The organism is Streptomyces sp. NPDC002886 (genome assembly GCF_042888445.1).
In the GTDB taxonomy this organism is placed as follows: domain Bacteria; phylum Actinomycetota; class Actinomycetes; order Streptomycetales; family Streptomycetaceae; genus Streptomyces.
This window is the reverse complement of sequence record NZ_JBIAPV010000001.1, coordinates 229,496-678,509: the sequence shown is the minus strand read 5'-3', so window position 1 is coordinate 678,509 and position 449,014 is coordinate 229,496. Positions and strand designations below refer to the sequence as shown.

The window sequence follows — 449,014 nt, the reverse complement described above, 5'->3', positions numbered from 1 at the left end:
GGCCGCCGGGCGGTGGCGCCCCGGTCGGGGTAGTTGAAGGTGCTGCGGCCTTCGCTGGTCAGGCGGGTCATGCCGGGATCTCCGTTCGGGCGGGCCGGGCGGCCGGGGCGGCCGCTCGGGGAAGTTCAGGTCGTTCCGGCTGCCCGGCCGGAGCGGTGGGGGCTGCCCAGCCGGCGGTCAGGCGGCGCCAGGCGAGCAGCGAGCACAGGCCGAAGCCGAGGGCGTTGCCGAGGCCGTGGGTGGCGGCCATCCAGGTCAGGGTGGGGTGCACGATCCCGGTGGCCTCACCGAGCGCCCACCACAGGGCGAGCAGCATGGTGGCCACCAGAACGGCCGCCGAGCCCGCGAGCAGCGTGCCGGTGATCCGGTCGCGGGCCCCGGCCCCGGTGCGGACCTCCCGCCAGGTCAGCAGGGCAACCGCCCACATGCCGCCGGTCAGCGTCACCGCGCCCACCAGCTCGGCCCAGTCGTCGATGAAGTAGCCGAGGAGCACGAGCCCGGTTCCGGCCGGGACGCTGTACGCCGCCCAGCGGGCGAGGGCTCCGGCGGCGCAGGCCCGGCACACGAGCCCGGCGACCAGGGCCGCGGTGAAACCGGCGAAGTGGAAGTGCGGCACGGTCAGGGCCAGGATGTCGAGGTCGAAGCCGAAGAGCCGGTACCCGGCGCGTTCGGCGACCAGGGCGGTCCCGGCGACCGAGGGCGCCACGAGTGCGGTGAGCACGGCCACCTCGGCGGGTCCGGGTTTGGCTCCGGGGCCGGGTGCCGATCCGGTGCCCCGGCCGGGCGCGGTCCGTACCGCGGGGACCAGCGCCATTAGCGCCGGGACCAGGGCCCGTACCGCCGGGACCAGGGCCCGTACCGCCAGGGCCAGCGTCGCCGCCGCGTAGACCGCGGCGAGGGCCGTGGCCGGGGCTCCCCGGGGCAGCCACAGGCACACCGCTCCGGGAGTCGCGAACAGCGGCCAGAGCCGGGCCGTCCGTGCGAACCGGACCGGATCGATCAGGCGCAGGCCGGCCGGGACGACGTAGAGCATGCCCAGCGTGACGATCAGATTCACCAGCACGGTCACCGCGGATCCCCCCTCGGAACAAACGCCTTGAACGCGTTCAACTCACGATCGTGAGCCTAGACCCCCTCTTGAACATGTTCAAGAGGGGGTCGGATGCGTGATCTCCGGTTGCGGGCTCCCCGTACATACGGCAGACAAGAGGGAGCAACCGGGGCGAAAAGGGAGATGCAACGTGCACGCACCGACACCTCGTCAGGCGCCGCGTCGTCACGCACCGGCCCGTGCGGCCCTCTTCACCGTCCTCGGACTCCTCGCCGCGGCCTGCGGCGCCTCCGCCGACGAGGGACGGACCAAGGGCCCCGCCGCCGAGAGCCAGGACGTCCACCTCCAGCCCGTGGCCTCGGCCGGTCCGGACCCCTTCACCTCCTCCTCCGCCACCGGCGAATCGGCCCCCGTCCAGCCCCCGCTGCCCAACGCGACCGGCCAGGGCATCCGTACCGTCAACGCGGCCACCCCCGGCCTGTACGGCGGAACCCAGCGTCTCGGCAGTTGCGACGTGGAGGCGCAGGTCCAGTCCCTGACCGCCGACGACGCCAAGGCCCGGGCCTTCGCCGAGGCCTCCCAGGTGGAGCAGGAGCAGATCCCCGACTTCCTGCGCGGCCTCACCCCGGTCGTGCTGCGCGCCGACACCCGGGTGACCAACCACGGCTTCGTCGGCGGCAAGCCGGACGCCTTCCAGTCCGTGCTCCAGGCCGGCACCGCCGTCCTCGTGGACAACCACGGAATGCCCCGCGTCCGCTGCGCCTGCGGCAACCCGCTGCTCTCGCCGCGCGCCGCCAAGGGCGCACCGGTGCTCAAGGGAGAGCCCTGGAGCGGCTACCAGCCCGCCCAGGTCGTGGTCATCGAGCCCACGATGCAGGTGATCAACAACCTGGTCATCGTCAACGTCGCCGACAACACCTGGATCGAGCGCACGGCCGGCGACGACGGAGCCCAGGACCGCGCCCCGCAGACGCCGCCCCCGTACGACCCGGCCGACGGGATTCCCGCCGGGCCCGCCACCCCGCCCGGCACCTCGCCGGCCGAACCGTGCCGGACCCCGGACAGCAACAGCCTCGCCCGCACCGAGCCGCCGCCCACCGGCCCGCCGAGCCCCGGCGGCAGCGCCGCCCCGAAGCTGCCCGACTGCCCGCCGAGCTCTCCGCAGACGGCTCCCAGCACCCCCGGCGACCCGACCGGCCCGAACACCCCGACGGCCCCCGACCAGCCCTCGTCCGGCGTGCCCACCGGCCCGCCCACCGCTCCGCCGCCCACCACCGACCAGCCGGGCGACATCCCCTCCGACCTGCCCGGGCAGACCCCGGGCGACCCCGGGACCCTGGTGGGCCCCGACGGGGCGTCGCCGCAGCCGAGCGACCCGTACGCGGACCCGTACGCGGACCCCTACGCGGACCCGTACTCCGACCCGTACTCCGTCCCCGAGCAGCAGCCCTCGGCTCCGTACGACGGCCAGTACCTGGAGAGCGCCTGACCGGCCCGTGTGTCATGGTGGACCGGTGCCGATCGCCGTATCGCTGCCGGAGGACTGGCCCGCACACCCGGACCGCTCGCTCTCGCTGAACCGCATGGGCAGTTTCGACTGGGACCTGGTCACCGGTCTCATGCACATGGACTCGGCCGCCCTGGAGGTCTTCGACACCACCGCCGCGGAGTACGACGGCAGGCCCGGGTCCCTCGCGCCGCGCGTCCCGCCCGCCGAGGGCGCCCGGCTCGACGCACTGGTCTCCTCGGCCCTCAAGAGCGGGGTGGACAGCTACGGCGCCTACTTCCGCATCCGCTGCCACGACGGCACGCTGCGCTGGACGCACACCCAGGGCCGGGTCATGCGCGGCCCGGAAGGCCGCCCTTACCGCATCATCGGCATCGTCCGCGACGCCACCGAGGAACTCAGTCATTCGGCGGAACGCCTCGGGCTGGACGAGGAGCGGCGCCGCCAGACCTCCGTGGTCGAGTCCACCACCGCCGCGCTCGCGCACGCCCGTACCGTCCAGGACGTCATCGACGCCCTCGGCGATGCCCACGGCCTGGAACGGCTCGGGTCCATGGGCATGGTGATGGGACTGGTCGAGGCCGGCCGGATCCACCTTGTCGCCGAGGGCCCCGCCGGCAGCTTCGTCCCCGGCACCCGCTACACGCGCATCGACGAGCCGTACCCGATGAGCGAGGTGGTCCGCTCGCTCCAGCCGCGCTTCCTGGACTCCGCGGCCGAGTTCGCCGCCGGGTACCCCGGGCTGTGGGCGAAGATCTCCTCGATGCACATCTCGGCGGCCGCCTACCTGCCGCTGATCGCCCAGGCCCGCCCGATCGGCGCGATCGGCCTGCTCTACCAGGACAAGGACGGCTTCACCCAGGAGGAGCGCAACCTCCTCGTCGCGCTCGGCAGCAGCATCGCGCAGAGCCTCCAGCGGGCGATGCTGCTGGAGCAGGAGCACGATCTGGCGGAAGGGCTCCAGCAGGCGATGCTGCCGCGCCGGATCCCCTCGGTGCCCGGCGCCGAGATCGCCGTGCGCTACCGCTCGGCCAAGATGGGCCAGGACATCGGCGGTGACTGGTACGACGTCATCCCGCTGCCCGGCGGCCGGGTCGGCGCGGTCATCGGGGACGTCCAGGGCCACGACACCCACGCGGCGGCGGTCATGGGCCAGCTGCGGATCGTGCTCCGCGCCTACGCCGCCGAAGGGCACTCGCCGGCCACCGTCATGGCCCGGGCCTCCGTCTTCCTGCACGAGCTGGACACCGACCGCTTCGCCACCTGCACGTACGCCGAGGCAGACCTGTCGACCGGGGTGCTGCAACTGGTCCGGGCCGGCCACATCGACCCCCTGCTGCGCACCCGCGACGGGGACTGCGAGCGCCTCGCCCTGGAGGGCGGGATGCCGCTGGGGCTGTCGGCGGAGTTCGGGCTGCTGGAGTATCCGGTGACCACGGTCGAACTCGGGCCGGGAGAAACGCTTCTGATGTGCACGGACGGCCTGGTGGAACAGCCCGGAGCCGACCTCGACGACGGCGTCCGGCTCCTCACCTCCCTCGTACGGACCGGACCGGCCGACCTGGCCCTGCTCGCGGACCGGCTGTGCGAGGTCGTCGACGACCGGGGCGGCGCCGACGACATGGCGCTGCTGCTGCTCCGCCGCGAGGCCGAGGAGGTCCAACAGGCGGGCGGGCGGCTCCAGCAGCACGTGGCGCCCGGCGATCCCGAGGCCCTCGTATCGGCCCGCCACATGATCGGCGCGGCGGTGCGGGCGTGGGGCGCGCGGGACCGGGCGGACGAGATCGAGCTCATCGCCGACGAGCTCATCGTCAACGCCCTCATGCACACCGACGGTCCCGCCATCGTGACGCTGCGGGTCCTGACCGGCCCCGAACGCCGGCTCCGCGTGGAGGTCGAGGACCGCTCCAGCGCCCTGCCGCGCCGACGGGAGGCGGGCGACTCCGGGGTCTCGGGACGCGGCCTGATGCTGGTGGACCGGCTGGCCGACGTCTGGGGCGTGGAATCGCGGGGGAACGGCAAGTGCGTGTGGTGCGAGTTCACGATGCCCTGACCCCGTACGCGGCCCCCGACGCCCCGGCCTTCACCTGCGGCCCGGGGCCGTCATGGCCGGATCAAGAGCTTAGAGTCGCCCCGTGAACATACCCGTGGCGGTCCGCTGGGCCCTGCTCGCCTGCGCCGGCTTGAACCTCTTCTTCGCACTGAGGGCGCTGCACCGCATGCGCCGCGCCGGGCGGGGCCGACGGACCGGTCCCGGTCTCGACGCCCTCGACCACGCGCTGGGCACGGTGCTGATCGCGACTCTCGCCACGGGCGGCGACCACCCGGGCGTCGCCTTCGGCGCGCTGATCCTGCTCGGCCCGGTGATCCTCTGGAAGGGCGTCCGCGACGCCCGGGCCCACCGCGAGGCAAAGGCCCGTACCGCCACTGCCACCGACACGAACTAGGCCGCCCGGCTCGCGCCCGGCCCCGGGCCACGGCAGGCTGGGGGCATGCCCGAACTGCCCGAAGTCGAGGCCCTGAGGGGGTTCCTCGACGAGCACCTGGCCGGGCGGGTGGTCGAGCGCGTCCTCCCGCTCGCCGTGAGCGTGCTCAAGACCTACGACCCGCCGCTGACCGCACTCGAGGGGCAGCGGGCCGGGACCACCGCCCGGTACGGCAAGTTCCTCGCCCTGCGCATCGGCGAACTGCACCTCGTCACCCACCTCGCCCGGGCCGGCTGGCTGCGCTGGACCGACACGGTCCCCGACCGGCCGCCGCGCCCCGGTAAGGGGCCGCTCGCGCTGCGCCTCGTCCTGGAGGGCGGCGGCGGGTTCGACCTCACCGAGGCCGGGACCCAGAAGCGGCTCGCCGTGTACGTGGTCCACGATCCGCAGGAGGTACCCGGCATCGCCCGGCTGGGCCCGGACCCGCTCGCCGAGGCCTTCGACCGCGCGGCCTTCGGCGCGCTGCTCGCCGGGGAACGGCGGCAGATCAAGGGCGTGTTGCGCGACCAGAGCGTCATCGCGGGGATCGGCAACGCCTACAGCGACGAGATCCTCCACCAGGCCCGGGTCTCGCCCTTCAAGCTGGCCGCCTCCTTCGACGAGGCGCAGGTGGACCAGTTGTACGAGGCCGTCGAGGAGACCCTGCGCGCCGCCGTCGAGCGGGCCCACGGGGTGGCCGCCGGACGGCTCAAGGCCGAGAAGAAGAGCGGGATGCGGGTCCACGGCCGCGCGGGCGAGCCCTGTCCGGTGTGCGGGGACACCGTCCGCTCGGTCTCCTTCGCCGACTCCTCGCTCCAGTACTGCCCCACGTGCCAGACGGGCGGCAAGCCCCTCGCGGACCGCAGACTGTCGAAGCTGCTGAAGTAGCGGCCGGGGTCCCGGGGAACCCTCCCGGGAGGGCCCCGGCCGGACCGCCGCGGGCTAGACTCCGGCCCATGGCCGAGGAGCAGCAGCCGCAGCCGCCCCGGCGGGAGGTCGTCACCGGGGTTGCGCGCGGCAGCCGCAGGAGGGTGCCCGCGCACACGCCGGCCCGGTCCGAGATCTCCGAGCAGACCACTCTGGGCGCCACCTACGTACGGGCCCTCATGCGCAGCCAGCTGCGCGCCGGACTCGCCGCCCTGGCCGCGCTCGTCCTCCTGGTGGGCCTGCTGCCGCTGCTGTTCCTGCTGCCCCGGGTCGCGTCCGGGCCGCTGGTCTGGATCGTGCTCGGGGTGCTGGTGTATCCGGTGCTGTGGTGCGTCGCCCGCGCGTACGTGATCCGGGCCGAGCGCAACGAGGCGGACTTCACCGGACTCGTCACCGACCCGACGGAGCCGCCGCCGGGGCCACGGCGGCCGGAGTAGCGGCTGCCGCTCGCCCGGTGGCGGTGGGACGCGTCACCTGCGGGGGTGGAAGTAGCCGATGGCCAAGCCGTCGCTCGTGCAGTTCATGCCGCGGTAGCGGTCGGTGAAGGTGCCGGTGATGCCGGTGGACGCGTCGTACGCCTGGCCGCGGGGCAGGTCCTTGCCCACCCTGAACCGCAGCTGGACGTGGACGGACTCGCGGGGCTTCAGCGTCTTGGCAGCGGGCACGGAGCCGCCGGAATTCCCACCGGCCCGGCGCAGCGTCTTCCAGGCCCGCTGGGAGGTGTCCCAGTACTGCAGGTCGCCGTACGGGCTCAGGTCGTGCTCACCTTCGTTGTAGATGTAGCTCTCCAACACGGCGCCGAGTCGGAACGACTTCAGCTCCTTCGACGAAGCGTTGGTGAGCGTGGCCGTGTAGGTCGTCCAGCGGGTACCCAGGGGGATCGACTTGGGTATGCCGAACACGCGCCCCACGAAGATGTTGGGGTGGTACTGCCCGTAGGCGGTGTCGAGGTCGCGACACGTGGGGAGCGTCGCGGCTGGCGCCGCCTGGGCGGCCGGTGCGGGGTCCGGGGACTGCGTCGACGTCTTGCCAGCCGGGAGCATGGTGAAGTCGTGCCAGGTCTCCTTGGCCGAACCACAGGAACCGTCACCGTTGCGGTAGTCCGCGGCGGCGAGTGCGTATCCGGCGCCGGGTTCGGCGTTCTTGACCACGCGGGTGCGCAGTTTGAGCGTGACGGTGGTGCGCGGACCGATCGCCAGGGAACCGAACAACTCGTCGGGCGTCGTTTCCCGGAACGTGGTCCACCGCCCCGCCTTGGCGTCGTAGTACTCGGTCTCCAGCTCCAGCAACGGCCCTTCGACGTTTTCCGCGGAGGCCACGGCCAGGAAGGGCTGCACCTTCTCCAGGGCCTTGTCGGTGGTGTTGGTGAGCGTCATGGAGAAGGAGGTCCACGCGCCCCCCGCGGTGAGCCGTCGCGGCAGCCGCTGGACGGCCACCCGTAGCCGCTCGGACTCGAACGCACAGGACCGGCCGGCGGCATCCGGGTGCACACCGGGGGAGACCGGTGTCCCTTGGGAGGCCCCGGCCACCGCCCCCGTCGCGAAGGCCGCAGGGGCGGTGGGGGCGATCACTGCGACTGCTGCCACAGCCGTCGCGGCGGCCGTCAGGGCGTGGCGCATCTTCATAGGTAGACCTCTCGAGTCGCAAGTGCCTTCGCATACCCGTGCACTGAGCATGACCATGTTCAGTGCCGAAATGGTTGCACTCGATCTCGACGGACCGATTTCGACGGACCCGAGGGCCCGCTCAGAACAGGTGCATGGCCAAATGGCCGAGCGGGAGACCGAGTTGCCAGGCCGGGGTCCAGACGCGGGCGTTCTCGTCCAGGCCGGGCGGGGTGTCGGCGTGGCCGTGGCGTCCCGGGTCGAGGTTCGTGGCGAACAGCTCCGTGTGGTCCAGCCAGCGCCAGGCGGCCCGGGCCAGTTCCAGGTCGGGGTCCTCGCCCTGCCCGCGCTCGCGGGCCTCCTCGCCCAGCGCGAGGAACCGGGTGTGGACCCAGTCGCGCCAGGGGTGACCGTACGCCGTCAGCGACATCCACTCGTCGAGCTGCGAGACGACCCGGATGCCGGAGAGTTCGCCGGCGGCGTCCGAGAGGTAGATGGTCAGCGCGAGCGTGTCGCGTCCGGCGCGGAACTCCAGGGTGCTGACCGGGATCAGCCGGCCCGTGCGCAGCAGTTCGTCGGCGATGTACTCCGCGTAGAGCCATGCCATGGGCACCGCGAGCCCACCGTCACTGGTGCCGTTCGTACCCTCGGGCTGCACCGTTCCACCTTCTCCCGCATGCGTCGCGTCTTCCCGCCGTCAGCGCCGAGCCTTCCTTGCGCGGCTCGCGATGCGGGGGATGTTTACTCAACTTGAACGGTCCGGTGCCGGTTTCGATGCGGTTCGTGTCCGGTTCGCGGGCGTTCAGGCCATTCTTTGACGCGTTCGCCGTGCCTCGGTTCGAGGGGCCTCTCGCGGGTGCGGGACCGGTCAGACCGTGGCGATCACGGCGTAGCGTTCGTCGGTCACCGCCCGTCCCCACAGGGCCGCGTTGTCGCCGAGGGGCTCGACGCGGAGGGCGGCGACCAACGGTCGTACGGCGGAGGCGAGTCGGTCGGCGCCGACGCCGCCCGCCCAGGGCAGGGTCTCGGCTCCGGGAACGTACGGCGCGGCGCTCGCGTCGGCCTCGCGCCAGCGGCCCTCGACCAGCACCAGGGTGCCGCCCGGGCGCAGTCGGCCGATCCAGTCGCCGAGCGCGGCCTCCGGGGCGGGCAGGGTCCACACCAGGTGCCGGGAGAGCAGGACGTCGAACCGCTGGTCGCCGGTGGGCGGTGCGGCGGCGTCGCCGACCAGGAACCGGCCCGCCAGTCCGGCGGCGGCCAGTTTCGCCCGGGCCCGCCCGACCATCCGCGGCGAGAGGTCCACCCCGGTGACCCGGTGCCCGGCCTCGGCCGCCAGCAGGGACAGCGACCCGGTGCCGCAGCCCACGTCGAGGACGTCGAGGGGGCCGGCCGGCAGCCAGGAGCGGAAGAGGTCCGCCCACGCGTCGCGGGTTTCCGGGGCCCGCAGGCCGTGGTCCGGCTCCTCGTCGAACCGGACGGCGGCCTGGTCCCAGTAGGCGCTGATCTCTGCGGTGTTCGTGGAGTTCGGCATCCCGCGAGTCTCGCAGCCGGCACTGACAAGGCCCGGCGGACGCCGGCCGGCCCGTGCTCAGGCACCGAGTCCGTACCCGTAGCCCTGGAGGTCCTTCCGCAGGGCGCGCAGGGCGTAGTACGTACGGGACTTGACCGTTCCCGCCGGAATGCCGAGCTCGGCCGCGGCCTCGGCCACCGAGCGGTCCTGGAAGTAGACCTGCACCAGGACGTCGCGGTGCTCCGGCCCCAGGGAGCCCACGGCCCGCCGTACGTCTATGGCCGTCACCGAGCCCGCCACCGCGTCCCCCGGCGCGGGTGCCTGGTCCAGCCCCTCCGGGTCCACCTCCAGGGGCCTGGACAGGCGTGCCCGCCGGGCGTCGATGGCGAGCCGCCGGGCCACCGTGAACAGCCAGGGCCGCAGGGACTCGTAGGCGCCGCCCAGGACCTCGGGATGCTGCCAGAGGCGCAGCAGGGTCTCCTGGACGAGGTCCTCCGCGCGCTGGGCGTCCCCGGCCGTGAGGCCCAGCAGGAAACCGAACAGGGCCCGTCCGTGTTCGCGCTGGAGTTCGGCCAGTGCCTCGGGGTCGGTGCGTCGCAGGGTGGGGGCGAGGGGCACGGGAGGCTCCTTCCGGGGGTCGGTGCGGGGTCGGTCGAGGTCGACGGATCCACCCTGACCTGCACCGGGCCGCCCGGGAACCGTCCCGTCCGGACGGTGCGCCCAAGCACCCGGGTCGTCCGGTGGGCGGCCGCGCGGGGCGGTGAACGGTCGAACGGCGCGCCGAACGGCCATTGGGGTGAGCGCGCGGCCGGGGGCGGAGCCGCTTCTTGACTTCGGGCATCTCTTTCTATGGATTGACTGAAGATCAGGTAGTCGTATTTATCGAGTCAGCCAAGGAGAGCCGGGACCGATGACCGCACGTACCCGCCACGCCCTCGCCCTCCTGACCGCCGTGGTGCTGTCGGCCGTCGCCGGCTGCTCGGCCGGCGGGGACCCCGCGCCCGCCCGCCTCGCCGGCTCCCCGTCCTCCGCCCGGGCGGCCTCGGGCGCTCCCGGATCCACCACGGCCCCCGCCGCGGGCTCGCAGCGGGGCTTCACCCTGGTCGCGAGCGGCGACGTGCTGCCCCACGAGTCGGTCATCCGGCGGGCCGCCTCCGACGCGGACGGCGACGGCCACGACTTCCGGCCGATGTTCTCCGCGGTCAAGCCGATCGTCTCGGCGGCCGACCTGGCCCTCTGTCACATGGAGACCATCTACGGTCCGGAGGAGGGCCCGTTCACCGGCTACCCCGCCTTCCAGTCCCCGCCCGAGGTCGCCGACGGCCTCAAGGACACCGGGTACGACGGCTGTTCCACGGCCTCGAACCACACCCTCGACGGAGGCGCCGCCGGTCTGAAGCGCACCCTCGACCGCTTCGACAAGGTCGGCCTGAAGCACGCGGGCTCGGCCCGTACGCAGGCCGAGGCGGGCACCGTGACGATGTACACCGCGGGCTCCGCGAAGGTCGCGCACCTCGCGTACACCTACGACACCAACGGCTACCCGATGCCCGAGGGCCAGCCCTGGGCGGTCAACCTGATGGAGCAGGAGAAGATCATCGCGGACGCGCGGTCGGCCCGGAAGGCGGGCGCCGACGTGGTCCTGGTCAGCCTGCACTGGGGCACGGAATGGCAGACCGAACCGGACGAGAAGCAGCTCGCGCTCGGCAAGGCGCTGACCGCCTCGCAGACCGGCGGGCGCCCCGACGTGGACATGATCCTCGGCACGCACGCCCACATCCCGCAGGCGTACGAGAAGGTCAACGGGACCTGGATCGTCTACGGCATGGGCGACCAGGTCGCGGGCGAGATGTTCAACTACGGCGGCGCACGGGACATGCGCGGCAACTACGGCTCCATCGGCCGCTTCACCTTCGCCCCGCCGGCCGCCCCCGGGCAGCGCTGGCAGGTCACTAAGGCCGAGTTCGTCCCGCAGATGATGGACCTGGGAGCGGGCCGGGTGGTCAACCTCCCCGCCGCCCTCGACCGGTCGCCCGGCCGCGAGGACTACGAAGAGGCCCGCGACGAGATCACCGAGGCCGTCCTCGGCCGCGGCGCGGCGAAGGACGGCCTCGTGATGGCGAAGTAGGCCCCGACGGGGGGTCAGGCGGCGGCGTTCGGGCCCTGGACGGCCTTGACGCGCTGCATCGCGGTCAGCTTGCGCACGAAGAGGACGGCCAGCACGGCGGCCACCGTGGTGGAGAGCTCCGCGACCGCCGCGAAGGAGGAGGCGTCGCGCAGGGCCTCGTGGGTCTCGGCCGCCAGGTACTGCCGGGAGGACACGCGGTCGAGGACCGTGCTGACGACGAACGCCAGCCACCAGGCGACCACCGGGGCGCCCGAGACCTGCCGGTAGGTGCCGTCGGGCGCGTACTGCGTGCTGGCGTTCCAGGTCTCCCGCGCCGTCCGGTACGGGAAGAAGAGGTTCGCCAGCGGGACGAACCAGCCGCCGATGGCCCACCCGGCGGACTGGGTGAAGCCGTCGGGGCGGAACACCTGGCCGTTGCTGCGGACCCGGTGGAACCAGACGATGAAGACCACGGCGGTGGCCAGGTAGAGCACCACGTCGAGGAGACCGAGGGGGATCGTGAGGGCGTCGAGCCCACCGAGGCGCTCGCTCGTCCCCATCGAGGGCCCGCTCGTGAGGTCGTCCTGGAGGCCCGCCCGGAACAGCTCGGCCCCGGACAGGACGAGGCCGAGGACCCCCACCAACGACAGCAAGAGGGTCAAGGCCGTTGCCTGCCCCTCGGGGGAACGCAGGACGCTGACGGCCCGCGGCTGAGAGGGGCCCGGCGCCACGGACGGCGAAGGACCTGGTGGGCTCATGGACATGGCGAAATACCCCCCACGGGAACATATGCAACGAGTGACACGGAAACGGGCCGCTCAGCGGCTGGCCCGACCTGTGTGAGCTGCACGAATGTATGTCACGCGGAGTCCCTCGTCTACGGTGATCCGATTGCGCGGGCGAATCGCCGCCGCGGCGGGATCCCTACGGAACCACCGTGACCGGCCAGCGCCCCGCCTTCACCAGACGGATCGCCACCGAGCCCACGATCCGGTGCCCGGCCTGCTCCGAGGCCCCGACCACCACCGCGTCCGCCATCAGCTCCTCCGCCGCGCTCACCAGCCCGGCGTACGCGTCCCCGCGGAAGGTGTGGAACTGCCACCGGACGTCGTAGACGCCCTTCAACCGCTCCGCGGACTCCCGGATCTCTGCCACCAGCCCCTGCGCGATCTCCTCCGTGGCCTCCGGCACCGGCGCTCCCAGCGAGGCCCCGGCCGGCATCACCGGCTGGACGTACACCAGCGCCAGCAGCGCGTTCTGCCGCCGGGCCAGCCCCGCCGCGTAGGAAGCCGCGCGGAGCGAGGACGGCGACCCGTCCACCCCGGCGAGGATCACCTTCGGACCGTCCGTACCGCGCTCGAATCCCGTACTCACATGCTCTGTCACCCTCCCGAGGCTAAACCCGCTCACCGCGCGAAGGGGCGCGGCCCTCCCTACAGTGCGAACCATGAGTGCCACCGTGGAGGAGACGCGCGGGACGCGCGCCAGCCGCAGCCGCTTCCTGAACCGGGTGCCCGACGCCTTCGGAGCGTTCTTCGGAACCCTCGGGCTGGTCTGCGCCCTGCTGGCGCTCTCCCCGACGCTGCGCCGCCTGCTGCGGCCAGTCGTGCGCTTCCTCGACCTCATCGTCGTACCGGTCAGCGCCAACCTCGCCTACGCCGTCTTCCTCTTCCTGCTCGCCGCCGCACTCGGCATGCGCAAGAAGGTCGCCTGGTGGATCGTCGTCACCTATTTGGCCCTGCTGCTCCTGGTCGACGTACTGACCATCGCCGCCGAGGACTACTGGGTGGGCTTCTCCTCCATGGCCCTGGCGGTCGCCGCCCTCGCGATCCTGATCGCCGCGCGCAAGGAGTTCAACGCCGCCTCCCGGCCGGGGGCCCTGTGGCGGGCCATGCTCGTGCTCGGCCTCGGCCTGCTCGCGGCCGTGTTCCTCGGCTGGGGCCTGGTCGCGCTCTTCCCGGGAACCCTGCCCAAGGGGCAGTGGCTGGACTGGTCCGCCAAGCAGGTCTTCGGCGGGCTCTTCTCCGCCCGGCAGTTCGACGGCCACCCCGCCCGCCCCCTGTACTTCCTGCTCGGCCTCTTCGGCGCCCTCGCCCTGCTGAACGCCGCCGCCACCCTCTTCCGCTCCCAGCGGCTGACCGCCGCCCTGCACGGGGACGAGGAGCCCCGCATCCGGGCCCTGCTGGGCGCCTACGGGCGCAACGACTCCCTCGGCTACTTCGCCACCCGGCGGGACAAGGCCGTCGTGTTCGCCCCGAACGGCAAGGCCGCCGTCACCTACCGCGTCGAGGCCGGCGTCTGCCTCGGCAGCGGAGACCCCGTCGGCGACCCCGCCGCGTGGACCCCCGCCATCGACGCCTGGCTCGCCGTCGCCCGCCGCTACGGCTGGCAGCCCGCCGTCATGGGCGCCTCCGAGGACGGCGCGACCGCGTACGCCCGCTCCGGACTCGGCGCCCTGCAGCTCGGCGACGAGGCCATCCTGCAGGTGGCCCACTTCGACCTCGACGGCCGCGACATGCGCGTCACCCGCCAGGCCGTCAACCGGGTCAAGCGCACCGGAGCCAGCACGGTCATCCGCCGCCACTCCGCCCTCTCCGAGGACGAGATGCAGACGATCGTGGACCGGGCCGACACATGGCGCGACACCGAGACCGAACGCGGCTTCTCCATGGCCCTCGACCGGCTCGGGGACTCCGCCGACGGCGACTGCCTGCTCGTGGAGGCCTTCGACGACAAGGGCGAGCTGATCGCCCTGCTCTCCTTCGTGCCCTGGGGCAAGGACGGCATCTCCCTCGACCTGATGCGCCGCGACCGGTCCGCCCCCAACGGGGTCATGGAGTTCATGGTCGCCGAGCTCTGCGCGGCCGCCCCGGGCCTGGGCGTGCGCCGCATCTCCCTCAACTTCGCCGTCTTCCGCTCCGCCTTCGAGGAGGGCGGCCGGATCGGCGCCGGTCCCGTCCTCAAGGTGTGGCGCAAGCTGCTCCTCTTCTTCTCCCGCTGGTGGCAGCTGGAGGCGCTGTACCGCTCCAACGTCAAGTACGGCCCCGAGTGGTACCCGCGGTTCCTCTGCTTCCAGGACGCCGGCTCGCTCGCCCGGGTCAGCCTCGCCTCCGGCATCGCCGAGGGGTTCGTCTCCGTGCCGAGCATGCGCACCCTGTGGGGCAACGGCCACCCGCGCGGGCTCACCGCCCCCGCCACCACCGCCGGCCTGCCTCCCATCGAGTCCCTCGGGCTGGAATCCGTAGGGGAGGAGGACGGCGAGGCCGCACGGGCCGAGCGGCAGCCCGAACAGGTCCGGGTCCGGCACGACAAGCTGGAGCGGATCAGGGCCGCCGGCACCGACCCGTACCCCGTCGGCATCCCGCAGCGCACCCACACCGTCGCCGAGCTGAAGGCCGCGCACCCCGGATACCCGCCCGGCACCCGCACCGGCTCGCCGGTCACCCTCGCCGGACGCGTGATGGTCGTGCGCGACCTCGGCGGCGTGGTGTTCGCGGTGCTGCGGGACTGGTCCGGGGACGTCCAGCTGATGTTCACCCGCGACGAGGCGGGCGCCGCCGTGCTCGACACCTTCACCTCCCAGGTGGACTTCGGCGACCACGTCGTCGCGAGCGGCGAGGTCGGCGCCAGCAAGAGCGGCGAACTGTCGGTGGTCGTCGACTCCTGGCAGCTCACCGGCAAGTGCCTGCGCCCGCTGCCCGACAAGCGCAAGGGCCTCGCGGACCCGGAGGCCAAGGTCCGCATGCGCTACCTCGACCTGGTCGCCAGCCCCGAGGCGCGCGACGTCGTACGGGCCCGCTCCAGCGCCGTCCAGGCCCTGCGGCAGGGACTGCTGGACCGGGGCTACCTGGAGGTCGAGACCCCGATGCTCCAGCAGATCCACGGCGGGGCCAACGCCCGGCCGTTCCGAACCCACATCAACGCCTACGACCTCGACCTGTACCTGCGCATCGCGCCCGAGCTGTACCTGAAGCGGCTCTGCGTGGGCGGCATGGAGAAGGTCTTCGAGATGGGCCGCACCTTCCGCAACGAGGGCGTCTCCTACAAGCACAACCCCGAGTTCACGATGCTGGAGGCCTACCAGGCCTTCGCCGACTACGACGTGATGCTCGACCTGACCCGCGAGCTGATCCAGGGCGCCGCCACGGCCGCCTTCGGCTCGCCGATCGCGCACAAGGCCGGACCGGACGGAAAGCTCGTCGTCCACGACATCTCCGGGCCCTGGCCGGTCAAGACGATGTACGGGGCGATCAGCGAGGCCCTGGGCGAGGAGGTCGACGCCGACACCGAGGAGCACGTCCTGCGGCGGCTGTGCGACCGCGCGGCCGTGCCGCACACGCCCGACAACACCCGGGGCGACGTGGTCCTGGAGATGTACGAGCGGCTCGTGGAGGAGCGCACCAAGCTGCCCACCTTCTACAAGGACTTTCCGACCGACGTCTCCCCGCTCACCCGGCAGCACCGCAAGGACCCCCGGCTCGCCGAGCGCTGGGACCTGGTGGCCTTCGGCACCGAACTGGGCACCGCCTACTCGGAGCTGACCGACCCGGTCGAGCAGCGCCGCCGGCTGACCGCGCAGTCGCTGCTGGCGGCGGGCGGGGACCCGGAGGCGATGGAGCTCGACAACGACTTCCTCGACGCGCTGGAGTACGCGATGCCGCCGACCGGCGGACTGGGCATCGGAGTCGACCGGCTCGTCATGTTCCTCACGGGTCTGACGATCCGGGAGACGCTGCCGTTCCCGCTGGTGCGGCGGGGCTGACCGGCGGGGCTGACCGGAGGGCTTGGCCGGCGGGACTACTCCGGGCGGGTGAGCGCGCGGGGGCGCGTCCGCGCCTCTCGACATCTGCGGCGATGTCGTTGATACGTAGTAGTAATGAAAAATGACGAGCCGACAGTAGGGCGACGCGTGCTCCTGCGCTCCGCCGTCTTCCTCGGAGTCGCCGCCGCCGCAGGACTGCTGACGGGCGGCGAAACCGATCTGCCGACACCGGGCGCCGGAGGTACAGGGGCTCCCGCGGCGGGACCGCCGCCCGGCGGAGCCGCAGGGCCCGGCCCCCTCACCGGAGCCCCCGCCGGGCTGCCGCAGTTCCCGCGCGGATCCCCGTACCGGCTCGAACCGATGACCTCCGAAGGGGCCCCGGAGCGCGTCCCCGTGGCGAAGCCCGCCGTACGGACCCGGCCCATCCTGGAACTGCCCGCCGGCGTGAGCACGGCCAGCGCCATGACCCTCACCTTCGACGACGGCCCCGACCCCCGCTACACCCCCGGCATCCTGGACACGCTCGCACGCCACGGCGTCCGGGCCATGTTCTTCGTCTGCGGGGAGATGGCGGTGGACAACAAGGACCTGCTGCGCAGGATGGTGGCCGAGGGACACGTCATCGGCAACCACACCTGGACCCATCCGCAGCTCACCAAGATCAGCCGGCCGGCGATGGCCTCCGAGATCGGCCGCACGAGCGAGGTCGTACAACAGGCCGTCGGCACCGCTCCGCAGTGGTTCCGGGCGCCCTACGGGGCCTGGAACCGGGCCGCCTTCGAGATCGGCGCGGAGCTCGGCATGGAGCCGCTCGCCTGGACCGTGGACACCCTGGACTGGAAGGAGCCGGGCACCACCGCGATCGTGTCGCGGGTCCTCAAGCAGGCCGCGCCCGGCGTGATCGTGCTGAACCACGACGCGGGCGGCAACCGCTCGCAGAGCGTGCAGGCGCTGGCGAGCTACCTGCCGCAACTGCTCGGACGGGGATTTCGGATGACGCTGCCCGAGCTGCCGCCGCGCTGACGGCGGAACCCGGCAAGGGGCCGTACCCCGTGCGCGGCCGCGGCGGCGTCCGCCGCCGCGCACGAGTCGGTCAGCGGGCCTCCACCATCCGCGCGAACACGACCACGTTGCCGTCGTAGCCGCGCCCCTTCGAGTAGCCGCCGCCGCACGTGATCACCCTGAGTTCCGGGTGCCCGGTGTCCCCGTACACCCGGGATCCCGGGAAGGTGCTCTTGGAGAAGACCTCCACGCCGTACACCTCGAACACCGCCGTGCGACCGTCGTAGCGCGCCACCTCGATGCGGCTGCCCTTCTGGACCGAGCCCAGCCCGTAGAAGACCGCGGGGCCCTGCGCGTTGTCCACGTGGCCCACGATCACCGCCGAACCCTGCTGGCCCGGCGAGATGCCGTTGAGGTACCAGCCGGCCAGGTTCTTGTCCTGCGGGGGCGGCGCGTCGATCCATCCCTGCGCGTCCAGCCCGACCGTCATCACCGGCGCGTCCACGCTGATCGACGGGATCCGGATGCGCTGGACCGACGAGTGGTCCAGCGCCTCCATGTCCGGCGCCGGAACGGGCAGCTCGGCGGGTGCCTGATCGGCCGGCTGCCCGACCGTCGCCCCGGACGGTGCGCTGACCGCCGCGGCCGCGGCCGGCTGCGGGGGGCCGTCGCCGGCCTCGGCTCCGTTGCGCATCATGGCGAGGCCGCTGAGCATGACCAGCGCGATCGCACCCCAGGGGGAGCGCCTCCTCGGTGGCCTCTCACCCTCGTCCTCGAGCATGGTTCTCCCTTCCCGGACGCGGGGGTCCCGACCCGCGTTCCTGTCCCACCCCTGCACGCCCTACTTCACGCACGCTAAGCCGGTGCGTGCGGGACGGCGATCGGGGAAGGGCGAACGGGTGGTGGGGCCGGAAGGGGTGCGCCCATCCAGGTAATCGTCACATAAATGCCTGACGGGTCGTGACCTGCGGATCCGTCAGCAAACGCCGCCGCGCATCGGCGTGTCGCTCAACCTTGCGGCCCAAAGCTGGACATGCGCTGGTTGCGGACCGAACAGAGGGTTCGTCTTGGGAGGCGTTCTCGTCGATCTGCCCGGGCCACCGCTCCGGGGCGCTTCCCGCTGGAGGTTCCACCATGCGTGTTCTCCGCGCTCTTACCGTGACCGCGGCGGCCACTTGCGCCGCCATCGCCCTCAGTGCCCCATTCGCCTCCGCGAACCCCGCGGGCGGTCCGCCCTCGGGAGGAAACGGCGGACCCAGCAATGTCACGGTCAACCCGTACTCCGTGCACCAGGGCTCCACGATGCAGGTCAGCGCGGCCGGCTGCGGCCACGGCGGCATCGTCTTCTCGCACGGAAACTTTCCCCAGACGAACCTGTCCGCCGGCTCCATCGGCTTCGCGACGGTCCGGATCTTCAACCACGCCTCGCCCGGGCACCACACCCTGTCGGTCAAGTGCCACGACAACAGCCTGGTCGCCACGCACCGCTTCACGATCCTGGACGGCCGCGGCGCCCAGGGCGGCATCGGCGGATCCCTCGGCCCGTCCACCACCGAGACCGCCATCGGCGCGAGCCTCGTCGGTGCGGCGGCCCTGGGTGCCGGTGCCCACGTGATGCGCCGCCGGCGCCCGATCCGCGGCCGGGCCTGACCGGCCGACCTCCCCGGTCGGCCCGGACAACCGCCGGTCGCCCCGTGTCCTGGCCAGGACACGGGGCGACCGGCGTTTTCGGGGAGATGAGGTTGTGGTGGGACCCCGGGTGGGGGCGGCCGATGGGTGGCGCGCGATCAGTGGATGCGGCGGATGTCCCGGCGGCGCAGGGCGTAGCCGAGACCGACCAGACCGCCGAGGACGAGCCCCGCGCCGGCGCCGAGCTCCAGGGGATCGAGCCCGGCGATACTGCCGCCGAGGCCGCCGCGGACACCGAGGGTGGCCCGGCGCGAAGCGCCCGTACCGGTGCCGGTGCCTGTACTCGTACCTGCGGCCGTGCTCGCGCTCGGCGTTTTCCGGGCGCCGACGGTGGAGCTGGTCGTGGGCCTGCCCGTGCCGCCGGTGATGGTGAGGTCGGCCGAGCCGGTCTCGCCGGCGCAGGTGAAGGAGACGGAGTACTGGGCTCCGCGCCGCGCGTCCCGGTCCACGGTGACCCGGGCGGTCTTGCCCCGGTCGATGCTCACGGTGTCGAAGATGCCGGAGGAGACGGTGGCGAAGGCGGCGTTGCAGCCGGTGACGGACAGCACCACCTGGCCGCCGGGGGCGACCGTCGAGGGGGTGATGGCGAAACCGAAGGAGGTGATCGGCGCGGCCTCGGCCGCACGCGCGGCGGGGGCGGCCACTGCGCCGCAGATGAGGAGGGCGCCCGCCGCGGCGGCGCCCAACAGGGCTGTGGGGGAGGTGGGTATCGCGCCCATGGATGATTCTCCGGATCCCCGAGGAGCAGCCGCGGAACGGTTTCCGCACGTGGGGGGTCGTGCGCCTCGATGTCCGCCACGCTAGGTCCGGGCGCGCCGCCCCGCGATCAGGAACGGGCGAATGGGGCATGGCCGTAGGCCGAACCGGGGACGGGAGGACCGTCCCCGGTTTATTGGGCGACCGGGTCGCCGACCCCGGCGGCGGGTGGCGCGGTGTCAGCCGCCCAGGCCCAGATACGGGAACTGGGAGAGGAACGGCTCGGCCGTGGCGGCGATACCCCGTCCGAAGGGTGCGTCGAAGTCCCAGATGAGGAACAGCAGGAACGCGATCAGCGCGCTGAACAGCCCGGCCAGCAGCAGTTCCCGGAACGAGCGCCTGATCTGCAGGGTGAAGATCAGCCCCACCGTCACCAGGGCCCCGGCGATCAGGCCGAACCAGACCACCCCGGGCATGGTGGCCCCGGCGCTCTGGCCGCGCGCGTTGCGCGCGTCGTCGACCACGGCGACCTGGTCCACGAGCGGCTGGTACGCCTGGCCCTCGTGGTCGGTCTGCGGTTCGTAGTCCGTCACATCACGGCGGATACGTTCCAGCAGCTCCCCGCTGCGGTCCGTCAGTTCGCCGTTCTCGGCCATCTCCTTCCATTCGGTGTCGACGACGTAGGTCACGTAGGCGTCGACGTCGGACCTGATCTTCTTGCGCACGTCCGCCGGGTAGACCTCGGAGCGGACGCTGATCTCGTGCAGGGCCTGCGATTCCTGGCGCACGTATTCCTGGGCGGCACCGCGGCCCTCCCAGACGCCGGCGATCGCCAGGCCGAGCACGATCGCGTAGATCACGCCGATCATCATCGTCATGTACTCGATGACGTCCGGGGTCTCGCTGGGATCGTCGTCCTCACCGATCCGGCGCTGGTTGAAGAAGGCGATGGACAGCACCACGGCACACGCGGCGGCCATCGCGAGGGACAGGACGAGCCATTCCGACAAGATGACTCCCAATCGATTACGGGGGTGGAATGCGGCGGCTCTAGCGCGGGCGCAGCGCGACGATCGCGAGCACCGCGGGGGCCGCGGTCATCAAGGTGAAGGTCACCGGTGAGATGTGGCGCTCGACCGGCTTGCGGGCCGCCGCGTGGTAAGCGGGGCGCTCGATCGGCTTCTTGGGCACGGCCACGGGGATCACCCGGGGTGGCGCCGGCGGTGCCGGTGGCTCCGCGACGGGTTTCGGAATCGGCTTGGGGATCGGCTTCGGGGCCGGCTTCGGGGCCGGGGGAGCTGGGGCCGGGCGCACGGGGGGCGGGGCCGGTGCGGGGGGTGGGGGCACCGGTTTCGGGGCGGGCGGTTTCGGAGCGGGCGGTTTCGGGGGTGGGGGTGGTGTCGGGGTGGGCGTGGGCTTCGGGTGGGGCGGCGGAGGGGGCTTCGGGGTGGGCTTGGGCGGGCACGGCGGGGGCGGGGGCGGCGGCGGGCAGGGCGGGTGGCCGTGGTGGCCCCCGCCACCGTGGCCGTGTCCGCCACCGTGCCCGCCCCCGTGTCCGCCGTGGCCCTGACCGTGGCCTTGACCGGATCCGCCCCGGTTGCCGCGATCACCCCGACCGCCCTGGTTGCCGTGGTCGCCGCGGCGGCCTTGGTCGGCCTGTTCGCCGTGACGTCCGCCACCTCGGATGCCCCCGGTCGCGCCGCCCAGGGCGGTCAAGGCCTGCCTGACGGCGGCCGTCCCGTCGCCGGGGTCGATCGTCGCGTATGCGCTGCTATCGGCCATGGCCGGTGTCGCGGACAGGGCCGCCCACAGGAGGACCGGTACGGCCAACAGGCGCCTGGAAGAGGCTCTTTTCACCCGGGGATCATGGGGTCGCGCGCGCCCGCGCGCGGGAAGGTTGCCCTTGGTTCGCCTGAACGGGTGAGGCTTTGGCTACGGAGGTTTGAGCCAGATTCGCGTCGTCTCCGATCGTTCACCGACCTTTTCTCAAAAGGTATTTGTCGGTTTCGATCATTCTGCGGATGTCGATCGTCCGGCCTTTGGCATGTGACGAAGAACGGATCAGCAATTTCCGCTTTCGCTCGCTCCGTTGGGCAATGATCAGTACATTCGGCTCGGACAGGAGTCCGACCCGTCCGGACCGCCGCACGACCAAGGCTTGGAGACCCCGATGGAGCGCCCCGCCTGGGCCCCGCAAGGCATCGACATATCGGTGCCGAGCGTGTCCCGCATCTACGATTACTACCTGGGCGGCTCCCACAATTTCGAGGTCGACAGGCAGGCGGCCCGTCGGGCCATGGAATTCATGCCGGGCCTGCCCAAGATCATGCAGGCGAACCGGGCATTCATGCGCCGAGCCGTCCGCTACGCCGTCGCCGAGGGCGTGACGCAGTTCCTCGACATCGGCTCCGGCATCCCCACCTTCGGCAACGTCCACGAGATCGCCCAGGCCGCCAGCCCCGAGGCGCGCGTGGTCTACGTCGACCACGACCCGGTGGCCGTCGCCCACAGCCAGGCCGTTCTGGCCGGCACCGAGCGGACCGGGGTCGTCGCCGCGGACCTGCGCAAGCCGCAGGACATCCTGGCCGCCCCCGAGGTCGCGCAGGGGCTCGACCTGAGCCGCCCGGTCGCCCTGTTGCTGGTCGCCGTCCTGCACTTCCTGGAGGACACGGACGAGCCCTACGCCGCCGTCGCCCAGCTGCGCGACGCGCTGGCCCCCGGCAGCCTGCTGATCCTCACGCACGCCTCGTACGAGGGGATCCCGCTCTCGGAGGAGGTCGCGAGCGGCACCGTCGGCGTCTACCGCGAGATCCGCAACCCCCTGGTCATGCGGGACGCGGAGCAGATCCGGGGCTTCTTCGACGGCTTCGGCCTGATCGAGCCCGGGTTGGTGTCCATGCCCAACTGGCGGCCCGACACGACCGGCGGGCAGGAGGGCGAGTCCGCGGACGAAGACCCCTATGCCTTCTCGGGATTCGCGGGCGTGGGACGCAAGGCGTGAGACTGCCGACGCAGACGGCGGACGACCCGGCCGCGCCGCAGGGCGGTCTGGAGGACCGGATCGGACGGTTCGCGACCATCTGGGGAAGGGCGATCTTCCCGGTCACCGCGACCTCGCTCACCCGTGCCGAGTTCGAACGCCACCTCGTACCGCTCACCCGCACCCTCGTCGAGGCCCTGCGGGCCCGGCCCTTCGACTCCTCCGTCGGCCAGCGGGTGGGGGAGGAGCTCGTCGCGGTCCACTGCACCGACCCGGAGGCCCTGGCCGGCACGCTCGGTGTCGTCGAGTCCTACCTGGTGCTGTACTGCGGTCCGGGCGGCCCCGACGCCGAGAGCGTCGAGGGGACCGAGGAGTACCGGTCCCGCTGCGCCCGGCTCCAGCACGGCATCGCGGCCGGGTTCGCCCGCGCCCTGCGCGAACGCACCCTCAAGGAGCAGGAGGCCATCGCCCGCTCCGCCCTGACCGCCCGCGCCGACGCCCAGCAGGCGCTGCACGCCAGCGAGGCCCGCTTCCGGGCGGTCTTCGAGGGAGCGGCCATAGGGATCGGCATCGCCGATCTGGACGGCAACGTCCTGGAGATCAACGACGCGCTGCTGCAGATGTTCGGCGGCATGGACGGGCACGTCCGCGGCCGCAACGTCAGCGAGTGGAGCCATCCCGACGACACCCCGCACGTGTGGCGGATGTACGGGGAGCTCGTGCGCGGCGAACGCGACAGCTACCGCGTCGAGAAGCCGTACTACCGGCACGACGGGACCGTGCTGTGGACCAACCTGACGGTGTCGCTGCTGCGCGACGCCGAGGGCGTGCCGCAGTACCAGCTGGCCCTGATGGAGGACACCACCGAGCGCCGGCTGCTCAACCTGCGCCTGCGCTACGAGGCCACCCACGACGCCCTGACCGGCCTGCCCAACCGGACGCTCTTCTTCGAACGTCTGGAGAAGGCCCTGAGCGGAGCCGGCGGATCCCGCTTCGGCCTGTGCTACCTCGATCTCGACGGCTTCAAGGCCGTCAACGACAGCCTCGGCCACTCGGCCGGCGACCGGCTGCTGGTGGAGGTCGCCGACCGGCTGCAGAGCTGCGCGACCGGACCGGGCGAGGTGGTCGCCCGGCTCGGCGGTGACGAGTTCGTGGCGCTGACCACCGGACCCGACACCGAGGAGAAGGCCACCGAACTCGCCGTCCGGATCCTCTCCGCCCTGTCCGTCCCGATCCGGCTGGAGGGCCGCGAGCTGACGGTCCGGGGCAGCATCGGCATCGTCGAGGGCCCGGCCCGCGAGCGCACCCCGGCGGAGGTGCTGCGCAGCGCCGACATCACGATGTACCGGGCCAAGGCGGCCGGCGGCAACCGGTTCGAGTTCGCCGACGCCGCCGCCGACGCGCGCGCCATCACCCGGCACGGGCTGACCAACGCCCTCCCGGCCGCGCTGGAACGCGGCGAGTTCTTCATCGAGTACCAGCCGCTGGTCCACATGCACGACGGCAGCGTGCACGGGGCGGAGGCGCTGGTGCGCTGGTCGCACCCGCAGCACGGGGTGCTCGGCCCGGACCGGTTCATTCCCCTCGCGGAACGCACCGGACTGATCGTGCCGCTCGGCCGCTGGGTCCTGGAGGAGTCCGTCCGCCAGGCCCGCGCCTGGCAGCACCAGCAGGGCGGCGCCACCCTGCGGATCAACGTCAACCTGTCCCCGACCCAGCTGCACCACCCCGGCCTGGTCGCCGACACGATCCGCGTCCTGGAGTCCTCCGGCCTGACTCCGGGCACCCTGTGCCTGGAGGTCACCGAGTCGGCCCTGATCGGCGCCGACGACGAACTCCTCGAACCGCTGCGCCGGCTCGCCGCCCTGGGCGTGGACATCGCCCTCGACGACTTCGGCACCGGCTACTCGAACCTGGCCAACCTGCGCCGCCTCCCCGTGAGCGTTCTGAAGCTGGACCGCTCCTTCACCAAGGGCATGCAGCAGAACCCGGCCAACCCGGTCGACGTCAAGATCGTGGAGGGCATAGTGGCGCTGGCCCACAGCCTCGAACTCGCCGTCACCGTCGAGGGCGTGGAGACCGGCGCCCAGGCCGCCCAGCTACGGGCCCTCGGGTGCGACACGGCCCAGGGCTGGTACTACGCCCGCCCGGGCGCCGCCGACCGCATCCACACCCTGTCGCTGTCGGACGCGGTGTCCACCCTCTGAGCAGGGTCCGCGAGCGGGGCCGGGGTCACTCCAGGCCCGCCTCCGTGCCCCGGCCCGGCTCGCGGACGGCCGCCATCACCCGCTCGTAGCGCCGAGCCGTGTCGGCCAGGACCTCGGCGGCCACCGGCAGCCGCTCCGCCTGGTACCCGTCGAGCGCTTCCTCCCCGGCTGCCCCGGAGAGGACGGCGGCCAGCGTCCGCCCGAGGGCGGCGGCGTCCTGGATGCCGGTGTTCATGCCGAGCCCGCCGGCTATGGGGTGGACGTGCGCCGCGTCCCCGGCGAGGAAGGCCCGGCCCTCGCGTATCCGGGTGGCCATCCGGACGCTGACCCGCCAGGAGGAGAGCCAGGTGGGCTCGGTGAGCCGTATCCCCGGCACCCGGGCGTGCCGGTCGAAGAGCCGCTGGAAGCTCTCCAGCGAGGGCGGCAGCGCCTCGCCCCGCTCGTCCGTCTCGGGACCGGCCTGCAACTGGAAGGTGTCCGTCCCCGGCATCGGGCAGAGCAGGATCCCGCCTCCGTCCGAGGTGAACCACTGGTGCCAGAACTCGCGGCTGAGCCCCGCCGCCCTGACATCCCCGAGAACCATCGCCGGTTCCCTCTCCCCGCTCCCCTCGAAGGGGATCGCGAGGAGCCCGCGGGTGGTGCTGTGCCCGCCGTCGCACCCCGCCAGATAGCCGGCCCGGATCACGGTGCCGTCCTCCAGCTGCGCGTGGACGCCGTCCGCGTCCTGGGCGATTCCGGCGAGCCGGGACCCGTACTCGACCCGCACGCCCAGCTCCGCCAGCCGGTCGCGCAGGGTCTCCTCCACCTGCCACTGCCCGATGAGCAGACCCCGCTCCACGGTGGTGTCCTTGACGGGCTCCCCGTCGAAGTACTTGCGCAGCACCACGCCTTCGCGTCCCTTGCCCCGCATGGATCCGGCCACGCCGAGCTCCTCGAAGAAGGCGAGGCTGTCGGGCTGGAGTCCCTTGCCCCGGGACTCGCGGTGCGGTCCCGGGCGGCCCTCGATGATCCGCACCGCGATGCCGCGGCGGGCCAGGTCGCAGGCGAGCGTGAGGCCGGTCGGGCCGGAGCCCACGATCAGTACATCCACTGCGTTCGTCATGAGACGTCCCCTCGTCGTCGGTATCTCAAGGAAAGCGGCTCTCGAAAGAAAATGCAACCCGGTTACGAAACTAACCGGGTCACTCGTTCGTGTTAGGGTGGGCGCATGGAGAACACGACGGGTCTGCGCGAGAGCAAGAAGCTCCGTACGCGTCGGCAGCTGGCGGCCACGGCGCTGGAACTCTTCCTGGAACGGGGCTTCGACGCCGTCTCGGTGGCGGACATCGCGGCCGCCGCCGAGGTCTCCAAGCCCACGCTGTTCCGCTACTTCCCGAGCAAGGAGGACCTGGTCCTCGACCGCTTCGCCGACCATCAGGACGAGGCGGCGCGCGTCGTGCGCGAGCGGGCCGCGGGGCAGACCCCGGTGGCGGCCGTGCGCGCCCACTTCCTGTCGGCGCTGGCCGAGCGGGACCCGATCACGGGGCTCTGCGACCACCCGAACGTGCTCGCCTTCGAGGGGCTGCTCTACGGCACCGCCAGCCTGCAGTCCCGGCTGGCCCACTACACCGACCGCGAGGTGGAGTTGCTCGCCGCCGTACTGGAAGCCGAAGCGGTCGACCCGCTCACGGCCCGTCTGGCGGCCGGATACCTGGTGGCGGCCCGGCAGGAACTCGGCCGCGAGAACTGGCGCCGCATCGACGCCGGCCGGAGCGCCGACGAGGCCCACCCCGCCGCCGTGGCCGACGCGGAGCGCGCCTTCGCCCTCCTGTCCGGCGGCCTCGACCGGGCGCTGCCCGTCAGGCGGTCCTGAGGTCATGGCCCGGACCAACAGGAAGGTGAAGAAGCGGCGGCCGCCCTTCGGCCTGCCCGTCGGACTGCTCCTCATGGCCGGGCGGGCCGGGGGCACGGGGAGGGACGGCTGGCGGACCGGGATGTTCACCGAGAACCCCGGCGGGACGCTGTGCGGCGGGCTTCCCGACGTTCCCTCCGGCGCAACCCCGGAGGAGGCGCGGCGGGCCGCCGCAGAGATGGTGCGGCAGCTGGCCCGGGACGTCCACGGGCAAGAGGTCGTGGTGGTCTGGGACCCGCAGTCCGAGCCGGGATCGTGGACGGCCAAGGTCGTGGTCGCGACGGCCGACCCGGGCCCCGACCCTGACGCCGACGCCGACGCCGACCCTGACGCCGACGCCGACGCCGACGCCGACGCCGACGCCGACGCCGACGCCGACCCCGCCTCCAACCCCGGCCCTCCGTCCGAACCCGTCCCCGCGGGCTGAGCGGCGCCTGACCGGCCTCAGCCCAGCAGGACGCGTTTCAGCTCCCGGGCCGCGCGCGGGGGTGCCACGTCCGTGCGGTGGGCCAGGGCGATCGTGCGGCGCAGGGGGGAGCCCGCCAGGGGGGTGGAGCGGAGCCCGGAGCCCGCCTGGCCGACCACCATCTCCGGGACCACCGCGACGCCGAGCCCCGCGCGGACGAAGCCCAGTACGGCGTCCATCTCGCCCCCCTCCACCGTGAACGCGGGCTCGAAGCCTTCCGCGCGGCAGGCCGCCACGGTCAGGTCCCGCAGGTCGTAGCCGTGCCGGAACATCACCATCGGCTCGTCGCGCAGTGCGGACACCGTGAGCGGACCGCCGCCCGCCGGAGGGGGGAGGGCCGCCGAGGAGACCACCACCAGGTCCTCCGTCAGCAGCTCCATCGTGGTCAGCGCCGGCGCCGACGGGGGCAGTGGCAGGGCGATCAGCGCGAGGTCCAGGGAGCCGCGCGCGAGTTCCCGTACGAGGTCCAGCGAACCGCTCTCCTCGATCAGCAGCTCGATCCCCGGATGTGCGGTGTGGAAGGCGCGGAGCACGCCCGGCAGCAGGCCCGTGCACAGGCTCGGGGTGGCCCCCAGGCGGATCCGGCCGCGCCGGAGCTGCGCCAGCTCCTGCACCTCCAGCCGAGCCGTGTCCGCGTCCGCGAGGATCCGTCGGGCCAGCGGCAGCAGGGTCTCGCCGGCGTCCGTGAGCGTGATGTTGCCGCGCGCCCGGCTGAAGAGTTCGGCGCCCAGCTCCCGTTCGAGCGCTTTGATCTGCTGCGACAGGGAGGGCTGGGCCACGTGCTCGCGTTCGGCCGCGCGCGTGAAGTGCCGGGTCTCGGCGACGGCGACGAAGTAGACCAGCTGCTGGAACTGCATGACCCCAGGCTAGCCCCTGCATAGGCTGATCCTATTGACTTGAGCTCTGCCATGTCTTGGACCTTTCGGGACCTTGGTCCTTACGGTCAATGTCATGGCTCTGGCAACGCGGACGGATCGACGGCCGTCCACCACGCGCACGCTCTGGGACTCCTCCGTCGGCAAGAAGTCCGTGATGGCCGTCTCCGGCCTGATCATGCTCGGCTACCTCGTCGTGCACATGCTCGGCAACCTCAAGATCTTCTTCGGGGCGGACGAGTTCAACGGCTACGCCCATTGGCTGCGCACCCTCGGCTCGCCCTTCCTGCACCACGAGTGGGCCCTGTGGATCGTCCGCGTGGCCCTGGTCGCCGCCGTCGTCGCGCACGGGGTCTGCGCGTACCAGCTCAGCCGCCGCGACATCAAGGCGCGCCCGGTGAAGTACGTCCACAAGCGCCGCCGCGCGAGCTACGCCACCCGCACCATGCGCTGGGGCGGCATCATCCTCGCCCTCTTCATCGTCTGGCACCTGCTCGACCTCACCACCCTCACCGTGAACGAGCGGGCCTGGGCCGGCCACCCGTACGAGAACGTCCTGGCCACCTTCTCCACCTGGTACGGCAACACCATCTACCTCGTGGCGATGGCCGCCCTCGGACTGCACGTCCGCCACGGCTTCTGGAGCGCCGCCCAGACCCTGGGCGCGGGCAACGCCCGGCGGGACAGGACGCTGAAGTTCCTGGCCAACGCCCTGGCCCTGGTCCTCTTCGCGGGCTTCGTGTCCGTGCCCGTCGCCGTCATGACCGGAGTGGTGAGCTGACATGAGCAACGATTACGCCGACTACGCCACCGGGGCCCCGATCGCCGACGCGAAGGCCCCCGAAGGTCCGATCGCCGAGCGCTGGGACCGCCGCCGCTTCGAGGCGAAGCTGGTCAACCCGGCCAACCGGCGCGGGCACACCGTCATCGTCGTCGGCACCGGTCTGGCAGGCGGCGCCGCCGGCGCCACCCTCGCCGAACAGGGCTACCACGTGGTCCAGTTCTGCTTCTCCGACTCCCCGCGCCGCGCCCACTCCATCGCGGCCCAAGGCGGCATCAACGCGGCCAAGAACTACCGCAACGACGGCGACTCCGTACACCGCCTCTTCTACGACACCGTCAAGGGCGGCGACTTCCGCGCCCGCGAGTCCAACGTCCACCGCCTCGCCCAGATCTCCGTCGAGATCATCGACCAGTGCGTGGCCCAGGGCGTCCCCTTCGCCCGCGAGTACGGCGGCCTCCTCGACACCCGTTCCTTCGGCGGCGTCCAGGTCTCCCGCACCTTCTACGCCCGCGGCCAGACCGGGCAGCAGCTCCTGCTCGGCGCCTACCAGGCGCTCTCGCGGCAGATCGCCGCCGGCAACGTCGAGATGCACGCCCGCACCGAGATGCTCGACCTGATCACCGTCGACGGCGTGGCCCGCGGCATCGTCGCCCGGGACCTGGTCACCGGCAAGATCGACACGTACTACGCGGACGCCGTCGTCCTCGCGAGCGGTGGCTACGGCAACGTCTTCTACCTCTCCACCAACGCCATGAACTCCAACGCGACCGCCGTCTGGCGGGCCCACCGGCGCGGCGCGTACTTCGCGAACCCCTGCTTCACCCAGATCCACCCCACCTGCATCCCGCGCACCGGCGACCACCAGTCCAAGCTCACGCTGATGAGCGAGTCCCTGCGCAACGACGGCCGCATCTGGGTCCCCAAGGCCAAGGGCGACAGCCGCCCCGCCGCCGACATCCCCGAGGCCGAACGCGACTACTACCTGGAGCGGATCTACCCCTCCTTCGGCAACCTCGTGCCCCGCGACATCGCCTCCCGCGCGGCCAAGAACGTCTGCGACGAGGGGCGCGGGGTGGGCCCCGGCGGCCAGGGCGTCTACCTCGACTTCGCCGACGCCATCCGCCGCATGGGCAAGGAGAAGGTCGCCGAGAAGTACGGCAACCTCTTCGACATGTACGAGCGGATCACCGCGGAGGACCCGTACGAGGTCCCCATGCGGATCTATCCCGCAGTGCACTACACGATGGGCGGACTGTGGGTCGACTACGACCTCCAGACCACCGTCCCCGGCCTGTTCGCGATCGGCGAGGCCAACTTCTCCGACCACGGCGCCAACCGCCTCGGCGCCTCCGCCCTCATGCAGGGCCTGGGCGACGGCTACTTCGTGCTGCCCTCCACCATCAACGACTACCTGGCCCGCAACCCGCACCCGGACACCGTCGACGACACGCACCCCGAGGCCGCGGCCGCCGTCCGCGAGACCCGCGACTGCCTCGCCAAGCTGCTCGCCGTCGACGGGGACCGCACGCCCGAGTCCTTCCACCGGGAGATCGGCGAACTGATGTGGGAGTACTGCGGGATGGCCCGGACCGAGGAGGGCCTGCGCAAGGCGCTCGCCCGGATCCCGGAGATCCGCGAGGAGTTCTGGAAGCGGATCAAGGTGCCCGGCAGCGGCGAGGAGTTCAACCAGTCGCTGGAGAAGGCCAACCGCGTCGTCGACTACCTGGAGCTCGCCGAGCTGATGTGCCTCGACGCCCTCCACCGCGCCGAATCCTGCGGCGGCCACTTCCGCGAGGAGTCCCAGACCCCGGACGGCGAAGCCGCCCGCCGCGACGAGGAGTTCGGGTACGCCGCCGCCTGGCAGTACACCGGAACCGGCGCCGCGCCCGTCCTGCACAAGGAAGACCTCGTCTTCGAGTACGTCCACCCCACCCAGCGGAGCTACGCATGAAGCTCACCCTGCGCGTCTGGCGCCAGAAGAACGCCGACGCCCCCGGCGCGATGGCCTCGTACGAGGTCGACGGCATCTCGGAGGGCATGTCCTTCCTCGAAATGCTCGACACCCTCAACGAGGACCTCATCCTGAGCGGTGAGGACCCGGTCGCCTTCGACCACGACTGCCGCGAAGGCATCTGCGGCGCGTGCAGCCTCGTCATCAACGGCGACGCCCACGGGCCGGAGCGCACCACGACCTGCCAGCTCCACATGCGCTCCTTCGACGACGGCGACACCATCGACGTCGAACCCTGGCGGGCCTCGGCCTTTCCCGTGGTGAAGGACCTCGTCGTCGACCGGGGGGCCCTGGACCGGGTCATCCAGGCCGGCGGCTACATCACCGCCCCGACCGGCTCCGCGCCGGAGGCGCACGCCACGGCCGTCCCGAAGCCGGACGCCGACTACGCCTTCGAGCACGCCGAGTGCATCGGCTGCGGGGCGTGCGTGGCGGCGTGCCCCAACGGCTCGGCGATGCTCTTCACCTCCGCCAAGGTCAACCATCTGAACGTGCTCCCGCAGGGTTCGCCGGAGCGCGAGACCCGGGTGCTGGACATGGTGGCCACCATGGACGCCGAGGGCTTCGGAGGGTGCACCCTGACCGGTGAGTGCGCCACCGCCTGCCCCAAGGGGATCCCGTTGCCGTCGATCGCCGCCATGAACAAGGAGTGGTTGCGGGCCGTCCGCCGAGGTCCCCGCTGACCTGGACCGCGTAGGACGGCGTAGGACCGGATAGGACCGCGAGTCCGCCGATCGGATGATCGGAGCGGCTCCCGTCGCGCCGTGACCGGACGCCCTCGCGGGCATGGGTGACAGTGGGCGCATGCCTCAAGCCCCTGCCGGATCCGGCCCGCGCCGCCGTACCCTGCTGGCCGCCGCGCTCGCCCCGCTGGCGGCGGCCGGCTGCGCCGGGGAGGAACGGCCCCCCACGCCGCGTCCCGGCCCCGAGGCCGCCAAGGACGCACTGGTCATGATCATCCGGCACGCGGAGAAGCCGTACGCCGGAGACACCGGCGAGGACGACGAGGGCAACGAGACCCCCGGCTCCCTCGCCGTCCGGGGCCTGCGCCGCGCCCAGGAACTGCCCGCCCTCTTCCCGCCGGCCAAGGGTGCCGCCCTGCCCCGGCCCGGGGCCGTCTTCGCGGCCGGGGGCACGAGGGGGGCGCCCGCGCGGTGCCGCCAGACCGTCGAGCCGCTCGCCACCGCGCTGGGTACGCCGGTCCGCGCGGAATTCCCGGTCGGAGCCGAGCCAGCCCTGGCCAAGGCGGTGCTGGCGGCGCGGATGCCCGTCCTGGTCTGCTGGGAACACCAGGGGATCCCCCGCCTGATCCGGGGGCTGGGAGCGCAGGACGTACTGGGACTCCCGGCGACCTGGCCCGACCGCTACGACCTGGTGTGGATGCTCGGCCGGAGCCAGGGAATCTGGAGCTTCCGCGAGCTTTCGCAGCACCTGCTCCACGGGGACGCGTAGCGGCCTTCGACGCCGGGACCGAACCGCCGTACGGGCGTACGCTGAGAGGTGGACTCGGGGCAGTCGTGCGCCGGGAGGTCGACGATCATGACGGGAATCGTCCGCAGGGGCTTCGATTCCGCTGACGAGACACGCCGGTTCGAGGACGGCAAGGGCAGGCTCGACCTGCTCAACACCGACCAGGGGCCCGTGGGCCGGGCCGTGTTCGAGCCCGGGTGGCAGTGGTCGCAGCACATCAAGCCCATCGCGGGAACCGACAGTTGCGAGGCCGCCCACGTGGCCTACATCGTCAGCGGCCGGATGAAGGTCGTCATGGACGACGGGGAGAGCATCGAGGCGGAGCCCGGGGACTTCATCCAGATCGACCCCGGCCACGACGCCTGGGTGCTGGGCGAAGAGCCGTGCGTCGTGCTGGACTGGCAGGGCTACGGGAACTTCGCCAAGCCCGCGGAGGCGTGACCACCGGCCCCGGAGGCGAGGGGATGACGGGATGACGGCCATCGGCGCGCGCGATGGCCACGGGTGATGGCTACCGGCCCGCCGCGAGGGCCCGCGCCAGGTAGGGCGCCGTACGGCTGCCCGTGGCGCCGGCCACCTCGGCGGGCGTGCCCGCGGCCACCACCCGGCCGCCGTCCGCACCGCCGCCCGGGCCCAGGTCGATGACCCAGTCGGCGCCCGCCACGACCGCCATGTCGTGCTCCACGACCACCACCGAATGTCCCGCGTCCACCAGGCCGTGCAACTGCCTCAGCAGCACCGTGACATCGGCCGGATGGAGACCGGTCGTCGGCTCGTCCAGCAGGTACAGGGTGTGGTCGCGGCGCACGCGCTGGAGTTCCGTCGCCAGCTTGATGCGCTGCGCCTCGCCGCCCGAGAGTTCCGTGGCGGGCTGCCCGAGCCGCAGGTACCCCAGGCCGATGTCCGACAGCGCGTCGAGGCTGCGGACCGCCGCCGGGACCCCGGCGAAGAAGGAGGCCGCCGATTCCACGGTCAGGGCGAGCACCTCGGCGATGTTCAGGCCCGAGTAACGGACCTCCAGCGTCTCGGAGTTGTAACGGGCCCCCGCGCACTGCGGGCACGGGGCGTACGTACTGGGCAGGAAAAGGAGCTCCACCGAGACGAAGCCCTCGCCCTGGCAGGACTCGCACCGCCCGCCCGGGACGTTGAAGGAGAAGCGGCCCGCCTTCCAGCCCCGCGCCCTCGATTCCGGCGCCGCCGTGAAGAGCCGGCGGACCACGTCGAACAGCCCCGTGTACGTGGCCAGGTTGGAGCGCGGCGTCCGGCCGATCGGCTTCTGGTCCACCTCCACCAGCCGGCGTACCGGGAACTCCGGCTCCGCCAGCCGCTCGTGGACTTCCCCCGCGAGCACCTGGCCCACGAGCGTGGACTTCCCGGACCCCGACACCCCGGTCACCGCCGTGAACACCCCGAGCGGGAACTCCGCCGCCACGTCCCGCAGGTTGTGCCGCTCGACTCCGCTGAGCCGGACCGACCCGGTCGCCTTCCGCGGCTGACCCGAGGGCCGTTCGTCCGGCCGCCGGACCCCGAACAGGTACCGGGCCGTCGCCGATTCCGCCACCGTGGCCAGAGCGTCCGGCGGCCCGCTGTGCAGTACCCGTCCGCCGTGCTCCCCGGCCAGCGGGCCGACGTCCACCAGCCAGTCCGCGTGCCGCACGACGGCCAGATCGTGCTCCACCACGAACAGCGTGTTACCGGCCTCCTTGAGCCGGTCCAGGACGCCGAGCAGCGCCTCCGTGTCGGCCGGGTGCAGCCCCGCCGACGGCTCGTCCAGTACGTACACCACGCCGAACAGCCCCGAACGCAACTGCGTCGCCAGCCGCAGTCGTTGCAGCTCTCCCGCCGACAGGGTCGGGGCGCCGCGGTCCAGGCTCAGGTAGCCCAGCCCCAGCTCGGTGACCGGGCCGATCCGGGAGCGCAGGTCCTCCGTGAGCACCCGGGAGGCCTCGCCGCCACCGCGCGCGGCGGCCAGTACCCCGTCCAGCTCCGTCAGCGCCAGCGCCGCCAGCTCCGCGATGGTGCGGCCCGCGAAGGTCACGGCCAGGGCCTCCGGGCGCAGTCGCCTGCCCTCGCACACCGGGCAGGGCGCATGGTGGAGGAACCGCTCGGCCCGGGCCCGCAGGGTGGCGCTCTTGCTGTCGGAGAAGGTCCGCATCACGTACCGGTGGGCGCTCATGTACGTGCCCTGGTACGGACGTTGGATCCGGTCGGCCTCCCGCACCGGGTGCACCGTCACCACCGGCTGCTCCTCGGTGAACAGGATCCACTCGCGGTCCGCCGCCGGGAGCTCCCGCCAGGGCGCGTCCACGTCGTGGCCGAGGGCCTCCAGGATGTCGCGCAGGTTCTTGCCCTGCCAGGCGCCCGGCCAGGCGGCGATGGCCCCCTGACGGATCGACAGGCCAGCGTCGGGCACCAGGAGTTCCTCGCTGGTGCCGTGCACCCGGCCCAGGCCGTGACAGGAAGGGCAGGCCCCGGCGGCGGTGTTGGGGGAGAACGCGTCGGAGTCCAGTCGCTCGGCGCCCGGCGGGTAGGAGCCCGCCCGCGAGTACAGCATCCGCAGGGAGTTGGACAGCATGGTCACCGTGCCGACCGAGGACCGGGACCCGGGGGAGGAGCGCCGCTGCTCCAGCGAGACGGCCGGCGGGAGCCCGGTGACGGAGTCGACCTTCGGCGCGCCGATCTGATGGATCAGCCGCCGGGCGTACGGGGCCACGGACTCGAAGTACCGGCGCTGGGCCTCGGCGAAGAGCGTGCCGAAGGCCAGCGAGCTCTTCCCGGAGCCGGAGACCCCGGTGAACACCGTCAGCGCGTCCCGTGGAACGTCCACGTCGACCCCGCGCAGATTGTGCTCCCGGGCACCGCGGACGCGGACGTAGGGATCGTGGGCGTGCGGGGCGGGGGCGACGGGCTGGTGCATTCGTCCTAGTTTAGTGTCCGGCGCCCGCGGAGCGGCCGACGAGGTCCGGGTCGGCGCCCGCGCGCCCGTCCGCGTGGCCGTCCCGCTGCTCGGCGAGGCCCGTGAGCCGGGCGAGCCGTCCGAAGGAGTCCAGCAGCGCGGTCCGGTCGTACGTGGACGTGGTGACCAGCAGCTCGTCCGCCCCGGTCAGCTCCGCGACCTCGGACAGCTCCGCCGCGACCTGCTCCTCCGTGCCGTGGATGTGCCCGGCGAGGGCGCCCTCGTACAGCTCCCGCTCCTTGGCGCTCATGGAGAGCGACTCGATCTCCTCGGCCGGGCGCAGCGGCGGGAAGCTGCCCCGGGTGCGGGAGTACGCGACCGCCCAGGCCTCGGGCACCAGGATCCGCCGGGCGGCCTCCGCGGTGGCGGCCACCGCGACCGTCCCGGAGGCCACGACGTACGGCCGCGCACCCCAGGGGGAGGGCCGGAACTCCTCGCGGTACGCCGCGATGATCTCCGTGATCCGGGTCCGGCTCCGCAGGTCCCCGACGACCAGGGGCAGTCCGGCGCGGGCCGCGATCCCCGCCCCCTCACCGGTGGCCAGTACGAACGCCGGGATCCGCGTCCCCTCCGCCGGGCGGGCGTGCACCTCGGGATGCGCCCGCTGGGAGCCGTCGAACCAGCCCAGCAGCTCCGCGAGCTGCTCCTCGAACCGATCGGCGTCGGCGGTGTCCCGCCCGAGCGCGCGGCGGATCCCGCCGGTGAAGCCGACCGAGCGGCCGAGCCCCATGTCGATCCGGCCGGGGAACAGCGACTCAAGGACCCCGAACTGCTCCGCGACGACCAGCGGCTGGTGGTTGGGCAGCATCACGCCGCCGGTGCCGACCCGGATCCGGTCGGTCGCCCCCGCCACGGCCGCGGCGAGCACCGTGGGCGCGGATCCGGCGACCCCGGGCACGCTGTGGTGCTCCGAGACCCAGAATCTGCGGTAGCCGAGCCGCTCGGCGGTGCGCGCGAGCTCCACGGTGTCGCGCAGGGCCTGGGCCGCGGGGTGTCCCGTGCGGGTGCGGGACCGGTCGAGTATCGAGAGGGAGCGGATCACACAGGGATCAACGCACGGAGGGCCTCAGGATTCCCCGGGCGTCGGCGTCGGCGTCGGCGTCGGGGTGGGGGCGGAGGCGGCCGTGGTCCGGCCGCGTAGCCAGCGTGCGGCGGCTTCGAGTGTGCGGTCCTGGCCGCTGCCGAGGTCGCGGGTGTCGTCCGGGACCACTTCGTCGGGCGGGAGGGGGCCGTTGTGGATCAGGCCCGTGCGATCGGCCTCCCGGGCCTGCGTGAGGAGGATGAGCGCGCCGTCGGGGAGGGTGTGGGAGTCGTTGCCCGTGGGGACGCCGCGGGTGGCCTGGCCGAAGCTGCGGGTGCCGGGGCGGCCGCGGAAGGCGATGGTCACGGCCTCGGCCGCGCTCGCGGTCCGGCTGCTCGTGAGCACCGCCACGGGGGGAGCCGCATGGGTCAGCGGGGTGGCGGGGCCCCAGGTGGCGAGGTACTGGCGCGGCGTACCGTGCTCGATCGTCCACGGAGTTTGCTTGCCGTCGGCCTCCACGAACGCTCCGACGTCCCCGTCGCCCAAGACGGCCCCCACGGCGGCCAGCGGCCCCCACATGTCCCCGCCCGTGTTGCTGCGCAGGTCCACGATCCACCCTCCGGCTCCCTGTCCGTCGGCCTCCGCGACGGCCTTGCGGGCCTGCCGCACGTAGGCCGCCGCGGCACGGTCGGAGGACACCGCCGGCAGGGACAGGTATCCGATGGAACCGGCGAGCACCTTCACCTCCGGCACCGCGGAGGTATCGGGTGCGGGGCTCAGCGCCTGCTCGGCTTCCTGAGGGGTCATGAACTGGCTGTGCCGGTCGCCGAGGGCCCGCAAGGCCTGCCTGACGGCCCCGTAGGTATCCGCGGGGACCTGCGCGCTTCCCGCCCGGGCGAAGGCCTCGCGGCGTACGGTCGGCCAGTCGGTGTCCGCCGTGAGGAGCGACTTGGCCTCCATGACGTCCAGCGCGGTGGTGAGGTATCCACGCGCTCCCGCCGACATGGCCGCGCCCTCCGCCCGGTCTCGACCGGCGCAGCCCGTCGCGGCGAGGAGGACCGCCGTGGCCCCGCCGATCAGCCGGCGGCGGGTCACGGGCTTCGGGGTTCGTGTCATGCGGATCAGCCGTCCTCCCACCGTGCGGGCCGGCGAGGTTTGCCCAGGTCAGGTCGAAGATACCGAAGACCCCGGCGAGCTCACCGGCCGGTCCCGGCCCCGCGGTCGACCGACGGCGCCACGGTTGCCACGAGCCGCTGGATCAGCTCGGGATCCAGAGCGGGATTCGCCGCGGCCGCGTGGGCCAGTTCCGCGTCGTCGAGGAGTTCCGTCAGCCGGGCCCGCGGAAGATTCGGGTGGCGTGCCAGCGCGGAGCGCACGGCGGGGTCCGGGTCCTGGGTGAGGCGCTCTACGGTCACCGGCGCGGTGTGGGGGTCGCGGGCGGCCAGGGCGCGGACCTCGGGGTCCTCGTGGTCGGCGAACGCCGCCAGGCCGGCCGTGGGGAAGTTCGGCCGGGTGGTGAGGTGCCCGCGCTGGGGGCCGGCGTATTCGAGGAAGCTGCGCAGCAGGAGCGGGGCCGGGGCGTCGGGATGGTACTGGGCCAGCAGGACGCGTACGCCGAGATCCTCGTCGGCGGCCAAGCGCTCCAGCAGGTCGGGCGGCAACGTGCGGTCCTCGGCCGCCCTCCGGCGGATCAGCGGGTGACCGGAGTCCGCGTCCCGGCGCACGTGCACGGGGTCGCGGGGCACGAGGGGGCCGGGCCAGGCTTGGAAGGAGTCGTCCAGGGGGACCTCGTAGTCGATCGCGGCCCGTTCACGCTCGCTCAGTTCGGGGTGCACGGACACGGCGAGGCGCACCGCCGGATCGGGGTCCACGGCGAGCGCGCGGCGCTCGGCGGGTCCGAGGTCCGCGCGGTAGGCGATCCGCTCGCGTACGGCGGGGTCCGGATCGGCGGCCAGGAGGACCACCACGTCGGCGGGCAGGCTGGGGTTGCCGGCGATGACCTTACGTTCCGCCTCGGCGACCGGGGCGGTCAGGACGTTGTCCACGACAGTCCTGCTCAGGGCCTGGTACATCAGCATGTCCCAGCGTGCGTGGCACGACCGGTCGGGCAGTTCGCGCTCCACCCACGCCGGATCCTTGGATTGCGCGGACCTCTCCGCGCTGCTCCGCGCGCTCTCCCGGACGTCCTCGTCGGGATCCGCCAGCAGCCCGGCCCGGATCTCGGCGGGCAGCTGGTCCCACCTGCCGATCCCCCAGCGGCGGACCTTCGCGACCGGATGGGTGGGCATGGACAGCTGCAGCGCGGTGGAGATCTGCCGGTAAAAGGTGCCCGACAGGCTGTCGTCGTCATACGTGTCGATCATGCGGACCACCACCTCGTCGGGCAGCGGCCCGCACACACCATCGAAAGGCGGCTTGGGACCATCGGCGAGGAGGGCGCGGACCAACCACTCGGGATCGTCGACCAGTCGTGCCCGTTGGGCCGGGTCGACGTGGGGGTTGCGGGCGAAGAAGCTACGGGTACGGGTGTCAGGGTGCTGGAGCACGGCCTCGACGACGGTGTCGGGCAGGACCCGGTCCCGGCACAGCACCATCCGTACGGCCGGCGGACCGTCGGCGAGCAGGCGCAGCAGGACATCCTCCGGAGAGGACGGATTGAGAGCCACCCCGGCGAGCCGACGCGCGGGCAGGTCGGCGGCCTCCCAGATCTGCTCCGGCGTACGCATGTGTCGTGACCCCCGTGTGTCAGCAGGCCCCCCGGGACCACCAGGCCACGACCCTACCGGCCGCTCGGCCAGAGCCCGGCCGGACCTGGGCATCGGCACCGGGAACCCCGGGGTGTCCGGAAGCGGCCGGTGCTTAGGCTGGCGGGGTGACCGAGACTCAGAACCGAAGGCCCCTGGCCGTCTTCGACATCGACAACACCCTGGCCGACACCGCTCACCGCCAGCACTTCCTGGAGCGCCGGCCGCGCGACTGGAGCGGGTTCTTCGGTGCCGCCCCGGCCGATCCGCCCCTCGCCCGGGGGATCGCGCTCGCGGTGGAGAGCGCGGCCGACTGCGAGGTCACGTACCTCACCGGCCGCCCGGAGCGGTGCCGCGCGGACACGGAGGACTGGCTCGTCCGGAACGGGCTGCCCGAGGGGCGGGTGTGGATGCGCGGGAACCAGGACCGGCGGCCCGCCCGGACGACCAAACTGGAGGTCCTGCGGCGGATCTCGCGGGGCCGCGAGGTGCGGATGCTGGTGGACGACGACGAGCTGGTGTGCCAGGCCGTGCGCGCGGCGGGCTTCCGGGTGGTCCTGGCGAACTGGGCGGCGGACGCGCCGGAACTCAAGGACGCGCAGGAGGGCGAGGGGCGCACCTGACGGGCCCGGCGCCCCATCGGGCGTGCTTTCCCGTGCCGGGCGCTCCCCGGGCGCCCGAGGCGGCCGGGGAGCGCCCGCGGGCGCCCGTAGGGTCCGGGGAGGCTGGAACTCAGGGCGGCCGGGGCTCGGGGGAGGCTGGGGCTCAGGGCGGCCGGGGCTCGGGGGAGCCGGGTCTCAGGGGAGCCGGGCCTCAGGGCGGCCGGCTCTCAGGGCCGCGGCGTCTCAGGCCCCGGCCTCGCCGTCGAGACGGAAACCGACCTTGATCCCCACTTGGTAGTGCGCGATCTCGCCGTTCTCGATGTGCCCCCTGATCTGAACGACTTCGAGCCAGTCGAGATGGTGGAGCGTCTCGCTCGCGCGGGCGATGCCGTTGCGGATGGCCTGATCGATGCCCTCGTGGGACGTGCCCACGATCTCGGTCACCCGGTACGTGTGATTGGACATGGGGGTCTCCCGACACTGGGTGGCTGTTGCCTTGTTCTACGGTGCCCCAGTAAGTCCGGGTCCGCGAACTTTGCGTAAACAATCCATAGCGATACCCCCTTGACCCACCCATTGGTCTATGCCAATTTCAAGCCATCTGAGATCAATCCCCCAGAAGGTGACCCCTCGTGAAGATGCGCTTGCTTGCCGTGTCCACCGCTCTCGCGGCCGCGACCGCCCTCACCGGCTGCGGTCTCACCGGGTCGGGCGGAGGTGAGCAGAAGGTGACGCTCTGGTTGATGAAGGGCAGCGCCTCCGAAGACTTCATCAGCCAGTTCACCACCACCTTCGAGAAGGAACACCCCGGTGTGGACCTCGAGGTGAAGATCCAGGAGTGGAAGGGCATCGGCGACAAGGTCAACGCCGTGCTGGCCGGCACGAGCGAGGAGAGCGCCGACGTCATCGAGGTCGGCAACACCCAGGTCGCCCAGTACGTGGAGAGCGGCGGAGTCTCCGAACTCACCCTGGAAGCCCTGCGCGAATGGGACGGCAAGGACTGGCTGAAGGGTCTCTCCGAACCCGGAAAGGTCAACGGCGCCCAGTTCGGCGTCCCGTGGTACGCCGCCAACCGCGTGGTGATCTACAACAAGGACCTCTTCGCGAGCGCCGGGGTCAAGTTGCCGATCAAATCCCGCCAGGAATGGATCCAGGCCACGACCAAACTCGACAAGGGCAGCCAGCAGGGCATCTACCTCGCCGGACAGAACTGGTACGTCCTCGCCGGGTTCGTCTGGGACGAGGGCGGCGAGCTCGCCGTCGAGAGCGGCGGCCGGTGGATCGGCACCCTCGAAGACGAGAAGGCCCTGGCCGGAATGGAGTTCTACAAGCAGCTCCAGGCCCTCGGTGACGGCCCCAAGGACGCCGACGAGGAGACGCCCCCGCAGTCCGACGTCTTCGCCCGCGGCGGGATCGCCCAGATCATCGCCCCGCCCGGCCAGGCCGCCGCCATCGAGGCCGCGAACCCGGCCCTCAAGGGCAAGCTCGGCTTCTTCCCGATACCCGGCAAGACCGCGGACAAGGTCGGCTCGGTCTTCACCGGCGGCTCGGACCTGATCATCCCTGAGAAGACGAAGCAGCGTAAGCACGCCGTCGACGTGATCACGGCCCTGGTCAGCGAGAAGTGGCAGACCGAGCTGGCGAGCACGATGAGCTACGTACCCAACAAGAGCACCCTCGCGCACGTGGTCGCGGGCAACGACGGCGCCACCGCGATGGCCCCCGGCGCCGCCCAGGGCCGCGCCACCCCGCAGTCCCCCCACTGGGCCGAGGTGGAGGCCAAGAACCCGATCAAGCCGTTCATGACGGCCGTCCTCACCGGTGGGGACCCCGAGAGGGCGGCGAAGGCCGCCTCCGACACCATCAGCAAGGTTCTCAGCTCCGACCGCTGACCGGCCGCCCGCCAAGTTCAGCGTCCGCACATCCAAGGGCCGCGAAGCGGCCATGTCGAATCCAGCCGGTCACGGAAGAAGTAAGGAAGCCAGGCCACACACCTGCCGGCCTGGCTTCCCGTGCCGGACCAGGAGCCGTCATGACCATCGCCCCGCTGTCCCCGTCGGTCGTCGCCCCCACCTCCACCGTGCCTCCCGTTTCCACCGTGCCCCCCGCCGCTCTCTTCACGCCCGCCGCGCCCGCCCCGCGGGCGACGGACACCCCCGCACCCCGCTACGCCGTCCGCCTCGCCCGCGACGAGGCCGAGGTGCGCGCCGCCCAGCGGCTGCGCCACCTGGTCTTCGCCGGAGAGCTCGGCGCCCGCCTCGACGGCCCCGAGCCGGGCCTGGACTCCGACGCCTTCGACGCCTACTGCGACCACCTCCTCGTCGTGGACGAGGAGACCGAGCAGGTCGTCGGCACCTACCGGCTGCTGCCCCCCGAACGGGCCGCCGTCGCCGGACGCCTCTACTCCGAGGGCGAGTTCGACCTCTCCTCCCTCGATCCCATCCGCCCCGACCTGGTCGAGGTGGGCCGCTCCTGCGTCCACCCCGACCACCGCAACGGCGCCGTCATCGCCCTCATCTGGGCCGGCCTCGCCCGGTACATGGACCGCTCCGGGCACAACTGGCTCGCCGGCTGCTGCTCCATACCCCTCTCCGACGGCGGGGTGCTGGCCGCCGCCACCCGGGAGAACGTCCTCACCCGCAGCCTCGCGCCCGTCGAGTACCGGGTCACCCCGCACCTCCCGTGGAACCCCGAAGGCATCGACTTCCCCGGCCGGATGGAGCTGCCCCCGCTGCTGCGCGGCTACCTGCGCCTGGGCGCCTGGGTCTGCGGCGAGCCCGCCCTGGACGCCGAGTTCGGCTGCGCCGACCTGTACGTCCTGCTCTCCCTGCGGCGCACCAACCCCCGCTACCTCAAGCACTTCCTCTCGCTCGCCCCGGCCGCATGAGCGCCTGGCTCCCGACCTCGCCCTGCACCCCCGAGGACTGCGCCGGCCACGAGGGGCGCACGGCGAGCGTGCCGCGCGCGGTCCTGCGGCTCGCCGCCGCCATCGCCCTGGTCCTGCTCGGCATCCTGGGCGCCCCGCCGCTGCGGCTGCTCCCGGAGCGCCCCCGGCACGTCCTCGTACGGGCCTGGGCCGCCGCCCTGCTGGGCGCCCTCGGGCTGCGGATCACCGTGCACGGGGTCCCCGGCCCCGGGGGTGGCCGGCTGATCGTCGCCAACCACATCTCCTGGCTGGACATCCCGCTCGTCGCCGCGGTCCTGCCCTCCCGGATGCTGGCCAAGAGCGACATCCGCGGCTGGCCGGTCCTCGGGCCGCTGTCCCGGCAGGCCGGCACCGTCTACATCGAACGCGACCGGATCCGCAGCCTGCCCGCCACCGTCGGCGTCCTCACCCGGGCCCTGGCCGCCGGCGACCGCGTCACCGTCTACCCCGAGGGCTCCACCTGGTGCGGGCGCGCCCAAGGGCCCTTCCGCCGGGCCGCGTTCCAGGCCGCGCTGGACGCGCGGGTGCCCGTACAGCCCGTAAGGATCAGCTATCTGCTCGATGACGGCGGGCCCGCCGGGGCGCCCGCCTTCGTCGGGGACGATCCGCTGACCGCCTCGCTGTGGCGGATCGCGCGGGCCCGCGGGGTGCGCGCCGAGGTACGGCTGCTGCCGCGGATCCCGCCGGGCCGGTACGCGCACCGGCGGGACCTCGCGGCGGCGGCTCAGGCGGCCGTGCTCGCCGAACCGGTACCCGCGTCGCCCGCGTCGCCCGTTTCACGGCCGGCGGGGCCGTTGCTGCCCGGGGTGCCCTCCCAGCCGTCGGTGCCGATCCCGTCGGCCACCGACAGCGACAGGGCGAAGCGGCCTCCCGCGTCCGTCCACCAGTGGGTCAACTCCAGTCCGGCGGAGGCGAGTTCCCTGCGGACTCCCTCCTGACGGAACTTCGCCGAGATCTCCGTCAGGATTTCCTCACCCTCCTCGAAGGGCACCTCCAGATCCAGCGCCCGTACCTTCACCACCAACGGCCGCCGCGCCCGCAGCCGCATCTCGATCCACTCGTGCTCCCGGTTCCACACCGCCACGTGAGCGAAGTCGGCGGTGTGGAAGTCCGCGCCCAACTCCCGGTTCACCACCGACAGTACGTTCGCGTTGAACTCGGCCGTCACGCCCTGCGCGTCGTCGTACGCCGACACCAGGACGGCCGGGTCCTTCACCAGGTCCGTCCCCATGAGCAGCGCGTCCCCGGGCGACAGCATCGCCCGTACGTCCGCCAGGAACACGGCCCGCTCCGGCGGCAGCAGGTTCCCGATCGTGCCGCCCAGGAACACCACCAGCCGGGGCCCCGGGGAGTCCGGCAGCCGCAGCGCGCGGGTGAAGTCGGCCAGCAACGCGTGTACGCGCAGCCCCGGATGCTCGTCCAGCAGGGTCTTCGCCGCCCCGGCCAGCGCGCTCTCGCTCACGTCGACCGGTACGTACGTGTCCAGCGCGGGCAGCGCCTCGATCAGGTGCCGGGTCTTCTCCGAGGAGCCGGAACCCAGCTCCACCAAGGTGCGGGCCCCGCTCACCGAGGCGATCTCCCGGGCCCGTTCGAGCAGGATCTCCCGCTCGGCGCGCGTCGGGTAGTACTCGGGCAACCGGGTGATCTCCTCGAAGAGTTCACTGCCCCGGGCGTCGTAGAACCACTTGGGCGGCAGCGACTTGGGGGACCGGGTCAGGCCGTCGCGCACATCCGCGCGCAGTGCCGTCTCGGCGGCGTGCTCGTCGAGGGTGCGGGTCAGCTCGAAGTCGTTCACTGGCCGTCGTCTCCTTGGTGCGGTGCGTGCGGTGCGTGCGGGGTGTGCGGTGCGTGGGTTCCGTCCGATGTGTGCGATGTGTGTAGTGCGTCCGATGCGTGCGGTCCGTGCGATGCGCCGGGGGAGGCCTCCTTCAGGGAGGTGAGGCCGATCCGGGTGCGGGTGGCGGTCAGCAGGGTCCGGTCGGGTACCTCGCACCAGCGCGGGTCGTCGTCGTAGGGTTCCGAGGCGACCACCGTCCGCTGCGCCGACGGGTCGGCCAGGTACCACAAGGAATCCCCCCAGGCCGTCGCGGCTATGGTCCGGCCGTCGGTCAGCAGCAGGTTCATCCGGGATCCGGGTGAGGCCGCGGCCAGCTCCCGTACCGTGCCGGCCAGCGCCGCGCCGAGGTCCGGGTCCGCCCGCAGCCGGTGCAGGACCAGCGCCCAGATCAGGGCCGAGTCCGTGCGCGCGGCCAGCGACAGCAACTCCTGGGGCGGCAGCCCGGCCGCGACCGGTGCCACGGCGTCCGGCCAGTCCCGCAGCGAGCCGTTGTGGCTGAACAGCCACTGCCCCTCCGCGAACGGAGCCGCCGCCGCCTCCCCGTCGGCCCCGGGACGGGTGGAGTCCCGTACGGCGGCCAGCACGGCCCCGCTGCGGACCACCCGGGCGAGGTCGCTGAAGGTCAGGTCGCCCCAGATCGGCCCGGCCCGGCGGTAGCGGGCCGGCACCGGGTCCCCCTCCGCGTACCAGCCGACGCCGAAGCCGTCGGCGTTGACCGTGCCGGAACGCTGGTGGCGCGGCTCCCACGACTGCCGCACCAGTGAATGCTCGGGCTCGCTCAGCACCCGGCCGAGGCTCACGGGCGCCCCGAGATAAGCGAGGTGACGGCACATCAGGCCTGCTCGGCGGAGCCTGCGGGGGCCGCGCCGCGCGCGGTCCGGAACCCGGAGAAGATCTGCCGGCGCACCGGCAGGTCCCAGTTGCGGAAGGTGCCCCGGCAGGCCACCGCGTCCACGGCGAAGGAGCCGCCGCGCAGCACCTTGTGCTCCGGGCCGAAGAACACCTCCGAGTACTCGCGGTACGGGAACGGCCGGAAGCCGGGGTAGGGGAGGAAGTCCGAAGACGTCCACTCCCACACGTCGCCGATGAGCTGGCGCACCCCGAGCGGGGAGGCCCCCGCGGGATAGGCGCCCGCCGGGGCGGGCCGCAGGTGGCGCTGGCCGAGATTGGCGTGCGCGGGCGTGGGGTCCGCGTCGCCCCACGGGTAGCGGGTGGAGCGCCCGGCCCGCGGATCGTGACGGGCGGCCTTCTCCCACTCCGCCTCGGTGGGCAGCCGCCGCCCCGCCCAGCGGGCGTACGCGTCGGCCTCGTACCAGCTCACGTGCAGCACCGGCTCGTCCCCGGGCACCGGCTCGGTGACCCCGAAGCGGCGGCGCAGCCAGGTACCGCCCTCGCGGTGCCAGAACAGCGGTGCCTCGATCCCGTGCCGCCGGATCTCCGCCCAGCCGGCCGGCTCCCACCACCGCTCCTCGCGGTAACCGCCGTCCGCCATGAACTCCTGGTACGCGGCATTGGTCACCGGAACGGTGTCGATCCAGAACGCCTCGACCTCGCGCTGGTGCGCGGGCCGCTCGTTGTCCAGGGACCAGGGCTCCGCCGAGGTGCCCATCGTGAACGGGCCCGCCGGTACGAACACTTCGGCCGCCGCCGGCGGAGGTCCCTGTGGGGGCTCCGGGTCGGGCGCCGTCAGCACCGGCGCGCCCTGCCGCAGCTGATGGGTGATCAGCATCGTCTCGTCGTGCTGCTGTTCGTGCTGGGCGATCATCCCGAAGACGTAGCCGCCGTCCAGCAGGGCCGTGCCCTCCAGGGGAGTGCGCTCCAGCAGGTCGAAGACCCGGCCGCGGACCTCGGCGGCGTAGCGGCGGGCCTCGCCGGGGCTCAGCAGCGGCAACTTCGGGCGCTCCGCGCGGGGATGCTCGAACGCGTCGTAGAGCGGGTCTATCTCGGGGTGCATGGACTCGCGGCCCGCCACGTTGCGCAGCAGCCAGAGCTCCTCCATGTTCCCGATGTGCGCGAGGTCCCAGACCAGCGGCGACATCAAGGGGGAGTGCTGCGCTGTCAGTTCCGACTCGGTGACGGCGTCGGTGAGTCCGGCCGTGCGGACGCGCGCCGCGGTCAGGGCGGCGGCGGCCCGCTCGCGCAGGAGCTCCGGTTCGGCGGTCATGAGCGTGCCTCCTCGCCCGTCGGCTGCGGTCGGGTTCGCGGGTGCGGACGCGCGGGCTGCTGCGCCTGCTGCTGATGTGGGCGCGAGCGGGTCTGCCGGCTCTGCGGTTCGGTCCGGTCGTCGGCCGGGCAGCGGCCGCGGGACACGTAGCGCTCGGTGAACTCGCCGACCGTGTCGAGGACGTGGCCGCCGGCTCCGATCCGTGGCAGCGCCGCGAGCGCGGCCCGGAAGCAGGCGCGGGCGGCGGACCGCAGCTCCGGATCGGACAGCGCGTCCCGGGCGGCGGAGCGCCACAGCGGATTGCGCGGCGCGGGCCCGGCGCCGTAGGAATCGGCCAGCCCCTTCGCCACGCGGTACGCGGTCTCCGCGGCCTCCGGGTCGTCGAACAGCGCGTGTACGACCGCCACCGGGACCAGCCAGCCGTCCTCGCCGGGCTGCGCGTCGATCATCCGCAGCTCCAGATGGCCGCGGGGCCGTACCGGCGGGAAGAGGGTGGTCAGGTGGTAGTCCAGATCGGCGGCGGTCGGCGGCCGGTGGCCACCGTCGGAGCGCAGCCAGTCGCGGAAGGTCAGCCCGCGCGGTACCGCCCAGGGCGCGCCCTCCTCGTGCGTCCGCACGCACATCACCTCGGTGTCCAGTGCCTGCCGGGTCCACGCGCCGCGCGGCTCCGCCTCCAGCGGCGGGGCGAGGGAGCGACGGGTGTCGATGTCGCTCCAGTTGCCCTGACGGGCACACCGCCAGCCGGCGTACGGGCCTTCGTGCTCGGGGGAGTTGGCGAAGGCGGCGACCAGCACGGCACCGAGCAGGTGGGAGAGGCGCCAGCGCCTGCCGTGGCCCAGCGGGCCGGGCTCCTCGTGACCTGCGTCCACGTTGACCTGCACGGAGGCCGAGGCGCGCATCATGGCGCGCCCGGCCGGGCCGGTGCGGTCGAAGTAGGTCTCCATGGCCTCGTACCGCGGGCTGGTCAGCATCCGCCGCAGCGGGCGGCGCGGGTCCTGGCCCAGTCCGCGCAGCACCAGTCCCCGGTCGCGCAGGGCGCCCCGTACGGCGGTCAGATCGGCCTGGAGGCCGTCGACGCAGCCGGTCAGGGAGGTGGCGGGGGGCGAGCTGAGTTCCAGCTGGCCCCCGGGCTCGACGGTGACGTCGGAACCGAGCGAGAGGGCTCGGGCCGCTTCGTGCGCGGCGGCGAGGCGTTCGTGGGACACGGGCCGGCCGGGTTCTTCGGCGTCGAACACCAGCCATTCGAGCTCCGCGCCCAGCAGGCGGGGCGGGCCGGTCTTGAAACAGATGCCGTGGATCAGTTCCTCGGCGGTGGCTTCGGTCAGTCGGGTGAGCGAGTCCTGGGGCATGACGGGGCCCTCGTCTCCTGTCGTCGGCTCTGACATCACCCGTGCCTACCCGTCTCTTGGGGCACAAATCCATTGCGGACGCCCTGTCGGAGCGCCGAAGATCACCGCATGAGCGGCAGATTGCGCGAGATCGCGCGGGAGAACGCGGACATCGTGGCGGCCGGCGGCTACCGGACGCGGTCGGGACGGCAGGTCTCTCTCGCCGCCGCCGTGGCGGAGGCCAAGGCAGGAACCAGGATATATGGCCCAAACCCGGTCATTCCAGGTGAGCCGGACGCGCGGGACACCCGTCGGACCGTCGTCGAGGTCACTGGGGAGAGCAGCACGGTCGCCGCCCGAAGGCTCGCCGGGGAACTCTCGGGACCCGGTTCCGTGGCCGTCCTGAACTTCGCTTCGGCCCGGAATCCCGGGGGCGGCTACGTCCGCGGGGCCAAGGCCCAGGAGGAGGCCCTCTGCCGCGCCTCGGCGCTGTACGAGACCCTGCTGGAGGCCCCGGAGTACTACGAGATCCACCGCGCCGAGGTCAGCACCTTCTACACCGACCGGGTGATTCACTCGCCCGGGGTCCCCGTCTTCCGCGACGACCGGGGCACCCTCCTGGACACCCCCTTCCGGGTCGGGTTCCTCACCTCACCGGCCCCGAACGCGGGCACCATCCGCCGCCAGGAACCGGCCCGCGAGCCCGAGATCCCCGCCGCCCTCGCCCGCCGCGCGCGGCTGGTGCTGGGGGTGGCCGCACTGCACGGGTACCGGGGGCTGGTGCTGGGCGCCTGGGGGTGCGGGGTCTTCCAGAACGACCCCGCGCAGGTGGCGGAGGCCTTCCGCGCACTGCTGGCCGGACGGTTCGCGGGAGTCTTCGAGCGGGTGGTGTTCGGCATTCTCGACCGCGATCCGGAGACCCGGGAGACGTTCGAGCGGGTACTGGCGGAGCCGTCCACCCGGTAGTCGGCAGTCGGTAGCCGGCGGCAGGAGGCCGGCAGCAGGAGGCCGGTCAGGGACCGGCCGGGAAGTCTTCCTCGAAGTAGCTGTCGTGCCGCACGCGGAACTCCTTGAGTGCGGCACGGCCGCGCCGCGCCACCTCCGCGACCCCTTCGAAGAACTCCTCGCGCGGGGCGCCCGGGGAGAAGAGCATGAGCATCGACATGGGCTCGTCCGTCACGTTCTTGAAGCCGTGCAGGCCGCCGACCGGCACGTACAGGAAGTCACCGGCGCGGCCCGTCACCCACTTCTCGCCGTTGAAGAGCTCCAGCTCCCCGGAGAGGACGTAGAAGGACTCCGACATCGCCTTGTGGAAGTGGGTCTTGGCGCCGGCGGCCCCCGCCGCCAGGTCCACCTGGTACAGGCCGTACTCGCCGCCGGTCGACCCGTGGGTGGCGAGGTAGCGGTAGGCGTCACCGCCGGGCGAGACCAGGTCCGGCGGGGTGTCGGCGGAACGGAAGGACGCGTTCACCTCACCCCTGTCTCCCCGGTAGCGGGGCTCGGGGTACTGCAGGTGGTGCGGGTGAGACATCGCGCGCTCCTGTCGTTCGGGTCCGGCCTCCGGGCCGTCCGGGTTCCGCCCGGACGGTTGTCCGACGCCGCGGGGCGGTTGTTCAGGCGTCCAGGAGGTCGGAAGGGCCGGTCTCGAAGAGGGTGGCGTTCGCCTTGGAGCCCGACTGCCGGAGGGCCTTGAGTTCCTGGTAGTCGGGGGCGTCGTACCAGCCGCGGGCGGCGGCCAGGTCGGGGAACTCGATGAGGACGGGGTAGGTCAGCATCGGTTCCCCCTCCACCGGGTCGAGCCGCCCCCCGACGGCGAGGTAGCGGCCGCCGTGGCGCTCCACCACCGCGCGCACGCGCTGGGCGTACTCGGCGAGCTTGGCCGGGTCGGTGACCTCTATGTTGTCGAACAGCGCGTACGCGGTCATGGGAATCTCCTCGCGACTGTGGCAACATCGTCCCGATCGGGACAGTCCCGAATTTACTATCGATCAGGACAGTCCCGCAAGGGATATATGTGGACACCAACGGCAACGGCACGTCAACGGCACGTCAACGGCAAGGTGGTGAAGGCGATGGACGAAACGGCGAAGGGTTCGACCGCTGACGCGAGGGAGGACCTCTTCGGCGACCCCCGCTGGGAGACCTACGGGATGCTGCGCGAGGCGTACCTGGCCGTGACCGGACGCATCGACGCGGAGGTCAGCCCGGGCGGCGACCTCGAAGCCTCGATCTCGGACCTGCTGTTCCGCCTCGCACGCACCCCCGGGCACGCTCTGCGCACCGTCGACATCACGCGGGCGCTCGCGACCAGCACGACGCGCACCACGCGGCTGCTGGACGCGGCGGAGAAGCGCGGACTGGTGACGCGCGGGGCCCACCCGACGGACCGGCGCGTCACGCTCGTCGCGCCGACGGAAGAAGGCCTCAAGGAGGCGCGCGAGCGCGGGAGATTGGGGTTGGCGTCGACCCAACGTCACCTGCACGACGTGCTGACGGCCGAAGAGATCTCCGCGATGATCCCGATCCTGAGGAAGATCCGCGACGCCAACCAATGACGGGCGAAAGCCGAAGCGAAAGCACAGAACGGGCTCCCGAGCATGTCCTTCTTCATCCCCGACTTCGATGACTCCGTCGTCGTACGCGCAGCCGACGCCGAGCTCATCGGAGACGGCACCCCGGTCCAGAACCACCTGTTGGTGGACAGCGCCCAGGTGGGTGGTGCGCTCTCCACGATGCGCGTGACCCTGGCCAAGGGCGCGAACGGTGCCCGCCCGCACCATCACGGCAGGTCCGCGGAAATGTTCTACGTCCTCGACGGCACCGCACAACTGCTCGCCGGCGAGCAGGTCGTGACGGCCGAGCGCGGCGACGTCGTCGTGGTACCGCCCGGTCAGCAGCACGCCTTCGCCGCGGCTCCGGGCGAGATCGCCGACATGCTGGTCATCATCACGCCGGGCGTCGAGCGCTTCGAGTACTTCCGGCACCTGGAGCGGATCCGGTACGGAAAGGTCCCGCCCGAGAGCCTTCTGGAGGTACAGGAGCTGTACGACTCCTACTTCGGCACCAGCGCGGTGTGGGAGTCCTCGCGCAACGGATGACGGCGAGGGGCCCGGGCGGCCACGCCAGGGCCCCGGCGGCCGGCGCCGGCCGCCGGTCCCGACAGCCTGCTAGCGCCAGCCGTACAGCTCGCGCAGCCGGTCCACGACGAGCCGGAACCGCCCCAGGTCCAGCGCGCACGCCTCGCGCCGCATGCCGTCCTCGTGCACGCGCAGCACCCGGTCCACGTCCACCCAGGACTCCCGGCCCGCGCTGTCCCACGGTCCGGTCCCGATGGGGACCCACTCCCGGTCGTGATCGTGCCGCTTGCTGGACAGCTGCACGGCCAGGAGCGTCCCGCTCTCCTCGCGGGCCACGACCAGCACCGGCCGGTCCTTTCCGCGCCCGTCGTTCTCCTCGAACGGAACCCAGGTCCACACGATCTCACCGGGATCGGGATCCCCGTCGCGATCGGGGGCGTACGAGGTCTGCACCGGCCCGATGGCATGCGGATCGGCCTCGGCGGTCGCGGTGACCCCGTCACGACCGGGCTGCTCGACGTGACCATTGCTGTGGTGTGAAAGTGCCGTCATTCGGGCGAGGTTACCGGGTGGCGGGGTGCGCGGAGGGTGCGTGCGCCGGTGGGTCGGTGGGCGCTTCGGGTCGCCGGGTGTATTCCACCCGGCCCGGCGGTTACGGGCCGTCCGCGGTGGGGACGGGTGCCATCTGCCAGCCCTGCTCCACGGACCGGCGGCACCTGTCGGCGGTATCGCCGGAGCCCGTGAACAGTGCGGTCAGCATGGGCACGCCCTGGGCGAGGACTTGACGCGGCAGTGGGCCCGTCGCGACCAGGGACGCGAGTCCGTGGCCGATCACCCAGCTGTGCGTCGCCAGGGTCAGGGGGTCGGTGTCTTCGTGAAAGCGGCCGGCGGACTTGGCCCGTTCGACGGCGCTGACCAGGCGGTGCAGGGTCTCGTCCGCGGCCTTGGCGTCTTCGAGTGCGAAGCCGGCGTCGAACATGATCCGGTAGAGATCGGGGGCGGCGAGGGCGTGGCGCACGTAGGCGGCTCCGAGGGCGGCCAGGTCTCGTACCGGATCCGCGGACGGCTCCACCGTGTCGAGCACGGCGGCCAGGCCTTTGAAGCCTTCCTGGCGCATGGCCGTCCACAGGCCGTCCATGCCTCCGAAGTAGGTGTAGACGGCCATCGTCGATACGCCGGTTCCGGCCACGACGGAACGGAGCGTGACCGGCTCCCGGGTGCGCAGCATCATGGCGGCTCGTTCGATCAGGAGGGAACGGATCGCCGGGTCTTTGGTTCGCGCCATGCCCCGACAATACATAGCAGCGCTATGGTTTGCGGAGGGCGCCGGACCGCGCGCCCCGACGACAAGGAGCTGTTATGACCGTGAAGCTCGTCAATCCCAACGGGTTGCCGAAACCGGACGTCTACCGTCAGCTCTCGATCGCCACCGGGTCGAAGCTGGTGTTCCTCGCAGGTCAGGTGGCGCGCGATGCCGAAGGGCGTCCTGTCGGCGAGGGGGACCTCGCCGCTCAGGTCGAGCAGTGCTATCTCAACATCGGCACCGCCCTGGGCGAGATCGGCGGATCCTTCGACGATGTGGCCAAGTTGACCGTCTACGTCGTCGACTGGAGCCCCGAGAAGATGCCGCTGCTGGGGGAGGGCGTGGCCCGGGCGGCGGCCAAGCTCGGTGTCGACCCCGTCAAGCCGATCACGCTGCTGGGCGTCGCGGCGCTGGGGGAACCCGATCTCCTCGTCGAGGTCGAAGCCACGGCCGTGCTCGACTGACGAGGTGACGGCCTTCCGGCTCGTGGTGGGGCGAACCGGAATGCCCACCACCCCGCCCTCTCGGCACGGCTGAACGGGGAGCTCTGCCGGGAGGACGGGGTGATGGAATCCCAGGTGGTGGGGGCCGGTCCCTAGATCCAGCCCTCCAGCGAAGTCATGAAGCCGTCGAAGTCGTCGCGGTGGATGGTGTGGCCGGCGCCGGTCACCGAGCGGACCTCGAAGCCGCGCTCCTTGAGGAGCGTCGCGCGCTCCGGTGAGATCAGGAAGCTCGGGTCCGCCAGCTGCACGAGCGACGGGACCACCGGCGCGGCCGGCAGCAGGTCCGTGCCCGTCAGCGGAGCCAGGCTGAGGGCGGTCGCCTCGTCCCAGAGGGCGAGGGTGGCCAGTTCGACGTCCACGTCGGCCTCCTCCCAGCGCGGGTTCATCGCCTGGATCCGCTCCTTGGGCGCGGACTTGAACTGGGCGAACATCTCCGGCCCGAAGCCCTCGCCGAGCTCCGCCAAGTGCCAGGCGGGGTCCGAGAACACGGCACGCTTCGGCTTCAGGCGGTCGACGGCCTTCGCGAGGGTCAGGCCGCCGAGGGAGTGGCCGATGGCGAGTTCGGCGCCGACCGGCAGGGTTTCGGCCACGTCGTCGGCGAAGGCCTCCGGGCTGTACTCGCCCCGGCCGCTGGCGCCGTGGCCGCGCAGGTCCACGGCGATGACGCGGTAGCCGCGTTCGGCGAGGGCGGGGCCGACCCGGCGCCAGGTCCGGTGGTCGGCCATGATCCCGTGGATCAGGAGGGCGACGCGGTCGCCTTCGCCCCAGGTGTGGGTGTGGAGCTGCACGGTGGTGCCTTTCGTCGTCAGGGGTGATGCGTCGTGGGGCATCGATGAATCGGTGAGTGGAACGGGGCGGGGGCGGGACCTCGGTCCGGCGGCTCGCCGGCCCGGCATGCCACCGAGCCGCCAGGCAGGGGGCCCGTCCCTCAGCGGACGCTGCGGATCGGCTTGACCGCCAGGGCGCCGGCCACCGCCAGGGCGGCGGCCGCGATGAACAGGGCCGTGTAGCCGCCGCTCACGGACACGATGACCGAGGCGATGAAGGGGGCGATGATCTGCGGGCCCGCGTTGGCGATGTTGAGTACGCCCATGTCGCGGGCGGCGTCCTCGGCCTTGGGGAGCACCATCGTCACCAGGGCGGTGTCCACGGCCATGTAGGAGCCGAAGGCGAGGCCGTTGATCACGGCGAAGGCCAGCATGGCCGTCCAACTGGTCGACAGGGCCGGGATCACCAGGGCGATGGCGGACAGCAGGGCGGAGGCGCCGACGAAGAGCTTGCGGCGGTCGTACTTGTCCGAGAGCCATCCGCCGAGGACGGTGGAGACGACCATCGCCACGCTGGTCAGCGGCATCATGATGGCGACCGCGGCCTCCGGCTTCATGCCCTCGGGCAGCACGGTGTGGTCCTGGAGGATGTACAGCTGGTAGCCGCTCACCGCGAAGTAGCCGAGGACCAGCAGGGCCCGCCCGATGAACGCCCAGCGGAAGTCGTGGTCCTTCAGGGCGCTCGCGAAGGCGGCGAGCTGCTCCTTGACCGGCATGGAGGGCTTGGCCGGGCGCCGCTCCTCGCGGGTGCAGACGGTGAACAGGACGGCGGCGCCGGCGACGAGCGCGCCGAAGATCAGGTACCCGGTGCGGTAGTCGTCCGAGAACGCCGCGCCGATCAGGGCGCCGACGGTCGAACCCAGCGGCAGGCCGAGGCCGACGGCGGCGGAGGCCTTGCCGCGGGCGCTCATCGGCACCCGGTCGGGAACCACGGAGGTGATGGCGGCCTGGTAGATGTTCATCACGGCCTGGCCGAGGCACCAGGCGATGGTGATGAGCAGGATCGTGTCCGCGAGGCCGAGCAGGAACATCGCCGGTATCGCGGCGAGCCCGCCGCCCAGGATCCAGGGGTTGCGCCGTCCGCTGCGGTCGGACAGGGCGCCCGCGACCGGGTTGAAGACCGTCGCGAAGATCGCCGAGACCCCCGCGATCAGGCCGAAGTTGGAGACCTTGTTCGCCGCGTCGATGTCTTCGACCTGGAGGGCGAGGAGTACGCCGGCGACGCCGATGTAGAGGGCGTACATGGCTCCGTTGCCGACGAGCAGCAAGGGGAGCAGGCCGCGCCGGGTGGCGGGGGCTTCGGTGGTGGCGGCGGCGGTGCCGGTGCCGGGGGAGGAAAGGGCCACGGTGCCCTCCTGGGCAGTTTGGGAAGGAACGAGGGGTATGGAGGGGCTACTTGGGGGTACGGAGGGGCGCTGAGGGGTGTGGGGACGAGCCGGGGAACAACGGGGACCAGCGTGGGAAGGAGTGCGCGCCGCCCTGTCGCGACGGCGGGGGTGCGACGGAACACGGCAGGGCGGCGGCACGGCTGGGCACGCCACCGGCACGTGGGGAAACACCCGGAGACACCCTTTGGTGAAGCTCGGGTGACGCCCTGGTTACACGTGTCAGTGAATCGTGTAACCACTGTGTAGCATTGGTTTCCGGCCATCCGCTAGCCCCTGGGCACAAACGGTCTGGAAAGATGCCACGGCAATGTCTCAGTCACCGAAGCCCCCCACACCGCCGTCGCAGCCCCAGCCGGCCGTGCCGACCAGCGCCGACGTCGCCCGTCTCGCCGGCGTGTCGCGCGCGACGGTCTCGTACGTCCTGAACAACGCGGAGGCCGTACGCATCAGCGAGCCGACCCGCCGCAAAGTGCGCGAGGCCGCCGAAGAGCTCGGCTACGTCCCCCACGCGGCCGCCCGCAGTCTGCGCGCCGGACACACCCGCATCGTGCTGCTGCCCACGTCCCACGTGCCGATCGGCCCGCTGTACAGCACCTTCCTCAACGAGTTGCAGTGGGCCCTGCGCGCCCTGGACTACACGGTGGTCCAGTACGGCAGCCTCGGCCTCACCGGTGACGAGGCCGCGCGGGCCTGGGCCGAACTCCGGCCGGTCGCGGTGCTCTCCCTCGGCGAGATCACCCTGTCCGCGCACAACGTGGCCACGCTCAAGCGGGCCGGGGCGCGCGCGGTGCTGACGATGGGGCCCGAAGCCGTGTCCGGGGCGCACGCGCTGGTCATGGACCAGGCGGAGGTCGGCGCCCGGGCGGCGGAGCACCTGGTGGAGCGGGGCCGGCCACGGATCGGCGTGGTCGTTCCGAAGGAGGAAGGGCTCGAGCTGTTCTCCACGCCCCGGCTCCAGGGCGCGCGGTCCGTGGCGGGGGCGGAGATCGTCGCCCTGCGGATGGCCTACTCGGAGGAGTCGGCCGCGGAGCTCGCCGGGCAGTGGGAGTCGCTCGGTCTGCAGGCGGCGTTCGCGTACAACGACGAGTACGCGATGCTGCTGATGCGCGCGTTCCAGGACGCGGGGCTGCGGGTGCCGCAGGACGTGGCCGTCATGGGCGCCGACGATCTGATGATCGGGCGGTTGCTGCGGCCGAGGCTCAGCACGGTGCAGATGGAGATGCCGACGGGGGAGCGGCTGGCGGCGCTGGTGGACGAGGCGGTGCGGGACCCCGCGGCGGTCGTGCTCAGGCACGACCTGATGGCGGCGGTGGCGGTGCCGCGGGACTCGACCTGAGCCGGTCGATCCGCGGCAGGTGCAGGTCGGGGCCCCGTCGGGGACCCGTCGGGGCCTGGAGAGCGTTGACAGCGGGGCCGGGGGGACGGAGACTTCGGGCGCGCCCCACCGGGCGCGGGCGGAGCGTGCGCCGGGCCGGACAGTGGCGTCGGTGTGCCGCGCCGCCTCCCGTTCGCTCCGGAGGGACTCCATGAGCATCCGTACCGTCCGCGACGTCTACGTCGTCGACGCCGTCCGCACCCCGATCGGGAAGTTCGGCGGCGCCCTGGCCGGGATCCGCCCCGACGACCTGGCCGCCCACGTGGTGCGCGCGCTCGTGGACCGTACGCCCGCACTGGACCCGGCCCGCATCGACGACGTCGTCTTCGGGGACGCCAACGGCGCGGGCGAGGACAACCGCGACGTGGCCCGCATGGCGGTGCTGCTCGCCGGACTCCCCGTGACCGTGCCCGGGGTGACCGTCAACCGGCTCTGCGGCTCCGGGCTCGAAGCCGTCGTCCAGGCGGCCCGCGCCATCGCGCTCGGGGACGCCTCCGTCGCCATCGCCGGGGGTGTCGAGTCCATGAGCCGGGCCCCCTGGGTGGTGCAGAAGCCGGAGCGCGCCTTCCCCGCGGGGCACCAGCAGATGTGGTCCACCACGCTCGGCTGGCGGATGACCAACCCCCGGATGCCCGCGGAGTGGGCCGGTTCCCTCGGTGAGGGCGCCGAGCTCGTCGCCGACAAGCACGGCATCACCCGTGAGGCGCAGGACGCCTTCGCGCTGGAGAGCCACCGCAAGGCGGCCGCCGCCTGGGCGGCCGGGCAGTACGGCGCCGAGGTGGTTCCGTACGCGGGTGTGGACCTGCTGCGCGACGAGTGCATCCGCGAGGGTTCCGGCCCGGAGGCGCTCGCCCGGCTGAAGCCCGCCTTCCGCAGCGACGGCACCGGCACGGTCACGGCGGGCAACGCCTCGCCGCTCAACGACGGGGCCGCCGCACTGCTGTTGACGGACGAGGAGGGGCTCGCCGCCACCGGGCGGGAGCCGTTGGCCCGGATCAGCGCGTCGGCCGTCACCGGGATCGAACCCCAGCTCTTCGGCCTCGGTCCGGTGGACGCCGTCGAGCGCGCGCTCGCCAAGGCGGGCCGCGGGCTGGCGGATCTCACCGCCTTCGAGCTCAACGAGGCCTTCGCCGCGCAGGCGTTGGGATGCCTGGCGGCCTGGCCCGAGCTGGATCCGGCCGTGGTCAACCCGCGCGGCGGGGCCATCGCGATCGGACACCCGCTCGGCGCTTCCGGCGCCCGGCTGGCCGGTTCGGTGGCGCACCAGCTCGCGGCGGCCGGATCCGGTACCGGGATCGCGGCCCTCTGCATCGGTGTGGGGCAGGGCATCGCGCTCGTCCTGGAGCGCTGACGCGACTTCGGCCGGTCGATCGTTTCCGGTCATAGTCGGGTGTCAACTGCCCGGTAAACGAAGCGAATTGGTGCCTCCGGTGCGGTGGAGTGGCACGATGGCGCGTGCTGCCGCCCCCCGCGCCACGCTCCCCCGCATCCGGAGGCCCCCGCGCCATGCCGCTCCTCGATCCGACCCTCTGGCAGGACGGACCCACCCTCACCGGGGGTACCGCCCCGGTCCTCGAACCCGCCACCGGCCAGACCCTCGCGACCGTCGACCTGGCCGCTCCGGCCGATGTGGCGGAGGTCGCCGTACGGGCCCACGCGGCCCAGCGGGACTGGGCGCGGGCCACCCACCTGGAGCGGGCCGCCGTGCTGCGCCGGGCCGGGGACCTGTTCACCGCCCACGCCGACGAGCTGCGGGAGTGGCTGGTGCGGGAGTCCGGGTCCATCCCCGGCAAGGCCGCCTTCGAACTGCACGTCGCCGCGCAGGAGTGCTACGAGGCCGCGGCCCTGGCCTCGCGTCCGGCCGGTCAGGTGCTGCCCAGCGAGGCGCCGCGGCTGTCCTTCACCCGCCGCGAACCGGTCGGTGTCGTAGGGGTGGTGGCTCCCTTCAACGCACCGCTGATCCTCTCGATCCGCTCGGTCGCCCCCGCGCTCGCCCTCGGCAACGCGGTGCTCCTCAAGCCGGACCGCCGTACCGCGGTCAGTGGCGGGCTCGCCCTCGCCGCCGTCTTCGCGGCGGCCGGCCTGCCGGGCGGACTGCTGCACGTGCTCCCCGGCGGCGCGGAAACGGGCGCGGCCGTGGTCACCGATCCGCTGGTCAGGGTGGTGTCGTTCACCGGCTCCACCGCGAGCGGCCGGATCGTCGGAGAGCTGGCGGGACGGCACCTCAAGCGCGCGCACCTGGAGTTGGGCGGGAACTCGGCGCTCGTCGTGCTCCGTGACGCCGACGTCGCGGCGGCCGTCGCGCAGGCCTCCTGGGGCTCCTTCTTCCACCAGGGCCAGATCTGCATGACGGCCGGCCGGCACCTCGTGCACGCCTCGCTCTACGACGAGTACGTCGAGCGGCTCGCCGCGCGCGCGGAGGAGCTCGCGGTCGGGGACCCGTACCGGGAGCAGGTGCACCTGGGTCCGCTCATCGACCGCTCCCAGCTGGACCGGGTCCACGGTCTGGTGGAAGCCAGCGCCGCACAGGGCGCCAAACTCGTCACCGGCGGCGCCTACCAAAACCTCTTCTACCGGCCGACGGTGCTGGCGGGCGCCGGAGACGACAGCCCCGCCTACGCGGAGGAGGTCTTCGGGCCGGTGGCGCCCGTACGGTCCTTCGCGACGGAGGACGAGGCCGTGGAGCTGGCCTCCGCCGGCCCCTACGGGCTCTCCCTCGGGATCGTGACCGGCGACGCGGCGCGCGGGCTGGACCTGGCGGGGCGGATCCCGGTCGGGATCGCGCACGTCAACGACCAGACGGTCAACGACGAGGCCGTGGCCCCCTTCGGCGGTGTCGGCGCGTCCGGCACCGGCGCGCGCTTCGGCGGCGAGGCGAACCTCGACGCCTTCACCGAGCTGCGCTGGACCACGCTCCGCGCCACCCCGGGCGGGCATCCGTTCTAGGTCGTCCCCGTCGGCCCGGGCCGTCACCCCGGAGGCCTCGCCCGCGTCCTGGGCCATGACCAGGGGGGCGTGCCGGCTCATGAGGCACGCCTCCCGTCCGTCGGGGGCCCCTCGGAGCCGTCCCTTTCCTGTGACCAGCCCGCCCGGGTCGCTTCGGCGACGAGGGCGCGCAGGTCCGTACCGTCGTGTCCGCGGTCAGGAATGCTTCGAGCCGGCCGTTCGTTCAGGGAAAACAAGCAGCACAGCACTCTGGAGGTCTGGAATACCGTGGCTACTGTCGAACTCACCAAGGAGAACTTCGACCGGACGGTGAGCGAGAACGCGTTCGTCCTGATCGACTTCTGGGCGGGCTGGTGCCGCCCCTGCCTGCAGTTCGCCCCGGTCTACGAGAAGGCCGCCGAGGCCAATCCCGACCTGCTCTTCGCCAAGGTGGACACCGAGGCGCAGCAGGAGCTCGCCGCCGCCTTCCAGATCAGCTCCATCCCGACCCTGATGATCGTCCGGGACCAGGTCGCGATCTTCTCGCAGCCCGGCGCGCTGCCCGAGGCGGCGCTGACGGACCTCATCACCCAGGCCCGGGCCCTGGACATGGACGAGGTGCGGACGAAGATCGCCGCCGAGCAGGCGGGCGCGGCCGGCGCCACGGCCGAGGAGCCCGGCACGCCGGACGCCTGATCCCCGGGAGCCGGACGCCGGATCCGCGCGTGTCGGATGGCTGATCCGCGCGCGCCGGACGCCCGATCCGCGCGTGCCGGGCCTCCGATCCCGGCACGCCGGACGGCCCAGTACGTGACGGGCTCCCGCCGTGCGGTGAGACTGGTCCGATGAGCGAAGCGGTGGAGTACGACGTAGTGGTCCTCGGCGGGGGGCCGGCCGGCGAGAACGTGGTCGACCGGACCCGTGCCGCGGGGCTGAGCACGGCGCTGGTCGAGAGCGAGCTGGTGGGCGGAGAGTGCTCGTACTGGGCCTGCATCCCCAGCAAGGCGCTGCTCCGCCCGGCGCTGGCCCGGGCGGATGCGCGGCGGGTGCCGGGTCTGGCGGGCGCCGTGGCCGGTCCGCTGGACGCGGAAGCGGTCTTCGCGCACCGCGACTACTGGACCGGGAGCTGGAAGGACGACGGCCAGATCGACTGGCTGGAGTCGGTCGGCGCCCACGTGTACCGGGGCCACGGCCGGCTGTACGGAGTCCGCAAGGTCGCCGTCACCAGCCCGGAGGGGGAGCACCACGTGCTCTCCGCGCGGCACGCGGTCGTCGTCGCGACCGGTACCCGGGCCGTGATCCCGGAGCTGCCGGGCCTCGAGGACGCCCGGCCGTGGACCAGCCGCGAGGCCACGTCGGCGCAGGCGGCGCCGGGCCGGCTGCTGATCGTCGGCGGGTCGGTGGTGGCCGCGGAGATGGCCACGGCCTGGCAGGCGCTCGGCTCCGAGGTGACCCTGCTCGTACGCGGCTCCGGGCTGCTGCCGCGCATGGAGCCCTTCGCCGGGGAACTGGTCGCCGAGGCGCTGCGCGAGGCGGGCGCGGTGGTCCGTACGGGCGTGGCCGTCGAGTCCGTCGTACGGGACGGCTCGACCGGGCCCGTCACCGTGGTGCTCGAAGGCGGCGAGACGCTGGAGGGCGACGAGCTGCTGATGGCGACGGGGCGCGCCCCGCGCACCGAGGACATCGGTCTCGACACCGTCGGGCTCACCCCGGGCGAGTGGATCGCGGTCGACGACAGCTGCCGGGTCCCGGGGATCGACTGGCTGTACGCGGTCGGCGACGTCAACCACCGGGCGCTGCTCACCCATCAGGGCAAGTACCAGGCCCGGATCGCGGGCTCCGTCATCGCCGCCCGCGCGGCGGGCAACGCGGCACTGGACACCGGCCGTTGGGGAGCGCACGTGGCGACGGCCGATACGCAGGCCCTCCCGCAGGCCGTGTTCACCGATCCGGAAGCCGCATCGGTGGGCCTGACCCTCGCGGAGGCGGAGCGCGCCGGCCACCGGGTCCGGGCCGTGGACCACGACCTCGGCAAGGTCTCCGGCGCGGGCCTGTACGCCGACGGCTACCGGGGCCGGGCCCGCATGGTGGTGGACCTGGACCGCGAGATCCTGCTCGGCGTCACCTTCGTCGGCCCGGGCGCGGCCGAACTCCTGCACGCGGCGACGATCGCGGTCGCGGGCGAGGTCCCCATCGAGCGCCTGTGGCACGCGGTCCCGGCCTTCCCGACGATCAGCGAGATCTGGCTGCGGCTGCTGGAGGGGTACAGGGGGTAGGTACCGCCGCTGAGGCCGGAGGTCGGCCGCGCCCTGCCCCTGGTCGCACTCGGTCATTTGCGCACATGTTCCGGTCAACAGGCGTGGTGACGTGTGGGGGCGTGATCGGATATCGGTTTCGGTGGAGTTCGGCGAGTGCGAGGCACGACATGACGACAACGACCGAGGAACCCTTCCGAGCCCTTCTCGAAGCGGCACCGGACGCGATGGTGATCGTGGACGACGCGGGTGTGATCCGGCTGGTGAACGCCCAGACGGAGGCACTGTTCGGTTACCCCCGTCAGGAGCTGCTCGGCCGGCCCATCGACGTCCTGGTACCCGAGCGTTTCCGGGGGCTCCACCCGCACCACCGGCTCGGGTACGCGGCCAGCCGTCAGGTCCGGCCCATGGGGGCGGGCCTGGAGCTGTTCGGGTTGTGCCGGGACGGGCGCGAGTTTCCCGTCGAGATCAGCCTCAGCCCCTTGCAGACCGCCGACGGCCTGCTCATCTCCGCGGCCGTACGCGATGTGAGCGAACGAAAGGCCGCCGAGGCACTGTTCCGGGCACTCCTGGAAGCCGCCCCCGACGCGATGGTCATCGTCGACGACCGCGGCACCATCCAACTCGTCAACGCCCAGACGGAAGCGCTCTTCGGTCACACTCGGGCGGATCTGCTGGGCCGACCCGTCGAGATCCTCGTCCCGGAGAGGTTCCGCGGTCATCATTCCCACTTCCGGCAGGGCTACTTCGTCGACCGCCGGGTCAGACCCATGGGCGCCGGGCTGGAACTGCACGGCCTGTGCCGGGACGGGCGCGAGTTCCCCGTCGAGATCAGCCTCAGCCCCCTGGAAACCCCGGACGGAACTCTCGTGTCGGCGGCCATCCGGGACGTGAGCGACCGCAAGGCCGCCGAGGACAAGCTCGCCGAACTCTACGAGCAGCAGCGCCACGTCGCCCTCACCTTGCAGCGCAGCCTCATGGGATCACCGGCGGCGGTCCCGGGGGTGCCGACGGCGAGCCGGTACTTTCCGGCGCGCCAAGGCGCGGGAGTGGGCGGCGACTGGTTCGACCTGATCCCCCTGGGCGGCGGCCGGGTCGGAGTCATGATCGGCGACGTCATGGGCCGCGGGCTGGAGGCCGCCGCCGTCATGGGTCAGCTCCGCTCGGCCTCACACGCGCTGGCCAAGACCGGCATGCCGCCCTGGCAGCTGATGCGCGCCCTCGACGCCGTGGTCAGCGAACTCCCGGATCAGTTCGTCACCTGCTGCTACCTGGTCGTCGACGCGGACGCGGCAGAACTGACGGTCTGCTCGGCCGGGCACCTCCCCTTGCTCCTCGCTGCTCCCGACGGCCGGGTGAGTCGACTCGATGTCGATGTCAGCGTGCCGCTCGGTGTCGGCGAGGTACCACACCACGAGAGCCGCCACACGGTGGAACCCGGCTCGGTCCTCGCCCTCTACACCGACGGACTGGTCGAAACCCCGGGCAGCGACATCGAGGAACAAGTCGACCGCCTGTCCTTGGCACTGGCCAAGACCTGCGCCAAGGTCGAAGGTCTGGAAGTGATGGCCGACTGGCTCCTCGGCGAGATGCTTCCCGACGCCGACGCCGACCACTACGCGGACGACGTCACCTTGCTCCTCGTCCACCTCCCCGATTCGCCTGTGACCTCGCAGAGCGTGGTGCTGCCCGCCCAGCCCAGCAGCGTCGGCGCGGGCCGCCGCTTCCTGCGTTCCACCCTCGGGGTATGGGGGAGGGGCGACGACCAGCTGTGTGAGACCGCGTGCTTGCTCGCGTCGGAACTCCTCTCCAACGCGGTGAACCACAGCTGCGGCCCGGTCCGGCTTCGCGTCCGCCAGGCGACGCGCGAACTCAGCGTCGAAGTGTGCGACGGAAGCCCCGTACTCCCGCAGGCCCGGTTCGCCTCGCACGACGCCGAATCCGGACGGGGACTGCTGTTGGTCGACTCCCTCGCCGAGGCCTGGGGCACCTTGCCCACGGCCGAGGGCAAAGCCGTCTGGTTCTCCCTTCCCCTGCCCGCATCGGAGAGAGGCACGGAGGAGCCTTCCACGCTTCACCACGCGGATGGAATCGCACGCACGACCCAGAGGTGACGGTCGCTCGTTCGGCCGATCATGGCCCTTGCGCGCTGCCAGACTCCGGGGAGGGAACGCGCTGGTGGGGACTTGGGCAAGGCGGAGTGGGCGTGAAAGAGCGGGGAACGGCTGGTCGTGCCGCGTCGGATAGGGCGGGGCCGCGGCACGTGGCTTGTGTGATGGACGGCAACGGGCGCTGGGCGCAGCGGCGTTCGCTTCCTCGTACAGCGGGTCACCGGGCGGCGGAGGCCGCGGTCATCGACGTCATCGAGGCGGCCCGGGCCGCGGGCGTGGAGTGGCTCAGCCTGTACGCGTTCTCCACCGAGAACTGGAACCGTCCCGGCACCGAGGTCGAATTCCTGATGCGTCTGGTGCGGCGAGTCGTGCGCAAGCACGCGCCGCTGCTGCTCGCTCGCGGTATCCGCTGCCGCTTCCTCGGGGTCGGCGACCCGCGGATCCCCCGTGAACTGGCCCAGGACTTCGAGGACGTGGCGGTACTGACCGCCGAGAACCGGGGGATGACGCTGACCGTCGCCTTCGACCACGGGGGGCGCCGGGACATCGTCGAGGCCGCGAGGTCGCTGATCCTCAGCGGGACGCCCGCCGAGGAGGTGACCGAGCGGCTCTTCGCGGACCACTTGCCCTTCCCCGACACCCCTGACGTGGATCTGGTCATCCGCACCTCCGGTGAGCAGCGCATCTCCAACTTCATGCTCTGGCAGGTCGCCTACGCCGAGTGGGTCTTCCCCGAGGCGCTCTGGCCGGACTTCCGGGCCCCCGACTTCCTGGCCTGCCTGCACACCTACCGGCGCCGCGACCGCCGCTTCGGCGGCGTGCCCGCCCGAACGAACGGAGCCCCATCATGACCACCGACACCACGGGAACGGCCGACGAGGCAACCCTGTTCGGGCCGGATTCGCATCTCAGCGGCTTCTTCGACGACCCGCGCTGGGCCTTAGCCATCATCCGCGCCACCGTCCTGGAGGCCGCTCACCCGCAGGTCGGTGCCGCCCTCGCCGACAACTCCACCTTCGTCACCCACCCATGGCGCCGACTGCGCAACACCTTCCTCAGCATGCGGCGCATGTTCGCCCCCGACCCGGCGGAACGCGAACGGGAAGCCGCCCGGCTCAACCGGCTGCACGCCCGCATGAGCGAATCCGACTCGCGTGGCCGTGCCTACGACGCGATGGACCGCGCGACCCGTGCCTGGGTGGTCGCCACCCTCTTCGAGAGCGCCGTCACCATGTGCCGGCTGAGCGGCCAGCCGCTCGACCAGGACACGATGGAGCGGATGTACGCCGAGTACCGTGCGTACCTCGCCGCCCTCGACGGCGACGCCGCGGAACTCCCCGAGGACCTGAACGACTTCTGGCGGTACTTCGACCGCGTCGTCGAGAACGAGCTGGAGAACACCGAGGCGGTCCGCGTCATCCTCTACCGGCTCTTCGACCACCTTCCCGCTCCCGCGCTGCTCGACGGCGCGCCGACGCTGTGGGCGGCCGGCCGGGCCGTGGTCGGTCCGCTGCTGGGCGCGATCACCGTCGCCTCGCTCCCCGAGTCCTACCGGCGCCGGGCCGGCCTGCCCGAGATGCCGGGGGCCGCGACCCTCATGCAGGGCGCCTACCTCACCGCCGGGCTCACCCGCTTCCTGCCCGCGAGCTGGATCAACGCCGAGAGCATCATCGAAGCCCTCTCGCTCTCGCCCGACAGCGACGACCCGCGCGCCCGCACCGTAGCCGCCCTGCGGGCCCGCATGAAGCGGGCATCGGCCCTGCTCCGCCTCCTCACCCCGCTCACCGGCGAAGCCGACTTCGAACCGGCACCGTCGAGGGGAACGGAGGAGAGCCGACGCCCGGCGGAGGAGTTCTTCCGCCGGGTGCTGGACCAGACGGGCGACGGCCACCTCGACTGGCCCGACCTCGCCGCCATGGCACGCGAACTCTCCACCCGGCTCGATCTGGACGAACCCGAGGAGACCCGGCTCTACGATGCCTTCGCCGCCTGGTGGCGCGAACTCCAGGCCGCCCTCGACACGGACGGCGACGGCCGCGTCAGCGCCGAGGAGTACGCCACGGGCGTCCCCTCACTCGCGGGACCCGCGCTCATCCGCGTCGCCGAGGTCCTCTTCGACGCCACCGACAAGGACGCCAGCGGGAGCATCGACGCCGATGAGTACCGAACCCTCTTCCGCACCGCCTTCCACCGCGACCTCACCACCGCTGACGGCGTGTACGGCAAAAGCGCTTTCGTCGGCGACTTCCTCTCCTTCATGGCCGGCCGCCGCACGGGTACGCCGTACGACCCGATCCTCGCCGACGCCTGACGAACACGCGCCGGGCACACGACCGGTCCGGGGCGGGGGAGGCCCGCATGCCCGCCGCCTCGCGGCTACGCGAGCACCTCGCGGATGGTCAGCGCCCGGGGCGGCCGGCCGTCGGCGAGGGTCAGGAGCAGGCGCCGGGTGGCGAGCGAGAGGCGGGCGAGGGCGAGCTCGGCGGGGCTCTCGGCGGAGTGGATCAGGAGCCTGATCAGCGGAGCGCCCGGGGTACCGGTGGTGGCCGGAACCCCGGCCAGGAGGTCGTGGGAGGGACGGGTCTGCAGCAGCGAGGCGGCGGCGGTGAGGGTCGTGGACTCGATGGCGCGGCGGGCCTCCCGTGGGCCGGCGGCCCCCGCGTCCACGGCGGTGAGGTGCAAGGCCATGCCGAGCAGCGCGAGCACTCCCGCTTCACCGGTCGCCGGGTTGATCTTCCAGACCCCGAACCTCCTCAGGCGCTCGTCCCGCCGTCCGGGAATCCGGTCGTGTGCGCCGATCAGGGCGGCGGCGATGGCGGTGGCCACCTGCCACGAGGTCGACAACTCCGATGACGGGTCCATACGGTGATGGTGCCTCCCTCCGGCGCGGGTGTGGAGGGAGGCGGTCACCGCATTCCTACCGGCGACCCGTGGATCAGCGCAGTCCGGCGAAGAGGTCGGTCTCGGGTACGGCGGCGCCGGTGGCGTCCTTGACGCGCACGAAGGTCTCCACGCCCATCAGCTCACCGAACTTCTCCTTGCCCATCTTGAGGAAGAAGATGTTCTCGCCCTGGCTGGCGTGCGCCGCCAGCGAGTCGAACTTCTGGCCGCTGAACGGGGTGGTGTCCACCCAGGTGGTGATCTCGTCGTCCGGGAGGCCGATCTCGGCCAGCGCGGCGGTCTCGGCGGGATCCGGCTCCGGCATGTCCTCCGCGAACTCGCGCATGATCTCCCCGAAGCGCCGGATCGCCGACTTGGGCATCGTCGTCCAGTACACCTTCGGTGTCAGGTCGGTCATCTCCAGTGCCGCCATCGTGATGCGGTGGGCCTGAATGTGGTCGGGGTGGCCGTAGAAGCCGTTCTCGTCGTAGGTGACGACCACGTCGGGCCGGTAGTGCCGCATGAGCTCCGCGAGCCGGGTGGCGCCCTCCTCGACGGGGGTCTGCCAGAAGGCTCCGGGGGCCTCGTTGCTCGGCCAGCCCATCATCCCGGAGTCGGCGTAGTCCAGGGTTTCCAGATCACTGATCTTCAGCACGCCACAGCTCTCCTGGAGCTCCTTGCGGCGCATCGAGGCCACGGCCGCGGGGTCGTGCCCGGGGGTGCCCGGCTTGGAACCCCCCGGTCCGTCACCACAACGGCCGTCGGTACAGGTCACGAGAACCGTGCGGATGCCTTCCGCCGCGTACTGCGCGAGGACCCCTCCGGTACTGGTGGCCTCGTCGTCGGGGTGGGCGTGTACAGCCATGAGCGTCAAGGGCCGGTCAGTCATGGAAAGCAGTCCTCCTGCGGGAATACGGTGTGGCCTGAGCGTGCGCGACGGTGTCGGCCCCTCTGTCGGTGCAACCGTCCCGGCGGGGTCGATTGTTCCCGGATCACCGTCACCACGGCCGTCGGAGGCGCTGCCTCGAGGGCCGGCGCTACTCGAACGCGGCGGCCGCCTCTCGCAGGGCACGGGCCACGAGCGCCGGGTCGTAGGGCGCCTGGACGCCGGGAGCGTAGGTCACCGAGCGCAGGCGGCCCGTGTAGCGGAAGCTGCGGTGGCGCTCGTAGACCGGCCAGGAGACGGGGGACTTGCGGTCCACTCCGACGCTGATGCCCTGCAGCGGAGCCATGCCGATGAGCTGGTGCACGCTGTTCGACCGGCCCGTCTCCACGCCGTCGATCAGGATGCGGAACGTCCAGCGCAGACCCTCCACCGCCTCCGCCGAGAGCGTGAGCGTCCGCCGGCCCGCGGGCAGCGGGCCGGCGTCGGTCTCGTGCAGCTGTCCGTACTCGTTGTACGCGAACCGCAGCCGGCCGCCCTCCACGTACAGGCTGTAGCCGCCGCCCTGGTCCCCGTGGGACACGAGCACGCCCTGGTCGGATGCGGAGTGATCGTCGAGGGCGACGGTGACGTCGAAGGAGCGGAAGGCGATGAGCCGGGACGAGCGGTAGCGCTCCAGCTCGGGCGTGCCGGCCAGCAGGGTGACGGGGCGGTGGAACCGCTCCTCGGCGGGGTTGCGCCGGGCGAGCGCGCCGCTACCGTCGGCGAGCGGGAACACGCCGTTGCGCCAGGCGGCGGCCTCCCACGCCGCCGCGAGCTCCTTCACCACGTCCGGGTGGTCCCGGGAGACGTCCGCGGTCTCGGTCGGGTCGGTGCGCAGGTCGTACAGCGCCCATTCGCCGTCGTCGTACGGTGCGCCGGGACGGTGGAGGGTGACCAGCTTCCAGCCGTCCCGGTAGTAGCTGCGGTTGCCGGACATCTCGCAGTACTGCTCGGTGTGGGCGCTGGGCGTCCGCCCGTCGCCGAGGACGGCGGCGAAGCTGACACCGTCGAGTTCCTGGACCGGCCGCGAACGCCACGACTCCGGCCGTCGTACGCCCGCCAGGTCGAGCAGGGTGGGGGTGATGTCGGTGACGTACTGGTACTGCTGCCGGACCCCGTCGTCGTCTTCGGCGCGGCGCAGGCCCTCGGGCCAGGAGAGGACGAACGGCACGCGCACTCCGCCCGCGTGGGTCTGCCCCTTGTAGAGCCGGAAGGGAGTGTTGGAGGCCATGCCCCAGCCGCGCGGGTAGTGCACCAGGCTCTGCGGACCGCCGATGAGGTCGGTGTCCCGGTCCACGTCCGCGTTCCAGTCGTCCGGCACGGGGCCGTGGACGAAGCGGCTGAAGTAGCTGCGCGTGCCCTCGGCGCCGCCTTCGCCGGTGCCGCCGTTGTCGGAGGTGAAGACGATGATGGTGTGGTCGAGTTCGCCGAGTGCGCGCAGGGTGTCGGTGAGCCGTCCGAGGTTCTGGTCGATGTTGTCGACCATCGCCGCGTACACCTCCATGTAGCGGGCGTAGCGGCGCTGTTGCGCGTCGGTCAGCGCGTCCCATGGGCCTACGTCGAAGCCCGCCTCGGAGTTGCGGTCCGGCAGGGTGGTGCCCTCGGGGAAGAGGCCCTCGGCGATCTGCCGGGCGAACCGGGTCTCGCGCAGCTCGTCCCAGCCGTCGTCGTAGAGCCCGCGCTTGCGTGCGATGTCGCCGGGCTTGGCCTGGAGGGGGCCGTGGACGGCGTTGTGCGCCACGTAGAGGAAGAACGGCTTGTCGGGGTCGTGCGCGCGGAGCGATTTCACCATCGAGATGGCCTGATCGGTGATGTCGTCGGTGTAGTAGTAGTCGTCGGGCAGTTCGTCGATGTCCAGCGGGCTGTTGTCGCGGACCAGCTGGTGTGGGTGGAAGAGGCTGGTCAGGCCCTCCAGCACGCCGTAGTACCGGTCGAAGCCCTTCTGCAGCGGCCAGTTGCGCCGGTCGTCCGCGGCGTTGGACGCCGAGTCGCGGGTCAGGTGCCACTTCCCGACGGCGTACGTGGCGTAGCCCGCGTCGTGCAGGACTTCGGCCAGGGTCGGGACGTCCTCACCGACCTCCATGCCGTAGCCGGGGAACCCCGGGTCGAAGTTGGCGACCGTCGAGTATCCGACGCGGTGCGGGTTGAGGCCCGTGAGCAGCGCCGCGCGTGCGGGTGAACACAGGGGCATGGTGTGGTAGTTCGCCAATCGGACGCCGCCCTCGGCCAGTTCGTCGAGCACGGGGGTGGGGACCTCCGAGCCGAAGGGGCCGATGTCGCTGTAGCCCATGTCGTCGACGAGGACCACGACGACGTTCGGGGCACGGCCGCCGGGCCGGCGGGGCGGCTTCCAGGAAGGCACGGACTCGGCGAAAGTGCGGCCGACCCGTCCGGCGAAACCGGCGTAAGGATCGCGGCGGTTGGGGGTGACGGGGGTGTCGGGGGCGCCGGGGGCGCTCGGGCTGCTCACGTGCGGAGCTCCTTCGGAGGAGGGGCGATGCCGGTGCGCGGGCGATGCCGGCGGGCGGGCGATGCCGATGCGTCGGCGCCGGCTGTCGGGGTGCGCGCGGGCGCCACGGGGCCCGGCAAGGGCGTCGTCACACCCGGAGGCCCCGCCGGACGGAAGGACGGACGCGCGGGCAGCCGGGTGGGCCGGGGCGGAGCGGGTGGGCCGGGGTCAGGCTGACGGGGAGATCAGCGGGGACAGCCCGGCGACGGCACGGCACAGATCCCGCCGGCCTGTCGACAAAGGTCGACGTGCCTGCGGGAAACGAGCCGTGCGGTCGGGGTCATGCGCGCAGATTGCCAGACACCCGATGCATGGTCAACCACCCCTGTGCGTAGTGGATCGGTGCTGTTCAGCGGGGTCGGGCATCCGCCGCACCCCGCCATGCGGCCGCCATGTTGTGGCAACACCGGGAGGCGAGAATCGGGCCCGGGGCCAGGGGCCCGCACCCCCGTCACCCCGCCCCTTCCACCCTGGAGCATTCCGTGACGCTGCTGACGACCTGGCCGGAGAGCGGCCCCGAGACCGTCGTACGCCGTACCGCCGAGCCCGCCGAGATCGCCGCCGCACTGGCGCCGCTCGGAGTCCGCTACGAACAGTGGCCGGTACGCGAGGACCTCGCGGCCGACGCCGACGGCGACGCCGTCTTCGCGGCCTACCGGGCGGAGATAGCCCGGCTGACCGAGGAGGAGGGGTTCGCCACCGTCGACGTGGTCGCCCTGCACCCCGATGACGACGACCCCGGCTTCGCCGAGAAGGCGAGGGCCGCACGCGGGAAGTTCCTCGAGGAGCACACGCACGATGACGACGACGAGGTGCGCTTCTTCGTCGCGGGTTCCGGCATCTTCTACCTGCACGTGGCGGGCGAGGTCCACGCGGTGCTGTGTGAGCGGGGGGACCTCCTCGGTGTGCCGAAGGGGACCACGCACTGGTTCGACATGGGCACCCGGCCGGCCTTCACCGCGATCCGCTTCTTCCACGAGGAGGACGGCTGGATCGGCACCTTCACCGGCAGCGGAATCGCGCACCGCTTCCCCGATTTCGACACGATCACGGGGCAGGACGCCGCGTGAGCCGGGCCGACGACGTCATCGGGGCCGATGACGTCATCGACGCCGACGAGGTCACCGACGCAGTCGACGCCGTCGTCCTCGACATCGAGGGGACGACGAGCGCCACCGGCTTCGTCGTCGACGTGCTCTACCCCTACGCCCGCGAGCGGTTCGCGGCCCTGGTCGCCGAGCGGTCCGGGGAACCGGACGTGGCCCGCGCCCTCGCCCAGGTACGGACGGAGCTGGGCGAGCCGGACGCGGGCCCGGAGCGGATCGTGCAGGTGCTGAACACCTGGCTGGACCAGGACCGGAAGGCGACGTCGCTGAAAACCCTTCAGGGCGTGCTGTGGGCCGAGGGGTTCGCGCGCGGTGAGCTCGTCTCGCACTTCTACGCGGACGTGGTGCCCGCGCTGCGGCGCTGGCACGCGGCGGGCGCGGCTTTGTACGTGTACTCGTCCGGATCCGTCGCCGCACAGCGGGCGTGGTTCGGGCACAGCGCGGAGGGAGATCTGCGTGCCCTCGTCAGCGGCTGGTACGACACGGAGAACGCGGGTCCCAAGCAGGAGGCCGCGTCCTACCGCACGATCGCCGCGGACACCGGACGCTCCCCGGACCGGCTGCTGTTCCTCTCCGACCGGGTGGGTGAACTGGACGCCGCCCGGGCGGCGGGATGGCGTGCGGTGGGTGTGCGGCGGCCGGGGGAGCCGTACTACGAGCAGGGCGTACGAGGCCATGCGCAGGCCCGGACCTTCGAGGACATCGGTGGAGTGGGGAGCGGAGCATGAGCGTGACGACGGTGACCGACCTGGAGCGGGCGGGAGCGGTACTGGCGGCGGAGGCGGCCCGATTCGCCTCCTTCGGCTGGATGCGCGGCACCTCCGGCAACCTCTCGGTGCTCCTCTCCCGCGAGCCGTTCCGGCTGGCGGTCACGGCGAGCGGCCACGACAAGGGTGAACTCGCCGCCGGAGACGTGGTGGTGGTGGACGACCGGGGTGCGGCGGTGAGTGACGGCAGGCCTTCCGCCGAAGCGGAGCTGCACGCGCGCGTGGCGCTCCTGACGGGTGCGAACGCCGTCGTCCACGTGCACACGGTCGCCTCCGTGCTCATGGGGCGCAGGCAGCCCGGGGGCATCGTCCTGAAGGACCTGGAGATGCTCAAGGGGCTCGGCCGTCCGGCGGAGGGGGAGGAGGTCACCCTGCCCGTGATCGCCAACAGCCAGGACATGCGCGAGCTCGGAGACCGCCTGGAGGCCGCCCGCGACCCGCGGATGCCGGCGGTGGTCGTGGCAGGGCACGGGCTGTACGCGTGGGGCGACTCGCCCCGTCAGGCGCGCCACCACACCGAGATCGTGGAATGGCTCCTGGAACTGGAGTTGGCGACGGGCTGACACCTCGCGCCGTCCGCCGCGCCCAAGGGCGCTCCCCGTGCGGGAGCGCCCTTGGCGTCGTGCCGTCTCAGGCCAGGTGATCCCGGGGGAGTTCGCCCGAGGCCACCTCCAGTACGCCGCGTTCGGTGACCAGCGCCGTCACCAGGCTGCCCGGAGTGACGTCGAAGGCCGGATTGTGGCCGCGGGAGCCGACCGGCGCGGTGCGGATGCCTCCCCACTCCAACACCTCCTCCTCGCCGCGCAGTTCGATGGCGATGTCCTCGCCGCTCGCGGTCGCCAGGTCGACCGTCGTGGTGGGCGCGGCCACGATGAAGGGGATGCCCGCGTGAGCGCACGCCAGGGCGATGCCGACCGTGCCCACCTTGTTCGCCGTGTCGCCGTTCGCGGCGATCCGGTCGGCGCCCACCACCGCGGCGTCCACCTCTCCCCGCAGGATGGTCCCGGCCGCCGCGCCGTCGGCCTGGACGTAGTGGGCGATGCCCTCCTCGGCCAGCTCCCAGGCGGTCAGCCGCGATCCCTGCAGGAGCGGCCGCGTTTCATCGGCGTACACCGTCTCCAGCTGTCCCCGGGCGTGCAGTTCACGGATCACGCCGAGCGCGGTGCCCCAGCCGGCCGTGGCGAGCGCACCGGTGTTGCAATGCGTCAGAACGCGCAGCGGGCGGTCCGTGTCGAGCCGCTTCAGCAGCCAGTCCGCCCCGTACGAGCCCAAGGCGTGATTGGCCTCCACGTCCTCGCGCTGCACGGCGACGGCCTCGGCCAAGACCGCCGTCACGCCCTCGTCCAGCCTCGCCAGCACCCGGTCCACCGACACGGCCAGGTTGACGGCGGTCGGCCGGGCCGCCCGGATCCGGGCGACCTCGGCGCGTATCCGCGTACGGTCCCAGCGCTCGCGCTCGCCCTGCAGCAGCGCGATGGCCACGCCGTAGGCCCCGGCCGCGCCGATCGCCGGGGCTCCGCGCACCACGAGCCGCCGGATCGCGTCCACCAGCGCGTCCACGTCGGCGACGCGGAGCACCTCCTTGCGATGCGGCAGAGCGGTCTGGTCGATCAGCGCGAGAGCGTCTCCGGCCCACTCGACGGCACGCAGTTCCCTGGTCATGGCAGTGCACTCCAAAGGCTTCGGGGAGGAAGGGGGGAGGGGTGCGCGTCACCGTACAGGAGCCGTGGGAACCAGAGTTCGAGACAGCGGACCGGTCGCACGCGAACCGGTGTTAGTCTCCTGGCTTCAACGATCTGTTGCACACAGTGGTAGTCCGAGGGGAGAGCGCACATGCTGTTGACGCTGCGCCGCTACCTCGACTACGGCCGGTGCGCCAGCGACGCGTGTCGCGGCTGAGCGCTCCTTCGCCTGACGCCTGACCCCCGACGAGCCCTTTCCCGACTCGTCTGATTTCACATCGAGTTCATCGATGTCGTGCGCCGTTCACATCCGAGCGACCGCGGCCCGCCTCGCGCACCCCGTGCCGAGGCACTCGCATCCCCGTACCTCGTACCCCCGTGTCCGCGTATCCCCGTGCGCCGTGCCCTCGCGCCTTTGCACGCCCGTACCCCCGTACCCCCGTACCGTCCTGGAAGGTCACCTCCATGTCCCGGAGATCCCGTACCCGCGCCCTTCGACTCGCTGCCATCGTGGCGGGAGGGGCCCTGCTCGCCACCGGCTGCAACGCCGCCGCGGCGAAGAAGGAGGAACCCGGGAAGAGCGCCGGCGGCCCGGCGTTCACGCTCGTCACCCCGGACGCGGTGGGCCAGAACGAGTTCCTCAAGCTCTCCGTGGACGGCCTGAAGGCCGCGGCCAAGGCGCGTTCGGGCAGCTCCAAGGTGTACGAATCCACCGACGTGGCCTCCCGTCAGCAGAACGTCCAGGCCGCGGTGGACGCGAAGCCGCAGGTGATCGTCCTGGTCGGCTTCGAATTCGCCGACCTGGTCGCGCAGCAGGCCGAAGCCCATCCGCGGCAGCGGTTCCTGGTGGTCGACGCCTGCACCCAGCAGACGTACCCGAACGTCGACTGCGCCGTCTTCCGGGAGCACGAAGGGGTGTACCTCGCGGGAGCCGAGGCCGGACTGCTCAGCAAGAGCGGCAAGGTCGGGGCGGTGGACGTGCTCGACACGCCCCAGTTCCGGCGGTACAGCGACCCGTTCGCCGCGGGGGCGAAGAAGACCGCGCCCGCCGCCGAGGCGACCACCCGCTTCGTGGGCGGCCAGTCCCCCTTCAACGACTCGGCCCGCGCCAAGGAACAGGCGAGTTCGCTGATCGCGGCCGGGACCGACCAGCTGATGGCGGCCGCCGCCGCGGGCAACTACGGCGTCTTCGAAGCGGCGAAGGCCAAGGGCGCCTTCGCGTACGGGGTGGACGTCAACCAGTGCCTCGCGGCGCCCGGCACCGTCGTCGACAACGTGATCAAGAAGACCGATGTCGCCGTGGAGAAGGGCATCGAGCAGGTGCTGGGCGGCAAGGACGGCCGGATCGTCTCGTACGGACTCAAGGAGGGCGGCATCAGCCTGACCGGCCTGGAGCCGGGCGTCGCCGAGTCCCAGTGCGTCATCGCCCGGAACGTCCCGGTCCTGGACCAGGTGAAGCGGCTGCGTGACCAGATCGTCTCCGGAGAGCTGAAGGTCGATGACCCCGCCGCCAAGTAGCCCTGCCGACACGGTCGTCGAACTCACGGGAATCACCAAGCGGTTCACCGGAACGCTCGCGAACGACGCCGTCGACCTCCGGGTGCGGCGCGGCGAGATCCACGCGCTGATGGGGGAGAACGGCGCCGGAAAGTCCACCCTGATGTCGATCCTCTACGGGATGGAGCGACGGGACGCGGGCACGATCCGCGTCAACGGGCGCGAGGTGGAGTTCTCCGACCCGGCCGACGCGATCGCCGCCGGGCTCGGCATGGTCCACCAGAGCTTCCGGCTCTTCGACTCGCTGACGGTCGCCGAGAACGTGGTCTTCCGGGCCGAGCCCCGCCGCTTCGGCCTCCTCGACCACGCCGCCGCGCGCCGGAGCGTCCGCGAACTCGCCGAGGAGCACGGGCTGCCGGTCGACCCCGACGCCCGGGTCGGCGACCTGCCCGTCGGGGTCCGGCAGCGGGTGGAGATCCTCAAGCTGCTGTACCGCGGGGCCCGCGTCCTGATCCTCGACGAACCGACGGCCGTCCTCACGCCGGACGAGGCCGACCGGCTGTTCGCCGTCCTCAAGTCCCTTGCAGCGCAAGGCCATTCGGTGATCATCGTCACGCACAAGCTGCACGAGGTGATGGAAGGCAGCGACAGCGTCACCGTACTGCGCGACGGGCGCGTCACCGCCCGGCTGCGTACCGCCGACACCACGGCGGCCGAGCTCGCCGAGGCGATGACCGGCCGCCGGGTGGAGCTGGACCGCATCCGTCCGCCGGGGACTCCCGGTGACCTCGTCCTGTCCGTGTCGGGGGTCCGCGGAGTGGACCTGACGGTACGGGCGGGCGAGATCGTCGGCATCGCCGGCGTCGCGGGCAATGGCCAGAGCGAGCTGATCGAGGCGCTCGCCGGGCTGCGCCCCGTCTCCGCGGGCCGTGTCGAGCTCGCCGGGCAGGACATCACCCACGCCTCTCCGGCGGCACGCCGGGCCGCGGGCCTGGCCTACGTACCGGAGGACCGTGCGGCCGTGGGCACCGCGCCCGCCGCCTCCCTCGCGGAGAACCTGGCGATGGGCCACCACCGGCGGTCGCTCGCCACCAGGAGGGGGCTGCTGCATCCGGCGGCCCTGCGCACGCACGCCCGTTCCCTGATCGAGCGCTACGGAATCAAGGCCCCCTCGCCCGCGGCCCCGGCGGGCGCACTGTCCGGCGGCAACCTCCAGAAGCTCGTGGTGGCCAGGGAACTCGCCCATGGAGCACCGCTGTTGCTCGTGGAACAGCCCACGCGAGGAGTGGACATCGGCGCGATCCAGCAGATCCACGACCAGCTGATCGCCTACCGGGACGCGGGCCACGCGGTCCTGCTGGTCTCGGCGGAACTCAGCGAGGTCCGCGGTCTGTCGGACCGGATCCTGGTGATGTACGAGGGCCGGATCTCGGCCTCCTACACCCGGGAAGACGCCGACGAACGCACCCTGGGCCTGGCCATGGCCGGAGCGGTGGGGGTGGCCTGACATGAGCATCCTCCCCACCCGCCCGGCCCGCTCCGCCCGCTCCGCCCGCTCCGCCCTCACGTCCGTGCTGCGCTCACCCGTCCTCATCTCCGTGGTCGTCACCCTCCTCGTCGGGGTGGTCCTCCTGGCGGCCACCGGGGCGGACCCGCTCACCGCGTACGGGGCCGTGCTGAGCGGTTCCCTCGGATCCGACGGGCTCGGCGCCACGCTGACCACCGGCACCAGCGTCCTGGGCATGGCCGTCGCGCTGTCCGTGCCGCTGCGCGCCGGACTGATCAACCTGGGCGGCGACGGGCAGCTGGTGCTCGGCGGCCTGGCCGCCACGGTCACCGGCCTCTACGCACCGTTGCCCGCCCCGCTCACCGTCCTCGTGTCCCTGCTCGCCGGGATGGCGGCCGGAGCCGCGTACGCCGTGCTCGCCGCCGTGTGCGAGACCCGCCTCGGGGTTCCGCTGCTGGTGAGCAGCCTGCTGCTGTCCTACCCGGCGGTCTCCTTCGCCTCCTACCTGGCGCGGTATCCGCTGAAGGAGCCGGGCTCCAGCCTGCCCCAGACACGGCGGCTGCCCGAGGGGGTGGCGCTGCCCGCGCTCGGGTCGAGCACGGTGACCGCCGGCCTACTCCTCGTGGTCGCCGCGGCAGCCGTCCACTTCTTCGTGGATACGCGCACCAGCGCCGGGTACGAGGTCCGGATGACCGGGCTGGGTCCGAGGTTCGCGGCCTACGCGGGCGTGGACCGGGCACGGCTGACGCTGCGCCTGATGGGCGGCTCCGGCGCCCTCGCGGGACTGGTGGGAGCGATCGGGTCGCTGAGCTTCCCGCACCGCTTCCTCGACGGAGCGCTCACCGCGCCCGGCTACACGTGGACCGGGCTCACGGCGGCGCTGCTCGCCGGCGCCGCCCCGCTCGGCACCGTGCTCGCGGGGCTCTTCTTCACGGTCCTGCAGGTCGGCGGCTTGAGCATGGAGCGGGCCACCGAGGTGCCACGCGAGCTGACCCTGGTGCTTCAGGCCCTGGTCATCGTCCTTCTCGCCTCCCGACCCCGGATGACCCGGCGGACCGGCCGACCCAAGGAAGACGCGGAAGACTGATGTCCCTCGAATCCGACCTCCTCCTCTCGGTCCTGCGCGCGCTCACCCCGATCCTGCTCGCCGCCCTCGGCGGGGCGATCTGCGAGCGTGCCGGCGTCTTCGCCATCGGCCTCGAGGGCATGATGCTGATCGGCTGCTTCAGTGCGGTCACCACGAGCTGGTTCACCGGCAGTCCGTGGCTCGGAGTGCTCGCGGCAGCGCTCTCGGCCGCCGCGTACTCGCTCATCCTGGCCGTGGGCGCGGTGACCCTGCGCGGCGACGCGGTGGTGCTGGGCGTGGCCATGAACCTCCTCGCCCTCGGACTCACCGGCTTCCTGCTGCGTACGGTCTTCGGAGTGCGGGGCACCTTCGACGACCCCGCGCTGGCCGGGCTCCCGCTGATCGGCGGGCTGTCCCCGCTCGCCTACGTCTCCTGGGCCGCCGTCGCGCTCACCGCCTTCACGCTCGCCCGCCACGTACTGGGGCTGCGGCTCCGCGGAGTCGGCGAAGCGCCCGAAGCCGCGGCGGCACTGGGAGTGAATCCCGTGAAGTACCGCTACGGCGCGGTCCTGGCCGCAGGTACGCTCTGCGGTCTGGCGGGGGCCCAACTAGCACTCGGAAATGTCACTTTGTTCTCCGAGAACATGACCGCCGGCCGCGGCTGGATCGCCGTGGTCGCCGTGATGCTCGGCCGTGGCGCACCCATCGGCGTACTGCTCGCGGCCCTGCTGTTCGCCGCCGCCGAAGCGGTCGGCTTCCGCCTGCAGGGCCTCGGCCTTCCGCAGCAGGCCACGGACGCCGCGCCGTACGCCGTCACGCTCGCGGCCCTCTTCCTGACCACGGCGGGTCGCCGCCGTGCCGCCCGTAGCACTGGAGTTGTCGTATGACGCAGGACCTGTCGCCCCTCACCCGCATCCCGCGCACCGGCCTGCCGGCCTCCGCGCTCGTCGTCGGCGACCCGGCGCGGGCCGGAGCGGTCGCGGGTCTGCTCGAGGATGCCGTGGAGGTGTCCCATCACCGCGAGTACCGCGTCTTCAGCGGGAGTTGGCGTGGACTCCCGGTGGTGGTCGCCTCGCACGGGGTCGGCGCCCCCGGGGCGATCCTGCTCTTCCAGGAGCTGGCCGAAGCGGGCGTGCGCACCATCATCAGGTTCGGCACGGCGGGGGCGATCCGGCCCGGGATCGCCGACGGCGACCTCGTGATCGCCGAGGCCGCCGTGCGCGACGACGGGGTGACCGGGCAGATCCTGCCGCCGGAGTACCCCGCGGTGTCCGCCCCCGAGGCGGTACTGGCCCTGCAGCGGGCGGCACGCGAGGCGGGCGCACCCCACCACCGGGGCATCGTCTGGACCCGCGCGGCCTTCCAGCCGGGCCTCATCCCGTTCGCGGAGTACGGGAAGGCCGGTGTCGCCGCGATCGAGATGGAGCTCTCCGCGCTGCTGGTGACGGCTTCGCTGCGCGGACTGACCGCGGGCGGCGTGCTGGTGGTGGACGGCGCGAACGCCGACGAGCTCGTGGACGAGGAGGCGACCGGCGGCTACGACCCGCACCGACAGGTGGTCGCGGACGGGGTCGCGCGGGGCAGTGCGGTGGCCCTGGAAGCGCTGCGGCTGCTGGCCGAGGACTCGCCGTGAAGCGGTACGTCCTCACCGGCACCCCCGGCGCCGGAAAGACGACGATCCTCCGCCGGCTCTCCGGCATCCAGCCGTCCGGGCGGTAACCGGGCAAGGCCTGCGGGCCTCGCGGCCTAGCCGGCCTTGAGGGTGCCGCCGTCGATGACGTGGTCGGCGCCGTGGATGTTGGCGGCCCGTTCGGAGAGCAGGAAGGCGACCAGGTCGGCCACCTCCTCGGGCTTGGTGATGCGTCCCGACGCGAGGCCGAACTGCCCCGGGATGTTCGCGAGCAGGTCGCTGTGGCTGACGCCGTACGCCTCGGCCACCTTGCCGCCGAAGCCGTTCGGGTCGGTCCACAGCGAGCTCGAGACGAAGCCGGGCGAGACCGTGTTGACGCGCACGCCGCGCGGCGCCAGTTCCTCGCTGAGCCGCTTGCCGAGCTGGTTCAGCGCCGCCTTGGCCTCGGCGTAGCCGACCGGCGAACCGGCGGGGACGCGGGCGTTGATGGAGGAGATGTTGACGATCGCCCCGCGTCGCTCCAGGATGCTCGGCAGCGCCGCCCGGGTCGTCCAGACCGCGCTGAACAGGTTGAGGTCGAAGACGGCCTGCCATTGGTCGTCGTCCACGTCGAGGAAGCCGCCCAGGGACAGGCCGTCCGGATCGCCCGCGCCGACGTTGTTGACCAGGAAGTCGATCCCGCCGACCGCGTCGATCGCCTCCTTGGCCACCCGTGTCGCTCCGTCGCGCGTGCTCAGGTCGACGGACACGGTGGCCGCGGCGGCCTTCTCCAATGCGCGCGTGATGGTGCGTGCCGCACCCACCACGCGCACGCCTTCCGCGGCCAGTGCCTGGGTGATGGCGAGGCCGATGCCGCGGCCGGCGCCGGTGACGAGGGCGGTCTTTCCGTTGATTCCGAGGTCCATGACGCCACTTTCTCGAGGTGTGAGCGAGTTTTCTTGAACTACAGGTCAAAAATTAGGGCGCAAAAAATGCCCCCGAGGGGGCATGGCGGGTCAGAGACCCGCCACGGCGGTGTCGATGATCCCGTGCAGGGTCGGCCCGTCGAAGGTCTTCGCCATGACGCGCAGCCCCACGATGGTGTTCAGGAGGAACTGTGCCTGCGCCCGGGCGTCCACCTCGGCGGCGACGTCCCCGTCGCGGCGGCCCTGCTCGATGCGGTCGGTGAGGAGCTGGATGGTGCGCTGTCCCATGCGGTGGACCGCCTGGGTCGCCGCCTCGTCCCGTCCGCCGAGTTCCAGTGTGGTGTTGGCGCCGAGGCAGCCGCGCCTGACGGGCCCGTCCAGGTCCGTGTCCACGAGGAGGGCCAGGTAGTCGCGGATGCATTCCTTCGTCGTGCTCGGCCGGGCGAGGAACTCCTCGGTCATCTCGGAGCCGGCGCGGGCGTAGAGCTCCAAGGCCTTCCCGAACAGCTCGCGTTTGGATCCGAAGGCGTGGTAGAGGCTTCCCTTGGCCACTCCGGTGGCCTCCGCGAGGTCGGCGGGGGAGGTGCCGGCGTAGCCGTTGGTCCAGAACGCCTCCATCGCCTGTGCGATGACCGCGTCCGGTTCGAAGTTCTTCGGCCTGCCCATGACGCCACGCTATCGATTGTTGACCTAGGGGTCAAGAAAACCCTCCGCGTAAACTCACCAGCTTCTGAACCGAAGGAGCCACCGCCCGTGATCGTGATAGCCCACCTCAGCGACATCCACCTCGACGGCGGGGACCGGGCCGCCGAGCGGACCCGTGCCGTCATGGAGTACCTGGAGGGGCTTCCGTACGAGCTCGACGCGGTGCTGGTGAGCGGCGACATCGCCGATCACGGGCGCCCGGAGGAGTACGAGGAGGCGCGCAAGGCCCTCGGCTCCCGCCATCCCCTGCTCGTCTGCCCCGGCAACCACGATGACCGCACGGCCTTCCGGCGCGGCCTGCTGGGGGAGGAGCGCGCTTCCGCCGCCCCGGTCGACCAGGTGCTGCGCGGTGAGGGCTTCGTCCTCGCGGTGTGCGATTCGTCCGTACCCGGTGCACACCGGGGATACCTGGAGGACTCGACGATCGCCTGGCTGGACGGGGTGCTCGCCGACACTCCGCACGAGGTGCCCGTCCTGGTCGCCTTCCACCACCCGCCCGTCCCGCTGCACATCCCGTACGTGGACGGCATCCGGCAGTTCGGCGAGGAGCGGCTGGCGGAGCTGGCCGGGCGCCACCCGCACCTGACGGCGTTCCTGTGCGGGCACGCCCACACCGGCGCGGCGACCAGCTTCGCCGGGCGGCCGCTGCTCGCGGCTCCGGGCGTGGTGTCCACGACGCGGCTCCCGTGGGAAGCGGCGTCCGGGGAGAAGGAGTACGTCCACACGGACGAGCCGCCGGCCGTGGCCTTCCACGTGATCGGTGAGGACGGCCGGCTGACGACCCACTACAGGGTGGTCGTCGCCCGCCGGTAGCCGGAGCCGTCGCGGGTGCGGGTGAGGTGCCCGGCGATGACCAGGTACCGCCGCAGCGCGGCGCAGTCCTCGTGGACGGTGCGCAGCAACCCGTTCACCTGTGACTCCGTGTACGCGCGGTCCGCGGTGAAGAGGGTCTCGGTGAGGTGGGCGAGCAGCTGCTCGCGACGGGCGGCCTTGCGCGGGATGGCCGCGAGGCGGCCGTCGGCGGTGAACAGGTCGGTGACGCCGCGCCCGGCGCGCGTGCTGGTGTCCGCGGTGCTTTGTGACATGTCGTGGAGCTTCGCCCGGCCGGCCGCCCCGGGGCAACGCATTTTCCGCACGGGGTCTCCGCAGGGGGTCTCCGTACGGATCTCCGCGCGGGCAAAAAGTGACGGTCGTTCATCTTACCGTGCGGTAGCACCTGCCAGTACCCTCCCCGTGACCGGTTCCTGCCCCCCACGGAGGAGCACGTATGCGACGCCCCACCACGCACGCGAGAGCCCGTACGCGAACTGCCGTCGCCACCACACTGATCGCCCTCGGAGCGGCCCTGCTGACCCCGGCCGCGGCCGCATCGGGGGCCGGCGCCCCGGTGCCGCGAGCCGTCGCGGACTACGCCGACTACTGCGGACAGCAGTGCTCGGACATCCTGCCGCCCGGCCAGAGCGGCAACGCCACCCTCGCGCAGATCCTCGCCCACAAGGCCTTCGGTACGCTGCCCGCCCACACCTCCGACCAACTGGCGCGCTACGACTCCCTGGTGGCCGGCTATCCCGGCCTCACCGACGCCAAGGTCAACGACTTCTTCAACGACGCCTCCTTCGGCGTCCCGGCCGACCAGGTCGAGTCCACCACGAGCCCGCGCTCCGACGTCACCATCACCCGGGACAAGAAGAGCGGCGTGCCGCACATCAAGGGCACGACCCGCTACGGGACTTCCTTCGGGGCCGGCTACGCGGCGGCCCAGGACCGGCTCTGGCAGATGGACCTCTTCCGGCACGTCGGCCGGGGCGACCTCACCCCCTTCGCGGGCGGCGCCCTCGCCAACCAGGGCCTGGAGCAGCAGTTCTGGCCGCAGGCCCCGTACACCGAGGCGGACCTCCAGGCGCAGGTGGACCGGATCCGCACCGCCGAGGGGGAGCGCGGACGGCTCGCGATGGAGGACGCCCAGGCCTACATCGACGGCATCAACGCCTACCGCGTGAAATCCAAGAACGGCCGCTACTTCCCCGGCGAGTACGTGCTCACCGGGCACATCAACTCGATCACCAACGCCGGTGAGATCCAGCCCTTCAAAATCACCGACCTGATCGCCCTCGCCTCGGTCGTGGGCGGCCTCTTCGGCGGCGGAGGAGGCGGCGAAGTACAGTCCGCGCTCTCCCTGTTGTCGGCGCAGCAGACGTACGGCCTGGAGGAGGGCACCCGCGTCTGGGAGTCCTTCCGTCAGCGCGAGGACCCGGAAGCCGTGCTGACCGTCCACGACGGGACGAGCTTCCCCTACGCGCAGAAGCCCGCCGCCCCCCAGGGCGCGGCCCTGCCCGACGCCGGCTCGGTCACCGCCGAGCAGCTCGTGTACGACCGTACGGGCTCGGCGGCGACCTCCGCCGCGGCGAACCCGCCCAAGCCGGTGAAGCAGAGCATGTCCAACGCCCTGCTCGTCTCCGGCGCGAAGACCGCGAGCGGCCACCCGGTCGCCGTCTTCGGCCCGCAGACCGGCTACCTCGCGCCCCAACTCCTCATGCTCCAGGAGCTCCAGGGCCCGGGGATCAGCGCGCGCGGCGCATCCTTCGCCGGCGTCAGCATGTACGTACAGCTCGGCCGCGGCCAGGACTACGCCTGGAGCGCCACCTCCGCCGGCCAGGACATCACCGACACCTTCGCCGTCGACCTGTGCGAGCCGGGCGGAGGCACCCCCACCAAGGCGAGCACCTCGTATGTCTACCGGGGCGCCTGCACGCCCATGGAGAAGCTGGAACACACCAACACCTGGAAGTCCTCGGTCGCCGACCCCACCCCGGGCGGCTCCTACCGGATGCGGGTGTGGCGCACGAACTACGGCATCGTCACGCACCGCGCGACCATCGCGGGCAAGCCCGTGGCCTACACCGCGCTGCGCTCCACGTACCGCCACGAGGCCGACTCGATCATCGGCTTCCAGATGTTCAACGACCCCTCCTACGTGAAGGACGCCCGCACCTTCCAGGAGGCGGCCCGGCACATCGGCTACGCCTTCAACTGGTTCTACGCCGACTCGCGCGAAGCCGCGTACTACAACAGCGGCTCGAACCCGGTGCGCGCGGCCGGCGTCGACGCGGCGCTGCCCGTCCGGGGCGAGCAGGGCTACGAATGGCGGGGCTTCGACCCGGCCGCCAACACGGCCGACTACACGCCGCCCGCCGAGCACCCGCAGTCCATCGGCCAGGACTACTACATCAGTTGGAACAACAAGCAGGCCAAGGGATACGCCGCGGCCGGATTCGGCATGGGCTCCGTGCACCGCGGCGACCTCCTCGACCAGCGCGTCAAACCGCTCGTCGCGGCGGGCGGCGTGACCCGGGCCAAGCTCACCCAGGCCATGGCCGACGCGGCCGTCACCGACCTGCGCGCCGAGAACCTGCTGCCCGAGCTGCTGGCCGTGCTGCGCAGTGCGCCCGTCACCGATCCGGCCGTCGGGTCCGCGATCGACAAGCTCGCCGCGTGGCAGGCCGCGGGCACCGAACGCAAGGAGACCGCACCCGGTTCGAAGACGTACGCGCACGCGGACGCGGACGCCATCCGGATCATGGACGCCTGGTGGCCGCTGCTCGTCGAGGCAGAGTTCAAGCCCGGCCTAGGGGCGCCGCTCTACGATGCCCTGCGAGCCTCGCTCACCATCGACGAGGCACCCAACGCGGGCCACGGGCCCACCGGTTCGCACGCCGGCTCGGCCTTCCAGTACGGCTGGTGGAGCTACGTGGACAAGGACCTGCGTACGTTGCTCGGCCGCCCGGTGTCCGGACCGCTGGCCCGGCCCTACTGCGGGGGCGGCTCGCTCGCCGGGTGCCGGGACACGATGGCGGCAACGCTCAAGCAGGCCGCGGCCGCCACCCCCGCCGCCGTGTACCCGGCGGACGGAACCTGCGCCGCGGGCAACCAGTGGTGCGCGGACTCGATCGTGCAGCGCCCGGTGGGCGGTCTGGCCCACCCGCAGATCAACTGGCAGAACCGGCCCACCTATCAGCAGGTGGTGGAGTTCCCCGCCCACCGCTGAGGCCTGGGCGCACGAAGGCCCGCCGGCCCCGGATCGCTCCGGGACCGGCGGGCCGTACGCGCGGGTCAGGCGCCGCGGGGCTGCTCGCGCCGCTTGACCGCCCGCAGGACCACGAACTTCGGCTCGCTCGCGGCGACTTCGCTGTTGCCGAAGAGGCGTCGCAGGTGGGTGTGGTACCCCATGTGCCGGTTGGCCACCACCCACAGCTCACCGCCCGGACGCAGCACCTTGCGCGACTGCGCGAACATCCGCAGCGCCGTCGCGTCGGTCGTCGCCTGGTGGGAGTGGAAGGGCGGATTGCAGAGCACCAGGTCCACGGAGCCGGGGTCCAGCATCGCCACCCCGTCGCCGACGAGGAAGTCCGCCCGCTCCCGCTCGTGCGTGACGTTGGCGCGGAACGTCGCCTTGGCCGAGGCGACCGCCTGGTACGACTCGTCGGTGAAGACGACCTCCGCACGCGGGTCGGCCACCGCGACCGCCGTGCCGACGACCCCGTTGCCGCAGCCCAGGTCGACGACCCGGGCCCCGTCCGTATTGGTCGGGATGCTCTGGAGGAAGAAGCGGGTGCCGACGTCGAGGCGGTCCGCGCAGAAGATGCCCGCGTGGTTGACGACGGTCAGCCCGGCGCCCGAGCCGCCGTCCTCGTCCACGACGTACGTCAGCGGCCAGGGTCCGGGGGTCGCCGGACGGGTCGCCCCCGGGTTGCCGGGGGTGCAGAAGATCAGACGGGCCTTCTTCTCGGCCAGGGAGGTCTTCGTCGGTCCCAGGATCTTCTCGAAGAGCCGCAGCGTGGAGGTGTGGATCTCCTTCACCATGCCGGCGCCGACGACGACCGTGCCCGCGTGCACGTGAGGGGCCACCCGGTACAGCTGGTCCTCCAGCAGCGCCAGGCTCTTGGGCACCCGCACCAAGAGCACGTCGATCCGCTCCGGCGGCGCGTCCTGGGTGGTCAGCAGGGTCACGGTGCCCTTGGCGGTGCCGATCCCGTTGCGGTCCAGGTTCGCCATGGTGGCGGAGCGGGTCAGGCTGGAGTCGGTGATCTGGGTGGGGTGGTGCGCGGCCAGCGCCGTCGTCAGCGCCCCCCAGCGGTCCCCGATCACGGTGATCTGCCCGCCGCCGGCCAGATCCACCGGGCCGCGGTCACCCGTACCGGACTCGAGGTGGCGGAGCAGGTACTCGTCGGCGGCGTCCCATGCGAAGAGCCGGTCGCGCGGGTCCTCGGGGAAGCGGGCGAGCTCGTAGGAGCCGAAGGGCGTGGTCAGACGGTTCATATTGCCCCCAGGCTAACCGAGGGACCGCCCCGGTCCCGCACGGGCGGGGCCGGGAGAGTGCCCGGGGCGGCACACGGCCCCGCCCCGGGCGGGGAGAGCGGGCCCCTACTCCGGAAAGTCCCCGGCCATCGCGGCGGCGATCCGCAGGTACGGAGCCGCCTCGGCGGCCCGGCCCTGGCGCTCCAGGGTCCGCCCGAGCATCAGCTGCGCGTAGTCCTCCACGGGCCAGCGCTCCAGAACGGCACGGAGCTCGCGCTCGGCCTTGGAGAGCTGGGCGGAGTGGTAGTAGGCACGGGCCAGCAGCAGCCGCGGAGCCAGCAGCTCGGGGGCCTCGGCCGCCACGCCGTGCAGGACACGGGCGGCGTTCGCGTACTCCTTCGCCTCGAAGAAGAGCCGGCCGCGGTCCCAGCGCTCGGCGGCGGTCCCGTGCTCCAGGTAGCCCTGCTGCCCGTCGATCGCGCCCATGACGTCCATCGGATCCCTTCGTCGCTCTGTCGGGCAGCTCAACACGCGGATCCGTACGCACATTCCCCTGACCCCGGCGGCCGCGCCGGGACTAAGTTGTGCGGTATGAGCAATCTCGATCGCCAGCCCGCTCTCTCCACCTGCGGCGGACGCGGGTTCGTCGTCGCCGAGCCCGTACGCGAGCTCCTGAGCCCGCGCACCGTCAAACTCGGCGGGTCCACCGAGGTCCGCCGCCTGCTGCCGAACCTGGGCCGCCGCATGGTCGGCGCCTGGTGCTTCGTCGACCACTACGGTCCCGACGACATCGCCGAGGAGCCGGGCATGCAGGTCGCGCCCCACCCGCACTCGGGGCTCCAGACCGTGAGCTGGCTCCACGAGGGCGAGGTGCTGCACCGCGACAGCGTCGGCAGCCTGGCGACGATCCGCCCGCGCGAACTCGGCCTGATGACCTCCGGCCGGGGCATCAGCCACTCCGAGGAGAGCCCGCGCCCGCACGCCCGCCTCCTGCACGGCGCGCAGCTGTGGGTGGCCCTCCCGGACGCGCACCGCGACGTGGACCCGCACTTCCAGCACCACGCGGACCTCCCGCAGGTCACCGCCCCGGGCCTGACGGCGACGGTCATCCTGGGCACCCTGGACGCGGCTACCTCGCCCGGAACCGCGTACAGCCCGATCGTCGGCGCGGACCTGGCCCTGGCGGCGGGCACGGAAACCCGCCTCCCGCTGGACCCGGACTTCGAGTACGCCGTCCTGTCGATGTCGGGCGAAGCCCACGTCGACGGCGTCCCCCTCCTCCCGGGCGCGATGCTCTACCTCGGCTGCGGCCGCACGGACCTCCCGCTGCGCGCGGTCTCGGACGCCGGCCTGATGCTGCTGGGCGGCGAGCCGTTCGAGGAGGAGATCGTGATGTTCTGGAACTGGATCGGGCGCTCCAACGAGGAGATCGTCCAGTTCCGCAAGGACTGGATGGAAGGCTCCCGGTACGGGGAGGTGAAGGGCTACGACGGCCCTCCGATTCCGGCCCCGGATCTGCCCTCCACTCGCCTGAAGCCCAGGGGAAGGCTGCGCTGAACCGCGCTGATGCCGCCAGGGGCGAGAAGGTCGGAGCGGCTGTCGTTTCGCTCCGCTTCCAGCCGCCTGGCGGGAGTCGGCGCGCTCTCCCGGTCGGCCTTCAGGCACGCCTCGGCTGAGAGCCCGCGAGCTGCTCGGCCAGTTCGCTCTCCTCGGCGGCCTCGAGCGAGGCCTTCAAAACCGTGCCGCCGTGCTGCCGCATGGCCTCGGTGAACCTCTCCTCCGAGACGATCAGGCCCATGATCGCCACGGCCGCCGACCCGGGCTTGAGGAGGTCTTGAACGCGTCGGCGGAATTCCTCATCGACACCTGATTTTCCGAGCTTCCCCAGCAGTCCGCCGACCGCCGCCCCGGCGACGAACCCGACGCCGGGCAGAAGGAACAGCACGCCGAAGACGATGCCCCACACCGCCCCGGCCGCGGCCGACGGACCGATGAGGCGGCTCGGCGTGTCCACGTGGGTCTCGCCCTGCGCATCCACCGACACCACCGCCAGCCCGCTCACGCTGACGACGTGGTCCCGGTGCAGCTCCTGCACGGTGGCGTAGGCGCGCCGAGCCGTCTCGGGATCCTCGTATCCGATCACCATCAGCTCCGACATGAACGCCTCCCGGTGTGGCGACAGGACCTCACCGCACGCTATGCCTCCGTGGGGGCTTCAGCATCCCGCCACCGCCGCGGGCGCCGGGCGACGAGCTCCGCCCCGGCTCTCCGGCACTCCGGCACTCCGGCACTCCGAAACGCGGAAACGCGGAAACGCGGGGAGGCGTCGTGGTCCGGAATGCCGATGGATGGCCGCCGTGACACGCTGAAACAGGGGATCATGCCGATCCCGGCACACGAGGTCGGCCGGCTCTGCGACCCATGGAGACCGAAATGGCCAGTGACGCCAGCAGACCCCGAGCAGGTAACTCACACCCGAGTCCCTGGCACGCGCCCGTATCCGGCACCACCGTCATGGCAGCAGCCTTCATGATCTTCGGTGGAGCGATGGCGATCTTCGAAGGGATCGCTGCCATCACCAAGGACACCGTGTTCCTCGCGACGCGCCACTACATCTTCGAGTTCAGCCTGGCGGGCTGGGGCTGGATCCACCTCATCCTGGGCATCATCCTCGTCTTCGCCGGCTGCGCCGTCATCAGCGGAGCCCTGTGGGCGCGCTATTTCGGTGTCTCCATCGCCGGGCTGGGCGCGATCGCCAACTTCCTGTGGCTGCCGTACTACCCCTTGTGGGCCCTGGTGCTCATCGCCATCAACCTTCTCGTCATCTGGGCGCTGTGCACGGGCATGCACCGAGAAGCAGACGCGGGCCTGACTGCCTGACCCGGCCGTACACGACGTCCAAGCCCCCGCACCCCACCGCCGGGCGGCCCGGCGGATCCGACGAGCCGCCCGGCGACGGTGCCCGGCCCGTCAGAAGGAGACGGCGTCGCGGATGAGCGGGCAGGTCATGCAGTGTCCGCCACCGCGCCCGCGCCCGAGTTCGGCGCCGACGATGGTGATGACCTCGACACCGGCCTTGCGCAGCAGCGTGTTCGTCTGCGTGTTGCGGTCGTACGTGAAGACCACGCCGGGCTCCAGGGCGACCGCGTTGTTGCCGCTGTCCCACTGCTGGCGCTCGGAGGCGTACACGTCCCCGCCGGTCTCGATGACCGTCAGCCGGGGCAGCCCGAGGCCCTTGGCCACGACGTCGACGAACGGGCTCGATCCCTCGTCCGTGATCTCGATGCCCATGGGCTTGTCGCTCGGGCGCAGGGAGAAGGTGTGCACCGCGTCCATGATCTTGGGATAGAGGGTGACGATGTCGCGGTCGGCGAACGTGAAGACGGTGTCGAGGTGCATGGCGGCCCGCAGCTTGGGCATGCCCGCGACGATGACGTGCTGGGCGGCGCCGTTCTTGAACAGGGAGGCGGCGACCTGCGTGATGGCCTGGCGTGAGGTGCGTTCGCTCATGCCCATCAGTACCACGCCGTTGCCGACCGGCATGATGTCGCCGCCCTCGAACGTGGCCTGTCCCCAGTTCTGTTCGGGATCTCCCCACCATACGGTGGAGGCCTTGAAGTCGGGGTGGAAGGTGTAGATCGCCTTCATCAGGAGGGTTTCGTCGTGCCGGGCGGGCCAATACAGCGGGTTCAGCGTGACGCCGCCGTAGAGCCAGCAGGTGGTGTCGCGGGTGTAGAGGGTGTTGGGGAGGGGCGGCATCAGGTACTCCCGCGCACCGGTCGCCTCGCGAGCGAGCGCCACGTAACCGGACCGGAAGTCGTCCGGCAGGTCGGCGGTCGACAACCCGCCGATCAGGAAGTCGGCCAGCTCACGCGGTGCGAGGGTCTCCAAGAAGGCCCTGGTGCCGTCGAGGAGGCCGAGGCCGACCTCGTTGGCGGTGATCTTCCGGTCGAGGAGCCAGGTCCTGGCCTCGGCGATGGCCATGGTCTCGGCGAGCAGGTCGTGCAGCTCGACGACCTCGACTCCGCGCTGGGTGAGCTTGTTGACGAAGTCCGCGTGATCGCGCTGGGCGTTCTCCACCCACATGACGTCGTCGAAGAGCAGGTCGTCCGCATTGGTGGGGGTCAAGCGGCGGTGCGCGAGCCCGGGTGCGCAGACCAGGACCTTGCGGAGCCTGCCGACCTCGGAGTGGACGCCGAAGGCGGGCCGGGGGGTGCTGTCGGTGCTCAACGCGTTGCGCCTTTCGTTGGATGGATCTCGGGGATCAGGTATCCCGATCGGGGATCGGGGGTCAGGTACGGATCACAGCTCGATCCAGCCCACGGCCAGAGCGAGCACTCCCACGAGAGCGCCGGCGATGGAGACGGCGCAGATGACGGCCTCGCCGGGGGAGAACAGGCGCCGGTTCTGCTCCCGCCGCGCCTTGACGAACAGGAACGTGGCCGGGGCGTAGAGGATGAAGGAGACCAGGACCAACTTGAGCCCGGCGGCGAAGAGAAGGAACGCCGTGTACAGCGTGGCGACCACCGCGATCACCAGCTCCCCGCGCGTGCTCCGCCCGACGGTCTCCTCGCGGCCCGGCCCGGAGGCGACCTTCACGGCGAAGGCCGCGGCGAGCAGGAAGGGGATCAGGCTCAGCGCGCTGGTGAGGTCGAGCGCGAAGTTGAACGCGTCCTCGGAGAACATCGTGACGACCAGGACGACCTGGCTCAGGGACGTGGTCATCAACAGCGCGGGAACCGGCACGTCCTCAGAGGTGGCCCGCCCCAGGAAGCGGGGCATGTCCTTGTCCTTCGCGGCGACGAAGAGCACTTCCGCGGCCATGAGCGTCCAGGCCAGATAGGCGCCGAGGACGGAGACGATCAGGCCGACGCTGACGAAGACCTTGCCCCAGGTGCCGACCGCGTGCTCCAGGACACCGGCCATGGAGGGCTGGCGCAGCTCGGCGATCTCGGCCATCGGCATGATCCCGTAGGACACGATGGTGACCGAGGCGAAGACGGCGAAGACGCTGAGGAATCCCAGGACGGTGGCGCGGCCGACGTCCTCGCGCCGCTTGGCGTGCCGGGAGTAGACGCTCGCCCCCTCGACACCGAGGAAGACGAAGACGGTGGCCAGCATCGTCCCGCGGACCTGGTTGAACAGTGAACCGGCGTAGTCGGCGCCGCCCCAGTTGGCCGCGAAGACGTCCGTGTCGAGGCAGAACAGCGCGAGGACGACGAAGACGAGGATGGGCACGATCTTCGCCACGGTCACGATCTTGTTGATCGCGGCCGCCTCTTTGACTCCGCGGCGGATCAGCAGGAAGAACGCCCACAAGCCGACCGAGGAGAGGATGACGGCGAGGATGGTGTCCCCGTCGCCGAGCGCGGGCCAGATCGCGCCGATCGTCGACATGATGAGCACCCAGTAGGTGACGTTGCCGACGCATGCGCTCGCCCAGTAGCCGAAAGCGGAGAAGAATCCGAGGTACTCCCCGAATCCGGCCTTGGCGTAGGCGTACACGCCCGCGTCGAGGTCGGGCCTGCGTACCGCGAGGGTCTGGAACACGAACGCGAGCATCAGCATGCCCGTACCGGCGATCGCCCAGGCGATCAGGGCGCCCGCGACCCCCGTCTCCTGGGCGAAGCGGCGCGGTAGGGAGAACACCCCGGCGCCGACCATCGAGCCGACCACCATCGCGGTCAGTGTCAGCAGCGTCAGCTTGACGGCCGGCCGGCCTGCGGTGGTCGCCGCCGCGTCGTTGGTCTCGGCGTTGCTCATGGCTTCCTTCGTCTCTACGACTCTCGGTGGTGGGGGCTGCCGGCTACGGGCCGATGGAGGCCCCGGACCCGGACCCGCCCTCGGAGCCGGTCACTGACCCGGCCTCGGGCGGTGCGACTTTCTCGATCTTGAACCCGGTGATGCCGTAGAGGACGCTCAGGGCCGGGCTGGCGTAGTTGAAGATCGCGAACGGGGCGTAGGTCAGGGTGGGGACGCCGAGCACCGCTCCCATGAACGCGCCGCAGGAGTTCCACGGGACGAGCGCGGAGGTGACCGTGCCGCTGTCGGCGCAGAGACGGGACAGGTTCGTCGGCGCGAGCCCGCGCCTCTCGAACTCCAGACGGAACACCCGCGAGGGCAGAACGAGGGCGATGTACTGGTCACCGGCGACGACGTTCAGGCCGAAGGCGCAGGCGAACACGGTGAGGAACAGGCGGCCGGTGCTCTTCGCCGAGCGGATCAGTGGGTCCACGAGCCGGGCGATGAGGCCGAACTCCTCCAGCACGGCACCGAAGGTGACCGCACCGATGATCAGCCAGAGGGTGAGGAGCATGCTGTCCATGCCGCCGCGTGAGAGCAGTTGGTCGATCAGCGGGATGCCGGACTGAATGGAGAATCCGTTCGCCATGGCGAGCCAGATGCCCTTCAGCGACTCGAGCACGACGTCTCCGGACCCGGCGACGAAGTCCCGCATCACGGAGGGCTGCAGGAACGCGCCGAGCACGCCCGCGAAGATGGCCGAGCCGATGAGGGCGAGCGAAGCGGGCACCTTCTTGACCGACAGGAAGGCCAGGAGGACGAGAGGCAGAAGGTTCAAGGGAGTGATGTGGTAGATGTCGCCGAGGCGGGCGAGCTCGATGTCCTCTCCCACCGGGTTGACCACGTCGGCACTCTTGACCAGGCCGATCACCAGGAAGACTGCGAAGGCGATGACGAACGCGGGCAACGACGTCCACGCCTGGCGTTTGATGTGCTCGTGGACGTCGACCTTCACCATCTGGGCGGTCAGAACCGTCGTCTCCGACAGTGGGGAGAGTTTGTCTCCGAGGTACGCGCCCGAGATCACCGCGCCGGCTGTGATCGCTGTGGACACGCCGAGCATGTCCGCGACTCCGACCAACCCCACGCCGATCGTGCCCGCGGTCGTCCAGGAACTCCCGATGCTCAGGGCGATGGCGCCGCAGATGACGGCCGTGGCCGCGTAGTACCAACTCGGTGAGAGCGCTTGGATGCCGTAGTACACCAAGGTCGGGATCGTCCCGGAAAGGTTCCACACCCCGATCAGGGCGCCCACCGCCAGGAGGATGAACACCGCGCTGGTGATCGAGGAAAGGGCGCGCTGACCCGCCTGCTGCACCGCGCTCCACGGATGGCCGTTCTTCATCGCCACCAGCGCCGCGGCCATCGCACACAGCACCAGGGCCACCTGGATCGGCCCGTCCAGTGCGTCGAGCCCGAACAGGGCCAGCGACCCGGCGACCAGTACGGCCAGCACCACGAGGGGCACGATCGAGTCGAGCAGGGACGGCTCGCGCACCGGAGGACCCGGCGCTTCGCCTTCTTCCTCGTCCCGCATCCCAGCCCCGTTCACGCATGGGCCGCGACGCCGTAGCCCTCCGAGATGTGGAATATAGCCTCATATCGGTGGATATCGCGTAGCTGAGTGAGTGTCGCGACCTGACGGCGTCCGCTCCGAGGGGCGCACTTGGCAACGTCCTCCAACGGCACACCCAGGCCGGTGGTCTTGTCCGGCGCCGTGTCCGGTCGGCCCTGTGCGGGTCGATGGGCAGCCCCGGGGCCTGGCCGTTGACCTTGCCCCGAAGGTAGGCCGGATTGCGACATTTGGAGTACTGGCGACATGTCATGACTGATGATCAGATATAACTACGCATACAACGTTCCTCGCAGCTCGATCAGGGACACTCCCTGATCGGGTCGTTCGAGGAGGATCCATGCAGCACTTCGCCGTTCGCGGGAATCCGCGTGTGGGGAGCGTCCGGGGGTACGTGTCGAAGCACGGTGTTCGGAAAGCATCGTGCACGGTATTCGCTGCGGCTGCGGCTGCGGCTGCGGCTGCCGCTGCCGCAGCCGTTCTGACGCCGTCCGTCGCCTTGGCGGCTCCTGCCGCGCCCGGCACGTACGCATACGTCGCCAACACGGGCCAGGACAAGGTCCGGGTGTTCGACACCGCCACCAACGCCCTCGTGACGAGCATCGACACCGGAGCGTTCAGCGGGCCCCTGCAGGTCGCCGTTGCCCGAAACGGCAAGAAGGTCTACGTGACGGAGCGGGACTCGGGCGCCGTGTCGGCGATCGACGCCCTCACCAACACCGTGGTGGCCGAAATCCCCACGGGGAACGGCACTCCGGAGAGCGTGGCCATCTCGCCGGACGACAGTCGCGCCTATGTCACCGTGGAGGGGAACGGACTGGCCAACCGTGTGGTGGCGATCAACTCCGCCACCCATGCCGTCGTGGGCACCCTCGAGACGGGGGCGGACACGCTCCCGAACGGGCTGGCGGTATCCCCGGACGGTAAGCGCCTCTACGTCGCCTACCGGGGCGCAGGTGTGGTGGCAGTGATCGACTCCGCCACCATGACGCTCATCACGACGGTGGACGTCGGACCGAGCGCACCGCGAAAGGTGGCCATCTCGCCGAGCGGCGCGCGTGTCTACGTCACCGAGAACACCTCGGGCGAGGTTTCGGTCATCGACACCGCCACCAACACGGTCGTGGTGCCGATTCCGGTCAACCAGGGACTGGACGGCGTGGAGGTCTCGCCGGACGGAAAGCGCGTCTACGTCGCCGACCGGAACAACGCCCGGGTGTCGGTCATCGATGCCGCCACGAACAGCGTCGTCACTTCCATCCCCACCTCCGGGGATCCCGCGGAAATGGCGGTTTCCCCCACCGGAGCCCGGCTGTACGTCAGCCACCCCAATGGCGCGCACGCGGTATCCGTCATCGACCTCGCCACCAACTCCGTCTCCGCGACCATCGACAGTCCCGAAGGCGCGCTCATCGGAATCGACCTGGGCTCGGTGCCGGGGACCTCAAAGGTGTCCTGCCCGGCCGGCAGCGTACTGACGGGCGGCGGCTTCGGATCCAGCGGTCCCGCACCGGATCAGCTCGTCAGCAGGCCGGTACCCGGCACCAACGACTGGGAGGTGAACGGGCAGAACAGGACGCGGGACGACGTCACCCTCACCCCGTATGCCGTCTGTGCCACGCCATGACGACCTCGCGACGCCCCGAAGGCGGCCGCCGACCGCCCACGGGCCCGGGGTCCACTTCCAGCGGACAATGATCAGGAGTAAGCGCATGCCGTCTGAAAGCACAGCAGCGACGCGGCGGAGCGGTCCGCCACGCCGGACCGGATGGGTCGCCGGAGCCGTTGTCTCGCTCGCCCTCACGGGGGCCGGTTTCGCGGCGCCCGCAGCCGCCGCCACCCCGCAGGACCCGTCGGACGCGCAGTACCTGACGGTGAATCCCCCTCCGCAGTACGACGAATGCGCCGAGGGGCGGCCATGGGACGAGTCGTGCGAGCCCCACCCCGGAGAGCCTCCGTTTCCTCCCGGACCTCCCGGACCGGCTGGACCCTCCGGGTCTCCCGGACCGGCTGGAGCCCCCGGTCCTCCGGGAGCCCAGGGCGCTCCGGGGGTCCCCGGCCCGGCCGGCACCCCGGGATCAGCCGGGCCCGCCGGACCCCAGGGAGTAGCCGGACCTGCGGGCCCTCCTGGTTCCCCCGGACGCGTTTTCACCCTCGTCGTCACGGGCCAGCCCGTCGTGATCCCCGCGGCCCCGTAGCGGCACCGGGCCCCGCGCGGGTTGCCGCGCCGCACGGCCGGCACGACCACGTGCTGCCGGCCGCGCGGCGCACCTGGCGGCACGAAACCACGGGCGGGAGCGGCTTTGGCGACAGGCACACGGAGCGGTTGCCGCGGCCGGTCGGGCCGTTGGGGGGCGACGACCGTACCGAACCGTGACGTGAGCCGTCGGCGCCGTGCGTGTCAGCCGTGGCGCAGAGAGGCCAGCAGTCCTTCCGGGAGGTACTCCGCGTGGGCGTCGGCCACCGCCGCCGGGTCGGCGGGCCGGTCGAGAGGGCGTTGTTCGGGCCGGCGCGGCAGCGACACGGGCTCGGCGCTTCCGAGTCGCAGGGCGACGTCCTCGCGCAGCTTCGGCAGCAGCGCGTAGAGCGTGTCACCGGGACACGCGGTGCTGTTGAAGTCCCGGTGCCCGTAGATCTCGGAGGCCGGTACGTCGTACTGGCGGCACACGCGGGCGCACAGGTCGGCCAGGACGGAGAACTGCGCCGGCGGAGGCTGCACCGTCATGTAGGTGCCCTCGTTCTCGATGCCGATGGCCACGCTGTTCTGGCCGACGCAGTGGGCGCCCCGTACCGTCTGGGCCCCGGCGTCCAGCGCGGCGAGGCTGTGGTGCCGCCCCTCGAGGACGAAGGCACCCCTGCTGATGGTGAAGTGCTGGCCGGTGTCGATCCAGCCCTGCATGTCCATGTGGTACGTCTGGATGGCACGGGCGAGCTGGAGGGCCCGCTCCCGCGAGTAGTCCGTGACGTTGGCCGTGGCCGTGTGGTGGATGATGATCTTCTCGGGCCGCGAGGCGAGCAGTACGACGGGTTCGGACGCCTCGCGGGCGCCCCAGCCGGCGCAGTCGGTGATCTCGGGTGCCGGGTGGCCGTCACGGCGCTGGAATCCCCGGGGACCGGTGGAGGCCCTGGCCGGGGAGGCGGCGGCGGTGGGCAAGATGGAGGCGGCTCCGACCGCGAGCGCGGCGGATACGAGCGCCCTGCGGGTGAGCCGGGAGTGCGGTGTGAAGGTCATGGAGCAGCCGTTCCGGTGGGGGGAGACGTCCCATGGAACGAGGCGGGGCCCCCCGGGGGCACGCAGGCGCTCCGGGGACGCGGTCCGTTGGCCCTTTGGGAGGACGGCGAGTCGGCCGCACGGTGTAGGGCGGCTCCTCTGCCCGGCCTCCCGGCCGGCCGGGCCACGGCCGACGCAGGTCGTGGCCCGGCCCAGGGCCCGGAGTCGTCACCTGCCGTCGGACAGGCGGTGGAAGTCGACGGAGACGAAGTTCGGAGTGCGGTCCCGCCTGCTGGGTCTGATCGGCGAGAAGCTCGACCCGCACGGCCCGTTCTGGGACTGGGTGCGCGGCCTCGACCTCGACATCATCGGCTACCCCATCACCTCATCGTGGGCCTCAGCCAGAAGATCTGGGGTTCGGGCGGCGAGCCGGGCGAGGGCTTCGGCGGTGGGGGTGTGGGGCGCGGGTTGATAGACGACGAGTTGTTGGCCCGGGGCGGCGCGGACGTCGAAGGACTGGTAGGTCACGGTCAGGGGGCCGGCCGACGGGTGGTGCAGGCGCTTGGTGTCCTGGGTTTTGCCCAGGACCTCGTGGGCGGTCCAGAGGCGGGCGAATTCCGGACTGTGGGCGGTGAGGGTGTGGACGAGGGAGCGCAGGCGCGGGTCGTTCGGTGTCGTGCCGGCGGTCTGCCGCAGGTGGGCCGCGGTGGTCCGGGCGGTGGAGGTCCAGTCGGTGTAGAAGCGCCGGCCCGCGGGGTCGAGGAAGACCATGCGCGCCAGGTTGTCCGCCGGCGCGAACGGTGAATGCAGGGCATCGGCGCGGGGGTTGGCGGCCAGGATGTCCAGGGTGGCGTTGATGACGAACGCCGGGTCGTCCGAGAAGCCGTCCAGGAGCCGCTGCAGGGCTGGGCTGATCCGGTCGGTGGCCGGCCGGTCGGCCGGGGGTGTGCCGGCCAGGCGGTGCAGGTGGGCGTGGGTGTCGGGAGTCAGACGAAGGGCCCGGCCGAGCGCGTCGAGGACTTGGGGCGAGGGACGGCGTTCGCGGCCCTGCTCCAGCCGGGCGTAGTAGTCCGCGTTCACTCCGGCCAGGTCGGCGACCTCTTCGCGGCGCAGGCCGACGACCCTGCGTACGCCGTGGCTCACCAGGCCGACGTCCCGCGGGCCCAGGGCCGCCCTGCGCGCGCGGAGGAACTCTCCGAGGAGATTGCCGGGGGCGGGCACAGGCGTGGGCACAGGCACGGGCACTGGCGCGGGAACGGTCGCGGGCATGCCCACACGCTAGGGGGTGGGGGCGTGCGATGCCTGGGTGCGGTGCGTCCTGGTTGGCCGGCCGCCGCTTGCACAGACTCGGTCCGGCGGAGTGATCCGCTTCGAACGAGGAGCGAGGAGCAGGACGGGTATGAGTACCGAAGCCAAGGTAGTGGTCATCACCGGGGCCAGCAGCGGGATCGGGGAGGCGACGGCCCGGCGGCTCGCTGCCGACGGCCACCGGCTATTCCTGGGCGCACGGCGCAGCGACCGGCTCGACGCCCTGAGCCGGGAGATCACCGAGGCAGGTGGCACCGCGGCCTTCCGGCGGCTGGATGTCACCGACGCCACCGATGTACGGGCCTTCGTGGCTGCCGCCCGGGAGCAGTACGGGCGAGTCGACGTGATGGTCAACAACGCCGGGGTGATGCCGCTCTCACCGCTGGACGCGCTGAAGGTCGACGAGTGGGACCGGATGATCGACGTGAACGTGCGGGGTGTGCTGCACGGGATCGCCGCTGCCCTGCCCGTGATGCGGGCCCAGGGCGGCGGGCACTTCGTGAACGTCGCCTCCGTCGGCGCGTACGAGGTGTCGCCCACCGCGGCCGTGTACTGCGCGACCAAGTTCGCCGTCCGCGCCATTTCCGAAGGGTTGCGCCAGGAGTCGGACGGCACCGTCCGGGTCACTCTGGTCTCTCCGGGCGTGACCGAGTCCGAGCTGGCCGAGGGGATCTCCGATCCTGTCGCGAGGGAGGCCATGAAGGCCTATCGCGCCGTGGCGCTGCCGGCGTCCGCCATCGCCGAGGCCATCGCTTACGCCATCGCCCAGCCGGCGGAGGTCGACGTCAACGAGATCGTCGTACGTCCCGCCGCCAGTGCCCGGTGACCGCCGGGAAGTACGGGTACGGGTACAGGTACGGGTGGGAGGACCTGCTGCACCGCTTGGACCGGATGCCGGGCGAGGACGCCGTGTGGGCCGCGCCCGTTCGTCGCGTCCCACGACCCCCGGCGGGGACCGCCGGGGGCCTCTCGGGGTCGCTCAGCGCACGGCGGTGGTCCTGCTCGGCGCGTGGACCAGTCTGGTGTACCCCTCCGTGAGAGCGGTCGTCGTCCGGCCCACCGTGAACCCGTTCGAGTCGATGGCACGGACGGGCTGAACCTCGTAGGCGGTGCCCGTGAGGAAACACTCGTCGAATCCGCCGAGTTCCTCGGGACGGATGTGGCGCTCCACCACGCGGATTCCGAGTTCGCGCGCCAGACCGAGCACGGTCTCCCGGGTGATGCCCGCGAGGAAGCAGTCCGCGAGGGGGGTGTGCAGTTCATCCCCGGCCACGAAGAAGATGTTGGCTCCCGTGGCCTCGGCGACGTGGCCGCGGTAGTCGAGGAGCAGCGCGTCGTCGAAGCCGGCGGCGTCGGCGGCGTCCCGGGCCAGGGTGCAGATGTTGTACAAGGAGGCCGCTTTGGCCCGGACGGGCGCGGTGTCCGGATGGGGGCGCCGCCAGCGGGAGGTGCCCAGGCGTATGCCCGCGTTCTTGGCGTCGGCCGAGAAGACGTGCGGCCACTCCCACGTGGCGATCGCCACGTGGACGGAGACGCCGGCGCCGGCCACGCTGATCCGCTCGCTGCCGCGCCATGCCACCGGCCGGACGTATCCGTCGCGGATGCCTTGTCTGCCGACGAGTTCGAGCGTCGCCTCGTCCAGCTCGGCGACGGAGAAGGGGAGGCGGAAACCCAGTTCGAGCGCCGACTCGTGCAGCCGCTGCGAGTGCTCGGTCAGTTTGAAGACGCGACCGTCGTAGACCCGTTCGCCCTCGAAGACCCCACCGCCGTAGTGGAGCCCGTGGCTGAGCACGTGCAGGCGGGCGTCCCGCCAGGGTACGAAGCGACCGTCGAGCCAGATGTGCCCGTCGCGGTCGTCGAGAGCCGCAACGGTCACTGCCGCTCCTCCACGGGTGCGTAGTCGATGCGGACGGTCCGTTCGATGGTGTGGTGGAACTCCTCGGCGTCTTCGGCGCTGGGGTGGTGCGACAGGACGAACGCCGGATAGCCGGTGAATTCCGGATAGGGCCGTACGACGTCGCCCGGGTGCAGCATCTGGAGAACGTGGTCCACCCGGGGGTCCTCGGCCAGTTCGTCGAGGCCGTGGATGGCCGTGATCCGTCCGGAGCCGCCGCAGGGCACGATGTAGTTGGCCGCGGCCCCGGTCGCCCGGGCGGGCTGCGCCGGCGGCCCGGGCAGGGGGGAGGGGGCGAGCCCCGCGGCGATGCGCAGTGCGTCCGCCGCCAGGTCGGCCCCGGTGACGTGCGCGGCGATGTAGTGGGAAACGCCGGAGCCGCCGACCCGGGCGCCGAGTTCCAGCAGGTAAGGACGTCCGCCCTCGCGCAGCCGCAGTTCGGTGTGGGTCGGGCCGTCGGTGACTCCGAGGGCGGCGTGGGCGGCGACGACCTCGCGCACCAGGTCTTCCTGCACGTGGGGTGCGAGCTGGGCCGGGGCCCGGTAGACGCCCTCTTCGAAGTGCGGGCCGACCGGCTGGCCCTTGTAGCCGATGGACAGCACCTGCACCTCGCCGCGGTGGGCGAGGGACTCCACGGCGAATTCGGGGCCGTCCAGGTACTCCTCCACGACCAGACCCGCGACGTGGCTCAGGTTGTCCCGGCAGATCTGCCAGACCTCTTCGACGACGGCACGGAGCTGCCGCGGGTCATCGGCCTTGGTCACGCCGAGGCTGGAGAAGCCGTTGGCCGGCTTGACCACCACCGGAAACGTGAGGCGGGCGGCGTCGGCCCAGTCGTCCGGGTCGTCGAGGACGACGAAGTCCGGTACGTTCAGGCCCGCTTCGGCCAGCCGCCGACGCATGATCCGTTTGTCCTGTACGGCCCTTGCCGTCTCGCTGCCGAGACCTGGCAGGCCGAGCGCTTCGGCCGCGTCGGCGACGAAGGGCACCGCGGGGTCGTACAGCGTCGTGATGCCGTCGAACGGAGCGTTCTCGTGGCGTTCCCGCAGGATGCCCAGCGCCTTGGCCGGATCACCTTCCACGTCCAGAGGGAGCACCTCCACCACGCCGGGAGGCAGCCGGTCCGGGGACACGGACTCGTCGGGTCGCGGGACCAGCACGAGGTCGATGCCGGCCCGCTGCGCGCCTTCGAAGATCCAGGGCAGTGAAAGCCGCTGGTAGACCAGGACGACGACGGGGCGTGGGGGGTGAGGAGGGGTCACGGTGTACTTCTTTCGGGCTCGGTTGGGATCGGCGGCTGGGTGGGCTCGGTGGGATCGGCGGGCTCGGGGGCCGGTACGCGGACCGGTACGACCGTCATCCACACCCCCGCCGAGCACAGTGCGAGGAAGAGGAGGGAGGCGGGTCCCGGGGCGTCCGCCGCACCCCGCGCCCACTCGCCCAGACGCACCAGGAACGGCACCACCAGCGCGACGGAGGAAGTGAACAAGGGGCCCTTGCGCAGGATGAGTTCATGGGAGATGACGAAGACGGGCGCGGTGAGCAGCGCACCGAGCACCGCCACTCCGGCCCACTGGGCCGCGCTGATGGCGCCGAGCGGTACCCATACGGCCGCGGTCAGTCCGAGCATGACCGTGGCCGCGCCGGTGACCGCCGGAAGGGCGGCGAGCGGTGGGACGTCGGCCATGTGCTTGCGGTAGACGTAGCCGTACAGGGCGTACGCGAACGTCCCGGCCAGGGCGAGGCAGACCCCGGACGCGAGCGGGTCGGTTCCGCCGCCGGTGCTCGCCGGGCCGTCGTCCAGCGCATAGCCCAGGGCCGCCGCCACGGCGAGCACGGTGCCCAGGACCCGGCGGATGCCCGCCTGTTCGCGGAAGGCGACGATGCCGATCACGAAGGTGATGCAAGGCAGGAGGGACACCACGAGACCGACCCGGGAGGCGCCGATCCGGTCGACGCCGAGCAGCGTTCCCGTGTAGTACGCGAAGAAGCCCAGGAACGCCAGCAGCACGACGGCCCGGTGCCGGCCGCCGGTGAGCCGTATCGCCGCCCACGTCCGCGGCCGCAGCGCGGCGATCGCGCCGATGACGAGGAAGCTCGCCGCCGTGCGGCCGGCCGCTACGGCCAGGGGCGGGGTGTCGCTGACCAGCTTGCCGGAGACCACCCAGCCCGTGGCCAGGAGCAGGACCATGAGGCAGGACAGGACCGGGGTGCCGAGGCGGGCGCTCCAACGACTCTCACCGTCATGACGCACGCTCACCACTCCGCGTCCGCGAACCGCAGGGCGGGCAGGCCGGCCAGCGTCCGCTTGGCCCTCAGGAGGACGCTCTGATCCTCGGTGAAGCCGAATCGCTGCTTCGCCTCCCCGGGGGGCAGGTACGTGCGGACGAATTCCTTGGCCGCGGCCCGGTACTCGTCGTCGGTGCGGACACGGTCCTCAAGCTCCTCCACGGCGGCGACGTACGCGCGCAAGGCGTCGAGGGTCTTGTCCCAGTCCAGCCGGAGCAGGCCGTCGGCCTCCGGCGAGCCGGTCAGCGCATCATGGCGGCGCAGCCAGGAGTAGAGGAAGACACCGGTGCCCGAATCGAAATTGCGGGTCGCGTCGTCGGCCTGCGGGTAGCGGAAGACGCGCTCCAGCAAGATCATGGCGATCTGTTCCCGCGCGAAGGGGACTCCGCCGTCGGCGCAGGCGAGGACGGTCTTGGCGTCGACCTTGGTCTCCTCCAGGAGGCCGACGAACCAGTTCATCTTCAACGTGATGTGCTGGTCGAACGGCCAGCGCCCCTGGTAGTGCATGGAGTCGTGCAGGTATCCCCAGATCGCACGGGCCTCGTAGCAGACCTCCGGCGCCAGGCCGGACGAGGCCCTCGGCACGGAACCCGCGGTGAGGACCGCCTCGGCTCCCGGCAGCGCGTAGGTCTCGTGGATCTTGCGCATCTTGTTGTAGAAGAACATCGCGTACGGCTGGTCCCGCACCTTGTCGTGCGCGGCGACGTTCTCGGGAAAGAACACGAGGCAGTTGCCGTGTGCGAACCCGTGGCTCCCCGCGACGAGCACCAGGGACTGGCAGTTGTTCTTCGGGTGGGGGAAGGACGTGGCCAGTCGAGGCAGGGCGTCGGGCTCCTTGCGCAGGGCGAGGAAGCAGTCGAGCCGCTTGCCGACGGGCGGCACGCTGTTGGTGGTCTGCGCGGGGGCCAGGAAGAACACGTGTCTGCCGTCGGGCGGCGGGGTGAGCGCGTCCCGGGAGCGGGCGAAGTCCGGTGCGCTGTCCAGGCCTTCGCGGAGCCAGCCGTCCACGTCCGCCGCGAGCGCGGCCGCCTGGCCGGGCTGCCCGTCGCGGACGTACCAGGCGGTGGCCTCGTCCCGGATCTCGGCGAGCAGTTCCCCATCGGCGGTCCGCGGAGCCGTCACCGTACCGTTGTCGGCCTGCCGGAGGCGGAAGCGATTGACCTTGGGTATGAGGGACCCGGCGAGTTCCCTCGCCTCGGCGCGCAAGGCCGCGCTGAGCGGGGCGGTGGCGGTAACCGTGGCGGTGTTGGCGGTGGTGGAGGTGTGGGCGGTGGTGGTCACAGCGCTGCTCCCGCGGCGACGGGCCGGGCCGCGTCCTCGGCGAGCACCTGGTGGATGGTGAAGACCATCGGCACCGGCCCGAAGTCGCGAAGGATGCGCATCCCGTGCCGCTCGGCGGCGACGAGGGTGGTGATGCAGCCTTCGCTCAGGTCGGCCGCACAGTCGATCGCGGCCTGGGAATTGCTCAGTACCAAGCGGGGCTCGGCCTCCCGCGGCACCAGTCCGATCGGGGCCGGATGCGTGGAGACGGTGCCGGGAGCGTCGGCCCCCATGCTGGCCAGGACCATGTTGTGCGTCGGCATGATGAAGCTGTCGACCATGTGCAGCCGGTGCAGGTTCCCGAAGGTCAGGGTGTGGAGCGCCGGATAGACGGCGCAGGCCACGAGCGCGTGCTCCCCGTCGTGCGGGACCGACTCGAGGGCGTCCTCGAGCGACGGATGGAGTTCGACCGTGCCGGCGGTTCCCCGGCGCCGCAGCCACTCGTGCGCGGCGGCCTCGAGGTTCGTTCCGTGCGGGCCTAAGGTGTGGACATGGCGGATGTCATCGGGGCCTAAGCCCGCGCGATGGCGGGGCTCAACAGTCGTAGTCACGTTTCCTCCTGGATGCGTCCCGGGTCATCACCCGGAACAGCCGCTCGTCGGGGCCAAGGATCTCGCCCCTCCAGGCGATCAAACATCCCGGCGCCCTCGCACACAAAGAAAATTCATGTGTGCTTCTTACAAGCCAAGTTCCAAGAGGGCGCAATGCCGGACGATTGCGACCACCAAGGCCCCGCCGTCGTACCGCACTTGCTCTCTCTGCTCCCTGCGGTGGTGCCCGGTCTGTGATGCTCCGTCTCACAGCCGTCGGGGGCCGACACCGTCCTCGGCGAGCGTGTCTCCGGGGTTCAGCAGAGCGCATGCCTTCATCGAGAGACATCCGCAGCCGATACATCCGGTGAGCTCGGCCTCGAGCCGCTCGATGGTCTGCCGGCGCTCCTCCAGCCGGTGCTTCCAGCTGCGGGAGGCGCGCTGCCACTCCTGGTGACTCGGTGGACGGTCGAGCGGCACATCGGCGAACGCCTCTCGAAGGTCCTGCAACGGGATGCCGATCCGTTTGGCCACCGAGATCAACGCAACACGGCGCAGCATGTGCCGAGGGTAGCGACGCTGGTTGCGGTCGTCGCGTTCGGACGCGATCAGGCCGAGCTCCTCGTAGAACCGCAGGGCGGAGACGGCCGCCCCGGTTCGTGTGCTCACCTCGCCGATACCCAGCCAGTCGTCCGGGGTGGCCCGGGCGTCGACGGAGCGGTTGCTCGTCATCAAAAACCTCCTGTTGACCTCAAGTCTACTTGAGCCCATACCGTCGGCTGCGTCGGAACGGCAAGCAGGAACCACTTGGAGAGGACGGCAGTTCGATGACGTTTGTGATCGCTTTGCCCTGTGTGGACGTCAAGGACAGGGCATGCATCGATGAGTGCCCTCTCGACTGCATCTACGAGGGCGAGCGCATGCTCTACATCCAGCCGGACGAGTGCATCGACTGCGGTGCCTGCGAGCCGGTGTGCCCGGTCGAGGCGATCTTCTTCGAGGACGACACCCCGCAGGAATGGCAGCACTTCAACACCGTGAACGCCGAGTTCTTCGCCGACCTCGGCGCCCCCGGCGGAAGCGCGAGGCTCGGTTCGATCGGACGGGACCATCCGAGCGTGGCGGCCCTCCCGTCTCAGGCTGCCGTCCATTCGGTCCCCGCGGTCCTGGATCTCGGTCGCGAACCGGCGGACGGGTGATCCGCGCAGGCCCTGGAGCAGCTCGGTGTCCGTCCGGCCGTCCCCGCCCGGCTTGTCCGGGTACGGGGCTGTGCATCCCGTACGGTGTGCGCCATGACGGAGCCTCGGATGCATGGTCAACCCGTTGATGAGGGTACGAGCATGGCGCGGCTGGTGGCGTTGTCTGACGGCATCTACGCCATCGCGATGACGTTGCTGGTCATCGACGTGGCAGTTCCAGCGGGCCTGGGTGACTCCGCGTTTCACCAGGCCTTGAGGAACGCGCTGCCCAACCTGGGTGCGTTCGCCCTCAGCTTCGCCCTCACCGCCGGGTTCTGGCGTGACCATCGCAGGATCCTCGCCGGCCTGAGCAACGGCACCGCGGCCGTGACGCGCGTGATCCTTCTCGGCCTCGGCCTGGTCGCCCTGCTCCCCTTCCCGACGGCACTGCTCGCCGAGTACGCCTCGCAGCCCGAGGCGGTAGCCGTCTACGCCACGGCGGTGGCCGCCATCCACACCGTGCATCTCGTCCTCTTGCTGCTCACCCGGCACCAGGTGCACCCGACGGCCTCATCTCCCGGAGCCGGGGAGCGCCGCCGCTTCGGTGTCCGGCTCGCCGTCAGCGTGGTGATCTTCGTCCTCTCCATCCCGCTGGCATTCGTCAGTACGGCCGCGGCGATGTGGTTCTGGTTGGCGCTCGTCCCCGCCCGTCACCTGGTCCGCCGGCGCCCGTCAGCGTCTTGACGAGCCACAGCCAATCCCCTGCTTCGAGTACGAAGAGTCCGTGGGGGCGAACTCCACAAGCAGGACTTCACCATCCAGCAGTCCTCGAGTGAGTTCGCCTTCGAAGCCGCGGGCAACCCTGTGGAGTTGGGGAACAGAGCGGCAGAGTGGTTCGAAGCGGTCCTCGCGCGACCTCTGGTTCGTTGGGAGTGGCACCACGAGGGAAGGATGTACGCGATCCGCTACGAGTACGCAGACACGGGGCGAGGCCTCGGTGAGGGCTTCGAAGACTCGTTGGCACCCGACGCATTGCGGGAAAGGCTGGCCGCAGAGGGCGTGATTCGAGGCCGAGGCCGGATCAACAGGGCCGGCCTGGGCCAACCAGACGTGATCGCGCATGTCCGAGGCCTCCGCCCCTCTCAGTAATTACGGGACAGCTCTTGGATGGTCGCATTCCGGTAGCCGCGTTCAAGAGCGAAGAGCGATGTCCAAGTGTCGATGGTTCTCAGGGGGATGCGTTGGCGACTCCGAAGGGCACGTGAACGCTCGGTGTGGCCGGTGCCGTTCCGTTCAGGTGGGCGACCTGGTCGTCGAAGAAGATGTGCGGATCGAGCGCGCGCATGACGGCGGCTTTCTCGATGCCGCCCAGGAAGAAGGCGTCGTTGACTCGAAGTCCCCACTGATTGAGGCTCCGCACGGCACGCTCATGGGAAGGGGCGTCCCGGGCGGTGACCAGGGAGACTCGGAGGCGAGGCCGGTAGGTGGGATCAGCGAGGCGCTTTTCCTCTTCGAGGCGCTGGATGCGATTGATTCCGGCGAGAAAGTTTCTCAAGGGGCCGGGGTCGTGCGGAGTGGTCGCGTTGAGGGCCTCATGCGCGCGGAACCCGTCGATGCCTTCGATTCGGAAGATCCGCTCGGAGGCATCACCCGCCAGTACGCCGTCGAAGTCGAAGGCGATGCGTAGTTCCTGGTCGGCGTCGTCATCGACGCGTTCTGTATGGAGAACGTGTCCGGCCGGCTGTCCGTCGGCCATGGCTTCACGCACGTCGGAGCCGTTGGCCGACAGGAACAAGGACATGTTCAGCGCCGGCATGAAACGGTGTGCTGATCGGCCTTGTCGGAACACGGCCCGACTGATGTGAAGGCCGTGTGCCGCGATGGAACGCATCACACGGAGCCCGGTGTCCGGGTCGTTGCGCGAGAGGATGATGACCTCGGCCAACGGATCGCGGGGATCCACGAGGCTGTTCAGCGACAGCAGGCGCCGGATGAAGGGGAAGGCCACGCCCTTTTCCAGGATGTCGTTGGCATGGACCCCTTGATAGGCCCGGTAGGCGTCCTCACCCTGCTCCCGGAACACTGCGTCGGAGTCGGTGAGGTCGAACAGGGCGCTGGAGGCGATCCCCACGACTAGGCGGTCGGACAGGTCGTACTTCATTGCGCCCCCTGCTGGTGCACACGCGTCATCGAATGGGTTATCGCCGTTTCGAATATGCCGAAAACATGTGCGGACGCATGGGGAGTAGTCCTGCCCAGGCTGCGATCACAGTGTGGACAAGACGGCCCTCCGCTCCCGGCGGGGGAAGGGCCCGGCAGCGAGCGGAGGCCGGCTGCCGCCGATCGCCATCCCGTCACCGCGGGGCAGTGGCCGCTGCCGTGAACTTCCGGCGCCAGGCCAGTGATACGTAGACCAGCGCGATCAGGACCGGTACCTCGATCAGCGGTCCGACGACCCCGGACAGGGCCTGGCCGCTGGTGACGCCGAAGGTGGCGATGGCGACGGCGATGGCCAGCTCGAAGTTGTTGCCGGCCGCGGTGAAGGCCAACGTCGCGGTGCGGTCGTAGGCGAGACCGATCGCCTTGCCGAGGGCGAAGGTGCCGAACCACATCACCGCGAAGTAGACGAGCAGCGGGAGCGCGATGCGGGCCACGTCCATGGGCTGCGAGGTGATGTTCTTGCCCTGGAGGGCGAAGAGGACGACGATCGTGAAGAGCAGGCCGTAGAGGGCCCAGGGGCCGATCTTCGGCAGGAACGTCGACTCGTACGCGTCACGCCCGAGCTTCTTCTCGCCGAGGCGGCGGGTGAGGAAGCCGGCGAGGAGCGGGACTCCGAGGAAGATGACGACGTTGAGCGCGATCTTCCACAGGGAGATGTCGAGGTGTTCGCCTTCGCCGAGGCCCAGCCATCCGGGCAGCAGGTCGAGGTAGAACCAGCCCAGGACGCCGAAGGCGAGGACCTGGAAGACCGAGTTCAGGGCGACGAGGACGGCGGCGGCTTCGCGGTCTCCGCAGGCGAGGTCGTTCCAGATGATGACCATGGCGATGCAGCGGGCCAGCCCGACGATGATCAGGCCGGTGCGGTATGCGGGCAGGTCGGCCAGGAAGATCCAGGCGAGCGCGAACATGACGGCCGGGCCGACCACCCAGTTGATGACCAGCGAGGAGATCATCAGCTTGCGGTCGCCGGTGACGGAGTCGAGCTTGTCGTACCGGACCTTCGCGAGCACCGGGTACATCATGATCAGCAGGCCGACCGCGATGGGGAGCGAGATGCCGCCGATCTCGACCTTGGCGAGCGCGTCGTTCAGGCCGGGGACGAGCCGGCCGAGCCCGAGGCCGAAGGCCATGGCCAGCAGGATCCAGACCGCCAGGAAGCGGTCCAGGGTGGAGAGCTTGGCGACGATCGAGCTTCCCCCGGACTCCGTCCGGGAGGTGTCCCCGGTCGGGACGGGCGCGGTCGTGGTCATCAGCAGGCTCGCTTTCGGTTTGTCTCGTAGGTGGCGCGAGCGGTGGCGGCCAGCTCGCCGAAGGTTTCCGCGAGGGCTTCGATGACCTCGGGCTTCAGCTTGTAGTAGATGAACCGGCCACAGGGCTCGGTCTCGACGACGCCGGCCTCGCGCAGCACCTTCAGGTGGTTCGAGAGGTTGGTCTGGCGGGCCCCGGTCTCCTCCACGAGGTGGGTGGTGCAGAGGGTCTCGCGGGCGAGCAGGGTCACGATCTGGAGCCTGGTCGGGTCGGCGATCACTCGGAACAGATCAGTGGTGGCTGACGTCATCATGCGCTGATATTCTCACATCATTCGGGACTGACACCACTCCGGACTGACCCTTTCGGGGGTGTGCCCGCACGCCGTCCCGTCGCCCCTGCCGATGAAGGAAAAGCACATGCTCTCCACCCCGCTCGCGTCCGTGCTGTTCGTCTGCGTCCACAACGCGGGCCGGTCGCAGATGGCCGCCGGATTCCTGCGGCACCTCGCGGGCGACCGTGTCGAGGTCCGCTCCGCCGGCTCTGTTCCCGGAGACCGGGTCAATCCCTCCGCGGTGGCCGCGATGGCCGAGCTGGGGATCGACATCTCGGACCAGCGGCCGAAGGTCCTCACCCCGGAGGCCGCCAAGGCGTCCGACTACATCATCACGATGGGCTGCGGGGACGCCTGCCCGTTCTTCCCCGGCAAGACGTACCTGGACTGGCGGCTGGAGGACCCGGCTGGGCAGGGTGTCGAGGCCGTACGCCCCATCCGGGACGAGATCAAGGGCCTGATCGAGGGCCTCATCGCCGAAATCGACGTCAAGAACACGCGGAAGCAGGAGAGCTGACCGCATCCTGACGACGAACCCGGCAGGCGTGCGGGACGACGTGCGCGGGGGCACCATCATCGGTCCAAGTCCGTACAGGACCGTGCGAGACCAGCACCGCGACGACGGCAGCCGGGATCAGGGTCCACGGGCTCTCGACCCCGATCGTCCCTCCGAACCAGGTGCCCAGCCATCCGACGGCGCCCACGATCGCCAGGGCGAGAGCGAGGTGCAGGGTCTCCCGGAGTGCCGTGTGGTCCTTCACCGGCGTGAGGTCCTTCAACGCTTCTTCCGGGAGCATGGATCCGAGCCTGCCGCAGGCGTAGTCGTCGACGACGGTCGTCAGCAGGCCGGACAGTTCCCTCGCGGCCTCGACCGGGTGCGTGTCGAGGCGTACTTCGGGCTGCCGGAGTGCTGCGACCACGAGGCGGGCGTGCAGCTTGAGCTGCTTCCTGCGCGGGGAGGAACGCGGCACCGTACCGAAACGGCCGGGCCCCCGAAGGATGGCCCGCTCCACGCCCCGCAGGCACTTGGACACCGCCTCGGTCCGATCAGGCCGGGCACTCGCGGGGGAGGCGACCACGCTCGCGCAGGCTTTTATGGCACGGGTCAGCCTGGCAGCGCGAAGGTCCCGGCGGACGGGAATGGGCGAGCTGTGATGCCGCGGCGGCGGACTGCGGCCCGCAGGCCCGGCGCGCATCGCGCGTCGTCCTCGTAGGCGAGGTGGGAGTCGTAACTGTCGTGCCGACCGCGACCGATGAGTGGACTCAGTGGTCGGAGGCCTTGATCTTTTCTGCTCGGTGAAGAGGCGCGCGGTCCAGGATGCTTTGCTCCCTCGCGGTGAGGGCGGGGCCGTCGAGCAGGGGCTTGCGCAGGCCGCGTGCCGCGGCGATCAGGACGTCGGGGGCGCCGAGAGCGGAGGCGGGTTTCTGCATGGTCATGACGTCCGTAAGCGCCTTCACGACGAGGAAATTGCCGATGGCGGTGTGGCTGAGGCGGTGGACGTAGCGTGCTGCGAGCCTGTCGGCCAGGTTGGGCGTCTTGCCGACAGCACCTGGGTAGAAGCGGTCCTGGCCGACGGCGAGCAGCCAGGCCGCGGCAGCGGGTCGCGCCATCGCCTTCTGGGCCCGCGCGGCGAACTTGGGCGTGGTCACGGGCATCTTCGCCGCAGTCTCGCGCAGGGCGAGCGCGCCGAGGGCGGCGGAGGACATTCCGTGGCCGTAGACGGGGTTGAGGCTGGTGGCGGCGTCGCCGAGTACGACGAAGCCGGCGGGCATCGCGGCCTTGTCGAAGCGCCGCTGCCGGTTGGCGGTCCGGCCGTAGACGACGACGTCGCTGATCGGCTCCGCGCGGGCGAGGAATTCGGCGGCCAGCGGGTGGCGGACTCCTCCGGCGAACTCCTCGAAGAGGTTCTCATCGGTGCTCGGCTCGCCGCCGCGGGTGCCGGAGATACTGACGTGCCACTGGCCGTCTTCGATGGGGATGATCGAGACGACCTGGCCGGGCATTCCTTCCCGCGGGTCGGCCTGGATGTGAATGACGGGCCAGTCGGATTCGGCGCCTTGCGGGGCGCGGTAGCGGCGGCTGGCGTACCGTACCCCGGCGTCCACGACGGTCTCGCTCACCGTGGGGGCGCCGAGCTGCTTGAGCCAATCCAGGACCTTGGACCCACGCCCCGTGGCGTCGATCACGAGGTCGGCGTCGATCACGCTCTCCTCGCCGCTCTCGGTCAGCACGTGCACACCGCACACCTTCGATGCGCTGCCCACCAGCGATGTGACGGTGATGCCCGTACGCACGCTGACGTTGGGTATCGCCAGGGCCCCGGCGCGTATGCCCCAGTCGATGAGGTCGCGGCTGGCGCCGATGAGGTAGTGGGTCTCGGTCCACCGCCGGAACCAGCCGGCGGCCGAGTAGGAGACCATGCCGTTGGGGATGGGTACGCGGTGAGCTCCGGCCTTCAGCCACCGGTCGGTTGTGCCGGGAAGCAGGGATTCGATCGCGTCCGCACCACCCGACCACAGCATGTGGGCGTGGGCGGCCTGGGGAAGTCTGGGCCGGGGTGCCGCGCTATCGGGCAGCTTCTTGTCGCGCTCGAGGACCAGTATTTCCACGAAGTGGGGTGCGAGTGCGGCGGCCGCGAGTGTACCGGCCAGGCTGCCACCGAGGATGACGGCGCGGGTGGTGCCGGTAGTGCCGTTGGGCTGCTGGGTCATCGTGTGTTGCTCTCTAGGACTGCCGCTTCGCGGGTGGCTCGGACGATGAGGAGTATCGACAGAGGCTGGAAAGGATTACAAGGTCGACGGCATGGAAGGCAGGGGTGAGCGCGGTACGGAGGGACGGGGGCCGTTCACAGGGAGCGTCCTTGCAGAGGGACGGCCGCGGTGTGACTGCGAAGAGCTCCGTATTGGCGGGAGATGCGGGCGATGCCCTTGGTGCCGGTGCCGAACACGGGGCTGAGCGCGTCAGTGAGTTGTTCCGGGCACTCCTCTCCGCTCTCCGTGGCGGATTCCTTGGCCTCGATGGCAAAGGCGATCATCAGGGCCGCGGCCGCGGCCCATGCTTCATCGGGCTCGACTCCGTCGTCGGGTGCCGGGTCGTGATATGCCGTCATGACCCGAAGGTCGCAGTACGGGGCCAAGGCCAGCAGATCGTCGTAGATGTCCGTTTCGCGATTGAAGAGCCGGGATTCGAGAGGTGTCCACCAACTGGTCGACATCGGCTGGCCCATGAGGATGCGGAGCCTGCGCCACAGCGGCCCCATCCACCGGTAGGTCTGCCATGTCTCCCATGCCCCGGCCATGCGGCGGCCCTGCGGCAGCAGGAAGCCGGAGGTGGTCAGGACGGCTCCGGCACTGGCCAGCGGCGGAGCGACGTCCGTGCTGAGGAAGTCCCAGTCTCCGCCCGCCCAGCGCGCGACGACGGCCGCGGCCTTGGCCAGGCCGAAACCGGTGCTGAAGACGAAGCCAGCCACGAGGGTCAGCAGGCCCGCCCGGAGCCACCCGTCGACGACGCGAGACCACCGCCAGCACATCACGGGTACGACCGTGCCGACAATGATGTGCCAGGCGAGGTAGATGACGATCATTTCGCGGATCCAGGGCGTGGACGCGTAGTGGGTGTCCAGGTCCCGGAGCCGCTCCTCCGGGGCATCACCCAGGACGAAGCACAGGGCGAGTGAGGCGACCACCGCGCCGCATACGGTGAACCACCGTCGCACGCGGCGTTGCACCTCGGTGCCGAACCCCTCACGCCAGTACGCGAGGAGGACGATGGAACAGGTGTTGAACACGCTGAGGATGGCATAGACCAGCGGCGCGGAGACGTTCGGCAGCCCCACGGCTCTGTTGATCACCGTGATGGTGGGGGGCGCGGCGAAGGCGAACCCTGCGCTGGACATGAGGAGCAACCCCGCGACGGACCGGACCATGGGGTTGCCCCACTGCCGGATCAGTCCGGGGAGCTTGGAGAGGAACGCGATGCCAAGGGCAGCCGCCGGGATGTAGTAGTCCGAGCCGTTCATCTACCGTTGCCGAGAGAGGCTTGGATACGGGCAGCCGGACCTTGGAGGACCCGCTGCGTGGAGTGGGCTTCCACCAAATGGCGAAACCGCCGGCCGAGCATGCGGCCGTACTGCTCGGCCTCGGCCTCGTCACCTCCTGCGGCGTGGGTCCGCGCGGCGACGAGACGTACTGCTTCGTCGAGGTCCGCCGGCGTCAGGACGTCATCACCGATCAGACGCGTGGCGACCTGCGCACCCAGGACGTAGGTCCCGCAGTGACCTTTCATCATGTGCCAGATCTCGTGCCCCAAGATGACCAGAGCATGGAAGGGACTGGTGCTCTTCGCGACGACGATGATGTCTTCGGTTTCCCGGTCGAGCCAGAGTCCTGAAACGATGCCGAGGCCCTGCGGGAAGTCACGGCGCACGATGCGCACGGGCCGTCTGGGATCGCCACGGTGGACGGTGAGATGCGCGGCTATTCGGTCGATCAGTTCGGTGATGTCGCGGGGGGCTGGCTCGCCCAGGCCGGCGTACAACTCATCGCACAGCCGGACCATCTCCTGCTCCAGCCGCCGATTCCTCACGATCCTCATCCCCTGACTCCTCACCCGCGCACCCCATGCCCTCCGGCGGTGATCCGAATCCCTCAGTGGGTCCAGCGTGGACCTGCGCTCACTTCGGACTCGGCCGTCGTCCAAGATTAAGCTCAGGGTGAGCCGAGTCGCTGCCGGGGTTTCGGAGAAACCCCGGCGGGTTATGGCCCCCAACTCCAGGTGTCCTGTCCACCCCACCTGTCCACGCCACCTGTCCACCTCACCTGCGCCAAGGATCCTGTGCCAAGGATCCTGTGCCGCTCGCCGGCTTGTCAGCCGCTGAGCGGCATGGTCGCCTCCGGTGCGGGGTTCTGGGCGAGCCACCGCCCGTAGGCCCGGGTCATTCCTCGATTCCGCAGCGTGTCGCGGATGAGGGCGAGGTACGCAGAGGTCCGGGCGCGAGGCGGGAGGCCGCGGGAGATGCGGCTCATGTGCGCCCGTACGACGGCGAGTACACCCGCGCTGGCGATGTCCTTGTCCCGCCAGTTGAGGCGTAGCGCCGGAACCTCGATGTCCTCGCCCTCCTGCCAGCGCGTGGGCAGGTCGGGGTGGAGAGCGAGTGCGGTGGCCAGCCCGACCATGGCGAATCCGCTCGTCAGGACCCGCTCGGCGGAGGCGCGACGGCCGATTCCTCCCGTCAGCATCAGCGGCATGGGCGCGGACGCGACGAGCCGCTCGGCGATCGCCAGGAAGTAGGCCTCCCGGTCGAGCTTCCTGTCATCGGCCGTGCGGCCCATGGTCGCCGCGCTCTCCATGCTGCCGCCGGAGAGCTCCACCAGGTCTACGCCGAGGTCTCCGAGGGACGCGAGTACCTGTTCCACTTCGTCGACGTCGAAGCCGCCGCGCTGGAAATCGGCGGTGTTGATCTTGATGCCTACGGCGAAGCCCGGGGACACCGCCGCGCGAACGGCTCGCACCACCTCCACGAGCATCCGTGCCCTGTTCTCCAGGCTGCCGCCCCACTGGTCGGTACGGCGATTGACCAGCGGAGAGAGGAACTGGCTGAGAAGGTAGCCGTGAGCCGCGTGGATCTGGACGCCGTGGAACCCGCTGTCCTGTGCGAGACGTGCCGTGGTGGCGAACCGGCCGATCGTGGCCTGGATGTCCGCCTCAGTCATCGCTATCGGGCGGGCGAAGGTACTCGTGTGCTTTCCCATGCTGACGCCGATGTCGGACGGCGCCCATGCGACACCGGGCAGGTCCGACCGAATCTGCCGGCCCGGATGGTTGATCTGCATCCATACCTGGCCGCCCTCCGAGCCGGCCGCCGCGGCCCAGCGGCGGAAGGGGTCCAGGTCGGTTTCGGCGTCGAGCACGATCGTTCCCGGGGAAGTGAGGGCGCGCCGATCGATCATCACGTTCCCGGTGATGATCAGCCCGCTTCCACCGCGAGCCCAGCTGCGGTAGAGCTCCTCGATCTCCGGCCCGGGCAACTGACCGGGCTGGCGGGCCAGGCTCTCCTCCATGGCGGCCTTGGCCATCCGGTTGGCAATGCGGGTGCCGCTCTGCAGTACGAGAGGTGTGGACAGGTGCATAGAAGATTCCCCTCTGGACGTCGTGGTGTGACGTTCGGCTGTGGCCCGCGCGTACGGTGCCATTCTCGGTCCGTGCCCAGCCTGGGCCGGCGTGGCTTGCGCTTCAGCGGGCTCGCGACTTCAGAACCCGGCCCGCTGCTGCCCGTACGCGCGAGAGGCGTGCGGAGAGACCAGGGCCGGCGGGCTGGTGACGGCCCCCACCCATCAGGCCCGTCTGGGGATCGGCCCACAGGTGAGCGATCTCTTCGGAGATTGCCTGCTGAGCCCTGCGGGATGCCGTCGGGTGGCCGATGCCGCGCTGGAGTGCCTCACGCAGGGCTCTGGCGGCGGCCTCGGTCGCCAGCGGCCCTCGTGCGTCCAGGGGGCTGAAGGTCGCCAGGGCGTCCCCGATGACGACGATGCCGCGGGGACCGCGGATTTGCTCGTACCGGTACCAGCGCAGGGCCGAAGTGGGTGTGACGACCACGTCGCCCGCGGGTTTCGCCCCGGCGATGAACCGGCCGACCGCGGGGTCCGACAGAGCCAGCGCGGTGTCTGCGAAGGTGTCCGCGTCGGAGATCTGTGCACGATCCGGGGCGGTCTGGGTGACAGCCCACAGCCCATCCTCGACCGGGACGAGTACCGCACTGCGGGCGCCGTCCACAACAGCGGTGACGGGAGTGTCCGCCTGTCCCTCTGGTACCTCGTAGAGACGGCTGGCGGAGAACCCGGCCGTGCCCCGTGAGATGACCGGTACGGCGGCGACACCGAGATCCCTCAGCCAGCCTGCCGTACTCGCATCGGCGCCACTCGCGTCGACGACGAGCTGCGCGGTGACATCCTGTTCCGTCCCGTCACCGAACCGCACGCGCGCGCCGAGCACAGCGGACTCGTCGCCGATGAGCCCGACGGCCTGTGCACCATCCAGGATGACGGTGTCCCGCTCGCGTGCGGGATTGGCGACCACGACCTCGCGCAGCACGCTGGTCAAGAGGTCGCGGCTGCACGTCACCAGCTCACGGGTCCCCCAGGCTCGTGGGCGTGTCCGGGACAGGTGATCCCCCGCCGGGAAGGGGAAGGTCAGAGCCCCGCGGCGCTGCAGCATCGCACCCGAGCCGTAGGCCAGATCGTTGATGTCCCACATCCCGCCGACGTGGAGGACCTCGCCGTGCCGAGCGGGTTCGAGACCCGCCTCCCGCGCGTGGGCGGCGGGTTGGCCGCCCGCGAGTACGAGTACGTCGTATCCGGCCAGGGCGACCACGGATGCGGCCAGCAGGCCGGCGTATCCCCCGCCGATGATGAGGGCTTCGACGTGCTTCGGGTGTGTGGTGGCCATGGTCATCCCTCTGTGATGGGTCTCGGTGTGCGGCGTACAGGCAGGGGCAGGTGGTCTTTCGGACTGCTTGCCGCCGTCATGCACTGGGTTCGGCCGACGCGTTGGACTGCCGCGTCACTTCGACCCGCGTGGACCGCAGCATGGCGGTGGACATGTCGGCGAGATCTTCGGAATCCTCGATGGAGCTGACCGTCCACCGGTGTTCCGAAGGGAGGGCCGGTACGGCGTGCCCCTTCTGGATGACCGCGTGGGCGATGACACACGCATCGGCCTCACCGCGGGCACGGCGGATCTCGGAGTGCTCAGCCAGGGCGAGTGCGTAGACCTCCGCGCCGATCGACCGGTCGAACCAGGGCATCAGCCGAAGTACCGCGTCGAAAATGTCCCTCTCACGCTGCATGAGCCGACGCTCCACCGGCTGCCACCACGGCATGGGCGGCGGACTCGTAGGAGGGATCTCCGGGTGGATCTCCCACCAGAGAGGCTGTAGTCGGCGAAAGCGGCGAAGTGCCCGCCACCTGGAGCCCACGCCTTGCCCGATGGGCGGGAGCATGAAGCCGGCGGTGAAGAGGAAGGCACTGAAACCGGCCAGATTGAAGGCGACGGTGGTGCTCAGCGAGTCCCAATTGTGGCCGAGCCAGCGGGCAATGATCGCGGTGAACTTTAAGAGGTCATAGCCGAACATGCACACTGCCCCCGTGGTGATCAGCAACAGCCCGGCCTTCAAGGTGCCCGGAACCTGCCTCGACCAGCGCAGGCAGAGGAGAATCATGGTGACGGCCGCCACGCTGTGCGCGGCCAGATAGAGAAGGATCATTTCGCGGATCCAGGGCGTGCCGGAGTAGTACGTGTCCAGGTCCCGGAGGCGCTCGACCGGTGCGTCACCCAGTGCGAACAGGGCGTAAAGGGCGACCATCACCGTGGCGTAGGCAGAAAGGCACAGTCGGGTCTGCCGGAGGGTGACGCGCGAATCCTCGTTGCCCCGCCAATGGATCAGCAACACGATGCTGATGCCGTCGAACGCCGTCAGGATCGAATACACGATGGGCGCTGCGATGTTCGGTATGCCGAGCCATTCGTTGATGACCGCGAGATTCGGGGGAGCGGCCGTGACGAACAGAAACGCAGCCACGAAAAGAGTTGCGGTGACGGCCCACAGGAGGGGGTCCCGGGGGTTCTTCCGCAGCGCCCAGAGTTTGACGGCGGTGGCGAGGAGGAAGCCGACGGCTACGGACAGGTACGCCGTTCCCGCGCTCACCTACGACCCCCGCGAGCCTCGTGGGGGAGAGTAGGCGTGATCATTTGCCCTCGGAGCGGGCATCGTCGCCGGTGGGAAAGCCGGAGTGGCGGATCTTGGCGAACTGGATGCTCAGTCGGGCAAGGCCATTCGTTCCTGACACACGCGTGTCGATGGTGGCGCCTATGTCGGCGGCGGTGGCTACCGACCCGGGTGACAGCCTCCCGGCGATCTCCACGGTGGCCAAGGCGGCATGGATCGTCGTCGCTTCGGCGAAGATGAGAGCTGCCTCCGGTTCGCAGCCTTGTGATGAGGCGTATCGCTCGGCTGCCTCACGGCGGTTGCTGTCCAGGTAGGGCGCCAGATTGAGCAGTCGATCGGAAATATCGGTGGACCTGGCCATCGCCCGGATCTCCGGCGACGAGGTAAGGCGAATCCAGGTGGGCTTCCCGGGTCCCGCGAAGGGCTCGAGCGCACGCCAGAGGGGCTCCATCGCCCGGTAGGCCCGCCAGGCCTCCCACATCGACCCCAGCCGTGGCCCGACGACCGGGACCAGGAAGCCGATCGTCGTCAGGCCGGCGCCCAGTCCTGCCAGGGGAGGGGCGATGTCGGTGCTGAGGGAGTCCCATCTCTCCGAACCGGCCCATCGGGCACCGACAGCCATGAATTTGAGCAGGGCGAACGACAAGCCGATACCGAACGCGGCTACGAGTATGAGGAGGCCCCAGTGGGTCCACGCCGCTTGGAGATCTCGAAGCTCACGGGCCCACCGCCAGCATTTCGTCGCCACTACGAGGCTCATGGCGAAGTGCGCGGTCAGATAGAGCACGATCATCTCCCGCACGTACGGGGTGTTCGCGTAGAAGGTGTCGAAGTCGCGCTGCTGCTCGATGGGTACGCTGCTGAGGGAAAAGAGAACACAGAACGTCGCTATCACCACGGCGGTGGCCGCGATCCACGTCCTGGTGTGCCTCCGGAGGATCTCCTCGGGCCCCCCACGCCAGTGTATGAGGAGCACGATCGAGCCGCACGACAGGCACGACAGGATGCAATAGACGATGAGCGCCGAGACGTTCGGGACGCCGGTGAACCGGTTGACCCGCTCGATCGTCGGCGGAGCACCGAACACGAAACCTGCCGCCGAGGCCGCGAGGATCACAAAAATCGAATTCGACATCGGCGAATGCCAACTGCGCCAGAACGAAGGAGCCTTCACCACCAAGGCAATCGCGAGGACGCCGGCGGGAATGTAGTAGTCAGATCCGGTCATGCTCAGTAGCCTCTACCCATGCTGGACTGAATCCGGCCCGGCAAACCGGATGTCGGGAGGGCGTCTGACCCTTGCAGGTCTCGCAGCCGCGCTCCCATCTGCAGCCCGAACTCCTCCGCATCGCTTTCCTCTTGATTGTCGACGTGGCTCCTCGCGGCCAGGGCGACGAGGTCGTCGCCTACGAGTTCGCCACCGAGGGACCTGGCTGCGGCCGCGGCGACGTCGTCGTGGACCCCGTGGGACAGGCAATCGCCCATCAACGCATGCCACATCTCGTGTGCGAAGATCACGAACTGGTGAAGCGTGGTCGTCTGACTTTCGACGATGATGACGATCCGGTCGTCGAACCGCGCCGTGAGTCCACTGGCGGTCCCCTCGGGAAACTCGCGGAAGTAGAGGATGACCGGGTGGAACGGGAGCCCCGCGCGGTCCTCGTTGAAGCGCCGCTCGACGTCAGCCCTCATCACCGCGAACAGGCTGTCCGGATCCGAGGGAATCGGCTTGTCGAGACCCGCGAGCACGGCGTCGCAGAACTTCGCGATTCTCCGCGTGGTGGAACGCCGGGCCAGGTGAGCTCTTGGTGCGGCGAGAAAGCCCTGACGGGAGGGCAGTCCGTCGAGGCCCGCGGGCCCCCCCTTGTGAAAGCCTGCCATCTTCCCCTCGTTCATCCGAATGCCCCCACTTTGAGTTCCCCTCCGATGGGCGGTGAAGACGCGCCCCGCCCTGCTGCTACTGGTGACTGAAGGCCAGGTCAGTCGCTGCGTCCGGACCCGGGCCTAGGGCCCGGAGTCTTCCCGAGTGATTGCGTCCATGAAGGAGAGCAAAGCCGATTCCAGGCTCGGGGACAGCTCCCTGTTGCCGAGACGGAGCTGGACCTGCATGGCGTGACGATTCCTCACAGCCTCGGAGGGGTTCCTGAGGAACGACGTGAGGTACGGGATGACCTTGCTTTCCAGAACCCGTTTCACCGCCTCCGGCGGCGTCTGGGTGAAGTACTCCATGGGGACGTCGAAGAACCTGGCGAGGCCGGCGCCATGCCAAATGTTGGGCGTGCTGTGGTTCAGCAACTTGCCGTGCCACTGCGGGGTCATCCCACTGCCGGCAGCGATCTCGGCGGTTGTGTACTGGCGTCGGTGACCCGTGTGCTTGTCCACGGTCAGCCGGGTTTCCCTGAGGAACACGATGCGGCGGGCGAGCTCGGCCGCGGCACTTCTCGGCGCTTCGACGAGTTCGCCGTCGAGCAGCCGCCGGATGTCGGCCTCTGGAAGGGAGCTGTGGAAGGAGAGGTCTCGTAGGTTGAAAACCGATGCTCGGTCGAGTCCCGCCTCCGACTGGAGCTCCTCGACCTCTCTCACAGTTCTGGCGAGGTGCTCGTACCCGTCGCTCACGGGCCCTCCCGGTAGGCTGGAAGGGGAACTTGTGGTGGAAATGAGCCCGCAGCCCCCGCCGTCACTAGATCACGGAACGGTCAGATCCGCAATGAAATGATCGTTTCACGAGGCAGGTTAGCAGGCGTCGCCTTGGGGTCGCGTGGCTACCCTGATGTCGCTCTGCGGTCTTCCCCCGAACATGTCGGCCACCCAGCGCATGAGCTCGGCGTTCTGGGGATCGCCCTCGGCTCCCCGAGCCGCCATGGCGGCAAGGCCTATGCGTGCGGATCTCAGGCCGGCGACGACTGCCGCGACTTCCGCGTCGCCGGTTTCGAAGAACAGGGAGGGAACGTCAAGCGCGGCCGCCAGTGCCTCCAGAACCTCGGGAGTGGGGTGCGCCGCCCGGCCGAGACGGAGGCTTGTCACGAGGGGCCCGTTGAGGGTCTTTCGCCCCGTCCGCACGTTTCCGAGGTCGGCGAGTTCGGCATCTGTGGGGCGCTCCTGTCCGGCGGCGCCTTCCAGCAGGGCGGCAATCTTCTTGGCGATGGTGTGCGGCCCGCTGGGTTGCTCGGCCTTGGATGGCCGGGGCGCCGCCGGCGCATCCTCATCGAAGGAGCGCTTCTCTGCGGCCAAGAGCTCCTGAACGCTGACGCCGTAGGCTTTCGCGAGAGGAGCGGTGTACTGGGGGGCCAGTTTTCGCCGTCCTCCCTCGGCCGCCCGCACCGGTGAGCAGGAACTGGTCTGTGTGACGGCCGCAGTGTCCTTCTGTGTCATGCCGGCGTCGCATCGGAGATCCGCAAGGGTCGGAAGGCCGGACCGAGGGAACAGGTCATGTACGCGCTCACCGACCAGCGCCGCAAGCCGGGGCAGCTTCTCCGGCGGCGGGGACGCGTCCCCGGTCTCGTAGCGGGAGACGACGGACGGGTCCTTGATTCCGAGTGCGGCAGCCACCTGCGCCTGGGTCATGCTCCTCGCGACACGCGCGCTACGGAACCCGGAGGCATCAAAGCGGCGTTCGGGCATCGAGACTCCATCGTGCGGGGAACGGCCAGTTTAGCCACGTGATCAGATCTGCAGCTCCATAGGATGTGCATCCTGAAATCTGGTGACGCTGCTGCCTGTTGCCGTCGGATTCACCGCGCCTCGGGGGCCTGTGCCACGGCCGTGCACAGGTGCTCGCCGAGCGCGGCAGGGAGCTCGAACCGATCCTCGTGGTCGGGGCCGCCGGCCGCTGTTGTCGACGGCATGCACCGGCTGCGCGCCGCGATGGTACGAGGACTGGACGAGCGGCACCCACTACGGCGAGCTCAAGGGGGTACGACGGCGCTCCGGTTCCGATGCCGGGTCATTCCGCGTAGTCGTTGCCCTGGAGGTGGAGCGAGCGCAGGGCCGCCTCCAGGGTGAAGCGGTGGTCCGGGTCCGTGATGCGGTCGCCCAGGTGGGCGTCCAGGTTGCGCAGGCGGTAGCGGACGGTCTGGGCGTGGACACCGAGCACCTCGCCGACCTGATCGGCGGGGGCACGCGTGGAGATGTGGACGCGCAGCGTCTCGACCAGGCGCCCGCGCCGGGAGCCGGTGAGCCCGCTGAGCGGGGCCAGTTCGCGGGCGGCGATGTGGGTGACGAGCGCCGGGTCGGACAGGAGCCACAACGTTGTCAGATGGTCCTCGCAGTGCACGACCGGCTGGTGGGGCACGATCCCGTCGTCGATGAGCTGGAGCACCTTCCTGGCCCACCGGATGGAGTCGGCGGCCCGCGGCGGTGGCACGGTCAGGCCGATGACGGCCGAGGCTCCCTCGAGGGCGGATTCGAGCATCGCCAGACGCTCGGGGGTGAGGGGGCCGGGGATCAGCAGGTGCGGCTGCGGGATGCCGAGATCTGCGAGGACGTCCCGGTCCAGGCAGGTCCGCAGGGTGTCGGGCACCGGAGCCCGTAAGGCCACCAGGGTGCACTCGGTGGGGAGTTCCCACGCCGCCTGTTCGCACAGCTCGGCGATGGTCGCCTGCGGCAGGGGTGAGCCGACGAGGATGAGATGGAGCAGTTGCCTGCGTAATGCCGACACCTCGGAGGCCGCACGTGCCCGTACCTCCGCGTACCCCTCACGCGCGAGGGCCTCCAGTTCTTCGACGTACGCGAAGAGCGCGTCCGCGAAGGCGAGGATGAGGGAGGGGGATAATTTGTACCGGCGGCCGAGGGTCTTGGCCCGGCGCAGCGCGATGCGCGCGCCGAGTCGGTAGGCCCCATGGAGAGTTTCGAGGTCGCGGCCCTCGTAGGCCTCCACCCGGCCGAACTTGCGCAGGAGTTCGTCGCGCAGGACCGAGCTTGCGTCGGGATCGGCGACGCGGTCCACGAACGTGCCCAGGGCCTGTTCCACACCCTGGCGGATGGCGTCCGCGTTGGGGCCGTTGAGGAGCCGGGTGTACACGGGAAAGGCGCGCTGGACTTCTACTCTGATCTCCTTGATGAGGCCCGGGACCTCGGGCCTCATCAAGGCTGCGAACTCCTTGGGGAGCGGATCGAGCGGTTCACCGATGTCCGGCGTCTGTGCGATTGAGGGCATGACCGGTCCCTTGCTCTCCTGCGCGCCCGATGGGGAGCGGCGTGGCAGCGCCCTGGCTGAACGGAGGGCGCGGGCGCGGCCCGTCAGGTCCATACCTGTTTGTGGTGCTGACGCTAAATCAAGTTGCTTGTGCTGTACACCACGTGAGCACGAGTTGCGCCGGAGGAAGAGCCGAGGTTGGTGTAATCGGCCGGGAATCGGCCCTGGATGGCGGTTACTTGACCGCGGAGTGCCAGTTGCGGGAGAGCTGCTTGCCCGCGTCGGGGGCCACCGTGCCCGGGGCGTAGAGCCCGCCCAGGTAGGTCTGGGTGTTGTTCAGGGTCAGGCTGTTCTTGCCGGCCGCCGACGGAAGGCCGGTCTTGAGGTTGACCGCCGCGTCGATCAGGCCGAAGATCCCCAGGCCGCAGCCGCTGGCGCCGGGGACCGCGAAGGTCGTGTCGTACTGGGTGGAGCCGAGGAGGTTGAGTCGGCTCATGTCGCCCTCCTCGTTCGCGCTGCCGTCACCGTTGAACCGATCCACCCCGAACTCGGGGTAGTTGAGGTTCTTCGGCTGCAAGATGATCGGGTTGGCCTTGGTGCCGATGTAGCAGTTGCTGCCCAGGAACGGGTTCTCCAGGTGGATGCGGACGGGGATGTTCACGATCGTCTGGTCGGTGACGACGCCCGCTATCTGGTCGAAGTTCGAGGGGGTACCCACCGATTCCAGGGTCGCGGTGATCTTGTTGAGCTTGGCGTCCGAGAGCTGCTGGCAGATGGCCGTGATGCCCGGGATGTTGCTCGGACACATCAGCCCGAGGAGGCCGCCGGGCACGGTCGCGGAGTCGGCGATGATCGCCCCGGAGGAGGGTGCGACAACGATGCTGGTGCCGTCGGCGTTCTGGACGACTCCCATCTGGAGGTTGCTGTTGCCGGTGAGGACCGTCGTTTTGCCGAGCTTGATGGACCCGCTGGTGGAGTAGGAGACGACGCACTGAGGTGCCTTGTCCAGGCCGTCCGCCCCGAGCATTGCCGGCGCGTCGACGGGGCAGCGGGTGAACGGACCCCAGCTTCCGTTGAGCGCCGGCGTGGCGGCGGTCGCCGAACCGAGGGAGGCGAACGCGCCGAACGCGGTCAGCGCCGAGAGGGTGGCGAGCCGGGTGCGTGCGGAGGCGAGTGGCATGGAGGTGCCTTTCGATGACGGGGGACGTTCAGGTCTGCGGTGCGGCGGTGCGGCGGTGCGGAGGTACGGCGGTACGGCGGTACGGGTGGACGTGCGTGGTGCGAGGGTGGGGATCAGCGCTCGGGCGTCGGGACCACGTACGGCTGGCGGTCCTCGGTGCACTCGCCCTCGGTCGGTTGCGCCACACTGCAGGTCTGGCCCTGCATCTGCTTGATGTAGTTGCCGGAGCCGGAGATGGACGCGGTCAGCAGCCGGTCCAAGTCCTCACCGCCCGCCCCGCAGCCGGTGAACGCGGGGATGGTCACCTCGCCCGTCAGGGGTCCGCCCGAGGACAACTGGTAACCCGTGGCCGGCTGGCCGGAGATGATCACTCCCTTGCCGAGCATCACCAGGTGCGGGCCGGGGTGCGCGCGCGGGTCGGGCTCGGGGGAGCTGAGCGGGCCCGCAGTGCGGCAGGAGGGGCCGACGTCCAGGCGCGTGCCGTTGACCTCGGCGTTCAGTACGCGCAGGACCAGCGGAACGCGCACATAGGTGGTCGCGTAGTTGTCGCCCGTGCTGAAGTCGAGCAGGACGTCCGCCGCGACGCTCATCGGCCCCGCCTGCTCCAGGACCATGGTCGCCGTCGTCGGGGTGAAGCCGAAGGTCAGGAAGGTCGACGTGAACGGCGGGGTCTGCTTGCGGCCTTGGTGGTCGAGATTGCCTTCGGAGTTCTGGATGATGTGGAAGGTTCCGTCCGGGAACGGGACGAAGTCCGCGGGCCCCTGCTCGATCTGTACGCAGGACAGCGGGATCAGTGAAGCGCCGCCCAGTTTGGTGACGTTGGAGTAGCCCGTGATGTATCCGGTGAGCGACTGGCTGGTCGGGTTCTCCTTGACGCAGCGCGGAGCGGGCGGCCTGCCGGCCGCCGGGCCGGAGCGGGCGTCGCCGACCTTCGGCGCCTTGCTCTTGCCTTTGCTCTTGCCCTTGTCCCCGGGCGCCGGTGCCGCAGGGGCCCCGGGCGCGGTCGGCCCCTTCGGAGTGCCGGGGCCCGTCGGTGACGCGGGGTCCCTCGGTCGCTCGGTCGCCGGGGCCGTGGGGCCCGAAGGGGAGGGCGAACCGCTGGGGGCCGGGGTGTGGGAGGCCGGACCGACCGGGACGGTGACCAGCAGGCCGTGGCCGTCGGCGTCCTTCGCGAGGGTGCAGGCCAGGGTGAGGGACGGGGGAACGGCGGGAGCGCCCTCGGCCGTACCGAGGGCGAGGTCGACGCCGAGGTCCGTGGCCGTGAGGGTGAGGTCGCCGTCGGCGACGGCCGTCACGGTCGGGGCCTCGCCGCTGGTGGTGACGGTCAACGGCCCCTCGGCGGGAACGGCGACGGGCTGGGCGGCGCCGGTGCCGCGCCAGAGGGCCTGAGCCTTCGCCCCCTGTTGGGCGACTTCGAGGGACAGCCTGGTCTCGGGCACCACGGTGGCGGCCTTGAGGGCCGCGAGATCGGCGACGGCCGGGGCCGGGAGCTCGACCGTCGTGGTGACCGCGGTGGGGCGGATGGCCTCACCGCTGGTGGCCCGGCCGGGGAAGGTGGCTTTGATCCGTACCGCGACGCGTTGCGGTCCCGAGGGCAGCGCGCAGTCGTAGGGCAGCTTCGCGGTGACCTCCTGCGACCCCACCGCGGCGACAGCCGAGGAGAACAGGGGGGCGAGCGCCACAAAGGCGGCGATCGCCGCACCGCGTGCGCGCACGCGGTGTGTCCGCAGGGCGGGACGGTGGCCTCTCATCACTTGCTCCGCTCGGGGATCGTCCGGGGCACGACGGCCGGCGGGCCGGTCGGCGTGCCTGGTCGGCGTGTCTGGCAGGCGTCGTGGGTCGGCGAACGCCCGGCCGGGTCCCACCGGTCGGGCGTACGAACCCGGGGAGTGCCGGCGGCACTCCCGCACGCCTTACGGGTTGGAGCCGACGATGGTCGGGATGATCGCGGTGCCGGTCTTCTTGACCAGGTAGGCGCCCTTGAAGATCGGCTTGGCACCGACCGGAACGGCGCTGCCGCAGTTGGTCGAGGAGACGACGTTGAGCTCACCGGTGGTGCTGGAGACCGCGAGCTTGCCCGTCGAGTTGGTGTACGTGCCGGACGCCTTGCCCGTCACGCGGAAGACGCAGGCGCCGACGGTGACCTTGGCGTCGACGTTGCCGACGTAGCCCTTGGTGACGCCGGTCGCGGCGGTGTAGTCCTGTGCCACCACGGTCCACGGGGTGGTGGCGACGGTGGTCACGTTGCCCAGGACGCTGGTGCAGGGCGAGCCGGTGGCACCGAAGGTGATGGCGCTGATCGAGGCGACGGTGGCGGGGTTGCCGGTCGCGCTGGCCATCGAGCCGGACCCGCCCGAGGTCGTACACGTCATGGCGATGCCGTTGACGCTGAGGACGATGTTCCCGCTGTTCGTCGCCGTGAAGGCGGCGGGGGAGGGGTTGACGGTCCACGTGGTGGACGGCACGGCCGAGGCGGTGCCCGCGGTCAGGGCGAGTGCGGCGGCAGCGGCACCAGTGACGAAGGCGAGGTTTCTGAGGGTGTTCTTCATGGCTGTGGGACTCCTTGGGGATTGACCGGCGGAGGTGGGCCGCAGCTGTGCGATGGGGGAGACGCAGACGGCCCGCGGCTCGGTGTTCCTCGGCCGCGACGCTGACGTTACTTGCGGGAAACTTGGCTGAACAATGGCGTAGTTCAAGATTCTTTGAAGAGCCCGCATTAACTGTTCACGGGGTGAGCGGTCCTCGGCATCGCATTAGCGACCGGGTGCGTAAAATCGATAATTCCGGTCGATCGGGCGCCGATCCGGCCTGTTTCCCCTCGTGCAGGGCGTATGCAGCCCGACCGGGGAGTTGGGGGTGCTCTGCGTCGTGACAATCGGCGGCGCGCATGTGTAATCCACGTGACAAGGAATGCGGGTTCCGGACCGTCCCGCGAAAAACTCGCGACCCACTTATTGCCGTCCGATGTTACTCGGCCGTAGCGTTCCGGGTGCGATGCTCGCCCCCTGGTAGGCGGCCCCTGAACGGGGGAGTCCTGACGGCGGAGACAAGTGGCGCACCCGAATTTGTCCACGCGGTGACAAGTTCCCCGACCCCGGTTCGAATTGGTGTCACACCTATTGTCCGGTGATCGTGAACGACCTAACGTGCGGCCCGCGACGCACATGTGGCGCGCGACTGCTGGAGGTGGAGTGGGAATCGAAGTGGCTGTTGAAGGTCTGACCATGTCCTTCGGCAAGCAGAACATCTGGCAGGACGTGACCCTGACGTTGCCCGCAGGGGAAGTGAGCGTCATGCTCGGCCCTTCCGGAACCGGGAAGACGGTCTTCCTCAAGTCGCTCATCGGCCTGCTGAAGCCGGAAAGAGGACGAGTCCTCGTGGCCGGCGTCGACATGGTGAACAGCCCCGAGCGCGATATTTACGAGGCCCGCAAACTCTTCGGTCTCATGTTCCAGGACGGCGCCCTCTTCGGGTCCATGTCCCTCTTCGACAACATCGCCTTCCCGCTGCGCGAGCACACGCGGAAGAAGGAGTCGGAGATCCGCCGGATCGTCATGGAGCGCATCGACGTCGTCGGACTCCTCGGCTCGGAAGGCAAGCTCCCCGGTGAGATCAGCGGCGGCATGCGCAAGCGGGCGGGACTGGCCCGCGCGCTCGTGCTCGATCCGCAGATCGTGCTGTGCGACGAGCCGGACTCCGGTCTCGACCCCGTCCGCACCGCCAACCTCTCGCAGTTGCTGATCGACCTCAACGCGCAGATCGACGCGACGATGCTCATCGTCACCCACAACCTCGACATCGCCGCGACCGTCCCCGACAACATGGGGATGCTCTTCCGGCGCAACCTCGTCACCTTCGGCCCGCGGGAACTGCTGCTCACCAGTGACGAACCGGTCGTGGCGCAGTTCCTCGCGGGGCGGCGCGAAGGGCCCATCGGGATGTCCGAGGAGAAGGACGCGGCCACCCTCGCCGCCGAGGCCGCCGTGCCCGGCGTCGTACCCGCCGCGCCCCGGGTCATCGTCCCGCAACTGGAGCCCTCGCCCGGACTCCCGCCGCGCCAGGCCGCCATCAGGCGGCGCGAGCGCGTCCTCGCCATGCTCGACACGCTGCCGCCCGCCGCCCGTACCGCCATCGAGGACACCTACGCGCGCGGGGCGCAAGCGCCGACCCTGCGGATTCCGGCCACCGGGAGCGGCTCGTGATCACGGGCGCGCTGCGGCAGACCGGCCGGCTCTTCGCCCTCGCGGCCGAGGTGGGGCGGTCCATCTTCAGACGGCCCTTCCAGTTCCGGGAGTTCGTCGAACAGTTCTGGTTCATCGCCAGCGTCACGATCCTGCCCGCCGCGCTCGTCTCCATCCCGTTCGGCGCGGTGATCGCCCTCCAGGTCGGCTCGCTCACCCAGCAGTTGGGCGCCCAGTCCTTCACCGGAGGCGCCAGCGTCCTCGCCGTCATCCAGCAGGCGAGCCCGCTCATCGTCGCGCTGCTCATCGCCGGCGCGGGCGGCTCCGCCATCTGCGCCGACCTCGGCTCCCGCAAGATCCGAGAGGAGCTCGACGCGATGGAGGTCATGGGGGTCTCGCCGGTCCAACGCCTGGTCGTGCCGAGGGTGCTGGCGACGATGGGCGTGGCCGTGCTCCTCAACGGCCTGGTGTCCGTGGTCGGCACGCTCGGCGGGTACTTCTTCAACGTCATCCTCCAGGGCGGCACCCCGGGCGCCTACCTGTCCAGCTTCTCCGCACTCGCCCAGCTGCCCGACCTGTACATCAGTGAATTCAAGGCCCTGATCTTCGGGTTCATCGCGGGCATCGTCGCCGCCTACCGCGGCCTCAACCCGCGCGGCGGCCCCAAGGGGGTCGGCGACGCCGTCAACCAGTCCGTCGTCATCACCTTCATGCTGCTGTTCTTCGTGAACATGGTGCTGACGGGCATCTACCTGCAAATCGTCCCGCCGAAGGGAGGCTGAGGTCGATGGCCTCCCCGTTCCTCTGGCTCGACCGGTCCGGCGACCAGTTCCTGTTCTACGTCAAGGCACTGGCCTGGATTCCGCGCACCCTGCGCCGCTACCTCAAGGAGGTCCAGCGGCTGCTCGCCGAGGTGGCCTTCGGCTCCGGCGGACTCGGTGTCATCGGCGGCACCATCGGCGTGATGATCGCGATGACCCTGTTCACCGGCACCGTCGTCGGGCTCCAGGGGTACGCGGCCCTCGACCAGATCGGCACCGCCGCGTTCACCGGCTTCGTCTCCGCGTACTTCAACACCCGCGAGATCGCGCCCCTGGTCGCCGGGCTCGCCCTCTCCGCGACCGTCGGCGCGGGCTTCACCGCCCAACTCGGCGCGATGCGGATCAACGAGGAGGTCGACGCCCTCGAAGGCATGGGCATCCGCTCCATCCCGTACCTGGTCACCACCCGCATCATCGCGGGCGTCGCCGCGATCATCCCGCTCTACGCGATCGGCCTCCTCTCGTCGTACCTCGCCTCCCGCTACGTGACCGTCCTGTTCAACGGCCAGTCCCAGGGAACGTACGACCACTACTTCAACCTGTTCCTCTCCCCGACGGACGTCGTGCTGTCGGTCCTCAAGGTGTTGATCTTCAGCGTCATGGTGATCCTCGCCCACTGCTACTACGGGTTCCGCGCCTCCGGCGGCCCCGCCGGGGTCGGCGTCGCGGTGGGCCGGTCCGTGCGCAACGCGATCGTGCTCATCAGCGTCACCGACTTCTTCCTGTCGCTGGCCCTGTGGGGCGCGACCACGACCGTGAAGGTGGCGGGGTGAGATGAGCAGCCCACGCGTGATGAGCAGCCCACGAGTCACGACCCTGCGCCGCCGCACCGCCGGCCTCGTCTTCTTGCTCGTCCCCGCCCTCCTGGTCTGGCTGGCGATCGCCGTCTACGACAAGCAGTTCACCGACAGCACCCCGATCACCATCGAGACGGGCAGCGTCGGCAACGAGATGCACCCGGGGGCCGAGGTGAAGATGCGCGGCGTCGTCATCGGCGAGGTCCGCTCCATCGCCGCCACCGGCACGGGAGCCCGGCTCACCCTCGCGATGGATCCCGACACCCTCCACGAGGTTCCCGCCGACGTGCGCGCCCAGATGCTGCCGACAACCCTGTTCGGGGAACGGTTCGTGGCGCTCGTACCGCCGGCGTCGCCCTCGTCCGAACCGATCGGCGCCGGCGCCGTCATCCCCGAGGACCGCTCCAGCAGCGCGGTGGAACTCCAGCAGGTCCTGGACAACGTGCTGCCCATGCTCACCGCCGTCCAGCCGCAGAAGCTCTCCGCCACCCTGTCCGCCGTCTCCCGGGCACTCGAAGGGCGCGGCGCCAAGCTCGGCGACACCCTCGCCCAACTCGACGCGCACCTGCAGAAGTTCAACCCCGAACTGCCCGCGCTCAACCGGGACCTCAAGGAACTCGTCAAGGTCAGCAACGTGTACGCGGACGCGGCCCCGGACATCGTCACGGCCCTCACCGACTTCACCACCACCAGCGGCACGCTCGCCGAGAAGGAGAGCGAGCTGGCCGCCACCTTCGGGGCCACCACCCGGACCGCCCAGGACATCACCACCTTCCTGCGCCAGAACAAGGACAACATCATCCGGCTCGCCGCCACCGGCAGGCCGACCCTGGAACTGCTCGCCGAATACTCCTCGTCGTTCCCCTGCACCCTGCGCACCCTCGCCGAATTCGTACCGGCCATGGACAAGGCCCTCGGCAAGGGCACCGACCGGCCCGGGCTGCACGTCAACGTGGTCACCGTGCCCTCGCGGGGGGCCTACGCACCCGGTCGCGACACCCCCTCGTACACCTCGGGCGGCGGTCCGCACTGCTACCCCGTGCCCTACCTCGGTGTCCCGGTGGCACCCGCCGCGCGGGCCACGGCGGCGGCCGACCAGGACCTCGGTCCCGCCAACTCCGCGCAGGAGAACGACATCCTGAACGAACTCCTCGCGCCCGCCGCCGACAAGCGGCCAGGCGACCTGCCCGACTGGAGCAGCCTGCTGGCCGGACCCGCGTACCGCGGAGCGGAGGTGGTCCTCAAGTGAGGGACGACCTCGCACACACCCGACGGCGCCCCCTGACCGGCCCGGTGATCAAGTCCCTGATCTTCGTCCTGGTCACGGCCCTCGCCACGACCGTGCTCGCGCTCAGCATCGCCAACACCGGAGTGGACTCGGGTACGCGCTCGTACAAGGCGCTGTTCACCGACGTCACCGGGCTCATCGACGGGGACAGCGTACGGATCTCGGGCGTGAAGGTCGGCGAGGTGACGGACGTCCGCGTCGTCGACCGGCGCACCGCCCAGGTCACCTTCCGCATCCGCGAGGACCGCACGCTGCCCGTCTCGGCGACCGCCGCGGTGAAATACCTCAACATGGTCGGGCAGCGCTACGTCGCCCTCGACCGGGGCAGCGGCGACGTGGGCTCCGCCCTGCCGCCCGGCTCCACCATCCCGCTGGACCGCACGACGCCCGCTCTCGACATGACGCTCCTCTTCAACGGGTTCAAGCCGCTCTTCGAGGGCCTGTCGCCGACTGACATCAACGACCTCGCCGAGTCGCTCGTACAGGTCCTCCAGGGCGAGGGCGGCACCGTCGACAGCCTCCTTCGGCACATCGGGTCACTCACCCGCACCGTCGCCGCCAAGGACCAGGTGATCGGCCAGGTGGTCACGAACCTCAACACCGTCCTGGACACGCTCAACACCCGCGAGGCCGCCTTCGGCGATCTCGTCGTCACCCTCCAGAAGCTCGTCACGGGCTTCAACGACGACCGCAAGCCGCTCGGTGAGGCCGTCCAGGCGATGGGTGACCTCACCACCGTGACCGCGGGACTCCTCCAGGACGGGCGGGCCCCCCTCAAGCGGAGCATCGGCGAACTGGGCCGCCTCTCGAACACCCTCGGCGACCACACGCCGCAGATCGAGGACTTCCTCGAAAGGACACCGGCCAAGATGGCCGCCCTGGCACGGCTGTCCTCGTACGGGTCCTGGTTCAACCTCTACCTCTGCGAGGCCCGCGTGAGCGGTGTGAGCACCTCCGACGGCTCCAAGCCGCCGACCGGCATCATCGTGACCGAATCGAGGTGCCGCGGATGAGCCGCCCGCCCCGGTTCACCCCCGTCAAGGACCGCAACCCCGTCACGGTGGCCGTCGTCGGACTCGTCGTGCTCGTCATGACGGCCGTCCTCGCCTACAACCTGGACCGCCTGCCGTTCTCCGGCGCGGGCACGACCTACAGCGCCGACTTCACCGAGGCCGCCGGACTCGCCACCGGCGACGAGGTGCGCATCGCCGGCGTCAAGGTCGGTTCGGTCACCGGCGTCGCCCTCGACGGACCCAAGGTGAAGGTGACCTTCGGGGTCGGCGACGCCTGGGTCGGTGACCGCTCCACCGCCGCCATCGCCATCAAGACCCTGCTCGGCGAGAAGTACCTGGCCCTCGACCCACTGGGCGCCGAACGTCAGGACCCCGGCAGCCGCATCCCGTCGACGCGCACCACGTCCCCGTACGACGTGACCCAGGCGTTCCAGGACCTGAGCGGCACCGTCGACGCCATCGACACCAAGAAGCTCGCCGAAAGCTTCGAGACGATCTCCGCCACCTTCAAGAACTCGCCGCCGAGCGTGCGCAGCGCCGCCACCGGCCTGTCCGAACTCTCCAAGTCCGTCTCCAGCCGTGACGCCCAACTGTCCCAACTCCTTAAGGGGAGCCGGACGTTCACCAAAACCCTGGAGGGCAAGAAGTCAAGCTTCGAGACCCTCATCGAGGACGGCGGTTCACTGCTCGGAGAGTTGAAGGACCGGCGCGACGCCATCCGCGCCCTGCTCAAGGGCAGCCGTGAGCTGGGCACGCAGCTCAGCGGCATCGTCGCCGACAACGACCGCCAACTCGGCCCCACCCTGAAGGCCCTCAGCCGCGTCACCGAGGTCCTGGAGAAGAACAGCGGCCAGCTCGACAAGACCCTCGCCCTCGTCGGCCCGTACTACCGGCTCGTCGGCAACACCCTGGGCAACGGCCACTGGTTCGACAGCTACCTGTGCGGAGTCGTGCCGCGCAACTACCTGCCCGAGGCGTCACAGCCCAAGACCGGATGCCAACCGCCGCAGCAGACGTCGCCGGCGGCGGCGAAGGGAAGCGGTGCCCGATGACCGAACTCAGAAGACCCCTCGTCATCGGGCTCGCCATGGTGGTGCTCGCGGCCTGCGGCCTCGTCGCCGTCCGCGCCCTCGGCTCCGACGGCTCCCGTGTCACGGCCTATTTCGACCGCGCCGTCGGCATCTACGCCGGCTCGGACCTGCGCATCCTCGGGGTGCGCGTCGGCGAGGTCGAGTCCGTGGAGCCCGAGGGCACCCGGGTACGCGTCCGACTCCACATCGACGACGGCGTACGCGTCGCGGCCGACGCGCGGGCCGTCATCGTCGCCCCCAGCATCGTCGCGGACCGGTACGTCCAACTCACCCCGGCCTACGCCTCGGGCCCCGCCCTCGCCAACGGAGCCCACCTCGCCGCGTCCCGCAACCGGACCCCCGTCGAGATCGACCAGCTGTACGCCTCGATCACCGACCTCGGCCAGGCCCTCGGCCCCGACGGCGCCAATGCGGGCGGAGCCCTGGCCGGCCTGATCGACACCGGCGCGAAGAACCTGCGCGGCAACGGCGACGCGATCGGCACGTCCATCCAGGAGTTCGGCAAGGCGGCCAAGACCCTCGACGGCAGCAGCGACGACCTGTTCGCCACGCTCGGCCAGCTCCAGACGTTCACGACCATGCTCAAGGACAAGGACGGCGACGTCCGCACCGCCCAGGAACGCCTCGACGACGTGGTGACGTTCTTCGCCGACAACAAGGACGACCTCGCGGGCGCCCTCACCGAACTCGGCACGGCCCTCGCCCAGGTCAAGACCTTCATCGAGAACAACCGGGGCGAGCTGAAGCAGAACGTCGACCGGCTGGTCCCCCTGACCCAGACCCTCGTCGACCAGCGGGCCTCCCTCGCCGAGGCACTCGACGTGGCCCCGCTCGCGGCGTCCAACGTGGTGGGCGCGTACAACAAGGACACCCGCACCCTCGACGGCCGGGCCAACCTCAACGAGATCAGCATGGGCGGACCGCTGCTCCCCCTGCCCGTGGCGGGCGGCTCCTCGGCCGCCGGGAAGGGGGGTCGATGAAGCGCCGCGGACCCCTCACCGGAAAGGCCGCCGGGGCGGGCATCGCCGGGATCGTCGCCCTGGGCGCGGTCGTGGTCCTCACCGTGACCATGCTCCCCGCCGACCTGCCCCGCTTCGACGGCATCGAGGACCTGCCGCTGCCCGGCGGCGCGGACCTCGGCTCCCACCCGTACACGGTCACCGCCGAACTCGCCGACGTCCTCAGCCTCGTCCCGCAGTCCGCCGTCAAGGTCAACGACGTCGCCGTCGGCCGCGTCACCGAGATCCGCCTCGGGACCGGCGACTGGACGGCGCGCGTCACCATGAAGATCAACGGGGACATCCGGCTGCCCGCCGACGCGGGCGCCCGCCTCCAGCAGTCCAGCCTGCTCGGCGAGAAGTTCATCGAACTCACCGCCCCCGCCAAAGACGCGGGCGGTGCGCGCCTCACCAACGGCAGTACGATCCCGCTCGCCCGCACCAGCCGCGACACCGAGGTCGAGGAGGTCTTCGGCGCCCTGTCCCTGCTGCTCAACGGCGGTGGGGTCAACCAGCTGAAGACCATCACCAAGGAGCTGAACGCCGCGCTGGGCGGACGCGAGCCCGAGGTCCGCTCCATGCTGGAGCGGGTCAACACCCTGGTGAGCGAACTCGACGCGCACCGGGACGACATCACCCAGGCCCTCGACGGGGTCAACCGGCTCTCCACCACCCTGGCCGGGCGCAAGGAGGACGTGGGGAAGGTCATCACCGGCCTCTCGCCGGGCCTCAAGACCCTGGAGAACCAGAGGGGTTCGCTCCTGACCATGCTGCGCGCCCTCGACACGCTGTCCGGCGTCGCCGTCTCCACCATCAACGCGGGCAAGGACGACATGGTCGCTGACCTCAAGGCACTGGCGCCGACCCTGCAAGCACTCGCCGACGCCGGCGCCGACCTGCCCGACTCCCTCCAGGCGCTGCTGACGTACCCCTTCACCGACGAGGTGATGCGGGGCATCAAGGGCGACTACCTCAACACCTACCTGCACATCGCCGCCGAACCGGGCACGCAGGTGATCCCGCCGCTCGTCCCGCGGGCCACGCCCGGCCCGACGCCGACCCCCACCCCTCCCACCGATCCGGGCACCACCGGCCGCGGGGGCGCGTCCGGCCGCGGTTCCACGAAGCCGCCCTCACCGCTGCCGCTGCCGCCCGTCCAGACCTTCGAACCGCCGGGAGCCTCGTCCTCCCCGAGCGCGCGGAGCACCACCGACGGAGCGAAGGACGGAGGGAAGACCCGGTGATCACCCTCGCCGTACGACTGAAGAACCTCGCGTTCCTCGTCATCTCCGTCCTCGTCCTCGGTCTCCTCGGCATCCGCTACGCCGACCTCGGCCGCTACATCGGCGTCGCCGACTACTACACCGTCGACGTCCACCTCTCCCGGACCGGGGGCCTGTTTCCCCACTCGGACGTCACCTACCGGGGCGTATCCGTAGGACGCGTCGGCGCCATCGACCTCACCGCCGACGGGGTCGTGGCCCGGCTGCACATCAAGAAGGCGGCCGCCCGCGTCCCCGCCGACGCCCAGGCCGTCGTCGCCGGACTGTCCGCCGTCGGCGAGCAGTACATCGACCTGCGGCCCCGCAGCGACCAGGGCCCGTATCTCAGGGAGGGCGCCCGTATCGACCAGGCCGACACAGAGGTCCCCGCACCCGTCACCGACCTCCTGGCCAGCATGAACGACCTCACCCGGTCCGTTCCGCTCGACTCGCTGCGCACGGTCGTCGACGAGCTGGGCAAGACCTTCGAAGGCCACGGCGACGACCTCCAGGCCCTGATCGACAGCGGCAGCGCGTTCGTGCAGGCCGCCGACCGCTCCCTGCCCGCGACCACCCGCCTCATCAACGACGGCGAGGTCGTCCTGCGCACCCAGGCGGAGGAAGCCCGGGCCATCAGGGACTTCGCCACCGGCGCACGCGAACTCGCCGTCACCCTCAAGGGATCCGACAGCGATGTCCGCCGCCTGCTCGCCGTCACGCCGGACGCGGCCACCCAGATCAGCGGCCTCCTGCGCGACCTCGACCCCAGCCTCGGCGTGGTCCTGGCCAACCTCCTCACCACCTCGGAGATCGCCGTCACCCGGCAGCGCGGCCTGGAGGAACTGCTCGTGAAGTTCCCCGCGGCCGTCTCCGCGGGCGCCACCACCGTCGACGGAGGACGGATGAACCTCGGCATGGCCGTCACCTTCTTCAAGCCCCTGCCCTGCACCTCCGGCTACGGCGGCACCCGCTACCGCAACGGCCTGGACCTCGGTACCGCACCCGCCCTCAACACCGGAGCCTCCTGCACCAGCCCGGCCTCGTCCGGGAGGAACGTGCGCGGCTCCGCGAACGCCCCCCAGGGCGGCCCCGTCCCCACCCCGGCCAAACCGGGCTCCCTGCCCTCGGGCAGCGCCGGCTCCGCCACCGCACCGGCCGCGCAGCCCCTGCCCGGCGCACTCGCCCTGCCGGGCCAGGCCGGTGGCCCCACGGACCTGGCCGGGCTGCTCGGCCTCGGCGCCGGGAGCGGCCGATGAAGCGAGCGCGCGTCTTCGCGGGCGCGGCCCTGGCAGGGGCGCTCGCCTTCTGCGGGACCGGTGCCTGGACCTACGCACAGGCCCGCACCGACGAGGCTCTCGCCTTCGGCCGGGCGCGGGACGAGGTCCTCGCCCAGGGCCGCGATCACCTCACGGTGCTCAACACCCTGGACGCGTCCACGCGGGAGCACGCGGAGGCCGGCATCGAGGCGTGGCGCGACGCCTCCACCGGGCCGCTGCTCACCGAACTGGGCGCCACCCGGCCGGTGGTGGGTGCCTCGGCCCGTGCCACCGTCACGGAAGCGGCCGTGACCGCGCTGGACCCCCGGGCGGGTACGGCGAAGCTGATCGCGACGATCCGCGTCGACGTCACGCCCCAGGGCACCTCGAAGGCGACGAGCGACCGCAAGCGTCTCGAAGCTGTCCTGGAGCGTACGGGCGGCGACACCTGGAAGGTCAAGGCACTGAGCGCCGTACCGGTGGCGGGCGCGGGCGCCACCGCTTCCGCCACGGCCGGCGCGGAAGGCGAGGCACGGTGACGCTGCTGCGGCGCAAGACGAGGAACGTGCCTGCGGAGATGGTGGGGCCGACGGAGACGGAGGGGCCGGCGGAGACGGAGGGACCCGCAGAGACGGAGGGGCCGGCAGAGACGGAGGGACCGGCCGTGCGGGACACCACGGCTGGTGCCGACGGCGCACCGGAGGCGCGGGACTCCCGCCTCCGCCCGGCCGGCCGGTGGCGCACCCCGGCCGTCGCGGCGGCCGTCGTCCTCCTGCTCCTGGGCGGCGGAGCCTTCTTCCACGGCGCCCACCGACTGCGCGCGACCTCGTCCGCCCAGAACCGCGCCCTCACCGACACCGCGACCACCGAGCGAGTGAGCGGCGAGGTCGGCGACGGCCTCGCCAGGATCTTCTCGTACACCCCCACCGGCGCCGACGCCACCGCGCGATCGGCGCGGACGGTGCTCGGGGGGAAGGCGGCCCGGCAGTACGGCGACCTGTTCGCCCAGCTCCGCGCCAACCTGGAGACGCAGAAGATCACCCTGAACACGAGGGCCGTCCGCACCGGGGTGATCGAACTCGACGGGGACACCGCGCGCCTCCTGGTCCTCCTCGACCAGACCTCACAGCGGGACGGGGGCGCCACGACCTCGGCCGCGGCCCAGCTGACCGTCACCGCCCAGTTCCAAGAGAACCGTTGGCAGATCGTCGACATCAAGACCCGCTGAGAGATGAGCGGGAGACGGGAACACCCCATGAAACTCGCGGTCCGCGCCCTCGTGGGCACCCGGCCGATCCTGGCCGTCGCCCTCGCCCTCACCCTGGTCGCGGGCGGAATCGCCGCGTGGGCGGCCCAGGACTGGTACGGGGCGAGCCACGACGAGTCCGCCGCGTACGCCGTCCAGCGCGACCGGGCGCTCGCGGCGGCGGAACAGGCCGTGCAGAACCTCAACACCCTCGACCACACCAAGGTGGACCAGGGCCTGGATCTGTGGGAGTCGTCCACGACCGGCGACCTGCACGACCAACTCGTCAAAGGGCGTGTCGAGTTCGCGCAACAGGTCAAGGCGGCGAAGACGGTGACCACCGCCCGGGTGCTGTCCGGCGCCGTCACCGAGTTGGACGACCGCGCGGGGCGGGCCAAGGTGCTGGTCGCCCTGCGGATCACCGTGAAGGCGGCTGACGACAAGAGCAGCGAGAAGGACAGCCGCATGCTCGGCGAACTGAGCCGCACCGGAACCCACTGGAAGCTCAGCGCGCTGGGTCAGGCCCCCGTGGGTGGTACGGCGACCGGCTGACCGGCCGCCGTACCGCGAGAGCACGCCGCAGCCGAGAGCCGCCCGCACCCGAGAAGGACAGGCACGATGTCGACGACCCGCCACCTCATCAACCGCCAGCGCCGCCGCCGGACCGTCGGCAACCAGACCGTCCCCGCCGTGCGCCCGGCCGACGCCACCGGCTCACAGGAGCCCCTGGACGGCGCCTCCCGCCCACCCGTGGGCCATCGGCCCGCATCCTCGCCGACGCGGACGCGGACACCGACGAGCGGGGCCGCCGACGCGAAGCGGCAGGAGACGCCCGAGCCGGACGAAGCGGCCGGTACGGCCGCCCGCACGCGCGGGGGCGGAGGGAAACGCCTCGTCCCCCTCCTCGTCCTCTGCGCCCTCACCGTCCTCCTCGGCTCCGGCGCCGGATACGCCCAGAGCCGGGCAGCGGCGCTGAGGGACGATCCCGTACGGGCGAACACCGCGCTCACCGACGTCGCCCGTACCAGCGAGATCAAGGGCCAGGCCGCCAGTGCCGTCGCCTCCCTCTTCTCCTACGACCACGCGCGGCCCGCCGCCTTCGAGAGCGCGGCGAAGACCTTGCTCACCGGCAAGGCCGTCACCCAGCACCGGGCGCTGTTCAACGATGTTCTCGCCCAGGCGGAGAAGCAGAAGACAGTGATCACGACGACGCTCACGGACAGTGCCGTCGAGCGCATCGACGGCGACCGGGCGCGCGTCCTGGTCTACGCGGATCAGAGCAGCGTCAGTACGGCGGGAGCCGAGGGACGGAGCTCTCAGGACCAGGGCGTCTATGCGGGAGCGATGTTCGCCCTGGACCTGGTGGACCGAGACGGGCACTGGCTCGTGGAGGGGATCGACACCTTCGGTCGCTGACCGGAGGTGCGCCGGGCGAGGCCACGACGGCGTGGTCCTGTGCGGTTCGCTGTACGCCGGCCGCTGGAACAACGGGGCGGAGACACAGGGGGCCGCCGGTTACGCCGGGGCCGGGATGCTTGGCGCTGTCGTCGTAGGGCAGACGCTGTCTGGAACGGCGGGCTTCCGCCGGTCGCGGCTCATTCGCACGTGGCAGTGCGGAGCAGGGAGTGCTCCATGATCCTCATCCTCGGTCTCATCCTTTTGATCGCTGCCCTGATCTTCGCCGTGGCAGGGGTCATGGCGAATCTCGGCAGTGCCCACGAGCTCACCAATGACTTCTCCGTCTTCGGCTACCACGTCACCAGCTCGACCGGTGCGCTGTTCCTCTACGGCATCGCTGTCGGAGCGGTCGCCGTCCTGGGCCTTGCCCTCGTCCTGGCGGCGGCCCGCCGGGCCTCCCGCCGCAACCGCCTCGCCCGCCACGAAGCCTCCCTCGCCTCGAAGCGGGAGAGCGCGGTCGTGGACCGAGAACGCGAGGACCTGATCGAGCAGCGTGACGCCGCCCGCGCGCAGAACGCCCAAGCACTCGGCGAGGACCGCCCCACCCCGACGGCCGTCCCGGCCGCGGGTCGCCGGCGCACCAAATGGTTCGGCGGGCACGGCGAGCCCCGCTAGCCCTGGCCGCCCGACACCCTCCCGTCCGTAGCTGTCGAACCCGGCGGCACCCGAATATCTGAGGAACGGGCACCTGTAAATCTGTGTTGGTCGGAGTAGACATTGCGCTGTGGCGTGGTTATGGTTTCTCTCGTAGCCCAGAGAGACCGAAAGGCCCGGCAGGGACGAACCGCCGGGCAGCGGTAAGCGAAGTTCAGGCAGTCGCAGTGCAGCAGTGCGGTGCGGTCATGGAGTGTCGAAGCCAGGGTTGTTGGAAGACGGCGACGGGGCTGATGGCCGGACCGGGCGGCCCGCAGTGATCAGGGGCCGCCGCGAGCAGTCGGGGCCCTGGTGCACAGGCACCAGGGCCCCTCCGTACGCAGAGAAGTTGTCCGGCCGTCCCGAAGCCGGCGATCACCCCCGCCTACGCGATGGGCCGTATCCCTCGGCCCCCCGACAACCCGGCAAGAGGAGGCCCCCATGGAACCGTGCGTGACGGTCTCACCGGACATCGACGGTGTCCGCGTGATCACCTGCACGGGCGAGTTCGACCAGGACACCCTCGAACCTCTTCGGCAGGCGGTCGCGGGCGCCCTCGCCGACCCGGTGCGCACGATCGTGCTGGACGTCAGCAGGATCACGTTCGTTGACTCCTCCATGCTCAACGAGTTGATCCGCCTGTGGCGCACCGGCCGTCCCATGGTCCTGGCGGGCCCCCTGAACCCCCAGATGGCCCGGCTCCTCGAGCTCACCTCGGCCGATCAGCTCTTCACCATCGTCGACAGCGTCGAGGCGGCGCTCACCCTCTAGCTCGGTCGCAGGGACACGTGCTCAGGTGGCGGGGTCGTCCTGCTCGAGGGAGCCTGTGGCCGCGGTGATGCCCAGCTGGAGTGCCGCGAGTCCTGTGGCGAGTGCGTGCCGGTTATCGGCGCTCATGGTGTCGAGGGCCTGGGCGAGCGTCTGCCGGCGCTTCTCTCGTATCTGGGCGAGGTGTAGTTCGCCGGCCGGGGTGAGCCGGGGGGTGAGCTCGCGGCCGTCGCCGGGGCAGGGATGCCGGCGTAGGAATCCGGCGGCCTCCAGCCGGTCGCAGAGCCGGGTTACGGAGGGGGCGGCGGCGCCGAGAAGCTGGGCCAGGGCGCTCATGCGGATCCCGGGCCGGCGGTCGAGCAGGAACATCAGGCGCAGCTGCGTGGTGGAGACCGGTGCTGCCGCAGTGGCCTGGCGGGCGTTCTCGTAGACGACGTCGAGGAGTTCGGCGATGTCGCCGACCGAGCGTGCGGCGTCCGGGTCGATGCCGCTGGGCCCGAAGGCCGGTACAGGCATGTGCGTTCCCTCCGTGCGAGCGGCCCGCCCACCGGTGCCGGTCAAGTGCTGGGGTCCTGCCCGCTGGAGCGGGACTTTATGGCTTCCTGCGAACCGGCGGACACTCTCTCGGCCGTCGAGGCCGTCGAGCCCGCCGACCGATTGATGGCGTGTGGGTTGGTGAGGTAGTCGAGCGTGCCGGTGACCTGCAGGATCCGCTCCAGCGCCGTCGGCCGTCCGTCGAGGTGCAAGCGTACGCCCGCGGCGTCCGTGCGCCGGCGGATCATCAGCAGGACCGCCAGCCCGCTGGAGTCGACGCCGGCCATGTCCGTGCAGTCCAGGTGCAGATCACGCAGGGTGCCCGGGCCGGCCAGGACCGCGGAAACGGAGTCCAGGAGGCGGTCGGCATCCAGGTAGTCGAAGTCGCCGTGCAGCTCGATGCGCACGGCGTCGGCCGTATCGGTGCGGGTGAGGCGCAGTGGCCCGGGTACGGGGATCATCCGGCGGCTCCGCCAACGGTGAGAGGGCTATCGGTCAGGCGCGTGAGGGCGAGGCGGAGCATGTCGGTGGCGCGGGGGAAGTCCTTCAGCTCAGCCGCGAGTACGTCCAGCGCCGGCGGCAGACTCTGCGCCGGGACGCTGCGGGCTTCGAGGATGCCCGCCGTCCACAGCAGGAAGCGGGAGAACAGCTCGGCGTCGCCGGTGTAGAGGGCGGCACCGAGGAACTCCACGATGTGGGCCAAGTCCTCGGCCGTGCGTTCCCGCTGCGCCTCGCTGTAGCCGCGCATCGCCGGAAATCTGCTCTCCAGGGCGGTGAAGACCGTCCGTACGAGCTGCGGTCGGCTGCGGGTGACGAGGGTGTACTCCTGGTCGACCAGGTGCGGCAGGTCATCGATGGGCTGGTGGTCGGGCCGGGGACGCGGCAGGGGCCGGCTCTCGAGAAGATCGGCGGCCGCACGGGCGTCCGGCGTCCACGCGTCCGCACCCAGCAGCCGGGCGTACTCGCCGTCCGGCCCGAACGCGGCTCCTCCCACGAGAACCGGAGCCCCGGCAGCCTGACATGCGGTGATCGTCGCGTGCGCGGTCGGCAGCCGGGTGGGGATCGAACTGGACAGGGCGACGACGTCCGGCCCGGTGCGGTGGATGTGCGCGACGAGATGCGGGGTGGGCACGTGGGCGCCGAGGTAGTCCACCTGCCAGCCCCGCAGCTTGAGGACCTCGGCTACGAGCCGTGCCGGCAGCCCGTGCCACTCCCCGTCCACGCACGCCACCACGACCCGCCCACGCGAGATCTCCGTACGGGCGGCAGGATGTTCGGCGACGACGGCTACGGCACGCTCGTTGATCGCGGTGGCGGCGTGCTCCTGCGCGACGCTGATCCGGTTGGCGGCCCATTGCTCACCGATACGGCCCTGCACCCGGGCGATCACGTTCAGGAAGAGGTCCTGCGGTGCGGCTCCTTCGTCCAGGGCATGGAGGACAGCGGTGACCGCGGCCCGCTCGTCGCCGGCCAAGGCCGCGTTCCAAAGCCGTGCGGTCACGGGTTCCGTGCTTGTCATAGGGGTTGTCACGCCGTGAACCTGCCCCTCGTGTGCCCGTTTACGGCACTGAGGTGGTTGGTTCGGGGCGCGGAGATCGCCACGACGGCCATGTCGTCGTGACGGCCGCCGCCGACCCATTCGGAGGCGAGCATCTGTACCCGCTCCACCACCGCTTCCGCCGGCATCCCCGCGCACTCCCCGAGCACCCGCTGCAGCCGCGCGTCACCGAACATGGCCCCACCCAGCGGTCCGCCTCGTGCCTCGGTGATCCCGTCGGTATAGAGCACGCAGGTCTCGCCCGGGGCGAGCGTCACCTCCGCCGTCTCGGCGGTCACGGTCGGTAGCGCTCCGACCAGCGTGCCGTAGGTCGCGGCCTCCTCCACGGTTCCGTCGACGCGCAGGATCAGGGGAGCGGGATGGCCGGCGCTGGTCAGCCGCAGCTTGACGGAGCCGCCCTCGCGGACCGCCGAGGCCAGGACCAGGGTCGCGAAGCGCGCGTTGTGCGTGCTCAGGAGCGCGGTGTTCAGCAGGTTCAGCATCCGCGGGTGATCATGGGCCATGGGCAGCAGCGCGTGCAGGGTGTTGCGGATCTTTCCCGTCATCACGGCGGCTTCCAGGCCCTTGCCGCAGACGTCGCCAAGGACGACCAGCGACGCGTCGCCCGCCACGGCGGCGGGATGAACGTCGTAGAAGTCCCCGCCGATCCGCTCATGGTCCAGGGAGGGCCGGTAGCCGCCCGCGTACTCGACCCCCGCCACCTGATGCAGCGATGGCGGAAGCAGTTCGCGCATCAGCGTCTCGCTGATCGACGCCTGCTCCGCGTACAGGCGCGCGGCCGACATGGCGGCGCCCGCTCGGGCGGCGAAGAGACCGGCGAATACCTCCTCGCCCTCGGTGAATCCGCTACGGCCGGCGCGGCGCAGCAGGACCAGCGCTCCGGCGGGGACGCCGTGGCCGGGCAGTGGTGTGATCACTATCGACCCGACCGTGCCGAACTCCTCCGGGACCAGCCACTCCGGGGCGGTGGACGGGTCGATCCAGCGCGAGGGGACGGGCGGGAATCCCTGGAGCGCTTCCGCCAGCCCCGGTACGGCCTCGGGCTGTGCGGCAACCCGCGACGCCGTCGGCATCCCGCCGCGGACACAGGACACGATGGGCAGTTCACGGGCGCGTGACGGCGCGATGACCACAGCCGCGTCGGCCAGGTGTTCCGCGGCCATCTGCGCCGTGACGTCCATGCACCGTTCCAGATTCAGCGAAGACAGCAGCACATTCGACGCTTCCCCCAGGAAGGCGGTGCGCTGCCGCTCCATGCGCAAGGCCTCGCGGGCCAGACGGTGGTCGGTGTCGTCGACGAGCCACCACACCACCGTCCCGTCACCGGGGCATGTGGGATGCGCCTCATACGAACGGTCGCCGACCGGCCCCTGCACCAGAGCGCCGGCTTCAGCCACCGAAGCCCGGGCAGGTGCAGGGGCGAGACGGCGGGTGTGGGCTTCGGACAGCCACGCGGGCACGGTCCCCGCGATCGGCGTCCCTGCGCGGGCCTGAGGGAATAGCAGACCGGCAACCTCGTTGACCAGGACCAGGTTTGCCTGGTCGTCTGCCACAAGCACGGGGTAGGGGGCCTCACTCCACGGTGCGCGCACCGAAGGGGCCGCTTCCTGGGTGGGAATCACCAAATCGTTGAGGCCCGCTGCGCGAACCCCTCACCTCATAGTCTCGGAGAAAGTTACTTGCCTTCCGGCAACCATCCTCTATCCGTCGCCCTCCTCGCAACTGCGCCTCCCGCACCGCACGGTCCCTCACCGCTTCGAGGTCACCAACCTCAGGCCTGCATCCCGATGGGCGGACAGCGTCCAGGACGCGAGGAAATGCCGACTACCTTCACCCGCAGCCGAACCAGATCGGCGCGGCGCATGACCTCCGGCATCGCGGCGCATGACCTCCGACATCAAGGGCAGGTGATAGCGGCATGAACCCGTCTGCGGCAGCCGACAACACCCCCCGTCCGGAGCACACCATGAACGGTGCACAGCCGGCTGTTGCCACGGCGGCTTCCGCCCGCCACCGGGTCACCGAGCTCCTCACGGGCGCGGGCATCAGCCCCGACAGCGTCCCTGCCACCGACGCTCTCCTGATCACCTCGGAGCTCGTCACCAATGCCATCCGCCACGGCGGCGGCGTCACCCACTTCCACGCCGCCATCACCGACGACGCCCTCCACCTGGCCGTCAGCGACGCGAACCCCGACCACCCCTGGTCCCATCCCACGGCCTACGGCCGTCCTGGTGGCTACGGATGGCCCCTCATCCAGCTCCTTGCCGAACGCGTCGACATCACCCCCCTCCCGGGCGGTGGGAAAACCATCACCGCCACCCAGCGTTTGAAGAGCACGGACGCGACGTACGGGGCGTTCGGGACAGCCGAAAAGCAGCAGACAGGCACGCATGAGTGATGCAGAAACAGCAAAAGTAGTCGCAACAAGAATTGCTGCGTACCTCGCCGCGGTTCACCCCGACCCTCCGAACCCCGACGACCTCGCCTGGCTCATCGTCCACGCACTCAACCAGGCCGGACTCCTCGCCGGCGGCCGCCCCAGGCCCGACGCCGACGAAAGAGCACCAGGAGCGCAGCGAGTCCTGGCGCTCCCGGACCGCAACGACGGGGCGCGCGTCATCGTCTGCGCCGGTGAGTTCGACCAGCGGACCCTGCGGGCCGTTCAAGAGGCCGGCACCGCCGCCATCACCGATCCGGACATCCGGCGCATCATCCTGGACATCAGCGGCGTCACCTTCGCCGACTCCTCCATGCTCAACGAGATGTTCCGCCTCCGGCGGAGCCGCCCTCTGGTCCTCATCGGCCCGCTGCCCCATTCCCTCGCACGCGTCCTGGAGCTCACCCAAGCCCGCGCCCTGTTCCACGTCACCGACAGCATCGAAGCGGCCCTCGCCTGGGGTGGGTGAGCCAGTTCACCCGCTTGCGGGGCCCTGGAGAGGGCAGGCGCGTGAGGTGACCACAATGGACGCGAGAGTGTATTGCGGCGACGACGGCCGGTGGGCCGCCCCGTTGCCCGGACGCCTGTACGTGAACCTGCTCGGCGGCCCCCTCGACGGCCAGCTCTACGACGTCACCGACCTGTCCCCGCGGCAACGCGCGGTAGGAGCGCTCCTGATCACCGATCGAGGTCTCTTCGGACCCGGCGGCCGATCTCTGTACAGGCCCTCCGAAGCCGATCCCGGAGGCCCCTTCCTCTGGGAGGGGGACACCCCCTGAACATCGGCACTCCGCGCGGCGCGCACGGGTCCTCCTGGCGCCTCCGTGGAAGCCTGTTCCCCCCGAGCCCGACATGTCCGACACCGCGCTCACCGGCTTGTTCGGCCAAGGGGACGGCCCGGCGTCGGCGGGTCGGTGCGCCGTAAGGATTGCTCCTGCGTGTCACCGGCCGGTGACGGGCGCCGGCGCGGGATGTTCTCCCGGAGGCTCATGCCCGATGAGCCGGGAGCGCGGGGAGTCGTACCAGGTGACCGCAAGCGGTGAAACCGACCAGCCCGACGGTGCGCGGCAGTCCGCGTCGGCGAAGCCCGGCCCTGCTGTGCGCATCCCGCTCTCCAGACGGGTGCGGGAGACGGCGGACCGGGCGCGCGCCGCGGGCCCGCCGCCGGGCCCGGCCCGTCCGGGGTTCTGGCGCAGTCCTCTGCGAGGGCCGTGGCTGACCGGTGTGTTCGGACTCCTCCTGCTGGCCGGCGTCGTGATCCTGTTCGTGACGGGCCTGCTGTCGTACGCGGCGTACAACCCCGACCTCGCCGCCCGCAACGACCAGACGCCGGACAAGGGCCTGCTGTGCTTCTACCTGTTCACCTGGCCGACCTCGCCGTACTGGCTGTACCGGTTGACCCAGGGGGTGCACACCGTCCTCGGCGTGGTCCTGGTCCCGGTGCTCCTCGCGAAGCTGTGGTCGGTCATCCCGAAGCTGTTCGAGTGGCCACCGGTCCGGTCGGCCGCCCACGGCCTGGAACGGCTGTCGCTGCTCCTACTGGTGGGCGGAGCCGGGTTCACGTTCGCCACCGGGATCCTCAACATCCAGCTGGACTACCTCTTCCCCGGCTCCTTCTACGTGCTGCACTTCTACGGCTCCTGGGTGTTCATGGCGGCGTTCGTCGTCCATGTCTCCTTCCGGCTGCCGCGCGCCGTCCGGGCGGTGCGGGCCGGCGGGGCCCGGCAGCCCGCACCCGAATCGCCGGAGGCCGCCGGTCTGGTCTCCCCGAACCCGGCACCCCCGACGATCTCCCGACGCGGAGCGCTCGCGATGGTGGGAGCCGGCTCGCTGGCCCTCCTGGCGGTCACGGCCGGCCAGAGCATCGGAGGCTGGTGGCGCAAGACCGCGCTGCTGGCCCCGCACGGCCGCGACCCCGGCACCGGACCGAACGGCTTCCAGATCAACAAGACGGCGGCCTCCAGCGGGATCCGCCCCAGCGACATCGGCCCCGCCTGGCGACTGACCGTCCGCGGTGGCGGCCGCCAGGAGGTACTGACCCGAGACATGCTGCTGGCGCTGCCCCAACGGGAGGCGGATCTGCCGATCGCGTGCGTCGAAGGCTGGTCGACCCCCGACCAGCGGTGGTCCGGTGTCCGCCTCACCGATCTGGCCGCTCTCGTGGGGCTCGGCACCGACACCCCGCAGGTCCTGGTGGAATCGGCCCAGCGGGGCGGGTCCTTCTCCTCGGTGGTCCTGGCCGCCAACCAGGCGCGCGATGACCGCTCGCTCCTCGCGATGCGCGTGAACGGCGCCGACTTGTCGCCGGACCACGGCTACCCGGCCCGCGTGATCATCCCGGCGGCCCCCGGCGTGCACAACACGAAGTGGGTCACCCGCCTCACCTTCGGAGAACCGGAATGAGCACCCCACCCAAGAGCACGGCCACGGCTTCCGCGTTCCGCAGGCGCTACGGAGCCTCCCCGCTGCACCTCCTGCTCACCCTGGCCTGCTTCGCCCTGACCCTCTACGCCGGCGTCCGTCTCCTCAAGGGCGACACCATGGGCGTCGTCATCTGGTTCGTCGGAGCGGCCGTCCTCCACGACATGGTCCTGCTGCCCGCCTACTCGCTCACCGACCGCGCCGCCCAGCGACTCTTCCGGGGCCGCGGCGCGACCGACGCGGCCACGCCGAAAGCAGGCGTGAACCACCTGCGGGTCCCGGCCTTCGTCTCGGGTGTGCTGTTCCTGGTGTGGTGGCCGCTGATCCTGCGGAAGGGCGGCCACTACACCGCCTACACCGCGCTGCCCGCCGACGGGTTCCTCGCCCGCTGGCTCCTCATCACCGCCGCCCTGTTCCTCGGATCGGCGGTCGTCCTCCTCGTACGGACCTGGCTGCGCCCGCGACCACGAGCGGGCGGTTCTCCCCGTCCCGAGTGAACGCGGCGCCCCGCACCCATCCGTACGGCGCGGATCGCGGGCGTCACCACAACAGGGCGGCGGGGAGGTCCCGGGCCGGGCGGGGGCTGCCGGTCCACGAACCCCCTGACGCGAGCACGGTGTCTCCGAGGACCGCGCGGGTGGCTTCGGTGGCGATGCGGTGCCACCGGCGGGCGTCCCGGATCATCGAATGGCCGCCGCGGGGCATTGCGATGCCCAGGACCCTGGCTCCGGCCGACTGGGCGTGCGTGAGGTAGGACCACGTGTCGGCCGCCCCGGTGACACGATCGGCCCCGTCGTGCAGGGCGATGACGGTGCGACCGTGCAGATGGGCGGTGGGCTCGCCGGCCGGGCACCAGGGGGCCAGGGCGACGACCCCCTTGACCTGTGGGTCCGCCGCAGCCCGCAGTGCCGCCCGGCCCCCCATGGAGTGCCCGACGAGGACGACCGGAACGGGACCGGTGAGTGCGCGCAGTTCGTCCAGTGCCTGCCGTACGTCGGCGACCGGGTGCGCGTTCGGTCCGTTCCATCCGCGGTACCGGTAGCGGACGTGGGCGACGAGGACATCGTCGTGGAACCCGTCGCGGAGCAGCGCCGCGCCGAAGGGCCGCATCCGCAGTCCGGGCAGGTTGACACGTGATGGTGGCCCGAGGCCGTCCGCGCGGCCCCCGTGCAGGAGGAGTACCGCCGCAGTGGCTTCCTGCGGCAGGCGGTGACCGAAGACCGGGACCAGGGCCGCCGTGCTGTCTTGCGAGGTGTGGCCCAGGAGGTTCACGCCCGACCTGCCGTTCCGCGTCGAAGGGGCGGCCGGGGAAGGACGCCGCTGGTCCGGGAAGCGTATGCGGCGCCTCCGGGGCGGTCGACGCCCGTCATGACCGGTGGTCCCGCGCGTACCGGGTTCCGGGGGTGGCCGGCCCGGCCGAGCCGGCCCTGTCCGCTGGTGCTCTCGCACCTCCTTCGTCGCGGGCGCGTGTGCGGATTGGCTCTCCGCGGACAACGCGGCCGCGGTGGCGGTCGAAACCGCCGCCCGCAGCGCCCGTTCCATCCCAGCGAGAGCGACTCCTCGGAGAAGGGACCAATCCGCCGGACGGAGCACAGCGAATGGAGGGTGTGAGCACCTTCCGCAAGTCCCTCTTCCGTGGCGCACTGGGCGCCGTGTCCGGCCTCCTGGCCGGGTACACGGCCCTGGCGGTGGCAGAGGTCGTGGCATCCGTGGTGCGGCCGCAGGCCGGACCGGTGACGGTGGTCGGCGGCGCCGCCATCGACAGGACGCCCGCCGCCGTGAAGGACTTCGCGATCCGCACCTTCGGCGAGAACGACAAGCTGGTCCTCCAGCTGGGCATCCTCGCCGCCCTCGGACTCCTCGGCGTCGTCCTCGGGATCCTCTCCCTGCGCCACCGGCGCACCGGAGCGGCCGGGGTCCTCCTCTTCGGTCTCATCGGCGCGGTCGCCGCGTTGAGCCGCCCCGACACGGGAGGAATCGGAGACGTCCTGCCTTCGATGGCGGGCGCCGTCTCGGGAGCCGCCGTCCTTTACCTCCTCGCCGGAAAGCTCGCCTCCACACCTGGCGATGAGGCCGGCACCGATGGCTGGTCGCGGCGCGGCTTCCTCATCGCCGCGTCCGTCACAGCCGTCGCCGCGACCGGCGCGGGCGCCCTGGGCCGTACCCTGACCGGCCGGCGCGCCCAGGGCGCCGTCGCCTCCCGGTCCGCCGTCAAGCTGCCCGCCCCCTCCTCCCCGGCGCCGCCCCTCCCGAGGGGAGTCCAGCTGAAGGCGCAGGGCATCAGCCCCTTCACCACCCCCAACGGGGACTTCTACCGCGTGGACACCGCTCTGGTCGTCCCCAGGATCGACAGCGACACCTGGCGGCTCCGCGTCCACGGAAAGGGCGTCACCCGTTCCCGCACCTATACTTTCCAGGACCTCTTGGACCGTCCCCTCATCGAGCGGGACATCACCTTGACCTGCGTGTCCAACGAGGTCGGCGGCCCCTACATCGGACACGCTCGCTGGCTCGGCGTACGCCTGGACGACCTGCTGCGTGAGTGCGGAGTCACACCGCCCTCCAAGGGCGGCAAGGCCGACCAGCTGATCGCCCGCTCGGTGGACGGAATGACGCTGGGCTCGCCCGTCGAGGAGGTCATGGACGGACGCGACGCGATCCTTGCCGTGGCCATGAACGGCGAGCCGCTGCCGTTCGAGCACGGCTTCCCCGTCCGCATGCTCGTCCCCGGTCTCTACGGCTACGTGTCCGCCTGCAAGTGGATCGAGGACATCGAGCTCACGACCTTCGACTCCTACGACGCGTACTGGGTCAAGCGCAAGTGGGCCCGCAAGGCGCCGATCAAGACGCAGGCGCGCATCGACACCCCCAAACCCTTCGCCCGGCCCACCGGCGCGACCGTCACCATCGCGGGCGTCGCCTGGGCCCAGCACCGCGGCATCCAGCGCGTCGAAGTCCGCATCGACGACGGCCCGTGGCGGGACGCGGATCTCGCCCCCCAGGCCACCGTCGATACCTGGCGCCAGTGGTCCTACCCGTGGACGACCACCCCCGGCGGCCACACCCTCACCGTCCGCGCCACCGACGGAACCGGCCGGGTCCAGACCGAGGAACGCACCCGGACCATCCCTGACGGCGCCAGCGGTTGGCACAGCGTGTTCGTCACCGCGGGTTGACCCGCGCCCTGACCTGCCGAGAAGCAACCGGCAGCCAAGACCTTTCCTTCCTGATCAACTCTTCGCACACCAAATGGAGTTCACACATGTCCCGCACGCTTCGTTTCCGTCGTACCGCTCTCGCCGTCGCCGCCGCGGCCGTTCTTCCCTTCGCCCTGTCCGCCTGCTCCGACTCCGGAAGCGACTCCGCGTCCGGATCCTCCGCGGACAAGAGCAGCGACGTTCCCGCCGCCTCGCAGCCCGCGACGCCGGACGCGTCGATGGCCGGGGACAAGCCGTTCGGTCCGGCCTGCGCCGGGGTTCCCGCCGATGGCGCAGGCTCCTTCGACGGGATGGCCAAGGACCCGGTCGCCACCGCGGCTTCCAACAACCCGGCGCTGTCCACCCTGGTGGCGGCCGTGAAGCAGGCCGGGCTCGTCGACACCCTGAACAACGCCCAGGGCATCACGGTGTTCGCGCCGACCAACGACGCCTTCGCCAAGATCCCGAAGGCCGACCTCGACAAGGTCCTCGCCGACAAGGCCACCCTCACCAAGATCCTCACGTACCACGTGGTCGGCCAGCCGCTCACCCCGAAGCAGCTGGAGAGCGGCTCCTTCGACACGCTGGAGAAGACCAAGCTCACCACCAGCGGCTCGGGCGAGACCTACAAGGTCAACGACACCTCCAACGTGGTCTGCGGCAACGTCAAGACCGCCAACGCCAACGTCTACATCGTCGACACCGTCCTGATGCCCAAGTAACCCCCGCGCGCTGCCCGGGTGGTCACGGGTCGGACCTCTTGCCGAGGGGTCCGACCCGCAGCGGGTCGGCGGGCCAATCCTGCGGCGGTCCCGCTACGAATCACCTACGTAGAAGTTCTGCGAGGTGAGCCCCATGACCGACGAAGAGTTCGAGAACCTCCTGGCGCAAGCCCGGGCGGAGGCACGGCAGATCGTCTTTCCGGCCCCGCCGTCACAGGACGAGGCGGAGTACGCCTTTCACCCGCAGCACGCGGAATTCGGAGGGTCCGCCCACTGACGCGGACACCGCTCCGAAACCAGCCCCCGCCGGCCGCCCCGAGCGGGCCCCGTGCCTACGCGGGCAGCGCGGGGAACACGACCACCGAGCCGTCCTTGGCACGGGCGATCTCAATGGCCACGTCCGTCGTGCGGCTGTTGACCGTGACGCCGTCACCCAACTGGTGAATCCGGTGGGCCGCGCTCAGCAGGCGCTCGACTTCACCGGTCGTGAAGACCGGTCGCAAACCGTTCGGGCGTGCCAGTTCCAGTGCCGACAGCCGTACCAGGACACCGGCGATGCCCGACTCCAGTTCGTCGAGGCGCTGCTGATCGCGCTTGAGCGCGCGGGTGAAGTTCTCGAACGGATTGCCGGCATCCCTCTGGGCGTGGTCGACGGCCTGGAGGACGACCACCCGACGCTTCAGCGCGACAGCCAGGGAGGCGAGTTCGAGGTGGGCGCGGAACGCGCCGCCGTGGTCGTCGACGCCGGGGAACGATTTGGTCAACGTGCCGAGTTCGACGGCCTTGCCCTCGGGCAGTCCGTCCAGCGCGCTCTGCCATCGGGCAAGGCGGCGGTCGGCCTTGCCCAGCGCCGTGTTGATGGCGTGCACCGCCGAGTCGATTCCCAGCGAGACGCCGAGCGTGCCCTGGTCGAGCAGAATGGCAGTGGCCTTGTCGATGGCATCGCGGCAGCCGTCGAGTTCGCTGTGCTCGTCGTCGAGCTTCTCCTCCTGGAGTTGCTCCAGCAGTTTCGTGATGTGCTCGATGGCCTGCTGGCGCTTCTGGTCGGCGTGCGCGCTCACTCCCACCGCCACGGCCATGAGCACGAGCGGAGCGGCCACGGCGAGCGCAGTGCCTCCGGCGGCGGCGACACCGGCGGTCGCACCGGCGCCGCCGACCGTGCCCGCCGCTGCCGCTCCTCCGACCGGCATGAACGTCACTTTGGAGGCGATCTTGCCCGTCGAGTTCACGAGGTCACCGAAGATGGCACCGCCCGCACCACCCTTCGCCACCATCGGGCGAAGGATGCCCTGCCCCAACTGGGAGGCGACCTTCGCCGGGACCACCATGCGATACAGACACTCGCCGGAACCGGTCGCTCTGGCCACCGTCAGGGAACTGCGCGCCGATTGCGTGATGAACTGTGACAGGTGCTGCGCCAGAGGACTCGCGGCGTCGAGCGGGATGCCACGGCCGCGCTCGATCGTGGCGGGCAGCGGATGCACCTCGAGCGTGACGATCGGCTGGTCGGCCAGGACGGCCAGCACCCCGCGCAGTTCAGCCAGGCGCTCCGCCGTCATCGAGTCGCCCGCGGTCAAGCCCGGCACTTGGACATCAGTGGTCGCCAGCGTCCACACGGGCACGGTCGTCTTGCGGTCGTCGGTCATCGTCTCCCCCTCGTTCGCGGACAGCAGCCTACGTCCGACGCCGAACGCGAACGGCACATGGTCGTCCTTCGCGGATCACAGCGCCCTGGCGTCGCCCGTCGTAGGGCTCACGAATACGGCCAGGTAGCGGAACTCCCCGCCCGATCCGGTCTGTTCGGAGTACCCGTCCCAGGCCAGACGGTAAGTGCCGTCCAGAGCGCACGTGTTCTTCTGATACGTGCCGTTGGCCCACCGGAGCGTCCCGGCCAGCTCGCCCCCGGCGTGGATCCTGAACTCCTGGTCACGCGTGGGCTGGCGACCGGGCCCCGGGGCTGTCCACAGCGCCGGTTCGTTGGTCAGCATGAGGGCAAGGCCGTTCTGCTCGGTTTCCGTGCAGAAGCGTTCCAGTCGGGCTATGTCCCGGACGAAGTGGAGGCGGGCGAGGTCCGTCGCGGCATGGGATTTCAGGGAGTAGGCCTCGGCCGGGGCGCCGACCGCACCTTGCCAGCGGCGGGCCACCGCGTGGGTGCGGTCGCTGACGTCCGGTTCGGCGCGTCCCGGCTCCGCCGGACGCGATCACCTCCCGGGGTGTCCCGCCGGGCACGGGCGGCCGTGCGAACCGGCCGATCAGGAAGGGGAATTGGTGTGGCCGGTGGGGTCGGCCGGTAGCGTAGGGGGATGGATTCGGTACAGGTCAGGCCGGCGCGCGAGGAAGACCTCCCGTCGGCGGAGCGGGCCTCGGCGGTGCTGTTCTTCGAGGCCGACCAGAGCAGCAGAAGGGTCGGCGAACCGGAGATCCAGCCCCGTTCGGAATCCGGATCGAAGCAGTGGATCGAACGGATGCGGTTCTACCTGGAGATTGACCCCGCGGGGTGCTGGGTCGCGGTCGACGCGGCCGAGGACAACGGCGTCATCGGGTTCGCCATCGCGCAGAACCGCGGGCGCGTGTGGTACCTCGCCACCTACGGGGTGCTGACCCGGTACCAGGGCCGGGGCATCGGCAGGCGGCTGATGGACGCCGCCCTGGCGCACGCCGACGGCCGCCCGGGGCTGTTCTCCTCATCGGTGCACCCCGGGGCGACGCGCCGCTACCGGCGGGCGGGCTTCCTGCTCCACCCGCAGATGCGCATGGTCGGTACGGTCGACCGGTCCACGCTGCCCGTCGTCAACGGGCTCCGGGAGGGCCGGCCGGAGGACCTCGAATGGATGGATCGGCTGGACGAGCGGATCCGCGGGGCCGGCCACGGTCCCGACCACGCCTACATGCTCGAGCGCCTCAGACTCGTCGTGTCCGAAGACCTGCGCCGGCCGGGATACGCGTACGTCGACGACGAGGAGAACCGGGCCGTGCTCCTCGCCGCGGCGGAGCCGCGGACCGCCCAGGACCTGTTGTGGGAGGCCCTCGCCGCCTCCCGTGGCGACACGCTCGTCAACTGCATCACCACCGGCAACCACTGGGCGGTCGACGTCGGTCTGGCCGCGCGGCTCGACATCGGCCAAGAGGGCTATCTCGCCCTCCGGGGCATGCCCGAACCGGCTCCCTACCTCGCCAGCGGCCACTTCCTCTGACGCCCGGCGCCGGATCCTGGAGACGCGGCGGTTCCACCTGACCTCAGGCGAGGTCGCCTGCCGGGCGGGGTCCGAGACCACGACGGTCGCGGTTCCGTTCCGGTTCTCCCGGATCAGGACGGAGGCGTGACCGGCGTCGGTGGGGTCGGTGCCGCGGTCGGTGAACAGGGTCAGGTACCGGCGGGTGATCGGGTCGGCGGATCCGGAGTCGTGCAGCCGGTACGGGTCGACCGTCGGCCAGTACGCGTCGGAGTACTGCTCCCGGCCGAAGTCGCTGCCAAGATCCCGAGCTCGGTGGCGAGGTCGGACACCCGCATGCTCCCGCGTCCCGCACGAGCCGCAGCACCCTCTTGTGCCGCTCCTCCACCCGCTCCCGCATGTGATCTCCCTTGACCCCTCGGGCTGCTTCCGCCTAGCGTGATCAGGGGGCCGTAGAAAGCGCTTTCTATGCGGGGTCTTCCTTCTGCCGGAGCCCCTGTCCGCCGACGAGTCGAGCACCACCGGAAGTCACCGGAAGTCACCGAAAGAGAGCGCACACGTGAAGCCACCGCAGCCGCCGATCGCGAATCCGGTCACGTATCCGGTCACGACGCTGACCACGGACGAGGCGGGCTTCCTGCGCAACGGCCGCCCGCACCGGATCGTTTCCGCGGCCATCCACTACTTCCGGGTGCACCCCGGCCTCTGGGCCGACCGCCTGTCGCGCCTGCGCGCGATGGGCGTGAACACCGTCGAGACCTACGTGGCCTGGAACGTCCACGAGCCCAGCCCCGGCGCGTTCACCTTCGACGGGCCGAACGACGTCGCGGCCTTCATCCGGACCGCCGGTGACCTCGGCCTGGACGTCATCGTCCGGCCGGGCCCCTACATCTGCGCCGAATGGGACTTCGGCGGGCTGCCCGGATGGCTGCTGGCCGACCGCACCATGCGGCTGCGCCGCCGCGACCCCGCGTACCTGGCCGCCGTGGACGCGTGGTTCGACACCCTGGCCCCCGTCCTGGTCCCCCTCCTCGGCAGCCGGGGCGGGCCGGTGGTGGCGGTGGGCGTCGAGAACGAGTACGGCAGCTTCGGCAACGACACCGGCTATCTGGAGCACCTCCGCGACGGCTTGGTCCGACGCGGCATCGACTGCCTCCTGTTCACCACCGACGGCGCCGACCACGGGTTCCAGCTCGGCGGCCGCATCCCCGGTGTCCTGACCACCGGTACCTTCGGCTCCCGCCCCGAGAGCTCGCTCGCCACCCTGCGCACGTACCAGCCACAAGGACCGCTGGTCTGCGTCGAGTACTGGCACGGCTGGTTCGACCACTGGGGCGAGCCGCACCACACGCGCGACCCGGAGGACGCCGCCGCCACCCTGGACAGCCTGCTCGCCGCGGGCGCCTCGGTGAACATCTACATGGGACACGGCGGCACCAACTTCGGCTGGTGGAACGGCGCCAACCACGACGGCACCACCTACCAGCCCGACGTGACCAGCTACGACTACGACGCCCCCGTCGGCGAGGCAGGCGAACTCACCCGGAAGTTCCACCTCTTCCGCGAGGTCATCGGCCGCCACACCGCCCCCGTCACCCATGAACTCCCCGCTCCGCCCCCACGCGTGGTGCCCCAAGTGCTCTCCGTGGACGGGCGCGTCTCGCTCGCCGACTCCCTGGACGCGCTGTCCAAGCCCGTGCACCACGTCGAACCGCTGACCATGGAGGAAGCCGGCCAGTCACTGGGCCTGATCCACTACCGGACCCGCCTGCGGGGACCCCTGCCCGAATCGGCCCTGCGCATCGACGGGCTCGCCGACCGGGCCCAGGTCTTCCTGGACGGGCGGGAGATCGGGCTGCTGGAACGGGACGAGCCGTCGGCGGCGCTGACCGTCGCCGTGCCCGACGGGGGAGCGGAGCTCGACATCCTGGTGGAGAACCAGGGGCGGATCAACTACGGCCCCCTGCTGGCCGATCGCAAGGGAATCCGCGACGGAGTGAGGCTGGACAACCAGTACCAGTTCGGCTGGGAGATCAGGCCACTGCCCCTCGACGACCTGACGGGACTCGCGTTCGGCCACGGAGAGTTCGGCCACGGAGAGTTCGGCCACGGCGAGCTCGCCGACGGCCCGTCCTTCCACCGTGTCACCGTCGAACTGGACTCCGCGGCGGACGCGTTCATCGCCCTCCCCGGATGGACCAAGGGCATGGTCTGGCTCAACGGCTTCGCCCTGGGCCGGTTCTGGGAGCGCGGCCCGCAGAAGACCCTGTACGCACCGGGCCCCCTGTGGCGCGCCGGCGAGAACACCCTGGTGATCCTCGAACTCCACCGCCCCGGGACCACCGTGGAACTCCGCGACGCACCGGACCTCGGCACGGAGGCGCCCGCGCCCATTCCGGTCTGGTAGCCGGGCCGGCGGCGTGCGAGCCCGGCAGGGCCGGATGGGCCAAGGCTCACCGGCCTGCGGCCGTGTCGCCGCCGGAGGCGGTGGGGGCCCTGCCATGGTGGGCCACCGCGTCCGTCTTCCCCGGGAGGTACCTCCGTGTCCCGACGCCCGCACGGCCACTCCGGTCGGATCCGTCCGTCGCTGCGCCTGGCCGCCGCCACCGCCGCGTGCGGCGCCCTGCTCGCCGTCACCGTGCAGCCCGCCCAGGCCGGCGCGGACCGCAATCCGCCTCCCGGGGCCGCGCTCCACCAGGAGCTGCGGGAGCTGGTCGAGCGGCCCGACGGGCCCCCGGGGGTCATCGCCGTCCTGCGCGACGGCGACCGTACGGAGGTCTACCGGGCGGGCGTGGCCGACGTGCGGAGCGGCCGGCCGCCGCGAGCCACGGACCACATGCGGATCGCCAGCGTCGCCAAGGCATTCAGCGGAGCGGTGGCCCTCGCCCTGGTCGACCGAGGCCGGCTGCGGCTCGACGACACGATCGGCGAGGTGCTGCCCGGACAGCCGGAAGCCTGGCACGAAGTGACGCTCCGTCAACTGCTGAACCACACCAGTGGATTGCCGGACTACTCGTCCTCCCAGGGGTTCATCGACATCATCTCCGAGGACCCCCGTCACCGCTTCGACTCCCGCCGCCTGCTGGACTTCGTCGCCGACGAGGACCTCGGCTTCCCGCCGGGCAGCCGCTACGCCTACTCCAACTCCGACAACATCGCCGTCGCCCTCATGGCCGAGGCCGCCACCGGACGCCGGTACGAGACGCTGCTGCGCGAGCTGGTCTACGAGCCGCTGGGCCTGCGGGCCACGAGCCTGCCCCAGGGCTACCGGCTGCCCACCCCCTTCCTGCACGGATACCAGATCGATCCGGACGAGGGGCCCATCGACGTCAGCGAGGCCGTGAGCGCCTCGGGAGCCTGGGCGTCCGGAGGGATCGTGTCGACCCCGAAGGACCTGACCGCGTTCATCAGGGGCTACGCGGGCGGCGCCCTCGTCTCGGAGCGCACCCGGCGCCAGCAGTTCCGGTTCATCCCGGGAGCCCTGTCCCAGCCCCCCGGCCCCGGCCGCACCGAGGCGGGCCTGGCGATCTTCCGCTACACCACCCGCTGCGGAACGGTCTACGGCCACACCGGCAACACGGCCGGTTACACGCAGCTCGTCGCGGCCACGGCGGACGGCCGGCGCTCGCTGACCTTCTCGATCACCACGCAGACCTCCCTCACCATCGATCCGGACCTGCTCGAACAGGTCCGGGAGGTCCAGGAGGACTTCGTCTGCGCCCTGCTGCGCAAGTGAGGCCGCGCAGGTGAGGCTGTGCGCCCGCGCTTCCCGCGGGTGCGCGCTTCACCCCCATGGGGGAAGCTGGGAAGACCCCGCTGGTGCCGGTGCCGGGCAGAGCGGCAAGGGCAAGGAAGGTCTTCCGTGAACGTTTCCGCAGGTGACCGCCCCGCACACACATCCCGGCGCACGGTGCGGACGGCCACCCTGCTGTGCGCGGTGGCGGCGGTGACGGCCGCCGTGCTCCCGGCCTCCGCGGCCGTCTCCCCACGCACCGGCGCCGGGATCGCCCACCCGGCCCGGGACCCGGCCCAGGATCCCGTCGTGGTCGTCGACTGCTCCTCGCAGGCCCAGATGCGCCCGACCGAGTACATCCTCGCCTGTGGCGACGGGAACAACCGGCTCGTCGGGCTCCGCTGGAACACCTGGGGTCCGGCCAGTGCCACGGCCACCGGCACCGACATGGTCAACGACTGCCGCCCGTACTGCGCGGCCGGCCGCTTCCGCGCCTACCCGGTCACGGTGACCCTGGGCGCGCCGCAGCCCTGGCCCGAGCACCCCGACCTCCGGCGCTTCACCACGATCCGGCTCCTCTACACCGACACCGCACCGGAGCCCGTCTCCAAGGACGTGACCTACAAGCTGGTGTACTGACGCGAGCCCCGGGCTCCCCACGGATACGGTCGGCGGCATGGACCTTGATCGACAAGGGTGGAGCCCGACCCTGCTGAGCGGGGCGGTGTTCGCCGTCTGCATGGCCGGCACCACGCTGCCGACCCCCCTCTACGGGCTCTACCAGGAGAAGTTCGGCTTCTCCGCGCTGATGGTGACCGTGGTGTACGCCGTGTACGCCTTCGGCGTGATCGGCGTCCTGCTGCTGGCGGGCAACGCCTCCGACGTCGTGGGCCGCCGGCCGGTGCTGCTGGCGGGACTGGGCTTCGCCGCGGCGAGCGCCGTCTGCTTCCTGTGCGCTGACGGGATGCCCTGGCTGTACGCGGGACGGCTGCTGTCCGGTCTGTCCGCCGGCCTGTTCACCGGGGCCGCCACGGCGTACGTGATGGAGCTGGCACCACCCGGCGGCGCCTCACGGGCCACCTTCGTCGCGACGGCCGCCAACATGGGCGGACTGGGCTGCGGCCCCCTGCTCGCCGGGGTCCTCGCGCAGTACGCCTCCTGGCCGCTGTACCTGCCGTTCGTGGTGCACCTCGGGCTCGTGGCGGCCGCGGCCGTCGTCCTGCTGATCCTCCCGGAGACCGTGCGCGAGCGCCGGCCGCTCAGCACCGTGCGACCGCAGCGGCCCGCGCTGCCCCCGCAGGTGCGGGCGGTGTTCGGGCCGGCCGCGACCGCCGCGTTCGTGGGCTTCGCCCTGTTCGGGGTGTTCACCTCCGTCAGCCCGGCGTTCCTCGCCGAGTCCCTGGACGTGCACAACCGGGCCGTCAGCGGGCTGGTGGTCGCCCTGGCCTTCTTCGCGTCCACCGCCGGGCAGCTGGCCGTCGGCCGCGTCGGGGTCGAGCGGTCCCTGCCGCTGGGGTGCGCCGTGCTCCTCGCCGGACTGGCGCTGCTCGCGGGCGCGCTGTGGTGGGACCTGCTGGCGCTGGTGGTGCTGAGCGCACTCGTCGGCGGGCTCGGGCAGGGGCTGGCCTTCCGCGGGGCCCTGTCCGCGGTGGCCGGGGCTTCTCCCGCCGACCAGCGGGCGGCCGTGATCTCCACGCTGTTCCTGGTGGCGTACACGGGCATCTCGCTGCCCGTGATCGGGGTGGGCCTACTGGAGGGCCCCCTCGGGCTGGAGGGCGCGGGACTGGTGTTCATCGCCTGTATGACGGTGCTCGTGCTGGCCGCGGCGGGCTACCTGCTCAGGCGCCCGGCGCGGGCCGCCGCGAACTGAGCCCACGGAGCCACCCGGGCCCGGCCCGGCCGCCGGCGGCGTGTGCGCCCGCGAGGACTCACGCGCTGCCGGCGACCGTGGGGTACGGCACCTCGGCAAGGGTGTTCGGGACCGCCCAGTGCCGGTCCTGCTCGAAGGTGCGGAGCAGGTCCGCCGCGACGCTCACCGCGATCGTGGCGGGCTCCTTGCCCGTGATCTCGGTCAGTCCGATCGGGCTCGTGATCCGGTCGATGGTGCCGGCGTCATGGCCGCCCTCCGTGGCCAGGCGCTGCCGGAACCGCGACCACTTCGCGGACGAGCCGATCAGTCCGATCGAGCCGAGACCGTCGGTGCGCAGGGCGGCGTCGCACAGCGCGGCGTCCTCGGCGTGATCGTGCGTCATGATCAGCACGTGGGTGCCGGGCGGCAGCTCCCCGAGCACCGTCTCCGGCAGCAGCGGGGTGTGGTGGACGTGGACCTGCGCCATCGCGTCGGCCAGCACACCGAGCCGCTCCTCGGTCAGCATGTCGGGGCGGCTGTCGACGAGGTGCAGGTCGAGGTCCTGACGGGCCAGGATCCGGGCCAGTTCCAGCCCGACGTGCCCGATGCCGAAGACGGCCACCGCCTGGACCACCGGCAGCGGTTCGAGCAGCACCGTGACGGCTCCGCCGCAGCACTGCACGCCGTGCCGGCTGGTGACCTTGTCGTTCAGGGCGAACTCCATCAGCTCCGTCTCCGGATCGGCCGCGCCGCACAGCTCGCGCGCCCGGTCGATGGCGACGGCCTCGATGTTGCCCCCGCCGATCGACCCCCAGGTCTCGGTCCGCCCCACGACGAGCTTGGCACCGGCCCGGCGGGGCGCGTGGCCGCGCACGGTCGCGACGGTCACGAGCACGCCGGGTTCCCGGCGTGCCCGCAACCGCGCGACCGCGGCGACCCAGCTCATGTCAGACATTGCTCAAGGCGCTTGCTTCGGCACCGGCACGGGCACCGGCATCGGCATCGGCGAGGACTCCGTTGCCCGCGGAGGCCGGCCCGCCCCGGCGGGCCCCTTCGATCGCCCAGTACACCGCTTCCGGCGTGGCCGGCGAGGCGAGCTCCACGCTGATTCCGGCGGGCCCGAACTCCGCGGCCGCCTGCCGCAGGGCCTCCCGGACCGAGAAGGCCAGCATCAGCGGGGGCTCACCGACCGCCTTGGAGCCGTAGACCGCGCCCTCCTCCGTGGCGTTCTCCATCAGCCTGACGTTGAACTCCTCGGGCATCTCGGAGAAGCTCGGCAGCTTGTAGGTGCTCGCGGCCTGGGTCAGCAGGCGGCCGCGGTTCGGGCCGTCGCCGGAGTCCCAGCGCATGTCCTCCAGCGTCAGCCAGCCCGCGCCCTGGACGAAACCGCCCTCGACCTGACCGATGTCGATCATCGGCGAGAGGCTGTCGCCGACATCGTGGACGATGTCCACGCGCCGGATCCGGTACGCACCGGTGAAGCCGTCCACTTCCACCTCGGTCGCGGCGGCCCCGTAGGAGAAGTACTTGAACGGCGAGCCGTGGAACGCCTTCGCGTCCCAGTGCAGGCCCTCGGTCCGGTAGAAGCCGGCCGCCGAGAGCTGGACCCGCTGGAAGTACGCGGTGCGGACCAGGTCGTCCCAGGCCAGCTCCTTGTCGACGCCCAGGGCGCGTGCGACGCCCTCGACGATGCGCACGTCCGAGGCGTTCGTACCCAGCTGCGTGCCGGCCACCTGGAGCAGCCGCTCGCGGATCTGCTCGCAGGCGTTCTTCACCGCGGCGCCGTTGAGGTCCGCCCCCGCACTGGCGGCGGTCGCCGAGGTGTTGGGCACCTTGTCGGTGCGCGTCGGGGCCAGCCGTACCTTGTGCAGCGGGATGCCGAGCGTGGTCGCGGCCACCTGCAGCATCTTGGTGTGCAGGCCCTGACCCATCTCGGTGCCGCCGTGGTTGATCAGGACGGAGCCGTCCTTGTAGACCAGCACCAGCGCACCGGCCTGGTTGAAGGCGGTGAGGTTGAAGGAGATGCCGAACTTGATCCCGGTCATCGCCAGCGCCCGCTTGGTGTGCGGGTGCGCGGCGTTGAAGGCCGCGATCTCGCGCCCCCGGTAGGCCAGGGCGGCGTCCTCCCGGACCTGCTGCCAGATGGCGGAGATCCGCTCGGGGTGGGGGACCGGCTGCCCGTACGGCGTCGACTGGCCCTGCCGGTAGAAGTTGCGCTCGCGCAGCTCCATCGGATCCAGGCCGAGCAGCGGCGCGCACCGGCCCATGATGTCCTCGATCACCAGCATGCCCTGGGGTCCGCCGAAGCCGCGGAAGGCCGTGTTGGAGACCTTGTTGGTCTTGGCGATGCGGCCGGCGACGCGGGCGTTGGGGATCCAGTAGGTGTTGTCGATGTGGCAGAGCGCGCGGGCCACCACGGGCTCGGACAGGTCCAGGCTCCAGCCGCCGTCGGCGGTCAGGGTGGCGTCCAGGGCCTGGATGCGGCCCTCGGCGTCGAAGCCGATCTTCCACGTGGCGTGGAACCCGTGGCGCTTGCCGGACATGGTCAGGTCCTGGGTCCGGTTGAGCCGTACCCGGACCGGCCGGCCGGTGAGCTTGGCGCCGAGCGCGGCGACCGCCGCGAACCCGTGCGGCTGCATCTCCTTGCCGCCGAATCCGCCGCCCATCCGCAGGCACTGCACGGTCACCTCGTGGCTGTGCAGGCCGAGTACGTGGGCGACGATCTCCTGGGTCTCCGAGGGGTGTTGGGTGCTGCTCTGGACGAACATCTGCCCGTTCTCGTCCAGGAGGGCGAGCGCCGCGTGCGTTTCGAGATAGAAGTGTTCCTGGTCGGAGAACTGGAACTCCCCGGTGAACACGTGCGCGGAGTCCTCGAAGCCGGCGTCGACGTCACCGGTCTCCATCCGGGGCCGGGCGCCGTGGAAGCTCTCGCTCTCGATCGCCTCCCGCAAGGTGATCACGGAGGGCTGTTCGTCGAGTTCCACCTCGACCGCCGCCGCACCGAGCCGGGCCGCCTCCACGCTCTCGCCCAGGACCCAGGCGACCGCGTGGCCGTGGAACATGACCGTGTCGGGGAACAGCGGTTCGTCGTGCTTCATCCCGGCGTCGTTGACGCCGGGCACGTCGGCCCCGGTCAGTACGCGGACCACGCCCGGCACGGCGAGCGCGGGCTCGGTGCGCAGCGCCGTGATCCTGCCGTGGGCCTTCATCACCTGGACCGGGTAGGCGTGCAGGACGTCCTTGGTGCGGTGGATCAGGTCGTCGGTGTAGAGCGCCGCTCCGGTGACGTGCAGGTTCGCACTCTCGTGCGGCATCGACAGACCGACGACGGGCTTTTCGGGACGCTCGGACAACTGGGTCATGACGACACCGCCTCGGTGGTTCGCGCGTACAGCTTGTTCAGGCTCTGGCCGAGCATCGCGGAGCGGTAGAGGGCGCTGGCGCGGTGGTCGTCCATCGGGGTGCCCTCGGCCCGCAGGACCCGGGCCGCGGCCTCGACGGTCTCGGCCGTCCAGGCCTTGCCCTCGAGGGCGGCCTCGGTGGTGAGGGCGCGGATCGGGGTGGCGGCCACGCCGCCCAGGCCGATGCGCGCCTTGCGGACGATCCCGTCCTCGATGTCGAGGGCGAAGGCGACCGCCACGCTGGAGATGTCGTCGAAGCGCCGCTTGGCGATCTTGTGGAAGGCCGTGACGGGCGACAGCGGCAGCGGGACGCGCACCGCGCGGATCAGCTCGCCGGGACGGCGCACGCTCTGCCGGTAGCCGGTGAAGTAGTCGGCGAGGGGGACCTCGCGCTCGCCGTCGGCGCCGGCCAGCAGCAGCGAGGCCTCCAGCGCGAGCAGCACGGGCGGGCTGTCGCCGATGGGGGAGCCGGTACCGAGGTTGCCGCCGAGGGTCGCACTGTTGCGGATGAGCCGGGACGCGAACTGCGGGAACAGTTCCGCCAGGAGCGGGACGCTGCCGTCGAGGCGGCGTTCGATCTCGGTGAGCGTCTGAGCCGCTCCGATCTCGATGTGATCGGACTCGACGCGCAGCTCCCGCAGTTCGGGCAGCCGGTCGACGGCGACCACGCAATCCGCCCGGCGGGAGCGGATGTTGACCTCGACGCCCCAGTCGGTGCTGCCGGCGACCACCACGGCCCCGGGCCGCTCGCGCAGCAGCCGCACCGTCTCCGCCAGGGTGCCGGGGCGCAGGAACGCCCTGTCGTCCTGGGTGTATTCGGTGGCGGCGGCCTCCGGCGGGGACTGTTCGCGCCGCTGCGCCAGGACATCGTCCTCGGCGGGCGCGCCCACGGCGAACGCCGCGTCACGGATGGGTCGGTAGCCGGTGCAGCGGCAGAGGTTCCCGCTCAGCGCGTGCAGGTCGAAACCGTTCGGACCGTGCTCGGAGTCATGATCCGTGTCCGCTGCCGCGGCCGGGTCCCCCGTCGCGTCGGCGTCCGCGTGTGCGCAGCGGTCCGGCCGGTAGTACTCGGAGGCCATGCTGCAGATGAACCCCGGTGTGCAGTAGCCGCATTGGGAGCCGCCGCGGACGGCCATCTCCTCCTGTACGGGGTGCAGCGCGGTGGCCGTACCGGACGCGTCGACGGTGGCGAGGCCCTCGGAGGTGACGACCTCCTGACCGTCGAGCGCCAAGGCCGGAACCAGGCAGGCGTTGACCGCCACCCAGTCGGTGGGCTTGTTCACCCCGGGCCGGGCCACGAGCACCGAACAGGCGCCGCACTCACCCTCGGCGCAGCCCTCCTTGGTGCCGGTCAGGCCGCGGTCGCGCAGGAAGTCCAGCACCGTGGTGTGGGCCGCTGCCGGAGCGATCGGTGTTTCTTTCCCGTTGACCGTGATGCGCGCCGCTACCACGGTACGTCCCCGTTTCGGGGCGCGGTCGATCGGACTGTCCTAGTCGCCATGTGCAGGAGCTTTCTCGTTGTGGTCGCGGCTCGATGACCGGCAGCGCGACAAATCGGCACGCAACGAAGTGCCGTAAGAGTGGCAGGAGTGGTGAAGGAGATGGTGGTACGAACAACCCCCGGGGCCACGAGAGGGCACGCCGGGGAAGGGCCGATTCAGCAGCCGTGTGCTACGCGACCCGGAGCCCAAGCGGTCTGGTGGGTGAGGCGAAGCGGTACGGAGATGGTGGACATCCGGCTTCGCCCCCTTCCAGTGGCTCACGAGTTGGTGCGGTAGAAGTTACGTGCCGACGGTTGATCGGTCAAGCATCAAAGGGGACGATTCACTGAAGACCGCTGCTCGGGCGGGCCCCCTTTTCGTACGCGGAACCAGTGGCATAGTCGCGGTAGGACGGCGGCGGAAGGCCGCGGACGAGCAGGCGGGGGCGGAGCAGTGGCTACGGACACGGGAGCGTTCGAGGAGATCACCACCGAGGGGGAGCTGAGCGAGATCCTCGGCGAGCCGACCGCGGTGGCCCTGGGCAAGGAACGGCGGACCCTCCACGAGCATCACGCGCGGTGGCTCGAGGCCTCCCCGCTCTGTCTGATTTCCACTTCCGGCGCCGACGGCACCTGCGACGTCTCGCCCAAGGGCGACCCGGCCGGCTTCGCCAAGGTCTTGGACGACACCACCCTCGTGATCCCGGACCGCCCCGGAAACCGCCGGGCGGACAGCTTCCGCAACATCCTCGCCAACCCCCACGTCGGCCTGCTCTTCCTGATCCCGGGCCGCGGGGACTCCCTGCGCATCAACGGCCGGGCCCGCCTGCTGCGCGACGCGCCCTTCTTCGACGAGCTGACGGTCCAGGGGCACCGGCCCACCCTCGCCCTCCTCGTGGAGGTGGAACAGGCCTACTTCCACTGCTCCAGGGCCTTCGTGCGCTCCGCCCTGTGGAAGCCGGAGACCTGGAACCCGGAAGCCGCCCCTTCCCGGGCGAGGATCTCCAAGAGCCTGGAGCGCACGCACGAGCCCCTGGAGGAGCTGGAGCGCTACTACGGGCCCTCGTACGACGAGAAGAACATGTACATCTGACCGGACGGTCCGGCTGTGCCGCCCCGGCTGGAAATCGTTGGTCCGGCGATCAAACCCCCTGAGGGGCAGGATCACCGGAAGGAAGCAATGGCAACGTTTTTTCAAGGTCGATCAGTGATCTCCGCCGTTACGGTTCCCCGGGATCTGGACGGACGCCCAGGCGTTCGTCCTGCTTTCCCGCTGAGGAAGCCGATGAAGGAGAGCTCGACCGATGACCGTTGACACCAGCCCGGAAGCGCAGCTGGATCCGCCCAAGCAGTCCAGCCTGGGCACGTCGGCCGCCCGCAACCTCGCCACGACGACCAAGTCCGCCCCGCAGATGCAGGAGATCACCTCCCGCTGGCTGCTGAGGATGCTGCCCTGGGTGGAGACCAAGGGCGGCGCCTACCGGGTGAACCGCCGGCTGAGCTACACCGTCGGCGACGGGAGCATCGAGTTCGTCCAGGACGGTGCCCGGGTCCAGGTGATCCCGCGCGAACTCGGCGAACTCGCCCTGCTGCGCGGCTTCGACGACGAGGAAGTGCTGACGGCGCTCGCCGGCCGCTGCGTCCAGCGCGATTTCCGTGCCGGCGAGGTGCTGGTCGAGCGGGGCGCCGCCGCCGAGCAGATCCACCTGATCGCCCACGGCCGGATCAGCCAGACCTCCGCCGGCAAGTACGGTGACGAGGTCTCCGTCGCGGTGCTCGCCGACGGCGACCGGTTCGGCGAGAACGCCCTGCTCGACTCCGACGCCCGATGGGACTACACGGCCACCGCCGAGACCCCCGGCACCCTGCTCACCCTCTCCCGCGCCGACTTCGCCGGCATCGTGTCCCAAGCGCCGCACCTCCAGGAGCACATCCAGCGGTTCAGCTCGCTGCCCCTGCAGCGGCAGAACAAGCACGGCGAAGCCGAGATCGCGATGTCGGCCGGCCACACCGGCGAGGCCGAACTGCCCGGCACCTTCGTCGACTACGAGTCGAAGCCGCGCGAGTACGAACTCTCCATCGCCCAGACCGTCCTGCGGGTCCACACCAGGGTCGCCGACCTCTACAACGGGCCGATGAACCAGACCGAGGAGCAACTCCGGCTCACCATCGAGGCGTTGCGCGAGCGCCAGGAACACGAGCTGGTGAACAACCGGGAGTTCGGGCTGCTCCACAACGCCGCCTTCAAGCAGCGGATCCAGACCCACTCCGGCCCGCCCACCCCGGACGACATGGACGAGCTGCTCTGCCGCCGCCGCGGCACCAAGCTCTTCCTCGCCCACCCCCGCACGATCGCGGCGATCGGCCGGGAGATGAACGCCCGCGGCCTCTACCCGGACCACGTGGACGTGGGCGGACAGCAGGTCCCGGCCTGGCGCGGGGTCCCGATCCTGCCCTGCAACAAGATCCCCATCACCAAGGAGAACACCAGCTCCATCCTCGCCATGCGCACCGGCGAGGACAACCAGGGCGTCATCGGACTGCGCCAGACCGGCCTGCCCGAGGAGTACGAGCCCGGCCTGTCGGTCCGTTTCATGGGCATCGACGAGAAGTCGATCATCTCCTACCTCGTCACCACCTACTACTCCGCCGCGATCCTGGTGCCCGACGCCCTCGGCGTCCTGGAGAACGTCCAGATCGCCCGCCGCAGCGACTGACCGGCCGGCGGACCCGTACGACGACGGCCCGGAGTCTCCCGGGCCGGCCGAGCGCGCCCGGGATCCGGGACGGACCACCCACCTCAAGGAGTTACGGATGCCCGAGCCCGGGCCTTCCCCTCTGCAGTCGAGCCTGCCCGGCGCCGCCGCCCAGTTCGGTGCCCACGTCCTCGGCAGCGTCAAGGTCCCCGCGTCCGGGGGCCTGCCCGCCCCGCCCGCCCCGTCGCCGCCCATCGCGCCGCCCGCCCCGAGCGCCGCCCTGCGGCGGCTCCTGGGCGGACCCAGCGGCCTGGGCACGGAGGGCCTGCACCCGGCCCGCCGGGAGGCGCCGCCCGCACCCGTGCCGCCCGCACCCGTGCCGCCCGCACCCGAGCCGGCTCAGGAGCCCTTGGCCCCCGCGGCCGGAAATCCGATCCCGGGCCTCTATTACCACCCCGTGCCGGAGCCGGACCCGGTACGGGTGGAGGAGGTCAGCCGCCGGATCAAGGCCTGGGCGGTGGACGAGGTCGACCTGTTCCCCGATGCCTGGGAGAACCAATTCGACGGCTTCCACGTCGGGCGCTACATGGTCGCCTGCCACCCCGACGCCCCCACCATCGAGCACCTGATGGTCGCCACCCGGCTGATGGTCGCCGAGAACGCCGTCGACGACTGCTACTGCGAGGACCACGGCGGCTCGCCGATCGGCCTCGGCGGACGACTCCTACTGGCGCACACCGCGATCGACCCCCTCCACACGACGAAGGAGTACGAGCCCGCGTGGGCGGAGTCCCTGGGGTCGGACGCGCCCCGGCGGGCCTACCGCTCCGCCATGGAGTACTTCCTCCGGCAGGCGAGCCCCTCGCAGGCGGACCGCTACCGGCACGACATGGCCCGGCTGCACCTGGGGTACCTCGCCGAGGCGGCCTGGAGCCAGACGGAGTACGTCCCCGAGGTGTGGGAGTACCTGGCCATGCGGCAGTTCAACAACTTCCGCCCCTGCCCGACCATCACGGACACCGTCGGCGGCTACGAGCTCCCGGCCGACCTGCACGCCCAGGCGGCCATGCAGCGGGTCATCGCACTCGCCGGGAACGCCACCACCATCGTCAACGACCTGTACTCCTACACGAAGGAACTCGCCGCCCCCGGGCGGCACATGAACCTTCCCGTGGTGATCGCCGACCGGGAGGGGACCTCCGACAAGGAGGGCTATCTGAAGGCGGTCGAGGTCCACAACGACCTCATGCACGCCTTCGAAGCGGAGGCCGCCGCCCTGGCCGCGGCCTGCCCCGTCCCGAGCGTGCTGCGCTTCCTGCGGGGAGTCGCCGTCTGGGTCGACGGCAACCACTACTGGCATCAGACCAATACCTATCGCTACAGCCTGCCCGACTTCTGGTAAGGATGGACCTCTTAGTGACCAGCATCGACCTGACCACCAGCTCCAACGGCACCGCCCCGTCCCCCGTGGTCATTCCGGGTCCGGCGACCCCCTACCAGGGCGACATCGCCCGCTACTGGAACAACGAGGCCAGGCCCGTGAACCTGCGCCTCGGCGATGTGGACGGCCTGTACCACCACCACTACGGCATCGGCGACGTGGACCACGCCGCCCTCGGCGACGCCGACGACGGCGCGTACGAGAAGAAGCTGGTCGCCGAGCTCCACCGGCTGGAGTCGGCGCAGGCCGAACTCCTCCTGGACCACCTCGGTCCCATCGGCCGCGAGGACACGCTCGTGGACGCCGGCTGCGGCCGCGGCGGCTCGATGGTGATGGCCCACCAGCGCTTCGGAGCCAAGGTCGAGGGCGTCACCCTCTCCGCGAAGCAGGCGGACTTCGCCAACCAGCGCGCCCGTGAACTCGGCATCGAGGACCACGTGCGGGCCCGTGTCTGCAACATGCTCGGCACGCCCTTCGAGACCGGCCAGGCCGCGGGGTCCTGGAACAACGAGTCGAGCATGTACGTCGACCTGGACGACCTCTTCGCCGAGCACTCCCGCGTCCTGAAGGTCGGCGGCCGGTACGTGACCATCACAGGCTGCTGGAACCCGCGGTACGGCCAGCCCTCGAAGTGGGTCTCCCAGATCAACGCCCACTTCGAGTGCAACATCCACTCCCGCCGGGAGTACCTGCGCTCCATGGCGGACAACCGCCTCGTGCCGCAGGCCGTCATCGACCTGACCCCCGCGACCCTGCCCTACTGGGAGCTGCGGGCCACGTCCTCGCTGGTCACCGGCATCGAGGAGGCGTTCATCGAGTCCTACAAGGACGGCTCCTTCCAGTACCTCCTGATCGCGGCCGACCGCGTCTGACGGAACCGCCGGCGCCCGACGACACCGCCCGGGTCCGGGCCCGCCCCCCCGGCGGGCCCGCCCCCCGGCGGGCCCGGACCCGGGCGGGTCCAGCCCCGGGCGCGGCCTCAGAGAAGCCGGGCGGCGTGCGCGAGAAGTTCCGCGTACACCTCCGGGCGGTCCCGGTCGATCACGGGGAAGCCCTCGCCGAAGTCGCCGTTCACCCAGTGCGCCTCGATGCCGGGGTTGGCCATGTCGGTGCCGTCGTGGAGGAACACGTGCGGACTGCAGTTGACCCGGCCCTCGCGCGCCGACTCGTACTGGGCCGTCACGGCGGCCCGCGCCGAGCCCGTGTCCAGGGCGTGCGCGAGCCCGTCCACCTCGACGGCGCCGGTTTCGGCGGCCACGTCCAGGATGACGTGGCGCATCGAGATGCAGCGGCCCTCCGCCCAGAAGGCCCGGCGCAGCGCGCGGTCGAGCCGCTCACTTGCCTCCATGGACTGGGACTTGGCCGCGTGCACCGCTTCGAGCGCGGGCAGGGTGGTGACCGGGTAGGTCCAGTCGGGCCCCTGCCACAGCCGCCAGCCGGCCTCCGGTTCGAGCGCGCCGAGCACCGAGATCTCGGAGTCGACGCCGGGGCGGGCGTTGACCTCCCGGTTGAACAGCTCCAGGGGGAAGGCCCGGAAGTCGAACCAGATCCGTCCCTCGAGACCCAGCTCGCGCCGGGTCTCGTGCAGCCGGTGCACGGCCACGTGGGCGAAGGAGCAGTTCAGATCGGTGTAGACGCTGATCGTGTCGGGCGTCGCGGGCAGCCGCGGGTCGGTGACCCTGCTGCCCGTCGTGTCTGTCGTGGTCGCCGCGGTCGCTGCCGTAGCCGTGGTCGTCGTGGTCACGGGGTCGAGCCTTTCTGGTCGGGCCGGGTGCTGTGCGCGAACCGGGCCACGGTGACGTCCCCGGAGACGACCGAGCCCTCCCAGGCGTAGACCTGCCCGAAGGATCCGGATCCGGTGTCGGCCGGGTGCCGCCTGGAGAAGGTGAGCGCGATCCGGTCGCCCGGCCGCACCGGCACGGCGTCCCGCACCGGCAGATAGGCGTGCTTCCAGCTGTCCGAGGTCGTACGGGCCCGCGGATCGTCCGGCGCGACCTCGTCGCCGGAGATGTCCAGGGCCACGGTGTCCGAGAGGGTGGCCACGAAGTAGCCCTTGAAGCCGGTGAAGAGCCCCGCCCGCTGGACGGTGTACACGAGCGGAACCTCGTACGAGGTCTCGTGCGCGCCGTGCGTCCCCTCGAAGGCGTACCGGCGCACGAGCCGCGGCGCCGAGAGCTGGCCGCCGACGGGGATGATCGCGTCGTAGTAGAGGTCGAAGGCGTCCCGTGCCCCGCGCCCCTTCAGCAGCTCGGCGAACGCGGCCGGGTCCCCGGCGTCCTGCGGCGATCCGTCGCGCACCGCCGCGTGCGCCGCCTCCGCGGTGACCGGTACGAGATAGCTCTCCACGGCCACCGGAAGCATCGCGCCGCCCGGCCGCAGGAAGCGCCGGCGGGCGTCGTCGAGGATCGCGACGCAGTTCTCGTTGTCGGCGAGGTTGCCCATGATCTCGGAGATGATCAGGTCCACCCGCTCGGGCAGCTCGATGTCGAAGGAGAACCCGCGCAGCGGATGGAAACGGTCCCCGAACCCGGCTTCGGCGAGCCGCCGCGTCGCGGTCCGGAGGATCTTCTCGTTGAGGTCGATGCCGTACACCCGGGCCGCTCCCGCCTCCAGCGCCCACTGGGCCAGGATGCCGGTCCCGGTGCCCAGGTCCAGGACGGTGGCGCCCGGTCGCACGGCCTCGGTGATCGCCGCCTTGTACGCGGCCATGCGCAGCCGGTCGCCCAGCATCAGGTCGTGGAAGCCGTCGTCCCATTCGAGGAGCCGCTCGGAGGCGGGCAGCCAGACCTCCTGCTGCTCGTACAGCTGCCCGAGCACGCCCGTGTGGTGCACCGTCAGCGGCTCCGCCGACGGGCCGGCCACCGGGCAGCCGGTGGCGAGGTCGAAGCCGGTGCCGTGCAGCGGGCACGTGATGCGCAGGGTGCGGGCGTTGACCTGACCGTGCACGAGCCGGCCGAGCCGGTGCGTACAGGCGGCGTCGATCACGAACTCCCGGCCCGCGACGCGGACCCGCACGCGGTCGCCCGGCAGTTCTTCCAGCACGGCGTCGCTCATGCCACCTCCCGCGCGCGCTCGACGGCGGCGTCGAAGGCGCTCCCGATCAGCCCGGACAGCAGCCGCGCCCCGATCCAGAGCTTCGTCGCGTCGAGACCGCGCGCCGCTTCGTACTCCTTGATCGCGGTCTGCATCTCGCGCATGTGGAAGGTGTCGATGTGCAGGTGCTCGGTGTAGTACCTGCCCCGCGCGATCCCGAGCCGGGCGCAGGCGCGCGCCTGCACCTGGAAGGCGTCGGGAATGCTCGCCTCCAGGTAGGCGAGCGCGCCGAGGAAGTACTCGACGTCCGTGGCGCGTTGGGTGAGCCAGTAGAAGACGTTGAGGAACGCGTACGTCTCGTCGCCGGTGCTGTCGATGAAGCTCTCCAGCTCTTGGGGGAGCCCCAGTTCGGCGAGCAGGTCGAGGTAGAGCTTGGAGTGGGTCTGCTGGAGGTTTCCGCAGCCGAACTCGTCGATGAGCACCCGCATCACGGCCATCTGCGCCCGGATCGGCAGCCGGGGTACCGCCGGGAAGAAGTTCTGCGCCTCGGTCAGTCCGTCGAGCGCGAACTCCTTCACCACATGGGTGAACTGGGCCCGGGTGGCCTTCTCGGCGAGATAGCTTCCGGCCGGGCTGCCCTCGCGTTCCAGGACCAGCAGTCCGTCCAGGCGCTCCTTCCACTCGGCGCGGCCGGCGAGCGGGGGCGTGCGGTCGGCGAGGTCCTCTACGAGGGGCTCGATCCAGGCCGCCTCCAGCTCCTCGATCCGGGCCAGCACCGTGGACGTCTGGAGGGCGCGGTTGTGGAGGAACAGCCGCTTGTGCGGGCTGTCGTGGCTGCCAGGGCTGTTGGCGGGGTGCGGTGTCACGTTCAGCACGGGACCTCCCGGTCGGTCTCGATCACGGCGCGCCGCAGCAGTTCGGTCTTCAGCGAGCGGTACCAGTCGTCCCGGTCCAGTCCGTACCGTGCGTACGCGGCGTGCAGCTGCGTCGCCCGCTCCGGGCCGCGGTCGGTCAACAGGGCCTTGCAGAGCTCCGGTTCGACATTGGCCAGCGCGACGACCCAGCCGTCGACGGGTCCGGACTCCAGCAGCAGGTGTTCGAGACCCTGGGCCACGGGTACGCCCGGGCCGGCGGCGATCAGCGCGCGAGTGAACTCGGGTTCCCCGGCGGAGTCCTTGACCCCGGCCACCCCCGGCAGCGCGCAGACGCGCAGCAGGGTGGAGAGCTCGAGGGTGTTCCCGGAGACGGCCGACTCGTGGTAGACGATCACGGGCAGTCCGGCCGCGGCCACGGCCTCGAAGTGGCGGAACATCTCCTCCTGGGCCACGTCCGCCCCGTACGGGGTGGTGACCACGACCGCGGCGGCGCCGCGGCCGCCCGCGCCGCGGGCGAGGTCCAGGGCCCCGGCCGTGGTGGGCCGCAGGATGCCGGCGAGAACGGGCAGTCCGTCGGCGTACCGGACGGCGGCGGTCAGTGTGTCCCGCCACTGACGGTCCGACAGGGAGCCCCCCTCGCCGGTGCTCAAGGCCGGCAACAGGGCGTCCGCGTAAGGCCGTACGGTCGCGATCAGGCGGGCCGTGCTCTTCTCGTCGATCTCGCCCGCCGCGTCGACCGGGGTGACGAGCGCGGTGGTCATTCCGGTGATCATCGGTCCTCCGTCACAGGGCTTCGGCGGGCACGCGCAGGGCGAGGGACTGCTGGTAGAGGCTTTCCAGCGGCTCGGGGAAACGGGCTTCCGGCCCGTCGGCGCCGGCCACGGCGCGCAGTGCGAACCCGGTCGTGTCCGCGAGGCGCGGGCTGGCCGTGTGCAGCAGCCCGCCCCGGCCCTCGACCATGCCGAGGAGCAGGCGCTCGTGCACCGGCAGGGACCGGGGCAGCTCCGCGCCGGTGGCGCGCAGGACGTCGGCCTCCTCGTAGCCGAGCCGCCGGATGTCCATCACGGTGTGCAGGTTGTCCATGAACGGGTAGTAGGCGTCCTGGAGTTCGCGGGAGAAGCCCCAGATGATGTCGTCGCAGCGGCCCACCTGCTCCAGGCTCATGACGATCCGGCCGTCGAGGCGCTCCACGAAGAAGGCCTTGCAGGCGCGGCGTACGTCCTCGTCCTCGCCGTTCATGCCGAGGAAGAGCGCGGCGTCGGCGTACTCCTCACGGACGTGCGTGTCAGACGGCATGGCGGTCGAGCACCTCGCGCATCCGGGCCATGGCGTCGGAGAACACCTGCGGGTCGCGGGCGAGGGCGAACCGGACGAAGGCCTCACCGCGGTCGGGCTGGCTCCAGTAGAAGAACCGGCCGGGCAGGACGTACACCTCGGCCTCGGCCAGGAGCCGCTGCAGTTCGGTCGCGGTCAGCTCCGGGTGGTTGATGCGCGCCCAGGCGACGCTCACTCCGGCGACGGGCTCCTGGTACTCCAGGATCGTGCCGTCGATGGCCTTGCGTATGGCCTCGCGGTTCTGGGTGAGCACCTCGCGGACGGAGCCGAGCCGGTCGCGGGTGGAGTCCTGGACGTACTGGGTCAGCATGGTGAGCACGAAGGGGGAGACGTTGAGCAGCACGCTGGTGTGCAGGTTGTAGACGTCCTCGCGGATGTCGTCGCTGGCCGTGATCATGGCCGCCTTGGCGTCCTGGACGGGCCAGGTCTTGCCCGTGTCCTCGATGGCCAGGTAGGAGATGCCGGAGCTTTCGAGGAGCTCGTAGATGTCGAAGCGGGCGAGCTTCTCGTCGTAGAGCGTGAACGAGGCGAAGCAGAAGTCGATGACCAGCAGCTTGTTGTGGTCCTTGCAGAAGCGGACCACCTCCTCGAAGCCCTTGCGGCCGTGCTGGAGCAGCGTGAAGCCGGTGGGGTTGTTCGGGTCGACGAGGAACAGGGCGTCGGTGCGGACCAGGCGCTTGAGCTCGGCGTAGATGCGGTCCGGGTCGTGGAGCGCCGACTCCTCGATCGGGTACATCGGTACGCCCATGTTGTTCAGCACGTCGTAGAGGTTGTCGAAACAGGGCTCGACCAGCGTGACCGACTTGCGCTGCTGCTTGAGGTACATGCCGGCGACCATCGTCGAGATCGAAGCGGCGTAGGACAGCAGGGTCTTCTTCTTGGCCAGGGCGGTGTCCTGGCCGTGCAGGGTGAAGAAGGCCTCGATGAAGCGCTCCTCGGCCGTCGCCTGCAGGCCGCGCTCCGCCTCGTACCAGAGCTCGGGCAGCCGGGCGACGATGTCGCGCTGGCTGTTCGACTGCTGCTGGTGGGTGTGGGCGTCGGCGAGGTTGAACCTGGTGCGCAGCGCCTGGATCTCGTGCTGGGTCAGGTCGAGGAGCTGGTTGTCCGGGCCGGTCGGGCTGGGATGCGTGGTCATGCTTCCTCCGGTCGAGGGCGGGCGTGCCAGGGGGAGTGGTGCGCGCTCGGCTGTGCTCGCTGTGGGCGGGATCAGCTGCCGCTCGGGCTGACGGAACTCTCCCGTGGGCGGCCGGCTCCTGAAGGGAACGCAGTGCGGCGGCCCTTGAGCTGTGTCATGGTGGTCCCCCGTAAGCGGACTGCGGTCCGTTTCGGCAACGACCCTGACACATCGTGTTCACGCGGGCAAGGAAACGAACGGCGAAGAACGGCAGTTGGGGGTTAGGTGTGGCCGCTGCCCACCAGGCGCGTGCGATGTCCGAGATGGGTACACTCGCGACGACCGACGGACCTACGACGTCACGGACGAAGACACAGCATGACCAGAGGGTCACCTGAAGTGACCGAACTCATCCGGAAGCCGGTCCGCGAGCGGGCGGACGCGGCGCGAAATCGTGACCGCATCCTGGCGGTCGCCGCCGAACTCTTCGGCGAGCACGGTGTCGAGAACGTGTCCCTCGACGCCATCGCGGCGCGCGCGGGCGTGGGCAAGGGAACGCTGTTCCGCCGGTTCGGGAGCAAGTCCGGGCTCGCCGTGGCCCTGCTCGACGCCCAGGAGAGCGAACTCCAGGGCAGGATGCTGTTCGGGCCGCCGCCCCTGGGGCCCGGAGCCGACGCGAGCACGCGGATCACCGCCTTCTTCGACACCTATCTGGACCTGCTCGACACGAACCTGGAACTGGTGCGGCTCTCGGAGACCACCGCGCCCGGCGTCCGGTACCAGATCGGCTCCTACTGCCTGTGGCAGCGCCACCTGTCCGTCCTGCTGGCCGAGGCGCGGCCGGAGCTGGACGCCCAGGGGACCTCGCACCTGCTGCTGGCCATGGTTGACGCGGACCTCCAACAGGCTCTGCGCAGAAGCGATTTCACCCCCGGGCGGATCCGGGGCGCGCTCGGCGAGATGGTGCGCAGGGTCCTGGAGGCCTGACCGGGACGGCGGAGCGGACAGGGGTGGTCCCGGCACGGCGGAGGCCGTGCCGGGACCGGCGGGTCGACGTGCGGGACGTCAGACCTCCCTGACCGCCTCGATTTCCAGCGAGAGCTCGATCTCCTTGGAGACCAGGAACCCGCCGGTTTCCAGGGCCATGTTCCAGGTCAGGCCCCAGTCCTCGCGGTTGATCTTGCCGCGCGCCGAGAAGACCGTGCGGTCGTTGCCCCACGGGTCCTTGGCGTGACCCAAGTAGTCGACGTCGAGCTCCACGCGACGGGTGAACCCCTTGATCGTGAGATCGCCGGCGAGCGTGCCGCTCGTACCGTTCCAGCTCACCGACGTCGAGGTGAAGGTCGCCTGGGGGTGCTCGGCCACGTCGAAGAACTCGGCGGACCGCAGGTGGTCGTCCCGGGCCGTGTCCCCGCTGTTGACGCTGGCCATGTCGATCACCGCGGTGACCTTGCTGTCCTCGGGCCGCTCGCCGATGTAGACGGTGGCGTCGACGCCGGTGAACCGGCCGCGCACCTTCGTGAGCATGAAGTGCCGGCCGAGGAAGCCGACCTCGGCGTGCCCCGGGTCGACCTTCCAGTCGCCCACGGCCGGGAGCTCGACCCCGTCCACGGTGCGGGTCGGGGATGTCGCGCTACTGGTCATCGTCCGTTCCTCCTGCTCGGGTGGGGGCGTGGTGCTCAGACGCCGGACTCGGTCGGGAGCCCGCCCCCGATCCAGTCCTCCTTGCCGTCCTTGTAGGTGAAGACCTTCGAGTAGCCGAGCTCCGCGAGGCGCTCGGCCGCGATCCCCGAGTTGGAGCAGGTCGTACCGGTGCAGTAGACGATGACCTCGGCGTCCTTGTCGGGCAGCAGGCCGGGGGCCAGCTGGTCGACGTCGTCGACGGGGAGGAGCAGCGCCCCCGGCAGGTGCGCCTCCTTGTAGTACTGCTCGGGCAGCGCCTCGACGACCGCGGCCTTGCCGCTGTCGAGCTTCTGCTTGACCTCGTCGCGGGAGAGGTTCTGAACCGCCATGTGCCAGCCTCCGAAAATCAAGGATCAATAAGTGCGTACGCACGCACCTTAACAAGTATGTGCGGGCGCACGCAATGGGGGTAGGATCGCGGTGTGACCAAACGGGATGATCGACTCGAGGCGTGGCGGGCGATGCTCCTCGCGCACAACACCGCCGTACGCGCCATCGAGGGCGACGTGCAGCGCGACGGCCGGATCCCCTTGACGTGGTACGACGTACTGCTCGAGCTCAAGGCGGCGGGGGAGCACGGGCTACGCATGCAGGAGGTGGCCAACCGGGTGGTGCTCAGCCGGACCCGGGTCAGCCGCCTGATCGACGAGATGGTGCGCGCGGGCCTCGTGGACAAGCTTCCGGACCCGCACGACAAGCGGTCCTCCTGGGCCGTGATCACCCCGGCGGGGGCCGAGGCCCACCGGGCGACGGCCCCGGTCTACATGCGCAGCATCCAGAAGCACTTCTCCGCGCACCTCACCGACGAGGACGCCGCGGTGATCGCGCGGGCGCTGTTCAAGGTCGCCCAGCCGGACTCCGACATCCAGCTGGGCTGACGCCCGGCCGCGTGCCGTGCCGTGCTGTGCCGGGCAGGCGTCCACCTCGTGCGCCGTGCGCGGATACCCGTACGGGCGAAATCGGCCGGGCCCGCCGCATCGCGCGGCGGGCCCGGCCCGTGTCATGCGCAGGAGGCGCAGAGCCCCCGGTAGGTGACCTCGACCCCGGACACCGTGAACCCGAACCGCTCCTCGGCCGGGAGGCCGGCCAGCGGGTCTCCGGTGGGGTGGACGTCCCGGATCAGGCCGCAGCCGGAACACACCAGGTGCTGGTGCGGGTGGTGCGCGTTGGGGTCGTACCGTTTGGCCCGGCCGTCGGTGGCGACCTCCATGACCTCGCCGAGGGAGACCAGCTCGCCCAGGGCGTTGTAGACGGTGGCCCGGGAGATCTCGGGCAGCCGTTCCACGGCGCGGGCGTGCACCTCGTCGGCCGTGAGGTGCACGTGGTCTCCGTCAAGCACCTCCGCGACCACGCGGCGCTGGGAGGTCATCCGCCAGCCGCGCTCGCGCAGCCGCTCCAGCAGGTCACTCATAGAGGCTCACCACTTTCACTTTCGGAGGGAACGGGTTCGGCAGGGCGGTTCGGCGGCTCGCCGGGGCGGTTCGGCGGGACGGCCCGGCGGGGACGCCCCGGCAACTTACCGCCTGCGGTCCGGGATCCGACTTCATGCGGGCTTGGTGTCGTTCTTGACTTGGATTGCGTCCATCGTAGGATCGGACGCGTTGACAGCCAAGGGACAGGAACGGCCGGAGCAGCGTGAGACTGGACGTGAGACCGTCCGCGACGGTGACCGCCCCGGCGTCAGGACGACCGTGAAACCGGGGCCCGTCACCGGGTTCCCGTGCCCCAGAAATGTTCCATTACATGCAGTTCCTGATCACCGTGACCCCCGGTCCGGTCCGGAAGGATTCCCATGTCTGAGAACCATGACGCAATCGTCACCGATGCGAAGGCGGAGGGCGGCGGTGGCTGCCCGGTCGCGCACGAGCGGGCCCCGCACCCGACCCAGGGCGGCGGAAACCGCCAGTGGTGGCCGGATCGGCTGAACCTGAAGATCCTCGCCAAGAACCCCGCCGTGGCCAACCCCCTCGGCGAGGGGTTCGACTACGCCGCGGCCTTCGGCACGCTCGACCTCCCGGCGGTCAAGCGGGACATCGCCGAGGTGCTGACCACCTCGAAGGACTGGTGGCCCGCCGACTTCGGCCACTACGGCCCGTTCATGATCCGCATGGCGTGGCACAGCGCCGGCACCTACCGGATCAGCGACGGCCGCGGCGGCGCCGGAGCCGGCCAGCAGCGGTTCGCCCCCCTCAACAGCTGGCCGGACAACGGCAACCTCGACAAGGCGCGCCGGCTGCTGTGGCCGGTCAAGAAGAAGTACGGCCAGAGCCTCTCCTGGGCCGACCTCATGATCCTCACCGGCAACGTCGCCCTGGAGACGATGGGCTTCGAGACCTTCGGCTTCGCCGGCGGCCGCGCCGACGTCTGGGAGCCGGACGAGGACGTCTACTGGGGCCCCGAGACCACCTGGCTCGACGACGAGCGCTACACCGGCGACCGCGAGCTGGAGAACCCCCTCGGCGCCGTCCAGATGGGCCTCATCTACGTCAACCCGGAGGGCCCCAACGGCACCCCGGACCCGCTCGCCGCGGCCCGCGACATCCGCGAGACCTTCCGCCGGATGGCGATGAACGACGAGGAGACCGTCGCCCTGATCGCGGGCGGCCACACCTTCGGCAAGACCCACGGCGCGGGCCCGGCGGAGAGCGTCGGCGACGACCCCGAGGCCGCCCCGATCGAGGCGCAGGGCCTGGGCTGGGCCAACTCCTTCGGCACCGGCAAGGGCGGCGACGCCATCACCAGCGGTCTTGAGGGGATCTGGACGAACACCCCGATCACCTGGGACAACACCTTCTTCGACATCCTCTTCGGTTACGAGTGGGAGCTCTTCAAGAGCCCCGCCGGCGCCCACCAGTGGCGACCGAAGGGCGGCGCCGGGGCGGGCACCGTACCCGACGCGCACGACCCCTCGAAGACCCACGCCCCGACGATGCTCACGACCGACCTGTCGCTGCGCATCGACCCGGCCTACGAGCAAATCTCGCGGCGCTTCCACGAGAACCCGGCCGAGTTCGCCGACGCCTTCGCCCGCGCCTGGTACAAGCTCACCCACCGCGACATGGGCCCGATCGTCCGCTACCTCGGACCCGAGGTCCCCTCCGAGGTCCTGCTGTGGCAGGACCCGCTTCCCGCGGTGACCCACTCCCTCGTGGACGACGCGGACGTCGCCGCCCTCAAGGCCAAGGTCCTCGCCTCGGACCTGACGGTGTCCCAGCTCGTCTCCACCGCCTGGGCGGCGGCCTCCTCCTTCCGCGGCAGCGACAAGCGCGGCGGCGCCAACGGCGCGCGCATCCGCCTCCAGCCGCAGAGCGGCTGGGAGGTGAACAACCCCGACGAGCTGGGAGGCGTACTGCGCACCCTGGAGGGCATCCGGGGATCCTTCAACTCGGCGCAGACCGGGGGCAAGGAGGTCTCGCTGGCCGACCTGATCGTCCTCGCGGGCGGCGCGGGCGTCGAGCAGGCCGCCAGGGACGCCGGTGTCGAGATCCGGGTGCCGTTCGCGCCGGGACGCGTGGACGCCTCGCAGGAGCAGACCGACGTGGAGTCGTTCGCCGCGCTGGAGCCGCTGGCCGACGGGTTCCGCAACTACCTCGGGAAGGGCAGCCGGCTGCCGGCCGAGTACCTGCTGCTCGACAAGGCGAACCTGCTGAACCTCAGTGCCCCCGAGATGACCGTCCTGGTGGGCGGCCTGCGGGTGCTCGGGGCGAACCACCAGCAGTCGCCGCTCGGCGTCCTCACCGCGACCCCCGGGTCCCTCACCAACGACTTCTTCGTCAACCTGCTCGACCTGGGGACGACCTGGAAGCCGACCTCCGAGGACGCGAACGCCTTCGAGGCCCGTGACGACGCCTCGGGCAAGGTCAAGTGGACCGGCAGCCGGGTCGACCTGGTCTTCGGCTCGAACTCCGAGCTGCGCGCGCTCGCGGAGGTCTACGCGAGCGACGACGCGAAGGGGAAGTTCGTCAAGGACTTCGTCGCCGCCTGGGACAAGGTGATGAACCTGGACCGGTTCGACCTCGTCTGATCCCGGCATCCGGCCCGGGCCGGCCGCGCACCCCGCGGCCGGCCCGGGCCGTTTCCTTTGCCTAGCCGGCGGGCGTGCCCGCCGAGGCGTCCTGCAGCGTGCCGCGCAGCAGGGCGAGGGTGGCGGCGAACCCCTCCAGTGAGCCGGCCGTCAGCGGCCCGGTGAGCCAGGAACGCAGGCCGTCCTCGAACGTGGGTGTGGCGGCGGCCAGCCGTTCGCGGCCTTCGGGGGTCAGCTCCAGCAGGGACGAACGGCGGTTGGTGGGATGGGGCCGCCGGACCACCCAGCCGAGGGCCTCCAGCCGGTCCACCCCCTTGCTGGTCGCCCCGACGGTGATGGCCGCCTCCTCGGCCAGGTCGTTGACCCGGCAGCCCTCCCGGCCGTCGATGATGCGCAGGAACTCGAACTGGCCCATCGTCACGCCGTGCTCCACGCGCAGTCGTTCGCCCAGCGCGTTGTAGAGCCTGGTCTCGTAGCGGACGAGGTCCATGAACACCTGCGTCGGGTCGGTCATGCCTTGCTCCAGATTCTCGGGAATGATATTCCTAGGAATATAGTTCCTGGTGAAGAACATCGCTGCCTCTGGAGGATCCCATGAGCAAGGCACAGCGCACGGCCATCGACGCCCTGATGCGGCAGGCCCCCTTCGACGGCACCCTCCCGCCGGACCGGCTGCGCAAGGAATTCGAGGCCCAGATGACCGCGGGCCCGGCTCCGGCCGGGGTGGTCGTCACCCCCTCCATCCTCGGCGGGCTTCCCGCCCTGACCGTCGAGCCCGAGGACGGCGCCGCCACCGGGACGATCCTCTACTTCCACGGTGGGGCCTGGGTCTTCGGATCGCCCGACACCGCCCTGCGGCTCACCGCCGCACTGGTGCGCCGGACCGGCGTCCGCGCCGTCTCGGTGGACTACCGGCTCGCCCCGGAGCACCCCTTCCCCGCGGCCGTCGAGGACGGCCTCGCCGCCTACCGCGACCTGCTGAAGCAGGGCGTCGCGGCCGAGGGGATCGTCCTGGCCGGGGACTCCGCCGGCGGCGGTCTCGCCGTCACCACCCTGCTGGCCGCCCGCGATGCCGGACTGCCGATGCCGGCCGCCGCGGTCGCCTTCTCGCCGGGCCTGGACGCCACCCTCTCGGGGGAGTCCATGACCACCAAGCGCGACGCCGACCCGCTCTTCACCCGCGAGGACCTGGCCGTAGTCTTCGGCTACTACCTGGCCGGGCAGGACCCCGAGCAGCCGCTGCTGAGCCCGGCCCTGCACGCCGACCTGACCGGGCTGCCCCCGCTGCTCCTCCAGGCCGGTTCCAACGAGGTCCTGCTGGACGACTCCACCCGGTTCGCCGTCCGGGCCGCCGCGGCCGGGGTCGGCGTCCAGCTCGACGTCACCGCCGACGTCCCCCACGTCTTCCAGGCCTTCGAGGGCATGCTGGACGAGGCCGACGCGGCCCTGGACCGCGCCGCGCGCTTCGTCACCGACGCACTGGCCCGCACCTGAGCCGTTCACCCGGGCGAGCGCGTCGCGCAGGGGGCCGCGGAGCGGGCCGCGTTCACCCGGACGGCCGAGCAACGGGAGCCGCGCGCGCCGCGCCGGGGCAGTCTGTGCGTAGGACCGCCATCACCGCACAGACGAGGACCGCGCCATGTCCCACAGCAGGCGTATCAGCATCATCGCGGGAACGGCAGCGCTGCTGCTGACGGCCACCGCCTGCTCGGGCCTGGGCCGGAGCACCGTCGGAATGCTCGAGTTCCGCGGCCACGACTCGCCGGTCGAGGTGAGCTACAGCAACACCTCGGTCAAGGGCTGCCACCGGATCGCCCTGCCGAAGGGGGCGACGCACGTGGTGAACAACACCCTCGTGGACGTGGTCCTGTACCAGACGGAAGACTGCCGCAAGCTCGACCGGCGCGACGGCACCTACGTGGCCACGACCCTCTCGAACGTCACCGCCCCCGAGGCCCTGCCCTGGCGCAGCTTCACCGTCATCCACTGACGGACCGGCGCCGGGCCGCACCGGTCGACACGGCATGCTGGGGAGGTGTCCTCTCCTTCCGCGCATCCCCAACCGACCGAATCCGCCGACCTGATGGTCGTGTGCGGGGACGACGGCCTCGCCCACCGGCTGGCCGCCGAACTCCGCGAGGTGTACGAGGAGCGGGTGACGCTCGTCGTGCCGGCTGCCCGCGAGGTGCGCCCCGGAGCGGGGCCCGGGCAGGAGCGGACCCGCGCCCGGGCCGGGGCCGGGCGCGCGCTGCTGGGGCGGTTCCCGGCCGCGCGGATCCGTACGGCCGCCGGGGACCGGGCCGGCGCGGGGGAAGCGGCCGTACCCGAACTGCGCGTCCTGGAGGCTCCGGCCCCCGACGAAGAGGCCCTGGCCGCCGCCGGGGTCGCCCGGGCGGCCGCGCTGGCGCTCGTCTACGAGGACGACGAGACCAACGTACGGGCCGCCCTCGTGGCCCGGCGGCTGAACCCCAGGCTGCGGCTCGTCATCCGCCTCTACAACCGCAAACTCGGCCAGCACCTCGAGGAGTTGCTCGACCAGGCCGCGCTCGTCGCGGAACCGGGCATCGACCTGCGCGCGCTGGACTCCGCCACGACCGTGCTCTCCGACGCCGATACGGCCGCCCCCGCACTCGCCGCCTCCGCCGTCGCGGGCACCAGCAAGGTGATCCAGGCCGACGGTCTGCTCCTGCGCGCGGTCGAACGCACGCCTCCCGGCCGGGGCGAGGTCGCGGACCCGGGACTGTGCACCCTGGCCCTGCTGTCCGCCACCTCCGTCGACCCGGCCGGAGCGGACGGATCGGAGATCGGCGGCGACCGGGGACCCCAACTGCTCCCGGACGACCGGTCCGTGGCCGCCGCCACCGGGCGGGGGATCGTCGCGCTCGAAGCGGTCTCCCACGCGACGCCCGCGCCGGACGGCCGACGGCTCAACCAGGTCTCCCTGCCGGTCGGTTCGCTCTTCTCCCGCAGGCTCCGCTGGTCGCTCGCCGGGATCACGGCCGCCGTCGGCGCACTCGCCGTGGCCTCCTCCCTGGTCACAGGGGACACCCCGCTGCACGCCGTCTACCTGACCCTGCTCGACGTCTTCGCGATCAACGACCCCGCGCTCGACCAGCCGCCCGAACGCCAACTCCTGCAGATCCTGGCCGGGTTCGTGGGGCTGCTCCTGCTGCCCATCCTGGTCGCGGCGGCCCTCGAAGCCCTGGGCGCCTTCCGCACCGCGACGGCTCTGCGCAGGCCGCCGCGCGGACTCTCCGGCCACGTCGTGCTGCTCGGCCTCGGCAAGGTCGGTACCCGGGTGCTCGCGCGGCTACGGGAGCTGGGGATCCCCGTGGTGTGCGTGGAGTCCGACCCCCTGGCCCGCGGAATCGCCCTCGCGCGCCGGCTGCACGTGCCCGTCGTGGTCGGCGACGTCACCGACGAAGGGGTCCTGGAGGCCGCCCGGATCCACCGCGCCCACGCCCTGCTGGCGGTGACCAGCTCGGACACCACCAACCTGGAGGCCGCGCTCTACGCCCGCTCGGTGAAGCCCGACGTACGGGTGGTGATGCGGCTGTACGACAACGAGTTCGCCACCGCGGTCTACCGCACCCTGCGCGAGGCCCACCCGGCGGCCCTCGCCCGGAGCCGCAGCGTCTCCCATCTGGCCGCGCCCGCGTTCGCCGGGGCGATGATGGGCCGCCGGGTGCTCGGCGCCATCCCGGTGGAGCGCCGGGTGCTCGTGTTCGCGGCGCTGGAGGTGGCCGGCCATCCGCTGCTGGAGGGCCGCACCATCGAGGAATCGTTCCGGCCCGGGGCCTGGCGGGTGATCGCGCTGGACTCCGCCGCCCCGGCGAACCGCCGCCCCGACCTCGGGACGCAGCCGGGCTACGACGATGCCCGCGAGCCCGCCCTGGTGTGGGCCCTGCGCCCGGGCTACGTCCTGCGGCCGCAGGACCGGGTGGTCATCGCCGCCACGCGGCGGGGTCTGGCGGAACTGCTCGGACGCGCGCAGGCCCGTACGGCCGGCGCCGCGGACACCGGAGGGCGTCAGGCGGGCTCGTCCGGCTGAGCCTGGTAGCCCTGGTACTCCTGGTGCCCCTGGTACTGCCGGTCCGCGTGATCAGGCTGCTCGGCCTGATCCGTCGGCGCCGGCGGCCCGGACGGGACGGGGTCGGTGCGCAGGAGGACGTGGTGCGAGCCGTGCCCGGTGGCGTCGACGTGCACCACGTGATGGCCCACCCGCACGGTCTGGGTGCCCGCGGCGAACCAGCAGCCCGTGGGGCCCTGGGAGTACGGCAGGGGGGACCACACCTCCAGGAAGGTGCTGCCGTCGGGGTTGGTGCCCATTTCGACCAGACGGTTGCCATCGGGACGCAGGACTCCGACGTCGTGACCGGGGGCGCCCACGTGGTGGTGGAAGGTGACCCGGCGGCCGTCGTACGAGGTGGTTCCGGCGAACCCTCGGCTGTCCGCGTAGAGGGTGTCGGTCTGGAGCCATACGACGTGCTCGGTTTCCCGGAGCGGGCCGCCGTCCCGGCTGATCCCGGTCCGCAGCCAGGCGCCGTGGAGGGGCGCATCCATGGCGGGGGCCTCAGGCCCGGTCGCCGTGAACGCCGGCGGACTTCACCCGCGCGGTGATGGAGGTCTCCATGGCCACACAGTAACGGCGGAGCGGCCGGCGCGACGGGTGTCGGACGGGTTTGCGCCGCCCCGGTTCGGGAGGGCGCCGGGCGGCTGTCGTAGCATCGCGGACATGCAGCCCATACGCCCCCATCGCCGTGCCTCGGCCGTCGTCGCGGGCGTCGTGGCGGTGCTGCTGCTCGTGTGCGGCGGGCTGTTCACGCACCCCGCGTTCGCGGGGCACGCGGCGGGCGAGCGGTCGGCCGGGACGGCCCGGATGGCCGGTATCTCCGGGATGCCCGCGATGGCCGGGATGCCTCCGACGGCGGAGCCGCCCGCGATGGCCGGGATGCCCACGACGGCAGAGCCGCCCGCCATGGACGCCATGGCCGGGCCGCCCGCGAGCGCCGGGATGCCCGCCGTCGACAGGGGCCCGGAAAGCGCCGCCGCGGGCACGGCCGAGGGCGCGGGGACTGACGGGGGCTGTTCCGCGTCGGGCCAGGACTGCCCGCTGGCCTCGGCGCACGCGCCCACCGTGCCGGCCGGTCCCGCAGGAGATCTCGCCGGTTCGGCCGTATGGGGGACGCCGTCCGTGGCTCCCGGTCACCGGGGCCCCGCACCGTCCCCGGAATGCTCCCGCCCCAGAGCACCCGATCTCGACTCCCTCTGCGTCAGCCGGACCTGACCGGTCCCGCACCCGCACCCGCCCGCACACCGGGCGGCCGGGGTGCTTCGCCGTGTCCTGATCCACTGCCGCTCTCGACGTACAGGGAGTCCGTTCCCCATGGCTTCGTCCACCGCGTTGTTCGTCACCGGTGTCTCCACCGGTCTGTTCGCCGGCGGCGCCTCCTGCGCCGCCGTTCAGGGAGGTCTGCTCGCCGGGGCCGTCGGCCGCCGGTCCACCGAGTGGTCCGAGGAGAGGTGGCGGCGCAGCGGCCTCTTCGCCCCCGTCGGGGCCTTCCTCGGCGCCAAGCTCCTGTCCCACACCCTCCTCGGCGCCGCCCTCGGCCTGATCGGAGCCGCGGTCCAGCCGGGTCCCCGCACCCGGGCCGTGCTGATGCTGTGTGCGGGCGTACTGATGCTGCTGTTCGCCCTCGACATGTTCGGAGTGCGCGCGGTACGCCGCTTCGTGCCGCGCACGCCCGCCTCCTGGGGCCGGCGGGTCCGCCGCTCGGCCCGGAGCACGGCCGTCACCACCCCGGCCGTACTCGGCTTCCTGACCGTGCTCATCCCCTGCGGGGTGACCCTGAGCGTCGAGCTCCTCGCCGTCACCTCCGGCGGCCCGCTCGCGGGAGCGGCCGTCATGGCCGGCTTCGTCCTGGGGACCGGCCCGCTCTTCGCGGCCCTCGGCTTCTTCCTGCGCTCCGCGGCCCGGCTGTGGCAGGGGCGGCTGACCCTTGCGACCGCCGTCGTCGTGCTGCTCGTCGCGGTGTGGACCCTGGGCAGCGGGCTTCGGCTCGGCGGCTGGTGGCCCGCCGGGGCCCCGGCGGCGGTCGCCGCCGAGGTGGCGCCCGAGACGGTGGTGCTCCACCCGGACGGCACCCAGACCGTGACCATCCGGGCCCGTACGAACGCCTACGCCCCGGCCGACGTCACGGCGAAGGCCGGAGTCCCCACCACCCTGGTCGTCGCCACGCGGGGGACGGGCGGCTGCGTCCGCGCCTTCGTCCTTCCCGGCCTCGGCATCCAGAAGATCCTTCCCGCGACCGGGGCCACCGGCATCGACCTGGGCGTCCGGCAGCCGGGGACGCTGGAGTACAGCTGCGGCATGGGCATGTACGGCGGCCGGATCACCTTCGAGAGCCGGGAGGCCACCTCGTGAAGGAACGCTTGGAGTTCACCGTGACCGGCATGCACTGCAACAGCTGCGGCCTGCTGATCGACGACGAGGTGGAGGAGCTGGCGGGAGTGGCCGCCAGCGCGACGAGCCTGCGGACGGGCCGCACCGTCGTCGACACGGACCGGCCCGTCGATCCGGACGCCGTCATCGCGGCGATCGCCTCCGCGGGCTACCGGGCGGAACGCGCGCGGTAGCCCGAACGGGCCTCAGCCGGTCTCTGCCCCGGCCCCGGCCGCGAGGGCGTCGAGCAGTTCGCGTTCGCGTCCGGGGCCGAGGCCCGCGCGCCGGGTCCGGTCGAGGCCCCGTGCGCGCTCCCAGCGCAGGGTGTCGGCCAGCAGCTCGGCGCGCGGGCGGTGGCGCAGGCCCGCCGCGCGCGCCGCCGCCCCGCTCCGTGCCGCCCAGCCTTCCCAGCCCTTCTCGACCACCCACATCGGCAGCGAACCGGGGCCCATGTACTCGGCCACGCCGTGGGCGAGCAGCCACTCCGAGCCGGCGGAGACCACCGGACCGGTGTGGCCTCCGGCCGCGCGGGACAGTTCGATCCACCGAGCGAAGGGAACCACCGGGCCGACCGCGTCGTAGGTGCCGGTGGTTCCCTTCGCCGCGCAGTCGAGGAGCCAGCCGGCGAGGTCCCGTGCGTCGACGGTCTGGGTGGCGAGGTCCGGTTCGTCGGGGACCAGCATCGGCCCCACCGGATCGGCGGCGGCGCGGGCCGCCCAGTAGCCGGAGCGGTCGCTGTGATCGCCCGGGCCACCGATCAGGCCGGCGCGGGCGATCAGGAGCCGGTCGCCGACGGCGGCCGCGGACGCTTGCTCGCAGGCGACCTTGGCCTCGCCGTACACCGTGCGGTCGGTCTCGCTCGTTTCGACCGGGGCCAGCAGGGCCGCGGACTCGTCGGCGTCCAGGGCCGCGTGGGAGGCGTAGGCGCTGATCGAGGAGACGTAGGTCCAGTGCGCTGCCCGGTCCGCGAGCGCGGCGAGCGCCCCGCGTACGAAACCGGGCTGCCAGGACACCTCGATGACCGCGTCCCACGCGCGGTCCAGCAGGGGTTCGTACGCCGAAGGGGCGTGCCGGTCGGCCACCACGAGCCTGGCCCCGTCAGTGACGGGCCCGCTCTCGCCGCGTGCCAGGCAGGTCACCTGGTGACCGCGCTCGATCGCCTGCAGGGACAACTCCCTGCCCAGCCATGCCGTTCCGCCCAGAATGAGGATCTCCATGGCGCCAGCCAAGCACTACCCGCGCCGGATGCCGAGGCCGGTTCGCCGACAGCGGAGGGCGCCGCCCGTCCCCGGGGGCCCGTTCGCGCCCTCCCGGGGCGTGGTGACCTACGATCTTGCTGCGCCGGGCGTCCCGCCGCACGGGCGGCCGGTTCCGAGAGCAAGGACTGACATGGACAACGGATTCAAGGGCGTCCCGCCCACCACCCTCGCCGACTTCCTGGGCCGCGAGCAGGTCATGGACATCGGCATCCGCCCGCTGTGGGACGCGCCGCGCGTCGCGGGACCGGCGTACACGGTGCGGTGCGAGCCCGGGGACAACCTGATGCTCCACGCGGCCATCTACCGCGCCGAGCCGGGCTCGGTCATCGTCGTGGAATCGGGCGACCTGGACTACGCCCTCGCCGGCGGCAACGTGTGCGCCGTGGCCCAGCGCCGGGGCATCGCCGCGTTCGTGCTCGACGGGCTCCTGCGCGACCTCGCGGAGGTGCGCGCAGCGGGCTTCCCGGTCTTCGCCCGCGGTGTCATCCCCATCCCGGGAGGCAAGAAGAAGCTCGGCTCCCTCGGCGAGGCCGTGCGGGTCGGCGGAGTGAGCGTCCACCCCGGTGACATCGTGGTCGCCGACGAAGAGGGCGTCGTGGTCACCCCGGCCGCCCGGCAGGACGAGATCCTGCGGGCCTCCCTGGACAAGCTGGCCAAGGAGGCGGGGGAGTCCCTGGACACGTGGGAGGAGCAGCACCGCGCGCGCATCGAGAAGGCGCTCGGCGGCCTCGGCTTCACCGGCTGACCGCCCGTGCGCCGGGCCCCTGCGGGCCCGCCTGGACGCCGTACGCCGCCCCGTCGACGCGGGGGAGCCGGTCCGGTGGGCGGCGTGACCCGGTGGGCGACCCGACTCGGCCCCGGCCGCGTCGCGCGACCGGGGCCGAGGCCCTGGGTACGGCCGTGCTCAGCCGCGGTCGCCGCCGCCCTGCCGGTCGCCGCCGCCCTGCGGGGCGGTCAGCAGGACCTCGCGCAGTCGGGCGACCAGGGCGGAGGCGCTCTCCGGCTCCTCACCGCCCCCCTCGGCGCGGGAGTCGCCGGTCGACAGCTCCTCCAGGTTGTCGGAGAGCACGTCGGCGTAGGCCTGCTCCTTCTCCACCATTCCGCCGGGCTGGCGCAGCCCGATGGTGACCTCGATGGCCTTGCCGATCAGCGCGGTCATCACGAACGAGAACAGGCCGAGCACCACCGTGGCGGTGAGCTGCTTGCTCAGCAGGTCCCAGGAGCCGCCGTAGAACAGGCCCTTGTGGCCGGTCAGGGTCCCGGTCGCGCAGAGGCCGGCCATGACCATGCCGACGATGCCGCCCCACCCGTGGATGCCCACCACGTCCAGGGTGTCGTCCACGCCCAGCCGGTACTTCCAGCTGATCGCGAACGCGCAGGTCAGCCCGGCGAGGAAGCCGATGACGGTGGCCCAGACCGGGCTCACCCCGCCGGCCAGCGGGGTCATGGCGACCAGTCCCGTGACGGCGCCCATGCACATGTCGAGCAGGCCGACCTGCCGGGTGCGCCACCAACTGGTCACCGCCCAGCCGGCCATCGCGGCGCCCGCCGCGAGCTGACTGTTGAGGAAGGCCATCGCCGCGCCGCCCGGGGTCTCCAGGGAGGAACCGGTGTTGAAGCCGAACCAGCCGAACCACATGAGCGAGAGCCCGATGACCACGAGCGGCAGGTTGTGCGGCCGGATGCCCTGGCGGTCGAAGTCCGCCCGCTTGCCCGCGACGATGGCGAGGGCGAGCCCGGCGGCCCCCGATCCGATCTCCACGACCGTGCCGCCGGAGAAGTCGACGGCGCCGAGCTGCTTGGCGACCCAGCCGGCCGGGTCGAACACCCAGTGGGCCATGGGGATGTAGACCAGCAGGGTCCACGCGATGACGAAGACGATCCAGCCGCCCATCTTCGCGCGGCCCGCGATGGAACCGGCGATCAGGGCCACGGTGACCACCGCGAAGGACAGGTGGAACACCACGAAGGTGACCGTGGGCACCGAGCCGGTCAGCGAATCGACGTCGATCCCGCGGAGGAAGGCGTTGTCGAGCGTCCCGATGACCCCGAGCCCGCCGGCATCGGGGCCGAAGGCCAGGGAGTAGCCGATCGCGAACCAGAGGACGGTGACGATCACCATGCAGAAGAAGATCATTTTCAGCATGGCGACGATCTGGCCGGTGCGGACCATGCCGCCGTAGAAGAAGGCCACTCCGGGAGCCATCAGCAGCACCAGGGCCGTGGCCATCATCAGCCAGGCCGCGTTGCCGGAGTCGGCGACGGCGGGTGCGGCGGAGACCGTGGAGACGGTCGCGGCCATCGTGTGCGCGGTCACTTGTCACGCTCTCGTCGGTCCAGCACGGATACGATTTCGGCGAGCAGCGCGGCGTCCTGCTGCTCCGACCCGTCCTTGGCGGCTCCCACCGCGGCGGGTTCGCGCGGTGAGGCCGCGGCTCCGCCGATCCGGTCGCGGATCTCGTCCAGGGTCGCGTTGTCGTAGGCGACCTCCTCGTCCCGGCCGGGTACGTTCTCGTACTCCTCCGAGGCGCGGAAGCCGACGGCCTTGTCGATCACCTTGGCGATGAGCCAGGTCATCACGAAGGCGAAGGACCCCACCGCCAGGACGCCGACGGCCTGACGCCAGAGCTGGTCCAGGCCGCCCCCGTAGAAGAGGCCCTTCTTGCCGCTCATCGCGGACGTCGCGAAGAAGCCGATGGAGAGGACGCCGACGATGCCGCCCCAGCCGTGCACGCCGACCACGTCGAGGGTGTCGTCGACACCGATCTTGTACTTCATGTTGATGGCGAAGCAGCAGACCACACCGGCGGTGAAGCCGATGATCAGAGCGCCGAGCGGGGAGACCTCGCCGCAGGCCGGGGTGATGGCCACCATGCCGGCGACCGCCGCCGAGGCCACGCCCAGCATCTCCACGTGGCCCAGGCGCCACTTCTCGATGATCGGCCAGCCGATCATCGCGCCCGCGGCGGCCAGTTGGGTGTTGAGGAAGGTGGTCGGTGCGCTGCCCTCGACCTGGAGAGCGGAACCCGCGTTGAAGCCGAACCAGCCGAACCACAGCAGCGCCAGACCGATGATAACCAGGGGCAGGTTGTGCGGGCGGATCGTCTCGCGCTCGAAGTCCTTGCGCTTGCGCAGCACGATGGCCACCGCGAGCCCCGAGGCGCCCGAGCTGAGCTCGACCGGCAGACCGCCGGCGTAGTCGAGCGCGCCCAGGGACTTGTTGATCCAGCCGTCGGAGGCGAACACCCAGTGCGCGGTGGGCACGTAGACCAGCATGGTCCAGGCGACGACGAAGACCAGCCACCCCTTCATGGTGGCGCGGCCCGCGATCGAGCCGCTGATCAGCGCCACCGTGATGATCGCGAAGGACATCTGGAAACAGGCGAAGATCACGGTCGGGATGGATCCGTGCAAGGAGTCCATTCCGATGCCGCGGAAGAAGGCGTGGTCGAGGTTGCCGATCATGCCGCCGCCGGAGTCCTTGCCGAAGGCGAGGGAGTAACCGACCGCGACCCACAGGATGGTCACCAGCGACAGGCAGGCGAAGCTCATCTTGAGCATCACCAGCACGTGTTTGGTTTGGACCATGCCCCCGTAGAAGAAGGCGAGGCCGGGGGTCATCAGCAGCACCATGGCGGTGCTCGCCATCATCCAGGCGGTATTACCCGTATCGTAGCCACTGGGCATCTGGTGGAGCTCTCTCTGGTCGTGAACGGGCGTGAGGGAGTGCGGAGTTCAGGTCTTGCGCAGGTCCGGGGCGGGTACGCCGATCAGCCTGCGCCGCACCGCGTCCCAGACGGCACCGAGCGCCCGGGTCACGGCCTCGGTGTGCTCCCCGAGCAGCCGCACCCAGGCCCCGCAGTCCTGCGGCAGCACGCTGACCCCGTACGCGAGCCCGCGGCCGGCCAGGGTCGCGTGCAGCAGGTCGGCGAGTTCGCGGGCGGGGGCGAGCGGGCTGACCGCGAAGAAGCAGGCCATCACCGAATGGCCGGCGAGTACGGCGGGCCCGTCGACGGAGCCGGAGCCGGAGCCGGAGCGGCCGGCGGCCCCCGCGGCCCCGCCCGGCTCCAGTCGCACGGTGTCCAATGCGACCAACTCGCCTCCCGGCCGCCGCAGTTCGAAGTCGGAGGCGAAGACCTGGTAGGCGTTGCGCTCCCCGCGCGCGAGCCGGCCGGACAGGACGGTCTCGCTCACCAGGACGGTGGCCGTGGGGTCGGCGGTGATCACCGTGCGCTGGTAGAAGCGGGAATCGACGTAGGGGATGACCGGGTCCGGCAGGTACTCCACGTACGCGTCCGGGCCGGCGGTCAGGAGGGTCTGGGCGACGGCGTAGTCGTGCTCCATCCGGTAGACCTTGGTGGCCGCCTGGGTGGTGACGTGCGCCGAGGTGCCGGGGCCGAAGGACAGGTCGGTGCGCAGCCGGTCGGCCTGGATGACCCCGCCGCCCGTGGACATCAGGAAGGTGATGGGCAGATCAGGGCGGTACGGGTCGAAGTAGAGCGGGCGCATGATCTGGAGCGGGGACTTCTGGTAGTGCCGCACCAGCTCGGTGCGGTCACCGACCCGCTCGAAGGCCAGCTCCAGCAGGCCGACCTTGCCGGGGCGCCCGACACCGAGGGTGTCGGGCACCGAGGAGTGCCGCAGCACCTCCAGGGGGACGCGTGGCGGTTCGTAGTGCGCGGGCTCCAGGCGCGCCGGCGGCAGGAGGCCGCGGGGTGGAGCGTGGGGCGGAGTGTGGGGCGGGTCCGCCACCGGGTCCGCCACCACGCTCACGCCGGTACCCGGCGGAAGGACTCGATGAAGGTGGCCACGTCCTCCAGGCCCTGCCCGGTCAGGCAGTTGGTCAGGACCACGGGGCGGCCCTCGCGCACGCGGTGCGCGTCGGACTCCATGACGCCGATGTCGCAGCGGACGTACTGGGCGATGTCGATCTTGTTGATCACCAGCAGGTCGGACTCGGTGATGCCCGGACCGCGCTTGCGGGGCATCTTCTCGCCCTCGGCAGTGTCCAGGACGAAGAGGAAGAGGTCGACCAGGACCGGGCTGAACGTGAGGGTGAGGTTGTCGCCGCCCGACTCGTAGAGCAGGGTGTCGACATCGGGGAACCGCTCCAGCATCTCCGCGCCCGCCGCCAGGTTCATCGTCGGGTCGTCGCGCACCGCTGTGTGCGGGCACGCACCGGTCTCCACGCCCACGACGCGCTCGGGGTCGAGCACCCCGGCCAGGGTGCGGCGGACCTGGCGGGCGTCCTCCTGGGTGTAGATGTCGTTCGTGATCACGGCGGGCCGGTGGCCGCGCGCGATGAGCACGGGCACCAGCGCCTCGATCAGCGCCGTCTTGCCGGAGCCGACGGGGCCGCCGACACCGACGCGCAGAACGTTGTCCTCGGTCATCAAAGTCACACACCTCAAGTAAAGACAGCTTGATGAAAGGAAGGGGGCAGCGAACTAGGTGGCGAACAGCCTTGCCTCTGCCCGTTCATGACGGCCCGACATGATGTCGGCCATCGGAACGCACCCGCCGAGATCGGCGAGTTCACGGTGCAGCGCCGCCCCCGTCACCTCCTCGATGACGGGTGCGATCCCGCGCAGCACCACCTGCGCCTTGCGGTGGTCCGTGAGCCGCAGCCGCAGCGCGGCCCCGGTGAAGCTGGCCGCGTAGGCGAACAGATCGCTCACGACGGCCTGTTCGGCCGGGACGCCGGCGGCCGCGTACGCGACCCCGGCGGCCACGGCCTGCGAGCCGGGGGCCCGCTTGGCGGCCACGAGCTCCGCGTACCGCTCCAGGGGCTCCCCGCCGACGCACTCGCGGGCCATGTCCAGCAGCTGGCGGCCGGTACGGGTGGCGGCGCGGCGCAGCCCCTCGTTCAGCTTGGCCGCGTTCAGCCGTTGGTCGGTCTCGGCCAGGGCCTCCCAGTCACCGGCCAGCGCGGCCCGGTGGGCCAGCGCCAGCGCGGTGGCGTCGGAGGGCCCCACCGCATGCCGCAGCAGGTCGGCCAGCAGCCCCGGTACGCCCTCCGGGGTCACGGCCTTGGCCTGGGCGTAGCCCTCCAGGCCGTGGGAGAGGGTGTAGAAGCCGCTGGGGAAGGCCGAGTCGGTGAGCTGGAGGCTGACCAGCAGGGCCCGCACCGGCGTCCCGGCCGCGGGGCCGGCCACGGCGGAGTCGGCGGCAGCGCTCATGCCAGGTAGAACAGGTGGTTCAGGGGCAGTTCGCGGGCCGGCTCGATGGTGGCCGGCACCCCGTCGAGGGTGACCTTGTAGGTCTCCGGGTCCACGGTGATGACCGGGAGGGCGTCGTTGCGGACCATGTGCTGCTTGCCGACGGTGCGGCAGTGCCGCACCGGCAGGACCCTGCTGTCCAGGCCCAGCTTCTCCGGCACGCCGAGTTCGATCGCGGCCTGCGACATGAAGGACACCCGGGTGGCCTGCTTGGCCTTGCCGTACGCGCCGAACATCGGCCGGTAGTAGACCGGTTGCGGGGTCGGCAGCGAGGCGTTCGGGTCGCCCATCAGGGCCCAGTTGATCAGTCCGCCCTTGATGACCATCTTCGGCTTGGCGGCGAAGGAGCCGATCGGCCACAGCACGATGTCGGCGAGCTTGCCGGTCTCCAGGGAGCCGATGTGCTCGGCGGTGCCCGTGGCGATCGCCGGGTTGATCGTGATCTTGGCGAGGTAGCGCAGGGCGCGGAAGTTGTCGTTGCGCTCGGTGTCGCCGTCGAGCTTGCCGCGCTGGTCCTTGCAGTGGTGCGCGGTCTGGAAGGCGCGGGTCCAGGACTCGCCGATGCGGCCCATGGCCTGGGAGTCGGAGGAGAAGATCGAGATGACCCCCTCGTCGTGCAGCACGGTCTCGGCGGCGATCGTCTCGGCGCGCACGCGCGAGTCCGCGAAGGAGACGTCCTCCGGGATGTCGTGCGACAGGTGGTGACAGACCATCACCATGTCGAGGAGCTCGTCGACCGAGTTCACCGTGTACGGCAGGGTCGGGTTCGTGGAGGACGGCAGGACGTTGGGCTCGCCGGCCACCCGCATGATGTCGGGGGCGTGGCCGCCGCCCGCGCCCTCGGTGTGGAAGGTATGGATGGTGCGCCCGTCGATGGCCGAGCGGGTGTCCTCGAAGAAGCCGGACTCGTTCAGGGTGTCCGTGTGCACCGCGACCTGGACGTCGTAGGCGTCGGCCACGTCGAGGGCCCGGCTCAGCGCGGCCGGGGTGGTGCCCCAGTCCTCGTGGACCTTCAGGCCGCAGACGCCGGCCTCGACCTGCTCGATCAGCGCTTCCGGCAGCGAGCCGTTGCCCTTGCCCAGCAGGCCGACGTTGACCGGCAGGTCCTCGGACGCCTGGTACATGCGGCCGATGTTCCACGGACCCGGGGTGCAGGTGGTGCCGTTGGTGCCGTCGGAGGGGCCGGTGCCGCCGCCGATGAGGGTGGTGATGCCGTTGGACAGGCCGTGCTCGGCCTGCTGCGGGGCGATGAAGTGGATGTGGCTGTCGATGCCGCCCGCCGTGGCGATCATGTGCTCGCCGGAGATGACCTCGGTGCCCGGGCCGATGACCAGCTTGGGGTGGACGCCGGACTGGGTGTGCGGGTTGCCGGACTTGCCGAGACCCGCGATGAACCCGTCCTTGATGCCCAGGTCGCCCTTGACGACGCCGAGGATCGCGTCCATGACGACGACGTTGGTGATGACCAGGTCCAGGGCCCCCTGCAGGTTGGTGGCCTGCGGGTCCTGCGCCATGCCGTCGCGGATGCCCTTGCCGCCGCCGTAGACGGCCTCGTCGCCGTAGTGGCCCTCGTTGTGGTCCTTCTCGACCTCGATGACCAGGTTGGTGTCCGCCAGGTGGAAGCGGTCGCCGACGGTCGGCCCGAACAGGTCGGTGTACTGCTTGCGGCTCAGGACAGCCATCGCTACTTGTCGCCCTTCTTGGAGGTCTTGGCCTTCTTGGCGGCCGCGGTCTTGGCGGGTGCCTTGGCGGCGGGCTTCGCCGCGGGCTTGGCCGCGGTCTTCGAGGCCGGCTTCGCCGCGGCCTTCGTGACCTTCGCGACCTGCAGGGCCGGCGAGGCGGCCTGGGCGTCCGCGGCCTGCTGGGCCGACTCCGCCCGGGCCCCCAGGAATCCGAGCTCGACGGCCCGGTTCATCGCGCGGACGCGGGTGTCGGTGGAGCCGAGACCGCCGTTGGTCAGGGAGCTGAAACCGATCAGCCGGCCGTGGCCGCTGTACGCGGTGAGTTCGACCTCGCGGGTGTCGCCCGGCTCGAAGCGGACGCCGGTGCCCGCGGGGAGGTCGAGGTGCATGCCGTAGGCGGCGTTGCGGTCGAAGTCGAGGGCTCGGTTGACCTCGAAGAAGTGGTAGTGCGAGCCGACCTGGACCGCGCGGTCGCCGGTGTTCGACACGGTGACCTTGGCCTTGCGGCGGCCGGCGTTGATCTCTACGGAGCCTTCGCCGTAGAGGTATGAGACGCCACCTGACATGGTGGTACTTCCCTTCCTTCGGTTCAGTGGGGGGAATGGCCGTGCGGGTGACCGTGACCGTGACCTCGGCCGTCCGCGCGGCGGTGGCTCTCGCCGTGAGCGTGGGTGTGCGCGTCCGTGTGGTGCGCGTCCGGGTCCGCGCCCGGGTCCGGGCCCGGATGGGTGTGGTCGTGGTCGCCGCCCGGGCCGTGGGTGTGCGCGTACCCGTGCCCGTGTTCGGCGTCCAGCCCCTCGGCCACACCGTCGTGCCCGTGGGCCAGCCGGTGCAGCGCCTCCTGCGCGCGGGCCCGTACGACTTGGGCGATCGCCGCGTCGGACAGCAGCGGACCGGTGTCCAGGACCCCGGCCGGGAGCTCCGCCGGCGGGACGAACGCGGCCCGGACCAGGGCGACATGGCCGGCGCCGAGCCGGCGGCAGCGCTCCGCCCCCTCCGCCAGGTCGGGATCGCCCCCGTCGAAGGCGACCTCGACCCAGCGGTGGTGCCCGTACTGGCGCACCAGCCGGGCCACCCGGAACAGATCGGCGTCCTCGAAGGGGCCCGCGACCGGTGCCGTGACCAGCACGGCGGAGGTGTCGGGAGCCTCGCGCACCGCCTTGAGGGCGGCGGTACGGAGCCACGCGGTCAGGTGGTCCACGGTGGCGAAGGGGGGCGCCAGCACGAGCCGCCCGGGTCCCTCCTCCCGGCTCAGCCAGCGCAGGGCGCGGGCGCAGTCGGCGATCAGCCCGGGGTCGCGCCCCAGGGTCATCGGGACCACGCACACCGGCTCGGGCGAGGCGGCGAGCGCCGCGCGCACCGCTTCGGACAGCGGGCGGCCGGGGTGTACGCCGCCTGCCGCGGCGCCGCCCTCGTGACCGCCGGCCAGGATGACCGAGGCCGCCGATTCCGTTGCCCGGCCGGGCCGTTCGGGTGCGATGGCCGCCACCGCTCAGGCGCCGACGGGGTCGTGGCAGGAGACGAGCTTGGTGCCGTCCACGAAGGCGGCCTCGACCTGGAGCAGCGGGAGCATCTCCCGTACGCCCTTCATGACATCGGCGGCGGAGACGATCTGCTTGCCGAGTTCCATGCACTCGGCGACGGTCCTGCCGTCGCGCGCTCCTTCGAGGATGCCCTCGCTGATCAGGGCACAGGCCTCGCTGTAGTTGAGCTTGACACCCCGGTCTCGCCGCTTGCGGGCCAGGTCGGCCACGACGTAGATCCAGAGCTTGTCCATCTCACGGGGAGCGAGATTCATCGGTCACTCACTTTCGGCTCTCAAGGTGGTTCAGGTACCGCTGGTGCTGCGTAGGGGTGCCGGTGTTGCCGCGACGGCGTCAGGTCCGGTGCAGTCGGGGGATCTGGGGCACGGCGGCGACGAAGACGAGCGTGGTCAGGACGAACGGCCAGGTGAAGGTGTGGCCGCCGAACGGGTCGAAGAAGGCGGTCATCGCGGCCGTGAGGCCGGTCGCGGCGGCGGCGCCGAGTACGGCGAACGCGAAGCTCCAGTTGGAGCGCACGAGGAAGACGCCGCACAGGGCCATCGCGACGAGCACGCTGCTGTAGCCCATGAGCCCCTGCGAGACGGCGTCCGACGGTGAACCCATCGCCCAGGCAACGAAGATGGCCGTGACGCTGCCGACGCAGGCCATGACCCCGGCGACCCGGCTGGCCACGAAGATGCCGGCGAGGAAGATCAGGCCGACGTACCACTGCGGCATGAAGAAGATCTGGCCGACGTTGGCGAAGAAGGCCCGCCAGAGCTGGCCCCAGTCGAGTGAGGTGGTTCCGGCGGCGGCCGCGGGCAGCGCCGCCAGATCGGGGCCGGTGTGCCACACCCGGGAGAAGCTCGGTGCGGCGATGGTCATGACGCTCGCGATGATGCAGAACGGCGCCGTGAACGTGGGGATGTTCCAGGTGCCGAGGATGGTGGCCAGCGCCGAGGTGACGACCACCACGGTGATGCTGCCGCCGATCGCGAGCAGCAGGGTGGACAGGTGGTCCCACCCGAGGAAGACGGCGAACCCGAGCGAGACGAGGGTGCCGTTGAAGCCGCGCAGTCCCGCCGAGACGATCTCGCGGTCGATGCCGAACGCGTAAGCGGTGGCGGTCCCGACGACAGCGCCGAGGAGGCCGTAGAGGGCGTACTGCCAGCCGGCGGCGGCGAGGGCGGCGAGGAAGAAGATGCCCGTGACCGCGTTCGGCATGAAATCGACCTGGGCGACGCCGCGCAGGACTTCTTGGATGAAGCTCGCGGGTTGAGCGGGAGCCTGGCGTGCGGGCTCCGTTGCCAAGGCCTGCATTTCCTTCTCCAATGTGCAAAAAAAGGAGGGCCCTGAAGGGCCCGTTAATCGGCGGTGCGTTGACGACGACAGTACCGGTGAATCAGGCCAATTCCGCCTGAGTATGGGCGTGTCGGGCCAAGCGGGAGAATGCGGCAAGGTTGTCGTAAGTGTGTTCGTCATTCCCGATCCATATAGGGAAAGGAAATAGGATCGAAATATCGAATATTGAATATCGAATGGCGGGAAAAGGGCGTCGGCCGAGCCCGGAAGGGTCATCGAACCCGCTGCGATGGCGCGCCGCGGCGGCCTGACCCACCGTGGTGGTGTCCCTTGGAAGGGTGCGATTCCTTGCGGGTGCCCGATGGTGGGCCGAGCTGTCGCCGGCCGCCGGCGCCGCCGTCATGGCGGCCGGGATCATCTCGGCCGGGCTGCACCTGATCGGCCGGGACGCGCTGTCGATCGGCGCGCTGGCCGTCTGCGCCGCGTTGTGGCTCGTCCTCGCAGCCGACTTCGCCGCCCGGCTCATGGGCGACCGCCGGCGGTTCCGCGCCGAGGCCGACACCCCGGCGGCGCTGACCGCCGTGGCCGCCACGGCCGTGCTCGGCAACCGGCTCTCCCTCCTCGGGTGGCAGTCCCTGGCCCTCGGGCTGCTGGCGCTGGCCGCCGCGCTCTGGCCGGGGCTGCTGGTCGCCGTACTGCGGCACTGGGGCTACCGGATGCCCGGTGCGGCTTTCCTCGTCTGCGTGGCCACCCAGGGGCTCGCCGTCCTGGCGGGCACCCTGGCCGCCCCCACCGGCCACGACTGGCTCGGCCGGGCGGCGCTGGCAGCCTTCTGTCTGGGACTCCTGCTCTACGTCGAGGCGCTCGCGCGCTTCGACTTCCGCCAAGTGGTCTCGGGCGCGGGCGACCACTGGGTGGCCGGCGGAGCGCTCTCCATCACCGCCCTGGCCGGATCCGGGCTCACGGCGTCACCGCTGTGGACGGGATGGGTGCACGCGGGGCTGCGCACCGTCACCCTGGTGACCCTCGGCCTCTCCCTGGCCTGGTACGTCGTGCTGGTCGCCGCCGAAGCGGCCCGGCCGCGCCCCCGCTACGACGTCCGGCGCTGGTCGAGCGTCTTCCCGCTCGGCATGACGGCGACCGCCTGCCTCGCCGCGGCCGTCCCGACCGGGGTGGAGTGGCTGAGGCCCCTCGGTACGGTGCTGCTCTGGGTGGCGGTCGGGGCGTGGGTGCTGACCTTCGTGGCGTTCCTCATGGAACACGGGAGGGCCCGACGGCGGACGTGAGCGGGTGGGCGCGTTCGTCCCGGCGGCAGCTACGGCTACGGCTCTGGATCGACGACGCCGACGTGGGCGCGTCCTACCCGGACGCCCCGCCTGTGGACGGGACGGTGGCCAGGCGGAAGAGGTCGCGGGTCGGGTGCACGTCGACCGGGATGCCCGTCCCGACTTCGATGATCTCCTCCCCGGCGACGAGGTGGCTCGTGGTGAACGGCGGCCGGCCCGGCACGGTGACCAGCATCCGGACCCTGGTGCAGCGGTCGTCCTCGCCGCACCACACGCGCTGTGCCGACGTGACCGTGCCCGTGACGCGCACGCCGGCGGTGTCCAGGTCGCGCCACACGCGCTGGTCCCGCACGGTGCCGACGATGGCCAGGACCACGACGACCACGGTGAGTGCGGTCCAGACGAGGCCGGTCACGACGACACCCAGTCTGTCGTCGTCGGGGACGTACCCGCCGATACCGGCGAGCAGGATCACGGGACCAGCGCACACGACCAAGAGGCCGAGCAGGGTCCAGATCGGCTGCTCGAAATAGGCCGGCGGACGATTCACCGGGCCTTCGGCCTCGGCCATTCCACCGCTCGTCACGGTGTGGGCCGCCCACCGCCGAGAAGGGAGTCCGAAGAATTTCGCAAGCGTCCTGACACGGGCGGAGTTTACCGGACCTGATCCGGTCGCCGTGGGTGAACGGGGGCGCGGCACAGGCCGATCGGGGCGGTGGCCGACCGAACGACCTGCGTCCGGCAATGCTTCGGCCGGAGCGCACGCGCTCCCCACGGTGGGCAGCCCTCGGTGATCACCCTGGAGGCGTGGGCATGATCTGCCGGGTTGCGGAGCGCAGGGCCAAGGCCAGCACCACTTCGAAGACGCCGAGCAGGACGAGCCACAGTCCCAGCAGCCGTGTCAGAGCGACGGCGGAGTCCACCGGGAAGCAGAGCACGACGATCCCGGCGACGGCGCCGAGGGCGCCCAGGCCGAAGAGGAGCCCGCGGTGCACGAGGGCGCGGTCGGCGATCGCGACGTACGCCGTGAGTACGCCGGTCAGGAGCCAGAACACTCCGACGATCAGGGACAGTGCGCCGATCGTTTGCATCGGATGGCGCAGAACGAGGACGCCCGCCAGGAACGCCAGCATGGCGATCAGGATTCCCGCCAGTCTGCTGCCGCCCACGTCGCCGCTGTGCGAGAACGCCGTGACGAAACGGAAGCCGCCGGCCACCAGGAGCTGGAGGCCGATGATGACGGCCAGGATGTGCAGCGTCTCGTCGGGCCAGACGAGTACGAGGATGCCGGGGATCAAGGTCGCGAGGGCGAAACCGAGTGCCCAGTGCCACGAGCCTCCGAGCTGCTTGAGTACGTCCTCGGGATCGTTCTGCCTGCGCTGCGGTGCCGCGCCGGATGCGGTCATCATGCCTCCCGGGCCGGCCGAAGGCCCCGTAGAGGCCCTTCGAAGCCATCGGACATGCCTTCCTTGCCTGTCAGGCCCATTTTAGGCCGGTCGGAGCCGGCCCGCCGATCCACCGGGTTCCCCCCTGAACGGGGACCGGGGCGCCGCCTTGAAGGACGTGTCATCCGTCGGGTTCCGCGGTCTTCGCGGGGGTCGAGGGGATCCGCTGGGTGAAGAACATCGCGAGGAGCGCGGTGAAAGCAAGGACGGCGAGTGCGGCGCGCAGACCGTCGAGCCTCGCCGCGGCGTTCGCGTCGATCGCGGCCGATGCCACGTCAGGGCTCGTGCCCGCCTTGTCGAGTGCCGACGTGAGCTGGGCGTCCGACATGAAGGGCACGCCGCTCTCCAGTTGGACGGTCGCCCGGCTCTTGACCTCGGCCGGGACGGCCTGGTTCTGCTCGATGTTGGTCAGGAAGGAGGTGGTGAGCGCGGCGATCAGGATCGACCCGGCGAGTGCCGTGCCGATCGAGGCGCCGAGGTTCGTGACGGCGTTCTGGATGCCGCCGACCTCCGCGCTCTGCTGGTCCGGGACCGCGGACACCGTGACCGCCCCGAGCTGCGAGGCCAGCGCCCCCATGCCGAGCCCGATCAGCAGGAGCGGGATCGTGACGATCTCCGCGCCCGCGTCGGTGTCGAGTGCGGCCAGCAGCGCGACCGCGCCCGCGAGCAGCGCGAGGACGCCCAGTCGCACCACCCGCCGCGGTGAAGCGTCCGGGAGGAAGCGCGGGATCAGGATCGCGGCAGCCAGCAGGGTCAAGGAGAGCGGCAGGATGCGTGCTCCGGTCATGAGCGCGGACAGGCCGAGCGCGACCGACAGGTACAGCGGTACGACGAAGAACACGCCCATCTGTACGAGGTACTGGAAGAAGAACATCGTCAGGCCGCCGGTGAGCTGCCGGTTGCGCAGCAGAGCCGGGTTCACCAGTGGCTCCCGGTGCCGCTCAACGAGGCGGGCTTCCCAGCGCAGGAAGAGCCATACCAGGAACAGGCCCGCCAGCATGAGCCACACGACCAGGGAGATCCCGAGCCAGGCGGGCGCACCGGGCTTCGGCAGGAACCAGCCCCACTCGCTCGAGCGGAGCACCCCGTAGACGAAGACCCCCAGCCCGAGGGCGGACAGCACGGCGCCGACCAGGTCGATGTGCCGGCGCTCGCCGACCGGTGCGTCGGCGGTGCGGCGGGCGAGCGCCAGGATGACGACCACGATCGCGACCTCACCGGCGAAGACCCAGCGCCAGGAGAAGTACGTCGTGGCGAACCCCCCGATGATCGGTCCGACCGCGATCGCCACGGCTCCGGAGGCGGCCACCAGTCCGTACGCGCCGGGCCTGCCTTCCGCGGTGAAGTTGCCGGCGACCAGCGCGACGATCGCGGGCAGGATGAGCGCGGCTCCGATGCCCTCGAGGAACGACCAGCCGAACAGGAGCACGGGCAGGTTCGGTGCCAGAGCGGTGATCAGGGATCCGCAGCCGTAGATCACGCATCCGATCAGGAACGCCTTCTTGTGGCCGATGAGCGCGCCGACCTTGCCGCCGGGGATCATGAACATCGCCATCACGAGGGTGTATGCCGTGATGGCGCCCTGGATCCCGGTCACGGTGGTCCCGACGTCGTCGGCCACCGTCGCGATCGAGACGTTCATGACGGAGCTGTCGAGCGCCATCAGGAACTGGCCGGCGGTGAGGGTCAGCAGTACGACCCCAGCCCCTGCCGCCTTCGCGGGTGTGCCTGCCTCGGATGCCATGGCAGCACGCTCCCAGCGGCCCGATCCCGCCGGGCCCAGACCCGCCGAAGGGGTCGTCTGCTTGGCGGCAGCCGAGCACGGGCGCGGGTGTGGGCGCGCCGCTCAACGGAACGGCGTACACGCTCTGACTGGGCAGCCCGGGTGGTGGACGTGCGCCGGGGCCCCGGTGAGGTCAGGCTGGGGAGGTGGGGTGGCCAAGGAGATGGGTATGACCAGTCCAGCCGAGAGGGCCCGACGTGGCAGGTCAGCCAGACGGCAGGTGACCCGGACCTCGCACGGGCGGTGGACGGTGGCAGCGGACCGGCCCGACCCGCTCGACGTGCTGGAGCGGCAGGCTGCCGACCGCGTCGTCGAGCTGCTGCCGATCCGGTACGGGCGGATGGCGGCCTCCCCGTTCGCGTTCCTGCGCGGCGCGGCCGCCGTGATGGCCGCCGACCTGGCGGCGCAACCCGGAACGGGCCTGAACGTCCAGCTCTGCGGCGACGCGCACCTGCTGAACTTCGGACTGTTCGCCTCACCCGAGCGGGCGCTGCTGTTCGACCTCAACGACTTCGACGAAACCCTGCCCGGCCCCTTCGAATGGGACGTCAAGCGGCTCGCCGCCAGCACGGCCGTGGCCGCCCGCGACAACGCCCATGGCGACGACCACGCGTGGCGGATCGCCCTCGCCGCCGGCCAGGCATACCGGCTGTCCATGCGCAGGCTGGCCGAACAGGGCGAACTCGACGTCTGGTACCAGCGGTTCGACACGGCCGAGATACTCCCGCTGATCCGGGAGAGCAAGCTGCGCAGCAGGGTCGAGACGAGCCTGGTCCGGGCCAGGCGGCGTACCAGCCTTCAAGCACTCGCCAAGCTCACCGAGGTCCGGGACGGCCGCCGGCGCATCATCCACGATCCGCCCCTGCTCGACGCCCTCACCTCACGCGAGAGCCGGGCCGTCGGTGAGATCTTCCGCCAATACCGCGGCACACTTCCCGAAGAACGACGCCTCCTGCTCGACCGCTACCGGTTCGTCGAAGCGGCACGCAAGGCAGTCGGCGTCGGGAGCGTCGGCACCCGCTGCTTCATCCTCCTGCTGACAGGCCGCGACGAGCGGGACCCGCTCTTCCTCCAGATCAAGGAAGCGGGACGTTCGGTGCTGGAAGACCATCTCCCCGCCGACAGCCACGGCCATCACGGTCACCGGGTGGTCGCGGGACAGAAACTCCTGCAGTCGGCCGGTGACATCTTCCTGGGCTGGACGGCCGGGCCGAGAGGGCGAGAGTTCTACGTCCGCCAACTGCGCGACATGAAGGGGTCGGCCGTCGTGGAGACCATGACCCCGGACATGCTCCGTCAGTACGCGGAACTGTGCGGCACGGCATTGGCCCGAGCGCACGCACGCTCCGGCGACCGGATCGCCATCGCCGGGTATCTCGGCAAAGCCGATACCTTCGACCGAGCCATGGCCGACTTCGCACTTCACTACGCGGACCAGACGGCCCTGGACCACGCCTTGCTCACCGCGGCCGTCTCCGAGGGAACCATCACCGCCACCCACGGCATCTGACCGAAGCCTCCGATGGCCGGTTGTCCGCGACTGCGGGTGAGACGGCTCGCTCCGGCGGGTCCGGCCCCTACGGCCGCCGCCCGGTGCCGTCCCATCGGGGCGAGAGGGCTACGCAGGCCAGCAGGACCACGGCCAAGGCCAGCGCCCACACCGCTCCGTGACGGAGCGTCAGCAATCCGCCGACGAGGGCTCCGAGGAGCAGGGCCACGACCGTCACCAGGCGGCGGAGCGGTCCCGGCCCCCACCGGTCGGCCGCCAGCCCGGTCAGGGCCCTGGTGACGACGGTGGTGGTGAGATCGGGGACGGCGAGCCGGTGCACGACCGCGTTCTGCAGGCCCATGCCGAGGGCGAGCAGGGCGATGACGGCCGGCGGCCCCGCGCCGAGCACGGTCAGGGCGAGCGCTCCGCCCACCAGGACGGTCTGCACCGCCACCAGCGGCGCGAACATCACGGCCGCCCCGGTGGTCCGCCGCAGCCGCCCGGCGGCCGCCGCTCCGGCCAGGAACGCGCCGACGGCGAGGAGCGAGTCCGGGGCGGACAGGGAGCGGTCCCCGGCGATCGCGAAGCCGAGGAAGACCACGTTGCCCGTCATATTGGCCACGAAGACGTGGCCGAGGCCCAGGTAGCTCACTGCGTCGACCACACCGCTGACGAAGGTGAGGGCGATCAGCAGAGGGGGCAGCACCCCGTGGGGAGACTCGGCTCCCTCCGCCTCCGGCGGGAACAGCCGCGCCGCCAGGGGGTGCAGGATCCCGCGTCGCCGGGGCGGGGTGGAGGCCATGGAGTACCTCCGGTCATCGCGCGGGCCGGTCCGACGACCGGCGGACGCGGAGGGGACTCGCCCCCGGTGATGCTAGCGATGCCGCGCGCACGGGCGCAGGAGCGACCCGCAGGGTTCCGGCGGACCCACGGCGCTTCCTTCCGGGGGCCGGTGGAGCGTCGCGGGTAGGCTCGCCGCATGGCTTACACATTCCAGGTCACGGTGGACTCCGCCACGCCGCACGCCCTCGCCGACTGGTGGGCCGATGCCCTCGGGTGGGAAGTCGAGCCCGGCAACGAGGAGTTCATCCGCGAGATGATCGCCGCCGGGCGGGCCACCGAGGAGGACACCACCACGCACCGGGGCGTCCTCGTCTGGAAGGCCGGCCAGGGGATCCGCCACCCCGAGGGCCTCGAACGGGCGCCCCGCATCCTCTTCCAGTTCATCGAGGAGCCCAAGACCGTCAAGAACCGCGTGCACCTCGACGTGCGCACCGGTGAGGACGACCCGCGGGCCCTGGTCGAGCGCCTCCTCGCCAAGGGGGCCGAGCGCCTGCACGAAGGCAACCAGGGCCCCTCCACCTGGACCACCCTCGCCGACCCCGAGGGAAACGAGCTGTGCGTCTCCCACTGAGCCTTACCCGGGCGGCCTAGGCTGGGCCCGTGAACGTCATCCTCTTCGGCGCGACCGGCATGATCGGCCGGGGCGTGCTCCGCGAGTGCCTGCGCGACGAGTCCGTCGACAGCGTGCTCGCCGTCGGCCGCAGTCCCCTCGCCGTCTCCCACCCCAAACTGAGCCAGCTCGTCCGGGCCGATCCGACCGACCTGTCGCTGCCCGGTGGGCCGGACCTCGCCTCGTACGACGCGTGCTTCTTCTGCCTCGGCATCTCCTCCTTCCGCATGAAGGAGGAGGAGTACTGGCGGATCACCCACGACCTGACGCTCGCCGCGGCCCGCCCCCTCGCCGCCGCCAACCCGCGGCTGACCTTCGCCTACGTGTCCGGCGAGGGCACCGACAGCACCGAGAGCGGCCGCTCCATGTGGGCCCGGGTCAAGGGGAAGACCGAGAACGACCTGCTGAAGCTCCCCTTCGAGGCGTACATGTTCCGGCCCGGGATCGTGCAGCCGGACCGCGGCATTCCCTCCAAGACCCCGCTCTACCGCGCCGGGTACGCCGTCACCGCGCCGCTCTTCCCGTTCCTGCGGCGCTTCGCACCCGATCTGGTGACCACCACCGGCGCCCTGGGCCGCGCCATGATCGCCGTCGCCGCGGCCGGGCCCGGTGACGCGGACACCCAGCGGATCCTGCGCCCCCGAGACATCAACCGGCTGGGCGGCGAAGGCCCGCACAGGGCGAAGGACCTGCGATGACGAGCTGATATTCGGTTTCGGCCAGGGCCTCCCGCACCCGAGAATGAGGCATCTCGAACCGGGAGGAACCCCATGAGCCAGGACCGCCTGACTCTGCACGACCTGATGCCCGCGCAGGCGCTGACCGAGGCCATCGACGCCGGACACGTGGCCCGCAAGGCCCACCCCGAGCTGCCGCTGTCCCTCTACAGCTACACCAGGACCGCCCAGTACGACCAGGTCTGGAACCAGGTCACCACGCGCTGTCGCGGACTCGTCGCCGACGACGTCACCGGCGAGGTCGTCGCGCTGCCGCTGCCCAAGTTCTTCAACGTCGGCGAGCACGAGTCGGGACGGCCGTACGCGCCGGCCCTGCCGCAGGACGAGCCGTTCGAGGTGTACGACAAGGTCGACGGCAGCCTCGGGGTGCTGTTCCACTACGCAGGGAAGTGGCGGGCCGCCTCCAGGGGTTCCTTCACCAGCACGCAGGCCGTCTGGGCGCAGCGCCGCCTCGACGGACGCGACACCTCCGCACTGGTCCCCGGCACCACCTACCTCGCCGAGATCGTGTACCCGCAGAACCGCATCGTCGTGGACTACGGGGAGCGCCGCGACCTGGTCCTGCTCGCCGCGTACGGAGCGGGCGGCGCCGAGGTGCCGCTCGCCGAAGCCGCCGACCACTGGGAGGGCATCGGCTCCGTGGTCAAGGTGTGGCCCGCCATGCCGCTGGCCGAACTGCTCGAACTCACCGGTTCCAGCACCCTGCCGGACGGCGCTCCCTCGACGGGTACCGACGCGGAGGGCTACGTCCTGCGCTTCGCCTCGGGCGTCCGGGCCAAGGCCAAGATCGCCGAGTACGTACGCCTCCACAAGGTGCTCACCGGAGCGACCGAGCGGGACATCTGGCGCGGACACGGCATCCAGCGGTTCGCCGGCCTGCCGCTCAAGCAGCTCGCCCAGGGCCTGCACTGCACCGTCGCCGACATCGAGGCGTCGGGCGGCAAGCCGCTCGACGCGCTGCTGGAGCAGGTGCCGGACGAATTCGACCACTGGGTGCGGTCGGTGATCGAACGACTGGAGGCCGAGGCCGCGCTCCGCGAGCGCGCCATCGACGAGGCGTACGCCTCGCTGGCCCATCTCGCGGGCGACCGGGGCGCGTTCGCGCGCGCCGCCAAGACGACGATCCGCGACAGCGGGATCCGCGGCGCGCTGTTCCAGCGCCTCGACGGCAGGACCACCGAGCTCATCACCTGGCGGCAGGTGCGGCCCGAGGCCTCCGACCCCTTCACGAACGACGAGGAGAACTGAACCCGTGGCCGACGTATCGGAAACCGAGACCCCCGCGCCCCCGGCGGCGTCCCCGGCGGCCCCCGCGCTCCCGGTGGTCCACATCATGACCGGGTTGCCGGCCTCCGGGAAGACCACCGCCGCGCGCGCCCTCCAGGCGGAGTCCCGCGGCCGGATGCGCCGCGTCAACCTCGACGACCTGCGGGCCATGCTCGACGTGCCGGACCCGGAGCGCGGGCGCTCGTACAAGCACGAGCAGACCGTGCTGGACATCCAGGACGCGGCCGTCAGCGCGGCCGTCGAGGGCGGTTTCGACGTGGTCGTCGACAACACCCACCTGACCTCGTACATCCCCAAGCGGCTGAAGGCCGCCGTCGCGGGACGGGCCACCTTCGTGGTGCACGACCACACCGACGTGCCCGTGGAGGAGTGCCTGCGGCGCGACGCCGCGCGCGAACGCCAGGTCGGCGAGGAGATCATCCGGATACTCGCGGAGAAGCACGCGAAGGCGAAGAAGGGCGGCTGGCGGCTCACCGCGGACTGGCTCAACGACCAGCCGGACGTGTCCCCGTACGTCCCCGATCCGGCGCTGCCCTCGGCGGTCATGTGCGATATCGACGGGACGCTCGCGATGACCGGCGACCGCAATCCGTACGACTTCTCGCGCTGCGGTCTCGACACCCTGAACACCCCCGTGCGCGACGCGCTGGACTCCTTCCGGCGGGCCGACGGCGACACCATCGTGCTGCTGTCCGGGCGGGGCGAGGAGCACCGGGAGCCGACCGAGGCCTGGCTGCGTGAGCACGAGGTCCCGTACGACGAGCTGTGGATGCGGGCGGCGGGCGACACGCGCCGCGACGACATCGTCAAGGCGGAACTGTTCAACGCGCACGTGCGCGCGCGGTACGCGGTCCGGGTCTCCCTGGACGACCGAGACCGGGTGGTGGCCATCTGGCGCCGGATGGGTCTGGCGACCTGGCAGGTCAACTACGGCGACTTCTAGAAGGCCGGGCGCGGCGGCTTCCGGCCGGCTCGCCATACTGGAGCCGTGGACGAGCCGAACGTACTGATCGTGGACGGTGCCAACGTCGTCGGGTCCGTGCCGGACGGCTGGTGGCGCGACCGGCGCGGCGCCGCCGAGCGGCTGCGCGACCGGCTGGCCCTGCGCGACGGGGGCGAGGAGATCGTCCTCGTCCTCGAAGGCGCGGCCCGCGGCGTCGCCTCGGTGCCCGGCGTACGGGTGGACGAGGCCCCGGGCAGCGGCGACGACCGCATCGTGGAGCTGGCGGCCGCCCACGCGGAGCGCGGCGGGTGCGTCGTGGTCACGGCGGACCGGGAACTGCGGGAACGGGTACGGGCGTACGGTGCGCGGTGCGTGGGACCGCGGACCGTACGCCCGGAAGCGTAGGGGGTGTCTTGCCGATCAGCCGGGACGGCGGCGGGACGACTACGAGCGGCAGTACTCGACCTCGCCGAGGTTCTTGACGTAGCGGGCGGCGACCCAGTTGTCGTCGCGGTCCTTGGCGGCCGCGGACTTCGCCGACTTGGGCATCATCGCGCCCTTGCGGTCCTCGTCCCGGGGCTGACGCTCGTCCCGCTCCTTGAGCAGGTACCAGATGTTGTTCCCGTCGACCCGCTCGCCGCGGGTCTTGCACTCGATGGCGACCTTCTCGTGCGGGTGCAGCCGGCCCACCTTGTGGGAGTGGGTGGTCGGACGGCTGCGGACGGTCAGCGGGCCGCGCGAGATGACGACGCCGCGGGCGTGCTTGCGGTCGCCGTACTCGTCGTCCCGGCCGAAGCCGTCCTCGTCGTCGGCGGGGGAGGCGGTCAGGACCGGGCCGCGCGGCGCCGAGTGATCGGCCGCGACGGCCGTGCCCGCACCGACCAGGCCGAGCACCAGGCTTCCGGCGGTGAGGGCGAGGATGGTCCTGGTGGGCTTCAGCATGAGCCGGCTCCTCCGAGAAAAGCGTCTGCCCGGCCGCGTCGCGCGGCACGGGGCGGCAACCAGACGGTTGCCACGGACGACTATGGCGACGGCGGGCCGTGACATCCCGTTGACGCACCGTGACATCGCCCGATATGCGCAATATGAGGAGTGTGGTCGCGAGACCACGGAGATCGCTCCGCAGCCCCGGCCCCGGCCCCCGCCTCCGGATGCGGCCACCGGGCGGCGCCGCCAGAGTGGATGCATGGGTATCGATGATTACGGCGGCGGCCCCGGCGCGCAGCAGACCGGTGTCATGGTGGTGACGACCAACGACGTCCCCGGCTACCGGGTCGAGCGGGTCATCGGAGAGGTCTTCGGCCTCACCGTGCGCTCCCGCCACCTGGGCAGTCAGATCGGCGCGGGCCTGAAGTCGATGATCGGCGGCGAGCTGAAGGGCCTCACCAAGACCCTGGTGGAGACCCGCAACCAGGCCATGGAACGCCTCATCGAGCAGGCGAAGGCACGCGGTGCGAACGCCGTGCTGATGATGCGCTTCGACGTGACGGACGCGGCCGACGTGGGCACCGAGGTGTGTGCGTACGGGACGGCCGTCGTCCTGGTGCCGGCGAGCAGCTGACGGCGTCGCGGCCGCGGCCCCGTGCCCGGCTCCCCGAGGGGTGGAGGGGGGTGCGGCGGGCCGCGAGCGTGCCTTTTCGGAGCGGGCCGATGCGTGCGCCCGCCGACCCACCAGTCACAGAAGTCCAGGACGGGGCGCGGCTTTGTCCATGGGCCTCCCGGTGCGCGGTCCGCAGGCTGTCAGGTCAGTGAGCGGACCGCCGGCCTCCACGGTGGGCGGTCTTCCGCCCAGGAAGCGCCGACTCCCGGAGGTCCGATGCGCACCCCCCTCTGGCCGGCCGCAGCCGCGGTGGCCGGTCTCGTGGCCACCTTGGTCGTGGCCGTGCCCGCCGCCCCAGCCGTGGCGGCCGGCCCCGTGACGATCTCCTCGCCCGAGCTGTCCGTCAGTGTGGACAGCGCCTTCCCCCGTGTCATCAGCTACACCCGCACCGCCACCGGGGACGTGCTGAACGGCAACGAGGACACCATCGGCGCGATCGTCGTCAACGGAACCACCTACACCCCCACCGTCACCTCCACCCCCTCCGCCTCCGGCGTGGACTACGCGCTGGCCTTCTCCGGAGTGACCATCAGGTCCCGGCTCTCGGTGTCCGGTTCGGTGGTGGAGTTCAAGGTCACGGCGATCGAGGACACGGCCGCCCTGCGCGTCCGCAGCTTCGCCATCCCCGACCACAACCTCGTCAGCGTCCGCAGCAACCAGGCGGGCGCCGCGCTCTCCACCGCGAAGATGCACACCGCCACCACCGGCACCGGGGACACCTTCACCTCGATCACCGCGAGCACCCCGGTGGACGCCTCCGCGACGACCGTGATGTACGGGCTGGCCAACACCGGCAAGCTGGCCGCGGCCATCGACTCCAACTCGTACTACGACGCCCCCTCCGGCGGCACGTCCAACGAGAACGGCCGGATCAGCAAGCAGGTCACCGACAAGGGCACCTACCGCCGGGCCGGCCTGTGGAGCGGATCCTGGCTCTACCGGTCCACGGGCGCCGCCGACACCGACACCGAGCCGCTGCCCTACGTCCGCGTCGCGATCACCGCCGACCGCAACGCCGACTCCACCGTGGACTGGCAGGACGCGGCGGTCGCCTACCGCGACATCTGGACCGCTCCCACCGGTTGGCAGCAGACCGCCGACCGGGTCGTGCAGCGCATCCCCTTCAACTTCGCCTCCGCGGCCACCCACCCCTTCGCCGAGACCCTCGACGAGACCAAGCGGGTCAACCTCGCCACCGACGGCCTCGGCCAGTTCGTCCTGCTCAAGGGGTACGCCTCCGAGGGCCACGACTCGGCCCACATGGACTACAAGAACATCGGCTCCAAGCTCGGCGGTGCCACCGACCTGAACACCCTCACCACCGTCGGCCACACCTACAACGCCGACTTCGGCGTCCACGTCAACGCCACCGAGGAGTACCCGGTCTCGGCCACCTTCGACCCGGCGCACCAGACCGGCGGTCTCGGCTGGGACTGGCTCGACCAGTCGTACTACGTGGACACCCGCAAGGACGGCCAGTCAGGCGAGCGCCTCAAGCGGTTCCAGGACCTGAAGGCGGCCGCGCCCGGCCTGGACTTCCTCTACGTGGACGTCTGGTACGGCGACGGCTACCTCTCGCGCAAGCTCGAACGCGAGATCGGCGGCCTCGGCTTCCAGCTCGCCACCGAGTTCCCCGCCTCCATGACCGGACAGTCCCTCTGGCACCACTGGGCCACCGACGTCAACTACGGCGGCAGCGACCTCAAGGGCATCAACTCGAACATCGCCCGCTTCATCGCCAACCACACCAAGGACGACTGGATCGCCGCCAACCCGCTGCTCGGCGGCGCGGAGATCACCGCCTACGAGGGCTGGCAGGGCAAGCGGGACTACACCGCCTTCGTCAACACCACCTTCGGGACCAACCTGCCGACCAAGTACCTCCAGGAATCCCCGATCGTGAAGTGGACCGCGAATTCGGTCACCCTCGCCAACGGCACCACCGTCACCACCAGCGGGAACACCCGCAAGATCACCACGGCCGGCCGCACCGTCCTCGACGGCTCCGCCTACCTGCTCCCGCGCGACGGCAAGCTCTACCACTGGAACGACAAGGCCGCCTCCACCACCTGGACCCTGCCGGCCGGCTGGTCCTCGCCCAAGCTGTACAAGCTGACCGACACCGGCCGCCAGCTGGTCGGCGACCTGGCCGTCAGCGGCGGGCAGGTCAGCATCAACGCCGCCGCGAAGACCGCCTACGTCGTCACCAACGGCGCCGCCCCCGCCCAGGCCGACCCGAACTGGGGCGAGGGCGCCCCCGTGAAGGACCCCTCCTTCTTCTCCGGCAACCTGAACGCCTGGAGCGTCACCGGGACCGGCGCCGCCGTCACCCGCAACGCCCAGGGCCAGAACGAACTCACGATGGCCGCGAGCACCGCGCCCGCCGTCTCCCAGCAGCTCACCGGGCTCACCCCCGGCACCTACGCCGCCTCCGTCTGGGTCACCACCCCGGCCGGACGCGCCGCCACCCTCACCGTGACCCCGGCCGGAGGCACGGCCGCCTCCGTCTACGCCGACTCCTCGACGCTGACCAACAACCTCGGCGGCAGTGAGAAGAACGGCACCAAGATGCAGCGGATGAAGGTGCTCTTCGACGTCCCCGCGGGACAGTCGACGGCCACCCTCAAGCTGTCCGCGGCCTCCGGGTCGGGCACCGTCTACCTGGACGACGTACGGGTCGTCCGCTCCGCCCGCACCCCGCTGAACGGCCACTGGTTCACGGAGGACTTCGAGAACGTCGACGCGGGCTGGGGGCCCTTCGCCTTCGGCGGCGCCGGCGGCTCCGCCACCGACCCGCGCACCCACATCGCCCAGCGCAACGCCCCGTACACCCAGGCGGGCTGGAGCGGGAAGCTGGTCGACGACGTGATCGGCGGGCAGAACTCGCTGAAGTCGCACGAGGAGCGCCAGGGCCTCGTCTACCGCACCCTCCCGCAGACCCTGCGGCTGACGCCCGGCCGCTCGTACAAGGTCACCTTCAGCTACGAGAGCGGCTTCAGCGGCGACTACCAGTTCATCACCGGCTCCGGCAGCACCGAGACGGCCACCGCCCTGAACCAGGCCCGTACGGCCACCACCTTCACCAAGACCTTCACCGCGGGCGCCGACGCCTGGATCGGCGTACGGAAGGTCACCGGCGAAGGCTCCCACAACGAGGCCGACTTCATCCTCGACGACCTCGCCGTCGACGACCTCGGCTCCGGGACCGGCGGCGAACTCCTCGTTCCGCAGACGCAGATGAGCGTCAAGGCCGTCGACAGCCAGGAGACCGCCGGCGAGAACGGCGCCGCGGCCAACGTGCTCGACGGGGACGCGGCCACCATCTGGCACACCCAGTGGTACCAGGCCACCGCACCGATGCCGCACGAGATCACCCTCGACCTGGGGGCCTCGTACAACGTCTCCGCCCTGCACTACCTGCCCCGGCAGACGCAGAGCAACGGACGCATCGCCGCCTACCAGGTGCTCACGTCCACGGACGGGGTCACCTGGGGGACCGCGGCGGCCTCGGGCACCTTCGCCAACACCACCGCGCAGCAGGACGTGACCTTCACGGCGCGCACCGCCCGCTACGTCAAGCTCAAGGCCACCAGCGAGGTTTCGGGCAATCCGTGGACGGCGGTCGCGGAACTCACCATCGGCTACCTGCCGTGACGGGTTCGAGCGGGGCCGGGGCCGGCGGCCGGGGTTCCGGGGGCCGCGGTTCGGAGGGCTGAGGCTCCCTGGGGGAGAGGAGCCATCGTGCCGACTGCTGCTGCACCGACTGCTGTTGGCGGAACCGGACGGGCGCCATGCCCACCCGGCGGCTGAACAGCCTGCTGAAGTAGGCGGCGTCCTCGTAACCGACCCGCCGGGCGACCCCGGCGACCGGCAGGTCGGTGCGGGCCAGCAGCTCCTTCGCCCGGCTCAGGCGGATGCCGAGGAGGTACTCCTTGACCCCCTCCCCGGTACTGCCCCGCACCGCCCCGCGCAGCTCGGGGAGGCTCATCCCGAGCCGGGCGGCGTGGTCGGCCACCGAGATCGGCAGCAGGGCGTCCCGGGCCAGGGTGTCCATCACGGTGTCCCCCTGCCGCGACACCCCGGCCCGGGCGTAGCGCAGCGCCACGAGCAGCCCGTGCACGGCCGCGGCGGCCTCCACCTCCAGCAGGGGGCCGCCGAGCCGGGCCGCCCGTACGATCCCGTCGACCACGTGCCGCACCCCGGCGGTGCCGCTGAGCGGGACCAGCGGCCGGTCGGGGGTGAGGTAGCCGAGGTCGGTGTACGCCTCCACGCTGTGCCCGGTGAAATCCACGAAGCACTCGTCCCAGCCGGTCCGCGGATCGGGGCCGTAGTGGTGCTCCACCCCGGGCACGAGCCACAGCAGCGCCGGGGCCGTCACAGGCTGCGGGGCCCGCCCGCCGTGGCTGAACCAGCCCCGGCCGGCGCAGACCACCACCGCGACGTGGTGGTCGAGCACGCGCGGGCCGACCACCGGCAGCTCGCCCTGCTGCACCCCCACGCCGAGGCACACCAGCCCGAGCCGGCGGTGGTTGGCGGTCGGGGAGAAGTACCGCATCCAGCTGCTGTACGGAGGCGTTGCCATCTGCGGATTGTGATCCACAAGGCGGGGGGTCCTCAAGGGGCCGTGGACTCATGGGCGTTACGAGGCTTTCGCGTGACGGAGGTGAGGGGAGGGGCGGACGTGACCGGTGTGGCGGGCATGACGGACAGGGCGGGCGCGGGCCGCGTGACCGGCGCGGCCGGTGCGCCCGCCGGCCCGCCCGGGGTCCGCTCCGGCCGGAGTCCGGCCGCCAGCCCGGCGACGACGACGGCCAGGCCCAGCCACACCGCCGGCTCCGGCACCCCGCCGCCGGTGACCGCTCCCGCGCCCGCCGCCGCGAGCGGGGCCACCCCGGTCAGCAGCCCGGCCCGGCCGGAACCCACCGCGGCCACCGTGCGGTACCAGAGGAGGAAGGCCACCGCGGTCACCATCACGGCGAGGTAGCCGGCGGCGGCCCACTGGCGCGGGCTCACGGAGACGAGTTCGCCGGGCCCCTCCACGCACACCGTGAGCACCGCCAGCATCACCGCTCCCATCCACACCGCGTGCAGCGACACCCCCCACGCCCCGTGGCGGCGCAGCACCGGTACCGCGAGCAGGGTGAACCCCGCCTCGCAGCCCAGCGCGAGCGCGGCCCATCCGACCCCGGCCGCGTCCGTCCGGCCCGTTCCCTCCACCAGCACCGCCCCGGCGACGACCACCGGAGCGGCCAGCAGCACCCGGCGGCTGGGCCCGCGGCCCTCCAGCAGCGGACCGATCACCCCGAGCAGGACCGGCGCGCAGGCCACGGCGACCGCGATGACGGCCGGCTCCGCGTGCGCGACGCCCCGTACGACGGCCACGTTGAACAGCACCAGCCCGGTAGCGGCGACCCCGGCCAGCCACAGCCACTCCCGGCCGCGCGGGGCCCTGATCGGCACCCGGGCGACGCGGGCCAGGCCGAACAGGAGCAGCGCGGCCACCGCGTACCGGACGGCCTGCACGCCGAAGAGCGGGGCGTCCACGAGGGAGCGGGAGAAGGTGACGCTGCTGCCGACGAGGACCATGCCGGCGATGCCGGGAGCGAGGTCGCGCAGGTGCCGGGGCGAAGGGTGCGTGGCCTGTGAGGGGTGCGAGGGGTGTGAAGGGCGGGGAGGAGGTGAGGTGCTCATACCCTCGAGCCTGGCGCCACAATGGATCCATGGACAGGTCCAAAGAAAGCGCCATCCAGGGGTCCGAAACAGCCGGGTCGGACTTCCTCCAGCTCGACATCGGCCGGGCACCCGCCGGTGGCCGTACCGACTGGCTCGCCGACCGGCTGCGTGCCGCCATCGCCGACGGCACGCTCGCCGTCGGCAGCCGGCTCCCGGCCAGCCGCGTGCTCGCGGCCGAGCTCCGGGTCTCCCGGGGGCTGGTCACCGAGGCGTACCAGCGGCTGGCGGAGACCGGCCAGGTGGCCGGCCGGGGCCGCGCGGGGACCGTGGTGGTGGCCGCCCCGGTGACCGAGCGGCCGGCCCCCTCGCGGCCCGCCCGGCCCGGAGTCCCGGATCGGGCGGGCCCGTTCGCCCCGGGGCCGCGGGGCGGCCCCGTCGACGCGCTGCGCGCCGCCCCGTGCCGGATCGACCTCTCGCCGGGGGCGCCCGACCTGACCGCCTTCCCGCGTACGGCCTGGCTCCAGGCGGAGCGCCGGGTCCTGGCCGAACTCACCCCCGCCGACTTCGGCTACGGCAACCCGCAGGGCGCCCCCGCGCTGCGCGAGGCGATCGTCGGCTGGCTCGCCCTGAACCGCGGGATCCGGGCCGCCCCCGACGAGGTGGTCGTGGTGGCGGGCGTGGCCCAGGCGCTCGGGCTGCTGGCCCAGGTGCTGCGCGCGGAGGGCGTACGGCGCGTCGCCGTGGAGGATCCCGGTTCGCTGGGGGCGCGGCAGCAGCTGGAGCACGGGGGCATGCGGGTCCTGCCCGTACCGGTGGACGAGGGCGGCATCGACACCGCGGCCCTGGCGGCCGGCCCCGCCCAGGCGGTGGTGCTGACACCGGCGCACCAGTTCCCGACCGGGGTCGTCCTCGACGGGGAACGGCGTCGCGAGCTGCTCGGCTGGGCGGCTGCCGGGGGAGTGGTCATCGAGGACGACTACGACGCCGAACACCGCTACGACCGCGCCCCCGTACCCGCCCTGCGAGCCCTGCTCCCGGAGGCCGTCTGCTACACCGGAAGCGTCTCCAAACTCCTCGCCCCCGCCCTGCGTCTGGGCTGGCTGCTCGTCCCGCCGCGCCGGCTGGACGCCGTCATCGAGGCCAAGCGCTACGCCGACCTCGGCAATCCCGTCCTCGCCCAGCTGGTGCTGGCCCGGCTGATGGCCTCGGGCGAACTGGAGCGCCACCTGCGCTTCGTACGCCGCCGCCACCGGGCCCGCCGGGACGCGATGCTCCGCGCGATCGCGGCCGAACTGCCCGGCGCGCGGGTGCACGGGGCGGCGGCGGGGCTGCACCTGATGGTCACCTTCGAGGGAGCGGGCGGCCCCGGGGCCCCGGCGGGCTTCGACGACACCGCTCTCGCAGAGGCGGCCCTGGACCTCGGGGTCAAGGCGCATCCCCTGTCCTGGCACCGGATGACTCCGGGGGCTCCGGGACTGGTCCTCGGCTACGCGGCGGGCACGGCGGGGGAGATCGAGGAGGGCGTGGCCGTCATCGGCGCGGTCCTGCGGGGGGTGCGGGGCCGCCGGGGGGCGGGGCCCGCGGGCGCACGCCGGGCCTGAGCGGGCGGCGCCGGGGGGCGTGCGGATGCCGTGCGGGGCCGTGCGGGGCCGTGCCGGGCATGCGGGGGCGTACGGCGGCCGTTCCGGAGGGCCGCGAAAAGTTTTTCGGAATCGGCGGCAACCTCCCGGGCACTCGCGCGTCGTGCGGGGGTGAAGGGCGTGATCCCGCGCCCCGCAGCCGACCGTGGAGAACCACCGTGAAGAACCTGAAGCGCGCCCCGCTGTCCGTCCGCAGGGCGGCGGCCGTCGCCGTCGCCGCCGCCGGTGCGGCCCTCGCGCTGGCCGGGCCGGCCTCTGCCGCGGCCGGGGCGTCGTCCGCCTCGCCCACCGTGGCCGCCCCCGCACCGGCGACGAGCGCGACGCCGAGCGTGGCCCCTTCGGCCCCCGCGCCTTCGGCGAGCCGGCCCCCGAGCGCGACGCCGAGCGCGGCCCCCAGCGTCCGCCCGAGCACGTCCTCCAGCGCCCGCCCGAGTGCGTCCCCGACCGTCGCCCCGGGCGGGACGCCGACCGCCGTCCCGAGCGCGGCTCCGAGCCCCGCCCCCGCTTCGCCCGGCGATTCCGAGCTCGCGCATACTGGCTCCTCCGCCACCACGGCCGCGCTCGGCGCCGGGGCCGCCGTGCTGATCACCGCCGGGGCCGCGACCCTGTACACCGTGCGGCGCCGCGCCAACGGCTGAGGACCTCCGTGCTCCATCTCGCACCATCCGCCGGCCCCGCCGCGCTCGGTTTCGACCGGCCGCGGCGGGGCTTGTGGGCGTTCCTGCTGCGCCGCGAGCGCTCCTCCGCGCAGGCCCCGCCCGCGCCGTCGGAGCCGTACCGGCACGGGTACACGTACGGCCATCACTCCGAGGGGGGCGGCCCGCCGCCCACCGTGACCGAGCTCTACCACGCCCACCGGCTGCGGATGGTCCGGCTGGCGGTGCTGCTGGTGGACGATCTGGGCACCGCCGAGGACGTGGTGCAGGACGCCTTCACGGCCCTGTACCGGCGCCACGGCGAGCGGATCACGGAGGTGGACAACGCGCTGGGCTACTTGCGCACCTCCGTCGTCAACACGGCCCGCTCCGTCCTGCGCCGCCGCCGGACCGCCCGCGCGTGGACCCCGCAGGCGCCGGCCGACGTTCCCTCCGCCGAAGCCTCCGTGGTCCTCGACGAGGCACACCGTGAGGTCCTCGCCGCGCTGGGACGGCTGACGCCGAGGCGGCGCCAGGTCCTGGTGCTGCGCTACTGGGCCGACCTCAGCGAGGCGGAGATAGCCGAGACCCTGGGGATCAGCCGGGGGGCGGTCAAATCGAACGCGAGCCGCGGGCTGGACGCGCTGGAACGGATTCTGGAGGGTCGGCTATGACGCGTGGACAGGGGCCGGGCGGGCGGCCGGTCGAGGACCGGCTGCGGCAGGCCCTGGACGCCCGCGCGACCGGGATCACCGTGCGCGACCTGCGCCCGGCGCAGCCGCCGGAGCCGGGGGTGCGGCGACTGCCGTGGGCCTGGCCGCGCGGTTTCACGCTGCCCCTGGCGGGGCTGGCGGCGGCCGCCGCGACGGTGGTGGGGTACGCCGTACTGGCGCCGGACGCTCCGCTCCGCCCGGGGCCGGTACCTGTGCCGCCGGCCGCGCCGCCTTCGCCCACGCCGACCGGCCCGTCTCCGGGACCGGTCCCGGCCGCTCCGTCCCCGTCCGTCTCCCCGTCGCGCCTTTCGCCTTCGCCTTCGGCCGTGCCCACGCACTCGTACCGGACCACCGCGAGCCCGTCGCGAGCGCCCGAGACGGGTGCGGGTACGCCACGGCCCAGTTCCTCCGCCTCCGCTCCGTCGTCCCCGTCCCCGACCCCGACCCCGACGCGGGGCTCGCCCTCGGCCTCGTCCCGGCCGCCCACGGCTTCGCCGGGCTCCCGCTGAGGAGGCACGGGACGGGGACCGGCGCCACGCGGGCCGCAACCATGCGCCGATGGAGATCAGTTGGCGGCATCCTAGGATCCTGCCGATGAGTTCGAGCGTGGGGGCGCGGGATGTGGTCAGTGGTGTCGTCGGGCGGGGTGCCCGCGGGGGAGCGGTTCGACTGGTATGCCGACATCATCTCCCGCGAGGTGATGCCGGCCGCGCTCAGCAGCGAGCGGCCGGCCGAGTTCCAGGGCGAGGCCGCCGTGGTGGACCTGGGGCCCCTGCGCGCGTCCAAGTTCACCCTGTCGCCCCTGCGTTCGCGGCGCACCCCCGCGCTGATCCGGCGCGGTGATCCGGAGCAGTACCAACTGGCCTTGCTGCGCAGGGGCGTCACGTCGATGTCCCAGCACCGCAACGGGTGCACGGTCGGTCCCGGGGACCTCATGCTGTGGGACACCTCGCGCCCCTCCGACAACACGATGCACGCGGACGGCGGCCAGGTGCGGGCGACGATCCTGATGCTCCCCCGGGACGTACTGCCCCTGCGTCCCGAGCGGCTGGAACGGTTGCTGGCCCGCCGCATACCGGGTGACCGCGGCATCGCGGCGATCCTGGCCTCCTTCATGACCGCCCTGGAGGACCACGCCGCCGAATGCGAGCCGCGGGAGCTGGCCAGGCTCGGCACGGTCGCCGTCGACCTCGCCACCGCCTGCCTGGCCCAGCACCTGGACGCCGAGGAGCGGATCCCCGCCGAAGCCCGGGCCGAGGTGCTCCTGCGCCGGATCCACGCCTTCATCGAGCACAACCTCGGCGACCCGGAGCTGGCACCGCCGGCCATCGCGGCCCGGCACACCATCTCCGTGCGCTCCCTCCACCAGCTCTTCCAGGGGCAGGGGGAGAGCGTCCGGGCCCGGATCCGGCGGCGCCGTCTGGAACAGTGCCGGACCGACCTGGGCCGGCCCGAACTCGCCGCCCACCGGGTGCAGTCCATCGCCGCCCGCTGGGGCTTCAGCGGACCCGAGGTCTTCAGCCGCTCGTTCCGCGAGGCGTACGGGCTCACGCCCACGGAGTACCGCGCGCTGACCGCCGGGAACCCGCACCGCGACACGGCATAGGCTCGTCCCATGAACGACAGCACACACGGCATACGGATCCGGCCGGGCGGCCCGGCGGACGTGCGGACCATTCTGGACATGCTCGATTCCGCGGTGGCCTGGATGAACGCCCGCGGGAACACCGAGCAGTGGGGCACGACCCCGTACTCGCTCATTCCCGGCGGCGTGGAGCGGGTCCAGGGGTACACGACGGAGAACTCCCCGTACATCGCGGAGCGGGACGGGGTGCCCGTCGGAGCCCTGGTGCTGGACACCGGGCCCAGCCCGAAGATGCCGATGATCGCGCCGGCCGGGGAACCCGAGAGGTACGTCCGGCTGTTGGTCTCCGACCGGCGGTACGCCGGGCTGGGCATCGGCGCCGCGCTGCTGGCCCGAGCCGTGGAGGAGACCAGGCGGGCCGGTGTGGAGCTGCTGCGGGTCGACTGCTGGGCGGGCGGTACGGGCGAACTGGTCGCGTACTACGAGCGCAACGGCTTCACCCGCACCGACCCGTTCCTCTCCGGCGCCTGGCCGGGCCAGGTACTGGAGCAGCGCGTCTAGTGCTGTGACCGGAAGGGTCGGCCGGGTTGTTCGTTGCGCCGGCCGGCCATGCCGCCCCGGACCCGCGGGGAGGCGGACCCGGTCATGGCACGGCCGGCGCGATCACAGGTCCGAACCCGCAACCCAGACCACGGGATGGGCGGGATCGGTGTGGTCCACCGCCAGGTCCCGCGGACTGGTCCGCCTGGGATAACCGGGACCGTCCTGGCTGTAGACCATGCTCGGGTTGCCCGGCGGGGTCAGACCGCACGGCCCCTGCGCAGGCTGGGCAGCCACTCCGGAACGGTAGGCGAACCAGCTACTCTCATGGACCCGCGTGGTCGCGTCTGACGGTTCGAAATGGCTGGCCGTGAGGAACGTGGCGAGATCCGCCGGCGTAGTGGTGAAGCGCAGCGCCAATCTGCTCTCTCCCTGCAGACCACCCGCCGTTGCGGTGAAGACGAGGCTCGTGGCGTCGGCGGGCAGGGCCAGACCGAAGTGCTCGGTCGCATCGGCGAGGGAGACGTTGTTGCCCTCGGTCTGCGGGCAGACCCGGGGATCGGCCGCCGCGACATGGTTGTCCGGCCCATCGAACGACGAGTCGAGCATCGACTTCGCACTCCAGCCGAGCCATCCCAGCAGAATGACTGCACTCACTGCCATCGCCAGGCATCCCGGACTCTTCATGGCCTCAGCTCCCCCGTGAGCAAGCGGAGTTTGATCGTAGTGGGCATCCCGACACCGGCCGATGCCCGGTATCTCGTGCCCTCGTGCTCCCGGTTCGTCGGTTCCCGAGGGAGCTGGCCCTGGCCCGGCCCCTGGCCGAGAAACCTCGGACGCCGGGGTTCAGGACGCCGGAGTGTTGCGCACCGCGGCCACCAGCAGGGCGAGCTCCGGCTTGCGCGCCGCCTCGTCCAGCGCCTCGCGCAGGGCGGTGTCGTTGGTGGGGCGGGCCTGCTCCAGGAGCGCGAGACCGGCCGGGCTCACCTCGGTGTAGATACCGCGGCGGTCGGTGTCGCACAGGTAGCGGCTCAGCAGCCCGCGGTCCTCCAGCCGGCTGACCAGCCGGGTCGTCGCGCTCTGGCTGAGCACCACCGAGTCCGCCACCTGGTGCATGCGCAGGTGGCCGCCGGGGCCGCTGTGCTGGCGGCTGAGGACGTCGAGCAGGGAGTACTCGCGCACGCTCAGGTCGTGTCCCGCCTGCAGTGCGCGCTCGATGTGCGCCTCGATCCGCCCGTGCAGGAGGGAGAGGGCGCACCAGCCCTGGGAGAGGGCGGTGAGTGCGCTGTCCGTGGCCGTCATGGCTTCCTCCTCGAAGGCGTGTGGCTCCAGGATAGGGCACGTCTGCAATTGCCCGCGCTTGCAAATATCCCGCGTCTGCAATTAATGTGGACGCAGGCAACCCGCTGTGGCAATCGCCTGGCCCGCTGCCTCCCTCTTCCCCTGACGTTCTTGTACGCAGCTCCTGAAGGGCACCCCTCATGCCTCTCGCACTCCTCGCACTCGCCATCGGCGCCTTCGGGATCGGCACCACCGAATTCGTGATCATGGGCCTGCTCCCCGAGGTCGCCGGCACGTACGGCGTCTCGATCCCCACCGCCGGCTTCCTGGTCACCGGCTACGCCCTCGGCGTGGTCCTCGGCGCCCCGCTGATGACCGTGCTCGGCACCCGCATCCCGCGCAAGCGCATGCTCATGCTGCTCATGGGCCTGTTCATCGTGGGCAACGTGGTCTCCGCGCTGGCCCCCGCCTTCGGCGTCATGCTCGCCGGACGGGTCGTGGCCTCCCTCGCCCACGGCGCCTTCTTCGGCATCGGCGCGGTCGTCGCGGCCGAGCTCGTCGCTCCCGAGAAGAAGGCCGGAGCCATCGCCATGATGTTCACCGGCCTGACCGTGGCCAACGTGGTCGGCGTCCCGCTCGGCACCCTCGTCGGCCAGCACCTCGGCTGGCGGGTCACCTTCCTGATCGTCGCCTCGCTCGGCCTCCTCGGCCTGCTCGGCATCGCGCGGCTCGTCCCCGACCTGCCCCGCCCCGAGGGCGTACGGATCCGCCACGAGCTGGCCGCGTTCCGCAACGTCCAGGTGCTCCTGGCGATGGGGATGACCGTCCTCGGCTTCGGCGGGGTCTTCGCCGCCATCACCTACATCACCCCGATGATGACCAACGTGGCCGGCTTCGCCGACACCTCCGTCACCTGGCTGCTCGTCCTCCTCGGCCTCGGCATGGTCGCGGGCAACCTCGTCGGCGGCCGCTTCGCCGACCGCGCGCTGATGCCGATGCTGTACACCTCGCTGGGCGCCCTCGCCGTGGTTCTGGCCGCCTTCACCGTCACCGCCCACACCCGGGCCGGAGCCGCCGTCACGATCTTCCTCATCGGGGCCCTCGGTTTCGCCACCGTGCCGCCGCTGCAGAAGAGGGTCCTCGACCAGGCCGCCGGCGCCCCCACCCTGGCCTCCGCCGTGAACATCGGCGCCTTCAACCTGGGCAACGCCCTCGCCGCCTGGCTCGGCGGACTCGTCATCTCCGCCGGCCTCGGCTGGACCGCTCCGAACTGGGTCGGCGCGGCGCTGGCCGCCTCGGCCCTCGCCCTCGCCCTGGTGTCCGGCGCGCTGGAACGGCGTACGGGGACCCGCGCGGGCGGCGAAGGAAGCAGCCGGGTCATCGCGGCCGGCGCTCCGGCGGGCGCGGCCGTCCCGGCCCACCACTGATCCACCACCCCCGTACCGCACCTCCCATACGCACCCTCCCCACGTCACAGGAGCCCCGCATGTCCACCGCCACCCCCACCCGTACCGCCGTCGCCCCCCTGACCACCGCGGACGCCGAGGCGCTCGTCGCCGCCGCCACGGCCGCCGCCGGAGCGGCCGGGGTCGCCGTCAGCGTCACCGTGCTCGACGCGGGCGGCCACCCGCTCGCCTTCCGCCGCGACGACCGGGCCGTCCTGATCTCGGGCGAGACCAGCACGCGCAAGGCCTTCACCGCGCTGCAGCTCGACGCACCGACCGCCGATCTCGTCGATGCCGTCCAGCCCGGCGGCCCCTTCCACACCCTCCCCACCGCCCTGGACCGGCCGCTGCTGTTCATCGCGGGCGGGCTCCCGGTCCACCGCGACGGCCGGCTCGTCGGAGCCATCGGCGTCGGCGGCGGAGCCCCGGCGCAGGACCACGGGTTCGCCGAGTCCGCGCTCGGCGTCCTGGCCTGATCCCCGCCCGATTCCCCGCGCGATCCGCGGCTCGATCCGTGGCCCGATCCTCCGCCCGGGTCGCGCACCTCGGTCCCTCGTGCCAGGTTGGTACGGGGGCCAGGTGCGTGCGACAGGTGCGTGATGCGACAGACCAAGCAGCACTCAGGGCGCGGCCACGTCATCGCGACGGCCACGGTCGCCGCGCTGGTCACGCTTGCCGCCGTCCCCGGGTGTGCGTCCGGGGCGCCCTCCCCGGGGAACGCCCGGACCCCGGTCGCGGCATCGACCCCGCCGGACGCGACGGCCGCGATCCCGGCCGCCACCCCGGCCACCCCCACCACCCCGCAGGACCAGGCTCCCTCGCCGACACCCACCCTTCCGCTGTCCAAGGCCCCGCGCACCATCCCCGCCGTACGGGAACACGTGCCGGCCCGCGGCCCCGGCTGGCGGCCCGCCCCCGACGCGCGGGTCGTCGTACCGCCGGGCGACAGTGCGGCCCTGGCGGACGAGGGCAAGCTGCTCGCCGGGGAACTGCGCATCGGCTTCGCCGAGTCGGCCACCCCGCGCAAGGGCGACGTGGAACTGACCCTCGGGCCCAAGGGATCCGGCGCCCCCGAGTCGTACACCCTCACCGTGAGCGACGGGACGGTCCGCATCACCGGACCCGACCAGGCCGGGGTGTTCTACGGCACCCGCACCCTCAAGCAGGAGGTGAGCGGCGGTGGTTCGGCTCCCGAAGGCACCGTGCGCGACGCCCCGGCCAAACCGCAGCGCGGGCTCAACCTCGACATAGCCCGCAAGCACTTCACCCCGGCGTGGATCGAGGACCGGCTGCGCGAGATGGCCGACCTGAAGCTGAACCAGCTCGGCCTGCACTTCTCCGACGACCAGGCCTTCCGGATCGAGTCCACCACCCACCCCGAGATCGTCTCCACCCCCCACCTCACCAAGGCGCAGGTGCGCGAGATCACGGCGCTCGCCGCCCGCCTGCACATAGCGGTCGTCCCCGAGATCGACTCCCCGGGCCACCTCGGAGCGGTCCTGCGTGCCTACCCCGCGCTGCAACTGCGCGACGTCCAGGGCCGGGCGGTCAAGGGCGCGGTCGACATAGCCGACCCGGCGGCGGCGAAACTCGTCGACGAACTCCTGCGCGAGTACCTGCCGTTGTTCCCCGGCGCGATCTGGAACGTGGGCGCCGACGAGTACCAGGCCCTGGTCTACCGCGATCCGCAGAGCTCCTTCCCGCAGCTCGCGGCCGCCGCCCGGCAGCGGTACGGACCCACCGCGCGGGTCCAGGACCTGGCGACGGGCTGGCTGAACGACCGCGCGGACGTGGTCCGTTCGGCGGGCCGTGCGCCGGCGGCCTGGAACGACGGCTTCTTCACCGGCGGGGTGGCCCAGCCGGCCAAGGACATCCAGGTCGAGTACTGGACGGGCAAGGAGAACGGGGCCCGGCCGCCGCTGGAGTACCTGCGCGAGGGCCGCAAGGTCGTCAACCTCAACGACGAATACCTCTACTACGTGCTGGGGCAGCCGAACCAGTTCGTCTACCCCGACGGCCGGCGCATCTACGAGCAGTGGACCCCCCTCGTCCTGCGCGGCACCACGGCCGTGCCCGCCCGGTACGCCGGGCAGATCCTGGGCGCGCGCTTCGCCGTCTGGTGCGATCTCGCCGGAGCCCAGACCCAGGCCCAGGTCGCGGCCGGCATCCGGCTCCCGCTCGCCGCCCTGTCGCAGAAGGTCTGGGACTCCCGCACCCCGGCCCTGGACTGGCCGGCCTTCAAGGCCCTGGCCGACCGGCTGTAGCGCGTCACCGCGCCCCGGTGGCCCTGCCGCCCCGTCATCCCCGCGCCCCGGGGCGGCAGGGCCCTGCGTCCCGCCTGTCGAAACCCGCTGGCCGGGTCCCGTCCGCTTTGCTTGGATGCGGGCATGGACGACACCGCGCTGCCCTCGCCCGAGGGCTACGAGATTTCCACCGACCCCGGCCGCCTCGACCGGGAGCTGATCCACCAGTGGCTGTCCGGGGACGCCTACTGGGCGCTCGGGCGGAGCCGCGAGAAGCAGGACGCCGCCATCGAGGGGTCGCTCAACTACGGGGTCTACGACGCCGTGTCCGGCCGCCAGGTGGCCTACGCGCGCGTCATCACCGACCGCGCCACCTTCGCCTGGCTCTGCGACGTCTACGTGGACCGCGGCGTACGGGGCAAGGGGCTCGGCACCGCCCTGGCGGCGGCGGTACGGGACCACCTCGCCCCGTACGGGCTGCGCAGGATCCTGCTGGCGACCGCGGACGCCCACGAGGTGTACGCGAAGGCCGGCTTCGAGACGCTCCAGGCACCGGACAAGTGGATGGCCCTCGGCGCGCAGTAGGCCGCCGAGGGGTCCTGGCGTACGCCTACCAGATGGAGTTGACCCACTCCGGGTGGTCGATGAACGGGTTCCGGTTGTGCTGGTAGGTGTCGTAGATGACCTGGTTGCGGCGCTGCTCGAAGGCGTCCGGCGGGTCCTGCAGGTTCCACTGCTTCAGGACGCTGATCTTGCCGAAGAGGGGTGCGCTGCCGTTGTTGACCTTGTCGTTCATCTCGAGGTCGGCGAAACCGTCGCCGCCGTCGTAGCGCACGGCCATGTACAGCAGCATGCGCGCGACATCACCCTTGACCGCGTTGCGCGGCTCGAAGGAGTCGGAGTCGGTCAGGCTGCCGGGGGCCTCGGAGACGGGGCCGCCGCCCAGGTCGAAGTCCTTGTTCCCGCGCGTGCTGTTGACCGTGACGTCCTCGGGCCTGAGGTGGTGCAGGTCGGTGCCCGGGCCGGTGGCGGTGCCGAAGTCGCCGTGGCTCTTGGCCCAGACGTGCTCGCGGTTCCAGTCGTTGACGCCGCCGCCGTTGGTGGACTTCGACTGCGAACGGCCCGAGTAGACCAGGATGACGTTGTTGGGGTTCGCCGGGTCCTGGTCGGTGACCTTCAGGGCGTTCCACACGCCGTCGTACGTCACCTCGGACTGGGTCTTGATGATGTTGTGCAACGCCGTCTTGAGCGCGGCGCCGGTCTTGCCCTCGGCCGTGGCGTAGTAGGTGTCGACGGCTGAGGCCGAAGCCGCCGCGGGGGCGTCCGCGGGGGCGGCCACGTTCCGCTGGCCGGCCGAGGCGGAGGCCGGGATCAGTATGAGGGACGCGGCCGCGAGGCCGGCTGCCCAGGGAGTAAGGCGCGAGATTCTCATCACGTGGGGGTACCTCTCCACACGCACCGCTCCCGCCCGGGGAATTGGCGGGGCATCAGGTGACAGAGCGAGGTTCACATTGTCATGTGCCCTACAGGTGAAAAGCACGTGTCGGGAGCCGGGATTTTCTACGCGCGTCATGTGGGTGATTGGCGCAAGAATCCCTATGCAGGATCGGGCGGCGCGGGCACGGTAGCGGAGGCCACACCGTGAACAGCCCTACCAGGAGCAGCCCATGGCACCGAAGATCCTCATCGTGACCGGCGACGCGGCGGAATCTCTGGAAGTCCTCTACCCCTACCAGCGTTTGATCGAGGAGGGGTACGAGGTCCACATCGCGGCTCCCGCGGTGAAGAAGCTGCGGTTCGTCGTGCACGACTTCGAGGACGGCTTCGACACCTACACCGAGAAGCCCGGCTACACCTGGCCCGCCGACATCGCCTTCGCCGACGTGGACCCGGCGCAGTACGCGGCGCTCGTCGTACCCGGCGGACGCGCCCCCGAGTACCTGCGCAACGACCCCGAGGTGCGGCGGATCCTGTCGGCCTTCGCCGGCGAGGACAAGCCGATCGCGCAGATCTGCCACGGCCCCCTGATCACCGCCGCGGCCGGTGCGCTCGACGGCCGCCGGGTCACCGCCTATCCGGCGCTGGAGCTGGACATGAAGGCGTCCGGAGCCACGTTCGAGGACTCCGAGGCCGTCGTCGACGGCACGCTGGTGTCGGCCCGCGCGTGGCCCGATCACTCCGCCTGGATGCGGGAGTTCCTGACCGTACTGCGCGGCAAGGCCCCGGTCTCGGGCGCCTGATCCCCGGTCGGCGCGGCCGCGGCGCCGGGAGGCGCCGCGCCCGTCGGCTCAGGCGCGCTCGCGCGAGCGGAGCTCCCGGGCGTGCTCGCGCGGGGAGGCGGGCCAGGGAGCGCTCGCGCGCGAGGCGGGCCGGGGCGCCGTGGCCCGGATCATGGCCCGAATGGTGGCCCGGGAAGAGGCTCGATGGCGGGTTCCGGCCATGCGCCGGACCGCGACCGGCCGGCCGCTCGCCCCGACGGGCGTCAGCTGCCCGTGGTGATGGCGGGCGCCGCCTCGTACTTGTAGTCCGGGCCGAAGTTCTTCTTCACGGCGGCGTCCCAGGTGCCGTCCTCGACCATCTTGCGGATCGCGTTGTTGATCTTGACCTGGAGCTCGCCGCTGCCCTTCTTCATGCCGATGCCGTAGTTCTCGCTGCTCAGGCTCATCCCGATCAGCCGGAACTTGCCCTCGTTGCCCTTGCGGGCGGTGAAGCCGGCCAGGATGGAGTTGTCCGTGGTCATGGCGTCGACCAGGTTCTCCTTGAGGGCGACGACGCACTCGGAGTAGCCGCCGAGCTCCAGGAGGCTCGCCTTGGGGGCCAGGTTCTTCCTGACGTTCTCCGCGGAGGTCGAGCCGGTCACCGAACACAGCCGCTTGTTCGGGTTGTTGAGGTCCTCGGCCTTGGTGATCGTCCGGTCGTCGGCGCGGACCATCAGGTCCTGGTGCGCGAGGAAGTACGGGCCCGCGAAGTCGACCTTCTGCTTGCGCTTCTCGTTGATCGAGTAGCTGGCCGCCACGATCTGGACCTCGTTGTACTCGAGCAGGAGCTCGCGGTCGTTGCTGAGGACCTCTTTGAAGGCGATCCTGTCCTTCGGGTAGCCCAGCTCCTTGGCGATGTACGTCGCCACGTCCACGTCGAAACCGGTGAAGGTGCCGTCGGGCTCCCGCATGCCGACGCCCGGCTGGTCGAACTTGATGCCGACGGCGAGGGTTCCCTTGTCGTCGTCACCGCCACACGCCGATGCGGTCAGGGAGAGACCGATCACTGCGGCGATCACGCCGGCCTGGGGAACCTTCATGCTGCACTCTTTCCTGGGGTACACGGATACGCGAGCGTCGCGGGCGGGCGGAGCCGCGCGGGAGCGCGCGGAGGGCACCCGGGACCGGGCCGGGGCGCGGGGAACCGCGGGGGCTGGTGGACGCGTATATGAGGAAGCTAGGAACTCGTCGGGCGCGGTGTCACGACATCTGAGCAAATCTTGAGGGTCACGATCCGGAACGGCGGCAGATCTTGCTGTGAATCCGGCTTTGAACGGGAGAGGGGCCGGTCGGTGGCCGAAAGCGGAGTACGGGTCGAGGGGAACGCGCTGCTGCTGGGCGAGGGGGCGCAGGTCCGTTTCATGCGGACGCTGCGGCTGCCGGAGACCGGTACGCACAATCTGCCGCCGGGGCTGGGGGAGTTCCCGCTGCGTCGGGTGGAGGACTATCCGGACACGGTTCCGGCGGACTGGCTCGCCAAGGGAGGCGTGATGCTCCCCGTGTACCTGCGCGAGGCGATGTGGCTCAGCTTCGGCGGCACCCGGGAGCCCACGGCGCTCCAGGTCGGGGTCGGCAAGGTGTGCGCCGTCTCCGGCGAGCGGTGGACGGGCAGGCTCGGGCGCCGGCCGCAGAACTACCTCGTGCTGCCGCGCCAGCCGTGGCTGGACGGGATCAATTCGGGCACGGGGACGGTCCGCCAGTTCGTCGCCGTCCCGCTGGGGCTCGGCGCCACCGTGGAGGGCCAGGTCACCGGCGAGGAGACCGCGGGCGGCGTCCAGCTCCAGGCCTTCCCGCTCGGCGCGAAGGCGCTGGCGCGGTGGCGGGACGAGGAGCGCGAGCGGGCGCGCACGGCCAGGGCCCCGCGGGTCGGCGGTCTTCCGTACGGGACCCTGCCGCCGGGTGGCCATCCGGGCGGGTACGGGGGCGGCGGCTACGGAGCGGCCCCCGGGATGCCGGTGCCGCCGCCGATGGCGGCCCCGGCGCCGGGCGGGCCTCCCGGAGCTCCCGCGGCCCCGGCGGCCTCGGCCGCGGGACCGCTGCGGCGCTCGGGCGGCGGGCCGGTGCCGCAGGCGGCCCCGGCGATGGGGCTCGGCGTCGGCGGTTCCATGCGGCAGGAGGTGTACCGCGACGACCGCAAGGCGAAGGACTGGGCGTCCGAGCCGGCCGCGCGGGTCTTCGTCCACCTGGTGACCCCGCCCGCGTGGCGCAGGATCACCGGGGAGGAGCCGCCCCCGTCACCCGTGGACCGGGCCGCCTACACCAAGGCCGGGCTGCCGTGGTTCGACTACTACGACGAGGGCGGCGCCGATCTCGCCCCCTCCGACCCCCTCGGCCAGGTGCGGCCGGTGGGCGAATGGCTGGGCGCCGACGAGGCTCCGTGGGCGGAACCCGCCCCCGGCCAGATCGCGCCGCTGGGGAACGGGCCCCGGCCGGGCAAGCCCGTACAGGACGGGGACTGGTAGCCGACGCCGAACCTGCCGCCCGCGCCGGGCCCGCCGGACCCGCTGCCCCCGCCGCGGGCTCCGGACTGGCCGGGAACGTACGGTCGTTCGAGCCCCGGGGCGGGACCCGTGACAGCATGGCGGGGCAACGCACGGTGTTCGGAGGGGGAGTTCGGTGAGCGGAGTACGCAAGGGCCTGGCCAAGGTGGAGATCGCGCTGCGGTGGGATCCCAGCCCGGCGGGAGCGCCCGTCCACGACCTCGACCTGCTCGCCGCGGTCTACCCGGCCGCGGACCCGTACGGGGAGCCCGTCCACCTGGTGCACTTCGGCAGCCGGTCGCCCGACGGCACCATCACGCTGAACCGGGACAGCAGGACCGGGCTGGGCCTGGGCTTCGACGAGGTCATGACCCTCGAACTGACGCGGATCGCCGACGCGTCGAACCGGGTCGTGGTGGGCGTGGTGATCCAGCGGCCCGGTGGCGGACCGGCGCTGACCTTTGCCGAGGTCGCGGGCAAGGGGCTGCGCATCCGGGAGGGCTACACGGATCTCGCCGTGGACGACCTCGCCGGCTTCGGCGCGGCGAGCGCGGTCACGGTCGCCGAGTTCACCCGCGACGCCGACGGGGTCTGGTCGATCGACCCGACGGTACGGGGCTTCGACGCCGACCCGGAGGAGTTCGCCCGGGCGATGGGCGCGGCTCGGAGCTGAGCCTGCCGCAGGGGTAGGCGGCAGTCGCACGGACGGCCGCACGGACCGGTCGGCGGTCACTCCGCGAGGGAGTGCCCGCCGTCCGGTCCGGGGGCCGCGCTGCCACCGTCCCCACGAGGCAGCGCGAGCGGGTCACCGTCCGGTCATCGGGGACGGCGGCCCGCTGGTTCGGGTGGCCCGGTTCAGGGGCCCGGTTCAGGGGCCCGGTCCGCTGCCGGCGGGGCCACGCCCAGCGCCGGCAGCAGGCAGGCGTCGACGAACCGCACGAGGTACTCGGCGTCGGCGAAGCGTCCCTCCAGTACGGGCCGGATGCGCAGCACGCCCATCAGCTGCGCGGGCAGGAACTCCACGGCGGGGTGCCCGGGAGCGAGCTCGCCCCTGGCCACGGCCCGCGCCACGATCGAGTCGAAGGCCGCCAGCTCCGGCTCCACCAGAGCCTCGCGCAGGGCCGCCTTCAGCTCCTCGTCACTCAGTACCGCGTGTCCGAGGGCCTGCGTCAGCCGGGTGTCGCGCCCCGAGGTGCAGGCGGCGAGCCGGGCCGCCTCGCGCAGGTCGCCCGCCAGGGTTCCGGTGTCCACCGCGGCGAGGGTCCCGCGCCGGTCCGCCCGCAGGGCGGCGGCGACGAGCTGGGGTTTGGTCTTCCACTGCCGGTAGAGCGTGGACTTCCCGCAGGTGGCCCGGGCAGCGATCTTTTCCATGGTCAGCGCCTCGTAGCCGTCCTCGCGCAACTGCTCCAGCACGGCGTCGTAGAGCTGCTGCTCCCGCTCCGGTGTGATCTTGGAGCGGCGCGCGGGGGCCGGAACGGCTTCCGGCGTCGGCGACGTCATGGGCGGCTCTCCTCGATGGTGCGTGCCACGTCCTGCCGTGCGGCGATATTTCGGTCGCGGCGCGGCGGTCTGTAGTGAAAGTCTACGGGAACGCGAGCGTATCGGTACACACTCGTATCGATACGAGAATGTATCGATACACTGGTGTGTCGATTGACAGTCGTGAAGCCGTGTACAGGAAGCGAGACCGGGGGATGACCTCCCACACCACACCCGCCGGGGCCCGTACGGGGCCGGGCGCCCGCCGCCGCCTGATACGCGAGCTGCTGCTCGTCCTGAGCCTCTTCGCCGTCTACAAGTTCGGCCGCACGCTCGCGACCGGACGCACGGACGAGGCCTTCCGCAACGCCGCCCGGGTCTGGGACGCCGAGCGCACCCTGCACCTGCCCGGCGAGGGCCTGGTCCAGCGCCTGCTCCTGCACGGCGACGCCCTCGTGCACACCGCGAACACCTACTACGCGGCCGTGCACTTCCCCGCCACCGTGCTCTTCCTGGTCTGGCTCTACCTCCGCCGCCCCGCGCACTACCTCTGGACCCGCCGGGTCCTGGCCGTCCTGACCGGCGCGGCCCTCGTCATCCACCTGGCCTTCCCCCTGGCACCCCCGCGGATGCTGGGAGCGGCGCACCTCATCGACACCGGCCAGGTCTACGGACCGACCGTCTACGGGGCCGCGCCCGCCGCCGACACCATGGCCAACCAGTTCGCCGCGATGCCCTCGCTGCACTTCGGATGGGCGCTGATGCTGGCCCTCGGGATGATCGCCGCGACCTCCTCGCGGTGGCGCGCCCTGTGGCTGCTGCACCCGCTGGTGACCCTGCTGGTGGTCGTCGGCACGGCCAACCACTACTGGCTCGACGCGGTCGTCGCCACGCTGCTCCTCGGGGCGGCCCTGTGGCTCGTCCCGCGCCCGGTCGGCCGCCCGCTCGCCGGCCGGTCCCTCGTCGCCCGGCGGAGCGTGCCGGGCGGGCGTCCGGCACCGGCACCGGTGCCCGCCGCTGGGGGTGCGGGCACGGTGAGGCCCGCCGAACCGGTGGAGCCCGTAGGGGCGGTCCGGTGAACGCCACGCTCCTCGCCGTCCTGCTCTGCCTCGCGGCGGCCGTCACCTACGCGGCCGCGGCCGTCGCCCAGGAACGCCTCGCCCGCCGCGCGGTCGCCCGCAGCGCCACGGCGCTGCTCGGCAACGGCGCCTGGTGGTGGTCGGCGGGCCTGAACGCCGCCGCCGCGCTCCTGCACGCCGCCGCGCTGAGGTACGGGCCGCTCACCCTGGTCCAGCCGCTCGGCGCGCTCACCCTCGTCGCCGCCGTACCGCTCGGTGCGCGCGGCGCCGGGCGGCGTGTCGTGGCCACGGAGTGGCGCGGCACCCTGGCCACCGTCATAGGCCTCGGCCTGCTCCTGGTGCCCGCCTCCGGCCCGTCCCCCGACGAGACCCTGACCCTGGCCGAGGCGCTCGCCGTCTCCGGAGCCACGGCCGGGGTGATCATGCTGCTGACCGCGCGGAGCGACACCCGCTCGGGGCTGCGCCACGCGACGGCGTCGGGGCTGGCCTCCGCGGCGGCCTCCGCCCTGACCCAGACCGTGGCCGTGGCGGGCGGCCGGGGCGGTTCCCTGCTCAGCGTCCGGGTCGTCTCGGTGGCACTGCTCGTGGTGGTCTTCGCGGTCGGGGGCATGCTCCTGTCCCAGCGGGCCTACCGGGGCGGCCTGGGAGCCCCGCTCGCGGTGGTCAACCTGACCAACCCGCTGGCCGCGGCCGCGATCGGCATGATCCTGCTGGGCGAGCGGATCCAAGGGGGCGCGTTCGGGGTCCTGCTGGCCGTGGCGGGAGCGCTCGCGGCGGCCCGGGGAGTGCTGCTGCTCACGCGGGCACCGCGGCAGACGGCGGCCGTTCCGGCTCAGGCCGCGCCCCAGGTCGCTCCTCCGGCCGTACCTCCGGTCGTACCTCAGGCTGCTCCTCCGGCCGTACCTCAGGCCGCGCCCCAAGCCGTACCTCAGGCCGCGGCGATGGCGCGTGTGGCAGCATGAGCCGCATGCCTGCCGACGACGGTTCGTTCCTCTCGCTGCGCTCCAAGGGCTCGATCCTCTCCATCGGTTCGGTGGGCTCGATCCTTTCCATCGGGTCGGTCGGCAGCGTGCTGTCGGTCGGCTCGATCGGCTCGGCCCTGTCGGCGGCCTCGGTGGGATCCGTGCTGAGCGCGGGCTCGTTCGCCTCCGCCCAGTCGACGTGGTCGGTGCTGTCCTGGCGCTCCCGCGGCGGATTCCTGGCGCCGGGAGTCGCGGGAGCCGCGGTGCTGGGCCTGGTCGCGATCGCCGTCCTCACGCCCGCCCCCGGGTCCCGCAGGTCCGTCTGAGAACCGTTTCGCCTGTTCACGCGTCTCCTCCTGTGAGACCTGAACGGACATCGCGCGCACGACGAGGCGCGCACAGCGAAGCGGAGCGAACGGGCATGGGCATCATCGGCTGGATCATCCTCGGACTGCTGGCGGGCGGGATCGCCAAGGTCCTGCTGCCCGGCCGTGACCCGGGCGGCCTGATCGGGACCACCCTCATCGGCATCGCCGGCGCGTTCACCGGCGGCTGGCTCTCGGCGAAGTTCCTGAACCGGTCGATCCAGAACGACTTCTTCGACCTCGCGACCTGGGGCTCCGCCATCGCGGGCTCTCTGGTCCTCCTGGTCGCCTACCGACTGCTCTTCGGCAACTCCCGCAACTGACCGGCGCAGCGGCGGGCCGGGTCAGACCTCCATGTAGGCCACGGTGCCGGTACGCCGTGCCACATCGATCTCCCGCAGGCGGGCGAAGTTCGAGGGGGTCATCAGCGCCTCCCACTCCCGCACCGAGTGGACCCGCACCTCGCTGTGCTCCTCGGGGTCCAGGACGATGGCGGCGATCTGCTCGTCGGTGAGGGTGCCGCCGTCGAAGAGGAAACCGATGTGGTTCGCGGGCCAGGCCTCCCCCCGGTCGGCGATGAACTGCGTGCCCAGCAGCTTCCGCTCGCCCTCGAAGGAGATGCCCGTCTCCTCCAGGCACTCCCGGAGCGCGCACTCCCACGGGGTCTCGCCGTGGTCCATGTTCCCGCCCGGCCACTGCCAGAGCTCCGTGGAGTACGTGGCGCGGAGCTGCACCGGGCGGCCGGCGGTGTCGGTGAAGTAGAGGCAGGCGTACGAGGACGCCGCGGGGATGGTCTTGAGGTACTCGGCGGGCGGGAGCCATGCGGACACCGTTCCACCTCCGTCCGGGCCTCGGCCCCTCGGGGACATCGGGCAGGCTCACTACCCACACCGCGTACGGTCCACTCCGGATGCCGCCCCGTCCGGACCCGTGCCCCGGCACGGACCCGTGCCCCGACCGTGCCCGTGATGTCCACGTCCCGGTACGGGTACGCCGGCGTCGGTGGTGGCGCCTACGATGACCGGCCATGGACAGCAGTGAGGCCGGCAGACGGTTGATCGACGGGCGCTTCGAACTCGCGCGGCCCCTGGGTAGTGGCGGGATGGGGACGGTGTGGCGCGCCCGCGACATCGCACTGGACCGGGAGGTCGCGCTCAAGGAGGTGCGGCCGCCGGACCCGGCGACCGCCGCCGCGCAGCCCGGGCTCGTCGTCCAACTGCGCGAACGGGCCGTCCGGGAGGCCAGGGCCCTCGCCCGGCTCGCCCACCCGAACGTGGTCACCATCCACCACATCGTGGAGCCCGAGCCCGGCTCGGACGGCCATCCGTGGATCGTGATGGAGCTCGTCAGGGGCGGCTCCCTGGCCGACCGGCTGGAGGGCGGGCCGCTGCCGGTGGCGGACGTGCTGCGCCTCGGGCTCGACCTGCTCTCCGCGCTGCGGGCCGCGCACGCGGAGGGGGTGCTGCACCGCGACGTGAAACCGGCCAACGTGCTCCTGCGCCCCAACGGCTCCGCCGTGCTCACCGACTTCGGGATCGCCGCCCTGCACGGCGCGACCGGGCTGACCTCGACCGGTGCGCTGATCGGCTCGCCGGAGTACATAGCCCCCGAGCGGGCGCGCGGCGCGGAGGGGCTGGCCGCCTCCGACCTGTGGTCGCTCGGGATGCTGCTCTACGTGGCCGCCGAGGGGGTGCACCCGCTGCGCCGGGCCACCAGCCTGGCCACCGTGGTCGCGGTGCTCGACGAGCCGATCCCCGCGCCGGTCCGGTCCGGCCCGCTGGGACCCGTACTGGAACGGCTGCTGGTACGGGACCTGTCCGTGCGGCCCGACGCCGAGGAACTGGAAGCGCTGCTCCGTGGTGCGAGCAGTGCTCTCGGCGGCGCCGCCCCGGCGGCACCGCCGGTGGCCCTGGGCAGCTTCGGCAGCTTCGGGCCGGCGACCCCGGCCCACGGGCACGCCATGGGGCCCGCATCGGTACCGCTCCCGGCACCGCCGACGCCGTTCGTCCCCGGCGCGGGCAACCCGTACGCCTCCACCGTCCCCGTGACCTTCCAGGGGCCGCCCGCCCCGCGTCGCCGCCGTCGTCCGCCCCTGCTCGCCGGGTTCCTCGCGGTGGTCCTTGCCGCAGGCGTCGTCGGGCTCGTCAAATGGCTGCCCGACGGGAACGACGGCGGCTCCACGGGCAAGGGCGCAGACGTACAGCCCTCGCGCACCCCGTCCGCGTCCGCATCCGCCTCCCCGGCCCAGGGCACCGCCGTGGCCCTGACGCCGACCCCCACCCCCAAGGCGAGCACGCCGAAGCCGGCCGCCCCGCCCGCGGGCGGCATGATCACCCCGGCCGGCATCCGTACCGCCATCGCGGCCTTCAAGCGGCAGGCGGGGACCACCACCTTCGTGGACATGAAGGTCTACGACGAGTACGTGCTCGCCGACATCCCCACCGCACCCGGAGCCAGGACCGTCGACTCCTGGCAGTACCGCGGCGGCGTCGCCAAGCGCACCGGCCCGGCGGGCACCGTCAAGGACGAGCTGATGGACATGTCCGCGATCGACTGGGACCGCCTGCCCGCCCTGATGGACCAGGCGAAGAAGGAGCTCGGCGTCGAGATCCCGAGTTCGCGCTACCTCAACGTGTCCCCCTGGCTCGGCGCTCCCGCGATCCGCCCGTACATCGACGACCCGTACGGGCAGGGCGGTTACGTTCTCGCGGGCACCGACTTCAAGATCAAAAAAGTCTACGGGGGCTGACGCGGGGCCCCTCCGTGCATGCTTGGATAGCGGGACTGTCCAAGGGGGAGGGTTCAACGGATGCGGCTGGCGGAGCTGAGCGAGCGCAGTGGCGTTTCCACGGCGACGATCAAGTACTACCTGCGCGAAGGCCTGTTGGCGCCGGGCCGCCGGGTCAGCGCGACGACCGCCGACTACGACGAGGGGCACCTGCGGCGGCTGCGGCTGGTCCGTGCGCTGATCCAGGTCGGCGGGATCGCGGTGGCCACGGCCCGGGACGTGCTCGCGCACGTGGACGACGAGTCCCTGGGGCGGACGATGCGGATAGGCGCCGCACTGTGGGCCCTGCCGCAAGGGCCCGAGCCGGACGGCGAGGACCCGGCGGTGCTCGCCGCGCGGCGCGAAGTGGACCGGCTGCTGGAGATGCTGGGCTGGTCGTCGGCCCGCGAGGTGGGGGAGCTGTCCCCCGTCCACCGCTCGCTCGTGTCGGCGGTGGCCGCCCTCCTGCGGCTCGACTATCCGTGGAACGCCGAACTGATGGCCCCGTATGCCGAGTTGATGTACGGGGCGGCCGTGCGCGACTTCGACTTCATGGAGACCTACCCCTCCGAGGAGGAGAAGGTCGAGACGGCGGTGGCCGCGGTCGTCCTCGTCCAGCCGGTACTGAAGGCCATGCACCGGCTGGCGCAGGAGGAGGAGTCGGCGAGGCGGTACGGGCTGGACTGAACCGGGGCCGTGGGGCGGGCGGCCGTCATCGCGGGCGTCACCCGGGCCTTGCGCAAGAGCCGGCGGGCGGCAGTCGAGTTCAGGACCCCACCCGTCACCGCGCGACGCGGTCCTCCGCGGGCCGGGTCACCGAGAACGATCGGATCTCCCGATGCCGCGGATCGCCGTCGACTATTCGGCGAGCTTGTCCGACAGCTTCGACCGGCGCGGATTCGCGTCGGCCCCGCACGCGTTGACCGTGGAGGTCCAGGCCGAATTGAGCGCGGCGGTGCTCGATCTGCTGTTCAAGCACCTGTCCACCGGGGCGGACGGGGCCGGTCCCGTCGTGCACGCCTCGGTGGACGTCGACGAGTGGGGAGCGGCCCACCACGAGCTCGTTCAGTAGGCGCCGTTGACGTTGTCGATCGAACCGTAGCGGGCCGCCGCGTAATTGCAGGCGGCCGTGATGTTGGCGACCGGGTCGTAGGAGTCCATCGGGGTGCCGGGCACGTGATAGGCCTGGAAGGTCGGGTCGATGACCTGGAGGAGCCCCTTGGAGGGGATGCCCGCCGCGGCGTTGGAGTCCCAGTTGTTGATGGCCAGCGGATTCCCCGAGGATTCGCGCATGACGTTGCGGTGAATTCCGTCGTAGCTACCGGGAATTCCGTGCTGCGCCATGACGTCGAGCGACTCGCGGATCCAGCCGTCGAGGTTGTTCGCGTAGCCGGTGGCGGCCTTGGCCGCGGCCGGGGCGGCGGCGGGAGCGGCTGCCGTGGTGAGCTTCAGTTTCAGGCCGGGGCGGATGGCCGAAGGGTTGGCGCCGACGATGCTCTTGTTGGCCTCGTAGAGCTTCTGCCAGCCGCCGCCGATGGAGTGCTCGGCCGCGATCTTGCTCAGGGTGTCACCGCTGACCACCGAATACGTCGTCGGGGCGATGGCCGCCTCGGCCGCCCCGGCCGTGGTCGCGCTGATCAGCGGGAGGGCCAGCGCCGCGCTGCCCGTACCGGCGAGGGCCAGCTTGCGGGTGAGTGCGTGGTGCTGCTTCGGCCGGCGGTGCTTTCCCTGTGCGGGCATGGCGGAATTCCTCACGTGGGGGACGGAAGAGCCCTGGCGGAGGCCGGATTCGGCAGCTGACCGCCTGGAATGAGGTGACCGTAGGCGAGGCCTGCGGGCCGGAACAAGACACGAATTCGACCGGGAGATCAACTTCCGGCATTCCGGCCGATGGATGACCTTGAAAAGGTCTCCGGGAATTCGCGAATATCCAACCGGGAAAAGGGAATCGCCCCTCGTGGGGAAATGATGTTGACGCCGTCGGCGTGACTCACATCACGGGTCGGCGGCCGGAAGCTCAATTCGGGCAAGTCGCCCGTCGCCGGGGCCGATTCGGGCGACACGCCCGTTGGCGGCGAATCGCCCATCCCGGGTCAATCGGCCCTCGTATGCGAGCGTGCCGTCCTCGGCCGTCCCCGGGGGTGCCGTGGTCGAGGATGGAGCCATGACAGGGGACGTGGGCGAGATCGCCCTCAGCAAGCAAGATCTTCGTGAGGTCACCGCGTTCGCCGCGGCGTGCGCGGAAGTGGTGCTCGACGTGTTCGAGGGCGGCCGGCGGGACGACGTGCGGCCTCGAGAGGCCATCGCGGCCGCGTGGGAGTTCGCACGCGGCGGTGAGCGGGGGAAGGCCCTGCGCGACACCGCGTGGGCGGCGCTCAAGGCGGCCCAGAGCGCCGACACGGCCGCCGCGCGCGAGGCGGCGCGGGCGGCGATGTCCGCGGCGGGCGCCGCCTACCTGCATCCACTGGCCAAGGCCACCCAGGTCAAGCACGTTCTCGGAGCCGGCGCTCACGCCGCCAGGGCGGCCGAGCTCGTCGCCGACGACGATCGGAGCGTGGGTGCCGCGCACGTCGAGCAGGCGGTGCACCGTGCGACACCGGTCGTCGTCGACGTGCTCAGACGCTTCCCGGCGGCGCCGAGCGGCGGTGGACGGGTCGGTGAACTGATCCGGATGCTGGACGACGGCCTTCGTTCGCTCACCCTCGACGAGTGACTCCAATGGTGCCGGAGGCGCCGCGAGCGCCCGGGACCGGCCGCGCGGCGTGCGCCGTCGCGGGCCGGTGTCGCGGGCCGGTGTCCCGGGCCGGGCCCCGGAGCGGGGCGCCGGCCGGGGGCGGGTCAGGTCAGGTGCGCCAGTTCCCGCAGCGCCGCCGCGACCGATGCCGTGCCCGCGGGCAGCAGGGGGAGGCGTACGGCAGGGGTCGGGATGCGGCCTTGGGCGTACAACACCCCCTTGATCACCGCAGGGTTGGGCTCGGCGAAAAGGGTCGCGGAGAGCCGGGCCAGTCCATGGCCCAGGGCGCGGGCCCGGTCCGTTTCGCCCGCCCGCCAAGCGGCCGCGAGCTCGGTGAACCGCGCCGTGGCGAGATGGGCCGAGGCGAGGACCCCGCCCGCCGCGCCGAGCGCGAGCAGGGGCGACAGGAACGTGTCGTCGCCGGCCAGCACCGCGAAGCCCTCCGGAAGATCGCCGAGCAGCGCCACGGCTTCCCCGTCGAGCGAACCGACGGCGTACTTCACTCCGGCCACCCCGGGCAGCGCCCCGATCTCCCGCAGCAGGGCCGCGTCCAGCGGCTGCCCGGTGCGGTACGGGACGTGGTAGACGATCAGCGGTACGGGGCTCACCCGCGCCAGCCGCTCGAAGTGCGCCAGCACGCCGGCGGCCGCCGGACGGACGAACGCGGGCACGGTCACCAGCGCGGCCCGCACCTCGGGCCACCGCTTCAGCCGCCCGAGCGACTCCTCGGCGGCCCGCGTCCCGCTCGCCCCGGCGCCCACGACCAGCGTCGCCCCGCGCTCCCGGCAGACCCGGGCGCAGACGTCGGTGACGAGGTCGCGCTCGGCCTCGTCGAGGGCGGCGGGCTCGCCGGTGGTGCCCAGGGCCACGACCCCGGTGGCTCCCGCGTCGAGCACCTCGTGGGCGAGCGCCTCCAGGGCGTCGGCCGCGACCTCGCCGTCGGCGGTGAAGGGGGTGATCAGCGGTACGTGGATTCCCTGCGGCGCATACGTGGTGGTCATGGGTCGAGCCTGGCGGTCCGCGAGCATCGAATCCAGTTCGCGTTTCTTACCTGAACCGTAAGCTGATCCGATGCTCGATGTACGACGCCTGCGCCTCCTGCGCGAACTCGCCCACCGGGGGACCATCGCCGCGGTGGCCGAGGCCCTCTCCTTCAGCCCTTCGGCGGTGTCCCAGCAGCTCTCGGTCCTCGAACGCGAGGCCGGTCTGCCCCTGCTGGAGCGCACCGGTCGCCGGGTCCGGCTCACGGCCGCCGGTCAGAACCTGGTCCGGCACGCCGACGCGGTGCTGGAGCTGCTGGAGCGGGCCGACGCCGAGCTCGCGGAGGCCCGCGGCGGACTGGCCGGAGCACTGCGGATCGGCTCCTTCCCCACCGCGACCAGGGCCGTCGTCCCCGCGGCCCTGGCGGAGCTGGCCCGCCGGCACCCGGGACTGGAGCCGATGGTGTTCGAGACCGACCCGGCGGCGGTGGCGGACGGGCTGCGCGCCGGGGACCTGGACGTGGCCCTGATCCACGCGTACGACTTCGTCCCCGCGCCACAGGAGCCGGGGCTCGCCACGCAGCCGCTCTACCGGGAGGCGATGTACCTGGCGACACCGGAGCGGGCGGCGCCCGGCGGAGCGGGGGAGAGCCCCGGGGGCCCGGGGCAGCGCGCGTTGCTCCGTACGCATGCCGACGCGCCCTGGATCACCGCCACACCCGGCACGCTCTGCCACGCGATGACGGTACGGGCCTGCGAGGACGCAGGGTTCGTGCCGAGGATCCGCCACCAGGTGGACGAGTTCGCGACCGTGCTCGCCCTGGTCGCGGCCGGCCAGGGGGTGGCCGTGGTGCCGCAGCTCGGGATCACCGCGGAGGCGGATCCGGCCGTCGTGCTCACCCGCCTCGTCATGGAGCGCCGCACCAACGTGGCCTTCCGCAGCGGCGCCGCCGCCCACCCCGCCGTGGCCGCCTTCGACGCGGCCCTGCGGGCCGCGCTGCCGCCCGAACTGTCCGGGCCCGGGCAGCGGCCCTGAGGCGGTCCCTCGGATCAGCCAGACCGCGTACCCCTGAACACCGGGCTGTGGCGCAGCTGTTGCGCGCACCACCGGAAGTGCCCGTCGCCTTCGTCCAGGCCGAAGAGGTCGTAGGTCGTGAGGGCGTACGCCGTCCGATAGGTGGCGAGGGTCGCCGGCGGATACCCGAGCTCCTCGGCGAACAGCCCCGTGAGTTCCGCGGTGTGTTCCTCGGCGTGCGGCCCGTACATGTCCCAGATGGCAGCCGTCACGGCGGCCTCGAAGGCCGGGTCGCCCGCGGTGGTGCAGAAGCCGAAGTCGAGCACGGCGACGGGCCGGCCGGCCGCGTCGGTGTGGATGTTGGGCGGGACGAGGTCGCCGTGGATCGCCGTCACCGGGGCGTCGGGGAGCGCGAGCAGGGCCGCGCGGGTCCGTTCCACTCCCGCCCCGAAGTCCGGTACACAAGCGGCCAGGGCTCCGCCGTGCCGGGCCGCGGCCCGCCGGACCAAGTCCGCGAGCGCCTCGCGGAAGGAGTCGTGATCCCGCCACAGCGGACGGTCGTCACCCTGGACGGTCAGCCGGCGCATGGCCTCGGTGCCGGGAACGGAGGCCAGGCCGCGCAGGACGGCGAGCAGCGCCTCGCTCTGGCCGGCGGGCAGCTCGCGCTCGTAGTCCGCGTGTGCGGAGTCCACCCTCATCGGGTCTCCGGGCAGCTCGCGCTCGTACGTCACCAGGACACCCTCGTGGTCCTCGACATCGAAGATCTCCGGCGTGGCGAAGGGCAGGCGGCGGCGCGCCAGATCGGCGTACACCTGGCGGGTGAGATCGAGACCGGCCGGCGGCCGGCCGCTCCACACCTTGGCGGCCCGGCCCCCGCCCAGCCGGTAGACGACGCCCTCGGAACCGGCGCCGATCCGGTGGGCACCCGTATGCCCGCGATCGGCGAAGTACGCGAGCCAGGGGTCGCGGGGCGGAGCATCGGACTTCGGGCGGTGGTGGTCCATGCGCGCATTAGACCAGCGGGGGCCCCGGTCCCCCACGGGTTTTTGGTGCCCTGCCCGGCACCGCACCGGACCGCGCGCCACGGCGCCGGCACACCGCGCGCCGCTTCCCGGCACACCGCGCCCGAACGCGGGGCAACTCCCGCAGGCGGGACAGCGCGTGTACGTTGGCCGGACCGGTGGAACCCTCTCGGGACCTCCGGTTTCAGGCGACTTACCGTAGACAAGACCGTGATCGAGATCGGGGTAGCACGTGACGCATCGCGTACGAGGGGTCATCGCCCGGAGCAAGGGCGCACCGGTGGAGACCACGACGATCCTCGTGCCCGACCCGGGCCCCGGCGAGGCGCTCGTACGGGTCCAGGCCTGTGGGGTCTGCCACACCGACCTGCACTACCGGGAGGGCGGGATCAACGACGAGTACCCCTTCCTCCTCGGTCACGAGGCCGCCGGGGTCGTCGAATCGGTCGGCCCGGACGTCACCTCCGTCGCCCCCGGCGACTTCGTCGTCCTCAACTGGCGCGCGGTGTGCGGCAGCTGCCGTGCCTGCAAGCGCGGCCGCCCCTGGTACTGCTTCGCCACGCACAACGCCACCCAGCCCATGACCCTGGAGGACGGCACCCCGCTCTCCCCGGCCCTCGGCATCGGGGCCTTCGCGGAGAAGACCCTGGTCGCCGCCGGCCAGTGCACCAAGGTGGACCCGGCCGCCTCGCCGGCCGCCGCCGGGCTGCTCGGCTGCGGGGTGATGGCCGGCCTGGGCGCCGCCCTGAACACCGGCAACGTCGGCCGCGGCGACTCCGTGGCCGTCATCGGCTGCGGGGGAGTGGGCAACGCCGCCGTCGCCGGGGCCAAGCTGGCCGGAGCCTCCCGCATCATCGCCGTGGACCTGGACGACCGGAAGCTGGAGTGGGCGCGCGGACTCGGCGCCACGCACACCGTCAACGGCGGTACGCAGGACGTGGTCAAGGCCATCCAGGAGCTGACCGGCGGCAACGGCGCGGACGTGGTCATCGAGGCCGTCGGACGCCCCGAGACGTACAAGCAGGCGTTCTACGCACGCGACCTGGCCGGCACGGTGGTGCTGGTCGGCGTGCCGACGCCGGAGATGAAGCTCGAACTCCCGCTCCTGGACGTCTTCGGCCGCGGCGGCGCCCTGAAGTCCTCCTGGTACGGGGACTGCCTGCCCGAGCGGGACTTCCCGCTGCTCATCGACCTCTACCTGCAAGGCAGGCTCGACCTCGACGCGTTCGTCTCCGAGCGGATCGCACTGGACGATGTCGAGGCGGCCTTCGCGCGCATGGAGCGCGGCGAGGTACTCCGTTCGGTGGTCGAGCTCTGAGCACCCACGGACCCGCGACCACCGAAGGCCCCGTCACCATCACCGAAGGACCGGTGACCACCCAAGTACCTCCGGCAACCGAGGGGCCTCTGACCGCCCGCGAACCGATGGCGGACCCGAGCCGGGCGCACGCCGCCGCCCGCGCGATCGCGGCGGCGGCCCTGGGACGGGATCCCGGCCCCATGGCCACCGCCGCGAGCGGTTCCCACCACGTGTACGTGGGCCCGGACGTGGTCGTGAAGATCATCGATGCGGCCTCCCACACGCGGCTGAACCGGGAGATCGCGCTCGCGCCCCACCTGCCCGCCGGCCTGACGGCCCCGCTGCTCGACAGCGGGACCCACCGGCTGGAGTCGGGCGACCTCCGCTATGCCTGCTACACCCGCGTGCCGGGAACGGCTCCCGGCATGGGCATGCCCGGCGTGGACGCGGCGACCGCGCGCGCGTTGGCCGGGGAGGCGGTCGAGCAGCTCGGCCGACTGCACGCCTGGGTGCCCGAGGGCGACGCCGACCGGACGCTGAGGGAGACCCTCGACCACGGAGGGTTCACCAGTCGGGCCGCGTTCCTCGCCGAGATCGAGGGCCTGGCCGAGCGCGACCGGCACGGAACCGTACCTCCCCGCCTGCTCGACGGGCTGAGGGCGATCGCGCGGGACGCGCCCCCGCGGGCCCGTACGGTCGTCCCGGTCCACGCGGACTGCCACTGGGACAACTGGCTCGCGCACGGCCGGACCGTGACGGCCCTGCTCGACTTCGAATGGGCCCGCCTCGGGGATCCGGTCGACGACTGGTTCTTCCTGATCCGGTTCAGCGGCCCGCACATGGAGAGCGTCCTCGACGTCGTCGCCCGTGCGACGGATACCTCCCCGGACACCCTTCGGGCAGGCTGCGAGGTCCGCGAAGCGACCCACCTCGCGGCCGATCTCCGTGTCGCACTGGAACGCCCCGAGGTCCACGCGCGCATGGCCGCGGACCGGCTCCGCTCGCTGGAGGAGCTCATCGTCGGGCGCTACTGGTGGCGCGACGCCCGCTGAAGCCGGCCGTCAGGGGGTGCGGGCGGCGGACCGCGGGGCGGCCGGCGCAGGCGCCGGGCGCCCCGTCGTGCCCACACCCCTCAGCCAGGTGAACGAGAAGAAGGCGGCGCCGGCCATGGTGACGGCCGCGCCCACGGCCGCGAAGCCCATCCCGTGCGTGAAGGCCTCCCGCGCGGCCGCCAGTAGGGCATCCGCGGGCCCCGAGGACAGCTCGGCCGCGGCAGCCGTCGCCCCGCCGAGCGTTTCGCGTACGGCCTCGGCCCGAGGTACGCCCGGCGGCAGCGCCGCCGCCATGTCCCGGCTGTAGACCGCGGCCCCGATGGACCCCAGGATCGCCATGCCCATGGCTCCGCCGAGCTCCTGGCCCGACTCCATCACGGCCGCGGCGGATCCCGCGCGCTCCGGCGGGGCCGCGCCGAGGGCGAGTTCGTTGGCGAGGGTCATGGCGGCGACGAGGCCGCCCACGTACAGGGAGGAGCCCGCGAGGGTGAACCAGAGCGCCGAGTCCGTGTGCACCTGGGTCAGCCAGAGGAAGCCGCACCCGGAGAGGAGGAAGCCGCCGCCCATGACGTACGCCCGGTCGACGCGTTGGGCGAGGGCCGCTCCGGCCGGGGCCGCGACGGCCACTCCGGCGGCCGGCACCAGGCTCCACAGGGCGGCGTCGAACGGGCCCAGACCGAGGACCGACTGCAGGTACTGGGTCAGGAAGACGGCCATCCCGACCGTGGCGAACATCGCGAGGAGACTGGCGAACACCGGGCCTCCGAAGGCACGTCGGCCGAGCAGGCCCAGGTCGATCACCGGATGCGCGAGGTGCCGCTGGCGGCGTACGAAGACGAGGCCGAGCACCAGCCCCGTGCCGATGGCGAGCGCGGGCAGCGGCTCGTACCCGTGCCGGGCCCCTTCCTTGATGCCGTAGATGACCAGGAGCACCGCGCCGAGTGACAGCGCCGCGCTCGGCAGGTCGAAGGGCTCGCGCTTCGCCGACTTGAACTCCGGTACCAGGAACGGCACCAGCACGAGCAGCAGAACCATCGCGGGCAGGTTGATCAGGAAGACCGCGCCCCACCAGAAGTGCTCCAGCAGCAGACCGCTGACCACGGGCCCCAGGGAGATGCCCGTCGTCATGACGGCGGTCCACAGGGTCACCGCCCTGCCGCGCTGTTCCTCGTCGTGGAAGAGATTGCGGATCAGGGCGAGGGTCGAGGGCATCAGGGCGGCGCCGCCCAGTCCCAGCAGCGCGCGCACGGCGATGAGGAGTTCGGCCGAGGACGCGTACGCGGCCGCGACCGAGGCCGCTCCGAAGACCGCCGCCCCCGCGAGCACCAGCGTGCGCCGGCCGATCCGGTCACCGAGGGCGCCCATCGTGACGAGGAGCCCGGCGAGGACGAACCCGTACATGTCCAGGATCCACAACTGCTGCGTCGCGCTGGGCTCCAGGTCCCGGCTGACGTAGGGGATCGCGAAGTACAGGACCGAGACGTCCATCGAGACGAGGAGCAGGGGCAGCATCAGGACCCCGAGGGCGGTCCATTCCTTGCGCCCCGCGCGGGGGCTTGGTGTGTTGTCCATGAACGGCAGGAGACCGGGCCGCGGTGTGCGCCGCAAACACGTGCCTAGTGCACTCCGCCAACACAGGCCTTGGACCGGCCCGAACGCTGTGGGAGTGCACTAGTACAGTGCACCTCATGGCCATGGAACCGCCCTACCTCCGCATCGCCGGCGACATCCGTCGGCGGATCACCTCGGGCGAGCTCGCACCCGGTGCCCGCGTCCCTTCCACCCGGCGGATCACCCAGGAGTGGGGGGTCGCCATGGCGACGGCGACGAAGGCGCTCGCCACCCTGAACCAGGAGGGTCTGGTGCGGCCCGTACCCGGTGTCGGCACCGTCGTCGCCGAGTCGGGACGAGAGCGACCCCCGGCTCCCCCTCACGGACTGACCCGGGACCGCATCATCCGCGCCGCGATCGCCCTCGTCGACGGCGAAGGGCTCGGCGCACTGTCCATGCGCCGAGTCGCCACCGACTTCGGCGTCTCCACGATGGCGCTCTACCGCCACGTCCCGAGCAAGGGCGAACTCGTACGGCTCATGTCGGAGACGGTGTTCAGCGCGGAGCCGCCGGGGCCGCGACCGCCCGGCTGGCGTGCGCAGCTGGAGCAGGAGGCGCGGTGGCTGTGGGTCCTGTGCGAGCGCCATCCCTGGCTGGCGCGCGCCATGGCCGGCCTCACCCGGCCGATGGCCACGCCGCACGCGATGCGGTACACCGAGCGGGTCCTCGCCGCCCTGACCGGCCTGGGGCTGACACCGAACCAGATCATCCACGTCCACCTCGCCCTCATCGGGTACGCCCAGGGCGTCGCGGCGGCCGTCGAGCTGGAATCGCAGGCGCGGCAGGACACCGGCATCACCCCCGAGGAATGGATGGCCGCCAACGAACCGCGGATGGAATCGATCCAGACCGCCGGCTCCTTCCCGGTCCTGTCCACCCTCTTCGAAGGGGAGGAGTTCACCCTCGAACTCGGCACGCTCTTCGAGTTCGGGCTCGCGCGCATGCTGGACGGAGTGGAAGCACTCATCGAGCGGTCCGGGCGGCACCCCGGGGGCCCGCGTCCCGCCGGGGGCCTCGCGTAAGCTCGGGCGGGCCCGCCGCCCCGGTCGTCACCACCCACCGGCCCCGGGACGGCTGCCGCGCACACCACCGCACCGCGCCGACCCCAGGGACCTCCCGTGACCCCCGTGAACCCCGTGACCTCCGTGACCCCCGTGCTCCGAGAGAGCGCCGCCGCCGGCAGCTACCGCCAGCCCGGCGTCGTCCTCACCGACCACCACTTCACCGTCCCGCTCGACCACGCCCGCCCCGACGGCGAGCGGATCGAGCTGTACGCCCGCGAGCTGGTCGCCACCGGCAAGGACCCGGAGTCCCTGCCCTGGCTGCTCTACCTGGAGGGCGGACCCGGCTTCGGCGCCCGCCGGTTCGTCGGCCGCCAGGCCTGGCTGGAGCGGGCCCTCACCGAGTTCCGGGTGCTCCTGCTCGACCAGCGCGGAACCGGTCGCTCCACCCCGGTCAACCGGCAGACCCTGCCGCTGCGCGGCGGCCCCGCGGAGCAGGCCGAGTACCTCGCCCGCTTCCGCGCCGACTCCATCGTGCGCGACGCCGAGACCATCCGCCCGCTGCTCACCGGCGGCGAGCCCTGGACGGTCCTCGGCCAGAGCTTCGGCGGTTTCTGCGTCACCCACTACCTGGGCGCCGCCCCCGAGGGGCTGGCCGCCGCCCTCATCACCGGCGGGCTGCCCTCCCTCGACGCCACCGCCGCCGAGGTGTACGAAGCCGCTTACCCCCGGATCGAGCGCAAGAACCGGGCGCACTACGCCCGCTACCCCATGGACGTGGAGCGGGCCCGCCGCATCGCCGCCCACCTCCTCGAGCGTCCGGCCGAGCTCCCCGGCGGATACCTGCTGACGGCCGAGGCCTTCCAGTCCCTCGGTCTGCTCCTCGGCGGCTCCGACGGCAGCCACCAGCTGCACTACCTGCTCGAGGACGCCTTCGTGCCCACCCCGGACGGGCCCGCCCTCTCCGACGCCTTCCTGGAGGCGGTCCACGGCCAGCTCTCCTTCGCCGGGCACCCCCTCTACGCCCTGATGCACGAGGCGATCTACGCCCAGGACCCGGTCACGCCCATCGGCTGGGCCGCCGAGGGGGTCCGCTCCGGGCACCCGCGGTTCGACGCCGCCAAGACCCTCGCGGGCCCGGAGCCGCTGTACTTCACCGGCGAGACCATCCACCCCTGGCACTTCGACTGCGACCCGGCGCTCGCCCCGCTGCGCGAGACCGCCGAACTGCTGACGGCCCGCACCGGCTGGACCCCGCTGTACGACCGGGCACGGCTCGCCGTCAACGAGGTGCCGGTGGCCGCGGCCGTCTACCACGACGACATGTACGTGGACACGGCGCACTCCCTGGCCACCGCCCGGGCGATCCGCGGTCTGAAGACCTGGGTGACGGACGAGTTCGAGCACGACGGGGTCCGCGCCGGCGGCCCGCGCGTCCTGGACCGGCTGCTGGCCCTCGTACGTGACGAAGCCTGACCGGTTCGCCTAAGGCCCCGGCGGCTCCACGAAGGCCCGGGTCAGGTGCGCGGTGGCCAGCAGGGCGCGGCGGCGTACGGCCAGGGCCAGGAGCTCTTCGCGCGAGGCGCGGGCGGCGGCCCGGTCGCGTTCGTGGGAGTACGGGACCGGGGGATCGGCCAGCTGCACCGCGTGGACCAGGACGTCACCGGTGATCAGCACGTCCCGGCCGTGGCCGTGGCCCCGGCCGCCCGGCCCGGCGGCCCCTTCCACCAGCACCGACTGGTGGCCGGGCGTGTGCCCCGGTGTCGGCAGCAGGGTGATGCCCGGGGCCAGCCGGTGCTCCCCGGCCACCTCCTGGAGCCGGCCGGCGGCCCGCAGCGGGGCCACCGTCCAGTCCCACACGGGATCCGCCCGATCCAGGGCCGCAACCTCCGCGCTCTGTACGAGGTACCGCGCGTCGGGGAAGAGCGGCTGCCCGGCCTCGTCCTGCGTCCAGCCGGTGTGGTCCTCGTGCAGGTGGGTCAGGACCACCGCCTCCACGTCGGCCGGGGCGATGCCGGCCTCCCCGAGCGCGGCGGGCAGCCGGCCCGGGACCGGGGCCCAGCCGGCCGCCGGGCCCCGCGCCGGGCCGACCCCCGCGTCGACCAGCACCCAGCGGCCGCCCGGCCGGGGCACGGCGAAGCACCGGAAGTCCAGCCGCCAGGAACCGTCCGGTCCGGCCGCGCCCGGATCCAGCAGCGCGGCCCGCTCCCAGGCGGCGGCGTCCGCCCCCGGGAAGGCGGTGACCGCGGGCTCGAAGAACGACCCGGTGGCGTCGAGCAAGGCCACGACCAGCTCCTGACTGTCCATTAGCCTATTGTCGACCTATGAACGAACAACTGCGCGGGCCCGCGCCCTTGGAGCCCATGCCCACCGACTGGCAGCGCGCGCTGGCCGTCGTGGCACACCCGGACGACCTGGAGTACGGCTGCGCCGCGGCCATCGCGGACTGGACGGACGGCGGCCGCGAGGTCGTCTACCTGCTCGCCACGCGCGGCGAGGCCGGCATCGACACCGTCGACCCGGCCGCCTGCGCCCCGCTGCGCGAAGCGGAGCAGCGCGCGAGCGCGGCCGTCGTCGGCGTCCCCACGGTGGAGTTCCTCGACTACCGCGACGGGGTCCTGGAGTACGGCCTTGACCTGCGCCGGGACATCGCCGCCGCCATCAGGCGCCACCGCCCCGAGCTGGTGATCACGCTGAACCACCGCGACACCTGGGGCGGGGCCGAGGGCGGCGGCGCCTGGAACACCCCCGACCACAAGGCGGTCGGACGGGCCACCCTGGACGCCGCGAGCGACGCCGGCAACCGCTGGATCTTCCCCGAACTCCTCACGGAGCAAGGTCTGGAGCCGTGGGACGGGGTGCGCTGGGTGGCGGTCGCCGGCACCACGACGCCCACGCACGCGGCCGACGCCGGACCGGGTCTGGAGCGGTCGGTGCAGTCCTTGATGGAGCACAAGGCGTACATCGCGGCGCTGACCGACGAGGACCCGGAGACGTACGTACGGACCTTCCTGACGGGCAACGCCCAGCAGGCGGGCGCCCGGTTCGGAGGCCGTCCGGCGGTGGCGTTCGAAGTCTTCCCGCGCTAGGCGGACACGCTTAAGGTGTCCGCGTGATCGACACCCTGAGCACGGAGATCGCGGAGGGTGAGGAACGGATCCGTCTGGACGTCGCGGACGGGATCGCGGAACTCACCCTCTGCCGGCCGGAGAAGCTCAACGGCTGGAGCTGGGAGTCCACGCGCCAGCTCGGCCTGCTGGCGGACCGGATCCGCTTCGACCCCGCCGTACGGGTGGTCCTGTTGCGGGCCGAAGGCCGGGCGTTCTGCGCGGGCATCGACGTGACGGCCCCGGGCGGCGCGATCACCGGCGCCTCGGCGGCCGAGCGCAACCGCAACTACTACGAGGGCATCCGCTGGGTCCACGAACGCTTCGCCGTCCTGGCCCGGCTGCCCCAGCCGGTCGTGGCCGCGGTGCAGGGCTACTGCCTGGGCTTCGGCTTCGAGCTGGCCCTGATGGCGGACATCCGGATCGCGGCGCGGGACGCCGTCTTCGCGCTGCCCGAGGCCCAGTTGGGCGTCGCGGTGGACGCGGGCGGCGACCTGCGCATCGCCCGCGAGGCGGGGGCCGGCTGGGCCAAGTTCCTGGCGCTGACCGGCCGCCGCATCGACGCCGGGACGGCGGAACGCCTGGGCCTCGTCCAACAAGTGGTTGGGGTCAAGGAGTTGGACGAGGAGGCCCGCGCGCTCGCGGCGGAGATCGCGGCCAACGCCCCGCTCGCCGTCCAGGGCATCAAGCGCGCCATCGATTCCTACGCGGACGCCGCCCTGCCCGCGGCCCTCGACCGCGTGGCGATGACGGCGGCCCTCACCCTCACCTCGGAAGACTCCCGCGAGGGGTACACCGCCAAGGCACAGCGCCGGCCCCCGCACTTCACCGGAGGCTGAGCACCGGCCGGACGGAGAACGCCTCCCAAGGGGACCCGTCCTCGGGTCCGTACACCAGCTCGGCCATCGCCGGGTTGCGGTTCGCCGTGGCCAGCGTCAGCCAGGCCCACAGGTCCCCGTACCCGCCGCACACCGACTCACCGCCGTCCCCGCCGTGCACGGCGCCCTGATCGGCGCCGATCTCGGCGGTGTACGAGTCGTAGGCGATGCGCAGCCCGAAGGCGTTGGGCTCGCACCGCGGAGCGAACGTCCCGTCGCCGTAGGAGGGTTCTCCGAGCGGGCAGGTGCTTCCCCAGCGGAAGAGGGTGCGCGCCCCGGCTCCGCAGGCGTGCTCCCACTCGTCGGCGCCGGGCATCCGCAGCCCGCGCTCCGCGAGCGCCGCGGGCACGGCGGCGGGGGGCTCGGTGAGCGGCTCGTTCGCCACGGCCATGAACACGGTCGCCAGGGTGACGGTCCGGGGCGGGCTCAGCAACTCGGCGAGGTGCGACTTGAGATCGGGGCCGTAGCCGTACTCCTCGGCGAGGCTCTGCTCGAAGTCGGCGGTCTGCTCCGGCGTCGGCTCCCAGGCGTCCAGGTCGAAGCCGAGGCGGACCGTCCCTCCGGGTATCAGGGCGAACTCCTGCCCGTCCCGTTCGACGCGCACGCGGTGGAGCGGTCCGCCGAGGTGTTCGGTGGTGTCGACCAGGCTCACCCGGCCACCCACGGAACCGGCGGCGTCCCGGGCGAAGCGCAGGGCGTCCGGCAGGTCGAACGAGCGCCACCGGTCAAGGGTCAGATCAGCGAAGGACATGCCGTCCATGATGCCCCGGACCACTGACAGCCGGGCCCTGCTACTCCTGGGGCCAGCCACTCCTCGGGCCCGCTACTCCTCGGGCCCGCCACTCCTCGGCCTCCTACTCCTCCAGGCGCAGGAGGGCCAGCGCGCGCGCCGAGACGGCCGGCAGGGGTTCGCGGCCGCCCTCGGCGGCCCAGTGTTCGAGGGCCACGGTGACGGCGTCGATCAGGACGGCGGCCAGGACGCGGGTCTCCAGGGCGGATTCCGGGCGCCCCGTGCGGACCGCCAGGACCGGCACCAGACGGTCCTGCATCGCCCGCGCGGCCGCGAGCCAGCGCATGCGGATCTCGGGGACGCCGCCCATCACCTGGATCAGGCGGGCCGTCTGGCCCGGCCCCTCGTAGCGCGTGCCCGCGGTGGCGGTGGTGAAGGCGGCCTGGGCCGCCTCGGTGAGGGGCTCCGACGCGGGACGCAGGGCGAGTTCCTCGACCAGGGTGGCGACGCCCGCGGTCAGGACCGGGGTCAGCGCGTCCTCCTTCGTCGGGCAGTACCGGTAGAAGGTGCGCAGCGAGATGCCGGCCGCCCGCGCGATGTCGTCGACCATGGTGGCCTCGAACCCGCGCTCGGAGAACAGGTCGGCGGCCGCCTCCGCGATCTCGTACCACGTGGCCTCCCTGCGCCGCGCCGTCAACGACGGGCGGCCCGTGCTCACCGTGCTCACCGCAACACCTCCAAGGAGGGACAGGGGTTGTAGACGGCGTCAATGTGTCACACGATCGCACCATGGCGCATCGCGCCGAAATGACGTAACGGGCCGAACCGGCCGGAAGGCCGCGCGCACCGCGGCGTCCCCCCGCGCACCGCGGCGCCCCCTCCGCCACGTCACGGGGCGAACGGCCCCCTCCCCAACTGCTCTCGCACCGTCACCACTTCGGGGTTCACGAGCGAACGGCGCTGCCAGTTCGCCCCGTCCACCACCAGGGTGTGCCCGGTGATGAAGCGGGCGAAGGGCGAGGCCAGGAAGGTGGCCGCCCAGCCCAGTTCGCGCGGTGCGCCGACCCGCAGGGCGGGCTGTCTGGTGTCCTTGTCGTCCGGGGCGGCCCGTTCCAGGCCGCCCCGGATGTCCTCGGTCATGTCCGCGTGCGGGAACAGTCCCGGGACCAGGCCGTTGATCTGGATGCCGTACGGGCCCCACTCGACGGCGAGGGTCTCGACCAGGTTCTTCACCCCCGCCTTGGCGGCGGCGCTGTGCGCGTAGCCCGGCCCGCCGGTCCAGGCGTACGAGGCGCCGATGTTCACGATGGACCCGGAGCTGCCCGCGGCGAGGTGGCGGCGTCCGAACTCCCGGGTCACGAACCAGGTGCCGGTCAGGGTGATGTCGACCACCGCCCGCCAGGCGTTGGGGGACAGGTCCTCGGCGGGGGAGGGGAAGTTGGCGGCCGCGTTGTTGACAAGGGTGTCCGGCAAGCGGTCGAAGGCGGCCTCGGCGGCATCGAACACCTCGGCGACCCGCTCGGGATCCCGGATGTCGCAGACCGCGGCCGTCACCCGGCCCGCGCCGGGTACGGCGGCCAGCTCCTCCTGGGCCGACTTCAGCTGCTCGATCCGGCGACCGGCGATCACCAAGTCAGCGCCGAGTCTGGCGAATTCGGTGGCGATCGCCTTGCCCAGCCCGGTCCCGCCGCCGGTCACGAGGACCACCTGCCCCGCGTACGTACCGGGGGGCAGGGCGGCGGAACCGAGCGGCGGCGGCGCGGGCAGACCGCGCAGGGGTTTGTCCATGCGGCCCATCGATAGCGTGCGGGCGCCGAGACCGCCATGCCCGTGCCGGGTTCGGTTTCCCCTGCTACTTCTTCGGGGCGTAGGCCTGCTTGCCCGCGCACGTCCAGATCATCGCGCTGCTCGTCCCGGCGGTCAGGTCGCGGAAGGAGCCGCCCACCCGGTCGTCGTCCGAGACGGCGTGGGCCTCGGTATTGGTGTCGGAGCTCGCGCCCACCGGGTCCGGCAGCACCAGCGGGGCGCCCGTGCCGGGCCAGTACGCGGCCCGCACGTAGCGCGCGTAGCCCTCGACGGAGGTGACGGCCGTGCCGACCGTCACGTTCGTGGTCGGGCTGATCGCGTCGAGGATGAGGTTCTCGTAGCCGGTGACCAGTGCGGGGCTGAAGGGCAGGGCGTCGTACGGCTTCTTCCAGACGGCCGGGGTCCGGCGCCGCACGTCCCGGTGGTTCTCCTGCTCGAACCCGACGACGCGGCCCTTGTCGTCGATGCCGGTGGCCTGAGTACCCACGGTCCAGTCCGACTCGGTCCAGACGGGGAGGCTGTACGGCGGGTAGCCGCCGCCAGCCGGCCATACGACCGGGAAGGTGAAGTCGACGATCCGGTCGTTCTCCAGGTCGTCGTACCTCGTCTGAGCGGTTCCGAGGACGTCCCCGCGCTTGTTGATGCCGTCCAGCGAAACGATCCTGGTGTCGGGGTGCGCGTCGGCGGGGACCGGCAGCTCGCGCACGAAGGCTCCGTTCACCCACTCCTTGGCCGTGCCGGCGTCCATCCCGACGACGTGGCCGGCGTCGCTGACCTCCCCGGCGCCCGTGCGGGTGGCGGTCCCGGTCAGCAGTCGGACCGTCGCGTCGCCCGCACGGTAGGTGAAGACGGCCCGCGCGCTGTCCGCGGTGCGCTCCAAGGTGCCGGTCATCAGGCCCTTGGCGTTGACGTCCGCGACCACGCCGCTCTGGAATCCGGCGGGCATCGGTACGGCGTGCACCTCTCGGTCGGCGGTCCAGTACGCGGGCAGGCCCCGGCTCCGGCCGACCGAGAGGCCTGCCGCCCCGAGCCCTTCGACGGAGCCGGCGTCGCTCCAGGGGCCGTCGGGCAGGCTCGGAAGGCGGACCGCCTCCGGCGCGCACACGGAGGCCGCGGCCTGTGCGGCCGGCGCCGGACCGGCGGCCGTGACCAGCCCCGCGAGGACGGCGGCGGCGACTGCGGCGGCGGACATGCTTCTCGTCATGTGGTGCTTCCCCCAAAGAAGTTCGCCCCGTCCGAAGAGCGGGGCCCCCGTGGCGCGTCATATCCGATCATGACGTGCGCCTGCCATATGTTGCCCGAGTGGGGCGGGAGAGGGCGCCGTCGAGGCGCGTGTCGTTCCGGACGGGTTCGTTCCTGGTGGCGCCGACTGGTTCACAGGACGCAAGCGACCGCTTAGTATGCCCGCGAGGCGCGGTTCCCGTCGGCGGCTGGAGGCCCCGGTATGCAGGCATGGCGAGTACACACCCCCGGCGAGCCCCGCGAGGCCATGCGCCTCGAAGAGGTTCCCGAACCGGTGCCCGGCGAGGGCGAGGTGAGGCTCAAGGTGCTCGCCGCCAACGTCAACTTCCCCGACGCGCTGCTCGTGCGCGGCCAGTACCAGATCCGCCCGCCGCTCCCCTTCACCCCCGGCGTCGAGATCTGCGGCGAGACCGAGGACGGCCGCCGCGTCATCGCCAACCCGAGCCTGCCGCACGGCGGTTTCGCCGAGTACGTCACCGCTCCCGCGCGCGCCCTGCTGCCCGCCCCGGACACCCTCGACGACGCCGAGGCGGCCGCCCTGCACATCGGCTACCAGACGGGCTGGTTCGGCCTGCACCGCCGGGCCCGGATCCGGGCCGGGGAGACCCTCCTCGTGCACGCCGCCGCCGGAGGGGTCGGCAGCGCCGCCGTCCAGCTCGGCAAGGCCGCCGGAGCCACCGTCATCGGGGTCGTCGGAGGCAAGGCCAAGGTGCGCGCCGCCGAGGAGCTCGGCTGCGACCTCGTCATCGACCGCACCAGCGAGGAACTGGTGTCCCGAGTCAAGGAGTTCACCGGCGGACGCGGAGCCGACGTGGTCTACGACCCGGTCGGCGGAGACGCCTACACGGCCTCGGCCAAGTGCGTGGCCTTCGAGGGCCGGATCATCGTCGTCGGCTTCGCGAGCGGCACCATCCCCGCCCCCGCGCTGAACCACGCCCTCGTCAAGAACTACGCGATCCTGGGCCTCCACTGGGGCCTGTACGCCGCCAAGGACCCGGCCGCGATCGCCGCCTGCCACGCCGAGCTCACCCGGCTCGCCGCCGAAGGCTCCATCAAACCGCTGGTCAGCGAGCGGGTGCCGCTCGCCGGAGCCGCGGACGCCGTGCAGCGCCTCGCCGACGGGACCACCACCGGCCGGCTGGTCGTCGTACCGGCCCTGGACGCCACCCTGTCCGGCTCGCCCGCAGGGGGGTCCCGATGACGGCCGCCGCGCTCGACCCCGACCACCTGCGCGCCCGCGTACGGGAACTGCTCGCCGTCCACCCGCCCGCCACCACCGCGCCCGAGGCGTTCCTGCGGGCCCGCTTCGACGCCGGACTCGCCTGGGTGCACTACCCCGAAGGCCTCGGCGGCCTCGGTGCGCCCCGCTCCCTGCAGGCCGTCGTGGACGCCGAGCTGGAAGCGGCCGGAGCCCCCGACAACGACCCGCGCCGGATCGGCATCGGCCTCGGCATGGCCGCGCCCACGATCCTCGCGTACGGCACCGAGGAGCAGAAGAGGCGCTTCCTGCGCCCCCTGTGGCTCGGCGAGGAGGTGTGGTGCCAGCTCTTCAGCGAGCCCGGCGCCGGCTCCGACCTGGCGGCCCTCGGAACGCGTGCGGTACGCGAAGACGGTGAGGGCGGCGACTGGGTGGTGGACGGCCAGAAGGTGTGGACCTCCAGCGCCCACACCGCCCGCTGGGCCATCCTGATCGCCCGCACCGACCCGGCGCTGCCCAAGCACCAGGGCATTACCTACTTCCTGTGCGATATGACCGCGCCCGGAGTCGAGGTGCGTCCGCTGCGCCAGATCACCGGCGAGGCCGAGTTCAACGAGGTCTTCCTCACCGGCGTCCGCATCCCCGACGCCCACCGCCTCGGTGAGGTCGGTCAGGGCTGGGCGGTGGCCCGCACCACCCTGATGAACGAACGCGTCTCCATCGGCGGCATGCGGATCCCGCGCGAGGGCGGCATGATCGCCCCGGTCGCCGCCGCCTGGCGCGAGCGGCCGGAGCTGCGGACGCACGACCTGCACGGACGGCTCCTGGAGCTGTGGGTCGAGGCCGAGGTCGCCCGGCTGACCGGCGAACGGCTGCGCCAGCAGCTCGCCCAGGGCCAGCCCGGCCCCGAGGGATCGGGCATGAAACTGACCTTCGCCCGCCTCAACCAGGAGATCAGCGGCCTGGAGGTGGAACTCCTCGGAGAGCAGGGCCTGCTGTACGAGGACTGGACCCTGCGCCGCCCCGAGATCGTCGATTTCACCGGCCGCGACGCCGGCTACCGCTACCTGCGCGCCAAGGGCAACAGCATCGAGGGCGGCACCAGCGAAATCCTCCTCAACATCGTCGCCGAACGCGTCCTCGGCCTGCCCGCCGAGCCGCGCGACGACAAGGACCTCGCGTGGAAGGACCTGGCCCGATGAGCTCTCCCGCGGCAGCCCCGCTGGACCTGCTGTACTCCGAGACCGAGGAGGAACTCCGCACGGCGGTACGGTCCCTCCTCGCCGCCCGCTGCGCCCCCGCGGCCGTGCTCGCCCGGATCGAGGCGGGCGGCCCCCACGACCCCGAACTGTGGCGGGTGCTCGCCGCGGACATCGGCACGGCGGGACTCCTCGTCCCGGAGAAGCTGGGCGGCCAGGGCGCGGGCCACCGCGAGGCGGCCGTGGTGCTGGAGGAGCTCGGCCGGGCCGCGGCGCCCGTCCCGTACCTGACGAGCGCGGTCCTCGCGACGGAGATCCTGCTCGGCTGCGAGAGCGCGGAGTCCGCCGACCTCCTACGGGAACTCGCGGCGGGCCGCCGCGTCTGCGTGCCCGCACTGCCCCTGACCCTGGCCCCGGGCGCGCCGCTGCCGGCGCCGGTCCGGGATTCCGGCGGGGGTTCGCTCGGCGGGAGCGTCGGCTCCGTCGCCGACGCCGTCTGCGCGGACGTGCTGCTGGTCCTCGCCGACACCGGGCTGTACGCCGTCGCGGCCGACGCGCCGGGGGTCTCACGGACCCCGCTCGTGGCCCTGGACCTGACCCGCCCGCTGGCCACCGTGCACCTCGACGGGGCCGCCGGAACCCTGCTCGCCGATCCGGCCACCGCCCGCGCGGCCATCGCCGGAGCCCTGCTCTCGGGGGCCGGGCTGCTCGCTTCGGAACAACTCGGGATCGCCGAGTGGTGCCTGACGGAGACGGTGGGGTACCTACGCACCCGCCACCAGTTCAACCGGCCCCTCGGCTCCTTCCAGGCACTCAAGCACCGCCTCGCCCGCCTGTGGCTGGACGTGGCCTCCGCCCGTGCGGCGGCCCGTGCCGCGGCCGACGCCCTCGCGACCGGCGCCGCGGACGCGCCGCTCACCGTGGCGGTGGCCCAGGCCTATTGCTCGGGCGTGGCGGTCCGTGCCGCCGAGGAGTGCGTGCAGCTGCACGGCGGGATCGGCATGACCTGGGAACACCCGGCGCACCTGTACCTCAAGCGCGCCAAGGTCGACTCCCTCGCCCTGGGTACGGCCGGCCACCACCGGGGCCTGGTCGCGGACTTCGCTGAGCTCCCGGCGCCCTGAGGCGCGTCCGAGCGCTCCACGCGTGGGGGACCGGCGGCGGGACGGGGGCCGGCGCCGGCCCCCGTCCCTGCCCGGTGTCGTCAGGCGGTTCGCTTCGCGCCGTAGTAGCCCCAACTCAGCCGGAGTCGCATCGCGTCGGTGCCGTCTGCGCGGATGTGTGCGCTGAGCATCGACCTCTGCGGCTCGGGCAGCCGTCGGTCGTGTGCGTCGGTCCATTCGTGAGTGCAGAACAGTTCGGCCGCCCCGTCGAGTTGGGCCGGGCTCGGGGGGCGTGCGGCGAGTGCGAAGAGGACGAGGTCGGGGGACTCGTCGTGGAGCCGGCTCATTACGGCCATGTCGTACCACATCGATCCGCCGGTCGACTCCCTGGAGCACGTTCCCGCCCATGCCAGGAGGGCGCGGATCCGCTCGATCGCATCGGGGTAGCGCTGCTGGACGAGGGCGGCGAGCCGTTCCTCGGCCGCGCCCAGTTGCCGTGACCAGGCTTCGTAGTCACGGCCCGGTGGTCGCGACACGTCCGCCGCCGCGTCGGCCAGGCCGTCCGGCGCGGCCCGGATCCAGCGCGTCCGACGCTGCTCGGCCTCGGTCTCTTCCTCGGCCAGCCGCTCCTGGACCTCTTGGGATCCGGTCAGGCCCCGCCGTGCCAGCCAGGCGGTGAGGGCCGGGCCGTCACGCAGGTCGGCGTCACAGTTGCCGATCCCTCGCAGCCCGGTCTGGTGGTGCAGGGTCCAATGGGCCGTCAGCGCACCGTCCGGTCCGTGAACCATGATGGTCGGCCAGCCGTTGCACCGGCAGCTGTCACCGGTCCCACCGTCCACGATGGCCAAGTGCCGGGCCAGGTCGGCGATCTCGTCACCGGTCACCACGAGGCGCTTGAGGTCGGTGGAGTCGGCGTCGTAGGGCGATCCCTCTACGATCACCACGCGCGCGGCCCGGTTCAGTACGTCCTGCACCCGGGCAGTTGTCGGAACGTCCTCGGTCATCCTCACCGGCTCCCTGTCGATCGCGTCCCGGGAGGATATCGGCGGCCGGTCCTTCGGCGGGACGATTATCTGTCGGACAGGGCCTGGTTGTGGGAGGGCGGCGGACCTTCACCCCAGGAACGCCTCGACGGCCGCCGCGAACCGTCCGGCGTCGTCGATCCAGGGGTAGTGGCCCGCTCCGGCCTGCACCGAGAGCGTGGCGTCGGGGAACAGCGCCGCGAGCTCGGCCGTCGACCGAGGGGGGCTGTTCAGGTCGAACTCTCCGGTGAGCAGCAGGACGGGCGCCCCGAAGGACGCGAGCGCCGCGCGGGTGGCCTCCAGGGTGAAGGCGCCCTCGGCGCCGAAGTGGGCGACGGCCTCCCGGTTGACGGGCAGACCGGCGGCGTGGTGCTCCCGCGCGGCATCGTCCCAGCGGCCGCAGAAGAAGGGGGCGAGGGCGTCCCAGTCGCCGCCCGTGCCCGCGGAGACGGCCTCCAGGGCGGCGAACGCGGCCGGGAACCACGGCTCGTCCTCGCGGAGCCGCGCCAGTTCGAGCCGCGTCGCCGCGGTGGTCTCGATCCCGACGGCCCGGGTGCTCGGGCCGATCAGGGCGAGCTTGCCGATGGCGCCGGGGTACCGGGCGGCGTACCCCAGGGCGACGTTGGCCCCGGCGGAGTGGCCGAGCAGGTCCGTCCGGGCGAGCCCGAGGTGTTCGCGCAGCGCCTCCACGTACGCGACGAGCCGGTCGCAGCGGTAGGAGGCGGGGTCCTCGGGCACCGCCGACCCGCCGGTGCCGGGCAGGTCGAGGAGGATCAGCCGGCGGTGGCGGGACAGGCCGCCGAGGTCCCCGAGGTAGCGGGAGTCCGTAGGTCCTCCGGGGACGCAGACGAGCGGGTCGCCGTCTCCGGCCGTGCGATAGGCGAGCCGGGTTCCATCGGGTGCGCAGAAGGTGGGCATGGGTGCAGCCTGCCATCCATAACCAGGTTGTACAACTCGGTTATGGATGGATGCTCCCGGAGCGCGGTTTCGGTGTATAACCGAGCTATGACAGGTGACGAGGGCGTGCGCCCCATCCCCGGCCCCACCCCCGGGCCCATCCCCGGGTCGCTGACCGAGGAGCAGGCCGGGCGGATGCTCGCGGAGATGAACGAGGTCATCCGCGCGGGCGAGGAGATGCGCAAGCTGCGCACCGAGATGATCAAGGTGTTCACGGGCCTCGGCTGGACGCAGGACAAGATCGCCCGGCTCACCGGCATGAGCCAGCCCGCCGTGTCCAAGCAGGTGGCGAAGTACAAGGCGCAGGAGCCGCTCCCGCAGATCGGACTCTCCCTCGACCAGGGCGACGCGCCCTGGCTCGAAGGGCGCCTGTGGGGCCTGGCCGAGGAGATCGCCGCGGCGCACCCGGACACCGCGCGCTGCGCCCGCCGCGTCGATGCCGTCGCCCGGGGCAGGAAGCGCTTCACGCCCCGGGACGTGGACGAGCTGCGACGCCTCGTCGAAGAGGACCTGAGACTGCACCGCGAGGACCTGCCCGGCAGCTACCGGGAGGCGTACGACGCCATCAGCCGAGGCCTCGACGTCCCCTCGGGGGCCACCACGACGGACACCCCGGCCTCCGTGCGCCGCACCCTCGCCCACCGGATCCAGCGCGACCGGCTGGGCGACGGCACCTGACGGGTCGGGGCGGGTCGGAGCGCGCGGACACCCGCCCCGACGCGCCACCGGGTTCCGGCCGAACGGCCGATGCGGACGCGCGCCCGCGTCGGGCAGCCTCTACGGGTCCCCCCGTACGCCGTCCCTCGAAGGAGGCGCCATGCTGCACGCCCTCTACCTCCTCGGCATCGCCGCCTTCGCCGCCTCCGGCGTCCTCGCCGCGCACCGCGCCAACATGGACCCCTTCGGCGGGCTCGTCCTCGCCTTCGCGGCCAGCATCTCCGGCGGAACCCTGCGCGACCTCATCCTCGGCCGGCACCCGCTCTACTGGACGCACGACTGGCTGCTGCTCGTCCTCATCGGGTCGGTCGCCGTCGCCACCATGCTCTACCTGCGCCGCTGGGAGCTCCCGCAGCGCGCGCTCATGGTCGTCGACGCCGTCGGCCTCGCCGTGGTCACCGTGATCGGCGCCCGCGCCGCCATCGACGCCCACGTCACCCCCGTCGCCGTGCTCATCCTGGCCGTCCTGACGGGCGTCACCGGCGAGGTCGTCCGCGACGTGCTCTGCGGGGAGTTCCCGCCGCTGCTGCTGCGCGAGGAGGTGTACGCGACGGCCGCGCTGGCCGGGGCGCTCTCCTACCTCGGCCTGCACTGGGCCGGCGTTCCGGACACCACGAACATCGTGGTGTCGGCCGGACTGGTCTTCGCCCTGCGCATGACCGCGATCTTCCGCGATCTGCACCTGCCCCGGCTCCAGCGCACCACGGGCTGACGCCGTCAGAGTGGCGAAACCCCGGAATCGGGGTCTTCCGGCATGGTTCTCGGAAGGGCGGTCACGGCCGCCGTGAACCGCGCCCCGAGGAGTCCCACCGTGTCCGGACCGGAGACGATCCCTCAGATGCGCATCGTCCCCCAGTGGATGCGCAAGCACACCCCGCTGCTGGGCCGGCTCCTGGCGCAGCTCGCGGCGGTCAGGGTGCTGGACTGTGCGACCAGGCTGGCGGCCCAGGCCTTCCTCGGCGCGGTGCCCGCCGTCTTCGTCATCGCCGCACTCGCCCCCGACTGGCTCCAGCAGCAGCTGGTCACGTCCATCCGTACGACACTGGGGCTCACGGACGCCGCACTGGACCAGGTGCAGTCGGTCTACTCCGCCACCGATGTCACGGCCGTCGCGAGCACCGGCGGGGTGGGCATCCTGGTGACGCTGCTGTCGGCGACCGCGTGCAGCCGGGCCTTGCAGAAGACGTGCGAGCGCTCCTGGCACCTGCCCAAGTCCAAGGCCCGGGTCGCCGCCTGGCGGTGGCTGGCCTGGCTCGTCGTCTGGCTCGTCGCCCTGCTGTTCCAGGGGTTGGTGCAGACGGCGTTCGGCACCGGCCGGATCACCGGTTTCACCCTCGCCGCGGTCAGCGGCACCCTGCTGTGGTGGTGGACCCAGTACCTGCTGCTCGGCTCCCGGATCCCGTGGCTGCCGCTGCTGCCCGGTGCGCTGCTGGGCGGGTTCGGGGAGCAGCTGCTGACCGTGGGGTCGAGGGTCTACATGCCCCATGCCGTGGATCGCAGCCTGCAGCAGTTCGGCAGCCTCGGCTCGGTCTTCGTCCTGCTGTCCTGGCTCATCGGGTTCTTCATCGTCATCACCCTCGCCATCGCCGTCGGGTACGTGGTGGCGCACGAACCGCGGCCGGCGGCCTGGCTCCGCACGCCCACGGTCGTGGACCCCGCGACGCCGTGACGGTACGCGGCTACCGCTGCCCGGCGCGGTCGGCGCGGTCGGTTCGGTCGGCGGGGTCCGCGGGGTCGGCGCAGCGGCCACCGGCCGCGAGCAGGGAGAGGACGGCGAGCACGGCCAGCAGGATCAGCACCAGCAGCAGGACGGTGAGCACCGTCGGGTGGTTCCACAGCGCGAACACGAGCGCGCACACCAGCAGTACGCCGATGGTGAGCGGGCCGCGGTGCGCCTCCACCCAGGTGCCGACGCGCCCGGTGCGCACTCCGTGGGATGCGCCCCACCCGGCGGCGGAGTCGGCCGCGCGCTCGGCGCCGCCGCGCAGGCCGCGCGGCAGGCGGCCCGCGCCGGAGAGGTAGGCGCCGAGGGCCACGACGACACCGAGGACCAGCGCGGTCCGGATGCTGACCCGCAGGAACCGCACCAGGGTGTCGAAGACCGCCGCCGCCGCGGCCGGTGACTGGACCTGCGCCGGAAGGTGGTCGAGGTAGTAGTGGCGGGCGACGATCAGCCCGATGGCGAAGACGAGACAGGCGGCGGCCGCGCCGAGCGCCGTGGTCACCAGGGCACGCCGGCGGCGCCGGGCGAGCAGCACTCCGGCGGCGCCGAGGACCACCGTGAGCACGGGCAGCCAGTTGCCGACGACGTCGAGCAGGTGGACCGCACCCCGGATCTTCCCCAGCTTCTCGGACTGGAAGAGCACCATCTGCTTGTCGACGTCGGGGATCTTCTCGGCCGGGGACAGGCCGGCCTCCACGAGGTCCTTTTTGACGGTCTCCACGGCGGCGCCGACATCGAGGGTGACGGTGCCCCCCTCCACTCCCACCGCACCGCGGCCCTCACCGGTCAGCGCGTGCACCACCGCGGTGTGGGCGGCACGGTTGGCGGTGGTCCACACGGTCTCGAACCGGTCGCTCTCGACGAACCGGGTCGCCACCTTGGAGACGGCCGCGTCCGCCGCCGAGTCCAGCTGCGGCCCCAGTGCCTTGACCGCCGTCCCCACACGGGGCGGCAGCCCCTGGGCCTCCAGCCACTTCGCCAGGTCCGCGGTGACCTCGGCGCCGTCGACCCGGACGTCGGCGGCTTCGGTGATGCGGTGGACGGCCGCCGCCTCGATCGCCGGATCCGAGGCGAGCGGGGACACCGTGGACACGTAGCGGCCGGTGTCCAGCACGATGTCGTGCACCCAGACGGTGATCAGGGAGACCGGCACGAGAACGCAGGTGAGGGTGATCAGCACCGCCGAGACCGAGCTCAGGACGATCCGCCGGGCACGGGATCCTCCGGTCCGACCCGGTGCGGGCACTTCGTCGGGGAGATCGGACGGCACGCTCATGGCACTCCCGGGGACGACGCAGGCGAGGACGCGCTCGTGTCCCATGGGACACACAGGGCCGCCGGATCCGCGCGTTCGGCTGGGCTCTCCGGGTGATCTTCGCCGCCGGCGGCGACCGTCTCCTCCTACAACCACACGAAGCGGCGCCCGTCTCCCCGGTGACCTCGCCCGCCGCGCCGCGTTAGACCCGTAGCCACCGGCCACCGAGCGAGGGAGACCGTATGTACGCAGCACCCGCCGCACCACTCACCCGCCGCGCGGTCCTCCGTACGGCCTTCGCCGCGGCCGTGTTCGCCGGCACGGCCGCGGCGCTGGCCCCCGTACTGCGCGCCCGCCGACCCCGGCAGACGCTCACACCGGCCCCGCTGATCTCGGCGGGCGAGGAGACGTACCGCGGCCGGCACATCGCCGTCGACCCGACGGGGACCTCCGTCCGCATCGACGGCCGCGCCCTGCACGTCATGCGCCGCTCCGACGGGACGTACCTGAGCGGGATCAACCACTTCCAGTCCTACGCGACCCCGCTGGAGCTCGCCCGCGCGGCCGTCGACGAACTGGGCACCACCCAGCTGGCGTTCGCCGCCGCACACCACGGGCGACAGGAGTAGCAGGGCGTGTACATCCGGCAGAACCAGAAGAACCTGACCAGCGCGCAGAAGAAGCGCTTCACGGCGGCCGTGATCGAGCTCAAGCGCAACGGCACCTACGACGCGTTCGTCCGCACCCACGACAAGTACTTCGTCCCCGACCGGGACCGCAAACTGCGCGTCGGGCACATGTCACCGTCCTTCTTCCCCTGGCACCGGCGCTACCTGCTGGAGTTCGAAGCCCAGCTCCAGAGCGTCGACCCGGGCGTCACCATCCCCTACTGGGACTGGACCACCGACAACAGCCCGGCCTCCTCCCTGTGGGCGGAGGACTTCCTCGGCGGGACCGGCCGCGAGAGCGACCGCCAGGTGATGACCGGCCCGTTCGCCTACGGGAAGGGCAACTGGACGGTCACGGTCGGCATCACCGAGGCCGCCTTCCTCACCCGCAACCTGGGCCGGCCGCAGAACCCGATCAGCCTGCCGACCCCGGCCGAGCTGCAGTGGGCGCTCGACGACCCGCTGTACGACAGCTCGCCCTGGGACTCGACGGCCGGGCGCGGCGGCTTCCGCAACAAACTGGAGGGCTGGGCCGCCCCGAAGAGCGAGAAGTGGCGCAACCACAACAAGGTGCACCAGTGGATCGGCGGCCACATGACCGGCGGCACGGCCCCCAACGACCCGGCCTTCTGGCTGCACCACGCCTTCGTGGACCTGCTCTGGGACCGCTGGCAGCAGCGGCACCCGGCCTCTGGCTACCTGCCCGCCGCCCCGCTCCCGCTGGGTGACCTCCAGCGCGGCCGGGTGATCTCCCTCGATGAGCCGATGCCGCCGTGGGACGTCACCCCGCGCGAGATGCTCGGCCACCAGGGGCTCTACCGCTACGAGTGAGCCCCGGGCGCAGTCGGGCCCGGCGGGAAACCCGAGGAAGAACACGAAGAAGGGCCCCCGCCGGACGGCGGGGGCCCTTCGGGCTACTTGGCGATCAGCCGCCGTAGTTGCCCTCGGTGTGGTGGTCGCCGCCGCCCGACGCGTTGACGCAGGTGTTGCCGAACGCCGGGTTCAGCAGGCCGATCACGTTGACGGTGTTGCCGCAGACGTTGACCGGGACGTGCACCGGAACCTGGAGCAGGTTGCCCGAGAGGACACCGGGGGAGCCGACCGCCGCACCGTGCGCTCCGGCATCGGCAGCCGCCAGACCCGCACCGGCGGCCAGGGCGCTACCGGCGGCAGCGGTGATGACGAATGCCTTCGCGATACGCGACATCAAGATCTCCTAGAAAGGAATGGGGGTGCCGCAGAAAACCGAAGCTGCGGCGTTTGACATGGCATACAACGCGGGGAGCGCCCAAGGGTCACGGTCGCTGGGCCGCCGGTGATCTCCGACTGCGCAGGGATCCCGGTCGACCTGCCCCGGTATCCCTGCCGACCTGCCCCGGGATCCCGGTCCACCCGCCGATTCCGGACTACGAGCCGGCCGAGAAGCGGGCGGAGGAGAAGTACCGGGGCACCTGCTTGACCGCACCCGGCGCCAGCACCTCCACCGGGGTTCCCACGCAGCCCGGCTCCCGGTACAGGGCCACCGACTTACCGGTCTTGTTCGAAACCGCCCGGCCGCCGCCGCCCAGGGCCGCCACGCAGCCCTTCGGGGCGTCGATGCCGTGCGGGCGGTCGTCCGTGCCGAGGTACTGGAAGGCGGGCCCGACGGCCGTCGGGGTGCCGAGGGCGGCGGTCGGGCCGTCGGCCGCGTACGCGCCGGAGCCGGCCGCCGCTCCGGCCGTGGCCGCGGCCGCGAGGAGCAGGACGGGGACCGATCCGGTGCGCACGAGGCTCCGAAGGGTGTGGGGGAGAGACAGGGATCGCATGCCCCGCCCAACCCGGCGCGCCCCGGGCGGGGTCACGCCTTGTCACCCCGCGCATGCCTGTGCGACGGTGCGACCGGCGCTCCGGGGAACACCGGATCCAGCGGCTCCGGGCGCCCCGACAGGAGGAGGACGTGATGGCCGCAGCGGCGAACGGAACCCCGGACCCGGACCGCCCCGGCTCCCGCCCCCGGGTCCGGACCGCCCACGGCGAGGTCGAGGGCAGGACCGGGCCGGACGGCATCGCCGTCTTCCGGGGCATCCCCTACGCCGCCCCGCCCGTCGGAGCCCGCCGGTTCGCCGCGCCCGAGCCGCCCGAGGCCTGGGACGGGGTGCGCGACGCGGGTGCGTACGGCCCCACCGCGCCCAAGGCGCCCTACCCCGAGCCGTTCGCCGCGCTGCTCCCGGACCCCGAGGTCCCCGGGGACGACTGCCTGAACCTCAACGTGTGGACCCCGGAGCCGGCGCCCTCCGCCCGGCTGCCGGTCATGGTCTGGATCCACGGCGGCGCCCTCACCCGCGGCTCCTCGGCCGTCCCCGTCTACGAGGGCTCCGCCTTCGCCCGGGACGGGGTGGTCCTCGTCTCCGTCAACTACCGCCTGGGCGTCCTCGGCTACGGCCTCTTCCCCGACGCCCCCGCCAACCGCGGGCTGCTCGACCAGATCGCCGCCCTGGCCTGGGTGCGGGACAACATCGCGGCCTTCGGCGGCGACCCCGGCCGGGTCACCGTCTTCGGCGAGTCCGCCGGGGCCATCAGCATCGGCGCCCTGCTCGCCGCCCCCCGCGCCGCGGGCCTCTTCCGGCAGGCCGTGCTGCAGAGCGGAGCCCCCGAGGTGCTGCCGCGGGACCGGGTGCGCACCATGGTCCGGCGGATGGCCGCGCTGCTGAAGGTCCCCGCCACCGCCGAGGCCTTCGCCCGGGCCGCCCTGCCCGATCTGCTCGCCGCCCAGGCGGCCGTACTGCGCCGCTCCTCCCCGCTGCTCGGCGGCCCCGCCTTCGGCCTGGTCGCGGACCCCGCGACGCTGCCGCCCGATCCGCTCGCGGCGGCGGCCGCGCGGGGCGACGTACCGCTGCTGCTCGGCTGGACCGCCGAGGAGTACCGGCTCTGGCTGGCCCCGACCGGCACGATGCGGCTGCTGGACCGGCTGGGACCGCTGTCCGTGGCGCTGGGCCGGCTCCGCTCCGGCAAGGACCGGGCCGCCGTACGGGCCCTGCGCGCCGAGCGGCCCGGCGCGGGACCGGCCGACCTCCTCGGCCACCTGCTCACCGACCGGCTGCTGCGCGACCCGCTGCGCGCGCTGGCGGGCGCGGCCGGGAGGAGCTCGCCGAGCTTCGTGTACGAGTTCGCCTGGCCGTCCGGCGTCCCCGGCCTCGGGTCCTGCCACGCCCTGGAACTGGGCTTCGTCTTCGACACCCTGGACGTGCCCGAGGCCTCCTGGCTGGCCGGGCCGGACGCCCCGCGGGAGCTGGCCGGGGAGATGCACGCGGCCTGGGTGCGCTTCGCCGTCGAGGGGGATCCCGGCTGGTCGCCCTGGAACGGCGACGGCCCGCCGAAGGTGTTCGGCGGGCCGGGGCACGAGGAGCCCGTACCGGTCGGCGGGGCGACTACTCCACGGGTCCTTCCATGACCTTGCTGATGAACTGGATCGGCCCCTCGCCCATGTTGGGCACGTAGGTGTTGGCGTTGTGCTTGCCGCCCTGGATGATCCTCAGACTGGTGTGGATCGGCCCCTTGCCGTAGGTGGCGATGAACTTCTGCACGTTCGGCAGGGTGTTCTTGTTGTTCTCGTTCGTGCCGACCTGGAAGGCCAGGTAGACGTCCGGGCTGCCCTTCTTGCCGATCAGCGCCTTGGCGAGCAGCTCGGGGTTGTTCTCCGCCTTCTCCTTGTCGTGGCCCTTCCACAGGGGGGAGTCGGGGAGGATGTCCGGGCCGGAGCAGATCGCCGCCTTGAACTTCTCCGGGTACTTCAGCACGGCCTTGAGACTGGCGAAGCCGCCCGTGGACGAGCCCATGTAGGACCAGCCGTCACGGGACTTGACCGTGCGGAAGTTCTGCCGCATCAGGTCCGGGACGTCGTCGGTGAGCCAGCTGTCCATCTTGGGCTGGCCCGGGATGTCGGAGGCGTCCCAGTAGATGCCCTTGTCGTCCGGGCCGGGGTTCAGCACCGGCATGGCCAGGAGGAAGGGCTTGCTCTTCCCCTCGCTGTACCACTTGCTGATGCTCTTCTGGAGGCCCAGGTCGGTGCCCATCCAGTAGTTGTTCGGGTAACCGGCGCCGCCGGGCAGCGCGATCATGACCGGGAACCCGCTCTTGGCGAACTTCGGGTCGCCGTACTCCTTGGGCGCCCACACCCAGACCTTGCCCTTGAACCCGGACTTCTTGCCGGTGATCGTGGTGACGGCGACGTGCGTGCCGTCGGGCAGGGTCATCGCGTTCTTGAAGTCGGCCGCCGGGCCGGTGGGCATCGACATCTTCGAGTGCGGAGGCGGCGTGGGCAGCGCCGCTCCACCGGTGTCGCCCCCGGCTGAGCCGGACGGCGGCAGCTGGCCGAAGGAGACGGAGTCGCCCTTGTCGGTGAAGGGCGGTATCTCGTAGTGGCTCATCACGAGCGAGGCGACGGCCGCCAGCGCGAGGACGGAGGCACCCGCGATCACCCACCGCCGGACCCGGGACGGCCGCCGGCGCGAGCTCTCGGGCTGCCGCGGCTCCTCGGGCTGCGGAGGGCCGTACTGCTGCTGGTAGGACCCTTCGGTGCCGTACTGCTGCTGATAGGGCCCTTCCGAGCGGTACGGCTGCTGCTGGTACGGCCCTTCCGAGCGGTACGGCTGCTGCTGTCCGTCGGGTGAGTGCGACATGTGCGGGTGCTCTCCGGCTGGTGCTGCCCCGTGGGGGCGGGGTTGGGACTGCTTTCGATCGAAAGATGAGCGTACGTGCCCGCAGGTTCCCGATTTTTACGTCTCTTGGTGTTCCGAAGAGGATCACGTTGCCCTACGCGAAAAGGGCCTGTGGAGTTCCCGTTCTGTTCGCCGAGTATCCCTGGCCTCTGCACATGCCGGTGGGTACGGTACGTCCGCGCCGCCCCCAGACCACCCTGCCCGGAGGTAATTCCCGTGTTCGGCATGCCCTTTTCACGGTCCCGCCGCAAGACCGCCCTCGCCGCCGCCTTCGGCGTCACCGCCGCCGGCGCCGCGCTGTGGGCGGGCATCGGCTCCGCCCAGCCCGCGCACGCGGCCGGCCTGCCCGCACCCGACCACATAGTCGTCGTGGTCTTCGAGAACCACGCCTACAACCAGGTCATCGGCAGCTCCAGCGCCCCGTACATCAACTCCCTCAAGACCGGGGGAGCCAACCTCACCGCCTCCTACGGCATCACGCACCCGAGCCAGCCCAATTACCTGCAGCTCTTCTCGGGCTCCCACCAGGGCGTGACCGGTGACAGCTGCTACACGCCGGCCTTCAGCTCCGCGCCCAACCTGGCCTCCGAGCTGATCGCCGCCGGCAAGACCTGGGCCAGCTACAACGAGGGGCTCCCCAGCGCGGGCTCCACCACCTGCTCCAGCGGCAAGTACGCGCGCAAGCACAACCCCTGGTTCGCCTTCTCCAACGTGCCCACCAGCACCGCGAAGACGATGACCCAGTTCCCCACCGACTTCACCACCCTGCCCAAGGTGTCCTTCGTCGTCCCGGACCTCTGCAACGACATGCACGACTGCTCCGTCGGCACCGGCGACACCTGGCTCAAGAACAAGGTCAAGGCCTACGCGGACTGGGCCAAGACCCACAACAGCCTGCTCGTCGTCACCTTCGACGAGGACAACCGCCTCGCCGGCAACAAGATCCCGACGGTGTTCTACGGCCAGTCCGTGACCCCCGGATCCAGCACCTCCACCACCTACAACCACTACGACGTGCTGCGCACCCTGGAAGGCCTGGCCGGTCTGACCGCCCACGCCGGAAACGCGGCCACCGCCAAGGACATCACGGGGATCTGGACTTCCTGACCATGTACGTTGCGGACAGTCGCGCCACCCCCGCGTCCGCCGTGACCCCAGAGCCGCAGGCCGCCGCCCAGGGCATCCGCCCCGGGCGGCGCGCCGCGCTCGCCCCCACGGTGCTCGCGCTCGGCACGGTCAGCCTCATCACCGACGTCTCCTCGGAGATGGTCACGGCCGTGCTCCCGCTCTACCTCGTCGCCGGACTCGGGCTCACCCCGCTCGGCTTCGGGCTGCTCGACGGCCTCTACAACGGGGTCAGCGCCCTGGTCCGGCTCACCGGAGGCCACCTCGGCGACCGCTTCGGCCGCCACAAGGCCCTCGCCGGCCTGGGCTACGGGCTCTCCGCCCTGTGCAAACCACTGCTGCTGCTCGCCACCACCCTGCCCGCCATCGGGGCCGTCCTCGCCCTCGACCGCACGGGCAAGGGCCTGCGCACCGCCCCGCGCGACGCCCTGATCTCCCTGGCCGCGGCGCCCGAGGAGCGGGGCCGGGCCTTCGGCGTCCACCGGGCGATGGACACCGCCGGCGCCCTGATCGGACCCATCCTGGCCTTCCTGATCCTGCGCGGCGCCGCCGACGGCTACGACGCCGTCTTCACCGTCAGCGCCTGTGTGGCCGCGCTGGGCGTCCTCGTGCTGGTGCTCTTCGTACCCGGCCGGCGCACCGTGCCCGCGGCCGACGCGGCCCCCGTCTCGCTGCGCGCCGCCTTCGGCCTCCTGCGCCGCCCCGACCTGCGCCGCATCGGCCTCTGCGCCCTGCTGCTCGGCCTGTGCACGGTCAGCGACGGCTTCGTCTTCCTGCTGTTGCAGGACTCCACCGGCATCGCCGACCGCTGGTTCGCCCTGCTGCCGCTGGGCACCGCCGCCGCCTTCTTCCTGCTCGCGCTGCCGCTGGGCCGGCTCGCCGACCGGGTCGGCCGCCGGGCCGTCTTCCTCGGCGGTCACCTCGCGCTGCTCGCCGCGTACGGGATCCTGCTCGCGGGCGGTTCCCATCCCGCGCTGCCCTACGCCGTCCTCCTGCTGCACGGCGGCTTCTACGCCGCCACCGACGGGGTGCTCATGGCCGCGGCCGCCGGCGCCGTCCCGGAGGAACACCTGGGTGGCGGCCTCGCCCTCGTCCAGACCGGCCAGGCCCTCGCCCGGTTCGCCGCCTCGCTCGGCTTCGGCGCCGCCTGGACCCTCTGGGGTCCCCGCCCCGCCCTGTGCGCCGCCGCCGTCCTGCTGGCCGGGGCCGTCGCGCTCTGCGTCCGGCTGCGACCGGGCGGTGGACCGGACACCCCGGCGCCCGATACCGGGGCGTCCGACACCCGGGCGCCCGACGCCGCGCCCGCCTGAATCCCTCCGTAGCCGACGAAAGGCCCCACCCATGCCCCTCCAGCGCCGGATCCTGATCCTGGTCTCCGCCGTCGTCCTGCTCACCGTCATCGGTGCGCTCGCCGTCGTACGGGCCTCCTCGCGGGCCGGGGAGAAGGACCGGGTGCAGGCGGGCGGGCCGGCGATCACCCGTGGCGAGGTCTCCCTCGCCGCGGGTGACGGAGGCCGGCGGATCGTCTTCCGGAACATGGCCTGGGGGCCGCACCGCGACGAGCTCGCCACCGCGGCGGCCGGCGCGCCCGAAGGTCCGCGCACCGCCTCCGGGGTGAGCTGCCTGCGCTTCCACGCGGCCGCCGGCACCGGGATCTGCCTCCGGTCCGACAAGGGCGGGGTGCAGGACGCCTACAAGGCGGTGGTCCTCGACGCCCGGCTGAAGGAGGTGGCCACCCGCCCGCTGGCCGGCATCCCGACCCGGGCCCGCGTCTCGCCCGGCGGCCACCTGGTCGCCTGGACGGTGTTCGTGGGCGGGGACTCGTACGCCGGTACGAACTTCTCGACCCGGACCTCCCTGCTGGACCTGCGCAGCGGGAGGTACGACGCCTCGCTGGAGGACTTCACCATCCACAAGGACGGCACGACGTACCGCAACGCGGACGTCAACTTCTGGGGGGTCACCTTCGCCGCCGACGAGCGGACCTTCTACGCGACGCTCGCCACCGGCGGCCGGACGTACCTGGTCCGCGGCGACCTCGCGGCGCGCACGGTGACCACGCTGCGCGAGAACCTGGAATGCCCGTCCCTGTCGCCCGACGGGACCCGGCTGGTGTTCAAGAAGCGGGTGCCGGGCCTGTCACCGGACGCGCCGTGGCGGCTGTACGTCCTGGACCTCGCCACGATGGCCGAGGCGCCGCTCGCGGAGGAGCGCAGCGTCGACGACCAAGTGGTGTGGACCGACGACAAGACCGTCGTCTACTCGCTGCCCGGGGACTTCGGCGCCGACCTGTACTCCCTCCCCGCAGACGGCTCCGGGGCCCCGGCCCGGCTGATGACCTCGGCCCTCGCCCCCGCCTTCCTCGGCTGACACCGGGAAGAGGGGGGCAGGGCAGGGGCAGCGGCAGGGACGGGGACGGGCGTCGCGGACCTCGGAGGAGGACCGTTACGCCGGGATGAGCGTCTTGCGGCGCCGCTTGCGCTGCGCCGCGGCCGACAGCCGCAGCTCGATGACCGACCGCACGGTCGGCCACTCCTCGTCGAGGATCGAGTAGAAGGCGGTACTGCGCACGGCGCCGTCCAGGCCCCGCGAATGGGCCCGGCGGACCCCCTCGCTGGTGAACCCGAGCCGCTCCATCGCGGCGCGCGAGCGTCCGTTGCGGGCGTCCGCGCGGAGCGAGATCCGCCGGACCCCCCAGGTCTCGAAGGCATGGCGGAGCATGAGCAGCTTCGCCTCGGTATTGATGCCGGTGCCCTGGGCCGCGGGAGACAGCCAGGTATTGCCGATCTCGGCGGCATCGGGGATCGCCGTCGCCGGATCGCCGAACGGGACCCCCGGCACGGCGGGCCACACCAGCGGCCCCTGCCAGTAGTCGAGTTCCAGGAACCGGGTCGATCCGACCACCCGACCGTCGGTGGCTCTGACCACCGCGAACGGGAGCGATCGACCCGCCGCCTGATCGGCGAGGGCACGGTCGATGTACTCGTGTGACGCCTGCAACCCGTGGGGCACGGGAGTGAAGGCGTAAGTCGTACGATCCTCGGCCCCGGCCAGGGCCAAGGCCTCGGTGTGGTGGGGGGCGAGGGGCTCAAGCCGCACGGAGCGGCCGGCGAGGAGTACGGGTACGGGCACGGAGCCTTCGGTCCTTCTGGGCGGTGGGGTGGTTGCACAGTCTGCGTCCCTGACGTCGCCCCCAGTGCAAAACACGGGTGAAAGGCAACGGGCTGTCAGGTGAACGCGAGTGGCTCAATGTAGCCCCTTAGAGTCCTTCCATGAACCCCCAAATTGGCAATGGCGTGACACTCTTTTTCGAGGACTTGGGTCCCCGCGACGGAGCCCCCGTAATCCTGATCCACGGACATCCGTTCAGCCACTTGATGTGGGCCCCCCAGACGGCCGCACTGACCACGGCCGGTTACCGCGTGATTACCCCTGACCTGCGGGGATACGGGCAAAGTCCGGTGTTGCCCGGCAAAACACCGCTCGCCGACTTCGCCGATGATCTGGTCGCTCTGCTCGACCGTCTGGACGTCGAACAAGCGGTCGTCGGGGGTGTGTCCATGGGCGGGCAGATCGCCATGGAGATGCGCTTGCGCCACCCGGGCCGCGTGCGGGCCCTCGTCCTCTCCGACACCTCCGCTCCGCCGGAAACGGAAGACGGCAAAACCTTCCGCCGGAACCTCGCCGAGCGGCTCCTCACGGAGGGAATGAAGCCCTATGCCGACGAGGTCATCGACAAGATGCTGGCGCCCTACAACGTGACGGGAATGCCCGAGGCCGCGGCCGAGGTCACCGGGATGATGTACGCCACCGACCCCGAGGGCGCGGCCGCCGCCCTGCGGGGGCGGGCCGAACGGCCCGACTACGCCCCGGTGCTCGCGGCGCTGCCGGCCGAGGTGCCCTGCCTGATCGTGGTCGGCCGGGACGACGTCTACACCCCGGTCGCCGAGGCCGAGTCCCTGCACGCGCTGGTTCCGCACTCGGTGCTCGCCGTGGTGGAGCGGGCCGGGCACCTGCCGGGCGTGGAGCAGCCGGAGGCCTTCAACCGGGCGCTGCTGGAGTTCCTCGCGGGAATCTGACCGCCCCCCGCCCCCGCATGGCCCCGCCCCCGGGATGGCCCCGGCCCGGGCCGCAGGGCCGCCCCGGGCCGGGGCTTTCGGCTGTCCGGAGGGTGTCGAACGGGGCTACCGCGTGCCGGACGGGCGGTGTCAGTCTGTCTGCAGGGTGGTGCGCAGCCGGTAGCGGTCCCCGCTGTACTCCACCGTGGACAGCAGCAGCGGCCGCTGGTCCTTGGTGTACACCGTCTGGTCGAGTACGAGTACGGGCGCGCCCTCGGTGATGCCCAGATGGCCGGCGAGTTCTCCGTCGGCGTTGCGCGCCTCGATGGTGGCCTCGGCGCGGTCGGGCTCGACGCCCCAGCGGCGCAGTTCCTCGAAGAGGGAGGTCTCGCGGAAGTCGGTGCGGGCGAGGTCGGGCGCGAGGTCGGCGACGACCAGGGTCCGGTCGACGGCGATGCGGACGTCGTTGAGCAGCCGGACCCGTTCCAGGCGCAGGAGCGAGGTGCCGGCGGGCACGCCGAGGCGGTCGGCGTCGTCCAGGGACGCGGTGACGGTGTCGTGGCGCAGGACCACCGAGCTGGCGCGCATGTGCTTGCGCCGGGCGGTGGCGGTGAAGGACTCCAGGTCCTTGGGCCACTCGCGGGCGGGCGCGGGGGCGACCGGCGCCGCGACGAACCAGCCGCGCCCGTGGGACGCGGTGACCAGGCCCTGTTCGACGAGGCGGGCGAGCGCGCGGCGCAGGGTGACGCGGGAGATGTCCAGCCGGGTGCACAGCTCGCGTTCGGGCGGCAGCTTGCTGCCCTCGGACAGGCCGCGGCGGGCGATCTCCTCGCGGATGCGGTCCGCGGCCTGGGCCCACAGGGGGTCCGCGGCGCGGGCGTTCGCCGCGATCGAGGAGGTGGCGTCGGCGATGGCAGCGTCGTCGGTCATGGGCCAAACCATACCACTTGCTACCACTTCGCATCGGCTTCAGTCCCTGCCCAGTCAGGACCTAGGGCCTCATCTTGATATTTTCTGAAAGACCACAAGAGACCACCGTTGACCAATTCAAAACCACTGGCTACCTTCGAGTCGTCCCCACCACTCCGCTCGACGAGGAGCACCAGATGAGTACGGCCACCGCCGCGGTCACACCGGCCGCCGGAAAGAAGCCGGGCCGGGTCATGCCGGTACTGCAGCGCATCGGCCGCAGCCTGATGCTGCCCGTGGCCACGCTGCCGGCCGCGGCCCTGCTGACCCGCCTGGGCGGCGCCGACCTGCTGGGCCGGGAGAACTTCCCGCAGCTCATACAGAAGCTCGCGATGGTCCTGGCGGCGGCCGGTGACACCGTCTTCGCCAACCTGCCGCTGCTCTTCGCGGTCGGCGTGGCCATCGGCTTCGCCAAGAAGTCGGACGGCTCCACCGCCTTGGCGGCCGTGGTCGGCTACCTGGTCTTCAAGGCCGTACTCGCCAGCCCCGCCTTCCCCAAGGGTGTGGACGGCGAGCCGCTCGACGCCAAGGTGCTCGGCGGCATCGTGATGGGTCTCGTCGCGGCCCTGCTCTACCAGCGCTTCAGCCGCACCAAGCTGCCCGAGTGGCTCGGCTTCTTCGGCGGCCGCCGTCTCGTCCCCATCCTGAGCGCCTTCGCGGGCGTCGGCATGGGAGTGGTATTCGGAGTGGTCTGGCCGACCGTCGGCGGCTGGTTCTTCCACTTCGGTGAGTGGCTGGTCGGCACCGGCGCCTGGGGCGCCGGCCTCTTCGGCCTCGTCGTCCGTGCCCTCATCCCGATCGGGATGCACCACTTCTTCTCGGTCTTCCCCTGGTTCGAGGCGGGCTCCTTCGTCAACCCGGCGACCGGCACCGAGGTGCACGGGGACATCGCCCGCTTCCTCGCCGGCGACCCCACCGCGGGCCAGTTCATGACCGGCGGCTTCCCGATCTACATGTTCGCGCTCCCGGCCGCCGCCATGGCCATCGCGCACACCGCACGCCCCGAGAACCGGACCATGGTCAAGGGCATGATGATCTCCGTCGCCCTGACCTCCTTCGTCACCGGCGTGACCGAGCCCATCGAATTCGCCTTCATGTTCGTGGCCCCGCTGCTCTACGCGATCCACGCCTTCCTCTTCGGCGTCTCGATGGCCGTCTGCTACGCCCTCGGCATCCGCGACGGCTTCGGCTTCTCCTCCGGCGCCATCGACTACATCGTGAACTACGGCATCGCCACCAAGCCCTGGATGCTCATCCCGATCGGCCTGGCCTTCGCCGCCATCTACTACGTGCTCTTCCGCTGGGCGATCGTGAAGTTCGACCTCCCCACCCCGGGCCGCGAACGTGACGAGGAAGGCAAGCCGCTCACCAAGGCCGACGCCTCCTGAGCCCCCGGCCGGCGGTTCCCCCGATCGGCCCCCCGCTCCGCCCGACCGGCCTCGTTCCGGCCGACCGCTCCGCCCGATCGCCCGCCCCCGCCCGCCCGAACCGGCGGGGGCCGGCGGTCCCCAGACTTAGCTAAGGACCCCCCACCATGTCCGGATCCCGCATCACGTTCCTCGAAGGCCAGGCCGACCAGGGCGCGGCCCTCGCCCGGATCGCCGACCGCGTCCGCACCCAGCTCGCCTCCCCGGACCTCGCCGGGCTGCGCGCCGCCGAGCGCCCCCTGTTCACCGGCATCGGGGCCTCGTACGCCGCCCTCGCCGTCCCCGTGCAGCAGCTCCGCGAAGCCGGGATCGTCTCCCAGCGGGTGCTGTCCAGCGAGATCGAGACCGGCACCGCCGGCTTCGACACCGACTGCCTGATCGCCGTCTCCCAGGGCGGCCGCAGCTCCGAGACCATCGCCGCCTTCGAGTGCGCCGCCCCCGGCATCACGAAGACCGCGCTGCTCAACGTGGTCCCCTCGCCGCTCGGCGACCTCGCCGACCTCACCGTGGACCTCGGCAACGAGCCCGACTCGTACGCCTCGACCATCGGCTACACCGGCACCATCGTCGCCCTCGACCTGATCGCCGGGGCCGTCGCGGGCCGTGACGGCGACCCGTGGGGCGAGATCGCCGAGCAGACCACCGCGATCCACTCGCAGGCCGCCGAGGTCGTGGCGGGCCTGCGGGAGCGCGGCGCCCGCTGCATCGCCTCCGACGGCGTGGCGGCCGGGGCCTCCCGGGCCTCCGCCGAGGAGGGCGCGCTGCTGCTGCGCGAGGTGGTGCGGATGACCGCCGCCCACTCGGCGACCCGCAACTACCTGCACGGCGAGATGGAGTCGGCGGGCAACACCCTCCACCTCGTCTACGGCGACGGCCGCGAGATCGAGCTGGCCCGCTCGCTGGCGGGCGCCGGCCACCTCACCCTGCTGATGACCACGGCCGAGGTGGAGCCCGCGGACAGCCTGTCGGTCATCCGCCTGCCCGAGGTCGCGGACGCGGTCCGGGTGGTCCTGGAGACGGTGGTCCTCCAGGAACTGGTGGCCCAGCTCAGCGCCGAGCGGGACGTCCCGATCGAGTCCTTCGTCTTCGCCAACGACGACACCAAGCAGGGCGGCCTCGACATGTCCGACTTCGAGGTCGCGGCCTTCACCCAGGCGTAGCCCGGACGCCTCGTCCCAGCCGTCGATCACGTTCACGTTCGCGTCGTCCGGTGCCGGTCCCTTCGGGGCGGTGCCGGACGACGCGAACCTCGTGCGGGAGCCACGGACCGGGAGCCGGCTCCGGGACCCGGCGACGGGAGCGCGCCGGGCACGGTGAGATCATCGGCGGATGGACACGGAGCCCGGGATGGACGGCGTACTGAGGCAGTTGGGCTCCGTCGGGCCCTTCTTCACCGTGGCGTACGGGAAGGAGCCGCCCGGCCCCGGCTTCCGGCCGCTCGAGGAGCTGTACGGGGAGCGGCTCGGGGCCTACGTCGGCGAGGTCGGCCGGCGGATCGGGACCGGACCCGGCCGGGTGGCGGCTTCGACCGCGCAGTTCGGGATCGTGTCGCGGCTCTGGTCGCTCGCGCTGGGCTGCGCCGTCCTGTCCGGGCGGGTGCCGGACCTGCGCCCCGCCGGCCTGTGGTGGCGGCTGCCCGGAGCGGCGTCGCTGGAGCTGTGGCTGCCCGAGCCCGCCGAACTCCCCGGGGAAACTCCGGAACGGGCCCTCGCGGACAGCGTGCTCGGCCACCTCGCGGTGCTCGACACGGCGCTGCGCGAGCGGTTCGGCGTCTCGCCGCGGGTGCTGCGCGGCAACGCCGCCTCCGGGCTGGTCGGCGCCGTCCGGGTGCTCACGGACCGGGTGCCGGGGGAGGCGGCCGCGCTGCTGGCCGCCGGCCTCCTCGCCGACGGCGGCCCGCTCGAAGGGACCGGCACCTTCGTGCACGAACCCGGCCTCGGGGTGGCCTTCCTGCGCCGCAGTTGCTGCCTCTACTACAAGGTGCCCGGCGGCGGGCTCTGCGGTGACTGCGTCCTGCGGACCCGGTAGCGCGACCCGGGGCCGTTCGGAGCAACGGAGCGTGTGGCGCACGGCGGCGCGCCCGGTGCTCCTTCTACGTTCCCTGCCATGAAGCACGAACACACCGGATCGGAAGGCCACGCCCCCGCCCGTGGGGTCTCCCGACGCACTGCCCTGACCAGCCTCGCCGCAGGGGCCGGAGCCCTAGCAGTCGGAGCGGGGACGGCCCCCGCGTCGGCCGCACCGGCGCCCGTCCCGGCGCCCGCCGCGACGGCGCCCCGGGCCGCAGCCGACCCCGGCCCCTCGCCCGGAGCCATGAAGCTCTTCGCCGACCCGGGCTTCAACTTCGCCGGGCTCTTCGCCCTGGGCGCGGCCGGCATGCGCGCCTCCGAAGTCGGCGAGGTCCTCACCGCCGTCAACACGATCAACGCCGCCGGATTGTCCGAGCAGACCTTCACCGACACCTTCCGCGGCTGGGGCGACCGTCTCGCCTCGCCCCCGGCGACCGCCCGGCACGGCCGCGAAACCCCCTCGCAGACCCGCAGGTTCCGCTCGCTGCGCGCGGCCCAGTACTACGCGCAGGCACTGTTCTACGTGCTCGGCACCGACCGGCCGGGAGACGAGGAGGAGGTCTACCTCCAGGGGCGCCGCGCCTGGGACACCTTCACGCAGCTCTGCTCCCCGGCCGCCGTCCGGGCGAAGGTCCCGTACGGCACCACCCGGCTGCCGGTCTGGTTCTTCCGCCCCGAGGGGCACCGCCCGTCCGAACCCAGGCCCACCGTCATCCTCACCAACGGCAGCGACGGCCAGAACGTCGACATGTGGACCTACGGGGTGTCCGCGGCCCTCGACCGGGGCTGGAACGCCCTCGTCTACGACGGCCCGGGCCAGGGCGAGCTGCTCTTCGTCGAGGAGCTGTCCTTCACGCCCCGCTGGGAGAAGGTGGTCGGTCCGCTGATCGACTGGCTGGAGCGGCGCGAGGACGTGGACCGCACGCGCATCGCCCTCACCGGCCTCAGCATGGGCGGCAACCTCGTCGCCCGCGCCGCCGCCTTCGAACCCCGCATCGCGGCCCTGGTCTGCCAGCCCGGCTGCGTCAGCCCGTGGCTCGGCTTCGACAAGGAGCTCCGCGACGTGGTCACCGCCGACAAGGCGGAGACCAACCGGGTGTGGAACGAGGAGGTGGTCCCCGAACTCACCCCGCAGCTCGCGTACACCGTGAAGAAGCGGTTCGAGATCTTCTCGAAGGAGGCGCTGCGGGCGGCCCGCGCCGGGCGGATCTTCACCGACCTGTGGACCCCGGCCCAGCTGGCCATCAGCCTGGACGTCACCGCCGTCGTCCCGAGGATCAAGGCCCCGACGCTCGTCCTGGACTACGACTTCGAGCAGTTCTACCCCGGCCAGCCGCGGCGGATGTACGACCTGCTCCGCTCCCGCCGGGAGTACGTGAAACTGACGGAGGCCACCGGGGCGCAGTTGCACTGCTCCCCGATGGCCCCGCAACAGCACTGCGACCTGGTCTTCGACTGGCTGGCCGACGTCCTGCACCGCTGAACGGGCGGGCAGCACGTCGGCCGGCCGGCTAGAAGGTCAGGTTCCAGGCGTCGATCTTGCCGGTGTCCGAGTTGGCGTTGTCGTTCACACGGAGGGTCCAGACGCCGTTCGCGACCTCGGAGGAGGCGTTGACCGTGAAGGTCTGGATGATGTTGTCCGCGCTGCCGCCGGTCCGGTTGCTCAGGACGTAGACGGAGCCGTCCGGAGCCACGAGGTCGACCTTGAGGTCACCGATGTAGGTGTGCTTGATGTCCACGCCCACCTTGAGGGTGGCCGGCGCGTTGCCGGTCACCCCGCTGACGGTGATGGCGCTGTTCACGGTCGCGTTGTCGGTGATCGCGACGTCCGTGAGGTTCTCGAAGTACTTGCCGGGAGGCGGGGTCGAGCCGCCGACCGCCTTCAGCGCGTCGACCTGGCCCTCGCCGAAGAACCCGTTGTTGGCCGTGGTCCCCTTGCAGCGGCTGTCCGACGGGCAGGCGGTGTCGTTGGCCTGGGTGGCCAGCGCGGTGCGGATCTGCGCCGGGGTGAAGGTCGGGTTGGCGCTCGCGATGAGCGCCGCGACGCCCACGACGTGCGGGGTGGCCATCGAGGTGCCGCTCTTGGTGCTGTAACCGCCGCCCGGAGCGGTGGAGTAGACGTTGCTGCCCGGGGCCGCGACGTCGATGACGCCCTGGCCGAAGTTGGAGAACGAGGCCTTGGTGGTTCCGGTGCCGTTGGCGGCGACCGTGACCACGCCCGGGAGTTCGGTGGGGATGTCGAGGCAGGCGTTGGTGATGGTCCGGGTGGTCGGCGTCGAGTCGTTGGGGCTCGCCGAGTCCGTGGTCTTGTTGGCGAGGTCGTAGTTCTCGTTGCCCGCCGCGGCGACCTGGAGCGAGCCCTTGCTCTCCGCGTACTCCTGGGCGCGCTTGACGCCCTCGATGATCGCGGCCTGGTCGATGTTGTCCGGGCAGTTGAACTGCCAGGGGTCCGTGTAATAGCTGTTGTTGGTGACCTTGAAACCGTGGTCGCCGGACCACACGAAGGCGCAGATGGTGTTCTCGGCGAAGAACAGCGAGGTGCCCGGCTCGGCCACGCGGACCGAGGAGATCTTCACGCCGGGGGCCACACCGATGACGCCCTTGCCGTTCTTGGCGGCGGCCACGGAACCGGCCACGTGCGTGCCGTGGGTGTCCACGTCGCGCCAGGCGCCGACCCGGGTGTCCGCCTTGCCGTAGGCACAGGAGGCCGAGTCCGCGGCGTTGAAGTTCGGCGCCAGGTCCTGGTGCTGGTCGTCGACGCCGGTGTCCAGGATGCCGACCTTGACGGAAGCCGAGCCGGTGGTCACGGCCCAGGCCTGGTCGGCCTTGATCTGGGTCATGTCGGCCCGCAGCGGCTCGCCGGCGGGGGTCGTCGACTGGGACGGGTTGGCGGGCAGCGCCGGGTTGTAGGCGTCGGCCGGTACGTCCGAGGTACGCGTCGCGCCGACCTTCTGGACCCCGCTGACGCCGCGCATGGTGGCGGCGAAGGTCGAGGAGGTCGAGTGGGCGACTATCACGCCGATCTGGTCGTAGTACGAGAAGACCGTGCCGCCGTTCGCCGTGACGGCCGAACGGACCGCGGAGCTGTCACCGGCTGCGGTGATCACCACGTAGGCGCGGGTGCCGGCAGCCCAGGTCGCACTCTGGGAAGTCGGCGCCGGGGCCTTGGCCTTGGCGGGGGCGGAGGTGCCCGGGATGCCCGCCGGGGAGACGGGCGCCGTGCCGGCGAGCGCGGCCGGGGCCCCGAAGGCCAGGGCGGCCAGGGCGGCCGCCAGTACGAGGGTGCGTCGAGGTCGGCTGGATATGTGGGGTATCAATGCGTCCTCCGAAGACGGCCCTGCGGTGCGGGTGGCACCTACCGGGCCGTACGAAACGAGTGGTGGACGCAAGATGTCAGAAGCGTGCCCCGATATGGAAGTACCTTTTACAGCTAGACGGTTGATCCGATCTTGGCTGAAAAAAGACTATTGCCCGAGGTGTCGGGACCGGTCGGGCTGGGCACCGTGGGGGCGAGCCCTGCCCGACCGGTCCGCGCAGCGTCCCCGTCAGACGGGTACGCCGTCCTTGGCGCCGCCCGGCTGGGCGGGTACGGCCGTGGCCTGCTCGTGCTCGTCGTCGGTCAGTGTGCTCTCGTCGAACGGCAGTCGTCCCGCGAGGACTTCGGTGGCCCGGGCCCGGTCGAACTCCTTCGTCCAGGTGCCGATCAGCACGGTCGCGATCGCGTTGCCGGCGAAGTTCGTCAGCGCCCGCGCCTCGCTCATGAACCGGTCGATGCCCACGATCAGGCCGACGCCGTCGACGAGTTCAGGCCGGTGCGACTGCAGCCCTCCGGCGAGCGTGGCCAGTCCCGCGCCGGTGACCCCGGCCGCGCCCTTCGAAGCCACGATCATGAACAGCAGCAGGGAGATCTGCTCGCCCAGGGCCAGCGGCTTGCCCATCGCCTCCGCGACGAAGAGCGAGGACATCGTCAGATAGATCGCGGTCCCGTCCAGGTTGAAGGAGTAGCCCGTCGGAACCGTGATGCCGACCACCGGCCGCGAGACGCCCACGTGCTCCATCTTCGCGATCAGCCGGGGCAGCGCCGACTCCGAGGAGGAGGTGGACAGGATCAGCAGGAGCTCCCGGCCCAGGTAGCGCAGCAGGGCGAAGACGCTGATCCCCGTACACAGTCGCAGCAGCGTGCCCAGGACCACGAAGACGAAGAGCAGGCAGGTCGTGTAGAACCCGATCATGATGACCGCGAGGGACTTCAGGGCGTCCATTCCGGTCGCCCCGACCACCGCCGCGATCGCGCCGAAGGCGCCCACCGGCGCCGCCCACATGATCATGGCGAGCACCCGGAACACCAGCTTCTGCACGTGCCCGATCCCGCGCAGCACCGGCTCGCCCGCCGCGCCCATGGCCTGCAGCGCGAACCCGCACAGCAGCGCCACCAGCAGCGTCTGGAGCACCTCGCCCCCGGTGAAGGCCGACACCAGCGTGGTCGGGATGATCCCCAGCAGGAACTCGGGCGTGCTCTCCGCTCCGCCCGCCTTCGCCTGCGCCTCGCCGGCGTGCCTGGCCGCCTCGGTCAGGTGCAGCCCGCTGCCCGGCTCCAGCAGGTTGCCCACGAGCAGGCCGATGGCCAGCGCCACCGTGGACATCACCATGAAGTAGCCGAGCGCCAGCCCGCCCACCGCGCCGACCTTGGCGGCCTTGCGCACCGAACCGATGCCCAGCACGATCGTGCAGAAGATGACCGGCGAGATCATCATCTTGATGAGGTTGACGAACCCGGTGCCCAGCGGCTTGAGCTCCACGGCCGTGCCGGGTGCGGCGAAGCCGACGGCGATGCCGAGCAGCACCGCGCCGATCACCGCGATGTACAGATAATGCGTCTTGTCGCGCCTGGCGGCCACGATGCCTCCCGGTAGTGCCTTCGCCTCCCCGATGGCGAAGGCGTCCCGGGAGGACCATGGCCCGCCGCTGTGACCCCGGTCACCCTTGCGTTCATTGAGTTCACGCTCGGGTGCACACTGAGCGCCATGTTCCGCTTCCCCCGGCCGCCGCGCAGCCTCGCCGGCCAGCTCTTCGCCATGCAGGTCGTGCTGGTCGCCGCGGTCGTCGCCGGCTGTGCCGTCTTCGCTTACGCGACCGCCCGCGACCAGGCCGAGGAGGCCGCCCGGCGCCAGGCCGGAGCGGTGGCCCGCGCCGTCGCCGACTCCCCGTCGGTCCGGGACGCGGCGCGGGGGGACGGCCGCGCGGCCCTGCAGCCCTACGCGGAGCGGGTCCGGGTGGACGCGGGCGTGGACTTCGTGACGATCATGGCTCCGGACGGACGGCGCTGGACCCATCCCGACCCGATGCGCATCGGCGAACGCTTCCTCGGCAACACCGCACCCGCGCTGCGGGGCGAGACCTTCAGCGAGACCTACACCGGCACCCTCGGCCCCTCGCTCCGCGTGGTCACCCCGATCACCGACGACGGCAGGGTCATCGGCATGGTCGCCGCCGGCATCACCGTCCGCGCGGTCAGCGCCCGGCTCGCCGAGCGGCTCTCCGCCCTCGCCTGGGTGGCCGGCGGGGCCCTCGCCCTCGGAGGGGCGGGCACCTACGTCATCAACGCCCGGCTGCGCCGTCACACCCACGGGATGAACGCCGACGAGCTGAGCCGCATGTACGACTACCACCAGGCCGCCCTGCACGGCGTCCGCGAGGGGCTGCTGATGCTCGACGGCCGGCGCCGGATCACCCTCGTCAACGACGCGGGCCGCGAACTCCTGGGCCTGCGAGGGGAGATCAAGGGGACCGGGGTCGCCGACCTGGGCCTGCCCGCTCCGCTCACCGGGGCCCTGCTCGCCGACCGGCCCCGGGTGGACGAAGTGCACCTGACCGCGGACCGGGTCCTCGTGCTCAACAGCGCGCCCGTCGCGGGCGGTGGCCGCCGCGGCACCGTGGTCACCCTGCGCGACCACACCGAACTGCTGTCGCTGACGGGTGAGTTGGATCAGGAACGCGGATTCACCCGGGCGCTGCGCGCACAGGCCCACGAGGCGGCCAACCGGCTGCACACCGTGGTCTCCCTCATCGAACTCGGCCGCAGCCACGAAGCGGTGGACTTCGCCACCGCCGAACTGTCCCTCGCCCAGGCCCTGACCGACGAGGTGATCGCCGCCGTCGGCGAGCCCGTGCTCGTCGCCCTGCTGCTCGGCAAGGCCGCGCAGGCCCACGAACGCGGGGTCGAGCTGGTCGTCACCCCGGACAGCGGAGCCATCGACGCCGCGCCCGGCGGCCCGCCCGCCCGCGACCTCGTCACCGTCCTCGGGAACCTCGTCGACAACGCCGTCGACGCCCTCACCGGCGTGCCCGGCGGCCGGATCTCCGTCACCATCCGCCCCGACGGCCCGGCCGGCCCCCATGGGCGCGGGGTGCTGATCGGCGTGGCCGACAACGGTCCCGGACTTCCCGAGGGCGCCGACGTGTTCCGGCGCGGCTGGTCGGGCAAGGGGGAGGGGCGGGGCCTGGGCCTCGCGCTGGTGCGCCAGGTGGCCCACCGGCACGGCGGAAGCGCGGACGCCGACCGACTGCCCGACGGGGGAGCGCGGTTCACCGTACGGCTGCCGGCGCGCGGGGAGCCGCGCGGGGAAGGGGACGCATGAGCACGCCCGAGGTGCGGGTCCTCGTCGTCGAGGACGATCCGGTGGCCGCCGACGCGCACGCGCTGTACGTGGGGCGGGTGCCCGGCTTCACCGCCGTCGCGGTCGTCCACTCCCTCGCGGAGGCGACCCGCGTCCTGGAGCGCACCCGGATCGACCTGCTGCTCCTCGACCTCACCCTGCCCGACGGGCACGGGCTGCGCTTCGCGCGCGGCCTGCGGGCGGCGGGGCACCCCGCCGACGTGATCGTGGTGACCTCGGCGCGGGACCTGGGCGTGGTCCGCGAGAGCGTCTCGCTCGGGGTGGTGCAGTACGTACTGAAGCCCTTCGCCTTCCCCACCCTGCGCGAACGGCTCCTGCGCTACGCCGAGTTCCGCGCGACGGCGGCGGGCGAGGCGGCCGGCCAGGACGATGTGGACCGCGCGATGGCGGCCCTGCGCTCACCCCGGCCGGCCGAACTGCCCAAGGGCATCGGCGGCCCGACCCTGGAGCGGGTCGCCGCCCTGCTGCGGGCGGCCCCCGAGGGGCTGACCGCGGGCGGGGCGGCCGAGGCGGCCGGGATCTCCCGGATCACCGCCCGCCGGTACCTGGAGCACCTGGTGGACACCGGCCGCGCGGACCGCACCCCCCGGTACGGCCAGGTCGGCCGCCCCGAACTGCACTACCGCTGGCTGGCGGCGGCCCCGGCCGGCGCGGGCGCCGGTTCGGTGTCGAAGGTGTAGAACTTCCGGTGGTCCAGCATGTCGGCCGGGGTCACGTCGTTCCACGGCCGCATGGTGTCGTGCAGGTCCACGACGTTCGGGGTGCCGGCCGCCGGCAGGTACGCCGACTGCGGGTGCAGCGCCTGCCAGTCGGCCCACAGCTTGTCGATGAAGGCGTGGTGCATCCAGAACACCGGGTCGTTGGGGGAGACCCCGGTGGCCATCTGGCCGCCCACCCACACGTGCACCCGGTTGTGCAGGTTGGCCCCGCGCCAGCCCTCCAGGTTGTTGCGGAAGCCGCCCGAGGAGCTGTTCCAGGGCGCCGCGTCGTAGACCGGCATCGCGAGGACGGAGTCCACCTCGGCTCGGGTCGGCAGTTGGGCGACGCCGGTGCCGAGCGCGCGTCGCAGGTAGGAGCGCCCGTCCACCCGTACGGCTATCTCCCACTTGCCCGCCGCGTACGCGAACGGTCCGTCGAGCACCTGCCCGTCCCGGGCGCGTCCGGTACCGCCGAGGAAGTCGGCGGCCCAGAGGGAGGAGCGGGCGGTCCGGTCGGCCGTCCAGTCCCAGTAGGGCAGGGCCACCGACGGATCCACCGCCTGCAGCGCCGCCTCGAACTCCAGGAGAAACCGGCGGTGCCAGGGCAGGAAGGAGGGGGAGCGGTGGCCGACCCGGTCGCCGGAGTCGGTGTCGCTCATGATGAAGCCGTTGTGCGTGGTGACGAAACGGTCGTAGCGGCCGGTGCGCTTCAGTTCGAGGAGCGCCGCGGTGAACGCCCGCTTCTCCTCGGTGGTGAGCGCGGCCTGGTTCTTGCGGATGGTCATCACATGCCGCCCATCGGGACGAGGGCGGCGCCCTGGAGCTCGCGCACGGCGGCGCGGGCGAGCGGAAGCGGGCCGGAGAAGGTCTCGTAGTGGTTGACCACGCTGATCCAGCTCCCGTCGGCGTTGCGCATCACGTGCAGTTCGCGGCCGTCTATGAGGACGGTGGGCTGGCCGGGGGGCTGGTGGCCGCCGTGGTGGCCCCCGTGGTCGTCCCCGCCGCCAGAGGCGGGGACGATCCGTATGCGGCGGCCCTGGTAGACCTCGTCGATGGTGCCCGCGGGAGTGGTGGGGGCGGCGGTACGGGGTCCGGTGACGGCGGCGTGCGCGGTGGCGCCTGCGAGGCCGAGGGCGGTGAGTGCGCCGGCAGAGGCGCTTAAGGCCTGTCGGCGGGTGATCTTGTTCATGGCCCGAAGAGGTATCAGGGCGCGGCGAACACAGGGCCGCTATCCGGACATGCGCGGATAAGTTGCCCGTCGAACTAGTTGGATGATCTTCCCGTCCGGACTGGCTCCAACCACCCGGACGGGAAGACCTGTAGGAAAAACCTTAACGGACAGGAAATCCTTCGGTCACGCGGGGTGGCTATGGGAGGGGTCACATCGAGGAGTCGGCCGGAAGCCGCAGTGCGAACCGCCCTCCGGGGCCCGGTCCGGCGCCCAGCGTGCCGCCGTGCGCCGTCGCGATGTCCCGCGCGATGGCCAGCCCGAGCCCGGTCCCGCCCGCGTCCCGGCTGCGCGAGGCGTCGAGCCGGGTGAAGCGGGTGAAGATCCGTTCCCGGTCCGCCTCAGGAACCCCGGCGCCGTCGTCGCGGACCTCCAGGAGGACCCCGGCGGGCCCCGCGTCGACGGTCACCACGACGGCCTCACGGGCGTGCCGCTGCGCGTTGTCGAGGAGGTTGTCCAGCACCCGGGCCAACTGCCCCCGGTTGCCGTGGATCAGGGCCGGTCCGGTGGACTCCACCGACACCGACACCGACACCGACACCGACACGGACACCGACACCGGCACCCGGCCCTCGGGGCGCCGCGCCACGGTGTCCCGTACGAGGTCGCGCAGATCGAGGGCGGACCGCTCGGGTGACTGGCCGGCGTCGAGGCGGGCCAGGAGCAGCAGGTCGTCGGCGAGTTGCTGGACCCGGATCACGTCGTCCAGCAGCTCGCCGCCGTGCAGGAGCCGCGGATGGGCGATCCCCACCTCCACGTGGGCGCGCAGCGCGGCGATGGGATTGCGCAGCTCGTGCGAGGCGTCGGCGACGAACCGCCGCTGGCGGTCCATGGACTCCTCCAGCCGGTCCAGGGTGGAGTTCACCGTGAGGGAGAGCCGGGCGACCTCGTCGCGCGAGGCCGGGACCGGCACCCGGCGGCCCAGGTCCCGCTCGGTGATCTCCGCGACCTCGGCCCGGATCGCCTCCACCGGGCGCAGGGCCCGGCCGGTGGAGCGCCAGGTGACGGCGGCCACGAGCAGGAGCAGCGGCGGGATGCCCCAGACCATCGAGCGCAGGAGCAGGTCCTGGGTGTACCGGGCGGTCTCCAGGCTGGTGGCGGCGTACACGGTGACCCCGGAGCCTTCGGCGGTCGTCGCCCGGACGGCGACGATCCGGAAGGGGTGGGGCTGCGGATCGGAGCGCAGTGCCAGGTCCAGACCGCGGGCGGCCGCTTCGTGGCCGTCGGCGGGCTCGAAGGAGGCCACGGGTCCGCGGGCGGCCAGATTGTGGCTCGCGGCGAGGATCCGCCCGTCGTCGGTGACCACTTGGAGCAGGCTGTCCTCGCCCTCGGGTACGGCGAGGCGGTCGACGAGGCGCCCCGACCCCGTCACCGCGGCGACGGCCTCGGCGCGGGTCAGCGCGGTGCGCTCGGCGGAGCCGACCAGCCCGTGCCGGATCACGCCGAGCAGGCCCGCGCAGGCGGCGAGCAGCGCGACGGTGACGATGGCGACGGCGCCGAGGGTGGTCCGCACGCGGACCGAGCCGAGGGGGAGCCGGAACCGAGGGAGCCGTGGCCGGGGGAGTCGTGGCCGGGAGAGCCGCGGGGGGAGCCGGAACCGCGACCGCCGGCCGGAGCGCCTCACGGGGTGGCGGCGGGCTGCGGGACGAGGCGGTAGCCGATCCCGCGAGCGGTGTGCAGCAGGGGCCGCGCGGTGTCCGCGGTGTCCCTGACGGGGGCCTGGAGCTTGCGGCGCAACGCGCTCACGTGCACTTCCACCACGTTCGGATCGCTGTCGGCGGGCAGGTCCCAGACCTCCTCCAGCAGGGCGCCCTTGGAGACCGTGACCCCCGGCCGCCGCGCGAGCACCGCGAGGAGGTCGAACTCCTTGGCGGTGAGCGGGATCTCGGCCCCGGCGCGGGTGCACCTCTTGCTCCCGGGCTCCAGGACGAGGTCGCCCGCCTCGACGACGGCCGGCCGGGCGGCGCCCCCGCGGCGCAGCAGGGCGCGCAGGCGGGCCTGGAGCACCAGATAGGAGAAGGGCTTCGTGAGGTAGTCGTCCGCGCCCGTGTCGAGGCCCTCGGCCTCGTCGTACTCGCTGTCCCGGGCGGTCAGCATCAGGATCGGCGTCCAGAGCCCGGCGGCCCGTACGGTCCGGCACACGCGGTGTCCGTCGAGGCCCGGCAGCATCACGTCGAGGACGATCGCGTCGTGGGCGCCGGTGAGCGCGAGCCGCAGACCCTCGTGTCCGTCGTGGGCCACGTCGACCCGGAGCCCCTCGGCCTCGAATCCGCGGCGCAGGACGGAGGTCAGGGAGACCTCGTCCTCCACGATCAATATGCTGCTCATTGTCCGGATCCTACCTATTGGTGAGGGATGCTCTCAGTGGCGGGCGTGCTGCGACCAGTCGTAGTGGTCCTGGCCGAGGTTGCCGGAGCGGTCGCGGATCTCCTGCTCGGAGGGGCGGCCGGAGCGGTCGCGGACCTCGCGCCGTTCCTTCTCCTCCTTCTGGTGGCGGGCCGCCTCGCCCGTCTTCGCGTCGATGTCGATCTCGTGCCGGACGGAGCCGTCGCTGACCTCGATCCGCCACAGCGGCCTGATCTCGGTGCCCTCGATGGACAGTTCGGAGACGAAGCCCGCGCCCGCCGTGGCCACGGCGGTGCGGACGGCGTCCTCGCGGTCCACGCTCGCGGCGGCCAGTTTGGCCAGCGGGATCTCCAGGTGCCGGCGGGCGCGGTCGGGCATCCGGTCGGCGCGGTCGCCCAGCAGCGCGCCCGTGGTCGCGTCCACCGTGAGGTGGTGCACGCGCGGCTCGGCGGTCATGACGTCGATCTCCCAGACCTGGGCGCCGTCCTCGGTCTCCAGCTCCACGTCCGTGATCCGGCCGCCGGGCACCCAGTTCTCGGCGGTCGCCATGGCCTGGGCGCGGGGGGCCTTCGGGCCGCCCTGTTCGGCCGGGGCGGGGGTCGGCTCCGGAGCCGACGCGGGGGACTCGGGTGCGGTCGAGGCGGCGGCGGCCGGGGCCGCGTCGCCGGCGGCGCGGGCCTTGTCCACGCCGGGGTCGGAACCCGCGCCTCCGCAGGCGGTGAGCGAGAGGAGGAGGGCCCCGGCCGCGAGGCCGGCGGCCGGCAGCCGACGCCGGCGGGTGGAGGCCCCGGTCTTCGCGCCGGCCGCGGTCCTCGCGCCGCCGGGTCCCTTCGCGTCGGCGGGGCTCTTCGCGGTGACGGTCGTACGGACGTTCATGGGGCCCTCCCGAGCGGCTGTCTCACCGGCTGGTGATGACTCCACTCTCAAGGGCCCTCCTGAACCCTCCCTGAAGCATTCTGAAGACCGCTTCAGGATGATCTGTTCTAGTTCATCCCGTTATAGTCCCGATATGGCTCTCCATGAGACGAAGGACCTGCGTGCCCGCGACGCCGAGACGGACGTGTTCGCGTCCACCCTCAGCGGCGAGATCCTCCCCAAGAACCGGATGCCCGAAGACCACTCGCCCTCCGAGGTGGTCTACCAGCTCCTCCACAACGAGCTGCTCCTCGACGGCAACGCCGCCCAGAACCTGGCCACCTTCTGCACCACCTGGTCGGACGACGGGGTCCACCGGCTGATGAACGAGTGCCTCGACAAGAACATGATCGACAAGGACGAGTACCCGCAGACGGCCGAGATCGAGTCCCGCTGCGTCAACATCCTGGCCGACCTGTGGAACGCCCCCGCCGGCACCACCGGCACCGGCTGCTCCACCACCGGCTCCAGCGAGGCCGCCATGCTCGGCGGCCTCGCCCTCAAGTGGCGCTGGCGCGAGCGCCGCCGCGCCGCCGGCCTGCCCACCGACCGGCCGAACCTGGTGTGCGGGCCGGTCCAGGTCTGCTGGGAGAAGTTCGCGCGGTACTTCGACGTGGAGCTCCGCCAGCTTCCCCTGTTGCCCGGAGCCACCGGTCTGAGCCCCGAGCAGCTCGCCGCGAACGTCGACGAGAACACCATCGGCGTCGTCGCCATCCTCGGGGTCACCTACACCTGCGTCTACGAGCCCGTCGCCGAGATCGCCGCCGAACTCGACCGGATCCAGGCCGAGCACGGCTGGGACGTGCCGATTCACGTGGACGCCGCCAGCGGCGGTTTCGTGGCCCCCTTCCTCCACCCCGACGTGGTCTGGGACTTCCGGCTGCCGCGCGTGGCCTCCGTCAACACCTCCGGGCACAAGTACGGCCTCGCCCCGCTGGGCGTCGGCTGGATCGTCTGGCGCACCGCCGATCTGCTCCCGGCCGACCTGGTCTTCTCCGTGGACTACCTCGGCGGGGACATGCCCACCTTCGCCCTGAACTTCTCCCGGCCGGGCGGCGAGATCATCGCCCAGTACTACCTGTTCCTGCGGCTGGGCCGGGGCGGCTACCGCCGGGTCCAGCAGGCCTGCGCCGACACCGCCCAGTACCTGGCCCGGGAGATCGAGACCATCGGCCCCTTCACCCTCCTCTACGACGGCCAGGGCGCGCTGCCCGCCGTCTCCTACCGGCTCACCGACCCGGAGGGAGCGGGCTTCACCCTCTACGACCTCTCCGACCGGCTCCGGATGCGCGGCTGGCAGGTGCCCTCGTACCCCCTGCCCGCCGAACGCGACGACACGGTCATCCAGCGGGTCCTGATCCGGCACGGGGTGACCCGGGACCAGATCGCGCTGCTCGTCACCGACCTGCGGGGCGCCGTGGACCACTTGGTCGCGCACCCGCAGCCGGTGCCCGCGGCGCCGCCCCGGTCGGGCTTCCACCACTGAGCCCGGCGGGCTTCCACCACTGAGCCCGGCCCCGGCACCGCCCGGCCCTCAGGACGCCGCCCAGCGCATCCCCAGCTCCGTCAGCGCCGCCGTCCGCTCCGGGGCCAGGGACGCGGCGCGGGAGCGCTGGTTGGCGATCCAGGAACCGAGGCGCAGGTCCCGGTCGCCGACCCGCTCCACGTGCGTACGGGGCACCCGCAGGTGCCGCTCGCGCTCGTGGAACCGCCGGGCCGCCTCCAGGTGCGCGGCCCACGCGTCCGCGTGCGCGATCCGGGGCTTCGGCCGGTCCGCGCCCTCGGCCGGGGTCACCCCGAGGGTGTGCTCCAGCAGCCAGCGCTGGGCCCAGGCCAGGCGCTCCCAGGCCGCGCGCTGCCCGCGCAGCCACACGCCGAGGTCCTCGCCCTGGACCACGGCCTCCCCGGGGCGCGCCGGGAGCCGGCCGCCCGCGTCCAGGTGGACCCGGGTCAGGTGGAAGGCCCGCTGCCAGGAGATATCCCAGGACGGACACCAGGAGGCGTCGATGGCCTCCAGGGCCTCCCGGCGCTCCTCGGACAGGGCGCCGGGGCCCTCCCGGCGGGCCGCCGCCCGCTGGTTCTTGACCCAGACCCCGACCGGGGCGCCGCGCCAGGTGGCGTCCACCGGAGGCAGCAGGTGACCGTGCTCGGCCGCCCAGCCGCCCGCCGCCGCGAGCCCCTCCTCGAACGCCACGTCGAAGTGGCTCCACACCATGCCCAGTTCGTCGAGCTGCGCCACCCGGCGGTGGCCGAGCGCCCCGCGGCGGTACGTGCGCCGGGCGTCCGCGATCCACTGGCCGAGCGGGAACCGGGTCAGCCCCGGCGGCCACGGAGCCCCGGCTTCCCGGTCCCCGGGGGCGACCGCGTCCGCCCCCGCGCCCTCGGGCACCTTGAACGCGAACGGCACCTTCAGGTCCCCGGCGAGCCCGGCGTAGATCCGGGCGGCCTCCACACCGCGACGCCAGTGCTCGTGCTCCGGGTGCAGGACGCGCAGCCGGACGAAGGCGGCCAGCAGCGCCGGGTCGCGCGGGGTGGAGAAGCTCAGCAGGGACTCCGCGCCGCCCCGCAGGCCGGAGCCGCCCACGGACTCCGCCGCACCCGGAGCCGCGCGCCGGCTCGGGGCCTGGGGCTGCGCCAGGGACTCCACCAGCCGGGTGTCGTGGGCCCGTAGCGCCTCCAGCAGCCGCGCGAGGTCCCCGTACGCCCGTGAGGTCAGCATCGTCTCGGGGGACTCGCCGGGTCCCAGCAGCACCGGCACCACGAGGGAGGCGACCTTGCCCTCCCCGGGCCGGATGCGCAGTGCCCGGCCGACGGCCTGCACCAGGTCGGGCATGGAACCCCGTACGTCGGCCCAGAAGACCGAGTCGCACTCCTTGGTGTCCACGCCCTCGCCCAGCACCCGGACGCTGCCGAGGAAGGCCTTGTCCGCGACCCGGTCGTCCGCGAAGGCGGCCAGTACCCGGCGTCGGTGCGCCGCCGTGTGCTGCCCGCACAGCCAGTCCGCCCAGACGGTACGGGGGTGCACGGGCCGCGGGGCCCAACTCGTGGCGCGCAGCCGGGCGGCGACCGCCGGCAGACCGGCCGCGAAGGCCTCGGCCTCCTTGGTCAGGTGGTGGAAGACCAGGGTGCGCCGGAACCCCTGCTGCACGGCCGCCGTCATCAGCGCCGTCTGGAGCGCCGCGAGCCGCACCCCGCGCACGGCGTCGGAGCGTCCGTCCGGTCCGAGCAGCACGGCCGCCTGGAACTCCGGATCGCTGACGTCCACGCAGACCACCCGGTAGGGCGCGCAGATGCCCCGGTCGACGGCCTCCGAGAGGGTCAGGGTGTAGCAGCGCGCGCCGAACGGCCCGTCCGGATCGTCCTCCATGGAGGCCACCAGGTCGCCGCGGCCGCGGACGCCCTCCGGCCGGTCGGAGCCCTCCGCGGGCTCCTCGCTCCCGGCGGGCTCGGGGTCCTCGCCGTCCTGCCAGACCCGGGGCGTGGCCGTCATGTACAGGCGGCGGACCGAGGGGATCCGGACGTTGTCGTGCACCACCGCCCAGGGCTTGCCGATGCGTCCCGAGGTCCGGTGCGCCTCGTCGACCACGATCAGGTCCCAGCCGGGCAGGCCCTCGAGGTGCGCGCGTTCGATGGTGCCGAGGCCCAGCGAGGCGTACGTGGCGTACACCGTCACCCGGTCGACGGGCGGGCCGGCCCAGTCGGCCAGTTCGGCCGGGTCGGTGGTGGTGGGCACCCCCGCGTCCTCGCCGCTCAGCGAACACACGGCGAAGGAGCGGCCGGTCCGGCCGCCCTCGCGCCAGGCCGCGGCGGTCTGCACGAGGAGGTCCAGCGAGGGAACCAGCACCAGCACCCGGCCGGCCCGCAGTTCCTCGGCCGTGTGCACGGCGACCAACGACTTGCCGGAGCCCGTCGCCATGATGACCTGCGTACGGAGCCCGGTGCGTGGGACCCTGCGCCCGGCGGGCAGTTCCAGCGCCCGTACGGCGGCGTCGACGGCCTCGCGCTGGTGCGGACGGAGCTTCTGCCTGCTGATGCGCTCCACCTCCACCGTGATCTACCGACATGATCTGCCGGTTTGCTTCCAGCTCCTATCTTGCCCCCATTTTGAATCATTGTGGGCGGATCGCGTAGGCGGGGTGTGGTGGAGCGCGGCGGAGCAGAGCGGGAGGCGGTCAGGGAGATGGAGCGGGAGGCGGGCCGGGCTCCCGGGCTCCCCCTTCGGAGCCGGGCCGGGAGGCGGGCCCGGCCCCCTGTGCGCAGCCGGGCCGGGAGGTCCCTACAGCCGGGCGCCGAAGTTCTGCGTCCACCACGGGCCGCCCGCGCCCTGGTGGATGCCGACGCCGATGTCCTTGAAGGAGCAGTTGAGGATGTTCTCCCGGTGGCCCTGGCTCTTCATCCAGGAATCCATCACCTGGGCCGCGGTCCGCTGGCCCATCGCGATGTTCTCCCCGTAGGTGGACCAGCGGTATCCGGCGGCGGTGGTCCGCTTGCCCGGGTCCGCGCCGTCCGGGTTGGTGTGCGCGAAGAAGTCCCGCCGCGCCATGTCGTCGGAGTGCCCCTGGGCGGCCGTACGCAGCTGCGCGTCCTCCTTGAGCGGCCCGCAGCCGGCCTTCGCGCGCTCGGAGTTGACCAGGGAGATCACCTGGGCGGCGGTGCTGCCGCCCGGCGGGGCGGGAGCGGGCTTCTTCGGCGGGGTGGACTTCGGGCTGGGCTTCGGGGTGGGCGTGGGGGTCGGGCTCGGCGTCGGGCTCGGGCTCGGGCTCGCGCTGGGGCTCGGCGAGGTGCTCGGAGAGGCGGACACCGAGGGGCTCGGGGTGGGGGAGGCCGGCTCCGGGGGCAGCGCGGCCCCCGATTCCGGTGCCACGAGCGCGGCCGCGGGCGCCTCGACGGAGCCGGTGCCGGGCCGGGTGCCGAGGTAGGTCAGCCCGCCTCCCACGACACAGGCGGCGAGCACCGCGCCGCCGATGACCCGGCGCCGGCCGCGGGTGCGCCGCCGCTTGCGCAGCGAGGCGCGCCCGTCCCCGGGGGCGTCCGTGACGGCGAAGCGCGCTTCGCCCGCGTTCCCGGCCCCAGCCCCGCCCCCACCACCGGCCGCGTCCCCGCCGTACGCCGCGCCCGAAGCGGTCGTGGCCAGGCCCGCGGAGGCGAAGCCGGAGTCCAGGGCGGCCCGTACGCCCGCGAGCAGCGCCACCGACACCGGCAGCAGCGCCAGCCCGGCCAGCAGTCCTTCGGCCGGGACCAGGCCGTTCCACAGCCCGGCGCAGCGCAGGCACTCGCGGGCGTGCCGGGCTATTCGCTTGCGCCACAGCGCCGAGGGCAGGCCGTCCCAGCTCGCGGCCATCGCCCGCAGGTCCTCGCAGGGCGGCTGGGCGCCCAGCGCCCGCTCCACCACGCGGGCCGCCTCCAGCTGCGCCTTCATCCGCTGCACCCGTACCGCCGTGTGCTGCGGGGACAGCTCCAGCGCCTGCGCCATCTCCGCGCGCGTCAGCTCCCCGGCGCACTCGAGCCACCACAGGGACAGCAGCGCCCGGTCGTCGGGCTCCAGCCAGCGCGTGGCCCGGGCCGTCTCGCGCCGCTGGCCCTCCAGCTGGAGCCGTACGACGGTCAGGTCCACGAAGTCGGCGCCCGGATCGGCGAGCTCCCAGGCGGCTTCGAGGCCGCTTTCGCCGGGGGCGCTCCGGCGGGCCTGCCAGTGGGCGCGCACCCGGTTCATGGCGATCGCGACCAGCCAGGACCGGAAGCTGTGGTCGTCGCGCAGGTCGCCCAGCCCGTCGAGTGCCCGCAGCATCGTGTCCTGGACCACGTCGTCCACGTCGACGGACCCGTTCAGGGCCCGCCCGACGATGTTGTAGACCAGCGGCAGATAGGCGCTGACCAGGTCGTCCTGTGCGCGCGGATCGCCCGCGCGGGCCGCGGCGACCAGCGCTGCCGTGTGCTGAGTGCTCATAGAAAAGTCCCTGTCCGTACCGGCGCTCGATGATGCCCAATACCTGGGAGACCGTCGAGGGGGACTTCGATAACGCTTATCCGCCGAACGATTCCGCGGATGCGCTATCCCCGGCCGGGGCGAGCCGGGCGGCCAGGGCGTCGAGGTCGGGCAGGAACCAGATGTGGCGGCCCTGGTTCGACTCCCGTACGAGATCGCGCAGGGCCGCACTGGTCTCCAGATGGTGAGAGAGATCACCCACGACCACCAGGCGGACCCGGTAGTTCACGAACTTCTGCATGATCGCCCCGGCCAGGCCGCCGCGCAGGTCGAAGAAGACGGCGTCCAGTCGTTCCACCGGGACGGCGACGATGTCGGTCCGGTAAAAGGCGCCGCCGATGAGCTGGTCGAGCGCGTCCTGCTCGGTGGCGACCGTCGGGCCGTCGGCGGCGCAGACCAGGACCGGTACGCCGTGGTGTTCCACGATGAGGTCAGCCACGGTGCACCGGCTCCGCGTGGCCGTCCAGGTCGTTTCCCATGCCGTTGCCGGGGCCGAGCACCCCGTCGACCAAGTGCAGCAGATCGGCGGTGGTGGCGGCGTCGCCGAGGATCACGATCTTCATGCGGGCCCGTTCCTTGTCGTAGACCGTCTGAAGGCGCAGCGCCGCCGGAGCGGCCCGGGGGGACTGCGCGCTCGCCGTGACGAGGTTCGCGAGCCGGTTCGCCGCGTCGGGGCCGATCGCGTCGATCTGCACGATGCTCGACACCTCCACGTGCCGCCGGGGCGCCTCACCGGTGGGGGAGGGATCCTCGGCGCCCGGGGCGGGGCGGCTCGTCAGGGCCTCGAAGTCCGCCCGGCTGATCCGGTACTGCTTGCCGATCCGGACGGCCTTGAGCCGGCCGTCGCGCACGTAGTTCCGCACCGTCCGCACGTGCAGGCCGAGCAGCTCGGCGACCTCGCCGACCGAGTACAGCTCGCGTCCTTCGTCACTCATGACTCCGGATCCTACCCTAAGAGGTGCTCTTGCGGACTTATAGGGAAGGTTGCGGAGTCCGGAGTTCGAGGATGGGGGAGGAGGAGTTCGAGGAGTCGCCCGGGGTTCCGCAGGGGCAGGTAGTGATCGGCGCCCGCGACCACCTCCAGCCGCGCACCGGGGATGCCGCCCACGAGCCGGCCGGCGATGACGCCGATCTCGGGGTGGTCGTGGTCGCCGACGACGACTAGCGTCGGGACCCGGATCCGGTCCAGCCGCTCGACCGCTACCTCGTCGGGGTCGAGGGCGTGCCCCTTCTCCGCGGCGGCTCCGGCTTCGGCGTTCTCCCGCACCATGGGCTCGATCACCTCGAAACCGGGTGCCCGCTCGCCCAGGTTCGCCCAGAGCCCGAGCTCCAGCTCGGCGATGCGGCTGCCGACCGGTCCGCGGCGCGCCGCGGCGTACGCGTCCGTCTCGGGGTCGCGGGGCCACTCGTGCCCACCGACGGACGTCGCGATCAGCGTCAACGACCGCACCCGCTCCGGGTGTTCCAGGGTGAAGTCGAGCGCGACCTCGCCGCCCATGCTCAAGCCGACGAGCCCCGCGGTCCGGAAGCCGAACCGGTCCAGGAGCGCCGGCAGGTCGTCCTCGTAGCGGAAGGGCCCGGTCGGGGGCGTCGAGCGGCCGTGGCCCCTGGCGTCGTAGCGCACCACGGTGTGGTGCGCGGCCAGCGCGGCGAAGACGCCGTCCCACAGGCGGCTGTCGTGGACCGCTCCGTGGAGCAGGACGAGCGGGGGGCCTTTCCCGGCCTTCTCGGCGGAGATGCGGCCTCCGTCGCTGACGTGGATCAACTCGGTGGTCATGCCCCCGATTCGACCACGGCGCCGCATCCGCCGAGCGGTGTGGGGTGCCCCGGGAAATCCGCTTCGGCCGGGGGCGGTCCCGCTCCTATGATCACCCGATGACGGATCCCCGCTATCCCGCCAAGCCCCGCCCCGGAGACCGCGTCGCGGTGCTCTCCCCTTCGGCGGGCCTGCCCGAGCTCTTCCCGCAGCCCTACGAACTGGGTCTGAGGCGGCTCCGGGAGGAGTTCGGACTGGAGCCGGTGGAGTACCCGACGACCCGGAAGATGGGGGCGAGCCCGCAGCAGCGGGCCGCCGACCTCCACGCGGCCTTCGCCGACCCCGGCATCAAGGCGGTGATCGCCAGTATCGGCGGCGACGACCAGATCACGGTGCTCCCGCACCTCGACGCCGACATCCTGCGCGCCCACCCCAAGCCGTTCTTCGGCTACAGCGACAACACCAACCTGCTCCTGCACCTGAGGGACCTGGGACTGGTCGCGTACCACGGGGGCTCGGTGATGGTCGAGCTCGGACGGCCCGGCGCCCTGCACCCGCTGACCGAACGGTCCCTGCGGGCGGCGCTGTTCACCTCCGGCGAGTACGAGCTGACCGCCGCCGACGCCGTCGGCGACGTCAACGGACCCTGGGACGACCCCCGCACCTTCGACGCCGCACCGGAACTGGACCCGGCCGGGGGCTGGACCTGGCACCAGGGCGACCGGGTGGTCGAGGGCAACAGCTGGGGCGGCAACCTGGAGATCATCTCCTGGCTCCTGATGGCCGACCGCGTGCGGCCCGTCGAGGAGCTCGCCGGCGGGGTGCTCTTCCTGGAGACCTCGGAGGACATGCCGAGCGCCCGGGACGTCTACTGGATCCTGCGCAACATGGGGGAGCGCGGACTGCTCCGGCAGTTCCCCGCCCTGCTGATGGGCCGGGCGAAGAGCTGGTCCTTCGAGAAGCCCTACGGGGCCGGGGAACGGGAGCGCTACCGCCGCGAGCAGCGCGAGGCGGTCCTGCGGGCCCTCGGCGAGTACGCCCCCGGCACCATGGCCGTCTTCGACGTGGACCTCGGGCACACCGACCCGCAGGTCGTCATCCCCGTCGGGGGCCGGGTCCGGGTGGACGGTCCGGCCCGCCGCGTCTTCGTCACGTACTGACGAACATCCGCATGTACCGGCGAACATCGGCCTGAGTCAACGCCGTTGGGGTTCCACCGGCCGGGTGCGGGGTGACAATGGGGCTCCCACGGGACGTGTTGGGGGCGGCATGTCGGCGTTGCTCTTGAGGGGATCCGGCCGGGCGAGGAGCTGGGCCGGATACCTCGGTTCGGTAGGGCTCGGAGCAGGTGCGGTGGCGCTGGCGGCGGTGTGGACCTCGGGGCCCTGGGCCGCCGGGATCGGGGCGGCCGTCACCACGCTGTCCGGACTCGCCGCCGAGCTGACGCGGCCTCCCGGGGAGGGCGCCGACCCCCGGGCCGCCGGGGAGGTGCTCCGCACGGCGGCGGGCCGGATCCCGCTGCTGCGCCAGGTGGACCGCCCCGAACTGGCCGGAGCCCACCCGGCCGAGGCCCCCGCGGCCCCGCCCGCGTACATCCGGCGCGACGCCGAACCGGGACTGCGCGCCGCCCTGGAGCGCAGCCGCTTCGTCCTCGTGGTGGGGGAGTCCACGGCGGGCAAGACACGGCTCGCCTACGAGGTGGCCCGCACCCGCTACCCCCGGCACGCCTTCGTCCGGCCGCTCTCCCGCGCCGCACTGCCCGAAGCGGTACGGATCGCCGGGCGCCGGCGCCGCGCCGTGCTATGGCTGGACGACCTGGAGGACCACCTCGGCGCGGGCGGCCTCAGCACCGCGCAACTGGCCTCCCTGCGTGCGGCGGTGGTGATCGCGACGATGCGGGTGGAGGAGTACCGGCGCTACGACGCCCGCGAGGAGAGCCGGCTCACCGGCTCCGACCGGGACGCCTGGCGGGCCCAGCGCGACCTGCTCCACCGGGCGGCCGTCATCAGGCTGCCCCGGCACTGGTCCAGGGCGGAGCGCGGCCGGGCCGCCGCCCACCGGGGCGACCCGCGCATCGGGGCAGCCCTGCGCGCCGGCGAGCGGTTCGGGGTCGCCGAGGTGCTGGCGGCGGGACCGGAACTCCTGGCGGCCTGGGAGAACGCCTGGGCCCCGGGCGCCAATCCGCGCGGCGCCGCCGTGGTCGCGGCGGCGGTGGACTGCCGCCGGGCCGGACTGCGCCGCCCGGTGAGCCGCGCGTGGCTCCGCGAACTGCACGCCCCCTATCTGGCGGCCCGGGGCGGCGGGGACCTCCAGCCCGAGCCCTTCGCCGAGGCGATGGACTGGGCCTGCGCCGCCGCCTACGCCACGAGCGGGCTGCTCATCGGCAACTTCGGGGCCGGATTCACCGCCTTCGACTACCTGTTGACCGCGCCGGGCAGCGCTCCGGTGCCCGACCACCTGTGGCGCGGATTGCTGCCCCTGGTGGAGCCCGCCGACGCCTACGACATGGGGCTCGTCGCCCATCAGGACGGCCGCCTGGCGCGGGCCATCGAAGCCCTCGCGATCGCCTCGCGCGGCGGGGTCCCCGGCGCCGAACTGCCGCTCGCCATCGCCATCGGGGACTCCGGGAAACCGCGCCGGGCCGCCGCCGATCTCGCCGGGATCGCCCGCCGGCGGGCCGGCCGGCTCGGGACCCGGCACCCCGACACCCTGGCGGCCCGGCATCAACTGGCCTTCTTCGTAGGGGAGTCCGGAAACGACCGGGCCGCAGCCTCCCAGTTCACGGAGCTGCTCGTGGACGCCCTGGAGGTGCTGGGGCCCGATCACCCGGACACCCTGGCGGCGCGGCACCAGCTGGCCTACTTCACCGGGGAGGGCGGCGATCCCCGCGCGGCCGCCCGCCAGTTGGAAGGGCTGCTCGCCGACCGCCTGCGGGTCCAGGGCGCCGGGCACCCGCAGGTGCTGGCGACCCGGCGCAGCCTGATCTGGTTCCGGCCGGGGGAACCGGCCGACGCGGAAGCCGAGTTGCGGAACCTGCTGGCCGAGGCCGAAGCCGCCGAGGGGATCGGGCCCGACGATCCGCACACGCTCGCCGTCCGGGGAAGCCTGGCGGCGCTGGCGGCCCGCGCCGGGCGCACCGCCGAGGCCGCGCAGGCCTGGGCGGAACTCGCCGCCGACCGGACCAGGGTGCTCGGCGAGGACCACCCGCACGTGTTCTACTCCCACCTGGAATGGGCCCGCGCCCTGCTCGCCCGGAACCGGGCCGCCGAGGCGGCGGCGGTGCTGACCGGAGCCCTGGCGCGGGCCGGGTCCGCCCTCGAACCGGGTCACCGGCACCTGCGGACGGCCCGGGAGCTGCTGGCACGGGCGCAAGCCCGGCCGGATCGCTAGGCTCAGAGCAACGGGGCCAGGGCCCGGGTGGCGGCGAGCAGGGCGGGCGCGTAGGCCTCGATCTCCGTGCGGGAGACCAGGAACGTGACGGTGGTGATGCTGACACCGCCGATCGGACGGCCGCCGGCGTCGAGGATCGCGGCGCCGACGCAGCGGATGGTCGCCTCGTTCTCCTCGTCGTCCAGGGCGAAGCCCCGCTCCCGCACCCGCTCCAGCTCCGCCTCCAGCTCCTGCCGCGTCGTGAGCGTGTGGGGGGTGCGGCGCGGCAGCCCGGCCGCGGCGACCAGCTCGCGAGCCTCGGCCGCGGGCAGCCCGGCCAGGATGCTCTTGCCGATCGCGGTCGTGTGCAGCGGCATCCGCATGCCGACCCGCGAGGCGGTCTGGAAGGGCTGCTCGCTCTCCAGCTTCCGGATGTAGGTGATGGTCTCCCCGCTGTGCAGGGCGAGATGGACCGCCTGTCCGGTGGCCTCCTGCAGTTCCCGCAGGATCCGCTCGATGCTGGCCGGCTCCCCGCCGGTGACCAGGGCGGACAGCGCGCGCAGCCGGGGGCCGACGCCGTAGCGGCTCTCGCCCTCGGAGCGTACGAAGCCCTGCTCGATCAGCGAGGCCAGGATGCGGAAGGTGCTCGACTTCGGCACGGCCGCCGCCGCCATGACATCGGTGAGCCGGTGCGGGCCGCCGGGCGCGGCCACGGCCTCCAGGATCCGCATCGACTTCTCCAGCGCCGAACCCGCGGTGGAGGTCCGGCCGCCCCGGGCCGTGCCTTCGCCCTCCGTGTTCTCCGGCCTTTCATCCATGGACAACGGGTCTCCAAAGGTGGGTATGGTCTGCGTCAGGAGTTCCGTTACACGATACCAAGTTCCACTACGTGGAACAAATGGAGGATCCTTTGTCCTGCCACCCGTATGCGGCCATCACCGCGCAGCGCCTGCTGCCGGTCCTGCGCAACGCCGACGCGGACGAGGCCGTCCGCCACACCACCGCCCTGCTCGCCGCCGGCTGCCGCGCCGTCGAACTCACCACCTCCACCCCCGGCTGGGCCGAGGCCGTGGCCCGCGCCGTGCCGCTCACCGACGCGCGAGGGCGGCCCGCCCTCATCGGAGTCGGCACCGTCACCACCGCGGCGGCCGCCCGGACCGCCCTCGACGCGGGCGCCGCCTTCCTCATCTCCCCGTACCCGGCTCCCGAGGTCCGCGAGGTCGCCCTGGAGCGCGGGGCCGTCTTCATCGAAGGCGGCTTCACCCCCGGCGAGATCGCCTCCGCGGTCCGGTCCGGCGGCGCGGCGAAGGTGTTCCCCGCGCACGTGGGCGGCCCGCGGTTCATCCGCTCCCTCAAGGCGGTCCTCCCCGACGCCCTGATCATCCCCACCGGCGGGATCGCGCCGGGCGAGGTCCGCGACTGGCTCGCCGCCGGGGCCGCCGCCGTCGGGATAGGCGGCGGCCTGCCCGCCGACCCGGGCGAACTGGCCGCCGTCTTCGCCGACCTCGCCCAGCCCTGCTGCGGCGCCTGCGCGGGCGCGGAGCGCCGGCCGTGAGCGCGCTCGGGGCGTACGACGTCCTCGTCCTGGGTGAGGTCCTCGTCGAGATCCATGCCGAGACGGCCCTGCGGGACGCCGCCGACGGCACCCCCGCCCGCGTCTCCTTCTCCGGGGACGCCCTCAACGCGGCGGCCGCGGCGGCCGCCGCCGGGGCCCGCACCGCCCTGCTCGCCGTCGTCGGCGAGGACGAGCTGAGCGTCCCGCTGCTGGCCCGCGCCGCCGGACTCGGCGTGGACGTCTCCCACGTACGCCGCTCCCCGCGCCCCAACGGCGCCTATCTGCTGGCCGCCGACACCGAGGGCGACCGCGAGTTCGTGTACTGGCGCACCGGCAGCGCCGGTTCCACCCTCTCGGTTGAACACGTCGAGTCCTGGCGGGAGTTGCTGACCGGCTCCAAGGCCCTCATCACCAGCGGCATCACCGGCGCCCTGTCGCCGAGCAGTCGCGAGGCCGTCCTGCTGGCCGCCGAAACCGTGCACGGAGCCGGCGGGCACCTCTCCTACGACCCCAACTTCCGCTCCCGGCTCACCGGTCGGGGCGAGGCGCGCACCCTGCTGGCCCGCATCGCCCCGCTGACCGGGCTGCTGAAGACCTCCTGCCCGGCCGACGCGCTGGCCATGGTCGACACCGACGACCCGGCCGAGGCCGCCGCCCGCTTCCGGGCCCTGGGCGCCCGCGGCGTCGCGGTCACCGCGGGCGCCGACCGGCTGCTGCTGGACGACGGCACGCGGGCGGCGTACCTCCCCGTTCCGGTCAACCCGGACCCGGTCGACGCGACCGGCGCCGGGGACTGCTTCACCGGCACCGCCACCGCCCGGCTCGCCCTGGGCGACAGCCTCGCGGACTCCGTGGCGTACGCGATGGCGGCCGCCTCCCTCTCCGTGTCCGGCCGCGGCGGCACCGGACGCATCCCGCACTTCACCGAGACGGCCGCCCTGGCGGCGGCCCACCGGGAGGACATCCTCGGGACGGGGCGGGTGAAGGCATGAACAGCGTGGACAGGGGGCGTCGTTCCCTCGGCGGAGAAAGGACGGCTGCTACGCGGCCGCGAGCCGGGCGGTGTCCTCGGCCGACAGCCGCAGCGCGCCGGCGGCGACGTTCTCGGCCAGGTGGTCCGGGTTCCCGGTGCCCGGGATGGCGAGGACGTGCGGGCCCCGGCTCAGGGTCCACGCCAGGCGGAGCTGGGCCGGGGACACCCCGTGGGCCCGCGCGAGATCGCGTACCGCCGGACCCTCCTCGGTGACCCCTCCGGCCTCCTTGCCCGCGCCCGCGATCGCGAAGAAGGGGACGAAGGCGATGCCCTGCTCGCCGCACGCGTCGAGGAAGGCGTGCTCCTCGGCCGGCGAACCGATCCCGTACGCGTTCTGCACGCAGACCACGGGCGCGATGGCCCGCGCCTCGGCCAGGTGGTCCGGCCGTACGTTGGACACGCCCAGGTGCCGGATCAGTCCGGCGGTGCGCAGCTCGGCGAGGGCCCCGAAGTGCTCGGCGATCGAACCGGTCGTCGCCTGGCGCGGGACGCGCAGGTTGACCACGTCCAGGTGGTCGCGGCCGAGCTGGCGCAGGTTCTCCTCGACCTGCCCGCGCAGCTGCCCGGGCTCGGCCCACCACCACTCGCCGGCGGCGTCGCGGCCCGGCCCGACCTTGGTGGTGATGACCAGCTCGTCGGCGTACGGGGCGAGGGCCCGGTTGATGAGCTCGTTGGCGGAGCGGGTCGGGGAGAAGTAGAAGGCGGCCGTGTCGATGTGGTTGACGCCCAGTTCGACGGCCCGTCTCAGCACCCCGGTCACCCGGTCGCGGTCGCTCGGGGAGCCGTCGGCGAGGTGCGTGAGGCGCATCGCGCCGAACCCGACGCGGCGGACCGGGAGGTCGCCGAGGAACCAGGTGCCGGAGTCGGCCGCGGTGATCTTGTCGGAAGTCATCGGGTGAGAGTATCGGTGGGGGTGTCGGGGTCGGTAAGGGTGTCGGGGTCCGTGACCCAGCCCGCGAACAGGACCAGACCGGACTCCCGGTCGACGGCGAGGAAGCCGAAGGGCCGGTCCACGTCGAACGCGGCCTGCCGGACCCGGTGCTTGGGGACCACCCGGGCCCCGCGGAACATGCCGACGGCGGTGACCGCCGCGGCCTCGAACCCCTCCGCGTGGAAGCGGGCCACGGCCGACTGGCGCGCGGAGCCGACCGCGAGCGGGACGGCGGAGATCCCGGGGAAGTGGCCCGGGCGGGCGGCCGCGGAGGTGAGCCCGAACAGTTCGGCCCGCTGCAGCAGGTCGTGCTCGGCGCGGATGTCGAAGGCCACCGTGCAGATGCGGACTACGGGTTCGGGACGGGTGGAGTCCACCGTGCTCAGGGACAGCCCGGGCCCCGCGGCGCCGATGGGAAGCTCTTCGGCGGTCGAGGACGAGAGCGCGCCGGTGACCTCGGCGATCCCGGTCGTCAGGACGTCCCCGGGCGCGGCCCCGGGCTCCCCGAGCAGCAGGTGCACGTCCGCACCGAGGGCGCCGGGCACGAGGAGCAGGGTGACCGGGCCGGAGGGCCCCCGGGCCACCCGGATCCGCCGGGGGAAGGCGTGGGTGACGGCCAGCCCGCGCAGGCGGCGCTCCCTCCACGGTCCGTGCGCCGGCCGCGCCTGCCGTTCGGAGAAGGGCTGCTCCCAGGTCAGGTGCAGGGCGAGCGCAGAGGCGAGGACCAGCTCGACGTGCGGACCGACCTCGACCGGCATCTTCTCGACGAGGCCGTCGGTGCGCTCGGAGGCCCAGGCGTCCAGGGCCTTGCGGTCGGTGTCCTCGTCCCCGGTCAGCGTGGCCCGGGTCCCGGCGGGCAGCCGGGCCGACCACGCCGCCTCCAGCGGGAGGTCCCGCCGCGCCCACAGGCCGGTGGCGGCGCGCAGGCCCCGTACGCCGTCCAGGGCGGTCAGCAGTTCGCGGGCGGCCCCGGCGGCCTCGTCGGCGGGTATCCCGAGGGCTTCTTGCAGTTCGGTGCGGGCCGGGCCGTCGGCGCCGTCCGCGAGCAGGGCCAGCAGCGGCCAGAGCCCGGCCGCCGTGAACACCGTGCCTTCGGTCGCCCGCGCGTCCGTGGACCGCGCCGCCCAGCGTGCCGTCAGGCGGTTGACCGCCTCCACCGTCGAGTTGTCCATGGAACGGAGCCTACGGGGAGGGGCCGGGCGGAGCGGGAGCGGCTCAGCCCCATTCCTCCGCATCCAACTTCGCCCAGGCCTCGGCTTCCTCCGCCTCGTGGTCCTTCTCCTCCTCCTCGTACGGGAGGGGCTCGGCCACCCAGCCCGCGGCGAGCACCAGGCGCGAGGTCCGGTGGACGGCAAGGAAGCCGAAGGGACGGTGGAAGCTGACCTCGGCCCGCCGGACGTGGTAGGTGGCACGGGGGATGCCGGCGCCGACCATGCCCATCGCGGTGACGGCCGCCGCCTCGAAACCCTCGGCGTGGAAGCGCGCCACTGCCGCCTGGCGGGCCGAACCGACGGCCAGGGGATCGCTGCTGATGCCGGGGAAGTGTCCGGTCCGCGTGTCCGAGGCGCTCGCCAGCCCGAACAGCCCGGGGGAGGCGAGGAGATCGTGCTCGGCCTGCGCCTCGAAGGCCACCGTTCTGATGCTCAGCCAGGGGTGGCGGTCGACGGAGGCAACCCGGCCGATGTGCAGGCCGGGCCCGGGGTTCCCCTCGGGGAGCAGGCTCGCGCCCGTGGTCGGGATCGCCCGGGTGACCGCCGCGATGCCCGCCTGAAGGGTCTGGCCCGGCGGGGCCTGCGGTTCGCCCAGGACGAGGTGGACGTCGACCCCGCCGTCGCCCACCACCTCCAGCAGGGTCACCGGACCCGTCGGCGCATGCGCCACGCCGGCCCGGTCCAGCAGGGCCGTACGGCGGCTCAGCCCCTGCACGGCTCCGAGGGTCGCTTCGGCCCAGGGGCCTTCCTCGATCCAGGACGGCCAGGGTTCGAAGGGCTGGATCCACCGCAGGCGCAGCGCCAGCGCCGAGGCGAGCACGAGGAGGGATTCCCCGTCGATCTCGACCGGCATCTTCTCGATGAGGCCGTCGGTGCGCTCGGTGGCCCAGGCGTCCAGGGCCTTGCGGTCGGTGTCCTCGTCGCCGGTCAGCGTGGCCCGGGTCCCGGCCGGGAGCCGGGCCGACCAGGCCGCCTCCAGGGGGAGCTCCCGGCCGGTCCACAGGCCGGTGGCGGCGCGCAGGCCCCGTACGCCGTCCAGGGTGGTGAGGAACTCCCGGGCGGCTTCGGCCGCCGTGCCGGCGGGTATCCCGAGGGCTTCCTCCAGCTCGCTTCGAGCGGGTCCCGCGGCCCCGTCGGCGAGCAGGGCCAGGAGCGGCCAGACACCGGCGGCGGTGAGGACCGCGCCCTCGCCGTCCGTCACGGACCGGCCGGCCCAGCGCGAGGTGAGTGCGTTGACCGCTCGTACCGTCTGCGTCTTCATGCGGGGAGCGTAAGGGTTGGGGCGCCGCCGGGACGGGTCGTTTTCCACGCCCCGGCGGCGCTGTTCGGGGGCGGGGCCGTCAGTGGCCGCGCAGGCCCTCGTCGACCGCGGTCATCAGCTCACCGTCGGCGGTGTCCGCGTCGAGCGACCAGAACATCGCGCCGCCGAGGCCCTCCTCGCGGATGTACCGGGTCTTGGTGCGCAGCACCGTCGGGTCGTCGTACGTCCACAGGGTGCTGCCGTCGAACAGCCAGGCGCTGCCGTTGCGGCGGTCCCGGTGGAGCTTGTACGTACCGGACGCCGCGAGCTGCTTGAGCTCCTTGTAGTCCGCGTACCCGTTCGCCCAGGCGGCCGGCGCCGGACCCGTCGCGGGCTGCCCCATGCCGTCCCCGCCGCCGCTGACGCCGGTCCAGCCCTGCCCGTAGAACGGCATGCCCATCACGAGCTTGTGGGCGGGCGCGCCGCGCCGCTCCCAGGCGTCCACCGTGCCGTCGACGCTGAAGTCGTTCCTCGCGTACAGCGCGGACTGCTGGGCGGTGGTGGCCTCGCCGGAGACGTGGAAGTCGTAACCCTGGAGGGTCACGAAGTCGAGGTCGCGCATGATCCGGCGGACGTCGAAGCCCGCGTCGATCTTGGCGGGGGCGGTCGGGACGAAGGCGGACAGCTCGTACTTCGCCTTCCGCTTCTGGCTGCGTGCGTAGTCGTCGAGCTGCGTGCGGAACTCGCTCACCAGCGCGGTGAAGTTCTTCTTGTCCTCGGGGCGGTAGGTGGTGTCGGTGTCGCCCGACGAGCCGGGCCACTCCCAGTCGATGTCGAACCCGTCGAAGATCCCCGCGGCCGAACCCGCCCCGCCGCGGGTGCCGTCCTGCGGGAGGTTGCCCTTGATGTACAGGTCGATGCAGGAGGACACGAGGGCCTTGCGGGAGGCCGGGGTGAGCGCGGCGTCCGAGAAGTGCGTCGACCAGCTCCAACCACCCAGGGAGAGCAGGACCTTGAGGCCGGGGTGTTTGGCCTTGAGCTCGCGGAGCTGGTTGAAGTTGCCGGCGAGCGGCTGCACCCAGTCGTCGGCGACGCCGTCCACCGAGTTCTCGGCGTCCAGGGGCCGGACGTAGTCGGCCCAGGCGTCGGCCTCACCGGGAATGTTGCCGGTGAAGCACTTGCCTTCCGCGCTGATGTTGCCGAAGGCGTAGTTGATGTGCGTGAGCTTGCTCGCGCTGCCGTTCTTCTCCAGGTCCTGAACCTGGAAGTCCCGTCCGTAGACGCCCCATTGGGTGAAGTAGCCGACCTTTTTGTACGAGCGGCCGTGCCCGGAGCCCTCGTGGCCGGAGCCGTCGTGGGCGGGGGCGAAGGCGGTCAGCAGGGAGAGGGAGCAGGCGGCGACTGCCAGCTTGCCGAGCATGCTGCGGCGCATGGGCTTCCTTTGCGGATGCGGTGAGTGGTGCCGGGGCGCGTGCGCTGTGCATGCGGAAACTATTGGTCTGGACCACAGCGGGTCAAGGGGGTGGAGCAACTCGGTCCGCCCGGGCGGGCGTTCGGCCTGCTCGGATCGGGGGAGGCTCCACTGACCGGCATCGCTGGCGAGCCGGGGAGGCGGTGTACAGGCCGCTGTGGAGGCAACTGTCCACGACTCAATACCTGCGGTCTCAAGGCGCGGACACCAGCTGGATCGTCCCCGGCGGGCAGGCGCCACTCGACATGCTCCTGACCAGCGGAGACCGTCCGCTCAGCGGCTGGCTCGGATCCGCCGGCGCGTGGACCCGGGACGAAATTTCCCGCGTTTGATCACCGAATTCAGTGGATCTTCGGTGTGCGCCGTGGCATGGTTGGTCTCACCGAAGGGGTGTAGCTCAGTTGGTAGAGCACCGGTCTCCAAAACCGGTTGTCGTAGGTTCGAGCCCTGCCACCCCTGCCAGACGAAGGAGCAGGTGAAAGCCTGTTTGCAGTCCCCCGGCCGATCAAGGCCGGGGGACTTCTTCGTCTCTGGAGTCCACTAGGAGGCAGAGGCCCCTTCCCCTCGGTCCTGGGCGCGTAGCCTTCTTCGGTGACGAAGACCGTGACGTATGTAGAGATGACGGATCCCGGTCAGCTCGTGCCCGGTGTTCCGGTTCCGGAACTCGCGCTCGTCGCTGTGGACGCGGACCTGTCGCTGGTTCCCGGCCTGATGGCCAGGATCGGTGCGCCGTACCGGTGGCGCAGTGCCCGCCGCAGTCCCCAGGAGTGGCAGGAGTGGTTCGCCGGGCATCCGGACCGGACCTGTTGGCTGCTGCGCTTGGGGGACGAGCCGGCCGGCGTGGTCTGCTACGACCTCCACCCGGGTGCCGACGTCGAGATCAGGACGTTCGGGCTCCTGCCCGAGTTCACCGGGAAGGGGCTCGGCGGCCATGCGCTGACGCTCGCGATCCGGCAGGGCTGGAATCTGGTGCCCGGCGTGCGCCGGGTGTGGCTGCACACGTCGTCGGCCGACAACCCGAACGCGCTGCCCAACTACCACCGCCGCGGGTTTCGTACCTTCAAGACCGAAGAAGAAGGCGTGTCGGAATCGGACGCGCCCTGACCGATGCCGGGTCGGCCTGTCCAAGCGGACGCCATCCGGCGCGACCTCACGGACACCGTAGATTGACCCGGTGACCTACGACATCGTGCTCGTGCGGGTGCGGCCGGGCCTGACGCTTCAGGAAACGCTCGAGGGCCTCAACGCCGACTTCGATCCCGATGCCGACCTGCCGCTGCTTCGCGTCACCGACGCGCAACGCGGCGAGTGGGACCGGACCCTGCGCCGAGTCTCCCGGGACATCGGTCCTGTCGAGTCGGCGGAGTACCTGTACAGCCTCACCCTTGAGACGCTCGGCCCGCCGGGGCGCGTACAGCTCGACTACTGCGGGGACACGGCCCACATCGAGGTCCCCTACCGCCACTCGGGTGCGGCGGCGTTGGAAGTGATGGAACTGGCTTACCGCATCGCCCGGATCGTCGAGGACGAAACCGGCCTGACCGGCCACGACTTCGAGGTGGGCCAGCCCACCCGAACCGGTGACCCCGCCAAGGCCGCCGTCCGGCTGGGCGGTGTCTCCGATTGGGCACGCCACCACGTGAGCTAGAGGATCACAGGGCCTGTCGGCGGCCGGAGGTCTCGCGCAGCCATCGGGCGTGCCGGCGGACATACGACGCGTCCTGGGGGAAGTAGCCGGCCCAGTCCTCGTCGAGGGGCGTCCAGGCCGCAGGCTGTCCGCTCTCCGCCACCAAGGGGGTCGCCGCACTCGCGATCGCGACGAACGACAGCCCGAGGGTCGGCGCCCACTCCGCGCGGTAGGAACGCACCGTCGCCGCCGCGGGTTCGGGCAGCAGATCCACCGCGATGCCGGTCTCCTCGAAGAGTTCGCGACGTGCTCCCTCGCGGGGGGTTTCACCCGGCTCGACGCTCCCGCCCGGCGGAACCCAGCCACGCCATCGGTGATGAACCAGGAGCACCCGGGCGAGATCCTCGTCGAAGACCCACACCTCCGCGGCGAGCGGCGCCGTGGACCCCAGGCCGTCGGTGGTCAACCACTGGCCGGCGCCGTCGAGGTGGATCCTCGCCAGCCGGACATCGGCGGCCGCGGCCTCTGCGACCCGGCGGTCGAACGCATCAGGAATCATCACCTCGGCACCATAGGGCGGGGGTCTGACACCGGGACGGCACCGGGACATGCCCGGACCCTTCGGTTCCTCGGCATGCCCCGGCTCGGAGTGCGCGCCCCCGGCGGGGCTCAGTACGTCGGGCAGAGGTTGGCCTGGACGGCCGCGACGATCAGGGCGGACTTGACGGGGCCGAAGCCGTCGGGGTGATGGGGGCCGATGAAGCGCTGGTTGGCACCGGCCACGCGCTTGGCCGGGTCCTTCTCGCCCTTCATCGACTGGCACTGGTCGAGGCCGCGCGAAACGGCCTTGTCGTCCTTGCCGTTGACGATCTCGGGGGCGATCGTGTTCAGCGCGGCCAGGTAGGCGGCGCGCTGCGCGGGTGCGGGGCTCGGAGGGAGACCGCTGTCGGGGCGGGCCGCGCTGGGATCGGCGCTGGGCCGTCCGGCGCTCGGATCGGCGCTCGGCACGGTCGATGCCGGGGCCGGGCCGGAGGACGTGCCGGGGGCCGGGGCGTCCGAGTCGCCGCACCCGGCGAGGACGAGGAGTGCGGCGCCGGTGAGGGCGGTGATCACGTGGTGTCTGCGCATCGGGTCATCGTCGCCCGGGGCGGGGCCCGGTGGGGCCCCGCGGGGGCCGCTGTGACCGGGCTGTGACGCGCCGCGCCGCCGCCGGCCCGGTGCGCGGCCGGCCGGCCCGGTGCGAAGGTGCCGGAGGAACCCGGGGAGAACGCCTAGCCTGGGGGAATGACCGCCACCGCCGGGCCCGATCCCCGTTCCGACCTGCGGGAATTCCTGCGTTCCCGGCGCGCCCGGATCGGCCCCGAGGAGGTGGGGGCCGCCGCCCACCCGGGAAGGCGGCGCGTGCCCGGGCTGCGGCGCGAGGAGGTCGCGCAGCTCGCGGGGGTCAGCGTCGACTACTACACCCGGCTGGAGCAGGGCCGTACCCAGCACGTCTCCGCCGAGGTCCTCGACGCGGTGGCCCGTGCGCTGCGGCTCGACGCCACCGAGCGGTCCCACCTCTTCGAGCTGGCCCGGCCCCAGCGGGCCACCGGGCCCGGTCGCGCCGCCGACGCCCCCGGCCGCGCGGAGGCCGACGGCCCGCAGCGGGTGCGGGCGGGCCTGTACCGGGTCCTGGACGCCCTGGAGGACGGCACCCCGGCGATGATCATGGGGCGCAGGCTCGAAGTCCTGGCCGCGAACCGGCTCGCCGAGGCCCTGTACGCCGACTTCGGCGCGCCGGGGTCGGGTGCGCCGGCGTCGGGTACCCCGGGGTCGGGCGCCCCCGGGTCGCCTACCCCGGAGTCGGGTGCGCCGGATCGGCGCGGCCGCAACCTGGCGCGGTTCCTCTTCCGCGACCCCGCCGCCCGCGAGCTCTTCGCCGACTGGGAGGGCGCCGCGCGCGGAGTCGTGGCCGCGCTGCGGTTCTACGCCGGCAGGCACCCGTACGATCCGGATCTGGGCCCGCTCGTCGAGGAACTGAGTTCGCTCGACCGGGACTTCCGGCGCTGGTGGGCCGGTCACGACGTGCTCGAGCACACCCACGGCACCAAAAGGTTCCGGCACCCCGACGTCGGTGAACTGGCCCTGGAATACGAGTCCCTGACCTTCCCGGACGATCCCGACCAGACCCTCTACCTCTACACGGCCGAGCCCGGATCCCCCTCCGACGAGGCGCTGCGCGCCCTCGCCTCCCGGGTGGCCGGCGCGGTGCGGGCGGAACGCTGACGTCGCCCTTCTGGCACACTGGGCCACGTTATCCAGGCGGTGCAGGACAGGAAACCGGTGCGAATCCGGTGCGGTCCCGCCACTGTGACCGGACGCCCCCGCGCGGGGCCCCGGGAGTCAGACACTGACGCACCGCCTCTTTCGGTTCGACCAGGGGACGCGGATCCCCGGGAGAGGCTCCACCATGTCTTCGTACCCCCGTGCGCTGCTGCGCGCGCTCTTGCCCGTACCCCTCCTGATACCGCTGGCCGCCTGCGGGGGATCACCCGTGGCGCAGGACGCGAAGGCCGCGGCGGGCGCCGCGCCCGGCTTCCCGTACTCGGTCACCAACTGCGGTGTCACCAGCACCTATCAGGCACCGCCGCGGCGTGCGGTCGCCATGAACCAGCACGCCACCGAGATCCTGCTGGCCCTCGGGCTGGAGGGGAAGACGGTCGGGACGGCCTACCTGGACGACGCCGTACTGCCCGCCTACCGGTCCGCGTACGACAAGATCAAGGTGCTGGCGAAGGAGTACCCCTCCCGGGAGGTCCTCCTCGGCGCCAACCCCGATTTCGTGTACGGGGGTTACTCCAGCGCCTTCGACAAGGCGCAGGGCCGCGACCGGGAGGGACTCGCGAAGTCCGGTGTCAACTCCCGCCTCAGCGTGGAGTACTGCACCGAGGGCAAGGTCGGCCTCGACCAGCTCAAGACCGAAATCACCGAGGTGGCACGTACCTTCGGCGTCCCCGAGCGCGGCGAGCGGCTCATCGCCGACGAACAGCGCCGCATCGACGCCGTCACCGCACGCCTGAAGGACAAGGACAGGCCCGCCGTCTTCGTCTACGACTCGGGCGAGGCCTCCGCCTTCACCTCCGGAGGCAACGGCATCGGCAACGAGATCATCTCGCTCGCGGGCGGCACGAACGTATTCGCCGACCTCCAGGACACCTTCGGCGACGTGTCCTGGGAGAAGGTCATCGAGCGCAAGCCCGAGGTCGTCCTCATCTACGACTACGGCGGCACCACCGTCGAAGCCAAGAAGCAGCGCCTGCTCAAGGACCCGGCACTGGCCCAGGTCCCCGCGATCAGGAACCAGCGGTTCGTCGTGCTGCCGCTGTCCTCCGCCGTGCTCGGCGTACGCGTCGCGGACGCCGTCGAATCGCTGGGCGGCCAGCTCCACCCCGACGCCGCGTGAGGCTCCGGGCCGCCCGAGCGTTCACCCGTACCCCGGTCGTACTGGCCCTGCTGGCCGCCGCCCTGGCCGCGTCGGCCCTGGCGGGGCTGGTCCTGGGGCCGGTACGGATCCCCCCGGGCGAGGTGCTCGACCTCGTGCTCGCGGGGCCGGGGCCCCGGGCCGGAGGGGGCGCCTTCGGGGCGATCGTGTGGGACGTGCGCATGCCGCGCGTCCTGCTCGGGGCCGTCGTCGGCGCGGGACTGGCCGTCGCGGGAACCGTGCTCCAGGCTCTCGTCCGCAACCCGCTCGCCGACCCGTTCCTGCTCGGGGCCTCCTCCGGGGCTTCCACCGGAGCGGTGCTGGTGATCGTCTTCGGGGCCGGATTCCTCGGCTTCGCGGGCACCGCCGCCCTCCCGCTCGCCGCGTTCGCCGGGTCGATGGGCGCACTCGTCGCCGTCTACGCGATGGCCCGGCGCGGCGGTGCCATGACCACCGGCCGGCTGATCCTCGCCGGAGTCGCCGTCCAGTACGTGCTATCCGCGCTGACCAGCCTGGTCCTCGTGCTGTCCGCGCAGCCCGATCAGGTGCGCAGCGTGCTGTTCTGGACCCTCGGCGGGCTCGGCGGGGCACGCTGGAGCGAACTGGCCCTGCCCGCCGGGGCCCTGCTCCTGGGCACCGGGTCGCTCATCGCCCTGGCCCGGCCGCTGGACCTGCTGCTCGCGGGGGAGGAGGGCGCGCAGACGCTCGGCCTGGACACCGGCCGGTTCCGGGCCGCCGTGTTCGTCCTCACCTCGCTCGTCATCGGCGTACTGGTGGCCTACAGCGGGGCGATCGGATTCGTGGGGCTGATGATCCCGCACGCCGCGCGGATGGTCGTCGGAGCCGGGCACCGGGCGTTGCTGCCCGTGGCCGCGCTGGGCGGGGCGGTGTTCCTGACCCTGGCCGACCTGATCGCCCGTACCGCCGCCGCGCCGGAGGAGATCCCGGTGGGCGTGGTCACGGCGCTCGTCGGCGGGCCGTTCTTCCTGTGGATGCTGCGCAGGTCCACCCGTACAGAAGGGGTCGTGGGATGAGGGCGCGACGGCCGACCGGTCCGGTGGCGCGGGCAGCGGCCGAGGCGGCGGGACTCGCCGTCGAAGGCGTCCGGTACGAGATCGACGGGCAGCCGCTGCTGCACGGGATCGACCTCACCGCCCGCCCCGGCGAGACGGTCGGAATCGTCGGCCCCAACGGCAGCGGCAAGACCACCCTGCTGCGCTGCGTCTACGGCGCGCTGCGCCCGACCGGCGGACGCGTGCTGCTCGACGGCGTGGACGCGGCCTCGCTGGGCGTCAGGGACCGCGCCCGGCGGGTGGCGGTGGTGCCCCAGGACGCGGCCGGCACCTTCGGGCTGACCGTGCGCGAGGTGGTGGCCATGGGGCGCAGCCCGCACAAGCGCTTCTGGGAGCAGGACGGACCCGACGACGTGCGCCGCGTGGCACGGGCCCTGGAGACCGTCGGCGCGGCCGCCCTCGCGGGCCGCCGCTTCGACGAGCTCTCGGGCGGCGAGCGCCAGCGCGCCCTGGTGGCCCGCGCCCTCGTGCAGGATCCCGGGCTGCTCGCGCTGGACGAACCGACCAACCACCTGGACATCCGCTACCAGCTGGAGATCCTCGGGCTGGTCCGTGCCCTGCCGGCCACCGCCCTGCTGGTCCTGCACGACCTCAACCTGGCGGCCCTGTACTGCGACCGCCTGTACGTCCTGGAGGGCGGACGCGTGGCGGCCTCCGGCACCCCGGCGGAGGTACTGACGGAACCCCTGCTGGCCGAGGTCTACGGGGTCCGCACCCACGTCGCCGCCCACCCGACGACGGGTGCGCCGCACATCGTCTACCTTCCGCGGGACGGGGGGCGAACGGGGTACTGACCTCTGGACGGGGCCCGCCCGGTGCGGCCGGGCGGGCACGGGTCTTACTTCTTGAAGCCGCCGTACGGGACGGTGATCAGTTCCATGCCGTGGCCCGAAGGGTCCTCGAAGTAGACGCCTCGGCCGCCGTCGTTGTGGTTGATCTCGCCGGGGTGGAGCCCGTGCGGGTCGGCGAAGTAGGTGATCCTCGCCCGCTTGATCTTCTCGAAGGCCACGTCGAACTCGGCCTCGGAGACGAGGAACGCGTAGTGCTGTGCGGTGATGGATTCGGCGGGGATGGTCGCGAAGTCCAGGGTGACGCCGTTCGCGATCTCGACGGGGATGAAGGGGCCCCAGGGGGCTCCGACCTCCAGGCCGAGGAAGTACGCGAGGAACTCGGCCGACTCCCGGTGGTCACGGGAGTGGATGATCGTGTGGTTGAGCTGAACCGTCATGAGTGGATGCCTCCGAAAGGCACATCTCGGCACCTCCATGCCTCACCCAGCCGGTGACCGACACGCGATGCCGCGACATGATCCTAAACAGCCCTTACGGGATGAGTCCAATGGGTATGGGGGCAGCGGCGCTCGGGGCGGTGGAGCGCCTCACGCGCCCGGGCCCCCGTACACCGCCTTCACGTTGTCCCGCGCCGGACGGGTCCGTCCCGCCGGGCCGGCCGCGAAGACGCGGAGCAGGTTCTCCGTCACCCGGGTGGTCAGGGCGCCCGAGCGCGCGTCCAGGCCGTGGTTGGCTCCGCCGCGCCCGTCGCCCTTCGCGTCGAGGGCCTCCACCCAGCGCATCGTCCCCGTCGCGAAGACGGCGGCGCCGCTCGGAGTCGTGTAGTACGCCGTGTCCTGGTGGCTGGGGCGGCCCTCGCAGACCACGGGGGAGTGAGCCAGGATCTCGATCGGACGCGGAGTCGTGAAACCGGTGTCGACCTTGTCGTACTCCACGCCGACCAGGTGCGGGTAGCTGTCGCCGGCCTTCGCGCCGGTGCCCTCGAAGAGCCAGTGGCCCGGGTTGGTCACCACGTACGGGGCGTCCACCGGGTAGCCGTCGTAGATCACGCCGAGCAGCGAGCTCTCCGGGTCGGCGCCCGGCGCGGAACGGAAGTCGACGGTGGCGGGGTGGCCGCGCTTGAAGCCGGGGTCCTGCGCGTAGGAGGACTTGTAGCAGACCACCGTACGGTCCGGTCCGAGCTCGGAGGCCTCCAGCCGGATCCGGCGGTAGCAGCAGTTCGCGCCCAGGATCGCGATGTTGCTGCCCGCGTCCCGGGCCGCCGTGACGTGCGCGCGCTGCTCGGGTGACCAGTACTCGTCGTGGCCGAGGGAGAGGACCGCCGCGGCACCCTCCAGCAGGCGCTTCTCCCGGGCCACGTCGGTGGTCGTCGTGTACGCCAGGGGGATGCCGAGCCGCTCGGCCAGCGCGAGCAGCGGAGCCTCGTACACGAGGAAGAGACCCGCGCCGTCGTCGTACTCGTAGGGCCGGTCGAAGGTCACGGCGAGCGAGCGCGAGGCGTATCCGCCGCTGGGGCCGTCGTAACTGCCGTAGCCGCCCCAGCGGTTGTACGCCTGCCAGGTCGCCACCGCGTTGACCACGACGGTACGTCCGGCCGTCGCGGCGGACCGCACGGTGACGGGGACGAACCGCTGGCCCTCGCCGCCCTGCGCGTCGAGGCGCAGCAGGTAGCAGCCCTCGGGCCAGTCCCTGGTCTCGACGGTGGTGCTACGGGCCCACCGGGTGCGGACCGTACGGGTCGCGGCCTCCACGGTGTGGTCCGGCTGACGCACCCCGGGCAGGGCCTCGGAGCGCCAGACCAGGCGGGCCCGGGCGCCGCCGTACCAGCCCATGCGGTACGCGGAGACGGTGAACCGGGGTGCGGTGGTGGAGACGTGCAGGCCGAAGGACTCGCCGGGCAGCACGCTGACCCGGTCGGCGAAGCCCTCGATGGCGCGGGCCGGGCCGGCCTTGGAGACCTGCCAGTCGGCGTTCCCCGGACGGGCGTTCTCCGCCCGGACGTCAAAGCCGTGCGGCCCCTCCTTCTTTCCGGGCGGACCGGACGGTGCCGGGCTCTCGCCGGTCCCCGCCCCGTCCGCCCCGTCCGGCTTTCCGGCGTCGCCGTTCGCGCAGCCGGCCACGGCTGCCAGCCCGGCGGCGGTGGCCGCGGCCCCCGTCGCCAGGGCGAGGAACCGCCGCCTGCCCGCGCCTTCGCCGTCCCCGGATATGTGCTCCTGATCCATACGGGTCACGCTATGTCACCCTGTGGGCTCGGCTTTTGTCGCCCCGCGGAGTGTCCCGGGATCGGATGAGCCGGGGATCGGATGAGCCGGGGATCGGATGAGCCGGGGATCGGACGGGCCAGAGGTCGGGTGGGCCGGAGATCACCCCAGCTTGACCCTCACCACCTGGCTCGCCCCCTCCAGGGCCGCGAGGCTGCCGAAGCCGAGCTGGAGCCCGGACCCTGTGCTCGCCGAGACCACGCTCGTCGGCTGGGACAGCACCTGGGTGACGGGCCGGTTCCATACCAGGGTCAGTCCCGGCAGGGTGCGGGTCGGATCCGAGACGCAGACCACGGCCGTGCCGTCGCCGAGTTCCCGCACCGTGACCGAGCACGGGGCGCTCGCCCGCAGGGCACCGATCGTCGCGGGCTGCCAGAAGTTCACCCCGGTGAAGCCGAGCGAGCCCACCGCCACTCCCTGGGCGGTCGGGTTGTTGGCGAGCACCGTGAGCCATCCGGTGGCGGCGGACCGGGCCGAAGTCTGGGCGGCCGAGGCGCCCGGCAGCAGCTGGTAGACGTAGCTGCCGGCGGTCGGGTTCGTCCCGTGGTCGTACCAGAGGGTCAGGTAGCGCCGGGTGAGGGCGGTGGTGGAAGCGCTCCGGTTGATGTCGCTCCACCGGCCGGTGCGGGCCTCCCGCAGCGCCCGGAAGGTGCCCGAACCCGACATCACATAGCCGCCGAAGCCCGCCAGGTGCGCCCAGCCGGGCCCGGGGAAGGACGCGGTCCAGCCCAGGGTGACCGGCTGGACCGTGCCGCCCACGGTCAGGGCGTGCGTGCCCGTCGCGCCCAGGTTCCGGTTGTCGATGACCGTGTCGACCGCGGCGCCGTCCGTGGAGCCGATCCCGGCGCCCAGGCAGACGACCGTGTCGGCGAGGAAGAACCAGGACTTGCGGGCCGTGAGCGTGCTGCCCAGCCCCTTCAGGTGCTGGCCCACCGAGGCGAACTCCCCGTCGGTCGTGCCGCCCACCCAGGTGGCGTCGGGCCGGGAGGCGCCCCAGTTGCCCCCGGCCCCGTCGGCCAGGGCCTTGCGGGAGACCGTGGTCCCGGGCAGCCGGTAGGGATCGACCGTGGGCCAGAAGGCGTCCGAGTACTGGCCGTTCCCGGAGGTTGCGCCCCACCAGGAGAGCATGCCGCTGCCCGTGTGCCAGCCGCGCAGGTTCTCCCCGTTGCCCGTCTCGTAGTGCGTGATCCGCTTCGAGGCCATGGACAGGGAGGCCGCCCACGTCGGCCTGCGGTGCGTGGCCCGGTCCATCGAGGGGAACAGCCGGTGCGCCACCGGCTCGGGCACCGCCGTCACCGTGGCGTCCGCCGCGACCTCCGCGAGGCGGGCCAGGGCCGACAGACCCTGCGTGGCGTCCGCCAGCGGGGGACTGTAGTAGTCCCGCGCGGTCCAGCCCTTCACCAGTCCGCGCCAGCGGGTCCGTTCGGCGGCGGACGCACCCTCGGCGAGGAGCAGGATCGCGGCGAGGACCGAGTGCCCGCGGGTGTGGTCGTCCAGCTGGGCCTGGAGGGGATCGGCCAGTTGGACCCCCCGGCTGGGGGCACGCCCCGATACGGCGTCCATCATCAGCCCGTTGTAGAGGAACGGCGCCCACGCGTGCTCCACCGCGTCGAAGACGATCTGCGCCCCGGGGTCCGTCACCTCCCAGGCCGTCCCCTTCAACAGGCCGAACAGCATGCCCAGTCCGCCGAGCATGACCGAGCCGTACGAGCCGGTGTACGCGACGTAGGTGTGCTGGATGAAGGAGCCGTCCCGGTAGAGCCCGTCGCCGGAGGTGACGTACGGAAACACCGGCGAGAGCGCGTCCCGGGCCAGGGCGATCTTCGCGTCGTCGCCGCCGACCACACCGCGCAGCGCGAGCACCCGGCACAGGTCCACCCGGTTCGCTCCCGTACTGGTCCCCGTGTACGCGCCGACCGTGGAATCCGGGACGAAGTGGTCCACGGCGGCGCAGTAGGCGGTGAGCTGGGCCGCGGAGAGCCGGTCGTACATCAGGACGACCGTGTCGAGCAGCGCCTGGGGGGCGCCGATCTGCCAGCACCACCAGTTTCCGTACCGCGCCTGGCCGGCGTTGTAGACCTGGGCGTGGAGATGGTCCAGCCCGGTCAGCACGGCCGTCCGCAGCGCGGCGTCGCCGGTGAGCCCCGTGCCCGGTCTGACATAGGCCTCCGCCATCGTCCGCAGCCGGTAGTAGCTCTGGGCCATCCACTCGGGGTCGGTGGTGAAGACCTGATCGGGCCAGAGCGAGCCGGTCGCCGGAGCCATCGAGGTGCGCCACTGCCCGGCCTGCGCACCCAGCGCGGCCAGCCGGGTGCGGAAGGGTTCCGCGGTGGGGGAGGACACGGCGCCCAGGACGAGGCCCTGCCACACCGCGCGCATGGCGGCGTGCACCGAGGCCACCGTCCCGGCGGTCGCCGGGAGGACGGGGGTACCGAGCAGCATCACGCCGCCGCCGACCGCCGTGAGGAAGGCACGGCGGCTCCACACATCTGTCATCACAGTCTCCTTTGACTGAAACGCCGATTCGCCCGAAACGCTGCGTCCCCCGTGTACTTGGTCCCCCGTGTGCTGCGGCCCCCCGTGCACCTCGTCCCCGTACAGCCCGTCCCCGTGTACTTCGGCTCACGCCCCCCTTCACCTCATGCGACGTGCTCGCGGTAGCGGTCGATCACCTCCCGCAGCACCTGGGCGCCGTCCCGGGCCCACAGCCCGGGATGGAAGATCTCCACCTCCACCGGCCCCAGGTACCCCGCGGAGTCGGTCAGCTCCCGGAAGGCCCTCAGGTCGATCGAGCCGTCGCCCAGCTGTCCCCGCCCCAGCAGCACGCCCTCGGGGAGCGGCGTCACCCAGTCGGCGACCTGGACGGACACGATCCGTCCGGCCTCTCCGGCCCGCCGGACCTCGGAGGGCAGCCGCTCGTCCCACCACAGGTGGTAGGAGTCGACGACCACGCCCACCCGCGACGCCGGGAACTCCTCGGCGATGTCCAGGGCCTGACCGAGGGTGGAGACCACGCAGCGGTCCGCCGCGTACATCGGGTGCAGCGGCTCGATCCCCAGCCGCACCCCGTGCCCGGCGGCGTACGGGACCAGCTCGCCCAGGATGTCGACGATCCGCCGTCGGGCTCCCGCCAGATCCCGGTCGCCGTCCGGCAGGCCGCCCGAGACCAGGACCAGCGTGTCGGCGCCCAGTTCGGCGGCTTCCTCCACGGCACGGCGGTTGTCTTCGAGGGCGGCCGCCCGCCCGGCCGGATCGGCGGCGGTGAAGAAGCCGCCCCGGCACAGCGAACTGACGCGCAGTCCGGCGTCGGCGACCAGCTTCGCGGCCTCCCGCACCCCGAACCGCTGGACGGGATCGCGCCACAGCCCCACCGCACCGACCCCGGCCGCGGTACACCCGGCCACCAGCTCGGGAAGGGACCACTGCCGGATCGTCTCCTGGTTCAGGCTGAACCGGGCGGGCGCCGGTGCCGGGCTCACGAGGCCACTCCGTGCAGCGCCAGCAGCTGTCGCATCCGGTCCTCGGCGAGCTCCGGGTCCGGGAACAGCCCGAGGTCGTCCGCCAGTTCGTAGGCCGTGGCCAGATGGGGGAGCGAGCGGGCCGAGTGCAGCCCGCCCACCATCGCGAAGTGATCCTGGTGTCCCGCGAGCCAGGCCAGGAACACGACGCCCGTCTTGTAGTAGCGGGTGGGCGGGGTGAACAGGTGCCGGGACAGCGCCACCGTCGGATCCAGCAGCTCCCGGAATCCGGCCGTATCGCCCTGGTCGAGGGCGAGCGCCGCCCTCGCCGCGATCGGGGCGATCGGGTCGAAGATCCCCAGAAGGGCGTCGCTGGCCAGCTCGCCGTCCCCGGCGATCAGCTCCGGATAGTGATAGTCGTCGCCCGTGTAGCAGCGCACGCCCGCGGGCAGCCGCCGGCGGATGTCCACCTCGCGCCCCGCGTCGAGGAGCGAGACCTTGATGCCGTCGACCTTCTCCGGACACTCGGAAATGATCTTCAGGAAGACGTCCGTGGCCTCGTCCAGACCGGCGTGCCCCCAATACCCCTCCAGCGCGGGGTCGAACATCGGCCCCAGCCAGTGCAGGACCACCGGCCGGGAGCTCTGCCGCAGCAGCCTCCCGTACGCCTCCAGGTAGTCCTCCGGATCGCGCGCCGCCGCGGCCAGGGCCCGGGAGGCCATCAGTACGGCCGTCGCCCCGCACTCCTCGACGAGCGTCAGCTGCTCCTCGTATGCCGCGGTGACGGCGGCCAGGGAATGCGTGGTGTCCGGAGCCAGCTGGTCGGTGCCCGCCCCGCAGACGATCCGGCCGCCCACCGACCGGGCTTCCGCGGTCGAACGGCGGATCAGTTCGGCCGCGGCCGGCCAGTCCAGGCCCATCCCGCGCTGCGCCGTGTCCATGGCCTCGGCGACCCCGAGTCCCTGCGCCCAGAGCGTGCGCCGGAAGGCCAGCGTGGACTCCCAGTCGACGACCGGTCCGGAATCGGCCGCGGCGGCCAGGGGATCGGCCACCACGTGCGCGGCCGAGTAGAAGGTGCGGCTGCGGGCCGGGCCGCAGGTGAGCGGCGCCAGCGGAGCGGTGACGGGCGCGTGGAGCCGCAGCCCGCCGTCCGCCGAGGGGAGCCGGATGCTCACAGCGCCACCTCCGGGACCACGAGCCGTCGGCCCTCCGCCGAGGAGCGCAGCCCGAGATCGGCCAGCTGTACCCCGCGGGCCCCGGCCAGCAGGTCCCACCGCCAGGGCTCGTCCCGTACGACATGGCGCAGGAAGAGCTCCCACTGGGCCTTGAAGCCGTTGTCGGCGGGGGAGTTGTCCGGGACCTCCTGCCACTGGTCGCGGAACGTCTCGGTCAGCGGCAGGTCCGGGTTCCACACCGGCTTCGGGGTCGTCGCGCGGTGCTGGATCCGGCAGCCGCGCAGCCCGGCGACCGCCGAGCCGTGCGTCCCGTCCACCTGGAACTCCACGAGCTCGTCACGGTTGACCCGCACCGCCCAGGAGGAGTTGATCTGCGCGACGGCGCCGCCCTCCAGCTCGAAGATCCCGTACGCCGCGTCGTCCGCGGTGGCCTCGTACGGCTTGCCCTCCTCGTCCCAGCGGCGGCCGATGTGGGTGCGCGTCAGCGCCTGCACCGTGCGGACCCGGCCGAACAGCTCGTGCAGCAGGTACTCCCAGTGCGGGAACATGTCGGCGACGATGCCGCCGCCGTCCTGGGAGCGGTAGTTCCACGAGGGGCGCTGGGCGGGCTGCCAGTCTCCTTCGAAGACCCAGTAGCCGAACTCCCCGCGCACGGACAGGATCTCGCCGAAGAAGCCGCCGTCGATGAGCCGCTTGAGCTTCAGCAGGCCCGGCAGGAACAGCTTGTCCTGCACCACCCCGTGCTTGACGCCGGCCGCGTCGGCCAGCCGCGCGATCTCCAGGGAGGACTCGAAGGTGAGGGCCGTGGGCTTCTCGCAGTACACGTGCTTGCCGGCCGCCACGGCCTGCCGCACGGCCGCCTCGCGGGCGCTGGTGACCTGGGCGTCGAAGTAGATCTCGACCTCGGGGTCGGCCAGCACCGCGGCCAGGTCCGTGCTCACGTGCTCCAGGCCGTGCCGCTCCGCGATGGCCCGCAGGGCCGCCTCGCGGCGCCCGACCAGCACCGGCTCCGGCCACAGCACCGTGCCGTCGCCGAGGTCGAGCCCGCCCTGCTCGCGCAGTGCGAGCAGGGAGCGGACCAGGTGCTGGCGGTATCCCATCCGCCCGGTGACGCCGTTCATGGCGATCTTGATCGTCCTGCGCTGCACGGTGTCCCCTCCTTCGTCTTGTTGCGTGTTCCTGTGTGGAGCTGCCGAGAAAACGAATAGAAAGCGCTTTCTCTGCGATCAGGCTAGGGCCGCTCCCCGACGAGACGCAAGACTCTTACGGGTGATAGAAAGCGCTTTCTTCGTCGGCGACTATGGAGATCCACACGTCGGGTGAGACGATGACCCGGGACAGATCGGAAGGAGGGGATCATGGCGGTCACACTCGCCGAAGTGGCGGTGCACGCGGGCGTATCGCCCGCCACGGTCTCGCGCGTGCTGAACGGCGGGTACCCGGTGGCGGGCGCCACCAGGACCCGCGTGGAGCGGGCGATCGAGGACCTCGGCTACATCGCCAACGGCCCCGCGCGGGCCCTCGCCGCCGCGACCTCGGACCTGATCGGCGTCCTCGTCCACGATGTCGCCGACAGCTTTTTCGGGATCCTCGCCGGATCCCTGCAGAGCGCCCTGACCCCCGGCGGACAGGGCGGCCCGCGTCGGCTCGCCGTCGTCTGCAACACCGAGGGCGCCCCGGCCGCCGAGCTCGACTACCTCGCCCTCCTGGAAGGCCAGCGGGCCGGCGGGGTCGTCCTGACCGGCGGCGCCGTGGAGGAACCGGACCACACCCGGGCGCTCGCCGCCCGGCTCGCCCGCATCGCGGCCACCGGCGCCCCGGTCGTGCTGTGCGGGCGGCCCCCGCTCCCCATGCCCGCCGGACTCCCCGTCGCCACCGTCATGTTCGACGACCGGGGCGGCGCCTTCCGGCTCACCGAGCACCTGCTCACGCTCGGGCACCGGCACATCGCCTACGTGGCCGGCCCGCCCGGCCTCAGCACCACCCGAGAGCGCCTCGCCGGACACCAGGACGCCCTGCGCGAGCACGACCCCGCGCTGCCCGCGCACTGCGCCGGGCTCACCGTGCACGCCGGGTTCGAGCGCTCCGCCGGATACGACGCCACCCGCGAACTGCTCCGCCGCCGGACGCCCTTCACCGCCGTGGCCGCCGCCAACGACACCGTCGCCACCGGCGTCGCCGCGGCCCTGCGCGAAGCCGGCCTGCGGATACCCGAGGACGTCTCCGTCGCGGGCTTCGACGACCTGCCGGTCTGTGTGGACACCGCCCCTGCCCTCACCACGGTCCGGCTGCCGCTGCGCGAAGCCGGGGTGCTCGCGGCCCAGCTCGTCACGGGCCGCAGAGCGCTGCCCCCGGGCGGCATCACGACGCTTCCCGCCGAACTGACGGTGCGCGCCTCCACCGGGCCTCCGCCCGCCGTCACCACCGAAGGGGGCCGTCCGTGAAGTACGCCTTCTCCACCCTCGGCCTGCCCGGCACCCCGCTGGAGCGCAGCGCCGGCCTGGCCGCCGCGCACGGATACCAGGGGCTCGAGCTGCGGGCCCACCCCGAGGAGCCCCTGCATCCCGCCAGCTCCGCCGCCGACCGCGCGGCCGGCCTGCGCACCCTGACCTCCGCGGGCGTCACCGTCCTCGGAGTCGCGGGGTACGCCAGGGTCGCCGCGCCCGGCCCCGACGAGCCCGTCCTCGCCGAGGTCCAGGCCCTGGTCCGGCTCGCCGCCGACCTCGAAGCCCCCTACGTACGGGTCTTCCCCGGCGGCGGTGAACAGCCGCCTGCCGACGCCGACGGGCACGCGGTCCGCAGGCTCCGGGCCGCCGCGCCGTTCGCCGAGCGGCACGGGGTGCGGATCCTGCTGGAGACCCACGACTCGCACCGCACGGGGACCGCCACGGCCCGGGTTCTCGACCGGGTCGCGCATCCGGGCGCGGGCGCGCTGTGGGACGTACTGCACACCTGGCTCGGGGGCGAGTCCCCGGCCGAGTCGAGCCGGGCCCTCGCCCGGCACCTGGGGTACGTACAGGTCAAGGACGTGGCGTCCGCGCGGGAGCTGACCCCGCTCGGGCTCGGCGGGGGCGCGCTGCCGCTCGCCGAGGCGGTGGCCCTCGCGCCGCGGAACGGCTGGCTCTGCTGGGAGTACGAGAAGCGCTGGTACCCCGCCGCCGACGAACTCCCCGAGCGGCTCGGGCCGGGCCGGGAGTACCTGGAGCGGCTGGTCCGGGACGCGGCGTAGGGCGACGGCCTAGGCCGAACGGGTCAGCCGGGCCCGGTCGACGGGATGGCGGAAGTCGATGCCCCGGGCGTAGCGCTCCACTTCCTCGATGGCCGATGCTGCCAGGCGGTCCAGTTCGCCGCCCAGGGAACCGGCCACGTGCGGGGTGAGCAGCACGTTGGGCAGGTCGTACAGCGGGGAGTCGGCGGGCAGTACCTCCGGCTCGGTGTGGTCGAGTACGGCGTGCAGCCGGCCCGAGACCAGCTCCGCGGTCAGCGCCGCGGTGTCGACGAGCGAGCCGCGCGCGGTGTTCACGAGGGTGGCGCCGTCCGGCATCAGGGCCAGCCGGGCCGAGTCCAGCAGACGGCGGGTCTCCGCCAGCTCGGGGGCGTGCAGGCTCACCACGTCGCTGCGGGAGAGCAGTTCGTCCAGGGCGACGGCCTCGGCGCCGAGGGCGGCGAGGCCGGCCGGATCGGCGTAGGGATCGTGCACGAGCACCCGCAGGTCGAAGGGGCGCAGCAGCTCCAGCACGCGCCGGCCGATGAGCGAGGCGCCGACCAGGCCGACGGTACGGCGGTAGTTGCCGACGGCGGGGTAGTGGCGGAGCGGGTCGATGTGGCCGCGGGCCGCCCGGTAGGCGTGCGCGGAGTCCAGTACGCGCTTGTTGGACAAGAGGATGGCGGCGAGCGTGTACTCCGCCACCGGCAGGGCGTTCACGGCGGCCGAGCTGGAGACGAGCAGCCCGCGCTCCCAACAGGCGGGGGTGACATGGTGTTTGACGCTCCCAGCCGCGTGCACGACCGCCCGGAGTTCCGGCATCAGCTCCAGTGCCCGCGCGTCCAGCGGAGGGCAGCCCCACCCGGTGAACAGGACCTCGGTCACGGCCAGCCTGCGGCGCAGGCCCTCCTCGGAGCGGGCCCGGCCGAAGTCGGTGACGAGGAGCGCGGGGTCCACGTCGGCGACGCGGGTCAGCTCCGGAAGGATCCGGTCGCCGAGGACGGCGGCCCGGGTCCCGGGGCTCATGGCGAGCACGGTCACCGGCCTGCGGGGCGAGGAGGGAGGGGAGGGGGCGGAGCCGGCGGCGGGGTGGGTCACTTGACGGCTCCTGCGGTGAGATCCGAAGTCCCGATGGTCACAAACCCCGGCCGCGGCGCCGGGAGCGACACGGGCGAAGGGGCTCCGGGGCCGCCGCTCCCCAAAGAGGCGGCCCCGGAGTTGTTCGCGGGCCTCATCCTTTTGCTCGCGCGATCATGTCGTCAAGGCCGCATCGAGTATTCGATCGAAACGAACACACAATACGCGCATGTGATGGTCTCGGATCCATGCAGGGCTGCGGGCTGTGACCACGGGCTGCGGCTACGGGCGGACAGTCAGCCGGGGAAGCAGGTCCAGATGCTGCCGCGGCCCCTCCCGCCCCGCCGCGCGGTCCTCCAGCCGGTCCAGCAGCATCCCGGCCGCCCGGGCCCCCACCTCCCGCTTGGCCGGGGCCACCGCCGACAGGGGTACGTCGGCCAGCTCGGCCACCTCGTCGTCGTACGTGATCACCGCCAGGTCCTCCGGCACCCGCACCCCCCGCGCCTGGAGCCGCGGGATCAGCATGATCGCGTCCGTGTCGCTGTGGATCAGGGCGGCGGTCACCCCACCCTCGGCCACCGCCGCGCACAAGTAGTCCAGGGTCCGCGCGAAGGGCTCGGCCTCCGCGAGCGACGCCGCCCCGGCCGCCGTGCCCGCGGCGGCGGAGGAGGCCGCCCCGGTGGCGGGCCACGCCGGCGCGGGCTCCAGTCCGAGGGTGGCCACGGCCGCCGCGAAGCCCGTCCCCAGCCGCCCCGACGTCGGGGTCTCGCGGCTGGCCAGCGCGATCCGTTTGTGGCCCAGTTCCGCCAGGTGCCGCACGGCCCGCGCCGCGCCGTCCGCGTGGTCGGAGGCCACCCGGTCCAGGGAGGCCGCCGGATGCCCCGGCGGTGCCCACCGCTCGACCAGGACGGTGGGCACCGGCAGTTCGGCCGTCCACGCCCCTTCGCCTGGTCCGGGCGTTCCGGCCTGCCAGGTCGGGGTCAGGAGCAGCCCGTCGGCCCCCGTCGAAAGCAGCCGCTCCGCCTGGGTGCGGTCCTCGCCCGCGAGGTACCGGGTCAGCCCGACGGCGAGCCGGGCGCCCCTCGCCTCGACCACCTCGCGGGCCCCCCGGACCACGTCCGCGAAGTAGTACTCGGTGGTCGGTACGACCATTCCGATCACCGGCCCTGCGGCGCCGCGCTCCGTACCGGCGCCCGTGCCTGCGGCGCCCGGCTCCACCCCGGCCGGCTCCACGCCGGCCGGGTCGGACCCCAGCCGGCTGATCACCCCGTGCGTCCGCTGGATCTCGCCCCGCGCCGCCATCGCCTCTACGTCCCGCCGCAGGGTCACGGGGGAAATGCCGAGCTCTCCGGCGAGTTCCGCGACACGGGCAGTGCCCCGTTCCCGGACGAGGGCGAGAACCCGGGCCTGGCGCTGGTCGACATGTGGTCTCAAGGATCCCCCTGCGGCTTGCCTGGTCCGTGGTCGGCGGTACGTGCCGCTCGATTCCACCACAGAAAGCCGAAACGATCGATTCGATCGCATCAGGTCAAGGCGACGTCGGCCGGACGCTGTTCGCCTCCGAGGAACGGGGAGAGCCCCGGCACCGAGCCACCCCTGAGGGACCGGCTCCGCCCGCCCGCCCGCGCCCGGCCGCCCGACGGCTGCTGCTCGGCCGGCCGTCCGCGAGGTCTTTTGCGATCGTGTGAACTCCTACGCCGTCCCCGAACCGGCCGGGGCGGCAGCGGCTGCGGACTCCGACCTCGCGGTCTGCTCCGTGGACGAGGGCCGGGCCATCGGAAAACGGCTCGCCGACCTCTTCCGAGGGCACCAAGAGGGGGTCGGAAGGGGCCGCACGGGACGCCCGCCCGCATCCCCGGGGGGCCGGGCGGCGATCTACACTGCCGTCCTGTCGATCACGTGCCGGACGAGTGCGGAGGAACGAAAGAATGCGCCATCTCCCCCTGGGCAGTTCAGGTCTTCAGGTCTCGGCGATCGGGCTCGGCTGCAACAACTTCGGCGGCCGCCTCGACGCCCAGGCCACCCGTACCGTCGTCGACGCAGCACTCGACGCGGGCATCACCCTCCTCGACACCGCCGACATCTACGGGGGCGCCGGGGGCTCCGAACGCCACCTCGGCGAGGCCCTCAAGGGGCGCCGGGACCAGGTCGTCCTCGCCACCAAGTTCGGCTACGACGGCGTGGACATGGGCTACGGACCCGCCGCCGGCTCCCGCGCCGGCCGCGCCTACATCCGGCGGGCGGTCGAAGCCTCCCTGACCCGCCTGGGGACCGACTACATCGACCTCTACCAACTCCACAGCCCCGACCCGGACGTTCCCGTGGCCGAGACGCTCGCCGCGCTCACCGAACTCGTCACCGAGGGCAAGATCCGCTACATCGGCCACTCCAACTTCAGCGGATGGCAGCTCGCCGAAGCCGCCCACGTGGCCCGCGAGACCGGCGCGGCGCCCTTCGTGTCGGCCCAGAACGAATGGTCGCTGCTCCAGCGGTCGGCGGAGCGCGAGCTGGTCCCGGCCGCCCTCCACTACGGCGTGGGCGTGCTGCCGTACTTCCCGCTGGCCAACGGGCTGCTCACCGGGAAGATCCGCCGGGGCGCGCCCGTTCCCGCGGGTTCCCGCCTCGAGGGCCGCGACGCCTACCTCACCGACGAGCGCCTCGACATCGTGGAAGCCCTGGCGGTGCTCGCCGACAAGCACGGGCGCACCGTGCTGGAACTCGCCATCGGCTGGCTCTCCGCCCAGCCCGGCTGCGCCTCCGTCATCGCGGGCGCCACCTCGGCCGAGCAGGTACGGGCCAACGCCGCCGTCGCCGACCGGCCGCTCGACGTCGAACTCCTCGCGGAGGTCGACGCCGTCGCGGAGGCTGCCGCCGGCTGACCGGAGCCCTGCCGTGTTCCCGCCGTCAGGAGGCGTCGGGCGACGGACCCGCCGAAGCGGACTCCGAGGGGGATGCGGAGGCGGACGCCGAGGCCGACGCCGACGCCGACGCCGATTCCGACGGGCTCGGCGAGGCGCTCCCCGATGCGTCGGCCGACGTACTGGCCGACGTACTGGCCGACGGGCTGGCGGAAGCCGTGCCCGTCGGGGCCCCGGTCAGGATCTCAACCTGGCCGGTGTCCAGCGAGTAGTAGGCGCCGACCACGGCCAGCGAGCCCTTCTTCACCAGAGGCGCCAGATCCGCGTTGCCCCGCAGCTCGTCCGCCGTCACCTTGATCTGATGGCGGATCATCGTGTCGACCGGGTCGGAGCCCGGGTCCTTGACCGTCAGCTCGTAGGCCGGCACCAGCGCCCTTTCGATCGCCCGCAGGTTGCCGGGCAGCGGGTCGCCGTCCCGCAGCGCCTTGTACGAGGCGTCGATGGCTCCGCAGCGCTGGTGCCCGAGGACCAGGATCAGCGGGGTGCCCGCCGTCATGGGCCCGAACTCCACCGACCCGGTCACCACCGGGCCGACCGCCTGCCCGCCCGTGCGCAGCACGAACAGGTCGCCGAGCCCGGTGTCGAAGAGCAGCTCCGGCGGCACCCGGGAGTCGATGCAGGCCAGGATCACGCCGAAGGGATCCTGCGTCTGCGCCACCAGCTCACGGCGGCCCGGATCCCGGTCGGGGTGGTTGAGGCTGCCGCTCACCCAGCGCTTGTTGCCCTCCATCAGGCGGCTGTACGCCCCCTCGGGGGTGCTCGGCCGGGGTTCGGGCGCGGCCGTCGTCGCCTTCGGGGTGCTCTTCGCCGAGCATCCCGTGAGCAGGGCGGCGGCAGCCGTGAGGCCACCCGTCAGCACGAGCCTGCGCGGCGGAAGTCCTGCTCTGTCCATCGGGTCGTATCCCTCGGTGCCGTTCGGACGCGTCCGTACGCCCGGACCGAGGGCGATTCTCGGGCGGTACGGGCCGCCGGTGCGGCAGGCTCACGCGGGGTCGCCCGTGTCGGCCCCCGACGGCCGAACGGGACCGTGCGCCGGAGCACGGTCCCGTCCGACCAGAGCCAGAGCCAGAGCCGGCCCCCGAGCCCGAGGCCCGCAGCCTCAGGACACGATGTCCTTGCGCGCGAACCCGCGGAACGCGAGCGCGAACAGCACCACGGCGTACGACACCGACACCACCGTCCCCTTGATCATCCCGCCCCATTCGAGCTGCGGCTGCAAGGCGTCGGCCCAGGCGAACTGCCAGTGCGCCGGCAGGAACTCCCGCCAGGACCCCAGCGCCGTCACCGCGTCCAGTACGTTGCCGACGATCGTCAGCCCGACCGCCCCTCCCACCGCGCCCAGCGGCGCGTCCGTCCGCGTCGACAGCCAGAACGCCAGCCCGGCCGTGACCAGCTGCGACACGAAGACGAACGCCACGGCGATCGCGAGCCGCCCGACCGTGTCCCCGGCCGGGAGCGAGCCACCCGCGGGGAGTTCCAGCGGCCCCCACCCGTAGGCCGCCGTACCCGCGGCGAGCGCCACCAGCGGCAGCAGCACCATCGCGGCCAGGCTGAACCCGAGGGCGACCACCAGCTTGCTCCACAGCAGCCGGGCCCTGGGCACGGGGGAGGCCAGCAGGTAGCGGAGCGAGGACCAGCTGGCCTCCGAGGCCACCGTGTCCCCGCAGAACAGCGCCACCGGCACCACCAGCAGGAACCCGGCCGACACGAACAGACAGGTGGCCGCGAAGTTCGCGCCCGAAGCCGTCGCCGTGTCGATCAGCGTGATCCGGCCGTCGCCGCCGCTCCGGCTGCCCGGGCCGCCGCCGACCGCGAAGGCGATCATCAGGATGAAGGGCAGCGCGGCCAGAATCCCGCCCATCACCAGCGTCCGCCGCCGGCGCCACTGCCGCAGCGCTTCCACGCGCAGCGGCAGCGTCCGGTTCGCCCGGTAGCCGTGGGCGACCTCGCGGCCGATGCCGTCCGGCGTCACGTCGCGGTTCACGGGCGAACCCGAGCCCGAGCCCGCGTCCGCGTTCACATCCGTCACGGCGTTCATGCCGCGCCTCCGATCAGGGTGAGGAACGCGTCCTCGAGCCGCCGGTGCGGACCCACTCCCGAGACCGGCACCTCCAGTCGTACGAGTTCGGCGATCAGCTCGGCGGCGCTGGCGCCGTCGAGCCGTACGAGCAGACCGTCCTCGGCGCGCACGACGGACTCCACTCCCTCCAACACGGCGATCTTGCCGATGACCGTCTCGTCCACCGGTTCGGCCAGTGACACCAGCAGCACGTCCCCGCCGCCGGTGATCTCGGCGACCTCGCCCGCCTGGACGAGCCGCCCGCGGTCCATGACCACCAGGTGCGTGCAGGACTGCTCGACCTCCGACAGCAGGTGACTGGAGACGATGACCGTCCGCCCGCCGGCCGCGTACCGGATCATCACGTCGCGCATCTCGCGGATCTGCGGCGGGTCCAGACCGTTGGTCGGCTCGTCGAGGATCAGCAGGTCCGGCATGCCGAGCATGGCCTGCGCGATCGCGAGGCGCTGGCGCATGCCCTGCGAGTACGTGCGCACGGCCCGCTCCAGCGCGTCGCCCAGACCGGCGATCTCCAGGGCCTCCTCCATGTGGGAGTCGGCGGCGGGGCGGCCCGTGGCCTGCCAGTACAGCTCCAGGTTGGCCCGCCCGGTCAGGTGCGGCAGGAAGCCGGCACCTTCCACGAACGCCCCGACCCGCGAGAGCACCGGCGCACCGGCCCGGATCTGGTGCCCGAAGACCCGGATCTCACCGGCATCCGGGCTGATCAGGCCCATCAGCATCCGCAGGGTGGTGGTCTTGCCCGCGCCGTTGGGCCCGAGCAGGCCGAGCACCTGGCCCTTCTCCACCCGGAACGACAGGTCCCGTACGGCGTACCGGTCCTGCGCCTTGGCATAGCGCTTGGTCAGCCCGGTGATCTCCAGCGGTACGCCGGCCAGCGCCGGGTCCGGCTGCGCCGCGCCCGCCCGGCCCCCGCCCGGCCCCCGGCCGGTCCTGCGGATCCCCACCAGCGCGGCGGCCAGCAGCGCGGCCCCGAGCGGCATCCACCAGGTCCAGGCGGGCAGCCCGGAGGACGCCGTGCGCACCCCGGACGCCACGGGAACGGCCAGCGGGCCCTGCGCCGAGACGGTGTAGGTCGCCGGCGCGACCGGGGAGGCGTAGCCGAGGTCGGTGGCGGCGACGACGAGCCGCAGCCGGTGTCCGGCCTCCACGGCGTGGTCGATCGCGGGCAGCCGCAGCTCGACGGTCTTGTCCTGCTGGGCGCCCTCCACCCGGACCGGGGCCACCAGCTGACTGGGCAGTACCTGCCGGCGCCCGTCGGGGCCGACGTCGTACACCTTGCCGAACAGGACGGCCGAACCGTCCGCAGCTGTAGACCTCACCTTTAGGGTGATGGTCGGGGTCCCGGTGATCCGGGTTTCCGTCGTCAGCGGCTCCGAGTCGAAGCGGGCGTTCTGCCCGGGGAAGTCCAGCGAGAGGCCGCCTCCGAGGGCGGCGAGCTGCCCGCCGATGCCGGGCAGCGCGGACAGCGCGGGCGGGGCTCCGCCGGCCGGGTTGGCGAAGGTCTGCTCCCGGCCGGTCAGGGCGAACTCGCGGGGCCCGGAGAGCAGCCCGGGATAGGTGGAGCCGCTCGCTCCGCGCACCGTGACCTGGCCGTCGGTGGAGTCGATGCCGCCGGAACGCGAGACGCGGAAGGCGGGGCCGGTGTCCACGGACGCGTCGTCCTTGAGGTAGCGGTCGAACCAGGTCCTCACCCGGTCCTCGACGCGGTCCGCCTCCCGCATGCCGCCGTCGTGACCGCCGGCCGCCCAGTCCACGGAGACGGGCGCGCCGTTGGCGGCGATCGCCCGGGCCATGGCATCGGCCTGGTCCAGCGGGAAGAGGGAGTCGTCCTGGCCCTGCGTGATCAGGGTCGGCACCTTGATCGCGCCGCCGACCGCCGAGGGGCTGCGCTCCTCCAGCAGGGCCCGGGCCTCGGGATCGGGCTTGCCAGCCACCGCGACGCGCTCGTACATGGCGCACAGCTCCGGCTGGAAGCGTCCGCAGCCGGGCGCGGCCGGGGCCGCCTGCGGGGCGGCGCCCTGGCCGGAGGCCCCCGGCTGCAGCCCGCCCGCGGAACCGGTGGTGAAGAAGAGGCCCGCCCACAGCTTCTTGAAGACGCCGTTCGGGAAGAGGGAGTCGGCGAGGTTCCAGTAGGTGATGGAGGGGGCGATGGCGTCCACGCGCGGGTCGGTGCCGGCCGCGAGCAGCGAGATCGCCCCGCCGTAGGAGCCGCCCGCGATGCCGACGCGCGGATCCCCCTTGGCGTCGAGGCGCACCCCGGGCCGGGCGGCGATCCAGTCGATCAGCCGGGAGACGTCCTTGACCTCGTACGCGGGGTCGTTCAGGCCGATCTTCCCGCCGGAGCGGCCGAAGCCGCGCGCGGACCAGGTCAGCACGGCGTAGCCGTCGCGGGCGAGGCGCTCGGCCTGCGGGCGCACGTCCTCCTTGCTGCCGCCGAAGCCGTGGGCGAGGAGCACGGCGGGACGTTTCGCCGCGCCGTCCTTCCCTGGTTCCCCGTCGGTGAAGTACGAGATGTCGATGCCGGCGCCGGGCATGTCGAGGACCGTGTCCTCGCGGTGCACGGCCCGGGTGTCGCCGGCCGCGGCGGTGGCCGTGAGGGTGCCCGCCCCCGCGACGACGGCGAGCGCGGCCGCGCCCGCGAGCAGGCGGCTTCGGCGGCGCCGGGGCAGTCGGAGCTTCATACGGGAACCCTAAGCGCCAGGCCGCCGGTGGCCGCGCTCCCGCAGGCTGAACCGTCGACGTCCTCAAGGACTACGCGCCCTGCCGCGTGTACCGCGCCTGCGGTATGCCCGGCGGGCGGTGCCGGGTCCGGTCGGGCTGCGGCGGCCGCCGCCCCGCGGGAGGATGGCCGCATGCTGCTGGCCGAGGTCGCGCGCGTGTCACGGGAGGTCGCCGAGACCTCCGCCAGGTCGGGGAAGACCGCCCTGCTCGCGGAGCTGTTCGCCGCCGCGCCCCGCGAGGAGGCGGCGCTGGTCGTCTCCTACCTCGCCGGTCGCCTTCCGCAGGGCCGCCCGGGGATCGGCTGGCGCGCGCTCGCCGCGGAGAGCGAACCGGCCGCCGAGCCCACCCTGACCGTGACCGCCGTCGACGAGGCCGTGACCCGGCTCGCCGCCGTGTCCGGGGCCGGCTCCCAGGCCGAACGCCGCCGGATCCTGGATGCCCTGCTCGGCGCCGCCACCGCGACCGAGCAGCGGTTCCTGCGCAGCCTCCTCGGCGGGGAGGTGCGCCAGGGCGCGCTCGACGCCGTGGCCCTGGAGGGAGTGGCCGCCGCGGCGGGGGTGCCCGCCGCCGAGCTGCGCCGGGCCGCGATGCTCGACGGCTCCCTGCCCCGGGTCGCGGCGGCGGTGCTCGCCGACGGGGCGGCGGCCCTGCGCGGGATCACGCTGCGCGTGGGACAGCCCGTACAGCCGATGCTGGCGAACACCGCCAAGTCGGTGGCGGCGGCCCTGGCGGCGCTCGGGCCGTGTGCGGTGGAGGAGAAGCTCGACGGGATCCGGGTGCAGGTGCACCGCGAGGGGGACGACGTACGCCTGTACACGCGCTCCCTCGACGAGATCACCGACCGGCTGCCGGAAGTGGCCGAGCTGGCCCGGAGCTTCCCGGGGGACCGGTTCATCCTCGACGGGGAGGTCATCGGACGCTCCGCGGCGGACGGGCGGCCGGTGCCGTTCCAGGAGGTGGCGAGCCGGGTCGGCTCCCGTACCGACGTCGAGGCCGCCCGGCGGACCCTTCCGGTGGTCCCCTACTTCTTCGACGTACTGGTGGCGGGGGACCGCGTACTCCTCGACCTGCCGGTGCGCGAACGGTACGCGGAGCTCGCCGCGCTGGTACCCGAGGAGTTCCGGGTCGGGCGGCTCGTGGTCGAGGACCCGCGGGCGCAGGCGGCCGAGGCGGAGGAGTTCTGGACGCGGACCCTGAGGCGGGGGCACGAGGGCGTGATGTTCAAGGCCCTCGACTCCGCCTACGCGGCGGGCCGGCGCGGCAAACACTGGCTCAAGGTGAAACCGGTGCACACCCTGGACTTGGTGGTGCTCGCGGTCGAACGGGGCCACGGCCGCCGCACCGGACTCCTGTCCAACCTCCATCTCGGCGCCCGGACTCCCGACGGCGGCTACGCGATGCTGGGCAAGACCTTCAAGGGCCTGACCGACGAGATGCTGCGCTGGCAGACCGAGCGACTCGGCGAGCTCGCGGTCGAGGACGACGGATACACGGTCCGGGTGCGCCCCGAACTGGTGGTGGAGATCGCCTACGACGGCCTGCAGCGCTCCCCGCGCTACCCGGCCGGGGTCGCCCTGCGCTTCGCGCGGGTCCTGCGCCACCGCCCCGACAAGCGGGCGCAGGACGCGGACACGGTGGAGACGGTGCTCGAGGGCCGGCCCGGACCCGGCGATCCGACGTAGGCCGTTTTGCCTCAGAGGCAACGCGTATTGCCAGGGAGGTAAGAATCTGGCTCAATCGGGGCATGACAACCGGTCCTGCCCCCGGCCCCGGCGAAGCGGCCGACCCGGATCCCGCCCCCGACGCCGCCTTCGACGCCGAGTTGCCCACCGTGGCCCCGCAGCTGCGCGATCTGCGCCGCCGGGCGGGCCTCACCCTGGAGGCCGCCGCCGCCCGGGCCCGGCTCTCGCCGGCGCACCTGTCGCGGCTGGAGACCGGCCGCCGCCAGCCCTCGCTGCCCCTGCTGCTCGGACTCGCCCGCACCTACGGCACGACCGTCTCGGAACTGCTCGGGGAGACCCCGGCAGTAGCCGATCCCATCGTACGGGCCGGCGGCCCCGGCGCCCGCGAGGCGGACGGCTGGACGTACTGGCAGGCCGGTGGCTCCGGCCGCGGAATGCAGGCGCTGCGCGTGCACGTCCCCTACGGGCGCAGCCAGGGCGAGCTGGTCCGCGTACATCCCGGGGAGGAGTGGCTGTACGTGCTCCAGGGGCGGCTACGGCTGCACCTGGGGGAGACCGAGCACCTGCTGGAGCCCGGGGACAGCGCCCACTTCGACTCGCTCACCGCGCACCGGATCGGCGCCGCCTCGGCCGCCGGGGCGGAGCTGCTGTTCGTCCACACCCTGCTGCAGAGCAGCCTCGCCGGCCTGTGCCTCGGCGGCGGGACCGGCACGACCACACACCACCGATAGGCGAGGAGCCCGTACGCCATGCCCGATACGCAGCACACGTCGCAGACGCCCGAGGCGCAGCAGACGCCGCAGACGCCCGAGGCGCACCAGCCTCAGCAGAAGCAACAGTCGAAGTTCCCGCGCGGTCTCATCATCCGGCTCATCGCCTACTTGTTCGTAGGCCATCTCTTCGCGTTCTTCGTCTACCTGCTGTTCGTGCTGGGTGCGCAAAACCAGTGACAGCGGGCCGGAATTTCCGTACACGGCTCTAGGAACCTACAGGTCCTGAAGCTACCCTCCGCGCATGATTTCCACGGTTGTCTGGGGTACCGGCAACGTCGGCCGTTTGGCCATCCGTGCCGTAGAGGCCCATCCGGCGCTGAAGTTGGCCGCCGTCATCGTCCACAATCCAGAAAAGGTCGGCCGCGACGCCGGTGAACTCGGCGAACTCGACTACGAGACGGGCGTCCTGGCCACCGACGACATCGAGGCGGTCCTGGCGGCGCGTCCGCAGGCGGTCGTCTACGCGGCGTCCGGCGACATCCGCCCCGACGACGCGCTCGCCGACATCACCCGGGCGATCCGCTCCGGGGCCGTCGTCGTGAGCCCCGCCCTCTATCCGCTCTACGACTACCGCAGCGCCCCACCGGAGTTCCTCGACCCGGTGACCGCCGCGGTCGCGGAGGGCGGCGGTTCGCTCTTCGCCTCCGGCGTCGACCCGGGCTGGGGCAACGACGTGCTCCCGCTGCTGCTCAGCGGCCTCGGCACCCGGATCGACGTCATCCGCTGCCAAGAGATCTTCGACTACTCCACCTACGACCAGCCGGACTCCGTCCGCTACCTCATCGGCATGGGCCAGCCCATGGACTACGAGCCGATGATGCTCATGCCGTCCATCCCGAGCATGGTGTGGGGCGGGCAGATACGGATGATGGCCCGGGCGCTGGGCGTCGAACTCGACGACATCCGCGAGACCGTGGAGCGCCGCGCCCTCGACACCACCGTCACCACGCGCACGATGGGGGAGTTCGAGGGGGGCACCCAGGGCGCCATCCGCTTCGAGGTACAGGGGATCGTCGAGGGCGAACCCCGCATCGTCATCGAGCACGTCACCCGCATCCACGCCTCCTGTGCCCCCGACTGGCCGAGCCCGCCCGACGGCGGCGACGGCGCCCACCGGGTGATCATCGAGGGCCGTCCGCACATCGAGGTCACCATCGAGGCCACCGACGAGGGCGAGAACCGCTCCGCCGGCGGCAACGCCACCGCCGTCGGACGCCTCGTCGGGGCCATCGACTGGCTGGTGGAAGCCGAACCGGGGCTCTACGACGCCCTGGACGTCCCCCTGCGCCCCGCCGTCGGCAAACTCGGAAGGAAACTGTCATGAGGATCGACATACCCGAAGGCCAGCACCCCATCGAGTACGTGTGGGGCGACCTGGTCCCCGGCATCGGCATGGCCGCCGCCAACTTCTCCCTCTCCGTGTACGCCCACACCACCCTGGGGCTGCGGGAGTTCGAGGCGGCGCGGCTGCGCGTCGCGCAGATCAACGGCTGCGTCTTCTGCCTGGACTGGCGCACCGACCGGGACGGGGAGAAGGTCGAGGACGAGTTCCCCGAGGCCGTCACCGACTGGCGCACCACGGACCGCTTCGACGAGCGGACCCGGCTGGCGGCGGAGTACGCGGAGCGGTACTGCCTGGACCACCACGGCCTGGACGAGGAGTTCTGGGACCGGATGACGGCCCGCTACAGCCAGGTGGAGATCGTGGAGCTGACGATGAGCATCGGCTCCTGGCTGGCCTTCGGCCGGCTCAACCACGTGCTCGGTCTGGACAGCGTCTGCGTGCTGCCGGGCCACTGAGGGCGGCCCACCGGGCGCGGAGCGCGTGCGGTGCGCACACGGGGCCGGGGCCGTCGGATGATCCGACGGCCCCGGCCCTCTTACTGTGCACAGCCCGAGACGACCTAGAGGTCGGTGGCGATGATCTTCTCGATGTTGCGCTCGGCGAGCGCGGTGATGGTGACGAACGGGTTGACGCTGGTGTTGCCGGGGATCAGCGCGCCGTCGATGACGTACAGGCCCGTGTAGCCGTGCAGACGGCCGTAGTTGTCGGTGGCCTTGTCCAGGACCGCGCCGCCGAGGGGGTGGTAGGTGAGGTGGTCGCCCCAGATCTTGTTGGTGCCGAAGAGGTCGGTCCGGTAGATCGTCCCCTCCTTCGAGTTGATCTTGTCGAAGATGGTCTTGGCCATGGCGATGGACGGTGCCTTCCACGCCGTCTGCCAGTTCAGCTCGACCCCGCCCGTCGACGCGTTGTACGTGAACTCCGCGCGGTTCGGGTTCTTCGTGATCGACAGGTAGAACGAGGCGTACGTCTCGATGCCGGTCGGCAGCGGCGCCACCTCGGCGAACGCGCCGCCCGCGTTCCAGTTGTCGATGCCGCCGCAGGGGATGGAGGCCTGCACCTTGCCGGTCGCGTCCCACATGTGGTTGGCCCGGCCGCACATGACGTTGCCGTTGTCGCCCCAGCCCTTGCCGATCTCGTTGTTCAGGTTGGGCAGGGCGCCCGTGGCCTTGAGCCGGACGAGCAGCTTGCTCGTGCCGACGCTGCCGGCCGCGAAGAACACCTTGTCCGCGACGACGGTCTTGGTGCCCACGGTGTCGCCCGTGGTGTTGATCTGGTCGATGACGACCGTGTACCCGCCGCCGGAGGCGGGGGAGACCGAAGTCACCTTGTGCAGCGGCGAGATGGTGACCTTGCCGGTGGCCTTGGCCTGGGCGATGTAGGTCTTCTGGAGGGACTTCTTGCCGGCGTTGTTGCCGTAGAGGATCTCCCCTGCGACGGCCGACTTCGGGACCGTCCCGGCCGCCTCCTGCTTCATGTAGTCCCAGTCGTATACGTCCGGGACGAAGACGAAGGGGAACCCGGCGCGCTGGGCGTGCTTGCGGCCGACGCGGGCGAACTGGTAGCAGTCGACGGTGTCGAACCAGGCCGGGTCGATCAGGCCGACGCCGAGGCCCGCGTTGGCGCGCGGGTAGTAGGTGTTGTACATCTCGTCCGCGTTCACCGTCGGCAGGACGGCGCCGAAGTTCTCGCGCTTCGGGGTGACCGCCATGCCGCCGTTGACCAGGGAGCCGCCGCCCACGCCGCGACCCTGGTAGACGATGATCCCGCCCATCTCCTCGGCGTCCAGGATGCCGGTGTAGCGCGGGACGGCCGAGTCGATGGGGAAGCCCAGGAAGTTGCTCAGGGGCGCCTTGGTCTTGGTCCGGAGCCAGTAGGCGCGGTAGTCCGGCTTGGTCGTGTTACAGAAGATCTTGCCGTCCGAGCCGGGGGTGTCCCAGGCCATGCCCATTTCGATCATGTGGACGTCGACCCCGGCCTGGGCGAGCCGCAGGGCGGCGACGGAACCGCCGTATCCGGTACCGATCACGAGGGCCGGTACGTGCGCTCCGTTGTCGATCGGGCCGGCGGCGGCCGCGCCGGCCGTGGCGGCCTGGGCCTGGGACGGGGCGATCTGACCGGCGAGGGCCATTGCACCCAGGATGGAACCCGTTCTACCGAGAAATCCTCGACGGGAGACGCCGTTCTGGTTCGTTTTGTGCAGGCCTTTGTCGCTCATGTGAGCTTCCTCACTCTAGGCGGAATGAGAACGAGTTCTACTGCCGAGTGCTTGCGAAGTCACTAGATACGTCAAGGCGTATTTCGTCGGCGGCGGTCGCCGGCCGCCCCGTTTCCCGGCCCGCGGAAGGGCTCTGAAGGTCCCATCGGACGCTGGGAACGACCACCCGCTGTGGATGTCGGGTCATCGCGGAGTGACCGCGGCGATCCCGGGGGTGAGATCCGCGGGCGGGGTGCGTCCGCTCGAATCCGCCACGTCAGAAGTCGAACGTGTTACGTGACCCGGCTCCGCGCCGCGGTGTCGGAACCCCGCGCGCACCCAGCCACTCCGCCGTGGCTGCATCCCGGGGGCTCCACGGCCGAAAAGCGACAAACCGCAAGGTGGGCCCGTGATCGGCGCCCGAATCTTTTTACCTTCGGCGGATGCTCCTGTTCGGCGCCCCGGCCCGTGTTACAGGTCCGGCGCCCCCCTGCCGGCGCCCTCGCGTACAGAAGGGGAACGCGCGCGGTCGCCGGTCCAGACCAGGATCAGCGTCGAGGCGGCCGCCGCGAACGCGCACCACGTGGAGGCGAACTCCAGCCTCCACAGGGCGGCGCTGACCAGGGCCCCGACCGCCATCAGCAGGCCGAGGAGGCGCAGTCGGCGGTCCCCCGCGAGGAGCAGGGCGCCGAGCGTGGCGTACAGATAGCCCGCGAGGGCCAAGGGCATCCACGGCACGTTCACCCCGTATCCGAGGGTGTGCCCGCGGACCTCGGCGCTCACCGGTCGGGTCGCCAGGCAGTACGCGAGGTACGCGCCGGTGGCGAGTCCGACGGTGGCGGGCCGCAGCAGCCGGGGCCTGACCTCGGGCGCGGCGGCCAGGAGCACGGCGAGCGGCACCCATACGGGCAGCAGCGGGAGGGCGATCACCGCCCAGGCGGTGGTGGCCGGACCGCAGCCGGAGCCGGAGCCGTCGGCGGAGCGCCAGACGGCGGCCTCGATCAGCTGGTGCGTGCCCAGGATCAGCGGGAGCGCCGCGACGGGCAGGTCCCGGGCGTGCCGGGTGCGGGCCAGGCAGGCGATCCCGACGGCGGTGATGACCGTACCGGCCGTCAGATCGGCCGTCGCGCTCCAGCACATGGGGCCCTCCCGATCCCACGGTAAGCCGAGGCGCGGACGTTTGCCACGCGTCCGTAGGCGTCTGTCACGACACGGATCAATGGAAAAACTCGACAAGATGGAGAAGAATCCTGCACGACTCTTGCTGTGTTTGTGTGTGGGGTCCTACTGTCCCGGCCATGTCCCCAAGAAGAGCCGCACGCCCCGCCGTAGCAAGCAGAAGAGCCGTCCCCGCGCGGGCCGGCGCCGTCCTCGCGGCGCTCACCGCGTCCGCCCTAGGCCTCGGCGCCCTCGGCGCGGGCGCGGCCGAGGCCCGGCCCGCGGCCGCGGACCCCGCGCCGCCCACGGCCGTCACCCGCGCCGCCCTCGACCCCGCACTGGCCGAGGGCCGCGGCGCCCGGGTGGACTTCGCCGAGCAGGAGGCGGAGAACGCCGCCACCTCCGGCACGCTCATCGGTCCCGACCGCACCGCGTACTCCCTGCCCGCCGAGGCCTCCGGCCGCAAGGCCGTGAAGCTGGCTCCGAGCCAGTACGTGGAGTTCACCCTGCCCGCGGCGGCCGACGCGATCACCGTCCGCTACAGCCTGCCCGACGCCCCGGCCGGCGGCGGCATCACCGCCCCCCTCGACGTCACCGTCAACGGCAAGAACCGCCGCTCCATGACGCTGACCTCGCAGTACTCCTGGCTCTACAACCAGTACCCCTTCAGCAACGACCCGCAGGCCGGCCTCCTGCACCCCGACTGGTGGATCACCGAGTGCGGCTGCGTCCCGGCGGCCACCACCCCGGCCCCGGTCATCGCCAAGCCGTTCCGCCCCACCCACATGTACGACGAGCAGCGCCTGCTCCTGGGCCGCACCTACCGGGCGGGCGACAAGGTCCGGCTCACCGTCCCGGCGGGCAGCCCCGCGGCCTGGACGGTGATCGACCTCCTCGACTCGCAGCGCGTCGGCGCCCCGCACGTGGAGGCGGCCGCCGCGAACGCCCTCCTCTTCGGCGCCGACCCGACGGGCCGGCGCGACTCCGCCGACGCCATCGACCGGGCCATCGCCTTCGCCAAGCGCCACCGGCTGCCCGTCTACCTGCCGCCGGGCACCTACCAGGTGAACCGCCACATCATCGTGGACGGGGTCACCGTCACCGGCGCCGGCAGCTGGTACACCACCGTCAAGGGCAAGGGCGTCGGCTTCTACGGCAAGGAGGCCGCGGACGGCGGCAGCCGCGGCGTCCACCTCTCCCGGTTCGCCATCGAGGGCGACGTCCGCGAACGCGTGGACACCGACCAGGTCAACGGGGTCGGCGGCGCGATGAGCGACTCCACCGTCGACTCCCTCTACATCCACCACACCAAGGTCGGCCTCTGGTTCGACGGCCCGATGAGCAACGTGAAGGTCACCCGCAACGTCATCACCGACCAGATCGCCGACGGCCTGAACTTCCACACCGGGGTCACCGACTCCCTCGTCCAGGACAACTTCGTCCGCAACACGGGCGACGACGGCCTCGCCATGTGGGCGGAGAAGACCACGAACGCCCGCAACACCTTCGACCACAACACGGTGCAGAGCCCCACGCTGGCCAACGGCATCGCGATCTACGGCGGCGCCGACACCACCGTCAGCGCCAACCTCGTGGCCGACCCGGTCCGCGAGGGCAGCGCCCTGCACGTCGGCTCCCGCTTCGGAGCCGAACCCTTCACCGGCGGCCTGCGGATCGACGGCAACACCACCGTGCGCGCGGGGACGTACGAACTGAACTGGAACATCGGGCTCGGCGCGATCTGGTTCTACGCCCTGGACCGCAGCATCGACCAGGCCGACATCCAGGTCACCGGCAACTCCTTCCTCGACAGCACCTACAACGCGGTCATGCTGGTCAGCGACTGGCCGGTGAAGGACAAGGTCCGCATCGAGAACGTCCACTTCAAGGACGTCCGGGTCGACGGCACCGGCACCTCCGTGGTCAGCGCCCGGGTGGCCGGCTCGGCGAGCTTCGAGAACGTCGACGCCCGCAACGTGGGGGCCGTCGGCGTCAACAACTGCGGCTCCTTCAACTTCCCCGCCACCGGCTCGGAGTTCACCCTCGTCGACCGCGGCGGCAACGACGGCGGCGGAACGACGGGACCCTGGCTGGCCGGCTGGGAACTCCCCAACACCATCACCTGCGACGACCGCCCGCCGGTCGTCGCCCCGCCGGCGCCGAGCCCCTGGTAGAGGCCTGGAGGCCCGGTGATCACCGCTCCGCCGCTCCCGGGGGTTCGAGCGGCGGAGCGGTCACCGCGCAGTTCGTACGGCACTGCGGGTGACAGGCCCCGGGCGCGGGGGAGCGTACGGTCGCCCAGGCCAGGCACGCCCCGGCCACCAGAACCCCCGCGCACCAGAACATCGCCCGCCCGAAGGCCGCGTCGAAGGCGCCGGCCGACAGGTACGCGTCGGGCCCCATCCCGGCCAGCAGCGGCAGCGCGGCCACCGCGAGGAGCCCGGCGGCGCGCGCGGCCGCGTTGTTGACGCCGCTGGCCAGACCCGCCCGGCCGGGGTCCACCGAGGACAGGACGGTGGCCGTCAGCGGGGCCACCAGGGCCGCCATGCCCAGGCCCATCACGAGCAGCGCCGGCAGCACGTCCCGTACGTACGAGGCCTCGCGGCCCACCCTCAGCATCAGCAGCATCCCCGCCGCGCAGAGCAGCGGTCCCGCGGTCAGCGGGATCCGCGGGCCGATCCGCTCCCCGAGCTGCGCGGAGCGGGCCGACAGCAGCAGCATCAGGGCCGTGGTGGGCAGCAGGGCGGCCCCGGCGCCCAGGGCGGAGTACCCGGACACCACCTGGAGCTGGAGCACCACGAGGAAGAAGAACCCGCCGAAGGCCGCGTACACGCACAGGGTGACCAGGTTGACGGCGGTGAACTGGCGCGAGGAGAAGATGTCCGGCGGCACCATCGGATCGGTCCGCCGCCGCTCGACCACCACGAACAGGCCGGCCAGCAGCACACCGCCCACGGCGGCGCCCGCCACGAGCGCGGTGCCCGACCGGGCCTCGATGAGCGCATAGGTCAGCAGGGCGAGCGAGGCCGCGCCGAGGACCGCCCCGGCCACGTCGAACCGCCCGTGCGCCGTCGGATCCCGTGATTCCGGTACGTGCCGCAGCGCGACCGGGACGCAGAGCGCGGCCACCGGCACGTTCAGCAGGAAAACCCAGCGCCAGCCGGGCCCGTCCACGAGGCAGCCGCCGAGGAACGGCCCCACGGCCGCGCCCACCCCGCCGAAACCCGACCACAGGCCCACCGCCCGGGCCCGGTCGTCCGGATGGATGGACCCCTGGATCAGTGCGAGGGAACCGGGCGTCAGCAGCGCCCCGCCGACGCCCTGCAGGGCGCGGGCCGCGATGAGCACCCCGGCGTTCGGCGCGATCCCGCACAGCAGGGAGCCGGCCGCGAACCACACCACCCCGAGCACGAAGATCCGGCGCCGCCCGAACCGGTCCCCGAGCGCCCCGCCGACCAGGATCAGGCCCGCGAGGGTCAGCAGGTAGGCGTTGACCGTCCACTGGAGCACCGCCAGATCGGCGCCGAGGTCCCGGCCGATGGCGGGGAGGGCCACGTTGACCACGGTGGAGTCGAGCAGGGCCATGGCGGACCCGAGCACGGTGGTCAGCACGATCCACCGGCCCTGCGCGGTGCCGAGGCGCACCCCGGGGGCGGCGGCGGGGGCTGGGGCGGTCATTCCCCCAGGCTGGCCCGCACGGCCCGGATCGGCCACCCGGTGCGGCGTGGCGCGGCGGGATACGGCGGGATGTGGCGGGGTGCGGCTCATTTGGCCCCCTTGTACGGGTCATGACATCTCCCGCACCATGGCCCGCGCACGTCACGCACACCCTTTCCGCACGTTCTGCACACGGCGTACGAGGAGACACACGTGGCCCCAAGCGACATCCGACGGTCCTCCCGAGCACGATTACGACCCCTGCGTGCGGGGCTCGCCGCCCTCACCGCGGCCCTGCTCCTGCCCCTCGCCGCGGGCGTGGCCGCCGCCGCCCCCGATCCGGCCCCGTCCCCGGGCGCGGCCGAGCGCAAGATCGAGCCGGAGCTGCGGGCCCAGCTCGACGGTTCCGCCAAGGCGGTGTTCTGGGTCTACCTCGACAGCGCGGCCGACCTCACCGCCGCGGCGGCGCAGCCGACCCGCGCCGCGAAGGCCGGGACGGTGCTGCGGCTCAAGAAGGAGCAGGCCGCGCGGAGCCAGGCCGAGGTGATCAAGGCCATCGAGGGCACGCGGGCCGAGTACACCTCGTACTGGATCGTCAACGCGGTCCGCGTCGTCGGCACCGAGAAGCTCGCGACCGCCCTCGCCCAGCGCCCCGAGGTCGCCCGGATCGACGCCGACGACCGGATCGCCCTGGCGAAGCCCGCCGAGGGCAGCCGGGAGAAGACCGCGGCCGACGCCGTCGAGTGGAACGTCGACCGGATCAAGGCACCGCAGGTCTGGGACCAGCTCGGCGTGCGCGGCGAGGGCATCGTCGTCGCCAACATCGACAGCGGCGTGGACTTCACCCACCCCGCCGTGGCCGGCAAGTACCGCGGCAAGGGCGCGGACGGGTCCTACGACCACAACTACAACTGGTTCGACCCGGCCGGGGTGTGCCCCACCGCGGCCCCCTGCGACAACAACGACCACGGCACCCACACCATGGGCACGATGGTCGGCGACGACGGCGGCGCCAACCGGACCGGCGTCGCCCCGGGAGCGAAGTGGATCGCCGCCAAGGGCTGCGAGACCACCTCCTGCTCCGAGGCCTCGCTGCTCGCCGCGGGCCAGTGGATCGTCGCCCCGACCGACCTGAACGGCCAGAACCCGCGTCCCGACCTGGCCCCCCACGTCGTCAACAACTCCTGGGGCGGCCCCGGCGCGGACACCTGGTACCAGCAGATCGTCGACACCTGGCGGGCCGCCGGCATCTTCCCCGCCTTCTCCAACGGCAACTCCGGACCCGGCTGCGCCACCAGCGGATCACCCGGTGACTACGCGAGCTCCTACAGCTCCGGCGCCTTCGACATCAACGGCGCCATCGCCTCCTTCTCCTCGCGCGGAGCCGGCCCCGGCGGGATCCTCAAGCCGAACATCGCGGCCCCCGGAGTGAACGTGCGCTCCTCCGTCCCCGGCGGCGGCTACGCGTCCTTCTCCGGCACCTCCATGGCCTCCCCGCACACCGCCGCGGCCGTGGCCCTGCTCTGGTCCGCCGCACCCGCCCTCGAAGGCGACATCGCGCAGACCGAAGCCCTGCTCGACGGGACCGCGCAGGACACCGACAGCAGCCAGTGCGGCGGGAGCGCCGCCGACAACAACGTCTTCGGCGAGGGCAAGCTCGACGTGCTCGCCGCAGTCAACGCGGCCCCGCGCGGAGCCCTCGGCGCGCTCGCCGGCACCGTCCGCTCCGGCGGGCAGCCCGTCGCCGGGGTGAAGGTCGCCGCCGACGGCCCCATCGACCGCACGACGACCACCGCGGCCGACGGCACGTACCGCTTCCCCACCCTGTCCGTGGGCTCGTACGCGCTCACCGCGTCGAAGTTCGGCTACGGGCAGCAGGGCGCGACCGTGGAGGTGACCGAGGACGCCACCGCCACCGGTGACATCGACCTCGTCCAGGCGGACTCCGGGAAGCTCACCGGCACCGTCTCGGCGGCCGCGGGCCCGGTCTCCGGCGCCGTCGTGAGCGTCGCGGACACCCCGGTGACCGCGACCACCGACGCCCAGGGCCGCTTCGAGGTCACCCTGCCGAACGGCGCCTACACCGTGAACGCCACCCACTCCTCGCGCTGCCTCACCGCCGGATCGGCCGCGGTCACCGTCGCCGGGGACACCACCGTCGCGGTGAACCTGCCCGAACGCACCGACGGCTACGGCTACGCCTGCGCCGCCTCGAACGGCGGCCCGTACCAGCCGGGCGACCGGCGGCTCGCGCTGACCGGCGACAACACCACCGAGCGCGTCGACCTGCCCTTCCCGCTGCCGCTCTACGGCAAGACGTACGGGCAGGCCTGGATCGGCACGAACGGCACGGTCAGCCTCGGCGGCAACAACACCGGTGACGTCAACGGGGACATCCCGAGCACGGCCACGCCCAACGCGGCGCTGTACCCGTTCTGGGACGACCTGGTCGTCGGAGCCGACGGCAGCGGGTCCGGAGTCTTCACCGCGGTCACCGGCACCGCGCCGCACCGCAGCTACGTCATCGAGTGGCGCGAGGTGTCGCACTGGTCGGCGCAGTCCGACAAGTTCTCCTTCTCGGCGGCGATCGGCGAGGACGGCACCGTCCGGTACACCTACAAGGGGACCGGCGGCCCGGGCATCAAGGGCGGCTCCACCGCCACGGTCGGCGTGGAGAACGCGACCGGCACCGACGCCTACAAGTACTCCTTCAACACGCCCGTGATCACGGACGGCCTGTCCGTCTCCTTCCGCACCACCAAGAGCGGGGTCGTGGCCGGCCGGGTGCTCGACGCGAACGACGGCAACGGCCTCGCCGGAGCCACCGTCACCGTCGGCACGGGCGCCACCGCGGTCTCCGCCACCACGGCGGCCGACGGCGGGTACGTGGTCCAGAGCCCCTCGGGAGCGCGGGAACTCGCGGTCACCGCCGCCCAGTACGAGCCGGCGGCGGCCACCGTGGACGTCAAGGCGGCCGACGTCACCGAGGTGACCCGGTCCCTGCGCACCGGCAAGGTGACCGCGTCGAAGCCGGCGGTGGAGATCGTCCTGCCGCCCGGCCAGAAGCGGACGCGGACCCTCGACCTCGCCAACCCCGGTCTCGGTACCGCCTTCACGGCGGCCGAGGACGCGGCCTGGCTGACGGTGACCCCGGGCGCCGGGAACCTCCCGACGGGCGGGAAGGCCCCGCTCGCCCTGTCCGTGGACACCACGGGCCTGACCCCGGGCACCGTCCTGACGGCCGACCTGAAGATCACCTCGGCCAGCGGCCGGACCCCGGTGCTCACCGTCCCCGTCAAGCTCGTCGTCCCGCGCTACCAGGTCGCCCTGGACGCCGGCTCCACCGGAGCGAGCACGGACTCGCTGGGCGACGGCTGGTCCCCGGACCGCAAGTACACGACGGGCTCGTACGGCTACCAGGGCAACGGCTCCTCCCAGTCCACCAGCCGCACGATCGCGGGCACGGAGGACCAGAAGCTCTTCCGCAACGCCCGTGAGGGCATGTACGAATACCGCTTCGACAACGTCCCCAACGGCACCTACACCGTGGAACTGGGCTTCGCGGAGCTCTCCTCCACCAAGCCGAACAAGCGCGTCTTCGACGTCCTGGCGGAGAACACCCAGGTACTGCCCTCCCTGGACATCGCCCTGGAGGCGGGCCCGTACACGGCCCTGACCCGCACTTACACGGTCACGGTCACGGACGGCACCCTGAACGTCCGCTTCGTCACCCACACCGGATTCGGCAAACCCCTGCTGAACTCCCTGCGGGTAACGGACCGCCCCGACAAGAGCTGACCCGGGGCGGCGGCAGCGCAGCGGGCGGGGCGCCTTCGGGCGCCCCGCCCGGTGCTTTCAGGAGACCAGGACGTCGCCGGCCCCTCCCCGTCGGCGCACGGCCGGGGAGGTTCGGCGCGTTCCGGTTCCCGGATACGTGGCGACGACGGAGGCGCTGGCGACCGCGGTGATGCCGAGCCACTGGGGCCAGCATCGGTCCGCAGGTCCAGCCCATCGGGCCACGGGAAGACCCTCACGGCCTGCGCGAGCACGACCTCGGCGTAGCCGCCGCCGTCAAGGAGCGCGGCGACCTCGGTCAGCTCCGGCGGTACTGGTCCACCAGGACCGTGGCGGAATCGTCGGCCGGGGCCTCGACCAGTCTCACGATCGCGACCTCGCTGCGGTCCGGGCTGCGCACGCAGAACGGGCGGGCCTTCGCGAGGGCGGCGAGGGGCAGGTCGGCCGCCGGGCGGGTCTCGATGCCCTGGAGGCAGGCGGCCACCGTCAGCTCGCCGGTGTCGGACACGAAGGAGTCCGAGTCCTCGGAGGGCACCAGGGACTGTCCGTCGCGCGCCAGGTACCAGGCGGCCGTCTCGGCGGGCGCCACCTTCCCGGCCTTCAGATCGAACTCGTATCCGGAGTCGGGGGCCGTGAGCCTGGCCTTCGTGTAGCCGGGGAGGTACGCGGCGGCCGGGTCGGGCGCGGCGGAACCGGACGGGGGCGTGGCCGACGCGGACGCGGATGTCGTGGGGCCGGTTACGGGGCTGGGGCCGCCGGTGTTGCGGGCCTCGCCCGCCGGGTCGTCCAGGTAATAGAAGGCTCCGGCGGCGGCGAGCAGGGTGCCGGCCACGAGGAGGGTCGGCAGAAGCGGAAGCCGCCGCCTCCGGGCCGGCCTGGCCGGTACCGGTACGGGCGCCGGCGCCGCCTGTCCGTCGGGCCGGGCTTCGGAACCCGTGCGCGGTCCGGGGAAGGCCGTCCCGGGGGAGTGCGGGGTCACCCCCGCGGCGTCCGGGAGCGCGGTGGCCGTCCTGGTGGCCTGGAACGGCGGAGGCGCCGGCCAAGCGGTATCGCCCCCGCTCCCGCCCAGGCCGCCGCTCCCGCCACCGCCCGTGCCGGTGCCCGCGGCTCCGCCTCCGATCTCCTCCCGGACCGGCCGGGGCAGCCAGCCGTCGGTGAACTCCGGATGCCCGCACACCAGCGGGTGCGCCCGTACGGAGGCGATCACCTCGGCGGGCTGCGGACGGTCCCCGGGCTGCTTCGCGAGGCACCACGAGACGAGGCCGTACAGCTCGTGCGGCACCCGGGTGAGGTCGGGATGCTCGTGGACGACCCGGTAGAGGGCGCTGGACTCCGGCCCGTTGCCGAAGGGGGCGATCCCGCAGGCGACGTACGCGGCCAGCGTCCCGAGCGCGAAGACGTCGGTCGCTGGCGTCGCAGGATGGCCCAGCGCCTGCTCCGGCGCCATGAAGGCCGCCGTGCCGATCCGCAGCCCCGTACCGGTGAGCGCGGCGGCGTCGGCCGCGCGGGCGATGCCGAAGTCGATCACCCGGGGGCCGTCCTCCGCGAGCAGCACGTTGGCCGGCTTCAGGTCGCGGTGGACGACGCCCGCTCCGTGGATGGCCTGGAGCGCCTCGGCGATGCCCGCGAGGAGGAGCAGGACGGTGCGCGCCGGCAGCGGCCCGTGCCGACGTACGACCTCGTGCAGGGAGGGCCCGGACACGTACGCGGTGGCGAGCCACGGCGTGGGGTCCTCCACCCCGGAGTCGATCACCTGGGCCGTGAACAACCCGTGGATCCGGCGGGCGCTGGCCACCTCCTGGGCGAACCGCCGGCGGAACTCGGGATCGGACGCGAGTTCCCTGCGGACGGCCTTCAGCGCGATGGGGCGGCCGCCGGGCGTATGGGCCAGGTAGACCACGCCCATGCCGCCGGAGCCGAGCCGGGCGTTCAGGCGGTAGCCGCCGATCTCCCGGGGATCGTCTGCGGACAGTGCCGTACGGGCCGGCTGTGCGCCGGAGTGCTGTTCGGACATGCGGTGGCTCTTTCAACGAGGCGGGGCGCGATGCGGCAGGGGGCCTGCGCGCATCGTGCCATGAATTGACTGAATTTTCAGTCAGTGCCAGAGTGGGCGACACGTGCCCGCACCACCCGTCCCGCGTCGCGGCCCTTTGCGGACGGAGGGCGCACCCTTGTCTCAGGGGCCCGGGACGGTCGGCCCGTGCCGTGCCTCCCGAGCCCGCCCCGGCCGGACACAGCCGTCCTGCCGGCCCTTGATCGGAGTCCTCCCGTGTCTCACCTGCCCCCCACGCGCCGGACCGCCCTCCGTACCTTCGCCGGGCTCGGAGCCCTCGCCTTCGGGGCCGCCGCCTGCAGTCCCTCGCAGAGCGCCCCGCGCTCGCAGGCCCCCGAAGGCTCCGCCCAGCCGTCGCAGGCCGGTCCCGAGCGCCGGTTCGGCGCCGAGTGGGACAGCCACACCCGCACCTTCATGGCCTGGCCGGCCCTGGACGCGGTCTGGATGGAAGACCTGCGCTACGTACGCGAGGACATCGCGCGGATCGCCCGCGCCGTCGCGGGGTACGAGGAGGTCGTCATGATGGCCCGGCCCGAGCAGGTGGCCGCGGCGCAGAAGGCCTGCGGCTCCGAGGTCGAGGTGATCCCGCTGGCCGTGGACGACCTGTGGGCCCGCGACATCGTCCCCGTCTTCGTCGAGGAGGGGGACAAGCTCGTCGGCGTCGACTTCAACTTCAACGGCTGGGGCAACAAGCAGGAGCACAAGAACGACGCCCAGGTCGGGCGCCTCCTGCTTCAGAAGTACGGGATCCCCCGGGTCCAGGCTCCGCTGGTGGCCGAGGGTGGCTCCTTCGAAACCGACGGCGAGGGCACCCTGCTGCTCACCGAGAGCTCGATCGTCAACGACAACCGCAACCGCGGCAAGAGCCGGGACCAGATCGAGGCCGAGCTCAAGCGGACCCTGGGCGTGGAGACGGTGATCTGGCTGGCCGGCGTACGCGGCCAGGACATCACCGACGCCCACGTGGACAGCCTCGTACGGTTCGCCGCGCCCGGTGTCGTCCTGCTGGACCGCGCCCACCCCAACACCCCGAAGGACTCCTGGTCGCGCTCCGCGGACCAGGCGAAGGCCGTCCTGTCGAAGGCCACGGACGCCCGCGGCCGGAAGTTCGAGATCATCGACCTGCCGCAGCCCGACCTGGACAAGATCACGGGCGAGGGCGACGACTTCGTGTCGACCTACGCCAACTTCTACATCGCCAACGATTCCGTCTTCATGCCGAAGTTCGGGGACCGCCAGGCCGACGACCGGGCCCGCGGCATCCTGCAGGAGCACTTCCCCAAGCGGGACATCGTCCCCGTCGCGATCGACACGATCGCCTCGGGCGGCGGCGGCATCCACTGCTCGACCCACGACCAGCCCGGCAAGCCCGCCGCGTGAGCGCTGTGCGACGAAGGTCGTCCGGGCGGCGCTTCCCGCTGCTGCCCGGTCTGCTCCTGCTCGTCATCGTGGCGGCGGTGGGCGTGGGGTCCTGGCTGCAGTTCGGCGAGCGCCAGGCCCAGGACACCGTCCACACCGCGGGGCGCGCCGATCCGGACCGGGTGGACGTCGAGGCGACGATCCAGCGGGTCGACGCGGCCGGGCGCGAGCTGCTGCTTCGGGTCCTGGTCACGCCCCGGGGGGCGCTGGCCGAAGCCGGCGGGATCGCACCCGCCGAGGACCTCACCCTCCAGACCTCGACGGCCACCCGCGGCGACCTGACCTTCAAGGCCCACCAGCGCATCTCCACCCTGGACGTGCCGGTGGCCATGACGGGCGGCTCCATCACGGACTACCCGTTCGACGCCTACGGGGCGGACGTGGAGTTCGCGGCCGTCATGGGCCACGAGAAGGTTCCGGTGCGGGTCCTGTTCTCCAACAACGACGTGCTCTTCTCGTCCACGGTGGAGGCCTCGACGGCGGGCGACGGCGCCGCCGTCCTCGACATCGGGCTGGCCCGATCCAACAGCGTGCTCGTGTTCGCGGTGTTCATGATGATCGCGATGTGGGCGCTCGCCGTGTCCGTCCTGATCGGCGGGTACTACCTCGTCACCCGCCGCAAGGGGCTCACCTGGCCCGCCCTCGGCTGGATGGCCGCCACCCTGTTCGCCCTGGCGGCCTTCCGCAACACCGCTCCGGGCACCCCGCCGATCGGCTGTCTGCTCGACTACCTCGCCTTCCTCTGGGCGGAGATCCTCATCGCGTTCTGCCTGATCACGGTGGTCGTCACGGGCATCCGCGCGGAGCCTCCGGCGGACGCGGAGGAGACGCCGGCCGCGTCCTGAACCGGTGTACGGGGCCGGGCCCCTCGGGGCCCGGCCCCGCATGCCCGCATCCCGGCCGCCGCTGCCGGGCGGGCCGGGCGGGCTGGTCGGGTCGGGCGGGCATTCGGGTGGCCCGCCGCGGCCGCACCGCGCGACGCGCGGGGCCGGGTGCGGCGGGCGCCGTACCGTGGCTGACCATGACGCTCCAGAGCGACCGGGCCGGACAGGCCGAGCAGACGGAACCGGTCACGCGGCACGCCACTGACAGGGGCGTCGACCGGATCGCGGCAGTCCTACGGGACGCGGCCCCCGGGGCCGGCTGGGCCGTCGGAGGCGTGGACGGTCCGGAGGCGGTGGTGGAGGCCGCGACCGGCTTCCGCGTCGGAGCCGGGGATGGAGCCGGGGCCGAAGTCGGCGCCGAATTCGACTCCGGGGCCGGCGAGCGCACCGGAGCCGACGTCCCGGCCGGCGAGCCTGCCGGAGGCGGCCTCCGGGTCGGCGAGCGGGTCCCGGCCCCCGACCTCGGCGGGCTGGTCGGCGTGCTGGCCGTCTGGCCCGTCATCGGGATGCTCGTGGACGCGGGGGAACTGGCCCTGCACACCCCGCTCACCGCCTACGGGGCGGGCGACGGCCTGCCCGCCGGGATCACCGCCCACCATCTGCTCACCCACGGCTCCGGGGTGTCGTCCGCGCTCGTCGGGCTCGCCGAGCGGCTGTGCGGGAGCCCCCTCGCGGGGTTCGCCGCCGACCGGATCTGGCGCCCGCTCGGCATGACCCGTACGGGCTTCGCCGCCGACGGGACCCTGTACGCGCCCGCCGCCGACCTCGGGCGCTTCCTGAGCCACCTCCTGGCCCCCGCCGGCGGCCCCGTCAGCCGGGCCTGGACGGCGCAGTCGCTCCGCATCCGCACCGGCGAACTCCTCCCCGCCCGCGGCCTCCTCTGGCACCCCTCCGCCCACGGCTCCTGGTCCCACGGCGCGGGCCGGACCCTGTGGATCTCCCCGCGCGCACGACGCTGGGCAGCCCTCCTCCCGGCCACCCCGTCGGCCCCGCTCCGCACGGCCTTCCGCGACGCGGTCTTCGCCTGAGCCCCATGACCCATCCCGTGGTGCCGGGGCGCCGTAATCGGGAGGCGGTGCGTGGGCGGGATGCGGAACACTGCGCCGGGTGATCGTGATGCGGCCCGTACTGGAAGTACTCGTCCCCGACGGCTTCGACCTCTGGCGTGTGGCCGAGCTCGAGCGGTTCGCCCTCCTGCCCCTCGGTGGCGACCTCTCACCGGCTGAGGTCGGGGCGGCGGTCGCGAGCATCGCCGGTTGGAACGCCGGCGACTCCGACGGGAACTCCGACGGGAACTCCGACGGGAACTCCGACGGCGACGGACCGCCTCGGCCGGCCGACCCGCTCGCCTCGTTCTTCCACGGGTTGGTGACCCTTGAGGATCTCTTGGTCGCCGGCGGTCTGCAGGTCACGGACACGTCCACGGGCGTCACCTTCCGGCCGGGGTGCTGCGACGGGCTGGAGGACTGGCGCGACTGGTACCGATTCGCCGACGGCGGGGGGCTGCTCGGATTCGGCCACGAGCCCGTGTCGCCCTTGGCCGAGTGCGTCGGCAGCACCGTCCGGCTCACCGTCAACGCCGACGAGGACGACAGCCCCGTGATCGAGCTGTCCGTCACCGAGCTCCGCACCCTGCTCGACGCCGCCGAACGCCACTTGGCCGATTTCCTCGCGCTGGCCACCGACTGGCTCCCGCGCCACCTGCCCGGCCACCACGCCCCGGTCATCGCCGCGCTCGCCCGCGCGCTCGACCTTCCCGCACCGGCCCCGGGGCCACAACCGTAGGCCCGTCAATCTTTCCGGACCCGGCCGGACCGACGCAGCCGGGAGCCACGTCCGGGCATCGCCGGCCCCGTGACCAGTCTCGTCACCCGCCCGGGCCACGCCGCGATCCGTGCGTGGAGTCCCTGGCCGGTGAGCCGGCCGCCGCCCCGTGCACGGGGCGCTGTGCGTCGGCGCGCCGCTCTGTTCCGAGCCCCTCCGTAGCCCGCCTGCGGGCCTTCGTACCTCCCTCGTGGTCCTCGGGGCGCGGACGCGGGGTGGTCGACGTACGGTGAGCGCGAGATCACCGACCGTATAGTCCAGGCTGCGCGGAGGTACACGGATGCGTACGGCCCACGAGACCGCCCGCGATGCGCGCACGCCACCGGCCCCGGCCGCGGAGGTCCCCGTATGACGGCGCGGGCGGGGCGCGGCGAGAGCGCCCGGTTCGCCGCCGCCCACACGCTGCCCGCCCTGGTACGGGGCTTCGTGAGCGCCCGCCCCCGAGCGGAGCCCGGGCACGCAGGGCCGGCCCGGCCCCGTTGGTCCGCGGCCACCCTGCGGGCCCTGCGGGAGCGGCACGGAGGGGCGCCCGTGCTCGTACGGGGGCTGACCGGCACGGTCCTGCTCATCCTCGATCCGCGGGACATCCGGCAGTTCTACGCCGAACCCGTCGGCTCCACGGGCCGGCCCGCCACCGGCGCGGACGGCTGTGCCCACGCCGGGCTCGGCGGCGGGCGGCGGTCGGTGGACGACTCCGTGCTCGCCGCGGGGCTGACCGTGCACCCCTCGTGCGGGGCCTTCCTCTCGGTCCTCACCGACGAGGCCCGGCGCCTGACGGCCGGCGGTTCCCTCGAACTCGCCCGCGTCCGGCACTCCGTGGCCCGCGCCGCCCGACGCATCGTCCTCGGCGACGCCGCGGCCGAGGACTCGGAACTCGGCCGCCGGCTCGGGCGGTTCCACGACGGGGCGGGCGCGCGGATCGCCGCGTACGCCGACCTCGCGGAGCCGCACACCCTCATCGGGCGGGCCCGCCGCCACGCGGAGCCCCTCGCGGCGTTGGACGGGACCGGGCCGGACCCGGTCGGGCAGGTCCGCCAGTGGCTGGCCGCCTTCGACCTCGTCCCCGGCATCCTGCTGCGCACCCTGCTGCTGCTCGGCACGCACCCGGCCGAACAGGACGCCGTCGCCGCCGAGGCCCGGGCCGCCGGATGCGCGCAGGGCAGTGCCCAGGGCGCGCTGCCCCGGCTGCGGGCCTGCGTCCGGGAATCGCTGCGGCTCTATCCGGCCGTGCCCGACCTGATACGGATCACCCGGGCCGAGACCGAATGGCGGGGCGTGCGGCATCCCGCCGGAACCTGCGTGGTGCTTCCGGTGCTGTTCCACCAGCGCGACCCCGAACACGTGCCCGCCGCGCACGTCTTCGTACCGGGCCGGTGGGCCTCGCGGGAAGCGGACCTGGACGTCCGGATGGCCCCGTTCAGCCATGCCGGCGGACGCTGCCCCGGCGAACAACTGGGGCTGCTGGTCACCGCGGCGCTCTGCGCGGAGGTGCTGCGCGGACATCGGGTCCGGCCCGCCCGGCCCGTGCTCGACCCCCTCGGCCCGCTCCCCGCGGCCCTGGACGCGCACGGCATCCGCCTGCGCCTGACCCGCCGTTGACCCGCCGCCGGCCCCACCGCCGGCCCCGCCCGCACCCCGCCCGCACCCCGGCGGCGCCCCGGCATCCGGCCCAGCCGCACCACCCGTATCACCCGATCCACCTGCGCGGCAGACCTGTCCGTCCCGCACGGACCTGCACCGATCCGCACCGACCCGCCCCGTCCTTCCTGACGTTCACCCGACCCGACGAGGAATCCATGTCCGACGCCGCGACCCCCGGGACCTCCGCGACCTCAGCGCTTTCCGACCCGGACGCCGATCAACTGGGCGCCCTGTGCCGGGAACTGGCCGAGGCGGCCGACGCCGTGGGCGAAGCCGCCCGCTACGCCTCCGGGCTGGCCCTCGGCTCCCGGCTGCCGGTCATCGCGCTGGGCCTCGGCAGCCGCCGCCGCGCCGCCTGGCGCACCCTGCTGCGCACCCTCACCGACCGGGACGGACTCGGCTGGGCCGCCCGGGGCCGGGGCGTGGCGCGGGCCGGGTGGCTCGCCGGGGTGTTCACCGGCCGCGAAAGCCTGGCCGTGAGCCTCGCGGTGTGCGGCCTCAGGGGCCGGATCCGGGCCGAGAGCACCCGTAACCCGGCGAGGTGGGAGGACCCGGCCGCCGCCGAGGTATTCCTCGCGGTGGAGGAGGGCCGGCAGGCGGACGCGGTCCGGGCGTTCCGCGAGCTCGTGCGCCGACGCGGCGAAGGGCCCGCCTTCGCACTCCTGAACCCCTCCTTCGCCGACATCCTGGCGTGGAACGCGCTGACCGACGACAATCCGTTCAACGACCACGCCGGCTGGCAGGTCGCCACCGGCAGGGCCGTGGCGGCGGAGCCGTTCCTCGGGATCGCCGCCGCCCTGCGGGCGTTCTTCGACGGAGGGCCCGCCTGCTCCGATCCGGGAAGCCGCCTCCTGGCCGAGCTGGACACCACCGGCACCCCGGCCGGGTACCGGGGCAACGCCGACCGGATCGGCGGTTCCCCGGGCGCGGTCCTGCTCCAGCAGGTCACGGGCCCCGACGGGGTCGAGCGGTGTGTGCTCCAACTCGCGGGACCACCAACGGAGTCCGGCCGGGCCGACACACCGTACGGCGCCCCGTTCGACACTCCGTACGCAGGGCCGGCGGCGCACGTCCGCGACGTGGCCGCGACCGTACGACGCCTCGTGCCGTCCGGAACCGAACTCGCCCTGCTCGGCCACGGTCCGGGTGCCCGGACGGCCGGACGGCTGGCTGCGAGCCGGGAGTTCACCACCGTCTACCGGGTCACCTGGGTGGGCTCCGGCCCCGAGCCCGGTCCGGCGGCGGCTCTCGCCGCCTTCGGGGGCAGGGTCACCGGAAGCCACCTCGTACGGCTGCCCGGCCACCCCGACGTCTACGTTCCGGGGAGCTCCCAGTGACGGACACCGCCGGGCCCGCGCCCCGGGCCGAGATCCGTCCGGCCCCGGCCGAGGGCCTGCGCGCCCACTCGGCCGCCCTGCGTTCGCACGCCGAGCGGCTGCGCCGGGCCGCCGGAGACCTGCACTGGCAGGGCCCGGGGGGCGATGCCTTCCGCGCCGAGGTGGAGTCTCTGGCGGCCCGCTGCGCCACGGCGGCGGGCGGCTTCGACCTGGCGGCGGCCCAACTGGCCCGCCCCGGGTCCCGGGAGGGGACGCGGGGCAGGCACCGGCGGACCGGCTGACCGTAGGCCGGCGGGGGTCGGTAGGGGAGCGGGCGGTCAGGGGTCGGAGGTCAGAGGACCAGTGACAGCAGCAGGACGAAGCCCAGGCCGACCACCGAGATGATGGTCTCCATCACCGACCAGGTCTTGAGGGTCTGGCCGACCGTCATGCCGAAGTACTCCTTTACGAGCCAGAACCCGGCGTCGTTGACGTGGCTGAAGAACAGCGACCCGGCTCCGATGGCGAGGACCAGCAGGGCGGTCTCCGTGGCCGGCATGCCCGCCGCGAGCGGGGCCACCAGGCCGGCCGCGGAGATGGTGGCCACCGTGGCCGAGCCGGTCGCCAGGCGGATGGCCACCGCGATGAGCCAGGCCAGCAGCAGGGTCGGTATCGCCCAGTTCTCGGACAGATCCATGATCATCTGGCCGACGCCCACGTCGATCAGCGTCGCCTTGAAGCCGCCGCCCGCACCCACGATCAGCAGGATGCCCGCGATCGGGGCCAGCGACTTCTCCACCGTCACGGACAGCCGCGCCTTGGTGAAGCCGGCCGCCCGGCCGAGGGTGAACATGCCCACGAGCACCGCCGCGAGCAGCGCGATCAGCGGCGAGCCCGCCACGTCGGTGACCCGCTGGACGCCGTTGGCCGGGTCGTCGACCACGATGTCGACCAGGGCCTTCATCAGCATCAGGACCACCGGCAGCAGCACGGTGCAGACCGTCGCCCCGAAGCTCGGGCGGTGTTCCAGCTCCTCCGAGGGCCGCTGCGGGATCATGTGCTCGGGCGCCGGGATGTCCACCCAGCGGGCCGCGTACCGGGAGAACACCGGCCCCGCGATGACGACGGTCGGGATGGCGACGAGCACGCCGAGCGCCAGGGTGAGACCCAGATTGGCGTGGAGCGCGTCGATGGCCACCAGCGGGCCGGGGTGCGGCGGGATCAGCCCGTGCATCACGGACAGCCCGGCCAGGGCGGGGATGCCGATCCGCATGAGCGAGTAGTTGCCCCGCTTGGCCACGAGCAGGACCACCGGGATCAGCAGCACGATGCCGACCTCGAAGAAGAGCGGGAGGCCGATCACCGAGGCGATCAGCACCATCGCCCAGGGCATGGCCCGGCCCTTGGCGCGCGCCAGGATGGTGTCCACGATCTCGTCCGCGCCGCCCGAGTCGGCGAGCAGTTTCCCGAGGATGGCGCCGAGCGCGATGAGTACGCCGACGCCCGCGACGGTGGCGCCGAGCCCGGCGGTGAAGCTGGAGACGGACTTGGCCAGGGGGGCGCCGGCGAACACCCCCAGGGCGAGGGATCCGAGCGTCAGCGCCAGGAAGGCGTGCAGCTTGAGACGGGTGATGAGCAGGACGATGACGGCGATGCCCGCGAGGACGGCTATCCCCAGCTGGGTGGTGCCGGCCGAGGTGATCGGCTCGGTGGCGGCCGCTGCCAGAGTCTCGACGCTGAGACTGGTCACGGTGACGGTTCCTTCGTTCTCGCTTGCGGGCAGGACGGGGTGGCGCGGGGCGGGGGTGGGGTGGGTGAATCGTGAGGTGCGGCTCGGGCCGTGCGGTTACGCGACCGGCGACGGCAGGCGGCGCAGGGCGGCCAGGGCCCGCGCCGTGATCTCCTCCGGGGATCCGGACACGTCGACGAGGACGCCGAGTTCGTCCGGCTGGAGCGGCTCCAGCGTGGCGTACTGCGAATCCAGCAGCGTGGTGGGCATGAAGTGCCCCTTGCGCGCGGCCATCCGCTCCTCGATCAGCGGCCGGTCGCCGGTGAGGTGGACGAAGACGGTGTCCGGCGCGACGGCCCGGAGCCGGTCGCGGTAGGCCCGCTTGAGGGAGGAGGCGGAGACGACCCCGCCCCCGATGCGGGCCCGGTTGCGCATCCACTCGCCGATCGAGTCCAGCCAGGGCCGGCGGTCCGCGTCGTCCAGGGGGGTGCCGGCGGACATCTTGGCGACGTTGGCCGCCGGGTGGAAGGCGTCGCCCTCCGCATAGGGGAGGGCGAGCGCGTCGGCGATCAGCCGGCCCACGGTCGTCTTTCCCGTCCCGGCCACGCCCATCACCACAATGACGCGCGTCATCGCGCACCTCGTTTTCGTTGTTCTTTGCGTCTTTTGCGTTCTTTGTCTTCGTTGACAGGGCCCCGGGGGACCTGGGCACCACTGAAGCTCATTACGTAGTACTTATTCAAGAGGTTCTCGGTAAAACATCACACCTTTTGGCCATCCGGTGGTCACCGTACGCTTACGCCATGACCACTGAAGTGCCGGGCGCACCGGGCGGACCGGCCGAGCGGGGCAGCCAAGGGCTCCACTCCCACGTGCTGGACACCATCGGCCTGGCGATCACGGCCGGGGAGCACCCACCCGGCAGCGTGCTGCGCACCGACGAGATCGCGGACCGCTTCGGCGCCTCGCGGACGGTGGTCCGCGAAGTGGTCCGCGTCCTGGAGTCGATGCAGCTGGTCGAGTCCCGCCGCCGGGTCGGCGTCACCGTGCGCCCCACCGAGGAGTGGAACGTCTACGACCCGCGCGTCATCCGCTGGCGCCTCGCCGGCGCGGACCGCCCGCGGCAGTTGCGCTCCCTCACCGTGCTGCGCTCGGCCATCGAACCGGTCGCGGCCGGACTCGCGGCGCTGCGGGCCACCCCGGAGCAGTGCGCCGAGCTCACCGAGGCGGCCCTGGGCATGGTCCGCACCTCACGCGGTCACCAGCTCGACGGGTACCTCCACCACGACATCGCCTTCCACCGGATCGTGCTCAACGCCTCCGGCAACGAGATGTTCGCGCGGCTCGGCGATGTCGTCGCCGAGGTCCTGACCGGGCGCACCCGGCACGCGGTGATGTTCCACGACCCCGACCCGGCGGCCGTCACCCTGCACGTGCGGGTGGCCGAGGCCGTACGGGAGGGCGACGCGGCCCGCGCGGAGGCGCTGACGCGGCAGATCGCGGTGGGCGCGCTGGAGGAACTGGACGTACTCGCGCCGTAGACGGCCGGGAGGGGCCGGGCGGCCGGAGGCGGCCGGCCGGGGCGGATCGGCCGGTGCAGATCGGCCGGTGTGGCCGGGGCCGGGCGAGCCGCCCGTACGGTCAGTCGCGTACGGGGACGTTCGCCGGGGGGCGGGTGTCGGCGCCGTCCGCGCCCAGGCCCGCGAGCAGGCGCAGCCCGTCCTCGGCGGGACTGCCGGGGGCCGCGGACAGGACCAGCAGCTCCATGCCCGAGTCGCCGGGCAGCGCGAAGTTCTCCTGGTGCAGTTCCAGCACTCCGACCAGCGGATGACGGTACGCCTTGCGGCCGTGGGTGCGGGCGCGCACGTCCGCGCGGGCCCACAGGCGGCGGAAGCGCTCGCTGCCCATGGCCAGTTCGCCGATCAGCGCGGTCAGCCCGGGGTCGTCGGGGTACTGGCCGGCAGCCAGGCGCAGGTGCCCGACCACGTCGAGGGTGCACTGCTCCCAGTCGGCGTAGAGGCCGCGCTCGGCCTCTTCCAGGAAGAGGTGCCGAGCGATGTTCAGCCCGGGCATCGGCCGGCCGAAGAGGAGCCCGGCGAGGCGGTTCCCGGCGAGCGCGTTCAGACGGTGGTCCATGATCAGCGCGGGCGCGCCGACGACGAGGTCGAGGACGCGCAGCACCTCCGGGCGGATCCTCCCACCCGGCGCCTTCGCGCGGCGGCGGCGCTGCCGCGCGAGCCGGTAGAGGTGCTCCCGCTCGGTCTCGTCGAGCCCGAGAACGCGGGCGAGCGCGTCGAGGACCTGCTCGGAGGGCTGGGTGGCGCGGCCCTGCTCCAGCCGCACGTAGTAGTCGACGCTGACCCCGGACAGGTGTGCGACCTCCTCGCGGCGCAGGCCCGCGACCCGGCGGCGGCTGTCGGTGGGGATGCCGGCGGCCGCCGGGTCGACCCGTGCGCGCCGGGTCCGCAGGAAGCCCGCAAGATCGTCCATGGGCCCAGTATGGCCGCGGCGGCGCCCGTGAGGGTGGCCCTGCCAGTACCAGGAACCCCGGTCCGACGGAAGGCGCGCCCCTGAACAACGGGCGCCGCGGGGCCCAGGATCGAAGGCATCCGATCCCGAGGAGTTCCCGTGAAGACGCTGATCGTCCACGCCCACCCCGAGCGCGCATCGCTCAACGGCTCGCTGAAGGACCTGGCGGTGTCCACGCTGGAGGCCGCCGGACACGAGGTGCGGGTGAGCGATCTGTACGCGATGAACTGGAAGGCGGTCGTGGATGCCGAGGACTACGGCCCCCACGCGTCCGGCCCGCTGAAGGTGGCCCTGGACTCGGGCCGGGCCTTCGAAGCCGGGGCGCTCACCCCGGACGTGCTCGCCGAGCAGGAGAAGCTGCTGTGGGCCGACACGATCATCTTCCAGTTCCCGCTGTGGTGGTACTCGATGCCCGCGATCCTCAAGGGCTGGGTGGACCGGGTGTTCACCTACCGTTTCGCGTACGGGGTGGGCGAGCACAGCGACACGAAGTACGGGGAGCGCTTCGGTGAGGGCACCCTCGCGGGCCGCAGGGCCCTGCTCGCGGTGACCGCCGGCGGCCCGGAGTCGCACTACGCCGCTCGCGGGATCAACGGCCCCATCGACGACCTGCTGTTCCCGATCCACCACGGGATCCTCTACTACCCGGGCATCGAGCCGCTGCCGCCGTTCGTGCTGTACGGCGCCGACCGGATGGGCGCCGAGGACTACGCGGTCGCCGCCAAGGCCTGGGAGGAGCGGCTGCTCACCCTGGAGTCGACGGAGCCCATCCCCTTCCGGCGGCAGAACTTCGGCGACTACGAGATCCCCTCGCTCCACCTGAAGCAGGGCCTGGAGCCCGAGGGCCGCGCGGGCTTCGGACTTCACGTACGGTGACCGCCGGCCTCCGGCCGCCGGCCGCGGGGTGAACGGGGCGGCCCGGCCGGTGGCGACGTCCCGGTGCCGAATGCCAAGCGCGGTGTGGCCCCACTCCTCGGATCAGACCGCTACCCGGGTGGGCAAGGCGTCCGCCCTCCCGTAGGCGAGCACCTGAGCGAGGACCTCCCGGAACCGGGCCACGTCGTGCGCGGGTGCCTCGATGACGGCCTCGATTTCGCCGTCCTCCAGCCGAAGGTCCGCCAGCGCCCGGGGGTCCAGCACGACGCGAAGGACATTGCCCTCCAGGACGGCTTCGCGCACGCAGCCGTAGGCCGTCCCCTGCCCGGCCGTTACCAGGCAATGAGTGTCCATCCCCAGGGCGACCTCCTGGTCCTCCGGATCCTCCTCGCCCGACATGAACGACAGGATGAAGCCGCTGCCGTCCTCGGTCTCGGCGAGAGCGGCCTCGGTGAACTCGCCGTCCGGATCGATCTCGGCTTCGGCGACGCGGGCGGTGAATCGGAAGGTCATGAGGAAGTTCTACCAAGGCGGTCGGACAGGGAGCGCGGGCGTGGGCGTCCGCCCTCCCGCCGTCCGGCGTACCGGTACCGCGTGTCGTTGGACCAACTCGTTGACGCTGCGGCGGCATGAGCGTTTTTGATCTTCGTCGGACCCCCTTCCGGGAGATGCTCCCCCTCGCTTCGGCCGGAGCAGACGACCATTTCCGTTCGGCGAAGGGGTACTCGCATGTCTTCCACAGCAAGAACCGGACGAAGGGCCCGGCTGGCCGGCGGCCTCGTCCTGCCGATGGCCGTGGCACTGGCCGGATTCACGGTCCCGGCGGTGGCCTCCGGCGGGGGTGTGGCCGCGCTTTCGGAGGGCGCCGCTCCGGCCTCCGGCGCGGGTGCGGTGCCGAGTTCGGGCGCGGAGTCGGGTCCGGGGGGCGCTGTTCCGGCTTCCGGCGCTGGTGTGGTGTCGGCCGCGAGGGGCGCCGCGCCCGTCTCGGGTGCGGCGCCGGTTTCCGGCGGGGGTGCTGCGTCGGGTCCGGGGGGTGCTGCGGCGACCTCGGCAGGGGTGCCGGGTTCCGGGAGGGGCGCGGCGGTTGCCTCCGGCGGGGGTGCTTCGGCCTCCGGCGGGCGGGCTGCCGGTGGGGCGGGCGTGGTTGCGGAGGCGGGGTTGCCCGCCGGGGCCGGCGGCGCCGAGGCCCGGGAAGGGCAGGCCCCGGATGCGGCGGTGTCGGGCGCGCCGCGCGCTTCGGAGGCGCTACGGGCCGGCCGGGCGCCGGAGTCGGTACCCGTCGGGCCCGACGGCGGATGCGGGCGGGATCGGGCCGAGGCGGCCCCGGAGGGCGGGCACGGATGCCCCGCTCCGGCCGGGGCCCAGGGCCCCCGGGGGCCGAAGGGTGCCAAGGGGGAGAAGGGTGTCTCGGGACCCAAGGGCGACGCGGGCCCGCCGGGTCCCAGGGGCGAGCCGGGCGGCAAGGGGAACGCCGGTGCCAAGGGTGATGCGGGGCCCCCGGGACTCCAGGGCGAGAAGGGGCCGGCCGGGCCCAAGGGCGATGCCGGGCCTCCGGGACTCCAGGGCGAGAAGGGGCTCGCCGGGCCCAAGGGGGACCGGGGAGCCGTCGGGCGCAAGGGGGACCCGGGGCCCAAGGGGGACGTAGGGCGGACCGGAGACGTCGGGGCGGCCGGACCCCAGGGGCAGCAGGGCCCCGCGGGTCCGGCCGGTCCGGCGGGCACGCAGGGGCTGCCCGGCCTTCCCGGAACCGCGGGGCCGCAGGGGTTCGCGGGACCGTCCGGACTGCAGGGGGCCCCGGGCCCGACCGGTGCCACCGGGCCGCTCGGCCCGCTGGGCCCGGTGGGGCCGCAGGGCGTGCCCGGTCCGATCGGCCCCTGCGCCTCGGTGGACAACCAGATGCCCAACAACTCCGAGGAGTTCGCGCTCGTCCTGAAGGAGGGCAAGACCTACCTCGGCCGCCGCACCCGCGATATGACGGGCCAGTGGGGCGACTTCGCCTGGACCGACCTCACCGTGGCGCCGGTCACCGGTTACCCCGCCGACGTCTGCACGGTCGCCCTGGCCATCCACGGCAACGACGTGAAGGTCAAGGCCGTCACCAAGACGGGCACGCTTTACCACACCCACTGCGTGACCAACGGGCGCGGCGTCATCTGCGACGCACCCTGGGCGCCCGTGTATCCGCAGCCCGGAGCGGTGCCGCCACGGCCCCCGGCGGTCTGACCGGGGACCCCGCCCGATCGTGACAGGCCCCCCGGAACCCGCCCCGTACGCCACACTGGGCGGGTGCTGGGACATGGCGACGGGTACGAGGCCGGGGACTCCGCCTCCTTCGTGGGGCGGAGCCGTGAACTGGCCCGGATCGAACGGGCTTTGCGCGAGGATCGGCTGATCACCCTGACCGGGTCGGGCGGCGTCGGCAAGACCCGCCTGGCCCGCCGCGCGGCCGACCTCGCGGCGGGCACGGGCACAGGTGCGGCCGACCTCGCCGGACCGCCCGCGGAACCGCCCGCCGGACCGGCCGCCGAACAGTCCGCCGAACAGGCGGGCGCCACCCGGCCGGTGGGCCCCTTCCCCGACGGGGTCCACTGGGCCGACCTCTCCCCGCTCCCCGACGAGCGGCTGCTCGTGGCCACCGTGGCCGACGCCCTGGACCTCGCCGACCACACCGCCCGTACCCCGGCCGCGGCCGTCCGGCAATGGATCGGCGAGCGCCGGCTGCTCCTCGTACTGGACTGCTGCGAGCACCTGGTGGCGGCCGTACGGGACCTTGTACGGGAGTTGCTCGACGCGGCTCCGCACCTCGTCCTGCTGCTCACCAGCAGGCAGCCCCTCGGACTCGAGGAGGAACACGTCCTGGACGTAGGCCCGTTGCCGTACGCGGTGGACGCGTTCGGCCCCGAGGAGGCCCTTGCCCTGTTCACCCGGCGGGCCGCCGCTGCCGCCCCCGCGCAGGCGCCGCCCTGGACCGAGGCCCGGCTCGCGGCCGCCCGCTCCGTGTGCGCCCGTCTCGAAGGGGTCCCCCTCGCGCTGGAACTGGCCGCCGCGCAGTTGACCGACCACTCCATCGAGGAACTGGCCGTGCGGCTCGCCCGCAGGATCGGCCCGCTGGCCGCACCCGTCCCCGGCCGGCCGCCGCGCCACCGCGCGCTGCGCACGGCCATCGGCTGGAGCCACGAGTGGTGCGCACCGCGCGAACGGCTGCTGTGGCTGCGGCTGTCCGTGTTCGGGGGAGCCTTCGACCCGGCCGCCGCGCGCGCGGTCTGCTCCGCCGCCCCGCTCACCGAAGAGGACGTTCCGCCGCTGCTCGACGCGCTGGTCGCCAAGTCCGTCGTACGCCGGGGCGCGGACGGCTCGTACCGGATGCTGGACACGATCCGGGAGTACGGGGCCATGTGGCGCGACGAGGCCGGGGAGCGCGAGGCGCTGCGGGACGCGCACGCCGCGTACTTCACCGAGCTCGTGCGCGCCGCCGAACGGGACTGGCTCGGCTCCGCCCAGCGGACCGGGTACCGGCGCGTGGAGGCGGCGCACGGAGACCTGTGCGCGGCCCTGGACCACCACCTGGCCACCGGCGCCCCGGAGCGGGCCCTGGACCTGGCCGCCCGGGCCGGCTTCTACTGGGCCTGCTGCGGCCACCTGCACGCGGCGCGCGGCTACCTGGAACGGGCCCTGGCCGCCGCACGGCCCGAGGAGGTGGCCCCGCGGGTCCGGGCGCGCGCCCTGTGGGCCCTCGGGGTGACCCTGCTGCTCCAGGGCGAGCAGGAGCAGGCCCACCGGATCGCCGTCGGCTGCGAGGCCCTGGCCGCCGGCCTCGACGAGGGCCCGGACGGGAACGGAGGCCCGGACGGGAACGGGGGCCCGGCGCTGGACGCCGCGTACCTGCTGGGCCTGAGCCACCTACTGGCCGGGCGCCCGCTGGCCGCGCGGATCGTCTCCGACAACGCCCTGGAGGCCCACCCCGGCACGCCCTTCGACTCGGGTCCCCGGATCCGCTGCCACCTCGTACGGGTCTTCGCGCTCACCGGAACCGGCCTGTTCGCCGACGCCCGGGAAGAGGCGGAACTGCTGCGCGCCGGCTGCGAGGAGCGCGGCGAACACTGGACCCGGGCCTACGCCGACTACCAACTGGCCCTGATCTGCCTCTTCGAGGACCGCCCCGCCGAGTCCGCCGTCCACGCCCGCGCGATGCTGGAGAGCAAGCGCGAGCTGGGCGACAGCTTCGGCACGGCCCTGGGCCTGGACCTGCTCGCCGCGGCCCGCGCGGCGACCGGGGACGGGGCCGGCGCGGCGCGCGCGTACGGCACGGGCCACGCCTACTGGCAGGCGGTCGGCCACCCGCAACGCGGCACACCTGAACTGGCCTCCGTACGAGAGGAGTTCGAGCGAACCGCGCGCGGAGAACTCGGCGACCAGGCCTACGAGGAGGCCTTCCGCGAAGGCCTGCGGCACGGCCACGTCCTGCGCACCCGACCCCACCCGTACTGAAAAGGGGGTCGTGGCGGCCGTCCGCGGCGCCTGCCGCAGGGATCCGAGGCCCGGGGGCGGCGGTCTGAGCGCCGTCGTCGGGGGCTGCCGGGAAGCCGCCCCGCTGCCGCGTCGGGGACGAGGCGGTGGCGGTCCCGGCGCCGCACGGATCCCGTGCGGCAGCCGTGGTGCCGGTGGCCGGGGCGTGTGAGCGATGTCCTCCCGCACGGCCCCGACCGGCGAAGCCTCGCTGCAGTCCGGGCTGCGTGCTCCGCTGTCCATGCGTCTGACCCGTTTTCAGCCGGACAAACACCCTCTGCGCAAAGAGCTCTGAGTTTCCGTCAGAGAGGTACGGGGGTTTGTCTGAAGACGGACCCCGGCCCCCGTCCGTGCCCGGTCAGCCCGTCGGGGGAGTGCGCGGGGTGGTCTGCTGGACGGCCCAGCCGTTGCCGTCGGGGTCGGAGAAGTAGACGAAGGAGCCCCAGGGCATGTCCTCGATCTCCGTCACCTCGATGCCCCGGCCCTTGAGGTCGGCGAAGGCCTCCTCGATGTCCGCGACCACGACCTGCATGTTGTCCAGCGACCCTGGTGTCATCCGGGTCAGGCCCTTGCCGATGGCGATCGAACAGGCAGAGCCCGGCGGGGTCAGCTGGACGAAGCGGATCTCCTCGCTGACCGTGATGTCGTGGTCGGCGTGGAAGCCGATGCGTTCGTAGAAGGCCTTGGCCCGGTCGATGTCGGTGACCGGTACGGCGACCAGTTCCAGTTTGATGTCCATCGGCTTCTCCTGACTCCGTGTCCCGGCGGATGCGGGGGACCGGTCCCGGCCGCCCACCGGCCCATCATCCGCCGGAGACCGCCGCCGCGCCGCCCGGGAGGGCGCGTGCCGCCGGCGTGTCCCCGTCCGGGCCGGCCTCCGCGAACTGGGTCCGGTACAGCTCCTCGTACCGTCCGCCCACCGCGAGCAGCTCGGCGTGGGTGCCGCGTTCCACGATCCGGCCCTCCTCCACCACCAGGATCAGATCGGCGGCCTGCACCGTCGACAGCCGGTGCGCGATCACCACGGCGGTCCGGCCCGACAGGGCCTCGGCCAGGGCCTCCTGGACGGCGGCCTCCGAGGTGGAGTCCAGATGCGCGGTGGCCTCGTCCAGGATCACCACCCGCTGGCCGGCCAGCAGCAGCCGGGCGATGGTCAGCCGCTGGCGCTCCCCGCCCGAGAGCCGGTAGCCGCGCTCGCCGACGACCGTGTCCAGCCCGTCCGGGAGCGAGGCCACGAGCCCGTCGAGCCGGGACCGGCGCAGGGCCTCCCAGATCTCGTCCTCCCCCGCCTCGGGGCGGGCCAGCAGCAGGTTGGCCCGTACCGACTCGTGGAAGAGGTGGCCGTCCTGCGTGACCATGCCCAGGGTCTCGCGGATGGAGTCCGCGGTGAGGTCCCGTACGTCGATCCCGCCGAGGCGGACCGCGCCCGTGTCCGTGTCGTACAGCCGGGGCAGCAACTGCGCGATGGTCGACTTGCCGGCGCCGGAGGACCCGACCAGGGCGATCATCTGCCCGGGTTCGGCGCGGAAGGAAACCTCGTGCAGCACCTCGGTGCCGCCCCGCGCGTCCAGGGTCGCCACCTCCTCCAGGGAGGCCAGGGACACCTTGTCGGGGGAGGGGTAGCCGAAGGAGACGTTGTCGAACTCGACCGTCACCGGTCCCTCGGGCACCCGGCGGGCGTCCGGCTTCTGGGAGATCAGCGGCTTCAGGTCGAGGATCTCGAAGACCCGCTCGAAGCTGACCATCGCGCTCATCACCTCCACCCGCGCCCCGGCGAGCGCGGTCAGCGGGGCGTACAGCCGGGTCAGGAGCAGGGCGAGGGCGACCACCGAACCCGCGTCCAGGGTGCCGGTGAGCGCGTAGTGGCCGCCGAGGCCGTACACCAGCGCCAGGGCCAGCGCGGAGACCAGGGTCAGGGCGGTGATGAAGGCCGACTGGGCCATCGCCGTCCGGATCCCGATGTCACGCACCCGGGCGGCGCGCGCCGCGAACTCCGCCGACTCCTCGTCGGGCCGCCCGAACAGCTTGACGAGCGTGGCGCCCGGAGCCGAGAAGCGCTCGGTCATCTGGGTGCCCATCGAGGCGTTGAGCGCGGACGCCTCCCGCTGCAACGCCGCCATCCGCACCCCCATCCGGCGGGCGGGCAGCACGAACACCGGCAGGAGCACGAGGGCCAGCAGGGTGATCTGCCAGGAGATGCCCAGCATCACGGTCAGGGTCAGCAGCAGCGTCACGGTGTTGGACACCACCCCCGACAGGGTGTTGCTGAAGGCGCGCTGCGCGCCGATCACGTCGTTGTTGAGCCGGCTGACCAGCGCCCCGGTGCGGGTCCGGGTGAAGAACGCCACCGGCATCCGCTGCACGTGGTCGAAGACCGCCGTCCGCAGATCCAGGATCAGCCCCTCGCCGAGGGTGGACGACAGCCGGCGCAGGACCAGCCCCAGCCCCGCCTCCGCGACCGCGATCAGCGCGATCAGCAGGGCGAGGCGGGTGACCGTACCGCTGTCGCGGCCCTCGACGATCTCGGTGACCACGCGGCTCGCGAGTACCGGGGTGGCCACCGCGAGCAGCGCGGTCACCACGCTGAGGAGGAGGAAGAAGGTGAGCCCGCGCCGGTGCGGGCGGGCGAAGGCGGCGATCCGGCGCAGACCGGCCCGCGAGAGCGGGCGCCGGTCCTGCTGGGCGTTGATCGCGCTGTGGAGCGAGGTCCAGGCGGTTACTTCCATATCCATGAGCCGAACGGTAGGACCTCGACCAAACTTGAGGTCAAGGGCCAGGTGGCCCCCGGTGACCAGGAACCCTGTTCGACAGGTGGGGCGGCAGGCCGGGCGACCGGTCAGTCGACGGGCCGGGCGGCAGATCAGTCGAGGCAGAAGATGTTGTCCTCGGGATCGGTCATCACGATGATCCCTTCGTTGACCTCGTCGGACTCCAGGCGGTACTGCCGCTTCGCACCCAGCGCCTCCAGCTTGGCGGCCTCCGCCTCCAGTACGGCCATCCGCTCGTCCCCCTTCAGACCGGGCGCCGAGCGCACGTCCAGGTGCAGACGGTTCTTCGCCTCGGTCCTGGCCTCCGGGACCCTCTGGAAGTAGAGCCGCGGTCCCTTGCCGTCCGGATCCGAGATGGCCGCCCAGTCGTTCTGGCCCTCCGGAGTCGGCTGCACGCGATAGCCCAGCGCCTGCGCCCAGAACGCCGCCTGCGCGCCCGGATCGGCGCAGTCGTACGCCACCTGCAATTCCTTGGCCATGTGGCCTCCGACCATTCGAAACCTGTCCACCGGTACCGGTTGGCACCAGCGCAGGACGATAGTGGATCAACCATCGCTCGTACGAGGGATTTTCGCGGCCCTCGTGCCGTGTCGGTGCCCGGTGCCAGAATCGGCCCATGACGCAGGGATCAGAGCCCTTCACGCATTCCGGCCGGCGCGCCGGCGACACCGTTCTCTCCCGCTTCGAACGCTGGGCCCGCGACACCCCGGGAGCCCAGGCCGTCGCCGCGGGCACGGACAGCCTCACCTACGGACAACTCGACGCGCGTGCCAACCAGTCGGCCCGCCACCTGCTCGACTGCGGACTGCCCGAAGGGGCCGTCGTCGCCGTGGGCTCCGCCCCGCGCGCCGAGCTCGTCGTCCTCCTCCTCGCCATCCTCAAGGCGGGCGCCGCCTACGCCGTCGTCGACGTCGAGAACCCGCGCACCGGACAGCGCCAGCTCGCCGCCGTCCGGCCCTTCGCCCTGCTCGCCGACGCCGCCGAGCAGGCCCGCCTCGACGACGGCGGCGACCTGCGCGTGATCCGCACCGGTGGGCAGCACGCGGTCGCCACGGGAGCTCTGCCCACCGACCCGCCGGACCGGGCCCCGCGCGGAGATGCCGCCGCCGTGCTGTTCACCGGGGGTGCGGACCGGCGCGCCGTCCCCCTCTCCCACGACCGGCTCCTCGCCGCCCACGAAGGGTGGGCGGCGGTGGCGGGGCCGGTTCCCGAGGACCGGCACCTGATCACCGCCGCCCCGCACCTCACCGGCTTCGCCGCCGGATGGACGCGGGCCCTGTGCGAGGGCGGCGCGCTCGTCCTGCCCGAAGGCCCGCACTGGACACCGGAGTCGCTGCGCCGCGCCGTCGACGCCGAGCGGGTCACCGTCCTGCACACCGATCCCGGCGCCGCCACCCAGCTCCTCGTGCGCGACCGGGAGGCGTCCCTGTCACGGACCCTGCGCCGCCCCGACGAGGGGCTGCGGTCCCTGCGCATGGTCGCCGTCGCCGGAGACCGCCTCTACCTGGACGAACAGGCCGCTCTGCTCGCCCGGCTGCGGCCCGGAGCCCGGCTGCTCAACGTCTACGGGCCCACCGAAGCCGCGGGCACCGGTGCCCGGTTCGAACTCCCGCAGCTCGCGGCCCCCTTGGACGGGGCCGAGGAGCTCTCGCTGATCGGAACCGCCTTCCCCGGCTGCCGGCTGGACGTACGCGACGGGGAGATCCACCTCACCGTGCCCGGCGGCGGCGAACCGGTCCCGACCGGAGACCTCGGAGTGCTGCGCCCCGACGGGCTGCTGGAGTTCCGCGGCCGGATCCGCGACCGGCTCACCGCGGACGGCAAGGCCCTCGACCCGCATCCCGTCGAGTCCGCCATCCGCAGCCACGAAAGCGTGGGCGCGGCGCTCCTGGCCGAGGTCAGGGGGGCCGGTACGGGCGTGAACGCGCGTCCCCTGCTCGTCGCCTTCCTCGCCCCGCCCGCGGAGGACGACACCTGGCCCCCGGGCTCCGACCTCCCCGACGGCGGGGAGGTCCGCCGCCACCTGGCGGGCAGGCTCCCCGGGGCCATGATGCCGAGCGCCGTCGTCCGGCTGCCCCGGATCCCCCGGGACCGGGCCGGACGCGAGCAGCGGGCCGCGCTCCCGATGCCGCCGGGGCGGGCCGGGGGCGACGGCGACGGGGAGGATCCCAGCGGTGGCGGGAGCGGGAAGTACGGCGCCAAGTACGGCCGCAGGTACGTGTGGAGAGACTCGGGACCCAATATCGCGGGATGGGCCGGCCTCATCTTCTTCATGGTGGTCGGCCTGGTCCTGGTGGCGGGCTTCACCATGATCCTCACCTTGATCTTCTGGCCCGGTTCGATGGACCTCCACGGCGTCCCGAACCCGTACGCCACGCTCTTCTTCCTCCTCTACATGTGCGAGTGCTGGGCGTTCGCGGCCGGTGTGTGGTTCCTGTTCGCCGGCCGGTCCCGGATGCGCCGCCACGGGCGCCGCGGCCCCCGCATCACCGCCGCCGCCCATCTGGCGATCGTCTACCTGCTGGTCGCCTGGTGGCCGCAGGACAACTTCTACCGGCTCGCGGCCAAGCAGGACTGGCCCCGACAGGCCGCGCTCGTCTACGCCTTCAACATTCCGCTGATGATCGCCGCCGCGATCGTGGCCGTCTACGCGTCCCGTCCGCCGCTCAGCGCCTTCGACGTGGAACCGGACTCGGCACCGGTGTCGGTGTCGGGGTCGGTATCGGGGTCGGTTCCGGGGCAGGGGTCGGCCCGGGACGGGGCCCGGGTCACCGACGCATCGGCCGGCTGAGCACCGGGAGCCTGCTCGAACATCGCCCCGACGGACAGCGCCTGCGTGCGTACGAGCCGCTCGGCCGCGTCCAGCACCTCCCTGCCGGTCGCGGCCACCAGGGCGCCCATCCAGGGCACCGGTTCGAAGGCGCCGGTGGGGATGGCGGGGAGGAACACCGCGCCGATCCGCGCGCACCGGCGGGACAGCCGCTCGCACAGTTCGTCGAAGGCCGCCTCCGGTAGCCGGGCGCCCAGCTCCACCCGGTCGGCGATCCGGACGAAGTGCCCCGCGCCCCGCAGTTCGTCGAGCCGGGCCGCCACCACGAAGGCGACCGACGGCCCGGTCAGGCGCAGGTTCGTCTCCGTGGGGGCGAGCCGTCCCGCGCCGTCGGCGACGAAGTCCACGTCGAACCAGCCCCGGTAGCCCGCCGCCGACAGTTCCCGGCCCACCGCCCGCCCGAAGGCCAGCAGGGGTTCCTCCGCCCACGCGGGCACCACCCCCGGCCCCACCGTCGCACCGCGGTACCCGCCGTCCGCTACGTCCATCACCGCCCCGCCGACCTCGTGGACCCGGCCGGCCGCGTCCACGAACCCGTCGTAGGTGAGGTCGCGCGGCTCGGCCGGATCCGCCGGTCCGCGTACGTACTCCTCCACGAGCAGCGGCCCGCGCGGCAGGGCCCGGAGCACGGCCCGGGCCCCGCCCGCCGCGCGGACCCGCTCGGGGGTCAGGACCGTGGTGCCCGAGCCGCCGACGCCGTGCTCCGATTTGAGAACGGTGCTCTTCCCCGCCCGGGTCCGGGCCGCCAGCAGCCGGACCGCCGACCTGCGGGTGTCCGCACGCCACTGTGCGGGCAGCGTGATCGCGGGATGCCCGCCCGCCGCGAGGATCCGCCCGAACAGCCCGTGCGCCGCCGACTTCGACTCGTACCGCAGCTCGTCCGGCCGCCACCCCTGCCCCGCCAGCCGCGCGAAGGGGGCGGTCAGGCCCCAGGGCACGAGGCGGGCGCCGGTCGCCGCACCGGCGCCGGTCGCCGCACCGGCGCCGGTCCCGCTCCCGGTCCCCATCCCGGTCCCCATCCCGGTCCCCATCCCGGTCCCCATCCCGGTTCCCATCCCGGTCCCGCTCCCGGTCCCCATCCCGGTTCCCATCCCGGTCCCGCTCCCGGTCTCCATCCCGGTCCCGCTCCCGGCGCCGGTCAGCCGTGCGGCCAGCGCCGGCCGGGCCCGGACTGCGTCCGACAGGGCCGGATCCCGCTCCGCGAGCCCGTCGTACACCTCGACCCCCGCGGGCCAGTCCAGTTGCCGGCCGAGCAGGGTGATCCAGCCCGGCGGCACCGCGTGCGGCAGCACCAGCGCGGCCGGCCGCGGAGTGTAGAAGGCGGCCAGACAGGCGTAGTGGTGGGCGGCCCGCTGCTCACGGTCCAGAGAGGCGTCCGCGAACTGCGCGTTGTACTCGGCGACATTGCCCACGTGCACGGCCGCCCCGCCGCCGGTCCAGGCCCGCGCCCAGCCCGCCAGGGCCACGGGCGCCACTGCGAACCGCACCAGCCCGCCGCCGGGGGCGTCCGGCCCGGGTTCCGGCCCCGCCTCCGGCACCGGGGCCACCGCGCCCATCGCCCGGTAGAACCCGGCGGCATGCGGATCGGCGTCGATCAGCAGCCGGCGGAAGCCGAGCCCGGCGGCGCGCCGCAGGACGTCCCGGTAGAGCAGGCGCCCCACGCCCCCGCCGATGGCGGCCGGTTCGACGAAGAGCAGCCCCAGCCGCCCGAACGGCGGTTCCCCGTCGAGGGAGGCGAGTCCGAGCACGGCGGCCGGGCCGTCGCCGGAGCGCGACCCGGCGGCCCCGGCCGCGCCCTCGGCGACCACGATCCGCCGGCGCACCTCGTCCCCGGCTCCGATCCGCAACTCCGGCGCGCACGCCGCGAGGAACCGTGCCCCGTACCCCCAGTGGGCCTTGGAGCGCATGACCAGCTCCGTCAGCTCCGCGGCCTCCCCGGCCCGCGCGGCCCTGAGCTTTGCCATTTCCTGACCTCCCCATGGTCGGGTGCCATGCGGTGCGATAGATTCGGCCACCGCGCCGACAGGCACGCGACGTACTTCCTACCCCACCCCGGAGACGGCTTCCCAATGAGCGACATCATCAACGGACTTGGCCGCACCACCGCTTTCGGCGGCGTCGGCTTGGTGCTGCTCATCCTCGGCATCGTCCTGGTGGACGTGCTGACCCCCGGCAAACTGCCGAAGCAGATCTGGGAAGAGCGCAACCGGAACGCCTCCGTGATGCTCTCGTCGGCGCTGCTCGGCATCGGCGGCATCGTCTTCACCTCGATCTGGACCACCTACGAGGACTTCGGCAAGGGCCTGCTGTCCACGGCGGTGTTCGGCGTCCTCGGCCTGGTCCTGATGGCCGTGGCCTTCCTGCTGCTGGACCTGGTGACCCCGGGCAAGCTCGGGGCCATCGTGGTCGACCCCGAGCCGCACCCGGCCGTGTGGGTGACGGCCTCCTGCAACCTCGCGGTCGCCGCGATCGTCGCCGCCTCCATCGCCTGACGCCCACCGAGGCTCACCGAGATCGCACGAGAGCGCCGCTCCCCGAGGGGAGCGGCGCTCTCGTTTCGTACGGGTGCTCCGGTCGTACGGGTGCTCCGGCCGCGGCCCTACGCCAGACCCAGCGCGAAGACCGCGAACCCGGCCGCCAGCAGGCCCGCCACGGTCCCGCGCACCGCGGTGGCGCGCGTCAGACCTGCCGAAGGCCGCTCGAACCGGCGCGCGTACCGGGCGATGCCCACCAGCAGCGCCGCGAACACCGGCATCCACGCCAGCCGCGCCACGATCCACCCCACACTGTCCGGCGCCGTCGTCAGCCCGGCCAGAGCGCCCGCGAACGACCCCGGTACGGCGGCCGCCAGCATCGCCGTCTGGTGCCAGCACAGGATCGTCATCGCGCACAGGTTGATCACGACCACCGGGGCCCACAGCAGCGGCCGGGCGAGCAGCCGCGCCAGCCGGTCCCGCAGCAGGATCGCCGCGCCCGACTGGGCCGCGGCCAGGGCCAGGACCAGCAGGGACGGCGGATGCGAGTTGGTCCGGGCCTCGCCCGGCACGCCGACCATCGACGCCGGGTAGTGGAAGACCATCAGCAGGGCCGCGAACAACACGCCCCCGCCCGCGAGCAGGAGCCACCCGCCGCGCCGCCCGATCCGGCCCTCGCCCCAGTCCACGCCGAGCTGGTACGCGAACAGCCAGCCCGGCAGGATGTTCAGCAGCGCCACCCATCCGGGCACCGAGTCCGCGAAGGGCCCGTAGCGCAGGAAGTCCACCACGGCGACCGAGGCGAGCAGCGGGGCCGCCGCCCAGCCGCCGAACCGCCGCGCGGCGCGCACGCAGTACGGGGTCAGCGCGGTGACCACCACGTACACCCCGACGAACCACAGCGGCTGGATCACCAGCTTCGCCCCGGTCCGCAAGGTGGCCTCCGGCACTCCGGCCGTGTACAGCACGGGCGCGGCCAGCGCCCACACCGCGGTGACCCCGAGCACCGGCCGGCCCAGCCGGGCCACCCGGCCCTTCAGCCAGGCCCCGGCCGATCCGGTGTGCCGCCGGAAGGAGAGCGCCGAGGCGTAGCCGCCGACCAGGAAGAAGACGCCGAGCATCTGCAGCATCCAACTGGCCGGGGCCAGGCCGCCGAAGGCGGTGAGCGGGCTGGCGTTGTGCAGGGCGCCCTCGGAGTCGAGGGTGAACCCGCCGAGCAGCCAGTGCCCGGTCGGAACGGCCAGCAGGGCCAGTGCCCGCAGTCCGTCGATCGCCCGGTCCCGGTGGGCGGGCGTCTTCGCGTCGATCCGGCCGGCGGCCGTCCGCGCCCTGGTGAGGACGGAGGGAGTGCTCATCGGGCCGCTCCCGTCGCGATGGCGGCGAAGGCCTTCAGGGACCGGGTGCCGGGGGTGAAGTAGCCGGTGTGGCCCGCCACGTCGGCGGCATCGATCCGGCGGGCCCCGAAGGCCGCCGAGGTGGGATCGGCGCCGTGGCCGAGCCCCGCGAACTCCACGTTGGGCACGTCGGAGATCCAGTCGGAGGGCCCGCGCGCCGCCCAGACGCGGGCTCCGGTGTGCAGGCCGGCGACGCTGCCGGCCCGCATCCCGGGGGAGCCGAAGGCGACGATGTCGGTGGCGTCCGTGTGCCGGGCCGCCAGTCCGCAGACCACCGAGCCGTAACTGTGGCAGAACAGCACCGGGTCGGGTGCGCCGACCGCGTCGAGCCCCTCGGTGAACCGGGCGAGGCGGACCGCGCCCGCCCGGGCCAGCCGCCCCTGGGCCGTGTCCAGCCCCACCCCGACGGGGGTGGTGTAGCCGGTCCACGCGATGACGGCGGCCGCCTCCCCGGTCTCCGACCGCAGGGAGCGGGCCATGCCCGCCGGGCCGGTGTGCGCCGCCCGGGCGCGGTCGTAGGTGGTGGCGTCGTTGTCCGAGCCCGGCACGATCACCGCCACGTGCGCGGTCCGCTCCAGGTCCCCGAACACCTCGGCGACGGTGCCCCGTCCGCGCGGGTCGAAGGCCAGGATCTGCCGGCCGGGCGCGGCCAGCGAGGCGAAGCGGGGCTCGCCCGTCGCCGTCACCGCCAGCCGGTTGGCCTCGTACCTGAGGGGGAGCGGAGCCCCGTCCAGATTGCCGACCACCAGCGGGTGGGCCCGTACGAGGTCCCGGGCCCGGGACGCGTCCAGCCCGGCGAAGAACCGCGCGACTTCGGCCGGCGCCGCTCGCGCCGGATCCGGCAGCGGCTGCCCGGACACGGTGTCGGCCCGCCAGGCGGCGGTGCCCGGCGGCGGGCCGGTGACCGCCGTCTGGGCGTCCGCGGAGGCCCATCCCGCGGTGCCCGCGACGACGGCCGCCGCCAGTGCGGCCGTGACCAGTGTCCTTGCGAAGCGGCGCATGCCCCTTCTCCTCTCCTCGTGACGAGGAGGAAGGTAAGAAGGAGGTACCGCGGCGGGCGTCGCACCGTGGAGCCAAGTCGGATGTCATACCCCGGTAGGGGGTGGAGGAGACGCGACGGCCGGACGGGGTTGGGCCGCGGCCGGGTTCAGCCGCCGTCGCCCGGCCGCACCAGCCCCGCCTCGTAGGCGAAGATCACGGCCTGGGCCCGGTCCCGCAGGTCCAGCTTCCCCAGCACCCGGCCGATGTGCGTCTTGACCGTCTGCTCGGCGACCACCAGATGGCCGGCGATCTCCTGGTTCGACAGCCCGCGCGCGATCAGCTCCAGCACCTCGGTCTCCCGCGGGGTCAGCCCGTTCAGCCGCAGCGCGGGATCGCGGCGCGGCACCGGCCGCCGCTCGACGAAGTCCGCGATCAGCCGCCGGGTCACCGACGGGGCCAGCAGCGCCTCGCCCGAGGCGACCACCCGCACCGCCGCGATCAGATCCGCCGGCGGGGCGTCCTTCAGCAGGAAACCGGAGGCCCCCGCGCGCAGGGCCTCGTACACGTAGTCGTCGATGTCGAAGGTGGTCAGCATCAGGACCTTCGGCCGGTGCACCACCCCCGGCGGGGGATCGAGGAGCTCGCGGGCGGCGCTGAGCCCGTCCATCTCCGGCATCCGGACGTCCATCAGCACCACGTCGGGGTGGACGGTCCGGGAGACCTGGATCCCCTGGCGTCCGTCGGGCGCCTCGCCCACCACGTCGATGTCGGCCTGCGCCGACAGGAGCGCGGCGAAGCCCGCCCGCACCATGGCCTGGTCGTCGACGATGATCACGCGGATGGTCAACTTGGTTCCTCGGAAGCGCTGTCGATGGGCATGCGGGCGGCGACCCGGAAGCCGCCGTCGGGCAGCGGACCGGTGTCCAGCGTCCCGCCCGTCAACCGTACGCGCTCCCGCATCCCCACCAGCCCGTGCCCGGTGCCCGAGGTCTCCACCGCCATCACCACGTCCCGCGCGGGGCCGTTGACCACCAGGACGAGGACCTCCTCCTCGTCGAAGGTCACCGAGACCCGCGTCGGGGCACCCGGCGCGTGCCGCACCACATTGGCCAGCGACTCCTGGACGATCCGGTACGCCGACAGGTCCACGGCCGGCGGCGCCGCCCCGGCCGCGCCCGCGGCCAGCGCCAACTCCACCGGCTGCCCGGCCCGTACGGTCGCCTCCACCAGTTGCGGCAACCGGCCGATCCCCGGCTGCGGGGTCCGGTCGGCGCCGTTCGCCTCGTCGCCGCGCAGTACCGTCAGCAGCCGCCGCATCTCGCCCAGCGATTCCCGCGCGCTCGAAGCGATCGCGGCGAACTCCTCCTTCACCGGCTCCGCCATGCCGGGCAGCCGGTACGGCGCCGAATCCGCCTGCACCGTGATCACCGACATGTGGTGGGCCACCACGTCGTGCAACTCCCGCGCGATCCTGGCCCGTTCCTCCAGCAGGGTGCGCCGGGACCGCTCGGCCTCGCTGATGCTCTCCTGCTCGGCGATCTTCTGGCGCGCGTCGCCGAGCCCGCGCAGCGCCCCCGTCAGCGCGAGCACCACCCCGGCCAGCACGAACAGCAGGGCGACCGTGTTGGTCGTCCCGTCCGGCCGGAAGGACCACAGAACCGCCCCCACCACGCCGGTCGCCAGCCACACCCCGACCAGGGTCCGGATGGACTCGCGCAGCCCCAGGCACGCCATCAGCACCAGGTAGCCGATGATCACCATCGGGGTCCACGGCCAAGCGTGCCCGGCCACCCGGTCGGCCTGGGTCAGTACGGCGGCCCCCACCACATCGGCGGTCAGCACCAGCCCCCACGCGGGCAGCGGCCGGGTCACCGCGAGCAGCAGCGGCACGGTCTGGGCCACGCCCAGCGCCCCGGCCCAGCCGCCACCCGCCTCGTAGTCGTTGGTCAGCACCGCGATCGTCACCGGCAGCAGCGTCAGCACGCACACGGCGGTCACGGCGTACGGCAGCACCCGCTGCCAGGCCGCGGGCGCCTGCGCGAGCAGCGGCTCGGCGGCCCGCGCGGGCGTACGCAGCGCCACCGCGAACTGCCCCGGCCGGGCGGGGGAGGGGTCCGGGTCTGCCGGCACGGACCGTGTCGGAGGTCCGGGCCGGGACCCGGGCCGGGCTCGGAAGGGGATTCGGAAACGGGATCGGGCGCGCTCGCTCATGATCGGTCCAGCGTATGCGCCGGTACCCCGCCCGCTCCGCGCCCGACGCCCACCGGCCGCACCGGCCGCCCCGGCTTCCCCGCCTTGCCCCGGCCGCCGCCCGGTCCGGGATCGGGCGCCGGGTCCGGTGGGGAGTCCGGCACCGGCAGGGCCGTGGGAGGGGCGGCGGAGCCGGGTAGGCCCGCCCGGCGGGCCAGGGCCCCGCGCAGGCGGGTGAGGCGCTCGATCTCCGCGTCGAGTACGGAGAGCCGGTGTCCCACGACCCCGCCGCCGGAGCCGCAGGACGGCGGTGGGTCCGCCGCCAGCAGGTGCAGCCGGTCGGCCACGCCGCGCAGGTCCTCGACCGTGAACCCGTGGGCCAGCAGGTCGCGGATGATCCGGATCCTGGCCACGTCCCCGGGCCCGTACTCCCGCTGGCCGGAGGGGCTGCGGCCCTGTGGGGCGAGCAGTCCGCGCTGTTCGTAGAACCGCAGCGCCCTGGGTGTGGTCCCCGCCGCCGCCGCCGCGTCACCGATCCGCATCCCGTGCCGACCCCCTCGTGTTCGCCCCCGGCCTACCGCGGCAATTCCACCACCACGGCGCCGAAGTGCCGTCCCGTCGTCAACTCCCGCAACGCCTGCGGAGCCCGTTCGATGCCCGGGATCCGTACGTGCGGGAAGTCGATCTCCCCGGAGCGCAGCCAGGCCCCGAAGCGGCCGGTCCACTCCTCCTCCACGCCAGGATGCTCCGTACCGAGGTACCCGCGCACCGAGACGCCCCGGACGACGAGGCGGAACGAGTCGACCTCCACCGGGGCGCCGCCCCCGGCCCCGGCCCCGCCCCCGGCCCGCCCCGGCGCCAACTGGCCGGAGAGCGCGCCGACCAGCGCGAAGCGGGCGCCCTGCCGGGCGGCGCCGAGGGCCGCCGCCAACTGCTCACCGCCCACCGTGTCCACGAGCACGTCGATCCCTCCGGGCGCCGCCCCGGCGAGCTGCTCGGCGAAGGGCCGCCCGCCACCCCGCAGCAGGGCCGCGTCGTAGCCCAGCTCCGCCACCAGCCGTTCGGCCTTCTCCGGGGAGCCGGTGGTGCCGATCACCCGGCCCGCGCCCAGCAGCCGCGCCGTCTGGCCGGCGAGGGTCCCGACCGCGCCGGCCGCACCGGTGACCAGGACGGTGTCCCCGGGCCGGACCCCGGCGAGCCGGGTCAGCGCGCCGTACGGGGCCGAGCCCTGGGCGAGGTACGCCACCGGGTCGGGCAGCGTGTCGTCCAGCGGGGTGCAGTCGGCGGCGTCCACCAGGGCGTACTCCCGCCAGCCGAGCAGGTGCGAGACGAGCGTCCCCGGCCGCAGCGGGCTGCCGGCCGGGGCGGCCACCACCTCGCCGACGGCCGGACCGAACAGCGTGTCACCGGCGTGCAGCGGGGGCAGCGGCAACCCCTCAACCGCACCGCCCATCAGGGTGATCAGCCCGGGGAACACCAGGAAGTGGCGGTTGCGCACGAGCACCCGGCCCGGTCCGGGCTCCTGCACCGGTGCCTCGACGACGGCCAGGTCCGCCTCCTCGGGCAGCCCTCCGGGGCGGGCGGCGAGCCGGATCTCGCGGGCGGTTCGGGGCAGGTCCGTGGTCATCGGGGCTCCTCGGCAGGGCGCGGCCGGCGGCGGCGCGGGCGGCCGCCACCGGGCCGGGGCGGGTGGGTGCGCCGACGCTAAACCCTGACCCGCACGTCAGGGTCAAGCCCGCTCCGGCCGCCGCGGCGGCCCGGCATAGACTGCGCCCGGCACGAATGGTCGGTTGGTCGGTGAACAGCGGGGGAGCACGTACGCATGGGCGGGGCGGCCGCGCTGGAGAAACTGATCCCGGTGGCGCTGGCCTTCGGCGCCGGGGTGTTCCTCGCGCGCCGCAAGGTGGTCCCCGCGGAGGCCTCCAAGGCCTTCGCCGACTACGCCTTCCTCTTCGCGGTGCCGTGCTACCTGTTCGGCAACATCTACGCCGCGGACCTCGCCGCCCTCTTCGACTGGCGGGCCATCGGCGGCTACGCGGCCGCCGCCGCCCTCGCGGTCGCGGCCGTCGCCGCCGCCTCGGCGGCAGCCGGACTGCGCGACCCGCGGACCGTGGCGCTGCGCGTGATGGCCGGGGTCCAGGTCAACACCGCCTACTTCGCCGTCCCCGTCTTCATCACCTTCTTCGGGACGGCCGCGCCGATCTTCCCGGTCCTGCTCTTCCAGGTCTGCGTCCTGTCGCTCGTCGTCATCGCCATCATGGAACTGGGCCGTGCCGGACCCGGCGCGGGCGGCCCCGCCCGCCGCCTGGCCCGCGCCGTGAAGGCCTCGCTCGTCACCCCGCTGGTGCTGGCCTGCAACGCCGGGATCCTGCTCAACCTGCTCTCCGTGCACGTCCCGGCGGTGGTCCTCGACGGGGCTGCCTTCGTCGGCGACAGCGCCTCACCGGTGGCCCTCTTCGCCCTGGGGCTCCACCTCGGCGGCATCGGCCTCGACGTCCGGGGCACCACCCGCGAGGAGATGGCGCTCATCGGCTTCAAGTGCCTGGCCTTCCCGCTCCTCGCCTGGGCGGTGTGCGGGGCCCTGTTCGGGGTCCGGGGCGAGTGGCTCACGTACCTCGTGCTGATCGCCGCGATGCCGACGCCGCAGAACCTGTTCATCTTCGCCCAGCGCTACGACGTGGGCGTGGACCTCTCCGCCGCCGTGGTGATCAAGAGTTCCCTGGTCTCGCTCCTGCTGCTGCCGCTGTGGCTGCAGGCCGTGTCCATGTGACCGCGTGCCCGGGGGAGCGCGGCGGCCGCGTCGCCCCGGGCGGCCTTCGTTCCCCGGGCGGGCTCCGCTCGTTGAGCGGGTATGGAGCTCCCGACGATCGCGGCGCCCGGCGTCGGTGAACAGGCCGACGCCGTGGCCGATGCCGCCTGCCACCTCTACGACGCCCTCGGGCCCTGGGGGCACACCGCCCCCGGCGGGTGGAGCCGGGGCGCCGCCGAGGACGCCGCCGAGGCCATCGAGACGGCCGCGCACGCCCTCGCGTACGCCCATCCGCGGGCCGAGGTCATCCTCGGCCCCGTGCACACCGCCCTCGCGGACCTGCGCCGCCAGCTCGGCCTCGCGCCCGCCGAGGCGCTGACCGCGGAGGGGCTGCCGGCGACCCCGCGCACGGTGGGCAACCCGCGCCGCACCCGCCGGGTGCGGGTGCTCACGCCACCCGCGCCCCGGCAAGAGCCCGCTCGTACAACTTCCTGATGTCGGCGCCGAAGTAGGAGCTGTACGAGGTGTCGGGGGTGTCCCCGCCCGTCTTCCAGCCGCCGATCACCCCGACCACGTCGCCGGTCTCGGTCCGCTCGTCGAAGGCGGTCAGGAACGGGCCGCCGCTGGTGCCGCCCGGATATCCCGTGCAGTCGATCCGCAGGAACGATCCGGGGATCCCCGGATCGGTGCTCGTGAACTTCGTCGTCCGGTTCACGCACAGCCGCGGCCGGGCGGCGGAGGCCGGATAGCCGATCAGCGAGACCTTCTGGTGCGCGTACGTGGCGCCGGTGACCAGGCGGTTCCCGCCCACCACGTCCTCCACCGGGAAGCCGTCGGCGTCCGGGCCGACCTGGGCGAAGGCCACGTCGAGGGCGGCGCCCTTGTCCGCGCCGAGCTCCCGGTAGCGGGGGTCGATCCACACCTTGGAGCGGCCCGCCGCGTCCCGCAGGACCGGGAACATCCCGTACGGCTGGGGATTCTGGGCGGTGTACTGCGGTACGAAGGCCACCTGCCGGGCGTCCGTCCCGAGCAGGCAGTGCGCCGCGCTGAGCACCAGATCGCGGCCGGGGGAGGCGACCACGCTCGCGGTGCAGAAGTAGGCGCCGCCGCCCTTCATGACGAACATCCGGCCGACGACCGGGATGCCGTCGAAGTCCCGGCCGGTCCCGTCCACCGCCGCCGGGGCGCCGCCCCGGCTGATCGGGACCGCGGAAGCCATCCGGTCCGCAGTCCAGAACGTCTCCGCCTCCCGGGCCGACCACCGGTCGGCGGCGGGAGCCGGGGCCTGGGCCGGGGCGGTGCCGGCCTCGGCCTCGGGCAGGGGTCCGCCGGGCAGCAGCAGGGCGGCGGTGGCCGCCGCCACCGTCAACGTACGTCGCATGTCCGTCTCCTTCTTCGGGGATGGGAGGGAGGGCGAGGGCGCGGGAGGGAGGGCTACACGGCTTGGGGGAAGCGCAGCAGCCGGTCCGGGTCGTAGCGGCGCCGGACCTCTTCGAGGCGGGCCAGGTTCGGCCCGTAGTAGGCCTCGCGCCAGCCGGTCAGCTTCGGGTCGGCGTAGTTCTGGTACGCGGCTCCGACCGCCCAGGGCCGCAGGTCCTGCCAGAGCCCGTCGAGCCAGCCCTGGTGCCGGAGGGTTTCGGCGGCCGGAGCCGCGCCGGGCCAGTAGACGAGGTACTGGGCGAGGAACCCGGCCGAGCGGTGCGCGAAGGCGGTGGCCCGCGCCGGGACCCGGTTGAGGGCCCCGCCGCAGACCCCGTCGAACTGCACCACGCCGAACCCGCCGCGCGGCACGCTCCCGGCGTAGCGCCGCAGGGCGGCCAGGACGGCGGACGCGGCCGCTTCGGTGAGCCCGCCCGGGGCCCAGAAATCGGACCGGGCGGCGTAGGAGTCGCGGCCGAGCCGGCCCTGGGGATCGTGGCCCGGCAGGCTGCCGGGCAGCCGGCACGCGGCGGGGCTCCGGTCCGAGCAGCCGGCCATCGCCCGGACGGTGTCCCCGTAGCCGCGCACGACGGTCCAGCTGTCCCGGGGCGGACCGCCCACGAGGTCGGACAGCCGGGTCAGCTGCCGTTCCAGCTCGGCGCGCCCGCCGTCCAGGCAGAGCACCCGCACGGCCGGGGCGCCGACCGGGCCGCCGTCGACGGTGAACTCCACCTGGCTCCAGAACGGATCGGGCAGTGCCTCCAGCCAGCGCTGCCAGCCGCGCAGGACGGCGGGGGAGCCGTCGGCGGGCCAGCGCAGCTCCGCGAAGGCGCAGTCGGAGACGGGGTGCGTGCGGAAACGGAAGCCGGTGACCACCCCGAAGTTGCCGCCACCGCCGCCGCGCAGGGCCCAGAACAGGTCGGGCTCGTGGTCGGCCCCGACCTCGCGGACCGTCCCGTCGGGGGTCACGACGGTCATCCCGGTGAGCCGGTCGGAGGTGGCGCCCCAGGAGCGGGAGGACAGGCCCAGCCCGCCGCCGAGGGTGAGACCCGCGATGCCGACGGAGGGGCACAGGCCGGTGGGGACGGCCAGGCCCCGCGCGGCGAGGACGGCGTTCACCTCCCCGAGCCGGGCGCCGGCGCCGATCCGGACGCCGGTCCCGGACCCCGGCTCCGACCCGGACCCCGGCTCCAGGGCCACCTCCGCCATGGCGCCCGTGTCGATGACGAGTCCGGCCTCGCGGGTGGACCAGCCCGCGTAGCCGTGGCCGCCGCCGCGCGGCACCACGGGGACGGCCGAGCGCCGGGCGAAGTCCAGACAGGCGGCCACGTCCCCCGGGTGCGCGGGGTAGGCCACCGCGCCCGGGCGGACCGCGTCGTAGCGGGGCTGGAAGAGCTGCCGGGCCTCGTCGTAGTCCCGGTCGCCGGGTGTCACCACCCGGCCGTCGAGGGACCGGGCCAGCGCCCCGTAGTCCGGGTCCGCGCGGCGGGGCCCCGCGTGGGGCGCCGTACGGGCCCTCGCGCCGGGGGCCGTCGCGCCGATCGAGGCGAGGACGCCCGTGGCGGCTACCGCGAGGACCTGGCGGCGGTGGAGGGTCATCCCTCCTTCCTGCCACCGCGCTGCCCGTTCGGGGCGAAGGCGGGCCCACGGGGGCCGGGTTGCCCCCCGAACGGCCCATGCGCGGGCGGCCGGACCGCCGTCCGGACCCGGTCGCGCCGCGGTCGGCCCGCGCTCGCCCTGCGCTCGGCCCGTCGTCAGTCCGCGGTCAGTCCGCCCGGCGGGCCAGCAGGAAGCCCTGCGGGGACTTCTCCGTGGCGTCCGGTTCCCGGACCAGGCGGGCCGTCTCGGCCAGGCCCGCCCCCGCCAGCAGCTCGCTGATCAGCTCCGGCGGGGTCCAGTACACGTCGAGGTCGACCGGATGGCCGTACGCGTGGTCCAGCCGGAGCTGCCGGTCGCCCGCCTTGAACGCGATCAGCAGGTACCCGCCGGGGGCCAGCACCCGGGCGAACTCCGCGAACAGCGCGGGGAGCCCGGCCGGGGGCGTGTGGACGGTGGAGTACCAGGCCAGCACCCCACCGAGGACCCCGTCAGCGATGTCCAGCGCGGCCATCGAACCGACCTCGAACCTCAGCCCCGGATACGTCCGGCGGGCCACGGCCACCATCGCGGGCGACAGGTCGACTCCGAAGGCCCGTACCCCCAGGCCGTCCAGGTGCGCGGTCACCCGGCCCGGGCCGCAGCCCAGGTCCGCGACCGCCCGGCCGGAGCCGGGCCCGTCCCCGCGCACGTACTCCGCGAAGGCGGCCAGCATCGCCCGGTCCAGCGGTTTGCCCTCCAGCTCCCCGGTGAGCAGCGCGGCGTAGTCGGCGGCGACGGCGTCGTAGGACGACCGGACGGAGTTCAGGTGCGAAGTCGATCCCATGCCATCGGACAGTAGCCGCCCGTGCCCCGAACTAGGCCAGCGGATTGTCCAGCTCCGCCCACTGGTCGCCCGGCACCCCAGGGCTCAGCCGCATCAGCGTCAGCGCCTTGGTCGGCAGCGGCTCCGTCAGCAGCGCCCGGGTGTCGGCGGTGGACGGCAGGCCGGGCTCGGCCGCCGCCAGGTCCGCCGCGAGCGCGGCGGCCGAACCGGCCGTGGAGCCGAGCGCACCCGCCACCAGCGATCCGAAGAGCTTGCGGCGCAGCAGGGTCACGTCGTCGGTGATCAGCCGCCCCGACAGCGGTGGCGCCGACAGGCCGTGGCGGGCCAGGCGGGCCGGGCTGATCCGGATGTCCGCGAGGTCGCGGTACACGAGCCGCAGGGGGGCGCCGTCGGCGGACAGGACGACCAGGAGGTTCTGGCCGTGCGCCTCCAGGGCCACTCCGAGGTCCAGGACCCGCAGGCACACCGACAGCGCGAGGCGGGCGAAACCGGCCCGCCAGGCGTCGGAGCGCGCGTACGGGGTCAGCGCCAGCGCGGCCACGGGCAGGACGCGCTCGCCCGCGCCCCGGTCCGCGTACGCCTCGGGCGGCTCGCGGAGCACGGCGGCCAGGTCCGGGGTGCCGGCGGTGACGGCGCCCAGGGTGCGGGTGATGTGCAGGCGGCCGTCCAGCCGCTCGGACAGGCTCTGGGCGAAGGCGGAGACCGCTGCGGCCGTCTCGATGGAATAGACGGAGATGTCCCGCACGGAGGAGGTGAGGCGGGTGCTGAGGGCGGTCTTGACGTGCGGTCCGCCCTCGGCGGGGGAGAGGGTGCGCAGGGCCATCAACGGGTGCGCGGCGGGCCCGGGCCGCAGCGCGTGGACGTTCCCGTCGCCGTGTCCGTTCCCCTGCCCGTTCCGCTGTCCGTTCCCGTCGTGGTGTCCGTTCCCTTCCGGCTTCCCCTGTTTCACCACGTGCGCGGCCTGCCAGGGGTGGACCGGTACGAGGATCCGCCCGGCCTCCCGCCACCGGTCCGGCCACTCCCCGGTCACCTGGCACTCGCGGGCCCGTACGACGGCCAGCCCGAGGGTGACCACCGGCCGGTGCTCCGGTGCGTACGCGAGCTGCTCGGCCACCGTGAAACCGGGACGGGAGCGGCAGTTGGGGTGGTACGGATGGCCGTCCACCACCCGCTGCTCCCACTCCCAGGCGGCGAGCCCCTGGATGTCGCCGGTTCCGGGGTCGGCCGGCTGGCCGGCGCGGGACAGGGCGAGGGAGGCCGTGCTCTCGTCGAGTTCGGCGGCGAACTCCTCCCCGTACGGCAGCCCGAGCGCCGCCACGAGCGGGGCGGCCCGCCGGTAGGGGCGCCCGTCGAGCAGCAGCTCGGTCACGGGCGGCGCGCTCGTACGGACCGCGGAGAAGGTCGTCGCGTAGGGGTCGGGGAGGGGGCCTTCCAGCCGGGAGCCCGAGGCGAGCCGGAGCACGAGCGTGCCGGAACCCCGCTCCCGGTGGGTGATCCACGGCAGCGGCTCGAAGGCGAAGGCCCGCCAGAGCCGGGTGAGGACGGCGGCGCGCGCGCCGGGGAGCGCGGCGGCGTAGGCCGCCCCGAGGCCGGGGCGTGCGCCGGGCGGGCCGGTGGGGCCGGCGGGAGCGGTTTCGGCCGTCGCGGCCAGTTCGGCGGCCACGGCCTCTTCGGCCGCGGGGGCGGGGAGGTGCATGCTGGGATCCAGGGCCCCGGTCCTCTCGGGTGACGTGATGATCACTTCATCATCGCGGATACTGAAGATCACGGCCGGTGGTACGCCCCGCGCACCTCCGGCGCTCCGGCTGGACCGAATGGAATCCGTGGACCTCAACGCCACCGACAACGCCGCCGCCGACACCTTCGCGGCCGCCCCGCTCCTGAACTGCCTCCTGCGGGAGGCCGCCGAACCGGTCCCGCTCACCGGGTCCGCCGGGGCAGGAGCCGCAGGGGAGTCCACGGGCTCCGAGGGCTCCGCGGGTTCAGGGGGTTCCGGGGGTTCGGGGGAGGACGGCTGGTGCGCGTACCGGCTGTCGGGCAGCGGGCGGTTGCTGCGGGTGCGTTCCGGGCGCAGGCCCGAGCGGCCCGAGTTGGGCACCGGGTCCGGCTGGCATCCGCTGAGCCATACCGAGCTGGTCAAACTCGTCTCCGACGAGCTGCGCCGGTACACCGGGGTGTCCAACGGCGAACTCCCGGTCGAGATCGCCGACAGCCGCGCGACCATCGCCGCGCTGCTGGCCGCCCGGGCGGTCACGCCGCCGCCGGCGGACCCGTACGTCCGGTCGGAACAGTCGCTGGTCATGGGGCACCCCCACCACCCGGCCCCCAAGGCCCGCGGCGGCGGGCCGGCCAACGGCTGGCTGCCGTACGCCCCCGAGGCGTACGCCCGCTTCCCCCTGGCCTTCCTGGGCGTGCGCGAGGACCAGGTGGCCGAGGAGGGCGGCCCGGCGGCGGCGGACGCGATCGACTCGCTGGCACAGGCGCTGGGCGGGCCGCGCCCGCCGGCCGGCTACCGGCTGCTGCCCGCCCACCCCTGGCAGCTCGACCTGGTCGCGGGCAGGCCCGCCGTCCGCGAGGCCCTTGAGGACGGGAGGCTGCTGACGCTGGGGACGGGGCGGGTGCCCGTCTGGCCGACCGCCTCGATCCGGACCCTCTACGTTCCCGGCGGGACCGCTACCGGGGGCGTGAGCGAGACCGGCAGCGGGGCTGGTACCGGTTCCGGTAGCCGTGCGGCCCGCGATCTGTTCGTGAAGTTCAGCCTCGACGTGCGGATCACCAACGACGTGCGCCGCCTGTGGCGGCACGACCTGCTGAAGCTGCGCCGCACGGACGCCGCGGTCGAGGCGGGCTTCGCGGAACTGCGCCGGTCCGGTTCGGTCGCGGCCTGGCTGCCCGACCGGGGGTACCGGACGGCCGCCTTCGCCTTCGAGGAGCTCGCCGTACTCGTCCGCGACGGCCTGGCGGCGCACACGGAGCCCGGGCTGACCCCCTTGCTGGCGGCCGCGCTGGCGGAGGGGTACCCGGGCAGCCCGCTGGCGGGAACGGCCGACCCGGCCGGGTGGTGGCGGGCGTACCTGCGCCAGGTCGTGCCGCCCGTGCTGCACCTCTTCGCCCGGCACGGCGTGGTCCTGGAAGCGCACCTGCAGAACACCCTGGTCGCCGTCGATGCCCGGGGCATGCCCGCGCAGGCCCTCTTCCGGGACGCGGAGGGCGTGAAGCTCCTCCCGGACCTGGACCGGGACGCCGCCTGGCAGCGCCTCGTCTACTGCCTGGTGGTCAACCACCTGACCGAGGTGGCGGGCGCGCTCGCGGAGAGCCATCCGGAGGCGGCCGGGGACCTGTGGCCCGCCGCCCGCGCGGAGTTCCGGCGCTGCGGCGAGGCCCACGACCTGCCCGAGGTCGCCGCCCTGCTGGCCGCCCCCACCCTCCCGGCCAAGACCAACCTGCTGCTGCGCTGGACCCGCGCCGACGGTGCGGACTCCCGCTACCTGCCGCTTCCCAACCCGCTGCGGTCCTGAGGAAGCGTGCGGTTCCGGCCAAAGAGGGTCCGGATAACGGATCCCCTCTCACCGACAGGTATAGACCAATGCTACGTTGGTCGAGCAGACCGCGCAGTCCTTGACCTCCCGTCAGAGGAGAAGCCATGCCCTCCCCTTCGCGGGGCGGCGGCCCGGCCGCCACGCCCAAGTACCAGCGGATCGCCGCAGCGTTGCGGCGCGAGCTCGACCTCACCGCACTCACCCCCGGCGCCCGCCTTCCCTCCGAGCGCCGCCTCGCCGCCCGCTACGAGGTCAACCGGCAGACCATCCGGGCCGCCCTCCAGCACCTGAGGGAAGACGGCTTGGTCGTCACCGGGCGACGGGGCACCCGGCCGGCGTTCCCGGCGGCGGAGCAGCGCCCCCCGGCGGCGCTCCCGGTGGGCGCCGCGACCCCGGACCCCGCCCCGGCGGCGCAGGCCGCCCCCGTACCGGCGGCCCCGCCCGCACAGGCTCCCGCCGGGGGGCAGGCCCAGGCCTGGCTCACCCTCGTCACCCTGGCTCCGGCGCTCGCCGACCAGCTCGGCATGCGGGGCGGGGAGCAGACCCTGGTCCACCACCACCGCGAAAGCGGCCCGACGGGCCAGACCCGGCGGCACGCGGTGACGTACCTCTGTCCCCGCACCGTCGTACGGACCCCCGAGCTGGCCCGCTACCGGGACCGCCTGGTGGCGGGCGTCCGGGACGAGGACCTGGGCCCCCTGCACCACTGGCTGGAGGGGGCCGCGCGGGCCGGCCGGGTGGCCGAGACCATCACCATGACCCGGACCAACTCGCCCCAGGCCGCGTCCCAGCCCGGCGGCCTCACCGTACGCCGCACCCTGCACGACGCCTCCGGCCGGCTGCTCGCCGTCACCGACCTCGCCTTCCCCACCTGGGACCGGCTGACCTTCGACCGCTCCCCGGCCGCCATCGGCTTCCGGGTGACGTAACACACGCGGCCGACGTCACAACGGACAAGGTCCTCGACCTCGAACAGGTCTTCCGTATGCGCGCGGCAACCTCTCCGCAGCGGTAGTCCGTCCTGTCCTGGAACGCCAAGGGCGCGCCCCCGCGCCGATGTGCTCCTGGCGGGATCCGCACCGCCACGTGCGGGGTTCCGCCCCTCAGTTCCCCAGGATCCACCGAACGCCCGCGGCGACTCCCAGCACCAGGGGTGGGGCGAGCCACCACCGCCCCATGGCGGGGCGGATCGAGGGGAGGAGGGTGATCAGCAGGCCGAGGGCGCTCGCCACGATGGCGAGGAGGCAGGACAGCTGGATGCCCGCGGTGGCCTCGTCGTCCCAGGTGCCGGACGGCCGGATGGTGAGAGCGGTGTACAGGAACCAGCCGGCGATCGCGTAGAGCAGGGCGAGCGGCACGGCCAGGACCCGTTTCAGGCAGCCGTCGTCCGAAGGCGTCCGGTCCGGGCCGGAGGGAGGGGGCATCAGCCGAGTGCTCCCCTCGCGTCGTCGACCACGGCGAATCCGGAGCCGGCCGTCCTCAGGCGCGTGGCGAGCGCCGCGACGAGTCCTGTGCGATGAAGGGGAATTTACCAGAGGGGCCCGGGGTGAACTCCACTCCGGGGCAAGCCACTTGGACGTCGGATCGGCTACCGGGAGCTGCTTTTCGCTTCGCGGTGGCTTCGCGGGCGACGACCGGACGGTGCGCGCTCTCGAGACGACCTGGCCGGCCCGTCACGTGCTCGTGTGGACGTCCCCGGTCGTGGTGGAGGTGATGACCGTCCGGCGGCCGAGGTCGCCGGGCGGGATCCCCGGGTGGTGGCCGTCCGGCCGTCCGGTGCCCGGGGACGCTCCGAGGGCGAGGCGGGAGACGATCCGGTAGCGGTCGCCCCGGTAGACGGAGTGCACGTATTCCACGGGTCGGCCGGTGGAGTCGGTGGTGAGGCGTTCGATGAGCAGGGCGGGGGAGAGCAGCGGGACGTCCAGCAGGCCCGCCTCCGCCTCGTTGACGACCGTCGGCTCGATGGACTGCTGGGCCTCGTGGACGTACACGCCGTGGTGGTCGCGCAGGTGCTCGTAGAGGTCCCCGGCCTCGAGTTCCTCCGGGGTCAGGGCCGGTACCAGGTCGGCCGGGATGTGCAGGTGCTCGATGGCCATCGGGGCCCCGTCCACCAGTCGTAGTCGGGCGATGTAGAGCAGGCTCGCGCCGGGGGAGATGCGCAGGCGGCGGCCGATGCGGGCGCCCGCCTGGACGGTGGAGTGCTCCAGGATCCGGCTGGACCAGTGGCCGGCGGCCTGCCGCATCGCGAAGGCCGCCTCGTCGGCGGCCAGTTCCTGGGTGATCTTGGCCGGCGCGACGAACATCCCGCGCCCGTGCTCGCGTACGAGCAGGCCCGTGGCCACCAGCTCGTCCACCGCCGCGCGCAGGGTGGGGCGGGAGACCTCCAGGGTGGCGCACAGGGTGCGCTCCGAGGGGATCGCGTCGCCGGGCCGCCGGATGTCGATGAGCCCCAGCAGGTGCTCGCGGACCCGTTCGCGCTTGAGTACGGATCCTGACGAGTCGGTTGCGTCCTTTGTCATGGCCCGCCCCCATTTCTCTCTGCTCACCTGTCCAACTGGTCATGTGTATTTAACCACTCGAGGGACGGAGGCGCGAGGAGTCCGCCGAATTTGTCGGCCCGTGCAGGGTTGACGGCGCACGCGGGGCGTGTCACCTTCTAGCCACTCAGCTAACCAATTGGTTAGTTGGTCAACTCCACTTCTCCTCACATGAGTTGTGTGAGGAGTTGACGAACGGCCAGATGAGGAATCCCCGAGACCGTGACCGCAGCCGCCGCCGCCCCTTTCCCCCCTTCCGACCTCGCGCTCGTCCCGCGCCCCGACTCGGTGACCGTCCTGCCCGGCCGCTTCACCCTGGACCACCGCACCGGACTGCGCGCCGGTCCCGGCGCCGAGGCGGCGGCCGGTCTGCTGCGCGAACTGCTCACCCCCGCCACCGGGTTGCCGCTGGCACCGGACCCCGACGGGCGGATCGCCTTCCTCCTGACCCCGGGGGACACGGCCCCCGGGGGCTCCGGCGAGGACCCCCTCGGCGCCGAGGGGTACGCCCTCACCGTCGGCCCCGACTCCGTCCTGCTGCGCGCCGCCCGCCCCGAGGGGCTGCTCCACGGGGTGCAGACCCTGCGCCAGCTGCTGCCGCCCGAGGCACTGGCCGCCGGAGGCGCGCAGCCCCGTACGCCCGCCGCCGGCTGGTCGCTGCCCTGCGTACGGATCACCGACCGGCCGCGGTTCGCCTGGCGCGGAGCCCTGCTGGACGTGGCCCGGCACTTCCAGCCGGTCTCGTACGTACGCCGCTTCGTGGACCTGCTCGCCCTGCACAAGCTCAACGTCCTGCACCTCCACCTCACAGACGACCAGGGCTGGCGAATGCCGGTCGCGGCCTACCCCCGGCTCACCGAGATCGGCGGCCGCCGCGCCGAGACCGAGGGCGACGGGATCCCGCACGAGGGCGCCTACACCCGCGCCGAACTCGCCGGGCTCGTCGGCTACGCGGCCCGGCGCGGGGTCAGCGTCGTACCCGAGATCGAGATGCCCGGCCACGCCCGAGCCGCCCTCGCCGCCTACCCCGAACTCGGCAACCGGCCCGCCGTCAGGCTGGACACCTGGACCCGCTGGGGCGTCTGCGAGAACGTCTTCGGGGTCCACGACGCCGTGCTCGACTTCTGCCGGGGCGTGCTGGACGAGGTCGCGGACGTGTTCCCCGGTCCCTACGTGCACCTAGGCGGCGACGAATGCCCCCGGGTGGAATGGGAACGCTCTCCGGCCGCCCGCGCCCGGATCGCCGCCGAGGGGCTGCCCGGCCCGAGCGCCCTCCACGGCTGGTTCCTCGGCGAGGTCGCGAAGCACCTGGCCGGGCTCGGCCGCCGCCCGCTCGGCTGGACCGGTACCGGCACCGAGCTGCCCGCCTCGTTCACGGCCCTGGCCTGGCTCGACGCGGAGCACGGGCGGGCCGCCGCCCTGCGCGGTCACGACGTGATCATGACCCCCTACCGCTCCACCTACCTCGACTACCCGCAGTCCGCCGACCCCGGCGAACCGCGCGGCCAGGACGGCGGCGTGCTCGACCTGCGCGGGGTCTACGACAACGACCCCGCCCCCGCGTACTGGGAGCCGGCGGCCGCGCGCCGCGTGCTCGGCACCCAGGCGCAGCTGTGGACCGAGTACGCGAGCACCCCGGCCGAACTCGAATACCTGGCCTTCCCCCGCCTGTGCGCCCTGGCCGACACCGCCTGGTCGGCGCACCGCGACTGGCCGGACTTCCTCCGGCGCCAAGGCCACCACCAGACCCGGCTCGCCGCCCTAGGCGTGCGCGGCCGATCCCTTCCCTCCCCCCACCCCGAGAGGAACGCAGCATGCGCACCCCGTCCCACGCCCCCGGCCAGACCCCTGACCGTGCCCCCGTCCGCAGGCGCCGTACGGCCGTAGCCCTGGCCCTCGCCCTGACCGCCGGTCTCGGCTCGGCCGCCCTCGGCGCCCTGCCCGCGACCGCCGCGGCCGACTCCGTGAAGGTCCAGTACCGCACCAGCGCGACCGGCGCCACCGCCGACCAGGCGGAGCCCTGGTTCAAGGTGGTCAACAACGGCTCCGGCACCGTCGCCCTGAACCAGGTCTCCTTCCGCTACTACTTCAAGGCGGACAGCCCCACCACCCAGTACCGGTTCGCCTGTTCCTGGGCGGTCAAGGGCTGCGCCAACATCACCGGCACCTTCGGCACCCTGGCCACCCCGACGGCCACCGCCGACCGCTACCTGGAGATCACCTTCACCGGCGGCGCCGGCAGCCTCGCCCCGGGCGCCGACACCGGTGACATGCAGCTGCGCTTCTACCGCGCCGACTGGCAGACGCTGCGCCAGTCCGACGACTACTCCTTCGACGGGTCCCGCACGGCGTACGCCGACTGGGACAAGGTGACCGCCAGGCTGGGCACCGGCACCGTCTGGGGGACCGCACCCGGGGGCAACGTCCCCGACCCGACGCCGACTCCGACGGACCCGACCCCGACGCCGACCAACCCCACGCCGACCCCGACCGACCCGGGACCGTCCGGAGCCACCCTCTTCGACGATTTCACCTACACCTCTTCCTCGGACCCGGCGATAGGGGCCCACGGCTGGAGCGTGCGTTCCAACGCGGGCGGGCCCGGTGTTCCGGGCGCCACTTGGGCGCCGGAGAACGTCACCTTCGCGGCCGAGGGCGGCAACACGATCATGAATCTGGAGACCTCGACGGCCGGTACCGGCGAGAGCACCAAGCACACCGAGATCCTGACCAAGACGATGAAGTTCAAGAACGGTACGTACGCGGCGCGGGTGAAGTTCTCCGACGCCCCGAAGTACGGCCCGGACGGGGACCACCTCGTGCAGACGTTCTTCCCCATCAACGACCTCAAGGCCCCGCTGGCCGACGACTACTCGGAGTACGACTTCGAGTACCTCCCCAACGGCGGCTGGGGCGAGCCCTCGAACATCCTCTACACCACGTCGTGGGAGACGTACCAGGCCGACCCGTGGGTGGCCGTCAACCAGCACACCGAGTCCCGGCTGAGCTACGCGGGCTGGCACGACCTGGTGCTCACCATCGACAACAGCGTCATCACCTACTACATCGACGGTCAGGTCTTCGGCACGCACGACGCCAAGTACCTGCCCGAGCGGGGCATGTCGATCAACTTCAACCAGTGGCTGATCGACCTCAACGGGCAGCCGGGCTCGACCCCGCGCGCCTATGACCAGAAGGTGGACTACGTCCTGCACGTCAAGGACCAGGTCCTCACCCCGGCGCAGGTCGCTGCCAAGGTCGGCGGCTACCGGACCGCGGGAACGGCCTTCGTGGACACCGTCCCCAACAGCTGATCCGGCCGGTATCCGGCGGACGTGAACGGAGGCGCGCTCCAGGGACCTTGACCCTGGAGCGCGCCTCCTTGCCGTTCAGGACGTGCCCTTGAGGACGTGCCCTTGAGGACGTGCCGTTCAGCACGTGCCGTTCAGAACCGCAGCGCCCACCAGTCCAGGTACCCGGTGTTCCCGGCGAAGGCGTCGTAGACGCGCAGCCGCCACACCCCGTTCGCCGTCTCCGAGGAGGCGTTGACCGAGTACAGCCCGACGAGGTCGCTCTCGCCCCAGTCGGTGTACTCGTCCTTGATCGGGTACGCCGTCCCGTCGGGTGCGATCAGGTCGATCCGCAGGGTTCCGGAGTCCGGGTGCTTGACGGACACCTCCACCTCCAGCTTGGAGGGGGCGCTGCCCTCGACCCCGCTGACCGTGATCGGGGACCTGATGGTCTTCAGGTCCCCGACCGCGTAGTCCTTGGTGTTGGAGACGCGTTTGGTGACCACCCGGTTGGCCACGCTGCCCATGTAGAGGGCGCGGTCCGGCGAGCCGGGACCGCGGTCGAGCACGGCCCCGGTGGTGGCCTTGGACTTCAGGTAGGTCGCCACCTGGGCCGGGGTGGCGGTGCGGTTGAGGGACAGGTAGATCGCCGCCGCGCCCGCGACGTGCGGGGAGGCCATCGAGGTCCCCGACATCTGGGTGCTCCACTCGTCGTCCCACCACACCGCCGAGGTGATGTAGTCGCCGGGAGCGAACAGGTCGACCAGCGAACCGTAGTTGGAGTACGAGGAGCGGGCGTCGTGTGCGCTCGTCGCCCCGACCGTGATCGCCTGGGAGACCCGGGCCGGCGAGTGCCCGGAGGCGTCCATGTCCTGGTTGCCCGCAGCCACCGTGTAGGTGATGCCGGAGGCGATGGAACCCCGCACGGCCGCGTCCAGGACGCTGTCCGGGTCACCGCCCAGGCTCATGTTGGCCACGGCGGGCTTCACCGCGTGGCGGGTCACCCAGTCGATTCCGGCGACCACCTGCTCGGTCGTGCCCGACCCGCTCGCGTCCAGGACCCGGACGGCCACCACCTTGGCGCGCTTGGCCACCCCGAAGGTGGTGCCCGCGACCGTTCCGGCTACGTGGGTGCCGTGCCCGTGCTCGTCCTGGGCGACGTTGTCGTCCTCGATCGCGTCGTAGCCGTACCGGGCCCGCCCGCCGAAGTCCTTGTGGTCGATGTTGACGCCGGTGTCGATGACGTACGCGGTCACGCCCGTACCGCCCGAAGACGCGTACGTGTAGGCGTTGTTCAGCGGCTGCCTGCGCTGGTCCATCCGGTCCAGGCCCCAGGACGGCGGGGTCGGCTGGGTGGTGTCCAGGTGCAGCTTCCGGTTCTGCGCGACCGTGGTCACGGCCGGATCGGCCGCGAGCCGCCGGGCCTGGCGCTCCGTCATCCGGACGGAGAAGCCGTTGACCGCCGAGTCGTACGTCCGGGCGACCGTGCCGCCGAACCGTTCGACGACGGACCGGCCCCGGTCCGTACGGGAACCCGCGCGCGCCGGATCCAGCAGGACGAGGTAGCTGTCGCCGACGGCTCCGGGCGCTCCTGCGTACAGGACCACCCCCTCCGGCTGGTCCGCGGCCGAGGCCCCGGTGTCGACCCCGAGCGCGAGCGCCGAGGCGAGTGCGAGTACGGCTCCACAGCGCCGTAATGGACGCGATCTCTTGATCATGGATGCAGACCCCCCTGAGTCGTCCGCTCAGAGTGCTGCGTTCACAAGCTCCGCACAAGAGGGCCGCGAGGGAGGACTCGGGCCTTGTGGATTGGGGTCCTTCTCCTCTTAGCGCCGTCCGTTCACAGAACGGAATCTTTATGCACGACCCCTTTACGCATGACCCCTTTGCGCACGACCCCCTCCGAATCCGGACGAAAGATCCACCATGAAGAAGACGAAGGCAGCGCTCTGGGAATTCCTCCAGGGCCTGGGCAAGACCTTCATGCTGCCCGTGGCCCTCCTGGCCTTCTGCGGCATCATGCTCGGCGTCGGCTCCTCGCTCTCCAGCCCGGCCGTCTTGCAGAACCTCTCCTTCCTGGACAACGAACCCCTCCAGCTGGCCTTCACCTGGATGTCCAGCACCGGACTGGTGGCCTTCAAGTTCCTCCCGGTCCTCTTCGCGATGGCGATTCCGCTCGGCCTGGCGCGCGAGGACAAGGGCGTCGCCGCCTTCTCCGGTTTCGTCGGCTTCGCCTCCATGAACCTCGCGGTCAACTTCTTCCTCACCACGCGCGGCGTGGACTTCGAGGACAAGGGCGAGATCGCGCACTACGGCATCGCCGACGTGCTCGGCGTGAAGTCCATCGACACCGGACTGCTCGGCGCGGTCGCCGTCGGTGTCATCGTGGCCCTGCTGCACAAGCGCTACCGCACCAAGCAGATGCCCGACGCGCTCGCCTTCTTCGGCGGCCTGCGCTTCGTCCCGATCGTCTCCGCCCTGGCCATGAGCATCGTCGGACTCCTCGTCCCGCTCGTCTGGCCCACCCTCGGCGGCTGGATCGCCTCCGTCGGCACGGGCATCGCGCACGCCGGAGTCTTCGGCCCCTTCTTCTTCGGCATGGGCGAGGTGCTGCTGCGCCCCATCGGCCTGCACCACATCCTCGTCGCCCTGTTCCGCTTCACCGACGCCGGCGGCGCCGGGGTGGTCTGCGGGGAGCACGTCAGCGGGGCCCTGAACCTCTTCTACGCCCAGCTCTCCTGCCCCACCCCCTCGGGCGCCGCGCACACCGCGACCCAGTTCCTGTCCCAGGGCAAGATGGCCGCGTACCTCGGCGGCCTGCCCGGCGCCGCGCTCGCCATGTACCACTGCGCCAAGCGCAGCATGCGCCCGGAGATCAAGGCGCTGCTCATCTCCGGTGTCGTCGCCTGCGTGGTCGGCGGGGTCACCGAACCGCTCGAGTTCCTCTTCCTCTTCATCGCGCCGTGGCTGTACCTCATCCACGCGGTCCTGGTGGGCCTCGGCTTCCTGGTCTCCGCCGTGCTCGGCGTGTACATCGGCAACACCGACGGCAATGTCATCGACCTGCTGGTCTTCGGAGTCCTTCAGGGCACGACCACCAAGTGGTACCTGGTCCCGGTGATCGCCGCGATCTGGTTCGCCGTGTACTACTTCCTCTTCCGCTGGGCGATCACCAAGTTCAACCTCAAGACCCCCGGACGCGAAGACGAGCCCACCGGCCCCGAAGCGGCCGACACCGGGGCCGCCGCCGACGCGAACGCGCCCAAGGCCGAGCTGGTCGCCGGCAAGTACGACCCGGTCGCCATCCTCGAAGCCCTCGGCGGCCCGGCCAACATCCACGCCCTCGACAACTGCATCACCCGCCTGCGCATGACCGTCGGCGACGCCGCCCTGCTGGACGACGCCCGGCTGAAGAAGCTCGGAGCCATCGCCGTGGTCCGGCTCGACGAGCACAACGTGCAGGTCATCATCGGCCCCCAGGTGCAGTCCGTGAAGGACGCCCTCGCCAAGCTCACCCCGGTCGGCTGACATGGAAGACGCGTACGACTTCGACGTGCCGGTCGACCGGCACGGCACCTGGTGCACGCAGTGGGACTACGTCGAGGACCGCTTCGGGGTGCCCGACCTGCTCCCCTTCACCATCTCCGACATGGATTTCGAGACCGCCCCCGAGGTGCTCGCCGCCCTGCGCGGCCGCCTGGAGCACGGGGTCCTCGGTTACTCCCGCTGGCGCCACGAGGACTTCCTCTCCGCGGTCCGGCACTGGTACGCCACCCGCTACGACACCCCCGTCGACGCGGACCGCATCGCCTACGCCCCCGCCGTCCTCTACCAGGTCGGCCGGATCATGGACCTCTGGTCCTCGCCGGGTGACGGAGTCGTGGTCCACACCCCGGCCTACGACGCCTTCCCGCGCCTGCTCGCGGCCCGCGGCCGGGAGTTCCGCGGGGTCCCGCTCCACGACTGGGACGGCCTGGAAGGGGAGTTGGCCCGCCCCGACACCAGCGTGCTGCTGCTGTGTTCCCCGCACAATCCCACCGGACACGTGTGGAGCGGGGCCGAGCTGGAGCGGATGGCCGGGCTGTGCGAGCGGCACGGGGTCGCGGTGATCAGTGACGAGATCCACTCCGATCTGGCGCACGCCCCGTACCGGCACCGCCCGTGGGCGCTGCACGGCCGCCCGGGCGGCCGCTGGGCCATCGTGACCTCCGCTTCGAAGTCCTTCAACATCCCGGCGCTGACCGGCAGTTACGGGATCTTCGGCGACGCGGAGTCCTGCGGGCGCTACCTCACCCTGCTCAAGGACGCCGACGGGCTGTCCTCCCCGGCGGTGCTCTCCGTCGCCGGACACATCGCCGCCTACCGCGAGGGCGGTCCGTGGCTCGACGCGCTCAACGCCTACGTCGCGGGCAACCTGGACCTGGTGCGGGGGCGTCTCGCGCGGTCCTTCCCCGAGCTGGACTGGGAGCCGCCCAAGGCCGGCTACCTCGCCTGGATCGATCTCCGGCCCCTCGGAGTTCCCGACGAGGTGCTCCAACGTGAGCTGATTCATACCGAGAAGGTGGCGATCATGCCCGGAACCGCCTACGGGCCCGAAGGCGCGGGCTTCGTACGGCTCAACGTGGGCTGTCCGCGCGCCAAGGCACAGGCCGGTGTCGAGGCCTTGATCCGGGCCCTGCGCACCACCTCGGGCGCCCCCGGGGGAGCGGCCCCCGAAGCCGCTCCGGCACCCGCCACCGGGCGCGCGGCCGAAGGGAATTGACCGGACGGCCGAGGGCGCTGTGGCCGGACGGCCGATGTGCGATCGGAACGGGGCCTGCCGTAAATACGGCCGGGCCCCGGCCGGTTGATCTAGGGGAAAGGGAACTGGGGAACGGATCCGGAACCGGCTAGGGTGGACGCCCATCAAGGTCATGCGCCGCAAGCCGACCAGCCCAAGGAGCGACCCCGTGCCGATGCCCGCCCCGTTCTCCCATACCGCCGGCCCCCCTTCCGGCCCCCTGCCGGGCTCCCTTTCCGGGGCCCTGCCCGGTCCCCGCACCGAGTCCCTCTCCGGGGCCGTGCCCGGCGCCGTGTCGGGATCCCAGCCCGGATCCCAGCCCGGGTCCCTTCCCGGCGCCCGGCCCGGTGCCCGCACCGGGCGCCGCCCCGGCCCCTGCGCCGGCCGGCTCGCCGTGCCCGCCCCCGGCTCCGCCGCCCCTGTTCTCGGCCCCGCCGCGGACCGGGTCCCCGCCGCGGACCGAGTCCCCGCCGCGGACCGGGTCCCCGCCGCGGAGCCCGCCGCCACCGCGCTCCCGCCGCGCATCGCGGAGCCCCGCGAGGTGGCCCCCGCGGACGCGCGCGAGCTGACGAGACTCTTCTTCCGTCGGCTCCACGAGCTCGACGAGGGCACCCCCGAGTACCGGTACGTCCGCGAGACCCTCATCGAGATGAACATCTCGCTCGTCCGGTTCGCGATGCGCCCCTTCCGCGGCCGCGGCGACGGAGGCGACCTCGACGACCTGCTCCAGGTCGGCACCATTGGCCTGATCAAGGCCATCGACCGGTTCGACCCGGCCCGCGAGGTCGAGTTCGCCTCCCTCGCCATGCCGTACATCACAGGCGAGATCAAGCGGCACTTCCGCGACACCAGTTGGGCGGTCCGCGTACCGCGCCGGCTCCAGGAACTGCGCATCGACCTGGCCAAGGCGAAGGAGGAGCTGACCGCGCTCCTCGACCACCCGCCGACGGTCGCCGACCTCGCCGCACACCTCTCGCTCACCGAGGAGGAGGTCATCGAGGGGCTCGTCGCCGCCAACGGCCACACCAGCGGCTCCCTCGACGCCCCGGGCTCCGAACGGGCCGACGGCCGGACCGAGGGCCACAGCCTCGCCGAGACCATGGGCGCCGAGGAGCCGGCGCTGGAGCGCGTCGAGGACATCCAGACCCTGGCGCCGCTGCTGGAACGACTCAGCGACCGCGAGCGGCGCATGCTGTCGATGCGCTTCGGCGAGGAGCTCACCCAGGCCCAGATCGGCGCCGCCCTCGGCATCTCGCAGATGCAGGTCTCGCGCCTCCTGACCCGGGTGCTCGCGCACCTGCGGACCTCGATGCTCGCCGACCCGGAGGGCCCCGGAGCCGGGGCCCCGCAGCAAGCGGAATCCGGTATCACGGGCGTGGTCGTGGGTGCGGGCGGCGACGCAGCGTAAGTGACATGACTCACTTCACCGTTTGCAGAGGCTAAGTGCGGGCACCAGCGCTGCTGGAGCGGACTCGTCCGCCGGCCGAGAGCGGCCGGGGCGCGGGTGACGGGCGGATCCCGTCGCGCTCCACGGCCCGCCGGCCGCACGCACGCCGGTGGGCCGTCTCAGGTACGACCCTTGAGGTGTATGTGTCCACGCTCATAGCCGAGCATGTGTACAAGGTGTTCGGTAAGGGACCCGACAACGGAGCGGCCGTCGAGAAGGCGGTCCGCGCGCTCGAAAGCGGCGAGACCGACCGCGACGAGCTGCGCGCCGAGGGAACGACGGCAGCGGTGATCGACGCCTCGTTCCGCGTCGACCCCGGCCAGATCTTCGTCGTCATGGGTCTGTCGGGCTCGGGCAAGTCCACCTTGCTGCGCATGCTCAACGGCCTGCTGGAGCCCACCGCGGGCCGGATCCTCTTCGACGGCGAGGACCTCACCGCCCTGTCGCCGGCCGAGATGCGCCGCGTACGCTCCACCAAGATCAGCATGGTCTTCCAGCACTTCGCCCTGTTCCCGCACCGCGACGTGCTCGAGAACGCCGGCTACGGCCTGGAGGTCCAGGGCGTCCCCCGGGCCGAGCGCGAACGGCGGGCCGCCGAAGCGCTGGCCCTCTGCGGGCTCGGCGGCTGGGAGAAGTCCTGGCCCGACGAGCTGTCCGGCGGCATGCAGCAGCGCGTGGGCCTGGCCCGCGCCCTGGCCACCGACGCCGACCTGCTGCTGATGGACGAGTCCTTCAGCGCGCTCGACCCGCTGATCCGCCGCGACATGCAGGACCAGCTCCTCGAACTCCAGAAGAGCCTGGGCAAGACCATCGTCTTCATCACCCACGACCTCAACGAGGCCATGCGGCTCGGCGACTCCATCGCCGTCATGCGCGACGGCCGCATCGTCCAGCAGGGCACGGCCGAGGACATCCTCACCCGCCCCGCCGACGACTACGTCGCCTCGTTCATCCAGGACGTGGACCGCTCGCGGGTGCTGACGGCCGACGCCGTCATGACCGGAGCCGCCGGCGGCCGGCCCGCATGCGGCTGTCCCACCGTCTCCGCCGGGACCCCGCTCGCCGACGTGTGCGCCGTCAGTGCCCGCGTCCCGCACGACGTGGCCGTCACCGGTGAGGACGGCTCCGTCCTCGGTTCCGTCCCGCAGGGCCGCCTCGTCGCCTTCATCGGCGACGAGCGACGCGCCGCGCTGGACTGCACGGAGGTGGCGGCCTGATGCCCCGCCTGAACCTCGGATCCTGGGTCGACAGCGGTGTCGACTTCCTCCAGAGCCACCTGTCCTGGCTGTTCGACACCATCGCCACGCTCGTCACCGGGCTCTACGACGGCATCGAAGCCGTCCTGAACGCGCCGAACCCGCTGCTGCTGGCAGGCATCCTCGCCGTCGCCGCCTGGTGGCTGCGCGGGCTGCTCGCCGCCCTGCTGGCCTTCGCCGGCTTCGCCCTGGTCGACTCCGTCGCCCTGTGGCCCGAGGCCATGTCCACGCTCGCGCTGGTCCTGGTCGCCACCCTGGTCACGCTGGTCTTCGCGATCCCGCTGGGCATCTGGGCCTCGCGCTCCGACAAGGTCAGCGCCGCGATGAAGCCCGTCCTGGACTTCATGCAGACCATGCCGGCCATGGTCTATCTCATCCCCGGCATCATCTTCTTCGGGGTCGGCGTGGTGCCCGGCATCATCGCCACCATCATCTTCTCGCTGGCGCCCGGCGTCCGGATGACCGAGCTCGGCATCCGCCAGGTCGACGCCGAGCTGGTCGAGGCCGCCAACGCCTTCGGCACCACCCCGCGCGACACCCTCGTACGGGTCCAGCTCCCGCTGGCGCTGCCCACCATCATGGCGGGCATCAACCAGGTCATCATGCTCGGCCTGTCCATGGTGGTCATCGCCGGCATGGTCGGCGGCGGCGGCCTCGGCGGCGCCGTCTACCGGGCCATCGGCAGCGTGGACATCGGCCTCGGTTTCGAGGCCGGCATCTCCATCGTCATCCTCGCCATGTACCTGGACCGGATGACCGGGGCCCTGGGCCGCCAGGTCTCCCCGCTCGGCCGCCGCACCCTCGCCAAGGCCCGCTCCGCCGCCACCGGCAGCGCGAAGGTGTGGAGCCACCGCCCGCAGCCCGTCTTCGCCGTGGCCTCGGCCGTGGTGCTGTCCCTGGTCGCGGGCAGCATCGGCATCTTCGGTGACTCCGGGAAGTCCCAGGTCAACGCCGTCGGCGGGGCCGGTGTCGAGGACATCGGCAAGGGCCGCAAGCTCAGCATCGGCTACATCCCCTGGGACGAGGGCATCGCCTCCACCTTCCTCTGGAAGGAGCTCCTGGAGCGCCGCGGCTACCAGGTCGACGCCCGCCAGCTGGAGCTCGGCGCGCTCTACACCGGGCTCGCGGGCGGCCAGGTCGACTTCCAGACCGACGCCTGGCTCCCGTCCACGCAGGCCGAGTACTGGAAGAAGTACGGGAACAAGCTCGACGACCTCGGCTCCTGGTTCGGACCCACCTCGATCGAGCTGGCCGTCCCCTCCTACGTGAAGGACGTCAAGACCCTCGCCGATCTGAAGGGCAAGGCGGGTCAGTTCAAGGGCCGGATCATCGGCATCGAGCCCAGCGCCGGCGCCATGGGCCTCCTCAAGGACAAGGTGCTGCCGCAGTACGGGCTCGACGGCGAGTTCAAGGTCGTCGACGGCTCCACCCCGGGCATGCTGGCCGAGCTCAAGCGGGCCTACGAGAAGAAGGAGCCCGTCGCGGTCGTCCTCTGGTCGCCGCACTGGGCGTACGCCTCCTACGAGCTGACGAAGCTCGGGGACCCGCAGGGCGCCTGGGGCAAGGGCGACGGCATCCACAACGTCGCCCGCAAGGGCTTCGCGGCCGACGAGCCGAAGGTCGCCCAGTGGCTGAAGTCCTTCAAGCTGACGGAGGCGCAGCTCACCGGCCTGGAGGCCAAGATCCAGGAATCGGGCAAGGGCAAGGAACAGCAGGCCGTACGCGCCTGGCTGGCCGAGCACCCCGAGGTCGCCAAGCTCGCCTGACCAACGGGGGCCGGTGTCGCGGAGAAGCCTCTACGAGGCTCCGCGCACCGGCCCCCACGGCTCGGGGGTGCTTCAGCGGGCCGTGACCGGTTCGGGCGCCGGCTGCGGCACGGGTTCCGCGGCCGGCTCCCGCACGTCGCGGCCGGGCCCGACCGGCCACCACAGGGAGCGGCCCAGCAGCGAGGCCAGGGCCGGCACCAGCACGATCGACAGCACGAACGCGGAGAGCAGGATCCCGAGGCCCGTCGCGAATCCGATCTGCTGCGTCGCGGACCCCGGGCTCGCGGCCAGGCTCCCGAAGGAGAACGCCAGCACCAGGCCCGCGGTCGCGATGGCGGGCGCCGTGTGGCGCACGGCCCGGGCCACGGCCGCACGGGCCGGACCGGGCCGGTCCATCTCCTCCCTGATCCGGTCGGTGATCAGGATGTTGTAGTCGGTGCCCAGCGCGACCACGAACAGGAACAGCACCAGCGGCAGCGAGAAGTCCACGCCCGGCCGGCCCGCCGCGTGCTGGAACACCAGCGTCGAGGCACCCAGCGTGGCCACGAAGCCCAGACCCACCGAGAGCATCAGGACCACCGGCGCGAGCAGGCTGCGCAGCAGCAGGAACAGGATCAGCGCGATCAGCGCCGCCGCCACCGGGAAGACCACCTTCAGGTCCTTGTCCACCGCGGACGCGATGTCGGAGAAGACCGCCGCCGTACCGCCGACATGTGCCTCGGTACCGGGGGGCCGGTGCGCGGCCACCGCTTCCCGGACGGGTCCGGACACCAGGTCGCGGGCCTCCTGTCCGTGCGGATCGGTGGTCGGGAACACGTCGATGCGGGCCGCCCGGCGGTCCTCGCTCAGCACCGCCGGTGCCACCCGGCCCACCCCGCCGACCGAGGCCAGCGCGCGGGAGAGCCCACCGAGGCGCTCGGCCGTCAGCGTGCTCCCGTCGGAGGCGGTCACGAACACGCCGGCCGGATCCGACACCCCGGCGGGCAGCGCGCGGGCGATCTCGGCCGCCGTGGCCGCCGCGGCCGTACGCCCCCCGCCCGCGCTGCTCTGCCCGTAATCCACCCGCATTCCGACCGTCCCCGCGGCCAGTGCGCCCAGCAGGGCCACCGAGGCGAGCACCAGCATCAGCGGCCGCCGCGCCACCAGGCCGCCCGTCCGCGCGGCCACGCCCTCGCGGGGCTCCCGCTTCAGCGCCCGCGAGGGCCAGAACATCCTGCGGCCGGTGACCGCGAGGATGGCCGGCATCAGGGTCAGGCTGCCGAGCAGCATCACCAGTACGGACACGGCGATGGCAGGGCCCAGCACCCGGAACTGGCCGAAGGTGGCCACCGCGAGGGTGGAGAACGCCGCGACGATGGTCAGCGCCGCACAGGTGATCGCCGTACCGACCCGGCCGGCGACCTCGGCCGCCGCGGCCCGGCCCGACTGCTCCGGGTGCTCGCGCAAGTGCTCGCGGAAGCGGAAGAGCAGGAAGAGGAAGTAGTCGATACCGATGCCCACCAGTACCACGCTGATCAACTGAGGTGTGGACGCGTCGAGTTCGATGCCGGTCAGCAGTGCGGCGCCGACCACGACCCCGGCCGCCGCTCCGCCGATGATGCTGACGGCGACCAGCGGCAGCAGCGCCGCCAGAACGCTGCGGAACACCAGCACGTGCAGCAGTACGATCACCGCGAGCATCACGGCGCCCACGATCTTCGACCGGGTCTCCTCCGCGTCGGCGGTTTCCACGGTGTCCGCGAGCCCGGCGGTGAACCCGGTCCGCAGACCCGCCTGCGCCAACTCGGCCCGGGTGTGGTCCCGGAACGCCCGGTACAGGTCCTGCATGCCGGGATCCATGGGATTGCCGGTCAACTCGACCGACAGCAACCGGAAGCTCCGGTCCGGGGCCGTCATCGCCGGGCTGATCCGGGGCAGCTGGGAACGGTCCTGCACCAGGAAGGGCGGGGTGTCCTCGGGCCGCGGCATGACGATCCGCTGCCGGGTGAGCTTCGCCGCCTCGGTGTCGATCCCGCGCTCGTCGGCGGCGGTCAGCGGCGCACCGTCGGCGCGGGCCACCAGCACGGTCAGGGGGTTGGCATCGGGCTCGACCCCGAAGTGCTCCTCGGCGACCTTGAGCGCGGCCGCCGAATCGTAGGAGGGCGGAAGGAACGCGCCGGCGCTCGGCTGCGTGGCGCGGAAGACCAGAGCCTGGCCGAGGATCGTCAGGGCGATGCCCAGTACGGCCCAGAGGGCTATGACCTTCCATGGACTTCGGGTGGCGAAGGCGGTCAGGGCGCGGATCAAGGAGTCCTCCGTAACGGGGCGGCGGCCGGGGGTCCCCGGCCTGCTCACCAGCTCATCACCGGCCGCGTCCCCAAACGTCGGGTCCCGGGAGGAGCTCTCGCCCGGGACCAGCGACCGGTGCGGGCCCCGACCAGGACTCCGGTCCTGGTTCGCCCTCCTCCTCGGGGCCCACGGTCCGCCGGCCGTGCGATGGGAGGATGGGAATATGCCGATGACCACAACGGACGACCTGCGCCCCAAGGGTGCCCGGCCCTTGAGCGGGCCCCGGATCCCGCACGAGATCCGGATCCCGCGGGGGATCCGGGCACTGAACTGGACCCGCAACGACGCGCTCGTGGCCATCGCCGCCGTCGTCGTGGACCTGGTCGGCTATGCGCTCGGCGCGGCCGGGGGCGGCCGGCCCCTCTCGGTGTCCGCCCTCGTCTTGGTGGTCCTGACCGCGCCCTGCCTGCTGGCCCGGCGGGTCAGGCCGGTTGCCGTGCTCGGCGCCGTCCTCGCCCTCGGCGTGGCGCTGAACCTGATCACGTCACAGGGCCCGCACTTCTCCGCGGGAGCGACCGTCGCGCTCTACTCCGTGGCCCGCGTGCGCGGCCCGGCGGTCACGGCGGCGGCCGCCCTGGCGGCCGTGCCGCTGACGGTGGTCGGCAGCGGATCCGGCGGCACGACCGGGTTCATGGGCCTGCTCGGCAACACGATCGCCGTCCTGCTCGTCGTCGCCGCCGCGTTGCTGACGCGCCGCTGGCATCAGGAGACCGAGGCCCGGCGCATCCTGCTCGCCGAGCGGGCGGTGGCCGACGAACGCCGCCGCATCGCCCGCGAGCTGCACGACATCGTGGCGCACCACATCACCACCATGCAGCTGATGGCCGGCGGGGCGCGGGCCAACCTCGCGCACGATCCGGGGGCGGCCCGCGAGGCCCTGGTCACCCTGGAGGGGTCCGGGCGGATGGCGCTGCGCGAGATGAGGCAGCTCCTCGACGTGCTGCGGGCGGGGGAGGAACCGGAACACACCCCGCCGGCCCCGCAGCCCGGTCCCGGCGACCTGGACCGGATCGTCGCCGAAGCGGGGCTCGGCGGCCTGGAGACCGGGTTCACCGTGGACGGGCCGGTCCGCCCGCTGCCGCCGGCCCTCGGCCTGACGGTGTTCCGCATCGTGCAGGAGTCGCTGACCAACGCCCGCAAGCACGCTGGCCGCACCCGGGCCCATGTACGGCTGACGTATCGTCCGGACGAGGTGACGGTGGAGGTCCGCGACGAAGGGTCGGGGGACCGGCCCGCGCGGGCGGCTCAGGGTTCCGGTTACGGTCTGATCGGCATGCGCGAACGCGTCGCCCTGCAGGGCGGCACCCTGGAGGCGGCCGCCCTGGACGGCGGCGGATTCCGGGTGGCGGCGCGCCTGCCGGCGCCGCCCGGGCCGGACGTGCCCGGGGGAGAGGGAGAGGAAGAACGCGGATGATCCGTGTGCTCATCGCGGACGACCAGCCGCTCGTCCGGCGGGGCCTGGCGCTGATCCTGGCCCCCGAGCCGGAGTTCGAGGTCGTCGGCGAGGCCGGGGACGGCGCCGAGGCGGTCGCCCTGGCGCAGCGGCTGCGGCCCGACGTGGTCGTCATGGACATCCGGATGCCGATCCTGGACGGGGTCGGGGCCACCGCGGAACTGTCCGGGCTGCTGCCGCAGTGCCGGGTCCTGGCGCTGAGCACCTTCGACATGGACGAGTACGTGGTCGCCGCCCTGCGGGCCGGGGCCTACGGGTTCCTGCCCAAGGACGTCTCCCCGGAGGAACTGACCGCCGCGATCCGGACCGTCCACACCGGTGAGGCCGCCGTGGCGCCGCGCCTGTTGACCCGGCTGATCTCCACGTACGTACGGATCCCCGAGCGGCCCGCCCGGCGGACGGACGGAGTCCCGGCCGGACTCACCCCGCGGGAGCGGGAGATCTGGCGGCTGCTGGCCACCGGACACGACAACACGGAGATCGCCGCGGAACTGGACATCAGCGTCTCCACGGTCAAGAACCACATCACCGGCCTCTTCGGCAAGCTGGAGGTCCGCGACCGCGCCCAGGCGGTGATCGCCGCGTACGAATCGGGCGTGGTGGAGGTCGCCGACGGGCCGCGCTGAGCGGCGCCATCCCGGGAGGGACCGGAGGAGCCCCCGGCGCACACCCCTGACCTGCGGAACATACCCGGAACACTGGAGGATTCACCCGTGCGCGACGGGGCACGTCCATGGCACAGTGCGATCAGCCCAACCGCACGACCAGGGAGTCTCCATGAGCGATCCGTACTCCACGCAGCTCGCGGCCACCCCCGAGTACCGGGTGGAGCCGAGGCGGCCGAGCCCGGCGGGCCGGCCGAGCCCGGCGAGCCCGTCCGGCCCGGCGGGCCGGCCGGGTCCGCTGCCGTGCTGCCCGGTGTGCGAGGAAACCCCCGAGCGCATCTCCTGGCGCCAGCGTCCGGGGCAGCCGGTGGTCATGGTCTTCGACCCCTGCGGGCACCGCCACGGCTCCCCGGCGGCGCCGGTCCTGGCGGTGAGCCCGCCGCCCGTCACGGGCTGGGGACGGGCCCTCGCATGAGCGTGCTGACCCACTGGATGAGCCCGCCGTCGTACATGCCGGGAACGTAGCTGTACGCGTCGTGGCCGCCGCCCTGGTCGACGTGGAACTTCGTCTTCACGGGCCCCTTGCCGTAGTCCTTGATGAACTTCTCGATGGGCGGCCGGTTCTGGACGTCGCTGCCCTTGGTGCCGACCTGGAAGGCGAGGTCCACCTCGGGTCCGCCCCGGTCGATCAGCTTCTGCGCGAGCTCGGGCGGACTGTTCAGGGCCTTCTCCTCGGGGTGGCCGTTCCACAGCCGGGAGTCGGGGACGATGTCGGGCCCGCCGGCGATCACGGCCCGGAACCGGTCGGGCTTCTGCAGCACCGCCTTGAGCCCGGCGAAGCCGCCGGAGGAGCTGCCCATGAAGGCCCAGCCGTCGCGGGACTTGATCGTACGGAACGTCGCGCGGACCAGGTCGGGGACGTCCTCGGTGAGCCAGGTGCCCATCTTCGGCTGGCCGGGGATGTCGCTGCCGTCCCAGTAGAGCCCGTTCTTGTCCGATCCGGGGTTCAGTACGGGCATGGCGAGGATGAAGGGGAGACTGGCGCCCTCCTTGGACCACTTGGAGATGTTCGCCTCCAGCTTGAGGTTGCTCCCGCTCCAGTAGTTCTGGTTGAAGCCGGGCCCGCCGGGCAGCGCGATCATCACGGGGAAGCCGCTGTGCGCGTACTTCGGGTCGTGGTACTGCGGCGGCACCCAGAGCCAGACCTTGCCGGTGAAGTGGGACTTCTTCCCCGCGAGCGTCGTCACCATCACCTTGCTGCCGTCCTCGGGGATGGTGCCGGACACCTTCAGCTCGGGCGCCGGTCCCGTGGGCAGCAGGGTCAGGGGGTCGTCCGACGAGCCACCGGCCTTCCCGCGGGCCGTGGTACCGGGCTCGTCGAGGTGCACGATGTCGCCGGTGTCGTCGAACGGGTCGAGGTGGATCAGCACCCCGGCGGCCAACCCGCACACGGTGACCAGCGGGACGGCCACCCCGAGCCACCGCCGCCAGCGGGGCGGCCGGTCGCCGCCGTGTCCCTCGACCCGACCGTGTCCGTGCCGCGCCTCCCGGCGTGTGCCGTGCTTCATCGTGCGTGACTCCTGAGCCCTGTGCGGAGGCGGCCGGTACGGCTGCCGGCCTGTGAGAGCGCGCGAGGAAGGCAACGGTTCGTCACCAAAGGTTATGAAAAGGGCAAAGGGGCGGTCATGCCCGCGACGATGAGATCGACGCCGGCGAGGAACTGCGCGCGGTCGTCATGGTCGAGCCCCTGGTCCGCGAGCGCCCGGATGAAGGGATGGTCCTCGGGGTCGAGCCGCTTCCACGACTGCGCCACGGAGTCGATGTAGGCGCTGCGGTCGGCCTCCGGGCCGAGGTCGCGGGCGCGCATCCGGTTCGCGGCGTTCTGGCCGGCCGCTCCGAGGATGTAGTGCACCAGCGCGGACGTCGCGGTGAACCAGCTGCTCGCGGGCACGTCCAACGCGTGCACCTGCCGCCCGATGGTCTCGAAGACCCTCAGCGCCACCGGCCCGGAGGGGTGGTGGGAGAGCTGGGTGGCGAGCTGGGCGGCGAGCCACGGGTGCCCCTCGATCGCGTCGAAGAGGCCGAGGGCGACGGCGTGGATCTCTTCCGGCGGTCCGCCCGTCCCGCCGGCGAGGGCGGTGGTGACCGTGTGCTCGGTGGCCGCGGCCAGCAGTTCGCCCTTGCCGGCCACGTGCCAGTAGATGGCTCCGGGGCCGGTGGCCAGGCGTTCGCTCAGGGCCCGGAAGGTCAGCCCGCTCTCGCCCGCCGTGTCCAGCAGGTCGACGGCGGCCTCGACGATCCGCTCACGGGAGAGGGCGTCGGTGCGCCGCTCGGACTTCTTGCGCGTCGGTGGTGTCACTCCACCATTTTGACATGGATGGAATGACGTTCCAGACTGAGTGTGGAACGATGTTCCAGACCGATGGGCCGTGGACGGGCGACCCACGTGAAACAGCAGGAGGAACCATGGCGCTGCAGGACCAGCCCGCGTACCTGATCAAGATGCGGGCCAAGCCCGGACTCGGTGACGAGCTCTTCGAGCTGGCCACGGCCGGGATGGAGAAGTCGGGGTCCTCGGACCGCTTCATCATCGCCCGCGAGGACGCCGACCCCGACGTGCTGTGGAACATGGAGGTGTTCCGGAGCCACGAGGCGAAGGACGCCTACGAGAACAGCCCGCTCGCCGACGAACTGCGCGACGAGATCATCGGGCTGCTCGCCGAGCCGCCGATGCGGATCGAGGTCCACCCGTACTCGGCCCTGCCCGCCGGCCCGGCCTGAGGCGCCCGGCCGGGGTGGCCCGGCCTGAGCGAGCCGGCCTGAGCGGGCCGGGGCCGGCCCGCCCGCGGGCTCAGGCGTCGGCCGGGGCGGGCTGCAGGTGGGCCGGGTCGGCGGGGCGCGCGCGGTCGATCAGGGAGGAAGCCAGCAGGGCCGTGACCGCCGAGATCACCAGCAGCGGCATCAGCGTGGGTGCCTCCTTGCCCAGCAGGGCGGCGGCCAGGACCACGCCGGTCACCGGGAGCCGGGTGCCGGCCACGCCGGCGGCGCAGATGCCGGCCGCCAGGGCGGGGGCCATGCCGAAGCCGGGGAGGCTGCCGAAGGCGATGCCGACCGATGCCCCGATCATGATGGACGGGAAGATCGGGCCGCCGCGGAGGCTGCCCAGGGCGATGCTCCAGCCGATCAGCTTGAAGACCGAGAGGGCCACCAGCGCGCCCACCGCCCAGGACGAGGGTGCGGCGGCCAGCTGGCCGACGGTGTTCTGCCCGGACAGCGCCACCTCCTCGGGGGAGCGTCCGGTGATCAGTGCGTAGCCGGTGATGCAGACGCCGACGGCCACCGCGCACAGGACGATCCGCCGCATGGAGGTGCCCGTCCAGGCGTGTACGAGCAGGCCGGCGGACTTGCCCAGGGCGATGACGACCCCGATCAGGGCCGCCATGGGGATGCCCCAGAGGAAGTCGCCCGCGTCGGGCAGGCCGGCGGCGGGTTCCTTGGGGAGGGTCAGCGCGCCGATGCCGAGGCCGGTCCAGTGCCCGAAGCCGGTGAAGACCAGGGCCCCTACCCCGCTGGCGACCAGGGCGGGCAGGATCAGTACGAACAGGCGCGGGCCCCCGGCCACGAGGGCGGCTCCCTCCAGCACCATCACCACCGGGATCAGCGGACTGCCGAAGATCGTGCTGATGGCGGCGGTGGATCCGGCCATGCCGAGCACCGTGGCCAGCTCGGGCTGGGTGGCGCGCTGGGCGGCGCGCATGCTGAGGAGGGCGAGGCCGCTGCCGATCGCCATCAGGGGTGCCTCGGGTCCGAGCATCACACCGAGGGGCAGGCAGGCCAGCGCGGCCAGGATCACGCTCGGGGTCTCGCGGGGCATGGTCGGCGGGCCGCCGAAGCCGTGGGCGGGGATGTGCCCGCCGGCGCCGGCCATCCGCGTGATGATCGGCGCGGCCAGCAGTCCGGCGAGGGTGAGCGTGGGCAGCCCCCACCACCAGGGGGCGCGGGAATAGCCGAGCAGGTCGGGCGCGGTGTGCCACAGCCAGTGCTGGAGTTCGTGTTCGAGGCTGACGAAGCCGAAGGCGAACAGCGAGACCGGGATGCCGACGAGCGCCGAGAGCGCCAGCAGGCGCAGGGTCGCGGGCGCGAGGAGGAGCTGACGGAGCGATGCGGGCCGCGGTGACGATGCGGGCTGTTGAGCCTGTTCCATGAGTGCCGGGCCCTCCAGAAAAGTCCGTGGTTCGTCTCAGGGTCGTGGCGCGGGTCGGTCCGCGCAGGGCGGGTGAGCCATACGGGTGAAGGGCCGGCAGAGCTCCGTATGTTCAAAGATGCTCGTTGACCAGCCATTCCAATCAACTTCCTTCAAATGGGGCCTCCAGGGCGCTATGTTGCCCGGTGCATGCCAAAAGGTGTGTCCGTAGTCCGGACTGCACGAGGAGCCGCCCCATGAGACTCATCAGCATCCGCAGGAGCCCACGGCGCCACCGCGCGCCCGTGGCCGCGCTGCTCGCCGCGGCCCTCGCCGTGACCGGTCTGGCCGCCGCCGGATCCCTCTCCTCCCCGGCCGCGGCCGCCGCCCAGGCGCCGGCCCCCGCCACGGCGGGCAACGCCACCGGCATCACGCAGTCCGGGAACACCTTCACCATCGCAACCGCCGGCGGGGCCAAGGCCCGGGTGGTCGTCGCCCGCGCCGACATCTTCCGGCTCTGGCTCTCGCCCGACGGCGCCTTCACCAACGACCCCGCCGGCACCGACCTCGCCCCCACCACCGACTTCGGCCCGGTGAGCGCCGCCTGGACCGACGCGGGCACGTACTACAAGATCACCACAGGTTCCCTGACCATCCGCGCCAACAAGACCCCGCTGCAGTTCTCCGTCTACCGGGCCGACAACTCCACCCTCGTCTGGCAGGAGACCCAGCCCACGTCCTGGACCAGCAGCCAGACCACCCAGTACCTGGCGCGCGGGACGGACGAGCAGTTCTACGGGACCGGCCTGCGCCTGGGCGAATGGGCCCTGCGCGGCAAGACCGTCCCGATCGCGGTCGACAACAAGTGGCGCGAGAACAACAACGCCAGCCCCGCGCCCTTCTACGTGTCGACCAACAACTACGGCGTGATGCGCAACACCTGGGCCCCGGGCTCGTACGGCTTCAACGCGCCCACCACCCTCACCCACGACGAAAAGCGCTTCGACGCCTGGTACTTCACCGGAGACTCCCTCAAAACCGTCCTGGACGCCTACACCGACGTCAGCGGCAAGCCCTTCATGGCTCCGGCGTGGGGCTTCGAGCTCGGCAACGCCGACTGCTTCAACGCGTCCAACCCGGCCTACCAGGGCGACCACAACCGGCTCCGCCACCAGACCACCCCGGACGTCGTCGGCTACGCCACGGACGCCCGCGCCGCCGACATGCCCTCGGGCTGGTTCCTGCCCAACGACGGCTACGGCTGCGGCTACACCGCGCCGCTGAAGTCCACGGTCGACGCGCTGAAGGCCAAGGGCTTCCAGACCGGCCTGTGGACCTCGACCGGCCTCGGCAACATCAACGACGAAGTGGGGGTGGCCGGTTCACGGGGCGTGAAGACCGACGTCGCCTGGATCGGCGGCGGTTACAAGACGGCGTTCTCCGGCGTCCAGCAGGCCGTCGACGGCATAGAGAAGAACTCCGACGCCCGCCGCTACGTCTGGACCGTCGACGGCTGGGCCGGCACCCAGCGCAACGCCGTCGTCTGGACCGGTGACACCAACGGCACCTGGGACGACATGCGCTGGCACGTTCCCGCCGTCACCGGCGCCGGCCTCTCCGGCTTCAACTACGCCACCGGCGACGTCGACGGGATCTTCGCCGGCAGCCCCAAGACGTACGCCCGCGACCTCCAGTGGAAGGCCTTCACCCCGGCCTTCATGACCATGTCCGGCTGGGGCGCGACCGGCCCGACCGCCGGCTACCAGGACAAGCAGCCCTGGCGGTTCGCGGAGCCCTACCTCTCGATCAACCGCAAGTACCTCCAGCTGAAGATGCGGCTGATGCCGTACCTGTACACGATGAGCCGGACCGCGCACGAGACCGGCGTCCCGAGCACCCGCGCGATGGTCCTGGAGTACCCCGAGGACCCGGTGGCGCGCGGCAACCTGACCAGCGGCCAGTTCATGGCCGGTGACTCCTTCCTCGTCGCACCCGTCGTCTCCGACACCTCCGTGCGCGACGGCATCTACCTCCCGGCCGGCACGTGGACGGACTACTGGACGGGCAAGACCTACGCCGGACCGGGCTGGCTCAACGGCTACCAGGCCCCGCTCGACACCCTGCCCCTGTTCGTCAAGGGCGGCGCCATCGTCCCGATGTGGCCGCAGATGAACTACACGGGGGAGAAGCCCGTCTCCACCCTCACCTACGACATCCACCCGCGCGGAGCCACCTCCTTCAGCCTGTACGAGGACGACGGCATCACCCGCGCCCACCAGAGCGGAGCCTTCGCCCGCCAGCAGGTCGACGTCACCGCCCCGGCCTCCGGCTCCGGCGCGGTCACCGTGTCCGTCGGCGCCCCGGCCGGCAGCTACGCGGGCAAACCGGCCTCGCGCGGCTACGAGTTCAGCCTCCACGTGGCCACCGCGCCCGGCACGGTCACCGTGGACGGCGCCGCCCTCACCCGCCTGACCGGCAAGGCCGCCTACGACGCCGCGGCCACGGGCTGGTTCTTCGACGCGGCCGACCGCGGCGGCATCCTGTGGATCAAGACCGGTACGAAGTCGGCCGCGTTCAGCGTCTCGGCCACCGGAACCTCCGTCCCGGCCGCCGACCCCATCCCGGTCACCTCCAGCCCGGTCCCGCAGTCGGCCTGGACCCTGCTCTCCGCCGACAGCCAGGAGACCGGCGGCGAGAACGGCGCAGCCCGCAACTCCTTCGACGGGAACACCGGGACCATCTGGCACACCGCCTGGTCCGGCTCCGCCCCCGCGCCGCTCCCGCACGAGATCCAGATCGACCTCGGCGCCCGCTACACGGCCGACGGCCTCGGCTACCTGCCCCGCCAGGACGGCGGGGTCAACGGCCGGATCGGCGGCTACGAGGTCTACGTCTCGGACACCACCACCGACTGGGGATCCCCCGTGGCCACCGGCACCTTCGCCGACACGGCGGCCCTCAAGTCGGTCTCCCTGTCCGCCAAAGCGGGCCGCTACCTCCGCCTCAAGGCACTGACCGAGGCGGGCGGCCGCGGCCCCTGGACCAGCGCCGCCGAGATCACCCTCACCGGCCGCCCGACCCCGCTGCCCGCGGCCGCCACCCTGGTCAACGGCGCCTCGGCCACCTGCATCGACCTCCCGGGCAGTGCCACCACCCCCGGCACCCAGCCCACCCTCTACAGCTGCCATGGCGGCCCCAACCAGCGCTGGACCCTGCAGGGCGACGGCCGGCTGACCGGCCTCGGCGGAGTCTGCCTGGACGCCGCCACCGCCTCCGCCGTCGCCATCCAGACCTGCAACGGCAGCTCCGGCCAGAGCTGGCAGACCGGCCCGGACGGCAGTCTGCGCAACTCCGGCCAGTGCCTGACCCCGGCCGGCTCCGCCACGGCCAACGGGACCAAGCTCACCAGGGTCGCCTGCGCCACGACCCCGGCCCAGCGCTGGACGTTCACTCCGTGAGCCCGTGAGCCCGTGAGCCCGTGAGCCCGTGAGCCCGTGAGCCCGTGAGCCCGTGAGCCCGTGAGCCCGTGAGGTTCCCGGCATTCCGATGAGAGCCGCCTGACACCCCCCACCGAGCCCGGCCCGGCAACCAGCCGGGCCGGGCTCCGGGTTGAGGGGCCGGTTACGGTGGGGGGCCGCGATCTTCGGACCTTCAGGAAGGTGCTCATGCCCGCCGGGAAAATGCACGCCGACGAACCCGACATCGACGCCGCCCTCGTGCGCGAGCTGATCGCCGGCCAGTTCCCGCGGTGGGCGGGGCTGCCCGTCGAGCGGGTCGACTCCGCCGGCACCTCCAACGCGATGTACCGGCTGGGCCCGGACCTGGTCGTACGCCTTCCCCGTACGCCGGGCGCGGCCGGCGACGTGGCCATGGAGCACGTCTGGCTGCCGCGGCTCGCCCCGGGCCTGCCGGCCGCCATTCCCGCTCCGATCGGCATGGGCCGGCCGGACGCGGGCTATCCCTGGCCCTGGTCCGTCTTCGGCTGGGTCCCCGGCGAGAACCCCGTACCCGGCCGGATCGCGGAGCCGGACCTCCTGACCCTGGACCTGGCGGAGTTCGTCTCCGCACTGCACCGGGCCGATCCGGCGGACGCCCCGGCCTCCTATCGCGCCGAGACCCTGGCGGCCCGGGACGCCGCGACCCGTACCGCGATCGCGGAACTGGGCGCGGGCGCCGACGCCGGCCCGGACGCGCGGGCGGTGACCGCCCTGTGGGAGGAGGCCCTGCGGGCCGAGCCATGGACCGGGCCGCCCGTCTGGATCCACGCCGACCTGCAGCCGGGGAACCTGCTGCTCGCGGACGGAAGGCTTGCCGCCGTCATCGACTTCGGCTGCGCCGGACTCGGCGAACCGGCCGTCGACCTGATCGCCGCCTGGTACGTCCTCCCGGCCTCCGCCCGCCCCGCCTTCCGGGCCGCTCTGGACGCGGACGGGGCGATGTGGACCCGCGCCCGCGGCTGGGCCCTGTCGATCGCGCTCATGGAACTGAACTACTACCGGGAGACGAACCCGGTCATGGCGGCCATCGCCCGCCACGTCATCGGCGAACTCCTCGCGGACGGCCCGGGGCAGGACTGACGGGAACGCGACGGATGTGCGGCAGGACTGACCGGAACGCGCACGATCCGACCGGACGGTCGGCCGGGGTATGGATCGCTGTCAGTGTCGGTTGCGAGGATGGACGGCATGACGCCTTTCCTTCTGAGCGACATCGACCGTGCCATCCGCAGCAGTTGGAGCGCGATGACCTGCACGCCCGAGTACCGCGACCGGTGGACCCGTGAGAACCCGGCCCGCGACCAGTGCGGGGTGACCGCCATGCTCCTGAACGACCTGCTGGGCGGCGAACTGATCCGCGGCGAGGTCCTGGTCGACGGCGAGCGCGTGGACTACCACTGGTGGAACCGCCTCGGCCTCGGCATAGAGATCGACCTCACCCGCGAACAGTTCGGCCCGGAGGAGAAGATCACCGAGGGGATCGTCGTGCCCCGACCCCCGGAGAGCGAGTGGCGCCGTCTGCGTACGGAGTACAAGACCCTCCGCGACGAGGTCATGACCAAGCTCGCCCGGCCCGAGGCGCGGGTGGCCGCCGCCTCGTAGGCCGTCCCCGCGGTGCGGGGGAATCGCGCGCTCCGCGATCTCCCGCACCGCACGCTCAGGAGCGCCGCCCACGTCCGCCGCCCCGGGACGCGAGGATCAGCAGCCCGGCCGGCACCAGGCCCAGCGGGAACCCCGACGGTCCCAGGATCCACCCGGCCAGCACCACCCAGCCCGCCAGGACCCATCCCACGTAGCCCGGGACCTCCTGCCCGGTGCGGGCCATCCGTGACAGCAGCAGGCCCAGCAGGATCAGCGGCACCGCGAAGCCGCCCGGCAGCGCCCAGAACAGCCGCACCGTCTCGGCGTGGGTGTCGGGGTCCGCGCCCCGCAGCTCGCCCGACAGCCAGCCACCCCATTGAGACCGGGACGCGAAGGCGAAGAGCGCGGTGTGGAGGCCGCCGATGGCCACCGCGCACCGGCCCGCCCACAGGGTGAGGGTGCGGGTACGAGTACTGCCGCCCGCGGCGGAAATTTCGATACGCTCAGTTCCGATACTCATAGTCTCGTATCATGGGCCAATGCAGCCTCCGAAGCAACCCGCCGGCCGCCCGCGCGAGACCCGCGTGGACGCCGCAATCCGCGACGCGGTACGGGAGTTGGTGCCCCGCGTCGGATACGCCGGCCTCACCATGGACGCCATCGCCGCCACGGCGGGCATCGGAAAGGCGGCCATCTACCGCCGCCACACCTCACGCGGCGAGCTCGTCTTCTCCGTCCTCGTCCACGGGAGGGAAACGCGGCCCCTGCCCGACACCGGAACGCTCACCGGCGACCTCACCGCGCTCGCGAACCTGATCCTGGGGATCTTCTCCGACCCGGTGACCGCCGCGGCCGCCCCCGGGCTGCTCGCGGACCTGCAGCAGCAGCCCGACATCGCCGCGCGGTTCCAGGAGACCTTCATCGCCGAAGAACGCGCACAGATCGCCGCGTTGCTGGAACGCGCCCACCAGCGAGGCGAACTGCCCGCACCGGCAGACCCCGTACTGGTGCACGCAGCCGTACTCGGCACCGCGTACGCCTGGCTGTTCCTCCTCGCCGAGCCGCCCAACCCCACCCTGGCATCGCGCATCGCCACACTCGCCGAAGCCGCCGCCCGGGGCGCCTAGGTCGTCTCTATCTGTGACCGGGAAGGTCCGCCGGATCGCCCGTCATTCCGACCTCCTCGCCGCCCGGTGACGAGAACGCGCCCGAATCGGCAGCGAAGAGGGCATCCGCTGGGGAGGGTGATCCCCCGCTGCTGCAGCCCGATCTACCGCGCGGCCCGCAACGCCGCCGCGATCTGGACGACATCCAGGTCGACGACGATCTCCTCGCCGTCCCACACACCGCGCGAGGAGATCGCCAGACCGATGAAGGCCGGCTCGGCGGCATCGTCACGCAGTTCGTACTCCTCGAAGGGGCGGTCCGCGGTCCGTGCGGGACCCGCGGGAGTTGGCGGGTCGGCACCCGGGTCCGCCCTCGCGATGGCGGACCCGGGTTGCCGCCCTGGGCCGTGAACTGATCGTCGGGGAGCCGGGGATCCACGTCAATCCTCCGGATTTCTGGCAACACCCAAGGGATACCTTGGGTGTTGTGACCCTCGATGATCTCCGCGTCTTCGTCGCCGTCTGCCGGGCCGGCAGACTCAGTGCCGTCGCCCGCGACCTCGGCCGCACCCAGTCGGCCGTCAGCCAGCACATCCGCCGCCTGGAGAAGGAGACCGGCGCCGCGCTCCTGGAGCGGCACCCGCGCGGAGTCTCGCCCACCGGGGCCGGTCTGATCTTGCAGGCGGCCGCCGCCGACGGCATCGCCGGGCTCGACGGAGCCCTGCGCCGACTCGACGCCCTCGTACGGGGCGACGGCGGCTCGGTCCGGGTCACCACCGGGGCCACCACCGTGCGCCACTTCATGGCCGAGGCGATCGTCGCCTTCCGGCGCGGCCATCCCCGGGTCAGCCTGGAGTTCCGGACCGAGAACTCCAGCCGGAGCTGCTTCGAAGCCCTCGCCGCCGAGGACCTCGACCTCGCGTGGATCACCATCGGCGCCCCCGTGCGGGGCATCGAGCAGCGCCCCGTCATGCGACTGCCCTGGGTCCTCGCGGTCGGCGCCGACGATCCCCTCGCCGCCCGCTCCAGCCTGGAGCCGGCCGACCTCGGCGGCATCCGGCACATCCGGCTGCCCGAGAACTCCGCCTCCCGCGCCCACCTCGACGCCGCCCTCGCCGACGCCGGCATCCGGATCAGCTCCGACACCAGCGCCGCCGACTGGGACACCGCCCTCCTCCTCGCCGAACTGGGCCTCGGCCACGCCGTCGTACCCGCCCTGCCCGGCTGGCCGGTCCCCGGATCAGAGGGGCCGCTGCGCCTGGTGCCGGTCCCCGCCCTCCCGCCGCTCACCGTCGGCTGGGCCGTCCGGCGCTGGTCCGCCCTCGCCCCGCTCGCCCGCGCCTTCGCCGACGAGGTGGCCCGCAGCTGCGTGGCCCGCCCCGCCTCCGCCCCGGGCCGGCGGCGGGCCGGGCCGTTGTGAGGAGGGCGGCCGGGCGGCGGGCGGCGGGGAGGAGGCCGTCCGTCGTGAGGTGGGCAGCCGGGAGGCCGGGAGCAGTCCTGCCGCGGCCAGCACCGTCAGGACCGCTACCGAAGCCCCGGTCCCCGCGGCCACCGCGATGCCCAGCGCGGGGCCGATGTTCATCGCCGTCTGCTTGAGCCCGCCCACCACCCCCGCGTACCCGGCCGGGGCGTCCCCGACCGCCGTGCCGGTGGCCGTCACCATCACCGCGGCGAAGCCCGCGCCGAGCACCCCGAACCCCCAGCCCGGACCCAGCCCGGTGATCCCGAGAGCCACCAGCGCGGTCCCCGCCATCGCCGTCCCGCGAGCCCCGAACCGGCGCAGCAGGGCCCCCGCCGCCGGTGCGCCGACGACCATGGCGGCCGTCATCGGCAGCACGCGCAGCCCGGTGGCGAGCGGATCCAGCCCCGCCGCGTCCTGGAGCGCGAAGCCGGCCGCGAACAGCGCCCCGAACACCGCGGCGGAGACGACGGCCAGCAGCGCGACGGACGCCGTCACGGGGACGGAGCGGGCCACCGGGCGCGGCACCAGGGGCTGGGCGGAGCGGCGCTCCGACCGTACGAGGAGGGCGGCCAGTGCGGCGGCCGCGGCGAAGCCCGCCAGGGTGCGGGGCCCCGACCAGCCGTGTTCCGGTACGCCGGCCAGCGCGTGGACCAGCGCCGCGAGGGCCGTCGCGAGGAGGGCGGCGCCGCCGGGCCGGATCCGGCCGGGCTCCGTGGGCGGCGGCGCGGGGACCCGTACGAAGAGGGCGGCCACCGCGATCGCGAGGGCGGCGGGGACGTTCGCCACGAACACCGCGCGCCAGCCGAAGCGTTCGACCAGCACGCCCCCGATGAGCGGTCCGGCCGCCGCGGCCAGCCCGATCGCCGCGGTCCGCACCGCGACCGCCCCGCCGATCCGCCCGGGCGGGTACGCGAGCCGCAGCAGGGCGAGCGTCGCCGGCTGGAGCAGTGCTCCGAACAGTCCCTGGGCCGCGCGCAGGGCGACCACCCAGCCGACCCCGGGAGCCAGCGCGATGCCGGCCGAGGCCGCCGCGAAGCCGAGTACGCCGGTGAACAGCAGCCGGGTGTGCCCGTACCGGTCGCCCAGCCGCCCGGCGAGGACCAGGAAGGCGGTCACGCTCAGCAGGTACGCACCACTGGTCCACTGCACCTCGGCCAGACTCGTGCCGAAGTCCCGCCGCATGGTGGGCTGCGCCATGAGCAGCACGGTCCCGTCGAGGGCGACGAGCATCGCGCCGGCCGCGCTGACGCAGAGCGCGAGCCGGGGCCTCACGGGCGGCGCTCCGGCAGGTGGGCGTCGACGGCGGCGTCGACGAGCCGGTCGAGGGAGGCCGCCGGGTCGCCGTCGAGGGCGAGCGGCAGACTGCCCCGGGACCACAGCTGGGCCACGCCGTGCAGATTGGCCCACAGCGCCGCGGCGGTGATGCGGGGCTGGTCGCCCGCCCCGCACCGGGCGACCAGGGAGACGAGCAGCTCGAACATCGGCAGCGTGGAATCGCGGAGCCGGGCTCCCGACGGCCCGTCCCGCCCGGCGCCGTCCAAGAGGTCGTGGCGGAACATCAGCTCGAACATGCCGGGGTGCTCCAGCGCGTAGCCGACGTACGCGGACCCCAGCGCCCGCACCTGCCCGCGCGGGTCGTCCGCACCCGGGCCCGCCATCGCGGCCGGGACGCGGGAGCCGAACTCCTCGAAACCGCGCCGGGCGATGGCGGACAGCAGCGAGTGGTGGGTGGGGAAGTAGCGCCGGGGCGCCCCGTGGGAGACCCCGGCGCGGCGGGCGATCTCGCGCAGCCCGAGCGCGGCGGTGCCCTCGCTCGTCACGAGCTCCACGCCGACGTCGATCAGCCGCTCGCGCAGCCCGCTGTCCTGATGATCACGCTGATCCATAGACAGTGTCTACCACTTGTGGGTAGACAGTGTCTATCCATCCCCGTCGGTGATGATGGGATGAGTGCGGCCGGGCGAGGCGCCCGGCCCGGCGCAGGGAGAGGTGACCTGCCATGGCGGAGCGCGAGGGCCGTGAGGCCGGGCCGTCGGCGGACGGGCTGGAAGAGGGCCGCCTGATGAAGGAGCTCGAAGCGATCCACCGCACGCGTCACGAGACCCTGCTGCACGGATCGGATGACGCGCTGCTCACGCACACCCGGCGGATGGACGAACTGGAGCGCGAGTACGTGCGCCGCCACCCGGAACGCGCCCAGACCACGGGCCGCACCCGCTCGGGCGCCCGTGCCCGCACGGGCACGGAAGAACAGGGCTGACGCCCCGGAGGTTCGGGCCTCCTTCTCGGCGTGCGCGCCGAGCACGAACAACAGTCGATCGTGCCGCGGGCTGCGCCGCGGGCATGGCGTGCAACAGACTTGCTTCATGTGAGACAAATTTGTATCGTTTGATACGAAGGAGGATCGCATGATGAACGACGAAGAGCTGCTGGACGGCGCCGCACGCGTGCTCGCGGGCGACCACAGTGCCTCCATGGCGCACATCGCCGCGGGCATCGGCACCAGTCGCGCCACGCTCAGCCGCCGCTACGCCACCCGCGAGGCACTCCTCAAGGCCGTCGCCGTCCGGGCGATCCACGTGGTCGACGGGTGCCTGGCGCCCGCCGACCTGCCCGCCGACGCCGACGGCGCGGAGTTCGACGCCGCGCTCGAGCGGCTCGTCACCGGGCTGCTGCCCGCCGCGCACCTGTACGGGTTCACCTCGCGCGACGCCACCGTGCTGGCCGACCCCGAGTTCCGGGCCGGTATCCAGCGCCAGGACCAGCGGGCCCTCGCCTTCCTGGCCCTCGGCCAGCGCCTCGGCCGGCTCCGCGTCGACCTGCCCGCGTACTGGATCTGGTACTCGCTGTGGGGACTGCTCGACGCCGCCGCCGAGGGCGTCCGCGACGGCCACCTCGCCCGCCGCGACATCGGCCGGCTCGTCCTCACCTCCTTCCTCGGCGGAACCCGGCCCTCCCCGGCCGCGTGACCACGCCCACGAACCCCTCCCGCGTACGACCGTGAAACAACCGTGAACGGAACCCAAATGCACACCCCCACGCAGGACCCGCGCCGCTGGATCGTGCTCACGATCCTCTCCGGCAGTCTCCTGCTCATCTCGATGGACACCACGATCCTCAACGTGGCCTTCCCCTCGCTCGTCGGCGACCTCCAGCCGGGCGCCGTACAGCAGCTGTGGATCATCGACATCTACGCCCTCGCCCTCTCCGGGCTGCTGGTCACCGCCGGCGCCCTCGGTGACCGCTGGGGCCGCAAGCGCCTGCTCATGGCGGGCTTCGGCATCTTCGCCCTCGCCTCGCTCATCGCCGTCCTGTCCACCGAGGCCTGGCACGTCATCGCGGCCCGCGCCCTCCTCGGCGTCGGCGGCGCCGCGATCATGCCCTCGACCCTGTCGATCCTGCGCACCGTCTTCACCGACGCCAAGGAACGCGCCTTCGCCCTCGCCGTCTGGGCCGCCGTCTTCGGCGGCGGCATGGCCTTCGGCCCCGTCGTCGGCGGCCTGCTCGTCCAGGACTACGGCTGGCACTCCGCCTTCCTCCTCAACCTGCCCGTCACCGCGGTGATCGTCGCGGCCGGCCTGCGCTACCTCCCCGAATCCCGCTCCCCGCGTTCCGCCGGAAAGTGGGACTGGACGGGCGTCGGCCAGTCGATCGTCGGCATGCTCGCCCTCGCGGGCGGCATCAAGCAGCTCGGCAAGAGCGGCGTCGCCGACCCGCTGCCCTGGGCCCTGCTGGCCCTCGCGGTCGTGTCGCTGACCCTGTTCGTCCGCCGCCAGCTGCGCGTGGACAACCCGCTGCTCCAGGTCCGGCTCTTCACCAAGCCCGCCTTCAGCGTGGCCGCCACCGCGATCTTCCTGCCCATGGTGGGCATGGGCGCGATCCTGTTCCTGGTCACCCAGTGGTTCCAGTACGGCCAGGGCTACACCCCGCTGGAGGCGGGCCTGCGCCTGCTGCCGGCACCGCTCGCGCTGATCTGCGCCTCGATGGTCGCCCCGACCCTCATGCAGCGCTTCGCGATCCGTCACGTGCTCGGCAGCGGCCTGGTGGTCCTCGCCGCGGGCATGGCCCTGCCCTGGACCCTCCAGCAGTTCACCGGCCTCGGCTACCCCGCCTTCGCCGTCGCGCTCACCATCATGGGCCTGGGCGCGGGCATCGCGACCACGGTCGCCTCGGTGACCCTCATCTCCGCGGCCCCGGCGGACCAGGTCTCCAGCGCCGCCGCCATCGAGGAGACCTGCTACGAACTCGGCTCGGCCATGGGCGTCGCGATCCTCGGCTCCACCGCCGCCGCGCTCTACCGCGGCAACCTCCCCGCCCTGGACCTGGACTCCACGACGCTGGCCGCCGTACGGGACTCCGTGGGCGAGGCCGCCCACACCGCCGAACAGCTCGGCGGCGGCCTCGGCCGGACCCTGCTCGACGCCGCCTCGCAGGCCTACACCCTCGCGATCACCCCGGCGTTCCTGATGGCCGGTGTCCTCGCGATCGCCGCCGCGGCGACCACCTGGACCCTGATCCCGCGCGACCTGCGGCCGACCGAGAACCACTGAGGCAGCAGGGGGCCGGGGCGCGGCGCCCTACGGGGCGGCCGCGTAGGCCCACACCGCCCGCATCGTCTCCGGGGCCGGCGAGGCGCCGGTCATCTCCCGCTGGGTCAGCAGGATGGTGACGGCCCCCGTCGAGGGGACGATGTGGGCGGCGGTGCCGGTGCCGCCGAGCCAGCCGTAGCGGCCCGGCACGTTCCACGGGTCGGCCGGCGTGACGTCGACCGACCCGCCGAACCCCCAGCCCTGGCCCTCCAGGAACAGTTCGGCGCCCGCCCGCTGGTCCGGGGTCAGCCAGTCGGTGGTCATCCGGCGCGCCGAATCCTCCGAGAGCAGCGGGCCGCCGCCGTCCAGCAGCATCCGGGCGAAGCGGTGGTAGTCGTCCACCGTCGAGACCAGCCCGCCCGCGCCGGACGGGAAGGCGGGCACGGCGCTCCACTGTCCGTCGGGGGCGTCCACGAGGTCGAGGCCCCCGTTCGCCCCCGGCCGGTACAGGTGCGTGAACCGTCCCGCCTGCCCCGCCGGCACGGCGAAACCGGTGTCGGGCATGTCCAGCGGCTCGAAGATCCGCTCCGCCAGGAATTCCGGCAGCGAACACCCCGCCGCCCGGGCGATCAGCACGCCCAGGACGTCGGAGCAGGTGTTGTAGAGCCAGGCCCCGCCCGGCTGGTAAAGCATCGGGATCCGGCCCAGCGCGGCCATCCACGCGTCCGGCGCCGCGACGTCCTGCGGCCGCGGCGGGCCTTGGCGCAGCTCGCCGAAGAGCGGGGCGACCGCCGGGAGCGAGAAGTCGGAGGGGAAGCCCCACCCCGCGCGGAAGGTCATCAGGTCGGCCACCGTCACCGCCCGCTTCGCCGGGACGACCTCGTCCACCGGGCTCGCGGGAGTCCGTACGACCACGGGTGCGGCGATCTCCGGCAGCCAGGGCGCGACCGGGTCGGTGAGGGCGAACCGGCCCTCCTCCACCAGCATCATGACCGCCGCCGCCGTGACCGGTTTGGTCAGCGAGGCGATCCGGAAGATCGAGTCGCGGACCATCGGGGCCTCGCCCCCGGCGTCCGCGCTGCCGACGGCGGCCACTTCGGGCCCCCCGCCGTCGCCCCGGTCCACCAGGGCCACCGCCCCCGGCAGGGTTCCGTCGTCCACGAACGGCTGAAGGATGTCGGTCAAACCGGTCACGAGCCCGCCCTTTCGAGAGCCTGTCCTACGGAGTCCCACAGCCCGCAGTGGTGCCGGGCCGCCGCGTCGACGGGGCGGATGCCGCCCGCGTCCTGCGGCGCCGAGTCCCGCGGCGCCGAGTCCTGCGACTCCACGGACGGCGGCGCCAGGGACAGTACGGCGGGGGAGCGCGGCCACCAGGGCCCCGTCCCGGGGGCGTTCGGATCGCCGGTCGCCGCGAACCGGGTCCAGTAGTCGGTCATCCGCTCCGCGAGCACCCGCTGCGCGGCGCTCATCGGGAGCCCGGTGTCGAAGAGGTAGGGCAGTTCGGACCCGTGCGAGGCCCCGTACGGGAACCCCGGCACCGGCGGCAGCCCGGTGAAGTCCGGTGCGCTCCGGTCGTCGAACCCGTAGTCGTACGTCGGCACGTGCCGGGCCAGCGCACGGCTGTCCCGCAGCTGCGGACACACGAAGGAGGCGTCCGTCAGCGCGGCCGCGAAGGCCAGCGCGGGCGTCGGATGGGCCGTCACCGGATAGGCGGCCTCGACGAGACCGGCCGACCGCGACCCGAACGCGGCGCGCAGCCGGGCCCGGTAGGCCTGCGCGTCGGCGACGGGGTAGGCCGCCAGGGTCTGCCCGAGGAAGATCCGCATCTCGTCGCGGGTCGAGCCCTGCACCACCGGAACCCGGTGGAACTCCCCGCGTTCCAGGGCCCGTCGGGGCTCGGTGGGGAGCAGCGGGGTGCCGTACGACACCGCGGAGAAGAGCGTCATGAGCCCGGGGGTCGCCAGGACCTCCGGGGCGAGGCCGCGCAGGCACTCCAGCACCTCCGCGTCGGCCGGGCGGCCGCAGCCGAGCCGGACCGCCGCCTCGGTTCCCCGGGCCACGGTCCGGGACTCCGGCACGAACGGCTCGTAGGCGGGCAGCGCGGGGAGCAGCGAACGCGCCGGGACGGTGAGGGAGCATGATCCGCTCTGCACGATGGCCCGGTGGAACAGGCCCGCGGAGGCGGGGGAGGTGAGGTGCAGGCAGACGCTCAGGCCGCCGGCGGACTCGCCGAACACGGTGACGTTGCCGGGATCGCCGCCGAACCGGGCGGCGTTGGCACGCACCCAGCGCAAGGCGGCCTGCTGGTCGGCGAGCGCGAAGGCGGGGGCTCCGCGGAGGGAGGGATGCCCGAAGAGACCGAAGATCCCGAGCCGGTAGTTGACGGTGACGACCACGGCCCCGCCGGCCGAGGCCAGCCGGCCCGGCCGGTAGAGATCCCCGGCGCCGTTCATGAACCCGCCGCCGTGGAACCAGACCATCACGGGCCGGGCCGCGACACCGCTGGTTCCGGCACCCCGCGAGCTCCCGATCCCGGCAGTGGACGAGGGCCGTCCGGCGCCGATGGCCGTACCCGGAACCGTGACGTTGAGGAACAGGCAGTCCTCCGAGCCGCTGGGGGCTCCCGGCCCCACAGCGGGCAGCTGCACGCACCGGGCCCCGGGCGCACCGGCGTCCCGTACGCCCACCCAGCGCGCGGCGGGCTCCGGAGGCCGCCAGCGCAGTGGTCCGGTCGGCGGGGCGGCGTACGGGATCCCCTCGAAGGTGAGGTACCCGGCGGCCTCCCGCCCGCGCGCCGCTCCCCGGTCGGTCTCGACGACGGGCCGTTCACCGAGGATGGTGCCGGTCCCCGAACGCTCTCCGCTCCGCCCGGCCCCGGCTCCGCCGAACGGCGCGGGCCCGACCCCGCCGAACGGCCCGACCCCTGTTCCGGCGAACGGCGCGGCCCCGGTTCCGCCGAACGGCGGGGTGCCGGTTGCGCCCAAGGAGGCGGTCCCGGCTCTGTCCAAGGGGGCGGCCTCGGCGTGGCCGAAGGGCGTGGTTCCGGCTTCGCCGAAGGGCGCGGCCTCGGCTTCGCCCTTCGGCGAGGTCGCGGTTCCGGCCCCCGAGCCGGCGATGGCGCCGGCCTCCGCCGTGACCACCGGTCCGGATCCGGCCCCGGCCCGGGGCCCGGAATCCGAGGGGGACGCGGCCGTCGCCGTGGCTGCTGGGGTGGTGGTCAGGAGGAGGGCCAGGAGGAGGGCGGCGCCCGGGGAAGCCATCAGCGGCCCCTCGACAGCACGCCCCGGACGAACGCCGCCTGACCCGCGTGCTGGAGGTCGTCAGCGATCACGCTGACCAGCCGCGCCCCGAGGGTCACCGGCGGGTCCCACCGCTCGTCGACGACCCGGTCCAGATCCGCGGCGGACAGCCCCCGCAGGAACCGCTCCGTCTGCGCGTGGACGGCGTCGAAGTACCCCAGCAGCAGCTCCCCGGAGTCGACCCGGACGGCCTCGGCCTCGCGGGCGGTGTGCCCGTAGCCGGTCGACCCGCGGGGCAGCGCGAGCCCGAACCGTTCGTCCCAGTCCTGCGCGTGCCAGACCTGTTCCCAGCCGGCCGCGTCCGCCACGTGGTCGTCCTGGACCCGGGTCAGGTGCCAGACGAGCCAGGTGATCGAATTCGCACCGGGATCGATCCGCGCGTCCAGCCGTCCGGGTTCCAGCCCCTCGACCGCCTCGTGCACCACGTCCCGGATCCGGCCGAACGCGTCGGCCAGTACCTCCGTACCCTTCATGCCCCCACCATGCCCAGGACGGCCGCCGACCGGGCCCGCGGCACCGCGGGGGACCCCCGTTTGCCCGCCCCGAATGGCGCAGCGGGGCCGGGTGCCGCTGAATGTAACAAAGCGTGCGCTTCCCATGACGCACGATGACCGGCGTGCGATGTGTAGACCCGCGCGTCGGCGAACGGAGCTTTCCATGAATGACCCGATCACGCTCGCCGCGACGGAGTACGAAGAACCGCGCCGGCTCCCCGACACCCCGGCCGTCCGGCCGTCGGACCCCGACACGGACGACCTCGACCCCGACTTCGGCCCCGGGTACGGGCCCGAGCCGGAGTCCCGGACCGTTCCCGAGGCGCAGGCCGGTCCGCCGGCCGATCCGCAGGCCGGTCCCGGGACCGGGGCCGCACCCGGCCGCGACCCCGTACCCCGGCCCGCGTCGGCCTCCGCGTCCGCGCACACCCTCCTGGAGACCGCCGCCACCGGGCGTTCCGTCCGGGAGGTCACCGATCTGGTGAACCTCCTCAAGGAGTCCGGACAGGTCCCCAACCCAGGGCACGCGGCCCTGCGCGCGGCAGCCGTGGCCCGACCCGTCCACGAGGTCCGCGAGATGGTGACCCTGCTGGGCGAGCCCCCGCACGAGCTGGTCGAGACCGACATCACGCTGCGGGCCGCCGCACTCGGCCGGCCCATCGAGGACGTGGCCCTGCTCGTCAGCATCCTCGGCACCGGCGAGCAGCCCCCGCTGCAGCGCCCCGAGCAGACGGACCGGGCACGGACCCCCGTGCACCAGTCCGCACCGCAGGCCCAGGCCCAGGCCGAGGTCCGGCCACAGCCCCCGGCCCGGGGCCCGGCACGTCAGGGCACCGGCGCGCTGCGCCACATACTGCGCTGGCCGGTGGCGCTCGCCCTGCTCCTCTGCGGCGCGCTGCACGTCCCCGGCGATCTGGCGGGCCTGACCTCCGGTGATCCCGGCGGGCTGCTGGCCCTGGCCGTCACCCTGCTCTGCCTGACGGCCGGAGCCCTGCTGGCGGTACGGGACACGGCCGGTGCGTGGCGGGCCTGCGCGGTGGTCGCGCTCGGCGTGGCCGGGCTCCACGTGGTCGGCGGCGTCGCCGGGTTCGACCCGCTCGGCGGCGCGGTCGGCGGCTCCCTGGAATGGGCCGGCACCACGGCCGTGCTGAGCGCGGCGGCCGGCGCCGTACTCGCCGGCCTGGCCCTGCAGTTCCGTCCGGCGGCCGACCCGGCCGACGGGGCCTGACCCGGGCGGGGAGGGGGCGCGGGCCAGCCGCCCCCGCCCCCTCCCCGCCGTTACGCCGCTACGCCGCTTCGCGGAGGGAGACGCGCGATGGACCCGGTGGCCGCGCTGGACCGGATCGCGTTCCTGCTGGAACGCGCTCAGGAGCCGACCTACCGGGTCCAGGCCTTCCGCACGGCGGCGGCCGCCGTCGGCCGGATGGGCGAGGACGAGCTGGCCGACCGGGTCCGCGCGGGCACCCTCGAAGCGGTCAAGGGCATCGGCCCGAAGACCGCCCAGGTCGTCCGCGAAGCCCTCGGCGGAACCATCCCCGCCTACTTGCGGGGGCTGGAGGAGAAGGCCGCGGCCCACCCCGTGGGCCCGCCGCCCAGCCCCGAGGCCCTCGCCCTGCGCGCAGCCCTGCGCGGCGACTGCCACATGCACTCCGACTGGTCGGACGGAGGCAGCCCCATCGAGGCGATGGCCCGGGCCGCCGCCGCCCTCGGGCACGACTGGGCGGTGCTCACCGACCACTCGCCGCGCCTCACGATCGCCCGGGGACTCTCCCCGGACCGGCTGCGGGAACAGCTGCGCACGGTCGCCGAACTCAACGCGACCTGGGCCCCGTTCCGGCTGCTCACCGGCATCGAGTGCGACATCCTCGACGACGGTTCGCTGGACCAGGAACCGGAACTCCTGGCCGAGGTGGACCTCGTCGTCGGCTCCGTCCACTCCAAGCTCCGGATGGACGCCCCCGCCATGACCCGGCGGATGGTCGCCGCCGTACGCAACCCCCACCTCGACGTCCTCGGCCATTGCACCGGGCGGCTGGTGACGGGCAAGACCCGGCCGGAGTCGCAGTTCGACGCCGAGGCCGTCTTCGCGGCCTGCGCCGAGTCGGGAGCGGCCGTGGAGATCAACAGCCGGCCGGAGCGGCTGGACCCGCCGCGCCGGCTGCTGCGGCTCGCGGTCGCCGCGGGCACCCTCTTCGCGATCGACACCGACGCGCACGCCCCGGGACAGCTCGACTGGCAGACCCTCGGCTGCGAACGCGCCCTGGAATGCGGGGTGACGGCCGACCGGGTCGTCAACACCCGGTCCGCGGCCGAGCTCATCGACTGGACCCGCACCCGCCGACTGCCGTAGCCCCGGCCCACCCGTCGGCCCCGACGCACCTGCCGGCCCCACCGGCCCGGCCCACCCGTCGGCACCGGCCTACCCGCCGGACCCGACGCACCGCCGGCCCCGGCCCACCTGCCGGACCCACCGGCCCCGGCCCACCCGCCGGACCCCCGCCTACTCCTCGGCCCCGCCCTCCGTCCGGGACTCGGTGAGGGTGAAGAGCGCCCCGTCCGGATCGCGCAGGGACACCCACCGGTCGGTCGCGCTCGACGCGGGCTCGGCCACCGTGCGGCCGCCCAGCGCGACGGCCGCCTCCACCGCCGGCTCCAGCGCGGGCACCCGGAAGTGCACGTGCCAGCGCGGCCGGGTGTACGGACTGTACGAACCCGGCTCCACGGGACCGCTGTCGAGGCGCGCCACCGGCTCCCCGTCCTGGCGCAGCACGACCCGCTCCTCCTCGTAGGCGACCTCGCAGCATCCGGCGCGGCCGGTGGCCCACTCCAGCACCTCCCCGTAGAAGATCGCCGACTCGAAGGCGTCCCGGGTGCGCAGCTCCAGCCAGGCCGGTGCCTGTCCCGAACCGACCCGCCAGCCCGAGGAGACCTGGCCCTCCCAGATCCCGAACACCGCCCCGTCGCGGTCCGCCGCCAGCGCCCCGCGGCCCCCCGACTCGAAGGAGACCGGGCCGACCGCGATCGTGCCACTGCGCTCGCGGATCCGGTCCACCGCCACGTCGGCGTCGTCGACCGCGAAGTACGGGGTCCAGGCCACGGCCACCGCGAGGTCTCCGGCCAGCGCCCCGATCCCGGCCACCGGCATCCCGTCCAGCTCGGCGACGGCGAAGGCCTCGCCGAGCCGTGCGGTCCGGAACCGCCAGCCCGCGACCGCACCGTAGAACCGCTGCGCCGCGCCGAGGTCCCGTGCCATCAGGCTCACCCAGCACGGCGCCCCGAAGACGTCCCTCGTCGAAATCTCCACCGTCTGCTCCGTCCTTCACCGGGGCGCGGTCAGCGCGCCGTCCGAGCACAAGCAGTAGCGCCCCGGCCCCGGCCCGGGCCCGCAGGCGCGCCACCGGGACCACCGGCCGTGGGGCACGGATATCCCCTTGGCGGCACCCGGACAGCCCCCTAGGGTGCCGCCTATGACGATCATGAATTCCAAGGACATCGATACAGCGGTGTCGCTCACCACCCGGGCGCTGCGGGAGGTGGCGCACCTGGACTGGGACGTTCCGGCCGCCGGCCTGGAGTGGAGCTGCCGCGACACCGCCGTCCACGTGACCGAGGACTTCACCGCGTACGCCGCTCAGCTCACGGTCCGCGCCACCGACGCGTACGTCCCGCTGGAGATACGGGCCGAGGAGGGCACCGGCCCGGCCGGCCTCGTCGACATGATCGAGGCCTCCGGCGGGTTCCTGTCGGCCGCCGTGGCCCTCGCCGGACCCGGCGCCCGCGCGTGGCACCCGTACGGGGACGCGGGCGCGGACGGCTTCGCCGCGATGGGCGTCGTCGAGACCCTGCTGCACACCCACGACATCCTCGGCGGACTCGGCGTCCACGACTGGGAGCCGGACCCGGCACTGGCCGAACGGGTCCTGGACCGGCTCTTCCCGCACCTCCCGCGCGGCCACGAGCCCTGGCGGACCCTGCTCTGGGCCACGGGCCGGGGCGAACTCCCCGGCCAGGCCCGCCTGACGGTCTGGCGCTGGTACGCCGACCCCGTCGCGGCCGAGCGCGTCCTGCTCTTCCCCATGTCCCCGGCGATCGCGGCCGACCTGAAAGCGGGCGGCAACGGCGGCTTCGCCTGGGTCGGGGACGGCCCCGGCGAGGACACCCGCGAGGCCACCGGGATCGTCACGAGGGCGCGCGAGGCAGGGACCTACCGGGCGGGCTGGGGACCGTACGTCATCGTCCGCACGAGCGACCGCAGGGCCATCGGCGGCATGGGCTTCCACGCGGCCCCGGACGAGGACGGCCGCGTCGAGCTCGGCTACGACCTCGTGCCCTCGGCACGCGGCAACGGCTACGCCACCGAGGCGCTGAAGGCCCTGTCGGCCTGGGCCTTCGGCCGGCCGGGCGTCACCCGGCTGGAGGCCACGACGGACGAGGACAACGCCTCCTCCCAGGCGGTGCTGCGGCGTGCCGGTTTCACCGGGGCCGCTACCGGGGAGGGCCTGGTCCGGTACGTCCTACGGGGCTGAGCGGAGCCCGGGCACGCCCTGGCCTCCCGCCGCGCCCCCGCCTCGGAAAGCAGGTCGCGCATGGTGAGTTCGCAGGTCCCGCTGATCGATCTCGGCCCGTGGCGCACCGGGGGGCCCGAGGCGCGCCGCCTCGTGGCCGCCCAGGTCGACGAGGCGCTCCAGGCGGCCGGATTCCTGCTGGTGACCGGGCACGGGGTGGACCCGGAGCTGCCCCGGCGGATCCGGGAGGCGGCGTGGACCTTCTTCCGGCTCCCGGACGCCGCCAAGGCCCCGTACGCCGTCGCGGTCGGCGGCCGCGGCTGGCTCGGTCCGGGCGCCGAGGCCAACAGCTACGCGGAGGGCGCGGCCTCCCCGCCGGACCTCAAGGAATCCTGGTCCTGGGCGGCGGAGGACCCGACCGGGATCCCCGCCGTGGACGCCGAGTGGTTCCGGCCCAACGCGTGGCCGGCCGAAGTGCCCGCGCTGCGCGGGCTGGTGACGGAGTACCTGGCCGCGATGCGGGCGCTCTCCGACGAGCTGCTCGAGCTGCTGGCCGGCGCCCTGGGCCTGGGCGCGGACCATTTCACCCGCCACACCGGCCACCCCACCTGGGGGTTCAACGTCAACTGGTATCCCGGCACCGAGACCGTCGGGCCGCCGCTGCCCGGCCAGTTCCGCATCGGCGCGCACACCGACTTCGGCACCGTCACCGTCCTGGACCGCCAGCTCGGCGCGGGCGGACTGCAGATCCACACCGACGCCGAGGGCTGGCAGGACGCCCCGTACGATCCGGCCGCGCTCACCGTGAACATCGGGGACCTCATGGCGCGCTGGACGGGCGACCGGTGGCGGGCGGGCCGCCACCGGGTGCTGCCACCGCCCTCCGACGCGCCCGCCGAGGAGCTGATCTCGCTCGTCTACTTCTACGAGTGCGACCCGCACACCCGGGTGGAATCCCTCCCGGCGCCGCTGGGACGGATCGTGCACGAGCCGGTCGACTCGCACGTCCACCTGCGGGCGCAGCTCGACGCGATCACCGTCCCGGTGGGGGATCGGGCGGGGGATCGGACGGGTGGTCCGGCGGCAAGCCCGGCGGCGGCCCAGACGGGAGCCCAGGCGGCAGGTAAGGCGGCAGGTCAGGCGGCTCCGGAGGCCTAGCGGGGCCCGCCCGGGGGCCCGCCGGCCGCCCCGTGGGGGACCCGATTACGCGATGTCCGGCGCGTTCGGCAGGATGGGAGGCATGACCGAGATCCGTACCCCCCGCCTCCTCCTCCGCCGCTGGTCCGAGGACGACCTCGTCCCCCTGTCGGAGATCCTCGCCGACCCCGAGGTGATGCGCTGGATCGGCGACGGCGAGACCCTCGACCTGGAGGAGACCGCCGAGACCATCGAGCGGTGGGAGGACGAGTGGGACGAGGAGGGCTTCGGGATCTTCGCCGTGGAGCTGCTGGCCTCCGGCGAGCTGATCGGAGCCGTCGGGCTCTCCATGCCGTGGTGGCTGCCCGAGGTCCTGCCCGCGGCCGAGATCACCTGGCGGCTCGGCCGCTCCTACTGGGGCCAGGGCTACGGCTCCGAGGCCGCGCACGCCACCCTGGAGTTCGCCCTCCAGGAACGAGGCCTCGACCGGGTCGTCGCCGTGAACCGGGCGGGCAACGACGAGTCCGAGAACGTGATCCGCAAGCTGGGCATGACCGCCGAGAAGGACATCAACCACCCGCAGACGCACGCGCTCCTCAACCTCCACGGCATCGACCTGACGGAGTACGAGGGCTGATCCGCCCCTGCCCGGCGCGTTCCCGCATCGACCGATCGGCCGACCCCGCTGTCGGCCGCCGGGCCGAGCGGCCGGGCGGCCCCGCGAGGTGAGGATGGGTACGGGGGAGCGGGCGCACCACCGGCCCCGCCCCCGGAACCGAGAGGGGCACCGCCATGCCGCAGCACGACCGCCCGCACCCGCGCCGCCGCGTACGCGGTACCCGTACCGCCCTCGCGGCCCTCGCCGGAGCGCTGCTGCTGGGGGCCTGCTCGACCCCCGGCGCGCCGCGGGCCGCCGCCCCCGCGGCCTCGCCGCTCCCGACGGCCTCGGCCACCCCGGGCGGCACCCTGCTGGTCGCCGACTTCGGCGCCGACACCGTCAGCTTCGTGGACCCGGACTGCGGCACGGTCGGCTCGGTGCCGGTGGGCAGGGCCCCGTACGGCCTGGTGGTCGGCGCGGACGGCCGGGCCTGGGTGGCCACCGCCGAGGGCGTCGCCGTCGTGGACACGCGGACGCGGACCCGGTCGGCCCTGATCCCCTACCGCACCACCGGCACCGGGCCCGTCACCGGCGGGGAGTACCGGGGCGGCGGCATGGGCATCGCGCTCTCGCCCGACGGGGCGCACGCGTACGTCGGGGTCAACGTGCCCGGGACCACCGGCGTCCTGGAGGTCATCGACACGGCGAGGACCGAGGTCACGGCCGTGGTGCCGGTGGGCCGGCGTCCCTTCGACGTGGACGTCGCGCGCGACGGCTCGGAGGTGTACGTCACCGGCCACGACTCCTTCGACGTCACCGTCGTGCCGGTCGGGCCGGGCGGGCCCGGCACCGGCACGCCGTCGGCGGCGCCGCGGCGCATCGAGGTCGCCCCGTACGGGACGGAGGGCGGTCTCGGCTCCTGGCTGAAGCCGCACTACGCCGTCGTACGGCCGGCGGACGGGATGCTGCTGCTGCCCTTCGAGGGCGAGCGGCTCGCGGTGGTGGATCCGGCCACGGGCCGCACCACGGTGGAGGAGATGACCGCAGACACCCATCAGCACGGGGCCGCGGTCACGGAGGACGGCCGCCTGCTGGTGGTCGGTACGGGGGCGGTGGAACCGGGCAAGGGCAAGGGGCCCTCCCTCACGGTCCGTTCCCCGGACGGCTCGGAGCGGGTGTACCCGCTGGACGGGCCGCACGAGGACGTGGCCGTGTCCCGGGACGGGCGGACGGCCTACGTCACCGGGGGCTACACCCGCGACGGCTACTGGAACGGCATCACGGTCGTGGACCTCGACAGCGGGACCAGCCGCCGGCTCGCGGCGGGCTTGCGTCCGCTGGGCATCGCGGTCCTGGGGTGAGCGGTCCTGCGGTGCTCGGTCCCGCGGTGCGCGGTGGTGGGATGAGCGGCGTCAGCTCGCGCAGGTGTCCAGCATGGTGGAGAGCGTCTTCTTCTCGGGTTCGGTGACGGTCAGGCCGTACACGGACTTGACCGTGGTCCAGGCCCGACCGTACTGGCACCAGGCAGCCTTCGACGGCGGCTGCCACAGGTCGGGACTCTGGTCGCCCTTCGAGCGGTTCGACGAGGCCGTCACCGCCAGCAGTTGGGGGTGCGTCAGATCGTTCGCGAAGGCCTTGCGCTTCGCGGCGTCCCAGCCGGCCGCGCCGGAGCGCCAGCCTTCGGCGAGGGGCACCATGTGGTCGATGTCCATCTTCGAGGCCTCGGTGACCACCACCTCGTCGTACAGGCTCTTCCACGTGCCGGACACGGCCTTGCACTGGGAGTCCCGGGTGACCTTCGCACCGTCCCGCTGGAGGATGACCTCGCGGGTGTCGCATTTGTCGCCCTGCTCCGCCCAGTGCGTGAACTTGTCCCGGCTGTAGCCGGACATGGTTCCCGGGGCCGCCACCTTCAGCGCCGCCAGCTGGGTACGGGCCACGGAGGCGGCGACCATGCCGGGGAGCACGTCACCGGTGGGGCGCTTCCCGTCCGCGGGAGCCCCGGAGGGCGCGGAAGCGGAGGGCGCGGCGCCGCCCGGCTTCGGGTCGTCGCGGGGATTCGCCCCGGTTCCGCTCCCCGCTCCGGAACAGCCGGCGGCCGCCAGCAGCAGCCCGGCCGCCAGTACCGCACCGCGCACCCGTATCTGACGCCCCATGACCCCACCCCGAACCCCGCCGCACACTGTGTCGCGGGAAGCCTACCCATGCCGGACGCCGGTCGAAGCCAAGCCCGTTGGCGCGGCGGGCGGCGAACGTTCCCCGGGCGTACGCCGGGTGGTGCCCGGGGGTGCTCCAGGGCCGGGCATGGCGCAGGGCCGGTAGGCCGAAAGGGACGACCTCGGCCGCCCGGGTTCAGCCGCCGTGGGCGCGCAACCACTCCTCCAGGACGGTGAAGTCGGCGTTCCCGAGGCCGAGCCGGGGGTCGACGCGGTGCAGGAGGGCCGAGCCGGGGTGGTGGACGGACACCCAGCGGCGGTCCGCGTCGCCGATCTCGTCGTCGACCCAGGCGAACGCCCGGCCCGCCGCCCACGCGACGAGACCGCCGGTCTTCCAGTGCACCGCGCCGCGGCCGTCCGCGGCGGAGGGCTCGGGCCACTCCACCACCGGCAGGGCCTGCAGTCCGAGCCGCGGGGAGAGGCACAGGTTCGCGTCCTCGCCCCAGGTCGTGGCCCACACCAGCTCGCACGGCAGCCCGGCCAGCCGGGGGCCGAGCGCCGGATCGGCCCGGGCGAGCAGGGGGTGGCCGCCGGAGGGGTCGGCCGTGCCCGGAGCCGTGTGGACCGGGTGCCCGTGCGGGGAGCCGAACGGGATGAGCGGGCCGTCGACGTCCAGGAAGAGGAGGGGGCGGCGGCGGTCGTGCGAGGTCTCGGGGCCGGTGGGGGCGGTGGCGGCGCTGTCCATGCGGCCCAGGGATATCAGGCGGCCGCCACGTCTGTCCCCGGCATTACGGAGGCCATGGTGCCCGCCGCGCGCTCCAAGCATTGCTTGGGGTTGCCATAAGTCCGGGTTATGGGGTCATAAGCCGGGGGTGGGTGCCGGGTTAGGCTGCCCTTAGCTTAGGGTTCACCTTGATCGAGTCTTTCGCCGTTCGAAGGGAACCCAGTCATGCCTCGCCCCCTGCGGGTAGCAATCGTCGGTGCCGGCCCTGCCGGCATCTACGCCGCCGACGCCCTGCTGAAGTCCGAGGCGGCCACCGAGCCGGGTGTGTCCATCGACATCTTCGAGCGGATGCCTGCCCCCTTCGGTCTGATCCGTTACGGCGTCGCGCCCGACCACCCCCGCATCAAGGGCATCATCACCGCCCTGCACCAGGTGCTCGACAAGCCGCAGGTCCGCCTCTTCGGCAACGTCGACTACCCGAACGACATCAGCCTCGACGAGCTGCGTTCCTTCTACGACGCCGTGATCTTCTCCACCGGCGCCACCGCGGACCGCGCGCTCACCATCCCCGGTGTCGACCTCGACGGCTCCTACGGCGCCGCCGACTTCGTCTCCTGGTACGACGGCCACCCGGACGTCCCGCGCACCTGGCCGCTGGAGGCCGAGAAGGTCGCCGTCCTCGGCGTCGGCAACGTGGCCCTCGACGTGGCCCGGATCCTCGCCAAGACCGCCGACGAGCTGCTGCCGACCGAGATCCCGGCGAACGTCCACGACGGCCTCAAGGCCAACAAGGCCCTCGAGGTCCACGTCTTCGGCCGTCGCGGCCCGGCGCAGGCCAAGTTCAGCCCGATGGAGCTGCGCGAGCTGGACCACTCGCCGACCATCGAGGTCATCGTCAACCCCGAGGACATCGAGTACGACGAGGGCTCGATCGCCGAGCGCCGCAAGAACAAGCAGACCGACATGGTCGCCAAGACCCTGGAGAACTGGGCGATCCGCGACATAGGCGAGCGCCCGCACAAGCTCTTCCTGCACTTCTTCGAGTCGCCCACCGAGATCCTCGGCGAGGACGGCAAGGTCGTGGGCCTGCGCACCGAGCGCACCGAGCTCGACGGCACCGGCAACGTCAAGGGCACCGGCGCGTTCACCGACTGGGACGTCCAGTCCGTCTACCGCGCGGTCGGATACCTCTCCGACGAGCTGCCCAAGCTGCCGTGGGACGTCGACTCCGGCACGGTTCCGGACCAGGGCGGCCGCGTCATGGAGGCCGGCTCGCACCTGGCGTCCACGTACGTCACCGGCTGGATCCGCCGCGGCCCGATCGGCCTCATCGGCCACACCAAGGGCGACGCGAACGAGACGGTCGCCAGCCTGCTCGCCGACCACGCGGACGGCAACCTGCTGACGCCGGCCGCTCCCGAGCCCGAGGCGGTCGAGACCTTCCTCGTGCAGAAGGAGGTCCGCTTCACGACGTGGGAGGGCTGGTACAAGCTCGACGCCGCCGAGAAGGCGCTGGGCGAGCCGCAGGGCCGCGAGCGCGTGAAGCTCGTCGAGCGCGAGGACATGCTCAAGGCGAGCGGGGCGTAGCCGGTCCCCGGAGCCCGGCCGGCCCTGTGGGCCGGTCGGGCGGCCGTGTCCATGGGCTCACGTGCACGTGAGCGTCTTACGGAAGTCTGACGGGCGGCCCCGGACCCTGGCGGTCCGGGGTGCGCGGGTGGTCGAATCGCCACGTGAGCACAGACCAGCAACCCGGCCCGGACCCCGGCCCCGATCCCGACGCCGCCCTCGACCCCGATCCCGACGGCCGCGGCGCCCCCGTGGGCCGGCGGCTGGTCCTCGGGATGGTGGGGCTCGGCGCCCTCGGTCTGGCCCTCGCGCCGAAGCTCCAGGCCGGGTTCGACGCCGTACTGGGTTCGGCCGCGAGCAAGGACCCCACCGGGCTCACCGGACTGCTCCCGGGTGGCGGCGGGTTCCGCTACTACTCGGTCGCCTCCTCGGTTCCCGAACGCGGCCCGGCCGACTACCGGCTGACCGTCGACGGCCTGGTCGAGCGCCCGGCCACGTACACCCTCGACGCGCTGCGGGCCCTGCCGCAGACCCGGATCGTCCGCGACGTCCAGTGCGTGACGGGCTGGCGGGTCCCCGAGACCCCCTTCGAGGGCGTCCCGCTCTTCCGGCTGCTGGATGCCGCCGGGGTCCAACCCGAGGCCCGCGCCATCCGGTTCACCTGCTTCGACGGCACCTACACCGAGAGCCTCACGCTCCCGCAGGCCCGCCGCGAGGACGTCATGGTGGCCCTGAACATGCAGGACAAGCCCCTCGGTCACGCCCACGGCGGCCCGGTGCGCCTCTACGCGGCCCCCATGTACTTCTACAAGTCGGCGAAATGGCTGTCGGGCATCACCGTCACCCGGGACGTCCAGCCCGGCTACTGGGAGAAACTCGGCTACGACGTCGACGCCTGGGTCGGCAAATCGAACGGACGCGACGATGCCCCGACCGTCTGAACCCCCGGCCGGACAGGCCGGACACGCCGCACAGGCCGCACAGGCCGAACAGCTTGGGCCGGCGGTCCCGCCGGGGGAGTCCGCGGCCGGGCGCCCCGCCCGCGTGGGCCGGTTCGGCCCCGCCGTGCGGCTGGTCCACCTGGCCACCGCCACCTTCACCGGGGTGTGTCTGGCGAGCGCGGCCTGCCTCTATCTGCCGCCCCTCGCCGAACTCGTCGGCCGCCGCCACCTCGTGGTCACCGTCCACGAGTGGTCCGGACTGCTGATCCCGGCGCCCGTCCTGCTGGGGCTCGGCTCCCGGGCCTTCCGCGGTGACCTGCGCCGGCTGAACCGCTTCGGCCCGCACGACCGCACCTGGCTCCGCTCCGCCCTGCGCCGCGACCACCGGCCGGCCGCCCGCCCGGCGGGCAAGTTCAACGCCGGGCAGAAGCTCTACGCGAGCTGGAGCGCCGGCGCTGCCCTCGTGATGCTCGGCACCGGTCTGCTGATGTGGTTCACCGGGCTGGCCCCGCTGACCTGGCGGACCGGGGCTACCTTCGTCCACGACTGGCTGGCCATCGCCATGACGGTGGCCGTCGCGGGCCACGTCATGATGGCGGTCCGCGACCCGGAGGCCCGGCGCGGCATGCGGACGGGTTCGGTGACCGCCGACTGGGCGCGGCGCGAGCACCCGCTGTGGCGCCCGGAGGGATCGTCCGCCGGGGACGTACGCCCTACTCCGGCCCGGCCGCCGCGTCCAGGGCGGCGGTGAGCCGCCGCAGGCGGTCCTGAAGCTCCTTGATCTCGCCGAGTTCGAAGCCGGTCGCGGCCGCGATGCGCCGGGGCACCTCGACGGCCCGCACGCGCAGGGCCGTACCGGCCTCGGTGGGCCGTACGTGCACGGACCGTTCGTCCGCGGCGCTGCGCTCGCGCGCGAGCAGACCGGCCGCCTCCAGGCGCTTGAGGAGGGGGGAGAGCGTGCCCGAGTCGAGCCGCAGGTGCTGCCCGAGCTGTTTGACCGGCATCTCGCCGTGCTCCCAGAGCACCAGCATCACCAGGTACTGGGGGTAGGTCAGCCCGAGGTCCTTCAGGACGACCCGGTAGAGCCCGCCGAAGGCGCGGTTCGCCGCGCCCAGCGCGAAGCAGATCTGGCCGTCGAGGCGCAGGAAGTCCTGGTCGGGGAGGGCGTCGGTCGATTGCTCGGTCATGGAGGGAAGTGTACCCGGGGTGCCGTGGTGGCAACTGAATTGTGCACAACTTAATTGTGTGCCATATTGATGGGGCGAGGCCGTCGGTCGACGGCCCCGCCTCCGCCCCGTGAGAGGAACCCCCGAGATGGACGCGATCTACACTGCTGTCGCCACCGCCAACGGCCGCGAAGGCCGCGCCGTCAGCTCCGACGGTCAGATCGACCTGGCGCTGGCCATGCCGCCGGCCCTCGGTGGCAGCGGCCTGGGCACCAACCCCGAGCAGCTCTTCGCGGCCGGATACGCCGCCTGCTTCGCCAGCGCCCTCGGGCTGGTCGGCCGCCAGGCCAAGGTCGACACCAGCGAGATCTCGGTGACCTCGGAGGTCTCCATCGGCAAGGACGGCGCGGGCTTCGGTCTGGCCGTGGTCCTGCGCGTGGAACTCCCCGAGGCGCTGATGGGGGAGACCGGCACGCTGCTGGTCAAGCAGGCTCATGAGGTCTGCCCCTACTCCCGAGCCACGCGCGGCAACATCCCCGTCGAGCTCGTCGTCGAGTAGTCCGCTCCTTCAGGGCGGCGGTTCCGGGCGGAATGCCGGGAGCCGCCGCCTTTTTGCGTCGTGACCGCAGGCCGGGCACAACAAACCCTTATCTGCTAGGTGAGACGGCCTGTTCTCGCTGTAGATGCGCGCGAAATGGACTGCTAATGTCCGCATGCGCGACTCTGGATGAGGGAGAAAATTACATGCCAAAGACAGTTCTGCGGCGCGCCGTCGCAGGAAAGTCACTGGTCATCGGCACCCTCCTGGCCCTTCTGGTGCCGGGATCGGCCTACGCCAACACCGTCGGCGTGACGGTGAAGACTCCGGGAGCCACCTCCGGGCCCGCGGCGACCTTCTCCGAGATATCCACCCACGCGGACTGCTCCTCTGGGCTCATCTCCGGTGGCGGGATCAACCAGGCCATCGGCACCGGGACCTCGTCCAACGGCAACAAGGTGGACGGCACCGCGCCCAGCCCCGACGGCAGCACCGAGTACACCGGCTCGACCGGTGTCGTCGGTACCGACGTGACGCACTGGCTCGGCATCGGGGGCAGCGGGGGAGCGGTCAACGCCTCGTTCTCCAGCACCCCTTACGCGGTGTGCTTCACCAGCAACCTGATCAACCACACCCAGGTGGTGATGAACAAGGTCGCCGGACCCACCGCGGCCTCCACGGTCGGCCTCGTCACCGCCACCTGCCCGGCCAACACCCGCCTGCTCGGCGGCGGCGCCCGGATCACCCCGGCCGACGTCGGCAGCCTGAAGCCGATCGCGTCCTTCCCCACCTTCAACGACGCCGGGCACGCCTACGGCCAGAAGGCGGCGGCCGACGGCGAGTCGAACCCCGACTCCTGGACCGCGGTCGGCTGGAACGGCGGTGGCGGCGGCACCGGCAACACGACGTACGCCTACGCGATCTGCAGCGGCAGCAACATCAACATCAGCGGTGCCACGGTCAAGGTGCGCTACAGCGAGGTCAGCGGCCCGACCGCGGCCACGTCGGGGCAGACCGCGACGGTCGGCTGCGGCGGCGGCGACGGCAAGCTGATCAGCGGGGGCGCGGCCATCAGCGGCGGCAGCGTGACGACCACCGCCTTCACCGGACCGGGCTCCCCGGGCGACCACCTCAACGGTAGCTACCCCAGCAACTCCGGCGGCACCCCGGTCGGCGACGGGACCACCACGGCCTCCTACTGGACGGCCTACAGCCACACGGGCGGCGGAAGCTCGCCCAACACCTACACCGACGCCTGGGCGCTGTGCGCCGACGACGGCGTCTGAGCGGTATGGCCGACCCCCGTTTCCCCACCACCCCGATCAGGACCATGACTTCACACAGACCCACCCCCGCCTTCCGCTCCGCCTCCCGTTCCGTCTCCCGGACCGCACTCGTCCTCGGCGTGGCCGGCCTCCTCGCCGCCCTGGTGGCACCCCTCGCCGCGTCCGCCGATCCGGCGGACGCGCCGTCCGGCCCCTGCGGCCCGGCGGGCGTCTTCACCAGCTCGCCGCCCACCTGTACGTACGCCACCGCGGGCACGGACGTCTTCACCGTGCCCGCCGGGGTGAGCGCCCTCACCGTCGACCTGTACGGAGCCGAAGGCGGCAGCGCCGCCGGCTTCGTCTCCCCGAACCCGCCGAACGAGGGCGCACCCGGCGGCCTCGGCGGCCGGACCCACGCGGTCCTCGCCGTGACTCCCGGCCGGGCCCTCCAGATCACCAGGGGAGGCGTCGGCAGCTCCGGCACCTCCCGGCACGGCGAGTACGCCCGGCCCGGCGGCTTCGGCCACGGCACCGGCGGCGGCGGTGCGCACGGCGGCGGCGGCTCCGGCGGCGGCGCCTCCGACCTGCGCATCGGCGCCTTCGGCCCGGCCGACCGGATCCTGGTGGCCGGAGCCGGAGCCGGCGGCGGCGCCGGCAACGGCGGCCCCCTGCTGCGCGGCGGCAACGGCGGCGGGCCCGCCGGCGAGAACGGCGGCGAGGGCGGCGGTCCCGAGGGATCCGGCGCCGGCGGCACCGGCGGCACCCAGACCCAGCACGGCACCGGCACCCGGACCAACCCGATCGGCGCGGGGGGAGGCAACGCGAGCGACATCGACCAGTACACCGGCCGGC

General features: G+C 72.5%; 414 protein-coding genes, 1 tRNA gene, 4 pseudogenes and 1 riboswitch (2 of these 420 cut by a window edge). Of the genes and pseudogenes, 219 read left to right on the top strand and 200 right to left on the bottom strand.

Annotation, left to right across the window (positions count from 1 at the left end):
- A protein-coding gene (locus ACFYYB_RS03050) for a DUF1990 family protein (RefSeq protein ID WP_389432898.1) crosses the window boundary here: on the bottom strand, positions 1-71 show its 5' portion. Its footprint begins 532 nt before the window's first position; the window shows 71 of its 603 coding nt (coding positions 1-71); the start codon lies at positions 69-71; its stop codon lies off the left edge, out of view.
- Positions 68-1,069 (bottom strand): YndJ family protein, encoded by a 1,002-nt coding sequence (locus ACFYYB_RS03045; protein ID WP_389432897.1) that lies wholly within the window; start codon positions 1,067-1,069, stop codon positions 68-70. Before ACFYYB_RS03045 ends, ACFYYB_RS03050 begins: the two co-directional genes overlap by 4 nt.
- A gap of 172 nt (positions 1,070-1,241) precedes the next feature.
- On the opposite strand from ACFYYB_RS03045, the gene ACFYYB_RS03040 reads away from it, so the two are divergent.
- From ACFYYB_RS03040 to ACFYYB_RS03020, 5 genes are all read left to right on the top strand, one after another.
- Complete coding sequence (locus ACFYYB_RS03040; protein WP_389432896.1) at positions 1,242-2,540, top strand: DUF6777 domain-containing protein; 1,299 nt, start codon at positions 1,242-1,244, stop codon at positions 2,538-2,540.
- A 7-nt stretch (positions 2,541-2,547) separates the two neighbouring features.
- A complete protein-coding gene (locus tag ACFYYB_RS03035) occupies positions 2,548-4,611 on the top strand; it encodes a SpoIIE family protein phosphatase (protein WP_389432895.1) in 2,064 nt (687 codons plus the stop codon).
- Positions 4,612-4,693: 82 nt separating this feature from the next.
- Positions 4,694-5,005 (top strand): hypothetical protein, encoded by a 312-nt coding sequence (locus tag ACFYYB_RS03030; protein WP_389432894.1) that lies wholly within the window; start codon positions 4,694-4,696, stop codon positions 5,003-5,005.
- A gap of 45 nt (positions 5,006-5,050) precedes the next feature.
- Positions 5,051-5,911, top strand: a complete 861-nt coding sequence (locus tag ACFYYB_RS03025; RefSeq protein WP_389432893.1) for an Fpg/Nei family DNA glycosylase — start codon at positions 5,051-5,053, stop codon at positions 5,909-5,911.
- A gap of 68 nt (positions 5,912-5,979) precedes the next feature.
- A complete protein-coding gene (locus tag ACFYYB_RS03020) occupies positions 5,980-6,387 on the top strand; it encodes a hypothetical protein (protein WP_389432892.1) in 408 nt (135 codons plus the stop codon).
- Positions 6,388-6,420: 33 nt separating this feature from the next.
- Here ACFYYB_RS03020 and ACFYYB_RS03015 read toward each other — a convergent pair whose 3' ends face one another.
- The 4 genes from ACFYYB_RS03015 to ACFYYB_RS03000 form a co-directional block, all read right to left on the bottom strand.
- Positions 6,421-7,575, bottom strand: coding sequence for a hypothetical protein (locus ACFYYB_RS03015; protein ID WP_389432891.1), 1,155 nt, complete (start codon positions 7,573-7,575; stop codon positions 6,421-6,423).
- 121 nt (positions 7,576-7,696) lie between these two features.
- Positions 7,697-8,161, bottom strand: a complete 465-nt coding sequence (locus ACFYYB_RS03010) for a hypothetical protein (RefSeq protein WP_266962692.1) — start codon at positions 8,159-8,161, stop codon at positions 7,697-7,699.
- 261 nt (positions 8,162-8,422) lie between these two features.
- Positions 8,423-9,085, bottom strand: coding sequence for a class I SAM-dependent methyltransferase (locus tag ACFYYB_RS03005; RefSeq protein WP_389432890.1), 663 nt, complete (start codon positions 9,083-9,085; stop codon positions 8,423-8,425).
- A 57-nt stretch (positions 9,086-9,142) separates the two neighbouring features.
- Positions 9,143-9,682 (bottom strand): sigma-70 family RNA polymerase sigma factor, encoded by a 540-nt coding sequence (locus ACFYYB_RS03000; RefSeq protein WP_389432889.1) that lies wholly within the window; start codon positions 9,680-9,682, stop codon positions 9,143-9,145.
- Positions 9,683-9,974: 292 nt separating this feature from the next.
- Between ACFYYB_RS03000 and ACFYYB_RS02995 the strand changes: the two genes are divergently transcribed.
- A complete protein-coding gene (locus ACFYYB_RS02995; protein ID WP_389432888.1) occupies positions 9,975-11,192 on the top strand; it encodes a CapA family protein in 1,218 nt (405 codons plus the stop codon).
- Positions 11,193-11,206: 14 nt separating this feature from the next.
- On the opposite strand, the gene ACFYYB_RS02990 is transcribed toward ACFYYB_RS02995, so the two are convergent.
- Positions 11,207-11,833 carry a DUF4328 domain-containing protein gene (locus ACFYYB_RS02990; protein WP_389432887.1) on the bottom strand — a complete coding sequence of 209 codons (627 nt, stop codon included), beginning with the start codon at positions 11,831-11,833 and terminating at the stop codon, positions 11,207-11,209.
- Positions 11,834-12,095: 262 nt separating this feature from the next.
- Positions 12,096-12,557, bottom strand: coding sequence for a universal stress protein (locus tag ACFYYB_RS02985; RefSeq protein WP_389432886.1), 462 nt, complete (start codon positions 12,555-12,557; stop codon positions 12,096-12,098).
- 61 nt (positions 12,558-12,618) lie between these two features.
- Between ACFYYB_RS02985 and lysX the strand changes: the two genes are divergently transcribed.
- Both lysX and ACFYYB_RS02975 read left to right on the top strand, forming a co-directional pair.
- Positions 12,619-15,933 (top strand): bifunctional lysylphosphatidylglycerol synthetase/lysine--tRNA ligase LysX, encoded by a 3,315-nt coding sequence (gene lysX / locus ACFYYB_RS02980; RefSeq protein ID WP_389432885.1) that lies wholly within the window; start codon positions 12,619-12,621, stop codon positions 15,931-15,933.
- Between the two features lie 114 nt (positions 15,934-16,047).
- Positions 16,048-16,956, top strand: a complete 909-nt coding sequence (locus ACFYYB_RS02975) for a polysaccharide deacetylase family protein (RefSeq protein WP_389432884.1) — start codon at positions 16,048-16,050, stop codon at positions 16,954-16,956.
- Between the two features lie 70 nt (positions 16,957-17,026).
- Here the strand turns inward: ACFYYB_RS02975 and ACFYYB_RS02970 are convergent, their stop codons facing one another.
- Positions 17,027-17,716: a class F sortase gene (locus tag ACFYYB_RS02970; RefSeq protein WP_389432883.1), complete on the bottom strand. Its 690-nt coding sequence runs from the start codon at positions 17,714-17,716 to the stop codon at positions 17,027-17,029.
- A gap of 353 nt (positions 17,717-18,069) precedes the next feature.
- Between ACFYYB_RS02970 and ACFYYB_RS02965 the strand changes: the two genes are divergently transcribed.
- Complete coding sequence (locus ACFYYB_RS02965) at positions 18,070-18,585, top strand: hypothetical protein (RefSeq protein ID WP_389432882.1); 516 nt, start codon at positions 18,070-18,072, stop codon at positions 18,583-18,585.
- A gap of 137 nt (positions 18,586-18,722) precedes the next feature.
- Here ACFYYB_RS02965 and ACFYYB_RS02960 read toward each other — a convergent pair whose 3' ends face one another.
- From ACFYYB_RS02960 to ACFYYB_RS02950, 3 genes are all read right to left on the bottom strand, one after another.
- Entirely contained in the window at positions 18,723-19,343 is a 621-nt protein-coding gene (locus tag ACFYYB_RS02960; RefSeq protein ID WP_389432881.1) for a hypothetical protein, read from the bottom strand.
- A gap of 216 nt (positions 19,344-19,559) precedes the next feature.
- Positions 19,560-20,330, bottom strand: coding sequence for a hypothetical protein (locus tag ACFYYB_RS02955; protein WP_389432880.1), 771 nt, complete (start codon positions 20,328-20,330; stop codon positions 19,560-19,562).
- A 40-nt stretch (positions 20,331-20,370) separates the two neighbouring features.
- Complete coding sequence (locus tag ACFYYB_RS02950) at positions 20,371-20,517, bottom strand: hypothetical protein (RefSeq protein WP_389432879.1); 147 nt, start codon at positions 20,515-20,517, stop codon at positions 20,371-20,373.
- A 973-nt stretch (positions 20,518-21,490) separates the two neighbouring features.
- Here ACFYYB_RS02950 and ACFYYB_RS02945 point away from each other — a divergent pair.
- Positions 21,491-22,321: an SAM-dependent methyltransferase gene (locus ACFYYB_RS02945; protein ID WP_389432878.1), complete on the top strand. Its 831-nt coding sequence runs from the start codon at positions 21,491-21,493 to the stop codon at positions 22,319-22,321.
- Positions 22,318-24,507, top strand: coding sequence for a putative bifunctional diguanylate cyclase/phosphodiesterase (locus ACFYYB_RS02940; RefSeq protein WP_389432877.1), 2,190 nt, complete (start codon positions 22,318-22,320; stop codon positions 24,505-24,507). Before ACFYYB_RS02945 ends, ACFYYB_RS02940 begins: the two co-directional genes overlap by 4 nt.
- 25 nt (positions 24,508-24,532) lie before the next feature.
- Here the strand turns inward: ACFYYB_RS02940 and ACFYYB_RS02935 are convergent, their stop codons facing one another.
- A complete protein-coding gene (locus ACFYYB_RS02935; protein WP_389432876.1) occupies positions 24,533-25,609 on the bottom strand; it encodes an FAD-dependent monooxygenase in 1,077 nt (358 codons plus the stop codon).
- Positions 25,610-25,714: 105 nt separating this feature from the next.
- On the opposite strand from ACFYYB_RS02935, the gene ACFYYB_RS02930 reads away from it, so the two are divergent.
- Together ACFYYB_RS02930 and ACFYYB_RS02925 are read left to right on the top strand one after the other, a co-directional pair.
- Positions 25,715-26,359 carry a TetR family transcriptional regulator gene (locus ACFYYB_RS02930; RefSeq protein ID WP_389432875.1) on the top strand — a complete coding sequence of 215 codons (645 nt, stop codon included), beginning with the start codon at positions 25,715-25,717 and terminating at the stop codon, positions 26,357-26,359.
- A gap of 4 nt (positions 26,360-26,363) precedes the next feature.
- The gene (locus ACFYYB_RS02925; RefSeq protein WP_389432874.1) at positions 26,364-26,825 is read left to right on the top strand and encodes a hypothetical protein; all 462 of its coding nucleotides are present in this window, start codon (positions 26,364-26,366) and stop codon (positions 26,823-26,825) included.
- 17 nt (positions 26,826-26,842) lie between these two features.
- Here ACFYYB_RS02925 and ACFYYB_RS02920 read toward each other — a convergent pair whose 3' ends face one another.
- Positions 26,843-27,721, bottom strand: a complete 879-nt coding sequence (locus tag ACFYYB_RS02920) for a LysR family transcriptional regulator (RefSeq protein ID WP_389432873.1) — start codon at positions 27,719-27,721, stop codon at positions 26,843-26,845.
- Between the two features lie 94 nt (positions 27,722-27,815).
- Here ACFYYB_RS02920 and ACFYYB_RS02915 point away from each other — a divergent pair, with 94 nt between their 5' ends.
- From ACFYYB_RS02915 to ACFYYB_RS02895, 5 genes are all read left to right on the top strand, one after another.
- A complete protein-coding gene (locus ACFYYB_RS02915; protein WP_389432872.1) occupies positions 27,816-28,520 on the top strand; it encodes a succinate dehydrogenase in 705 nt (234 codons plus the stop codon).
- A gap of 1 nt (position 28,521) precedes the next feature.
- The gene (locus tag ACFYYB_RS02910; RefSeq protein ID WP_389432871.1) at positions 28,522-30,474 is read left to right on the top strand and encodes a fumarate reductase/succinate dehydrogenase flavoprotein subunit; all 1,953 of its coding nucleotides are present in this window, start codon (positions 28,522-28,524) and stop codon (positions 30,472-30,474) included.
- On the top strand, positions 30,471-31,217 hold the full coding sequence (locus ACFYYB_RS02905) for a succinate dehydrogenase/fumarate reductase iron-sulfur subunit (protein ID WP_254380746.1): 747 nt from the start codon (positions 30,471-30,473) through the stop codon (positions 31,215-31,217). Before ACFYYB_RS02910 ends, ACFYYB_RS02905 begins: the two co-directional genes overlap by 4 nt.
- Positions 31,218-31,338: 121 nt before the next feature.
- Entirely contained in the window at positions 31,339-31,986 is a 648-nt protein-coding gene (locus ACFYYB_RS02900) for a hypothetical protein (RefSeq protein ID WP_389432870.1), read from the top strand.
- Positions 31,987-32,073: 87 nt separating this feature from the next.
- Positions 32,074-32,445, top strand: a complete 372-nt coding sequence (locus tag ACFYYB_RS02895; protein ID WP_389432869.1) for a cupin domain-containing protein — start codon at positions 32,074-32,076, stop codon at positions 32,443-32,445.
- Positions 32,446-32,515: 70 nt separating this feature from the next.
- Here ACFYYB_RS02895 and ACFYYB_RS02890 read toward each other — a convergent pair whose 3' ends face one another.
- From ACFYYB_RS02890 to ACFYYB_RS02875, 4 genes are all read right to left on the bottom strand, one after another.
- Positions 32,516-34,921 carry an ABC transporter gene (locus tag ACFYYB_RS02890; protein ID WP_389432868.1) on the bottom strand — a complete coding sequence of 802 codons (2,406 nt, stop codon included), beginning with the start codon at positions 34,919-34,921 and terminating at the stop codon, positions 32,516-32,518.
- Between the two features lie 10 nt (positions 34,922-34,931).
- On the bottom strand, positions 34,932-36,002 hold the full coding sequence (locus tag ACFYYB_RS02885; RefSeq protein ID WP_389432867.1) for an LLM class flavin-dependent oxidoreductase: 1,071 nt from the start codon (positions 36,000-36,002) through the stop codon (positions 34,932-34,934).
- A gap of 24 nt (positions 36,003-36,026) precedes the next feature.
- Entirely contained in the window at positions 36,027-37,097 is a 1,071-nt protein-coding gene (locus ACFYYB_RS02880) for a S41 family peptidase (protein WP_389432866.1), read from the bottom strand.
- An 80-nt stretch (positions 37,098-37,177) separates the two neighbouring features.
- Complete coding sequence (locus ACFYYB_RS02875) at positions 37,178-38,707, bottom strand: hypothetical protein (protein ID WP_389432865.1); 1,530 nt, start codon at positions 38,705-38,707, stop codon at positions 37,178-37,180.
- 146 nt (positions 38,708-38,853) lie between these two features.
- Between ACFYYB_RS02875 and ACFYYB_RS02870 the strand changes: the two genes are divergently transcribed.
- The gene (locus ACFYYB_RS02870) at positions 38,854-39,348 is read left to right on the top strand and encodes a hypothetical protein (RefSeq protein WP_389432864.1); all 495 of its coding nucleotides are present in this window, start codon (positions 38,854-38,856) and stop codon (positions 39,346-39,348) included.
- A gap of 222 nt (positions 39,349-39,570) precedes the next feature.
- Here the strand turns inward: ACFYYB_RS02870 and ACFYYB_RS02865 are convergent, their stop codons facing one another.
- On the bottom strand, positions 39,571-39,792 hold the full coding sequence (locus ACFYYB_RS02865) for a dodecin (protein WP_389432863.1): 222 nt from the start codon (positions 39,790-39,792) through the stop codon (positions 39,571-39,573).
- Between the two features lie 167 nt (positions 39,793-39,959).
- On the opposite strand from ACFYYB_RS02865, the gene ACFYYB_RS02860 reads away from it, so the two are divergent.
- From ACFYYB_RS02860 to ACFYYB_RS02850, 3 genes and pseudogenes are all read left to right on the top strand, one after another.
- Positions 39,960-41,219, top strand: coding sequence for an extracellular solute-binding protein (locus tag ACFYYB_RS02860; protein WP_389432862.1), 1,260 nt, complete (start codon positions 39,960-39,962; stop codon positions 41,217-41,219).
- A gap of 140 nt (positions 41,220-41,359) precedes the next feature.
- Entirely contained in the window at positions 41,360-42,214 is an 855-nt protein-coding gene (locus ACFYYB_RS02855) for a GNAT family N-acyltransferase (protein WP_389432861.1), read from the top strand.
- Positions 42,211-42,744: pseudogene (locus ACFYYB_RS02850) on the top strand (lysophospholipid acyltransferase family protein); the annotation flags it as partial. The gene ACFYYB_RS02855 and the pseudogene ACFYYB_RS02850, both read left to right, overlap by 4 nt.
- Positions 42,745-42,977: 233 nt before the next feature.
- On the opposite strand, the gene egtD reads toward ACFYYB_RS02850, so the two are convergent.
- Genes egtD through egtA form a run of 4 tightly spaced genes read right to left on the bottom strand, consistent with a single transcriptional unit; the run spans position 42,978 to position 47,639 of the window.
- The gene (gene egtD / locus ACFYYB_RS02845) at positions 42,978-44,048 is read right to left on the bottom strand and encodes an L-histidine N(alpha)-methyltransferase (protein WP_389432860.1); all 1,071 of its coding nucleotides are present in this window, start codon (positions 44,046-44,048) and stop codon (positions 42,978-42,980) included.
- Positions 44,045-44,923, bottom strand: a complete 879-nt coding sequence (egtC, locus tag ACFYYB_RS02840; RefSeq protein ID WP_389432859.1) for an ergothioneine biosynthesis protein EgtC — start codon at positions 44,921-44,923, stop codon at positions 44,045-44,047. The genes egtD and egtC overlap by 4 nt, the downstream gene beginning before the upstream one ends.
- Entirely contained in the window at positions 44,923-46,254 is a 1,332-nt protein-coding gene (gene egtB, locus ACFYYB_RS02835) for an ergothioneine biosynthesis protein EgtB (protein ID WP_389432858.1), read from the bottom strand. The genes egtC and egtB overlap by 1 nt, the downstream gene beginning before the upstream one ends.
- A complete protein-coding gene (gene egtA / locus ACFYYB_RS02830; protein WP_389432857.1) occupies positions 46,251-47,639 on the bottom strand; it encodes an ergothioneine biosynthesis glutamate--cysteine ligase EgtA in 1,389 nt (462 codons plus the stop codon). Before egtA ends, egtB begins: the two co-directional genes overlap by 4 nt.
- A 72-nt stretch (positions 47,640-47,711) precedes the next feature.
- On the opposite strand from egtA, the gene ACFYYB_RS02825 reads away from it, so the two are divergent.
- Positions 47,712-48,548: a TIGR02452 family protein gene (locus ACFYYB_RS02825; protein ID WP_389432856.1), complete on the top strand. Its 837-nt coding sequence runs from the start codon at positions 47,712-47,714 to the stop codon at positions 48,546-48,548.
- Positions 48,549-48,594: 46 nt separating this feature from the next.
- On the opposite strand, the gene ACFYYB_RS02820 is transcribed toward ACFYYB_RS02825, so the two are convergent.
- Positions 48,595-49,113 carry a cupin domain-containing protein gene (locus tag ACFYYB_RS02820; RefSeq protein ID WP_389432855.1) on the bottom strand — a complete coding sequence of 173 codons (519 nt, stop codon included), beginning with the start codon at positions 49,111-49,113 and terminating at the stop codon, positions 48,595-48,597.
- A gap of 82 nt (positions 49,114-49,195) precedes the next feature.
- Positions 49,196-49,507, bottom strand: coding sequence for a DUF1330 domain-containing protein (locus ACFYYB_RS02815; protein WP_327303047.1), 312 nt, complete (start codon positions 49,505-49,507; stop codon positions 49,196-49,198).
- Between the two features lie 147 nt (positions 49,508-49,654).
- Here ACFYYB_RS02815 and ACFYYB_RS02810 point away from each other — a divergent pair, with 147 nt between their 5' ends.
- Both ACFYYB_RS02810 and ACFYYB_RS02805 read left to right on the top strand, forming a co-directional pair.
- Positions 49,655-50,137, top strand: a complete 483-nt coding sequence (locus tag ACFYYB_RS02810) for a MarR family winged helix-turn-helix transcriptional regulator (RefSeq protein WP_389432854.1) — start codon at positions 49,655-49,657, stop codon at positions 50,135-50,137.
- 42 nt (positions 50,138-50,179) lie between these two features.
- Positions 50,180-50,680, top strand: coding sequence for a cupin domain-containing protein (locus tag ACFYYB_RS02805; RefSeq protein WP_389432853.1), 501 nt, complete (start codon positions 50,180-50,182; stop codon positions 50,678-50,680).
- A gap of 69 nt (positions 50,681-50,749) precedes the next feature.
- On the opposite strand, the gene ACFYYB_RS02800 is transcribed toward ACFYYB_RS02805, so the two are convergent.
- Together ACFYYB_RS02800 and ACFYYB_RS02795 are read right to left on the bottom strand one after the other, a co-directional pair.
- Positions 50,750-51,211, bottom strand: a complete 462-nt coding sequence (locus ACFYYB_RS02800) for a type II toxin-antitoxin system PemK/MazF family toxin (protein ID WP_389432852.1) — start codon at positions 51,209-51,211, stop codon at positions 50,750-50,752.
- Between the two features lie 100 nt (positions 51,212-51,311).
- Entirely contained in the window at positions 51,312-51,944 is a 633-nt protein-coding gene (locus ACFYYB_RS02795; protein WP_389432851.1) for a TetR/AcrR family transcriptional regulator, read from the bottom strand.
- A 74-nt stretch (positions 51,945-52,018) separates the two neighbouring features.
- Here ACFYYB_RS02795 and ACFYYB_RS02790 point away from each other — a divergent pair, with 74 nt between their 5' ends.
- Positions 52,019-52,426, top strand: a complete 408-nt coding sequence (locus tag ACFYYB_RS02790; RefSeq protein WP_389432850.1) for a RidA family protein — start codon at positions 52,019-52,021, stop codon at positions 52,424-52,426.
- A gap of 131 nt (positions 52,427-52,557) precedes the next feature.
- Here ACFYYB_RS02790 and ACFYYB_RS02785 read toward each other — a convergent pair whose 3' ends face one another.
- Together ACFYYB_RS02785 and ACFYYB_RS02780 are read right to left on the bottom strand one after the other, a co-directional pair.
- A complete protein-coding gene (locus tag ACFYYB_RS02785; protein WP_389433449.1) occupies positions 52,558-53,253 on the bottom strand; it encodes an alpha/beta fold hydrolase in 696 nt (231 codons plus the stop codon).
- A gap of 140 nt (positions 53,254-53,393) precedes the next feature.
- On the bottom strand, positions 53,394-54,638 hold the full coding sequence (locus tag ACFYYB_RS02780) for an MFS transporter (RefSeq protein ID WP_389432849.1): 1,245 nt from the start codon (positions 54,636-54,638) through the stop codon (positions 53,394-53,396).
- Positions 54,639-54,987: 349 nt separating this feature from the next.
- Between ACFYYB_RS02780 and ACFYYB_RS02775 the strand changes: the two genes are divergently transcribed.
- The 8 genes from ACFYYB_RS02775 (at position 54,988) to ACFYYB_RS02740 (ending at position 65,657) form a co-directional block, all read left to right on the top strand.
- Positions 54,988-56,016 carry a LacI family DNA-binding transcriptional regulator gene (locus ACFYYB_RS02775; protein ID WP_389432848.1) on the top strand — a complete coding sequence of 343 codons (1,029 nt, stop codon included), beginning with the start codon at positions 54,988-54,990 and terminating at the stop codon, positions 56,014-56,016.
- A gap of 190 nt (positions 56,017-56,206) precedes the next feature.
- Entirely contained in the window at positions 56,207-57,406 is a 1,200-nt protein-coding gene (locus tag ACFYYB_RS02770) for a thiolase family protein (RefSeq protein WP_389432847.1), read from the top strand.
- A 155-nt stretch (positions 57,407-57,561) separates the two neighbouring features.
- On the top strand, positions 57,562-59,001 hold the full coding sequence (locus tag ACFYYB_RS02765; protein WP_389432846.1) for an aldehyde dehydrogenase family protein: 1,440 nt from the start codon (positions 57,562-57,564) through the stop codon (positions 58,999-59,001).
- A gap of 201 nt (positions 59,002-59,202) precedes the next feature.
- A complete protein-coding gene (locus tag ACFYYB_RS02760; protein WP_389432845.1) occupies positions 59,203-59,676 on the top strand; it encodes a thioredoxin family protein in 474 nt (157 codons plus the stop codon).
- Between the two features lie 149 nt (positions 59,677-59,825).
- A complete protein-coding gene (locus tag ACFYYB_RS02755; protein ID WP_389432844.1) occupies positions 59,826-61,256 on the top strand; it encodes a dihydrolipoyl dehydrogenase family protein in 1,431 nt (476 codons plus the stop codon).
- A gap of 149 nt (positions 61,257-61,405) precedes the next feature.
- Positions 61,406-63,349, top strand: coding sequence for a PAS domain S-box protein (locus tag ACFYYB_RS02750; RefSeq protein WP_389432843.1), 1,944 nt, complete (start codon positions 61,406-61,408; stop codon positions 63,347-63,349).
- Between the two features lie 92 nt (positions 63,350-63,441).
- Positions 63,442-64,197, top strand: coding sequence for a polyprenyl diphosphate synthase (uppS, locus tag ACFYYB_RS02745; RefSeq protein WP_389432842.1), 756 nt, complete (start codon positions 63,442-63,444; stop codon positions 64,195-64,197).
- Positions 64,194-65,657 carry an oxygenase MpaB family protein gene (locus ACFYYB_RS02740; RefSeq protein WP_389432841.1) on the top strand — a complete coding sequence of 488 codons (1,464 nt, stop codon included), beginning with the start codon at positions 64,194-64,196 and terminating at the stop codon, positions 65,655-65,657. The genes uppS and ACFYYB_RS02740 overlap by 4 nt, the downstream gene beginning before the upstream one ends.
- Before the next feature lie 65 nt (positions 65,658-65,722).
- Here the strand turns inward: ACFYYB_RS02740 and ACFYYB_RS02735 are convergent, their stop codons facing one another.
- The 4 genes from ACFYYB_RS02735 to ACFYYB_RS02720 all read right to left on the bottom strand — a co-directional run bounded on the left by ACFYYB_RS02735 (position 65,723) and on the right by ACFYYB_RS02720 (position 69,944).
- Positions 65,723-66,208: a hypothetical protein gene (locus ACFYYB_RS02735; RefSeq protein WP_389432840.1), complete on the bottom strand. Its 486-nt coding sequence runs from the start codon at positions 66,206-66,208 to the stop codon at positions 65,723-65,725.
- A gap of 73 nt (positions 66,209-66,281) precedes the next feature.
- A complete protein-coding gene (locus ACFYYB_RS02730; RefSeq protein ID WP_389432839.1) occupies positions 66,282-67,115 on the bottom strand; it encodes a PIG-L family deacetylase in 834 nt (277 codons plus the stop codon).
- Positions 67,116-67,263: 148 nt separating this feature from the next.
- Positions 67,264-69,621 (bottom strand): arylsulfatase, encoded by a 2,358-nt coding sequence (locus ACFYYB_RS02725; RefSeq protein ID WP_389432838.1) that lies wholly within the window; start codon positions 69,619-69,621, stop codon positions 67,264-67,266.
- Between the two features lie 224 nt (positions 69,622-69,845).
- Positions 69,846-69,944, bottom strand: a complete 99-nt coding sequence (locus ACFYYB_RS02720) for a putative leader peptide (RefSeq protein ID WP_389432837.1) — start codon at positions 69,942-69,944, stop codon at positions 69,846-69,848.
- Between the two features lie 198 nt (positions 69,945-70,142).
- On the opposite strand from ACFYYB_RS02720, the gene ACFYYB_RS02715 reads away from it, so the two are divergent.
- The 3 genes from ACFYYB_RS02715 to mtnB are packed head-to-tail and all read left to right on the top strand — an operon-like array spanning position 70,143 to position 72,096.
- On the top strand, positions 70,143-70,730 hold the full coding sequence (locus ACFYYB_RS02715; RefSeq protein ID WP_389432836.1) for an acireductone dioxygenase: 588 nt from the start codon (positions 70,143-70,145) through the stop codon (positions 70,728-70,730).
- Positions 70,731-70,765: 35 nt separating this feature from the next.
- Complete coding sequence (gene mtnC, locus ACFYYB_RS02710; RefSeq protein WP_389433448.1) at positions 70,766-71,494, top strand: acireductone synthase; 729 nt, start codon at positions 70,766-70,768, stop codon at positions 71,492-71,494.
- Positions 71,491-72,096, top strand: coding sequence for a methylthioribulose 1-phosphate dehydratase (gene mtnB, locus ACFYYB_RS02705; protein WP_389432835.1), 606 nt, complete (start codon positions 71,491-71,493; stop codon positions 72,094-72,096). The genes mtnC and mtnB overlap by 4 nt, the downstream gene beginning before the upstream one ends.
- Positions 72,097-72,163: 67 nt before the next feature.
- On the opposite strand, the gene mtnA is transcribed toward mtnB, so the two are convergent.
- On the bottom strand, positions 72,164-73,195 hold the full coding sequence (gene mtnA / locus ACFYYB_RS02700; RefSeq protein ID WP_389432834.1) for an S-methyl-5-thioribose-1-phosphate isomerase: 1,032 nt from the start codon (positions 73,193-73,195) through the stop codon (positions 72,164-72,166).
- Between the two features lie 485 nt (positions 73,196-73,680).
- Here mtnA and ACFYYB_RS02695 point away from each other — a divergent pair, with 485 nt between their 5' ends.
- From ACFYYB_RS02695 to ACFYYB_RS02675, 5 genes are read left to right on the top strand one after another with little or no spacing between them, the layout of a single operon-like run.
- The gene (locus ACFYYB_RS02695; RefSeq protein ID WP_389432833.1) at positions 73,681-74,733 is read left to right on the top strand and encodes a BMP family ABC transporter substrate-binding protein; all 1,053 of its coding nucleotides are present in this window, start codon (positions 73,681-73,683) and stop codon (positions 74,731-74,733) included.
- Positions 74,714-76,219, top strand: a complete 1,506-nt coding sequence (locus ACFYYB_RS02690) for an ABC transporter ATP-binding protein (RefSeq protein WP_389432832.1) — start codon at positions 74,714-74,716, stop codon at positions 76,217-76,219. The genes ACFYYB_RS02695 and ACFYYB_RS02690 overlap by 20 nt, the downstream gene beginning before the upstream one ends.
- Before the next feature lies 1 nt (position 76,220).
- The gene (locus ACFYYB_RS02685) at positions 76,221-77,306 is read left to right on the top strand and encodes an ABC transporter permease (protein ID WP_389432831.1); all 1,086 of its coding nucleotides are present in this window, start codon (positions 76,221-76,223) and stop codon (positions 77,304-77,306) included.
- A complete protein-coding gene (locus ACFYYB_RS02680; protein ID WP_389432830.1) occupies positions 77,306-78,172 on the top strand; it encodes an ABC transporter permease in 867 nt (288 codons plus the stop codon). Before ACFYYB_RS02685 ends, ACFYYB_RS02680 begins: the two co-directional genes overlap by 1 nt.
- Positions 78,169-78,918: a nucleoside phosphorylase gene (locus ACFYYB_RS02675; RefSeq protein WP_389432829.1), complete on the top strand. Its 750-nt coding sequence runs from the start codon at positions 78,169-78,171 to the stop codon at positions 78,916-78,918. Before ACFYYB_RS02680 ends, ACFYYB_RS02675 begins: the two co-directional genes overlap by 4 nt.
- 113 nt (positions 78,919-79,031) lie before the next feature.
- Here ACFYYB_RS02675 and ACFYYB_RS02670 read toward each other — a convergent pair whose 3' ends face one another.
- Positions 79,032-79,820 (bottom strand): SDR family oxidoreductase, encoded by a 789-nt coding sequence (locus ACFYYB_RS02670; RefSeq protein ID WP_389432828.1) that lies wholly within the window; start codon positions 79,818-79,820, stop codon positions 79,032-79,034.
- Positions 79,821-79,910: 90 nt separating this feature from the next.
- Positions 79,911-80,486: a TetR/AcrR family transcriptional regulator gene (locus tag ACFYYB_RS02665; RefSeq protein WP_389432827.1), complete on the bottom strand. Its 576-nt coding sequence runs from the start codon at positions 80,484-80,486 to the stop codon at positions 79,911-79,913.
- Positions 80,487-80,573: 87 nt separating this feature from the next.
- On the opposite strand from ACFYYB_RS02665, the gene ACFYYB_RS02660 reads away from it, so the two are divergent.
- The gene (locus ACFYYB_RS02660; protein WP_389432826.1) at positions 80,574-81,338 is read left to right on the top strand and encodes a phosphodiesterase; all 765 of its coding nucleotides are present in this window, start codon (positions 80,574-80,576) and stop codon (positions 81,336-81,338) included.
- Here the strand turns inward: ACFYYB_RS02660 and ACFYYB_RS02655 are convergent.
- Positions 81,311-81,610 (bottom strand): DUF2087 domain-containing protein, encoded by a 300-nt coding sequence (locus ACFYYB_RS02655; RefSeq protein ID WP_389432825.1) that lies wholly within the window; start codon positions 81,608-81,610, stop codon positions 81,311-81,313. The genes ACFYYB_RS02660 and ACFYYB_RS02655 overlap by 28 nt on opposite strands.
- A 182-nt stretch (positions 81,611-81,792) precedes the next feature.
- On the opposite strand from ACFYYB_RS02655, the gene ACFYYB_RS02650 reads away from it, so the two are divergent.
- Positions 81,793-84,570, top strand: coding sequence for a penicillin acylase family protein (locus tag ACFYYB_RS02650; protein WP_389432824.1), 2,778 nt, complete (start codon positions 81,793-81,795; stop codon positions 84,568-84,570).
- A 65-nt stretch (positions 84,571-84,635) separates the two neighbouring features.
- On the opposite strand, the gene ACFYYB_RS02645 is transcribed toward ACFYYB_RS02650, so the two are convergent.
- Together ACFYYB_RS02645 and ACFYYB_RS02640 are read right to left on the bottom strand one after the other, a co-directional pair.
- Positions 84,636-85,841: a methyltransferase gene (locus ACFYYB_RS02645; RefSeq protein ID WP_389432823.1), complete on the bottom strand. Its 1,206-nt coding sequence runs from the start codon at positions 85,839-85,841 to the stop codon at positions 84,636-84,638.
- 105 nt (positions 85,842-85,946) lie between these two features.
- Positions 85,947-86,306 (bottom strand): tetratricopeptide repeat protein, encoded by a 360-nt coding sequence (locus ACFYYB_RS02640; protein WP_389432822.1) that lies wholly within the window; start codon positions 86,304-86,306, stop codon positions 85,947-85,949.
- A gap of 105 nt (positions 86,307-86,411) precedes the next feature.
- Here ACFYYB_RS02640 and ACFYYB_RS02635 point away from each other — a divergent pair, with 105 nt between their 5' ends.
- Positions 86,412-87,377 carry a pirin family protein gene (locus ACFYYB_RS02635; protein ID WP_389432821.1) on the top strand — a complete coding sequence of 322 codons (966 nt, stop codon included), beginning with the start codon at positions 86,412-86,414 and terminating at the stop codon, positions 87,375-87,377.
- A 100-nt stretch (positions 87,378-87,477) separates the two neighbouring features.
- On the opposite strand, the gene ACFYYB_RS02630 is transcribed toward ACFYYB_RS02635, so the two are convergent.
- The gene (locus ACFYYB_RS02630) at positions 87,478-87,978 is read right to left on the bottom strand and encodes a DUF1269 domain-containing protein (protein ID WP_389432820.1); all 501 of its coding nucleotides are present in this window, start codon (positions 87,976-87,978) and stop codon (positions 87,478-87,480) included.
- 275 nt (positions 87,979-88,253) lie between these two features.
- Here ACFYYB_RS02630 and ACFYYB_RS02625 point away from each other — a divergent pair, with 275 nt between their 5' ends.
- Positions 88,254-88,700 (top strand): hypothetical protein, encoded by a 447-nt coding sequence (locus tag ACFYYB_RS02625; RefSeq protein WP_389432819.1) that lies wholly within the window; start codon positions 88,254-88,256, stop codon positions 88,698-88,700.
- A 90-nt stretch (positions 88,701-88,790) separates the two neighbouring features.
- On the opposite strand, the gene ACFYYB_RS02620 is transcribed toward ACFYYB_RS02625, so the two are convergent.
- From ACFYYB_RS02620 to nhaC, 3 genes are all read right to left on the bottom strand, one after another.
- Positions 88,791-90,050 (bottom strand): arginine deiminase, encoded by a 1,260-nt coding sequence (locus tag ACFYYB_RS02620; RefSeq protein ID WP_389432818.1) that lies wholly within the window; start codon positions 90,048-90,050, stop codon positions 88,791-88,793.
- A gap of 72 nt (positions 90,051-90,122) precedes the next feature.
- Positions 90,123-91,583: a basic amino acid/polyamine antiporter gene (locus ACFYYB_RS02615; RefSeq protein ID WP_389432817.1), complete on the bottom strand. Its 1,461-nt coding sequence runs from the start codon at positions 91,581-91,583 to the stop codon at positions 90,123-90,125.
- 43 nt (positions 91,584-91,626) lie between these two features.
- The gene (gene nhaC, locus ACFYYB_RS02610) at positions 91,627-93,120 is read right to left on the bottom strand and encodes a Na+/H+ antiporter NhaC (protein ID WP_389432816.1); all 1,494 of its coding nucleotides are present in this window, start codon (positions 93,118-93,120) and stop codon (positions 91,627-91,629) included.
- Between the two features lie 574 nt (positions 93,121-93,694).
- Between nhaC and ACFYYB_RS02605 the strand changes: the two genes are divergently transcribed.
- Complete coding sequence (locus ACFYYB_RS02605) at positions 93,695-94,822, top strand: beta-propeller fold lactonase family protein (RefSeq protein ID WP_389432815.1); 1,128 nt, start codon at positions 93,695-93,697, stop codon at positions 94,820-94,822.
- Positions 94,823-95,596: 774 nt separating this feature from the next.
- Here the strand turns inward: ACFYYB_RS02605 and ACFYYB_RS02600 are convergent.
- Both ACFYYB_RS02600 and ACFYYB_RS02595 read right to left on the bottom strand, forming a co-directional pair.
- Complete coding sequence (locus tag ACFYYB_RS02600) at positions 95,597-96,427, bottom strand: peptidoglycan recognition family protein (protein WP_389432814.1); 831 nt, start codon at positions 96,425-96,427, stop codon at positions 95,597-95,599.
- A 351-nt stretch (positions 96,428-96,778) separates the two neighbouring features.
- Positions 96,779-97,675, bottom strand: a complete 897-nt coding sequence (locus tag ACFYYB_RS02595; RefSeq protein ID WP_389432813.1) for a helix-turn-helix transcriptional regulator — start codon at positions 97,673-97,675, stop codon at positions 96,779-96,781.
- Between the two features lie 130 nt (positions 97,676-97,805).
- On the opposite strand from ACFYYB_RS02595, the gene ACFYYB_RS02590 reads away from it, so the two are divergent.
- Entirely contained in the window at positions 97,806-98,540 is a 735-nt protein-coding gene (locus ACFYYB_RS02590; RefSeq protein WP_389432812.1) for an SDR family oxidoreductase, read from the top strand.
- Between the two features lie 153 nt (positions 98,541-98,693).
- Here ACFYYB_RS02590 and ACFYYB_RS02585 read toward each other — a convergent pair whose 3' ends face one another.
- From ACFYYB_RS02585 to soxR, 6 genes are all read right to left on the bottom strand, one after another.
- Positions 98,694-99,590, bottom strand: a complete 897-nt coding sequence (locus ACFYYB_RS02585) for a branched-chain amino acid aminotransferase (RefSeq protein WP_389432811.1) — start codon at positions 99,588-99,590, stop codon at positions 98,694-98,696.
- Positions 99,587-100,870 carry an ATP-grasp domain-containing protein gene (locus tag ACFYYB_RS02580; RefSeq protein ID WP_389432810.1) on the bottom strand — a complete coding sequence of 428 codons (1,284 nt, stop codon included), beginning with the start codon at positions 100,868-100,870 and terminating at the stop codon, positions 99,587-99,589. The genes ACFYYB_RS02585 and ACFYYB_RS02580 overlap by 4 nt, the downstream gene beginning before the upstream one ends.
- Positions 100,867-101,862, bottom strand: a complete 996-nt coding sequence (locus tag ACFYYB_RS02575) for a DMT family transporter (RefSeq protein WP_389432809.1) — start codon at positions 101,860-101,862, stop codon at positions 100,867-100,869. Before ACFYYB_RS02575 ends, ACFYYB_RS02580 begins: the two co-directional genes overlap by 4 nt.
- 2 nt (positions 101,863-101,864) lie before the next feature.
- Entirely contained in the window at positions 101,865-103,178 is a 1,314-nt protein-coding gene (locus ACFYYB_RS02570) for a DUF6421 family protein (RefSeq protein ID WP_389432808.1), read from the bottom strand.
- Entirely contained in the window at positions 103,175-103,768 is a 594-nt protein-coding gene (locus ACFYYB_RS02565) for a bacilysin biosynthesis protein BacA (RefSeq protein WP_389432807.1), read from the bottom strand. Before ACFYYB_RS02565 ends, ACFYYB_RS02570 begins: the two co-directional genes overlap by 4 nt.
- A 246-nt stretch (positions 103,769-104,014) precedes the next feature.
- Entirely contained in the window at positions 104,015-104,479 is a 465-nt protein-coding gene (gene soxR, locus ACFYYB_RS02560; protein WP_389432806.1) for a redox-sensitive transcriptional activator SoxR, read from the bottom strand.
- Positions 104,480-104,574: 95 nt separating this feature from the next.
- On the opposite strand from soxR, the gene fdxA reads away from it, so the two are divergent.
- Both fdxA and ACFYYB_RS02550 read left to right on the top strand, forming a co-directional pair.
- Positions 104,575-104,946 (top strand): ferredoxin, encoded by a 372-nt coding sequence (gene fdxA, locus ACFYYB_RS02555; RefSeq protein ID WP_389432805.1) that lies wholly within the window; start codon positions 104,575-104,577, stop codon positions 104,944-104,946.
- Positions 104,947-105,087: 141 nt separating this feature from the next.
- The gene (locus ACFYYB_RS02550) at positions 105,088-105,669 is read left to right on the top strand and encodes a TMEM175 family protein (RefSeq protein ID WP_389432804.1); all 582 of its coding nucleotides are present in this window, start codon (positions 105,088-105,090) and stop codon (positions 105,667-105,669) included.
- A 484-nt stretch (positions 105,670-106,153) separates the two neighbouring features.
- Here ACFYYB_RS02550 and ACFYYB_RS02545 read toward each other — a convergent pair whose 3' ends face one another.
- The 3 genes from ACFYYB_RS02545 to ACFYYB_RS02535 all read right to left on the bottom strand — a co-directional run bounded on the left by ACFYYB_RS02545 (position 106,154) and on the right by ACFYYB_RS02535 (position 108,706).
- Positions 106,154-107,086: a 5'-nucleotidase gene (locus tag ACFYYB_RS02545; RefSeq protein ID WP_389432803.1), complete on the bottom strand. Its 933-nt coding sequence runs from the start codon at positions 107,084-107,086 to the stop codon at positions 106,154-106,156.
- 193 nt (positions 107,087-107,279) lie between these two features.
- The gene (arsB, locus tag ACFYYB_RS02540) at positions 107,280-108,395 is read right to left on the bottom strand and encodes an ACR3 family arsenite efflux transporter (protein WP_389432802.1); all 1,116 of its coding nucleotides are present in this window, start codon (positions 108,393-108,395) and stop codon (positions 107,280-107,282) included.
- The gene (locus tag ACFYYB_RS02535; RefSeq protein ID WP_389432801.1) at positions 108,395-108,706 is read right to left on the bottom strand and encodes an ArsR/SmtB family transcription factor; all 312 of its coding nucleotides are present in this window, start codon (positions 108,704-108,706) and stop codon (positions 108,395-108,397) included. Before ACFYYB_RS02535 ends, arsB begins: the two co-directional genes overlap by 1 nt.
- Positions 108,707-108,812: 106 nt before the next feature.
- Here ACFYYB_RS02535 and ACFYYB_RS02530 point away from each other — a divergent pair, with 106 nt between their 5' ends.
- Positions 108,813-109,244 carry an arsenate reductase ArsC gene (locus ACFYYB_RS02530; protein WP_389432800.1) on the top strand — a complete coding sequence of 144 codons (432 nt, stop codon included), beginning with the start codon at positions 108,813-108,815 and terminating at the stop codon, positions 109,242-109,244.
- Here ACFYYB_RS02530 and ACFYYB_RS02525 read toward each other — a convergent pair.
- The 15 genes from ACFYYB_RS02525 to ACFYYB_RS02455 all read right to left on the bottom strand — a co-directional run bounded on the left by ACFYYB_RS02525 (position 109,216) and on the right by ACFYYB_RS02455 (position 126,313).
- Complete coding sequence (locus tag ACFYYB_RS02525) at positions 109,216-109,761, bottom strand: hypothetical protein (protein ID WP_389432799.1); 546 nt, start codon at positions 109,759-109,761, stop codon at positions 109,216-109,218. The genes ACFYYB_RS02530 and ACFYYB_RS02525 overlap by 29 nt on opposite strands.
- A 229-nt stretch (positions 109,762-109,990) precedes the next feature.
- A complete protein-coding gene (locus tag ACFYYB_RS02520) occupies positions 109,991-111,439 on the bottom strand; it encodes an NAD(P)/FAD-dependent oxidoreductase (protein ID WP_389432798.1) in 1,449 nt (482 codons plus the stop codon).
- A gap of 134 nt (positions 111,440-111,573) precedes the next feature.
- Positions 111,574-112,746: an MAB_1171c family putative transporter gene (locus ACFYYB_RS02515; RefSeq protein WP_389432797.1), complete on the bottom strand. Its 1,173-nt coding sequence runs from the start codon at positions 112,744-112,746 to the stop codon at positions 111,574-111,576.
- Entirely contained in the window at positions 112,743-113,321 is a 579-nt protein-coding gene (locus ACFYYB_RS02510) for a toxin-antitoxin system, toxin component (RefSeq protein WP_389432796.1), read from the bottom strand. The genes ACFYYB_RS02515 and ACFYYB_RS02510 overlap by 4 nt, the downstream gene beginning before the upstream one ends.
- Before the next feature lie 272 nt (positions 113,322-113,593).
- A complete protein-coding gene (locus ACFYYB_RS02505; RefSeq protein WP_389432795.1) occupies positions 113,594-114,856 on the bottom strand; it encodes an NADH:flavin oxidoreductase/NADH oxidase family protein in 1,263 nt (420 codons plus the stop codon).
- Between the two features lie 103 nt (positions 114,857-114,959).
- Positions 114,960-116,171, bottom strand: coding sequence for an FAD-dependent oxidoreductase (locus ACFYYB_RS02500; protein ID WP_389432794.1), 1,212 nt, complete (start codon positions 116,169-116,171; stop codon positions 114,960-114,962).
- Positions 116,172-116,247: 76 nt separating this feature from the next.
- A complete protein-coding gene (locus ACFYYB_RS02495) occupies positions 116,248-117,429 on the bottom strand; it encodes an MAB_1171c family putative transporter (protein WP_389432793.1) in 1,182 nt (393 codons plus the stop codon).
- A 40-nt stretch (positions 117,430-117,469) separates the two neighbouring features.
- Positions 117,470-118,678 (bottom strand): MAB_1171c family putative transporter, encoded by a 1,209-nt coding sequence (locus ACFYYB_RS02490; RefSeq protein WP_389432792.1) that lies wholly within the window; start codon positions 118,676-118,678, stop codon positions 117,470-117,472.
- Positions 118,679-118,680: 2 nt separating this feature from the next.
- Positions 118,681-119,346: a hypothetical protein gene (locus ACFYYB_RS02485; protein ID WP_389432791.1), complete on the bottom strand. Its 666-nt coding sequence runs from the start codon at positions 119,344-119,346 to the stop codon at positions 118,681-118,683.
- A gap of 108 nt (positions 119,347-119,454) precedes the next feature.
- Positions 119,455-120,066, bottom strand: coding sequence for a hypothetical protein (locus ACFYYB_RS02480; protein ID WP_389432790.1), 612 nt, complete (start codon positions 120,064-120,066; stop codon positions 119,455-119,457).
- A gap of 117 nt (positions 120,067-120,183) precedes the next feature.
- Positions 120,184-121,071, bottom strand: a complete 888-nt coding sequence (locus tag ACFYYB_RS02475) for a helix-turn-helix domain-containing protein (RefSeq protein ID WP_389432789.1) — start codon at positions 121,069-121,071, stop codon at positions 120,184-120,186.
- 322 nt (positions 121,072-121,393) lie between these two features.
- The gene (locus ACFYYB_RS02470) at positions 121,394-122,605 is read right to left on the bottom strand and encodes a helix-turn-helix domain-containing protein (protein ID WP_389432788.1); all 1,212 of its coding nucleotides are present in this window, start codon (positions 122,603-122,605) and stop codon (positions 121,394-121,396) included.
- 214 nt (positions 122,606-122,819) lie between these two features.
- A complete protein-coding gene (locus ACFYYB_RS02465; protein ID WP_389432787.1) occupies positions 122,820-123,764 on the bottom strand; it encodes a hypothetical protein in 945 nt (314 codons plus the stop codon).
- 113 nt (positions 123,765-123,877) lie between these two features.
- The gene (locus ACFYYB_RS02460) at positions 123,878-125,479 is read right to left on the bottom strand and encodes a DUF6801 domain-containing protein (protein WP_389432786.1); all 1,602 of its coding nucleotides are present in this window, start codon (positions 125,477-125,479) and stop codon (positions 123,878-123,880) included.
- Positions 125,480-125,677: 198 nt separating this feature from the next.
- Positions 125,678-126,313: a hypothetical protein gene (locus ACFYYB_RS02455; RefSeq protein ID WP_389432785.1), complete on the bottom strand. Its 636-nt coding sequence runs from the start codon at positions 126,311-126,313 to the stop codon at positions 125,678-125,680.
- A gap of 642 nt (positions 126,314-126,955) precedes the next feature.
- On the opposite strand from ACFYYB_RS02455, the gene ACFYYB_RS02450 reads away from it, so the two are divergent.
- The 15 genes and pseudogenes from ACFYYB_RS02450 (at position 126,956) to ACFYYB_RS02380 (ending at position 140,579) form a co-directional block, all read left to right on the top strand.
- Positions 126,956-127,966, top strand: coding sequence for an ABC transporter ATP-binding protein (locus tag ACFYYB_RS02450; RefSeq protein ID WP_389432784.1), 1,011 nt, complete (start codon positions 126,956-126,958; stop codon positions 127,964-127,966).
- An 11-nt stretch (positions 127,967-127,977) separates the two neighbouring features.
- Positions 127,978-128,727, top strand: a pseudogene (locus ACFYYB_RS02445) (MlaE family ABC transporter permease); the annotation flags it as partial.
- Positions 128,728-128,732: 5 nt separating this feature from the next.
- Positions 128,733-129,539 carry an ABC transporter permease gene (locus ACFYYB_RS02440; RefSeq protein ID WP_327302842.1) on the top strand — a complete coding sequence of 269 codons (807 nt, stop codon included), beginning with the start codon at positions 128,733-128,735 and terminating at the stop codon, positions 129,537-129,539.
- Positions 129,540-129,558: 19 nt separating this feature from the next.
- The gene (locus ACFYYB_RS02435) at positions 129,559-130,812 is read left to right on the top strand and encodes an MCE family protein (RefSeq protein ID WP_389432783.1); all 1,254 of its coding nucleotides are present in this window, start codon (positions 129,559-129,561) and stop codon (positions 130,810-130,812) included.
- Positions 130,809-131,864: an MCE family protein gene (locus tag ACFYYB_RS02430; protein WP_389432782.1), complete on the top strand. Its 1,056-nt coding sequence runs from the start codon at positions 130,809-130,811 to the stop codon at positions 131,862-131,864. Before ACFYYB_RS02435 ends, ACFYYB_RS02430 begins: the two co-directional genes overlap by 4 nt.
- Positions 131,861-132,916, top strand: coding sequence for an MCE family protein (locus ACFYYB_RS02425; RefSeq protein WP_389432781.1), 1,056 nt, complete (start codon positions 131,861-131,863; stop codon positions 132,914-132,916). Before ACFYYB_RS02430 ends, ACFYYB_RS02425 begins: the two co-directional genes overlap by 4 nt.
- Positions 132,913-133,935, top strand: a complete 1,023-nt coding sequence (locus ACFYYB_RS02420) for an MCE family protein (protein ID WP_389432780.1) — start codon at positions 132,913-132,915, stop codon at positions 133,933-133,935. The genes ACFYYB_RS02425 and ACFYYB_RS02420 overlap by 4 nt, the downstream gene beginning before the upstream one ends.
- Entirely contained in the window at positions 133,932-135,197 is a 1,266-nt protein-coding gene (locus ACFYYB_RS02415) for an MCE family protein (protein WP_389432779.1), read from the top strand. The genes ACFYYB_RS02420 and ACFYYB_RS02415 overlap by 4 nt, the downstream gene beginning before the upstream one ends.
- On the top strand, positions 135,194-136,471 hold the full coding sequence (locus tag ACFYYB_RS02410; protein WP_389432778.1) for an MCE family protein: 1,278 nt from the start codon (positions 135,194-135,196) through the stop codon (positions 136,469-136,471). The genes ACFYYB_RS02415 and ACFYYB_RS02410 overlap by 4 nt, the downstream gene beginning before the upstream one ends.
- Complete coding sequence (locus tag ACFYYB_RS02405; protein ID WP_389432777.1) at positions 136,468-137,010, top strand: hypothetical protein; 543 nt, start codon at positions 136,468-136,470, stop codon at positions 137,008-137,010. Before ACFYYB_RS02410 ends, ACFYYB_RS02405 begins: the two co-directional genes overlap by 4 nt.
- A gap of 125 nt (positions 137,011-137,135) precedes the next feature.
- Positions 137,136-137,699: a hypothetical protein gene (locus ACFYYB_RS02400; protein WP_389432776.1), complete on the top strand. Its 564-nt coding sequence runs from the start codon at positions 137,136-137,138 to the stop codon at positions 137,697-137,699.
- A gap of 27 nt (positions 137,700-137,726) precedes the next feature.
- Positions 137,727-138,269: a hypothetical protein gene (locus ACFYYB_RS02395; RefSeq protein WP_389432775.1), complete on the top strand. Its 543-nt coding sequence runs from the start codon at positions 137,727-137,729 to the stop codon at positions 138,267-138,269.
- A gap of 66 nt (positions 138,270-138,335) precedes the next feature.
- Positions 138,336-139,133: a hypothetical protein gene (locus ACFYYB_RS02390; protein ID WP_389432774.1), complete on the top strand. Its 798-nt coding sequence runs from the start codon at positions 138,336-138,338 to the stop codon at positions 139,131-139,133.
- Positions 139,134-139,349: 216 nt separating this feature from the next.
- Positions 139,350-139,790: a hypothetical protein gene (locus tag ACFYYB_RS02385; RefSeq protein WP_389432773.1), complete on the top strand. Its 441-nt coding sequence runs from the start codon at positions 139,350-139,352 to the stop codon at positions 139,788-139,790.
- Between the two features lie 471 nt (positions 139,791-140,261).
- A complete protein-coding gene (locus tag ACFYYB_RS02380) occupies positions 140,262-140,579 on the top strand; it encodes an STAS domain-containing protein (RefSeq protein ID WP_389432772.1) in 318 nt (105 codons plus the stop codon).
- Positions 140,580-140,600: 21 nt separating this feature from the next.
- Here the strand turns inward: ACFYYB_RS02380 and ACFYYB_RS02375 are convergent, their stop codons facing one another.
- Genes ACFYYB_RS02375 through ACFYYB_RS02360 form a run of 4 tightly spaced genes read right to left on the bottom strand, consistent with a single transcriptional unit; the run spans position 140,601 to position 144,227 of the window.
- On the bottom strand, positions 140,601-141,092 hold the full coding sequence (locus ACFYYB_RS02375; RefSeq protein ID WP_389432771.1) for a MarR family transcriptional regulator: 492 nt from the start codon (positions 141,090-141,092) through the stop codon (positions 140,601-140,603).
- A 41-nt stretch (positions 141,093-141,133) separates the two neighbouring features.
- Complete coding sequence (locus tag ACFYYB_RS02370) at positions 141,134-141,571, bottom strand: STAS domain-containing protein (RefSeq protein WP_389432770.1); 438 nt, start codon at positions 141,569-141,571, stop codon at positions 141,134-141,136.
- Positions 141,568-142,629, bottom strand: a complete 1,062-nt coding sequence (locus ACFYYB_RS02365; protein WP_389432769.1) for a B12-binding domain-containing protein — start codon at positions 142,627-142,629, stop codon at positions 141,568-141,570. The genes ACFYYB_RS02370 and ACFYYB_RS02365 overlap by 4 nt, the downstream gene beginning before the upstream one ends.
- Positions 142,630-142,637: 8 nt before the next feature.
- The gene (locus ACFYYB_RS02360; RefSeq protein WP_389432768.1) at positions 142,638-144,227 is read right to left on the bottom strand and encodes a PP2C family protein-serine/threonine phosphatase; all 1,590 of its coding nucleotides are present in this window, start codon (positions 144,225-144,227) and stop codon (positions 142,638-142,640) included.
- Positions 144,228-144,634: 407 nt separating this feature from the next.
- Here ACFYYB_RS02360 and ACFYYB_RS02355 point away from each other — a divergent pair, with 407 nt between their 5' ends.
- The 5 genes from ACFYYB_RS02355 (at position 144,635) to ACFYYB_RS02335 (ending at position 148,026) form a co-directional block, all read left to right on the top strand.
- Positions 144,635-145,069, top strand: a complete 435-nt coding sequence (locus ACFYYB_RS02355) for an ATP-binding protein (RefSeq protein ID WP_389432767.1) — start codon at positions 144,635-144,637, stop codon at positions 145,067-145,069.
- Positions 145,062-145,577 carry an STAS domain-containing protein gene (locus ACFYYB_RS02350; protein ID WP_389432766.1) on the top strand — a complete coding sequence of 172 codons (516 nt, stop codon included), beginning with the start codon at positions 145,062-145,064 and terminating at the stop codon, positions 145,575-145,577. The genes ACFYYB_RS02355 and ACFYYB_RS02350 overlap by 8 nt, the downstream gene beginning before the upstream one ends.
- Positions 145,578-145,632: 55 nt before the next feature.
- The gene (locus ACFYYB_RS02345) at positions 145,633-145,887 is read left to right on the top strand and encodes a hypothetical protein (RefSeq protein WP_389432765.1); all 255 of its coding nucleotides are present in this window, start codon (positions 145,633-145,635) and stop codon (positions 145,885-145,887) included.
- Positions 145,888-146,212: 325 nt separating this feature from the next.
- A complete protein-coding gene (locus ACFYYB_RS02340) occupies positions 146,213-147,511 on the top strand; it encodes a molybdopterin-dependent oxidoreductase (RefSeq protein WP_389433447.1) in 1,299 nt (432 codons plus the stop codon).
- Positions 147,508-148,026 carry a hypothetical protein gene (locus ACFYYB_RS02335; RefSeq protein ID WP_389432764.1) on the top strand — a complete coding sequence of 173 codons (519 nt, stop codon included), beginning with the start codon at positions 147,508-147,510 and terminating at the stop codon, positions 148,024-148,026. The genes ACFYYB_RS02340 and ACFYYB_RS02335 overlap by 4 nt, the downstream gene beginning before the upstream one ends.
- Positions 148,027-148,069: 43 nt before the next feature.
- Here ACFYYB_RS02335 and ACFYYB_RS02330 read toward each other — a convergent pair whose 3' ends face one another.
- The gene (locus tag ACFYYB_RS02330; RefSeq protein WP_389432763.1) at positions 148,070-148,801 is read right to left on the bottom strand and encodes an alpha/beta fold hydrolase; all 732 of its coding nucleotides are present in this window, start codon (positions 148,799-148,801) and stop codon (positions 148,070-148,072) included.
- A gap of 326 nt (positions 148,802-149,127) precedes the next feature.
- On the opposite strand from ACFYYB_RS02330, the gene ACFYYB_RS02325 reads away from it, so the two are divergent.
- The 3 genes from ACFYYB_RS02325 (at position 149,128) to ACFYYB_RS02315 (ending at position 151,725) form a co-directional block, all read left to right on the top strand.
- Complete coding sequence (locus tag ACFYYB_RS02325) at positions 149,128-150,705, top strand: molybdopterin-dependent oxidoreductase (protein WP_389432762.1); 1,578 nt, start codon at positions 149,128-149,130, stop codon at positions 150,703-150,705.
- Positions 150,706-150,791: 86 nt separating this feature from the next.
- Positions 150,792-151,448, top strand: a complete 657-nt coding sequence (locus tag ACFYYB_RS02320; protein WP_389432761.1) for a fasciclin domain-containing protein — start codon at positions 150,792-150,794, stop codon at positions 151,446-151,448.
- 133 nt (positions 151,449-151,581) lie between these two features.
- Positions 151,582-151,725 (top strand): hypothetical protein, encoded by a 144-nt coding sequence (locus ACFYYB_RS02315; protein WP_389432760.1) that lies wholly within the window; start codon positions 151,582-151,584, stop codon positions 151,723-151,725.
- 55 nt (positions 151,726-151,780) lie between these two features.
- Here the strand turns inward: ACFYYB_RS02315 and ACFYYB_RS02310 are convergent, their stop codons facing one another.
- Positions 151,781-153,094 (bottom strand): hypothetical protein, encoded by a 1,314-nt coding sequence (locus tag ACFYYB_RS02310; RefSeq protein ID WP_389432759.1) that lies wholly within the window; start codon positions 153,092-153,094, stop codon positions 151,781-151,783.
- Between the two features lie 75 nt (positions 153,095-153,169).
- Positions 153,170-153,592, bottom strand: coding sequence for a hypothetical protein (locus tag ACFYYB_RS02305; RefSeq protein WP_389432758.1), 423 nt, complete (start codon positions 153,590-153,592; stop codon positions 153,170-153,172).
- A 159-nt stretch (positions 153,593-153,751) separates the two neighbouring features.
- On the opposite strand from ACFYYB_RS02305, the gene ACFYYB_RS02300 reads away from it, so the two are divergent.
- The 5 genes from ACFYYB_RS02300 (at position 153,752) to ACFYYB_RS02280 (ending at position 160,224) form a co-directional block, all read left to right on the top strand.
- A complete protein-coding gene (locus tag ACFYYB_RS02300; RefSeq protein ID WP_389432757.1) occupies positions 153,752-154,642 on the top strand; it encodes a GNAT family N-acetyltransferase in 891 nt (296 codons plus the stop codon).
- A 538-nt stretch (positions 154,643-155,180) separates the two neighbouring features.
- Positions 155,181-157,028, top strand: coding sequence for a beta-galactosidase family protein (locus tag ACFYYB_RS02295; RefSeq protein ID WP_389432756.1), 1,848 nt, complete (start codon positions 155,181-155,183; stop codon positions 157,026-157,028).
- A gap of 135 nt (positions 157,029-157,163) precedes the next feature.
- A complete protein-coding gene (locus tag ACFYYB_RS02290; protein ID WP_389432755.1) occupies positions 157,164-158,357 on the top strand; it encodes a serine hydrolase domain-containing protein in 1,194 nt (397 codons plus the stop codon).
- A 126-nt stretch (positions 158,358-158,483) separates the two neighbouring features.
- Complete coding sequence (locus ACFYYB_RS02285) at positions 158,484-158,993, top strand: hypothetical protein (RefSeq protein ID WP_389432754.1); 510 nt, start codon at positions 158,484-158,486, stop codon at positions 158,991-158,993.
- A gap of 37 nt (positions 158,994-159,030) precedes the next feature.
- Complete coding sequence (locus ACFYYB_RS02280) at positions 159,031-160,224, top strand: MFS transporter (RefSeq protein ID WP_389432753.1); 1,194 nt, start codon at positions 159,031-159,033, stop codon at positions 160,222-160,224.
- Between the two features lie 58 nt (positions 160,225-160,282).
- Here ACFYYB_RS02280 and xdhC read toward each other — a convergent pair whose 3' ends face one another.
- Genes xdhC through ACFYYB_RS02265 form a run of 3 tightly spaced genes read right to left on the bottom strand, consistent with a single transcriptional unit; the run spans position 160,283 to position 165,055 of the window.
- Entirely contained in the window at positions 160,283-161,149 is an 867-nt protein-coding gene (gene xdhC / locus ACFYYB_RS02275) for a xanthine dehydrogenase accessory protein XdhC (protein ID WP_389433446.1), read from the bottom strand.
- Position 161,150: 1 nt separating this feature from the next.
- Positions 161,151-163,565 carry a xanthine dehydrogenase molybdopterin binding subunit gene (gene xdhB, locus ACFYYB_RS02270; protein WP_389432752.1) on the bottom strand — a complete coding sequence of 805 codons (2,415 nt, stop codon included), beginning with the start codon at positions 163,563-163,565 and terminating at the stop codon, positions 161,151-161,153.
- Positions 163,562-165,055, bottom strand: a complete 1,494-nt coding sequence (locus tag ACFYYB_RS02265) for a xanthine dehydrogenase small subunit (protein WP_389432751.1) — start codon at positions 165,053-165,055, stop codon at positions 163,562-163,564. Before ACFYYB_RS02265 ends, xdhB begins: the two co-directional genes overlap by 4 nt.
- 483 nt (positions 165,056-165,538) lie before the next feature.
- Between ACFYYB_RS02265 and ACFYYB_RS02260 the strand changes: the two genes are divergently transcribed.
- The 4 genes from ACFYYB_RS02260 (at position 165,539) to ACFYYB_RS02245 (ending at position 170,093) form a co-directional block, all read left to right on the top strand.
- Entirely contained in the window at positions 165,539-166,177 is a 639-nt protein-coding gene (locus ACFYYB_RS02260) for a pyridoxamine 5'-phosphate oxidase family protein (RefSeq protein ID WP_389432750.1), read from the top strand.
- A gap of 211 nt (positions 166,178-166,388) precedes the next feature.
- Positions 166,389-167,801 (top strand): family 2B encapsulin nanocompartment shell protein, encoded by a 1,413-nt coding sequence (locus ACFYYB_RS02255; protein WP_389432749.1) that lies wholly within the window; start codon positions 166,389-166,391, stop codon positions 167,799-167,801.
- Positions 167,802-167,898: 97 nt separating this feature from the next.
- On the top strand, positions 167,899-169,182 hold the full coding sequence (locus ACFYYB_RS02250) for a family 2 encapsulin nanocompartment cargo protein terpene cyclase (RefSeq protein WP_389432747.1): 1,284 nt from the start codon (positions 167,899-167,901) through the stop codon (positions 169,180-169,182).
- Between the two features lie 14 nt (positions 169,183-169,196).
- The gene (locus tag ACFYYB_RS02245) at positions 169,197-170,093 is read left to right on the top strand and encodes a geranyl diphosphate 2-C-methyltransferase (RefSeq protein WP_389432745.1); all 897 of its coding nucleotides are present in this window, start codon (positions 169,197-169,199) and stop codon (positions 170,091-170,093) included.
- 107 nt (positions 170,094-170,200) lie between these two features.
- Here the strand turns inward: ACFYYB_RS02245 and ACFYYB_RS02240 are convergent, their stop codons facing one another.
- The 6 genes from ACFYYB_RS02240 to ACFYYB_RS02215 all read right to left on the bottom strand — a co-directional run bounded on the left by ACFYYB_RS02240 (position 170,201) and on the right by ACFYYB_RS02215 (position 175,599).
- Positions 170,201-170,884, bottom strand: a complete 684-nt coding sequence (locus tag ACFYYB_RS02240; RefSeq protein WP_389433445.1) for a DsbA family protein — start codon at positions 170,882-170,884, stop codon at positions 170,201-170,203.
- 77 nt (positions 170,885-170,961) lie between these two features.
- Entirely contained in the window at positions 170,962-172,275 is a 1,314-nt protein-coding gene (locus ACFYYB_RS02235) for a methyltransferase domain-containing protein (protein WP_389432743.1), read from the bottom strand.
- The gene (locus ACFYYB_RS02230) at positions 172,272-173,129 is read right to left on the bottom strand and encodes an iron-containing redox enzyme family protein (RefSeq protein ID WP_389432741.1); all 858 of its coding nucleotides are present in this window, start codon (positions 173,127-173,129) and stop codon (positions 172,272-172,274) included. Before ACFYYB_RS02230 ends, ACFYYB_RS02235 begins: the two co-directional genes overlap by 4 nt.
- Positions 173,123-173,902, bottom strand: coding sequence for a dihydrodipicolinate synthase family protein (locus ACFYYB_RS02225; protein ID WP_389432739.1), 780 nt, complete (start codon positions 173,900-173,902; stop codon positions 173,123-173,125). The genes ACFYYB_RS02230 and ACFYYB_RS02225 overlap by 7 nt, the downstream gene beginning before the upstream one ends.
- Positions 173,903-173,912: 10 nt before the next feature.
- Positions 173,913-174,425, bottom strand: a complete 513-nt coding sequence (locus ACFYYB_RS02220; protein ID WP_389432737.1) for a DUF6190 family protein — start codon at positions 174,423-174,425, stop codon at positions 173,913-173,915.
- Positions 174,415-175,599 carry an aminotransferase class I/II-fold pyridoxal phosphate-dependent enzyme gene (locus ACFYYB_RS02215; RefSeq protein ID WP_389432735.1) on the bottom strand — a complete coding sequence of 395 codons (1,185 nt, stop codon included), beginning with the start codon at positions 175,597-175,599 and terminating at the stop codon, positions 174,415-174,417. Before ACFYYB_RS02215 ends, ACFYYB_RS02220 begins: the two co-directional genes overlap by 11 nt.
- Positions 175,600-175,977: 378 nt before the next feature.
- On the opposite strand from ACFYYB_RS02215, the gene ACFYYB_RS02210 reads away from it, so the two are divergent.
- Positions 175,978-176,565 carry a helix-turn-helix domain-containing protein gene (locus tag ACFYYB_RS02210; RefSeq protein ID WP_327302768.1) on the top strand — a complete coding sequence of 196 codons (588 nt, stop codon included), beginning with the start codon at positions 175,978-175,980 and terminating at the stop codon, positions 176,563-176,565.
- 78 nt (positions 176,566-176,643) lie between these two features.
- Here ACFYYB_RS02210 and ACFYYB_RS02205 read toward each other — a convergent pair whose 3' ends face one another.
- On the bottom strand, positions 176,644-177,222 hold the full coding sequence (locus tag ACFYYB_RS02205; RefSeq protein ID WP_250738298.1) for a YceI family protein: 579 nt from the start codon (positions 177,220-177,222) through the stop codon (positions 176,644-176,646).
- Positions 177,223-177,257: 35 nt separating this feature from the next.
- Positions 177,258-177,590, bottom strand: coding sequence for a rhodanese-like domain-containing protein (locus ACFYYB_RS02200; RefSeq protein WP_327302767.1), 333 nt, complete (start codon positions 177,588-177,590; stop codon positions 177,258-177,260).
- Positions 177,591-177,683: 93 nt separating this feature from the next.
- Between ACFYYB_RS02200 and ACFYYB_RS02195 the strand changes: the two genes are divergently transcribed.
- A complete protein-coding gene (locus ACFYYB_RS02195; RefSeq protein WP_389432732.1) occupies positions 177,684-178,139 on the top strand; it encodes a MarR family winged helix-turn-helix transcriptional regulator in 456 nt (151 codons plus the stop codon).
- 122 nt (positions 178,140-178,261) lie between these two features.
- On the opposite strand, the gene ACFYYB_RS02190 is transcribed toward ACFYYB_RS02195, so the two are convergent.
- Positions 178,262-178,672 (bottom strand): Fur family transcriptional regulator, encoded by a 411-nt coding sequence (locus ACFYYB_RS02190; protein ID WP_389432730.1) that lies wholly within the window; start codon positions 178,670-178,672, stop codon positions 178,262-178,264.
- Between the two features lie 381 nt (positions 178,673-179,053).
- Here ACFYYB_RS02190 and katG point away from each other — a divergent pair, with 381 nt between their 5' ends.
- Positions 179,054-181,285, top strand: a complete 2,232-nt coding sequence (gene katG, locus ACFYYB_RS02185; RefSeq protein WP_389432728.1) for a catalase/peroxidase HPI — start codon at positions 179,054-179,056, stop codon at positions 181,283-181,285.
- Between the two features lie 61 nt (positions 181,286-181,346).
- Here katG and ACFYYB_RS02180 read toward each other — a convergent pair whose 3' ends face one another.
- Positions 181,347-181,799, bottom strand: coding sequence for a MarR family winged helix-turn-helix transcriptional regulator (locus ACFYYB_RS02180; RefSeq protein ID WP_389432726.1), 453 nt, complete (start codon positions 181,797-181,799; stop codon positions 181,347-181,349).
- A gap of 80 nt (positions 181,800-181,879) precedes the next feature.
- Between ACFYYB_RS02180 and ACFYYB_RS02175 the strand changes: the two genes are divergently transcribed.
- The 3 genes from ACFYYB_RS02175 to ACFYYB_RS02165 all read left to right on the top strand — a co-directional run bounded on the left by ACFYYB_RS02175 (position 181,880) and on the right by ACFYYB_RS02165 (position 185,336).
- Complete coding sequence (locus tag ACFYYB_RS02175; RefSeq protein WP_389432724.1) at positions 181,880-182,779, top strand: alpha/beta hydrolase; 900 nt, start codon at positions 181,880-181,882, stop codon at positions 182,777-182,779.
- Positions 182,780-182,924: 145 nt separating this feature from the next.
- Complete coding sequence (locus ACFYYB_RS02170) at positions 182,925-183,275, top strand: hypothetical protein (RefSeq protein ID WP_389432722.1); 351 nt, start codon at positions 182,925-182,927, stop codon at positions 183,273-183,275.
- Between the two features lie 93 nt (positions 183,276-183,368).
- Positions 183,369-185,336, top strand: a complete 1,968-nt coding sequence (locus ACFYYB_RS02165) for a potassium channel family protein (RefSeq protein WP_389433444.1) — start codon at positions 183,369-183,371, stop codon at positions 185,334-185,336.
- Here the strand turns inward: ACFYYB_RS02165 and ACFYYB_RS02160 are convergent.
- Complete coding sequence (locus ACFYYB_RS02160; protein WP_389432720.1) at positions 185,315-185,848, bottom strand: hypothetical protein; 534 nt, start codon at positions 185,846-185,848, stop codon at positions 185,315-185,317. The genes ACFYYB_RS02165 and ACFYYB_RS02160 overlap by 22 nt on opposite strands.
- A gap of 172 nt (positions 185,849-186,020) precedes the next feature.
- Between ACFYYB_RS02160 and ACFYYB_RS02155 the strand changes: the two genes are divergently transcribed.
- The 3 genes from ACFYYB_RS02155 (at position 186,021) to ACFYYB_RS02145 (ending at position 187,921) form a co-directional block, all read left to right on the top strand.
- On the top strand, positions 186,021-186,572 hold the full coding sequence (locus ACFYYB_RS02155) for a hypothetical protein (RefSeq protein WP_389432718.1): 552 nt from the start codon (positions 186,021-186,023) through the stop codon (positions 186,570-186,572).
- 99 nt (positions 186,573-186,671) lie between these two features.
- Entirely contained in the window at positions 186,672-187,709 is a 1,038-nt protein-coding gene (locus ACFYYB_RS02150) for a sulfite exporter TauE/SafE family protein (RefSeq protein WP_389432716.1), read from the top strand.
- Complete coding sequence (locus tag ACFYYB_RS02145; protein ID WP_389432714.1) at positions 187,706-187,921, top strand: heavy-metal-associated domain-containing protein; 216 nt, start codon at positions 187,706-187,708, stop codon at positions 187,919-187,921. Before ACFYYB_RS02150 ends, ACFYYB_RS02145 begins: the two co-directional genes overlap by 4 nt.
- A 12-nt stretch (positions 187,922-187,933) precedes the next feature.
- Here the strand turns inward: ACFYYB_RS02145 and ACFYYB_RS02140 are convergent, their stop codons facing one another.
- On the bottom strand, positions 187,934-188,944 hold the full coding sequence (locus ACFYYB_RS02140; RefSeq protein ID WP_389432712.1) for an oxidoreductase: 1,011 nt from the start codon (positions 188,942-188,944) through the stop codon (positions 187,934-187,936).
- A gap of 172 nt (positions 188,945-189,116) precedes the next feature.
- Here ACFYYB_RS02140 and ACFYYB_RS02135 point away from each other — a divergent pair, with 172 nt between their 5' ends.
- Positions 189,117-189,731: an RraA family protein gene (locus tag ACFYYB_RS02135; protein ID WP_389432710.1), complete on the top strand. Its 615-nt coding sequence runs from the start codon at positions 189,117-189,119 to the stop codon at positions 189,729-189,731.
- A gap of 159 nt (positions 189,732-189,890) precedes the next feature.
- Here the strand turns inward: ACFYYB_RS02135 and ACFYYB_RS02130 are convergent, their stop codons facing one another.
- The 10 genes from ACFYYB_RS02130 to ACFYYB_RS02085 all read right to left on the bottom strand — a co-directional run bounded on the left by ACFYYB_RS02130 (position 189,891) and on the right by ACFYYB_RS02085 (position 199,729).
- Complete coding sequence (locus tag ACFYYB_RS02130; protein WP_389432708.1) at positions 189,891-191,303, bottom strand: ammonium transporter; 1,413 nt, start codon at positions 191,301-191,303, stop codon at positions 189,891-189,893.
- Positions 191,300-192,637, bottom strand: coding sequence for an ammonium transporter (locus tag ACFYYB_RS02125; RefSeq protein WP_389432706.1), 1,338 nt, complete (start codon positions 192,635-192,637; stop codon positions 191,300-191,302). The genes ACFYYB_RS02130 and ACFYYB_RS02125 overlap by 4 nt, the downstream gene beginning before the upstream one ends.
- A gap of 84 nt (positions 192,638-192,721) precedes the next feature.
- Positions 192,722-193,759 carry an urease accessory protein UreD gene (locus ACFYYB_RS02120; protein WP_389432704.1) on the bottom strand — a complete coding sequence of 346 codons (1,038 nt, stop codon included), beginning with the start codon at positions 193,757-193,759 and terminating at the stop codon, positions 192,722-192,724.
- Complete coding sequence (gene ureG / locus ACFYYB_RS02115) at positions 193,756-194,379, bottom strand: urease accessory protein UreG (protein WP_250738243.1); 624 nt, start codon at positions 194,377-194,379, stop codon at positions 193,756-193,758. Before ureG ends, ACFYYB_RS02120 begins: the two co-directional genes overlap by 4 nt.
- Positions 194,380-194,433: 54 nt before the next feature.
- Complete coding sequence (locus ACFYYB_RS02110) at positions 194,434-195,165, bottom strand: urease accessory protein UreF (RefSeq protein WP_389432701.1); 732 nt, start codon at positions 195,163-195,165, stop codon at positions 194,434-194,436.
- A complete protein-coding gene (ureC, locus tag ACFYYB_RS02105; protein ID WP_389432699.1) occupies positions 195,162-196,886 on the bottom strand; it encodes an urease subunit alpha in 1,725 nt (574 codons plus the stop codon). The genes ACFYYB_RS02110 and ureC overlap by 4 nt, the downstream gene beginning before the upstream one ends.
- A 2-nt stretch (positions 196,887-196,888) precedes the next feature.
- A complete protein-coding gene (locus ACFYYB_RS02100; RefSeq protein WP_389432697.1) occupies positions 196,889-197,452 on the bottom strand; it encodes an urease subunit beta in 564 nt (187 codons plus the stop codon).
- Between the two features lie 23 nt (positions 197,453-197,475).
- Positions 197,476-198,375, bottom strand: a complete 900-nt coding sequence (locus tag ACFYYB_RS02095) for a sirohydrochlorin chelatase (RefSeq protein WP_389432695.1) — start codon at positions 198,373-198,375, stop codon at positions 197,476-197,478.
- A 3-nt stretch (positions 198,376-198,378) separates the two neighbouring features.
- Positions 198,379-198,684 carry an urease subunit gamma gene (locus tag ACFYYB_RS02090; protein WP_243332378.1) on the bottom strand — a complete coding sequence of 102 codons (306 nt, stop codon included), beginning with the start codon at positions 198,682-198,684 and terminating at the stop codon, positions 198,379-198,381.
- A gap of 79 nt (positions 198,685-198,763) precedes the next feature.
- The gene (locus ACFYYB_RS02085) at positions 198,764-199,729 is read right to left on the bottom strand and encodes an urea transporter (RefSeq protein WP_389432692.1); all 966 of its coding nucleotides are present in this window, start codon (positions 199,727-199,729) and stop codon (positions 198,764-198,766) included.
- Between the two features lie 320 nt (positions 199,730-200,049).
- Here ACFYYB_RS02085 and ACFYYB_RS02080 point away from each other — a divergent pair, with 320 nt between their 5' ends.
- Positions 200,050-200,997 carry a tellurite resistance/C4-dicarboxylate transporter family protein gene (locus ACFYYB_RS02080; RefSeq protein ID WP_389432690.1) on the top strand — a complete coding sequence of 316 codons (948 nt, stop codon included), beginning with the start codon at positions 200,050-200,052 and terminating at the stop codon, positions 200,995-200,997.
- Positions 200,998-201,070: 73 nt separating this feature from the next.
- Here the strand turns inward: ACFYYB_RS02080 and ACFYYB_RS02075 are convergent, their stop codons facing one another.
- The 3 genes from ACFYYB_RS02075 to ACFYYB_RS02065 form a co-directional block, all read right to left on the bottom strand.
- A complete protein-coding gene (locus tag ACFYYB_RS02075) occupies positions 201,071-201,568 on the bottom strand; it encodes a hypothetical protein (RefSeq protein WP_389432688.1) in 498 nt (165 codons plus the stop codon).
- 223 nt (positions 201,569-201,791) lie between these two features.
- Positions 201,792-202,406, bottom strand: coding sequence for an HdeD family acid-resistance protein (locus ACFYYB_RS02070; RefSeq protein ID WP_389432686.1), 615 nt, complete (start codon positions 202,404-202,406; stop codon positions 201,792-201,794).
- Between the two features lie 157 nt (positions 202,407-202,563).
- Positions 202,564-204,186: an MFS transporter gene (locus ACFYYB_RS02065; protein WP_389432684.1), complete on the bottom strand. Its 1,623-nt coding sequence runs from the start codon at positions 204,184-204,186 to the stop codon at positions 202,564-202,566.
- A 208-nt stretch (positions 204,187-204,394) separates the two neighbouring features.
- Here ACFYYB_RS02065 and ACFYYB_RS02060 point away from each other — a divergent pair, with 208 nt between their 5' ends.
- Positions 204,395-205,735, top strand: a complete 1,341-nt coding sequence (locus ACFYYB_RS02060; protein ID WP_389432683.1) for a DUF2252 domain-containing protein — start codon at positions 204,395-204,397, stop codon at positions 205,733-205,735.
- Between the two features lie 67 nt (positions 205,736-205,802).
- Here ACFYYB_RS02060 and ACFYYB_RS02055 read toward each other — a convergent pair whose 3' ends face one another.
- Positions 205,803-206,516 carry a YoaK family protein gene (locus ACFYYB_RS02055; RefSeq protein ID WP_389432681.1) on the bottom strand — a complete coding sequence of 238 codons (714 nt, stop codon included), beginning with the start codon at positions 206,514-206,516 and terminating at the stop codon, positions 205,803-205,805.
- A 177-nt stretch (positions 206,517-206,693) separates the two neighbouring features.
- On the opposite strand from ACFYYB_RS02055, the gene ACFYYB_RS02050 reads away from it, so the two are divergent.
- The 5 genes from ACFYYB_RS02050 to ACFYYB_RS02030 all read left to right on the top strand — a co-directional run bounded on the left by ACFYYB_RS02050 (position 206,694) and on the right by ACFYYB_RS02030 (position 210,539).
- On the top strand, positions 206,694-207,128 hold the full coding sequence (locus tag ACFYYB_RS02050; RefSeq protein ID WP_389432679.1) for a VOC family protein: 435 nt from the start codon (positions 206,694-206,696) through the stop codon (positions 207,126-207,128).
- 29 nt (positions 207,129-207,157) lie between these two features.
- Complete coding sequence (locus ACFYYB_RS02045) at positions 207,158-207,865, top strand: epimerase (protein ID WP_389432678.1); 708 nt, start codon at positions 207,158-207,160, stop codon at positions 207,863-207,865.
- Positions 207,866-207,937: 72 nt separating this feature from the next.
- On the top strand, positions 207,938-209,152 hold the full coding sequence (locus ACFYYB_RS02040; protein ID WP_389432677.1) for an RNA ligase: 1,215 nt from the start codon (positions 207,938-207,940) through the stop codon (positions 209,150-209,152).
- Between the two features lie 4 nt (positions 209,153-209,156).
- Positions 209,157-210,134: an AAA family ATPase gene (locus ACFYYB_RS02035; RefSeq protein WP_389432676.1), complete on the top strand. Its 978-nt coding sequence runs from the start codon at positions 209,157-209,159 to the stop codon at positions 210,132-210,134.
- Positions 210,135-210,179: 45 nt separating this feature from the next.
- Complete coding sequence (locus tag ACFYYB_RS02030; protein WP_389432675.1) at positions 210,180-210,539, top strand: NTP pyrophosphohydrolase; 360 nt, start codon at positions 210,180-210,182, stop codon at positions 210,537-210,539.
- Positions 210,540-210,578: 39 nt separating this feature from the next.
- Here the strand turns inward: ACFYYB_RS02030 and ACFYYB_RS02025 are convergent, their stop codons facing one another.
- Positions 210,579-211,076, bottom strand: a complete 498-nt coding sequence (locus tag ACFYYB_RS02025; RefSeq protein WP_389432674.1) for a hypothetical protein — start codon at positions 211,074-211,076, stop codon at positions 210,579-210,581.
- Between the two features lie 244 nt (positions 211,077-211,320).
- Between ACFYYB_RS02025 and ACFYYB_RS02020 the strand changes: the two genes are divergently transcribed.
- Complete coding sequence (locus tag ACFYYB_RS02020; RefSeq protein WP_389432673.1) at positions 211,321-211,695, top strand: YbjQ family protein; 375 nt, start codon at positions 211,321-211,323, stop codon at positions 211,693-211,695.
- Between the two features lie 255 nt (positions 211,696-211,950).
- Entirely contained in the window at positions 211,951-215,388 is a 3,438-nt protein-coding gene (locus tag ACFYYB_RS02015; RefSeq protein ID WP_389432672.1) for an endo-alpha-N-acetylgalactosaminidase family protein, read from the top strand.
- Here the strand turns inward: ACFYYB_RS02015 and ACFYYB_RS02010 are convergent.
- Positions 215,366-216,316, bottom strand: coding sequence for a helix-turn-helix domain-containing protein (locus tag ACFYYB_RS02010; RefSeq protein WP_389432671.1), 951 nt, complete (start codon positions 216,314-216,316; stop codon positions 215,366-215,368). The two genes, ACFYYB_RS02015 and ACFYYB_RS02010, sit on opposite strands and share 23 nt — an antisense overlap.
- 32 nt (positions 216,317-216,348) lie before the next feature.
- Positions 216,349-217,425, bottom strand: a complete 1,077-nt coding sequence (locus ACFYYB_RS02005) for a DMT family transporter (protein ID WP_389432670.1) — start codon at positions 217,423-217,425, stop codon at positions 216,349-216,351.
- A 29-nt stretch (positions 217,426-217,454) separates the two neighbouring features.
- On the opposite strand from ACFYYB_RS02005, the gene ACFYYB_RS02000 reads away from it, so the two are divergent.
- From ACFYYB_RS02000 to ACFYYB_RS01975, 6 genes are all read left to right on the top strand, one after another.
- The gene (locus ACFYYB_RS02000; protein WP_389432668.1) at positions 217,455-219,008 is read left to right on the top strand and encodes a PLP-dependent aminotransferase family protein; all 1,554 of its coding nucleotides are present in this window, start codon (positions 217,455-217,457) and stop codon (positions 219,006-219,008) included.
- 197 nt (positions 219,009-219,205) lie between these two features.
- Entirely contained in the window at positions 219,206-219,685 is a 480-nt protein-coding gene (locus ACFYYB_RS01995) for an LPXTG cell wall anchor domain-containing protein (protein WP_389432667.1), read from the top strand.
- Positions 219,686-219,693: 8 nt separating this feature from the next.
- A complete protein-coding gene (locus ACFYYB_RS01990) occupies positions 219,694-220,356 on the top strand; it encodes a SigE family RNA polymerase sigma factor (protein WP_389432666.1) in 663 nt (220 codons plus the stop codon).
- The gene (locus tag ACFYYB_RS01985; RefSeq protein WP_389432665.1) at positions 220,353-220,904 is read left to right on the top strand and encodes a hypothetical protein; all 552 of its coding nucleotides are present in this window, start codon (positions 220,353-220,355) and stop codon (positions 220,902-220,904) included. Before ACFYYB_RS01990 ends, ACFYYB_RS01985 begins: the two co-directional genes overlap by 4 nt.
- A 110-nt stretch (positions 220,905-221,014) precedes the next feature.
- Positions 221,015-222,001: a helix-turn-helix domain-containing protein gene (locus ACFYYB_RS01980; protein ID WP_389432663.1), complete on the top strand. Its 987-nt coding sequence runs from the start codon at positions 221,015-221,017 to the stop codon at positions 221,999-222,001.
- A gap of 9 nt (positions 222,002-222,010) precedes the next feature.
- Positions 222,011-222,541, top strand: a complete 531-nt coding sequence (locus tag ACFYYB_RS01975; RefSeq protein WP_389432662.1) for a GNAT family N-acetyltransferase — start codon at positions 222,011-222,013, stop codon at positions 222,539-222,541.
- A gap of 102 nt (positions 222,542-222,643) precedes the next feature.
- On the opposite strand, the gene ACFYYB_RS01970 is transcribed toward ACFYYB_RS01975, so the two are convergent.
- Together ACFYYB_RS01970 and ACFYYB_RS01965 are read right to left on the bottom strand one after the other, a co-directional pair.
- Positions 222,644-223,207 (bottom strand): hypothetical protein, encoded by a 564-nt coding sequence (locus ACFYYB_RS01970; protein WP_389432661.1) that lies wholly within the window; start codon positions 223,205-223,207, stop codon positions 222,644-222,646.
- A 159-nt stretch (positions 223,208-223,366) separates the two neighbouring features.
- Positions 223,367-223,822 (bottom strand): MarR family winged helix-turn-helix transcriptional regulator, encoded by a 456-nt coding sequence (locus ACFYYB_RS01965; protein ID WP_389432659.1) that lies wholly within the window; start codon positions 223,820-223,822, stop codon positions 223,367-223,369.
- Positions 223,823-224,001: 179 nt separating this feature from the next.
- Between ACFYYB_RS01965 and ACFYYB_RS01960 the strand changes: the two genes are divergently transcribed.
- The 4 genes from ACFYYB_RS01960 (at position 224,002) to ACFYYB_RS01945 (ending at position 228,074) form a co-directional block, all read left to right on the top strand.
- The gene (locus ACFYYB_RS01960) at positions 224,002-225,228 is read left to right on the top strand and encodes an MFS transporter (protein WP_389432658.1); all 1,227 of its coding nucleotides are present in this window, start codon (positions 224,002-224,004) and stop codon (positions 225,226-225,228) included.
- A 59-nt stretch (positions 225,229-225,287) separates the two neighbouring features.
- Entirely contained in the window at positions 225,288-225,722 is a 435-nt protein-coding gene (locus tag ACFYYB_RS01955) for a heme-binding protein (protein WP_389432657.1), read from the top strand.
- A gap of 123 nt (positions 225,723-225,845) precedes the next feature.
- Entirely contained in the window at positions 225,846-227,510 is a 1,665-nt protein-coding gene (locus ACFYYB_RS01950) for a glycoside hydrolase family 20 protein (RefSeq protein ID WP_389432656.1), read from the top strand.
- A 123-nt stretch (positions 227,511-227,633) separates the two neighbouring features.
- Complete coding sequence (locus ACFYYB_RS01945) at positions 227,634-228,074, top strand: GNAT family N-acetyltransferase (RefSeq protein WP_389432655.1); 441 nt, start codon at positions 227,634-227,636, stop codon at positions 228,072-228,074.
- Between the two features lie 25 nt (positions 228,075-228,099).
- Here ACFYYB_RS01945 and ACFYYB_RS01940 read toward each other — a convergent pair whose 3' ends face one another.
- A complete protein-coding gene (locus tag ACFYYB_RS01940; protein ID WP_389432654.1) occupies positions 228,100-228,921 on the bottom strand; it encodes an endonuclease I family protein in 822 nt (273 codons plus the stop codon).
- A gap of 235 nt (positions 228,922-229,156) precedes the next feature.
- On the opposite strand from ACFYYB_RS01940, the gene ACFYYB_RS01935 reads away from it, so the two are divergent.
- Positions 229,157-229,729 (top strand): DJ-1/PfpI family protein, encoded by a 573-nt coding sequence (locus ACFYYB_RS01935; RefSeq protein ID WP_389432652.1) that lies wholly within the window; start codon positions 229,157-229,159, stop codon positions 229,727-229,729.
- A gap of 242 nt (positions 229,730-229,971) precedes the next feature.
- Here the strand turns inward: ACFYYB_RS01935 and ACFYYB_RS01930 are convergent, their stop codons facing one another.
- Positions 229,972-230,787: a glutamate ABC transporter substrate-binding protein gene (locus ACFYYB_RS01930; protein WP_389432650.1), complete on the bottom strand. Its 816-nt coding sequence runs from the start codon at positions 230,785-230,787 to the stop codon at positions 229,972-229,974.
- A gap of 252 nt (positions 230,788-231,039) precedes the next feature.
- On the opposite strand from ACFYYB_RS01930, the gene ACFYYB_RS01925 reads away from it, so the two are divergent.
- The gene (locus ACFYYB_RS01925) at positions 231,040-232,209 is read left to right on the top strand and encodes a hypothetical protein (RefSeq protein ID WP_389432649.1); all 1,170 of its coding nucleotides are present in this window, start codon (positions 231,040-231,042) and stop codon (positions 232,207-232,209) included.
- Positions 232,210-232,363: 154 nt separating this feature from the next.
- On the top strand, positions 232,364-232,900 hold the full coding sequence (locus ACFYYB_RS01920) for a TerD family protein (RefSeq protein ID WP_327302715.1): 537 nt from the start codon (positions 232,364-232,366) through the stop codon (positions 232,898-232,900).
- A 182-nt stretch (positions 232,901-233,082) separates the two neighbouring features.
- Here the strand turns inward: ACFYYB_RS01920 and ACFYYB_RS01915 are convergent, their stop codons facing one another.
- The gene (locus tag ACFYYB_RS01915; protein ID WP_389432646.1) at positions 233,083-233,727 is read right to left on the bottom strand and encodes a TetR/AcrR family transcriptional regulator; all 645 of its coding nucleotides are present in this window, start codon (positions 233,725-233,727) and stop codon (positions 233,083-233,085) included.
- 194 nt (positions 233,728-233,921) lie between these two features.
- Here ACFYYB_RS01915 and ACFYYB_RS01910 point away from each other — a divergent pair, with 194 nt between their 5' ends.
- The 4 genes from ACFYYB_RS01910 (at position 233,922) to ACFYYB_RS01895 (ending at position 236,435) form a co-directional block, all read left to right on the top strand.
- Positions 233,922-234,785 (top strand): phosphatase PAP2 family protein, encoded by an 864-nt coding sequence (locus ACFYYB_RS01910; RefSeq protein WP_389432645.1) that lies wholly within the window; start codon positions 233,922-233,924, stop codon positions 234,783-234,785.
- Entirely contained in the window at positions 234,782-235,747 is a 966-nt protein-coding gene (locus ACFYYB_RS01905; RefSeq protein ID WP_389432644.1) for a hypothetical protein, read from the top strand. Before ACFYYB_RS01910 ends, ACFYYB_RS01905 begins: the two co-directional genes overlap by 4 nt.
- Positions 235,748-235,752: 5 nt before the next feature.
- Positions 235,753-236,073: a hypothetical protein gene (locus tag ACFYYB_RS01900; RefSeq protein WP_389432642.1), complete on the top strand. Its 321-nt coding sequence runs from the start codon at positions 235,753-235,755 to the stop codon at positions 236,071-236,073.
- Positions 236,074-236,168: 95 nt separating this feature from the next.
- Positions 236,169-236,435: a GlsB/YeaQ/YmgE family stress response membrane protein gene (locus ACFYYB_RS01895; RefSeq protein ID WP_389432641.1), complete on the top strand. Its 267-nt coding sequence runs from the start codon at positions 236,169-236,171 to the stop codon at positions 236,433-236,435.
- A gap of 21 nt (positions 236,436-236,456) precedes the next feature.
- On the opposite strand, the gene ACFYYB_RS01890 is transcribed toward ACFYYB_RS01895, so the two are convergent.
- Complete coding sequence (locus ACFYYB_RS01890) at positions 236,457-236,942, bottom strand: NUDIX domain-containing protein (protein WP_389432640.1); 486 nt, start codon at positions 236,940-236,942, stop codon at positions 236,457-236,459.
- 197 nt (positions 236,943-237,139) lie between these two features.
- On the opposite strand from ACFYYB_RS01890, the gene ACFYYB_RS01885 reads away from it, so the two are divergent.
- The 3 genes from ACFYYB_RS01885 to ACFYYB_RS01875 all read left to right on the top strand — a co-directional run bounded on the left by ACFYYB_RS01885 (position 237,140) and on the right by ACFYYB_RS01875 (position 239,951).
- On the top strand, positions 237,140-238,861 hold the full coding sequence (locus ACFYYB_RS01885) for a serine/threonine-protein kinase (protein ID WP_389432639.1): 1,722 nt from the start codon (positions 237,140-237,142) through the stop codon (positions 238,859-238,861).
- Between the two features lie 60 nt (positions 238,862-238,921).
- Complete coding sequence (locus tag ACFYYB_RS01880; RefSeq protein ID WP_389432638.1) at positions 238,922-239,566, top strand: MerR family transcriptional regulator; 645 nt, start codon at positions 238,922-238,924, stop codon at positions 239,564-239,566.
- 151 nt (positions 239,567-239,717) lie between these two features.
- On the top strand, positions 239,718-239,951 hold the full coding sequence (locus ACFYYB_RS01875) for a hypothetical protein (RefSeq protein WP_389432637.1): 234 nt from the start codon (positions 239,718-239,720) through the stop codon (positions 239,949-239,951).
- Here ACFYYB_RS01875 and ACFYYB_RS01870 read toward each other — a convergent pair.
- A complete protein-coding gene (locus ACFYYB_RS01870; protein WP_389432636.1) occupies positions 239,945-240,619 on the bottom strand; it encodes a LysM peptidoglycan-binding domain-containing protein in 675 nt (224 codons plus the stop codon). The two genes, ACFYYB_RS01875 and ACFYYB_RS01870, sit on opposite strands and share 7 nt — an antisense overlap.
- Positions 240,620-241,043: 424 nt before the next feature.
- Between ACFYYB_RS01870 and ACFYYB_RS01865 the strand changes: the two genes are divergently transcribed.
- Positions 241,044-241,592 carry a putative immunity protein gene (locus ACFYYB_RS01865; protein ID WP_389432635.1) on the top strand — a complete coding sequence of 183 codons (549 nt, stop codon included), beginning with the start codon at positions 241,044-241,046 and terminating at the stop codon, positions 241,590-241,592.
- A 125-nt stretch (positions 241,593-241,717) separates the two neighbouring features.
- Here the strand turns inward: ACFYYB_RS01865 and ACFYYB_RS01860 are convergent, their stop codons facing one another.
- Complete coding sequence (locus ACFYYB_RS01860) at positions 241,718-242,614, bottom strand: dihydrodipicolinate synthase family protein (RefSeq protein ID WP_389432634.1); 897 nt, start codon at positions 242,612-242,614, stop codon at positions 241,718-241,720.
- Positions 242,615-242,684: 70 nt separating this feature from the next.
- On the opposite strand from ACFYYB_RS01860, the gene ACFYYB_RS01855 reads away from it, so the two are divergent.
- Positions 242,685-243,629, top strand: coding sequence for a LysR substrate-binding domain-containing protein (locus tag ACFYYB_RS01855; protein WP_389432633.1), 945 nt, complete (start codon positions 242,685-242,687; stop codon positions 243,627-243,629).
- 14 nt (positions 243,630-243,643) lie between these two features.
- On the opposite strand, the gene ACFYYB_RS01850 is transcribed toward ACFYYB_RS01855, so the two are convergent.
- Positions 243,644-244,612, bottom strand: a complete 969-nt coding sequence (locus ACFYYB_RS01850; RefSeq protein ID WP_389432632.1) for a phosphotransferase family protein — start codon at positions 244,610-244,612, stop codon at positions 243,644-243,646.
- A 250-nt stretch (positions 244,613-244,862) separates the two neighbouring features.
- Between ACFYYB_RS01850 and ACFYYB_RS01845 the strand changes: the two genes are divergently transcribed.
- Both ACFYYB_RS01845 and ACFYYB_RS01840 read left to right on the top strand, forming a co-directional pair.
- Positions 244,863-245,948 carry an S-(hydroxymethyl)mycothiol dehydrogenase gene (locus ACFYYB_RS01845; RefSeq protein ID WP_389432631.1) on the top strand — a complete coding sequence of 362 codons (1,086 nt, stop codon included), beginning with the start codon at positions 244,863-244,865 and terminating at the stop codon, positions 245,946-245,948.
- Positions 245,949-246,001: 53 nt separating this feature from the next.
- Entirely contained in the window at positions 246,002-246,982 is a 981-nt protein-coding gene (locus ACFYYB_RS01840; protein WP_389432630.1) for a phosphotransferase, read from the top strand.
- A gap of 9 nt (positions 246,983-246,991) precedes the next feature.
- Here the strand turns inward: ACFYYB_RS01840 and ACFYYB_RS01835 are convergent, their stop codons facing one another.
- Positions 246,992-248,554 (bottom strand): MFS transporter, encoded by a 1,563-nt coding sequence (locus ACFYYB_RS01835; protein WP_389432629.1) that lies wholly within the window; start codon positions 248,552-248,554, stop codon positions 246,992-246,994.
- Between the two features lie 116 nt (positions 248,555-248,670).
- Between ACFYYB_RS01835 and ACFYYB_RS01830 the strand changes: the two genes are divergently transcribed.
- Together ACFYYB_RS01830 and ACFYYB_RS01825 are read left to right on the top strand one after the other, a co-directional pair.
- Positions 248,671-249,615, top strand: coding sequence for a TetR/AcrR family transcriptional regulator C-terminal domain-containing protein (locus tag ACFYYB_RS01830; RefSeq protein WP_389432627.1), 945 nt, complete (start codon positions 248,671-248,673; stop codon positions 249,613-249,615).
- Positions 249,616-249,720: 105 nt separating this feature from the next.
- A complete protein-coding gene (locus ACFYYB_RS01825) occupies positions 249,721-251,070 on the top strand; it encodes an alpha/beta fold hydrolase (protein WP_389433443.1) in 1,350 nt (449 codons plus the stop codon).
- A 9-nt stretch (positions 251,071-251,079) separates the two neighbouring features.
- On the opposite strand, the gene ACFYYB_RS01820 is transcribed toward ACFYYB_RS01825, so the two are convergent.
- Positions 251,080-251,901 (bottom strand): MBL fold metallo-hydrolase, encoded by an 822-nt coding sequence (locus ACFYYB_RS01820; protein ID WP_389432626.1) that lies wholly within the window; start codon positions 251,899-251,901, stop codon positions 251,080-251,082.
- Between the two features lie 17 nt (positions 251,902-251,918).
- Here ACFYYB_RS01820 and ACFYYB_RS01815 point away from each other — a divergent pair, with 17 nt between their 5' ends.
- Together ACFYYB_RS01815 and ACFYYB_RS01810 are read left to right on the top strand one after the other, a co-directional pair.
- Complete coding sequence (locus ACFYYB_RS01815) at positions 251,919-252,683, top strand: PIG-L deacetylase family protein (RefSeq protein ID WP_389432625.1); 765 nt, start codon at positions 251,919-251,921, stop codon at positions 252,681-252,683.
- A 23-nt stretch (positions 252,684-252,706) separates the two neighbouring features.
- Positions 252,707-253,540, top strand: coding sequence for an enoyl-CoA hydratase/isomerase family protein (locus ACFYYB_RS01810; RefSeq protein ID WP_389432623.1), 834 nt, complete (start codon positions 252,707-252,709; stop codon positions 253,538-253,540).
- Here ACFYYB_RS01810 and ACFYYB_RS01805 read toward each other — a convergent pair.
- The 4 genes from ACFYYB_RS01805 to ACFYYB_RS01790 form a co-directional block, all read right to left on the bottom strand.
- Positions 253,527-254,330 (bottom strand): hypothetical protein, encoded by an 804-nt coding sequence (locus tag ACFYYB_RS01805; protein ID WP_389432621.1) that lies wholly within the window; start codon positions 254,328-254,330, stop codon positions 253,527-253,529. The two genes, ACFYYB_RS01810 and ACFYYB_RS01805, sit on opposite strands and share 14 nt — an antisense overlap.
- 103 nt (positions 254,331-254,433) lie before the next feature.
- Positions 254,434-255,036, bottom strand: a complete 603-nt coding sequence (locus ACFYYB_RS01800; protein ID WP_389432620.1) for a TetR family transcriptional regulator — start codon at positions 255,034-255,036, stop codon at positions 254,434-254,436.
- 161 nt (positions 255,037-255,197) lie between these two features.
- Positions 255,198-256,097 carry an SDR family oxidoreductase gene (locus ACFYYB_RS01795; protein ID WP_389432619.1) on the bottom strand — a complete coding sequence of 300 codons (900 nt, stop codon included), beginning with the start codon at positions 256,095-256,097 and terminating at the stop codon, positions 255,198-255,200.
- 64 nt (positions 256,098-256,161) lie between these two features.
- Entirely contained in the window at positions 256,162-257,319 is a 1,158-nt protein-coding gene (locus ACFYYB_RS01790) for a hypothetical protein (protein ID WP_389432617.1), read from the bottom strand.
- Positions 257,320-257,559: 240 nt separating this feature from the next.
- Between ACFYYB_RS01790 and ACFYYB_RS01785 the strand changes: the two genes are divergently transcribed.
- From ACFYYB_RS01785 to ACFYYB_RS01775, 3 genes are read left to right on the top strand one after another with little or no spacing between them, the layout of a single operon-like run.
- Complete coding sequence (locus ACFYYB_RS01785; protein ID WP_389432615.1) at positions 257,560-258,558, top strand: NADPH:quinone oxidoreductase family protein; 999 nt, start codon at positions 257,560-257,562, stop codon at positions 258,556-258,558.
- Entirely contained in the window at positions 258,555-259,757 is a 1,203-nt protein-coding gene (locus ACFYYB_RS01780) for an acyl-CoA dehydrogenase family protein (RefSeq protein WP_389432614.1), read from the top strand. Before ACFYYB_RS01785 ends, ACFYYB_RS01780 begins: the two co-directional genes overlap by 4 nt.
- Entirely contained in the window at positions 259,754-260,878 is a 1,125-nt protein-coding gene (locus tag ACFYYB_RS01775) for an acyl-CoA dehydrogenase family protein (RefSeq protein ID WP_389432613.1), read from the top strand. Before ACFYYB_RS01780 ends, ACFYYB_RS01775 begins: the two co-directional genes overlap by 4 nt.
- A gap of 80 nt (positions 260,879-260,958) precedes the next feature.
- Here the strand turns inward: ACFYYB_RS01775 and ACFYYB_RS01770 are convergent, their stop codons facing one another.
- Together ACFYYB_RS01770 and ACFYYB_RS01765 are read right to left on the bottom strand one after the other, a co-directional pair.
- Positions 260,959-261,861 carry a hypothetical protein gene (locus ACFYYB_RS01770; protein WP_389432612.1) on the bottom strand — a complete coding sequence of 301 codons (903 nt, stop codon included), beginning with the start codon at positions 261,859-261,861 and terminating at the stop codon, positions 260,959-260,961.
- A gap of 108 nt (positions 261,862-261,969) precedes the next feature.
- Positions 261,970-262,797, bottom strand: coding sequence for an alpha/beta fold hydrolase (locus ACFYYB_RS01765; protein ID WP_389432610.1), 828 nt, complete (start codon positions 262,795-262,797; stop codon positions 261,970-261,972).
- A gap of 87 nt (positions 262,798-262,884) precedes the next feature.
- Here ACFYYB_RS01765 and ACFYYB_RS01760 point away from each other — a divergent pair, with 87 nt between their 5' ends.
- The 3 genes from ACFYYB_RS01760 to ACFYYB_RS01750 all read left to right on the top strand — a co-directional run bounded on the left by ACFYYB_RS01760 (position 262,885) and on the right by ACFYYB_RS01750 (position 265,222).
- Positions 262,885-263,514, top strand: a complete 630-nt coding sequence (locus ACFYYB_RS01760; RefSeq protein ID WP_389432609.1) for a sigma-70 family RNA polymerase sigma factor — start codon at positions 262,885-262,887, stop codon at positions 263,512-263,514.
- A 139-nt stretch (positions 263,515-263,653) separates the two neighbouring features.
- A complete protein-coding gene (locus ACFYYB_RS01755) occupies positions 263,654-264,265 on the top strand; it encodes a trimeric intracellular cation channel family protein (protein ID WP_389432607.1) in 612 nt (203 codons plus the stop codon).
- Positions 264,266-264,364: 99 nt separating this feature from the next.
- A complete protein-coding gene (locus ACFYYB_RS01750) occupies positions 264,365-265,222 on the top strand; it encodes a YhjD/YihY/BrkB family envelope integrity protein (protein ID WP_389432606.1) in 858 nt (285 codons plus the stop codon).
- Positions 265,223-265,232: 10 nt separating this feature from the next.
- Here the strand turns inward: ACFYYB_RS01750 and ACFYYB_RS01745 are convergent, their stop codons facing one another.
- On the bottom strand, positions 265,233-266,597 hold the full coding sequence (locus tag ACFYYB_RS01745) for a hypothetical protein (RefSeq protein ID WP_389432605.1): 1,365 nt from the start codon (positions 266,595-266,597) through the stop codon (positions 265,233-265,235).
- Positions 266,598-266,773: 176 nt separating this feature from the next.
- Here ACFYYB_RS01745 and ACFYYB_RS01740 point away from each other — a divergent pair, with 176 nt between their 5' ends.
- Entirely contained in the window at positions 266,774-267,160 is a 387-nt protein-coding gene (locus tag ACFYYB_RS01740) for a tyrosinase family oxidase copper chaperone (RefSeq protein ID WP_389432604.1), read from the top strand.
- A gap of 6 nt (positions 267,161-267,166) precedes the next feature.
- The gene (locus tag ACFYYB_RS01735; RefSeq protein ID WP_389432603.1) at positions 267,167-268,030 is read left to right on the top strand and encodes a tyrosinase family protein; all 864 of its coding nucleotides are present in this window, start codon (positions 267,167-267,169) and stop codon (positions 268,028-268,030) included.
- A 94-nt stretch (positions 268,031-268,124) separates the two neighbouring features.
- On the opposite strand, the gene ACFYYB_RS01730 is transcribed toward ACFYYB_RS01735, so the two are convergent.
- Positions 268,125-268,406 (bottom strand): chaplin, encoded by a 282-nt coding sequence (locus ACFYYB_RS01730; RefSeq protein ID WP_254380539.1) that lies wholly within the window; start codon positions 268,404-268,406, stop codon positions 268,125-268,127.
- A gap of 199 nt (positions 268,407-268,605) precedes the next feature.
- A complete protein-coding gene (locus ACFYYB_RS01725) occupies positions 268,606-268,965 on the bottom strand; it encodes a hypothetical protein (RefSeq protein ID WP_389432602.1) in 360 nt (119 codons plus the stop codon).
- Between the two features lie 173 nt (positions 268,966-269,138).
- Here ACFYYB_RS01725 and ACFYYB_RS01720 point away from each other — a divergent pair, with 173 nt between their 5' ends.
- The gene (locus ACFYYB_RS01720; protein ID WP_389432601.1) at positions 269,139-270,629 is read left to right on the top strand and encodes a carboxylesterase/lipase family protein; all 1,491 of its coding nucleotides are present in this window, start codon (positions 269,139-269,141) and stop codon (positions 270,627-270,629) included.
- Here ACFYYB_RS01720 and ACFYYB_RS01715 read toward each other — a convergent pair.
- Positions 270,607-271,857: an alpha/beta hydrolase gene (locus tag ACFYYB_RS01715; protein ID WP_389432599.1), complete on the bottom strand. Its 1,251-nt coding sequence runs from the start codon at positions 271,855-271,857 to the stop codon at positions 270,607-270,609. The two genes, ACFYYB_RS01720 and ACFYYB_RS01715, sit on opposite strands and share 23 nt — an antisense overlap.
- Before the next feature lie 264 nt (positions 271,858-272,121).
- On the opposite strand from ACFYYB_RS01715, the gene ACFYYB_RS01710 reads away from it, so the two are divergent.
- Genes ACFYYB_RS01710 through ACFYYB_RS01700 form a run of 3 tightly spaced genes read left to right on the top strand, consistent with a single transcriptional unit; the run spans position 272,122 to position 275,391 of the window.
- Positions 272,122-273,003 (top strand): alkaline phosphatase family protein, encoded by an 882-nt coding sequence (locus tag ACFYYB_RS01710; protein WP_389432597.1) that lies wholly within the window; start codon positions 272,122-272,124, stop codon positions 273,001-273,003.
- Between the two features lie 2 nt (positions 273,004-273,005).
- Positions 273,006-274,331, top strand: coding sequence for an MFS transporter (locus tag ACFYYB_RS01705; protein WP_389432595.1), 1,326 nt, complete (start codon positions 273,006-273,008; stop codon positions 274,329-274,331).
- A 31-nt stretch (positions 274,332-274,362) separates the two neighbouring features.
- Positions 274,363-275,391, top strand: coding sequence for a TolB family protein (locus tag ACFYYB_RS01700; RefSeq protein ID WP_389432593.1), 1,029 nt, complete (start codon positions 274,363-274,365; stop codon positions 275,389-275,391).
- 75 nt (positions 275,392-275,466) lie between these two features.
- Here ACFYYB_RS01700 and ACFYYB_RS01695 read toward each other — a convergent pair whose 3' ends face one another.
- Complete coding sequence (locus ACFYYB_RS01695; RefSeq protein WP_250738094.1) at positions 275,467-276,153, bottom strand: GNAT family N-acetyltransferase; 687 nt, start codon at positions 276,151-276,153, stop codon at positions 275,467-275,469.
- Between the two features lie 140 nt (positions 276,154-276,293).
- On the opposite strand from ACFYYB_RS01695, the gene ACFYYB_RS01690 reads away from it, so the two are divergent.
- Positions 276,294-277,100 (top strand): alpha/beta fold hydrolase, encoded by an 807-nt coding sequence (locus ACFYYB_RS01690; protein ID WP_389432591.1) that lies wholly within the window; start codon positions 276,294-276,296, stop codon positions 277,098-277,100.
- A 129-nt stretch (positions 277,101-277,229) separates the two neighbouring features.
- Here the strand turns inward: ACFYYB_RS01690 and ACFYYB_RS01685 are convergent, their stop codons facing one another.
- Positions 277,230-278,009 (bottom strand): GntR family transcriptional regulator, encoded by a 780-nt coding sequence (locus ACFYYB_RS01685; RefSeq protein WP_389432590.1) that lies wholly within the window; start codon positions 278,007-278,009, stop codon positions 277,230-277,232.
- Positions 278,010-278,185: 176 nt separating this feature from the next.
- On the opposite strand from ACFYYB_RS01685, the gene ACFYYB_RS01680 reads away from it, so the two are divergent.
- The 4 genes from ACFYYB_RS01680 (at position 278,186) to ACFYYB_RS01665 (ending at position 283,027) form a co-directional block, all read left to right on the top strand.
- Positions 278,186-279,436, top strand: coding sequence for a PTS transporter subunit EIIC (locus tag ACFYYB_RS01680; RefSeq protein WP_389432588.1), 1,251 nt, complete (start codon positions 278,186-278,188; stop codon positions 279,434-279,436).
- Positions 279,437-279,582: 146 nt separating this feature from the next.
- Positions 279,583-280,635 (top strand): SIS domain-containing protein, encoded by a 1,053-nt coding sequence (locus ACFYYB_RS01675; RefSeq protein ID WP_389432586.1) that lies wholly within the window; start codon positions 279,583-279,585, stop codon positions 280,633-280,635.
- 169 nt (positions 280,636-280,804) lie between these two features.
- Positions 280,805-281,503, top strand: coding sequence for a (2Fe-2S)-binding protein (locus ACFYYB_RS01670; protein ID WP_389432584.1), 699 nt, complete (start codon positions 280,805-280,807; stop codon positions 281,501-281,503).
- Between the two features lie 78 nt (positions 281,504-281,581).
- Positions 281,582-283,027: an alpha/beta hydrolase family protein gene (locus ACFYYB_RS01665; RefSeq protein WP_389432583.1), complete on the top strand. Its 1,446-nt coding sequence runs from the start codon at positions 281,582-281,584 to the stop codon at positions 283,025-283,027.
- 28 nt (positions 283,028-283,055) lie between these two features.
- Here the strand turns inward: ACFYYB_RS01665 and ACFYYB_RS01660 are convergent, their stop codons facing one another.
- Positions 283,056-284,861, bottom strand: coding sequence for a S8 family serine peptidase (locus ACFYYB_RS01660; protein ID WP_389432581.1), 1,806 nt, complete (start codon positions 284,859-284,861; stop codon positions 283,056-283,058).
- Between the two features lie 228 nt (positions 284,862-285,089).
- Positions 285,090-286,442 (bottom strand): cation:dicarboxylate symporter family transporter, encoded by a 1,353-nt coding sequence (locus ACFYYB_RS01655; RefSeq protein WP_389432580.1) that lies wholly within the window; start codon positions 286,440-286,442, stop codon positions 285,090-285,092.
- A gap of 126 nt (positions 286,443-286,568) precedes the next feature.
- Between ACFYYB_RS01655 and ACFYYB_RS01650 the strand changes: the two genes are divergently transcribed.
- A complete protein-coding gene (locus tag ACFYYB_RS01650) occupies positions 286,569-288,182 on the top strand; it encodes an ATP-binding protein (protein ID WP_389432579.1) in 1,614 nt (537 codons plus the stop codon).
- Positions 288,179-288,901 (top strand): response regulator, encoded by a 723-nt coding sequence (locus ACFYYB_RS01645; RefSeq protein WP_327302663.1) that lies wholly within the window; start codon positions 288,179-288,181, stop codon positions 288,899-288,901. The genes ACFYYB_RS01650 and ACFYYB_RS01645 overlap by 4 nt, the downstream gene beginning before the upstream one ends.
- Here the strand turns inward: ACFYYB_RS01645 and ACFYYB_RS01640 are convergent.
- From ACFYYB_RS01640 to ACFYYB_RS01620, 5 genes are all read right to left on the bottom strand, one after another.
- The gene (locus tag ACFYYB_RS01640; RefSeq protein WP_327302662.1) at positions 288,841-289,704 is read right to left on the bottom strand and encodes a tyrosinase family protein; all 864 of its coding nucleotides are present in this window, start codon (positions 289,702-289,704) and stop codon (positions 288,841-288,843) included. The two genes, ACFYYB_RS01645 and ACFYYB_RS01640, sit on opposite strands and share 61 nt — an antisense overlap.
- On the bottom strand, positions 289,704-290,108 hold the full coding sequence (locus ACFYYB_RS01635) for a tyrosinase cofactor (RefSeq protein ID WP_389432578.1): 405 nt from the start codon (positions 290,106-290,108) through the stop codon (positions 289,704-289,706). Before ACFYYB_RS01635 ends, ACFYYB_RS01640 begins: the two co-directional genes overlap by 1 nt.
- A 190-nt stretch (positions 290,109-290,298) precedes the next feature.
- Positions 290,299-291,660 (bottom strand): sensor histidine kinase, encoded by a 1,362-nt coding sequence (locus ACFYYB_RS01630; protein ID WP_389432577.1) that lies wholly within the window; start codon positions 291,658-291,660, stop codon positions 290,299-290,301.
- 107 nt (positions 291,661-291,767) lie between these two features.
- Complete coding sequence (locus tag ACFYYB_RS01625; protein ID WP_389432575.1) at positions 291,768-292,475, bottom strand: response regulator transcription factor; 708 nt, start codon at positions 292,473-292,475, stop codon at positions 291,768-291,770.
- Positions 292,476-292,508: 33 nt separating this feature from the next.
- Entirely contained in the window at positions 292,509-293,369 is an 861-nt protein-coding gene (locus tag ACFYYB_RS01620; protein WP_389432574.1) for a PepSY domain-containing protein, read from the bottom strand.
- Positions 293,370-293,502: 133 nt separating this feature from the next.
- Between ACFYYB_RS01620 and ACFYYB_RS01615 the strand changes: the two genes are divergently transcribed.
- Complete coding sequence (locus ACFYYB_RS01615; protein WP_389432572.1) at positions 293,503-294,894, top strand: glutamate decarboxylase; 1,392 nt, start codon at positions 293,503-293,505, stop codon at positions 294,892-294,894.
- Positions 294,895-294,942: 48 nt separating this feature from the next.
- On the opposite strand, the gene ACFYYB_RS01610 is transcribed toward ACFYYB_RS01615, so the two are convergent.
- From ACFYYB_RS01610 to ACFYYB_RS01590, 5 genes are all read right to left on the bottom strand, one after another.
- Complete coding sequence (locus ACFYYB_RS01610; RefSeq protein ID WP_389432571.1) at positions 294,943-297,450, bottom strand: Helicase associated domain protein; 2,508 nt, start codon at positions 297,448-297,450, stop codon at positions 294,943-294,945.
- 234 nt (positions 297,451-297,684) lie between these two features.
- Positions 297,685-299,355, bottom strand: coding sequence for a sigma-70 family RNA polymerase sigma factor (locus ACFYYB_RS01605; protein WP_389432570.1), 1,671 nt, complete (start codon positions 299,353-299,355; stop codon positions 297,685-297,687).
- A 76-nt stretch (positions 299,356-299,431) separates the two neighbouring features.
- A complete protein-coding gene (locus ACFYYB_RS01600; protein ID WP_389432569.1) occupies positions 299,432-299,833 on the bottom strand; it encodes a DUF4180 domain-containing protein in 402 nt (133 codons plus the stop codon).
- Positions 299,826-300,329, bottom strand: coding sequence for a helix-turn-helix domain-containing protein (locus ACFYYB_RS01595; protein ID WP_389432567.1), 504 nt, complete (start codon positions 300,327-300,329; stop codon positions 299,826-299,828). Before ACFYYB_RS01595 ends, ACFYYB_RS01600 begins: the two co-directional genes overlap by 8 nt.
- An 11-nt stretch (positions 300,330-300,340) precedes the next feature.
- Positions 300,341-301,171 carry an alpha/beta fold hydrolase gene (locus ACFYYB_RS01590; RefSeq protein ID WP_389432566.1) on the bottom strand — a complete coding sequence of 277 codons (831 nt, stop codon included), beginning with the start codon at positions 301,169-301,171 and terminating at the stop codon, positions 300,341-300,343.
- A 98-nt stretch (positions 301,172-301,269) separates the two neighbouring features.
- Between ACFYYB_RS01590 and ACFYYB_RS01585 the strand changes: the two genes are divergently transcribed.
- Entirely contained in the window at positions 301,270-302,310 is a 1,041-nt protein-coding gene (locus tag ACFYYB_RS01585) for a S66 peptidase family protein (RefSeq protein WP_389432564.1), read from the top strand.
- A gap of 109 nt (positions 302,311-302,419) precedes the next feature.
- The gene (locus ACFYYB_RS01580; protein WP_389432563.1) at positions 302,420-304,540 is read left to right on the top strand and encodes a tetratricopeptide repeat protein; all 2,121 of its coding nucleotides are present in this window, start codon (positions 302,420-302,422) and stop codon (positions 304,538-304,540) included.
- A gap of 2 nt (positions 304,541-304,542) precedes the next feature.
- Here the strand turns inward: ACFYYB_RS01580 and ACFYYB_RS01575 are convergent, their stop codons facing one another.
- On the bottom strand, positions 304,543-305,337 hold the full coding sequence (locus tag ACFYYB_RS01575) for an IclR family transcriptional regulator (RefSeq protein WP_389432562.1): 795 nt from the start codon (positions 305,335-305,337) through the stop codon (positions 304,543-304,545).
- Positions 305,338-305,417: 80 nt separating this feature from the next.
- Here ACFYYB_RS01575 and ACFYYB_RS01570 point away from each other — a divergent pair, with 80 nt between their 5' ends.
- Both ACFYYB_RS01570 and ACFYYB_RS01565 read left to right on the top strand, forming a co-directional pair.
- Positions 305,418-306,074 (top strand): bifunctional 4-hydroxy-2-oxoglutarate aldolase/2-dehydro-3-deoxy-phosphogluconate aldolase, encoded by a 657-nt coding sequence (locus ACFYYB_RS01570; protein WP_389432561.1) that lies wholly within the window; start codon positions 305,418-305,420, stop codon positions 306,072-306,074.
- A complete protein-coding gene (locus ACFYYB_RS01565; protein ID WP_389432559.1) occupies positions 306,071-307,066 on the top strand; it encodes a PfkB family carbohydrate kinase in 996 nt (331 codons plus the stop codon). Before ACFYYB_RS01570 ends, ACFYYB_RS01565 begins: the two co-directional genes overlap by 4 nt.
- 48 nt (positions 307,067-307,114) lie before the next feature.
- On the opposite strand, the gene ACFYYB_RS01560 is transcribed toward ACFYYB_RS01565, so the two are convergent.
- The 4 genes from ACFYYB_RS01560 to ACFYYB_RS01545 form a co-directional block, all read right to left on the bottom strand.
- Positions 307,115-307,999: an aldo/keto reductase gene (locus ACFYYB_RS01560; RefSeq protein ID WP_389432558.1), complete on the bottom strand. Its 885-nt coding sequence runs from the start codon at positions 307,997-307,999 to the stop codon at positions 307,115-307,117.
- Positions 307,996-309,210 (bottom strand): serpin family protein, encoded by a 1,215-nt coding sequence (locus ACFYYB_RS01555; RefSeq protein WP_389432556.1) that lies wholly within the window; start codon positions 309,208-309,210, stop codon positions 307,996-307,998. The genes ACFYYB_RS01560 and ACFYYB_RS01555 overlap by 4 nt, the downstream gene beginning before the upstream one ends.
- Before the next feature lie 43 nt (positions 309,211-309,253).
- Entirely contained in the window at positions 309,254-310,510 is a 1,257-nt protein-coding gene (locus ACFYYB_RS01550; protein WP_389432554.1) for a serpin family protein, read from the bottom strand.
- A gap of 79 nt (positions 310,511-310,589) precedes the next feature.
- Positions 310,590-311,921, bottom strand: coding sequence for a glycoside hydrolase family 18 protein (locus ACFYYB_RS01545; protein ID WP_389432552.1), 1,332 nt, complete (start codon positions 311,919-311,921; stop codon positions 310,590-310,592).
- A gap of 425 nt (positions 311,922-312,346) precedes the next feature.
- Here ACFYYB_RS01545 and ACFYYB_RS01540 point away from each other — a divergent pair.
- The 3 genes from ACFYYB_RS01540 to ACFYYB_RS01530 all read left to right on the top strand — a co-directional run bounded on the left by ACFYYB_RS01540 (position 312,347) and on the right by ACFYYB_RS01530 (position 313,608).
- Positions 312,347-312,422: transfer RNA gene (locus ACFYYB_RS01540), tRNA-Trp, on the top strand.
- A gap of 129 nt (positions 312,423-312,551) precedes the next feature.
- On the top strand, positions 312,552-313,064 hold the full coding sequence (locus tag ACFYYB_RS01535) for a GNAT family N-acetyltransferase (RefSeq protein WP_389432551.1): 513 nt from the start codon (positions 312,552-312,554) through the stop codon (positions 313,062-313,064).
- A 70-nt stretch (positions 313,065-313,134) separates the two neighbouring features.
- Positions 313,135-313,608: a hypothetical protein gene (locus tag ACFYYB_RS01530; protein ID WP_389432550.1), complete on the top strand. Its 474-nt coding sequence runs from the start codon at positions 313,135-313,137 to the stop codon at positions 313,606-313,608.
- A 4-nt stretch (positions 313,609-313,612) separates the two neighbouring features.
- Here ACFYYB_RS01530 and ACFYYB_RS01525 read toward each other — a convergent pair whose 3' ends face one another.
- On the bottom strand, positions 313,613-314,146 hold the full coding sequence (locus ACFYYB_RS01525) for an NUDIX domain-containing protein (RefSeq protein ID WP_389433442.1): 534 nt from the start codon (positions 314,144-314,146) through the stop codon (positions 313,613-313,615).
- A 110-nt stretch (positions 314,147-314,256) separates the two neighbouring features.
- The gene (locus tag ACFYYB_RS01520; RefSeq protein WP_389432549.1) at positions 314,257-314,715 is read right to left on the bottom strand and encodes a hypothetical protein; all 459 of its coding nucleotides are present in this window, start codon (positions 314,713-314,715) and stop codon (positions 314,257-314,259) included.
- A gap of 156 nt (positions 314,716-314,871) precedes the next feature.
- On the opposite strand from ACFYYB_RS01520, the gene ACFYYB_RS01515 reads away from it, so the two are divergent.
- The 4 genes from ACFYYB_RS01515 (at position 314,872) to ACFYYB_RS01500 (ending at position 318,914) form a co-directional block, all read left to right on the top strand.
- The gene (locus ACFYYB_RS01515) at positions 314,872-315,852 is read left to right on the top strand and encodes a helix-turn-helix transcriptional regulator (protein ID WP_389432548.1); all 981 of its coding nucleotides are present in this window, start codon (positions 314,872-314,874) and stop codon (positions 315,850-315,852) included.
- A 9-nt stretch (positions 315,853-315,861) separates the two neighbouring features.
- Positions 315,862-315,999: riboswitch (cobalamin riboswitch) on the top strand.
- A 37-nt stretch (positions 316,000-316,036) separates the two neighbouring features.
- The gene (locus ACFYYB_RS01510; RefSeq protein ID WP_389432547.1) at positions 316,037-317,029 is read left to right on the top strand and encodes an ABC transporter substrate-binding protein; all 993 of its coding nucleotides are present in this window, start codon (positions 316,037-316,039) and stop codon (positions 317,027-317,029) included.
- Positions 317,026-318,081, top strand: a complete 1,056-nt coding sequence (locus ACFYYB_RS01505; protein ID WP_389432545.1) for a FecCD family ABC transporter permease — start codon at positions 317,026-317,028, stop codon at positions 318,079-318,081. The genes ACFYYB_RS01510 and ACFYYB_RS01505 overlap by 4 nt, the downstream gene beginning before the upstream one ends.
- Positions 318,078-318,914 (top strand): ABC transporter ATP-binding protein, encoded by an 837-nt coding sequence (locus tag ACFYYB_RS01500; RefSeq protein WP_389432544.1) that lies wholly within the window; start codon positions 318,078-318,080, stop codon positions 318,912-318,914. The genes ACFYYB_RS01505 and ACFYYB_RS01500 overlap by 4 nt, the downstream gene beginning before the upstream one ends.
- A 44-nt stretch (positions 318,915-318,958) precedes the next feature.
- On the opposite strand, the gene ACFYYB_RS01495 is transcribed toward ACFYYB_RS01500, so the two are convergent.
- The 6 genes from ACFYYB_RS01495 to ACFYYB_RS01470 all read right to left on the bottom strand — a co-directional run bounded on the left by ACFYYB_RS01495 (position 318,959) and on the right by ACFYYB_RS01470 (position 326,926).
- Complete coding sequence (locus tag ACFYYB_RS01495; RefSeq protein WP_389432542.1) at positions 318,959-319,348, bottom strand: VOC family protein; 390 nt, start codon at positions 319,346-319,348, stop codon at positions 318,959-318,961.
- A 150-nt stretch (positions 319,349-319,498) separates the two neighbouring features.
- Positions 319,499-321,133, bottom strand: coding sequence for a N,N-dimethylformamidase beta subunit family domain-containing protein (locus tag ACFYYB_RS01490; RefSeq protein ID WP_389433441.1), 1,635 nt, complete (start codon positions 321,131-321,133; stop codon positions 319,499-319,501).
- A 141-nt stretch (positions 321,134-321,274) separates the two neighbouring features.
- Positions 321,275-323,668 (bottom strand): polysaccharide lyase 8 family protein, encoded by a 2,394-nt coding sequence (locus ACFYYB_RS01485; RefSeq protein ID WP_389432541.1) that lies wholly within the window; start codon positions 323,666-323,668, stop codon positions 321,275-321,277.
- A 143-nt stretch (positions 323,669-323,811) separates the two neighbouring features.
- On the bottom strand, positions 323,812-324,651 hold the full coding sequence (locus ACFYYB_RS01480; RefSeq protein ID WP_389432540.1) for a sugar phosphate isomerase/epimerase family protein: 840 nt from the start codon (positions 324,649-324,651) through the stop codon (positions 323,812-323,814).
- Positions 324,648-325,805 carry a dihydrodipicolinate synthase family protein gene (locus ACFYYB_RS01475; RefSeq protein WP_389432538.1) on the bottom strand — a complete coding sequence of 386 codons (1,158 nt, stop codon included), beginning with the start codon at positions 325,803-325,805 and terminating at the stop codon, positions 324,648-324,650. The genes ACFYYB_RS01480 and ACFYYB_RS01475 overlap by 4 nt, the downstream gene beginning before the upstream one ends.
- The gene (locus ACFYYB_RS01470) at positions 325,802-326,926 is read right to left on the bottom strand and encodes a Gfo/Idh/MocA family protein (protein ID WP_389433440.1); all 1,125 of its coding nucleotides are present in this window, start codon (positions 326,924-326,926) and stop codon (positions 325,802-325,804) included. The genes ACFYYB_RS01475 and ACFYYB_RS01470 overlap by 4 nt, the downstream gene beginning before the upstream one ends.
- A gap of 237 nt (positions 326,927-327,163) precedes the next feature.
- Here ACFYYB_RS01470 and ACFYYB_RS01465 point away from each other — a divergent pair, with 237 nt between their 5' ends.
- Complete coding sequence (locus tag ACFYYB_RS01465) at positions 327,164-328,249, top strand: LacI family DNA-binding transcriptional regulator (protein ID WP_389432537.1); 1,086 nt, start codon at positions 327,164-327,166, stop codon at positions 328,247-328,249.
- Positions 328,246-329,034 carry a sugar phosphate isomerase/epimerase family protein gene (locus ACFYYB_RS01460; RefSeq protein ID WP_389432536.1) on the top strand — a complete coding sequence of 263 codons (789 nt, stop codon included), beginning with the start codon at positions 328,246-328,248 and terminating at the stop codon, positions 329,032-329,034. Before ACFYYB_RS01465 ends, ACFYYB_RS01460 begins: the two co-directional genes overlap by 4 nt.
- 9 nt (positions 329,035-329,043) lie before the next feature.
- Here ACFYYB_RS01460 and ACFYYB_RS01455 read toward each other — a convergent pair whose 3' ends face one another.
- Positions 329,044-330,036, bottom strand: coding sequence for a hydroxyacid dehydrogenase (locus ACFYYB_RS01455; protein ID WP_389433439.1), 993 nt, complete (start codon positions 330,034-330,036; stop codon positions 329,044-329,046).
- Positions 330,037-330,369: 333 nt separating this feature from the next.
- Positions 330,370-331,521, bottom strand: coding sequence for a substrate-binding domain-containing protein (locus tag ACFYYB_RS01450; RefSeq protein ID WP_389432535.1), 1,152 nt, complete (start codon positions 331,519-331,521; stop codon positions 330,370-330,372).
- Between the two features lie 494 nt (positions 331,522-332,015).
- Between ACFYYB_RS01450 and ACFYYB_RS01445 the strand changes: the two genes are divergently transcribed.
- A complete protein-coding gene (locus ACFYYB_RS01445) occupies positions 332,016-332,966 on the top strand; it encodes an aldo/keto reductase (RefSeq protein WP_389432533.1) in 951 nt (316 codons plus the stop codon).
- A 25-nt stretch (positions 332,967-332,991) separates the two neighbouring features.
- Here the strand turns inward: ACFYYB_RS01445 and ACFYYB_RS01440 are convergent, their stop codons facing one another.
- The 3 genes from ACFYYB_RS01440 to ACFYYB_RS01430 form a co-directional block, all read right to left on the bottom strand.
- Positions 332,992-333,897 (bottom strand): carbonic anhydrase, encoded by a 906-nt coding sequence (locus ACFYYB_RS01440; protein ID WP_389432532.1) that lies wholly within the window; start codon positions 333,895-333,897, stop codon positions 332,992-332,994.
- A gap of 207 nt (positions 333,898-334,104) precedes the next feature.
- On the bottom strand, positions 334,105-335,043 hold the full coding sequence (locus ACFYYB_RS01435) for an ABC transporter permease (protein WP_389432531.1): 939 nt from the start codon (positions 335,041-335,043) through the stop codon (positions 334,105-334,107).
- Positions 335,040-337,766 (bottom strand): alpha/beta fold hydrolase, encoded by a 2,727-nt coding sequence (locus ACFYYB_RS01430; RefSeq protein WP_389432530.1) that lies wholly within the window; start codon positions 337,764-337,766, stop codon positions 335,040-335,042. Before ACFYYB_RS01430 ends, ACFYYB_RS01435 begins: the two co-directional genes overlap by 4 nt.
- A 171-nt stretch (positions 337,767-337,937) precedes the next feature.
- Here ACFYYB_RS01430 and ACFYYB_RS01425 point away from each other — a divergent pair, with 171 nt between their 5' ends.
- The 5 genes from ACFYYB_RS01425 to ACFYYB_RS01405 all read left to right on the top strand — a co-directional run bounded on the left by ACFYYB_RS01425 (position 337,938) and on the right by ACFYYB_RS01405 (position 342,061).
- Positions 337,938-339,488 carry an ATP-dependent DNA ligase gene (locus tag ACFYYB_RS01425; RefSeq protein ID WP_389432529.1) on the top strand — a complete coding sequence of 517 codons (1,551 nt, stop codon included), beginning with the start codon at positions 337,938-337,940 and terminating at the stop codon, positions 339,486-339,488.
- 62 nt (positions 339,489-339,550) lie between these two features.
- Positions 339,551-340,219, top strand: coding sequence for a helix-turn-helix domain-containing protein (locus ACFYYB_RS01420; protein ID WP_389432528.1), 669 nt, complete (start codon positions 339,551-339,553; stop codon positions 340,217-340,219).
- Between the two features lie 18 nt (positions 340,220-340,237).
- Positions 340,238-340,438, top strand: a complete 201-nt coding sequence (locus ACFYYB_RS01415; protein WP_389432527.1) for a DUF6126 family protein — start codon at positions 340,238-340,240, stop codon at positions 340,436-340,438.
- 64 nt (positions 340,439-340,502) lie between these two features.
- Positions 340,503-341,585 (top strand): dihydrodipicolinate reductase, encoded by a 1,083-nt coding sequence (locus ACFYYB_RS01410; RefSeq protein ID WP_389432526.1) that lies wholly within the window; start codon positions 340,503-340,505, stop codon positions 341,583-341,585.
- Complete coding sequence (locus ACFYYB_RS01405) at positions 341,582-342,061, top strand: carboxymuconolactone decarboxylase family protein (protein WP_327302617.1); 480 nt, start codon at positions 341,582-341,584, stop codon at positions 342,059-342,061. Before ACFYYB_RS01410 ends, ACFYYB_RS01405 begins: the two co-directional genes overlap by 4 nt.
- Before the next feature lie 104 nt (positions 342,062-342,165).
- Here the strand turns inward: ACFYYB_RS01405 and ACFYYB_RS01400 are convergent, their stop codons facing one another.
- Both ACFYYB_RS01400 and ACFYYB_RS01395 read right to left on the bottom strand, forming a co-directional pair.
- Complete coding sequence (locus ACFYYB_RS01400) at positions 342,166-343,821, bottom strand: GMC oxidoreductase (RefSeq protein ID WP_389432525.1); 1,656 nt, start codon at positions 343,819-343,821, stop codon at positions 342,166-342,168.
- A gap of 450 nt (positions 343,822-344,271) precedes the next feature.
- Entirely contained in the window at positions 344,272-344,940 is a 669-nt protein-coding gene (locus ACFYYB_RS01395; protein ID WP_389432524.1) for a DUF6629 family protein, read from the bottom strand.
- A 158-nt stretch (positions 344,941-345,098) separates the two neighbouring features.
- On the opposite strand from ACFYYB_RS01395, the gene ACFYYB_RS01390 reads away from it, so the two are divergent.
- A complete protein-coding gene (locus ACFYYB_RS01390; RefSeq protein ID WP_389432522.1) occupies positions 345,099-347,132 on the top strand; it encodes a glycosyl hydrolase family 28-related protein in 2,034 nt (677 codons plus the stop codon).
- A gap of 19 nt (positions 347,133-347,151) precedes the next feature.
- Here the strand turns inward: ACFYYB_RS01390 and ACFYYB_RS01385 are convergent, their stop codons facing one another.
- Positions 347,152-348,636 carry an MFS transporter gene (locus ACFYYB_RS01385; RefSeq protein WP_389432521.1) on the bottom strand — a complete coding sequence of 495 codons (1,485 nt, stop codon included), beginning with the start codon at positions 348,634-348,636 and terminating at the stop codon, positions 347,152-347,154.
- Between the two features lie 192 nt (positions 348,637-348,828).
- Here ACFYYB_RS01385 and ACFYYB_RS01380 point away from each other — a divergent pair, with 192 nt between their 5' ends.
- Positions 348,829-352,413 carry a S8 family serine peptidase gene (locus ACFYYB_RS01380; protein ID WP_389432519.1) on the top strand — a complete coding sequence of 1,195 codons (3,585 nt, stop codon included), beginning with the start codon at positions 348,829-348,831 and terminating at the stop codon, positions 352,411-352,413.
- A gap of 295 nt (positions 352,414-352,708) precedes the next feature.
- Here the strand turns inward: ACFYYB_RS01380 and ACFYYB_RS01375 are convergent, their stop codons facing one another.
- Positions 352,709-354,424 (bottom strand): serine/threonine-protein kinase, encoded by a 1,716-nt coding sequence (locus ACFYYB_RS01375; protein ID WP_389432518.1) that lies wholly within the window; start codon positions 354,422-354,424, stop codon positions 352,709-352,711.
- Between the two features lie 255 nt (positions 354,425-354,679).
- Between ACFYYB_RS01375 and ACFYYB_RS01370 the strand changes: the two genes are divergently transcribed.
- From ACFYYB_RS01370 to ACFYYB_RS01340, 7 genes are all read left to right on the top strand, one after another.
- Complete coding sequence (locus ACFYYB_RS01370) at positions 354,680-355,843, top strand: agmatine/peptidylarginine deiminase (protein ID WP_389432517.1); 1,164 nt, start codon at positions 354,680-354,682, stop codon at positions 355,841-355,843.
- Positions 355,840-356,727 (top strand): DUF4436 domain-containing protein, encoded by an 888-nt coding sequence (locus tag ACFYYB_RS01365; protein ID WP_389432516.1) that lies wholly within the window; start codon positions 355,840-355,842, stop codon positions 356,725-356,727. Before ACFYYB_RS01370 ends, ACFYYB_RS01365 begins: the two co-directional genes overlap by 4 nt.
- 176 nt (positions 356,728-356,903) lie before the next feature.
- On the top strand, positions 356,904-357,794 hold the full coding sequence (locus tag ACFYYB_RS01360) for a hypothetical protein (RefSeq protein WP_389432514.1): 891 nt from the start codon (positions 356,904-356,906) through the stop codon (positions 357,792-357,794).
- Positions 357,795-357,882: 88 nt separating this feature from the next.
- The gene (locus ACFYYB_RS01355; protein WP_389433438.1) at positions 357,883-358,551 is read left to right on the top strand and encodes a hypothetical protein; all 669 of its coding nucleotides are present in this window, start codon (positions 357,883-357,885) and stop codon (positions 358,549-358,551) included.
- Between the two features lie 387 nt (positions 358,552-358,938).
- The gene (locus tag ACFYYB_RS01350) at positions 358,939-360,189 is read left to right on the top strand and encodes a cytochrome P450 (protein WP_389432512.1); all 1,251 of its coding nucleotides are present in this window, start codon (positions 358,939-358,941) and stop codon (positions 360,187-360,189) included.
- Positions 360,190-360,386: 197 nt separating this feature from the next.
- Complete coding sequence (locus tag ACFYYB_RS01345; RefSeq protein ID WP_389432511.1) at positions 360,387-361,568, top strand: hypothetical protein; 1,182 nt, start codon at positions 360,387-360,389, stop codon at positions 361,566-361,568.
- Entirely contained in the window at positions 361,565-361,849 is a 285-nt protein-coding gene (locus ACFYYB_RS01340; RefSeq protein WP_389432510.1) for a hypothetical protein, read from the top strand. The genes ACFYYB_RS01345 and ACFYYB_RS01340 overlap by 4 nt, the downstream gene beginning before the upstream one ends.
- Positions 361,850-361,899: 50 nt before the next feature.
- Here ACFYYB_RS01340 and ACFYYB_RS01335 read toward each other — a convergent pair whose 3' ends face one another.
- On the bottom strand, positions 361,900-363,297 hold the full coding sequence (locus ACFYYB_RS01335) for a gluconate:H+ symporter (RefSeq protein WP_389432509.1): 1,398 nt from the start codon (positions 363,295-363,297) through the stop codon (positions 361,900-361,902).
- A 96-nt stretch (positions 363,298-363,393) separates the two neighbouring features.
- Positions 363,394-363,909, bottom strand: coding sequence for a gluconokinase (locus ACFYYB_RS01330; RefSeq protein WP_389432508.1), 516 nt, complete (start codon positions 363,907-363,909; stop codon positions 363,394-363,396).
- A gap of 170 nt (positions 363,910-364,079) precedes the next feature.
- On the opposite strand from ACFYYB_RS01330, the gene ACFYYB_RS01325 reads away from it, so the two are divergent.
- Positions 364,080-364,817 carry a FadR/GntR family transcriptional regulator gene (locus ACFYYB_RS01325; RefSeq protein WP_389432507.1) on the top strand — a complete coding sequence of 246 codons (738 nt, stop codon included), beginning with the start codon at positions 364,080-364,082 and terminating at the stop codon, positions 364,815-364,817.
- A gap of 100 nt (positions 364,818-364,917) precedes the next feature.
- Here the strand turns inward: ACFYYB_RS01325 and ACFYYB_RS01320 are convergent, their stop codons facing one another.
- Entirely contained in the window at positions 364,918-365,766 is an 849-nt protein-coding gene (locus ACFYYB_RS01320) for a helix-turn-helix transcriptional regulator (RefSeq protein ID WP_389432506.1), read from the bottom strand.
- Between the two features lie 138 nt (positions 365,767-365,904).
- Here ACFYYB_RS01320 and ACFYYB_RS01315 point away from each other — a divergent pair, with 138 nt between their 5' ends.
- Positions 365,905-366,681, top strand: a complete 777-nt coding sequence (locus ACFYYB_RS01315) for an NAD(P)H-dependent oxidoreductase (RefSeq protein ID WP_389432504.1) — start codon at positions 365,905-365,907, stop codon at positions 366,679-366,681.
- Positions 366,682-366,783: 102 nt separating this feature from the next.
- On the opposite strand, the gene ACFYYB_RS01310 is transcribed toward ACFYYB_RS01315, so the two are convergent.
- Complete coding sequence (locus tag ACFYYB_RS01310; RefSeq protein ID WP_389432503.1) at positions 366,784-367,194, bottom strand: hypothetical protein; 411 nt, start codon at positions 367,192-367,194, stop codon at positions 366,784-366,786.
- 645 nt (positions 367,195-367,839) lie between these two features.
- Between ACFYYB_RS01310 and ACFYYB_RS01305 the strand changes: the two genes are divergently transcribed.
- Entirely contained in the window at positions 367,840-368,904 is a 1,065-nt protein-coding gene (locus tag ACFYYB_RS01305) for a hypothetical protein (RefSeq protein WP_389432501.1), read from the top strand.
- Between the two features lie 63 nt (positions 368,905-368,967).
- Positions 368,968-371,169: an ATP-binding protein gene (locus ACFYYB_RS01300; RefSeq protein WP_389432499.1), complete on the top strand. Its 2,202-nt coding sequence runs from the start codon at positions 368,968-368,970 to the stop codon at positions 371,167-371,169.
- A gap of 376 nt (positions 371,170-371,545) precedes the next feature.
- Here the strand turns inward: ACFYYB_RS01300 and ACFYYB_RS01295 are convergent, their stop codons facing one another.
- The 3 genes from ACFYYB_RS01295 to ACFYYB_RS01285 all read right to left on the bottom strand — a co-directional run bounded on the left by ACFYYB_RS01295 (position 371,546) and on the right by ACFYYB_RS01285 (position 374,434).
- Positions 371,546-371,926 (bottom strand): VOC family protein, encoded by a 381-nt coding sequence (locus tag ACFYYB_RS01295; protein WP_327302596.1) that lies wholly within the window; start codon positions 371,924-371,926, stop codon positions 371,546-371,548.
- A gap of 64 nt (positions 371,927-371,990) precedes the next feature.
- Entirely contained in the window at positions 371,991-373,919 is a 1,929-nt protein-coding gene (locus ACFYYB_RS01290) for an ABC transporter ATP-binding protein (protein ID WP_389432498.1), read from the bottom strand.
- A gap of 128 nt (positions 373,920-374,047) precedes the next feature.
- Entirely contained in the window at positions 374,048-374,434 is a 387-nt protein-coding gene (locus ACFYYB_RS01285; protein WP_389432496.1) for a VOC family protein, read from the bottom strand.
- A 137-nt stretch (positions 374,435-374,571) separates the two neighbouring features.
- Between ACFYYB_RS01285 and ACFYYB_RS01280 the strand changes: the two are divergent.
- Positions 374,572-375,663 (top strand): annotated as a pseudogene (locus ACFYYB_RS01280) (AMP-binding protein); the annotation flags it as partial.
- Between the two features lie 938 nt (positions 375,664-376,601).
- Here the strand turns inward: ACFYYB_RS01280 and ACFYYB_RS01275 are convergent.
- Complete coding sequence (locus ACFYYB_RS01275) at positions 376,602-378,749, bottom strand: GNAT family N-acetyltransferase (RefSeq protein ID WP_389432495.1); 2,148 nt, start codon at positions 378,747-378,749, stop codon at positions 376,602-376,604.
- Positions 378,750-378,854: 105 nt separating this feature from the next.
- Between ACFYYB_RS01275 and ACFYYB_RS01270 the strand changes: the two genes are divergently transcribed.
- Entirely contained in the window at positions 378,855-379,277 is a 423-nt protein-coding gene (locus ACFYYB_RS01270; RefSeq protein ID WP_327302592.1) for a DUF350 domain-containing protein, read from the top strand.
- Between the two features lie 107 nt (positions 379,278-379,384).
- Here ACFYYB_RS01270 and ACFYYB_RS01265 read toward each other — a convergent pair whose 3' ends face one another.
- The 6 genes from ACFYYB_RS01265 to ACFYYB_RS01240 form a co-directional block, all read right to left on the bottom strand.
- Positions 379,385-380,614, bottom strand: coding sequence for an acyltransferase (locus ACFYYB_RS01265; RefSeq protein WP_389432494.1), 1,230 nt, complete (start codon positions 380,612-380,614; stop codon positions 379,385-379,387).
- Positions 380,611-381,654 (bottom strand): alpha/beta hydrolase, encoded by a 1,044-nt coding sequence (locus tag ACFYYB_RS01260; RefSeq protein WP_389432492.1) that lies wholly within the window; start codon positions 381,652-381,654, stop codon positions 380,611-380,613. Before ACFYYB_RS01260 ends, ACFYYB_RS01265 begins: the two co-directional genes overlap by 4 nt.
- Before the next feature lie 146 nt (positions 381,655-381,800).
- On the bottom strand, positions 381,801-382,481 hold the full coding sequence (locus tag ACFYYB_RS01255) for a response regulator transcription factor (RefSeq protein ID WP_327302589.1): 681 nt from the start codon (positions 382,479-382,481) through the stop codon (positions 381,801-381,803).
- On the bottom strand, positions 382,478-383,845 hold the full coding sequence (locus ACFYYB_RS01250; protein WP_389432490.1) for a sensor histidine kinase: 1,368 nt from the start codon (positions 383,843-383,845) through the stop codon (positions 382,478-382,480). The genes ACFYYB_RS01255 and ACFYYB_RS01250 overlap by 4 nt, the downstream gene beginning before the upstream one ends.
- The gene (locus ACFYYB_RS01245; protein ID WP_389432489.1) at positions 383,842-384,366 is read right to left on the bottom strand and encodes a MerR family transcriptional regulator; all 525 of its coding nucleotides are present in this window, start codon (positions 384,364-384,366) and stop codon (positions 383,842-383,844) included. Before ACFYYB_RS01245 ends, ACFYYB_RS01250 begins: the two co-directional genes overlap by 4 nt.
- Positions 384,367-384,398: 32 nt before the next feature.
- Positions 384,399-385,451: an MDR family NADP-dependent oxidoreductase gene (locus ACFYYB_RS01240; protein ID WP_389432487.1), complete on the bottom strand. Its 1,053-nt coding sequence runs from the start codon at positions 385,449-385,451 to the stop codon at positions 384,399-384,401.
- 195 nt (positions 385,452-385,646) lie between these two features.
- Here ACFYYB_RS01240 and ACFYYB_RS01235 point away from each other — a divergent pair, with 195 nt between their 5' ends.
- Together ACFYYB_RS01235 and ACFYYB_RS01230 are read left to right on the top strand one after the other, a co-directional pair.
- Positions 385,647-386,594 carry an AEC family transporter gene (locus tag ACFYYB_RS01235; protein WP_389432486.1) on the top strand — a complete coding sequence of 316 codons (948 nt, stop codon included), beginning with the start codon at positions 385,647-385,649 and terminating at the stop codon, positions 386,592-386,594.
- 81 nt (positions 386,595-386,675) lie between these two features.
- On the top strand, positions 386,676-387,068 hold the full coding sequence (locus tag ACFYYB_RS01230) for a hypothetical protein (protein WP_389432485.1): 393 nt from the start codon (positions 386,676-386,678) through the stop codon (positions 387,066-387,068).
- On the opposite strand, the gene ACFYYB_RS01225 is transcribed toward ACFYYB_RS01230, so the two are convergent.
- The 4 genes from ACFYYB_RS01225 to ACFYYB_RS01210 form a co-directional block, all read right to left on the bottom strand.
- Entirely contained in the window at positions 387,022-387,954 is a 933-nt protein-coding gene (locus tag ACFYYB_RS01225; RefSeq protein ID WP_389432484.1) for a serine protease, read from the bottom strand. The genes ACFYYB_RS01230 and ACFYYB_RS01225 overlap by 47 nt on opposite strands.
- A 53-nt stretch (positions 387,955-388,007) precedes the next feature.
- Positions 388,008-389,591, bottom strand: a complete 1,584-nt coding sequence (locus ACFYYB_RS01220; protein ID WP_389432483.1) for an FAD-binding oxidoreductase — start codon at positions 389,589-389,591, stop codon at positions 388,008-388,010.
- 166 nt (positions 389,592-389,757) lie between these two features.
- Positions 389,758-390,414, bottom strand: a complete 657-nt coding sequence (locus tag ACFYYB_RS01215) for a class I SAM-dependent methyltransferase (RefSeq protein ID WP_389432482.1) — start codon at positions 390,412-390,414, stop codon at positions 389,758-389,760.
- A 31-nt stretch (positions 390,415-390,445) separates the two neighbouring features.
- Entirely contained in the window at positions 390,446-392,110 is a 1,665-nt protein-coding gene (locus ACFYYB_RS01210) for an IucA/IucC family protein (protein WP_389432481.1), read from the bottom strand.
- Between the two features lie 118 nt (positions 392,111-392,228).
- Between ACFYYB_RS01210 and ACFYYB_RS01205 the strand changes: the two genes are divergently transcribed.
- Together ACFYYB_RS01205 and ACFYYB_RS01200 are read left to right on the top strand one after the other, a co-directional pair.
- Positions 392,229-393,932: an IucA/IucC family protein gene (locus tag ACFYYB_RS01205; RefSeq protein ID WP_389432480.1), complete on the top strand. Its 1,704-nt coding sequence runs from the start codon at positions 392,229-392,231 to the stop codon at positions 393,930-393,932.
- A gap of 125 nt (positions 393,933-394,057) precedes the next feature.
- Positions 394,058-394,882, top strand: a complete 825-nt coding sequence (locus tag ACFYYB_RS01200) for a GntR family transcriptional regulator (RefSeq protein WP_389432479.1) — start codon at positions 394,058-394,060, stop codon at positions 394,880-394,882.
- A 174-nt stretch (positions 394,883-395,056) separates the two neighbouring features.
- On the opposite strand, the gene ACFYYB_RS01195 is transcribed toward ACFYYB_RS01200, so the two are convergent.
- Complete coding sequence (locus tag ACFYYB_RS01195) at positions 395,057-395,377, bottom strand: hypothetical protein (RefSeq protein ID WP_389432478.1); 321 nt, start codon at positions 395,375-395,377, stop codon at positions 395,057-395,059.
- Between the two features lie 249 nt (positions 395,378-395,626).
- Positions 395,627-396,472 carry a GntR family transcriptional regulator gene (locus ACFYYB_RS01190; RefSeq protein ID WP_389432477.1) on the bottom strand — a complete coding sequence of 282 codons (846 nt, stop codon included), beginning with the start codon at positions 396,470-396,472 and terminating at the stop codon, positions 395,627-395,629.
- Between the two features lie 240 nt (positions 396,473-396,712).
- Between ACFYYB_RS01190 and ACFYYB_RS01185 the strand changes: the two genes are divergently transcribed.
- Both ACFYYB_RS01185 and ACFYYB_RS01180 read left to right on the top strand, forming a co-directional pair.
- Positions 396,713-398,377 (top strand): beta-N-acetylhexosaminidase, encoded by a 1,665-nt coding sequence (locus tag ACFYYB_RS01185; protein WP_389432476.1) that lies wholly within the window; start codon positions 396,713-396,715, stop codon positions 398,375-398,377.
- Positions 398,305-399,804 carry a cellulose binding domain-containing protein gene (locus ACFYYB_RS01180; protein WP_389432475.1) on the top strand — a complete coding sequence of 500 codons (1,500 nt, stop codon included), beginning with the start codon at positions 398,305-398,307 and terminating at the stop codon, positions 399,802-399,804. Before ACFYYB_RS01185 ends, ACFYYB_RS01180 begins: the two co-directional genes overlap by 73 nt.
- A 131-nt stretch (positions 399,805-399,935) precedes the next feature.
- Here ACFYYB_RS01180 and ACFYYB_RS01175 read toward each other — a convergent pair whose 3' ends face one another.
- Positions 399,936-401,498, bottom strand: coding sequence for a S8 family serine peptidase (locus tag ACFYYB_RS01175; RefSeq protein ID WP_389432474.1), 1,563 nt, complete (start codon positions 401,496-401,498; stop codon positions 399,936-399,938).
- Positions 401,499-401,706: 208 nt separating this feature from the next.
- Between ACFYYB_RS01175 and malX the strand changes: the two genes are divergently transcribed.
- The 5 genes from malX to ACFYYB_RS01150 all read left to right on the top strand — a co-directional run bounded on the left by malX (position 401,707) and on the right by ACFYYB_RS01150 (position 409,029).
- Positions 401,707-403,308 carry a maltose/glucose-specific PTS transporter subunit IIBC gene (gene malX, locus ACFYYB_RS01170; protein WP_389432473.1) on the top strand — a complete coding sequence of 534 codons (1,602 nt, stop codon included), beginning with the start codon at positions 401,707-401,709 and terminating at the stop codon, positions 403,306-403,308.
- Between the two features lies 1 nt (position 403,309).
- Positions 403,310-404,542 carry a MalY/PatB family protein gene (locus ACFYYB_RS01165; protein ID WP_389432472.1) on the top strand — a complete coding sequence of 411 codons (1,233 nt, stop codon included), beginning with the start codon at positions 403,310-403,312 and terminating at the stop codon, positions 404,540-404,542.
- Positions 404,543-405,083: 541 nt separating this feature from the next.
- Positions 405,084-405,968 carry a SigB/SigF/SigG family RNA polymerase sigma factor gene (locus ACFYYB_RS01160; RefSeq protein WP_389433437.1) on the top strand — a complete coding sequence of 295 codons (885 nt, stop codon included), beginning with the start codon at positions 405,084-405,086 and terminating at the stop codon, positions 405,966-405,968.
- A 182-nt stretch (positions 405,969-406,150) separates the two neighbouring features.
- Entirely contained in the window at positions 406,151-407,224 is a 1,074-nt protein-coding gene (locus ACFYYB_RS01155) for a glycine betaine/L-proline ABC transporter ATP-binding protein (protein WP_389432471.1), read from the top strand.
- On the top strand, positions 407,224-409,029 hold the full coding sequence (locus tag ACFYYB_RS01150; protein ID WP_389432470.1) for an ABC transporter permease/substrate binding protein: 1,806 nt from the start codon (positions 407,224-407,226) through the stop codon (positions 409,027-409,029). Before ACFYYB_RS01155 ends, ACFYYB_RS01150 begins: the two co-directional genes overlap by 1 nt.
- Positions 409,030-409,101: 72 nt before the next feature.
- Here the strand turns inward: ACFYYB_RS01150 and ACFYYB_RS01145 are convergent, their stop codons facing one another.
- On the bottom strand, positions 409,102-411,315 hold the full coding sequence (locus tag ACFYYB_RS01145; protein WP_389432469.1) for an MMPL family transporter: 2,214 nt from the start codon (positions 411,313-411,315) through the stop codon (positions 409,102-409,104).
- Between the two features lie 205 nt (positions 411,316-411,520).
- Here ACFYYB_RS01145 and ACFYYB_RS01140 point away from each other — a divergent pair, with 205 nt between their 5' ends.
- The 3 genes from ACFYYB_RS01140 (at position 411,521) to ACFYYB_RS01130 (ending at position 413,890) form a co-directional block, all read left to right on the top strand.
- Complete coding sequence (locus ACFYYB_RS01140; RefSeq protein WP_389432467.1) at positions 411,521-412,771, top strand: sensor histidine kinase; 1,251 nt, start codon at positions 411,521-411,523, stop codon at positions 412,769-412,771.
- The gene (locus tag ACFYYB_RS01135) at positions 412,768-413,436 is read left to right on the top strand and encodes a response regulator (RefSeq protein WP_389432465.1); all 669 of its coding nucleotides are present in this window, start codon (positions 412,768-412,770) and stop codon (positions 413,434-413,436) included. Before ACFYYB_RS01140 ends, ACFYYB_RS01135 begins: the two co-directional genes overlap by 4 nt.
- Before the next feature lie 151 nt (positions 413,437-413,587).
- Complete coding sequence (locus ACFYYB_RS01130) at positions 413,588-413,890, top strand: hypothetical protein (protein ID WP_389432464.1); 303 nt, start codon at positions 413,588-413,590, stop codon at positions 413,888-413,890.
- Here ACFYYB_RS01130 and ACFYYB_RS01125 read toward each other — a convergent pair.
- Both ACFYYB_RS01125 and ACFYYB_RS01120 read right to left on the bottom strand, forming a co-directional pair.
- Positions 413,862-414,983 carry an alpha/beta hydrolase gene (locus ACFYYB_RS01125; RefSeq protein ID WP_389432463.1) on the bottom strand — a complete coding sequence of 374 codons (1,122 nt, stop codon included), beginning with the start codon at positions 414,981-414,983 and terminating at the stop codon, positions 413,862-413,864. The two genes, ACFYYB_RS01130 and ACFYYB_RS01125, sit on opposite strands and share 29 nt — an antisense overlap.
- A gap of 92 nt (positions 414,984-415,075) precedes the next feature.
- Entirely contained in the window at positions 415,076-415,774 is a 699-nt protein-coding gene (locus ACFYYB_RS01120; RefSeq protein ID WP_389432461.1) for a TetR/AcrR family transcriptional regulator, read from the bottom strand.
- Positions 415,775-415,881: 107 nt separating this feature from the next.
- On the opposite strand from ACFYYB_RS01120, the gene ACFYYB_RS01115 reads away from it, so the two are divergent.
- On the top strand, positions 415,882-416,196 hold the full coding sequence (locus ACFYYB_RS01115) for a putative quinol monooxygenase (protein WP_389432460.1): 315 nt from the start codon (positions 415,882-415,884) through the stop codon (positions 416,194-416,196).
- 70 nt (positions 416,197-416,266) lie between these two features.
- Here the strand turns inward: ACFYYB_RS01115 and ACFYYB_RS01110 are convergent, their stop codons facing one another.
- Positions 416,267-417,619, bottom strand: coding sequence for a chloride channel protein (locus tag ACFYYB_RS01110; RefSeq protein WP_389432458.1), 1,353 nt, complete (start codon positions 417,617-417,619; stop codon positions 416,267-416,269).
- Positions 417,620-417,855: 236 nt separating this feature from the next.
- On the opposite strand from ACFYYB_RS01110, the gene ACFYYB_RS01105 reads away from it, so the two are divergent.
- The 3 genes from ACFYYB_RS01105 (at position 417,856) to ACFYYB_RS01095 (ending at position 422,697) form a co-directional block, all read left to right on the top strand.
- Positions 417,856-421,056: a TIM-barrel domain-containing protein gene (locus ACFYYB_RS01105; protein WP_389432457.1), complete on the top strand. Its 3,201-nt coding sequence runs from the start codon at positions 417,856-417,858 to the stop codon at positions 421,054-421,056.
- Between the two features lie 207 nt (positions 421,057-421,263).
- Positions 421,264-422,175 carry an aminoglycoside phosphotransferase family protein gene (locus ACFYYB_RS01100; protein WP_389432456.1) on the top strand — a complete coding sequence of 304 codons (912 nt, stop codon included), beginning with the start codon at positions 421,264-421,266 and terminating at the stop codon, positions 422,173-422,175.
- Between the two features lie 108 nt (positions 422,176-422,283).
- Positions 422,284-422,697: a hypothetical protein gene (locus ACFYYB_RS01095; protein WP_389432455.1), complete on the top strand. Its 414-nt coding sequence runs from the start codon at positions 422,284-422,286 to the stop codon at positions 422,695-422,697.
- 55 nt (positions 422,698-422,752) lie between these two features.
- Here the strand turns inward: ACFYYB_RS01095 and ACFYYB_RS01090 are convergent, their stop codons facing one another.
- On the bottom strand, positions 422,753-423,196 hold the full coding sequence (locus ACFYYB_RS01090; protein WP_389432453.1) for a DUF6463 family protein: 444 nt from the start codon (positions 423,194-423,196) through the stop codon (positions 422,753-422,755).
- 19 nt (positions 423,197-423,215) lie between these two features.
- On the opposite strand from ACFYYB_RS01090, the gene ACFYYB_RS01085 reads away from it, so the two are divergent.
- Together ACFYYB_RS01085 and ACFYYB_RS01080 are read left to right on the top strand one after the other, a co-directional pair.
- Entirely contained in the window at positions 423,216-423,803 is a 588-nt protein-coding gene (locus ACFYYB_RS01085; RefSeq protein WP_389432452.1) for a TetR/AcrR family transcriptional regulator, read from the top strand.
- A 466-nt stretch (positions 423,804-424,269) separates the two neighbouring features.
- The gene (locus ACFYYB_RS01080) at positions 424,270-425,202 is read left to right on the top strand and encodes a LysR substrate-binding domain-containing protein (RefSeq protein WP_389432451.1); all 933 of its coding nucleotides are present in this window, start codon (positions 424,270-424,272) and stop codon (positions 425,200-425,202) included.
- 198 nt (positions 425,203-425,400) lie between these two features.
- On the opposite strand, the pseudogene ACFYYB_RS01075 reads toward ACFYYB_RS01080, so the two are convergent.
- A pseudogene (locus ACFYYB_RS01075) lies at positions 425,401-426,426 on the bottom strand (MFS transporter); the annotation flags it as partial.
- A gap of 86 nt (positions 426,427-426,512) precedes the next feature.
- Positions 426,513-427,130: a TetR/AcrR family transcriptional regulator gene (locus ACFYYB_RS01070; protein ID WP_389432450.1), complete on the bottom strand. Its 618-nt coding sequence runs from the start codon at positions 427,128-427,130 to the stop codon at positions 426,513-426,515.
- 113 nt (positions 427,131-427,243) lie between these two features.
- On the opposite strand from ACFYYB_RS01070, the gene ACFYYB_RS01065 reads away from it, so the two are divergent.
- From ACFYYB_RS01065 to ACFYYB_RS01055, 3 genes are all read left to right on the top strand, one after another.
- Positions 427,244-427,504, top strand: coding sequence for a DUF6158 family protein (locus tag ACFYYB_RS01065; protein WP_389432448.1), 261 nt, complete (start codon positions 427,244-427,246; stop codon positions 427,502-427,504).
- 148 nt (positions 427,505-427,652) lie between these two features.
- Positions 427,653-428,213 carry a TetR/AcrR family transcriptional regulator gene (locus ACFYYB_RS01060; protein WP_389432447.1) on the top strand — a complete coding sequence of 187 codons (561 nt, stop codon included), beginning with the start codon at positions 427,653-427,655 and terminating at the stop codon, positions 428,211-428,213.
- 57 nt (positions 428,214-428,270) lie between these two features.
- On the top strand, positions 428,271-429,794 hold the full coding sequence (locus ACFYYB_RS01055; protein ID WP_389432446.1) for an MFS transporter: 1,524 nt from the start codon (positions 428,271-428,273) through the stop codon (positions 429,792-429,794).
- 27 nt (positions 429,795-429,821) lie between these two features.
- Here ACFYYB_RS01055 and ACFYYB_RS01050 read toward each other — a convergent pair whose 3' ends face one another.
- The 3 genes from ACFYYB_RS01050 to ACFYYB_RS01040 are packed head-to-tail and all read right to left on the bottom strand — an operon-like array spanning position 429,822 to position 433,545.
- Entirely contained in the window at positions 429,822-430,967 is a 1,146-nt protein-coding gene (locus ACFYYB_RS01050; protein WP_389432444.1) for a serine hydrolase domain-containing protein, read from the bottom strand.
- Positions 430,964-433,033 carry a carboxylesterase/lipase family protein gene (locus ACFYYB_RS01045; protein ID WP_389432443.1) on the bottom strand — a complete coding sequence of 690 codons (2,070 nt, stop codon included), beginning with the start codon at positions 433,031-433,033 and terminating at the stop codon, positions 430,964-430,966. The genes ACFYYB_RS01050 and ACFYYB_RS01045 overlap by 4 nt, the downstream gene beginning before the upstream one ends.
- Positions 433,033-433,545, bottom strand: a complete 513-nt coding sequence (locus ACFYYB_RS01040; RefSeq protein WP_389432442.1) for a DinB family protein — start codon at positions 433,543-433,545, stop codon at positions 433,033-433,035. The genes ACFYYB_RS01045 and ACFYYB_RS01040 overlap by 1 nt, the downstream gene beginning before the upstream one ends.
- A 184-nt stretch (positions 433,546-433,729) precedes the next feature.
- Between ACFYYB_RS01040 and ACFYYB_RS01035 the strand changes: the two genes are divergently transcribed.
- On the top strand, positions 433,730-434,794 hold the full coding sequence (locus ACFYYB_RS01035) for a hypothetical protein (RefSeq protein ID WP_389432441.1): 1,065 nt from the start codon (positions 433,730-433,732) through the stop codon (positions 434,792-434,794).
- An 87-nt stretch (positions 434,795-434,881) separates the two neighbouring features.
- On the top strand, positions 434,882-435,916 hold the full coding sequence (locus tag ACFYYB_RS01030; RefSeq protein WP_389432439.1) for a PHP domain-containing protein: 1,035 nt from the start codon (positions 434,882-434,884) through the stop codon (positions 435,914-435,916).
- A 150-nt stretch (positions 435,917-436,066) separates the two neighbouring features.
- On the opposite strand, the gene ACFYYB_RS01025 is transcribed toward ACFYYB_RS01030, so the two are convergent.
- Positions 436,067-436,819 (bottom strand): VOC family protein, encoded by a 753-nt coding sequence (locus ACFYYB_RS01025; protein WP_389433436.1) that lies wholly within the window; start codon positions 436,817-436,819, stop codon positions 436,067-436,069.
- 214 nt (positions 436,820-437,033) lie between these two features.
- Between ACFYYB_RS01025 and ACFYYB_RS01020 the strand changes: the two genes are divergently transcribed.
- The 4 genes from ACFYYB_RS01020 to ACFYYB_RS01005 all read left to right on the top strand — a co-directional run bounded on the left by ACFYYB_RS01020 (position 437,034) and on the right by ACFYYB_RS01005 (position 441,167).
- Positions 437,034-438,092 (top strand): GNAT family N-acetyltransferase, encoded by a 1,059-nt coding sequence (locus ACFYYB_RS01020; RefSeq protein WP_389432437.1) that lies wholly within the window; start codon positions 437,034-437,036, stop codon positions 438,090-438,092.
- A 60-nt stretch (positions 438,093-438,152) separates the two neighbouring features.
- Positions 438,153-439,229, top strand: a complete 1,077-nt coding sequence (locus tag ACFYYB_RS01015) for an isopenicillin N synthase family dioxygenase (RefSeq protein WP_389432436.1) — start codon at positions 438,153-438,155, stop codon at positions 439,227-439,229.
- An 82-nt stretch (positions 439,230-439,311) separates the two neighbouring features.
- Positions 439,312-439,845: a GNAT family N-acetyltransferase gene (locus ACFYYB_RS01010; protein ID WP_389432435.1), complete on the top strand. Its 534-nt coding sequence runs from the start codon at positions 439,312-439,314 to the stop codon at positions 439,843-439,845.
- A 155-nt stretch (positions 439,846-440,000) separates the two neighbouring features.
- Entirely contained in the window at positions 440,001-441,167 is a 1,167-nt protein-coding gene (locus ACFYYB_RS01005) for a hypothetical protein (RefSeq protein ID WP_389432434.1), read from the top strand.
- 51 nt (positions 441,168-441,218) lie between these two features.
- Here the strand turns inward: ACFYYB_RS01005 and ACFYYB_RS01000 are convergent, their stop codons facing one another.
- Together ACFYYB_RS01000 and ACFYYB_RS00995 are read right to left on the bottom strand one after the other, a co-directional pair.
- Positions 441,219-441,962, bottom strand: coding sequence for a DUF1524 domain-containing protein (locus ACFYYB_RS01000; protein WP_389432432.1), 744 nt, complete (start codon positions 441,960-441,962; stop codon positions 441,219-441,221).
- Positions 441,963-442,158: 196 nt separating this feature from the next.
- A complete protein-coding gene (locus ACFYYB_RS00995; protein ID WP_389432430.1) occupies positions 442,159-442,707 on the bottom strand; it encodes a hypothetical protein in 549 nt (182 codons plus the stop codon).
- 204 nt (positions 442,708-442,911) lie between these two features.
- Here ACFYYB_RS00995 and ACFYYB_RS00990 point away from each other — a divergent pair, with 204 nt between their 5' ends.
- From ACFYYB_RS00990 to ACFYYB_RS00980, 3 genes are all read left to right on the top strand, one after another.
- Positions 442,912-444,273 (top strand): FAD-dependent oxidoreductase, encoded by a 1,362-nt coding sequence (locus tag ACFYYB_RS00990; protein WP_389432429.1) that lies wholly within the window; start codon positions 442,912-442,914, stop codon positions 444,271-444,273.
- A gap of 254 nt (positions 444,274-444,527) precedes the next feature.
- A complete protein-coding gene (locus tag ACFYYB_RS00985) occupies positions 444,528-445,193 on the top strand; it encodes a molybdopterin-dependent oxidoreductase (protein WP_389433435.1) in 666 nt (221 codons plus the stop codon).
- A complete protein-coding gene (locus ACFYYB_RS00980) occupies positions 445,177-445,944 on the top strand; it encodes a cytochrome b/b6 domain-containing protein (protein WP_389432428.1) in 768 nt (255 codons plus the stop codon). Before ACFYYB_RS00985 ends, ACFYYB_RS00980 begins: the two co-directional genes overlap by 17 nt.
- On the opposite strand, the gene ACFYYB_RS00975 is transcribed toward ACFYYB_RS00980, so the two are convergent.
- On the bottom strand, positions 445,907-446,380 hold the full coding sequence (locus tag ACFYYB_RS00975) for a MarR family winged helix-turn-helix transcriptional regulator (RefSeq protein WP_389432426.1): 474 nt from the start codon (positions 446,378-446,380) through the stop codon (positions 445,907-445,909). The genes ACFYYB_RS00980 and ACFYYB_RS00975 overlap by 38 nt on opposite strands.
- Positions 446,381-446,507: 127 nt before the next feature.
- Here ACFYYB_RS00975 and ACFYYB_RS00970 point away from each other — a divergent pair, with 127 nt between their 5' ends.
- The 3 genes from ACFYYB_RS00970 to ACFYYB_RS00960 form a co-directional block, all read left to right on the top strand.
- A complete protein-coding gene (locus ACFYYB_RS00970; RefSeq protein ID WP_250741571.1) occupies positions 446,508-446,918 on the top strand; it encodes an organic hydroperoxide resistance protein in 411 nt (136 codons plus the stop codon).
- Between the two features lie 185 nt (positions 446,919-447,103).
- Complete coding sequence (locus tag ACFYYB_RS00965; protein ID WP_389432424.1) at positions 447,104-448,183, top strand: hypothetical protein; 1,080 nt, start codon at positions 447,104-447,106, stop codon at positions 448,181-448,183.
- A 44-nt stretch (positions 448,184-448,227) separates the two neighbouring features.
- Positions 448,228-449,014: the 5' portion of an Ig-like domain-containing protein gene (locus tag ACFYYB_RS00960; RefSeq protein ID WP_389432423.1), read on the top strand. The gene runs 986 nt beyond the window's last position; 787 of the gene's 1,773 nt are visible here — the first part of the coding sequence; it begins with the start codon at positions 448,228-448,230; the stop codon falls past the right edge of the window.

Coding starts and splice junctions, on each gene's coding strand:
- ACFYYB_RS01740 (WP_389432604.1), top strand. CDS start 266,774: ATGTACGCAGCACCCGCCGCACCACTCACCCGCCGCGCGGTCCTCCGT.
- ACFYYB_RS02965 (WP_389432882.1), top strand. CDS start 18,070: ATGCGTGTTCTCCGCGCTCTTACCGTGACCGCGGCGGCCACTTGCGCC.
- fdxA (WP_389432805.1), top strand. CDS start 104,575: ATGACGTTTGTGATCGCTTTGCCCTGTGTGGACGTCAAGGACAGGGCA.
- ACFYYB_RS02050 (WP_389432679.1), top strand. CDS start 206,694: ATGGCTTACACATTCCAGGTCACGGTGGACTCCGCCACGCCGCACGCC.
- ACFYYB_RS01820 (WP_389432626.1), bottom strand. CDS start 251,901: ATGGACAGTCAGGAGCTGGTCGTGGCCTTGCTCGACGCCACCGGGTCG.
- ACFYYB_RS02960 (WP_389432881.1), bottom strand. CDS start 19,343: ATGGGCGCGATACCCACCTCCCCCACAGCCCTGTTGGGCGCCGCCGCG.
- ACFYYB_RS01495 (WP_389432542.1), bottom strand. CDS start 319,348: ATGACGGTTCAGCTCAACCACACGATCATCCACTCCCGTGACCACCGG.
- ACFYYB_RS01395 (WP_389432524.1), bottom strand. CDS start 344,940: ATGTGCTGGAGCGCGACGGCCGATCTGACGGCCGGTACGGTCATCACC.
- ACFYYB_RS01640 (WP_327302662.1), bottom strand. CDS start 289,704: ATGACCATCCGCAAGAACCAGGCCGCGCTCACCACCGAGGAGAAGCGG.
- ACFYYB_RS01325 (WP_389432507.1), top strand. CDS start 364,080: ATGACCACTGAAGTGCCGGGCGCACCGGGCGGACCGGCCGAGCGGGGC.
- ACFYYB_RS01500 (WP_389432544.1), top strand. CDS start 318,078: ATGAGGGCGCGACGGCCGACCGGTCCGGTGGCGCGGGCAGCGGCCGAG.
- ACFYYB_RS02435 (WP_389432783.1), top strand. CDS start 129,559: ATGAGCAGCCCACGAGTCACGACCCTGCGCCGCCGCACCGCCGGCCTC.
- ACFYYB_RS01980 (WP_389432663.1), top strand. CDS start 221,015: ATGTGGTCAGTGGTGTCGTCGGGCGGGGTGCCCGCGGGGGAGCGGTTC.
- ACFYYB_RS02600 (WP_389432814.1), bottom strand. CDS start 96,427: ATGACCTTCACACCGCACTCCCGGCTCACCCGCAGGGCGCTCGTATCC.
- ACFYYB_RS01575 (WP_389432562.1), bottom strand. CDS start 305,337: ATGGATGAAAGGCCGGAGAACACGGAGGGCGAAGGCACGGCCCGGGGC.
- ACFYYB_RS01970 (WP_389432661.1), bottom strand. CDS start 223,207: ATGAAGAGTCCGGGATGCCTGGCGATGGCAGTGAGTGCAGTCATTCTG.
- ACFYYB_RS01860 (WP_389432634.1), bottom strand. CDS start 242,614: ATGACCACCACGTATGCGCCGCAGGGAATCCACGTACCGCTGATCACC.
- ACFYYB_RS02545 (WP_389432803.1), bottom strand. CDS start 107,086: ATGAAGTACGACCTGTCCGACCGCCTAGTCGTGGGGATCGCCTCCAGC.
- ACFYYB_RS01470 (WP_389433440.1), bottom strand. CDS start 326,926: ATGAACGGCGTCACCGGGCGGATGGGATACCGCCAGCACCTGGTCCGC.
- ACFYYB_RS02395 (WP_389432775.1), top strand. CDS start 137,727: ATGAAACTCGCGGTCCGCGCCCTCGTGGGCACCCGGCCGATCCTGGCC.
- ACFYYB_RS02375 (WP_389432771.1), bottom strand. CDS start 141,092: ATGCCTGTACCGGCCTTCGGGCCCAGCGGCATCGACCCGGACGCCGCA.
- ACFYYB_RS01790 (WP_389432617.1), bottom strand. CDS start 257,319: ATGACGAGAAGCATGTCCGCCGCCGCAGTCGCCGCCGCCGTCCTCGCG.
- ACFYYB_RS01195 (WP_389432478.1), bottom strand. CDS start 395,377: ATGCCCCCTCCCTCCGGCCCGGACCGGACGCCTTCGGACGACGGCTGC.
- ACFYYB_RS01110 (WP_389432458.1), bottom strand. CDS start 417,619: ATGGAACAGGCTCAACAGCCCGCATCGTCACCGCGGCCCGCATCGCTC.
- ACFYYB_RS01570 (WP_389432561.1), top strand. CDS start 305,418: ATGGAGGATCCTTTGTCCTGCCACCCGTATGCGGCCATCACCGCGCAG.
- ACFYYB_RS00980 (WP_389432428.1), top strand. CDS start 445,177: ATGCCCCGACCGTCTGAACCCCCGGCCGGACAGGCCGGACACGCCGCA.
- ACFYYB_RS01015 (WP_389432436.1), top strand. CDS start 438,153: ATGGTGAGTTCGCAGGTCCCGCTGATCGATCTCGGCCCGTGGCGCACC.
- ACFYYB_RS02485 (WP_389432791.1), bottom strand. CDS start 119,346: ATGAACGAGGGGAAGATGGCAGGCTTTCACAAGGGGGGGCCCGCGGGC.
- ACFYYB_RS02900 (WP_389432870.1), top strand. CDS start 31,339: ATGCCTCAAGCCCCTGCCGGATCCGGCCCGCGCCGCCGTACCCTGCTG.
- ACFYYB_RS02665 (WP_389432827.1), bottom strand. CDS start 80,486: ATGGGCAGGCCGAAGAACTTCGAACCGGACGCGGTCATCGCACAGGCG.
- ACFYYB_RS02475 (WP_389432789.1), bottom strand. CDS start 121,071: ATGCCCGAACGCCGCTTTGATGCCTCCGGGTTCCGTAGCGCGCGTGTC.
- ACFYYB_RS01965 (WP_389432659.1), bottom strand. CDS start 223,822: ATGACGGCCACGGACAGCGCACTCACCGCCCTCTCCCAGGGCTGGTGC.
- ureG (WP_250738243.1), bottom strand. CDS start 194,379: ATGACCGAGGACAACGTTCTGCGCGTCGGTGTCGGCGGCCCCGTCGGC.
- ACFYYB_RS02420 (WP_389432780.1), top strand. CDS start 132,913: ATGACCGAACTCAGAAGACCCCTCGTCATCGGGCTCGCCATGGTGGTG.
- ACFYYB_RS01200 (WP_389432479.1), top strand. CDS start 394,058: ATGCCCTCCCCTTCGCGGGGCGGCGGCCCGGCCGCCACGCCCAAGTAC.
- ACFYYB_RS01165 (WP_389432472.1), top strand. CDS start 403,310: ATGGAAGACGCGTACGACTTCGACGTGCCGGTCGACCGGCACGGCACC.
- ACFYYB_RS01345 (WP_389432511.1), top strand. CDS start 360,387: ATGTCCGACGCCGCGACCCCCGGGACCTCCGCGACCTCAGCGCTTTCC.
- ACFYYB_RS01400 (WP_389432525.1), bottom strand. CDS start 343,821: ATGAGCGACAAAGGCCTGCACAAAACGAACCAGAACGGCGTCTCCCGT.
- ACFYYB_RS01240 (WP_389432487.1), bottom strand. CDS start 385,451: ATGACCACGGACCTGCCCCGAACCGCCCGCGAGATCCGGCTCGCCGCC.
- ACFYYB_RS01205 (WP_389432480.1), top strand. CDS start 392,229: ATGGAATCCGTGGACCTCAACGCCACCGACAACGCCGCCGCCGACACC.
- ACFYYB_RS01350 (WP_389432512.1), top strand. CDS start 358,939: ATGACGGCGCGGGCGGGGCGCGGCGAGAGCGCCCGGTTCGCCGCCGCC.
- ACFYYB_RS02005 (WP_389432670.1), bottom strand. CDS start 217,425: ATGAGCACCTCACCTCCTCCCCGCCCTTCACACCCCTCGCACCCCTCA.
- ACFYYB_RS02640 (WP_389432822.1), bottom strand. CDS start 86,306: ATGGGCGCGATCGACGGGCAGCAGGGCTACCTGGAGCACGGGACCGCC.
- ACFYYB_RS02595 (WP_389432813.1), bottom strand. CDS start 97,675: ATGCCCGCGACCGTTCCCGCGCCAGTGCCCGTGCCTGTGCCCACGCCT.
- ACFYYB_RS01930 (WP_389432650.1), bottom strand. CDS start 230,787: ATGAAGGTTCCCCAGGCCGGCGTGATCGCCGCAGTGATCGGTCTCTCC.
- ACFYYB_RS01745 (WP_389432605.1), bottom strand. CDS start 266,597: ATGGGACACGAGCGCGTCCTCGCCTGCGTCGTCCCCGGGAGTGCCATG.
- ACFYYB_RS02010 (WP_389432671.1), bottom strand. CDS start 216,316: ATGGCAACGCCTCCGTACAGCAGCTGGATGCGGTACTTCTCCCCGACC.
- ACFYYB_RS02505 (WP_389432795.1), bottom strand. CDS start 114,856: ATGCACCTGTCCACACCTCTCGTACTGCAGAGCGGCACCCGCATTGCC.
- ACFYYB_RS01915 (WP_389432646.1), bottom strand. CDS start 233,727: ATGACGTCGCCGACGCCGGAAGCCGTTCCGGCCCCCGCGCGCCGCTCC.
- ACFYYB_RS02995 (WP_389432888.1), top strand. CDS start 9,975: ATGACCGCACGTACCCGCCACGCCCTCGCCCTCCTGACCGCCGTGGTG.
- ACFYYB_RS01555 (WP_389432556.1), bottom strand. CDS start 309,210: ATGGACAACTCGACGGTGGAGGCGGTCAACCGCCTGACGGCACGCTGG.
- ACFYYB_RS02425 (WP_389432781.1), top strand. CDS start 131,861: ATGAGCCGCCCGCCCCGGTTCACCCCCGTCAAGGACCGCAACCCCGTC.
- ACFYYB_RS02925 (WP_389432874.1), top strand. CDS start 26,364: ATGGCCCGGACCAACAGGAAGGTGAAGAAGCGGCGGCCGCCCTTCGGC.
- ACFYYB_RS01065 (WP_389432448.1), top strand. CDS start 427,244: ATGGCGGAGCGCGAGGGCCGTGAGGCCGGGCCGTCGGCGGACGGGCTG.
- ACFYYB_RS01285 (WP_389432496.1), bottom strand. CDS start 374,434: ATGGCCAAGGAATTGCAGGTGGCGTACGACTGCGCCGATCCGGGCGCG.
- ACFYYB_RS01320 (WP_389432506.1), bottom strand. CDS start 365,766: ATGGACGATCTTGCGGGCTTCCTGCGGACCCGGCGCGCACGGGTCGAC.
- ACFYYB_RS02325 (WP_389432762.1), top strand. CDS start 149,128: ATGGAGGGTGTGAGCACCTTCCGCAAGTCCCTCTTCCGTGGCGCACTG.
- ACFYYB_RS02920 (WP_389432873.1), bottom strand. CDS start 27,721: ATGCAGTTCCAGCAGCTGGTCTACTTCGTCGCCGTCGCCGAGACCCGG.
- ACFYYB_RS01955 (WP_389432657.1), top strand. CDS start 225,288: ATGTCCACCGCCACCCCCACCCGTACCGCCGTCGCCCCCCTGACCACC.
- ACFYYB_RS01180 (WP_389432475.1), top strand. CDS start 398,305: ATGCGCACCCCGTCCCACGCCCCCGGCCAGACCCCTGACCGTGCCCCC.
- ACFYYB_RS01190 (WP_389432477.1), bottom strand. CDS start 396,472: ATGACAAAGGACGCAACCGACTCGTCAGGATCCGTACTCAAGCGCGAA.
- ACFYYB_RS02170 (WP_389432722.1), top strand. CDS start 182,925: ATGTCCCACAGCAGGCGTATCAGCATCATCGCGGGAACGGCAGCGCTG.
- ACFYYB_RS02815 (WP_327303047.1), bottom strand. CDS start 49,507: ATGACCGCGTACGCGCTGTTCGACAACATAGAGGTCACCGACCCGGCC.
- ACFYYB_RS01940 (WP_389432654.1), bottom strand. CDS start 228,921: ATGAGAATCTCGCGCCTTACTCCCTGGGCAGCCGGCCTCGCGGCCGCG.
- ACFYYB_RS01545 (WP_389432552.1), bottom strand. CDS start 311,921: ATGCGCCGCAGCATGCTCGGCAAGCTGGCAGTCGCCGCCTGCTCCCTC.
- ACFYYB_RS02310 (WP_389432759.1), bottom strand. CDS start 153,094: ATGACCGACGACCGCAAGACGACCGTGCCCGTGTGGACGCTGGCGACC.
- ACFYYB_RS02440 (WP_327302842.1), top strand. CDS start 128,733: ATGGCCTCCCCGTTCCTCTGGCTCGACCGGTCCGGCGACCAGTTCCTG.
- ACFYYB_RS00970 (WP_250741571.1), top strand. CDS start 446,508: ATGGACGCGATCTACACTGCTGTCGCCACCGCCAACGGCCGCGAAGGC.
- ACFYYB_RS02615 (WP_389432817.1), bottom strand. CDS start 91,583: ATGAGCAACGCCGAGACCAACGACGCGGCGGCGACCACCGCAGGCCGG.
- ACFYYB_RS02470 (WP_389432788.1), bottom strand. CDS start 122,605: ATGCCCTCAATCGCACAGACGCCGGACATCGGTGAACCGCTCGATCCG.
- ACFYYB_RS02040 (WP_389432677.1), top strand. CDS start 207,938: ATGAGCCAGGACCGCCTGACTCTGCACGACCTGATGCCCGCGCAGGCG.
- ACFYYB_RS01775 (WP_389432613.1), top strand. CDS start 259,754: ATGAGCTCTCCCGCGGCAGCCCCGCTGGACCTGCTGTACTCCGAGACC.
- ACFYYB_RS01445 (WP_389432533.1), top strand. CDS start 332,016: ATGCGCCATCTCCCCCTGGGCAGTTCAGGTCTTCAGGTCTCGGCGATC.
- ACFYYB_RS01275 (WP_389432495.1), bottom strand. CDS start 378,749: ATGGCAAAGCTCAGGGCCGCGCGGGCCGGGGAGGCCGCGGAGCTGACG.
- egtA (WP_389432857.1), bottom strand. CDS start 47,639: ATGTCAGAGCCGACGACAGGAGACGAGGGCCCCGTCATGCCCCAGGAC.
- ACFYYB_RS02825 (WP_389432856.1), top strand. CDS start 47,712: ATGAGCGGCAGATTGCGCGAGATCGCGCGGGAGAACGCGGACATCGTG.
- xdhB (WP_389432752.1), bottom strand. CDS start 163,565: ATGACCCAGTTGTCCGAGCGTCCCGAAAAGCCCGTCGTCGGTCTGTCG.
- ACFYYB_RS01310 (WP_389432503.1), bottom strand. CDS start 367,194: ATGACCTTCCGATTCACCGCCCGCGTCGCCGAAGCCGAGATCGATCCG.
- ACFYYB_RS01960 (WP_389432658.1), top strand. CDS start 224,002: ATGCCTCTCGCACTCCTCGCACTCGCCATCGGCGCCTTCGGGATCGGC.
- ACFYYB_RS02135 (WP_389432710.1), top strand. CDS start 189,117: ATGGACAACGGATTCAAGGGCGTCCCGCCCACCACCCTCGCCGACTTC.
- ACFYYB_RS01100 (WP_389432456.1), top strand. CDS start 421,264: ATGCCCGCCGGGAAAATGCACGCCGACGAACCCGACATCGACGCCGCC.
- ACFYYB_RS01680 (WP_389432588.1), top strand. CDS start 278,186: ATGAGTACGGCCACCGCCGCGGTCACACCGGCCGCCGGAAAGAAGCCG.
- ACFYYB_RS01125 (WP_389432463.1), bottom strand. CDS start 414,983: ATGAAGCACGGCACACGCCGGGAGGCGCGGCACGGACACGGTCGGGTC.
- ACFYYB_RS01785 (WP_389432615.1), top strand. CDS start 257,560: ATGCAGGCATGGCGAGTACACACCCCCGGCGAGCCCCGCGAGGCCATG.
- ACFYYB_RS02165 (WP_389433444.1), top strand. CDS start 183,369: ATGGTCGTGTGCGGGGACGACGGCCTCGCCCACCGGCTGGCCGCCGAA.
- ACFYYB_RS01485 (WP_389432541.1), bottom strand. CDS start 323,668: ATGACAGATGTGTGGAGCCGCCGTGCCTTCCTCACGGCGGTCGGCGGC.
- ACFYYB_RS02590 (WP_389432812.1), top strand. CDS start 97,806: ATGAGTACCGAAGCCAAGGTAGTGGTCATCACCGGGGCCAGCAGCGGG.
- ACFYYB_RS00990 (WP_389432429.1), top strand. CDS start 442,912: ATGCCTCGCCCCCTGCGGGTAGCAATCGTCGGTGCCGGCCCTGCCGGC.
- ACFYYB_RS01420 (WP_389432528.1), top strand. CDS start 339,551: ATGACAACCGGTCCTGCCCCCGGCCCCGGCGAAGCGGCCGACCCGGAT.
- katG (WP_389432728.1), top strand. CDS start 179,054: ATGTCTGAGAACCATGACGCAATCGTCACCGATGCGAAGGCGGAGGGC.
- ACFYYB_RS01595 (WP_389432567.1), bottom strand. CDS start 300,329: ATGAGTGACGAAGGACGCGAGCTGTACTCGGTCGGCGAGGTCGCCGAG.
- ACFYYB_RS01710 (WP_389432597.1), top strand. CDS start 272,122: ATGCCCTTTTCACGGTCCCGCCGCAAGACCGCCCTCGCCGCCGCCTTC.
- ACFYYB_RS01140 (WP_389432467.1), top strand. CDS start 411,521: ATGCCGATGACCACAACGGACGACCTGCGCCCCAAGGGTGCCCGGCCC.
- ACFYYB_RS01910 (WP_389432645.1), top strand. CDS start 233,922: ATGACCTCCCACACCACACCCGCCGGGGCCCGTACGGGGCCGGGCGCC.
- ACFYYB_RS02070 (WP_389432686.1), bottom strand. CDS start 202,406: ATGATGACCGCATCCGGCGCGGCACCGCAGCGCAGGCAGAACGATCCC.
- ACFYYB_RS02730 (WP_389432839.1), bottom strand. CDS start 67,115: ATGACTGACCGGCCCTTGACGCTCATGGCTGTACACGCCCACCCCGAC.
- ACFYYB_RS01520 (WP_389432549.1), bottom strand. CDS start 314,715: ATGCGCAGACACCACGTGATCACCGCCCTCACCGGCGCCGCACTCCTC.
- ACFYYB_RS02155 (WP_389432718.1), top strand. CDS start 186,021: ATGCAGCCCATACGCCCCCATCGCCGTGCCTCGGCCGTCGTCGCGGGC.
- ACFYYB_RS01040 (WP_389432442.1), bottom strand. CDS start 433,545: ATGAAGGGTACGGAGGTACTGGCCGACGCGTTCGGCCGGATCCGGGAC.
- ACFYYB_RS01815 (WP_389432625.1), top strand. CDS start 251,919: ATGAACGAACAACTGCGCGGGCCCGCGCCCTTGGAGCCCATGCCCACC.
- ACFYYB_RS02110 (WP_389432701.1), bottom strand. CDS start 195,165: ATGAGCGCTGCCGCCGACTCCGCCGTGGCCGGCCCCGCGGCCGGGACG.
- soxR (WP_389432806.1), bottom strand. CDS start 104,479: ATGACGAGCAACCGCTCCGTCGACGCCCGGGCCACCCCGGACGACTGG.
- ACFYYB_RS01830 (WP_389432627.1), top strand. CDS start 248,671: ATGGCCATGGAACCGCCCTACCTCCGCATCGCCGGCGACATCCGTCGG.
- ACFYYB_RS02225 (WP_389432739.1), bottom strand. CDS start 173,902: ATGATCACCGGAATGACCACCGCGCTCGTCACCCCGGTCGACGCGGCG.
- ACFYYB_RS02905 (WP_254380746.1), top strand. CDS start 30,471: ATGAAGCTCACCCTGCGCGTCTGGCGCCAGAAGAACGCCGACGCCCCC.
- ACFYYB_RS01245 (WP_389432489.1), bottom strand. CDS start 384,366: ATGCGGATCGGTGACGCGGCGGCGGCGGCGGGGACCACACCCAGGGCG.
- ACFYYB_RS01330 (WP_389432508.1), bottom strand. CDS start 363,909: ATGACGCGCGTCATTGTGGTGATGGGCGTGGCCGGGACGGGAAAGACG.
- ACFYYB_RS01615 (WP_389432572.1), top strand. CDS start 293,503: ATGGCTCTCCATGAGACGAAGGACCTGCGTGCCCGCGACGCCGAGACG.
- ACFYYB_RS02680 (WP_389432830.1), top strand. CDS start 77,306: ATGTCCCTCGAATCCGACCTCCTCCTCTCGGTCCTGCGCGCGCTCACC.
- ACFYYB_RS01225 (WP_389432484.1), bottom strand. CDS start 387,954: ATGCGACGTACGTTGACGGTGGCGGCGGCCACCGCCGCCCTGCTGCTG.
- ACFYYB_RS01105 (WP_389432457.1), top strand. CDS start 417,856: ATGAGACTCATCAGCATCCGCAGGAGCCCACGGCGCCACCGCGCGCCC.
- ACFYYB_RS01375 (WP_389432518.1), bottom strand. CDS start 354,424: ATGTCCGAACAGCACTCCGGCGCACAGCCGGCCCGTACGGCACTGTCC.
- ACFYYB_RS02125 (WP_389432706.1), bottom strand. CDS start 192,637: ATGATGGCGAGCACCGCCATGGTGCTGCTGATGACCCCCGGCCTCGCC.
- ACFYYB_RS01580 (WP_389432563.1), top strand. CDS start 302,420: ATGTCGGCGTTGCTCTTGAGGGGATCCGGCCGGGCGAGGAGCTGGGCC.
- ACFYYB_RS01985 (WP_389432665.1), top strand. CDS start 220,353: ATGACGCGTGGACAGGGGCCGGGCGGGCGGCCGGTCGAGGACCGGCTG.
- ACFYYB_RS01560 (WP_389432558.1), bottom strand. CDS start 307,999: ATGACTTCCGACAAGATCACCGCGGCCGACTCCGGCACCTGGTTCCTC.
- ACFYYB_RS01260 (WP_389432492.1), bottom strand. CDS start 381,654: ATGCGCCGCTTCGCAAGGACACTGGTCACGGCCGCACTGGCGGCGGCC.
- ACFYYB_RS02205 (WP_250738298.1), bottom strand. CDS start 177,222: ATGACCAGTAGCGCGACATCCCCGACCCGCACCGTGGACGGGGTCGAG.
- ACFYYB_RS03005 (WP_389432890.1), bottom strand. CDS start 9,085: ATGCCGAACTCCACGAACACCGCAGAGATCAGCGCCTACTGGGACCAG.
- ACFYYB_RS01645 (WP_327302663.1), top strand. CDS start 288,179: ATGAGCACGCCCGAGGTGCGGGTCCTCGTCGTCGAGGACGATCCGGTG.
- ACFYYB_RS01035 (WP_389432441.1), top strand. CDS start 433,730: ATGAATGACCCGATCACGCTCGCCGCGACGGAGTACGAAGAACCGCGC.
- ACFYYB_RS02890 (WP_389432868.1), bottom strand. CDS start 34,921: ATGCACCAGCCCGTCGCCCCCGCCCCGCACGCCCACGATCCCTACGTC.
- ACFYYB_RS01455 (WP_389433439.1), bottom strand. CDS start 330,036: ATGAGCCCCGGGACCCGGGCCGCCGTCCTCGGCGACCGGATCCTTCCG.
- ACFYYB_RS02055 (WP_389432681.1), bottom strand. CDS start 206,516: ATGGCCTCCACCCCGCCCCGGCGACGCGGGATCCTGCACCCCCTGGCG.
- ACFYYB_RS01090 (WP_389432453.1), bottom strand. CDS start 423,196: ATGAGTATCGGAACTGAGCGTATCGAAATTTCCGCCGCGGGCGGCAGT.
- ACFYYB_RS02765 (WP_389432846.1), top strand. CDS start 57,562: ATGCCGCTCCTCGATCCGACCCTCTGGCAGGACGGACCCACCCTCACC.
- ACFYYB_RS02335 (WP_389432764.1), top strand. CDS start 147,508: ATGAGCACCCCACCCAAGAGCACGGCCACGGCTTCCGCGTTCCGCAGG.
- ACFYYB_RS02415 (WP_389432779.1), top strand. CDS start 133,932: ATGAAGCGCCGCGGACCCCTCACCGGAAAGGCCGCCGGGGCGGGCATC.
- ACFYYB_RS01880 (WP_389432638.1), top strand. CDS start 238,922: ATGCGGCTGGCGGAGCTGAGCGAGCGCAGTGGCGTTTCCACGGCGACG.
- ACFYYB_RS01020 (WP_389432437.1), top strand. CDS start 437,034: ATGACGATCATGAATTCCAAGGACATCGATACAGCGGTGTCGCTCACC.
- ACFYYB_RS02945 (WP_389432878.1), top strand. CDS start 21,491: ATGGAGCGCCCCGCCTGGGCCCCGCAAGGCATCGACATATCGGTGCCG.
- ACFYYB_RS01425 (WP_389432529.1), top strand. CDS start 337,938: ATGCTGCTGGCCGAGGTCGCGCGCGTGTCACGGGAGGTCGCCGAGACC.
- ACFYYB_RS01625 (WP_389432575.1), bottom strand. CDS start 292,475: ATGAGCAGCATATTGATCGTGGAGGACGAGGTCTCCCTGACCTCCGTC.
- xdhC (WP_389433446.1), bottom strand. CDS start 161,149: ATGAGCTGGGTCGCCGCGGTCGCGCGGTTGCGGGCACGCCGGGAACCC.
- ACFYYB_RS01410 (WP_389432526.1), top strand. CDS start 340,503: ATGATTTCCACGGTTGTCTGGGGTACCGGCAACGTCGGCCGTTTGGCC.
- ACFYYB_RS02645 (WP_389432823.1), bottom strand. CDS start 85,841: ATGAACCGTCTGACCACGCCCTTCGGCTCCTACGAGCTCGCCCGCTTC.
- ACFYYB_RS01665 (WP_389432583.1), top strand. CDS start 281,582: ATGAAGCACGAACACACCGGATCGGAAGGCCACGCCCCCGCCCGTGGG.
- ACFYYB_RS02970 (WP_389432883.1), bottom strand. CDS start 17,716: ATGCTCGAGGACGAGGGTGAGAGGCCACCGAGGAGGCGCTCCCCCTGG.
- ACFYYB_RS01265 (WP_389432494.1), bottom strand. CDS start 380,614: ATGAGCACTCCCTCCGTCCTCACCAGGGCGCGGACGGCCGCCGGCCGG.
- ACFYYB_RS02740 (WP_389432841.1), top strand. CDS start 64,194: ATGACCACCGACACCACGGGAACGGCCGACGAGGCAACCCTGTTCGGG.
- ACFYYB_RS01130 (WP_389432464.1), top strand. CDS start 413,588: ATGAGCGATCCGTACTCCACGCAGCTCGCGGCCACCCCCGAGTACCGG.
- ACFYYB_RS01000 (WP_389432432.1), bottom strand. CDS start 441,962: ATGGGGCGTCAGATACGGGTGCGCGGTGCGGTACTGGCGGCCGGGCTG.
- ACFYYB_RS02065 (WP_389432684.1), bottom strand. CDS start 204,186: ATGGCATCCGAGGCAGGCACACCCGCGAAGGCGGCAGGGGCTGGGGTC.
- mtnB (WP_389432835.1), top strand. CDS start 71,491: ATGAGCGTGACGACGGTGACCGACCTGGAGCGGGCGGGAGCGGTACTG.
- ACFYYB_RS02855 (WP_389432861.1), top strand. CDS start 41,360: ATGACCATCGCCCCGCTGTCCCCGTCGGTCGTCGCCCCCACCTCCACC.
- ACFYYB_RS02795 (WP_389432851.1), bottom strand. CDS start 51,944: ATGGCGCGAACCAAAGACCCGGCGATCCGTTCCCTCCTGATCGAACGA.
- ACFYYB_RS02235 (WP_389432743.1), bottom strand. CDS start 172,275: ATGAGCGACGCCGTGCTGGAAGAACTGCCGGGCGACCGCGTGCGGGTC.
- ACFYYB_RS01715 (WP_389432599.1), bottom strand. CDS start 271,857: ATGTCGCACTCACCCGACGGACAGCAGCAGCCGTACCGCTCGGAAGGG.
- ACFYYB_RS01025 (WP_389433436.1), bottom strand. CDS start 436,819: ATGGCACGGGACCTCGGCGCGGCGCAGCGGTTCTACGGTGCGGTCGCG.
- ACFYYB_RS02535 (WP_389432801.1), bottom strand. CDS start 108,706: ATGATGACGTCAGCCACCACTGATCTGTTCCGAGTGATCGCCGACCCG.
- ACFYYB_RS02880 (WP_389432866.1), bottom strand. CDS start 37,097: ATGACACGAACCCCGAAGCCCGTGACCCGCCGCCGGCTGATCGGCGGG.
- ACFYYB_RS02760 (WP_389432845.1), top strand. CDS start 59,203: ATGCTTCGAGCCGGCCGTTCGTTCAGGGAAAACAAGCAGCACAGCACT.
- ACFYYB_RS02405 (WP_389432777.1), top strand. CDS start 136,468: ATGAAGCGAGCGCGCGTCTTCGCGGGCGCGGCCCTGGCAGGGGCGCTC.
- ACFYYB_RS02220 (WP_389432737.1), bottom strand. CDS start 174,425: ATGCCGTCTGACACGCACGTCCGTGAGGAGTACGCCGACGCCGCGCTC.
- ACFYYB_RS02690 (WP_389432832.1), top strand. CDS start 74,714: ATGACCCCGCCGCCAAGTAGCCCTGCCGACACGGTCGTCGAACTCACG.
- ACFYYB_RS02020 (WP_389432673.1), top strand. CDS start 211,321: ATGGGTATCGATGATTACGGCGGCGGCCCCGGCGCGCAGCAGACCGGT.
- ACFYYB_RS01095 (WP_389432455.1), top strand. CDS start 422,284: ATGACGCCTTTCCTTCTGAGCGACATCGACCGTGCCATCCGCAGCAGT.
- ACFYYB_RS02655 (WP_389432825.1), bottom strand. CDS start 81,610: ATGTCACAAAGCACCGCGGACACCAGCACGCGCGCCGGGCGCGGCGTC.
- ACFYYB_RS02140 (WP_389432712.1), bottom strand. CDS start 188,944: ATGGAGATCCTCATTCTGGGCGGAACGGCATGGCTGGGCAGGGAGTTG.
- ACFYYB_RS01430 (WP_389432530.1), bottom strand. CDS start 337,766: ATGAAGCTCCGACTGCCCCGGCGCCGCCGAAGCCGCCTGCTCGCGGGC.
- ACFYYB_RS02385 (WP_389432773.1), top strand. CDS start 139,350: ATGATCCTCATCCTCGGTCTCATCCTTTTGATCGCTGCCCTGATCTTC.
- ACFYYB_RS01355 (WP_389433438.1), top strand. CDS start 357,883: ATGCGGCCCGTACTGGAAGTACTCGTCCCCGACGGCTTCGACCTCTGG.
- ACFYYB_RS02770 (WP_389432847.1), top strand. CDS start 56,207: ATGAGCATCCGTACCGTCCGCGACGTCTACGTCGTCGACGCCGTCCGC.
- ACFYYB_RS01440 (WP_389432532.1), bottom strand. CDS start 333,897: ATGGACAGAGCAGGACTTCCGCCGCGCAGGCTCGTGCTGACGGGTGGC.
- ACFYYB_RS02820 (WP_389432855.1), bottom strand. CDS start 49,113: ATGTCTCACCCGCACCACCTGCAGTACCCCGAGCCCCGCTACCGGGGA.
- ACFYYB_RS01705 (WP_389432595.1), top strand. CDS start 273,006: ATGTACGTTGCGGACAGTCGCGCCACCCCCGCGTCCGCCGTGACCCCA.
- ACFYYB_RS02720 (WP_389432837.1), bottom strand. CDS start 69,944: ATGACCCCGACCGCACGGCTCGTTTCCCGCAGGCACGTCGACCTTTGT.
- ACFYYB_RS02370 (WP_389432770.1), bottom strand. CDS start 141,571: ATGATCCCCGTACCCGGGCCACTGCGCCTCACCCGCACCGATACGGCC.
- ACFYYB_RS02735 (WP_389432840.1), bottom strand. CDS start 66,208: ATGGACCCGTCATCGGAGTTGTCGACCTCGTGGCAGGTGGCCACCGCC.
- ACFYYB_RS01755 (WP_389432607.1), top strand. CDS start 263,654: ATGCTGCACGCCCTCTACCTCCTCGGCATCGCCGCCTTCGCCGCCTCC.
- ACFYYB_RS02755 (WP_389432844.1), top strand. CDS start 59,826: ATGAGCGAAGCGGTGGAGTACGACGTAGTGGTCCTCGGCGGGGGGCCG.
- ACFYYB_RS02810 (WP_389432854.1), top strand. CDS start 49,655: ATGGACGAAACGGCGAAGGGTTCGACCGCTGACGCGAGGGAGGACCTC.
- ACFYYB_RS01730 (WP_254380539.1), bottom strand. CDS start 268,406: ATGTCGCGTATCGCGAAGGCATTCGTCATCACCGCTGCCGCCGGTAGC.
- ACFYYB_RS01215 (WP_389432482.1), bottom strand. CDS start 390,414: ATGGGATCGACTTCGCACCTGAACTCCGTCCGGTCGTCCTACGACGCC.
- ACFYYB_RS01875 (WP_389432637.1), top strand. CDS start 239,718: ATGCCGCGGATCGCCGTCGACTATTCGGCGAGCTTGTCCGACAGCTTC.
- ACFYYB_RS02935 (WP_389432876.1), bottom strand. CDS start 25,609: ATGACGAACGCAGTGGATGTACTGATCGTGGGCTCCGGCCCGACCGGC.
- ACFYYB_RS02510 (WP_389432796.1), bottom strand. CDS start 113,321: ATGAGGATCGTGAGGAATCGGCGGCTGGAGCAGGAGATGGTCCGGCTG.
- ACFYYB_RS01590 (WP_389432566.1), bottom strand. CDS start 301,171: ATGACCACCGAGTTGATCCACGTCAGCGACGGAGGCCGCATCTCCGCC.
- ACFYYB_RS01385 (WP_389432521.1), bottom strand. CDS start 348,636: ATGACCGCCCCAGCCCCCGCCGCCGCCCCCGGGGTGCGCCTCGGCACC.
- ACFYYB_RS02190 (WP_389432730.1), bottom strand. CDS start 178,672: ATGAGTGACCTGCTGGAGCGGCTGCGCGAGCGCGGCTGGCGGATGACC.
- ACFYYB_RS02465 (WP_389432787.1), bottom strand. CDS start 123,764: ATGCCACTCGCCTCCGCACGCACCCGGCTCGCCACCCTCTCGGCGCTG.
- ACFYYB_RS02000 (WP_389432668.1), top strand. CDS start 217,455: ATGGACAGGTCCAAAGAAAGCGCCATCCAGGGGTCCGAAACAGCCGGG.
- ACFYYB_RS01780 (WP_389432614.1), top strand. CDS start 258,555: ATGACGGCCGCCGCGCTCGACCCCGACCACCTGCGCGCCCGCGTACGG.
- ACFYYB_RS01175 (WP_389432474.1), bottom strand. CDS start 401,498: ATGATCAAGAGATCGCGTCCATTACGGCGCTGTGGAGCCGTACTCGCA.
- ACFYYB_RS01900 (WP_389432642.1), top strand. CDS start 235,753: ATGCCTGCCGACGACGGTTCGTTCCTCTCGCTGCGCTCCAAGGGCTCG.
- mtnA (WP_389432834.1), bottom strand. CDS start 73,195: ATGACCAGGGAACTGCGTGCCGTCGAGTGGGCCGGAGACGCTCTCGCG.
- ACFYYB_RS02650 (WP_389432824.1), top strand. CDS start 81,793: ATGCGACGCCCCACCACGCACGCGAGAGCCCGTACGCGAACTGCCGTC.
- ACFYYB_RS01550 (WP_389432554.1), bottom strand. CDS start 310,510: ATGAAGACGCAGACGGTACGAGCGGTCAACGCACTCACCTCGCGCTGG.
- ACFYYB_RS01290 (WP_389432498.1), bottom strand. CDS start 373,919: ATGGATATGGAAGTAACCGCCTGGACCTCGCTCCACAGCGCGATCAAC.
- ACFYYB_RS02550 (WP_389432804.1), top strand. CDS start 105,088: ATGGCGCGGCTGGTGGCGTTGTCTGACGGCATCTACGCCATCGCGATG.
- ACFYYB_RS02175 (WP_389432724.1), top strand. CDS start 181,880: ATGAGCAAGGCACAGCGCACGGCCATCGACGCCCTGATGCGGCAGGCC.
- ACFYYB_RS01220 (WP_389432483.1), bottom strand. CDS start 389,591: ATGACCCTCCACCGCCGCCAGGTCCTCGCGGTAGCCGCCACGGGCGTC.
- ACFYYB_RS00975 (WP_389432426.1), bottom strand. CDS start 446,380: ATGACCGAGCAATCGACCGACGCCCTCCCCGACCAGGACTTCCTGCGC.
- ACFYYB_RS02685 (WP_389432831.1), top strand. CDS start 76,221: ATGAGCATCCTCCCCACCCGCCCGGCCCGCTCCGCCCGCTCCGCCCGC.
- ACFYYB_RS02160 (WP_389432720.1), bottom strand. CDS start 185,848: ATGGATGCGCCCCTCCACGGCGCCTGGCTGCGGACCGGGATCAGCCGG.
- ACFYYB_RS01975 (WP_389432662.1), top strand. CDS start 222,011: ATGAACGACAGCACACACGGCATACGGATCCGGCCGGGCGGCCCGGCG.
- ACFYYB_RS02060 (WP_389432683.1), top strand. CDS start 204,395: ATGACCAGTCCAGCCGAGAGGGCCCGACGTGGCAGGTCAGCCAGACGG.
- ACFYYB_RS02085 (WP_389432692.1), bottom strand. CDS start 199,729: ATGCAGGCCTTGGCAACGGAGCCCGCACGCCAGGCTCCCGCTCAACCC.
- egtC (WP_389432859.1), bottom strand. CDS start 44,923: ATGTGCCGTCACCTCGCTTATCTCGGGGCGCCCGTGAGCCTCGGCCGG.
- ACFYYB_RS01865 (WP_389432635.1), top strand. CDS start 241,044: ATGACAGGGGACGTGGGCGAGATCGCCCTCAGCAAGCAAGATCTTCGT.
- ACFYYB_RS01770 (WP_389432612.1), bottom strand. CDS start 261,861: ATGACCGAGGACGTTCCGACAACTGCCCGGGTGCAGGACGTACTGAAC.
- ACFYYB_RS01765 (WP_389432610.1), bottom strand. CDS start 262,797: ATGCCCACCTTCTGCGCACCCGATGGAACCCGGCTCGCCTATCGCACG.
- lysX (WP_389432885.1), top strand. CDS start 12,619: ATGAGTGCCACCGTGGAGGAGACGCGCGGGACGCGCGCCAGCCGCAGC.
- ACFYYB_RS01295 (WP_327302596.1), bottom strand. CDS start 371,926: ATGGACATCAAACTGGAACTGGTCGCCGTACCGGTCACCGACATCGAC.
- ACFYYB_RS03015 (WP_389432891.1), bottom strand. CDS start 7,575: ATGAAGATGCGCCACGCCCTGACGGCCGCCGCGACGGCTGTGGCAGCA.
- ACFYYB_RS01685 (WP_389432590.1), bottom strand. CDS start 278,009: ATGACCGACGACGCTGCCATCGCCGACGCCACCTCCTCGATCGCGGCG.
- ACFYYB_RS01360 (WP_389432514.1), top strand. CDS start 356,904: ATGACGCTCCAGAGCGACCGGGCCGGACAGGCCGAGCAGACGGAACCG.
- ACFYYB_RS01005 (WP_389432434.1), top strand. CDS start 440,001: ATGCCGCAGCACGACCGCCCGCACCCGCGCCGCCGCGTACGCGGTACC.
- ACFYYB_RS02500 (WP_389432794.1), bottom strand. CDS start 116,171: ATGGCCACCACACACCCGAAGCACGTCGAAGCCCTCATCATCGGCGGG.
- ACFYYB_RS02630 (WP_389432820.1), bottom strand. CDS start 87,978: ATGTCGGAGCTGATGGTGATCGGATACGAGGATCCCGAGACGGCTCGG.
- ACFYYB_RS02350 (WP_389432766.1), top strand. CDS start 145,062: ATGAGTGATGCAGAAACAGCAAAAGTAGTCGCAACAAGAATTGCTGCG.
- ACFYYB_RS02975 (WP_389432884.1), top strand. CDS start 16,048: ATGAAAAATGACGAGCCGACAGTAGGGCGACGCGTGCTCCTGCGCTCC.
- ACFYYB_RS02750 (WP_389432843.1), top strand. CDS start 61,406: ATGACGACAACGACCGAGGAACCCTTCCGAGCCCTTCTCGAAGCGGCA.
- ACFYYB_RS01720 (WP_389432601.1), top strand. CDS start 269,139: ATGGCCGCAGCGGCGAACGGAACCCCGGACCCGGACCGCCCCGGCTCC.
- ACFYYB_RS02200 (WP_327302767.1), bottom strand. CDS start 177,590: ATGGCGGTTCAGAACCTCTCCCGCGACGAGGTCAAGCAGAAGCTCGAC.
- ACFYYB_RS02490 (WP_389432792.1), bottom strand. CDS start 118,678: ATGACCGGATCTGACTACTACATTCCCGCCGGCGTCCTCGCGATTGCC.
- ACFYYB_RS02930 (WP_389432875.1), top strand. CDS start 25,715: ATGGAGAACACGACGGGTCTGCGCGAGAGCAAGAAGCTCCGTACGCGT.
- ACFYYB_RS02675 (WP_389432829.1), top strand. CDS start 78,169: ATGACGCAGGACCTGTCGCCCCTCACCCGCATCCCGCGCACCGGCCTG.
- ACFYYB_RS02455 (WP_389432785.1), bottom strand. CDS start 126,313: ATGAAGAACACCCTCAGAAACCTCGCCTTCGTCACTGGTGCCGCTGCC.
- ACFYYB_RS01210 (WP_389432481.1), bottom strand. CDS start 392,110: ATGCACCTCCCCGCCCCCGCGGCCGAAGAGGCCGTGGCCGCCGAACTG.
- ACFYYB_RS02910 (WP_389432871.1), top strand. CDS start 28,522: ATGAGCAACGATTACGCCGACTACGCCACCGGGGCCCCGATCGCCGAC.
- ACFYYB_RS00985 (WP_389433435.1), top strand. CDS start 444,528: ATGGTGGGGCTCGGCGCCCTCGGTCTGGCCCTCGCGCCGAAGCTCCAG.
- ACFYYB_RS01060 (WP_389432447.1), top strand. CDS start 427,653: ATGATGAACGACGAAGAGCTGCTGGACGGCGCCGCACGCGTGCTCGCG.
- ACFYYB_RS02300 (WP_389432757.1), top strand. CDS start 153,752: ATGGATTCGGTACAGGTCAGGCCGGCGCGCGAGGAAGACCTCCCGTCG.
- ACFYYB_RS02315 (WP_389432760.1), top strand. CDS start 151,582: ATGACCGACGAAGAGTTCGAGAACCTCCTGGCGCAAGCCCGGGCGGAG.
- ACFYYB_RS01135 (WP_389432465.1), top strand. CDS start 412,768: ATGATCCGTGTGCTCATCGCGGACGACCAGCCGCTCGTCCGGCGGGGC.
- ACFYYB_RS01525 (WP_389433442.1), bottom strand. CDS start 314,146: ATGATTCCTGATGCGTTCGACCGCCGGGTCGCAGAGGCCGCGGCCGCC.
- ACFYYB_RS02150 (WP_389432716.1), top strand. CDS start 186,672: ATGGCTTCGTCCACCGCGTTGTTCGTCACCGGTGTCTCCACCGGTCTG.
- ACFYYB_RS02215 (WP_389432735.1), bottom strand. CDS start 175,599: ATGACCACGCATCCCAGCCCGACCGGCCCGGACAACCAGCTCCTCGAC.
- ACFYYB_RS02280 (WP_389432753.1), top strand. CDS start 159,031: ATGGACCTTGATCGACAAGGGTGGAGCCCGACCCTGCTGAGCGGGGCG.
- ACFYYB_RS02365 (WP_389432769.1), bottom strand. CDS start 142,629: ATGACAAGCACGGAACCCGTGACCGCACGGCTTTGGAACGCGGCCTTG.
- ACFYYB_RS02355 (WP_389432767.1), top strand. CDS start 144,635: ATGAACGGTGCACAGCCGGCTGTTGCCACGGCGGCTTCCGCCCGCCAC.
- ACFYYB_RS03025 (WP_389432893.1), top strand. CDS start 5,051: ATGCCCGAACTGCCCGAAGTCGAGGCCCTGAGGGGGTTCCTCGACGAG.
- ACFYYB_RS01585 (WP_389432564.1), top strand. CDS start 301,270: ATGACGGATCCCCGCTATCCCGCCAAGCCCCGCCCCGGAGACCGCGTC.
- ACFYYB_RS01045 (WP_389432443.1), bottom strand. CDS start 433,033: ATGGCTTCCCCGGGCGCCGCCCTCCTCCTGGCCCTCCTCCTGACCACC.
- ACFYYB_RS02520 (WP_389432798.1), bottom strand. CDS start 111,439: ATGACCCAGCAGCCCAACGGCACTACCGGCACCACCCGCGCCGTCATC.
- ACFYYB_RS01835 (WP_389432629.1), bottom strand. CDS start 248,554: ATGGACAACACACCAAGCCCCCGCGCGGGGCGCAAGGAATGGACCGCC.
- ACFYYB_RS00995 (WP_389432430.1), bottom strand. CDS start 442,707: ATGGACAGCGCCGCCACCGCCCCCACCGGCCCCGAGACCTCGCACGAC.
- ACFYYB_RS01030 (WP_389432439.1), top strand. CDS start 434,882: ATGGACCCGGTGGCCGCGCTGGACCGGATCGCGTTCCTGCTGGAACGC.
- ACFYYB_RS02515 (WP_389432797.1), bottom strand. CDS start 112,746: ATGAACGGCTCGGACTACTACATCCCGGCGGCTGCCCTTGGCATCGCG.
- ACFYYB_RS02100 (WP_389432697.1), bottom strand. CDS start 197,452: ATGTCAGGTGGCGTCTCATACCTCTACGGCGAAGGCTCCGTAGAGATC.
- ACFYYB_RS01670 (WP_389432584.1), top strand. CDS start 280,805: ATGGACACGGAGCCCGGGATGGACGGCGTACTGAGGCAGTTGGGCTCC.
- ACFYYB_RS02670 (WP_389432828.1), bottom strand. CDS start 79,820: ATGGACCTCGGAATCAACGGAAAGACCGCCCTCGTCACCGGCGCCGGC.
- ACFYYB_RS01620 (WP_389432574.1), bottom strand. CDS start 293,369: ATGAACGTCCGTACGACCGTCACCGCGAAGAGCCCCGCCGACGCGAAG.
- ACFYYB_RS01510 (WP_389432547.1), top strand. CDS start 316,037: ATGTCTTCGTACCCCCGTGCGCTGCTGCGCGCGCTCTTGCCCGTACCC.
- ACFYYB_RS01390 (WP_389432522.1), top strand. CDS start 345,099: ATGTCCCCAAGAAGAGCCGCACGCCCCGCCGTAGCAAGCAGAAGAGCC.
- ACFYYB_RS01085 (WP_389432452.1), top strand. CDS start 423,216: ATGCAGCCTCCGAAGCAACCCGCCGGCCGCCCGCGCGAGACCCGCGTG.
- ACFYYB_RS02345 (WP_389432765.1), top strand. CDS start 145,633: ATGGACGCGAGAGTGTATTGCGGCGACGACGGCCGGTGGGCCGCCCCG.
- ACFYYB_RS01405 (WP_327302617.1), top strand. CDS start 341,582: ATGAGGATCGACATACCCGAAGGCCAGCACCCCATCGAGTACGTGTGG.
- ACFYYB_RS02895 (WP_389432869.1), top strand. CDS start 32,074: ATGACGGGAATCGTCCGCAGGGGCTTCGATTCCGCTGACGAGACACGC.
- ACFYYB_RS01250 (WP_389432490.1), bottom strand. CDS start 383,845: ATGAGCGAGCGCGCCCGATCCCGTTTCCGAATCCCCTTCCGAGCCCGG.
- ACFYYB_RS01945 (WP_389432655.1), top strand. CDS start 227,634: ATGGACGACACCGCGCTGCCCTCGCCCGAGGGCTACGAGATTTCCACC.
- ACFYYB_RS02180 (WP_389432726.1), bottom strand. CDS start 181,799: ATGACCGACCCGACGCAGGTGTTCATGGACCTCGTCCGCTACGAGACC.
- ureC (WP_389432699.1), bottom strand. CDS start 196,886: ATGGCTGTCCTGAGCCGCAAGCAGTACACCGACCTGTTCGGGCCGACC.
- ACFYYB_RS01795 (WP_389432619.1), bottom strand. CDS start 256,097: ATGGACAAACCCCTGCGCGGTCTGCCCGCGCCGCCGCCGCTCGGTTCC.
- ACFYYB_RS02015 (WP_389432672.1), top strand. CDS start 211,951: ATGCGCACCCCCCTCTGGCCGGCCGCAGCCGCGGTGGCCGGTCTCGTG.
- ACFYYB_RS01115 (WP_389432460.1), top strand. CDS start 415,882: ATGGCGCTGCAGGACCAGCCCGCGTACCTGATCAAGATGCGGGCCAAG.
- ACFYYB_RS02075 (WP_389432688.1), bottom strand. CDS start 201,568: ATGGCCGAGGCCGAAGGCCCGGTGAATCGTCCGCCGGCCTATTTCGAG.
- ACFYYB_RS01870 (WP_389432636.1), bottom strand. CDS start 240,619: ATGCCCGCACAGGGAAAGCACCGCCGGCCGAAGCAGCACCACGCACTC.
- ACFYYB_RS01435 (WP_389432531.1), bottom strand. CDS start 335,043: ATGAACGCCGTGACGGATGTGAACGCGGACGCGGGCTCGGGCTCGGGT.
- ACFYYB_RS01700 (WP_389432593.1), top strand. CDS start 274,363: ATGCCCCTCCAGCGCCGGATCCTGATCCTGGTCTCCGCCGTCGTCCTG.
- ACFYYB_RS01515 (WP_389432548.1), top strand. CDS start 314,872: ATGACCGCCACCGCCGGGCCCGATCCCCGTTCCGACCTGCGGGAATTC.
- ACFYYB_RS01415 (WP_389432527.1), top strand. CDS start 340,238: ATGCCCGATACGCAGCACACGTCGCAGACGCCCGAGGCGCAGCAGACG.
- ACFYYB_RS01950 (WP_389432656.1), top strand. CDS start 225,846: ATGCGACAGACCAAGCAGCACTCAGGGCGCGGCCACGTCATCGCGACG.
- ACFYYB_RS01675 (WP_389432586.1), top strand. CDS start 279,583: ATGTCCGGATCCCGCATCACGTTCCTCGAAGGCCAGGCCGACCAGGGC.
- ACFYYB_RS01855 (WP_389432633.1), top strand. CDS start 242,685: ATGCTCGATGTACGACGCCTGCGCCTCCTGCGCGAACTCGCCCACCGG.
- ACFYYB_RS00965 (WP_389432424.1), top strand. CDS start 447,104: ATGCCAAAGACAGTTCTGCGGCGCGCCGTCGCAGGAAAGTCACTGGTC.
- ACFYYB_RS02865 (WP_389432863.1), bottom strand. CDS start 39,792: ATGTCCAATCACACGTACCGGGTGACCGAGATCGTGGGCACGTCCCAC.
- ACFYYB_RS02090 (WP_243332378.1), bottom strand. CDS start 198,684: ATGAATCTCGCTCCCCGTGAGATGGACAAGCTCTGGATCTACGTCGTG.
- ACFYYB_RS02695 (WP_389432833.1), top strand. CDS start 73,681: ATGTCCCGGAGATCCCGTACCCGCGCCCTTCGACTCGCTGCCATCGTG.
- ACFYYB_RS02255 (WP_389432749.1), top strand. CDS start 166,389: ATGACCGTTGACACCAGCCCGGAAGCGCAGCTGGATCCGCCCAAGCAG.
- ACFYYB_RS02250 (WP_389432747.1), top strand. CDS start 167,899: ATGCCCGAGCCCGGGCCTTCCCCTCTGCAGTCGAGCCTGCCCGGCGCC.
- ACFYYB_RS01070 (WP_389432450.1), bottom strand. CDS start 427,130: ATGGATCAGCGTGATCATCAGGACAGCGGGCTGCGCGAGCGGCTGATC.
- ACFYYB_RS01490 (WP_389433441.1), bottom strand. CDS start 321,133: ATGGATCAGGAGCACATATCCGGGGACGGCGAAGGCGCGGGCAGGCGG.
- ACFYYB_RS02530 (WP_389432800.1), top strand. CDS start 108,813: ATGCTCTCCACCCCGCTCGCGTCCGTGCTGTTCGTCTGCGTCCACAAC.
- ACFYYB_RS01235 (WP_389432486.1), top strand. CDS start 385,647: ATGGGCGGGGCGGCCGCGCTGGAGAAACTGATCCCGGTGGCGCTGGCC.
- ACFYYB_RS02025 (WP_389432674.1), bottom strand. CDS start 211,076: ATGCTGAAGCCCACCAGGACCATCCTCGCCCTCACCGCCGGAAGCCTG.
- ACFYYB_RS01650 (WP_389432579.1), top strand. CDS start 286,569: ATGTTCCGCTTCCCCCGGCCGCCGCGCAGCCTCGCCGGCCAGCTCTTC.
- malX (WP_389432473.1), top strand. CDS start 401,707: ATGAAGAAGACGAAGGCAGCGCTCTGGGAATTCCTCCAGGGCCTGGGC.
- ACFYYB_RS01635 (WP_389432578.1), bottom strand. CDS start 290,108: ATGAACAAGATCACCCGCCGACAGGCCTTAAGCGCCTCTGCCGGCGCA.
- ACFYYB_RS02800 (WP_389432852.1), bottom strand. CDS start 51,211: ATGACGGCACTTTCACACCACAGCAATGGTCACGTCGAGCAGCCCGGT.
- ACFYYB_RS01895 (WP_389432641.1), top strand. CDS start 236,169: ATGGGCATCATCGGCTGGATCATCCTCGGACTGCTGGCGGGCGGGATC.
- ACFYYB_RS02320 (WP_389432761.1), top strand. CDS start 150,792: ATGTCCCGCACGCTTCGTTTCCGTCGTACCGCTCTCGCCGTCGCCGCC.
- ACFYYB_RS01465 (WP_389432537.1), top strand. CDS start 327,164: ATGGCGGTCACACTCGCCGAAGTGGCGGTGCACGCGGGCGTATCGCCC.
- ACFYYB_RS01150 (WP_389432470.1), top strand. CDS start 407,224: ATGCCCCGCCTGAACCTCGGATCCTGGGTCGACAGCGGTGTCGACTTC.
- ACFYYB_RS01690 (WP_389432591.1), top strand. CDS start 276,294: ATGAACCCCCAAATTGGCAATGGCGTGACACTCTTTTTCGAGGACTTG.
- ACFYYB_RS01270 (WP_327302592.1), top strand. CDS start 378,855: ATGAGCGACATCATCAACGGACTTGGCCGCACCACCGCTTTCGGCGGC.
- ACFYYB_RS01935 (WP_389432652.1), top strand. CDS start 229,157: ATGGCACCGAAGATCCTCATCGTGACCGGCGACGCGGCGGAATCTCTG.
- ACFYYB_RS02875 (WP_389432865.1), bottom strand. CDS start 38,707: ATGCGTACGCCGGAGCAGATCTGGGAGGCCGCCGACCTGCCCGCGCGT.
- ACFYYB_RS02805 (WP_389432853.1), top strand. CDS start 50,180: ATGTCCTTCTTCATCCCCGACTTCGATGACTCCGTCGTCGTACGCGCA.
- ACFYYB_RS01230 (WP_389432485.1), top strand. CDS start 386,676: ATGGAGCTCCCGACGATCGCGGCGCCCGGCGTCGGTGAACAGGCCGAC.
- ACFYYB_RS03010 (WP_266962692.1), bottom strand. CDS start 8,161: ATGGCATGGCTCTACGCGGAGTACATCGCCGACGAACTGCTGCGCACG.
- ACFYYB_RS02775 (WP_389432848.1), top strand. CDS start 54,988: ATGTCTCAGTCACCGAAGCCCCCCACACCGCCGTCGCAGCCCCAGCCG.
- ACFYYB_RS02625 (WP_389432819.1), top strand. CDS start 88,254: ATGGCCAGTGACGCCAGCAGACCCCGAGCAGGTAACTCACACCCGAGT.
- egtB (WP_389432858.1), bottom strand. CDS start 46,254: ATGACCGCCGAACCGGAGCTCCTGCGCGAGCGGGCCGCCGCCGCCCTG.
- ACFYYB_RS02915 (WP_389432872.1), top strand. CDS start 27,816: ATGGCTCTGGCAACGCGGACGGATCGACGGCCGTCCACCACGCGCACG.
- ACFYYB_RS01055 (WP_389432446.1), top strand. CDS start 428,271: ATGCACACCCCCACGCAGGACCCGCGCCGCTGGATCGTGCTCACGATC.
- ACFYYB_RS02790 (WP_389432850.1), top strand. CDS start 52,019: ATGACCGTGAAGCTCGTCAATCCCAACGGGTTGCCGAAACCGGACGTC.
- arsB (WP_389432802.1), bottom strand. CDS start 108,395: ATGACCACGACCGCGCCCGTCCCGACCGGGGACACCTCCCGGACGGAG.
- ACFYYB_RS03020 (WP_389432892.1), top strand. CDS start 5,980: ATGGCCGAGGAGCAGCAGCCGCAGCCGCCCCGGCGGGAGGTCGTCACC.
- ACFYYB_RS02635 (WP_389432821.1), top strand. CDS start 86,412: ATGAGCAATCTCGATCGCCAGCCCGCTCTCTCCACCTGCGGCGGACGC.
- ACFYYB_RS01805 (WP_389432621.1), bottom strand. CDS start 254,330: ATGTCCTTCGCTGATCTGACCCTTGACCGGTGGCGCTCGTTCGACCTG.
- ACFYYB_RS01850 (WP_389432632.1), bottom strand. CDS start 244,612: ATGGACCACCACCGCCCGAAGTCCGATGCTCCGCCCCGCGACCCCTGG.
- ACFYYB_RS01010 (WP_389432435.1), top strand. CDS start 439,312: ATGACCGAGATCCGTACCCCCCGCCTCCTCCTCCGCCGCTGGTCCGAG.
- ACFYYB_RS02390 (WP_389432774.1), top strand. CDS start 138,336: ATGTCGACGACCCGCCACCTCATCAACCGCCAGCGCCGCCGCCGGACC.
- ACFYYB_RS01885 (WP_389432639.1), top strand. CDS start 237,140: ATGGACAGCAGTGAGGCCGGCAGACGGTTGATCGACGGGCGCTTCGAA.
- ACFYYB_RS01605 (WP_389432570.1), bottom strand. CDS start 299,355: ATGAGCACTCAGCACACGGCAGCGCTGGTCGCCGCGGCCCGCGCGGGC.
- ACFYYB_RS01760 (WP_389432609.1), top strand. CDS start 262,885: ATGACAGGTGACGAGGGCGTGCGCCCCATCCCCGGCCCCACCCCCGGG.